Annotated in this window: 381 protein-coding genes, 9 tRNA genes, 3 rRNA genes, 1 other RNA gene and 1 pseudogene (2 of these 395 only partly in view); 253 read left to right on the top strand and 142 right to left on the bottom strand. The window is 40.5% G+C overall.

Annotated features, from left to right (window positions below; genetic code table 11):
* The 3 genes in view from ACLCDV_RS06560 to ACLCDV_RS06570 are tightly spaced (at most 9 nt apart) and all read left to right on the top strand, a layout consistent with a single transcriptional unit that may run on beyond the window.
* Positions 1–973, top strand: partial view of a TlpA family protein disulfide reductase gene (locus tag ACLCDV_RS06560; RefSeq protein WP_411973197.1) — the final stretch only. The gene continues 1,052 nt to the left of window position 1, outside the view; 973 of the gene's 2,025 nt are visible here — the last part of the coding sequence; its start codon lies off the left edge, out of view; its stop codon occupies positions 971–973.
* 9 nt (positions 974–982) lie between these two features.
* Positions 983–4,201: a SusC/RagA family TonB-linked outer membrane protein gene (locus ACLCDV_RS06565; protein ID WP_411973198.1), complete on the top strand. Its 3,219-nt coding sequence runs from the start codon at positions 983–985 to the stop codon at positions 4,199–4,201.
* A 3-nt stretch (positions 4,202–4,204) separates the two neighbouring features.
* Positions 4,205–5,557: a RagB/SusD family nutrient uptake outer membrane protein gene (locus ACLCDV_RS06570; protein WP_411973199.1), complete on the top strand. Its 1,353-nt coding sequence runs from the start codon at positions 4,205–4,207 to the stop codon at positions 5,555–5,557.
* 57 nt (positions 5,558–5,614) lie between these two features.
* On the opposite strand, the gene ACLCDV_RS06575 is transcribed toward ACLCDV_RS06570, so the two are convergent.
* The 4 genes from ACLCDV_RS06575 to ACLCDV_RS06590 form a co-directional block, all read right to left on the bottom strand.
* Positions 5,615–5,998 carry a hypothetical protein gene (locus tag ACLCDV_RS06575; protein WP_182982556.1) on the bottom strand — a complete coding sequence of 128 codons (384 nt, stop codon included), beginning with the start codon at positions 5,996–5,998 and terminating at the stop codon, positions 5,615–5,617.
* Entirely contained in the window at positions 5,992–6,735 is a 744-nt protein-coding gene (locus ACLCDV_RS06580; protein WP_248933232.1) for a MauE/DoxX family redox-associated membrane protein, read from the bottom strand. Before ACLCDV_RS06580 ends, ACLCDV_RS06575 begins: the two co-directional genes overlap by 7 nt.
* Positions 6,736–7,120: 385 nt before the next feature.
* Positions 7,121–8,206 carry a hypothetical protein gene (locus ACLCDV_RS06585; protein ID WP_075991524.1) on the bottom strand — a complete coding sequence of 362 codons (1,086 nt, stop codon included), beginning with the start codon at positions 8,204–8,206 and terminating at the stop codon, positions 7,121–7,123.
* A complete protein-coding gene (locus ACLCDV_RS06590; RefSeq protein ID WP_157625956.1) occupies positions 8,203–8,898 on the bottom strand; it encodes a hypothetical protein in 696 nt (231 codons plus the stop codon). The genes ACLCDV_RS06585 and ACLCDV_RS06590 overlap by 4 nt, the downstream gene beginning before the upstream one ends.
* Positions 8,899–9,263: 365 nt before the next feature.
* Here ACLCDV_RS06590 and ACLCDV_RS06595 point away from each other — a divergent pair, with 365 nt between their 5' ends.
* Together ACLCDV_RS06595 and ACLCDV_RS06600 are read left to right on the top strand one after the other, a co-directional pair.
* Positions 9,264–10,319: a hypothetical protein gene (locus tag ACLCDV_RS06595; RefSeq protein WP_075991526.1), complete on the top strand. Its 1,056-nt coding sequence runs from the start codon at positions 9,264–9,266 to the stop codon at positions 10,317–10,319.
* Between the two features lie 10 nt (positions 10,320–10,329).
* The gene (locus tag ACLCDV_RS06600; RefSeq protein ID WP_248933233.1) at positions 10,330–10,638 is read left to right on the top strand and encodes a hypothetical protein; all 309 of its coding nucleotides are present in this window, start codon (positions 10,330–10,332) and stop codon (positions 10,636–10,638) included.
* On the opposite strand, the gene ACLCDV_RS06605 is transcribed toward ACLCDV_RS06600, so the two are convergent.
* Positions 10,620–11,243, bottom strand: coding sequence for an outer membrane beta-barrel protein (locus ACLCDV_RS06605; protein ID WP_411973200.1), 624 nt, complete (start codon positions 11,241–11,243; stop codon positions 10,620–10,622). The two genes, ACLCDV_RS06600 and ACLCDV_RS06605, sit on opposite strands and share 19 nt — an antisense overlap.
* Before the next feature lie 61 nt (positions 11,244–11,304).
* The gene (locus ACLCDV_RS06610; protein WP_157625958.1) at positions 11,305–12,021 is read right to left on the bottom strand and encodes a hypothetical protein; all 717 of its coding nucleotides are present in this window, start codon (positions 12,019–12,021) and stop codon (positions 11,305–11,307) included.
* Between the two features lie 368 nt (positions 12,022–12,389).
* Here ACLCDV_RS06610 and ACLCDV_RS06615 point away from each other — a divergent pair, with 368 nt between their 5' ends.
* From ACLCDV_RS06615 to ACLCDV_RS06675, 13 genes are all read left to right on the top strand, one after another.
* Positions 12,390–12,932 (top strand): hypothetical protein, encoded by a 543-nt coding sequence (locus ACLCDV_RS06615; RefSeq protein WP_248933235.1) that lies wholly within the window; start codon positions 12,390–12,392, stop codon positions 12,930–12,932.
* 39 nt (positions 12,933–12,971) lie between these two features.
* Positions 12,972–13,499, top strand: coding sequence for a hypothetical protein (locus ACLCDV_RS06620; RefSeq protein WP_411973201.1), 528 nt, complete (start codon positions 12,972–12,974; stop codon positions 13,497–13,499).
* A gap of 140 nt (positions 13,500–13,639) precedes the next feature.
* Positions 13,640–14,503, top strand: coding sequence for an AraC family transcriptional regulator (locus ACLCDV_RS06625; protein WP_411973202.1), 864 nt, complete (start codon positions 13,640–13,642; stop codon positions 14,501–14,503).
* Positions 14,504–14,896: 393 nt separating this feature from the next.
* The gene (locus tag ACLCDV_RS06630) at positions 14,897–18,058 is read left to right on the top strand and encodes a SusC/RagA family TonB-linked outer membrane protein (RefSeq protein WP_411973203.1); all 3,162 of its coding nucleotides are present in this window, start codon (positions 14,897–14,899) and stop codon (positions 18,056–18,058) included.
* 45 nt (positions 18,059–18,103) lie between these two features.
* Complete coding sequence (locus tag ACLCDV_RS06635) at positions 18,104–19,579, top strand: RagB/SusD family nutrient uptake outer membrane protein (protein WP_083663519.1); 1,476 nt, start codon at positions 18,104–18,106, stop codon at positions 19,577–19,579.
* A gap of 19 nt (positions 19,580–19,598) precedes the next feature.
* The gene (locus ACLCDV_RS06640; protein ID WP_317667982.1) at positions 19,599–20,741 is read left to right on the top strand and encodes a DUF4859 domain-containing protein; all 1,143 of its coding nucleotides are present in this window, start codon (positions 19,599–19,601) and stop codon (positions 20,739–20,741) included.
* Positions 20,742–20,821: 80 nt separating this feature from the next.
* Positions 20,822–21,790 carry a hypothetical protein gene (locus ACLCDV_RS06645; protein ID WP_317667981.1) on the top strand — a complete coding sequence of 323 codons (969 nt, stop codon included), beginning with the start codon at positions 20,822–20,824 and terminating at the stop codon, positions 21,788–21,790.
* Positions 21,791–21,812: 22 nt separating this feature from the next.
* Positions 21,813–23,669, top strand: coding sequence for a DUF4859 domain-containing protein (locus tag ACLCDV_RS06650; RefSeq protein ID WP_411973204.1), 1,857 nt, complete (start codon positions 21,813–21,815; stop codon positions 23,667–23,669).
* 229 nt (positions 23,670–23,898) lie between these two features.
* Complete coding sequence (locus tag ACLCDV_RS06655) at positions 23,899–26,124, top strand: outer membrane beta-barrel protein (protein WP_411973205.1); 2,226 nt, start codon at positions 23,899–23,901, stop codon at positions 26,122–26,124.
* A gap of 4 nt (positions 26,125–26,128) precedes the next feature.
* Positions 26,129–27,199: a sensor histidine kinase gene (locus ACLCDV_RS06660; RefSeq protein WP_411973206.1), complete on the top strand. Its 1,071-nt coding sequence runs from the start codon at positions 26,129–26,131 to the stop codon at positions 27,197–27,199.
* 6 nt (positions 27,200–27,205) lie between these two features.
* Positions 27,206–27,919: a LytR/AlgR family response regulator transcription factor gene (locus ACLCDV_RS06665; RefSeq protein WP_411973207.1), complete on the top strand. Its 714-nt coding sequence runs from the start codon at positions 27,206–27,208 to the stop codon at positions 27,917–27,919.
* Positions 27,920–28,038: 119 nt separating this feature from the next.
* A complete protein-coding gene (locus ACLCDV_RS06670) occupies positions 28,039–28,563 on the top strand; it encodes a hypothetical protein (protein ID WP_411973208.1) in 525 nt (174 codons plus the stop codon).
* Positions 28,564–28,693: 130 nt separating this feature from the next.
* A complete protein-coding gene (locus ACLCDV_RS06675; protein WP_411973209.1) occupies positions 28,694–29,200 on the top strand; it encodes a hypothetical protein in 507 nt (168 codons plus the stop codon).
* A gap of 44 nt (positions 29,201–29,244) precedes the next feature.
* On the opposite strand, the gene ACLCDV_RS06680 is transcribed toward ACLCDV_RS06675, so the two are convergent.
* On the bottom strand, positions 29,245–29,703 hold the full coding sequence (locus ACLCDV_RS06680; protein WP_411973210.1) for a hypothetical protein: 459 nt from the start codon (positions 29,701–29,703) through the stop codon (positions 29,245–29,247).
* 910 nt (positions 29,704–30,613) lie between these two features.
* Here ACLCDV_RS06680 and ACLCDV_RS06685 point away from each other — a divergent pair.
* The 9 genes from ACLCDV_RS06685 to ACLCDV_RS06725 all read left to right on the top strand — a co-directional run bounded on the left by ACLCDV_RS06685 (position 30,614) and on the right by ACLCDV_RS06725 (position 35,671).
* Entirely contained in the window at positions 30,614–31,045 is a 432-nt protein-coding gene (locus tag ACLCDV_RS06685) for a hypothetical protein (RefSeq protein WP_411973211.1), read from the top strand.
* Positions 31,046–31,088: 43 nt separating this feature from the next.
* On the top strand, positions 31,089–31,319 hold the full coding sequence (locus tag ACLCDV_RS06690) for a hypothetical protein (RefSeq protein WP_411973212.1): 231 nt from the start codon (positions 31,089–31,091) through the stop codon (positions 31,317–31,319).
* A 160-nt stretch (positions 31,320–31,479) separates the two neighbouring features.
* Complete coding sequence (locus ACLCDV_RS06695; protein WP_411973213.1) at positions 31,480–32,037, top strand: hypothetical protein; 558 nt, start codon at positions 31,480–31,482, stop codon at positions 32,035–32,037.
* A gap of 45 nt (positions 32,038–32,082) precedes the next feature.
* Positions 32,083–32,280, top strand: a complete 198-nt coding sequence (locus tag ACLCDV_RS06700; protein ID WP_333576980.1) for a hypothetical protein — start codon at positions 32,083–32,085, stop codon at positions 32,278–32,280.
* A gap of 109 nt (positions 32,281–32,389) precedes the next feature.
* Positions 32,390–33,022, top strand: coding sequence for a hypothetical protein (locus ACLCDV_RS06705; RefSeq protein ID WP_411973214.1), 633 nt, complete (start codon positions 32,390–32,392; stop codon positions 33,020–33,022).
* 406 nt (positions 33,023–33,428) lie between these two features.
* Positions 33,429–33,788 carry a hypothetical protein gene (locus tag ACLCDV_RS06710; protein WP_411973215.1) on the top strand — a complete coding sequence of 120 codons (360 nt, stop codon included), beginning with the start codon at positions 33,429–33,431 and terminating at the stop codon, positions 33,786–33,788.
* A 119-nt stretch (positions 33,789–33,907) separates the two neighbouring features.
* Positions 33,908–34,357 carry a hypothetical protein gene (locus ACLCDV_RS06715; RefSeq protein ID WP_411973216.1) on the top strand — a complete coding sequence of 150 codons (450 nt, stop codon included), beginning with the start codon at positions 33,908–33,910 and terminating at the stop codon, positions 34,355–34,357.
* A gap of 267 nt (positions 34,358–34,624) precedes the next feature.
* Entirely contained in the window at positions 34,625–35,137 is a 513-nt protein-coding gene (locus ACLCDV_RS06720; protein WP_411973217.1) for a hypothetical protein, read from the top strand.
* 153 nt (positions 35,138–35,290) lie between these two features.
* Positions 35,291–35,671 (top strand): hypothetical protein, encoded by a 381-nt coding sequence (locus ACLCDV_RS06725; protein WP_333576984.1) that lies wholly within the window; start codon positions 35,291–35,293, stop codon positions 35,669–35,671.
* Between the two features lie 238 nt (positions 35,672–35,909).
* Here the strand turns inward: ACLCDV_RS06725 and ACLCDV_RS06730 are convergent, their stop codons facing one another.
* The 6 genes from ACLCDV_RS06730 to ACLCDV_RS06755 form a co-directional block, all read right to left on the bottom strand.
* Positions 35,910–36,944, bottom strand: a complete 1,035-nt coding sequence (locus ACLCDV_RS06730; RefSeq protein WP_411973218.1) for a leucine-rich repeat domain-containing protein — start codon at positions 36,942–36,944, stop codon at positions 35,910–35,912.
* Positions 36,945–37,160: 216 nt separating this feature from the next.
* Positions 37,161–38,567, bottom strand: coding sequence for an alpha-L-fucosidase (locus tag ACLCDV_RS06735; RefSeq protein WP_411973219.1), 1,407 nt, complete (start codon positions 38,565–38,567; stop codon positions 37,161–37,163).
* 9 nt (positions 38,568–38,576) lie between these two features.
* The gene (locus tag ACLCDV_RS06740; protein ID WP_411973220.1) at positions 38,577–40,337 is read right to left on the bottom strand and encodes a RagB/SusD family nutrient uptake outer membrane protein; all 1,761 of its coding nucleotides are present in this window, start codon (positions 40,335–40,337) and stop codon (positions 38,577–38,579) included.
* A gap of 10 nt (positions 40,338–40,347) precedes the next feature.
* Complete coding sequence (locus ACLCDV_RS06745) at positions 40,348–43,758, bottom strand: TonB-dependent receptor (protein ID WP_411973221.1); 3,411 nt, start codon at positions 43,756–43,758, stop codon at positions 40,348–40,350.
* Between the two features lie 228 nt (positions 43,759–43,986).
* On the bottom strand, positions 43,987–45,225 hold the full coding sequence (locus ACLCDV_RS06750) for a FecR family protein (protein WP_411973222.1): 1,239 nt from the start codon (positions 45,223–45,225) through the stop codon (positions 43,987–43,989).
* A gap of 39 nt (positions 45,226–45,264) precedes the next feature.
* Positions 45,265–45,813: an RNA polymerase sigma-70 factor gene (locus tag ACLCDV_RS06755; protein ID WP_411973223.1), complete on the bottom strand. Its 549-nt coding sequence runs from the start codon at positions 45,811–45,813 to the stop codon at positions 45,265–45,267.
* 397 nt (positions 45,814–46,210) lie between these two features.
* Between ACLCDV_RS06755 and ACLCDV_RS06760 the strand changes: the two genes are divergently transcribed.
* A complete protein-coding gene (locus ACLCDV_RS06760) occupies positions 46,211–48,646 on the top strand; it encodes a hypothetical protein (protein ID WP_411973224.1) in 2,436 nt (811 codons plus the stop codon).
* Positions 48,647–48,936: 290 nt separating this feature from the next.
* On the top strand, positions 48,937–50,301 hold the full coding sequence (locus ACLCDV_RS06765) for a hypothetical protein (protein ID WP_411973225.1): 1,365 nt from the start codon (positions 48,937–48,939) through the stop codon (positions 50,299–50,301).
* A gap of 6 nt (positions 50,302–50,307) precedes the next feature.
* Here the strand turns inward: ACLCDV_RS06765 and ACLCDV_RS06770 are convergent, their stop codons facing one another.
* Both ACLCDV_RS06770 and ACLCDV_RS06775 read right to left on the bottom strand, forming a co-directional pair.
* Entirely contained in the window at positions 50,308–51,246 is a 939-nt protein-coding gene (locus tag ACLCDV_RS06770; RefSeq protein WP_411973226.1) for an energy transducer TonB, read from the bottom strand.
* 142 nt (positions 51,247–51,388) lie between these two features.
* Positions 51,389–51,886, bottom strand: a complete 498-nt coding sequence (locus ACLCDV_RS06775) for a hypothetical protein (protein ID WP_411973227.1) — start codon at positions 51,884–51,886, stop codon at positions 51,389–51,391.
* A 28-nt stretch (positions 51,887–51,914) separates the two neighbouring features.
* On the opposite strand from ACLCDV_RS06775, the gene ACLCDV_RS06780 reads away from it, so the two are divergent.
* The 3 genes from ACLCDV_RS06780 to ACLCDV_RS06790 all read left to right on the top strand — a co-directional run bounded on the left by ACLCDV_RS06780 (position 51,915) and on the right by ACLCDV_RS06790 (position 53,572).
* The gene (locus tag ACLCDV_RS06780; protein WP_411973228.1) at positions 51,915–52,304 is read left to right on the top strand and encodes a hypothetical protein; all 390 of its coding nucleotides are present in this window, start codon (positions 51,915–51,917) and stop codon (positions 52,302–52,304) included.
* Between the two features lie 361 nt (positions 52,305–52,665).
* Complete coding sequence (locus ACLCDV_RS06785; RefSeq protein WP_411973229.1) at positions 52,666–52,917, top strand: hypothetical protein; 252 nt, start codon at positions 52,666–52,668, stop codon at positions 52,915–52,917.
* Positions 52,918–52,972: 55 nt separating this feature from the next.
* Complete coding sequence (locus ACLCDV_RS06790) at positions 52,973–53,572, top strand: hypothetical protein (protein WP_411973230.1); 600 nt, start codon at positions 52,973–52,975, stop codon at positions 53,570–53,572.
* A 95-nt stretch (positions 53,573–53,667) separates the two neighbouring features.
* Here the strand turns inward: ACLCDV_RS06790 and ACLCDV_RS06795 are convergent, their stop codons facing one another.
* The gene (locus ACLCDV_RS06795) at positions 53,668–54,057 is read right to left on the bottom strand and encodes a VOC family protein (RefSeq protein WP_411973231.1); all 390 of its coding nucleotides are present in this window, start codon (positions 54,055–54,057) and stop codon (positions 53,668–53,670) included.
* A gap of 75 nt (positions 54,058–54,132) precedes the next feature.
* Between ACLCDV_RS06795 and ACLCDV_RS06800 the strand changes: the two genes are divergently transcribed.
* The 4 genes from ACLCDV_RS06800 to ACLCDV_RS06815 all read left to right on the top strand — a co-directional run bounded on the left by ACLCDV_RS06800 (position 54,133) and on the right by ACLCDV_RS06815 (position 58,687).
* Positions 54,133–55,302 (top strand): MFS transporter, encoded by a 1,170-nt coding sequence (locus ACLCDV_RS06800; protein WP_411973232.1) that lies wholly within the window; start codon positions 54,133–54,135, stop codon positions 55,300–55,302.
* 4 nt (positions 55,303–55,306) lie between these two features.
* The gene (locus ACLCDV_RS06805) at positions 55,307–56,056 is read left to right on the top strand and encodes a DeoR/GlpR family DNA-binding transcription regulator (RefSeq protein ID WP_411973233.1); all 750 of its coding nucleotides are present in this window, start codon (positions 55,307–55,309) and stop codon (positions 56,054–56,056) included.
* Positions 56,057–56,276: 220 nt separating this feature from the next.
* Positions 56,277–57,911 carry a S41 family peptidase gene (locus ACLCDV_RS06810; protein WP_411973234.1) on the top strand — a complete coding sequence of 545 codons (1,635 nt, stop codon included), beginning with the start codon at positions 56,277–56,279 and terminating at the stop codon, positions 57,909–57,911.
* A 251-nt stretch (positions 57,912–58,162) separates the two neighbouring features.
* Positions 58,163–58,687 (top strand): hypothetical protein, encoded by a 525-nt coding sequence (locus ACLCDV_RS06815; RefSeq protein WP_411973235.1) that lies wholly within the window; start codon positions 58,163–58,165, stop codon positions 58,685–58,687.
* An 11-nt stretch (positions 58,688–58,698) separates the two neighbouring features.
* Here ACLCDV_RS06815 and ACLCDV_RS06820 read toward each other — a convergent pair whose 3' ends face one another.
* Together ACLCDV_RS06820 and ACLCDV_RS06825 are read right to left on the bottom strand one after the other, a co-directional pair.
* Positions 58,699–59,613, bottom strand: a complete 915-nt coding sequence (locus tag ACLCDV_RS06820) for a helix-turn-helix domain-containing protein (protein ID WP_411973236.1) — start codon at positions 59,611–59,613, stop codon at positions 58,699–58,701.
* Positions 59,614–59,687: 74 nt separating this feature from the next.
* Entirely contained in the window at positions 59,688–60,536 is an 849-nt protein-coding gene (locus ACLCDV_RS06825; protein ID WP_343567622.1) for an SDR family NAD(P)-dependent oxidoreductase, read from the bottom strand.
* Between the two features lie 479 nt (positions 60,537–61,015).
* Here ACLCDV_RS06825 and ACLCDV_RS06830 point away from each other — a divergent pair, with 479 nt between their 5' ends.
* The 4 genes from ACLCDV_RS06830 to ACLCDV_RS06845 all read left to right on the top strand — a co-directional run bounded on the left by ACLCDV_RS06830 (position 61,016) and on the right by ACLCDV_RS06845 (position 63,868).
* Complete coding sequence (locus ACLCDV_RS06830) at positions 61,016–61,567, top strand: hypothetical protein (RefSeq protein ID WP_411973237.1); 552 nt, start codon at positions 61,016–61,018, stop codon at positions 61,565–61,567.
* A 278-nt stretch (positions 61,568–61,845) separates the two neighbouring features.
* Positions 61,846–62,307 carry a redoxin domain-containing protein gene (locus ACLCDV_RS06835; protein ID WP_317667948.1) on the top strand — a complete coding sequence of 154 codons (462 nt, stop codon included), beginning with the start codon at positions 61,846–61,848 and terminating at the stop codon, positions 62,305–62,307.
* A 2-nt stretch (positions 62,308–62,309) separates the two neighbouring features.
* Entirely contained in the window at positions 62,310–62,819 is a 510-nt protein-coding gene (locus ACLCDV_RS06840; RefSeq protein WP_343567625.1) for a DsbA family protein, read from the top strand.
* A gap of 227 nt (positions 62,820–63,046) precedes the next feature.
* Positions 63,047–63,868, top strand: coding sequence for an alpha/beta fold hydrolase (locus ACLCDV_RS06845; protein ID WP_411973238.1), 822 nt, complete (start codon positions 63,047–63,049; stop codon positions 63,866–63,868).
* Between the two features lie 89 nt (positions 63,869–63,957).
* Here ACLCDV_RS06845 and ACLCDV_RS06850 read toward each other — a convergent pair whose 3' ends face one another.
* Genes ACLCDV_RS06850 through ACLCDV_RS06875 form a run of 6 tightly spaced genes read right to left on the bottom strand, consistent with a single transcriptional unit; the run spans position 63,958 to position 69,814 of the window.
* A complete protein-coding gene (locus ACLCDV_RS06850) occupies positions 63,958–64,623 on the bottom strand; it encodes a YoaK family protein (RefSeq protein WP_317667944.1) in 666 nt (221 codons plus the stop codon).
* A 5-nt stretch (positions 64,624–64,628) separates the two neighbouring features.
* The gene (locus ACLCDV_RS06855) at positions 64,629–65,069 is read right to left on the bottom strand and encodes a DoxX family protein (protein WP_411973239.1); all 441 of its coding nucleotides are present in this window, start codon (positions 65,067–65,069) and stop codon (positions 64,629–64,631) included.
* Positions 65,070–65,083: 14 nt separating this feature from the next.
* Entirely contained in the window at positions 65,084–66,967 is a 1,884-nt protein-coding gene (locus ACLCDV_RS06860; RefSeq protein ID WP_411973240.1) for an amidohydrolase, read from the bottom strand.
* A gap of 11 nt (positions 66,968–66,978) precedes the next feature.
* Entirely contained in the window at positions 66,979–67,743 is a 765-nt protein-coding gene (locus ACLCDV_RS06865; protein ID WP_411973241.1) for a M17 family peptidase N-terminal domain-containing protein, read from the bottom strand.
* 4 nt (positions 67,744–67,747) lie between these two features.
* Complete coding sequence (locus tag ACLCDV_RS06870; protein WP_411973242.1) at positions 67,748–69,145, bottom strand: alginate export family protein; 1,398 nt, start codon at positions 69,143–69,145, stop codon at positions 67,748–67,750.
* 33 nt (positions 69,146–69,178) lie between these two features.
* Positions 69,179–69,814, bottom strand: a complete 636-nt coding sequence (locus tag ACLCDV_RS06875) for a hydrolase (RefSeq protein WP_411973243.1) — start codon at positions 69,812–69,814, stop codon at positions 69,179–69,181.
* Between the two features lie 304 nt (positions 69,815–70,118).
* Here ACLCDV_RS06875 and ACLCDV_RS06880 point away from each other — a divergent pair, with 304 nt between their 5' ends.
* Entirely contained in the window at positions 70,119–70,376 is a 258-nt protein-coding gene (locus ACLCDV_RS06880; RefSeq protein WP_411973244.1) for a hypothetical protein, read from the top strand.
* Between the two features lie 14 nt (positions 70,377–70,390).
* A complete protein-coding gene (locus ACLCDV_RS06885) occupies positions 70,391–70,861 on the top strand; it encodes a hypothetical protein (protein WP_411973245.1) in 471 nt (156 codons plus the stop codon).
* Positions 70,862–70,948: 87 nt separating this feature from the next.
* Here the strand turns inward: ACLCDV_RS06885 and ACLCDV_RS06890 are convergent, their stop codons facing one another.
* Positions 70,949–72,358, bottom strand: coding sequence for an alpha-L-fucosidase (locus ACLCDV_RS06890; protein ID WP_411973246.1), 1,410 nt, complete (start codon positions 72,356–72,358; stop codon positions 70,949–70,951).
* 130 nt (positions 72,359–72,488) lie between these two features.
* Between ACLCDV_RS06890 and ACLCDV_RS06895 the strand changes: the two genes are divergently transcribed.
* From ACLCDV_RS06895 to ACLCDV_RS06935, 9 genes are all read left to right on the top strand, one after another.
* Positions 72,489–73,910, top strand: a complete 1,422-nt coding sequence (locus tag ACLCDV_RS06895) for a sensor histidine kinase (RefSeq protein WP_411973247.1) — start codon at positions 72,489–72,491, stop codon at positions 73,908–73,910.
* On the top strand, positions 73,891–74,610 hold the full coding sequence (locus tag ACLCDV_RS06900; RefSeq protein WP_411973248.1) for a response regulator transcription factor: 720 nt from the start codon (positions 73,891–73,893) through the stop codon (positions 74,608–74,610). The genes ACLCDV_RS06895 and ACLCDV_RS06900 overlap by 20 nt, the downstream gene beginning before the upstream one ends.
* 32 nt (positions 74,611–74,642) lie before the next feature.
* Positions 74,643–75,227, top strand: coding sequence for a Crp/Fnr family transcriptional regulator (locus ACLCDV_RS06905; RefSeq protein ID WP_411973249.1), 585 nt, complete (start codon positions 74,643–74,645; stop codon positions 75,225–75,227).
* Between the two features lie 349 nt (positions 75,228–75,576).
* Entirely contained in the window at positions 75,577–76,218 is a 642-nt protein-coding gene (locus ACLCDV_RS06910; protein WP_317667932.1) for a hydrolase, read from the top strand.
* Positions 76,219–76,452: 234 nt separating this feature from the next.
* Complete coding sequence (locus ACLCDV_RS06915) at positions 76,453–77,097, top strand: (4Fe-4S)-binding protein (RefSeq protein ID WP_411973250.1); 645 nt, start codon at positions 76,453–76,455, stop codon at positions 77,095–77,097.
* A gap of 179 nt (positions 77,098–77,276) precedes the next feature.
* Positions 77,277–78,887, top strand: a complete 1,611-nt coding sequence (locus tag ACLCDV_RS06920; RefSeq protein ID WP_317667930.1) for a Na+/H+ antiporter — start codon at positions 77,277–77,279, stop codon at positions 78,885–78,887.
* Between the two features lie 61 nt (positions 78,888–78,948).
* Entirely contained in the window at positions 78,949–79,533 is a 585-nt protein-coding gene (locus ACLCDV_RS06925; RefSeq protein ID WP_317667929.1) for a Crp/Fnr family transcriptional regulator, read from the top strand.
* Between the two features lie 272 nt (positions 79,534–79,805).
* The gene (locus tag ACLCDV_RS06930; RefSeq protein ID WP_411973251.1) at positions 79,806–81,143 is read left to right on the top strand and encodes an alginate export family protein; all 1,338 of its coding nucleotides are present in this window, start codon (positions 79,806–79,808) and stop codon (positions 81,141–81,143) included.
* Between the two features lie 200 nt (positions 81,144–81,343).
* The gene (locus ACLCDV_RS06935; protein ID WP_411973252.1) at positions 81,344–82,159 is read left to right on the top strand and encodes a helix-turn-helix domain-containing protein; all 816 of its coding nucleotides are present in this window, start codon (positions 81,344–81,346) and stop codon (positions 82,157–82,159) included.
* A gap of 2 nt (positions 82,160–82,161) precedes the next feature.
* Here ACLCDV_RS06935 and ACLCDV_RS06940 read toward each other — a convergent pair whose 3' ends face one another.
* The 8 genes from ACLCDV_RS06940 to ACLCDV_RS06975 form a co-directional block, all read right to left on the bottom strand.
* Positions 82,162–83,286, bottom strand: a complete 1,125-nt coding sequence (locus tag ACLCDV_RS06940) for an MBL fold metallo-hydrolase (RefSeq protein WP_411973253.1) — start codon at positions 83,284–83,286, stop codon at positions 82,162–82,164.
* Between the two features lie 232 nt (positions 83,287–83,518).
* On the bottom strand, positions 83,519–84,991 hold the full coding sequence (locus tag ACLCDV_RS06945; protein WP_411973254.1) for a redoxin domain-containing protein: 1,473 nt from the start codon (positions 84,989–84,991) through the stop codon (positions 83,519–83,521).
* Between the two features lie 28 nt (positions 84,992–85,019).
* Positions 85,020–86,405 carry a RagB/SusD family nutrient uptake outer membrane protein gene (locus ACLCDV_RS06950; protein WP_083663526.1) on the bottom strand — a complete coding sequence of 462 codons (1,386 nt, stop codon included), beginning with the start codon at positions 86,403–86,405 and terminating at the stop codon, positions 85,020–85,022.
* 11 nt (positions 86,406–86,416) lie between these two features.
* Positions 86,417–89,767: a SusC/RagA family TonB-linked outer membrane protein gene (locus ACLCDV_RS06955; protein ID WP_411973255.1), complete on the bottom strand. Its 3,351-nt coding sequence runs from the start codon at positions 89,765–89,767 to the stop codon at positions 86,417–86,419.
* A 24-nt stretch (positions 89,768–89,791) separates the two neighbouring features.
* Entirely contained in the window at positions 89,792–90,808 is a 1,017-nt protein-coding gene (locus ACLCDV_RS06960; RefSeq protein WP_411973256.1) for a FecR family protein, read from the bottom strand.
* Between the two features lie 83 nt (positions 90,809–90,891).
* Positions 90,892–91,482 (bottom strand): RNA polymerase sigma factor, encoded by a 591-nt coding sequence (locus ACLCDV_RS06965; protein ID WP_411973257.1) that lies wholly within the window; start codon positions 91,480–91,482, stop codon positions 90,892–90,894.
* Between the two features lie 582 nt (positions 91,483–92,064).
* Complete coding sequence (locus ACLCDV_RS06970; protein WP_411973258.1) at positions 92,065–93,666, bottom strand: sulfatase; 1,602 nt, start codon at positions 93,664–93,666, stop codon at positions 92,065–92,067.
* A gap of 33 nt (positions 93,667–93,699) precedes the next feature.
* Positions 93,700–95,529 (bottom strand): right-handed parallel beta-helix repeat-containing protein, encoded by a 1,830-nt coding sequence (locus ACLCDV_RS06975; protein ID WP_411973259.1) that lies wholly within the window; start codon positions 95,527–95,529, stop codon positions 93,700–93,702.
* Between the two features lie 285 nt (positions 95,530–95,814).
* On the opposite strand from ACLCDV_RS06975, the gene ACLCDV_RS06980 reads away from it, so the two are divergent.
* The 6 genes from ACLCDV_RS06980 (at position 95,815) to ACLCDV_RS07005 (ending at position 108,012) form a co-directional block, all read left to right on the top strand.
* Complete coding sequence (locus ACLCDV_RS06980) at positions 95,815–98,418, top strand: hypothetical protein (RefSeq protein ID WP_411973260.1); 2,604 nt, start codon at positions 95,815–95,817, stop codon at positions 98,416–98,418.
* A gap of 259 nt (positions 98,419–98,677) precedes the next feature.
* Entirely contained in the window at positions 98,678–101,875 is a 3,198-nt protein-coding gene (locus tag ACLCDV_RS06985) for a SusC/RagA family TonB-linked outer membrane protein (RefSeq protein WP_411973261.1), read from the top strand.
* A gap of 18 nt (positions 101,876–101,893) precedes the next feature.
* Positions 101,894–103,867 (top strand): RagB/SusD family nutrient uptake outer membrane protein, encoded by a 1,974-nt coding sequence (locus tag ACLCDV_RS06990; protein ID WP_317667913.1) that lies wholly within the window; start codon positions 101,894–101,896, stop codon positions 103,865–103,867.
* Between the two features lie 10 nt (positions 103,868–103,877).
* A complete protein-coding gene (locus tag ACLCDV_RS06995; protein ID WP_317667912.1) occupies positions 103,878–104,609 on the top strand; it encodes a DUF3823 domain-containing protein in 732 nt (243 codons plus the stop codon).
* Positions 104,610–104,678: 69 nt separating this feature from the next.
* Entirely contained in the window at positions 104,679–105,659 is a 981-nt protein-coding gene (locus ACLCDV_RS07000; protein WP_411973262.1) for a family 43 glycosylhydrolase, read from the top strand.
* 97 nt (positions 105,660–105,756) lie between these two features.
* Positions 105,757–108,012 (top strand): GH92 family glycosyl hydrolase, encoded by a 2,256-nt coding sequence (locus ACLCDV_RS07005; protein WP_411973263.1) that lies wholly within the window; start codon positions 105,757–105,759, stop codon positions 108,010–108,012.
* Positions 108,013–108,201: 189 nt separating this feature from the next.
* Here ACLCDV_RS07005 and ACLCDV_RS07010 read toward each other — a convergent pair whose 3' ends face one another.
* Both ACLCDV_RS07010 and ACLCDV_RS07015 read right to left on the bottom strand, forming a co-directional pair.
* Entirely contained in the window at positions 108,202–110,688 is a 2,487-nt protein-coding gene (locus ACLCDV_RS07010; protein ID WP_411973264.1) for a glycosyl hydrolase family 95 catalytic domain-containing protein, read from the bottom strand.
* Between the two features lie 3 nt (positions 110,689–110,691).
* On the bottom strand, positions 110,692–111,936 hold the full coding sequence (locus ACLCDV_RS07015) for a glycoside hydrolase family 71/99-like protein (protein ID WP_411973265.1): 1,245 nt from the start codon (positions 111,934–111,936) through the stop codon (positions 110,692–110,694).
* 194 nt (positions 111,937–112,130) lie between these two features.
* On the opposite strand from ACLCDV_RS07015, the gene ACLCDV_RS07020 reads away from it, so the two are divergent.
* Positions 112,131–112,355 (top strand): hypothetical protein, encoded by a 225-nt coding sequence (locus ACLCDV_RS07020; protein WP_333577015.1) that lies wholly within the window; start codon positions 112,131–112,133, stop codon positions 112,353–112,355.
* 21 nt (positions 112,356–112,376) lie between these two features.
* Here ACLCDV_RS07020 and ACLCDV_RS07025 read toward each other — a convergent pair whose 3' ends face one another.
* Positions 112,377–115,130 carry a substrate-binding domain-containing protein gene (locus ACLCDV_RS07025; RefSeq protein WP_411973266.1) on the bottom strand — a complete coding sequence of 918 codons (2,754 nt, stop codon included), beginning with the start codon at positions 115,128–115,130 and terminating at the stop codon, positions 112,377–112,379.
* A 291-nt stretch (positions 115,131–115,421) separates the two neighbouring features.
* Between ACLCDV_RS07025 and ACLCDV_RS07030 the strand changes: the two genes are divergently transcribed.
* From ACLCDV_RS07030 to ACLCDV_RS07060, 7 genes are all read left to right on the top strand, one after another.
* The gene (locus tag ACLCDV_RS07030; RefSeq protein ID WP_159729307.1) at positions 115,422–116,744 is read left to right on the top strand and encodes a sugar porter family MFS transporter; all 1,323 of its coding nucleotides are present in this window, start codon (positions 115,422–115,424) and stop codon (positions 116,742–116,744) included.
* A 199-nt stretch (positions 116,745–116,943) separates the two neighbouring features.
* On the top strand, positions 116,944–117,894 hold the full coding sequence (locus tag ACLCDV_RS07035) for a carbohydrate kinase family protein (protein WP_411973267.1): 951 nt from the start codon (positions 116,944–116,946) through the stop codon (positions 117,892–117,894).
* A gap of 86 nt (positions 117,895–117,980) precedes the next feature.
* The gene (locus ACLCDV_RS07040; RefSeq protein ID WP_411973268.1) at positions 117,981–121,106 is read left to right on the top strand and encodes a SusC/RagA family TonB-linked outer membrane protein; all 3,126 of its coding nucleotides are present in this window, start codon (positions 117,981–117,983) and stop codon (positions 121,104–121,106) included.
* 44 nt (positions 121,107–121,150) lie between these two features.
* Positions 121,151–122,833, top strand: a complete 1,683-nt coding sequence (locus ACLCDV_RS07045) for a RagB/SusD family nutrient uptake outer membrane protein (RefSeq protein ID WP_333577019.1) — start codon at positions 121,151–121,153, stop codon at positions 122,831–122,833.
* Positions 122,834–122,876: 43 nt separating this feature from the next.
* Positions 122,877–123,989 carry a hypothetical protein gene (locus ACLCDV_RS07050; RefSeq protein ID WP_411973269.1) on the top strand — a complete coding sequence of 371 codons (1,113 nt, stop codon included), beginning with the start codon at positions 122,877–122,879 and terminating at the stop codon, positions 123,987–123,989.
* Positions 123,990–124,064: 75 nt separating this feature from the next.
* Positions 124,065–125,669 carry a glycoside hydrolase domain-containing protein gene (locus ACLCDV_RS07055; RefSeq protein WP_411973270.1) on the top strand — a complete coding sequence of 535 codons (1,605 nt, stop codon included), beginning with the start codon at positions 124,065–124,067 and terminating at the stop codon, positions 125,667–125,669.
* Positions 125,670–125,735: 66 nt separating this feature from the next.
* Complete coding sequence (locus tag ACLCDV_RS07060) at positions 125,736–127,241, top strand: glycoside hydrolase family 32 protein (protein ID WP_411973271.1); 1,506 nt, start codon at positions 125,736–125,738, stop codon at positions 127,239–127,241.
* A 59-nt stretch (positions 127,242–127,300) separates the two neighbouring features.
* Here ACLCDV_RS07060 and ACLCDV_RS07065 read toward each other — a convergent pair whose 3' ends face one another.
* The gene (locus ACLCDV_RS07065; RefSeq protein WP_411973272.1) at positions 127,301–128,449 is read right to left on the bottom strand and encodes an alginate lyase family protein; all 1,149 of its coding nucleotides are present in this window, start codon (positions 128,447–128,449) and stop codon (positions 127,301–127,303) included.
* Between the two features lie 156 nt (positions 128,450–128,605).
* Between ACLCDV_RS07065 and ACLCDV_RS07070 the strand changes: the two genes are divergently transcribed.
* From ACLCDV_RS07070 to ACLCDV_RS07160, 19 genes are all read left to right on the top strand, one after another.
* Positions 128,606–129,205, top strand: coding sequence for an RNA polymerase sigma-70 factor (locus ACLCDV_RS07070; protein ID WP_294350935.1), 600 nt, complete (start codon positions 128,606–128,608; stop codon positions 129,203–129,205).
* 64 nt (positions 129,206–129,269) lie between these two features.
* Positions 129,270–130,496 carry a FecR family protein gene (locus ACLCDV_RS07075; RefSeq protein ID WP_411973273.1) on the top strand — a complete coding sequence of 409 codons (1,227 nt, stop codon included), beginning with the start codon at positions 129,270–129,272 and terminating at the stop codon, positions 130,494–130,496.
* A 253-nt stretch (positions 130,497–130,749) separates the two neighbouring features.
* Entirely contained in the window at positions 130,750–134,253 is a 3,504-nt protein-coding gene (locus ACLCDV_RS07080; protein WP_411973274.1) for a SusC/RagA family TonB-linked outer membrane protein, read from the top strand.
* A gap of 17 nt (positions 134,254–134,270) precedes the next feature.
* Positions 134,271–136,031, top strand: coding sequence for a RagB/SusD family nutrient uptake outer membrane protein (locus ACLCDV_RS07085; RefSeq protein WP_411973275.1), 1,761 nt, complete (start codon positions 134,271–134,273; stop codon positions 136,029–136,031).
* Between the two features lie 27 nt (positions 136,032–136,058).
* Positions 136,059–138,701, top strand: a complete 2,643-nt coding sequence (locus ACLCDV_RS07090) for an alpha-L-fucosidase (protein WP_411973276.1) — start codon at positions 136,059–136,061, stop codon at positions 138,699–138,701.
* 29 nt (positions 138,702–138,730) lie between these two features.
* A complete protein-coding gene (locus ACLCDV_RS07095) occupies positions 138,731–139,696 on the top strand; it encodes an SGNH/GDSL hydrolase family protein (RefSeq protein ID WP_411973277.1) in 966 nt (321 codons plus the stop codon).
* A gap of 53 nt (positions 139,697–139,749) precedes the next feature.
* A complete protein-coding gene (locus tag ACLCDV_RS07100) occupies positions 139,750–141,591 on the top strand; it encodes an alpha-L-fucosidase (protein ID WP_411973278.1) in 1,842 nt (613 codons plus the stop codon).
* Between the two features lie 108 nt (positions 141,592–141,699).
* On the top strand, positions 141,700–142,983 hold the full coding sequence (locus ACLCDV_RS07105; protein WP_411973279.1) for a Gfo/Idh/MocA family protein: 1,284 nt from the start codon (positions 141,700–141,702) through the stop codon (positions 142,981–142,983).
* 701 nt (positions 142,984–143,684) lie between these two features.
* The gene (locus ACLCDV_RS07110; protein ID WP_411973280.1) at positions 143,685–144,098 is read left to right on the top strand and encodes a hypothetical protein; all 414 of its coding nucleotides are present in this window, start codon (positions 143,685–143,687) and stop codon (positions 144,096–144,098) included.
* Positions 144,088–144,615, top strand: a complete 528-nt coding sequence (locus tag ACLCDV_RS07115; RefSeq protein WP_411973281.1) for a hypothetical protein — start codon at positions 144,088–144,090, stop codon at positions 144,613–144,615. Before ACLCDV_RS07110 ends, ACLCDV_RS07115 begins: the two co-directional genes overlap by 11 nt.
* A gap of 86 nt (positions 144,616–144,701) precedes the next feature.
* On the top strand, positions 144,702–145,712 hold the full coding sequence (locus ACLCDV_RS07120) for a LacI family DNA-binding transcriptional regulator (protein ID WP_293953470.1): 1,011 nt from the start codon (positions 144,702–144,704) through the stop codon (positions 145,710–145,712).
* A 195-nt stretch (positions 145,713–145,907) separates the two neighbouring features.
* Positions 145,908–148,493 (top strand): alpha-amylase family glycosyl hydrolase, encoded by a 2,586-nt coding sequence (locus ACLCDV_RS07125; protein ID WP_411973282.1) that lies wholly within the window; start codon positions 145,908–145,910, stop codon positions 148,491–148,493.
* Positions 148,494–148,504: 11 nt separating this feature from the next.
* Positions 148,505–151,471 carry a SusC/RagA family TonB-linked outer membrane protein gene (locus ACLCDV_RS07130; protein ID WP_411973283.1) on the top strand — a complete coding sequence of 989 codons (2,967 nt, stop codon included), beginning with the start codon at positions 148,505–148,507 and terminating at the stop codon, positions 151,469–151,471.
* Between the two features lie 32 nt (positions 151,472–151,503).
* Entirely contained in the window at positions 151,504–153,096 is a 1,593-nt protein-coding gene (locus tag ACLCDV_RS07135; protein WP_333577033.1) for a RagB/SusD family nutrient uptake outer membrane protein, read from the top strand.
* 89 nt (positions 153,097–153,185) lie between these two features.
* On the top strand, positions 153,186–154,205 hold the full coding sequence (locus tag ACLCDV_RS07140; protein WP_411973284.1) for a SusE domain-containing protein: 1,020 nt from the start codon (positions 153,186–153,188) through the stop codon (positions 154,203–154,205).
* Between the two features lie 6 nt (positions 154,206–154,211).
* Complete coding sequence (locus ACLCDV_RS07145; RefSeq protein ID WP_411973285.1) at positions 154,212–156,071, top strand: glycoside hydrolase family 13 protein; 1,860 nt, start codon at positions 154,212–154,214, stop codon at positions 156,069–156,071.
* Between the two features lie 33 nt (positions 156,072–156,104).
* On the top strand, positions 156,105–156,752 hold the full coding sequence (pgmB, locus tag ACLCDV_RS07150; RefSeq protein ID WP_411973286.1) for a beta-phosphoglucomutase: 648 nt from the start codon (positions 156,105–156,107) through the stop codon (positions 156,750–156,752).
* 109 nt (positions 156,753–156,861) lie between these two features.
* The gene (locus ACLCDV_RS07155; protein ID WP_411973287.1) at positions 156,862–159,171 is read left to right on the top strand and encodes a family 65 glycosyl hydrolase domain-containing protein; all 2,310 of its coding nucleotides are present in this window, start codon (positions 156,862–156,864) and stop codon (positions 159,169–159,171) included.
* A gap of 99 nt (positions 159,172–159,270) precedes the next feature.
* Complete coding sequence (locus ACLCDV_RS07160; protein ID WP_411973288.1) at positions 159,271–160,596, top strand: MFS transporter; 1,326 nt, start codon at positions 159,271–159,273, stop codon at positions 160,594–160,596.
* Positions 160,597–160,823: 227 nt separating this feature from the next.
* Here ACLCDV_RS07160 and ACLCDV_RS07165 read toward each other — a convergent pair whose 3' ends face one another.
* Positions 160,824–164,780, bottom strand: a complete 3,957-nt coding sequence (locus ACLCDV_RS07165) for a two-component regulator propeller domain-containing protein (RefSeq protein WP_411973289.1) — start codon at positions 164,778–164,780, stop codon at positions 160,824–160,826.
* A 434-nt stretch (positions 164,781–165,214) separates the two neighbouring features.
* Here ACLCDV_RS07165 and ACLCDV_RS07170 point away from each other — a divergent pair, with 434 nt between their 5' ends.
* The 9 genes from ACLCDV_RS07170 to ACLCDV_RS07210 all read left to right on the top strand — a co-directional run bounded on the left by ACLCDV_RS07170 (position 165,215) and on the right by ACLCDV_RS07210 (position 184,689).
* Positions 165,215–168,199, top strand: a complete 2,985-nt coding sequence (locus ACLCDV_RS07170; RefSeq protein ID WP_343567689.1) for a SusC/RagA family TonB-linked outer membrane protein — start codon at positions 165,215–165,217, stop codon at positions 168,197–168,199.
* A 175-nt stretch (positions 168,200–168,374) separates the two neighbouring features.
* Entirely contained in the window at positions 168,375–169,955 is a 1,581-nt protein-coding gene (locus ACLCDV_RS07175) for a RagB/SusD family nutrient uptake outer membrane protein (protein WP_411973290.1), read from the top strand.
* Between the two features lie 422 nt (positions 169,956–170,377).
* Entirely contained in the window at positions 170,378–170,905 is a 528-nt protein-coding gene (locus tag ACLCDV_RS07180; protein ID WP_075991636.1) for an RNA polymerase sigma factor, read from the top strand.
* A 66-nt stretch (positions 170,906–170,971) separates the two neighbouring features.
* On the top strand, positions 170,972–172,009 hold the full coding sequence (locus ACLCDV_RS07185; RefSeq protein WP_317667877.1) for a FecR family protein: 1,038 nt from the start codon (positions 170,972–170,974) through the stop codon (positions 172,007–172,009).
* 4 nt (positions 172,010–172,013) lie between these two features.
* Positions 172,014–175,112 carry a SusC/RagA family TonB-linked outer membrane protein gene (locus ACLCDV_RS07190; RefSeq protein ID WP_411973291.1) on the top strand — a complete coding sequence of 1,033 codons (3,099 nt, stop codon included), beginning with the start codon at positions 172,014–172,016 and terminating at the stop codon, positions 175,110–175,112.
* A gap of 26 nt (positions 175,113–175,138) precedes the next feature.
* Positions 175,139–176,707, top strand: a complete 1,569-nt coding sequence (locus ACLCDV_RS07195) for a RagB/SusD family nutrient uptake outer membrane protein (protein ID WP_286802386.1) — start codon at positions 175,139–175,141, stop codon at positions 176,705–176,707.
* A gap of 72 nt (positions 176,708–176,779) precedes the next feature.
* Positions 176,780–178,264 carry an aryl-sulfate sulfotransferase gene (locus ACLCDV_RS07200; protein ID WP_411973292.1) on the top strand — a complete coding sequence of 495 codons (1,485 nt, stop codon included), beginning with the start codon at positions 176,780–176,782 and terminating at the stop codon, positions 178,262–178,264.
* Positions 178,265–178,425: 161 nt separating this feature from the next.
* Positions 178,426–181,431 (top strand): glycoside hydrolase domain-containing protein, encoded by a 3,006-nt coding sequence (locus ACLCDV_RS07205; protein ID WP_411973293.1) that lies wholly within the window; start codon positions 178,426–178,428, stop codon positions 181,429–181,431.
* A gap of 195 nt (positions 181,432–181,626) precedes the next feature.
* Entirely contained in the window at positions 181,627–184,689 is a 3,063-nt protein-coding gene (locus ACLCDV_RS07210; protein WP_317667872.1) for a DUF5107 domain-containing protein, read from the top strand.
* An 84-nt stretch (positions 184,690–184,773) separates the two neighbouring features.
* On the opposite strand, the gene ACLCDV_RS07215 is transcribed toward ACLCDV_RS07210, so the two are convergent.
* From ACLCDV_RS07215 to ACLCDV_RS07225, 3 genes are all read right to left on the bottom strand, one after another.
* Positions 184,774–185,013 carry a hypothetical protein gene (locus ACLCDV_RS07215; protein ID WP_411973294.1) on the bottom strand — a complete coding sequence of 80 codons (240 nt, stop codon included), beginning with the start codon at positions 185,011–185,013 and terminating at the stop codon, positions 184,774–184,776.
* 87 nt (positions 185,014–185,100) lie between these two features.
* Positions 185,101–185,177, bottom strand: a tRNA-Pro gene (locus tag ACLCDV_RS07220).
* A 161-nt stretch (positions 185,178–185,338) separates the two neighbouring features.
* Complete coding sequence (locus ACLCDV_RS07225) at positions 185,339–185,902, bottom strand: porin family protein (RefSeq protein WP_317667870.1); 564 nt, start codon at positions 185,900–185,902, stop codon at positions 185,339–185,341.
* Between the two features lie 357 nt (positions 185,903–186,259).
* On the opposite strand from ACLCDV_RS07225, the gene ACLCDV_RS07230 reads away from it, so the two are divergent.
* From ACLCDV_RS07230 to ACLCDV_RS07240, 3 genes are read left to right on the top strand one after another with little or no spacing between them, the layout of a single operon-like run.
* On the top strand, positions 186,260–186,793 hold the full coding sequence (locus tag ACLCDV_RS07230) for an RNA polymerase sigma-70 factor (RefSeq protein WP_153845037.1): 534 nt from the start codon (positions 186,260–186,262) through the stop codon (positions 186,791–186,793).
* Positions 186,790–187,758: a FecR family protein gene (locus tag ACLCDV_RS07235; RefSeq protein WP_411973295.1), complete on the top strand. Its 969-nt coding sequence runs from the start codon at positions 186,790–186,792 to the stop codon at positions 187,756–187,758. The genes ACLCDV_RS07230 and ACLCDV_RS07235 overlap by 4 nt, the downstream gene beginning before the upstream one ends.
* A 47-nt stretch (positions 187,759–187,805) precedes the next feature.
* Complete coding sequence (locus tag ACLCDV_RS07240) at positions 187,806–189,596, top strand: hypothetical protein (RefSeq protein WP_411973296.1); 1,791 nt, start codon at positions 187,806–187,808, stop codon at positions 189,594–189,596.
* Between the two features lie 127 nt (positions 189,597–189,723).
* Here ACLCDV_RS07240 and ACLCDV_RS07245 read toward each other — a convergent pair whose 3' ends face one another.
* The 3 genes from ACLCDV_RS07245 to ACLCDV_RS07255 all read right to left on the bottom strand — a co-directional run bounded on the left by ACLCDV_RS07245 (position 189,724) and on the right by ACLCDV_RS07255 (position 191,051).
* A complete protein-coding gene (locus tag ACLCDV_RS07245; protein WP_088160655.1) occupies positions 189,724–190,173 on the bottom strand; it encodes a KTSC domain-containing protein in 450 nt (149 codons plus the stop codon).
* 55 nt (positions 190,174–190,228) lie between these two features.
* Entirely contained in the window at positions 190,229–190,450 is a 222-nt protein-coding gene (locus tag ACLCDV_RS07250) for a VF530 family DNA-binding protein (protein WP_411973297.1), read from the bottom strand.
* 82 nt (positions 190,451–190,532) lie between these two features.
* Positions 190,533–191,051: an NAD(P)H-dependent oxidoreductase gene (locus tag ACLCDV_RS07255; protein ID WP_317667867.1), complete on the bottom strand. Its 519-nt coding sequence runs from the start codon at positions 191,049–191,051 to the stop codon at positions 190,533–190,535.
* A gap of 215 nt (positions 191,052–191,266) precedes the next feature.
* Here ACLCDV_RS07255 and ACLCDV_RS07260 point away from each other — a divergent pair, with 215 nt between their 5' ends.
* The 8 genes from ACLCDV_RS07260 to ACLCDV_RS07295 all read left to right on the top strand — a co-directional run bounded on the left by ACLCDV_RS07260 (position 191,267) and on the right by ACLCDV_RS07295 (position 201,343).
* The gene (locus ACLCDV_RS07260; protein WP_075991650.1) at positions 191,267–191,824 is read left to right on the top strand and encodes an RNA polymerase sigma factor; all 558 of its coding nucleotides are present in this window, start codon (positions 191,267–191,269) and stop codon (positions 191,822–191,824) included.
* A gap of 188 nt (positions 191,825–192,012) precedes the next feature.
* A complete protein-coding gene (locus ACLCDV_RS07265; RefSeq protein ID WP_411973298.1) occupies positions 192,013–193,113 on the top strand; it encodes a FecR family protein in 1,101 nt (366 codons plus the stop codon).
* Positions 193,114–193,282: 169 nt separating this feature from the next.
* Complete coding sequence (locus tag ACLCDV_RS07270) at positions 193,283–196,558, top strand: SusC/RagA family TonB-linked outer membrane protein (protein WP_411973299.1); 3,276 nt, start codon at positions 193,283–193,285, stop codon at positions 196,556–196,558.
* Positions 196,559–196,570: 12 nt separating this feature from the next.
* Positions 196,571–198,166 (top strand): SusD/RagB family nutrient-binding outer membrane lipoprotein, encoded by a 1,596-nt coding sequence (locus ACLCDV_RS07275; RefSeq protein WP_411973300.1) that lies wholly within the window; start codon positions 196,571–196,573, stop codon positions 198,164–198,166.
* A gap of 68 nt (positions 198,167–198,234) precedes the next feature.
* Positions 198,235–198,717, top strand: a complete 483-nt coding sequence (locus ACLCDV_RS07280; RefSeq protein WP_317667863.1) for a hypothetical protein — start codon at positions 198,235–198,237, stop codon at positions 198,715–198,717.
* A gap of 227 nt (positions 198,718–198,944) precedes the next feature.
* Positions 198,945–199,502 (top strand): RNA polymerase sigma factor, encoded by a 558-nt coding sequence (locus tag ACLCDV_RS07285; protein WP_411973301.1) that lies wholly within the window; start codon positions 198,945–198,947, stop codon positions 199,500–199,502.
* Positions 199,492–200,313, top strand: coding sequence for a hypothetical protein (locus ACLCDV_RS07290; RefSeq protein WP_411973302.1), 822 nt, complete (start codon positions 199,492–199,494; stop codon positions 200,311–200,313). Before ACLCDV_RS07285 ends, ACLCDV_RS07290 begins: the two co-directional genes overlap by 11 nt.
* 97 nt (positions 200,314–200,410) lie before the next feature.
* On the top strand, positions 200,411–201,343 hold the full coding sequence (locus ACLCDV_RS07295; RefSeq protein WP_411973303.1) for a DUF4097 family beta strand repeat-containing protein: 933 nt from the start codon (positions 200,411–200,413) through the stop codon (positions 201,341–201,343).
* 52 nt (positions 201,344–201,395) lie between these two features.
* On the opposite strand, the gene ACLCDV_RS07300 is transcribed toward ACLCDV_RS07295, so the two are convergent.
* The 3 genes from ACLCDV_RS07300 to ACLCDV_RS07310 form a co-directional block, all read right to left on the bottom strand.
* Complete coding sequence (locus ACLCDV_RS07300; RefSeq protein WP_317667859.1) at positions 201,396–202,106, bottom strand: class I SAM-dependent methyltransferase; 711 nt, start codon at positions 202,104–202,106, stop codon at positions 201,396–201,398.
* Complete coding sequence (gene pncB, locus ACLCDV_RS07305) at positions 202,090–203,271, bottom strand: nicotinate phosphoribosyltransferase (protein ID WP_411973304.1); 1,182 nt, start codon at positions 203,269–203,271, stop codon at positions 202,090–202,092. Before pncB ends, ACLCDV_RS07300 begins: the two co-directional genes overlap by 17 nt.
* Positions 203,272–203,430: 159 nt before the next feature.
* A complete protein-coding gene (locus ACLCDV_RS07310) occupies positions 203,431–205,008 on the bottom strand; it encodes a DUF6600 domain-containing protein (protein WP_411973305.1) in 1,578 nt (525 codons plus the stop codon).
* A 256-nt stretch (positions 205,009–205,264) separates the two neighbouring features.
* On the opposite strand from ACLCDV_RS07310, the gene ACLCDV_RS07315 reads away from it, so the two are divergent.
* From ACLCDV_RS07315 to ACLCDV_RS07340, 6 genes are all read left to right on the top strand, one after another.
* On the top strand, positions 205,265–206,023 hold the full coding sequence (locus ACLCDV_RS07315; RefSeq protein ID WP_075991659.1) for an MlaE family ABC transporter permease: 759 nt from the start codon (positions 205,265–205,267) through the stop codon (positions 206,021–206,023).
* A gap of 6 nt (positions 206,024–206,029) precedes the next feature.
* Positions 206,030–206,803 carry an ABC transporter ATP-binding protein gene (locus ACLCDV_RS07320; RefSeq protein WP_120336563.1) on the top strand — a complete coding sequence of 258 codons (774 nt, stop codon included), beginning with the start codon at positions 206,030–206,032 and terminating at the stop codon, positions 206,801–206,803.
* 5 nt (positions 206,804–206,808) lie between these two features.
* Positions 206,809–207,813 (top strand): MlaD family protein, encoded by a 1,005-nt coding sequence (locus ACLCDV_RS07325; protein WP_070567326.1) that lies wholly within the window; start codon positions 206,809–206,811, stop codon positions 207,811–207,813.
* A 143-nt stretch (positions 207,814–207,956) separates the two neighbouring features.
* Complete coding sequence (locus ACLCDV_RS07330; RefSeq protein ID WP_313184507.1) at positions 207,957–208,658, top strand: RluA family pseudouridine synthase; 702 nt, start codon at positions 207,957–207,959, stop codon at positions 208,656–208,658.
* A gap of 27 nt (positions 208,659–208,685) precedes the next feature.
* Complete coding sequence (locus ACLCDV_RS07335; RefSeq protein WP_070567322.1) at positions 208,686–208,949, top strand: hypothetical protein; 264 nt, start codon at positions 208,686–208,688, stop codon at positions 208,947–208,949.
* A 109-nt stretch (positions 208,950–209,058) separates the two neighbouring features.
* Positions 209,059–209,409, top strand: a complete 351-nt coding sequence (locus ACLCDV_RS07340; protein ID WP_317667855.1) for a DUF983 domain-containing protein — start codon at positions 209,059–209,061, stop codon at positions 209,407–209,409.
* Between the two features lie 20 nt (positions 209,410–209,429).
* Here the strand turns inward: ACLCDV_RS07340 and ACLCDV_RS07345 are convergent, their stop codons facing one another.
* Positions 209,430–209,720 (bottom strand): DUF4286 family protein, encoded by a 291-nt coding sequence (locus tag ACLCDV_RS07345; protein ID WP_070567317.1) that lies wholly within the window; start codon positions 209,718–209,720, stop codon positions 209,430–209,432.
* Positions 209,721–209,897: 177 nt separating this feature from the next.
* On the opposite strand from ACLCDV_RS07345, the gene ACLCDV_RS07350 reads away from it, so the two are divergent.
* The 9 genes from ACLCDV_RS07350 (at position 209,898) to ACLCDV_RS07390 (ending at position 218,833) form a co-directional block, all read left to right on the top strand.
* Entirely contained in the window at positions 209,898–211,778 is a 1,881-nt protein-coding gene (locus ACLCDV_RS07350) for an alpha/beta hydrolase family protein (RefSeq protein WP_411973306.1), read from the top strand.
* A 12-nt stretch (positions 211,779–211,790) separates the two neighbouring features.
* On the top strand, positions 211,791–213,449 hold the full coding sequence (locus ACLCDV_RS07355) for a sensor histidine kinase (protein ID WP_088160664.1): 1,659 nt from the start codon (positions 211,791–211,793) through the stop codon (positions 213,447–213,449).
* Positions 213,450–213,464: 15 nt separating this feature from the next.
* Positions 213,465–214,163 carry a response regulator transcription factor gene (locus tag ACLCDV_RS07360; protein ID WP_046674214.1) on the top strand — a complete coding sequence of 233 codons (699 nt, stop codon included), beginning with the start codon at positions 213,465–213,467 and terminating at the stop codon, positions 214,161–214,163.
* Between the two features lie 143 nt (positions 214,164–214,306).
* Complete coding sequence (gene greA, locus ACLCDV_RS07365) at positions 214,307–214,780, top strand: transcription elongation factor GreA (protein ID WP_046674213.1); 474 nt, start codon at positions 214,307–214,309, stop codon at positions 214,778–214,780.
* A gap of 239 nt (positions 214,781–215,019) precedes the next feature.
* Entirely contained in the window at positions 215,020–215,436 is a 417-nt protein-coding gene (locus tag ACLCDV_RS07370; RefSeq protein WP_317667853.1) for an HIT family protein, read from the top strand.
* A 142-nt stretch (positions 215,437–215,578) separates the two neighbouring features.
* The gene (locus tag ACLCDV_RS07375; protein WP_075991666.1) at positions 215,579–216,229 is read left to right on the top strand and encodes a DedA family protein; all 651 of its coding nucleotides are present in this window, start codon (positions 215,579–215,581) and stop codon (positions 216,227–216,229) included.
* 8 nt (positions 216,230–216,237) lie between these two features.
* Positions 216,238–216,780 (top strand): inorganic diphosphatase, encoded by a 543-nt coding sequence (locus ACLCDV_RS07380; RefSeq protein ID WP_115047605.1) that lies wholly within the window; start codon positions 216,238–216,240, stop codon positions 216,778–216,780.
* Positions 216,781–216,788: 8 nt separating this feature from the next.
* Positions 216,789–218,102, top strand: a complete 1,314-nt coding sequence (locus ACLCDV_RS07385; RefSeq protein WP_317667852.1) for a hemolysin family protein — start codon at positions 216,789–216,791, stop codon at positions 218,100–218,102.
* Between the two features lie 17 nt (positions 218,103–218,119).
* Positions 218,120–218,833: a 16S rRNA (uracil(1498)-N(3))-methyltransferase gene (locus ACLCDV_RS07390; RefSeq protein ID WP_411973307.1), complete on the top strand. Its 714-nt coding sequence runs from the start codon at positions 218,120–218,122 to the stop codon at positions 218,831–218,833.
* Between the two features lie 85 nt (positions 218,834–218,918).
* On the opposite strand, the gene ACLCDV_RS07395 is transcribed toward ACLCDV_RS07390, so the two are convergent.
* From ACLCDV_RS07395 to ACLCDV_RS07405, 3 genes are all read right to left on the bottom strand, one after another.
* Positions 218,919–219,395: a hypothetical protein gene (locus tag ACLCDV_RS07395; RefSeq protein WP_317667850.1), complete on the bottom strand. Its 477-nt coding sequence runs from the start codon at positions 219,393–219,395 to the stop codon at positions 218,919–218,921.
* A gap of 119 nt (positions 219,396–219,514) precedes the next feature.
* Positions 219,515–220,909: an ABC transporter permease gene (locus ACLCDV_RS07400; protein ID WP_317667849.1), complete on the bottom strand. Its 1,395-nt coding sequence runs from the start codon at positions 220,907–220,909 to the stop codon at positions 219,515–219,517.
* A gap of 47 nt (positions 220,910–220,956) precedes the next feature.
* The gene (locus tag ACLCDV_RS07405) at positions 220,957–221,598 is read right to left on the bottom strand and encodes an ABC transporter ATP-binding protein (protein ID WP_317667848.1); all 642 of its coding nucleotides are present in this window, start codon (positions 221,596–221,598) and stop codon (positions 220,957–220,959) included.
* 465 nt (positions 221,599–222,063) lie between these two features.
* On the opposite strand from ACLCDV_RS07405, the gene ACLCDV_RS07410 reads away from it, so the two are divergent.
* The 3 genes from ACLCDV_RS07410 (at position 222,064) to ACLCDV_RS07420 (ending at position 226,941) form a co-directional block, all read left to right on the top strand.
* A complete protein-coding gene (locus ACLCDV_RS07410; protein WP_411973308.1) occupies positions 222,064–224,865 on the top strand; it encodes a TonB-dependent receptor domain-containing protein in 2,802 nt (933 codons plus the stop codon).
* Between the two features lie 81 nt (positions 224,866–224,946).
* A complete protein-coding gene (locus ACLCDV_RS07415) occupies positions 224,947–226,401 on the top strand; it encodes a hypothetical protein (RefSeq protein ID WP_317667846.1) in 1,455 nt (484 codons plus the stop codon).
* A 102-nt stretch (positions 226,402–226,503) separates the two neighbouring features.
* A complete protein-coding gene (locus ACLCDV_RS07420; protein ID WP_411973309.1) occupies positions 226,504–226,941 on the top strand; it encodes a hypothetical protein in 438 nt (145 codons plus the stop codon).
* Positions 226,942–227,046: 105 nt separating this feature from the next.
* On the opposite strand, the gene ACLCDV_RS07425 is transcribed toward ACLCDV_RS07420, so the two are convergent.
* Entirely contained in the window at positions 227,047–228,222 is a 1,176-nt protein-coding gene (locus ACLCDV_RS07425; protein WP_411973310.1) for a hypothetical protein, read from the bottom strand.
* 175 nt (positions 228,223–228,397) lie between these two features.
* On the opposite strand from ACLCDV_RS07425, the gene ACLCDV_RS07430 reads away from it, so the two are divergent.
* Together ACLCDV_RS07430 and rlmB are read left to right on the top strand one after the other, a co-directional pair.
* Positions 228,398–230,242, top strand: a complete 1,845-nt coding sequence (locus ACLCDV_RS07430; protein WP_411973311.1) for a DNA polymerase III subunit gamma/tau — start codon at positions 228,398–228,400, stop codon at positions 230,240–230,242.
* Between the two features lie 77 nt (positions 230,243–230,319).
* A complete protein-coding gene (rlmB, locus tag ACLCDV_RS07435; RefSeq protein ID WP_411973312.1) occupies positions 230,320–231,108 on the top strand; it encodes a 23S rRNA (guanosine(2251)-2'-O)-methyltransferase RlmB in 789 nt (262 codons plus the stop codon).
* Between the two features lie 60 nt (positions 231,109–231,168).
* Here rlmB and ACLCDV_RS07440 read toward each other — a convergent pair whose 3' ends face one another.
* Both ACLCDV_RS07440 and ACLCDV_RS07445 read right to left on the bottom strand, forming a co-directional pair.
* Positions 231,169–232,935 (bottom strand): AMP-dependent synthetase/ligase, encoded by a 1,767-nt coding sequence (locus ACLCDV_RS07440; protein WP_411973313.1) that lies wholly within the window; start codon positions 232,933–232,935, stop codon positions 231,169–231,171.
* A gap of 178 nt (positions 232,936–233,113) precedes the next feature.
* Positions 233,114–234,991 (bottom strand): DEAD/DEAH box helicase, encoded by a 1,878-nt coding sequence (locus ACLCDV_RS07445; RefSeq protein ID WP_075991675.1) that lies wholly within the window; start codon positions 234,989–234,991, stop codon positions 233,114–233,116.
* 263 nt (positions 234,992–235,254) lie between these two features.
* On the opposite strand from ACLCDV_RS07445, the gene ACLCDV_RS07450 reads away from it, so the two are divergent.
* The 6 genes from ACLCDV_RS07450 (at position 235,255) to ACLCDV_RS07475 (ending at position 243,461) form a co-directional block, all read left to right on the top strand.
* Entirely contained in the window at positions 235,255–235,869 is a 615-nt protein-coding gene (locus ACLCDV_RS07450) for an RNA polymerase sigma factor (RefSeq protein WP_411973314.1), read from the top strand.
* Between the two features lie 131 nt (positions 235,870–236,000).
* Positions 236,001–236,963 (top strand): FecR family protein, encoded by a 963-nt coding sequence (locus tag ACLCDV_RS07455; protein WP_411973315.1) that lies wholly within the window; start codon positions 236,001–236,003, stop codon positions 236,961–236,963.
* A 164-nt stretch (positions 236,964–237,127) separates the two neighbouring features.
* Complete coding sequence (locus tag ACLCDV_RS07460) at positions 237,128–240,481, top strand: TonB-dependent receptor domain-containing protein (protein ID WP_411973316.1); 3,354 nt, start codon at positions 237,128–237,130, stop codon at positions 240,479–240,481.
* A gap of 371 nt (positions 240,482–240,852) precedes the next feature.
* Positions 240,853–242,208, top strand: a complete 1,356-nt coding sequence (locus ACLCDV_RS07465; RefSeq protein WP_317667837.1) for a hypothetical protein — start codon at positions 240,853–240,855, stop codon at positions 242,206–242,208.
* Between the two features lie 56 nt (positions 242,209–242,264).
* A complete protein-coding gene (locus tag ACLCDV_RS07470) occupies positions 242,265–243,068 on the top strand; it encodes a hypothetical protein (protein WP_317667836.1) in 804 nt (267 codons plus the stop codon).
* Between the two features lie 78 nt (positions 243,069–243,146).
* A complete protein-coding gene (locus ACLCDV_RS07475; RefSeq protein ID WP_317667835.1) occupies positions 243,147–243,461 on the top strand; it encodes a hypothetical protein in 315 nt (104 codons plus the stop codon).
* 5 nt (positions 243,462–243,466) lie between these two features.
* Here ACLCDV_RS07475 and ACLCDV_RS07480 read toward each other — a convergent pair whose 3' ends face one another.
* The 5 genes from ACLCDV_RS07480 to ACLCDV_RS07500 form a co-directional block, all read right to left on the bottom strand.
* Positions 243,467–244,825: a S41 family peptidase gene (locus tag ACLCDV_RS07480; RefSeq protein WP_411973317.1), complete on the bottom strand. Its 1,359-nt coding sequence runs from the start codon at positions 244,823–244,825 to the stop codon at positions 243,467–243,469.
* A 207-nt stretch (positions 244,826–245,032) separates the two neighbouring features.
* Positions 245,033–246,358: an OmpA family protein gene (locus ACLCDV_RS07485; RefSeq protein ID WP_411973318.1), complete on the bottom strand. Its 1,326-nt coding sequence runs from the start codon at positions 246,356–246,358 to the stop codon at positions 245,033–245,035.
* A 146-nt stretch (positions 246,359–246,504) separates the two neighbouring features.
* Entirely contained in the window at positions 246,505–247,848 is a 1,344-nt protein-coding gene (locus ACLCDV_RS07490; protein ID WP_333577047.1) for an OmpA family protein, read from the bottom strand.
* Between the two features lie 90 nt (positions 247,849–247,938).
* Complete coding sequence (locus ACLCDV_RS07495) at positions 247,939–248,781, bottom strand: universal stress protein (RefSeq protein WP_153844997.1); 843 nt, start codon at positions 248,779–248,781, stop codon at positions 247,939–247,941.
* Between the two features lie 10 nt (positions 248,782–248,791).
* Positions 248,792–249,640, bottom strand: coding sequence for a universal stress protein (locus tag ACLCDV_RS07500; protein WP_317667830.1), 849 nt, complete (start codon positions 249,638–249,640; stop codon positions 248,792–248,794).
* Positions 249,641–250,061: 421 nt separating this feature from the next.
* On the opposite strand from ACLCDV_RS07500, the gene alaS reads away from it, so the two are divergent.
* The 6 genes from alaS to ACLCDV_RS07530 all read left to right on the top strand — a co-directional run bounded on the left by alaS (position 250,062) and on the right by ACLCDV_RS07530 (position 258,846).
* A complete protein-coding gene (gene alaS, locus ACLCDV_RS07505; protein WP_333577049.1) occupies positions 250,062–252,677 on the top strand; it encodes an alanine--tRNA ligase in 2,616 nt (871 codons plus the stop codon).
* A 226-nt stretch (positions 252,678–252,903) separates the two neighbouring features.
* On the top strand, positions 252,904–254,001 hold the full coding sequence (locus ACLCDV_RS07510; RefSeq protein ID WP_317667828.1) for a TlpA disulfide reductase family protein: 1,098 nt from the start codon (positions 252,904–252,906) through the stop codon (positions 253,999–254,001).
* A 102-nt stretch (positions 254,002–254,103) separates the two neighbouring features.
* On the top strand, positions 254,104–254,799 hold the full coding sequence (locus ACLCDV_RS07515) for a response regulator transcription factor (protein WP_075991688.1): 696 nt from the start codon (positions 254,104–254,106) through the stop codon (positions 254,797–254,799).
* 239 nt (positions 254,800–255,038) lie between these two features.
* Positions 255,039–256,376, top strand: a complete 1,338-nt coding sequence (locus ACLCDV_RS07520; protein WP_333577051.1) for a dihydroorotase — start codon at positions 255,039–255,041, stop codon at positions 256,374–256,376.
* A 9-nt stretch (positions 256,377–256,385) separates the two neighbouring features.
* Positions 256,386–257,441, top strand: coding sequence for an LD-carboxypeptidase (locus tag ACLCDV_RS07525; RefSeq protein WP_317667826.1), 1,056 nt, complete (start codon positions 256,386–256,388; stop codon positions 257,439–257,441).
* 1 nt (position 257,442) lies between these two features.
* Positions 257,443–258,846, top strand: a complete 1,404-nt coding sequence (locus tag ACLCDV_RS07530; RefSeq protein ID WP_411973319.1) for a M14 family zinc carboxypeptidase — start codon at positions 257,443–257,445, stop codon at positions 258,844–258,846.
* Between the two features lie 60 nt (positions 258,847–258,906).
* Here ACLCDV_RS07530 and ACLCDV_RS07535 read toward each other — a convergent pair whose 3' ends face one another.
* The 4 genes from ACLCDV_RS07535 to ACLCDV_RS07550 all read right to left on the bottom strand — a co-directional run bounded on the left by ACLCDV_RS07535 (position 258,907) and on the right by ACLCDV_RS07550 (position 266,017).
* On the bottom strand, positions 258,907–260,394 hold the full coding sequence (locus ACLCDV_RS07535) for a RagB/SusD family nutrient uptake outer membrane protein (RefSeq protein ID WP_411973320.1): 1,488 nt from the start codon (positions 260,392–260,394) through the stop codon (positions 258,907–258,909).
* 17 nt (positions 260,395–260,411) lie between these two features.
* Positions 260,412–263,603, bottom strand: a complete 3,192-nt coding sequence (locus tag ACLCDV_RS07540) for a SusC/RagA family TonB-linked outer membrane protein (protein ID WP_411973321.1) — start codon at positions 263,601–263,603, stop codon at positions 260,412–260,414.
* 123 nt (positions 263,604–263,726) lie between these two features.
* Positions 263,727–264,782 (bottom strand): dipeptide epimerase, encoded by a 1,056-nt coding sequence (locus ACLCDV_RS07545; RefSeq protein WP_201639510.1) that lies wholly within the window; start codon positions 264,780–264,782, stop codon positions 263,727–263,729.
* A gap of 8 nt (positions 264,783–264,790) precedes the next feature.
* Positions 264,791–266,017, bottom strand: a complete 1,227-nt coding sequence (locus tag ACLCDV_RS07550) for an NlpC/P60 family protein (RefSeq protein WP_317667822.1) — start codon at positions 266,015–266,017, stop codon at positions 264,791–264,793.
* Between the two features lie 419 nt (positions 266,018–266,436).
* Between ACLCDV_RS07550 and ACLCDV_RS07555 the strand changes: the two genes are divergently transcribed.
* Both ACLCDV_RS07555 and msrA read left to right on the top strand, forming a co-directional pair.
* Entirely contained in the window at positions 266,437–267,465 is a 1,029-nt protein-coding gene (locus tag ACLCDV_RS07555) for a N(4)-(beta-N-acetylglucosaminyl)-L-asparaginase (protein WP_120336530.1), read from the top strand.
* A 198-nt stretch (positions 267,466–267,663) separates the two neighbouring features.
* A complete protein-coding gene (gene msrA / locus ACLCDV_RS07560; protein WP_411973322.1) occupies positions 267,664–268,179 on the top strand; it encodes a peptide-methionine (S)-S-oxide reductase MsrA in 516 nt (171 codons plus the stop codon).
* A 177-nt stretch (positions 268,180–268,356) separates the two neighbouring features.
* Here msrA and ACLCDV_RS07565 read toward each other — a convergent pair whose 3' ends face one another.
* From ACLCDV_RS07565 to ACLCDV_RS07585, 5 genes are all read right to left on the bottom strand, one after another.
* On the bottom strand, positions 268,357–271,101 hold the full coding sequence (locus ACLCDV_RS07565; protein ID WP_317667819.1) for a DNA gyrase/topoisomerase IV subunit A: 2,745 nt from the start codon (positions 271,099–271,101) through the stop codon (positions 268,357–268,359).
* A 148-nt stretch (positions 271,102–271,249) separates the two neighbouring features.
* Entirely contained in the window at positions 271,250–271,792 is a 543-nt protein-coding gene (locus ACLCDV_RS07570) for a GNAT family N-acetyltransferase (RefSeq protein WP_411973323.1), read from the bottom strand.
* A gap of 27 nt (positions 271,793–271,819) precedes the next feature.
* Entirely contained in the window at positions 271,820–272,497 is a 678-nt protein-coding gene (locus tag ACLCDV_RS07575; RefSeq protein ID WP_317667817.1) for an ATP-binding cassette domain-containing protein, read from the bottom strand.
* Positions 272,494–273,408 (bottom strand): hypothetical protein, encoded by a 915-nt coding sequence (locus ACLCDV_RS07580; protein ID WP_411973324.1) that lies wholly within the window; start codon positions 273,406–273,408, stop codon positions 272,494–272,496. Before ACLCDV_RS07580 ends, ACLCDV_RS07575 begins: the two co-directional genes overlap by 4 nt.
* Positions 273,409–273,606: 198 nt before the next feature.
* Positions 273,607–274,779: an MFS transporter gene (locus ACLCDV_RS07585; RefSeq protein WP_411973325.1), complete on the bottom strand. Its 1,173-nt coding sequence runs from the start codon at positions 274,777–274,779 to the stop codon at positions 273,607–273,609.
* 216 nt (positions 274,780–274,995) lie between these two features.
* On the opposite strand from ACLCDV_RS07585, the gene ACLCDV_RS07590 reads away from it, so the two are divergent.
* Positions 274,996–275,376: a VOC family protein gene (locus ACLCDV_RS07590; protein ID WP_317667814.1), complete on the top strand. Its 381-nt coding sequence runs from the start codon at positions 274,996–274,998 to the stop codon at positions 275,374–275,376.
* A gap of 24 nt (positions 275,377–275,400) precedes the next feature.
* Here the strand turns inward: ACLCDV_RS07590 and ACLCDV_RS07595 are convergent, their stop codons facing one another.
* Positions 275,401–276,150 carry an RNA methyltransferase gene (locus tag ACLCDV_RS07595; protein WP_317667813.1) on the bottom strand — a complete coding sequence of 250 codons (750 nt, stop codon included), beginning with the start codon at positions 276,148–276,150 and terminating at the stop codon, positions 275,401–275,403.
* A gap of 8 nt (positions 276,151–276,158) precedes the next feature.
* On the opposite strand from ACLCDV_RS07595, the gene ACLCDV_RS07600 reads away from it, so the two are divergent.
* Positions 276,159–278,510, top strand: coding sequence for a BamA/TamA family outer membrane protein (locus ACLCDV_RS07600; protein WP_317667812.1), 2,352 nt, complete (start codon positions 276,159–276,161; stop codon positions 278,508–278,510).
* Positions 278,511–278,578: 68 nt separating this feature from the next.
* On the opposite strand, the gene ACLCDV_RS07605 is transcribed toward ACLCDV_RS07600, so the two are convergent.
* Entirely contained in the window at positions 278,579–279,106 is a 528-nt protein-coding gene (locus ACLCDV_RS07605) for a hypothetical protein (protein WP_317667811.1), read from the bottom strand.
* A 410-nt stretch (positions 279,107–279,516) separates the two neighbouring features.
* Here ACLCDV_RS07605 and ACLCDV_RS07610 point away from each other — a divergent pair, with 410 nt between their 5' ends.
* Entirely contained in the window at positions 279,517–281,730 is a 2,214-nt protein-coding gene (locus tag ACLCDV_RS07610) for a TlpA family protein disulfide reductase (RefSeq protein WP_411973326.1), read from the top strand.
* Positions 281,731–281,922: 192 nt separating this feature from the next.
* Here ACLCDV_RS07610 and ACLCDV_RS07615 read toward each other — a convergent pair whose 3' ends face one another.
* Positions 281,923–282,804, bottom strand: a complete 882-nt coding sequence (locus ACLCDV_RS07615; RefSeq protein WP_411973327.1) for a hypothetical protein — start codon at positions 282,802–282,804, stop codon at positions 281,923–281,925.
* A 92-nt stretch (positions 282,805–282,896) separates the two neighbouring features.
* Here ACLCDV_RS07615 and ACLCDV_RS07620 point away from each other — a divergent pair, with 92 nt between their 5' ends.
* Both ACLCDV_RS07620 and ACLCDV_RS07625 read left to right on the top strand, forming a co-directional pair.
* A complete protein-coding gene (locus tag ACLCDV_RS07620) occupies positions 282,897–286,007 on the top strand; it encodes a DUF6493 family protein (protein WP_411973328.1) in 3,111 nt (1,036 codons plus the stop codon).
* 4 nt (positions 286,008–286,011) lie between these two features.
* Positions 286,012–287,346, top strand: a complete 1,335-nt coding sequence (locus ACLCDV_RS07625; protein ID WP_411973329.1) for an SWIM zinc finger family protein — start codon at positions 286,012–286,014, stop codon at positions 287,344–287,346.
* Here ACLCDV_RS07625 and ACLCDV_RS07630 read toward each other — a convergent pair.
* Together ACLCDV_RS07630 and ACLCDV_RS07635 are read right to left on the bottom strand one after the other, a co-directional pair.
* Positions 287,343–287,828 (bottom strand): esterase/lipase family protein, encoded by a 486-nt coding sequence (locus tag ACLCDV_RS07630; protein WP_411973330.1) that lies wholly within the window; start codon positions 287,826–287,828, stop codon positions 287,343–287,345. The two genes, ACLCDV_RS07625 and ACLCDV_RS07630, sit on opposite strands and share 4 nt — an antisense overlap.
* A 93-nt stretch (positions 287,829–287,921) precedes the next feature.
* Positions 287,922–288,521 carry an SMI1/KNR4 family protein gene (locus tag ACLCDV_RS07635; RefSeq protein WP_411973331.1) on the bottom strand — a complete coding sequence of 200 codons (600 nt, stop codon included), beginning with the start codon at positions 288,519–288,521 and terminating at the stop codon, positions 287,922–287,924.
* A gap of 264 nt (positions 288,522–288,785) precedes the next feature.
* Here ACLCDV_RS07635 and ACLCDV_RS07640 point away from each other — a divergent pair, with 264 nt between their 5' ends.
* A complete protein-coding gene (locus ACLCDV_RS07640) occupies positions 288,786–289,799 on the top strand; it encodes a PDDEXK nuclease domain-containing protein (protein WP_411973332.1) in 1,014 nt (337 codons plus the stop codon).
* A gap of 167 nt (positions 289,800–289,966) precedes the next feature.
* Positions 289,967–290,227 (top strand): hypothetical protein, encoded by a 261-nt coding sequence (locus ACLCDV_RS07645; RefSeq protein WP_075991712.1) that lies wholly within the window; start codon positions 289,967–289,969, stop codon positions 290,225–290,227.
* A 175-nt stretch (positions 290,228–290,402) separates the two neighbouring features.
* Here the strand turns inward: ACLCDV_RS07645 and ACLCDV_RS07650 are convergent, their stop codons facing one another.
* Positions 290,403–290,816 (bottom strand): hypothetical protein, encoded by a 414-nt coding sequence (locus ACLCDV_RS07650; protein WP_112374214.1) that lies wholly within the window; start codon positions 290,814–290,816, stop codon positions 290,403–290,405.
* 67 nt (positions 290,817–290,883) lie between these two features.
* Complete coding sequence (locus tag ACLCDV_RS07655; RefSeq protein WP_317667803.1) at positions 290,884–291,498, bottom strand: sprT domain-containing protein; 615 nt, start codon at positions 291,496–291,498, stop codon at positions 290,884–290,886.
* 301 nt (positions 291,499–291,799) lie between these two features.
* Between ACLCDV_RS07655 and recN the strand changes: the two genes are divergently transcribed.
* Positions 291,800–293,458 (top strand): DNA repair protein RecN, encoded by a 1,659-nt coding sequence (gene recN / locus ACLCDV_RS07660; RefSeq protein WP_317667802.1) that lies wholly within the window; start codon positions 291,800–291,802, stop codon positions 293,456–293,458.
* 3 nt (positions 293,459–293,461) lie between these two features.
* Here the strand turns inward: recN and ACLCDV_RS07665 are convergent, their stop codons facing one another.
* The 8 genes from ACLCDV_RS07665 to ACLCDV_RS07700 form a co-directional block, all read right to left on the bottom strand.
* Positions 293,462–293,995 (bottom strand): hypothetical protein, encoded by a 534-nt coding sequence (locus ACLCDV_RS07665; RefSeq protein WP_317667801.1) that lies wholly within the window; start codon positions 293,993–293,995, stop codon positions 293,462–293,464.
* On the bottom strand, positions 293,995–294,525 hold the full coding sequence (locus tag ACLCDV_RS07670) for a hypothetical protein (RefSeq protein ID WP_317667800.1): 531 nt from the start codon (positions 294,523–294,525) through the stop codon (positions 293,995–293,997). The genes ACLCDV_RS07665 and ACLCDV_RS07670 overlap by 1 nt, the downstream gene beginning before the upstream one ends.
* Before the next feature lie 2 nt (positions 294,526–294,527).
* Positions 294,528–297,284, bottom strand: a complete 2,757-nt coding sequence (locus ACLCDV_RS07675) for a hypothetical protein (protein ID WP_411973333.1) — start codon at positions 297,282–297,284, stop codon at positions 294,528–294,530.
* Complete coding sequence (locus tag ACLCDV_RS07680; protein ID WP_411973334.1) at positions 297,277–298,077, bottom strand: WxL protein host-binding domain-containing protein; 801 nt, start codon at positions 298,075–298,077, stop codon at positions 297,277–297,279. Before ACLCDV_RS07680 ends, ACLCDV_RS07675 begins: the two co-directional genes overlap by 8 nt.
* 100 nt (positions 298,078–298,177) lie before the next feature.
* Entirely contained in the window at positions 298,178–298,747 is a 570-nt protein-coding gene (locus ACLCDV_RS07685; protein ID WP_411973335.1) for a hypothetical protein, read from the bottom strand.
* Positions 298,748–299,039: 292 nt separating this feature from the next.
* Positions 299,040–299,267 carry a hypothetical protein gene (locus tag ACLCDV_RS07690; protein WP_317667796.1) on the bottom strand — a complete coding sequence of 76 codons (228 nt, stop codon included), beginning with the start codon at positions 299,265–299,267 and terminating at the stop codon, positions 299,040–299,042.
* A gap of 172 nt (positions 299,268–299,439) precedes the next feature.
* Entirely contained in the window at positions 299,440–299,859 is a 420-nt protein-coding gene (locus ACLCDV_RS07695; RefSeq protein ID WP_317667795.1) for a hypothetical protein, read from the bottom strand.
* A gap of 138 nt (positions 299,860–299,997) precedes the next feature.
* Positions 299,998–302,523, bottom strand: a complete 2,526-nt coding sequence (locus tag ACLCDV_RS07700) for an ATP-dependent Clp protease ATP-binding subunit (RefSeq protein ID WP_317667794.1) — start codon at positions 302,521–302,523, stop codon at positions 299,998–300,000.
* Positions 302,524–302,708: 185 nt separating this feature from the next.
* Between ACLCDV_RS07700 and ettA the strand changes: the two genes are divergently transcribed.
* The 9 genes from ettA (at position 302,709) to uxuA (ending at position 313,513) form a co-directional block, all read left to right on the top strand.
* A complete protein-coding gene (ettA, locus tag ACLCDV_RS07705) occupies positions 302,709–304,391 on the top strand; it encodes an energy-dependent translational throttle protein EttA (RefSeq protein ID WP_046672222.1) in 1,683 nt (560 codons plus the stop codon).
* Between the two features lie 9 nt (positions 304,392–304,400).
* Positions 304,401–305,585 (top strand): PAS domain-containing sensor histidine kinase, encoded by a 1,185-nt coding sequence (locus ACLCDV_RS07710; RefSeq protein ID WP_317667793.1) that lies wholly within the window; start codon positions 304,401–304,403, stop codon positions 305,583–305,585.
* 42 nt (positions 305,586–305,627) lie between these two features.
* On the top strand, positions 305,628–306,695 hold the full coding sequence (locus ACLCDV_RS07715) for a response regulator (protein ID WP_317667792.1): 1,068 nt from the start codon (positions 305,628–305,630) through the stop codon (positions 306,693–306,695).
* A gap of 361 nt (positions 306,696–307,056) precedes the next feature.
* Positions 307,057–307,473, top strand: coding sequence for a lactate dehydrogenase (locus ACLCDV_RS07720; protein WP_070567181.1), 417 nt, complete (start codon positions 307,057–307,059; stop codon positions 307,471–307,473).
* 1 nt (position 307,474) lies between these two features.
* The gene (gene hemN, locus ACLCDV_RS07725) at positions 307,475–308,845 is read left to right on the top strand and encodes an oxygen-independent coproporphyrinogen III oxidase (RefSeq protein WP_411973336.1); all 1,371 of its coding nucleotides are present in this window, start codon (positions 307,475–307,477) and stop codon (positions 308,843–308,845) included.
* A 9-nt stretch (positions 308,846–308,854) separates the two neighbouring features.
* On the top strand, positions 308,855–311,248 hold the full coding sequence (locus ACLCDV_RS07730) for a heavy metal translocating P-type ATPase (RefSeq protein ID WP_411973337.1): 2,394 nt from the start codon (positions 308,855–308,857) through the stop codon (positions 311,246–311,248).
* Between the two features lie 5 nt (positions 311,249–311,253).
* On the top strand, positions 311,254–311,442 hold the full coding sequence (gene ccoS, locus ACLCDV_RS07735; RefSeq protein ID WP_075991720.1) for a cbb3-type cytochrome oxidase assembly protein CcoS: 189 nt from the start codon (positions 311,254–311,256) through the stop codon (positions 311,440–311,442).
* 79 nt (positions 311,443–311,521) lie between these two features.
* Positions 311,522–312,340 (top strand): SDR family oxidoreductase, encoded by an 819-nt coding sequence (locus ACLCDV_RS07740; protein ID WP_317667789.1) that lies wholly within the window; start codon positions 311,522–311,524, stop codon positions 312,338–312,340.
* 12 nt (positions 312,341–312,352) lie between these two features.
* A complete protein-coding gene (gene uxuA / locus ACLCDV_RS07745; protein ID WP_411973338.1) occupies positions 312,353–313,513 on the top strand; it encodes a mannonate dehydratase in 1,161 nt (386 codons plus the stop codon).
* Between the two features lie 141 nt (positions 313,514–313,654).
* Here uxuA and ACLCDV_RS07750 read toward each other — a convergent pair whose 3' ends face one another.
* Complete coding sequence (locus ACLCDV_RS07750; protein ID WP_317667787.1) at positions 313,655–314,677, bottom strand: LacI family DNA-binding transcriptional regulator; 1,023 nt, start codon at positions 314,675–314,677, stop codon at positions 313,655–313,657.
* Positions 314,678–315,364: 687 nt separating this feature from the next.
* Between ACLCDV_RS07750 and ACLCDV_RS07755 the strand changes: the two genes are divergently transcribed.
* The 13 genes from ACLCDV_RS07755 (at position 315,365) to ACLCDV_RS07815 (ending at position 331,902) form a co-directional block, all read left to right on the top strand.
* On the top strand, positions 315,365–315,526 hold the full coding sequence (locus tag ACLCDV_RS07755) for a hypothetical protein (RefSeq protein ID WP_201670127.1): 162 nt from the start codon (positions 315,365–315,367) through the stop codon (positions 315,524–315,526).
* Between the two features lie 113 nt (positions 315,527–315,639).
* Positions 315,640–317,169 (top strand): 16S ribosomal RNA (locus ACLCDV_RS07760).
* A 121-nt stretch (positions 317,170–317,290) separates the two neighbouring features.
* Positions 317,291–317,364, top strand: a tRNA-Ile gene (locus ACLCDV_RS07765).
* 12 nt (positions 317,365–317,376) lie between these two features.
* A tRNA-Ala gene (locus ACLCDV_RS07770) sits at positions 317,377–317,450 on the top strand.
* Between the two features lie 228 nt (positions 317,451–317,678).
* Positions 317,679–320,560, top strand: a 23S ribosomal RNA gene (locus ACLCDV_RS07775).
* A gap of 127 nt (positions 320,561–320,687) precedes the next feature.
* Positions 320,688–320,799 (top strand): 5S ribosomal RNA (gene rrf / locus ACLCDV_RS07780).
* The 16S, 23S and 5S rRNA genes sit together here with 2 tRNA genes alongside, the layout of an rRNA operon.
* Before the next feature lie 935 nt (positions 320,800–321,734).
* Positions 321,735–323,873, top strand: a complete 2,139-nt coding sequence (ccoN, locus tag ACLCDV_RS07785) for a cytochrome-c oxidase, cbb3-type subunit I (RefSeq protein WP_317667785.1) — start codon at positions 321,735–321,737, stop codon at positions 323,871–323,873.
* Positions 323,874–324,078: 205 nt separating this feature from the next.
* Positions 324,079–324,993: a cbb3-type cytochrome c oxidase N-terminal domain-containing protein gene (locus ACLCDV_RS07790; protein WP_411973339.1), complete on the top strand. Its 915-nt coding sequence runs from the start codon at positions 324,079–324,081 to the stop codon at positions 324,991–324,993.
* A gap of 15 nt (positions 324,994–325,008) precedes the next feature.
* Positions 325,009–326,397: a cytochrome c oxidase accessory protein CcoG gene (gene ccoG, locus ACLCDV_RS07795; protein WP_411973340.1), complete on the top strand. Its 1,389-nt coding sequence runs from the start codon at positions 325,009–325,011 to the stop codon at positions 326,395–326,397.
* Between the two features lies 1 nt (position 326,398).
* A complete protein-coding gene (locus ACLCDV_RS07800) occupies positions 326,399–326,830 on the top strand; it encodes a FixH family protein (RefSeq protein ID WP_411973341.1) in 432 nt (143 codons plus the stop codon).
* 9 nt (positions 326,831–326,839) lie between these two features.
* Positions 326,840–327,529 (top strand): sulfite exporter TauE/SafE family protein, encoded by a 690-nt coding sequence (locus ACLCDV_RS07805; RefSeq protein ID WP_411973342.1) that lies wholly within the window; start codon positions 326,840–326,842, stop codon positions 327,527–327,529.
* Positions 327,530–327,586: 57 nt separating this feature from the next.
* Entirely contained in the window at positions 327,587–329,050 is a 1,464-nt protein-coding gene (gene cls / locus ACLCDV_RS07810; protein WP_317667780.1) for a cardiolipin synthase, read from the top strand.
* 128 nt (positions 329,051–329,178) lie between these two features.
* Positions 329,179–331,902, top strand: a complete 2,724-nt coding sequence (locus ACLCDV_RS07815) for a carboxypeptidase regulatory-like domain-containing protein (RefSeq protein WP_411973343.1) — start codon at positions 329,179–329,181, stop codon at positions 331,900–331,902.
* Between the two features lie 259 nt (positions 331,903–332,161).
* Here the strand turns inward: ACLCDV_RS07815 and ACLCDV_RS07820 are convergent, their stop codons facing one another.
* Positions 332,162–332,743: a thymidine kinase gene (locus ACLCDV_RS07820; protein ID WP_075991734.1), complete on the bottom strand. Its 582-nt coding sequence runs from the start codon at positions 332,741–332,743 to the stop codon at positions 332,162–332,164.
* Positions 332,744–333,003: 260 nt separating this feature from the next.
* Here ACLCDV_RS07820 and ACLCDV_RS07825 point away from each other — a divergent pair, with 260 nt between their 5' ends.
* The gene (locus ACLCDV_RS07825) at positions 333,004–334,272 is read left to right on the top strand and encodes a phage integrase SAM-like domain-containing protein (protein ID WP_411973344.1); all 1,269 of its coding nucleotides are present in this window, start codon (positions 333,004–333,006) and stop codon (positions 334,270–334,272) included.
* Between the two features lie 211 nt (positions 334,273–334,483).
* Here ACLCDV_RS07825 and ACLCDV_RS07830 read toward each other — a convergent pair.
* The 3 genes and pseudogenes from ACLCDV_RS07830 to ACLCDV_RS07840 all read right to left on the bottom strand — a co-directional run.
* A pseudogene (locus tag ACLCDV_RS07830) lies at positions 334,484–334,600 on the bottom strand (hypothetical protein); the annotation flags it as partial.
* Positions 334,587–334,949, bottom strand: a complete 363-nt coding sequence (locus ACLCDV_RS07835; RefSeq protein ID WP_411973345.1) for a hypothetical protein — start codon at positions 334,947–334,949, stop codon at positions 334,587–334,589. The pseudogene ACLCDV_RS07830 and the gene ACLCDV_RS07835, both read right to left, overlap by 14 nt.
* A gap of 2 nt (positions 334,950–334,951) precedes the next feature.
* On the bottom strand, positions 334,952–335,722 hold the full coding sequence (locus ACLCDV_RS07840) for a helix-turn-helix transcriptional regulator (RefSeq protein ID WP_411973346.1): 771 nt from the start codon (positions 335,720–335,722) through the stop codon (positions 334,952–334,954).
* Positions 335,723–335,930: 208 nt separating this feature from the next.
* Between ACLCDV_RS07840 and ACLCDV_RS07845 the strand changes: the two genes are divergently transcribed.
* The 21 genes from ACLCDV_RS07845 (at position 335,931) to ACLCDV_RS07945 (ending at position 353,405) form a co-directional block, all read left to right on the top strand.
* Positions 335,931–336,176 carry a hypothetical protein gene (locus ACLCDV_RS07845; RefSeq protein WP_317667774.1) on the top strand — a complete coding sequence of 82 codons (246 nt, stop codon included), beginning with the start codon at positions 335,931–335,933 and terminating at the stop codon, positions 336,174–336,176.
* Positions 336,176–336,475 (top strand): hypothetical protein, encoded by a 300-nt coding sequence (locus tag ACLCDV_RS07850; RefSeq protein ID WP_411973347.1) that lies wholly within the window; start codon positions 336,176–336,178, stop codon positions 336,473–336,475. The genes ACLCDV_RS07845 and ACLCDV_RS07850 overlap by 1 nt, the downstream gene beginning before the upstream one ends.
* A 162-nt stretch (positions 336,476–336,637) precedes the next feature.
* The gene (locus tag ACLCDV_RS07855; protein ID WP_411973348.1) at positions 336,638–337,429 is read left to right on the top strand and encodes a hypothetical protein; all 792 of its coding nucleotides are present in this window, start codon (positions 336,638–336,640) and stop codon (positions 337,427–337,429) included.
* Complete coding sequence (locus tag ACLCDV_RS07860; protein ID WP_333577915.1) at positions 337,422–337,970, top strand: NUMOD4 domain-containing protein; 549 nt, start codon at positions 337,422–337,424, stop codon at positions 337,968–337,970. Before ACLCDV_RS07855 ends, ACLCDV_RS07860 begins: the two co-directional genes overlap by 8 nt.
* Positions 337,971–338,155: 185 nt before the next feature.
* Complete coding sequence (locus ACLCDV_RS07865) at positions 338,156–339,115, top strand: hypothetical protein (protein ID WP_411973349.1); 960 nt, start codon at positions 338,156–338,158, stop codon at positions 339,113–339,115.
* Between the two features lie 2 nt (positions 339,116–339,117).
* Complete coding sequence (locus ACLCDV_RS07870; protein ID WP_411973350.1) at positions 339,118–340,290, top strand: hypothetical protein; 1,173 nt, start codon at positions 339,118–339,120, stop codon at positions 340,288–340,290.
* On the top strand, positions 340,290–340,709 hold the full coding sequence (locus ACLCDV_RS07875; RefSeq protein WP_411973351.1) for a hypothetical protein: 420 nt from the start codon (positions 340,290–340,292) through the stop codon (positions 340,707–340,709). The genes ACLCDV_RS07870 and ACLCDV_RS07875 overlap by 1 nt, the downstream gene beginning before the upstream one ends.
* A gap of 131 nt (positions 340,710–340,840) precedes the next feature.
* Positions 340,841–341,071 carry a hypothetical protein gene (locus ACLCDV_RS07880; RefSeq protein ID WP_411973352.1) on the top strand — a complete coding sequence of 77 codons (231 nt, stop codon included), beginning with the start codon at positions 340,841–340,843 and terminating at the stop codon, positions 341,069–341,071.
* Positions 341,072–341,073: 2 nt separating this feature from the next.
* Positions 341,074–341,451, top strand: a complete 378-nt coding sequence (locus ACLCDV_RS07885) for a DUF3127 domain-containing protein (protein WP_411973353.1) — start codon at positions 341,074–341,076, stop codon at positions 341,449–341,451.
* Positions 341,452–341,594: 143 nt separating this feature from the next.
* Entirely contained in the window at positions 341,595–343,094 is a 1,500-nt protein-coding gene (locus tag ACLCDV_RS07890; RefSeq protein WP_411973354.1) for a DEAD/DEAH box helicase family protein, read from the top strand.
* A gap of 1 nt (position 343,095) precedes the next feature.
* Positions 343,096–345,654: a bifunctional DNA primase/polymerase gene (locus ACLCDV_RS07895; RefSeq protein ID WP_411973355.1), complete on the top strand. Its 2,559-nt coding sequence runs from the start codon at positions 343,096–343,098 to the stop codon at positions 345,652–345,654.
* Between the two features lie 240 nt (positions 345,655–345,894).
* Positions 345,895–346,194, top strand: coding sequence for a hypothetical protein (locus tag ACLCDV_RS07900; protein WP_411973356.1), 300 nt, complete (start codon positions 345,895–345,897; stop codon positions 346,192–346,194).
* The gene (locus ACLCDV_RS07905; RefSeq protein ID WP_411973357.1) at positions 346,191–346,526 is read left to right on the top strand and encodes a hypothetical protein; all 336 of its coding nucleotides are present in this window, start codon (positions 346,191–346,193) and stop codon (positions 346,524–346,526) included. Before ACLCDV_RS07900 ends, ACLCDV_RS07905 begins: the two co-directional genes overlap by 4 nt.
* A gap of 255 nt (positions 346,527–346,781) precedes the next feature.
* Positions 346,782–347,111, top strand: coding sequence for a hypothetical protein (locus ACLCDV_RS07910; RefSeq protein ID WP_411973358.1), 330 nt, complete (start codon positions 346,782–346,784; stop codon positions 347,109–347,111).
* 358 nt (positions 347,112–347,469) lie between these two features.
* Positions 347,470–347,955, top strand: coding sequence for a 2'-5' RNA ligase family protein (locus ACLCDV_RS07915; RefSeq protein ID WP_411973359.1), 486 nt, complete (start codon positions 347,470–347,472; stop codon positions 347,953–347,955).
* Positions 347,956–348,512: 557 nt separating this feature from the next.
* Positions 348,513–348,905, top strand: a complete 393-nt coding sequence (locus ACLCDV_RS07920; RefSeq protein WP_411973360.1) for a VRR-NUC domain-containing protein — start codon at positions 348,513–348,515, stop codon at positions 348,903–348,905.
* The gene (locus tag ACLCDV_RS07925) at positions 348,902–349,291 is read left to right on the top strand and encodes a hypothetical protein (protein WP_411973361.1); all 390 of its coding nucleotides are present in this window, start codon (positions 348,902–348,904) and stop codon (positions 349,289–349,291) included. Before ACLCDV_RS07920 ends, ACLCDV_RS07925 begins: the two co-directional genes overlap by 4 nt.
* Positions 349,284–350,063, top strand: a complete 780-nt coding sequence (locus tag ACLCDV_RS07930; RefSeq protein ID WP_411973362.1) for a terminase small subunit — start codon at positions 349,284–349,286, stop codon at positions 350,061–350,063. The genes ACLCDV_RS07925 and ACLCDV_RS07930 overlap by 8 nt, the downstream gene beginning before the upstream one ends.
* Before the next feature lie 2 nt (positions 350,064–350,065).
* On the top strand, positions 350,066–350,344 hold the full coding sequence (locus ACLCDV_RS07935) for a hypothetical protein (protein WP_411973363.1): 279 nt from the start codon (positions 350,066–350,068) through the stop codon (positions 350,342–350,344).
* Complete coding sequence (gene terL, locus ACLCDV_RS07940; protein ID WP_411973364.1) at positions 350,326–351,858, top strand: phage terminase large subunit; 1,533 nt, start codon at positions 350,326–350,328, stop codon at positions 351,856–351,858. The genes ACLCDV_RS07935 and terL overlap by 19 nt, the downstream gene beginning before the upstream one ends.
* Positions 351,859–351,887: 29 nt before the next feature.
* Positions 351,888–353,405, top strand: a complete 1,518-nt coding sequence (locus ACLCDV_RS07945; protein ID WP_411973365.1) for a phage portal protein — start codon at positions 351,888–351,890, stop codon at positions 353,403–353,405.
* A 7-nt stretch (positions 353,406–353,412) separates the two neighbouring features.
* Here the strand turns inward: ACLCDV_RS07945 and ACLCDV_RS07950 are convergent, their stop codons facing one another.
* Both ACLCDV_RS07950 and ACLCDV_RS07955 read right to left on the bottom strand, forming a co-directional pair.
* Entirely contained in the window at positions 353,413–354,081 is a 669-nt protein-coding gene (locus ACLCDV_RS07950; RefSeq protein ID WP_411973366.1) for a hypothetical protein, read from the bottom strand.
* Between the two features lie 310 nt (positions 354,082–354,391).
* A complete protein-coding gene (locus ACLCDV_RS07955; protein WP_411973367.1) occupies positions 354,392–355,471 on the bottom strand; it encodes an adenylate/guanylate cyclase domain-containing protein in 1,080 nt (359 codons plus the stop codon).
* A gap of 412 nt (positions 355,472–355,883) precedes the next feature.
* Between ACLCDV_RS07955 and ACLCDV_RS07960 the strand changes: the two genes are divergently transcribed.
* The 6 genes from ACLCDV_RS07960 to ACLCDV_RS07985 all read left to right on the top strand — a co-directional run bounded on the left by ACLCDV_RS07960 (position 355,884) and on the right by ACLCDV_RS07985 (position 357,870).
* A tRNA-OTHER gene (locus ACLCDV_RS07960) sits at positions 355,884–355,975 on the top strand.
* A gap of 382 nt (positions 355,976–356,357) precedes the next feature.
* Entirely contained in the window at positions 356,358–356,606 is a 249-nt protein-coding gene (locus ACLCDV_RS07965; RefSeq protein ID WP_411973932.1) for a helix-turn-helix domain-containing protein, read from the top strand.
* A gap of 2 nt (positions 356,607–356,608) precedes the next feature.
* Positions 356,609–356,932, top strand: a complete 324-nt coding sequence (locus ACLCDV_RS07970) for a hypothetical protein (RefSeq protein ID WP_411973368.1) — start codon at positions 356,609–356,611, stop codon at positions 356,930–356,932.
* Between the two features lie 34 nt (positions 356,933–356,966).
* A complete protein-coding gene (locus ACLCDV_RS07975) occupies positions 356,967–357,215 on the top strand; it encodes a hypothetical protein (RefSeq protein ID WP_411973369.1) in 249 nt (82 codons plus the stop codon).
* Positions 357,216–357,217: 2 nt separating this feature from the next.
* On the top strand, positions 357,218–357,436 hold the full coding sequence (locus ACLCDV_RS07980; protein WP_411973370.1) for a hypothetical protein: 219 nt from the start codon (positions 357,218–357,220) through the stop codon (positions 357,434–357,436).
* Positions 357,436–357,870, top strand: a complete 435-nt coding sequence (locus ACLCDV_RS07985; RefSeq protein ID WP_411973371.1) for a hypothetical protein — start codon at positions 357,436–357,438, stop codon at positions 357,868–357,870. The genes ACLCDV_RS07980 and ACLCDV_RS07985 overlap by 1 nt, the downstream gene beginning before the upstream one ends.
* 54 nt (positions 357,871–357,924) lie before the next feature.
* Here the strand turns inward: ACLCDV_RS07985 and ACLCDV_RS07990 are convergent, their stop codons facing one another.
* Positions 357,925–358,518 (bottom strand): SHOCT domain-containing protein, encoded by a 594-nt coding sequence (locus ACLCDV_RS07990; RefSeq protein ID WP_411973372.1) that lies wholly within the window; start codon positions 358,516–358,518, stop codon positions 357,925–357,927.
* 134 nt (positions 358,519–358,652) lie between these two features.
* Between ACLCDV_RS07990 and ACLCDV_RS07995 the strand changes: the two genes are divergently transcribed.
* From ACLCDV_RS07995 to ACLCDV_RS08100, 22 genes are all read left to right on the top strand, one after another.
* The gene (locus ACLCDV_RS07995) at positions 358,653–359,210 is read left to right on the top strand and encodes a hypothetical protein (protein WP_411973373.1); all 558 of its coding nucleotides are present in this window, start codon (positions 358,653–358,655) and stop codon (positions 359,208–359,210) included.
* 186 nt (positions 359,211–359,396) lie between these two features.
* Positions 359,397–360,062: a hypothetical protein gene (locus ACLCDV_RS08000; protein ID WP_411973374.1), complete on the top strand. Its 666-nt coding sequence runs from the start codon at positions 359,397–359,399 to the stop codon at positions 360,060–360,062.
* Between the two features lie 8 nt (positions 360,063–360,070).
* Positions 360,071–360,469 carry a hypothetical protein gene (locus ACLCDV_RS08005; protein WP_411973375.1) on the top strand — a complete coding sequence of 133 codons (399 nt, stop codon included), beginning with the start codon at positions 360,071–360,073 and terminating at the stop codon, positions 360,467–360,469.
* Positions 360,469–361,557, top strand: a complete 1,089-nt coding sequence (locus tag ACLCDV_RS08010) for a hypothetical protein (RefSeq protein ID WP_333577878.1) — start codon at positions 360,469–360,471, stop codon at positions 361,555–361,557. Before ACLCDV_RS08005 ends, ACLCDV_RS08010 begins: the two co-directional genes overlap by 1 nt.
* On the top strand, positions 361,557–361,952 hold the full coding sequence (locus ACLCDV_RS08015) for a hypothetical protein (RefSeq protein ID WP_411973376.1): 396 nt from the start codon (positions 361,557–361,559) through the stop codon (positions 361,950–361,952). Before ACLCDV_RS08010 ends, ACLCDV_RS08015 begins: the two co-directional genes overlap by 1 nt.
* A gap of 19 nt (positions 361,953–361,971) precedes the next feature.
* Positions 361,972–362,301, top strand: coding sequence for a DUF6706 family protein (locus ACLCDV_RS08020; protein ID WP_115047753.1), 330 nt, complete (start codon positions 361,972–361,974; stop codon positions 362,299–362,301).
* A 16-nt stretch (positions 362,302–362,317) separates the two neighbouring features.
* Positions 362,318–362,605 carry a hypothetical protein gene (locus ACLCDV_RS08025; RefSeq protein WP_333577875.1) on the top strand — a complete coding sequence of 96 codons (288 nt, stop codon included), beginning with the start codon at positions 362,318–362,320 and terminating at the stop codon, positions 362,603–362,605.
* Complete coding sequence (locus ACLCDV_RS08030; RefSeq protein ID WP_411973377.1) at positions 362,598–363,053, top strand: hypothetical protein; 456 nt, start codon at positions 362,598–362,600, stop codon at positions 363,051–363,053. The genes ACLCDV_RS08025 and ACLCDV_RS08030 overlap by 8 nt, the downstream gene beginning before the upstream one ends.
* Positions 363,050–363,487: a hypothetical protein gene (locus ACLCDV_RS08035; protein WP_411973378.1), complete on the top strand. Its 438-nt coding sequence runs from the start codon at positions 363,050–363,052 to the stop codon at positions 363,485–363,487. The genes ACLCDV_RS08030 and ACLCDV_RS08035 overlap by 4 nt, the downstream gene beginning before the upstream one ends.
* Before the next feature lie 84 nt (positions 363,488–363,571).
* Positions 363,572–364,114, top strand: coding sequence for a hypothetical protein (locus ACLCDV_RS08040; protein WP_333577870.1), 543 nt, complete (start codon positions 363,572–363,574; stop codon positions 364,112–364,114).
* Between the two features lie 100 nt (positions 364,115–364,214).
* Positions 364,215–364,715: a hypothetical protein gene (locus ACLCDV_RS08045; RefSeq protein ID WP_333577869.1), complete on the top strand. Its 501-nt coding sequence runs from the start codon at positions 364,215–364,217 to the stop codon at positions 364,713–364,715.
* Positions 364,716–364,961: 246 nt separating this feature from the next.
* Positions 364,962–368,939: a tape measure protein gene (locus ACLCDV_RS08050; protein ID WP_411973379.1), complete on the top strand. Its 3,978-nt coding sequence runs from the start codon at positions 364,962–364,964 to the stop codon at positions 368,937–368,939.
* Positions 368,939–369,451 carry a hypothetical protein gene (locus tag ACLCDV_RS08055; RefSeq protein ID WP_333577867.1) on the top strand — a complete coding sequence of 171 codons (513 nt, stop codon included), beginning with the start codon at positions 368,939–368,941 and terminating at the stop codon, positions 369,449–369,451. The genes ACLCDV_RS08050 and ACLCDV_RS08055 overlap by 1 nt, the downstream gene beginning before the upstream one ends.
* Positions 369,451–371,997 carry a phage tail protein gene (locus tag ACLCDV_RS08060; RefSeq protein WP_411973380.1) on the top strand — a complete coding sequence of 849 codons (2,547 nt, stop codon included), beginning with the start codon at positions 369,451–369,453 and terminating at the stop codon, positions 371,995–371,997. Before ACLCDV_RS08055 ends, ACLCDV_RS08060 begins: the two co-directional genes overlap by 1 nt.
* Positions 371,998–372,031: 34 nt before the next feature.
* Positions 372,032–375,445: a LamG-like jellyroll fold domain-containing protein gene (locus tag ACLCDV_RS08065; RefSeq protein ID WP_411973381.1), complete on the top strand. Its 3,414-nt coding sequence runs from the start codon at positions 372,032–372,034 to the stop codon at positions 375,443–375,445.
* 47 nt (positions 375,446–375,492) lie between these two features.
* Entirely contained in the window at positions 375,493–376,134 is a 642-nt protein-coding gene (locus tag ACLCDV_RS08070) for a glycoside hydrolase family 19 protein (RefSeq protein WP_411973382.1), read from the top strand.
* Positions 376,134–376,454 carry a hypothetical protein gene (locus ACLCDV_RS08075; protein WP_411973383.1) on the top strand — a complete coding sequence of 107 codons (321 nt, stop codon included), beginning with the start codon at positions 376,134–376,136 and terminating at the stop codon, positions 376,452–376,454. Before ACLCDV_RS08070 ends, ACLCDV_RS08075 begins: the two co-directional genes overlap by 1 nt.
* Complete coding sequence (locus ACLCDV_RS08080) at positions 376,451–376,612, top strand: hypothetical protein (protein WP_411973384.1); 162 nt, start codon at positions 376,451–376,453, stop codon at positions 376,610–376,612. Before ACLCDV_RS08075 ends, ACLCDV_RS08080 begins: the two co-directional genes overlap by 4 nt.
* A gap of 2 nt (positions 376,613–376,614) precedes the next feature.
* Positions 376,615–377,127: a hypothetical protein gene (locus ACLCDV_RS08085; protein WP_411973385.1), complete on the top strand. Its 513-nt coding sequence runs from the start codon at positions 376,615–376,617 to the stop codon at positions 377,125–377,127.
* A 59-nt stretch (positions 377,128–377,186) separates the two neighbouring features.
* Complete coding sequence (locus ACLCDV_RS08090) at positions 377,187–377,519, top strand: hypothetical protein (RefSeq protein ID WP_411973386.1); 333 nt, start codon at positions 377,187–377,189, stop codon at positions 377,517–377,519.
* Positions 377,509–378,195, top strand: a complete 687-nt coding sequence (locus ACLCDV_RS08095; protein ID WP_411973387.1) for a hypothetical protein — start codon at positions 377,509–377,511, stop codon at positions 378,193–378,195. Before ACLCDV_RS08090 ends, ACLCDV_RS08095 begins: the two co-directional genes overlap by 11 nt.
* A 363-nt stretch (positions 378,196–378,558) precedes the next feature.
* Entirely contained in the window at positions 378,559–378,795 is a 237-nt protein-coding gene (locus tag ACLCDV_RS08100) for a hypothetical protein (protein WP_343566342.1), read from the top strand.
* A gap of 359 nt (positions 378,796–379,154) precedes the next feature.
* Here ACLCDV_RS08100 and ACLCDV_RS08105 read toward each other — a convergent pair whose 3' ends face one another.
* Complete coding sequence (locus ACLCDV_RS08105; protein ID WP_411973388.1) at positions 379,155–379,379, bottom strand: hypothetical protein; 225 nt, start codon at positions 379,377–379,379, stop codon at positions 379,155–379,157.
* A complete protein-coding gene (locus ACLCDV_RS08110; protein ID WP_411973389.1) occupies positions 379,366–379,833 on the bottom strand; it encodes a hypothetical protein in 468 nt (155 codons plus the stop codon). Before ACLCDV_RS08110 ends, ACLCDV_RS08105 begins: the two co-directional genes overlap by 14 nt.
* Positions 379,834–379,934: 101 nt before the next feature.
* Here ACLCDV_RS08110 and ACLCDV_RS08115 point away from each other — a divergent pair, with 101 nt between their 5' ends.
* From ACLCDV_RS08115 to ACLCDV_RS08125, 3 genes are read left to right on the top strand one after another with little or no spacing between them, the layout of a single operon-like run.
* A complete protein-coding gene (locus ACLCDV_RS08115; RefSeq protein WP_411973390.1) occupies positions 379,935–380,099 on the top strand; it encodes a hypothetical protein in 165 nt (54 codons plus the stop codon).
* Positions 380,074–380,343: a hypothetical protein gene (locus tag ACLCDV_RS08120; RefSeq protein WP_411973391.1), complete on the top strand. Its 270-nt coding sequence runs from the start codon at positions 380,074–380,076 to the stop codon at positions 380,341–380,343. The genes ACLCDV_RS08115 and ACLCDV_RS08120 overlap by 26 nt, the downstream gene beginning before the upstream one ends.
* Before the next feature lie 3 nt (positions 380,344–380,346).
* Positions 380,347–380,769, top strand: a complete 423-nt coding sequence (locus ACLCDV_RS08125; RefSeq protein ID WP_411973392.1) for a hypothetical protein — start codon at positions 380,347–380,349, stop codon at positions 380,767–380,769.
* A gap of 371 nt (positions 380,770–381,140) precedes the next feature.
* Here ACLCDV_RS08125 and ACLCDV_RS08130 read toward each other — a convergent pair whose 3' ends face one another.
* Positions 381,141–381,500 carry an HNH endonuclease gene (locus ACLCDV_RS08130; protein ID WP_411973393.1) on the bottom strand — a complete coding sequence of 120 codons (360 nt, stop codon included), beginning with the start codon at positions 381,498–381,500 and terminating at the stop codon, positions 381,141–381,143.
* Positions 381,501–381,563: 63 nt separating this feature from the next.
* Here ACLCDV_RS08130 and ACLCDV_RS08135 point away from each other — a divergent pair.
* Positions 381,564–381,647, top strand: a tRNA-Gly gene (locus tag ACLCDV_RS08135).
* Positions 381,648–381,649: 2 nt separating this feature from the next.
* On the opposite strand, the gene ACLCDV_RS08140 is transcribed toward ACLCDV_RS08135, so the two are convergent.
* From ACLCDV_RS08140 to ACLCDV_RS08200, 13 genes are all read right to left on the bottom strand, one after another.
* A complete protein-coding gene (locus tag ACLCDV_RS08140; protein WP_411973394.1) occupies positions 381,650–381,847 on the bottom strand; it encodes a hypothetical protein in 198 nt (65 codons plus the stop codon).
* A 4-nt stretch (positions 381,848–381,851) separates the two neighbouring features.
* Entirely contained in the window at positions 381,852–382,064 is a 213-nt protein-coding gene (locus ACLCDV_RS08145) for a hypothetical protein (RefSeq protein ID WP_411973395.1), read from the bottom strand.
* A 164-nt stretch (positions 382,065–382,228) separates the two neighbouring features.
* A complete protein-coding gene (locus ACLCDV_RS08150) occupies positions 382,229–382,585 on the bottom strand; it encodes a hypothetical protein (protein ID WP_411973396.1) in 357 nt (118 codons plus the stop codon).
* Positions 382,586–382,788: 203 nt separating this feature from the next.
* Positions 382,789–382,995: a hypothetical protein gene (locus tag ACLCDV_RS08155; RefSeq protein ID WP_411973397.1), complete on the bottom strand. Its 207-nt coding sequence runs from the start codon at positions 382,993–382,995 to the stop codon at positions 382,789–382,791.
* Positions 382,992–383,291, bottom strand: a complete 300-nt coding sequence (locus tag ACLCDV_RS08160; protein WP_411973398.1) for a hypothetical protein — start codon at positions 383,289–383,291, stop codon at positions 382,992–382,994. The genes ACLCDV_RS08155 and ACLCDV_RS08160 overlap by 4 nt, the downstream gene beginning before the upstream one ends.
* 157 nt (positions 383,292–383,448) lie before the next feature.
* Entirely contained in the window at positions 383,449–383,634 is a 186-nt protein-coding gene (locus tag ACLCDV_RS08165) for a hypothetical protein (protein WP_411973399.1), read from the bottom strand.
* On the bottom strand, positions 383,627–383,794 hold the full coding sequence (locus tag ACLCDV_RS08170; RefSeq protein ID WP_411973400.1) for a hypothetical protein: 168 nt from the start codon (positions 383,792–383,794) through the stop codon (positions 383,627–383,629). Before ACLCDV_RS08170 ends, ACLCDV_RS08165 begins: the two co-directional genes overlap by 8 nt.
* Entirely contained in the window at positions 383,787–384,212 is a 426-nt protein-coding gene (locus tag ACLCDV_RS08175; protein WP_411973401.1) for a YopX family protein, read from the bottom strand. The genes ACLCDV_RS08170 and ACLCDV_RS08175 overlap by 8 nt, the downstream gene beginning before the upstream one ends.
* On the bottom strand, positions 384,205–384,720 hold the full coding sequence (locus ACLCDV_RS08180; protein WP_411973402.1) for a hypothetical protein: 516 nt from the start codon (positions 384,718–384,720) through the stop codon (positions 384,205–384,207). Before ACLCDV_RS08180 ends, ACLCDV_RS08175 begins: the two co-directional genes overlap by 8 nt.
* 4 nt (positions 384,721–384,724) lie before the next feature.
* The gene (locus tag ACLCDV_RS08185) at positions 384,725–385,372 is read right to left on the bottom strand and encodes a hypothetical protein (RefSeq protein WP_411973403.1); all 648 of its coding nucleotides are present in this window, start codon (positions 385,370–385,372) and stop codon (positions 384,725–384,727) included.
* Between the two features lie 8 nt (positions 385,373–385,380).
* On the bottom strand, positions 385,381–385,602 hold the full coding sequence (locus ACLCDV_RS08190) for a hypothetical protein (RefSeq protein ID WP_411973404.1): 222 nt from the start codon (positions 385,600–385,602) through the stop codon (positions 385,381–385,383).
* A 3-nt stretch (positions 385,603–385,605) separates the two neighbouring features.
* Positions 385,606–385,944 carry a hypothetical protein gene (locus ACLCDV_RS08195; protein WP_411973405.1) on the bottom strand — a complete coding sequence of 113 codons (339 nt, stop codon included), beginning with the start codon at positions 385,942–385,944 and terminating at the stop codon, positions 385,606–385,608.
* Positions 385,919–386,224 (bottom strand): hypothetical protein, encoded by a 306-nt coding sequence (locus ACLCDV_RS08200; RefSeq protein WP_411973406.1) that lies wholly within the window; start codon positions 386,222–386,224, stop codon positions 385,919–385,921. The genes ACLCDV_RS08195 and ACLCDV_RS08200 overlap by 26 nt, the downstream gene beginning before the upstream one ends.
* A gap of 346 nt (positions 386,225–386,570) precedes the next feature.
* Between ACLCDV_RS08200 and ACLCDV_RS08205 the strand changes: the two genes are divergently transcribed.
* Positions 386,571–387,617 carry a hypothetical protein gene (locus tag ACLCDV_RS08205; RefSeq protein ID WP_411973407.1) on the top strand — a complete coding sequence of 349 codons (1,047 nt, stop codon included), beginning with the start codon at positions 386,571–386,573 and terminating at the stop codon, positions 387,615–387,617.
* Positions 387,618–387,686: 69 nt separating this feature from the next.
* Here ACLCDV_RS08205 and ACLCDV_RS08210 read toward each other — a convergent pair whose 3' ends face one another.
* Complete coding sequence (locus tag ACLCDV_RS08210; protein WP_411973408.1) at positions 387,687–388,313, bottom strand: hypothetical protein; 627 nt, start codon at positions 388,311–388,313, stop codon at positions 387,687–387,689.
* Between the two features lie 183 nt (positions 388,314–388,496).
* Here ACLCDV_RS08210 and ACLCDV_RS08215 point away from each other — a divergent pair, with 183 nt between their 5' ends.
* Together ACLCDV_RS08215 and ACLCDV_RS08220 are read left to right on the top strand one after the other, a co-directional pair.
* The gene (locus tag ACLCDV_RS08215) at positions 388,497–388,811 is read left to right on the top strand and encodes a YbaB/EbfC family nucleoid-associated protein (protein ID WP_046671896.1); all 315 of its coding nucleotides are present in this window, start codon (positions 388,497–388,499) and stop codon (positions 388,809–388,811) included.
* Between the two features lie 10 nt (positions 388,812–388,821).
* Positions 388,822–389,505, top strand: a complete 684-nt coding sequence (locus ACLCDV_RS08220) for a metal-dependent hydrolase (RefSeq protein ID WP_411973409.1) — start codon at positions 388,822–388,824, stop codon at positions 389,503–389,505.
* 80 nt (positions 389,506–389,585) lie between these two features.
* Here ACLCDV_RS08220 and ACLCDV_RS08225 read toward each other — a convergent pair whose 3' ends face one another.
* The 3 genes from ACLCDV_RS08225 to ACLCDV_RS08235 form a co-directional block, all read right to left on the bottom strand.
* On the bottom strand, positions 389,586–390,404 hold the full coding sequence (locus ACLCDV_RS08225; protein WP_046671898.1) for a UDP-2,3-diacylglucosamine diphosphatase: 819 nt from the start codon (positions 390,402–390,404) through the stop codon (positions 389,586–389,588).
* Positions 390,405–390,828: 424 nt separating this feature from the next.
* Positions 390,829–391,692 carry an N-acetylglucosamine kinase gene (locus ACLCDV_RS08230; protein WP_046671899.1) on the bottom strand — a complete coding sequence of 288 codons (864 nt, stop codon included), beginning with the start codon at positions 391,690–391,692 and terminating at the stop codon, positions 390,829–390,831.
* Positions 391,693–391,933: 241 nt separating this feature from the next.
* On the bottom strand, positions 391,934–393,661 hold the full coding sequence (locus ACLCDV_RS08235; protein WP_317667702.1) for an MFS transporter: 1,728 nt from the start codon (positions 393,659–393,661) through the stop codon (positions 391,934–391,936).
* A 303-nt stretch (positions 393,662–393,964) separates the two neighbouring features.
* Here ACLCDV_RS08235 and rho point away from each other — a divergent pair, with 303 nt between their 5' ends.
* Entirely contained in the window at positions 393,965–395,464 is a 1,500-nt protein-coding gene (rho, locus tag ACLCDV_RS08240) for a transcription termination factor Rho (protein ID WP_411973410.1), read from the top strand.
* Between the two features lie 74 nt (positions 395,465–395,538).
* A complete protein-coding gene (gene pssA, locus ACLCDV_RS08245; protein ID WP_341832672.1) occupies positions 395,539–396,225 on the top strand; it encodes a CDP-diacylglycerol--serine O-phosphatidyltransferase in 687 nt (228 codons plus the stop codon).
* Here pssA and folK read toward each other — a convergent pair.
* Positions 396,222–397,049 carry a 2-amino-4-hydroxy-6-hydroxymethyldihydropteridine diphosphokinase gene (folK, locus tag ACLCDV_RS08250; protein WP_411973411.1) on the bottom strand — a complete coding sequence of 276 codons (828 nt, stop codon included), beginning with the start codon at positions 397,047–397,049 and terminating at the stop codon, positions 396,222–396,224. The two genes, pssA and folK, sit on opposite strands and share 4 nt — an antisense overlap.
* Before the next feature lie 241 nt (positions 397,050–397,290).
* Here folK and sppA point away from each other — a divergent pair, with 241 nt between their 5' ends.
* From sppA to ACLCDV_RS08265, 3 genes are all read left to right on the top strand, one after another.
* The gene (gene sppA, locus ACLCDV_RS08255) at positions 397,291–399,057 is read left to right on the top strand and encodes a signal peptide peptidase SppA (RefSeq protein ID WP_317667698.1); all 1,767 of its coding nucleotides are present in this window, start codon (positions 397,291–397,293) and stop codon (positions 399,055–399,057) included.
* A 216-nt stretch (positions 399,058–399,273) separates the two neighbouring features.
* Positions 399,274–400,464, top strand: coding sequence for a phosphoglycerate kinase (locus ACLCDV_RS08260; RefSeq protein ID WP_411973412.1), 1,191 nt, complete (start codon positions 399,274–399,276; stop codon positions 400,462–400,464).
* A gap of 180 nt (positions 400,465–400,644) precedes the next feature.
* The gene (locus tag ACLCDV_RS08265) at positions 400,645–401,499 is read left to right on the top strand and encodes an endonuclease/exonuclease/phosphatase family protein (protein WP_317667696.1); all 855 of its coding nucleotides are present in this window, start codon (positions 400,645–400,647) and stop codon (positions 401,497–401,499) included.
* Here the strand turns inward: ACLCDV_RS08265 and ACLCDV_RS08270 are convergent.
* Positions 401,496–404,183: a hypothetical protein gene (locus ACLCDV_RS08270; RefSeq protein ID WP_411973413.1), complete on the bottom strand. Its 2,688-nt coding sequence runs from the start codon at positions 404,181–404,183 to the stop codon at positions 401,496–401,498. The two genes, ACLCDV_RS08265 and ACLCDV_RS08270, sit on opposite strands and share 4 nt — an antisense overlap.
* Before the next feature lie 806 nt (positions 404,184–404,989).
* On the opposite strand from ACLCDV_RS08270, the gene mgtE reads away from it, so the two are divergent.
* The 5 genes from mgtE to ACLCDV_RS08295 all read left to right on the top strand — a co-directional run bounded on the left by mgtE (position 404,990) and on the right by ACLCDV_RS08295 (position 407,943).
* Entirely contained in the window at positions 404,990–406,366 is a 1,377-nt protein-coding gene (gene mgtE / locus ACLCDV_RS08275) for a magnesium transporter (RefSeq protein WP_317667694.1), read from the top strand.
* A 245-nt stretch (positions 406,367–406,611) separates the two neighbouring features.
* A tRNA-Asn gene (locus tag ACLCDV_RS08280) sits at positions 406,612–406,685 on the top strand.
* Between the two features lie 50 nt (positions 406,686–406,735).
* A tRNA-Asn gene (locus ACLCDV_RS08285) sits at positions 406,736–406,809 on the top strand.
* Between the two features lie 88 nt (positions 406,810–406,897).
* Positions 406,898–406,971: transfer RNA gene (locus ACLCDV_RS08290), tRNA-Asn, on the top strand.
* 57 nt (positions 406,972–407,028) lie between these two features.
* Positions 407,029–407,943, top strand: a complete 915-nt coding sequence (locus tag ACLCDV_RS08295; protein WP_317667693.1) for a PfkB family carbohydrate kinase — start codon at positions 407,029–407,031, stop codon at positions 407,941–407,943.
* Here ACLCDV_RS08295 and ACLCDV_RS08300 read toward each other — a convergent pair whose 3' ends face one another.
* The 3 genes from ACLCDV_RS08300 to murB all read right to left on the bottom strand — a co-directional run bounded on the left by ACLCDV_RS08300 (position 407,944) and on the right by murB (position 410,009).
* On the bottom strand, positions 407,944–408,189 hold the full coding sequence (locus tag ACLCDV_RS08300; RefSeq protein WP_317667692.1) for a cytochrome b5 domain-containing protein: 246 nt from the start codon (positions 408,187–408,189) through the stop codon (positions 407,944–407,946).
* A gap of 31 nt (positions 408,190–408,220) precedes the next feature.
* Positions 408,221–408,730 (bottom strand): RNA polymerase sigma factor, encoded by a 510-nt coding sequence (locus ACLCDV_RS08305; RefSeq protein ID WP_317667691.1) that lies wholly within the window; start codon positions 408,728–408,730, stop codon positions 408,221–408,223.
* A 262-nt stretch (positions 408,731–408,992) separates the two neighbouring features.
* Positions 408,993–410,009, bottom strand: coding sequence for a UDP-N-acetylmuramate dehydrogenase (murB, locus tag ACLCDV_RS08310; RefSeq protein WP_411973414.1), 1,017 nt, complete (start codon positions 410,007–410,009; stop codon positions 408,993–408,995).
* Positions 410,010–410,113: 104 nt separating this feature from the next.
* Between murB and ACLCDV_RS08315 the strand changes: the two genes are divergently transcribed.
* Positions 410,114–410,731 carry a TetR/AcrR family transcriptional regulator gene (locus ACLCDV_RS08315; RefSeq protein WP_317667689.1) on the top strand — a complete coding sequence of 206 codons (618 nt, stop codon included), beginning with the start codon at positions 410,114–410,116 and terminating at the stop codon, positions 410,729–410,731.
* Here ACLCDV_RS08315 and ACLCDV_RS08320 read toward each other — a convergent pair.
* Positions 410,724–411,695, bottom strand: a complete 972-nt coding sequence (locus ACLCDV_RS08320; protein ID WP_333577934.1) for a YpdA family putative bacillithiol disulfide reductase — start codon at positions 411,693–411,695, stop codon at positions 410,724–410,726. The two genes, ACLCDV_RS08315 and ACLCDV_RS08320, sit on opposite strands and share 8 nt — an antisense overlap.
* A 40-nt stretch (positions 411,696–411,735) precedes the next feature.
* The gene (locus ACLCDV_RS08325; RefSeq protein ID WP_411973415.1) at positions 411,736–413,928 is read right to left on the bottom strand and encodes an FUSC family membrane protein; all 2,193 of its coding nucleotides are present in this window, start codon (positions 413,926–413,928) and stop codon (positions 411,736–411,738) included.
* Positions 413,929–414,316: 388 nt separating this feature from the next.
* Here ACLCDV_RS08325 and ACLCDV_RS08330 point away from each other — a divergent pair, with 388 nt between their 5' ends.
* Entirely contained in the window at positions 414,317–416,893 is a 2,577-nt protein-coding gene (locus tag ACLCDV_RS08330) for a phosphoenolpyruvate carboxylase (RefSeq protein WP_411973416.1), read from the top strand.
* Between the two features lie 75 nt (positions 416,894–416,968).
* Positions 416,969–417,511: a hypothetical protein gene (locus ACLCDV_RS08335; protein ID WP_070570475.1), complete on the top strand. Its 543-nt coding sequence runs from the start codon at positions 416,969–416,971 to the stop codon at positions 417,509–417,511.
* Positions 417,512–417,565: 54 nt separating this feature from the next.
* Here ACLCDV_RS08335 and ACLCDV_RS08340 read toward each other — a convergent pair whose 3' ends face one another.
* Positions 417,566–417,715: a hypothetical protein gene (locus ACLCDV_RS08340; protein WP_317667686.1), complete on the bottom strand. Its 150-nt coding sequence runs from the start codon at positions 417,713–417,715 to the stop codon at positions 417,566–417,568.
* A gap of 161 nt (positions 417,716–417,876) precedes the next feature.
* Between ACLCDV_RS08340 and ACLCDV_RS08345 the strand changes: the two genes are divergently transcribed.
* Together ACLCDV_RS08345 and ACLCDV_RS08350 are read left to right on the top strand one after the other, a co-directional pair.
* The gene (locus ACLCDV_RS08345; RefSeq protein ID WP_075991755.1) at positions 417,877–418,755 is read left to right on the top strand and encodes an exopolyphosphatase; all 879 of its coding nucleotides are present in this window, start codon (positions 417,877–417,879) and stop codon (positions 418,753–418,755) included.
* Positions 418,756–418,829: 74 nt separating this feature from the next.
* Positions 418,830–418,913 (top strand) — tRNA-Leu (locus tag ACLCDV_RS08350).
* 1,760 nt (positions 418,914–420,673) lie between these two features.
* Here the strand turns inward: ACLCDV_RS08350 and ACLCDV_RS08355 are convergent.
* Positions 420,674–420,799: a hypothetical protein gene (locus ACLCDV_RS08355; RefSeq protein WP_317667685.1), complete on the bottom strand. Its 126-nt coding sequence runs from the start codon at positions 420,797–420,799 to the stop codon at positions 420,674–420,676.
* A gap of 218 nt (positions 420,800–421,017) precedes the next feature.
* On the opposite strand from ACLCDV_RS08355, the gene ACLCDV_RS08360 reads away from it, so the two are divergent.
* Both ACLCDV_RS08360 and ACLCDV_RS08365 read left to right on the top strand, forming a co-directional pair.
* Entirely contained in the window at positions 421,018–421,332 is a 315-nt protein-coding gene (locus ACLCDV_RS08360) for a hypothetical protein (protein WP_317667684.1), read from the top strand.
* A 392-nt stretch (positions 421,333–421,724) separates the two neighbouring features.
* Positions 421,725–422,753, top strand: coding sequence for a hypothetical protein (locus tag ACLCDV_RS08365; RefSeq protein ID WP_411973417.1), 1,029 nt, complete (start codon positions 421,725–421,727; stop codon positions 422,751–422,753).
* 155 nt (positions 422,754–422,908) lie between these two features.
* On the opposite strand, the gene ACLCDV_RS08370 is transcribed toward ACLCDV_RS08365, so the two are convergent.
* Both ACLCDV_RS08370 and ACLCDV_RS08375 read right to left on the bottom strand, forming a co-directional pair.
* Positions 422,909–423,370, bottom strand: coding sequence for an SRPBCC domain-containing protein (locus ACLCDV_RS08370; RefSeq protein ID WP_317667682.1), 462 nt, complete (start codon positions 423,368–423,370; stop codon positions 422,909–422,911).
* A gap of 4 nt (positions 423,371–423,374) precedes the next feature.
* Positions 423,375–424,043 (bottom strand): DinB family protein, encoded by a 669-nt coding sequence (locus tag ACLCDV_RS08375; RefSeq protein ID WP_317667681.1) that lies wholly within the window; start codon positions 424,041–424,043, stop codon positions 423,375–423,377.
* Positions 424,044–424,312: 269 nt separating this feature from the next.
* Between ACLCDV_RS08375 and ACLCDV_RS08380 the strand changes: the two genes are divergently transcribed.
* Complete coding sequence (locus ACLCDV_RS08380) at positions 424,313–426,298, top strand: glycoside hydrolase family 97 catalytic domain-containing protein (RefSeq protein ID WP_411973418.1); 1,986 nt, start codon at positions 424,313–424,315, stop codon at positions 426,296–426,298.
* Positions 426,299–426,529: 231 nt separating this feature from the next.
* Here the strand turns inward: ACLCDV_RS08380 and ACLCDV_RS08385 are convergent, their stop codons facing one another.
* A complete protein-coding gene (locus tag ACLCDV_RS08385; RefSeq protein ID WP_411973419.1) occupies positions 426,530–428,893 on the bottom strand; it encodes a beta-L-arabinofuranosidase domain-containing protein in 2,364 nt (787 codons plus the stop codon).
* Between the two features lie 285 nt (positions 428,894–429,178).
* On the opposite strand from ACLCDV_RS08385, the gene ACLCDV_RS08390 reads away from it, so the two are divergent.
* Positions 429,179–429,769 (top strand): TIGR00730 family Rossman fold protein, encoded by a 591-nt coding sequence (locus tag ACLCDV_RS08390; RefSeq protein WP_411973420.1) that lies wholly within the window; start codon positions 429,179–429,181, stop codon positions 429,767–429,769.
* 117 nt (positions 429,770–429,886) lie between these two features.
* Positions 429,887–430,225: a hypothetical protein gene (locus tag ACLCDV_RS08395; RefSeq protein ID WP_411973421.1), complete on the top strand. Its 339-nt coding sequence runs from the start codon at positions 429,887–429,889 to the stop codon at positions 430,223–430,225.
* A gap of 435 nt (positions 430,226–430,660) precedes the next feature.
* Here ACLCDV_RS08395 and ACLCDV_RS08400 read toward each other — a convergent pair whose 3' ends face one another.
* The 9 genes from ACLCDV_RS08400 to ACLCDV_RS08440 all read right to left on the bottom strand — a co-directional run bounded on the left by ACLCDV_RS08400 (position 430,661) and on the right by ACLCDV_RS08440 (position 440,960).
* On the bottom strand, positions 430,661–431,455 hold the full coding sequence (locus ACLCDV_RS08400) for a (Fe-S)-binding protein (protein ID WP_411973933.1): 795 nt from the start codon (positions 431,453–431,455) through the stop codon (positions 430,661–430,663).
* Between the two features lie 7 nt (positions 431,456–431,462).
* Positions 431,463–432,761 carry a 4Fe-4S dicluster domain-containing protein gene (locus tag ACLCDV_RS08405; RefSeq protein ID WP_411973422.1) on the bottom strand — a complete coding sequence of 433 codons (1,299 nt, stop codon included), beginning with the start codon at positions 432,759–432,761 and terminating at the stop codon, positions 431,463–431,465.
* 215 nt (positions 432,762–432,976) lie between these two features.
* A complete protein-coding gene (locus ACLCDV_RS08410; protein ID WP_070569195.1) occupies positions 432,977–433,651 on the bottom strand; it encodes a TetR/AcrR family transcriptional regulator in 675 nt (224 codons plus the stop codon).
* A 361-nt stretch (positions 433,652–434,012) separates the two neighbouring features.
* Complete coding sequence (locus ACLCDV_RS08415; protein ID WP_317667675.1) at positions 434,013–434,579, bottom strand: OmpH family outer membrane protein; 567 nt, start codon at positions 434,577–434,579, stop codon at positions 434,013–434,015.
* A 103-nt stretch (positions 434,580–434,682) separates the two neighbouring features.
* Positions 434,683–435,216: an OmpH family outer membrane protein gene (locus ACLCDV_RS08420; RefSeq protein WP_317667674.1), complete on the bottom strand. Its 534-nt coding sequence runs from the start codon at positions 435,214–435,216 to the stop codon at positions 434,683–434,685.
* 428 nt (positions 435,217–435,644) lie between these two features.
* Positions 435,645–438,209 (bottom strand): outer membrane protein assembly factor BamA, encoded by a 2,565-nt coding sequence (gene bamA, locus ACLCDV_RS08425; protein ID WP_317667673.1) that lies wholly within the window; start codon positions 438,207–438,209, stop codon positions 435,645–435,647.
* Between the two features lie 115 nt (positions 438,210–438,324).
* Positions 438,325–439,062, bottom strand: a complete 738-nt coding sequence (locus tag ACLCDV_RS08430; protein ID WP_317667672.1) for an isoprenyl transferase — start codon at positions 439,060–439,062, stop codon at positions 438,325–438,327.
* Between the two features lie 301 nt (positions 439,063–439,363).
* The gene (locus ACLCDV_RS08435; RefSeq protein ID WP_411973423.1) at positions 439,364–440,248 is read right to left on the bottom strand and encodes an NAD kinase; all 885 of its coding nucleotides are present in this window, start codon (positions 440,246–440,248) and stop codon (positions 439,364–439,366) included.
* A gap of 49 nt (positions 440,249–440,297) precedes the next feature.
* Complete coding sequence (locus tag ACLCDV_RS08440) at positions 440,298–440,960, bottom strand: CBS domain-containing protein (RefSeq protein WP_317667670.1); 663 nt, start codon at positions 440,958–440,960, stop codon at positions 440,298–440,300.
* A gap of 254 nt (positions 440,961–441,214) precedes the next feature.
* Between ACLCDV_RS08440 and ACLCDV_RS08445 the strand changes: the two genes are divergently transcribed.
* Complete coding sequence (locus ACLCDV_RS08445; RefSeq protein WP_317667669.1) at positions 441,215–442,048, top strand: 1-acyl-sn-glycerol-3-phosphate acyltransferase; 834 nt, start codon at positions 441,215–441,217, stop codon at positions 442,046–442,048.
* A 5-nt stretch (positions 442,049–442,053) separates the two neighbouring features.
* Positions 442,054–443,010, top strand: a complete 957-nt coding sequence (locus tag ACLCDV_RS08450; protein WP_411973424.1) for a GNAT family N-acetyltransferase — start codon at positions 442,054–442,056, stop codon at positions 443,008–443,010.
* Positions 443,011–443,059: 49 nt separating this feature from the next.
* Here ACLCDV_RS08450 and ACLCDV_RS08455 read toward each other — a convergent pair whose 3' ends face one another.
* From ACLCDV_RS08455 to ACLCDV_RS08475, 5 genes are all read right to left on the bottom strand, one after another.
* Positions 443,060–443,908: an IS3 family transposase gene (locus tag ACLCDV_RS08455; RefSeq protein WP_411973425.1), complete on the bottom strand. Its 849-nt coding sequence runs from the start codon at positions 443,906–443,908 to the stop codon at positions 443,060–443,062.
* 14 nt (positions 443,909–443,922) lie between these two features.
* Positions 443,923–444,351 carry a helix-turn-helix domain-containing protein gene (locus tag ACLCDV_RS08460; protein ID WP_289011629.1) on the bottom strand — a complete coding sequence of 143 codons (429 nt, stop codon included), beginning with the start codon at positions 444,349–444,351 and terminating at the stop codon, positions 443,923–443,925.
* Between the two features lie 108 nt (positions 444,352–444,459).
* On the bottom strand, positions 444,460–445,200 hold the full coding sequence (locus ACLCDV_RS08465; RefSeq protein ID WP_317667667.1) for an MIP/aquaporin family protein: 741 nt from the start codon (positions 445,198–445,200) through the stop codon (positions 444,460–444,462).
* A gap of 9 nt (positions 445,201–445,209) precedes the next feature.
* The gene (glpK, locus tag ACLCDV_RS08470; RefSeq protein ID WP_317667666.1) at positions 445,210–446,709 is read right to left on the bottom strand and encodes a glycerol kinase GlpK; all 1,500 of its coding nucleotides are present in this window, start codon (positions 446,707–446,709) and stop codon (positions 445,210–445,212) included.
* Between the two features lie 28 nt (positions 446,710–446,737).
* Entirely contained in the window at positions 446,738–448,315 is a 1,578-nt protein-coding gene (locus tag ACLCDV_RS08475) for a glycerol-3-phosphate dehydrogenase/oxidase (protein ID WP_317667665.1), read from the bottom strand.
* A 450-nt stretch (positions 448,316–448,765) separates the two neighbouring features.
* Here ACLCDV_RS08475 and ACLCDV_RS08480 point away from each other — a divergent pair, with 450 nt between their 5' ends.
* Complete coding sequence (locus ACLCDV_RS08480) at positions 448,766–449,272, top strand: thioredoxin family protein (RefSeq protein WP_317667664.1); 507 nt, start codon at positions 448,766–448,768, stop codon at positions 449,270–449,272.
* Between the two features lie 513 nt (positions 449,273–449,785).
* Here the strand turns inward: ACLCDV_RS08480 and ACLCDV_RS08485 are convergent.
* A complete protein-coding gene (locus ACLCDV_RS08485) occupies positions 449,786–451,177 on the bottom strand; it encodes an arginine decarboxylase (protein ID WP_046675638.1) in 1,392 nt (463 codons plus the stop codon).
* Between the two features lie 108 nt (positions 451,178–451,285).
* Here ACLCDV_RS08485 and argS point away from each other — a divergent pair, with 108 nt between their 5' ends.
* Genes argS through ACLCDV_RS08500 form a run of 3 tightly spaced genes read left to right on the top strand, consistent with a single transcriptional unit; the run spans position 451,286 to position 455,357 of the window.
* Complete coding sequence (argS, locus tag ACLCDV_RS08490) at positions 451,286–453,070, top strand: arginine--tRNA ligase (protein ID WP_182980919.1); 1,785 nt, start codon at positions 451,286–451,288, stop codon at positions 453,068–453,070.
* A 4-nt stretch (positions 453,071–453,074) separates the two neighbouring features.
* Positions 453,075–454,151: an oxidoreductase gene (locus tag ACLCDV_RS08495; protein ID WP_411973426.1), complete on the top strand. Its 1,077-nt coding sequence runs from the start codon at positions 453,075–453,077 to the stop codon at positions 454,149–454,151.
* Positions 454,152–454,166: 15 nt separating this feature from the next.
* Complete coding sequence (locus ACLCDV_RS08500; protein ID WP_411973934.1) at positions 454,167–455,357, top strand: NAD(P)/FAD-dependent oxidoreductase; 1,191 nt, start codon at positions 454,167–454,169, stop codon at positions 455,355–455,357.
* Positions 455,358–455,447: 90 nt separating this feature from the next.
* Here the strand turns inward: ACLCDV_RS08500 and ACLCDV_RS08505 are convergent, their stop codons facing one another.
* Positions 455,448–456,500: a WYL domain-containing protein gene (locus ACLCDV_RS08505; protein ID WP_317667660.1), complete on the bottom strand. Its 1,053-nt coding sequence runs from the start codon at positions 456,498–456,500 to the stop codon at positions 455,448–455,450.
* Between the two features lie 152 nt (positions 456,501–456,652).
* Here ACLCDV_RS08505 and rnpB point away from each other — a divergent pair.
* An RNA gene (gene rnpB / locus ACLCDV_RS08510) (RNase P RNA component class A) lies at positions 456,653–457,032 on the top strand.
* A gap of 67 nt (positions 457,033–457,099) precedes the next feature.
* On the top strand, positions 457,100–458,491 hold the full coding sequence (locus ACLCDV_RS08515) for a sigma-54-dependent transcriptional regulator (RefSeq protein ID WP_153846152.1): 1,392 nt from the start codon (positions 457,100–457,102) through the stop codon (positions 458,489–458,491).
* 123 nt (positions 458,492–458,614) lie between these two features.
* Here the strand turns inward: ACLCDV_RS08515 and ACLCDV_RS08520 are convergent, their stop codons facing one another.
* The 3 genes in view from ACLCDV_RS08520 to ACLCDV_RS08530 are tightly spaced (at most 28 nt apart) and all read right to left on the bottom strand, a layout consistent with a single transcriptional unit that may run on beyond the window.
* Positions 458,615–459,331, bottom strand: coding sequence for an HAD family hydrolase (locus tag ACLCDV_RS08520; protein ID WP_236582621.1), 717 nt, complete (start codon positions 459,329–459,331; stop codon positions 458,615–458,617).
* Positions 459,332–459,359: 28 nt separating this feature from the next.
* On the bottom strand, positions 459,360–461,261 hold the full coding sequence (locus ACLCDV_RS08525; RefSeq protein ID WP_411973427.1) for a DUF3857 domain-containing protein: 1,902 nt from the start codon (positions 461,259–461,261) through the stop codon (positions 459,360–459,362).
* On the bottom strand, positions 461,258–461,373 hold the 3' end of the coding sequence (locus ACLCDV_RS08530) for a transglutaminase domain-containing protein (protein ID WP_317667657.1). 1,858 nt of this gene lie beyond the right edge of the window; the window shows 116 of its 1,974 coding nt (coding positions 1,859–1,974); the start codon falls outside the window, past its right edge — the gene reads right to left on this strand; the stop codon is at positions 461,258–461,260. The genes ACLCDV_RS08525 and ACLCDV_RS08530 overlap by 4 nt, the downstream gene beginning before the upstream one ends.

The raw sequence follows: 461,373 nt of genomic DNA on the forward strand, positions 1-461,373 counted from the left end.
AGCAAAACGGATAAAGACAAGATTTGAGAAATTTAAAGCTGATTTTAATTTTACGCCTTCTCTACCCACAGTATTAGATGATACCATATTTACCGCATTGTTTGCGCATAATACCCTACCTGCATTGGCGGTAGTTGATACATATGGTGTCTTTATTGCCATGACCAGCTCGCATTCTTTGACGGACAAAAATATTCAGGCTTTGTTGGATGGAAATGCCGTGTTAAAGAACGAAGGCAATTATAAAAACCTCACTCGAAGTGCTGCTGAACCGCTATTGGATACTGTGGGGGTGCATTACATTTCTGCATTTGGGGGATATAGAAACCATTATTTGCCTGTTTACCCGAATCTGAATCATAAGAATGGGACAACGTTCCTTCAAATGGGCAATCAGAGTCTACAGTTTATGCTCTTTCAAGCCTATGGGCAGGCGCTCAAAGGATTCCGACAAAATGATCTGGTCATAGATGCTCGTCTCGGCAGACAGTTCAAAGAAAAGTTGTTGAATGTAAATAGCACCCAAAATAAGTATTGGTATCAGTTTTACACCGATGACTCGGTATCCCGCCCACAATTTGCGGATATTTTTTGTCGAGAATTTCAGAACTATTTTAAAATTGCTGTCGCGCGTAAAAGCGACAGCATCGAACTGTATAAAATACGATTCTCCGATAAGATCAAAACCATTCTTACCAGTGGAAAGGCTTCAATTGCACGGTTTCAAGGGATAGGTGAAGAGGCTTTCTATCAGAATATCCCTATCGGTCTGTTTCTGCAGAATCTCTTTTATGCTTTTGATCTTCCGACTGAACTAAAGGAGAAGGAAAATTTTAATATCGATATCACCATACCTGCTGGCTTTGTCCGGTGGACAGAACAAGAAAAGTTAACTTTTCTGAACGAAAGAGGGATAGTGTTTAGTGCTGTGAAAGAATACAGAAGTTATCCTTTAGTTTATCCAATCTACTAGTCCGAAGTAATGAAAGTAGGATTATTAACGCTGCTATGCAGCGTAAGCATCTTGCTGGGCAAGGCTCAGCAGATGCAACGGATGGAGGTTAAAGGACGCGTACTAAATAGTACGGATAGATCTCCTGTGCCAAATGCCAATATTCGCGTGATGAATAAACAGCAGGTAACGCGTACTGATGGCAAGGGGCAGTTTGCTTTAATTGGTGTTGTCGATAGGGACTCGTTGGCAGTCAGTTCGGTGGGATATCACAGCCGCACCGTGGCCGGAGGTTATTTTAGAGATAATGCAGTGATATTGCTTCAAAAGGAAGAAAACTATTTGCAGGAGGTACAGGTAAATACCGGCTATCAGACGCTTCGGGCAAACGAAGTCACGGGGGCTATAAATGTAATTTCCCGAAAAATGTTGGATCAGCAGGTAGGGACCAATATCCTGCAGCGTCTTAACAATGTCGATCCCGCTATTCGCTTTGACAATCAGCCGATCAAAAATGCTATGCAGCAGAAGCTAAATGTTTCTGTTCGGGGACTAAGTACCATTAACGGTAATCTCGATCCTTTAATTGTGCTGGACGGGTTTATCTATGAGGGTGATATTACCAACATAGACCCTGCGATGATTGAGTCGGCTACAGTTTTAAAAGATGCCGCGGCGAGTGCAATATGGGGAGCCCGGGCGGGAAACGGTGTAATTGTACTGACCACCAAGAAGGGTATGATAGGGACAAATACCCGCAATAAAATTACGTTTGGAAGTACGATGATCTTTAAAGATCGCCCAAATCTGTCGCAGCTGTATCAGGTTCCGAATGCTGATTTTATAGCTATTGAAAAGATGCTGTTCGATGGAGGACATTATGATGTTTTTCTACAATCATTTCCTTATGTAGCAATGACCCCCGTAATTGATATTTTGGACCGTACAAAAAATGGAAAGATTTCGTCATTGGATTCCGCAGAGGCAATCAATAACCTCTTGGCGCAGGACGGTTTGAAGAATTATTCAGACGCTTTTTATAGATCACCGATGTCGATGCAGTATAACTTGCATATCGCCGGTGGCAATGCAAAAAACAGTTATGGGCTAGGATTAGGCTACACGAAAACAACAACTGAATTAGATAGCCGAAATAGAAAATGGAATCTGCTATTTTCAAATAGTTATCGTCCGATTGCAAACTTGCAGGTAGATCTGAATGTGAACTATACCGATCATAGGGATCAATCGGGGAGACCTGATTATTCCAGCCTGAGCTATGGTAGCAAATCGGTTCCCTATATGCAGTTCTTTGATAATGACGGTAAGGAAATATCGTTTGACGGGGATTTTAGAAGGTCGTATCTCGACCAGAATTTTGGTGCTAATTATTTAGACTGGTCTTACTATCCGCTATCGGAATATAACTATTCGAAGACTACCAAAAACTTGACTGAGCTCTTTGCATCGGCCGGTATATCTTATCAGATCTTGCCCTACCTCAAGTTAACCGCTTCAGGACAATATCAAAAGCAGGCTTCCAAGAGTGACTTTTTAAGTGAAATGGAAAGTTATAGTGCTCGACTGTTGATCAATAAATTTACACAGGTGGATCCGGTTACTGGAAAAGTAAGCTATCCGGTGCCGCGTGCGGGAATTAATAAAATTGGTGAAAGTGAGGGGCAGTCGTACACTGTGCGTAGTCAGCTCAATTTAGATAAACGATTGAGTGCGCATCACTTAATCGGCATCTTTGGTGCTGAGATGCGGCAGAATACACAGAGCGGAACAGCCTATACTGTGTATGGATACAACAGCATCCCCCTGACGTCGCAGGCTGTAGACTTTATAAACCTTTACCGCACCAGTCCCGATGCACTATTACAGACAATAGGGGGAAGTCCGGATTTCACAAAAACGGTCAATAGGTTTGTTTCGACATACATCAATTTTTCTGATATATGGAAGGAGAAATATGCCATTTCTTTCAGTTTTAGGCAGGATGGAGCCAATATATTTGGAGCCAATACAAATGATAAATGGTCACCCCTATGGTCTGTGGGTGGTTTTTGGGATCTCGGCAAAGAGCAGTTTATGGAGCTGCCTTGGTTGGATAATCTCAAGCTCAGAGCTACATTTGGTTACAGTGGTAACGTTGATCTGACCAGGACGCCCGAACCCATTGCAAATATTGAGACCGCCCGTTATACGAATTATCCCATGTTGAATATCCGAAACCTAAATGATCCTTCGCTCCGATGGGAGAAGGTCGGAACTTTCAATCTAGGGCTGGATTATGCTTTATTTAAAAACCGGATATCGGGCAGTGTTGACTATTATGTAAAAAATGGGAAAGACCTGTATGGTACCACAGATTATGATTATACAACCTGGGGAGCACAGGCAACAGTGGTCAAAAATGTCGGCGCCATGTGTGGTCATGGACTCGACCTCGCTTTGAATAGTATCAATACAATCAATAGCCTTAAATGGAGTACGAGTCTGGTATTAAGCCTGAATAAAAACAAAACGACCGCATATTATAGAAGCGTGAACCAAGGGCTCGGCAATTTTCTCGGCAATGGGAATGGCATCACGCCGATAGTAGGAAGACCTTTAAATGCAATAGCGGCTTATCGATGGGCTGGACTGAATGAACAGGGGCAGCCGCAGGGATACCTGAACGGTGAAGTCAGTACAGAATATCTCAAGATCAGAAATGCGTCCCTACAGAGCGCTTCGGATTCAGAAAGTATTGTCTTTATCGGCTCTTCCAAACCTCAGCTGTTTGGCAATCTCATCAATACCTTTGCGTGGAAAGCATTTTCGATGTCTTTTAACATGAGCTTTAAAGCTGATTATTATTTTCAAAAGCCGTCCACGTCTTACTACTCACTCTTCGAGCAGGGCGTGGCTTATCCCGATTTTGAAAATCGCTGGATGAAGCCTGGCGATGAAAAGCAGACCAGCATGCCTAAAATGGAATATCCGATAAATGATAATCTCAGTACATTTTATACCCAATCGGAAATTCATGTACTCAAAGGAGACCATATCCGCTTGGAATATATTAATGCCGCCTGGGAACATAGGCTACCCGGTAAGAACGAAATGAAATTTAGGCTGTATGGGAATATTGCTAACCTAGGTGTAATCTGGAGGACCAATAGGAAACATATTGATCCTGAATTTGCCTATCGTCTAACACCACCAAAAACATTTTCATTGGGAATTCAAATAGATTATTAAGAGATGAAAACAATAATTATAAGTATAACCCTGGGCTTTGCTACACTAATTTTCGGGGCTTGTGATAAATATTTAGATGTACAATCCAATAATAAATTGGTTGTACCCAAAGAACTGGATGACTTACAGAAACTTCTGGACAATGTACGTGTAATGAACAATAATTTTTGTTCACGTGGTGAAAAGGCCTGTGACGATTATTTTATTCCTGAGAGCAATTACAAAGCATTGAATGATGTGGAGAAGCTGGATTATATCTGGGAGGACTCCCAATATAATTTTTCCAACGATTGGTCGAGCATGTACAATGTTGTATATATAGCTAATCTCGTACTGGAGCGTCTTGATAAAATTGATAGAAATGAACAGAATGCTGCAAAATGGGACGGTATTAAAGGCGCTGCCCTATTTTTTCGTGCCAATAGTTATCTCAGTTTGTTATGGACCTATGCCAAGGCCTATGAGCAGAATACCGCTGAGACGGATCTAGGTATTGTTCTTCGGGAAACATCGGATTTTAATGTGAAATCCGTACGGGCCTCCGTGGATGATAGCTATAGAAAGGTGATCACAGATCTAGAAGCTTCGATTTCACTTTTGCCATTGGAATCGGATCATGTGGTACAGCCAAGTAAGCCAGCTGTATATGGGGTTTTGGCAAGAGCTTACCTTTCGATGCGTCAATATGATCTGGCATTAAAATATGTTGAGCTGTATTTGCAAGGGCGAAACGAGCTACTTGATTATAATAACAGCAATGAAGTGAAGTTGACGGCCTCTTTTCCCTTTAGTTTATTCAATAAAGAGACTACATTTTATATGGAACTGAAGGCAACGATATTGAGTAATGCGTATTCAAATATCGATTCTGCACTCTATCGCTCTTATGATTCCAATGACCTGCGGAAGCAAGCGTATTTTAAAGTGTTAAATAATGTAATCAATTTTAAAGGGCAGTATTCAGGAAGTACGCTTTTATTTGGCGGCGTGGCTACAGATGAAATATACCTGATCCGGGCGGAGTGTCTGGCGCGAGCGGGCGAGTTGATAGAAGCGCAAGCAGATCTTAATAAACTTTTGGCGACGCGATATAAAGCAGGAACCTATAAACCTTATCTTTTGACGGAGGCGGGGGAGGTGCTGAAAGTGATATTAAGCGAAAGACGGAAAGAGCTGGTCTATCGAGGGCTGAGGTGGATAGATATCAAACGATTAAATCTGGAAGGGCAGGAGATTGTTTTAAAAAGAGTAGTCGATGGGAAAGAATATAGGCTTGTGCCCAACGAAAACCGGTATGCATTACCTCTGCCGGCAGATATTGTGAGGATAGCAGGAATTCCTCAAAATCCACGTTAATTTACGATAATAGCGGCCCTGTATAGGGCCGCTATTAAATTAATGCAAGTCGAATCTCTAATTTCGATTAATCGGATTAAACTGCATAGGGTTAGACCCCGGCTCCAGCGATGGAATGTATCCAGAGCTGGTAGATGTCGCTTCGATCGCTATTTTGCTCGAGTCGAAAGATGTTCCAGAACTGTTAAGGTCTGTTGGATCAACCTGAACTGCACAAGCGAGCTCATCTTGGTTATTACAACTTTTGCCATTAGGAGATGTGCTCCATTGCGACAAATCTTCTACCTGTGTGGGATCTGTTGGAGTCCCATGAAAATAAACAGTTACAGGAGCTAAACTTTTTCCTGTATAAGCTTCAGCACCTTTAAATGCTGAGAATCCGATAATCATGGCTCCGCCTAATATCATGTAGCCATAATTGTTTAAAAATTTGGTTAGCATAATGCTACCCTCCTTTCTGTATTGCAAGCCAATAATTGATGAGTAAAGTTGTTGGCCTGCAAACTTTTGGTAAATAATTGTTGTCGGTAAGGTTCTGTGTACCGATCGTATCTGTATGCCAGGCTGCCTACTATAGGCCTACTGACGCTGTCATATACTGGAGCATGGTCTATGCTGTCTGGCATATACCAGATTTCATGTGTTGGTTTAATTGCTGCGTTTTTATAGTTTACAATTCCTGTTGCTAGAATAACCGTGAGAAAGAGGCCGACAGAAGTCTTGTTGCTTAAATTGCTTTGCTCGTGTAGCAAAACCTTACGGTTGAGTACTAATCCTGCTAGCGATAGACCAAGAATAACGAGATTAAAGATCAGATGCGCTGTCCAGGAGATATGACTGAGAAAGCTGGTACACATACACGGTTTCTTGTCATATACATCCAGGACGCCAAGGGCAATATAAATCGAAAATAAGGTGATCATGATAGTCGATGCTATCCAGCCCCAATGCTGTAGGCGGCGTGCAGGCAATCCAAGCAAAGCTCCGATGCTAATTTCCAGCAGCGGAAGCAGCCAAAAAAGTATTGGCGCAAGGATGCTAATGACCGGTTGTTGCTGCAGTGCAATATGAAATGCACTGAGCTGCCAGAGTTTTTCAATACCCACATAAACCCAAAAGAGGATCATCACCGCCCGAAGGACTTTATAAATCGTTGTATTGGTTTTGCTCGCTTCCATAGTTTTAATTATTTGTACAGCGTCACTTATTATTTTCTCCGCTGTTTTTTTCTTTCCAAAAACAGGGCGCCATACCTGTGCGCCCTGCTCGGGTACAGCGGCCTGCTACAGCGTCAACTTCTACCTTTCGTACGCTTCAAAACAAAGATAGATCGGATTTTAGCCGACTGCAGGGGTAGTAGATGGGGCATATTGAGCCAGCGAATACCCTTCTAAATAGCTGTATGAATGGGGGCGGGGAATTAGAGACGAAATAACTGCTATGGGCATGGCGGAGCAAAATAGCCGACAGAAATGATTTTAAACAAGATTTAAAACCTGATCAATTCTTTTAGCGCAGGGGTAACGTGGGAATACCCCTGCTTTTTAAAATTTGGATGTATTTTTATCCATTTAATTCGGGGAATTTTTCGTGCAATTCATTCAGCATCGTTTTCAATACTTTGCGTAGATGGACAGCAGCGGGAAATTCGCTGCCTCTATCCATCTTTGTGAGGCTGTGTATCGAAAGCAGTATGCCTTCCTTGGTTTTAACGAGTTTTGAAAATTCTTCCGCAGCTTCCTTTTTCTCGGACGAGCGCATGACTTTGGCCTTCACACATAAATGTAGCCAGAGTTTGAGCTCCTTGCCATTCAGATTGCTATGGATAAACCGATAGGGAACAGCACTGGATGACTTATCATCTGCCGTTTCCATTTCAATATACTGGCACATCAGCATGAGCAGCGTGCTGCGGTTGGGATCATAGGCAAAGCCCGGGATGGCGGAAAAATGCTGCGGATACCGCAATAGATTGTCGGTAGCGGCCGGGTCAGCTTCGTAGAACTCCTTCCAGCGATTTAAAAAGCCGATATGGTTAAAATTAAAATTGATCATCAAGATCAAAAAGCGGGAAGGCCAGTTTTTATGCTGACGCTCGTCCTGAGCCAGTTGCCTGAGTGCATCAATCAGCTGAACAAGGTAGTGCTGATGATGATATTGCAGGTAGGGTATTTTGCCCCGCTGGAAAAGGCTCTCAATGGCGGAATGCACTTCATCCAGATAAGCTTGGGGAATCTGTTTAAGCCTTAACCTCTCTAAGCTGTCTTCGAGGTGAAGATCTATATATTGCCTGATGCGTTTTTCATGATGCTGCGGTAGCGGTGTCAGAGGATTGATATCTTTCTTAAATAAAAATTCTACACTTTCCAGTAGTTCCTCCACCCGATGAAGCGCATTGAGTTCCTCAGAAATGGACCGATCGCAGCAGGTGTATAATACTTCATGCAGGCGAAGTAACTGCGTATGGTAGAGCTGTATGCCGCGGATCGCCTGATCGGCATGGGTATATTGCCGATGGAGGGCCAGGGCGTCGTTCAAATGTTCGGTACAGGCAGAAGCAATGGCTTCCAGTTGTTTGGTTCGGCTGGAAGGGCTGATATGGGCAAAGGTCTCTATTAAAAGCATCAGGGGATATAAGCTTGTGATCATTTGTACCTCCTTTTCATTTCTTTGTGATACCATGGCCAGCCATATACACCCGGATGCAGCGTCATGTTCAGCTTGCCGCCCTCTTTTGCCTGCTCAAAAGTCTTTGGATGTACCTCGACCGGAAATTGGTATTTCTCATCTTCATACGTAAATGACACCAATAATTCATGTATGTCGCAGCAGACTGGGCATTTCTGTACCACTTCGGCCTGAATATAGACTGCTTTGGGGCTATCGACATGTTTGCAATTGTTCATAATAAGGTTCATCCGGATATACCAGGTACAGGCAAGGAGCATCAGTGGAAATTGGAGGGCGTACAGCGTAATCAGGTTGGCACGTTTAAAGAAAATTAAATGGGCTACCGCACAGCTGCCAAGAGCGATAGGGAAGGCATGTTTAAATGCTGGCTTCAGCGGCTGCGAGCTGAGCAGCAGTTCATAGGGTAAGCGGTCATACACCGCTATACTGCAGATCTGAATACAAATAAAAAATAGAGCAAAAAGCTGGAGCACCACATGGTGGCTACGGATTTCCAAAAAAGGAATCAGCAGGACTAGGACACCGATACTATAAACCTTTAGGTAAAATGCCGACGCTAAAAAGGATCCATATACAGTCACCACGATCGCGATAAAAATCAGGATGTGATTTCGGCTGATCCGTCTGAAAAAATGCATGGGAGGTCTCATACGCAGGGCTGTTAAATCAATGATTTGATATCAAATTAAAATTACCTATAACGCATGCTATTTGGTTTGAATATTATCTTTATTTCAATAAGCGTATGTTTTTCGCATCGAACTCCCTTTTTCTGTAACGAAGCATTCATTTTATACAATAAAGAACGTGTTTATTAGCTAAAAAGGTGTGTTTCTGCGTATTTGGCAGGACACAAAAGGGTGGTTTATCGATCTGATGGTACTGTTTAAAAGAATTAATGGCTAAATTTAGTATATAGAAATTTTTTTAATAGGAGATTTTTGGAAAGCATTAGCCTCGCCTGCATTTATCTATCGATCAGTTCAAGGTTAATCGTTGAAATTAACAGTACATTATGGAAAGTAACCAACAGGTCAAGTATGCTAAAGATACGGAGATGCACGTATATTATCCAGATTTCATCTGGGTGTGGATCGCTTCGTTTCTTTTTGGCGGCATCTGTTGGTATATCGGTGCGGTAACAGCGCTGTCAGGTTGGTTTGATAGCAGACCACTGATTGTAAGTTATCTATTTAATGTAATTATCGCGGCATTGACACTCTTTTATATAAGATGGGGGATCAAGCTGTTGGACAAAAAGAAAAGCTGGCTGCTGCACATGGGCGATCGGCTGGGCACACAGTTCTTTTTCTGTGTACTGCTGCCAACCGTAGCCCTATTTGGTATCCTCAAGCCTGTTGCAGCACCTAAAAGTGAATGGATATGGCTGCCTTTATTGGTGATTTTTGTCTGTATACTGCTTTTTAATATGCTCTATATCACCTTTTTTTATTGGAGTATTTATCGGAAAAGGGAACGGTACCTGATCCGCTTGGAACGTACTTTACAAAGGCAGAATAGCATAGCTGTCAATGCGGATGCGCAAATTGAAGCACAAACTTTTGATTTGTATGATACTATAGATCCGGCATCGGCTGATGAGACCATCAAGGAAACAGATGCTGTGGAGGAAATCGATCTGACGCTGCTCAAATCGATAAATCCGGCACTGGAGGAGTTTGTGATCAACAACAAATACCTCACAAAAAAGATTATGTACACGGAGCTGGGGATATTTCTATTTGAGAAGACCAATAATACGCCTATCGTTAAGCTATACCTAAAAGAAGATATGGAAGATAGCAAAGGCTGTGAACAGCGTAGCCTGAACGAAATTGTGCGCGATACCCAGGGCTTTGTGCAGAAAATTGACCGGCATCACGCGATTCCATTGGACATGATCAAGGCCTGCTATCAAATAAAGGGCGGGCGGCTTCGGATCATTTTGCATGTACCGTTTGGTGCTATCGACAGTTTTGTGGTTTCGTCGACCATTTCCCGCAGGATAAAAGACTGGGTCATGCTGCAGGTACCTATTGAAAAAGAGAATACAATAAATAATAACCTTTAACAGATCGATTATGGAAAGCATGAAAAGCAATACTTGGAAATGCCGGGCCACTGGAAAGGTGGCATTTCCGTCCCGGATAGAGGCACAGTATGCGATGTTCTGTTTTAAATTACGTTCGCGTGTCAAAAATGTCACCAATGGTAAACGCATCAAACACCGGATGGGAAAACCGGCTTGCCGCAGAGCCTACTATTGCAGGCTCTGTAAAGGATACCATATCACCAAATGGAAAAGGGATGATTTTGAGCGTTATAAAAAAACGGTCATGACCTGGCATGTTTCGTCAAGCATAAGCGATTATTATTTGACAATCCTATAATTTACCCCAACCGTAATTCCCAAAGCCTGCACGCGATCATAATTTCTTCCCGATTGGAAAGGGATGAGGGAGTACATTTTGTAATTAGGCGACAGCAAGACAGCAAACTGTTGGGATAATGGAACCTTTGCGCCTAGTCCAATATGGAAACCTATGCCATGCTGCTTGTCTACATAACTATTTGCGTTCTGCTGGAAGTGTAACATCGGTCCCGCATTTGCGTAGAGATATTTCAAAAATTTTACCCTGGCATCTAAAGGGAATTCCCAAATAGAAAGTTCCGAGGAATATTGCATCCGCTCCACCGATGGATCGACTATTGCCGATGTTGTCGTGATGTTCTGATGGGAATAGCCCACACCTGCACCAAAAGACCATGTTTCATTATAGTGATAGCCTACGCGGAGCAATCCAGCGATATAATTCTTACTGTCGTCGCTACCGGCTCCCATAAGGCTTTTCCGAGGTCCAATAGTACTCTCAGCTAGGGGAGTAATAGAAAGTTCGATGTCATAACTGCCACTATTGTTTTGCTGCGCATAGAGGCCGGTTGCTAATAAAGTTAAAACGGAAAGAAATATCCTGGAAAGTAATTTGTTAAGCATATTGAATGTATGATGATAGATTTTATAATTGTTTTCTCTTTTTAATTGGCGCTAATTCTCACTAGAAATCTAACTGATAACGTGTAAAGCTTCCTTTTTCTGAATTAACAGTGGCGGCCTTGTCGAATTGTAAGGGGTTCGGTCCATTATAGCCTTGCCATTTTAATACAGATTCCATATCGGCAGGAATCGTTATCCTAACGATGGTATCCAAATCATGAGGGACAGGAGCGATAGAAAAACCAGTATTGGATTTCTCTGGACCATAGCTAACCGAAAGCATCTTCAAATCGAGCTTCTTGACATTTTTGAGATGCAACTCCATTTCACCCCTTTTAAAAAGCATTATTCGTTCATCGGTTGGCGTATCATATTTGAGCTCGTCCAAGTCATAATAAGCTACGCTTTGATAGGAATCTGGATGGTATGCATTAAGATAATAACCATTCTTTTTGACGCCAACTATAAAAAAGCCTTCTCGGGATAGGTATTTGCTGGCATCAAATCGAAAACTATATTTGCCTTTGGTATCTGTCTTTGTTTTCCCCAAACTTATAGATGGTTTAAGGAACGAACTGTAATATTGGAAAGAAATCCCTATTTCTACATCAGATAATAATTTGTTCGCAGGAGTATCCACAACAACTCCCGATAGTACAATACAATTCTGCGCACAGGTTGTGCCATCGCGCTCATCTTTTTCGCACCCAAATAGAAAGAATGGTAGGATAAAGAGCAACCATTGCCCTTTATTTACTTTTTGAAATATGTTCAGCATAATAATATAGAATAGGTCAGTAAGACGTATTAAAGGAAAATCAATAAAACTGCGCATTTCGTTAAAATAGGTCTTTTCATAATTTATTTTGATACTATACTATTGCCAACGGAAATAATATGCGTAATGCTACAAATTTAATAAATATAAGTTAATAGCTAACCCCGGATACTAAAAGCTGCAATTTGGTTACAAGTGATTGGGCATTTGCGAGAATAATGGCTCCCGATTGACCAATACATGATAAGCGATTGGAAAATTTATTGGAGCAGTGTAAAAGTTTTCCGCTTGTGTCACCTAGAAATCGAAAAATGAAATGATTGCTGGCCAGCTAAGGAATATTCTTTGAATTTTAATAAATTAGTAGGATGAGATATTTAATAGTCCTATTGTTAGGCTGGTTCACTTGTTATTCGGTCGCTGCACAAAACCAAGCGAAGGGAAATAGTGCCGGTAAAGATGAAAAGACCTATATATTGGTCGCTAATAAGATCAATACCGATTTTAATTACAAGTTACTGGATGATTTTGAGCAGTCTTTTTCAGCTTTGATCAAAGAAAACAACAGCCGCGAATTAGTATTTAATCCCATAAATGGCAAGTACCATTATTATAAGTTTATCGCCACCTATAAAGCAAGGGGTATCTCACCAGATAGCGATATGGCCAAGCCGGAGCAAACCTTCCACAATATCTTGATCATCAAAACAGATGACCAGCAAAAGATCGTAGATGGCTATCATTTTGTGCTGGAATGGAGCGAAAAGCCATTATCCTATCCATTATTTAGGATGAAAGCTGCCGATTTGCCCCTAAAAGAAGGCCTATCATTAAAGCAGCTGAACCTCAAAAGGGTGACCGATAATACGGATTTTGATAGCGATGGTAAGATCAAACTGTCGAGCTGGTAACGTTAAAAAAGAAGTTAAGAATATCTTTAGAACGATCTTATGGAACTGGATAGCCTTTATATTAGTATTCGAATAGAAAAATCGAGATTGAATGAGTTTTTTGCTTCTAAACCAATTTCCCCGAACAAAGATGATAATTGGTCGCAGTGGTGGGAGAGCCGGCAGATGTACAGCAAAACAACTTTGGAAATTATTCCTAGTTATTCACAGGCGCGCATTCGTGAAGTCTTCGATAATCTGCTCAAGGATCGATTTTATGGTGCAAAGGAGTATTACGATGAGGAAAAGCAACACTGGACATTCGCCGTACTGAACTTTAGTGAAAACTATCTTGAAATATTGCCGATGCTGGCTCTTTTAAAACAACTGGAGGGCTTTGTTTTGGAGGGGTATGCCCTGATTTTTGACTGGATGTGGGGTGGTGATACGGTGATGGCCTATGTTGACTTTACCGCGGGAAGTGCCTTGCTCGAAACGGTTACGGAATCTTATGCGGTCGAACTCAAACGATTTGAAGAAGCTAATCAAGGCTTACAAGCGCTGGCTGAAGAGCTGGGGGCTGGCTAACAGCTAGTAGTGGCTGCATTCATGTGCAAATTATAACCAACTATCACCTTATTTTAACCTCTTTTAGTTAAGCTTTGTAATACTAAACTGGCTATTGTATATTTAATGTCATATTGACATTTATTTAAATCTAAATTGTTATGAAGCCAGTTCAATTTAAAGTTCCTGCCCCTCAGGATAAATCTATCTATATTCAAGAAGATGTACTGGATAAATTCTATCCGTATATGCATCGTCATGAGGAATATCAATTAATCTGGATTAAAGAAGGTATCGGCCAGCTACTCGTGGACGATAATGTACATGAGTTTCAGCCCGGCGACATTTTTCTATTGGGAACAAACCAGGCCCATGTGTTTAAAAGTTTCATCGCAGGAGTATCTGTGCGGTCTGTCTCACTATTTTTTAGCCCGAAAGGAGCACTGTCTACCATGGCCACCATGCCCGAACTTCGTAATCTGCTTGATTTTGTGCATAAATGCCAGCGGGGATTTAAGGTTCCGCCGAAACATCAGGGACAGGTATGCTATTATATTGAAATCCTGCAAAAGTCCGACTTTCTGGATCAGCTCGTCAATTTCTTTTATCTGTTAAAATCACTCAGCAAAGTATTCGCCGAATTGGAGCCGCTTTCTGGTGTTCAACTGGCCAAAAGGGAAATCTCCAAACCTTTCAGAATCGAAAAATTATGTAAATTTTTGGAAGAGCACTTTAAAGTGGATATCAGTTTGGATGAAATAGCCGAAAAGGCAAACCTTACGCCGCATGCCTTTTGCCGCTATTTTAAGAATTGCACCGGAAAAACTTTTGTCGCCTATTTAAATGAACTGCGTATCCGTGAAGCCTGTAAATTATTGGGTTTGGGTAGGCACGACTCGATCTCTTTAATCGCCTATGATGCCGGCTTTAATAGCATCACCAATTTCAACCGTGTGTTTCGAAGTATATTGGGGATATCGCCCAAAATATATGTGCGCAACTACCGAAATTATCTATACGATTAACAAACTTTTTAATCACTTTAGGCTATTTGATCCCATCTGGCAGAAGGTCGCTCAATTTCCTGCGCGATTTCGGCTCTGATTCAATTCCGTCTAACCATAACGGGGAAAATATTCCCGATAGGATTGGACGGAATTGCTGTTTTATGCACTATGCTGCAATCCTACAGCTCGCCAATAGGCCTCTTTTTCTTTTGTTAAAATGCTAGAATGAGTGGGTAAGATCTGACCGAAAACCGCTACTCCGAAGTACTAATTTTGTTACAGAAAGAAGAACTAATCAATTTTTTAACATGCTGTTACAGCCTTTTTTGCAAAAGGAATTCATTTATCCCAGGGATAGATGTGTCATTGACAGTATGCTAAACTGAACACCTGCTTAACGAAATTATGACTATGTATGAAAATCTTCCAAAAAAATGCTTAACGGGTATTTTTATGTTGCTGCTGTTGGTCTGTCAACAGCTATATGCGCAACAACAGAGAACGGTCACGGGGATCGTTAAAGACGAAAAAGGCATACCTTTGTCTGATCTGAGTATTTTAGAGAAAGGCATCCGCAATGCCACCAAAACAGATGCGGATGGAAAATTCAGCCTACCGCTTAAATCGGCAAATCCGACCTTGATTTTTAGTTACGTCGGTTATGTACGGCAGGAGAAACAGCTGCGTGCCGGCGAAAATACACTTCAGATAACGATGAAGGAAGATGGAACGGGGCTTGATGAGGTGGTCGTAATGGGCTATCAGGATGTGCAGCGGCGGAAGACGACAGGAGCTATTGCTACCGTAAAGGGGAAAGATTTTGAAAATACACCCTATGCAACCTTCGATGCCATGCTGCAGGGACGCGTGGCTGGTCTGACGGTGTTGAGTACTTCGGGCGAACCCGGTACCAATAACATTGTCAACATCCGTGGAACGAGCAACCTGGGGCTAGCAGACAACCAACTGCAGGCGCCCTTATATGTGATCGACAATATTATTTACGACGTGAGTGATATCCGGTCGGCTTACGGTAATGCAAGTCCTCTGCAGGCCATTAATCCCAACGACATCGAATCGGTTGATATCCTGAAAGATGCTTCGGCATCGGCTATTTATGGTGCCCGTGCTGCAAATGGGGTCATTATCATCAAAACCAAACGTCCGGCGCAGGGTAAACCCGAAATACGGATCTCGGCTTACAACGGAGTTTCCAGCCGTCCGGCAATGAAGCCCATCACCGTTGGTGCAGCCGAGCGCAGGCTGAAAATGAACTTGCTCTATCAGGGTGGATCGTACGACTGGTTCAATAATGGATCCATTAGCCCCATGTTAACAGATAGTTTAAATCCGGCCTTTAACAACAATACCGATTGGCAGGGGCTTTTTCTGCAGTCGGCCAACATCAACAATGTCAATGTGAGTATCGGTGCCACCATGGAGAAATTTTTATACCGTTTCTCGGCACAGCGTTATTATGAGCAGGGCGTAATGATGGGCTTTGAAAATGAAAACCTAACGCCGCGCCTGATGTTACAGGCTAACCCGACGGACAATTTCCAATTTGAAACAAATTTGTTCGCAGGTTTTACTAAAGCGAAACATGGTTCGGGTGACGATACAAAATATCCCTTTAGCACCTGGGGATTTCCTTCTTCTTTCTATCAGCTTACGGATGTAGACCAGCAGATCTATACGGGGCGCTACGATGGTTTGATGGATCGCGATAACTCCTTCAGCCTGAATGGAAACTTCGCGGGGACACTGAAGAAATTTCTGATCAATGGGCTGACCCTGCGCTCGCAGTTTTCGTTTAATGTCAATAATAATACACGCGATCTTTTTCGCCCCAAACTGCTTACGGGCTATAGAAACTTTGCACAGAATTGGGTGAACCAAAATAAGCGCTGGGAATGGGAAACCTATTTTAACTACATCAAGAGCATTCGCAATACCCATAATTTTAGTGCCGTTTTGGGTACTGGTATTGAACGCAATACGTCCAATGAAAATTATATGTATGGCTACAACGACAATGGAAATTATGTGAAAACCGTAACCGGTATCCCTTCCGGGCCTGATCTCTATGCAACGACTTCCATCAATGAGCGCTCGCGCGTATCGGTATTCGGTCGTTTTGGCTATGATTATAAGGACAAATACCTGCTTTCTGCAAGCTATAGGATGGACGCATCGTCGCGATACAGCAAGGATAACCGCTGGGGTATTTTCCCATCCATATCTGCAGGCTGGGTGCTTTCGGAAGAACCGTTTTTCCAGGGAGTCAAAAACGCGATATCCTTTTTCAAAATAAGGGGTAGCTATGGTATTACGGGTCGTGATCCGGGCTCGTACTATGCGCGCTACACAGGACTGACTTTTGACGCATCTTATCCAGGGGCGGTGCTGGAAAATGGCATTGCTGGTTCGGTACTCTCGTATAACGGTAAGCCGACAGTATCTCCTAATTATGCGGCGGCGGCAACATCACCGACGATCCGATGGGAGCGTTCACCGCAGTTTAATGCCGGGTTCGATATGAACCTGCTGCACGACCGGGTTACGGTAACTGCTGATTTTTATGTGCGCGACTCCAAAGAGTTGGTATACGATCTGACGATGCCCGCTACTTCGGGATACAGCACGGTCTCCAACAATTTTATCAGTGTGAGAAACAGTGGTGTGGAAATGACGATTATCTCCCGAAATATGGCCCCTGGATCTGCTTTCCAGTGGACTACAAATTTCAATATGGCTTATAATAAAAATTATGTGACCAGCCTGCCTGACGGTGGAAAGGAAATACAAGTGGGACCACCCTGGATGCAACGCGCCCTGAATGTAGGCCAGCCTATTTTTCCATTCAAAGTATGGGATGTGGATGGCGTATATGCGACCAATGCTGACGTGCCTGTCGATCCATTGACGGGAAGAAGAATAGCGCACTTTAATCGATCGGTCCTTTATCAGGCTGGCGATCCGCGCAGAAGGGATGTCAATGGGGATTATGTGATCGACTATAACGATAAAATTGATATGGGAAATCCAAATCCCGACTTCGTGGGCGGTTTTATCAACCAATTTTCTTACAAGAATTTTAGCCTATCCACACTCGTGAGCTTTGTTTTCGGACGCTCTTTGTGGAATGGTTACCTGTCGGATAAATTACAGGATGCCGGTTCATCTGCCCTTTATTCGACCTGGGGTACCAATTCGGCTATTGCAGGCGATTTTAAACCCAGCGACTTCTGGATGAAAGACGGCGATCAGACCAAATACCCTACTTTGTTTCGCAATACGGTAGACAATTGGCACATCGCTAATAGTACTTTCGTGGAAAATGCCAGTTTTGTACGCCTGAAAAATATTCAGCTGAGCTACACATTCCCGCAGGCCATGATTAAGAAACTTAAGTTGAAAATGCTCCGCATTTATGGGGTCGTGGATAATGTGGCTGTTAAGTCCTGGTCTTCTGTGCCGGACCCTGAAGCAGTGGAAGCCAATGGTTATTCAACGGGCAACGGATATCCGATCCCGAAGAAATGGACAATAGGCTTGGATGTTACCTTTTAATCATGTCAGTTCCATCGGATAACGGTGGCTTAAAATTAGTTAGAGATGAAAAGAAAAATATTGTTTTTAATGCTGAGTGCTTTCATGTATCTCGCTTCAGGCTGCTCCAAGTTTCTGGACATTGAGCCTGTCAGTTCGGCAACCGACGAGAACTTCTGGAAAACGCAGGAAGATGCCAATAGCGCAACCAACGCCATGTATGCGCTGCTGCGCAAGGCCCTAAATCAAGGCAATGGGATGGCCTACTATGCCTATGGCGATTTGCTAACGGACGAAATTACTTCTTCGACCAACGCAGACTTTAATCCGATTGTCAATATGCAGCTCAATACGGCTGTAGCGGCTTCGGAAACCTGGCGGCCCGCGTATCAGCTGCGGCGCTATGATGTCTTCTATCAGGCCATAGACCAGGCCAACCGCGTGATCCAAAAGCTCCCTAAGATGGATGAAAATGCCTTTGACAATGTATCGACCAGGGATTACTATATCGGCGAAGCTTACTTTGTGCGTGCATTTGCCTATTTCTATATGGCGAGGGTATGGGGAACAGTGCCGATTATCACAGAATCTGTGGTGCCCATCAATGCTGTAAATCTCCCGGCAAGTAAAGAGAGTGATGTGCTGGATCAGAGCCAGGCCGATTTAACTAAAGCTTTGACTTTACTGAAATGGAGCAATATTGACCAAGATGATTTTGCCCTGCGTGCAAATACCGGAGCAGCGCTTGCCCTGCAGGCGCACCTGAGTGCATGGCGCGGCGAATATGCGGACTGCATCGAGGCGGCTAAATCGGTATTGGAAAGCGGCGAATATTCTTTTGTGGGAAGGGACAGTCTGAATTACCGCAGTATTTATCAGGGAAAATCCAATGAAGGTATTTTTGAGATTTCCCAAAATGGGGAAAACGAAGGTACAAACTCGGGGATAGGGTACTTCTCGCTAGCCGGGCCTTATTTTCGGACTTTAACAGATCCGATTCTAAGAATCAGTCAGGATTATATTAAAACGCTCTTTAAAGACAGTAACGACAAACGATTTAAAAGTGTGTTTGATATAGTTTATAACGGTAACTATGCGCTGTGTACGAAATATGCGAATGTTAAGTTTTCGAGTAATGCGTCAAATGCCAATGCGATATTTAAAAATAACATCATCATCTTTCGCTATTCTGATATTAAGCTGCTTATGGCAGAGGGATTGGCCGCAACAGGTAAAAATAGCTCCGCAGAAACCATCTTAAATGAAATCCGCACGCAAGCTGGACTGCCTGCCTACACAAATGAGGAACCGCTCATCGAGGCCATCTTTAGCGAAAGAGCGCGCGAGCTTTTTCTGGAAGGCCATCGCTATTACGATCTCGTGCGGTTGTATAAACACTTCAATGTCTATAAATTTCCGGAAGGCAAAATGAACCAGTCGCAATTTAATGCGAAGAAATACCTTTGGCCATTTGACCCATCGTTGTTGTCAACCAATCCGCTGCTGAATCAGACACCATACTGGGGAACCGTCAATATGTAAACCACTAAACCTGAAAAAAATGAAAACCTTATATCGATTTGCGTTGCTGCTGGCTTTTGGACTTACCGTGATCGGTTGCAAGAAAGCGGCTTATCTGACGGATGACGGCCTCCATGTAGCCGAAGTCAATCTGTCTACTTACGATTATCTGGCGGCTCATCCCAATGGGATGTTTGACACCTTGCTGCTGGTGATTGACCATTTTAAACTCAAAGATGAAATTAACAAGGCGAAAACCTTTTGGGCACCGTCGGATTATTCGGTCAACCGCTATTATAAACAGAAGGTAGACTCGGTGAAATATGTGGATGAAAATGCGCAGTATTCTTTTGACCAGTTTCTGAACGAAATACCCGTAGATTCGGTGAGGGCATACATCTATAATGATGCAGCTTACAATTTGGAAACAGCCAGCACAGCGTATACGACGATCAGCAATGCGGCCAATGTGGGTGGATTTGTTTACCATAGACAAAAGCAGCCCAAAGCAGCCTGGTCCTCGCAGCCCGTTTATTATCTATATTATGTGAAAGTGCGTGGCGAGGCCGATCAGATCAGCCCCGATGGTATTGTGACCGTCAAAGAAGATGATCAGGCCGACATGCGCATCTATTGTCAGACGACGGGGATCAAAACGGCCTCAGGAACCATGCTAAATGTATTGGCCAATACACATACGTTTATAGGGGATTTTGTGCCGCGCCTCCTGACGGGGCCTAAAATCGTGGAAAACGGTTCTACGCTTACCTTTACCTACGACCTGAGCATTAAATATGATGCAGCGGGATATACGGGCACGACCGTAGACGTCATGCTTCCGCGTTTAGCCCGCTTTTATGGCGTGGAGAGCGGTGCAATACCGGCGCTGGTGGGTAAGGATATCACTTACTACGCGGTACAGCCCGATGGCAGTTTAAATGCAAACAGTACTGCCAACGCTCCCGGGCACTGGTTCGATACCAAAGGACAGACCTGTTCATGGGGTGCCGATGCACGCATTGTATCTGAGCTGGCAACTTCAACGATGACCTTCAATATTTTGCAATATCCAGGGCAAACGACGGTGGGTAGTACCTATACTGTTCGACAATCGCTCGTATACAAATCAAAGACAAAGGGTGATTTGAATGCTGTTTTTGTGTTCAATGTTAAGATCAAATAAATTATGAAACTAGCGGGATTGATTCGGTTGCAATACCGAATCAACCGGATAGCTTCATTACAAATGAAAAAATAAAACAGATGAAAAAACGAAGTTTTATAATCGGCTTAGCAGGTTTATCCCTAGGACTATTGGATTCCTGCAAGAGTGACCAAATAGGTTATTTAAGTGAAAATTTACGCTATAATGTGGAGAATCTGCAAGTCAACCAGGGGACGGTGGTGTACACGGATGCCATTGTTGCCAATGGAAGCACAACCCCGCTGACCGTCAATCTGGTTGCGGTACGGAACAAGGAAACCGGCGAGCTCTCAACAGAATTTTCAAAAGAACATGAAATATCGACCTACCTGGCTGAAGTCACCTGGCGGGATACAACCCTGGAGCTGTTGAAGGCCAAAATCGGCAAGGCGAAATATCCGCCGATGATGGTCAATGCGACCGGTGGCCGCGTGGGTTTTACACAGGCGACGCAATTTGTGACCCCGGGGCAGTACACCATCGATGTGGAGGTGAGCAATATCGCCGGACAGAAAAAATTTAAGAACATCCTCGATTTTAATGTTATCGGTGCCAAGAAGGAAGATATTTTATTTAAGTCGTGCACGAGTTCGGACTACGGTGCCGAATCCAATTTTCTACCGTATACAGACTATGAGATTGTTGTGGAACATCAGCCGGAAGGAGAAAACAAAATTGTATATCAATGGGAAGATAAAAACGGCAAGCCCTTCAATCCTAAAAAAGGCGAGGTCATCAAGCGTGGCGACCGGCCGACATTCAAAAATTGGTCGCCTTACTATCCGGAGGAAGTTACCGATACGGGGTTGGTGTATCGCTATCCAGATGTTTCGGGGCTGGTGTATCCGATCATGAACGGTACTTATGTAGGCACAGAATTTTGGTCGGGCGATCCCATTTCTTATTACCGTATAGTTGGTACGGCGACTACGCTGGGACGTAATCTTAACCCGGTATCGACCATCAAATTCTACCGAAGTGGTACCTATACCGTTCGCTTCCGTTTTTTGACTGTCACACATAGCTGATCTCTACCTATTAAAAGCGCAAATGATGAAAAGTATAGTATTGCATAAAGTTCTGCTGACACTGGTTTCAGCACTTGTTTTGGTTTCGCAGGGATGCAGCAAAAAAGTGGAAGTTCCTGTAGAGGAAGAGGTCACCACGCCGCCCGTAACTGTGGGGACAGATTCTTTGAAGATTTATAAGCCCAAGGAATTTGAAGGGATGGATTATAACGATAAAGGGAGCAAATGGTCCTATTCGCGCAGCCGTCAGTCGGAGCATTTTATCGTGTTCTGGGGGGCAAGCTATGGGAAGAATGACCCCAATTCGGACGCTGTACCCGAAGAATACCGCGTCGATATTGATGATCTTTTGGCCAAGGCCGAACAGTTTTACGCATTGAACGTCGGCACGCTGAAGTTTGCAGAACGCAAAGTAAACCGATCCAATCTGGATAAATACAAAATGATGATTTTTGTTCATTATACGACAGAATGGATGGCGTATGGTGGTGGTTACGACGATACAATCGGGGCACTGTGGGTTAATCCGGCTACTTGTAAGCCGGTGGGTGCAGTGATTGCCCACGAGATCGGGCATAGTTTTCAATATCAGGTATTTGCCGATCTGAAAGGTGGACATGGATTTCGTTACGGCTACGGCGGAACGAGCGGCAACGGGTTCTGGGAGCAGACCGCGCAATGGCAGGCCTACCAAACCTATCCCGCACAGGCATTTTCGGGCTCCGATTTTCCCGTCTATACCGAAAATTATCATCGCCATATTCATCACGAGAAATATCGTTATGCCAGCTATTTCATCCATTGGTATTGGACAAGTAAACATGGGATCGATATGATTGGCCGCATCTGGCGCGAAGCGTTAAAACCTGAAGATCCGGTGCAGGCCTATATGCGTATAACGGGTATCGATGTGAAACAGTTCAATAATGAGATCTATGATGCGGCGACCCACTTTGTGACCTGGGACCTGAACAGCATCAGGGATTATGGAAAGAATTATATCGGTAAGCTGACGACCAAATTTACGCGGCAATCCAACGGTAGTCTTCGCGTTGCCTATGATCGTTGTCCGGGTACTACAGGTTACAATGTGATTCCGCTGGACCTGCCGGCTGCTGGAACCAAGGTTTCGGTGGCTTTTAAAGGCTTACCAAATGCTGCCGGATTCAATCCGGTGGATGCCAGCCGTGCCGGATGGCGCTATGGCTATGTGGCTTTGTTGAAAGATGGCACGCGGGTATATGGTGACAGGGCGGAGGGCTCGGAGAATACGGTAGCGTTTACTGTTCCGGCCAATTGCAGCAACCTCTGGTTTGTTGTCACAGGCGCCCCATCTGTTTACCAGCCACATGCCTGGGATGATGACGACAGCAATGATGAGCAGTGGCCTTACGAAATCAAAATTCAGGGTACAACGGCTACAGGATACAATGAGGTGAGCAGTCAGCCCAAAGATATCGCGTTGAATTATGACCTGAGCTTCCCGGCAGATGCCACAGGGTATTCGGGTGCGCAGGTAAGCGTCAATGCCGCTCAGCTAGGGGAGGCTTTGGCCATATCTTCGGCAGACCTTGCGGGTTTGATGAGCAGCGGAAAAATTAAGTTCTATGCCGTGGAGCCGAATGGAAGTTTAAATCCCAACAATACGGCCACAGGTTATGGGCATTGGTTTACTGCAGCTGGGGCTGTCACCAATTGGGGCGCCAGTGCGGGCCTGTTTTCAGAATTTAACGCCAGTACGATAACGTTCTCCATCGGTCAATATCCGGGGGCTTTGGCCACTGGAAAGAAATACACCATCAAGCAGGCACTGCTGTATACGTACGAAGGAACGAAAACTGTGCAGGCGACGTTCACATTTAATGTGAATATCAAATAAGAGTATGTTAAAACCACAAGATGAGGTGGTGGTTCATATGTTTATGTTTAGTTTAAGCCACGTCGGGAGATGTGGCTTTTTGTTTTTTTTATTGTTGCTATTGTATCGATGCCTCTGGGCTCTGCGCTTAGCTGTGTCCATTCATCCCGAAAATCATACCGTTCGAATAAATTATTTAGGCAACCGCTGTTAGGCCCATACATTCGTATCAAATTAAAGAATACGAATAATGATCCTAAAATTAATCTATCTAGAGTTGGCCACAATGCTGTTTGCTTGCCGTACCGCTTATGGGGAGACAGGCTGTTCGTTGCAGGATACCACCACCATTAAACCGATACGCTTGAATGAGGTACATGTGTCTGGACGTTTAAATCCCCTTAAAATTGCTCCCGGCAGGCTGACTTATCAGGTCGCTAAAGGCAGCGCCGGTTCTTCGGGTAGCGCCCTGGAGCTGCTGCGTAAAATGCCTGGTGTGAGCATTTTAGCAAATGGTAAGATCAGTTTAAACGGGCAAGCGGGCATTCAACTGCTGGTCGACGGCAATACAAATTTTATGGATGGTGAAAATCTGATCAATTTTTTGGCCTCCATGCCAGCCGCATCGCTCGATGTTGTCGAACTTATTACGCAGCCAGATGCTACAATGGATGCCAATGGTGATGCCCGCTTTATCAATTTGAAACGGATCAACAGGACCGCCCCGGGCCTCAGTGTTTCTTTATCGACCAATGCCGAACAAGGAAAGTACAGCAGAACCTTCCAAAATATCGCCGTGGCCGCCAATACCGCTAAGTTGGCGATGTCGCATACCTATTCTTATGGAGAGGGGACGGAATTAATTGATGTTAATTCGACCAGGTATATCAGCAAGGAGGGGGATAGGGGGGGCAATGCATTGCGATTGGATATGGACGCCGTTAGAAAGAGAAATTATCGCAATCATTATTACAACGGCACGCTCGATTATGCACCAAATGATCACGTGAAAATGGGGACTTATGTATTAATCAACAATCATGAGCGGACCAAACAGGAAGCTGTTCGTTCTAATTTCTTTAACAGCTCTTCACAAGTGGACTCCAGCATAGCAACAGGAAATGTGTTGGGGCATACCTTTAGGAACTTTAGTACCGGAGCTCATTTGACGGTTCAGTTTGGCGCTGGCTCCAAATGGGAAAATTATCTTGATCGGCAACAGTTTAACCAATCCGAAACCCAAGATCAACTGCTGGACAAATTTGGTGCTGATGGTTCAGTAACGGCCTTGCAGCAAAAACTCCGCGGTGAGACGGGAGGAAAGGTTACTATTACAACGGTACAATCGAAATATATGCTCGACATCCGTCCAAATATGACGGCCTCTTTTGGTGGAAAATTGACGCAGGTTAATATGCGTACCAATTCATTTTATCAGCAAACTCATGACAACAGCTGGCAGGAGCGCGCCGACCTGACCAATACATTCGGTCATGCGGAGCAGCTGAAAGCGCTATTTATGCAGACGCGGTTTAGCCCTTCGGACCTCTTCCAAATCGATGTGGGGCTACGATTTGAGGATGCTGCATTTAAGAGCAGGACCGCCATTGATAAGGATACAGATTTTACCATGCTGAGGTCCTATAAAAATTTGTTTCCGAACCTGACCGCGACCTATGCAATGGATGCGGAACAAAAGCTTTCGCTCAATTACCACAGGCGGGTCAATCGTCCAAATTTCAAAGACCTGAGCCCTTTTGTGGAGGTCAACGACCCCTATTTGTACGAGAAGGGAAACGCAGCATTGAAGCCCGAGTTTGTCCATACGATGGAACTGACCTGGTTGTTCAAAAACAGCTATTCGTTGCAGCTGCGCTATAACCTGCGGCAAAATGCGATCAGCAAGAGCTACAACCTGGACGAGCAAAGGCGGACTGTCGTTATGCCGATGAATCTGGAGCACGCATCCAATGTGGGGTTGCGGTTTAATGCAGCGAGTATTTCCCCCCTGAAAAAGTGGAACATACAGCTGAACGGGAACCTAAACTATACCTCTTTTGAATGGCGGACGGCAACTGATGTGCATCGCAACAGGCGGCTGGTACCTTCTTTACAGGTACAAAATACGGTAAGTCTGCCTTTTAAACTCAGTCTCGAGCTCAATGGCTTCTGGAATGGGTCTACTGCCGAGGGGCAAGCTACCATGGCTTCCCTCTGGTCTATGAATACTGCCGTACGCAAAACCATCTTGCAAGACAAATTAACTTTGTATATTTATGCCAATGACCTTTTCAGGACCAACAGGCCTAAAATAACTTTTAGCAGTGATGCTATGGAAGGGAAGTACAGGGAGTTGTACGACAGTAGAGTTATTGGGATCAACCTTTCCTACCGATTACATCGCGGAATGAAAGGTAACCTAAAAAGCGATCGTGCCAATGACCGATTGGAAGAAAATAGCCGGATTAATTACTGATATCATGAGAGCGAACATAGCAAAATTAAGCGGAAACCCCATACACTATCTAGGTCCGGCACTCTGGGGAATCGCTTCTTTCAATATTCTTCGTGTCGTGACAGATATAACCAAGAAAGATGAATTTTGGTCTGGCGGAATTAGGATCCATTCGGTTGGACTGCTTATCTCGGTGGTTTTTTGTTACGTCATAACACTGCTTTGGCGTCGGAGACTGGCGAGGATCTTTGCTGCAAAGCCCACCATCAAACCAAATGTCGCAGTAGAGTATATCGTTGCTGTTGTACAAATCATGGGGATATTGAATCCAACGGTCTTCGTGTCCGAACGCCTGGGCTGGATCTATATGGGGGATGGTTATATTGATTACATCTTGGTTAATGCGATTTATGTTCCCTTATTTCTGCTTTACTACATGTTTTTGCGGAACGAGCGCAGCGACAGAAATATGGCCGACAATCGCATCTATGTGGAACAGATCAAAGCGGACAAGCTAAATACCGAATTGCAGTTATTGAAAAGTCAGTACCACCCACATTTTCTCTTTAATGCGCTTAATACGGTCTATTTTCAAATTGATGAATCCAATACATTGGCAAAAAAAAGTGTCGAACAGCTTTCGGAACTGTTACGTTATCAGATTTATACGGTGGATGAAAAGGTATCGATGGAGCAGGAACTTGCATATTTAAAATCTTATATAGCGTTTCAGCAGCAGCGGTTGACAGCAAGATTGACCGTGCGCACAGACATTGACGGGGATTGGGCAGACATCAGCATCTTTCCTTTGCTTTTTCAGCCTTTAATAGAAAATGCTTTTAAATATGTGCGCGGGCAGTACGAGATCGCAATCTGTCTCAAGCGTCATCCTACTAACATATGCTTCAGCATTTCCAATAGCCTATCCGGGGCCGCGGCAGTTGAGGCGGCAATTCCCCGGGCTGAGGTAGCGGAGTCGGGGGCGGGACTTACCAATCTGAAAAAGAGATTGGCATTGCGCTATCCGCAGCGGCATACCTTGAATACGCATGCCGATACAACGCATTTTTTTGCTGAGTTAATACTAGATTTATAACTGTTTATGAGAGAGATCAGATGTGCTATAGTGGACGATGAACCTTTTGCGCGCAAAGGAATCGCATCCTACATCGAGAAAATAGATTTTTTGAAGCTTGTTGCTGAATGCGAAGATGCGATCGAGTTGAGCCAGTATCTGCGTTTGCATCCCCTTGACCTTATCTTTCTTGATATTGAGATGCCCGAGATATCAGGCTTGGATTACATAGCGAGCCTGAGCAATCCGCCCAAGATAATCGTCGTCTCGGCCTATGAAAAATATGCATTGCGGGGGTATGAGCTGGACGTTGTCGATTATCTGTTAAAACCGGTGCCCTTCGAACGCTTCTTTAAGGCGGCCAATCGGGCATTTGATGTGCTCAGCAGCGCTGCTCCATCTGCAGGTCTGTTGGCAGCTTCTCCAGATGCGCATATTTTTCTGAAGGTGGACAAACAGTTAAAGAAGATTTTTCTGCACGATATCCTATTCGTGCAGAGTATGGGAAACTATGTGATCGTGCAGACGATAGATTCGCAGGAAGTGACCTATTGCAGCCTACAGCAGATGATGAGTACGCTGCCAGCACACCAGTTTATCGCCTGCCATCGATCCTATCTTGTCAATAGGAATAGGATAGCAATCATAGAAGGGAATCAGTTACATGTGGGGGAATACAAAATTCCGATCGCCCGAAATTTAAGGGAGGACGTGATGACATCGATCTTAAATTGCAGTTGAGTGCGTACGTCTTATTCAGCAAAGAATATTGAGCCAGATGATACGCGTATTTTCTTTTCCAAAGGTCTAGTAGAAGTCCATTTTATCCTTATTTTTGGCCCAAATATTTAAACGTTAAGATGGAAGAATTTACGCTGAGGCTATACAGATTAAGAACATATCTAGTGATAGAAGTGTTGGTTTGTTTGATTATGATTTCGGGCATGTATTATTGGTATACACTTCCAAGTGGAGAATTTAACATGTATTCACTATTTGGAGATAATTTGTTCAGCGTAACTTTTGGAATGTTGTTGCTGATGGTTGAGATTGTATTGTTCTTATATGTCATGAACCTCAGCTCCAATTTGATTGCGCTGTTTTTATTACGCAAGTTTAAGATTGTGAAACAAAATGCTGTAATCGCTATTCAGGATGAAAAAACAGATTTTGTTCAAAACATAGAACTAAATTCAGTAAAGCATGTCAACCTTAAGGTTGCCGACGGCTTTCTACGACTTTATTTTTATTCTGAAAAAGGAAATATAGACGGATATGTTTTGGCGCTTCCATTTTATTTTTCTAAATTTTTGGAAAGAAAAAAGATCAAGGAAATACAAAAAACATTGACGAAGATATTTGGTTCAAAACTTAAAGTAGTTTAGCAGGTCCTTTAACGACTTAACTATAGCGATGTTGTTCTTTATATCCTAAAGAATGCCCAAGTTTGAAATATGTATTTTTCATAAAATACCTTCATTAAGTCCATAACAACACCTTTAAAATAGAAAAAGTATGAATGCTTGGAAATTAATTGGTGCCGTGCTGATTTGCCTACTGATCTTTTTTATGATTAAAAATCAGTCCGTTGATTTCTTGAAAAAAAGTGATCAATTGGCCGTGTTTGATCAGCTACCAACCTTAAAACAGGAATGTGCAGTAGATCTTATAGGATTTAGCATGCGGGGTGAATTTTTTGATGTAATACAATATAAGGCCGAAAATATTCTATTAAAGAAAGATATAAAACCCATTTCAAAATGGGGAAATAGAACTATTGCCGGCGATGCAAAAATTGGTCAGTGGAAAGAGTGCCCTATTGACGATGAAACCAAAGCGTTATTTTCACTGGAACTGGATAGTGCTAATTTCGAAAATAGCTGTTTTCAGGAATTGAATAGAAAGCTCAACCAGCCTGGAAATTTTTATGCCTATATCTATGCTGATTCTGGAGGAAGCTATTTTATGTTTTATATCCCTAAAAGCAATAAACTCGTATATATCAGAAGAAATGGGGTTTAGACGAAACTCAATGATAGGCGACGCGTCAGAATACTGCTTTTCATTTATCGATTATGATCTTCGGCAATGATTTCGTCGATCTCATTGCATATCCGCTGTATAGGTTTTGTGAAATAGTGCTGTGCGAGCTGCACCTTTTTTTCTTTACCGTCTTCATTTCGATAGCGTGCCAGAAGCGATACACTCACGGTGATGAGGCCGTACTGTTTGAGTTTATGGATTGTAAATCCCTGTAGGCTTTCCAGCGGAACAGTTACCTCTTTGCCAAACAGCCCTTTGCGTACCCGCATTTCCCGTCTGCCCATATCAATAATAAAATAAGCTCTCAGCAGGGAAATCATCAGGATGACCACAATACCAAGCATCCACCATTTAAAAGAGGACTCCGGCATTTTGACAAAACCTACAATTGCCATTATGGCAAATATAGTGACCAAAGGAACATAGGTGCCCAACTGGGGTTTCATTTTGTATTCATTTCCGTTTCTTTCGAAATTTTTCATGTGTTTATCGCTAATTTAGCTATATCAATATTCCAATCTGCTGATGCGGTTATCTGGTATGTTATAATCGATTTAGAGAGTATCATTATTTGTTGGTGAATTGCGTTAGATATTCAGTAAATGATTACATTTTTTAAGTTTCCAAGTAAATAAAGTTATAAATTTGCTATAGAAAAAAAAAGGCCAAAAAAAACACTTCATTCTTTAATTCTGGATCATTTAATGTGAGTATGATTTCTGAGAGAGGAACAAGTATGAAAGTAATTTATAGTAGACTAGCTTAACAAAATATGAAAAGAGGTGTGCGAATTGTATCGTTTGGGTTTTTATTATTAATCATTGAATATATCATTTGTGTCCTTTTATTTTATATTGAGCCTTATTTTAGGCATGATAGTCAACTAAACCTTGAGCACGCAATAAGAGGAGCTAACGAGGTGAATTCGCTACGTTTAATATTTTACTATCCATTGTGGTGTTTTATTATATTTTATCTATATAATAAAATAGCTTTTAAAAATACATTGATAAAGCTGGCTTTAATTAACGCTGGTTTATATATACTTCTTTCTTTTATTTTTACGTTGATTTTTTCACTGGGGTCTGTATTTGCCTTTTCTTTTTTCTATGATTTGGTAGTAGCTACTTTTGTCAGTCCATTTATTTTATATACAATACCGAACCTAAAAAATTGGTATGCGCAAATTTAATAAGCTACACTTACATGGAGTTCGGTGAATAGCATTGTCTAGTTATCACCCGCCATTGATTTCCAAATAATGATGCGTATTTATAATTTTCTCTGTCAATAAATTTATAAATTTGGTTAAGCAAAAGAGCCATAAAAACCGTTGCATTTTTTATTTTGAGGTATCATTAACAGGGAAGAGTTATTTCAAACAAATTAAAAATGAAAGCAATTTATAGCATACTACTATTATTAACTTTTGGATGTAATAATCCCAATGGATGTGAAGAAACTAAACAATATGCTGAAAGTTTCGAGGCTAATGTTGTTCTTTTAAAAGAACCTAAGATCAAGTATCAGGATTTTATCTTGGTTGGAGTTGATCCAACTACTAAGAGAGATACAGTACAATTGCTGCCCGGTAGGTGGTTTTACAATATTAAACCTTTTTGTGATGTAGGTGATACCATTGTTAAACAGAAGGGCGTTCCCATTATCGAAGTCCATAAAACAAAAAAAATGTTCGATACTACTCGGATTGATATAGAATTAAATTGTATTGATTATTTCATAAACGGAAAAACGATAAAGCAGTGGAATGAATTTGAAGAAAGTTATGGCAATAAGCTGAATAAATCGTATCATTCCCGTTGAAGCTAATTTTAGAGGTGCATTGATTTGTAGCGAAGATCTTTTGATGGAGCTATCAAAAGACTTGATCTCTTATCCCTATGGATTGTTTAAGGAAGAGGGCTTGTTCTATTCGAATATTGATATCTCACATCGTGATTTGCCTTTCGTGATAAAAGTATTGGATCATCTGAATATCGATTTATTAAGTACGGATGAAAAGCTGCTGCGCAAAGTTGTCTCTGAAAACAAGTCGGATTCTTTTCTATTAAAGCCCTATAGAGGAACTTCCTTATAGGATCTGCCCGAACGATTGAAAAATATTAATGAGTATGGACAGTTTATGGAAATAGCATGGATAAGAAAGTACCGCAATTTATTTTAGACCAAGTCAATTTTAAATATGGAAAGTCAGCACAATAAACATCGTAAGAAATAAACTTCCGTAACATAGCATTATGAAAATATTTCTACTTTTAAATATTGCCTTATTAGGTGTTTTATCTTCATGTCAATCTGATGAAAAATGCGAAGATTCAATATGTTTAAAAACAGCGATTAGAAAAACGGGGAATGATTATCTTGTACGGTTGGAGTTCAAATCAAAAATGGATACAATATTAAAGTTAGATCAGCGAATGTTTGCTACTGGCTGTCCTGATTATTGGGAAGACGCGACCGTATTTTATAAAACGAAGAATCCAAGTGCGCTAAAACATAACCAAATTATTGTTGAAAATACAGACAATAAAATCAGGTTATTGTCAGGACAGTTTTTTCCAGAAGGAATGGATGTACCGGCTGTACTGCCAAACTGCGCATTTTTAGAGGAATTCAAATTGGAATTGAAAAAGGACAGTATTATTTCATATCGATTTACTGTAGGAAGGGATGAATTGAGAGTTTCGACCGCAGATAGGAAGGTGAAATTGCACCTATATCTAAAAAATAAGGGAAATGGGAGAATTATAACGTCAAGCAATTGGATCGAAATAGATTCTTATCGTTCTGAATAAATATACAGGTAACGCGATGAACAAGGTTTACTAAATAAAGGTTTTATGAACAATGAAGAATTAATTTCGTCAACTATTTTTTGGAAAAAACATCCGGAAATTGGGTATTACTATTACAATGAAGAATACGACAAGCTCATTCTATTGCGGATGAATAATTTTCCTGAAGAGCCACTTTTTACACTAATCAATGGGCTTGACATCACAGATCTGGAAGATAAACCGATTGGATGGAATTTGTAAAGGCATTAATCCAAGCACAATTATGGAAAGTCAGCACAATAAACATCGTAAGAAATAAACTTCCGTAACATAGCATTATGAAAATATGTTTAAAAATGGGCAATCTGAAATGAAAAAAACGAAACAGATTCTACATTGGTTGTTCGCCAGCATAATAAGTTGCCTGTTGCTTATATCAAGCTGCAATGGACCTGTTGTTGAAAATAAAAAGATAGACAGCGCATCTAGGACAGACAATGCTTATATAAAAGTTATCTTTGAAAATGGACTTATCCAAGATGATAAATTTAGCTTTTCAACTTTTCAACGAAATATATTTGATTACGATGCTGTAGCAAAGGTCCATGATAAACTATTAGATAGTGCCGAATGGAACAAGTTGTATAAAACGATAGTAAATAAATATCAAACCCAGGGAGATACCGTTAATTACGATGACAATAAAATGTATCCCTATGGCGACTATAAAATTTACCTGATTACTTCTAAAGACGATATCTTATTGATTAATAATGATAACGATATTTTTTATAAGAGCGAAAACGGCATCGTTAAGTTTCGGGATAAGGATTTTGGGGATAAAATTAGATCGCTGATTGACTACTACAATTATTTTGAGAAGATCGACCGGATCTATTTATCCGGAAATTCAGCATTTTTGGATAAACATAAATATGAGGCGATAAAAAATCCACCAAGTCCACCTGAGGTTTATTATGAAGTCGATGTAAAATATGAGTAAGTGCTCATAAAACTTTAACATCTTATAATACTTTATGTTAACTTGTGGTGATTATTTAATGTTTTTTTTCATCCAGAGCCGTCTTTTGATATTTTTAACTTATTGTTTTTGAAAAGGGACGTGGGTCAGAAGAAAAAGCTTACCATAGGAATGCTTAAGAGTATAATTGTACAGGGATCTTTTTAAGTATTTTAAGGAAGACTGCTCGTATTCTTCGAATATTGATATTTCACCGTGCGAACTGCAGTTCGTTTTAAAAGTATTTGATCATTCGCATATCGCCCTATTAGGCATGGATAAAAAGCTGCTGGTGCAATTTCGGGACGCTAGATATCTTTAGATAGTGGTAAAAAAGGTGACAAGACAGATGGAGTTTGGTTGACAGTTTATAAAAAGTAAGAAGCTTATGAAATTTAAAGTTCGATTTACTGCTCCTTATCAAGTTGTCGATGTATATGATGATAACCTTGATGTCAATATTATTTTGGAGAATGATGAGGTTTATTTTGGAACATTGTTTACGTTGACTAATATCGATAAACTGATGGAGAAAAATCGTGAAATTTATTTTTGGTCTACAGATATGCTTATTGTAAAAGAGCTCTCTTATCAGGGGATTCATGCAGCGCTCCAAGCTGTATTAAATGAGGGCTATTTTAACTCAGTTTTCAATAAGATAGGTGTGGTCAAGGATATTTATTCGCATTTGGAGTGGAAAGATTTTTCGGATGTAGTATCGGAGATAAAGGAGCAATTTATTGAATGAAACTAATGAAACAAGGCGCAATGCTGCTAGATGGGTTTTGTTATTTACTTCAGGTGGCCCTGTAAAAAAAGAAGGTATTTATGTTTAATAATGATTTATCTACATTAACGCGGTAAAAGATGAAGAAAATTGTGCTAGTAATTTTAAGTTTTTTTGTCTGCTTTATAGTATATGGCCAAAGTAAGGACGAATATAAGAGCATGGTTGATACAGCAGTTATATTACAAACAAAGTATCTTGATCAAAATCCATATAATGAAGATGTTTATTTGATTGATACCAGTGATCGAGCATATTATCTTTCGTCGGATAATAAAAAGAATAAATTCAGCTCGATAGATGTATATGATAAAAAAAATAAAAGCCGTTTAAAAAAAGGTATTCATGCTTGGAAGATTTTACCAATTCTAAATGGTAGTAGATTGACCGTTAATATCGTTGATTTCCGTGTTAGTTATAAGAATCATAATTATCATTTTGCCAATACAGGAGGCGCTACCGTAGTATTTGAGTATCAGTGTGCAACTGGAAAATGGGTACTGATAAACACAACATGGTCGGGGTTATAACGTTAAAGTAAAGCCTAATCTGGGATTGCGGTACAAACATAGGTAACGCGATGAACAAGGTTTACTTTTAATTTGAAGTATCATTAACAGAGAAATATGATTTTAAAGAAAGTATTATGGAAACTGATGATTATTGGTTTTTTGAGTTTAACAATAGGTTGTCGTCAAGATTCTTTTCGGAGGGTTACAGCGACCGATCTTAATAGATATGAAAATAATAACCACGTTGTTTGGACTAATGCTGATAGCTCGCTAACATTAATCCCCATGATTAATAATGGCCCGTTTTTACAAGATTATAATATATTGTTGGTATTGAGGTATTCCACGGGAAAGGATGCGGTATATTATCTTTTGAAAGATACCGATAACGGTAACTATATTGTTCAAAATAATAAATTGTACATATACGATAGAGCGATCGGAATGCCGGGCGGGAAGAAAGGATGGTATTGCACAACAAAAGATCATAGTAGAATAATTGATAGTGTGTTTGTTACTGGGGATAGCATTTTGCCAGACTGCCCAAATCTTAAATATTTCGATAAAATTGCAAAGGGAAAACCCTATGGAATTTATAAGATAGACCAGGATACTTTAAAGGTCATTGCAAAGAATAAACAGGATGAAAAGAAGTATTTAGAAAACAGTCAGGCCCCTGGTTTCTACTACTTTTCAGCTCCAGGATTGGGACTCGAACGGGTATATGATCTATTGTCGATAGAAGAAAAGTTAAAGAAGACTGGTACTTCAACGCTAGAGCCAACATATTATTTCTAAATGATACGATAGAAATTTCCGACTATGCTAAGAAAGAGACACAAAGCCTCCATGCGAAGGTGCTCTTTTAAATCTTGGAAAAGTATATTGAAAGCCGCTTAAGTTTATTAGAATTTAAAGAAGAAGTACGTACTTTGTCATGTGGTAAAAAAGATGCTGAAATTGGATTTTGTGTTATCAAAATGGTTTGCAGGAAAGAGAAAGACAGAAAATGTAGTTCCTGGGTTAACTTATTTATTCTTAAGTAAAGTAATTTATATAGGGGAAGTGTTTGTCTTTTTGTTTTTAAAATTAATAGGTGTTAAAGAGCCTATCTTTATGGCATTTGGTATTATGATCTATAGTCTATTAGTCATTTTAATTGGCCGTTCACCCGTTGAACAAACCGTGAGAAATCCTGTATTTGAGAAATACTATAAAAGTCTAAGTAAATCGCAGGTCTATGTAAAAAGAACAATTGCTCTTTTCACTTTAATCGCGAGTTTCTTTTTTATGATAATTGGCTCAATTATGATAGCGAGAATGAAATTTTGAAAATAAAAATTTACAGCACTAAGGCGTCTATTTACTTCAATTTAATTGATGATATAGTTCTTAGGGGTGAGAGACTGGGTATGAAAAGAACGACATTTAGTCAATCGGTTTTGACAAGGTTTGATTGCAATTGATAAATTAACAACAGGTTTTAGATTACTTGAATTGATGACGAAAAAGAAATTTCTAAACGAACTTCATTTAGCCCAAAAATTATCTTTTGGGCTAACTATAAGATTTAATCATTCATCTCATCATAATAGACGTCTGTCTTGCTGAGAATCTGCTGTACCTGTTCGTACTGTTTTTTGCTAAGCCCCGTATCGTTCAAAAAGAAGAGACCGCTCCATTTTATTTTTTTGACAGAAGCCAAAAACGGTTCCCATTGCAGGGGATTATTTGTAAATGGTACAAACACCAGTTTGGGATTAGTGTACAATGCGGCGGGGAAACTTGTAAATTGATTGAAAGAAAAATTGGCCTTTTCTAGTTTCTTTAATGCAGCAATTGATTTTGGCAGTGTCGATAGCCCCGCATGTTCTACGCCGAGTTCTTTTAATTCGGGCAACTGCTCAAATAGATCGGGCAGATCTGTTAACTTGGTCTCACCTTTGTAATTGCCCGAAAGGTATAGGAATGACAGCTTGTTCAAACTAAAAATTTCTTTGGGAAAAGTGCTGAACAGATTCCCGTTGAGCCCGAGCTGTTTTAAGTTTTTGAGTTGTGCAAAGGTTGAAGGCAAACCTGTCAAGGGATTATTGCAGTCAAATTCTTCCAACGCTGTCAGATTGGAAATGCTTGCGGGAAGTACACTGAGATTATTTCTGCTTAACGCGATCTTTTTAAGTTTAGGATGGGCGGCTGTGATTTCAGGAAATGTGCTGATGTCTAGATTGCTAATTTCCAGTGACTCCATTTGATTGCCTTCGTCCATAATCTTTTGCAGGATTTCGCTGCTGAGCTTCTTTCCGGAGATGGAAGAACCCAGGGATAAGGTTTTTACCTGAGCTAGGTCTGTGCTTAGCAATTCCTCCAGTTTCTCCAGATTGAGTTCTTGTCCATCCGTCTTTTTGATGCGCACCTGATCTGCTGCTCGCATGGGCATGGATATCATAACAGGCATGCTTTCCGAAGTACCTGCCTGTTCGATCACTTTTGGTGGCTCGGGGATGGGTTTCACCACGGGTGGCGGGCCCTGTTTTTTCTTTTTCTTCTGCGCTGATACGCTTAACGTAAGTATGGATAGACTGAATACGATAATATATTTTTTCATGTGTGTGCTTTGTCTTTTGTCGTTGAAGCAAAGATGCACATTTTAAGACTGCTCTTTTCTGTGGATTTATATCCGATCGCTTTGGCTTACGATTCGTTGCACCTGGATGAATAATGGTTTGAGGTTCTTTGTTAATCGTAAAAGCTCCCTGATAATTTAATGATCAGGGAGCTTATTGTTAAAGGGAGTAAGGCGATTGGTGAAATAGGCGCTGGACTATTTCGTTTCGATCTTGTAAACGTAAATCGGGATTTCTGGGTCTTTGACAGTGGGTAAAGACAGCTGTAGCGCATCTCTCCCTTGTGTCCATTTGACCTTTGAGGAACTGCCCAGAAGCGCTAAACTTTTGATCTCGAGGCTACTTTTTGCAAGCTCCGGGATGTCGATCGTAGCGGTTGAAGGGCTACGCACAAAAAGATAAACATTTTTCCCTTTCTGCGTAAAGCGGTAGTCTGATACGATTTCTTTCGACGTTGCATCATTCACAGCATCTTTCATACTGGCTTTATCCTTTTCGGTTGCTTTATTGTCCGACTGCACGGTATGTATTGCTTGTTTGGCTCTGTTCCAGACCGTCGTACCGTAAATCGCTTCACCATTGGTCTTCATCCAGTGTCCAATGATGCGAAGATTTTCCTGGCTTTCAACTGGCCAGGTACCATCGCCTTTGGGGCCGACATTGAGCAGCAGGTTGCCCCCCTTGCTCACGACTTCAATAAGGTTGCGGGCCAGCAGCTCGGGGCTTTTCCATTTTGTGTCATGTCTATTGTAACCCCAGTTTTCACTCATCGTGATGCAGGCTTCCCAGTTCTTCCGGGCAGTAGAAACCAGCGACTGCTCAACAACGGCATAGTCGCCAAGTCCATTGCCTATCCGGCTGTTGATGATACAGTCGGGCTGGATGGAATGGATCAGATCTTTGATTTCCTGACTTTGTTTTTTGGTGATCAGCTCGGGAGTATCAAACCAGATAATACCGATAGGACCATACTGTGTCAGCAATTCGCGCAGCTGCGGTTTGACCTTGTTTTCGACGTATTTGTTGAGGTCTTTGGCATCTTCGTCGGGATAATCCCAGGTATTGCTGCGCCCGGCTTTGGTAGGCCAGTTGGTGGGCACATCGGGGTTCTCCCAGTCGCGCCCCAGTGAATAATAGAAGCAGAGCTTGAGACCATATTTCTTACAGGCTGCAGCAAGCTCCTTCATCGGATCTTTTGCCCAAGGGCTGCGCTTGACGATATTATAGTCGCTGACGGCTGAATTGTACATCGCAAACCCATCATGGTGCTTGGCCGTGATCACCAGGTATTTCATGCCGGCATCGTGGGCCATCTGTGCCCAGTGGTCGGCATCGAAGCCCGTTGGATTAAACTGATCGGCGATCTTTGCATAGGTCTTGACGGGTATGCGTTCGTAAAGCATAAAATGCTCACCGCCTTTGGTGGGATGTCCATTCCAGTCGCCCGCGGTCTGGGAATAGAGCCCCCAGTGCAGAAACAAACCGAATTTACTGTCGGTAAACCAAGGAGCGGGCTGGCTCATGGCCTGCCCGCTAATTAGCATAAGGGTACTTATGAGGATCTTTTGGACAATCCCTTTAAGCTGATTTTGTCGTTTGTTCATTGGCCTTTTTTACCATTTTGGATTTTGCCCTAAGGCTGGATTTTTTGATAATACATTGATCGGAAGTGGCATGAGGTAATGTTTGTCTTCGTCGAACACGCGATTGACAAAATCTGAACCTGCATATACGTCGATGTATTTCTTGCCACCTACGTCGACGGTTTTGACACTGCTCGATACTTTGGCAAAGCGTGGACTGTTGCGGTCGCTATCTTCAAATCGGATACCCAGTACTTTTTTTGCCAGATAGGAACCCTTTTTCCAGCGCATGAGATCCTGAAAACGGGTCTGCTCATAGCAAAGCTCGATCCGGCGCTCCCTACGGATCTCCACCAAATTGGATGAGATGCCCTCGCCAGCGTATTTCGGGTCCATTGGTGGATTAAGCTGCAGCTTTGGCATTCCGGCTCTGTCGCGCAGCAGATTGATGGAGCGATCGAGGTCTGTTTGCGATAAGCTTCCCAGCTCAGCCTTTGCTTCGGCGTAATTTAGCAGAATCTCTGCATACCTGAAAATAGGGGCGTCGGTATCTGAATTGGTTGCCAGCTGCCGTTGGTCATAATCGAAATATTTGATCAGGTGATAACCTGTTGCACTGATGTCGCCCCCCATACCCAATAGCCGTGGATAGCCCACATTGGAACGGAATATCGCCTGCTCCTCGCGGGGGTCGAGGACGATCTGTGCAAGGCGTGCATCGCGGTTGTTAAATACGTTTTCGATAGTCGCATCGTTGTATATGCTGCTTAAGCCGATGGGTTTTGCGCTGCCATCGGATTCGATGCAAAGGAAGTCCTCGACAAAATCACGTGTAGGGCCCGCATTCAGTGTCTGTACATAACCGCTCATATTGTGAGTCAAAATGCCCTTGACATAATTGCGGGCCATAATGATTTCGGGATTGCTTGCCAGCTCCGAATTGATAAAGAGCGAACGGTAATCGGCTTTTGGTTTACCTGTGTTGTAGATTTTGTAAACATTGCTTGCCATCAACTTCTCGGAGGCATCGAGTGATTCGCGTAGGTAGTTTTCGGCATCACCCAGCCCATGGTATTTGCGATAGGTCCCTTCGTAAAGTGCCAGTCTCGACTTGAGGGCCAATGCGGTATACTTGGTAATGCGGCCGGCACCATTGGTCCAGCTTGTCGGTAGATATTCGATAGCCAGATTGATATCACGTAAGACAGAATCCATCACCTGCTTGCGGGGTGTACGTTTGTCGAAAAGCTGTGGTGAATCGGTATTCAGCGGTGTGGAGACATAAGGTACGTCGCCATAGTTTTGTACTTTATCGAGATAGAACCAGGCGCGGAAAAAGAGGGCCTCGCCGGCGTATTGATTTTTAATCGATTCGGCAATAGGGACATGTTGATAGTTGGCTAGCATGACATTACAAACGCGTAGAAATGGCCACAACCAGCCACCTTGGCCCGCATCACTCGGTACCGTCTGCTGACCTGCCGCACGACGGATAAATGTCTCGTGTTCGGAAGCGCGCGAACCATGGTTGTCCGTCTGTGACTCAATCGGTACAACGGCATGTGTTGCACTGCCAAAGGCAGTATTGGTGAAACCGAGGAAAAACATATAGTCGGCATTGTTTCCCGCCTGATTATAGATGCCATTGGCATAGGCTTTCAGGTCATCTTCGGAGTTCCAATAAAGGCCATCATTTAAATCTGTTGTCGGTAGCCGATCCAAAAAACTGTCGTTGCAGGACTGGAAGGCGATGGCTAGGGAGAAAAGGATAGGAATAGAATATTTTTTCATTGCTGTAGGTTTAATACGTTAAAGTGATTCCAAATGAATAGGTCCTTGAGAACGGATAGATCATGGCCCCGCCGCCAGCAGCTGCCTCAGGGTCATAACTTCCTTTGATCGGTGAAAAGAAAAATAGATTTTCGCCGCTGAGGAATACCTGCGCATTGGATAGTTTTAATTTACGTAAGATATTCGGCTGGAAGGAATAGCCCAGCGTCACATTTTTGAGGCGCAGGTAAGATGCATCTTGCAGGTATTTGGTCTGCGTCTGCTGATTTTTTGTACTGCGCGCTACCGCCCGTGGGAAGTATGCATCGGTATTGGTCGGTGACCAGGTATCGTCTATCCACCATTGTTGGGTAGCGAAGTACTGGGTCGCTACAGGCCAGAATGCCTGTCCTGACGGCCAGAAATCACGTTTGCCAACACCCTGAATAAAGAGGTCTAGAGAGAAATTTGCATAGTTGATGCCACCATTAAAACCGTAGGTGTAACGCGGTGTGGTATTTCCGATGATTGAACGGTCGCCTGGATTGTCCACGGTATTGTCGCCCGGAGAAATTTCATTTTTACCGTTCTTCTGAACATTGTCACGTTCGAGGTATTTGATATCACCAGCTGCCCAGTTGCTTCCCAGGCGAGATTGATCGGAATGGTTGGCCACGTCATCGGCATCGACAAAAAAGCCTTCCGTAGTATAGCCCCATATTTCGCCTATTTTCTGGCCCACATAGTAGTTGGTCAGTGAACGGGTAGGATTGTCAAATTTGGTGATTTCGGCCTGTGAATCGCCGAGGTTGAACCCCAGGGAATAAGAGAGCTTTTCGTTGACTTTGTCCTTCCAGCTCAGTGATAGTTCCCAGCCTTTAGTGCGGAGCTCGGCTTTATTTTCTACAGGAGAGGTCGCTCCCAGCAGTTCAGGATAGACAACACTGGTGAGCATATCGGAGGTGGTGCGGCGGTACCAGTCGAAAGAAGCGTCGAGCTTGTTATTAAAGAACGCAAGATCGGCTCCTAAGTTGAATGTAGCCACCTTCTCCCAGGTCAGACTATTAGAAACCAGTGTCGGTGGATTGACGATCACCTGCGTCTGATTGCCGAAAATATAGTTACTGGAGATACCTGCTGACATAAAAGGCACAAAGGGGTAATAGCGGGTATTACCCGACCAACTGCTCGAGGTGAGGAGCTGATTGCCCAGTTCGCCATAGGAGCCGCGTAGTTTTAGATTCGAGAGGGTTTTGCGTGACCAGCGCATAAAGTTTTCCTCAGAGATGCGCCATCCGGCCGAAACCGAAGGCAGGAATACAAAACGGTTGTCTTTTGGAAAACGCGAGGTGCCATCATAACGGCCATTGACCTCAAGTAGATATCTGTCGTCGTAGATATAATTTAATCGGAAAAAACCTCCACGTAGGGCCCATTCATAGCCAGTTTGCTCCACTCGCTGTTCGCCAGAACCCAGTGTGAGGGTTGGTTGCTCCTGATTGAGGATGCCTAGACGTGTTCCTTTGTTGGAACCGTATTTGGTCAGTTCCTGATTATACCCCACCATTCCCTTGAAATAATGTTTGGCCAACGTTTTCTCATACTGTGTATAGGCATTGAATGAGTAGTAATCTCTGCGATTGTCTTCGACACTGTAGGAGTTGTTGGTTGAATTTCCTTCCGTCGGAACAAAATTGGATTTGATCATATCCACTTTCTTGCGCTGGGAGGTGTTTTTGTCGATATTCAGGTTGTAATTGAAATCGACATGCCCTGTCCAGCCTGGCATGAATTTGAGGTCGGCATTGAAAGAGGTCCAGATATCTTCATTCATGGAATGGTTGCGTCCACCTTTTTCCAACAGTGGGATAGGGTTTTGATCGTCGAAATACATGCCATTGTATTTGTCATATTGCGGATAGGCGGGATCGCCGTTCCACTGATAAGGACGTACCGGACTGGTAAAGACAAACTGGTGCCAGATAGAGTTACCATAATTGTAAGGTTCGTCGTTGTCCGTATGATTATAGAGGGCACGCAAACCTAGCTTTAACCAGTCTGTGGTCTGGTTTTCGACACTTAGGCGGGTATTGAGCCGTTTGAACTGATCGCTGTTGATCTTGAGGAGGCCAGTCTGATTATTGTAGCCCACGGAGCTGAAGAACTTCGTTTTTTCGGTACCTCCAGATAACGAGATATTGTGCCTTTGAGAGAATGCGAAGTCTTTCATCAGCATCTTTTGCCAGTCGTTGTACCCATAAAAACGATAACTGCCGCCAACGACTTCATAAACCGGATTATTGGCTGGATCGGCTGTCCAGGCCTTCATCCCGGCGACTGTGGCATCATCGTACATCGGTGCGAGACCCGCGTTGAGCATGGCCTGATTGATATATTCAGCATGCTCGTAATTCTTCTTGACAATCTCCGGAAAAATGCTGGGTTGCGAGAAACCGAAATTATTGTTGTAAGATACCGTTGTCTTATCCACATTGGCTGCGCTTTTGGTGGTGATCAGGATGACACCAAAGGCACCACGCACACCGTATATCGCAGCCGAGGAGGCGTCTTTGAGAACCGTAACATTGGCGATGTCATTTGGATTAACCAGGTTCATATTCATCTCCACACCATCCACCAGTACAAGTGGACCACCACCATTGATCGAGGTGGTACCGCGGATATTGATGCCCGGATTGCTCGCAGGGTTACCACTTGACGGAGTTATGGTGAGGTTGGGGATCGCGCCTTGTAAACCTTGGGCTACATTGTTGATCGGTCTGTTTTTTAATACATCACCGCTGACATTGTCTACGGCACCCGTTAGGTTGATACGCTTTTGCGTACCATAACCGACAACAACGGCTTCTTCGAGTGCACTGTCATTTTCTTCCAGTGAGATTGTTAGGGCGTTTGCATTGGCACTGTTAAAACGGACTGTCTGCTGTTTGAAAGACAGGTGCGAAATAGTCAGGCTTCCTTCTGACTGTGTTGATTTAAGGGTAAAGTTACCCTTAGCATCCGACGACGTACGGCTATTGCTGCCGTTTAGTCTGATCGTCGCATTTTCAATAGGAGCGCCGTCTTTGGTAGCAAGCAAACGGCCACTGATGGTATATTGTTGTTGTGCCTGTTGTTCAATTTTGGTCGAACTTGGCAGGACGATAATGTGCTGCCTGTGAATTTCAAACGTCATTGGCAATTCGTCCGAAAGCTCTTTGAGCACATTCTCCAGCTTTTGGTTGTTTGCATGCACTGTGACCATGTTTAGGCCATTAAATAGGCTTTCATCATAAAAGAAATGATAACCGGTCTGTTTCTTGATTTCCTGAAAGACGGTTTTGAGGTTTCCTTTATTGATATTCAAGGTGACCTGCTGGGCTTCGGTTTTACCATATACTCCATAGGTAAATAGTAAACCCAGAAATAAGCTTGCTTTCATTTTTTTCGTGATAAGAGGCGAAAAACTCGGTTCGATCATTCTGTTCCCGAATAGGTAATTTTTACATTTGATAAAGTAATTCATATTTTTCAGCAAAAGGGTTAGTTTTTTAGGTTTTCATTGCGGCAGGTTCACACCTGCGGAGGGCACCTCTGGACTGGGTACCGTTAGTCTTTTTGTAAATTTTTATATCATAATCCGTCCTCCTTCAATAATTGGTTTATCTTTTTAGTTTTTGGTCTTTACGGTGACGGTTTTTCCATCAATTTCAAATTCAAGGCCGGCTCCGCGTTTAATGAGTTCCAAGGCTTCAGCGAGGCTTACACTTCGGCTCATGCTGCCGCCAAACTTTTTCTTACTGATCGGGCCTTTGTAGATAACCTGGATGTCATACCAGCGTGCCAGTTGTTCCATGATGTCCTGAATCTGGTCGTGTTCGAAATAGAAATAGCCATGTTGCCAGGCGGTTTCCTTTTCGATATTTGCCTGAGAGACGCGCATGGTGCTGCCATCGAATTCGACTTTTTGCCCGGGTACAATTTGCTTGCTCGTTTTATTCTTGTTGGTCAGCTGGATACTGCCGTTGACCAATGTGACATTGGAAGTTGCATTACTATAAGCCGTCAGATTAAAGGCGGTCCCCAGTACCTTAATATCACCGTGGACCGTGCTGACGATGAAGGGCCGGTTTTTTTCGTGAGCTACTTCAAAATAAGCCTCACCCCGTAGTTCTACATTGCGGGTGTATTTACCAAAGGCCAAAGGATAGCTTAGCTCAGAAGCTGAATTGATCCAGACTTTGGTGCCGTCCGGCAATACCATCCGGTAGAAGCCCGATTCGGGTACTTTCAACGTGTTTTTTAGGTTTGCAAGTTCGGTCTGCCCACTGCTTGGTTTGTAGTGCAGTTGGCCATCTATGATCTGCAGCTGTTCGCCATGCGTTTCCTGTACAATTGTCGGCTGCTCAGAGAGTGCAACAGTTTTACCATTGGAGAGCGTGAGGGTGGCTTTCTGTCCACCGGGTAATACATCGTTGTTATACTGATAGACGTGATCGGCGACAATTTGTTTGTCCTGAGGAGTAGCGTTTAAAAACCATGCGACACCTAAAAAGATGAGCAGGCTGGCTGCAAGACCTGCATAGATCATTAGCTGGCGCATATTGCCGATCTGTAATGGTCGTTTTACCGGTTTGGCCGAAGCGTAGTGTAAAATTTTCGTTCGAGCCTGATCCAGGTCCAGTCTATCCCAGAACTCTGCATCGCTAGATCTGAGCCCCTGACTGGTATATCGTTCCCATTGTTCGCGTAGGGTCGGATCATCTTCAAAGATTTTTTGGAGAGCCTGCATATCAGCTTGGCTCAATGTCCCGCTAAAGTGCTTGACTAAGAAATCGACGAGTATAAATTGGTGATCCATCATGATGTTCAATTGGCTGTTTAAGGAGAAGAGCCACAGGGGACGCAAAAGGATGGAAAGAAAAAAAAATAAAGTTTTAAATGATTGTTAATCAGTTAGTAAAAATAACAAAAGGAGGAGTGCATGTGCATCTAAACGTGATCTGAGAAGCTGTATGGCTCTTTTTTTCTGGCTTTTGACGGTATTGATGGAAATGGTCAGGTTGCCCGCAATTTCTTCGTTGGAGAGTTTGTCGAAGATGGCCATGTGTAATACTTGTCTGCAGCCCTGGGGCAGTTGATTAACCGCTTCCATGAGCTGGTCGATGACTTCGGCCTGTATCATGGCATCCATGACCGTCTGTTCTTCGATCATATCCTTGTCAAGCTGGTCGACGTATTTACTTTTTATTTTTTCACGGCGGATATGTTTGAGGCAATTGTTGCGGATGGAAATGAAGAGATAGCCCCGGCGCGCATTTTCATCATCGGGTAAGGTATTGCGGTCCTCGCAGAGTCCTGCGAAAAAGCTCTGAACAACGTCTTCAGCTAAAGCTTCGTCGTGGAGGATATTGTTTGCAAAGAGACAAAGCAGTCGGTAGTATTGCTGAAAAAGAGATTCAATAGTGTAAGGTAAATCTATCTGCAAATTTTCCAACTTGTTTGATCATGTATAAAGAAATTGACATAACAGATGCTTTAAGAGCACGGTATAAAGATAGGGAAATATGCTCAGCTTTTAGCGTGAGAGCAGGTGCTGGTGATTTTATTTCTTCGAAAACGATTGAGCTTAAAGTTCATGAGTAACCCATCAAAATGAGATGAAGGTCACGATTTAATATTTGTTTATCCGCTCGATTAAAAAATACGCAATCGATTGTTTCGAAATTATATTTTTTTTATTCAATTTTTCTTTTCAATTTTCAGATAGAAACCAATTGCAATAAACGATAAACTATTGAATCTATTTCTTTTCAATAAATAGATGATAGCCCTTACTGTTGCACTTTTAGCCGTAGCCCTATTATCCTATTTAATCCAATAAATCAAACCGAATGATGAAATACATCGTTAGACTTTTGCTGCACATCCTATTGCTGATGTTTTTTTTTCAATCGACCTACGGCCAGACGAGCCAACTTTACTTACATACTGATCGAGACTATTATTTGCCTGGAGACACGGTCTGGTTTAAGGGCTATTTTGTAAAGGATGGAGCTATCGCTCGAGATCTCCACAATATGTACATGAAACTGATCGACGAGGGGGGAAAGGAGATATGGCAATCAGTGGCCTTAATCAAAGATGGTGTCACAGCGAGCTATTTTACCATACCTGCAGGCTATCCTGGTCAAGAGATTTTTATCAATGCCAATACTCTTTTGGACTCCTGCGTCAATAGTAGGCCCTATTTTAAAAAATTGGGCATTCTGCAGCTTTCTCATGAAAATCCTACATCTACCCTTGAAAAAGTACCGGAGTTCAAGCTTGTGCAACAGCCTGAGGGGGGGATCTTACTTTCTGGACTGGAAAATACCCTGCTGATCCAAACATTGGACAGTAGGGGATATCCAGCTTTTGTTAAGGGAAAAATGGTGGATGAAAAGGCCGGTGAAATCGCGGAGTTTAGGACAGACTCGGCTGGCTTTGCTACGCTGCGGACGATTTTTGAGCCAGATCGGAGTTATATGCTCCAATGGGCAGATCCGCTGGGTATACTGCATAAAGACAAAATTCAACCAGTGGTACAGGGTGCTAAGGTTGCTTTGGTAAAACAGGATTCACTGGTACTTGTTCAATTGCAGACCAACCTGCCTAGCCAGCTTGTTCATGTCACTGTAGGAATAGGAAAAAGAGCCCTTTTTGATCAAGAGTTCAACCTCAAAGAAGGAAAAAAGACGAATATTCCGTTAAAGAAAGCGGATCTTGAATATGGTATTTTGCAGGCTGTCGTACGGGATAAACAGCAGGTCGTATCGCGGACAAGCTTGCTTATTGACGACGAACAGATTGAAGTAAGCCCTATTGTCTCAGTCAGCAGTACTTTTCAGGAAAAATCGGAAGGTATAGTTACAGTGACCTTGCCTAAGGGCGAGAAGATGGCACGTCTGTCGGTTTCGGTAGTTGATGCCGAAGTCGCCGTAGATACCACGCAAAGTATGTTGACGGATATTTACTTTCAGCCTTTAAGCCAACAGCCTTTAGTTAATCCGCAGCTGTTGTGGGAACGTACAGAAAATAAGAATCTTTTTATCCAGGGGCAAACTTGGGATGATAGCTATTGTCCCAGTAGCGAATTAACGGTGGTGGATCCTCCAATAAAGATACAAGGCCAGATCCGCCTGAAAAAGGGATCATGGGCTAAATTCTATTCCGATTATCTGGATGAAGTAAACAAAGGAAAAAAAAGAAATTTACCTGCAAGGGGGATTTCTTTTGGCTATCAGTATCCCGAAATACCACGCATGCAATATACTGAGTTGATGTTTGACAAAAATGGAAATTTTGCGGTGCCCAATTCGATTATATTTGATTCGTTAGAAACCAGGGTTATACAGATCTATCGAAAGCTGAAATTTACCCCTTTTACTGTTCAGTATAAATTTGCAGATCCCAAAAATTATCGCTATCCCATCCTAATACCTGTACAGGCCGCTAATGCAAGTAGAAGAGAGTTGGATAATTTAAAGGGACTTCACTCAGACTATTTTACAATGGATGCGCACGGAAATCGGGTGCTGCAGACAGTGCAGGTAACGCGGACGCGCAGGCAACGGGAAATTGATCGTTTGCAATTTCGTTTCAGAACGATAGAACCTCAGACTGTCCACCAACCAGATTTAATCTTGCTTCCATTGATGGACAGCTCGGTTATTAGAATGAGTCAGTCTCTACGTGAGTATATTGCTACTAAAGTCCCCGCGCAAAGTGTTTCGATTATTCTTAATGGAAAGTTAGCCGGGGGAACCGGCGACGTTGCGAAAGCAGCTGCGGACGGCAGTGGACTGTCCAACGTCGTAAAAAAAACAAAAACTGATCCCGACAAATTAGAAGAATTGAATCGGCAGTACCAATTATCGTTTTTGGATGAGGATGTGTCTAACTATCCTTATCTGAAGTTTTACCGTACCTATAGCTCTCCGGTGTATTCCGGTACAAATGTGCTGCTTGTCTTTGAATATAGTCCGGCAGAGGTAAATCGGGATTTGGGATCTGATGAATATCATGAAACTATAGCAGGTTATATGCCTTTAAAAGCGTATACTAATAAGGTTTATTCGTCGACGGCAATGCGTCTGTCTTCTGGGTTGGATACTCGCTTGACCTTGTACTGGGATCCGTTTTTTGATTTTAATCAGGCCGAGCAGTCTAAAGAATTTGTATTCTACAACAACAGTCGCAATAAAGGGGTTTGGATAACAATCCAGGGGCTGACGGAGACAGGTAAGGTCGTCTATTATCGCCGTATGATAAAAAATAATAAAAAGTAAGTGAAACGATTTTGAAACGGTCGATGTTCAGCTTTTGTCAGTTTGCAGTTGAACAAATCCAGACTGCTTATTGCTGTGCTTTCTTTTCGTTATTAATTTTTTATGTACAGCGTTAATTTTGTTGTGGATTTTTATTGATATTTGATTAGCTTTATGCATTCATTCTTGCTATTTTATTCGTCGTTGAACATCTTAATTTGCTGTTCACTTTTTTAATAGAAGAATCCGAGTCCTTTATCCGATTCTGTAAATGATATGCGAACGTATTGCTAGTTAATTTTAATTAAATAATGAGTCAATTCAAATTACAATCTGCTGTATTCATATTTTTGTGTTGGATGTTTGTTTACCCTGCGGTAGCACAGAAACAGCTATTTCCGCAAGAGGAAGATTATTTGCAGCTTATGGAACGCGCAGCAAAGGAAAATAAGCCAATGTTCTTGGTCGTTCATCAGCGGAGCGATCAGATTATTCCTTTTAGAGGCGCTGTTTCAAAAAAAGCAAAAGATATGCTCAGTACGCAGTTTGTGTCGGGAATCGTTCAGGTGGATCGGGATGAATTTGACCATCCGTTGCAACGAGCTTTCTATTTGAACAAACCGATGTACCTCGTTACCGATAAAGATGGGATTCCTATTTTACGAGTAGACAAGGCGGTTGATGGGGGAGATGAGCTGGAAAGGCTCCTCGACTCGGCAAATACGCTTGCGAAAGCTGAAACGCTCGGTGTTCTTACTGCACAATATCGAAAGGGAATGCGTCAGCAGTCTTTGTTGCACAAAATACTCCGCTACAATCAAACATTTGACCAATATACAGACCAGCAGCTATTAAGTGACTATATAGCGCAGCTGACAATAGAGCAATTGAATAATTTTGAGACGGTTATATTTTTATTGAGCTGTGGCCCAGTCTATAATAGCAAATCTTATCTACTCGCACGTACCAATAGCACAATGGTGGATAGCCTGTATTCCTCTTTGCCGTTACCAGTTCGTAAAAAGATAAACAACAGGATTATACAACGGACATTTCGGGAATCGCTTGACAGCAAAAACTTCTCCTTGGCTCAAGAAGTGGGTTATTTTGCCTATACGACATGGACGCCTAATCATTTACGGGCTTCTAATTCGCAAGCTTTTTATCCCCTCGAATATAAAAGGCTTATGAAAGATAGTGTGGCTTACGTACAGTTGGCGCGAAACTATTACAATCAATCATTTTATCGGGTCGATCCCGATTCGTTGTCACGCGTAGACTTTGCACAAGATCGACAGATCAAGTTTTCGCGAAACCGGCTTTTATTGGACAGTGCACAAAATGCAGAATTCAAAGCCCTCGTAGGAAAGGGACGTAAATATTATCAGGATGACCAGGCTACTAATTTAAATTACGGTGCGCAGCAGATCCTGGCTTTTGAAAAAAATAACGCTGAGGTTATATTTGATGCGATCCGTTGGCAAAAGAAAACAATAGATCTCAAACCTGATGTGCCCGCATTCCGCTATACGATGGCTTTATTGTTGTATCGGGTCGGTTTTTATGCGCAGGCAGAAGAAGAACAACAAAAAGCTGTGAAATTAGCGAAGTCAAATAAGCGCTATCAGGAAAAAATGCAGGCCGTTTTGAAGCAGATACAGTCCAGACGATTATGATCAAGGCTAATTTGGAGCCGGGCCTGTATGTAGGCGGATTGGAATAGTAAACTGCACGCGCACCGGCATGCCATATTGATAACCCGGAGTCCATTTTTCGGCTTTCTTAAGTACCTCTATGCCACTTGCGGCAGTTCCATAGCCGAGGTCATTAATTACTTTAAATTCATTTGCAGTGCCGTCTTTTTCAATGACAAAACTGATGAGGAGCTGTCCGGATACTTTTGCCTTTAAAGCTTCATTGGGATATTTGTAATTACGTGCAATAAAGATCATCAGGTTTTTTACACCGCCAGGGTATTCCGGTTTGACATCCCGTTGTGTATAAGGGTGAACGTTATCCATACTATCTGTACAAATGCCCTTGCTTAATACACCTTTTGCATACCATTCTTCAAACCTGCTCTTACCCTTTTTTAAAGTACCTTCCCAATGTCCTTGGCGTAAACCATCGGCATATTGCCCTTTTTCACTATTTATGCTGTCTTTAAATTCGAACATGCCGTTCCCATTCACAATCTGTTGGCGACCTGTAGAATCGGCATAATAGAGTAGACGGCTATGCTGCTCCTGAAAAAGAAATTCATTTGGACTGGCTTCAGAACTGGAGAAAAATCTAATTTCTCGTAAAAGGCCATTTTCGTAGTATCTTTTTACGGTATCGCTCAGTTTATTGTCTTTATATCCGGCTGATACCGCGAGGTTGCCATTATTGTGATAGCTTTCAATAGTACCTTCCAGAAATAATCTTCGTGGGTCGGCTACTTTGGTCCATCCATGTCTTTTTAAATTGCCATTAGGATAGTAATCGTTTAATTCGTGAAGCCCCAATTCATTTGCTGTTAACCGAATAATGCTCGTGTAAGCTGCCGAATCTTTGATTGCAGTAAAACCACCATTTTTCTTAATGTAGCTGACGATTGTCTCCTGGGCTTTTGACGGCATCAAAAGGCCTGTAAAAACAAGAAGAATAATGTATTTATATATTTTTAAGGAATAATAATGCATAGGATTAATTTCATTTGATCAAATATATATTTTTTTGGTGAAATAATCTTGTTTCACTTTCGATGAGCGGCTTTATGTATCAATCCCAATATGGAGCTTCCGATTGGTCAATGATAAGGCGGACAATCGCTGATAAGTCCTGTTCAAGTTTTTCTTTTGTGATTTTCTCAATTAGCTTATCTTTTTCATTAAAAATAAACAGTTGCTTTTCAATATTGCTTCCTGCCTCCCGTTTACCACGTATTGCCATGTTTATCGAAAATTGAATTCTTTTATTTAATCCGTCATATTCATATTTCTGATTCGAGGCAATGGTGATCGTTGGTAGATGGACTCTAAACTTATGATCCTTAATATCAACCACAATTTTGTAAAAAAGATCCAATTGATAGGCGTGCTCCGGAAATTTATCTGATTTTGTATACCCCGGAATAAAATCACTTACAATAAGAACATCTTTTGCAGAATCTATTTTTAAGAACCTGGATTGGTGGGAAATTTTGAGATTTCTTATGATATCTTGTTTAATTTCCATTGCGGCTGGATCATCTTCAGCGTTGAACAAACTATTTCTCATCGAATGATGTACTTTAAGTAAAAAAGTTATGGATAAATCACCTATGCAGAAGATTGCACGAGTTGGATTAGGAGCCTTTTTGGTTGTTGCCGGTATTGGACATCTGTCCTTCGCCCGCAAGGAATTCCAGGCACAGGTGCCGGACTGGGTTCCAATCCCCAAAGATGATACGGTGCTGTACTCGGGTTTTGCTGAAATTGCTTTGGGTGCTGCCTTGATTTTGACACCTGCTAAACAGCGGTCGAACGTTGGAAAAATCGCAGCAGCGTTTTTTACAGCCGTGTTTCCCGGAAATATTGCGCAATATAAAGACCGTCGCGACGGCTTTGGATTGGATACGGACGGAAAGCGGCTCGCCCGTTTATTTTTTCAGCCCATATTGGTTGCATGGGCATTGAAAAGTACAAGCAAAAGTTGATCGGATGAAAACTGATGGAAACAAACTGATTTTGTAAGGCGTCAAACCTAAACGATTGACCCGATGGATGGCCTAGGAAGAAGCAGGTTTATTGTTACGATCAAATTGTATCTACTCACAATATTTGATCAGTATTTAGACAGTAATCAGTCACTGCTTATTCAGTTTGTACTGAGTGAGCACTGAACAAGCACTGAACGAGCACTGAACAATAACTGAACAAGCACTGAACAAATGCCGTAATAGGTAGTAATTTGGTTACGGGTTGATCACTTTTATTTTTCATTTTCTTCCTGTCCGTTTAAATAATTATATTCGCATCAAACAGATAAAATAACTAACCTACAAAAGTACAGACCAGATGGAAGAAAAGAAATTAAATGAACTGAGCGATGAAGAGTTGTTGGTTCTCAAGAAGAAAGCGAAACCCACGAAAATAATCAATGCATCCATCATTGGCTTTTGTCTAGGCATCGCTGCCTACAGTCTATTTGTGGCCGGTATAACCTGGCCGACAATTTTCCCATTGATATTGGCCGTTTTATTCTTTAAATATTTTGGAAAGAATGAAAAAGCGGTGGATGCGCAACTGAAAGCCAGAAATCTCAAATAGAAAAAAGAAAACCATTGTAGCTGCGCTGTTGTTTATTTTTAAAAAACAGCTTAAGATGAGAAGGGAACAAATAGAAGCATGGGTAGCGCAAGGATACAATGTGCTGGAGCACAGGAAGCCCAAAGTCGTACAGGGCGATATTTGGGCGTATCTCAATCACTGTGATGGCCATGGTACCGAGGTCCATGCACTTTCAGAATTGCAGCAATGGTCGGATAAGGAACTAGCCGAAATGGAACTGAAAAAATATGCCGATCAGTATGGACAGATGGGCGAGAAGTTATTTCTGCGAAACGAAGCAATCCGAAATAAAGAATTCGATAAATATGAGGCATTCCTGTTGCTTTTTTTTCCGGACAGTGTCGAAAAAGAGCTGGAGGAAGCACGGTTTTTAGCCGAGCGTGTGCAACGTGTTAGCAAGGAAGAAATGGAAAAATGGGTGCAGTCCAATATGGTCAATGTGCTGGTTTCGGATCTCCATTGCCTAGATTATGGAACCATTATGAGTGGGATGCTGATGCCATCCGAAGATGTAGTCACTTATACCGACGACGGACTCAGCGATACCATTGATTGCCATGTTACGCCGATGGAGTATTTCGCTCATACCAACCATGACTATTACTGGATCGATCCTGTCATAAGAAAATCCTAACAGAAGCTCTTATGAGAGCCTTTTAGGCTCACTTTTTATGCGGAACAAGGGAAAGCATCTCGATCGTGTTCGTGATGCTTTATTTTTTGAACTGTTTAAGCCACAATTTCTATCGGATTTCCCTCCGGATCGAGCACGAGGCTTTCATAATAACCATCGCCCGTAGTACGGGGCTCGCTTGCGACCGTATAACCATCCGACCGTAATTGCTCGGTCAAACGATCGACAACATCCTTTCCGCCGACGCTAACGGCCAGATGGGTATATCCTTTACTCAGACTTCTATCAGCCGCGGCAGTAGTAATATCAACGCGATTCATAATCTCGAGACGTGCTCCAGTCTCGCCAAATGTTAGGAAGTAAGATGAAAACCCTTTCTTCGGGTTATGATACTTTTCTCCGCTTACCGTACCAAAGTATTTGGCGTAAAAAGCACGTGTTTTCTCAAGGTCATCAACCCATAGGGCAAGGTGTTCTATTCGCATGGCAAATCTTTTTGTTTAATTATATTGCAATATTATGCAAATTTGCATAGTATTGCAATATAAAATTTATGAGATATGTTGAACGAATCGATAATTAAGGCTAAGGTAGCGACACAGGTTATGTTTTTGGTATGTGGTCTCGCATTATCAAGCTGGGCACCGATGGTACCCTTCGCCAAGGACCGTCTTGGTCTTAATGACGGCGAACTGGGGCTTTTACTGCTGTGCTTGGGTGGTGGCGCGCTATTAACGATGCCGCTTTCTGGTTTTTTTATCGGTAAAGTTGGGAGCAGACAGGTGATTTTGATTTCAGGTTTGATAGCTGCCGTAGTGCTCCCTGTACTGTTGATGGTCACCAATAGCTACTTGATGGCCTGTGTCCTTTTTATATTTGGCTGTAGTATAGGTGGTATAGATGTGGCCATGAATGCACATGGTGTGCAGGTACAAAATGCAATGGGTAAACCGATAATGTCATCTCTACATGGACTGTTCAGCGTAGGGGGGCTATTTGGATCGATCGGCTTGGGCTTTTTGATAAAGATGGGGTTAATTCCTATTTATGCAGCAGTTACCATAGCTATTCTATTAATACTGCTACTGATCGTACAATATCGAAAGCTGCTGGATTATCACAAGGAAAAGGAGATCATTGTCAAGTTTTCCCATATTGATGAGACTCAGGTTTCCAACAGAAAATTTCAGTGGCTCAGGTGGAGTGTGTTGATACTTGGATTGATGTGTTTCATTGCCTTTCTTTCGGAAGGAGCAATGCTGGATTGGAGTGCGATTTTCTTGCGGGATCACAAAGGAGTATCTCCTGAGTTTACGGGAATTGGATATGCGGCCTTCTCCGTTGCGATGGCGGTCATGAGATTGCAGGGAGACCGATTAGTAAGTAAACTGAATAGTAAAGTTGTGGTGATAGGTGGTAGCTTGTTGGCATCGTTTGGTATTTTGATCGTAGTGTTTAGTCCTTGGTTATCGCTGACGCTTATTGGATTTGTCCTTTTGGGATTGGGAGCCGCTAATATTGTCCCTGTATTTTTTAGCGAGGGTGGACGGATTGAAGGACTTTCGCCGACGGTAGCTATTCCGGTAATTTCAACGATGGGTTATGCCGGTCAGCTGGCGGGGCCGGCGCTTTTGGGGGCTATTGCACAGCATTTTTCTTTGATCATTGCTTTCGAAACAATAGCTTTGCTTTTTCTAGTGGTAGCCCTTATCTATAAAATCAGGAAGTAACAACATGTTAAAAGAAGAACGCTTTGAGGTAATCCTCCGTGAATTAGAGAGCCGGAGGAAGGTTAAATTTGAAGAGCTGGCGCTGTTGTTGGCGGTATCGGAAGATACTGTCCGTCGCGACATAGAACTTCTCTATCGGAACGGGTTACTTTCCAAGACCAGGGGTGGTGCGATACTGCGAGAAAAAGATCCGCTCACTTTCCAGGATAGGCAATCGTTTCTGACCAAAGAAAAAGACATTATTGCATTAAAAGTACAGCCATTTCTGAAAGATGGCATGACCCTTTTTGTGGATGGTGGCACCACGACATGGGCCGTAGTGAATGCGATGCCATTGGATATCCGGATTCGGGTAGTTACAAATAATTTTTCCATTGTGCCACTGCTCGAGAAGTTGAAAAATGTAGAACTTATTTTTTTGGGTGGTAATTTTGAATCCGATCTGGCAGTAACTTCAGGCATCACGACCTGTATGGAAGTTGCTAAGTATAATGCCGATATCTTTATCATGGGAACTTGTGCTGTAGATCCTGAGCTCGGCGTTTCGGCAGCCTCAGCTGCAGATGGCGAAACCAAAAAGATGATGGTTCAATGTGCAAAGAAAACAATAGCATTAGCCAGCCAGAATAAGCTTTATCAAGGTGAACTGTTTAGGGTGTGTCCAATAGATTCGCTCACGGCATTAATCACCGACCTGGACTCAAATGATCCCGAATTGAATCTATTTAGAAATATGGATCTGCAGATTGTTTAGTCAACCCGACCGTTTTGACCTTGTACTGTAGTAGAATTCAATGAATAATCATTTGGGTTACCATATGTGGTTAATATTTTAATGTGATAGATAAATCTGTCAAGAAGTATAGTGCTGAATAATTTAAAGCGATTCAAGGTTGCAAATCCAGTGAATAGGGAAGGTGAATGCAACAAATTCTTGTTTTTTATGACTATATTATAAATGTAGACAATAAATTATGAGAAAAAGACATTTATTTAGTATTACTGTTGGGTTATGTACCGCTTTGTCGTCTTTTGGACAAAATAATACGAACCGCCTTGACACTGTTTATAAACAGATCGAGAAGGGGCAATATCAACCATCTAATTATAATACGGCATGTCTGTTTGCCGTGAAAGGTGATGGTGAGATTGCGCTTAAATACCTGGAGGCAGCAATAGATAATGATAATTTTGATAATGTCAAAACCATCTCCGAAGATAGTGATCTCGTCAGCCTGCACAAACATGTGGCCTGGGAGGATCTTATCGGTCGGGTCAAGCGGAATGCTGAAAGAAACCAACGTTTCAATAAGCTCTTTTTTAATGATAAAGGGTTCTGGGATAGTAAATTTTTGAAATCGCCCTTTCGAGCGAATCTATCCCAAGAAGAGAAGATCATAGGGCTCTCCAAATTGTGGTCCGAGCTCAAATATAACTTTGCCAATTTTGATCTATCGGTTCCTGTGCATATTGATTCGTTGTATCGGACTTATCTTCCTAAAGTTGAGCAGGCTACTTCTACGCTGCAGTATGTGTTTTTATTAGAAGAGATGGTCGCACAATTGCATGACGCACATACTAACGTAAATGCTCCGCAGGAACTCATTGATTCTATTTATGCACGGCCATTACTTCGTAGCCGTATGATCGAAGATAAGGTGATTGTTGTAGGGGTATATGACAACAAGTTGACTCAGGCAGGTATTGTTGTAGGGGATGAAATACTGCAGGTAAACGGTATGCCTGTGAAGGATTATGCTGAAAAAGCGATTATCCCATACCAAAGCTGTTCAACAAAACAGGACCGGCTGGTGCGGGGCTATGAATATGCATTGTTTCGGGGTAAAGTGGATGAACCTATCCGCTTACTGCTGAGCGACCGTAAAGGTAAGAAGTATGAACGCATTATTGATCGGGTGAAAGCCAGTGAACGATCTGCAAAAGTCAATTATTTACCTTTTGAATTTAAGATGCTTCCAGGGAATATTGCCCATGTGATTCTGAATAGTTTCGGTTCAGATGAAGTGGTGAAAGGTTTCAGACAATATTTTGACCAGATAGCCAAAGCGGATGCTATTATCTTTGATGTACGTAATAATGGTGGCGGAAGTACGGGGTACGGTTGGTCAATATTGGGTAGCTTGATCAGTCAGGGACAATGGGGGAATGCTGCCTATACCCGTACCTACAAACCTTCCTTTCGAGCTTGGGGTTATAATCAGCCAGTTGAGTTGGGAAGAGGCTACTTAAAAGCAGATCCTGAACATCATTACGGTAAGCCGGTAGTCGTGCTGACAAGTGCACGCACTTTTTCTGCAGCAGAAGATTTTGCGGCAGCTTTTCGGGTGCTTTCGCGGGGTAAGATCATAGGTGAAGCGACTGGAGGAAGTTCGGGACAGCCGCTGATGATTGATTTGGTCGGTAATATCACTGCCAGAATATGCTCCAAACGCGATTTACTAGCAGATGAATCTGAGTTCATTGGAAAAGGTGTCCAACCTGATATCCAGTGCGAGCAGACTTTGGCTGACCTTTGGAAAAATGAGGATACGGTTTTAAAAGTGGCATTAGAGGAATTGCGCATTCAAAAACTCATCGAGAGAAAATAATGCGGGCGATGAGTTTCTGTTAGTCTACCTTAAACCGTTTGGGGTATTCGCCTGTGGCATCTAGGCTAAAAAAATCATCGAATTTTTCTTTAGGTGTATGGGCATAATAGTCATTAAGTAACTATTTAATGGGAATTAGTGTAAATTTATGTTAGCATAAAGCTGTAGCTATGTTCATCATTGAATAAAACGATAGCAGATGTTCAAGTGTTATTGATGCAGGTATCCTTTTTGTAATTTACTGAATACGCATGAAAAAGATCGAACTAATCCCACTTGTTGGGATTCAAATTGAAGGTATTGGTCAGGTTAATCTCGGTGCGGGCCGTGCTGAAGTTCAACGTGTACTTGGTGCTCCTTCAGATGCGCTGGACGACCAATATTATTATGATGAACTCGAATTGAGACTTGATTTTAATGATCAGGGAACATTGGAATTTATAGAAAGCATCAATGGACCCTATCCAGAAAAAACTGAAATCAGTATCTATGGTGTTAATCCGTTTCAGGTCGAAGCGTCTGAACTTTTAAGCATCCTGAGTGATAAAAATGCGGGTGAGGTTGATGATGCCGAAGCGGGATATTGCTATACATTTTTAAATAGCTCTGTTGGTGTCTGGAGACAGATTACTGAAGAGGATGTTCAGGAGGAGATTGAGGAAATCAAAGCCGATGGCGAATATGAAGACAATGCGGATATGCTGCTGGAGGACCTTAAAAAGTCAAAGTTCTTTTGGACGATTGGCATTGGAGTAGCGGGATATTACGCGGAGTAAAGATAAATAACCTACTGAAAGAGTTGCCTAAATTCCACGGGACTCTGTTGGGTATTCCTTTTGAAGATCTTACTGAACGACTGTGGATGTTCGAAGCCTAGTTCATACGCGATCTCGCTGATGGAGAGGGAGCTCGTGCTTAATCTTAATTTGGCATACTCGATCATTTTATGCTGAATATGCTGCTGGGTGTTTTGTTGTGTGTAGATACGCAGCAAACTGCCCAAGTAGTTTGGTGATAAATTGAGCTGCTGCGCCAGAAAGCTGACTGTCGGTACGCCATGCTCCATAAGTGTCTGTTGCTGAAACTGTGCTGACAGTAACTGTTCAAACTTGGTCACCAGCTCCTGTGTCGAGCGTTTGCGGGTGATAAATTGACGCTCGTAAAATCGTTCCGCGTAAATCAGCAAACGCTCAATCTGTTTGAGAATAAGTTCTCGGCTAAATTTATCGATATTGGACTGATACTCTTTTTCGATATTCTTCAGAATATCGACAATGATGGCTTCTTCTTTGTCCGAAAGAAAAAGCGCTTCATTGACCTGATATTGGAAAAAATCGTAGGAATGAATATGTTTTGCCAGTTCGCTGTTCCAAAGAAAATCGGGATGGATCAACAGGATCCAGCCGCTGGGCTGCGCCTGCACTTCCTGATTGATCTCCACTTTTAGAAATTGTAGGGGCGATATAAAGGTGAGTATACCTGAATCGAAGTCATAATGCTGCTGTCCATAATTGAACCGGGCATTTACATTTCGCTTTAAACCGATCGAATAAAAATGTTGTATCCAATTCAATTTGCTGTCATTAATGGGATAATGTACTTGACTATAATCAACCAAGCTGATCAATGGATGTTCGGGCTTAGGTAGTCCGCAAAAGCTGTGGAATTCCGAAAGGGAATGAAAGCGAAATGTATTCTCCATGTTGTAAATTTACTGAATTTCTAATTTAATTGTTGTGAAATATCCTTGGAAGCTCCTTACACTGAATTAAGCTATTATACGGATTGCTCAAAACCGGTTGATACCGTATAGCTCTTCCATTTTTCGATTTCAGCGGTCAGCATATTGATCTTATTTTTCGCCAGCTCATAGGCATCTTCGCCCATTAAAAAATGGACTGGAGGCTGCTCCAGCGTACTCAGTTCGATTAATAAGGTTGCTGCTTTCTGTGGATCGTTTGCCTGATTCCCGTGGATCTGATGCAGATGGGTGGCTTCGTTTTCTCGGGCAGTTACATAAGCTGCAATCGGATTAGCTGCGGTATGTAGGGATCCTTCAGATAAAAAATCAGTTCTGAAGTAACCCGGATACACCAATGTCGTGTGTACACCAAAAGGTTCCATTTCGACAGCGAGAGCTTCAGTAAAGCCTGCAACAGCAAATTTGGTGGAGCAATAAACACCAAAGGCTGGGTAATTTCCTGCAAGTCCACCGATAGATGCGATATTGAAAATATGTCCCGATTGTTGGCGTCGCATATGGGGGGCGATATGCCGGATGGCATTTAGGGATCCAAAGACATTCACTTCGAAGTTCCGACGTGCTTCCAGGTCACTGAGCTCCTCTAGGGTTCCAGTTTGGCCATATCCGGCATTGTTGACCAGTACATCAATTCGTCCAAAATAATCAATGGCCGAGAGTACAGCGCGGGCAACGTCGCTGTCATCGGTAATGTCGACTTCAAGCGGCAGAAAATTTTCCTGATCGCCGATTTCATCTTCCAGCGCCTGTTTTGTTCGTGATGTGGCAACCACAGAATAATCTTGGGCGAGCAGCTCTTTAACGAGGTTGAGACCAAGCCCTTTGGAGGCACCAGTGACGAACCATACTTTTTGTGATTTCATGTGTTTCTGTTTTAAATAAATTGATGATACAAAGATGGCCAATCCACCGATTTTGGATGTAGGCAGATCAACGGATCTTGTAGTCAGATCGTGGATTATCATCCTTTCAACGGCTGAATTTGCCGGTTCGACAAAATCTATACAGCAAAAAGAAAAAATTGGGTAATTTTAAATGAAGGATGACTAATAGCGCTTTTTCATTAAATCAATATGTTATGAAAACCAATAGCCTGATGGCCCAGAAAAAAGAATCGACCGCCTTGATGAATGGTAAAGTTTCCTGCTTAACAACTATAATTTTGAAAAAATAGTAGATCAGTTATGAGCAAAAGAACCCAAAAAACTAATAGTATGAATTTTTTTTCAACAATAAGACTAGGCGATCTTACCTTAAAGAACAGAATTGTGGTATCGCCTATGCAACAGTATAGTGCAATACCCTGGCAATACCAACCTGCATTTTAATTTTATCTGATCCTATGGAAAACCAAGGCGCTTCCGCTGTAATCACACATCATATTCTGGATGATAAAATCTATGAATATGAAAAATGGCTTGAAGAGATTATGCCATTAACTAGACATGCAAAGGGCTTTATTGATCTTCAGATCGTAAGGCCTATTCCTCAATTGACTTTTGTATATACGATCATTATTCGTTTTGACACAGTCGACCATCTCAAAATGTGGCTAGAATCGACGGAGCGGAAGCGCTGGATTGAAAAGGTTGAGCCACTATTTCGTCGCCACGATCACTATCAGATCCAGTCGGGTTTGGATTTTCTTTTTGAAGTCCCAGCGAATACTGCAAAAATCCCTCCTCGCTGGAAACAATTTCTTGTCACTTGGTCTGCTATTTATCCATTATCCATTTGTATACCCATGTTACTCGTGCCATTATTGCGCGCTTTAAATTTATCCTTATATCACTTTTCGGATACATTCTTAATCTCTGGTACGATTGTGTTTTTGATGGTCTATGTTGTCATGCCAAAATATACAAAGCTGATCCGTAAATGGCTAAATAAATAGTCTAAGGTTGGCTGTGTTGAACGATAATTTCTGCCTTTTCAAGGAATTCTGAATCTAAATAATTTATGATGTATGAGAGAGACAGTTCAAAATGATTTTTGGATCGAAAACTCATTCCTTAAAGGACTTCCGGAAAGTCAGATCTTTATCAAACCTGAAACTAAATAAAACAAATTTAACTGTTCACACCTTTATACTATGGTGGCATAGATCTAGTTATAAATATATAAACAGGCAGGCTGGAATGCCAATATTACTTACACTTTAAAGATATTAGTATGTTACAAAAAAATGATGTTGCCCCTGATTTCACCTTGTATGCGACCCCCGATCAAAAAATTAGCTTATCAGAATTCAAGGGACATAATGTGATCTTGGCATTTTACCCTGCAGATTGGAGTCCGGTATGTAGCGATCAGATGGCACTATATAATGAAATGCTCAAGTATTTTAAGAAATATGATGCCGAAATTATGGGTATTTCCGTTGACAGCAAATGGTGTCATTTGGCGTTCGCCCAGTCCCGAAAACTACATTTCCCGCTACTGGCCGATTTTGAAGCTAAGGGGGAGGTCGCCAAAAAATATGGTGTTTACGATGAAGAAGAAGGTGAGTGCAAGCGCGCACTCTTTGTGATTGATAAGGAAGGGGTTATTGCTTGGAGTTATCTGTCTCCGACCGCCGTCAATCCAGGGGCAGACGGTATTATCGAAGCATTGGAGAATCTTAAATCAAAATAATTATGTCATTGAAACCGAAGGTCAGCAATGCTGACCATATATTGGGAAATGGCCAGGCCGATCTGACCATTGTTGAATATGGGGATTATCAATGTCCACATTGCGGTGCAGCTCATCCCATAATAAAAGAAATGATGGCCGAACTGGGAAGCCAGATCAGATTTGTATTCCGCAATTTTCCACTGTCGGAAATGCATCCTTATGCAAAACCCGCAGCATTGGCGGCGGAAGCGGCAGCACTACAGGGAAAATTTTGGGAGATGCATGACGCTATTTTCGAAAACCAGAACTTGCTGAGTGCGAGATTGCTGTTGGATATCGCCGAGCAACTGGATTTGGACATGCCAAAGTTTAAATCTGATTTGCAGGACGAGGCGTTACAGGACCGTGTGGATGGCGATTTTGAAAGTGGTATGTTGAGTGGCGTTAACGGGACACCGACATTTTTTGTCAACGGACAGAAATTTGACGGTGGCGCGGAAGATCTGGTTCAAATATTAGGTGAAAACTGAATATATAAATACTATTTAAACACAGGTGAGCACACGACCAGAAGTCTTTTGCAGGAAAATAGAACCTATCGAAAAAAACGGATGAACCGACTGTATAAATAAGGATATATCGTTGTTTTACTCGTTCAGCTTATTTGTAACCCAATTCAAAAGACCTGGATTAAATTTTTTTGGATTGCAGATTGCAATTCCACCATCAAATACTGAAAACTATTAAATTATTCATCATGGCAACATTTAAAGTTCAAGACGGAACAGAAATTTATTACAAAGACTGGGGAACAGGACAACCGATCGTATTTCATCATGGTTGGCCTTTATCCAGCGACGATTGGGACGCGCAGTTGATGTACTTCCTCGAAAAAGGGTACCGTGTGATCGCACACGATCGCCGGGGTCATGGTCGCTCGACACAGACGGCGACAGGAAATGAGATGGATACCTATGCGTCGGATATTGCACAATTGGTAGAAGCATTGGATTTAAAAGATGCCATCCATATTGGTCACTCAACAGGCGGTGGCGAGGTCGTTCGCTACATAACCAATCATGGTACTTCTCGGGTTTCAAAAGCTGTATTGATCAGTGCAGTTACCCCGACCATGGCCAAGAGTGCTACAAATCCAGATGGTGTACCTATGGAGGTCTTTGACGAAATAAGATTGAATACTGCTACGCGTAGACAACAATATTTTCAGGATTTTACCCTTGCTTTTTATGGCTATAACCGCGATGGAGCAAATGTACAACAAGGCGTAATGGACAACTGGTGGCGGCAAGGAATGATGGGCGGTATTAAGGCTCACTATGATTGTATCAAAGCTTTCTCTGAAACTGATTTTACGGAAGAACTTAAAAAAGTCGAGATTCCTGTCTTAGTATTGCATGGTGAAGATGATCAGATCGTACCGATTGATATAACGGGCAGAAGAGCGGCTAAGTTAGTCCAAAATGGTACTTTAATTACCTATCCTGGTTTTCCACATGGAATGCCTACGACGGAAGCAGACACCATCAATAAAGATATCCTCGCTTTTATCGAAGCTTAATAGGTCTATTGCCGCAATTAAACCAAAAAGGTGCTGACTCTCTTGTTCGAGTAGCACCTTTTTGCTGTTTTATATTTGCATACCGTATTTTACTGATCGTTGTTTTTAGATAAAAAATAGCAGATTAGCATCAGTATTCCCGCAAATACAACGGAGCTTAATCCCAGCTGCTTGCCGAGAAAAGCACCCGAAAGACAGCCAATAAAAAAGCCAGATAACGTGATAAGCTGTTTTCCTAGGCTGATTGGGTTATCCGTTTTTTTGAATTTGTTGGCGATCAGCACACATAAATCCAAGGACGCCTGAGTAACATTGCCGGTCATGATGGTCGTAGGACCATAGGTCTCTTTAGCAAATAGTTTACCGAACGCATTTTGCATCCCCAGCGCAAAGACAATAAGCATGACGATACTATACATCCATGTTTGTGAACTTTGAATGGGCAGCACGATCGCTAGCAATCCGGCAACGAACAGCAGGATGGCTTCAACAAAAAGAACGGTATTTTTTTTGTGTGACCGTGCACTAAGCCAACCGCCAGCCATGACCGATAAAATAAACACCGGAAAGGTGGCCAATTTGATCCAGGCCATCGCATCGCCACCATTAATCAATTGGTAAGCAAAGACGACAAAGTTGCCTGTAACGTGGGCCGAAAATATTTTGTCGGCAGCAACAAAGGTAACGGTGTCGCAGTAGCCTCCTACCAGCGTTAGAACCAGTGTTGTTAGTTGCGTGTGGTTTGAACTTCCCATAAGTTTTATTGATTTGTTAGAAGTTGGAAAATATAGTAGTCTAAGGAGTAGGTTCCAGGCCCAGTAAATAGGAGCAAAAGGAGACAGATGCTGTACATAAAGGGTACGTCGCGTACCTCGCGTGAATCGCGGCGATGAACAACGAAATAACCGATTACAGTGACGCCAATGGTCGGTAGGATAACAAGGCGGCCAAATAAGCCCAGAGCAATAAAAAAGGGAACGGTACTGTCCGCAAATTGCGCGATTAGGGTATTGAGTTTCTCCGGTAAATTTAAAGGGTTCGCGACTTCCTCTGCTTGCCCTCCAGCACCTCCGGTACGGACCTTTTTGAGGCCATGAACGGTTAGCAGCTCCCAGGCCAATAGTATACGGAATACAAGGATGGCTGAATTATTAACCATATTACCTAAGTCGGTATACAAAAGTTTTTGAATAAGTTCCATTATTGTTTTCTGTGTTAAAAAGCAAAGCAAGAGCAACCTAGGGCGCCCCAGAATGCAGTATAATTGTTAAGGGCTATGTTGCTGGTCCGGGCATGGTTGTGTTCGTGTCCATGTACCTGGCAGCTGCCGCTGCAGAGGTGAACTGTGTTCAGGACAGCACTTGGTGTTGCATCGGACTTGAATTGGTTACTTTGCCCAGCTTTTGCAAGGCTGTAATAGCCACCATAAGTTTTGGTTGGGGACCAATCCGGTAATACAGGGATAGGCGGGGGAGAGAAAGAATTAAAATCTCCTGCGGCGTATACAATCTTGCCGCCTACAATAGTTAGCTCGGATTCTATGGCTTTAATATCTTCATCAGGTACGGCGAAATAGTCATTGTTAAGTACAGTGAGGTCGGCGAGCATACCGACTGCGATGTCTCCTTTTTTCTGCTGTTCCTGTGAAAACCAGGCGCTTCCCTTCGTATACAACTGTAAGGCTGTAAGACGATCGAGCCGGCTATCATTATACAGCTGGAGGCCACCTATTGTTTTACCTGAAGTAAGCCAGTACATCGATACCCAGGGATTATAACTGCTCACACGTGTTGCATCAGATCCACCTCCAACGGGAACTTCCATTGCTAGCATTTTTTTGATGGGTGGCGTATGTTCTGCGGCAGCTTTTCCATAACGTTCGGCAAAATATTCACCTTGGTAGGCCATGCGGCTTTGGATCGCTATACTGCCGCCCAAAGCTTTGGTACGTTCAATGTTGCGCTCATCAATGGTTTCGGCATGATCAAATACCCAGGCAAGTCCATCGAATGGAATATCGCGATTTACTTTTTCAAATACATCCAAAAAACGGCTTATGCTCTCATTGTAAGTAGCGTGTAAACGAAATGGCCATCGATTACTTACGAGTAGACGGACGACTTTTTCGAGTTCGGCTTCCATATTTTCCGCAAGTTCAGGCCTGGGTTGAAGGAAGTCTTCAAAATCTGCAGCCGAGAATACGAGCATTTCGCCAGCACCGTTGTGTCGGTACATATCATCTCCCTGGTAGACGGGAATACTTTCGATCCATTGCTGATAATCTTCATATTCCTGTTTGGGCTTTTGTGTAAATAGATTGTAAGCAATACGAACAGTAAGTTGCTCATCGCGATGCAGGTCGCTAATGACCTGATAATGCTCGGGATAATTCTGAAAACCACCGCCCGCATCAATGACACTTGTAATTCCAAATCGATTGAGCTCTTTCATGAAATGACGTGTCGAATTGAGCTGTTCTTCGTAAGGTAATGCCGGCCCTTTAGCCAGGGTAGAATAGAGGAGCATGGCATTCGGAGAAGCGATAAGTAAACCTGTAGGATTACCTTGTGGATCGCGTTCGATGGTTCCTCCGGGAGGAGCAGGCGTATCTTTCGTATACCCCACAGCACGTAAGGCAGCCGCATTTAAGAGTGCGCGATCGTATAGATGAAGGATGAAGACCGGAGTATCGGGTGCAATGGCGTTGATTTCTGCTAAGGTTGGCATACGACGTTCGGCAAATTGAAACTCGGACCAGCCACCCACCACGCGAACCCATTGGGGATATGGCGTACGGTCAACTTGCTCTTTAAGCATCCGTAATGCATCGGCTAACGAAGGGACACCGTCCCAGCGTAATTCAAGATTGTAATTGAGTCCACCACGAATGAGGTGGATATGGGAGTCGTTGATACCAGGTACAACCCGCTTGCCACCGAGATCAATTAATTTGGTACCTTTGCTGGCGAAGGGCAAAACATCTTTGTCCGATCCTACCGCGACAAACTTGCCTTTATGAACTGCAACCGCTGTTACTTGTTGTTGTGCACTACCAAAATGGGTTATTTTTCCATTATATAAGATAAGATCTGTTTTCATGATTTTATTATTTAGTTGTGTAGAGAAGAAATAGCTTTTTTGATACCTTCGCCAGCGGTTTCGAAGAATGCAGGTCCGGCCAGTAAGATGATTTTACGTAAAGAAGGTGATTCGTCGAGCTGTTTTTTAACAAGCCAAGTTTGAGCTCTGAAAGCTTCGATGCTACCAAGTACAACATTTTCGGCTACTAATGCTGTCGGGGAATCTATTCCGGCATCTTTGAGGTCGCTGGCAAAACTGAAATCACTGACACCAAGTCGTAACGCTTCACGCATCGCCACATGAGCGATATCCTTCATGAGTTCAGGCCTAAAGTCTTTCCGTTTGCCTAGTCCGATTAACAACAGCTTTTTACTTGCAAGTGTGCCCTGTTGGCTCGGAGTTAAGAGCAGCGTTTCGAGTGCATGTCCCTTAAATTTTCCTGTTTTACGTATTTCAGTGAGTGCGCCATGTAAGGCTTCATCTAAATGTACAAGTCCATTCAATGCGGCAGGCAATGCTGGAGGGGAGATGAAGATATCTCCTTCGGTATATTCAAATATACAGGCAACCTGTAGATCACTTGCTGCTGCCGAAGGACCTTGAACGAGGCCTTCAATAGTGAGCCCATCGACATCACCCCAGATGGTACTTGTTCCTATCGCTGTCGTTTTGTTGGGAACCGCTGCCTTTGCTTGTGCAAAGGACTGTATGGGAGTGACTGCAAGGGGGCCAAACAACGCGATTAGTGCCCATTGAAATGCTTTCTTTTGAAAGAGTCTCTTTGTTGTTTTCATGTTTTTAGAATTTAAAGGCGATTCTGCTATTGAAGAAAATGCCATTTTTTGGTGTGCTAATGATGTCTTCAATGAAAGCGCCGGTTTTGAAATATTGAATACCTGTTACGAGCGACAGTTGCTTGCTGGCAGCGTAGGTGAAATTGGCCAGATAAGCCGTGCCGATATAGCGTTTACGCGAAACAGATCCAACCAGATTGAATGATCCGCTTGGCCTGTATACACCATCCTGTAGGGTATGCCGCCAGTTGAAAACGACGTCAACCTGCATCTTGAGTTTGGAAAGGAGATCGAAAGTGGCGTAGGGATGGATATCAATCAGATTAACAGGGCCTACTTGTGGGCTGAAGCCAAAATAGCCTCCTTTTGGATATATTGGATTAAAAGTTTGTAGATTTCCATCTCCAGCCTTTTTGTCTCCCGAAATATAGTCGGTACGTAGATTTATGGATGGTCTGAGCATCGTATTTTCAAAGAGGTAACCGATATCGACGGAAGCGGTCCATGCTGCTATCTTACCTTGGCCAAAAGATCCAAATTGATAAGCCCCTTCAAGGTTATAAATAAATCCGCCGCCATATTTCCATACCCGGGCTCCTAGGGTATGACGGATCTCCTGTGCTATACCTTCCTCGAAAACCGAACGATCGCGATAGATGCCGATGTAATATAAATCGAGATTGGCCTGTTGAGGAATAATAAATTTACCGTATGCTCCCCACAAGTTCACCTGTTTGGAAGGTTTATTGTCAAATACACCCGGTCTAATGGTATCTGCCATCATGGCAAATGCTTCAATATTCACTTTGCTGCTGTTGTAAGCTAGTTTTGCTCCAGTGAAATATCTTCTGGCATTTGGGCCTTCACCGACGGAGATTAATCGGCCGGAGCCATAGTCAAGCTCCTGCCTGCCAAGACGTAATAAGATTGACCTGTCAGTTTGTTTGAATAACGTAGCATCTATAAATAGATTTTGAACATTTAATCGATCTTCATCAATCTGGCGTGAACCGTTTTTACGACCATGCTGTAGGGCCGAGCGAAGCTGGGTGAAAAGACGGAGACGCGTTCCGAAATGTAGATCGGCGTGCATGCTATAACGTTGCAGTAGAAAGTTGTTATGCCCAAGTTGTATGCGTCCCCAGTCTTCATTGTTAAAATCGACGTATTCCAACCGTGCCTCGCCACCCATCGAAAGCCATAATTTACCGTTCTTGGTTAATGGGCTATATTTAAGCTTTTGATAACCATGTCGTGTACTGTCCGCGAGGTAGCTGTAGTCTTCCTCAAAACGCATTAATTTATAGGTCTGCGCCTTGGAAAAATACGGAAATAGGCTGATTATCGACAATACGACGGCCGCCTGACGGATGTAGTTGAATATGGTCTGTTGCTTTTGCACGAGTTATGATTTGAATGATTTTTTGCCGTTGAATTAGCCGTGTTTTAACATATTATGGGCGTAATGAATTCCTAAGCCATAGCTGCCACCATGTTTTTTCATTAGATCTGTTACTGCAACATAGGTTTCTTCACGTGCCCAATCCCGTTGTAGCTCCAAAAGGTATTGAATGGAAGTAATGGGATGCACACCAGCCTGAATCATGCGTTGGATGGCACGTTCGTGGGCTTCGTGACTGATATCCCCACAGGCATCCGTGATGACGTATACTTCGTAATGTTCGGCCAATGCAGAGAGTGCCGGACCAACGATACAGACACTTGTCCATAAGCCAGCTAAAACCAGCTTCTGTTTTCCAGTGCCGGTGATGGTACGATAAGCACCTTCGTCTTCCCAGGTATTCATGCTCGTACGGTCAATATAGGTATTGCTTGCCTGCGGATAGACTTCCTCAATTTCCGGAAATACCGGACCTGAGAAACTTTCTTCGGCAACCGTTGTAACAATGGTAGGAACGCTGAAAATTTTGGAAGCTCCACAGAGAATAGCGACGTTTGTTCGCAACTCTTCCATGGTGATACTCTTTGTGGCAAAAGCCATTTGACCTTCGAAGTCAATGAGGACCAAGGCATGATTGGTCGGAGATAATAGTGCAGGTGATGGTTTCATAAATATGTATTTTATTGTTATTTAATGCGACATCTTTTCAGTTTGTCATGGATCATTCCCATAGGAATATCGCATGCAATCAAAGTTAGGGGGCTATATGTTATTGCACGTTGAACTAGTTTAAGAAATGGAAAAAGGTGAAATTTCATAGGAACAATTGATTTTGCTCTACAAGCTATAGGCTAAGAGGATGATACTAAGTCGTTTTTGAAGGGATATATTTATTGCTATGATGAAATTTTTGATCGTATTCGCTTAAGTCTATCCGATTTTGAGTAAGTTTATACGTATACAGTTATTGCCAATGAATATAGAAATTAACTTACCTGATTATGCAGACGCCTTGGGACTGCAGTCTTCTTGGGAAGAAGGGTTTGAAATTGCGACTAAAATAATAGCTGATGAAATTGTAATTACTGCAAACCGGCAAGGACTTATATCACTGGCCAAACAGCTTTTGATATTGGCACAGGATGATGTGCCGATAGGTGCACATGTCCATTTGGATGAAATAAATTCTTTGGAAATGGAATCTGTTCCTCTGATTTTACAGAAAGTATAGTCCCTCAAAAAAATGTGATGAAAGTATTACCATTAAAGACTTGTTTATTGTTATTAATCGTCTGCTATGTCACTTCAATTGTGTCTGCTCAAGAGATTTTGTATGTGTTTCCAGATTCGATTGAGAAATTGCTGGCTCAACAAGTGGGCAAGTACCGATTTAAGAACGAAAAGGAAAGGGTTTATCTAAGCTTGGATAGGAATGAAGAAATTTATTTGTTGAGGCTGGGGACCTATTATAATGATCGAGATGATGATTTGACCCGTTGGATTAAAGGTAGTAATCGCGTGGGGCTGGTCAATACAATGAAATATCCGTTATTGCTTGATATGGATTTTGATTTTGGAGCACCCGATAGGAGCGCTGTTGGTACTTTTGGAAAAAGAGAGGGTGAGACAAAACGTATTCAGGTCCTTATGCATGGTTATTACGTGAGATTTAATAAAAATGGAAAGGTCTTGGAGGAATATCTAGATAAACCATAAAAATAATCTTCTCTTATAAAAGTGCCTTGGAGGAACTTTTATAAGAGAAGACTAAGCTCTCGTTGAGTGCTACTTTGGGTATGGCTGCTATCTTCTTTCTTGATAAACGCCAATTTCGTTTACGACCGCATGGCCTTTTTCAGGTTTAATGCTGAAACGTAATTTTTGTCCCAGTACTTCCTCAAAGCGAAAGATCTTGATGCGGCCCTGTTGTACCGCTGTAACCGCGATAGGATGCCATTTACCATCTTTCAGATAGGATAAGTTATACTGTGAAGGATTGTCTTTTCCCTCCGTAATAACAACACTATTGAAGGCTTTACTACGTTCAAAATCCAATTCATACCATACTTCACCTTTGACTGCCGGATTGGAGACCCAGGCACTACCGAAGTTATCGTCGTTGGCAAAATCCATAATGTTCATGTCATCACTCCAGCTACTGTATGAAGGCACTTGTTTGGCCATATTGTGATCGACTATAGGTGCCTGGTAACTTGGTAATGCACTGTAGTTGGGTTTATTTTTGTATAATGTACCGATTGTCTTCAGTGCGTCAAGTGCATTTTGATCCATCAGACCATCACTATTTGGTGCTACATTGAGCATAAAGTTGCAATACGCGTTGTTGTACGGAATTACAAACTTTTCGACCAATTCATTGACGTTTTTAACTGGGGTGTTCGGAAACGAAGTTTTCCAGAACCAATTTTGCTGTAAGGGAAGACAGGCCATTGCCGGCAATTTGTTATGCTCCTTGGAGATAAATTGACCCGCGCCTTGTTCGTACGATTTGATATCGGTGTAAAACAATGCATCACCTGGGTATTTTGCCGAATTGAGATCCATCAACAAACATTTCGGTTGGAGCGATTTGACAAGATAGTAGATATCATCAAAAGGAACGTCATCATACGAAATTCGCGACCAAGGGGCGTCCCATCCATCGATGACCAAGGCGTCGATTTCGCCATATTGGGTCAGTAATTCGGTCAGCTGATCTTTGATCAATTGGATATGTGCTTTCGTAATGGTGTGTGGACGTATGCCTTGATGCATATCCAGAATGGAATAATACAGCATGACACGTAAACCATTTTTGCGGAAAGCATCCGTAAACTCTTTGACAACATCGCGATGTAAAGGTGTATTCATCACATTATAATCTGTTGTTTTGGTATTCCAGATAGGGAAACCACTATGGTGTTTGGTGGTAAGGCAACCATAGGTCATGTTGGCCGATTTGGCGGCTTTAGCCCATTGATCTGCATCGAGTTTTGGCGATTTGAAGAGTTTAAGTGCGGCATTGGGGTCTGACCAGTCTTGTTCCATAAAGGTCGGCATGCCATAATGGATAAACATCCCGAACCCAAGATTGACAAAGTCGAGCTGCCTCTGTTCAAGAACCTTCTTTGAAAAACCGGATTGTGCCATTAGCGTGTTGCCCAGTAAAAGAAAAGATAGGCAATAAAGTAGAAGCTGTGAAATTTTGGACATAATTTACAAAGTTGTTATACCGTAAAGGTAAGGTATGTATGTACTATTTTAGCCTAATGGAAACCTAACGAAAGCCTAATAAAAGCCTAATGAATATCTGGATTCGACAAATTGATGTTATTTTTAAACCATGAAGAGTACCGGCAAAAATATATATCCCTGGGCATTTGGAACAAGCTTCCTGATCCTGACGGTTTTGATCGGTTTTCTTATCTTCAACACCTATAAACTCGAAGATAAGAATTATCAGATTGGACAGCTCAACCGGATTCAGAATGCATATGGAGCTGCTATTATGGACGATAAGATATTCCCTGGCGGGGATGCCATATTCCAAACCACATTAGTGCCCTGTTTGCCGATATGGTATGAAAAAAAAATAAATGACTCTGCAGATGCAGACGAGTACGGTAGCCGTTGTATGAATGACTTTTTGGATCGAATGCGAAGGCAGCAGTCGTTAGACAGTATCTTTCGTCAGATTGTACATGCGCAACGGCTTGATACGACACTTGCTTACCTATTTCATTTTGATAAATTGGAAGTATATAAGTCAAAAGATCGTGTCTGGAAGACTTTTTATGAGGCCGCAAGTAATGATCGTACAGGTTTAATCAGTGGTACGCTCAAACGCGGGACGGACAATAATAGGGTATTTCAACTGTCTGTCAGTGACAAAAATCCGATTCCTTATCGTTTTACGTATAGCCTCTACGTTGATTACGAAAATAGAGACTGGCGTATTGTACAACGTATGGTGCCCGTGTTTTTACTCTCCTTAGCTTGTATTGTTGTGATCGTATTATTGAGTTATCGAACCTATAGCAATTGGATCAACCAACGCAAACTTGCAGATCTGAAAACGAGTTTTCTGAATCATATGCGCCATGAATTTAATACACCACTGACGACGATTTTGATCAGTGCACATAGTTTGATCGACCGTGAGACAGGAAAAGACGATATGGAGGTGACACAACTTGGGCGCATCGTGGAAAGACAAGCCAAGCGGCTCAAAGCTTATTTTGAACAGGTCATGGGAGCTGTAGCGTTACAGGAACAACAGACTAAAATCGTATCCGTTTCTATTGATCGGTTGACACAGCAAATATTGGATGAACTTCAGTTGCGCTACCGAGGAGAAATTGAAATTCAATATGAGACGCTTGTTGCTGATGTGAAGATAAACCTTGATGAAGATTATTATTTTTCAATCTTAGATAATCTGGTATCCAATGCGATAAAATTTAACAATAATCATAACAAGATGATCCGGTTTACCTGGAAACAGCGGGATCATCAATATAGTCTCAGAATAGCGGATAACGGGATTGGGATCGCTACTGCAGATCAGAGAGCTATATTTACAGCATTTTATAGAGGGAAATTAGCAGGCAATAAACCTGGACTGGGGCTTGGACTTTATTATGTTAAATCTTACTTGGATAGGTTGGGTTGGAGGATTCATATCGAGGCGGGTAAGTCTGGTTCCGGCACTATTTTTTATATTTACATGGGTAACGAAGTATTCAATGACAAAAGACAAGATTGATATCCTTTTGATCGAAGATGAACCTGATTTGGGCGAAGTTTTCTCACGTTATTTGCGATACAAGGGCTTTACGGTACGCTGGGAAAGTACAGCGCAAGGAGGCTGGGCGGATTTTCAGGCTTATACGGTCAAATTACTTATTATTGATGTGCAGTTACCTGACGGCAATGGTTTTGATCTGGCGGAGCGAATGATACAATTTAATCCTGGGCAACCTATTTTCTTTTTAACAGCACTTCATGAACGTACATCGCGGCTTAAAGGGCTTAGTTTGGGTGCTGTTGATTATATTGCCAAACCCTTTGACATGGAGGAGATCCTGTTAAAAATCCGTAATCTATTGACCGTTGCGAATGTGACCGAATCGGGAATCCTATCAGAAACCGAGCTGAAGATTGGAGAACTATCCCTCAACATGGAGCAATACAGCTTGAGCGATGGAAGGGGCGGTGGCCAGAAATTAACGGTTCGGGAAGCTGAATTGTTGGGGCATCTTATCCGGAACAAAAATCTACTTGTCAATAAAAAAGAGCTTCTACTTCAGTTTTGGGGCAATACGGATTTTTTTAATGGCAAAAGTTTGGAAGTTTTCATTTCCCGCTTACGTAAAGCTTTGCAGCGGGATGATAGCCTTCATATTGAAAGTATCTATGGAGTAGGGTATATATTGCACGAAAATAAAACTGTTCAAGACGTTTAAAAAAACATCAAAAATATTTTACTGGAACGTTTATGCTATACGAAAATATTCTTAAGAATGTGTCAAAGTGTATTACCTTGACGGAAGAGGAAATCCAAATTTTTACGGGATTGTTAACGGTACGCAAGGTGCCCAAGAAAACACTACTGTTGCAAGAAGGGGAGGTTTGCCAATTTGAGGGATATCTCCAAAAAGGCTGTGTCAGGATTTACTATCTTGATGAGAATGGTTTTGAAGTGACCCTTGCCTTTGCTGTCGAGGATTGGTGGATTAGTGATATTGCATCGTTTCATTACCATACGCCATCAAGTTTATATATGGAAACGCTGGAAGATAGTGAACTACTGGTGTTAACTCCGGAAACTAAAGAAACACTTTTGGTCGATGTTCCCAAATTTGAACGCGTATTTCGGATGCTCGTGCAACGTAGACTAACCGTTCTGCAGAATAGACTCATCCACACGATGGCCAAACCCGCTGCAGATCGCTACCTGGAATTTATCGCTTTGTATCCGACAATCTCCCAACGGATACCACAATATTATATTGCTTCTTATTTGGGGGTATCACCTGAATTTGTGAGCATTATTCGTAAAAGACTTGCCACGAAAAAATAACTATATCCTACTTTTTAGTTCATCATTTTTATCATCCTATTTTTATTTCGAGCTGCTTATCTGGGTTAAAATAACTTAATAAAAGTTAAGAAAACATCTTAATAAATGTTATTGGAGGGGGAGCAGCACACATAGTAGCTTTGTAAAGTCATCTGGAAATGATTTAAACAGACACTGGCTAAACCTATAGATTGATGCTTGAGATTAAGCGGGATGTGTTGGTAAGTATTTGTTTGCCAGCTGTTGATCGAGCTCTTAAGTATTACCAGGAGCTAGTGTTTGTTTCTATGACTTTGGATGATCACAGAATGTTTTTTTTTATATAGTAATTAATTAAAAAGTAAGAGAAATGGCAAGTTTTCCAATTCGTGATCAAAAAAATGATCATCTTTTAACCCCTGAAAATTCAGCATTGGTTATTATCGATTTTCAACCAGTTCAAGTGAATTCGATTAATTCGATGGACAGACAATTGTTGGTGAACAACATTGTTGGTACTGCTAAAATGGCGAAGTTATATAATTTGCCAATTGTGTTAACGACAGTGAATGTATCTACTGGCTTAAACGAAGATACCATCGGTCAATTACGAGAAGTTTTGGATGGTGTAACCTCAATCGACCGTACTTCCATCAACGCTTGGGAAGATAAAGAATTTGTTGCAGCTGTAAAGGCAACTGGTCGTAAGAAGTTAATTATGGCAGCACTCTGGACTGAAGTATGTCTTGCATTCCCGGCACTTGATGCGCTAAAAGAAGGTTTTGAAGTTTATCCTGTGGTAGACGCTGTAGGTGGTGTAACAAAAGTTGCCCATGATGCAGGTTTACGTCGTATCGAACAGGCAGGTGCTATTCCGGTAACCACACCAATGTTGTTCTGTGAAATGCAACGTGACTGGAACCGGTCTGAAACTGCAGCAGGATTCATGAACCTATTTATTGAAACTGGTGGTACAGCAGGTCTTTCTTTCTATTCCCACCTGCACAAGTAAGATGGGATAGACAGAAATGTTGATTTTGAATACTCATTTTCTGTTTTAACATTTTTTGTGACAGTGGGCTTTTATATAGGTCCGCTGTCGCATTTTTTTTGGGATTACCCCTATAAGCCTATCTTTTATGGTAATAAAGCAAATTGGGGCAACAGTAAGTTTATTCTTCACCTTAGTTAAACTTGAACCTCAAAAAATAAATAAACATATTTTATTATTAAAATAAGCTATTCAATGCGCTATAAATTTGAAGAACCAATTATTGGAACTGGCGGGACGACAAAGTATCAATGCGAAATGAAATGGCGTAACGGCCGCTTTATCGTTGATGAGCCAGTAAAAAATGGTGGTCGTGATTTAGGACCAGACCCGTTTACGCTATTATTGAGTTCACTTACATCCTGTACAATTATCACGCTACGGATGTACATTGATAATAAAGGCTGGGATGTAGCGAAAATTGTTGTCAAATCCAATTTATTTCAGACTACCTCAGGCGGAAAGACAACTTATGTGATCGATCGGGATATCTCCTTTCCGGAAAGTATATTGTCTTCCGAACAAAAGGACCGTTTGTTGGAAATTGCACAGCATTGCCCTATTTCAAAACTATTGGAGGGCGATACAAAAATTAGGACCTTCTTATATCATGACGAAGACGTTGAAAAGAAAATGCACTATAGCAATGAAAATCTGACGGTCGTATGGAAGCCCGAGTTGTGTAAACATTCAGCCCGCTGCGTGACACAGTTACCAGCTGTGTTTAATTTAAAGGAACGTCCATGGATTAATGTGAATGGTGCAGACACAGCGGCTTTGATTGAACAAGTAAAGCGCTGTCCTACTGGGGCGCTTTCTATCGAATACACGAACTCATAATATATTGAGAATAAATTTTCTTTCCAGTTAGGCCTGGAAAAAAACAAGACTCGGGCTATCTCAAAGGTTTCAAGCTTAACCTTTATTAAGTTTCAAACTTAATAAAGGTTATTTGTGTGTACTTGGTCGAGATGGTAACTTTGAGTTCATATACTATATAAAAGTAGCCAAAGAAACTAATGCAAAAAGATTTACTTTTAATATTAGGTTTACTGATGATCGTGATGTTATTGGTCATGGTAGCCCAACGTATACGGATTGCATATCCAATTTTTCTTGTGATAGCGGGTTTGGGGATAAGTTTTATTCCTGGGGTTCCGGAAGTTAAGCTGGATCCTGAGGTCATTTTCCTGTTCTTTCTTCCTCCTATTCTTTATGAGGCCGCCTGGTATACTTCCTGGAACGACTTTTGGAAATGGAAACGCCCAATAGCATTTTTAGCACTGGGCTTGGTGCTGGTTACTTCTTCGGTGGTCGCCTATGCTTCAACGGTTTTGATTCCTGGATTTACGTTGGCCTTGGGCTTTTTACTGGGGGGCATCATTTCTCCACCCGACGCGATAGCTGCAACGACCGTGCTGAAGGGGATGAAAGTTCCAAGACGGACCGGTACAATTTTGGAAGGAGAGAGTCTCGTGAACGATGCCTCCTCACTTATCGTATTTCGCTTTGCACTGCTAACGATATTTACGGGAACATTTTCTATTCAGGCAGCAGTGGGACAATTCTTTGTTGTGGCCGGAATGGGAATTGTAGTCGGAATCCTGCTGGCTCACTTATTTTACGTGATCCATCGTTTTCTGCCCACAACACCAGCAATTGATGCTACCTTCACCATCATAACACCGTATGTATTGTATCTGACAGCGGAACATTTCCATTTTTCTGGGGTTATGGCTGTGGTGAGTGGAGGCCTTTTTATGTCTTTCCGCTCCCATGAAATTTTTAAAACAGGTATGACACGCGTGAATATGGTAGGTGTCTGGGAAACACTTATATTCACGATGAATGCCCTGTTGTTTATCATGATTGGCCTTGAGTTACCCGAAGTCATTCGCGGACTAGGTGAAACCTCTATCGTGCAGGGTATTCAGTACGGACTCATCATCAGTCTGATTGTTATTGTAGTCCGAATTTTGTGGGTATATCCTTTGGCTCACGTGCCCCGTTGGGTAAGCTCAGCGGCTAGAAAAGATGTAAGTCCGGGTTGGAAAAATCCGCTTATCATCGGATGGGCTGGCATGCGTGGTGTGGTCTCCTTGGCGACCGCTCTATCAATTCCTACAGTAGTCTATGCGCAAATGGCATTTCCTTTTAGGAATTTAATCATATTTATCACCTTTATTGTCATCTTTATTACACTGGTATTTCAGGGATTAACCTTACCCTTACTTATCAAATGGATAAAAATAGACGAAATAGATCCTGTATCGTCGTCACATGAACAACAAATGGGGATACAGAAAATCTTGGATCAGGTCGCCAAGGATGAGCTGGAACGCAACGATGCATTGCAGATTGAACAGAACAGTTTCTTGAGAAACTTGAATCAAAGACTGAACGATAACCTGGCCATAGAACAGTTGCATTTGACAGCGACAGAATTGCACGATCAAAAACAAAAGGAACTTAATGAATATCATGGTATTTTGGCGGATATTTTCAAATTACAACGAAAAGCACTTGTTAATATGAGAAAGCAAAAGCTGTACAGTGAAGAAGAAATTCGGAAAGCAGAATCTTCTTTAGATCTGAAAGAGTTAAAAATAGCTGGTTACAAACATTTTTAACATTTTTGTGTATTAACGTACAACGTATATGTGCTTTTTATTTTGATAGGAACAATTTAAAATGGATACAAAACTTTTATTAGACAATATTTCAAAATACATCGACCTTACAACAGAAGAAGAACAACGATTCCTTTCTATGTTGCACTATAAAAAAGTCCGAAAAAGACAGCTACTCGTTGAGGAAACGGAAATCAATAAATATATCAATTTTGTAACGTCTGGTATTCTTCGTATTTTTTTACGAGACAGTAAAGGCTTCGAACACAATCTCCAGTTTGCCCCTCCGGGCTGGTGGATAGCGGATGTGAAGAGTTTTATGCGTCAAAATCCTGGCGAATTAAACATAGAAGCAATCGAAGATAGCGAGGTGTGTCAAATTTCAAAGGTCGATTTAGATCAGCTATATGATGTTCATCCCAAATTTGAACGCTTTTTTCGTATTCTCGCCGAAAATTCACTTGCGGCCTACCAACAATTGTATGTCAATAGTATGGGATTCACGGCGCGAGAGCGTTACGAAAGTTTCTGTAAGCTCTATCCCTCCCTGGTAATGCAGCTGCCGCAGAAGTATATCGCTTCATTCATTGGTGTCACACCTGAATTCTTTAGCAAGATGATGTTTCAAATGCAAAAAAAGAAATAGAGGTAAAAAATAAATAGAGAAGGGTAGTCTGCCTTATAGGTAGCTACCCTTTTTTATTGCTTTTCCTTAAACTTCATTAAGACAAATACTTAATATTTGTTATTGGAGGATCGGCATGTATTGACCTACTTTTATAATCGTCAAAAAAATCGAGTGGAAACAAGATAATTGACCTATTGGGGCTTCCTTTGAGGAAGTGGAAATCTACTATGTAAGTGCAACAAGAAATGCGAAAAAGTTTAGGTATATGTGTGCTATTAAGTTTATTCTATATGAAACTTAATGCCGAAAATCGATCTTATTTTGAAAGATCTGAAGTTTTCTCAGCGGATATGGGGCCTGTCCCAAAAGACACACTGGGAGATTGGCTGCTGGAACGGATAAAAAATATTCCGCTGAATAAGGAAAGAGATAGTTACTTAAGTTTTGGTGGGCAATTTCGACCGCGGATGGAAACGACCCGCCATGCCAATTGGAGTAGATCCTCTGAAGCAAATGAAAACTATTACTCCCAGCGAATTCAATTTTATGCAGATGTACACTTAAAAAAACACCTCCGTTTTTATGGGCAGTTGCAGCATGGCTTGATCTCAAGAAAGGAACCGGTTTACACACAAAGTGATAAATTGGACTTGAATCAGGCTTTTGTCGATTTGACATTCAACGTCAAACCTACCACCTTATTGACCATACGAACTGGGCGACAGGAAGTCTTCTTGGGGACAGGCAGGTTAATGGCAACCCGCGAAGGACTCAATATACGTCGGAGTTTTGATATGGAGCGCATTATGTATGAGGAAAAGAAATTTTCGAGTCAAGCCTGGTACGGCCGTGAGGTAAGGGTGCCTACAGGAATATTTGACAACTCTTCCGCACATGGAGCGTATACCTGGGGAGTTTATAATGTATTAAAATCAAGTGAACTTGTTGGGGGATCTACAGATTTTTATTATTTCGGTTATAAAGCCGACAATAAATACAATGCAGGCGGCGGCCATGAAACAAGGAATACCATTGGCTTTCGTCGTTCGGGGGTAATTGCCAATCGTTTTCGATATAATTCCGAGGTAAACTATCAGTTTGGTAGTTTTGCGGATAAACGTATTCGAGCATTTTCAATCGAAGGGGATTGGCATTATATCAAGAAATTGCAAGAAACTGCAATGGACTATGGTATCAAGTTGGATTATATTTCGGGCGATAGTAAAGTCGATGATAACCATTTGGGGACTTTTAATCCGATGTTTAACAATCCTGCATATTTTGGTTTGATCAACCAAATTGCGGCCATGAATATGTTCGATGTTCATCCTTCGGTCGAATTCGTCTTCAGAGATAAGTTTAAAACGATCTTGGAGGCCGATTTTTATTGGCGGGCGCAGCTCGATGACGGATTGTATTCTTCGTCCCGAGCGCTATTGCGACGCGGCGACCAGACAAATGCACGCTACATCGGCTGGCAGCCTGGAGTAAAGTTAGAATATCGATTTGCATCTAATCTACTGCTTTCTTCCGAGACCTATTTTTTTGCGGCCGGACAGTTTATAAAACAAACAGGCGAAAGTGCAAGCACCTTCTATAATGCGCTTACATTGAAAATTGATCTATAAGGTTGATTGTTGTTGTTGTTGTTGTTGTTGTTGTTGTTGTTGTTGTTGTTGTTGCAAATTTGAGCTTTTGAATGTATCACATTTGAGCTGTATACCAAATAAATGTTCGGGAAGATAATGGATATTTGTTATCTTTAAATTCTGTTTATTGATTTTGAGAAATTGGTAAATATTGTCATATAAATTGGTAAAAGATAGCAATGAGCATCGAGGAAAAAGATTTTGGAAAAGCTTTTTTATATTCCTGTTATGTCGAGAAAGCATTTGGGCACGAACAGTTCATTCCCGAACATGTCGTTTTTTTTCAGCTATCTGGTGAAACACATCTGGACCATCAGAAAGGAAAATTGGTGGCGACAGAAGGTCAGATTGTAGTTGCCCGTAGAAACCAACTGGCGAAAGCTTTTAAATATCCCGCAGAAAATAATGTCTATAAATCTGTTTCCGTTTTGTTGCAAGCGGATCGGCTGAAGCAATATGCGATGGACCATCACCTTAATTCGGACAAAAAGTATCAGGGCGAGTCCAATGTTGTACTGGAAAGTAACCTGTTTATAAAAAGTTATTTTGAGTCGCTGACCCCCTATGCGGAAGCCATCGACCGAGTAAGTCCGCAGATGGAAAATATAAAGATCTACGAGTTGATCACCTTGTTGTTGGAAAGTTATCCACAGTTAAAAGACCTGCTTTTTGACTTTTCAGAGCCGCATAAAATTGATCTCGAGCAGTTTATGGTTAAAAACTATCGGTACAATGTGCCTTTAGAAAACTTTGCGAAACTAACAGGGCGGAGTTTAGCAAGCTTTAAACGTGATTTTGAGAAAATATTTCAGACATCGCCCCGAAAATGGCTGCAAGAGAGACGTCTTTCTGAGGCTTATTATCTAATTGAAAATAAGCGGCAAAAACCTGCTGATTTTTATCTTGATCTGGGTTTTGAAAACCTTTCTCATTTTTATGCTTCTTTCAAGGAGAAGTTTGGCATAACACCAGCGACTATCAATTCCGTTGCTTAACATTATTTCCGCCACCAGTAACTAGGTGTTAAAGGGGGCTGATCGAGGTCAATGACCTGGCCGATCATGGGGGTAAGCATAGGCTGTTGTTGTCGTATTGCTTCCTTGGAAATACGTTCTAGAGGTTCATTCCAGGCATGATTGGCCAATACAAACTTGGACGAATGAACCGGAAACAGTAAGGAAGCTTTGAGATCATGTGCCGCTTGGACAACCTCCTCCGGCATCATGTGTATGTGTTTCCAACTGAGGTCGTATTGGCCATTCTCCAATATAGCCAGGTCAAAAGGGCCCAATTGATTACCTATCTCTTTGAAGTGGTTATCGTAGCCGCTGTCCCCGCCTAAATAGAGCCGCATGGAAGGTGTCTGGAGCGCATAGGATGCCCATAATGTGTTGGCAGTAAATATACTGCGGCCTGAAAAATGTCTAGCGGGCGCAACTGTTACACTGAAACCATCATCCAAGTTGATTTCGTCCCACCAATCTTTTTCGATGATCTGCTCAGGACGATATCCCCAATATTCAAGATGGGAGCCAACACCAAGGCCAACAATGACTTTTCCAACCCGGGGTTGTAGTGCCTTTAACGTCTTATAATCCATGTGATCATAATGGTCATGTGATATAAATAGATAGTCAATCGGCGGTAGAGCAGATACGGTAGAGACATCGGCTCCTTTAAACGCTTTTACACTTCCTGGAATAGGGGAAGCACTGCCACTAAGGACAGGATCGACGAGTATGTTCTTACCATCGAGACGAAGGAAATAAGAGGAGTGACCAAACCAAACAAGCCCATGAGGCTGACTTAACAACTTTTCCCAGTCGATATCCACTGTTGGTATAGTGTATTTGGGACTTGTTTCGTTCGAGCGCTTAAAAAAATAATCGTATAGGGCTACGGTCCAGGGCTGCGTGAGCTGTGGTGTAGGGCTGCTATTCTGGAATTTTCCGTCTTTAAACTGTTTCGATAGCTGTATGCGTTGAAGTCTTTCACCCGAGGGTCTTTTGCCGAATTGTGGATGCATCATATATAGTCCGATAAGAGCGATGAGAACAGTCAGTCCTAAGATTGTTCTTTTCAAAAACCGAAGCCACTTATTGCTGTTGTTTCTTGTTGCCATCTGCATATTGTATAACAACAAAGATAAGACTGCTGAGATTGATCTATTTTTGCTGATAGCTCAAATTTATGTGCTGTATGGCTCATTTCGGCGGACTCATCCGATCCACAATATAAAGAAAGTCTTAAAGCCCATAAAAATTCTTCTTTTACGCTCGGGAGTTGGTTGGATTATAGTTGGCTGGATATTAAAAAAAAGGGGGCTGTCCGATCTTTTTGGACGCCCCCTTTTTTTACCCTTTGTAAGGTTTTTTAGCGGCTTCGATGAGCTCTTTCATTTCTAATTTAATGTAATCTACATTTGGGGTAGATCCCGTAAGAAAATAACGTATATTTCCTTCCTTATCAATAACAAATTTTGCTGGAATTCCTTTGACTCCGAATTTCGCGGCCATAACTTCTCCGGTTTGTGGATCTTTTTGATCGTCATAGAGCACTTCAAAAGGATAATTATTCTTGGTGATAAAGGATATCACATTTTCCTTATAGTTCTTATCACGCTCCCAGGTATTCATGAATAAGAATTGTACATCCTTATCATCTGCATAAGAGTCCTGTGCTGCCTTCATTCCTGGAAATGAACGGATACATGGCTGACACCAAGTTGCCCAAAAATCCAAAACCACAACTTTTCCCTTTAAACTGGCTAGGGATACTTTTTCACCTTTAAGATTGAGTAATTCAAAATTAGGTGCAGGTTTAAAAGTTGCCATTTCTTTGATATGGTTGCGAATGTTTTGCGTTAACTCTATTTTTAAGGATGCATTAAAATTCTCGTAACCTTGAACAGATCCATTCAATTCAGTATATAATTTCTTAAGATCATTTTCGACCGCAAATTGTCCTTTAGCATATAACTTGGTGAGAATATTATATGCCTCAAGCTTTCTTCCTGTGCCCATTAAAGATTTGTAGTATACCATCGCTAGACCATCCGCTTGCTCTGGTGCTGCATTTAATGCATTTTCTATATAACCTAGCGCTTCAGTAAATTTTTTCTGTGAAACGAGTATATTGACATAAGCTGACATGGAGCTTGCATATCCCATGGCCGCAAACCGAGCCTTATTGTCTTTTTGATCCTCTGGAAGGGTTAAATAGTAATAACTATCATCCATAGCAGTTTTTAAGAGTGGTGCTGCAGTAGTCGTATCACCTGTCCTCAGGAGGATTTGACCAACAGGGATATATCCATTTCCGCGCCAGAATCGTTCTTTCATTTCTCCTAGATAATATATTGCTTTTTGTGCATTTCCATCGTTCGCGAAACTTTGTGCTAAATTAGCCAATACATAATCATAAGTCAGTGGTTCTTCCTTGAAGTTTTTAACTGGCCATTTTTTGATAAGGTCGTTATACGCTTTTTCTTTTTGTACTGGCGTACTTGCATTGTAAAAAACATCTGTGATAAAGGCATCACGGGTTAGTGATCCTTTTGGATATTTTTTCTTAGCCAGTACTTCTGCAGATGCCTGCAGATCTTCTTTCCCTAAAGAACGCAAAATGTTGATTGTAGTACGGTAGTCTTCTTCCGATTTATACGTCTTTAATTCGCTCATTAATACATTAGCAAGCGAATCCTTTTGTACCAACGTACCTTTTTCTATAATGGGCAGATACTGTTGGTATTTGTTTTTTGCTGGTTGTTGTGCAAAAGATGCTGTTAGCGAAAACACCAACGCAGCCGTTAAGATTTTTGTTTTCATTTTTTGTCTGTATGATTTTTTAAATTCATTAATCTTCGTATCCTGGATTCTGTGTCAGTTTATTGTTGATCAAAATCTGGGCTTGTGGAATAGGATACAAGACATCCGTGGCCTGCCAGTTTGATTTGATTGGAGACAATACAGCGGTAGCACGATCGGTCCGCTTGAGGTCGAGCCAACGATGGCCGAACTCACCGAAAAATTCGTGCAGGCGTTCCATTTCTATTGCAGATAGTAATTGTGTTTGGTTTAAGCTTGAATTAAGTCCTGCAAGTCCAGCGCGAGAACGGACAGCATCCACATCTGTTCGGGCTTCGGCAAGTTTTCCCAGTTTAGCCCTCGCTTCCGCGCGAATAAGATACTGCTCGGCTAAGCGAAGCATAATATGGTATTCGGAACCTGTTCCCGAGGATATTTTATATTTGGTTATGGCATAATAGATTTTGTTGGAGACCGTTTTTGAACTTGTCCAATTTGTTTTTCTTAAGTCAACCGTCGGAGATGTCTCAAAGCTATTATACACAGCGTCCGGTAGAGTGTAGCCGGGTGTAGCTGTAGCCGCGGTAATATAATTGGAGCCAAATGTCGTTACTCCCGTTTGATTGCCAAGTTGAAGAATAACCTCATTACTTGAGTTTACAAAATTTTTATCTGGTGTCGGCATGCCATAATCAGATGACTGTAATACTTTGGTCGCATAAGATTCGGCATTTTGATAATCCTTTTGGTAGAGATAAACTCTTGCCAATAGTGCGCTTGCAGCAGTTTTGTTAGCTCTTCCTCTCGGGCTTGCCGTTGCATCATAGGCCGTCGCCATCTTACTTTCCGCATCTTTTAGATCAGCAATAATCTGATCATATACTTGCTGTGCAGAAGTTCGCGGAAGAATTGCATCTTCAAAAGCGTGGAGGTCATCACGTAATTGCAATGGCACATCACCATAGAGGTTGACGAGATAGAAATAGGTATAAGCCCTAAAAAATTTCGCTTCGCCCAGGAGCTGATCTTTTACACTAGGGGTAAGGCTGGTGGATGCGTCGAGACCCGATATCGCATTGTTTGCATTCTTGATAAGTTGGTAGCAATTTGACCAGAAATTAGCGACATTCCCATTTGTGTTCAGCAGGTTATTGCTGGCGAATTCCGAGGTATTTGCATCAGCCGCATTGTATTGAAGGTCGTCTGCAGCGATTCCTGTATAAAAGGTTGAAGTCCCGGCGAGATTGATGCTTAATGTTGTGGTATACAATCCGCGTATGACACTATTTGCAGAAGCATCTGTAGAGAATGCTTCGCCAGCTACAACTTGTGTCGGTGGAGCGCCCAATTCCACAAATTTTTCGCAGGAGCTGGTCAAAAGAGTTCCACTGGTAATTGCTAATAATAGTATATTTTTATTGATGTTTAATTTCATGATCTCTAGTTTTAAAATTGACAGTTAAATCCAAATACAATCGTCCGCAATGGAGGCAATACCTGGGCAATCGTTCCAGTTCCTAAACCAGATGGACCGCCTTGCACGGTCGTTTCGGTATCCAGGACATATTTGTTCTTGGCCCAAGTAAAGAGATTTTGCCCTTGCATAAATACATTACAATTAGACATTTTTAATCTCGAAGTCCAGCTTTTGGGCAGGTTGTAAGATAAATTGACAGACCTCAATTTAATATAGGAAGCATCCCCATAGACAGCATCAGAGCTGGTATATTGATTATAAGAGTTGCTTAATGCAACTCCATCAGCTGAAGATGCCGGTACTGTCGGGATAATTGCTCCCGGGATATTGGTATTGCTGTTATTTGGTGTCCATCTGTCCAACCAGTAATCATTTTGGTTGAGCATAGTACCCGGTCTCGTGTTGAGGATTTTAGTTACTCCAAAGCGGTGGTTAAATTGAAAAAATACGCCGAGCTCGAAGCCTTTGTAGGAAAAAGTATTGTTAAATCCACCATAGAAAGGTGTACCTAAGTTAGCAACGTATCGGTCATCGCCCGTTATAGCCCCATCGCCATTGCGGTCTTCGTATAACGCTCTTCCTGTTGTGGGGTCTACACCTTGATAGTGATACAAACGGACCATATTGAGCGGCTCACCAACTAGAAAGCTACTTGAATAAAATGTGTTTTCAATTCCAGGAAATTCGACAAGTTTGTTTTTATAAAACGTGAAATTAGCAGATGTTTTCCATGTAAAATTTTCATTTGTAATATTGGTGGTATTCAACTCCAATTCCAAGCCTGTATTTTGGATCAATGCCGGTAGGTTTTCTTTGTAACTGTTGTAGCCCGTTTGAGTACTTAAAACTAAATCAGTTATCTGGTCAGAAGAACGATTTCTGAAAAAGTTTCCCGTAAACAAAATTCGATCTTTCAAGAAACCTAGATCTAAAGCAAACTCCAGTTTTTTGGTTGTTTCCCACTTGATATATTCATTTGGAAGTGTTCCAATATTCATGGAAGGATTATTTAGATACGCGGTTGTTGAAGAGTAGAGTGGAAGATAAAGGTAATTTGAAATTTGATCATTACCTGTAGTTCCATAGCTCGCTCTCAATTTACCAAAACTTAAAAACGTTAGATTATCTTGTATAAAATCCTCTTTTCCAAAGACCCATCCTAGCCCTATTGCTCCAAAATTTCCGAATCGGTTTTTAGGTCCAAAACGAGATGAGCCATCTCTTCTAAAAGTTCCATTAAACAAATATTTCTCTTTCCAGTCGTAATTTACTTTTCCGAATAGTGCATTGTATTTGTAATATACGAGGTTATTGCTGGCAGTGAATAATCCTGCGGCACTGAGCGAACCTAAAAGCGCATCGTTTGAATAATTAGAACCATTGGTTGTCTGTGAACGGGATGAATTTTGCTGAAAACTTGTTCCAATTAATGCCGTAAATTTACCTTCGCCGATACTTTTTACATAATCCAATGTCGGTTCAATAATCCAATTTTCGGCCTTTGTATTAGAGAAACTGGAAGATCCAAGCGGGTTGGAGACGGTGTTATTTAAGGAAGTAATTGGGCGTTGATTATTTTGGTTCAACTGTGTGATGGTATAGCCAAAATTTGCTTTTGCTGTCAGTCCAGGTAGAATTTTGTAACTCAGATTGGCGTTCGAGATCAGATTATTGGTATTACCAAAGTATTTCCGTTCGAGCAAGGCGATTGGGTTGTCAATAAAAGCTGATGACGGTAACCAATAGTATTTTCCATTGTCACCATAGATTGGATAATTGGGGGGCAAATTGTAGAGAGATGTGACATCAGAGGAAGGCATATCGGAATTGTCGTTGGCATAGCTAACTGATAAAGCGGCATTGAATTTTTTGTCAGAGGAGGTGTGATCCAAGTTTAACCGTGAGGTAAAGCGACTGTTTTTGCTATCTCCATAAAAAACAGTACTCTCGCGTCTATATCCCGAATTAAAGAAAAAACGGGTAGATTCGTTTCCACCAGACATATTCGCTTGAACGTCGGTAATATGTCCTTTGTTTCCAATCAGCATTTTCTGCCAATCTGTCGATTTGTTCTGATCCCATAACATAAGATCTGGAGCGTTATCGGCTGTAGGTGTAACTCCAGCATTAGCAAAAGCCTCTTTTCTTAGCGTGAGATATTGTTCTAGATTCAACATAGGGATAAAGTGGTTGACCTCGGTAAATCCGGTGTTAAAGTTTACACCAATGCGAGTACGACCTGCAGATCCTTTTTTTGTGGTGATCAATACGACACCATTTGCGCCCCGGCTACCATAGATCGCTGTAGCGTCGGCATCTTTCAAGACATCGATACGTTCAATATCCGCTGGATTAATCATGCTGAAGGGACTTAAGCCGCCTGAAGAAGCTGAGATACCAAATGAATTGAGGTTATCTGTTGCAGGTTGTCCGCCGTTAAAATTAGTAAATGGAACTCCATCAACCACGTATAGCGGTATTGAACCAGAGGTTGTTCCACTTAATGACGCTTGATTCCTAATCTGAATCTGAACAGCACTTCCGGGCACACCATTGTTTTGGGCGATCAATACACCGGACATTCTTCCCGATAGTGCGGCAAGGGGATTACTTACAGGTTGAGAGGTAATGTCCTTCGCTGTGATCGAAGCAACTGATCCCGTATTCAGTCTACGTGTTGTCGTACCGTAGCCAATAACAACCACTTCTTCTAAGCTTCCTTCTTCCGGTTTCAGTTTAATAGGAGTAGAATTGGCAATAAGCTGCTTTGCAGTGATATCAACCTTCTGATAACCAATAAAAGAAAAAGTAATAATGACATCGTCATTTGGAATACGCAGTCCCCATTGTCCATTGACATCCGTTGCGGTACTCGTTTGCATATTGCGGTATTCTGCTTTTTGCCAGTCCTTTATGATAACAGATACTCCTGCCAAAGGCGTTCCATTTTCATTGACTACTTGGCCCGCAATGTGTTGCTGATTCTCTTTTTTTTCTTTTATAGCGATAATGTCATTGTCCAATACTTCCCATGTTAGGTTGCTCCCGGCCAGAGACTGGGAAAGAAGATCTTTTACACTGATTTTCTTTCCAACAATATTGATTGTCGAGTTTGGGAGAGTCGATTTGCTAAAGAACATTTTGTATTTGCTCTTGTCATTGATTGTTTGAAATACATCTTCGAGTTTTCCTCCCTGGACGGAGACATCAATTTTTTCAGTTTGAGAATAGGCGAAGCTCTGTATATGCATGGCGCTAAGACAAATGAGCAGTAAAGCCAATCTCGACTCTTTTCTAAATTTGGGTTTTGTTTTGTTCATGTGAGTTATATAGGTTGATTGTTTTTAGAGTAGTTGTATTTGATTTTTCCCCGTTTTTTTAATTTGAAAGTAATTGACAGTTTGTAATGCTTTTAGGATATTTTCTAGTTGTTCGTTTTCGAATGTTGCTGAATAGCGTTGGTTAGCAACTGCTTTGTTTGTAATTTTAATTTCCACGCCATACATGCGTTCTAGTTTTAAGGCGATATCCAGTAATCTATCATCTTGAATGGTAATCCGATTTAATAACCATTCGGTTTCTAAAGCGGATCCGTCTTTTTCAGAGATGGAAAATGGCTGAATAGCTATTGCCATAGGAGTCGATGCGGTTTTAGTAGTTGTAGATGGGAATTCCTTTTCAACTCCATATACCTTTCTGATCACAAACTTTTCTTTGGGCTTTAATATAAATTTCTGATTGTCAGTTCCTTTTTTCCAGATGGATACTTTGCCACGTACCAAAGCTGTTTGGGCATTATTTTCTTCGGCATAATCGCGCACATTGAAAGCGGTTCCCAGTACGCTAATTTCCATTCTTGGTGTATGAATAAGGAAGGGCTTGGATGGATTTTTGGCGACATCGAAAAATGCTTCCCCAATCAAAGTAACTTCACGTGTGCTGGAATCTTTGAATGAGGCGGGATAGATTATTTTGCTCGAAGCATTAAGTGTAACTTTTGTACCATCTTCTAGAACAATTCGCTGCTGTTGTCCGTTTGTTAGCGTAATTTCTCGATTGTTTGGTTGCGCAATTTTGTAAAGATAAAGAGCTGTAAAAGCGATACAGAGGATAGCTGCAGCTGCTGCAATTCTAGGGAAATTGAATGTTTTCTGATTCCTCCGAGTCAGTTTCTTTATAATTCTGCCATGAATGCGTGCTTTGAGTGCTTTCTGTACATGATCGGGTAGTGTTTTGATTAAATTCGGTCGGGATGAAAATGAATCGAAAAAACGTTCCACGACGTCCATTTCTTCCGAATTGGCTTCGCCTTTTAAGTATTTGTCAATTAGCTTTTCGAGCTCTTGGTTAGGATATTGCATATGATTAGTACAATGTTCACTTAAATAGTGCCCCTAAAAGGAAAAAATGTACTAGTCTAAATTGGTGTTTATTTGTAATTTACTTATTTACAGTTGTATAAAATTATGAGTAGCGTCAAAAAATGTTGGATAACAAGTTTTTTTAATTTTTGAATTGATACTCCGAGGTGATTTTGAACTGTATTTTGGGAAGTTTCTGTCAAATCACTAATTTCTTTTGTGGTAAGTCCATCTAAGTATCTCATTTTAAAGATTTCTTTTCTTTTTTGTGGGAGATGGGCTACCCATTGTTCAATTAAAGATTTTAAATCCTTTTCGGCATACTGATCTACTTCCAGAATTTCATAACTTAGATAAAGGTGATGATTTTCTTCGATAAGGATATTTCTGCGTTTGTTTTTCTTATAGGTTTCAAAGACTTTGTATTTCATGCATGCAATGAGGTAGGATTTCAGGTTGTGAATCTCTCTACTGGGACAGTGTTCCCAAAGTTCAATAAATACATCCTGAACAATCTCTTCACAGGAAGCTAAATCTTCGAGTCTTTTGTAAGATTCATCTAAAAGTAAAGACCAATATTTATCATACAAAATATTGAAAGCCTCTAAATCGCCTTCTCGGAGCCTAGCTAACAAGCTTGCATCATTATGAGCTGGATCTTTATCGTTTTTCATGATATGATAGTGTGAAGTTGAATTCCTTAGATTGGTAGGGTTGAGGAATGTAACTTTTTTTCAATATTACAGATTTTATTAAATAAGGTCAAGATCTGTACGTATTTTTTATTTTTTGTGTTTAATCTTTTGAAATTCATTAAACATTTGACATCATCATTTGGGCTTATATTCATAAGAAATTGGTTTTTGAGCCGTAATTAACTCAAAATTAGGTTGAATAAAATTAAAATAGAATTCACTTTTAATTTTTCGAATAAATAGTCAAAAGTACATTTGTTTTTGGATGAGTACTGAAATTTATCTTGTTTTATGCTTGCAGAGCCATAAAAAATTCGGTTTTTATTGTCAAGGTTTAATAATATTTTAAATTAATAAAAGACCCCTAATGTTCATTAAATTAGAAATGCGTGAACTGATTGAATCTGCAAAAAAAGAAAAAAAAGGATAGTTGTCAGGATAGCAACAGATTTTGCTAAATCGTATCTTCGAAGGAGAGGATAAACCAGCGAAGCCCCGATATGTACTTTCGGGGCTTCGTTGTATCGGGGCTTCGCTGTATAAGTCATCCAAGCAGGCCCCTTAATCCATCGGCTTAATTTGATCAGGATAGGGGATCTGCTGTCCCGTAGCTTTGTAGGTCGGCAACTGAGCCTTCCAAGTCCGGAGCTGATCAGAAAGTAATTTGCTGAGCTCGCTGGTTTTTCCTTTCATTTTTGGGGCAAGGTTGTTGAGTTCACCGATATCTTGCTGCAGGTTATAAAGTTCAAGCTTCCCATTTTTCATGTCGTAAAGCAACTTATAATCTCCTTGTCTTATTGCCGAGAAAAAGTTGATTCCAGGGCCATCTGGCACTGTCCACTTGTTGGGGATATTCCATACCAATGGCCGGCTGTTCCAATTGTCGGACCTATTACCTTCCATTAAGGGCAAAAGATTTTTTCCATCTGGTTTTTCCTGTACGAGCTGATAGCGATCTATTTTGGCTAAACTGAGAATCGTTGGAAAGAGATCTTCGACCATAACAGGGGTAGCATCTGTGCTTGCAGGGTGCTGTTTGGCCTGTTTGATCAACAGAGGAACCCGGATTCCACCTTCGTAAACCGACCCTTTCCCAGCTTTTAATGGTAGGTTCTGTGTATGACTTGGTCCGGAGCGCATTGGGCTGAGGCTTAGTCCGCCATTGTCGCTAAGGAAAATAATGACGGTGTTATCGTATAGGTTTTTGTCTTTAAGAAATTGAACGATATCACCCATACTTTTGTCATAACCTTCGACCAGTGAAGCATAAGCTGCTTCAGTGGAATCTAAGCCGCGGTCGAGGTATTTTTGTACAAAACGTGGATCGGGTTGGATCGGGACATGCACCGCATAGTTGGAAAAATTAAGGAAAAAAGGCTCCTTACGGCGTATCGGCTCCTCCAGTGCCTTCAGCGCCTCCTGGGTTAAGGCTTCCGTTAAAAATGTGGATGTGCCATGATATTCCATAAGATCGGGAACCGCCTGATAACCTGCTTTGCCAGGAAGGTTACCGTAATTCTGCTCGCCATAGTAGTTTTGTGGGTGCCCGGCGGAGTGTCCTGCAATATTGACCATAAAGCCCAAATTTAAAGGACTGGCACCAGGTGTTCCGGCAGATCCCCAATGTGCTTTACCTACATGAATGGTATAGTAACCATTCGCTTTAAGGATGCTTGGAAATGGGGTAGCATATATCGTATGTGGTATATTGGGCACAGGGCTTAGTCCGTTGATATTCCAATCCGGTGGATTCAACAATTCATCTTTGCTATCGGTCGGGGTGTCAGCCTTGGGATGGGTCCAATTGGTGACACGATGATGAGCAGCATTTAAGCCGGTCAGAAAGCTCACTCGGGAAGGTGTGCACACCGGTGTTGCATACGCATTGGTAAATTTAATGGCTTCTTTGGCCAATGTTTCCAGATAGGGGGTATGAAACTTTTCGTTGATCGGCGTTTTGACCTTGTAAAATGGTTCGGACATGTCCTGCCAACCGAGGTCATCCACAAAAAACACGACAATATTGGGGCGTTCTGTTGTGGATACCGATTGGTGCTTCTGCTTAACTTTAGTTCGGTTGACAGTTTGCGCATGACCTCCTACATACATACCCATAAATAATACCACAAGGGTGAATGATAAATTGTTTTTGCGAAATAACATAGGGACAGTTTATAGTTTGAATATCGGGATTTGCTATTGATCTAAACTTTGTAAATCACTTTGTTTGCCATTTACCGTATTGTTTGAAATACTGCTATTTGCGACACGTTCAAAAAATAAGGGCTTTTTATTCCAATGAAAAGCAGGGTATTCCTTATTGGTCTTGATTTGGTTGTTGCGAAAGACCAATCCATTGACTGATTTGGCATAAAGAATAGGCTTATCGAAGGTTTCAAAGCGGTTGTCTTCGATGACGATATGGCTATGGAAGTATTTCTGCTGATTTTTTAAATCCGGAATTTCTGGATAGATCGATATAATCGCATTGGTAAATTGGAACATATTGGTCAAGGCATTGATGAAAGTATTGTTCCGGATGCGAATATCGTGACAGCTGCCAGTTTCATACCAACCATTGGCATCGCCACACAGGAGAATAGCTGTACCTGAAGTATGATCAAAGAGGTTGTTTTCTATCAGGGTCTTTTTGGGTGTACTGAATAAAGCACCTCGTGCTCTATTGTGGCGTACGGTATTGCCACTAAATAGTACACGTGGGGTCCACGTAAGGTTTTCGATGCCAATATCCATTTTTGTTGGGTCAATAGCAGGGTCCAAAGCATTACTTAAAGTAATCTTGAATTCGCGGATTGGATCTGAGGCTTTCTCGCGTAAAACGCTAATGGATTGGATCTTATTTTTTTTGTCCCAGAGTTCCATTGTACTGGATCGGATAAATTGGACCGTATCCCCCTGGTAACCCCAGTCAAATCCGTAGGATTGATCGTGCATATAACGACCGATCAATGTTTTGTCATCTATTCGTTTGGTGATCTTCAGGTAGGTACCATGGATATTGATGGCATCATCCATCATATTTTCATAAAGTCCATTCTTCGATACAATGATGCCCTTGCAACCCGAAAAATGTGTTGCGTCGGCCTGAGCCGTAAAATAACGGGGATCCTGATCGCTGCGAAGCGCAATTCGGAAACCTTCCAATGTGATGTTGTCCGTTAATTGAGCTAACAAACCCATGCCTTCGGCGTAATGGACGGCGATATTTTCAAGTCGTATATTTTTTCCTTTATGCACAAATACGCCCGGGTTGGGACGAAATCCAGCGCGCATGGCAACGACGGTACCTGGTATAAGCTTGCTGTTCTTCCATTGCTGCGCTTGAATAATACCCGGAGAGAGCTCTTTCACTTTGGTTGTGCCCACGCGAATATCGCTTGTATTATAGACAATGCGTTTGGTTTTTTCTTCAAAGGCAATCCCCGATGTCGGTTTCAGTTGCCAACCTTCACCGGTATTGTAAAATATACTGTCTTTAATCGTATAGGTTACCCAAGGTGCAGTTTGATAAGTAATTGTACCGTTGATTGTATCGTTTTGTAAAATCTTGACCTGGCAGATCTGGGGACGCTCAAAATCGATGTGGATATTTTTCAACGTGAGGTTTTTATTCTCGATCAATGCAATTGGTAACATGCGGCCATGATAGATAAAGTCTGATCCTTGTCCATCAATTGTGATGTTGTCGCAATTTTCAAATGCCATACCTACGGTCTTGGGGTTGTCCTGATCGTGATTGGAGATGTAGTATTCGCGGATTAGTGCCCCTTCTGGATGAAAGTCATAACGTCCCTTTTTGAATTTTAAAATAATAGGTTCTTTCTTGCCAATCTTGCTGAAGACGGATTGAATAGCTTTATTGATCAATGCGGTACTATTGTTGCCCGTGTTGGGAACAACACCATAGGTGGAAAGATCGATAATCTTTGCTGCGGACTGCGCAAGGCTGTCAAAATACATGAATGATAGGAGAAGGATAAGCAAATAAGGTTTTAGGATGTTCATGATGTCCTGCTTTGATAAATTGGTTTATATCGCACAATTTCCCTATGGGATTTAGCTTGTCGAATATAGGGATAATCGTTCAACATCCAAATTAAGTCGTGAAGCGTAGCGTTTTTTTTACGCATGTGAAAACATGGTTTTACTCATAAATGGAAGCAAAATACACGATGAAGAAGAAATTTGTTGCTAGGCAAAAGATCGCTACACCCACTGCGGTAATAGTTGCAGAAATTTTAGATTTCTATTTAAAATTTTATATTTTTGAGATCAGGCTTAATCTAAATTGTGAAGAAAAAATCAAGACATCTTTTTCTGGTTTTATGGTTCGTACTGATCTGTCAGATTGGATCGGCGCAATATGGGTTAGAATTTGCCAGTCACAACATGGAGGCCGATAAGCGGACTAGCCTGCAGATTGGTGCCAAGGAATCGGTTTCTTTTCAACATAAACTGTCTGTTTCGTTCGATCTTTCCTTTTTGCCACTCCAACAGGATTATTTTGGTTATATCTTTCGACTGATTTCGGATGATGGTGTCAATATCGATTTGATATACGATCGGCGGCTTGATCAGGACAAACATTTTAAATTGGTAGTGGGGGAGGACTTTACACCGGTATCTTTCAATATCACAGCCTTACAGTTGTATTATAACTGGACGCCAATGCGCCTCGAGCTCGATATGGATAAAAAGGAGCTTTATTTTCAGGTTGGAACGGCCCGGTATTCCTATCGGCTCAATAAACAGTTTGCGCCTCAGTTTAAGCTCGTTTTTGGTGCAAATATGATGAAAAACTTCCAAACGATGGATGTTCCCCCCATGCGCTTAAAGGATATTCGAATTGCTGATAATGGTAAACTTAAATACTATTGGCCATTGGATGAGTCTTCAGGGACCAAGAGTTTAGATGAACAAAAAAAGAGCACAGCAGAAATCGGTAATCCGATCTGGATCAAACGGCAACGTAGTGAATGGAAAACACAGTCTTCTTTTACACTGGAAGGGCAAGCTAGTGTGGCCTTTGACAAAAATGAAGAAACACTGTTTTTTGTTGGAAATAAGCGTTTAATGATCAGTAAAATTGGTGGTAGTGACTTACGTTCGCAGGAATATGCGGATGGTAAGCTTTTGCTTGTCAATGGTAGCCAATCGCTTTTTGATCCGATCAAAAAGAACGTCCTGAATATCTCCATCGACCAAAAAATCGTTGCTGCTTATGATTCCACCAGTCGAACATGGAATAAACAATTTGATTTTCCTGCTGTAGGCACAAACTATTGGCTGTTCAACAAATATTTTAATTCGTCCGACACGAGTATCTATATGATCGGGGGCTATGGACATTTTAAATACAAAGCGGGCGTATTGCGTTATCATCTGCCCACACAATCTTGGGATAGCATTCCTTTTACAGGTGATGAAATTTTTCCGCATTATCTTGCGGGAATGGGGCAGGGAAAGGATGGGGTATACCTGGCCGGTGGTTACGGCAGTTCCACAGGAGATCAAATGTTGAATCCCCGCATTTCAAATGATTTTCTTAAGCTTGATTTTAAAAACCACAAGTCTCTAAAAGTTTACGAATTTTCATCTGCATTCGCCGATATGGTATGGGCCAATAGTCTGGTCGTTGAAGATAGTAGTGGACTGTTTTATGGATTGATTTTTCCGAACAATAAATTCAAAACACATTTACAACTGGTGGCAGGCAGCCTCAAAGGGACACAATACCAGTTTCTGGGGAGCAGTATACCCTTCGATTTTCATGACATCCGTTCTTTTGCCGATCTCTATTATGCGCCGAAATCTAAGTCCTTCGTTGCAGTTACCTTGTTTTATGATGATAAGACCGATTTGACTAAGGCAACGATTTATACTTTGCTGGCTCCCCCTTTACCTTCTGAACAGGGTATAATGCCTTTGGCTAAGCCTGCGCTGCTTAAATACAGCCTTTATGCCCTCGCTGTAATGGGATTATCGCTCTTGATCTGGTGGTATCGAAAAAGAAGCAAGCAAAAAAAACAAACGATTTCCGTCATAGAAACCGATAAAATAGGAGAGCCGCACCTACAAGCAGCTCCCTTGAAGGAGACTGAACAAGATAAGAGCGGGCAATTGGTAGATCTTCCGCAACCCAAGAAAGTGGCCAAGGGATTTGAAACCCGACATGGCGCCGGAATATACCTTTTCGGCGGCGACTTACAGATTGTGGATCTTGCTGGAAAAGAAATCACAAAGAAGTTTTCGCCATTGCTTAAAGAAATGCTGCTGATTTTTATTCTCTATACCGTACGATGGGAGCGGGGAATTAGCTCAGAGAAGCTGACTGAGCTATTTTGGTCCGATAAGAGCCAGTCCAGTGCACGCAATAATCGGTCAGTGAACATCGCCAAGCTCAATAGTTTACTCGAGCAATTGGGTGATTTTAGGGTGACCAAAAAAAGTGGTTACTGGTGCATTGAGCCAATGGATACAGTATATATCGATTACCTCCGCTTCAGCAGGATGGTATCCAATAAAAAATATTTTACAGAAACTGAAATTAGAGAATTACTCGATATAATTGACAAAGGTGGCTTCCTTTTCGAAGTGGACTATGAGTGGCTCGATAATTTTAAAAGTGAAATGTCTATTCTGGTGCTCACAACGTTGGGCAATTTTATTGAAAATCTGAATGTGCAGGATAATGCTGAACTGATTATTGAGATCTGCAATAAGATATTCTATTTTGATGAAATCAATGAGGAGGCGATGATTCATAAATGTCGTTCCTTGTTACAGCTGGGCTATCACAGCCTGGCCTTACAGTGCTATGAGAATTTCTGTCAGATCTACGCTCGTTTATATGGTGAAGCTTACCCCAAAAGTTTTAAAGACTGTCTAGATTAAGAAAAAATATTTAAAATTTTAATGTGTTGATATACAGTTGTTAATGGTGTTTTTGGATGCCTGTTAATCTTCTGTTAATCTTCTATTATACCCCTCGCCAATATATTCGTTTTCATACTTAATAACCAATCAAATGAAAGCGAAAAATTATCTTCAACTCTTCCCTAGGGAATAGCGGTAATGGACTGTTTGTAGCAAACAGGTCCTCCCTAAATACATAAACCTAATACATAATTCAATAACCAATTTAAAACAATACATGAAAACAAACTTCATTTTTAATGAAAGGCCACTGCCGTGGAACAAGCTCCGTAGTTACCCTTGGCAGTGGGCATTGTCCTCGCTGCTGCTATTGTCTCCAATGGCAACCATCGCGCAGCAACAGCAGATCGAAGGTAAGGTGCAGACTTCAAAGGATAAGCCGATCGCTGGGGCTTCCATTACAGACCTCCGTACCGGGCAGACCACATCGTCTGATGGTCAGGGACGCTTCAAGATTAGCGCATCGCCGGGAGATAAACTCGTGATCACTTTTGTCGGTTACCGCAAGACTGAAATGATCGTTGGGCAACAACGCCTCATGGATGTGTTGCTCAACGAAGATAATACAAGCTTGGAAGAGGTCGTGGTTGTGGGATATGGCACGCAGAAAAAGGCTTCGTTAACAGGGGCGATATCATCGGTGAACAATAAAGAAATCACAGTAACAAAAAATGAAAATGTGGTCAATATGTTAGCCGGTAAGATGCCCGGTGTGCGTATCAGCCAACAGTCGAGCCAACCGGGATCGTTTGAATCAAATATCGACATCCGCGGAATGGGTGAGCCCCTGATTGTGGTTGACGGAATCCCCCGTGATAAAGATTATCTGTCACGCATGGATGCCAATGAAATCGAAAGTGTATCCGTATTAAAGGATGCTTCAGCAGCTGTTTACGGTGTGCGCTCGGCGAATGGTGTTCTTTTGGTGACCACACGCCGGGGAAGCAATGAAGATGGAAACTTTGAAATAAACTATTCGTATAATCGTGCCTGGCAAAAGTTTCTTTATGTTCCCAATACGGTGGATGCCCTTGCCTATATGCAGCTTAAAAACGAACAGATAGGTCGCGATTTTAATAGCAATTATCCGGCGAAGATGCCTCATATTTTTGGGCCGGCAGATTTTGAAGCGTATCAGAACGGCACAAAAAAGACATCCAATTATGTGGATGCAGCATTCGACAAAGTATCGCCGCAATACCAGCACAATCTTTCCATCAACGGTGGCGGCAAGAAAGTTAATTATTTCTTCAACCTGGGCCATATGGATCAGATGGGCGCTTACAAAAGCAAGAGCCTCAACTATAATCGCTGGAATTTTCGCTCCAACATCGATGCGCAGATCACAGATCGTCTGAAAGCGTCTTTGGATGTGGGCGGGTATGCCGATGAGACCAACCAACCACGTACGGATATCTGGGCCGTCTACAAACAGGCCTGGAGACAAAGACCTATTGTTCCGATCTATGTCAACGACAATCCCCTTTATCCGAATTTCGAGATGATCGATAACGAAAATCCGGTCGTGGTAACGGATTCCAAACAGACGGGCTATCGTAAATTTTTGCGTAAGCAATTCAACGGTATTATCGCTTTAGACTATAAAGTGCCCTTTGTGGAAGGATTAAATGCGAAGGCAACCTATAATTATGACTTCAAGTACAGTGACAATACGGATTTCAAAAAGTCCTATTTTTTATATAGCTATACACCACCTGTCTATGATGGTAATGGCCAGATTATAACCCCTGAAAAGTATAATGCACATGAGAAAAATGCCCCTACGACCGTGAGGCGGAGTTCCTATCCGGATACGCATTCCCTGATGCAGTTCTCGTTGAATTATAACCGTCGTTTTGCCGAAAAACACCAGGTCTCCGGTTTGTTGCTTTTCGTCGAAGAATATAACAAATGGGATAGCTTCTATGCACAGCGGGAGATCATGGTCAATTCGGAATATCTATTTGCTGGTGAGGACAAGAACCAATTGGCAAATATGGAAGGTATTGGCGAACGTACAGCGCGAGGTTTGGTCGGTAAGTTCAATTACGATTATTTGGGTAAATACATCGCCGAATTTAGTTTTCGTTATGATGGCTCCTCTAAATTTCCAAAAGAATCACGCTGGGGATTTTTCCCGGCGGCCTCGGTGGGCTGGCGTATCAGCGAAGAAGGGTTTATTAAAAACAACTACAGTTTTATCAATAACTTAAAAATAAGGGCATCCTATGGTAAGCTTGGGGATGACCGTTCGGCAGGTAATTACCCTTCAACCATCGTTGGTTATGCACTGGAACCCAATGAAACGGGATGGATCTTTGGTGGAAACCTCGTGAATGGGGCCCTGCCGACAGCAATTCCCAACCCTAATCTCACCTGGTATACGTCCAAAACTGCTGACGTGGGTTTGGATATGGATCTATGGAACGGCAAGCTGGGCTTGACTTTTGATTATTTTAACCGTAATCGCTCAGGCCTTCTAGCGACAAGCCTTGACTTGATCCCCGGTACTGTTGGTGCCAACCTACCGCAGGAAAATCTGGAAAGCGATCGCACCTTCGGTTATGAGCTCTCTTTGACACATCGCAATAAGATCAATGATTTCAATTATTATATTAATGCGCAGGTCTCTTCTACGAAAAGTCAATTTGTAAACCGCGTAGAATCAAAAGCAGGTAATTCGTACGACAACTGGCGTAACCGCTACTCTAATCGTAATAAGGATATCTGGTGGGGCAAGGAATATGCCGGACAGTTTGGATCGTATGAGCAGATTTATAACCACCCAACATTGGTAAGTAGCGGTACATTGCCTGGTGATTATTACTATCAGGACTGGAATGGCGATGGAGTGATCAACGATGCCGACAATCATCCTATTGCAACGTATAATATGCCTTTGATCAACTATGGTTTTACCTTAGGAGGATCGTGGCGCGGTCTGGATCTGACGATGAATTTTCAGGGTGCAGCAAAAGTGTATGTACAGTATAGTGAGGTACTGGCAGGGCCATTGCAGTTTGACGGCGGTGCTTTGACGCAGTTTTTGGATCGCTGGAGACCAGTTGATGCCGGTGCCGATCTATTTAACCCAAGTACCCAATGGCTTGCTGGATATTATCCTTCTACGGGCTCTGCCATGGCCGAAGGAACCCGGGCAGTTCAAAATGCCTCCTATCTGCGTCTGAAAACCTTAGAACTGGGGTATTCTCTCCCGCAACAATGGTTGAAGACACTAAAAATAAAGAATCTCAGGATCTATGCGAGTGCTTATAACCTGTTGACATGGACAGGTCTCAAATATACCGATCCCGAGCACCCAGGATCTGCCGGAGGTTCTTCATCGGGTGATATTGATGTGTACAAATATCCCATCAATAAAACCTACAACATTGGAGCATCCATTAAATTTTAATCTCAAAACGAACAAAACATGAAAAAATCAATCGCTATAGCAATCATTGGCCTTTTTCTGTGCTCGGGCATGCAATCCTGTAAAAAAATGGATCTGGATCCATTAGGGGTATTGGGTGAAGATGCGCTTTTTGGAAATGAGGCTGGAGCACGTAAATATGTCGCTGGAATGTACAGCTATCTGCCCATAGAAGACTTTGTATATCATCCTGAAAGAGGATTTAGATGGGACAATTATTGGCAAAATTCGGAAACACTTGCGGCCATGAGCGGCGAGATGACCGGACAATTTTGGGGGGTAGCTGGAGCACAGGGTTTTGGTTACTGGCCATATGATCGCATCCGGAATGTCAATACCCTGATTGCAGGCCTACCCAAATACAAAGCCAATTACACCGAGCAGGGGTACAACCAGATCTTTGGGGAAGCCCATTTCCTGCGTGCTTTCTATTATTTTGCTTTGGTTAAACGCTACGGTGGGGTACCTATTATAAAGGACGTGCAGGATCCAACAGCTGATAAAGAACAGCTCTTAGTCAGCAGAAATAAAGAATCTGAGGTTTATCATTTTATCAATGAAGACTTGCAGGTGGCTATTTCAATGATGTCTGGAAGCAGCGAACGCGGCCGCGCAAACAAATATGTGGCAGCAGCTCTACTTTCCCGCGCCATGTTGTATGCCGGTAGTATTGCTAAATATAGTTCGTACAGCAATCTCTCTGGTGATGCAACAGACATGCAGTTGGTCGGTATCAAAAAGGAAGAAGCAGAATGGTTCTTCAAACAGGCTTATGATGCTGCAACAACCGTGCTGGCAGGACCGTACAGCCTGTACAATAAAAATGCACAGGATAAGGAACTCAACTACGTAAATTTGTTTTTGGACTTAGACAGTCCTGAGGATATTCTGATCAAGGAGTATAGTCTGACCGCACCGCACAACAACCGTCTCAAACATAGCTATGACGCTACGCATTTACCCAATCCGACCTTTTCGAGTGACAATGAGTCTGCGGCATACCCCGTATTGAATGTCGTGGAGTTATTCGGTGAACTTCCAATCACTGATGCCGGAGGGAAACCAGTACGTTACACGGACCGTAAACAGCTGTATGCCGATTTGGAACCTCGTCAGCGGGCCACATTTTACTTCTCGGGAATGGAATTGCGTGAAGGTGCCGAAAGACGTAGTTTTGATATTCAGCGTGGACTCTATAAAACCTTTCCCGGTAAGGCTGCTGATGCACAGATGGGCGCGGGTACTGCGGCGATAAATAGCGAGTCAAATCGAATCCTGGCTGGCCCCAAAAATAGCCTGTTTGACTACAATGGTACGAAGATCAATATAACAGGCGAGCATGGCATGTGGAAAGATGGACATGCCAACAACACCCGAACTGGATTTTACATCCGTAAATACATTAACTATAAAATGTCTACCAAGGATGTGAAGTTGTATAACAGTACACAACCCTGGAAGGTCTTTAGGCTCGCGGAGATACTTTTGAATAAGGCTGAAGCTGCTTATGAACTCGGCCTGATCAAAAATGATGAAACGCTTAAACAGGAAGCATTCCAATACATCGCGCAGATCCGTAATCGTGCTGGTGCCAAGCCTTATCTCTATACAGCTGCTTCGGCAAACCTCTCCGGTAAATATGGTTATCCCCTGGATGGAAATCTGCAGTTTATACGCGAGGAGCGCGAACGTGAACTTTGCTTTGAAAATCACCATTGGTGGGATATGCGGAGATGGCGCATTGCAGATGTGGAGCTCAATAACTTTGTGCCCAATTCGCTGATGCCTTACCTTGTATTGGATGAACTGAAATATACTCCGGGCGGTGAACGGATCAACTCCTTTATTTTTATTCGCGAAAAAGAGCCTTGGAATAAGACGTTCAACTTTGAAAAGAAATGGTATTATGAACCTATTCCGGGTGGAGAACTGAACAAAAACCCTAATCTATATCCACAGAACCCTATTTACTAATTGAGCGGAAATGAGAACGATATATTTATTTACAGCATTGACAGGCTTGTTATTTTTAAATGCCTGTTCGAAAACAGATAATTACGATGGTCCGAATGCCACTATGAAAGGGCAGGTCATAGACAAGGTAACGAATAAACCCTTCCTGACCGGACAGGGCGAATTTAGCATCCGTCTGCTAGAAACCAGTTGGAGCGACAATCCCGCACCGCAGGATATTGCCGTCAAGCAGGACGGATCGTATAATCATACAAAACTCTTTCAGGCGACCTATACCCTCCAGCCCTATGGTGGTGCATTTTGGCCAGCACAAAAGATCGAAGGTTACCAACTGGGGGCTAATGCAGAGCAAAACTTTGAGGTGACGCCCTACCTACAGATCAAAAATGTGAAGTGGACCTTAAAAGCGGAAAATAAACTGGAAATCTCCTGTACGCTTGCCGCACCTATTACGGGTGGATTGCCGCAAGTGATTGAGGTTCGCCCATTCCTGAGTCTGACACCATACTGTGGGGCTGGCAACCGTATTGATGCGTATTATAAGGATGAATATCGCGCATTGATCAATCAAAACTGGGAAAATATCGGCAATATGCAGACCGGAGAAGGGAAGGAAACCTACACGATCAAGGATATTCCATTGAAATCAGGGTATACCTATTATGTACGGATGGGCGCAAAGGTGCGCGACACCTACGAAAAATTCAATTATTCGGAAGTGGAGGTTATTAAAGTACCTTAAGGAAAGAATCTAAACAATGAGCGGGACTTGGTGCCCGCTACTACTACTCAATACTAAATAATTATTCGGATGAAACAATTTATTAAAGCAGGTTCCAGATGCCTATTGGGCATGACATTATTTTTTGCCACACACTTGCAGGCGCAAGATAACCCATTTATCAAACATATGTATACCGCAGACCCTTCGGCACGGGTATGGGCCGATGGCCGCCTGTATGTGTACGCTTCACATGATATTGCTCCGCCTCAAGGTTGCGATCTGATGGATCAGTATCATGTGTTTTCGACGGCGGATATGAAAACATGGACCGATCATGGCGAAATATTGCGCGCCTCACAAGTCCCTTGGGGCAGAAAAGAAGGTGGATTTATGTGGGCTCCGGATTGTGTCTATAAAAATGGTACTTATTATTTTTATTTTCCACACCCAAGTGGTACGGAGTGGAATAATACCTGGAAAATTGGTGTAGCTACGAGTAAATCACCAGCAAAAGATTTTGTGGTACGGGGCTATGTAAAAGGCGCCGAAGCACTTATTGATCCACATATCTTTATCGATGATAATGGACAGGCCTATTTTTATCAGGGGGGCGGTGGCGTCTGTAAAGCGGGTAAGCTCAAAGACAATATGATGGAGATTGATGGTGAATTGCAAAAGATGGAAGGTTTGGAAGATTTTCACGAAGCTTCATGGGTACACAAGTATAATGGAAAATATTATCTGTCCTATTCTGACAACCACGATGAGAACTGGAAAGATGGAGTAAAAGGAGATAACCGCATGCGCTATGCGGTAAGTGATAACCCAATGGGACCATGGAAATCAATGGGCATCTATATGGATCCGACGAATAGCTATACAAACCATGGCTCCATTGTCAAGTTTAAAGGTAAATGGTACGCTTTTTACCATAACAGTGAATTGTCACAAAAAAATGGCGAATTCAACGATTGGCTTCGTTCCATCTGCGTAGACCGCTTGGAGTACAATAAGGACGGTAGTATCAAGAAGGTAAAGCAGACGGGCTTATTGACAGGCCCCAAATAATCGATGGGCACGAAGACGATATGTTGCCAAAAAAAATTAACTTTAAGGGCGGAACAACTGTTTCGCCCTTAAACCATCGAACACTTAATTGTTTAAAATGCTAACGAAGAATATCAAACGTAAAACCAATACATTGTTACGCACACTATGTTGCTGTTCTCTTCTTTCGGTCAGTATGCTAAAAGGTTTTTCCCAAGCTAAAATGACGAAAGATTATGTTGATTATGTCAATCCTTATATGGGAAACATCAGCCATTTATTGGTACCAACCTATCCAACGGTTCACTTGCCAAACAGCCTTTTGCGCGTTTATCCTGAGCGGGGAGACTATACGTCAGACCGTCTGTTTGGTCTGCCGCTTATCGTTACCAGTCATCGTGGAAAATCGGCTTTCAATCTTAGTCCCATGGTGAAATTGCCAGGCAGTTTGAAACCGGTACAACTGTATAGTTACGATCAGGAGGAAATACATCCGTATGCCTATTCGGTGCTATTGGATCAAGAGAATATTCAGGTAGACTATGCGCTGTCGCATCAGTCGGGGATGTATACCTTTACGTTTCCGACAACTTCGACGAAATACCTTCAGTTCAACTCACAGGAAGGGAAACTTCAATGGGACGGACAGGGACTTTCGGGTACACAGGATATTGGTAATGGTACGCACGTGTATATTTATGCTATTCCCGAATCCAAGCCTGTTGCGGTAAAGCGACTGCAGGGGCAACAACTGGAAAATGCAACAGAAGCTGTTGGTAAGAGTTCCTGTATGGTATTGGAGTTTAATCAGGCAGGGACTAGCCTGCGCATGAAATATGGCGTTTCATTTATCGATGTCGCACAGGCAAAAGCCAATTTAAAGCGTGAAATCAGCGACTTTGATCAAAAGAAGCTCGCTGAAAAAGGGCGTAAAATATGGAACGACGCTTTAGGTAAAATAGCTGTGGAAGGCGACAATGAGTCTAATAAACATGTGTTTTATACCTCCTTATACCGCACCTATGAACGCCCAGTCAATATTTCTGAGGATGGCCGTTATTATAGTGCGTTCGATGGTAAGGTACATCAGGACGAGGGCAAACCTTTTTTTACCGATGACTGGATCTGGGACTCCTACCGTGCACATCATCCATTACGGGTATTGTTGGAGCCTGGCACAGAATCCTTGATCCTCAATTCTTTTGTCCGGATGTCTGAACAAATGGAGCAGCCTTGGCTGCCTACTTTCCCTGAGATTACCGGTGATAGTCGAAGGATGAATTCCAACCATGGTGTAGCAACTTTGTTGGATGCATACCGCAAAGGCGTGCGTAATTTTGATATCAAGAAAGCCTATCTGGCAGCAAAAGGTGCGATTACAGAAAAGACGCTGGCTCCTTGGTCGGGTAAAGCCGCGGGGAAATTAGACGAATTTTTTAAGGAGAAAGGCTATATTCCAGCATTGTACCCAGGTGAAAAAGAAACGATACCAGAAGTAAACGGTTTTGAACGGAGACAACCTGTCGCTGTAACCTTGGGCACTTCTTATGACTTATGGTGTTTGGCACAGCTTGCTCAAGAATTGGGTATCCAGGCTGATTATGATCTCTTTATGAAGCAATCTTTCAATTATAGAAATCTTTTCAACGAACAGACCAAATTTTTCCATCCCAAAGATGACAAGGGAAATTTTATCATGCCTTTTGATTATGTGTTTTCTGGCGGACAGGGAGCACGCGAGTATTATGGTGAAAACAATGCCTGGATCTATCGCTGGGATGTACAGCACAATATTCCGGATCTGATCAAATTGATGGGGGGAAATGAATTGTTTGTCAAGTACCTCGATGAGATGTTTCAGCAGCCTTTGGGTCGGTCGAAATTTGATTTTTATGCGCAGCTTCCCGATCATACAGGTAATGTTGGACAATTTTCCATGGCGAACGAGCCGGCTTTGCATATTCCTTATCTCTATAATTATGCCGGACAACCTTGGATGACACAGAAACGGATCCATAAACTGATCGGTGAGTGGTTTCGAAACGATCTAATGGGGGTACCTGGCGATGAAGACGGTGGCGGGATGTCTGCTTTTGTGGTCTTTTCCCAAATGGGCTTCTATCCCGTAACACCAGGGCTGACTTCCTACAGCATCGGATCTCCATTTTTTCAGAAAGTGAGCATACAGCTTCCTAATGGCAAGTCTTTTGTCATTATCGGCAAGAATGCATCTGCAAAAAACAAATACATTCAATCGGCGAAATTAAATGGGCAGCCGCTGAACGTTCCACAATTGACCCATGCCGATGTGCTGAAAGGTGGTACATTGGAATTTGTGATGGGGGATAGCGCAAATCGAAATTGGGGGAACTAACAAAGCCTGCTTACCAGCATGTGTATGCCAGAAAGTAAAAAAATAAAAAGCGCTGTTGATCAACGATCAACAGCGCTTTTGTTTATAGATAGCTGTTTTCCATTAGCTATTTGCGATAAGATGTTCACCTTGCTTTAAACTGAATAACCAAAATTATGGTAAGCAGCTCAAATTTGGATGAACACTCTCTTATTGAAACATATCGGGGGTAATCAAGACTGCTGTACCTTTTGTTCCATTCCGTTCGATCTGTTTACCTGCATAACTGATACAGACTGGACCATTACTGCTGGGAAGGATTTCGGCTTTCTTAAGCTTACCGTTTTCCCACTGTATATTCACCGTACGATTACCTCTTGCTTTAAGTCCGGTTACGCTTCCCTGATCCATGTTGTGGCTTAAAGCGGGTAGCAGCTCGATGAGGTAATTGTTGTTTTTGTCCCTGACCTGACTTTGCAGCAGCATTTCGGCAATCGCTGCGGTTGCGCCAAAGTTCCCGTCAATCTGGAAGGGTGGGTGATTATCGAACAGATTGGGCAGTGTCTTATCACTGATCAGGTTATACAATAAGCGGTAGGCATGTTCTCCGTCATGCAATCTATTCCACATATTGATTTTCCAGGCCAGACTCCAACCTGTGCCATGATCGCCCCGACTTAATAGCGTCTTTTTTGCAGCTTCGGCTAGTTCGGGCGTATTAACGATTGAAATCTGGTTGCTCGGATGCAAACCAAATAAATGTGACGTATGCCTGTGATTTACCTCAGTCTCTTTATAATCTTCGATCCATTCCATAATGCGACCTGTTTCTTTGCTGATTTGTGTTGGAATAAGTTTGGTTAAGGCAGCTTGACAGCGTTGTCTGAAATCAGGATCGCAATCTAAGAGCTTTGTGGCTTCAACACAATTTTGCAGGAGGTCGCGGATAATCTGTGTATCCATGGTGGCACCGTAGGTAAAACTGGAAACTTCACCCGATGGTAGGATAAAACTATTCTCAGGGGAATGCGAAGGGTTGGTGGTCCAATAACCGGCAAATGATTTACCTTGGGGGATTTTGACCATAAAATCCAAAATAAATTCAGCCGCTCCTTTCATAATAGGATAAGCCTGGACTTTTAAAAATTCTCGGTCGCCAGTATAGTTATAATGTTCCCAGGGGTGCTGCGCCATCCAGGCCGATCCCATGGGCCAAATGCCCTGTACGCCATCGGCTGGAGCTGTGTAGCCCCAGGCATCGGTGAGATGATGTACCACCCAGCCTTTGGCTCCATAGAGCTTGCTTGCGGTACGCTCACCAAAAGGAATTAATGCCTTTGTGAGGTCAAATAGGGGCTTATGCAATTCAGAAAGATTGGTTACCTCGGCAGGCCAATAGTTCATTTGCAAATTAATATTGGTATGAAAATCAGCATTCCAAGGTGGATCCATCTGCCAAGCCCATAAGCCCTGCAAATTTGCCGGCATATGTCCTGGACGTGAACTGCTGATTAAAAGGTAACGACCAAACTGAAAGAATTTGTTGACTAAGGTATTAGGTACCTTTTGCAATTCTTTTGTCAGCCGAATGAGTGAATCAGTGGGTAGTTTCGCGAGTTTATCTTGTTCTGGATCTGGAAGATTCAACTTGACCCGATTAAAATACTGTTGATAATCTTCTATATGAGCTTGTTTTAACTGTTGATAATGCTGTTTGTTCAGGCTACTGATTACCTTGCGGCAGCTTGCAAGTGGATCAATATCCACCGGGGTTTGTGGATAGGCGATATGCTTCAATCCGGGATAATCCGTAGCAGCGGTGACGATGATGGTAATCTCATCTGCTCCGGTAATCGCTATGCGGCCGTCTGCATTGATAAGTTTACCGCCTTTAAGGATTACTTTTGCAATTGCGGCAAACTTTGTTCCACGCTCATGGGCATGAGCAGATTGGCCAATCTGCCCCTGAAGTAGCAATTGTGTGGGATCTGTCGGATCAGCGGTGCAACTGAAATCCTGGGCTCTTTTCCAGGTAAAGTTTAAATCGAGTGCCTGTTTCTTGTTTGCTGTATAATGCATGACCATCGCGTTGGCAGGAGCTGAAATGAATGACTCGCGAAAGAACTTGACACCATTATACACGTAGCTTGTTTGTTGCAATGCACGCTCAAGATCAAGCGAGCGCATATACTGTTCAGCTTTAAGATGGGGCATATCAAACCATAGTTCGCCAAGCGACTGATAGGGTTTGATGTTTTTGGGTAAGCCCATCAACGTTGTGTCTGCAAGGTCGATTGCTTCTTTATTTTTACCTTCAAAAAGAAGTTGCTGTATCCGGGGCAGATACATTTTCCCCTTGGGATTATTGGGATCCTGCGGATGACCGGCCCAAAGCGTACTTTCGTTCAGTTGGACGCGTTCATCGGCGACACCACCAAAAACCATGGCACCGAGCTGACCGTTACCGAGCGGTAGAGCTTCCTCCCAAACTCCTGCGGGACGTGCATAGGATAACGTTAAAGGGCCTGCGGAGAGACTTGCAGCCGATTGAATCTGTGTGCGGTCTGTCCAGAATTGCGTGATCTTATGTTGCCGCTGACTAGCTGGGGCATCTATTATTTTAGTGGACTGCTGTGCCTTAATTGTAGTGTTGCCCATCAGTAGCAGTGCGCAGTATAGGAACGTTTTTATTTTCATCTTTTAGTTTCTTTTTGGTTGTTTTACGGGGACTGAGGTTTTGGTTTTTAGGTATTTGCTTGCCTGTCCGGTTAACCAAAGATAATGATCATTTGGAAGATTATCTTCAATACCGACAAATGAGCCTGTTCCATTGAGTGGGACATCTTTTTGATGCAGTGTCTTGAATATGGCGGTGCCTTCATCGACTTCATCAAACATGGCGATGTAGAGCATTTGGGCACCAATTGAAAGGTTATATTGTAATTGTTTCCATAAGAAATTTCCGGAATCACGTGGGACAAAAGCACGGGAGCTACCGGTCATGTTCGTCCAGGAGAATCCCGGGAAGCAAAGTGGAGCATAATCGATTTGATGTTGTTTGCACCAGTCCATATCATCTTTGATCAGGGATTTGAACTGATCGAATCCGGCCTGATTATATCGACCAACAAACCAAGGCATAATGATATCTGATTTTTTGATGAGTTCATGCAAAAATGGATCAGATTCGGTATCCTGACGCAATTCACGCCAATAAGTCGGTACGCCAAGAAGCACGCTATAGCCGTTTTGTTTGAGGTAATTGACAATCCGTTCGGCTGTTTTGAGATTATATTTGCGACCGTCGTTAAATCCGATACCCCAAACGGCAATCAGTGGTTTGCCATGATGAAAAAGATAGGTTTTGGCGCGATCACGCTTTTTGAGGTTCCATTCTTTTTCAAGGGCGGCTACATCGTCCATTAAGATTTTGTCGTCACCATCTTTAATGCCACTAAGGTCGTACATGACGCAGATTGCGCGGTCAAATTCATTGGCTGAACGAATAGCCGAAGTCAACACTGTATTGAAGTGGTTGCGACCACTGGGGTTAGCAATCTCACCCACGAATCGTTGCATAAATACACCGTCGATTCCGTATTGTTGCATCCATTTAAAATGAAGGTTGACGGAAGAATAGTCATGTGCGCTATAGAGTTTAGCGGGCTTTCCATCTTTTGTCATAAAAGGACTGTCATAGGTTATTTGATAGGCGCTGACGTCGGGCCAAAAATCGATATTTGTAGAACCAGGTTGGAATCCGTTTTTTCCACGGTAATGGTACCATCCGCGGTCTGCACCATCCGTAGGACTATTGAACCAGCCTTGGTAGCCGGCCATAACAAGGCCGCTATACGAGTCGTATTGTTTTTGTGCGAATAGTAAGCCTACCGAAAAAAGTTGACAGATGCCAAGAAGATGGAATTTAAGCGTTTTAGCTATCATATCGATTTATAATTAAGTTATTCTGCTAAATATCGATTAACTCAATTAATAGTCCATTAATAAAGTATTAATACGCTGTGAATAGCTAATTTTACCGCAGTTGAATATAAAGATTTACCGCCTTTTATTGGCATGTTATATTTCTATTTTTTTTGTGTAATTTTTTGTGGAGTAGGAAAAATTGATCATCTTAAATGATCTACCCAATTGGAATAGGCATGTTTATGTTGGTCTTTTCCGTGCTTGTCGCACAGAAAAGTTTTTCGAATTTTATCCCTTATACTGGGGCTTATGATGCGGTAATGAATATCCTGTCCGAGAATGATTCCTTTGCACGGCTAGACTATAGCAACATGCTGATGCTCGTCATATTTCTATTGATCAGTTTTTGCTTATTCAAGCGGAAAGGACAGTTTTAATTTGTAGGCACACCTGATCGGCTATTTTTTATCAAGTTCTTTTTTATAAGTACTTGGGGACTGGCCATATTTCTTTTTAAAGGCCGAAGCGAAATAGGATGCTGAGGAAAAACCGACACTGCTAAATATTTCGTTGATGTTTAGTCCTTCAGCCATGAGGCTTTTGGCTTTCTTTAATCTTCGCTCGATAATGTAATCATTGACGCTGCAGTCAAGTAACTGTTTGACTTTACGGTAGAGCTGCACGCGGGAGAGATGAAGCTCGTTGGCAATGCCATCGACACTCAATCGCGGGTCTGATAATTTGGATTCGACAATCGCTGAGAAATTGTTCAGAAAACGTCTATCGTTATCATTGACCTGCTCCGCTTGAGCGCTATCAAACTGTTCCACATTGCTGCTGTATTTTTCTTTAAGCTGATGGCGTGACTGTAGGATGTTTGAAATCCGTGTCCGCAGTAATTCGGCGTTGAATGGCTTAGTAATGTAGTCATCAGCCATCAATTTACTTCCTTCGAGCATCGTATCTTCGTTGGCGAGCGCACTCAGTAAGATGACGGGAATATGTGCGGTCTGATAAAATGCTTTGATGTCCTTTAGAATATCCAGACCGCTACCATCGGGAAGCATAATATCCGTAATGACTAGATCTGGAAAATGTGTCTTCAACATTCCATTGGCTTGTTGCACATCTTTTGCCAGGAAAAGATTGTAATCCCTTTCTAAGAGGGAGCGGAGATAATCTCTGATCTCATCATTATCTTCAACGACCATAATACTTTTTGATCTGTTGGATCGAAAAGAAAGATTGTTGTCTACCATCTTTCGTGTGGCGTCCACTATGTCGTCTTGTTGAAACAGCGGCTTTTCTCCCTTGTCAAAATCGGCCAGTTCAGCAGGCTCGTAGTGACTATTTCCAATTGGCATACGTAGGGTGAATATCGACCCATGGCCGGGTTTGCTACTCACAGTGATTTGGCCATGATGCAGTTCGATGATCTGTTTGGTGTAGGCGAGGCCGATTCCGGAGCCATTACGGCTACTGGCGCCCTGATAAAAAGGATCAAAAATGTGCTCAATATCACTTGGGGCAATCCCCAGGCCATTATCCAATACCCGTAGATAGAAATAGTCTTTGAAATTGTTTTCTTCCAATATAATTTCAATTCTGCCACTTGCCGCCGTATGTTTGATCGCGTTGGACAATAAATTGGATAAGACCTGTTCCATCAGGTATTCGTCCATCCAAACCTCTTTCAAGCTTGTTTTGTTGACATAACTGACGGAGATCCTGTTTTTCTTAAATAAGGGCTTGAAACTACCTATTACCTGCTGAATAAATGGGTCAATGTAAACGATGGTCGCATGTAGCTTAATCTTCGATTTACTGATGCGATGGATATCAATGAGGTCGCTGACCAAACGTTGTAGTTTTTTTGCATTCCGTTTGATGCGTGACAGCTGTTCTCTGACCTCTTCGGTAAGATCTTTTCGTAATTCAAGGTCCTCGATAGGCGCGATGATAAGGGTTAGCGGGGTTTTAAATTCATGCGAGATATTGGTGAAGAAATTATTTTTGATTTCTGCCGCTTGCTGAATCTGACTGTTCATTTCGACGATCTGTTTTTGTTGCGCAAGAATCTCGCTATTCTGGATTTCCAGATGTTTGTTCTTTTCCCAGTTGCTTCTGATCACGATAATAGAAATTCCCCCAAAGACAACAGCTAGCACCAAGCTAACGACCAATACATTAAGAACGGACTTTTGGCTTTGGTAAATCTTATTCTGTTCCGTAATGAACTCCTGTCTTTTGTCAATATCGAGCTGCTGTTGTTTTATTTTATCCGACTGCAGGGCAAGCAACTCCGCGTTGGTTTTATCGATAACAGAGGTTGCGAGTATATTCTCGCGGCGGTAGTTTTGGTGGTTGATGATAGCCAAGGCCGTTCGAATGGCTTCGGCCCCGCCAGTGGGATAGAGTATGGAAGCAAACATTTTGCCCTGTATGATCTGTTCAAGGCCATTTCCGGGACCAGGAAGAGCATCAACACCAATTATCTTAATATCCTTTTTGATCTGGGCTTCGTCCAATGCTTTTTTTACCCCCATGGCCATCTGATCATTGAATGTAAAGATGATATCACTCTGGCTCATGACGTTTATATGCTTACGCATTTCCAGATAGGCTTTATTTTTCTCCCAGCCGCCGTGAATGACGCCGCTCACCCGAACCGCTGTGGCATCTCCAATTTGCTGCATAAAGCCTTTTTCACGCTCTATTGAAGCCGAGGTGCCCGATAGTCCTGTGACTAATCCGACCGAACCCTTTCCTTGCAAAATCGTGCGGCTATATTGACCGGCCAGTTTCCCGATGGCGATATTGTCGGCGCCCACATAAGCATTATATTGGCCGGATGACGTCTTACGGTCTGTTACGATGACAGGTATATTGCGTTGGAATACAGAATCCACAATTGGCGTGAGTGGCTCGGCCTCATTTGGGGATACAATCAGAAGATCGATATCCTGTTTGACTAATTCGCGAATTTGATTGATCTGTACATTATTGTCGCCATGTGCGTCGCGATAAAGAAAGTCAATATCAGGATTGAAGGAAAGTTCCCTTTTCATTTCCTCGAGCATCGTTTGTCGCCAGGCATCGTTTCCGATACACTGCGAAAAAGCGATCACCTGCTTTTTCTTTCGGACCATTGGTTGACATCCACAAAAAAGAAGCAAGGTCAATATGCCACTAAAAATGAAATATTTTCCCATGATTTTTCCCCTTAAATATCCGAATATACATTATTTAGATTTTTTAGGATAACAGGGATAGTGTTAGTGTATATTTTACACTAAAATAGGAACCTTCAAAAATGTATCATTTTCTAAAATTTCTGTTTAAAAAGTGAAAGTTTTAAAAAACAGACTTAGTTTAACTGTCAGATTTTTAATGTTTTAGCGTTTTTAAAAAAATGTTACATAAATAAATGTTTTTGCGAAGTCCAAATTTAAGTTAAGATGAAGCACGTGTTAAATTTGGATTAATCAATTATAGATCATCACATGAACAAAAACACGGTATTAGCTTGGTCCTTTGTAGTGGCTTTAGGCGGATTTTTATTTGGATTTGATACAGCGGTTATTTCGGGAGCAGAAAAGGCCGTTCAGGAGCACTGGCATTTGAGTGAGTTTCAGCATGGACTGACAATGGCCATCGCCTTGATAGGGACAGTTGTCGGCGCAGCATTAGGTGCACTGCCTTCCGATAAATTGGGCCGTAAAAATACCTTATTTGCTGTTGCAGCCCTTTACTTTATTTCAGCGATTGGTAGTGCACTGGCGAATGACTGGACTATATTTATTTTATTCCGCTTTTTGGGTGGCATAGGAGTTGGCGTCTCTTCGGTAACGGCACCAATCTATATATCAGAAATCTCCCCGGCAGCATCGCGGGGTAAGTTGGTAGGGCTTTTTCAATTCAACGTTGTATTAGGTATTTTGATAGCCTATTTGTCCAATTATTTTATCGGTCAGGTTGGCGAAGAGTCCTGGCGCTGGATGCTGGGGGTACAGTGCTTTCCGTCGTTGTTATTCTTCTGTTTGATCTTCCTCATTCCGGAAAGTCCGAGATGGCTGCTGCTGCACAGGGGGAATTTGGCCGAGGCAACACGGATTATGAAAAAAATTAATTCGGATGGTTACGAGCTGGAGATTTCAAAAATTCAGGAGTCCAAAAACAATTCCACAGGAGAAGGCAAGCTCTTCGTTCGCGAAAATGCCAAACCTATTTTATTAGCCTTTTGTTTTGCGCTGTTCAATCAAGTTTCAGGTATCAACGCGATTATATATTATGCGCCCCGTGTATTTGAAATGGCTGGCTTGGGCTCACAGAGTTCATTACTTTCGACAGTTGGTATAGGGGTTGTCAATTTTATTTTTACGTTGTTGGCGATCAATTTCATCGATAAGGTGGGCAGAAGAAAATTAATGTTGGTGGGCTCGATCGGGCTGATTGTTTCATTGGCACTCGTTTCCCATGCTTTTTATACCAACCAAACGACGGGTTTTGCGATCACAATCTATCTGATGAGTTTCATTGCCTTTTTCGCATTCTCGCAAGGTGCGGTGATTTGGGTGTTTATTTCGGAAATTTTTCCGAACGACGTACGTGCCAAAGGGCAGACATTTGGTAGCTTGACACATTGGGTGATGGCGGCGATTATCACTTTTTGTTTTCCAGCCTTGACGGAAATGCTCGGCGGCGGCGGTACCTTCTTGATCTTTGCTCTATTTATGGTGCTGCAGCTTGTTTATGTGCTTAAGTTTATGCCGGAGACAAAAGGGAAATCATTGGAAGATCTTGGGCATACCATCAATCTACATTAGTCTTTAGCTGGACTACAGCAATAGGTGTCGGAGTAGCCATGACGCGACCGGCGCCTGTCGAAAGTTATTTAATCAAAGACAATGTGATAACATGTTGTGTGTATCTATTGTCAACATTGAATTTAAAGGGAAATATAATAATCAATTTGTTACTTGGTTTTTGGCGCTCGGCCGAAGCTTTGTATAAAAAGGAGAAAATATGAAAAACGGAGATAAATCAATACAGGGTATTTGTTTTGGCGAGGTTCTTTGGGACAATCTTCCTACAGGTAAAAAATTAGGCGGTGCGCCTTTGAATGTGGCTTATCACCTCAATAAATTGGGGGTTACAACGCGTATGCTAACGCGCATAGGGCGTGACGATAATGGTTACGAACTGCGTATTGTATGTGAAGATCTGGGTATCCCGACCGATTTCTTCCAGTACGATGACTTGTTACCAACTTCAACAGTAGAGGTTTCGATCGATGCAAAACGCGACGTGCATTACGATATCGTTTATCCTGTAGCTTGGGATAGAATAGCGGTGGACAATGTTGTTCTTGAGGCAGTTGCGGCGGTGGATTTTTTGGTGTATGGCAGTCTGGCCTGTCGGGATGATGTAAGTTTTCAAAGTTTGCTATTATTGCTGGAAAAAGCCCGCTTCCGGGTGATGGATGTCAACCTGCGTACACCTTATTTTGGTCCGGAAAAAATACATACACTGTTGGGATACGCTGATTTTGTGAAAATGAATGCCGAGGAACTGCATGTTATTTCAGACTGGAATGGCACGACGGATGCCTATACCGATCAGCAGCGTGTAGACCTGATCATGGAGCGTTTTGCAATTCAGGAGGCAATTGTAACCTATGGTGCAGATGGAGCGGTATATCATTATAAAAAAGACAATATCAGTTATCATTTTCCAGCCTTGAAAGTTCAGGTAGAAGATACCATCGGAAGTGGTGATTCTTTTTTGGCGGCTTTCCTGACCAAAAGGTTTCAGATGCAGGAAGGTGTTCAGCTGGAGGAAGTACTGGAATTTGCGGCGACTTTAAGTGGATTTGTGACACAGAGCCGGGGGGCTTGTCCTGAATATAACGATGAGGTCATCAATCGATTCCAATGGTTGCATCCGATCTTCAATGGAGCTCAGAAGCAACAGTAGGTGAACTGCTTCTTTACGAAGCAGTTTACCCGTTATCATAATCAAATAATCAATCTAAATCATTAACCATTTACTTATAACCAATTATGTTTACAAGACAGAAAGCAATGCTGCTCCCGTCTTTGGCACTTTTTTCTGTTGTCGCATTTGCGCAACAGACTGAAATCCGGGGAAGAATTACGGATGGCGGGACAGCAGCACCTATAGTAGGGGCATCTTTAGTGGTGAAGGGAACCACAATAGCCACCAAGACAAATGAAAAGGGAGAATTTGTCCTTCAGACTTCGGGCAATCAGGGTACATTGGAAATAAGCTATGTCGGCTATGCCTCCCAGGCGATTGCTGTAGCAGGAAGAAAGTTCCTCGATATTCAGCTTACGCCTACCGAAAAAGGGCTCGACGAAGTGGTTGTTACGGGATATCAAACAGAACGGAAGAAGGATTTGACGGGTGCAGTGAGTGTCGTTAATGTTACTGAGATGATGAAGGCTCCGGAAAATAACCCGATGAAAGCGCTGCAAGGACGGGTCGCTGGTATGACCGTAACTTCGGATGGTAGTCCGAGTGGAGCGGCAACAGTGCGTATGCGCGGAATCAGTTCCATCAATAGTAGTCAGGATCCCTTGTATGTCATTGATGGAACCCCCACACAGGGAGGAATGCACGAGCTCAATTCGAATGATATCGAAAGTATTCAGGTTTTAAAGGACGCTTCTTCGGCGAGTATCTATGGCTCGCGCGCAGCGAATGGTGTTATTGTCATCACAACAAAAAAAGGAAAGATAGGTGCCCCTAAACTTACGGTAGACGCCTATGCCACCAGTACGCATTTTAATAATCGCATGAAAGTGCTGGATGCCCAACAATATGGTCGTGCATTGTGGCAGGCCACCATCAATAATGGTGGAAACCCTAACGGAAATAATATTGGTTATCAGTTTGAATGGAATAACGACGCAAATGGCGTACCTCAGCTCAATACTGTTTTTGTTTCCAAGTATATCGACCGTGAACATACCATGTACGCTTCCGATACCGATTGGTTTAAGGAAGTTTCAAAACCGGGATTACAGCAATCTTACAATGCGACATTAAGCTCCGGTACAGAAAAGTCCAGTTCCTTTTTCTCCTTAGGTTATTTGCACAACAATGGGACACTCCGTTACACGGATTTCCAGCGGATATCAGCCCGGATGAATGCCGATTATAAATTATTCGATGGACGCTTGGTGGTGGGCGAGAATTTTACGGTAAACAATACCGGTGAAGTGCAGGTACCGGGCGATGTGCTTGACCTTTCGTTAAAAGCATTGCCCATTATTCCTGTCCATACAGTAGATGGAATAGGATGGGGTGGGCCAGCATTGGGGATGAACGACCGCCATAATCCCATGCGTGTACTTTATGACAACCGGAACAATAAATATAATTATTGGCGGTTGTTTGGAAATACCTATGCCGATCTACAGGTCATAAAAGGTCTGCATGTCCGCACCAGTTACGGTTTGGATTATAGTAATTTTTACAAACGTAATTTGGAAGTATCCTATCGTTCGGGATTCATGAACAGCAGCCGGAGTGGGGTTAATATGGAACAGTCCCATGGGATGAAGTGGACTTGGTCCAATACGGCAACTTATCGGAAAGAGATTGATAAACATACCTTAGATGTGCTTGCCGGTATGGAAATGAACCGTCAGAATGATATCAATTTTAATGCCTATACTGCCGGAGATGGCGCCTTTGCCATAGAGACACCGGAGTATATGTGGCCGGGTGTGAGTACGGGCACAGCGGCAGTAGGCGGTGGCTCTACGGGATTCTCGCTGTTATCCTATTTTGGAAAGGCCAATTATTCCTATGATGACCGCTATCTGGCTTCCTTCACCGTGCGGCACGATGGCTCTTCCCGCTTCGGTAAAAATAACCGCTTTGCCACTTTCCCGGCGGTAACAGCGGGGTGGCGGATTTCGTCCGAGCGTTTTATGGCAAGTACGAAAAACTATATTTCGGACCTCAAGCTGCGTGTTGGATGGGGGCAGACAGGTAACCAAGGGATAGGTAATCTGGCTACCTATGCGCTGTTCGTCCCCGAATATGGTGTTGCTGATCCCACATGGAACATCGTGGATGGCACAGCATACGACCTCTCGGGCGCAGGAACGGGAAAATTACCGTCGGGATATCGCAAAATCCAAACAGAAAACAATGACCTGAAATGGGAAACCACAACGCAGACGAATATCGGTTTGGACTTTTCATTGTTTAAGCAAAGTCTCTATGGTTCGATTGACTGGTATGTCAAAGCAACTAAAGATATGTTGATCAATCCAGCCTATATCGGTGTGGTCGGAGAGGGCGGTTACCGTTGGGCGAATGGTGCCTCCATGGAAAATAAAGGTTTGGACGTATCGGCTGGATATCGCAATAAAACATCGTTTGGACTGGATTATGATGTGATGGCTGTGTTCTCTACCTATAAAAACAAGGTGACACATTTGCCCGAAGCGGTAGAAAACTCCTATGGAGGTCGTCAGGGGGATAATATTATCGGCCGGCCGCTGGGATCATTCTATGGTTATGTCACCGACGGTATTTTTCAGAATCAGGACGAAGTGGATGCGCACGTCAATCAGACCGGTAAGGGGATAGGGCGTTTACGTTACGTCAACGTCTATGATGCGGACAAGCAGATTACGGATATGGACCGTACCTGGATCGGTAGTCCACATCCTGATTTTTCCTATAGTCTCAATATTGTGCTGAAATATAAAGGGTTTGACCTATCGGCATACTTTCAGGGGGTACAGGGGATAGATGTCGAAAACTGGCTGAAAAAGCAAACAGACTTCTGGAGCGTGGATGACGTCAATTCCAATAAAGGCCTTCGGTTGCTGAATGCATGGACACCACAAAATCCAACGTCGACGATTCCGGCCTTACAAACGACAAACAACAATGACGAGGGCCGCCTGTCAAATTACTTTATTGAGAATGGATCTTATATGAAACTCCGGAATCTGTCTCTGGGCTATACCTTGCCAACAGCAACAGCCTCACGCCTGCGTATGAGCCGGCTAAGGATCTATGTGACCGGTCAGAACCTATTTACCGTTAAGTCAAAGAATTTTACAGGTGTAGATCCTGAAAATGTAGGTTGGGGGTATCCAATTCCAACGACCTGGACAGCCGGGGTAAATATTGGATTTTAAAAAGGGGAGAAATAAGGCTATACACTTATAAATAATTTATACGGATGAAAAAAATAACCACCAAAATAGCGATACTTATGGTTCTTGCTGGACTACTTCCGGGATGTACCAAATTTTTGGATCAAACACCCAATGGTGTACTGAGCTCCGATCAGGTTAAAGAGCCAGAACGATTATTGACAGCGACCTATGCTGCTTTGGGCAACGATCATTATGATGTCCCTTTTAGCTTATGGCCCTATGGTACGGTTCGGTCGGACGATGCTTATAAAGGCGGATCGGGACCACAGGATATCCAGACCTTTCATTTTCTTGAGGTCTCAAATAACATTACAACCAATTTTGCGGAGTTGGATAAATTATGGTTTCAGTTGTACGTTGCGATTTCGCGTGCCAATACGACAATCAAGACCATACAGGAAATGGACAATTTCGATGGGAAGGAAGAAAAACTTGGTGAAGCACGTTTTCTGCGGGGGCATTTTTACTTTATGCTCAAGATCCTTTTCAAATATGTGCCTTATATCGATGAAAATGTACCGGTAGACAGCTATGAAACCGTATCGAATAGAGCCCTAAGCAACGATGCACTATGGCAAAAGATTGTAGCGGATTTTCAGTATGCGGTAGATCATCTTCCTGCTGTGCAAACGGAGGTCGGTCGGGCCAATCGTATCGCCGCCGCCGCTTATCTCGCCAAAGCTTACCTGTATAAGGGATACCGTCAGGACAATGCCGAACGTAATATGGTGACGGGTATCGATGCGGGAGATTTGGAAAAGGTTGTACAAAATACGGATATTGTGCTTTCATCGAACCATACGTTGGAAACCGACTTTGCATTTAACTTCTTGCCGGGCAAATATGAAAATGGAACAGAGGCGCTGTTTTCAGTTCAGTTTTCAAAAGATGACGGGACAAAATTTGGGCGTGTTAACTTTTCTGATGTACTATCTGTACCTATGGGGGTGGGCTGTTGTGATTTCAATAAACCGAGTCAAAGCCTTGTCAATGCGTTTCGCACAACGGGTAAAGGTCTACCACTGGATAATTATAATGCGTTGAATAGCTTTAATACCTCCGAGAAGTATGACCCGAGGTTATTCCATACAGTTGCAATTCCGGGCTTACCGTACAAGTATAGTAGCAAAAGAACATACGAAGAAAGCTGGAATCGTAATCCCGCGGAGTATGCTGTTTATGCCTCGTTAAAAGAAAATGTTGATCCCGACTGTGATTGTTTCGTTCCGATGGTACCCTTCTATGCGAATACAAAGAATCGAATTGTATTGCGCTTTGCCGATGTGCTGTTGATGCGGGCAGAGGCGCTTATCGAGCTGCATCGATCGGCTGAAGCACTGCCATTGATCAATCAAGTGCGTACGCGGGCAAAAAATAGCACCTCACTTACGGGCTATGCAAATGATAAAACGCTGATCGAAACCTACAAAAATGGTGATAATATTGTGTGGACCGAAGATAATGCCCGGAAGGCGTTACGTTGGGAAAGACGTTTGGAGCTCGCGATGGAAAATGGAAGATTCTTTGATCTGGTACGTTGGGGAATTGCAGACCAGGCCATGAATGCCTATTATGATGTAGAAAAGTCACGTCGCTCTTATTATTCCTCGGCACATTTTACAGCAGATAGGAATGAATATCTGCCGATTCCCGAAGCACAGATCAGATTAAGTAAGTATCTGTACAAACAAAATCCAGGCTATTAAACAGGCACTTATTGTTGAACGATTAGCATAACCAATTATTCCAATGAACACATTAAACAATTATATAAAAGTAGGAATTACCATCCTGTTTATCGGCCTTCTCGCTGCCTGCAAGCGTGATGCCGATAGTACACTCAATTTGAGTGCAGATGTAGATGTAGTTTCTTTCAAGGTCGGCAATACCATTGGGAAAGTAGATCAGGCAAAAGGTACCATTCTTGTTATGGTTCCTGAAGGTACAGATCTTTCGGCGGTGGCTCCGACAATTGAATTGTCAAGCAATGCCAAGGTTTCTCCAGCTTCAGGCATCGCTCAGAACTTTTCATTTTCTGGCACAACACCGATTACTTACCGCGTGTTTAATGGTAATCTATTTAACACCTACCAGGTAACCGTCAAAGAAATCAAGGCAGAAATAACGGCATTCCGCATCGGAGAAAAAGCGGGAATCATCGATCAGAAAAATAAAAGTATTAAAATTTACCTACCCCTGGGGACAGACCTAAAGAACCTATCACCGGCGATAGAATTTACAGCCGGAGCGAGCATAACGCCCAATCAGAGTGGGCCCGTGGATTTAAGTTCCCCCATAAAATACAGCCTTGCCTATATGGGGCAAGTTTTCCAATACACGGTAACTGCCCTATTGGGTACAGAACCCAAACAAATCCTTATGATTTATAATGGCGAAACCAGCGTTCCACATTTCGACGGGTTAGGGGTGAGTACGGTAGATTCACCTTATCCCAATCCGAAAACCACTGGAATTAATGCAACACCTTTCTGTGCGTCTTTTGTGCGGGACAATAAAACTGGTGAAGGCTGGCACGGTGGAGCACTCTGGAATGCAAATAAAGTGACGATCAATCCGGCAGAATACGGGCGTTTCTCGATGATGGTATTGAAAGATGTTGCTGGTGATGTGCAATTGGAAATTCAATCGGATGGCGAACAGAATAAAGATTGGTTGCGTGCCAATTATTCGAAAGATCATGTCGGTGAGTGGCAAGAATTGGTTTTTCAGATTCCTGCTGGAAGAAAGGCTATCATTAACAATATACTGGTAATGCCACATGAGCATCCTAATGGGCAGCCCGTGGCATTTCCTACCCAACGGATGTATTGGGACGAATTGAAGGCATTACCCAAAGAGTAATCGAGTACAAACAAAACAAGTTATTATAAAAACAAAAATGATAGCTAATCAGGGATTAATAGAAAGATTTAAATCATGAGACCAAAGATGTATTTGTTTCCGACAGTATTCTTGCTAAGCTTGTTGACAAGTTGCAAGAATGGGGACGAGAGTTCGACAGGGCTGGATAGGCGCATGGAAATACTGCCTGTGGACAGCTCTACGGCTTGTATTTCGGGACAGGAGGTGGGACCCTATCAAAGGTTCTACAGACCCCAGCAGGGGTTTGTGGGCGATCCAATGCCGTACTACAATGCCAACGATAACAAGTTCTACTTGTTTTATCTCTATGAAAATGCCAACAGGCATCCTATCTATAGCACACGGACAAGTGATTACGGAACATTTGAGGGGTATACCGAAGTATTGTCGTCGGGTGCTGTAGGGAGTCAGGATGAATGGATCGGAACAGGAAGTTTTATTAAAAAAGGAACATTGTATTACTGTTTCTATACGGGGCATAACAATATTTTTACGCCTGCGGAAAAGATTATGTTGGCTACGTCAACTGATTTGATGAATTGGACCAAGCAACCAGCGATGGCGCTGCAGGCTGCCCCGGGCTATGATCGAAATAATTTTCGTGATCCACAGGTTTATTGGGATGAAGGCCGCAATGCCTACGTCATGCTGGTCACGACACGAAAAGACGGAAAAGGAACGCTGGCACGTTATCAGTCGACAGATTTAAGCAGTTGGTCTATGATTGAACCGCTCGTTGCGACCACAGGTACAGTAGAGAAATATGGAATCGAAACAGATGCAGAACTATTGGAATGCCCGGATTTATTTAAAATGGGCAATAAATGGTATCTCTTGTTTTCGCGGATCAACCGGGATGAACACCGCAAGACATTTTATCGTGTTGCGGATTCTCCGGATGGCCCCTGGACGATCTGTCGGGATGCCGAAGGTCATCATGAAACCTTTGATGGACTTTATCTCTATGCGGGGAAGACGGCTAGCGACGGTACAACACGTTATCTTTCGGGCTGGTGTTCGACCGGGCAAACAGTAAATAATAACAACGAACTGCCCTGGGCTGGAAATTTAATTTCACATCAGTTGGTTCAGGGAGCTTCAGGACGTTTATATCCTAAAATTCCGGAGGCCCTAAACAGTAAATTCAAGACGGAAGTCGCCTTTGAAAAACTGAGCAATGTTGGTCAAGTTTCCGAATCGAATAAAACCTATAGTTTGACAGCGCAATCTGGCGGAAGAAGTTATGCACAATTTAACCGGAACACTTCATCCGTGAAAGTGACAATGACGATTGATGCTTCCCAATCCAGCAAATTTGGTTTTTCATTTGGCGCATGTGATGATCCGACCGAAGTATATAGCATTGCTTTTGATCTGACTTCATCCAATCGCTGGAATATGCCCGCACTGTTTATGAACAAAGAGGCACGCAATGGCAGCGGAAGCAAAACAGAACTCAATTTTACGCCACTTACAGTACCGACCAACCGGCTTTTTAACGTGAAAATTATTATCGAAAAATCGATTGGTATCGTATATGTGAATGATCGTGTTGCTTTTACCAACCGGATCTATAAAATGGATCAAAACCCTTGGACTATTTTCGCGGATCAAGGAACAGTAAAAGTGAATGGGTTGAAAATCGAAAAATCTTCCTGACAATTGAGGCAATATTTGCCTATTGAAGCGAACAATAACCTAATTAGAAATGTAAACAAAAGAAAAATGATAAGATTAAAGAAATACAGTGTTTTAATGCTCCTGCTAAGTGTTTTTGGTACGAGTCTGGCACAGAAAGGACAGCATAAACAAGGGGATCCCGAAGAGAAGTATCGCCCACTTTACCATTTTACCCCACAGCAGGGCTGGATGAACGACCCCAATGGACTGGTTTATCTGAACGGTAATTATCATCTTTTTTTTCAGCATAATCCTGAAAACCCCGTTTGGGGGCCTATGCACTGGGGCCATGCGATCAGTAAAGATTTAATCCATTGGGACGAGCAGAAGATCGCATTGTATCCCGATAGTTTGGGGACTATTTTCTCCGGTAGCGCTGTAATCGATAAAGATAACACGGCAGGTTTTGGAAAAGGTGCTATGGTCGCTATTTTTACCCATCACAATCATCAGGAAGAGGACCGAAAAACAGGATTGCATCAAAATCAAAGTTTGGCTTATAGTTTGGATAAGGGCCTTACCTGGACAAAGTATAAAGGCAATCCGGTATTGCCAAACCCGGGTATATGGGATTTCAGAGATCCAAAGGTGATGTGGCATGTGCATAGCCAACGTTGGATTATGACCTTGGCTACAAAAGATTGTATTACTTTCTATTCTTCCAAAGATTTGAAAACATGGCAGAAGGAAAGTGAGTTTGGCAAAGAGGTGGGGGCCCATGGCGGTGTCTGGGAATGCCCTGATCTTATCCCCATGGATTACAAAGGAGCTACAAAATGGGTTTTGCTGGTGAGCATCAATCCAGGTGGACCCAACGGTGGCTCGGTGACACAATATTTTGTGGGTGACTTTGATGGGCATCAGTTCCGAACAGCGGATACTAAAATAAAGTGGTTGGATTGGGGACCCGATAACTATGCCGGCGTAACCTGGAGTAACCTAGGGGATAGGCACCTGATGATTGGCTGGATGAGCAACTGGCAATATGCCAATGTGGTTCCTACCACAAAATGGCGTTCCTCCTCAACCATACCTCGTGTTTTATCTTTAGGAAAAGTTGGACAGTCGTTCTACGTTTCGAGTACTGTTCCCAAAGAAATTGAAACCGCATTTCGTCCACTAAAAAAATACCATGGCGGTGGAACGAAGGAAGTTTCGTTCGGCCAACATCTCCCACAAGCGTACCGTTTGGACCTCAAAAATTTGAAGCAGCAGGCTTTTAAAGTCATCTTATCAAATGAATCTGGCGACGAATTGGTTATTGGTTATCGTGAAGACCAAAATACCTATTATATCGATCGTTCTAAGTCCGGTGAAGTGTCTTTTAATGGAGATTTCTCAAAGACAGCTTTGTCACAACGGCTGCAAAATAAGGGAGCACTTTCTTTCAGTTTGTATGTTGATGTGAGCTCTGTGGAACTTTTTGCAGACGAGGGGCTAACGGTAATGACCAGTTTATTTTTTCCAAAAACGCCGATAACCAAGCTGCGTATCGTGGGCGATAAAAAGCTGGAGTTTCAGGAAATCGGTATTTCTGCATTTAAGAGATAAGAGCTGGATTTTTGCCATTAAAGCGATCCTTGATAAGACAAGGATCGCTTTATACTTCGCTACTTGGTCTTATTTTCGAGGTGCAAGTGTGCTGGCATTAGTGTGGGGAAAGTCCACGCAAAATGATTTTTTTTGTAAACTATTGGACGGTACATGGAAAGATACGGATCAAATTTCGATGTATTATAAATATCCTTCATGGCCTCAAAGAGATTGGAGGGCCAAACTCCTGCTGTCCTGTCTAGCATGTCAACGTCCGGATTTTTAAACCAAGGCCATTCAGTTGGATGTTGATTGTAATAATATAAATAGTCAAGGGCCTGCCTGACCGATTTTCCATCCTTCGTGGCGGTAAATAGGTTTTCTCCCGTGGCATTGTGTATACACCACATGGAGGCTGTCAATGGTGCTAATGAAAAGTAGGTGTACCATAAACCTTTCTCACCCCGTTTTACTTCCTCAATAAGATGACCATCAGCTGCGATCTTTTCGAAAAGATCAGCCTTGATCAAGTCTATTGTAAAAGAAAGCTCTTTTTGGTCATCAAGAAAGTTTGCCGAAAGTAGATTCGCAAACCTCGCCCAATCCGCAATATTATTGGATCTTTCGCGTAAGAAATGTGTCGCTTTTTGATAGACATCGATGGCCCAGACCTTAAAATGATCGCGATCTTTCTTCGCCCAAAGGGGATCGTTTTTAAGTAATTCGGCAGCAATCATTAATCCGGCTCCCGCATAAGAAAGCACAACTGGTCCGTCAAACTGACTGTATTTTTTATTGATTGTGGCCCAGGAGTTAATGAAATATAAGGCCTTGGATGCATACTTTTGCTCACCGTTTAAGGTATACGCCAAGGCCGTACAATAGGCAGCGAAAGCATCCGCATGGAGCTTTTTTGCCATAGCACGTTGGCCTTCTTTATCGTTATAAAAGCCGGGTACACTAAAATCTTCAACTGCATGATGGTCAGTTAATAAAAGAGAATCGGCCAGCGTAACCAACTGCTTGTATGCCGCATATACCGGTTCGGATTTTTTGTTGATTTGTAATTTAACATAATTGATCTGGGTAATGGGGTGCATTAAGGATTGCCCATGACCATGTGAAGGCCAAATAAATAGACAGACTATCAACAAGGTCAATCCTATTTTTAAAAATTGAGTGGTTTGGTCCTGTAGGCCAGAAAATAAATATATGAAATTTTGCATGGTTCTAAATGGATACGTTTATCGATCGGTTTCGTCGCTATGGGGGGATTAGCTACTGCAAATTAAGAAAAAAATAACATAAGTTTACTGGTGTTCAGAAATTTCATTTGAATTATTGCAGCGAAGTAATTAACTTCATGCCTAGAATAATCAATTATGGACATCAATCAAAATCTGCCTGAGAAGGAACTCTTGTGCCAACTCCATCATGGAGATATACAGGCTTTTGATATCTTGTACCATCGTTATAGCCAGATTATCTATGCCAATATCCTTAAGTTTCTGAAAAATGAAACTAGTGCCGAAGATTTACTTCAGGATGTTTTTCTACGTATCTGGGAAAATAGGTCAAAAATAGATCCTGAACAATCTTTTGCAGCATTTCTATTTACCTGTTCGCGTAACATCACATTTAATTTCAAGCGACGCTTGAAATTGGAGATGGAATCTGAAGTCCAGCTCGCCTATGGCGCATTGGAATCTGAAAATACCATTGATAAAGTGCTCGATTCCAAGGAGGCCATGGTCTTGGTAGAAAACTTGTTGAGTAGATTGCCCAAACAACGCCAAAAAATATTTAGGTTATCTAAGCTTGAAGGTAAAAGCTATAAGGAGATTGCCGAAGAAATGGATATTTCGATTGCTACTGTTCGTGACCATATTGTTAAAGCCAATAAATTTATCCGACATGGTGCATTGCAGGACAATGGCTTCTCGGCCCTCCTAATGATTCTGCTTTTACATGCTGCAAATTAATTTTTTTTTCTAGAGCAGACCTTTATGCTACGAAGTGTGTATTTACTAGTAAAAATACAGCTCAGTGGAGACCAATAAATCTAAAATAGACCAATTACTTCAAAAATATAAAGAAGGGAACTGTTCGCTTGAAGAGATCGAATGGCTACAGCATGCGCTTTCTGCTACCGACATCGGGGATCAGGATGCCATCGATCAGGCTATAGTCACTAGTTTACTCCAGCCTTCTGCTGCAGGAAAAATGAGTGAATCCAGGCAAAAAATAGTGCTCGGAAATATCAAAAAGCAAATTCAGCAAGGCACACAGGAGCGCGATAAACCTAAGTTTTCAATCGGATGGCCCTATTGGGCTGCGGCGGCTTGCCTACTGCTCTTTATTTTTACAATGCTATTCTGGCAGCAACAGACGAGTCCTGTTCAGGCAGACATTAACCTCGTGAGGATGCAAGATACAACGGGTGATGTTGTAAATCCTGGCGGAAACAGTGCTACCCTGCGTTTAGCGAACGGCACACTTTTAGAACTCGATAAACAGGCATCGGGAATTGTGATGGGAGAAAGTATTACCTACGAAAATGGAAAGTCTATCGCTGCTGCGGCATTAGATAAACAGGCGATGGCGGCAGATCCAAGTAAGCTTATATTGGAGTTAGCCACTCCGTTAGGAGGCATATACCAGATTACTTTACCCGACGGGACAAAAGTATGGCTCAATGCGGGCTCTTCGCTAAAATATCCGATGAGCTTTGCTAAAAATGAACGAAGAGTTCGTTTGGAAGGCGAGGCCTTTTTTGAAGTGACGAAAGATAGCGCACGACCTTTCAGAGTGCTGAGTAAAGGACAGGAAATTGAGGTGCTCGGGACTGCCTTTAACGTCAATGCTTATCCCGATAATACAACGATTAAGACGACTTTAGTCAAGGGAAAGGTTAAATTATCGAACAATAATCGATATTCAGAAGCAATATACCTGCTACCGGGCCAGCAATCGACCAATACCAATGACGGAAAAATACAGCTCGCAAATGTGGATACAGCACCCTTTACCGCCTGGAAAGAAGGTTTGTTTTATTTTGACGAAACACCGCTTTCGGATGCACTGCAGCAGATCGGTCGCTGGTATAATGTCGAAGTGAAGTATAAGGGCGAGGTACCGCAAACACATTTCTATGGTCGTATAAAACGAAGCAAGCCACTTCGCGACGTACTTGACGTATTGGAAGAAGGTGGATTGCGTTTTGAGCTGAGCAAAAGCGATGAAAAGAATATCCTATATGTTAGACCGTTGTAATTAAAACCCTAAATAAAGATGAAAAAAGAAATGATCATGGATTCCACTTAATCCGGAAAAGGGTATAAGCAAAACAAAAAGGGCAGTGCTGGGGGGCACTGCCTTGAATTGGATGCATATACTTACAAGTGTTGCCCAAAGGCAAATTTTTGATAACCATTTATAAATAACATACAAACCGTACAAACATATGATTTTTTATCCATTTGTTAGGCTACACCCGTGGAGTTTAACTTTACGAAGTATACTGATTATGAAATTGATCGTACTCATTTCTTTACTGACCGCGATGCAGCTGTTTGCAGAGGGAAATGCGCAGACCATAAACTTAACCGCTAAGCACGTCACCTTAAATGAGGTGATGCGCGATATCCAAAAACAGAGTGGTGTTAATTTTTTCTTAACTGGCAAGTCATTGGCTCAGGCACGTTTGTCAGTCAATATACAGCATGCCAAATTGGAAGATGCATTAAATGCTATCGTAGCACCTTTGGATCTGGAGTGGATCAAAAAAGATGAGGTGATCGTGATAAAACCCAAAAGAAATCCGCCAAATACCGAACGCAAAGAAGTCCTGCAGCGGAGCATTGCTGGTAAAGTTGTTAATGGCAAAGGACAAGCCCTGGTAGGAACAACCATTACAGTGAAGGGAGCTAATATTTCCACGGTCACGGACCAGGATGGAAGGTTTACGATTCAGTTATCAACGGCAAATGGCACTTTGGTATTTTCAAACGTAGGCTATCAACGTTTGGAAAAAAGTGTCACTGGAAATGATGAATTAACCATTGTACTTCAGGAAGAGGTAAGTGGTCTGGATGAGGTGGTCGTCGTGGGGTATGGAAGCCAGAAACGCGCAAATGTAATTGGTGCGGTGTCAACCGTGAACGGAAGTTCGGTAGAGAATAGGTCAACCTCCACACTTAGTTCTTCACTGGCTGGACTCGCGGCGGGCGTTAACGTACAGGCCACAACGGGAAAACCAGGTGCAGACGGTGCTAGTATACTGATTCGTGGAAAGGGAACTTTAAACAATACGTCCCCCTTGGTTGTGATCGATGGTATTGTCGGATCTATGGATGCCGTTAATCCCAACGATGTGGAGTCAATTTCGATTTTAAAAGATGCGGCAACAGCAGCGATCTATGGATCCTTGGGGTCGAATGGCGTTATTTTAATTACGACAAAAAAGGGAGCCAAGGGAAAAAATAATGTGTCTTATACGGGCATGGTTTCGATGTTGCGCCCCAATAATGTACCCGAATTTATTACCGATTACGCACAACATATGCGCCTTGTTAATGAAGGCTTCAAAAATTTAGGGCAAGCGGCTGTTTATACTGATGCAACAATCAACCTCTGGGAAGAAGCGAAGAAAAATCCAACAGGGTTAACAGAATTTGGTATTCCAAATGAAGTCGCATATCCAAATACCAATTGGGGTGATGTGCTTTTTGGACAACGCAAGCTTTTACAAAATCATAATCTTTCTCTAAATGGCGGCAGCGAACAGACGCAATACCTCTTTTCAGTGGGCTATTTCAACAATCCGGGGACGATGCCCGAAACAGGAGCAGACAAGATACGTCTGCGTATTAACTTACAGTCTAAAGTTGCCAAGTTTTTAACTGTGGGTACCCAGACCTTTGGCGATATGCAGAATTTGAGCGTCGCCGATGTGGTCACAGCATATTCTTATCTGACCCAAACTGTACCTGGAGTATATCCTTTCTATAACGGGGTCTATGGTTTCCCGGCTGCTGCCGAAGAATCGGCTACCGCAAACAATGCCTTGGCTTTTCTAAACGGGATGGGTGGAAAGAATCAGGTCAATCGATTCAATACCACAATATTTGCGAAGTTAAATCTCATGAAAGGCTTGGAGTTTGAATCAAGGATAAATTATAATCATGCCTATACCGAAACGAATTCTCATCAGGTGCCTTATGAAAAATGGAATTTTGCAACCAACAAATTAAGTACGGCAGCGCTGTCTGCAGGACAAATAACTACCCAGTATGGGTTAACCAAGAGCTACAATGTGATTCTTGATAATGTATTGCGTTATTCAGGATCTTTTGGCAAACACGATGTGGGCGGTATCTTGGGATATAATGAACAGTACTTTAACCAGTATAATATCGGAGCGGCCAAACTTGGACTTGTGCATCCAGACCTGACAACATTTAATTCGGCGACGACAATGAGTTCCATTACGGGGGATGAGCTTGACTACGGGTTACGGTCCTTTTTTGGTCGCGCAAATTATGCTTACGCTAATAAATACCTTGCGGAAGCGGTGGTACGGTACGATGGATCATCTCGATTTGGAAATGCCAAACGTTGGGGGTTCTTTCCCGCCTTCTCTGTGGGATGGCGTATTTCGGAAGAATCTTTTATGAGCCCACTCAAATCTTTTGTGAATGATTTGCGAGTAAGGGCCTCTTGGGGGAAAACCGGAAATAATGCCTCTCCGGGTAATTACGATCATCTTCCCTCGTATGGTACGGTCAACTATTCTTTCAATAATCAGGCTGTTCGAGGATTGGCACAGACTAAACTAGGAAACGATCTTTTACACTGGGAAACGACCACAACAACAAATGTAGGTTTTACAGCCACGGCATTGAAAAATAAATTAACAGTCGATTTTGATGCCTACCGTGCTTATACCGATGGAATCCTATATGTTCCGACCATTCCAGCCACAACTGGAACCGCTACAGCGGCAACGATGAATATTGCCGAAGTTAGCAAGCGGGGGATTGAATTGACGCTGGGATACCAAGATAAAATCAACGGTTTTAACTATGGAATATCGGCCAACTTCGCCTATAATACCAATCGGGTAGAAAAATATAAAGGGGCATTGTCGGAGGGCTATGTAACGGATGCGGCCGGTAATCGTGTTTACCAGTCCAACATCGGTATGGTTTCTACCGGTGTCAACCAGCGTATTTTAGAAGGACACGAAATCAATGAATTTTACTTGTACAATGTATACCGAGGTTCGGGAAGCCATTTTTTAGCAGATGGTTCTGTCGATAAAAATGGAGGACCGCGCGACGGTATGATCCGGACGGAACAGGATATGGAATGGTTGAAGGCTATGGTCGCTGCAGGTTACTCATTTCAGCCTGCCGATGGCATAGACCCTACCAAGATATGGTATGGTGACTTGATCTATTCGGATATGAACGGTGATGGTATCTACGGGAACGTCTATGACCAAAAGTTTATGGGCAAAAGAGAAACTCCTGCATTCAATTACGGCCTCAGTATCAACATGGCCTATAAAGGATTTGATGCATCCATGATTTGGTCTGCTTCTTCAGGTATGGCGTATTACTGGAATGAACTCTATCTCAATTCTTCCATCGTTGCGCAGGGAAAATCGGTGCCGGCATTGGTTGCCAACGATCATTACTATTATAATGCCGCAAATCCTTCCGATCCCAACAACCGGCTAACTGGTTATTATCCACGCTTAAAAGGAGTGACAGATGCACAGAATGGACGTACCAGCGATTATTATTTGTATAACGCTTCTTTTGTGAAGCTACGTAACCTACAATTGGGTTATTCGCTTCCAGAAAGCTTGGCAAACCGTCTATCAATTGCAAAATTACGGATCTATTTAGCGGGTGAAAACTTGCTGACATTTACGAAATATCCTGGTTTAGATCCTGAGATAGGTTCAACAACAAATTACCCTTCCATGCGGCAATATTCACTGGGTTTGAATCTTACTTTTTAATCCGAATGACAATGAAAATGATGAAAAAAATAATAGCAATTGTATTGCTAACAAGTATATTGGGTTGCAAAAAAGATCTTTTGGATACTTCCCCCTATTCATCGGTCTCCACCGCAACGATGTGGACAACCGACAATTTAACTGATTTAGGGATTGCGGGGATCTATAGTTCCTTTCGACTCTTAATGGGGCATAGCGGACTGATCTCACCTTATGAACTTTATCAGTTTGACCGTTTCTCCTATACTGGGCAGGCACGTTTTGATGAACCCTTATTGACCGGTACCATCACCGCCGGTGATCCCTTATTTGTGAATGTTTGGAAGATTCAATATGAAGGTATCCAACGTGCAAACGATGCCTTAAAGAATCTTCCCCTAAAATCGCCTTCTACAGCGGAAAAAAAAGCGAAATATATTGCGGAAGCTAAATTTCTACGTGCTTACTTTTATTTTCGGCTCAATCAGCTCTACAAAGGGGTTCCCATCTACCTTGAGCCGTTTACTGCAGCCGAGGCCATCAAAGGACGTAGTTCGGAAGATGATGTCTGGAATCAAATCCTGGCAGACTTGAACGATTGTATCGCAGAAACTAATTTTCCGGATCGTTATCCTGCAGGGAATGCGAATTATGGACATGCAACAAAGGCGGCAGCTTATGCCTTACGGGGTAAAGTTTATCTCTATCGAAAAGATTGGGCAAAGGCTTCGGCAGATTTTCAAAAAGTAAAAGATGCTGGCCACACACTTTTTGGAGATTATAAAGCTTTGTTTAAAGAAGCTAATGAACAGTGTCCTGAGATGATTTTTTCTATTCAGCATCGGAGTGAGTCAGGCTATGGAAATAATATGCAATTGTTTTGTGGTTGGCCCTCGGTTTATTCGCGTGGCTGGAATTATTACATGCCTTCGCCACATTTGGTCGATCTCTATGAAAATAACGATGGTTCTAAGTTTGAATGGGATAAAATTATTCCCGGATACAGCAGTCTAACCGAAAATGAAAGGGAGGTGTTTTTTCTGCGCAACAATCTCACGGAGGCCGAGAAAGCTGCAGCAGCGTTGAGAGGTGCAAAGATGAGTCTCTATCTACCGCAAGGCAATGAGGAGCGTATAAAAAAGGCCTATGAAAATCGTGATCCCCGTTTGCAGGCCAATGTCGTGACGCCTTATTCGACTTTTAGGGGTGCCTATAATTTTACGAATGTTGAAAGTCTTCAATTTATGCGCTGGCCATTTCGCGGGCAGGCACAGGTAGACGGCGATATTCAGAGTGATACACAGATCAATTTCTTCTATTTCTATCGAAAATTTGTCGCTGAAGGAGTCAATGAGATTGTGGATCGCAATTATGGTCCTATCGATTTTCCGATTTTCCGCTATGCTGATATTTTATTGATGTGGGCCGAAGCGTTGAATGAAGAAGGTAAATTAAATGAAGCAATAGCAAAAGTTAACGAAGTTCGTCAGCGTGCGGGAGTAGCACTTTTAAATTCCAATGCTGCAACTACCGTTGGCGGGAAGGAGGACTTACGCCTACGTATTCGTAATGAACGTCGGGTTGAGTTCCCGAATGAAGGGATCAATTACTTTGACGAATTGCGTTGGGGAACCTGGAAAGAGAAAGTATTTCAAGCGGGCAATGGACGTAAGCAGGTTTGGGGGACAAATGTTGGGAATTATAGCTATAAGGGTGACTTCCTGAACGTATGGCCTATCCCGACCTCAGAAATACAGATGAACGTGAACCTGGTGCAGAACCCGGGGTGGATCGATTAGTTTTATGGATATAAAATAAACCTAAACATGATTTTTTTTAGATATAGCCTATACTTTATTTATTTTTTGAGTTTTTTTTATCCTTTTTTTCTACGTGCGGATACAAGCGATATGGTAAAAAAGGGATTTGATTTGGCCCAGCGGCAGTACGCTTTGTTGTATGACGATCATAGCGATCTGCGTAAGTATCCACGATCGGCAGATCCGACGGGAAAAACAACTTTTACAGATATCCGGGACTGGACGGGTGGTTTTTGGCCAGGCTGCCTTTGGTATGTCTTTGAGTATACCGGCAAGGATCAATGGCGGGACGCTGCACTAAAATGGACGAATTCATTACGCCAAAATCAATATAATACGCAGCACCATGATATTGGTTTCGTGATGAACTGCAGTTATGGAAATGCCTATCGGTTAACTGGTGATACTACATTCAAATCAATTTTAATCCAGAGCGCCAAATCGCTATTGACACGTTTCAATCCGAAGGTTGGTGCAATTAAGTCTTGGGATACCTTTTCCTCTTGGGATGGTAAACATACGTATGAATTCCCTGTCATTATCGACAACATGATGAATTTGGAACTTCTTTTTTTAGCTTCCAAATTATCCGGGGATTCTGTTTATCGTAATGCCGCTATTCGACACGCCGAAACGACGCTGAAAAATCAATATCGCGCAGATTACAGTTCTTATCATGTGGTTACCTATGACCCCAATACCGGTGCTGTATTGAGCCGCGAAACGGCACAGGGTTTTTCGGACAATTCCGCTTGGGCTAGAGGGCAGGCCTGGGGATTGTATGGGTTTGTTGTGATGTACCGTGAAACGAAGGATCCTAAGTTTTTACAGGCTGCGCTAAAAATGGCTGAGTTTTATATAAAGCATCCGCGCCTGCCTCAAGATAAGGTGCCACAATGGGACTTCGATGTAAATCAAGCTGGATATGTCCCAAACTGGAATTATCGCAAAGCAGATTTTGAGACTATTCCACGGGATGCGTCGGCAGCAGCGGTTACTGCTTCGGCATTGCTGGAACTGGTTGACTACATAGGAACTGGACAACAACAGGAATATTTGGATGTCGCCGAAGCGATCTTGCGCTCATTGGGTTCACCGCAGTACTCCAGTGCGGTTGGAGCAAACGGTTTGTTTGTGCTGAAGCATAGTGTAGGCAGTATTCCGCATCAAGGGGAGATTGACGTCCCGCTAGTGTATGCAGATTATTATTATCTAGAAGCATTAATGCGCTGGAACAAGCGAAACCATCAGCTTACACAATTGATGAACGAATGGGGGGAGATGAATAGACAGAAGGCAAAGGCATTAAAAGATTTTCAGCAGCAGAAATTTGGTCTATTTATCCATTGGGGGCTGTATGCTATTCCGGCAGGGATATGGAATGGGCAAAAAATGGAAGATTTGGGTAGCCCGAGTGTTGCTGAATGGATTCAACTGGTTGCAAAAATTCCTCGGTCTACTTATGCAAAATTGGCGGATCAATTCTCCCCGCAATCTTTTGATGCCGAAAAAATTGTTAAAATGGCCAAGGACGCAGGGATGAAGTATCTTGTTGTGACGAGCAAACATCACGACGGATTTGCCCTCTATGGTTCAGCGGTTAGTTCATTCAATAGCAAGCAGGCTACGCCCTTTAAACGCGATATCATTCAGGAACTTTATGATGCTTGTCTTCGGCACAAACTCGATTTTGGTATCTATTATTCACAGAATATCGACTGGCGGGATGGTAGCGACGCGCAATATGCGGTAACAAAGGCACAGCATGATCTTGTTCATGCCAAAACCGATGCTTTTGGTGCCAATCTCTGGGATCCCAGCGAAAATTCTTTCGCTTCGTATCTCAACGAAAAAGCAATTCCTCAGGTAAAGGAAATTTTGACGCGGTTTAAACAGTTGAAATATATCTGGTTTGATATGCCGGGATTGATGACTGCAGAACAGAGCTTTCGATTCTATAAAACCGTGTATGATTGTAATCCACGTGTAATTGTCTCCGAGCGAATTGGCAATGGTATGGGCGATTATGCCATTCCGGGAGATAATCGGATTCCTGACTCTTCTGAGCGTTTTACCAGACCTTGGGAAGCCATTGGAACATTCAACCATTCCTGGGGCTATAAATCTTATGACCACGATTGGAAAAATGTGGATGAATTAAGGTATTGGCTCCTTGAAATTGTCAGTAAAGGAGGAAATTATATGCTTAATATTGGTCCAGATGCACAAGGAAATGTAGCCACACCGGTAAAGAAAAATCTTGCTATCTTAGGGAAATGGTTGCGGCTCAATGCCGAAGCGGTTTATGGGACATCGCCCTGGACCATTTCGCATGAGGGACCAACAACAGTACGGATAACAGATACCGAGCAACGGGAAAGGGAAGGATTTAAAGTATCATTGACAGCCTTGGATTTTTGGTTTACTCAGAAGAATGATTTTGTATATGCGATGGCTCTTGTAGTACCCAAAGATGGAATCGTCAAGGTACAGTCCTTGAACCAGAATAAGGCTAAAGTGAAATCAGTGGAAATTCTAGGGTTTGGTCAAATCGATTTCCAGCAGGATAACCATGGATTGCAATTGAAATTACCCAAGAAGATACAAAACAGCAGCTTGGGCTATGCGCTAAAAATAAAACTAGGCTAATCCAGCTATTAGCTTTATCAATTATAACGATGTTGAATCTATTATTAAAAACAAAAAAAATACGCTTTTTGCCAATTTTCCTCTGCTTTAGTATATGGTATGGACAAGCTATTGGGCAGAAAAAAACGGATAGTTTTGGCTGGGGGGATGCACAGAAAGTACTTTTTTTAGGCAATAGTATTACTTACGCGGGGCAATATGTCGCTATGACAGAAAGTCTATTCCTGAGCAGTCACCCGAAAAGGAAACCTCAGTTTATTAATTCGGGCTTACCAAGTGAGACCGTTTCTGGACTCAGTGAACCGAATCATGCCGATGGAAAATTTCCACGCCCCTGTCTATTTGATCGACTGGACAATGTGCTCGATAAAATAAAACCTGAGGTTGTTTTTGTTTGTTACGGTATGAATGACGGCATTTATCTCCCTTTTGATGCTATCCGTTTTGAAGCCTATAAAAATGGAATTATCCGTCTGCACAAACGTTTGGTCGATCGGGGCGTCAAGCGCATCCTATGGATGACCCCGCCGGTACATGATGATCCGCAGCTTCGGCTCAATGGCTACAATAAAGTATTGGATCGCTATGCCGAATGGCTTATCGGCTATGCCAAAATGCATTCCTGGGAAATCATAGACCTGCATTTTCCCATGCGTCGTTACTTGGAAGCTAAGATCGAGAAAGACGCTCAGTTTAAACTGGCCGCAGATGGGGTGCACCCCGGAGAGTTGGGGCATTGGCTAATGGCTAAGGAAATAGTACAGCACCTGATGCCTGATTTCCCGATTGAAAGCACATGGGATGACAATTTGCAGAATCAACCAAAACTTCGCCAGTTATATACGCTTGTTTTGAAAAGGCAGACGATGATGAAAGACGCATGGCTGACCTATACAGGTCATAAACGACCCGGACTATCCAAGGGAATTCCAATAGAAGATGCTAGCAAAGCATATGCTGTTATTCAGGATGAAATTAAAGCGTTGGGTTTCTGATCGGCGATAGCTTGCAATCCGAATAAATGAACTTTTATGTATAAATCTATATCATGATGAAAATCAATTTTTTTAAATGGAAGTGTGCAGCAGCTGTGGGAATGTTGCTGTGTATGACCGATGTTGCTATTTCACAGACCAAATCGCCACCGTATGAAGGTGTTGCAGGTTGGCAGGAGACGCAAGATAAACGTATGGAATGGTTTAAAGAGGCCCGTTTTGGGTTATTTATCCATTGGGGATTGTACAGTGCTGCAGGTGGTTCATTTGAAGGGAAACAATATCCACAACATTATGCCGAATGGATACAAACCTGGGGGAAAATTCCCAGTAAGCAGTATGCCGAAGTACTGAAACCAAAATTTACTTTAGGTTCTTTTGACCCAAAGTCCTGGGCACGCCTTGCGAAAAAAACGGGAATGAAGTATATGGTACTGACCTCCCGACACCACGAAGGCTTTAGCCTGTTCAATAGCCAGCAACCTTATGCCTTGAAAAATGATGTTACGGGTACGGCAAATTTATCGCCGAAAGGAAGAGATCTTTACCGCGAAATTATGGATGCTTTCCGTCAGGAGGGAATGAAAGTAGGAGCTTATTATTCGCTCCTGGATTGGCAGCATCCCGATTCTTATGAAGCTTTTCAGCTGAACCCGAATGTGAATAAGCATCAGCCAGATCATGAACGTTACAAAGCCTATCTATATGGGCAGATCAAGGAACTTGCACAAAACTATGGGCGGCTGGACATGCTGTGGCCCGATTTCAGCAGCAAACAGCATGAGGGCGAAGCCTGGGGGACAAAGCATATTTTGACAGACCTGATCAAATGGCAGCCCAATATTATTATCAATAATCGATTTTGGAACGGTCTCGAAAATAAGAATGGTGATATCGGAACTCCCGAAAAATATATTCCACCAACAGGTTTGCCGGGTATGTACTGGGAGGTGAGCCATACCATGAATGAAAGTTATGGTTATAGCGCCCATGATCAAAATTGGAAAAGTTTTCCCAAGATCATGCAATTATTTGTGGAAACGGTGAGTAAAGGGGGGAATTTCCTGTTAAATGTCGGACCTGATGGTGATGGTGCCATTCCTGAACCTGCGGTGCGGATTATGGAGCAAATCGGGGAATGGATGAAGGTCAATGGCGAATCTATTTACGGTACCACCGCGAGTCCTTTCCAAGCCTTGGATTGGGGGTATTGTACCCAAAAAAATGGAAAGCTATATCTGCATGTTTTTGATCGCCCGGCCGATGGAAAAATAAATCTGCCCATCAAAAATAAAGTGACGGCTGTCTACGCCCTAGCTTCACCTAACATGAAGTTAAAATCTACTTTAGAAAACGGAAAACCAGCAATTCCTGTCGATATCTTCGATAGTAAGAAAGGACCGAAGGTTATTGTTGTCGAAATCCAGGGAAAACCAATTGTTGAGGAAAGCCTGACCCAGACACAGGCAGATGGACGTATCGTGATGAACGCAAATAATGCAAAATTACAGGAAGGAAAGGGATTAAAAATTATTGGTGCACATACCCATGATCCAAACCGCCCGAACGCCATTGGTCAATGGAAAGACCTTGCGGATAAAGTTTTTTGGGATATCAAAATTCAAAAACCAGGGAAGTATCGTGTGCTCGTCAATTATCTGGCGAATAGCAATCAGCACGGTAAAATTGTGCTCTCGATGCTCGGACAGCAGCTCCCATGGACGTTTGTCACTGAAAAAGAAGCTAAATTTAAGGAAGTGGTCATGGGAACCATTGAGGTATCCCAGCAAGTAATTGGTGAGCCCAGTACGAAGGTGATTTTGCAGGCTACAGCCATCGAAGGCGATACTTTGCCAGAGATTGCTTCGATTACTTTGGTTCCTATACAAGAATAAACTATCTTTAAGAAAACCTGAACAAATCATCCAAACATAAACCATTTTGCCGTCAAGGACTGAAGAAGTACTATAGGGACGTGCAGAAGAATAAACTATCCATAAAGAATGAAAAGAAGAGAATTTATAGCCAAGGGAATTGTATCCTCTTTGGCTTTTACAATTGTCCCGCGCGTTGTGTTGGGAGGCAATGGATTTCTTGCGCCAAGTGATCGAATCAATCTTGGGTTTATTGGTGTCGGAAAACAATCCTATACCTTGATGAATGGCCTCAATCGCTGCAAGGAAATCGCAAGTCTGGCTGCCTGCGATGTAGACCGAAAAAAATTAGCTGCATTTATTGCAGCGACAACGAAAAAACAGACGGAATTGTCAAAAGCACAGACCGAGATCAAGGCCTATCATCATTATCGGGAACTATTGGATCGGAAAGATATTGATGCTGTTGTCATTGCTACACCCGATCATTGGCATGCGCAGATTGCAGTTGATGCGGCTAAAGCTGGCAAAGATATTTATTGTGAGAAACCCCTTGCATTGACCATTGCCGAAGGTCGTGCCATGGTCGATGCAACCCGAAAATATAAACGTGTATTTCAGACGGGCAGCATGCAGCGTTCTTCCTATAATTTTAGACAGGCAGCAGAACTGGTTCTCAATGGCTATATCGGCAAAATAAAGGAAATCAATGTTTCTGTGGGCGAACCGGTCAAACAATGTGACCTTCCCTCCATGCCAGCCCCCGATTATCTCGATTGGGATATGTGGGTAGGACCTTCACCATATCGGGGTTATAATCCGATATTAAGCCCACCTTTGGAAGACGATAAATGGGCCTGGTGGCGCGGTTACCGTGATTTTGGTGGCGGTTACATCACCGATTGGGGAGCACATATGTTTGACATCGTACAATGGGCCTTGGGCATGGATGAATCGGGCCCTGTTCAGTTTAATCCACCCAAGGAGGCCAACAGCAATAGCGGGCTCTCGTTTAGCTATGCCAATGGCGTTCGTGTAAACCATGTGCAGTGGGGAGTACATAATGCGATCCAATTTATTGGTGAAAAAGGTAAGATTGAAGTAAGCCGCGAATTTATCCGTTCGAACCCGGAAAATTTGGCAAATCTTAAGCTGACATCTTCTGATCGTCGTTTGTATTATAGTGATAATCACTATCAGGACTGGGTTGGTGCGATCAAAAAAAGAAGTAAGCCTATCTGTGATGTTGAAATAGGTCACCGGACGAGCTCAGTGTGCAATGCCATCAATATTGCGTATGAACTTCAAAAGGATTTAAAATGGAATCCACAAAAAGAACAGTTCGACAATGACTATGCTAATCTCATGCGCAGTCGCCCTTATCGCGGGGAATGGGATTTTAGAAAGTTCTAGTCTTTAAGACAAGTTTTCGATACAGACCTGACAAGATTTTTTTGTCAGGTCTGTATGTTTATTGATCAATCTATCTACAACAATTTAATCCCGAATGACCCTGTTTTTGGCAATAAAAGGGTGTGGAAATCGAACTGCCTACTTGACAAGTCTGAACTCCTATTTTCTTTTAGTCACCTTCGCTATTTACTCGTTTTATAAACGGACTTTACTCGGAGTTTAGTCGGTATTTATTCGGTTACAACCGAAGAAGCACCGAAGAAGTACCGAACAAGTACCGAAGAAGCACCGAACAAAGTCCGAAAGAGATGTTAAATAATGCCAATTTTGAAGAGGTCAAAATTGGCATTCGAAGTTGTTATATCAACCACAATTATCAAGAATGTCACTTGCTTCCAGCTATGAGTGAATTTAAAGGTTCCTATTTATTTTTCCTCTATTATCGGTCCCAGAAGCCTTCGCTAAAAAATAGAGCTTATCAACCGGATCAAACAGGCCAAGGCCGAAAAGTCAGAGGAACTTTTTCAGTTATTATTGCAGAAAGCATTTAGAGGTGAGTTGTTAAGTTAGCCTCCATTTATTTTTATCCAATATTAGAATAAAAGTTTACAAATAATGTAAACTTTTTTGGCTATATTCGTGTTATCAATATTATTGAAGTCGCTACGAATCAATCCTATTTAATCGAAGTTGCTCCCATTGTGACAAGTGATTTCAAAAACTTACCAGCAGGTAGGTATTTCTTCAATTGGGATGAAGAAGCTGCCTTTGAAATATTCAAATTGACAATTAAAGGGAAAGACGATATATTGGGCTTGATTTCATTTGAAAGAATTCCAAAGGAGATGCGGATCCATGTGAGGTTATTAACCGCATCAATAGAAAATGTAGGGGCAGCTAAAATATACGATAGGATTATTGGGAATTTGTTGACATACGTAGCCAAACTTGCCGTACGCGATTTTGGCGAATGGGCATGTATTTCATTACGACCCAAAACCCAGATCGCACAGCATTATATCGACAAATATAAAATGAATATTACCGGAATGACACTTAGTTTGGAGATTCCGGAGATTTTTGAGTTAATTGAATTTTATGACCATGGTAACTAAAAAAACAAAGCTCTTGGATACGGTCGAATATGGCGTAGACGCGAGGTATAATTCGCAGGAGGAAAAACAAAAGGATGCTCAACTGTTAATGCAGGCGAGAAGGGATAGGATAGCTAGAACATCCGAGCACGATATAATGCGCGCAAAATTAATGCAGCTAAAATTGCAGATTGATGAGTACTTGAACTCCGGTGAAAGTGATATAGAACATCAGTTTACGTCATTTTTAAATATCTATATTAATACCATATACGAAAAACAACAACAGTTTGCACAAGATTTGGATATTTCACCTGTGTCGTTAAGTCAGATATTAAACAAACATCGCGAACCGAAAGAGGAGTTTTTTAAGAAGTTGATGATTCATTCCGAACGTGTTTTTAAGGCGATTAAAGGTTTTCATAAACAGAGTTGGTATCAGATCTATTATCGTGACAAGATCAACGAAACAATGGCACATCAAGATGAGTGGCGAGAAGAACTTGAAAAGAAAATAAAGTTTCCGGCATTTTCTTAAAAAAAGAAAATTTGCTATTCTGGACAGATAATTGCTTTATTTGTATCCAGCAATTATTACATTCGAACAGCAAAGGGAATCTTGATATGTCGCAATTAACAATAATAGATCTGGCCAAAAAACTCGGCTTGTCAAAATCGACCGTTTCCCGTGCATTTCGGGATAACGTGGACATTAATCCAGCGACAAAAGCTCGGATTTTGGCTATGGCCGAAGAAATCGGTTTTTCGCCGAATGTTTATGCAAGTAGTCTAAAGGCAAATAAAAGTCTGACCATTGCGATTATTATTCCCGAATTTGGCAATAAGTTTTTCTCGCAGGCCATCAAAGGAATAGAGGCTGTGGCGCGCTCCAAGGGTTATCATACCTTGATTTATGTGACGGATCATCAGGTGCAAAATGAAGCCTCAATCGTACGTTCACTGGCCAATGGGCGGGTGGATGGCGTTATTATTTCGGCTTCGGGTGAGGGGAAAGACCATTCGCATTTGCAACTTTTGGCGGAACGGGGAATACCGGTCATGTTTTTTGACCGTGCTTATGACGATTGGAAGGGGGGGTACATTACGGGTAATGACTTTGATTCGGCTTACCTGGCAACCAAACACCTGATCGATAATGCCTGTAAACGGATCGCTTATCTTGCAATCAATCCGAATGTCTCCATCGGTAAGGTGCGTAAAGATGGCTACGAAAAGGCGCTGCAGGAAGTGGGGATTCCGATCAGACCAGCGCTTATTTTGGATACGGTGAATGATGCTGATCAGAATATGAAAGATATTGCCGACTTGATCGAGCAGGAGAAACCCGATGCCATATTTGCTTCGGTAGAGCGTCTTGCTATTTCGAGTATACGGGTTGCCAAGCAGCTTGCAATTCGGATTCCTGAAGATCTTAAAATCATTTGTTTTTCTTGTTTGGATATCGCCGATCTGATTGACCCGGCACTGAGCGTAGTGAAACAACCAGCCTATGAAATGGGCCAATTAGTAACAAAATACCTATTGGATAAGATGGAAGATCCTGAAAATAGTAAGTTTGCTAATTCGGTTTACCTTGATTCCCAGCTTATTTTTCAAAAATCTAGCCTGAAATAAGAAAAAAAATATTTGTTTTTTGTAATCCCATTATTTAGCTTTGAATACTTTCGGGAACATTCCCGAAAGTATTTAAATAATCAATTTGTATAAAATATTGGATAGGGAAATCCAGCAAATCGCCACAAGCGATTTCTTTTTACCTTGATTTCGGGAACGTTCCCAATTTCAGATTCCAAGTAAAGCTAATTATCGATGGGGAAGCATATCTCTCGTTTAATAGGGTATCTCTGGGTGATTGTCCTATTATCATCATGTGCAAATAAGAAAGATATCGTGGATGTCGAGCAAGCTCCCGTTGTTGAACAGCAGGGATCTGGTTTGCTCAATCTTTCCGCCCCATTTATCTATTGGGATCAGGAAATCACCTTGCAATTTGATCTTTCGAAAGGAAACGCGGCTTTAAAAGGTAGCACTACCGATCTGTACCTACACGCAGGATTGATTCCTGTGAGTGGGGGTAGCTGGCAACATGTCGCGACAGATTGGTCTAAGAATGACAATGCCTATAAACTTAAATTTGTTTCTGCTGGTTTATATTCATTCACATTTAACCCCTCCAAATTTTTTAACCTGACAAATGGCGGAGAATTTGGTCAGATCGCACTTTTAGTGCGCAATAGTAATGGGTCACTGGTCCAACGAAACAAAAATAATTCAGATCTATTTCTTCCTCTTGTAACGAGCAATACACAGGCCATTCGTTTTGTTTCACCTACGCTGCAACCCACAGATCCCATTACCCTGGAGCAGATGTACACTGTTGGAGATAATCTGCAGTTAAAAGTACAGGCAACGCAGTCCGGAAAAATCAGTATCTGGGATAATGGCTTATTGCTTGCTGAATCTTCTGCGGTACTGTCATTAGAAAAATCGCTCAGCCTACAAAGTAATGGCCTACACGAGCTTGAAGCACGTCTTGAAGCTGGGGGTAAAATATATTCCAGTAAAGCCCAGTTATTTGTGGAGTCAAAACCTGCCATCGCTGCACTCCCGATCGGCATCAATCCAAACGGAACAACGATAAACAGGGAAAAAGGGGAGGTCAGTTTTGCGCTCACGGCGCCATTAAAAACGAGTGTGTATCTCTTGGGCGATTTTAACAACTATAAAGCATTACCAGCCTATGCGATGAGCCAAACACCGGATGGCAAAACCTGGTGGGTTACCGTATCAAATCTGGATTTCTCTAAAAAACATACTTATCAGTTTTTGGTGGACGGTCAACTGAATATCGCTGATCCCTATGCTGAGCTGATTCTTGATCCGCAAAACGATGCCGTACTCGGACTGACCGCGGCGGCTGTACCCGCTTATCCCGCGGCGGCGCAGGGAGTAGTTGGGGTATTGGATCTCCCCGCGAAGTCTTATTCATGGAAAACCACGCTATTTAATAAGCCAGCTCAAGGTGATTTAGTTATTTACGAACTCTTGGTCCGTGATTTTGTCAAACAACATCAATATACCACATTGAAAGATTCTTTGCCTTATTTAAAAAGGCTGGGTGTAAATGCGGTCGAGCTTATGCCTGTACAGGAATCGGAGGGGAATTCGACCTGGGGTTATAATCCTTCTTTCCACCGCGCTTTGGATAAATACTATGGCTTGAAAAACGACTTGAAAGCCTACGTAGACGCTTGTCACGAAAATGGTATTGCCGTGATTTTGGATGTTGTTTTTAATCATGCTTTTGGTCAGTCCCCGCTAGTACAGCTTTATTTTGAGCAGGGCAGCGTTGCGAGCAATAGTCCTTGGTTCAATACGGTAGCCAAGCATCCGTTCAATGTTGGCTTTGACTTTAACCACGAAAGTAATTACACACAGACCTTTGTTAAGGATGTATTGACCTATTGGATGCTGGAGTATAAAATTGATGGGTTTCGATTTGACTTGTCTAAAGGGTTTACACAGAAAAATTCGGGTACTTCAGAAAGTGATTTAAGTGCATGGAATGCTTACGATGCGTCACGTGTGGCGATCTTGAAGCACTACCAGCAGCATATTCGCAGCATCGATCCTTCCTGTTATATTATTCTCGAACATCTTGGTGGAGATCAGGAAGAGGCCGAACTTGCACAATCCGGGATGTTGCTATGGAACAACATGAATGCGGTCTTCAATGAGGCGGCGATGGGCTGGAATGCCAACAACGGCTCGGATTTAGGCAGATTATTCCCTTCGGGCCACGGCATGTCCCAACCTTCTTTTGTGTCTTATATGGAAAGCCATGACGAACAGCGGTTGCTGTTCAAATGCCTGAATTATGGCAATTCATCAGGTAGTTATAACATCAGGAACCTCAGTACGGCATTAAAGCGTATGGAACAGGCCGCCGTGTTTTTATTGGCTTCGCCCGGACCTAAGATGATCTGGCAGTTTGGTGAATACGGCTATGATGTATCTATCGATGAAAATGGGCGCACAGGCGAAAAACCATTGTTGTGGAGTTATCTACAACAAGATGATCGCAAAAAACTCTTTGAGACTTACGCCAAACTCACGCGTTTCAAAACCAAAAATAGCATTTTCCAAAACGGGACAATTATAACCTCGGCTATGAAAGATGCCGTTAAATATTTTGTTCTCGAAAAGGAGGGACAACAAGTAGGGGTACTTGGCAATTTTGGGGTAGAAAGTGTGGACTTGGCCTTGCCAGCAGCGTTGCAGGGGCAGTGGGTCGATAATTTTACAGGAAAAGAGCTCAATTGGTCTGGCCAGTCAAAATTGAGTCTCCTCCCTGGGCAGTACCAATTGATAAGCAAAACAAAACTAAATAAATAAACAGTTATTTTATGAACAAACAGCTATCACGTCCATTTTGGGCTCTGAGCATGCTACTCGGTGTAAGTGCTTCGGCATTTGCGCAACAGGCAACGCTAAAAGGGCGAGTAATGGACCAGAAGGGGAGTTCCTTGGTCGGTGCTACACTGCGCTTCGAGGATATTCAAAAATCACTGTCTACCAATGCGAATGGGGATTTTAGCTTGGATAGACTACAAACAGGAAAATTACGTCTGAAAGTAAGTATGGTCGGATACGCGACCTTGGATACCTTGATCCAGGTCAACGATGGACAGCATCCGTTAAACCTTTACCTTAAATCCAATAGCAGTACACTGGAAGAGGTTGTTGTGATTGGTTATGGTACACAAAAGAAAAGTGACCTGACGGGTTCAATCAGCACAGTATCTGCAAAAGATTTTCAAAAAGGACAGATCTCTTCGCCGGAGCAACTCATTATGGGGAAAGTTCCGGGCGTACAGATTACAACAAGTGGGGGGCAGCCGGGCGCAGGAAGCACAATCCGCATCCGTACCGGAGCTTCATTGAACGCCAGCAATGATCCGTTAATTGTCGTCGATGGAATTCCATTGGCTGGTGGTGGTATGCCGGGCGTAGCCAACCCATTAAGTATGATCAATCCGAATGACATCGAGACGTTTACAATTTTAAAAGATGCCAATGCAACAGCTATCTATGGTTCGCGAGCGTCGAACGGGGTGATTATGATTACGACCAAAAAAGGTAGCCGCTCCGGTACGCAGGTGAATTTTAGTACACAGAATTCATTGGCGACAGTCGCCAAAAAAGTCGATCTATTGTCTGCAGATCAGATTCGTGATTATGTCAATGCAAATGGAACCGACGCAATGAAGAAGCTATTGGGAACAGCGAATACCGATTGGCAGGATGTGATTTATGGCAATGCATTTACAACAGATGATAATATCAATATTGCATCAAAAGTTGCCGAGATGCCTTATCGTGTATCGGTTGGATATATGAATCAGGATGGGGTATTGAAAAATGACAACATGAGAAGGACAGCAACGTCGCTGGCTTTGACACCCAATTTTTTTGACAATCATTTGAAGGTAGAGGTAAATGCGCGCGCAACCTGGTCGAAATCCAAATTTGCAACACAGGATGCAATTGGTTCTGCTATTCAGTTTGATCCGACTCAACCGGTTTATGTTGATGATAAAAATAGCTTCGGAGGATATTACGAATGGATACAGGGGGGGAAACCGAATCCAAATTCACCCAGAAATCCACTGGCTTTGCTGGAATTGCGCAAAGATATAGGCGATGTCTTTCGGAGTACGGGAAATGCAAAGTTAGACTACAGCATGCATTTCTTACCCGAGCTCCATGCTAATCTGAATGTAAGTTATGACTTAGCGCGCGCTAAGGGAAATACCCTGACACCTGCTATTGCAGCGCGTAATTTTAATGAAGGTGGTGAGCGTACACAGTATAAAACAGATATTAACAATAAAGTGTTGGAATTCTATCTGAAATACGATAAGGAATTGCCTACCATAAAAAGTAATATCGATGCGACTTTGGGCTATGGTTATTATAAGAATAGTACGAAGTCCTACAATTTTGCTCGCACCAATGAAGCCGGCGATATTTTAACCTCGGTGAACCTCCCTTTTGATAGGCCTGAAAATCTGCTGATTTCCTATTATGGGCGGATGATCTACACCTACGATAATCGTTATGTACTATCTGGAACGTTAAGGGCCGATGGTTCCTCCCGATTTAGCCCCGATAATCGTTGGGGATATTTTCCATCGGTAGGTTTTACCTGGCGTGCGAAAAACGAGGGATTTTTGAAGGATCACAGCGTAATTTCAGATCTGAAACTTCGATTGAGCTATGGAAAAACCGGACAACAGGATGGAATAGCCAATTATTCCTATATGCCTAATTATACGATTAGCGGGGATCAGTCCATGTACCGTTTCGGCAATGAATATTTTTATTTGTATTCACCAGTGGTGTACGATGGTGATATCCGTTGGGAAAGTACGACAACCTATAATGCAGGAATCGATTTTGGTTTTAATAATAATCGTATTTATGGTAGTTTGGATTATTATTCGAAAAAAACCAAGGATCTTTTGAGCACTATTCCAATTGCGGTGGGATCCAACTTTAGTAATTTTCTACTGACTAACGTCGGTAACATGGAAAATCAAGGTCTTGAATTTAATCTCCATGTGTTGCCTATTAAAACAGAAAATTCAACCTTGGACCTTGGTATTAACCTCACCTACAACAGAAGTAAAGTAACCAATTTGACGCTATCGGACGATCCTAACTTTATGATCGAAACAGGTGGTATCCGTGGTGGTACCGGCAATAATATTCAGGCTCATATGGTTGGGTATACACCTTATAGTTTTCGGGTTTATCAACAGGTTTACGATGACGCAGGAAAACCAGTAGAGGGACTATATGTGGATCGTAATGGTGATGGTGTCATTAGTGATAGCGATCGCTATATGTATAAATCTCCTTTGCCTAAATATCTGATCGGTTTTTCGGCAGCCTATTCGTACAAGAAGTGGTCTGCAAGTACGACCTTAAGAGCCAATTTGGATAACTATGTCTACGATAACGTTTCGTCCAACTTTGGAAGCAGTTACAATGTGATTGACCAGGCATCTTTGGTGATCAACAATGCCCCTGTAGACTTTTTGAATACCAATTTCAAAGAAAAGCAGTTATTGAGTGATTATTACATCAAAAATGCATCTTTTTTAAAGATGGACAACGTTAATGTTGCTTACCAGGTTGGTCATTTTATCCGTAACAGCAAAGCAATGCTTTCCATTTCAGCGACTGTTCAAAATGTATTTACAATCTCAAAGTACAAAGGTGTGGATCCTGAAATATCGAATGGTATTGATGATCGTTTTTACCCTAGGCCACGTACCTATGTGCTCGGAGTGAATGTCAATTTTTAAACTGAAAGAATTTGATTTAAAGCATAAACAACATGAAAAAACTAAATAAATATATAACGGTCTGTTTAATGGCGCTATCGCTTTCGAGTTGTCATAAAGATTTAGATCTTAAACCGACCAATGATGTTACCGCGGACGTGGCCTATAAAGATTTCAATGGCTATACGATGGCTTTTGCACGATTGTACGGCTCTTTGGCTCTAACCAGTACTTCGGGACCAAACAATACTGATCTCGGAGGTCTGGATGCAGGTACGTCGGATTTCTTACGTCTGTTTTGGAATGCACAGGAGCTGACAACAGACGAGGCTGCTTGTGCTTGGCTCAATGATGGCGGGGTGAGTGGTTTGGATTACCTGAAATTTGATGATAGCAACCCCATGCTTCGTGGTTTATACACGCGCTGTATCTATAGTGCAACACTTGTCAATGAATTTTTGAGGGAAAGCACCGATGCAAAACTGAGCAGCCGGGGGATCTCGGATGCGGATAAAACCGAAATTGCTTACTATCGTGCTGAAGCGAGGTTTTTGCGTGCCTATAATTATTGGGTACTGCTTGATTTATTTGGAAACCCACCTTTTGTGACGGAAGAAACTGCCGTTGGGAAAGTTCCACCTCCACAAATAAAGAGAGCTGAACTTTTTGCATATGTAGAAAAGGAACTTTTGGAGGTCGTTAATCAACTGAAAGGTGCCAAGCAGAATGTTTATGGACGTATCGACCAGGTCGCAGCATGGGGATTATTGGCAAGATTGTATCTTAATGCTGAGGTGTATCTGGGAGCAGGCAATAAGAAATATGCCGAAGCCATTACTTATGCGGAAAAGGCGCTGAACTCGGGTTATAGTTTGGGTACAAGCTACCGTCAATTATTTTATGCAGATAATGATGTCAACAATCCTGAGTTTATTTTTTACCTACCTTATGATGGTACCAAAACACAAAGTAAAGGTGGAACGACTTACCTGATCAATGCTGCTATCGATGCAACAATGAATCCGACTTCTTTTGGTGTACCCGGTGGTGGATGGGCAGGTAACCGCGTACGCGATAATATTGCGACGATCTTTGGTGATTACTCCGGTACAACGGATAAGCGAGCTATGTTTCATCTGAATACTAGTGTAAAGATTGAAGATATTGCTGTTTATAAACAGGGATTGGCCGTGACCAAATTCCGCAATGTCAACAAGGATGGGTCGGCTCCAACAGCCGCAGAAGGCTTTGTAGCTTCAGTAGACTTTCCATTAATCCGTCTGGCAGAGATGAATTTGATTTATGCCGAAGCGACACTACGTGGAGGAGCAGGGGGGACGATGGCCAAGGCACTTGATTACGTAAATAAATTACGTGTCCGTGCCTATGGCAACAATAGTGGGAACTTAACGAATCTTTCTTTGGATGATATTCTCAATGAGCGTGTGAAAGAATTGTACTGGGAAGGATTTAGAAGGTCCGATTTAATCCGGTACGGCAAATTTACAGGTGATAATTACTTATGGCCTTTTAAAGGTGGTGTATTGGCTGGACAGGCAGTGGAAAGCTATCGAGTGTTATTTCCTATTCCCGCAGCAGATTTGATTGCTAACCCAAATCTTGTTCAAAACCCAGGTTATAATTAATTGAGTATCCTATTGGAGTTGTTTGGCTTGATGGAATTACATGCGGTGCAATTGATAGGCCAACAGACTCTGAAATATAAATTAAACAGATGAAAATTAGACACTATATCGGAATCATGCTGCTATTTATAGTGGCGTTCCAAAGTTGTAAAAAGGATGAGACACGCGCTATATTGGCTAGCGGGGAGGGTATAAAGCCAGCGACTTTAAGCCTCGATAAAACGAATGTAACCTTGTCAAAAGATAACGCAAAGGATACGGTATTGCATCTCAATATGCTGCAGCCTGACTTTGGTTTTCAAGCTGCGGTAACCAATGTACTCCAGTTTGGCCTTAAAGGAGACAATTTTAAAACAATAAAAGAAGTAGTGATCCCAAGCGGCCGGACAAGCTTGGGATTTACAGGCAACGAACTGAATGGTTACCTGCTTTCTCTTGGTGTACCGACAGGGACGGCGTCTGATTTCGATGTTAGACTTAAGTCGAGTATCAACACTAAAATAGCAGCTGTATTTTCGGCTCTGGCAAGTCTTAAGGCAACTCCATACGCTTCGACCAGCTATTTGTATGTTCCTGGGGCTTATCAGGGATGGGATCCGGCCACGGCTGAATCAATAGTCTCACCAACAAGCAATGGCATCTACACGGGCATTATTTCCTTTCCGGAAGCGAATTCGGAATTTAAGATTACGACAGAGCGCAATTGGGCGAATTCCTATGGACAAACTGCAGATGGTAAACTCGCTTTTAATGGCGGTGGAAATATAAAAGCGCCACGTGCAGGAAATCTGGAAATAGAAGTCAATACGACCGCAAATACCATTTCATTTAAAGATCACAATTGGGGCATTATTGGTAGTGCCACACCGAAAGGCTGGGACGCCGATACGGATATGAAATTTGACAATGCCAATCAGGTATGGAAGCTCACAGTGAGCTTGACTGCAGGCGAAATCAAATTCCGTAAAAACCACGATTGGGGAACAAATTTCGGCGGAGCTAACGGCAGTCTGATTGCCGGCGGGGCCAATATCGCCGTTGCCAATGCCGGTACGTATGATATCGTCGTGGATTTCAATGCAAATACCTATACGTTGACGAAGAAATAAAAAACGATGTTTAAGCGAAATAAAAAGATTACCACAGTATTCGTGGCACTAACGGTGCTTGGATGGAGCCCCTTAATGGGGCAATCCATCCAACGCGTAGAACCTTTAAACTGGTGGGTAGGGATGGAAAACCCGACCTTGCAGCTTGTTGTCTATGGACCTCAGATAGGGAAAAGCGAGGTAAAGGTGGAGGATAAAGGGATAGAACTTATCAAGGTCAATCGCGTGGAAAATCCCAACTACCTGTTTTTGGATGTCAAGGTGGCTGCTTCGGCCAAACCAGGATGGTCAACTTTTACCTTTAGTCAGGGAAAGAAAAAATTAACCTATCGTTATGAGTTGAAGCAGAGAGATCAAAAAATAAAAGCACAGGGTGTGAACAGTGCTGATTTGATCTACCTGATTATGCCCGATCGTTTTGCCAATGGAAACAAAGGAAATGACCAGGTGAAAGGCATGTTGGATATGAGTTTAAACCGAGACTCGATGTATCTGCGTCATGGCGGTGATCTGGAAGGTATTATCGGAAAGCTGGATTATCTACAAGATCTTGGGGTGACATCATTGTGGTTGACTCCTGTGTTGACCAATGACATGCCGCAGGCTTCATATCATGGTTATGCCAACACCGAAACCTATCATATTGATCCCCGTTTTGGTAGCAACGATACCTATGTCCAATTGGGTGAACAGCTGCATAAACGTCAGATGAAATTGATTTTTGATGTGGTGCCCAATCATATCGGAAGTTATCATTGGACGGTAAAAGACAAGCCGATGGCCGACTGGCTCAATGAATGGCCTACCTATACACAGACATCTTACAAAGACCAGACAGTTTTTGATCCTTATGCCTCTGCAGACGACAAAAAGAAAATGGTCAAAGGCTGGTTTGTTCCCACAATGCCCGATATGAACGAACAAAACCCATACGTTCAAAATTATTTGACCCAAAGCCATATCTGGTGGATCGAGACCGCAGCAATAGATGGATTCCGAATTGATACCTATCCGTACAATGATCTGGATTTTATGGCCAAATGGACAGATCGCATTCTGCAGGAGTATCCAAAATTTACCTTTTTTGGTGAAACATGGGTACATGGTGTGGGGAACCAGGCCTATTTTCTGGGCGGAAAACGAGTTGGTCAGGAGGTGGATTCCAAGCTGATGGGCGTCACGGATTTTCAGCTTAATTATGCTATAGGTGATGCACTCAACCAAAAGACTGAGTGGACCGCCGGAGCGAACAAATTGTATTCAACCCTAGCCTCAGACTTTCTGTACCCACATCCCGAGCAAAATGTGCTTTTTTTGGATAACCACGATAAAGATCGTTTTTTCTCCGTTGTCGGTGAAAATGTGCAGAAATATAAATCGGCAATGGCTTGGCTTATGACAACAAGGGGCATCCCACAATTATACTATGGAGCGGAAATTCTGATGAAGAATTTCTCCAATCCAGATGGCTTGCTACGGGAAGACTTTCAAGGTGGTTTCGCGGGTGACAAACTGAATAAGTTTACCGCAGACGGAAGGACTAAGGCAGAGCAGGATATGTGGACTTTTGTTCAAACGCTAGCCAGTTATCGTAAACAACATGCTGTATTACAAACTGGTAAAACGATGCAATATGTGCCCGAAGATGGCGTGTATGTGTATTTCCGCTACAATGAACAAGAGACGGTTATGGTCGTAATGAATTGCAACGACTCGGCGAAAGAGATCAAACTGGATCGTTTTAAGGAGAGAAACAGCAAGGTGAAATCCTATGTAGATATTATCCAAAAAAAGGAAACCACTCCAGCTGACAATACCTTGAAATTGGAAGCTTATGAGACTAAAGTGCTGGAGCTTAAGTTTTAATATAATTTAAAATTCTATAGAATTCATTTCTCAATGATTAATTATACTACTGTAAGAGCCGTAATATTTGATTTGGACGGTGTGTTGGTGGATACGGCAATCTACCATTTTCAAGCTTGGCATAGATTGGCCGAAAACTTGGGCTATTCGTTTTCCATTGTTGACAACGAACAGCTGAAAGGTGTCAGCCGGATTGAATCGCTGGAGCTTATTTTAAAATGGGCCGGGCTGGAAAAGTCCGAAGCTGAAAAAGCGGACTTACTGGTGCTTAAAAACCAATGGTACCTGGAGTTGATCGAACAGCTGAGCCCTGACGATCTGCTTTCCGGTAGTTTGGAACTTTTAAAAAAGCTACAGGAAAAGGGAATTAAGATTGGACTTGGCTCGGCCAGCAAGAATGCAATGGGTATCCTTGTAAAAACTGGAATTATAACCTATTTCGACGCGCTGATCGATGGGAATATCGTGCAGCTTTCTAAACCCAATCCGGAAGTTTTCCTTAAGGGCGCTGCGGTGCTGGAGATTGCGCCGGCCCACTGCCTAGTGCTGGAAGATGCTCAGGCTGGAATAGATGCAGCAAGGGCAGCCGGTATGCAGGTAATAGGTGTAGGCCTGGAGGAACATCTTCAGGGAGCGGATTTGGTCGTCGCGGATTTAGGGACCTTAGTCGATAAATTTTAAAATTTAAGAGAAATTCAATAGCGGGAAGCATGATGTAGATGGTATTGGTAAATAGGGCAATCATTTATTTGCCCTCGGTTCCCATCATGTAGTGAAAAACAATAAAAAGATGAAAACATATATCAAACATAACCCTTGGCAAATTATCGAAGATACATTTCGCCCCGAACACAATGAATTTTCGGAAAGTATCTTCGCTATTGGTAATGGTCGGATGGGGCAGAGGGCTAATTTTGAAGAAGAATTCAGCGGGAAATCCTTGCAAGGGTCGTATTTGGCCGGTATTTATTATCCGGACAAAACACGCGTAGGCTGGTGGAAAAATGGGTATCCGGAATATTTCGCCAAGGTCATCAATTCCATCGATTGGATAGGCCTGCATATTCTGGTCAATGGGCAGGTGCTCGATCTGAATAAAGTTACGGTTAAATCTTTTGAACGCCGACTGGATATGCAGCATGGCGTTTTATACCGCAGTTTTGTCGTGGAAATGCCAGATGGAGCACAGCTTAAGGTGGAAGCAAGCCGGATGTATCATCTGTTTGCTTCCGAAACAGCTTCATTGCAGTACAACATCCAGGCGCTTTCTGGTCCAATTGCATTGGAGATTAGGTCACGGTTAAATGCTGAAGTCGTTAACCGTGATAGTAACTATGACGAGCAATTTTGGGAAAGTACAGCGCAGGGTAGGGATGGTGAAAATACCTTTGTGGTAGCGCGCACCAAGAAAACGGGTTTTGAGGTCTATGCCATGCTTAAAACGAGTGTAGCAGGTCCAACAGCGGTCGTGGAAGTGCACGATACCGTCGCAAGTCCGGGTTCTATGACGGAGATCTATCAGACGGATCTTGCCGAATCGCAAATTTGTCGTGTTGAGAAGCGTGTTGCTATTGTCACCTCGCAGAATCACCCGCCAGCTCAGTCAAAAGAGGCTGCTTCGGCTAATCTACGCCAGTTGAATGTGCTGAGTTATGAGCAGTTAAAGGCTCAACAGGCAGTAGCCTGGCAAGCGATCTGGGCAGAAAGCGATATTGAAATTAGTGGTGATGTCGCAGCACAGCAGGCAATACGCTACAATATTTTCCAGCTTAACCAGACTTATACCGGCGAAGATGAGCGCCTCAATATTGGTCCTAAAGGTTTCACAGGTGAAAAATATGGTGGTGTCACGTATTGGGATACCGAAGCATATTGTATTCCATTTTACCTCGCAACACAGTCACCAAAGATTGCCCGTAATTTGTTGATTTATCGTCATCAGCAATTGGAAAAGGCAATCGAAAATGCGGCTAAACTCGGCTTTATCAATGGAGCTGCACTTTATCCCATGGTGACGATCAATGGTGAGGAATGCCATAATGAATGGGAGATTACATTTGAGGAAATTCATCGCAATGGAGCTATTGCATTTGCGATCTATAACTATGTCCGTTATACCGGAGATCAGGATTATATCTGGTCACATGGATTGGAAGTTTTGGTTGCGATAAGCCGTTTCTGGGCACAGCGTGTCAATTGGAGTGGCGATCGCCAGCAATATGTTATGTTGGGCGTGACGGGACCAAACGAGTATGAAAACAACGTAAACAATAATTGGTATACCAATCGTATCGCTTCGTGGTGCCTTCAATATACACTTGACTGTTTAAAAAAGCTGGCGCAGCTGACCAACGGGCATGCTGACGTGCTGAAAGCGAAGCTGGCTGTAACATCAGAAGAACAACAAAAATGGCAGCACATTGTCGATAACATGTATTATCCGTTTGATGCACAACGGAATGTGTATTTGCAGCAAGATGGCTTTTTGGACAAAGAGCTGATTCCAGTGGCAGAACTTGATCCATCACAACGCCCTATTAACCAGCATTGGAGTTGGGATAGGATTCTGCGTTCCTGTTATATCAAACAGGCCGATGTATTGCAAGGTTTTTACTTCCTTGAGGATCAATTTGACCTGGACACCCTAGCTCGACATTATGAATTCTATGAGCCTTTTACGGTGCATGAAAGTTCGCTTTCTCCCTGCGTACATGCGATATTGGCCGCTAAATTGAACAAGCCGGAAAAAGCGTATGAATTCTATCTGCGCACCTCGCGTTTGGATCTGGACGATTACAATAACGATACCGAAGACGGTTTACATATTACATCGATGGCGGGTACCTGGATGACAATCGTGGAGGGCTTTGCCGGAATGCGGATTAAGGACGGACAATTGTATTTAGATCCGATGTTGCCCAAAGAATGGGAAGGCTATAAATTCCGGGTGTTATTTCGTGGAGCGACTTTATTGATTACAGTAGATGCCGATGGCTATACGATCGAAAATATAAGTGATACTGCAGTTCATATCCAGACGGTAACTGAAGGTTTCGTGCTCCCGGGGCAAAGCAAAAATCAGGTATTTCAGCGGAGATAAAACCCAGTTTTCAGCAGTGAAAGAACCTATCTTATGCTGCTGAAATAACGGTTAAATGGTAATTAAATTGTATTTTGTGTTAAATTTTGATAGCCTATTATGGGAAATAAACCTGAATTAAGCATTAGCCAGGTCATCAATATGAGTTTTGGATTTCTGGGGATACAAATGGGTTTTGCGCTGCAAAATGGCAACGCCTCCCGTATTCTCCAGACATTTGGTGCTGATGTGGAGCATCTTTCACTTTTTTGGCTTGCTGCTCCGATTACGGGGATGATTGTACAGCCAATTATAGGTCATTATAGCGATCGAACCTGGAATAGACTGGGGCGGCGGCGACCCTATATTTTGGTGGGTGCACTGTTGACTACTCTGACTTTATTTTTAATGCCCAATGCGGCATTATTGACCACATTATTGGCCCCACTTTGGATCGGCGCCGGCTTGTTGATGTTTATGGATGCTTCCATCAATGTGACCATGGAGCCCTTTCGGGCGTTGATCGGTGATAATCTGCCAAGCAGTCAGCGGAGTCTGGGCTTCTCGGTACAGACCTTTTTAATCGGGATTGGCGCTGTCCTTGGCTCGCTACTTCCCTTTATGTTGACGAAGTATTTTCATGTAGCAGGTACTTCTGAAGCCGGGCAGGTACCGAGCAATGTTATCTACTCCTTTTATGTAGGCGGTTTTGTCCTGCTTCTAACGGTGTTATGGTCTGTGTTCAAAACAAAAGAGTACTCGCCCACAGAACTTCAGACTTTTCCGGATACGGTTGCTATTGAACAGGATGCGGCACCAAAGTTTGGCTTGCGTTCTATCTTTAGCGATATCGGTAAGATGCCATTGATCATGCGCAAGTTGGGCTGGGTTCAGTTTTTCTCCTGGTTTGCCCTTTTTATGATGTGGGTGTATACCACTCCAGCTATTGCTGATTCGGTTTTTTACCTGCGGGAAGGAAATCGGCAGGATCTCTATATGGAGGCTGCCAATTGGGTAGGTGTACTTTTTGGTATTTACAATGGAGTATCGGCCTTGTATGCCTTGTTTATTCCGCGGATAGCTAAACATTTTGGGCGTGGAAAAACGCATGCTCTTGGGCTTTCCATTGGTGGGCTTTCGTTAATTTCATTATTTCTGATCAAAGATGCCAATCTACTGATTCTTCCTATGATCGGTATTGGTATCGCTTGGGGAAGCATTTTGGCAATGCCTTATGCAATTTTAAGCGATCATTTGCCTACGGGTAAAATGGGCGTTTATATGGGGCTATTTAATTTTTTCATTACCCTACCTCAGATTGTCTGTGGATTTTTTGGCGGAATGATCATCAAATATTTTTTTCATGGCCAATCCATTTATGGCTTGCTATTGGCCGGCATATTTATGTTACTGGCGGCATTCTTTGTTCCAAAGCGTAAGAATTAAGTGCATGCCATTATCGTAGACGTAGAGGGGGTATCTCTACGTCTACGGCTTTTTACTTCGCTAGCGTCTTTCAATAAGATTTTCGAGCTCCTTGTATTTGTCCCCGATTCTTTCTTTATCTAGGGGCGATTTCTTTCTTTATCAAGTGCCTATATTCTTTCGGCATCTCGGGAACAGTTTTTACGCCATTGGAATAATATTCTTCCTGGTACTGGAACTGGTGTTCATCACTTGCGGTTTTCAAGAATATAGCTGCTTGGCGACATGCCATAGTGCTTATGAAAGTCCCTTGAAAAATTGGATTGTACGGTATAACCGACCATCGTTGATACCTGGGTGATGTTATATTCTTTTTGGGTGAGTAGTTCTGCCGCCTTTTTCAATCGTGAAATATTGATCAATTCATTGGGTGTGAGGTCGGATAGTCCTTTGATTTTACGGTAAAGGGTTGGACGGCTCATATGCATCAATTTGGCCAGTTCATCCACATTGAGATCTATCGTTGAAATATTCTCATAAATAACCGTATTCAGCTGACTGATAAAATCTTTGTCGGGTGCTGAAACGTTAATATCCATTAAGTTGGAGCTGGAAGAATTGGTTAGGTAATTCTTGATGATTTTACGGTTTTTGAGGATGTTGCGTATCTGTACCATAAGGAATTCAAGCGAAAAGGGTTTTTCGATATAGGCATCAGCACCATTTTTTAATCCCTGAATTTTTGAATCCAGTGCATTTTTTGCCGTTAGAAAAATAACGGGAATATGGCTATACAGAATATCTGTTTTGATGCGTTTGCATAGCGCCAGACCATCCATAATGGGCATCATAATATCTGTTAGTACAAGTTGTACATTCTCTTGATCTAATATTTCGAGGGCCTCGGCACCGTTCCCTGCCCGTAGAATAGTGTAGCTGGTTTTCAATTCTTTATTGAGGTAGGCCAATATTTCTTTATTATCCTCGACGAGCAGAATCACCGGCTTTTCTTCCTCCTGTTCATCGGATCTATCATGCAATACATGATCGTCATTATCTTCCTGAAAAGATTTGATGTCGAGCGATTGTTCCTGAAAGATTGGGATCGATAGCAGAAATATATTGCGGTTCTCTTCCAGATGTACAAGGGATAAGTTTCCTTGGTGCAATTCAACCAAGGAGCGGGATAAAGGAAGACCAATGCCCGTCCCCGTATCTTTATCGGATTCATTTAAGCGATAAAATGGTTCAAATATTTTCTCTCTTTTCTCAAAAGGAATGAGCTCACCATCATTCTTCAACTCGATATTGAACATAATATCATCGCTATTAAAAGGGAGGAGTTTGACGTTGACTTCTTGATCCGCATATTTGATGGCGTTATGAATCAGGTTGGTAAAGATTTTTCGAAGGGCTTCTTCATCCACGTAAGCCGTGAGACTGATACGCGGGAGACTGAGGTCATAGTGCAGCTGTTTATCTTTTGCAAAATAATTTAAATCGTGAAATACTTCGGATAGGAGTGCATTAATATCCGTTTTAGTAAAAATAAGGCTCATATTGTTGGTTTCTGCTTTTCTAAAATCAAGTAATTGGTTGGTGAGGCGAATTAATCGCGCTGTGTTTTTTTCAATCAACGCAAGGTCTTTGGCTGTGTCGCGATCGGTAAATTTATGGTTATTGATTATTTTCTCAAGGGGCATCTTGATCAGCGTGAGTGGCGTACGAATTTCGTGGGCCAGGTTGGTGAAGAATTCCAGCTTGAGGTTATATATTTCCTGTTCTTTTTTTCGTTCATAACTATCCATCTTTTGGGCATTGTTGGCCTTTATAAGGAGAAAGTAATACCGCAATACGAGCAGTGCAATGGTGCCGAAGCTCAAAAAATAAAGTAAGTATGCCCAACCTGACTGCCACCAGGGTGGCGAAACGATGATGAGCAGTTTTTTTTCATTCGGATTCCATACGCTGTTGTTATTTGCACCTCTGAACTTAAACGTATAGGTGCCCGGAGGAAGTTTATTGTAATAGATTTTTTGATTGCCTGTAATATCGGTCCATTCTTTATCGTAACCTTCCATGATATAGCGATAAGGATTGCTCTTTGGGGAAACAAAGCTCAAGGCGGCGATATTGAAGCTAATATTGGAATTGTCGTAGGTCAGTTGGATCTCTTCTGATAGGGAGATGGATTCTTTCAGTATACCATTTTCACGAACCGGTACGCTCACATTGTTAATCTGAATGCCGCTGATGAATATAGGAGGAATAAAGCTGTTCTTAATGGATTTTGTCGGGTTGAAGCTAACCATTCCTTTAATCGTCCCGAAATATAAAGTCCCGTCGCTATCTTTGTAAGCCGAATTATAATTAAACTGATCTGCAGGAAGCCCGTCTCTCGATGTATAGATGACCCTACGCGGAACACCTTCGTCCAGTCTGACCAGTCCACCACCTGTAGATATCCAGATGCTCCTGTTGTCGTCTTCTAGGACCTTGAATACCTGATTGGAAGGTAAACCGGATTCGGTCAGATAATTGGTGAAGCGCCCATCACGACGGTATTTTGAGAGGCCGCTTTCGGTGCAAAACCACAAGTTATTTTTGCTGTCTTCAAATAGACCGTTGACATAATTATTGACGAGTGTATTTTGTTTACCTTGTTCGGATAACAGATGCTGAATTTCTCCCGAACTGCGATTATATTGGTAGACCCCACTACCGTAGGTGTTGATCCAAAGTATACCATATTCATCTTCATAAATGCCTTGTATCCATGCGGTAATAGGAAGGAGGTCAAAACTGTCGCTATTTTTGTTGTAGCGGTATAGTGCGCGGTCTGTCCCGACAAACATGCTGTTGTCTTTAGACTTATAGAGGCATACGGCAAAGCTGCTTTGTAGAGGGCCTTTGCCGATACGGTCATAGTGTTTTTTTAGTTTTCCGGTTTTTACGTCGAGAACGTCTAGTCCATGTGTTGTGGAGCCTACCCAAAGATCGTCGCCGATTGTTGCCAGGCCATGAACATTGTTATGCGCTATACTTCCCTTTTTCCCATTGGCAAGGAAATGCTGAATTTGTTGTGTTTGCGCATCAATTTTGTTCAGGCCGCCATCTTCTGTTCCTATCCAGAAATTTCCATAGCGATCTTTTTTGATATCGTGTACAATATTGCCCGATAGGGCCGATTTTCCAAATCCGGATAGATACTTTTTGAAATTGTCGAATTGGTTGCTGTATTGGTTAAAGCCGCCGAAAAATGTTCCAAACCAGATGTTGTCTTCACGGTCCCGATAGAAATTCAGGACAGCATTGTCAGATATGGCAAATGGATTGAGCAGATCTTTTTTGATGTGCTGGCTCTGACCTGAGTGAATATCATAGGTATATATTCCAGTTTCAGTTCCAATCCAGTATATCGACTCCGTTTGTTGAATAATACAGTTTGCCTGGATAACTTTATTAGGGTAATGACTTGCAAATAGATTTTTCAACCGACCATTTTTGAAATCAAACAAATAAGCCGAATTGATTGTTCCAACCATCAACAGGGAATCATTGATGGCGTAAACGGTTTTAGTATTTGCCAATGCTTTTCGATCGATTTTTTTAAGGTCAACTTCGACAAATTTACTCGTATTAACCTGATACCGTTGTATGGTACTGTTATTGTCCGTTGTCCACAACCCGCCTTTTTTGCTACTGGTAATCGCTACAATGGTATTTTTGTTCTGATCAAATGGAATTATTTCTGTTGTATAAGAATTATAGCGATAAAGTTTTCCGTTCGAAAGTAACCAGATAAAACCGGCGTATTCGTGTATGGCATTTACTTCACCGATTGGTACACCCCTGAATGGTGTAAAATTTTCTTTAATAGGATCGTAACAATAGGTACCGCGTGTGGTTCCCACCCATAGCACTCCTTTACTGTCTGTGAGAATACTTAAAATGGACGAACTTCCGATACTTGTAGAGTCTGAAGCATTGTGTCTAAATATCTTAAATTGATTGCCGTCAAAGCGATTGAGGCCATTCCTTGTCCCTAACCATAGAAAACCCTGAACATCCTGTGTAATACATTTGACTGTGCTATTGGAGAGACCGTCGTGGGTTTGATAATTTTTAAAATAGATCGATTGTGCCTGCACGTTAATACATGCTAGCAAGATATATAAAAGGAGTATGGTGGTTATTCTTTTCAAAACTGATTACGTTGAACTAAAAATAGTCAATTAAAAGATAAAAAATAGTTTTACTGATACGCTTTGATATAAAATTGAGACGCTCTGATTGGACTAGCTACAAGGATTTCCGCATTTTTATAAAACAATAATAACCAAATATAAACGTATGTTTCGCCCTAGAATTATGACAGGTAAGTCCTGTGTCCTTGTTTTTCAGTTTGTTAGGTTTTTGTTTTTACCTGTGAGACATGATGTTCACGATGCTTTGGTTTTGAATTTTGCCTTTAAAGGCCTTGATACCCAGCGCTACGTCTTTGCCATTATTGGGGAAGACTATACGCATTTCAAAAGGGCTTTGGAACCTAAAAAATATCATTAAAAATCACTTAGTATCATTTGTGTATCCTAGATGCACGATATAAAAATCAATTAAACCACCAATCAAAAAGCGTATGAAAAATAAACTACTTGCACAATGCGTAATGACGCTTACATTTTTGCTTGTATCTTTTATTGTAGTTGCCCAGACGAAAGTCTTGAAGGGAAAGGTTGTAGATGAGACTCAAGGTCCATTGGCGGGAGCTACAATTAAGGTAAAAGGGGGAACCGCTGCTACAACAACAGACACGGAAGGTTCCTTTACATTTACTGTTCCCAGTGAAGCGAAAACGCTGGAAGTATCCTTTATTGGATACACTTTAAAAGAAGTACCCATTGTGGGAAACGATATCACCGTAGCGCTGGAACCTAGTGCCGGTCAGGGCCTAGATGAGGTCGTTGTGATCGGTTATGGTACCGCCCGTAAAAAAGATCTAACGGGGTCTATGGTCACTATTGGAGCGAAAAACTTCAATAAGGGGATCATGACGAGTCCCGATCAATTAATACAAGGAAAGACACCAGGGGTTATGGTGATTAACAATACGGGGCAACCTGGCGGATCAACCACAGTACGTATCCGTGGAAACTCATCGATCCGGGCCAGTAACAACCCGTTATTTGTGCTGGATGGTGTGCCTATGTCGGGCAATTCACCTCTGCCCGAAGGAAGAGGAGGCTTTTCTTCCGATAGAGGAAATCCTTTGACTTACTTGAATCCGGGTGACATTGCTAGTATGGACATTCTTAAAGATGCATCGGCTACAGCAATTTATGGTTCACGTGGGGCAAATGGCGTTGTCATTATTTCGACGAAAAGAGGTAAAGTCGGGCAGCCCGAGGTTTCTGTAGGAGCCTCTGCAGGTGTTTCTACCATGCGGGAATATCCTGATGTATTAGATGCTGCTCGATTTAGAGAAGCGTTGAAATATTATACACCATCTGAAGTCGCAAATGCTGATTTTGGTGGCAATGAGGATGCCTTTAAAGCGATTACAAGAAAAGCGATCACGCAAAATTACTATGCTGATGTAGCTGGCGGAACCGAGTATGGTAAGTATCGCCTTTCAGGTGGATATTTAAACCAAAACGGTATTATTCGTGGATCACAGCTGAAGAAATACACAGCCAATTTTAACGGAAATTTCCGTTTTCTGGAAAACAAACGATTGGGATTGGATTTTGCTGTCTTTTTGACGCAAATGGATAATAAATACGCACCGATCAATGCGATGGTAGGTTCGGAAGGAAATGTGATCTCCCAAGCCTTACAATGGAATCCGACACGACCATTACGGGACGATCAAGGCAATTTAACCTTTGTCAGTTCGACTACGCGAAACCCATTGACAAGTATTGACGCCTTTAAAGATTTGGCGACAACAAATACGATGGTAATCAACTTGGCGCCATACTATAAAATTACAGACGATTTGGAATATCGCTTTATCTATAGTGCAATGCGACAAACTGGAAACCGTGAAGGTATGTACCGCGCAGGACTTATTGATCCTTCAGCTGTGAACAATGAGCAGGCCTTTATTTCCAATAACGGAGAAACCAACTTGCAAATGACGCATATGCTCTCTTACAATAAACAAATCAATTCAGATTGGAGTGTCAATGCGGTAGCAGGTTACGAGTATTTGGATTATAACTACAACAACAACATTTCCTTTGGCGGTGGATTTCGTTACATGGGACTAGATTATTTTGACTATCTACAATATACGCCTGTTTCCACGCGGGAAATATCGTCGTATAGAAGCCCAACCAACCAATTGCAATCACTTTTCTTGCGTGGCGGATTCAATTACTTGGATCGCTACTTATTGACTGCAACAGTAAGAAGGGATGGCTCAACGAAATTTGGTTCAAACAACAAATACGCCATGTTCCCTTCATTGGCAGTAGCATGGAATGTGAATCAGGAAGAGTTTTTGAAATCTACCGGTATTTTTGATCAGTTGAAAGTAAGGTTAGGTTGGGGAAAAACAGGTAACCAAGAATTTCCATCTGGGGCATCGTTAAATAGACTGGTTTTTGGTAATCAAAGTGTAAGCCAGGCAAACTATGGTAATCCTGATTTGAAATGGGAGACTTCGACCACGATTAATGCGGGTATTGATTTTGGAATTTGGGGCAATCGTCTGTATGGATCCATTGACTATTTCAATAAAAAGACCACAGATGCGCTTTTTGAGCAAACTCTTGCACAGCCAGCTCCAGCAGGGCGTATCTGGGTGAATTTGGACGGTGAGATTGTCAATAAAGGGGTAGAGGTCGCGTTGACAGGTACAATTATTAAAAATGACAATTGGACTTGGGATTTGACAGGTAATGCAACTTTCCTGAAAAACAGTGTAAGTGGTCTAGTGGGCTATTACGAAACAGGGGCATTGCGTGGACAAGGTTTTTCAGGTGTATTGGGACAACGTATGGTAAATGGGCAACCATTGAATGTTTGGTACCTGGCCGATTATCAAGGTATTGATCCGCAGACAGGCATGAGCATGTATCGCGGACAGGATGGTAGTATCAGTACGGCCAACGACCCTGCAATTAATAAATTCTATATGCACAGTCCAAATCCGACGACTTTATTGGGTATTTCTACCAACGTAAATTACAAACAGTTTTCTTTGGCCGCCAATATGAATGGTGCTTTTGGACATTATCTATTCAATAATACGGCAGCGACAACTTTGGGATTGAGTAATCTATCATCACGTAATATCGGTTCAGCATTCTTTAATACAGCTGTAAAAGAGTCTACTTCCAATTCGGCTGCGCCTTCGACGCGATTCCTTGAAAAAGGTGATTATCTAAAAATGGCCAATCTTACGTTAAGCTATCGTGTTGGAAATGTAGGTAGAACACTTAAGAATTTAAATGTATCCCTTACTGGACAGAATCTTTTCATCATCACGAAGTATACAGGATTTGATCCTGAGGTGAATACCGATGGTGCAACAAATGGTATTCCTTCGTTGGGTATCGAATATTTACCCTATCCACCGGCAAGAAATATCCTATTGGGGGTTAACTTCTCACTTTAAGCGTATACTGTAAATCATTAGATAATAAAAAGAGGAGAGCGTCAAGATGGATTTAAACGTATTAGTGAATCAATAAAAATGAATAAATCTGATCGCCTCATGACGAATGAAACACCAAAGGCAGTATGAATGCCTAACAGTCAAAATGGATGAATAAATAATCAAATTTAGACGGATGAAAAAGATGAAATTAAGAACTTTATTATATATCGGAATAATTGGCTCCCTTGTAACTAGTACATTTTCTTGTACTAAACTAAAGGAGGAATTTAAAGGAGAATTGGAGGAGGGGACATCCAATGTGGATCCTGGAAGCTTGTTGATCACAGCTTATAATTCATTGAACACCCCTTACCAGCAGGAACAGCGCTGGGTGATGCAGGAAATATCAACGGACGCAGCCATGGCCCCTACACGGGGTGGCGACTGGGATGATAATGGTATGCATCGTGCGATCCATTTACATACCTGGAATGCAGATAATGGCTACATGAATAATACTTTTGTCAGTTTGGGTACAGCCATCTATAATGCGGGCAATGTGTTGCGGTATAATCCGAGTGCGCAGCAAGGGGCTGAAGCGAAGTTTATTCGTGCGTTGGTCATGTTTGATATGTTGGATCTTTATGGCGTAGTACCCGTCCGGGAAGGAGCATCTTTTGAAGATTTTAGAATCGCACCAGAGGTGTTACAGCCACAGGCGGCTATTGACTATATGGTGAAGGATCTCAACGAAATTATAGCGAATTTGCCTGCAAACGGGCCGAAAGCGGCATATGTTGCTAATAAAAATGCGGCGAAAGCATTATTGATGAAGATTTATTTGAATAAGGGAACATTTTTAAATAGACAAGCTCCTTCTTTTGCTGCCGACGATATGAACAAGGTAGTGACTTTAGCCAAAGAAATTACCGCTTCGGGATTCTATACTATTTCTGCGAAGGGCAAATACTTTGATAATTTTGCGCCGGATAACGACGAGAAGTCTACCGAAAATATTTTCACTTTATACAATAAAAATGGAGATAGAGGTGGAAATGTGGACCGTACCTGGAATACCGTTGCTCACTATAATATGAATCCGGGGGGGTGGAATGGCTGGTGTACCTTATCAGACTATTACGATAAATTTTCGGATACCGATGAAAGAAGGGGAATTTATTATAATTATCCAGCTGATACGACTTCTAACAGAACAAAAGAATTCAAACGTCAAAATGTTGGTTTTTTTGCTGGACAGCAATACAATTGGAGTACAAACAAACCCTTAATGGCGCGGAACCCAGCGAATGCACCTTTGGTCTTTACGCGTGAAGTCACCATCCGTACCTCGGGTGCAACCTTGGAAACAGCTGGTATCCGTCCAATGAAGTATGCGTTTGATTATGCCGTCACTGGTCAACGAAACAACGACTGGGTTGTATTTCGTTATGCCGACGTATTGCTGATGCAAGCAGAGGCTATTCTTAGAGGTGGAACAGGAACAGCAACAGAGGCACTCGGTTTGGTCAATACTATTCGGACGAACCGTGGTGTTACTAACTTGACGGCATTGACGCTCGATAATTTATTGGATGAGCGTGCTCGCGAGTTATATTGGGAAGGCTGGAGAAGACAGGATTTGATTCGTTTTGGTAAATTTTTATTGGCCTGGCAAGAAAAGGCTGCGGATGCCGATCCCAAAACATTGGTTTATCCAATCCCGAGTCAACAGATTGCTGTCAATCCAAATTTGAAGCAAAATACAGGTTATTAATTTGCTATATATGCATCAGTAAAACAAGCAACTTCAAGAAGTTCGTTTTATTTTGAAAGGTATTTAGCGGATAGGAACTTACTCTTATCAGCTAAATACCTTCTTTTTTTGAAACAATGCGTTTCTTACAATTCGTTTCTTTTGCCCAGAAAGAACCCGTAGTTTACTTTCACGACGGTTGGTTCTTGTGAGACCAAAAAGCTTTTAGGAAAGAAGGTGCTTAAAATAGAGATAGAAGCAATTGCTCTATTGAAAATATTGTCTTGTTTTTTTGATAAAAAATAATCACTTTAGAGCTGGATAACTAGCCAAAAAGCATAGGTCATTTTGATGGATCAAATTGGAATTCTGTCAGATACCAATTTCGATGTTCTTTGTGAAAAGGATAACAGCATTGAAACAAGATTATCTAAATGTAGATTATGATTAATAAAATCCTACAGCGGGCACCTACTAACGAAAAAGAGTTTTTTCTAGCTTATCGTTATTGGTACAGGAAATTATACTATTTTCTGTATCAGAAGACCCAATGTTCGAATCTTGCCGAAGATGTCGTCCAACAGACTTTTTTAATTGTTTGGGAACGCAAAAATAATGCGAATCAGCAAATCCAATTCAGTACCCAGCTCTTCCAGATTGCGCGCACAAAATTGATTGATGAATTGCGCCGGCGTGCATTGAATAGAAAATATGTAGCGTTTGAGAAACCATTTGTACTGACCCAATATGAAGATCTTGAACGACAAATTGCCTATAAAGGAGAGTTAGAATACGTAAAAGAGCTGATTACACAAATGCCTTTTATGCGGCAACAGGTCTTTTATCTCCATAAAATTGAGGAATTGAGTTATAAAGAAATTGCCGTCAAATTGTCTATCTCCCCGAAGACTGTAGAAAATCACGTTAGCATTGGCCTGAAATTTATTAAAAAATTTTTTAAGTTGTCTTAGGGGACAAGCCCATCACTATTCGTATAACAGTTATATACCTATCCTGCTAAAAGGATAGAAACTGTTATGAATCGCAAATCCTTATTAAATAAATTCCTGGCGAATGAATGTTCTGCTGAGGAAGCGAAACTTGTGTTCACCTGGCTGAATGACGATCCGACATTATTGGACGATCTCATTTCGGAAGATGATTGGGTTTCCTATATCAATCAGGAAAATAAGTCAAAACGTGGTGGCGATAGCCTGTTGAGAATTATTACTGTATTCGTCCTGTTTGGTTTCCTGTTTGTTTTATCCAATCTTTTGGGCATATCAACCGATAAACCTCTACAAACAGCAAGCTTCATTCAGGAAATTTACTACAACCCTTCTGCTCAGCCTAAAGAAATTATTGCAGCAGACAATTCAATTTTAACCTTGGAACCCGGTGCACTGATTCAGCTCGTTATAAAACCGGATCTTGACTTTCGGCGGGTTAAACTATTCAGTGGAAGAGTCAATTTTAAAGTAGCAAAGGATCCTTCAAAACCTTTCATCGTCGAAAGCGGCACGTTGATGACCACAGCGCTGGGAACAGAATTCATCGTGGATTATAATGCGGCAGTTGAACATGTTCTGATCCGATTATTTGAGGGGAAAGTTCGCGTTGAATCGATAGAACCGTCCGTAGTAGAGACAAACATTTTGAAACCTGGCCAACAGATTTATTTTGGCGGGGCGAACAAGATGCTTGTTTCAAATTTCAAAGGTACGCCAAAAATGAGCGCGAGGGAAAGTCTACCGGCCCAGCTTATGCTTTCCGCAACGGAAAAACCGTACCGCAATCCGGCAACAATTCACCAGAGCGCCAATTGGCTCCAATTGGAAGAAACCGCTGTATCTGATATTATCCAATATATCAATCATGAGCTTGATGTACCTATATCTTATGATTCATTAATCGTTAAAAACTATCGGATAAAGGGGCGGTTTAGCAAGAATCCAACAATGGACCTGAAAGACAAAACGGATCTTGCGGCGTCTATTCTGCAGTTGATTGTTGAGGTGAATCCGTTTATTCTTGAAAAACAACATAATACATATATACTCAAACCTAAAAAATAGAATCATGGTAAATTTCAACTTAACCAAGAAACCATTTTTTGTTTTTCTTGTCTTGACATTGTTATCTTTTCGATGTCTAGCGGGAACAATAAATGGTGTAATCAAAAACTCGTCGGGGCAACGGCTGGCAGGGGTAAGTATACTTTTGAAAAATCCCGGCAGCAGTTTTTCAACAGCAGCTTCCAGTGCGAGTGATGGGAGTTTTCGTTTTGCAGATGTACCGAATGGAAAGGGTTATGAACTGACTTTTTCATACATCGGGTATCAAAGCTATGTAGAACGAAATGTGCAGGTTTCAGCTGATGGAGCCACCACTCTTTCCATTATTTTGGAGGATCAGGTGAATCAGCTAGAAGATGTTGTCGTGATCGGATACGGTAAACAAAAGAAAAGCGATCTGACAGGTGCCATTGCATCGCTTTCCAGCAACGAACTAACGAAAGGCGGAGCGGTGAGTAATGTAGGGCAGGCCCTACAGGGTAAAGCTTCCGGTGTCGTTGTAACCCAGAATTCAAAGGCGCCGGGTGGTAGCACGTCTATTCGGATTCGCGGAACCAATTCCATCAGTGGAAGTAATGATCCACTCTATGTGATCGATGGATTTCCAACAAATAATGGTATCAACATCAATCCTGATGATATTGCTTCCATGGATATCTTAAAGGATGCTTCGGCAACGGCTATCTACGGTTCCAGAGGTGCCAATGGTGTTATTATCATTACTACAAAACGTGGTCTTACGGATAAAAACAACATTACCTATAGTGGCTATGTGGGAACACAGAAACCGATTATACCGTTCACTTTTCTCGACGGTAAGCAATATATGAATCTTGCCAATGCACTTTATAAGGAGATTCAGGGGCAAGAAAATCAGGAATATGCAGTCTATACCAAATCACAGCTCGAGTCTGATGTCAACACGGATTGGGTAAAGGAGACCATGCGGAACGGCATTTTGCAAAACCATAATTTACAGTTTTCCGGAGGTGGTGAGAAAACCAAAGTGTTGACGAGCATAGGTTATTTTGATCAAAAGGGTGTTTTGAAGACGACAGACTTTAATCGAATTTCGGGACGTATCAACGTGGATCAAAAGGTAAACGATTATATCCGCACTGGGGCGAGCCTATCCGCGCAACGGGAAAAATCAAATATGCAGGTGTATGACGGAAATATCCTTAATTCAAATGTTTTGTATAGCATATTGACCTATGATCCGACGGTACCTGTTTACAATGCAGATGGAAGTTTTGGAAGACCTCCGGGGGGGCAGGGTGACAATCCCTTGGCCAACCTGATGTCACGGATCAATGATGTGCAAAGGGACAAGTTGAATGGAAATATTTTTCTTGAGGTAAATCCGATCAAGGAACTGACCTTGCGCATGGATGCAGGAACAGAAATAACACATGATCAATTGGGCAGTTATCTGACTCGTGACTCTTATCAGGGTGGGATAGATGATGGTGTGGCAAGTCAGGCCGATTATAATGAGACCCATAACCTGATTGATTTTTATGCCACCTATGCAAAGGTGTTTAATGAGAAACACAATTTGAGTGTGATGGGAGGCTATTCGTATGAGAAATATGTGCGCAACAATAAAGGGATCAATGTGAAAGGTTTTTCAACGGATCTGCTGGAATACAATAATTTAGGAATGGCCTCTAGTATTACGGGAGTAAATTCTGCTAAGGCGGAGAATTTGGTCATCTCTTTTTTCGGGCGGGTAAATTACGCCTATGCTGATAAGTACCTGTTGACTGCAACCTTACGTCGTGATGGATCATCGCGCTTTAGTCCCAACCATCGTTGGGGAACCTTTCCTTCAGCAGCTTTTGCATGGAAGGTCAACAATGAGGATTTCATGAAAGAGCAGCAGCTATTTTCGGATCTAAAATTTAGGTTGGGTTACGGACAGACGGGTAATGATCGCGTCGCGGATTATGCTTCTTATGGATTGATGGATAATGGACACTATACGTTTGATGGTGTGACCAATTCGGGTGGCGTTAAACAAAACCCAACTTATCCTGAAAACGATAAATTAAAATGGGAATCCACGACGCAATATAACGTCGGACTTGATTTTTCATTTTTTAAGAATCGATTAGCCTTTACCGTAGATGCCTATTATAAGAAAACCAATGATCTTTTGATTAAGAGTATATTGCCTTATTACACAGGATATACCTCTGGACAGCGCAATCTAGGTACGATGAATAACAAAGGGTTGGAGTTTTCTGTAACCAGTAAGAATATGACCGGAGCGTTTACCTGGGAGACAAAATTGAATTTAGCGATGAACCGCAATAAGGTGTCAAGCTTGGGTGGAGAGCCGGAACAGTTGTTGACTTCGTCAAAACCAATGGGTAATGTTTCTGAAGAAGCTTATTCGGTTATTCGTGTTGGGGAATCGTTGGGCTCTTTATTTGGCTATAGATACCTGGGGGTTATTCAACAAGGAGAAAACTATGCACCACAGCCAAATTCTAAACCCGGCGATCCGAAGTTCGCGGATGTGAACGGTGATGGTACAATCAATTCAGCGGACCGGACGATCATCGGTCGTGGTTATCCGAAGTTCAATTTTGGTATGACCAATACATTCGCGTATAAAAACTTTGATCTGACGGCCTTCATTTATGGAAATGTCGGAAACGATCTCCTCAATATGACACGCATGAATTTGGAGTGGAAACGTACCACAGAAGCTTTAAATCGATGGACACCGACAAACACCAATACAGATATTCCAAGAAACGGATTTTACTACATGAACTATGGTGGCTATATCAATGACCATTTTATTGAAAATGCTTCTTTTTTGCGGTTGCGTAATCTGACACTGGGTTATACCATTCCATTGAAAACAAGAGCGGTTCAATCGATACGCGTATATGGTATGGCGGAAAACTTATTTACGATTAGCAATTATTCTGGATGGGATCCTGAGGTGGATACCAAGGGATATGAAAATGATGCGCTGGTTAAAAATAGAGCTGGAAATAATCAGAGTGCCAATGCTGGGGTAGGTCTGGATTTTAATTCATATCCTTCGATGCGCTCGTTTACTTTTGGTGTAAGTGCAACATTTTAATAGCTAATATCTAAATCAGAAATGACATGAAGACGTTTAAAAATAATATAAAATATATCTTGGGTATGGCGGGTTTGGCCGCTGTTTTGGGCCTCAGCTTGAATAGCTGTACCAAGCTTGACCCTAAATTATACAGTGATCTGACGACAAAAAATGCCTATTCAACCGAGAGCGATATCAATGCTGCCCTGACGGGTGTCTATACGAGTTTATCGCCTTATCCGGGGGATGCTTATTTATACTATGCGGGTTATCTGGTGATGATCACCGATTACGCGACGGATATGGGCTTTTCTACAGCGGCAGGTGATCCTACACGCATGAGTAACTTTACCTATGATGATAATAATAGGTATTTTAAATTTAATTATCAGAATATGTACCAGGTGATCAGCAATGCCAATATGTTGATTGATCGTATTGAGAGTGTAACTATTCCCGACGATCGCAAAAAGAAAATTATCGCCCAGGCCAGGTTCTTGCGGTCATTATCTTATATGGATCTTACAGATGCCTGGGGACCGGTACCACTGATAACGACAGTCAAGAATCCGACGGAAAGCTACAATGAACCCTTGGTTGCTGTAGAGAAAATTGATGCACAGATTGCTGAAGATTGTCAGTATGCAATCGATAACTTGCCAGAGAAATGGTCGGACGAACTGGGCATTGGCCGTGCTACAAAAGGTGCCGCGTTGACCTTAATGGGAAAGATGTATATGCGTTCGCACAATTATGAAAAAGCAAAAACGTATATCGATCAGGTTTTAGCGTTACGTGATAAAGGTGTATACACGCTGAATCCGGATTTTAAGAAGGAATGGTCCGACAATAATAAAATGGATATGGGGCTGATATTTGGCATCTTGCATGAGCCTACATTAAATGGAGGCGAGATTACCAATCACTTTGGTCCGACCGACAATCCTGAAGTACCGGATAGATGGCAGTACTATGGTGTTTCCCTTGATTTTTGGCGAAAATATAGTGATCTCGATCCGCGTAAAAAGTTTTTCTATTATAACTACACCGGAAAGGCTGCGCGGGACAAGAATACAAAATATGGATTTTTTTACATGTTGCCTGCTAAAGGACAGACTACTCCACCAAGTGATACCGTAAAATTCCTGCAAAATGTTGCGACGAAAAAGTATTCTTATGATATGGTCAATAACTCCTATCTGGATGGGCGGACGATTCAGGTTCTCCGTTTGGCGGATGTTATTTTGTGCAAGGCTGAGATTGAAAATGCACTGAACGGACCCGCTGCAGCATTGCCTTATATCAATGAAGTCCGGAAGAGAGCTGGAGCACCTGAATATGGTAAGCATCCTGATTTCCCCAGTCCTGCAAGTAAGGAGGCTATGATCGATGCGCTTGTTGACGAACGTGGTTTTGAGCTTGTCTTTGAATACAAAAGACGTCAGGATCTGATCCGCCTGGGCCGCTATGAAAAAGTGAGCAATGCTTATCTGAAAGGCCGCGGACTGAAAGAAAATGTCACTGAAGCCATGCGCTATTTCCCTTATCCATTGGAAGAAGCACGTTTGCATCAAGAAATGACGACAGCCAATCCATCGCGATTGCCTAAATAACCCGAATTAAAGCGCATTATATACCGTAATGCGCTTTGTTTGATAGACCAGTGGAATTGAAATTATTTACAGATGAAACCAATTAAAGCAATTATTGCACTGATTGTGGTGGCTATAGCAGTATTTGCTGCTTACTATTATTATGCACATCAGGTTGACATTGAAAATATTGAGGTGAGCTCACCCAATAATTTGCCGCTCAACGCTGCTATTCAGGTGAAACTAAATCAGGCAGAAGCCGTGTATGTGGAGTATTGGAAAGAGGGGGATAAACAGTCTTATAAAACAACTGTTTCAAATGCTGCTGTTCAGCATAACATTCCGTTAATGACGCTTGAACCAAATACAAGTTATAAATTTAGGGTTATCATAGATCGGATTATTCCCATAAAATCGAGCGAACAATCTTTTAAAACAAGAGCGCAATCGCCATGGATGGTGCACGACTGGATCAAGGCCGACCACCCTCATGATGAAAAGGCCCTAGGTAATGGCATGGTATTATTATGTTATCGCGGATTTCCAGGCTACATGGCCATGGTGGATGGTAAGGGGACGATTCGTTGGTATTGGCAGGACGAAAAGCTGGGCGTGCGTCTTGCTTCTTTGACCCCAAGGGGTACTATCCTTGCTTTATTGGCTCCAGCGAGTAAAGATGAATTCAACAAACCCAATCAGCCAAGCAAGAAATCGACCAATGCAAGTTATTATTTAAGAAGCGGCCGTATCGGATTTGTCGGTGGGACGGTCCTTGTTGAAATTGATCTTACGGGTAAAGAAATAGCACGTATCGATTTGGATAAAAAAGGGATCATCATGCACCATGACGTGCAGATGGATCACAACAATAATATCGTCGGTATCGTGCGGGATTTTAGGATCGACGATCGGCCCAACCATCCAAAAGATACCCTTTGGGGTGATGCGATTTTGACGATGGATATGAAAGGTAATATCTTGAAGAAATGGTCTCCCTGGGAAAAATGGGATATTCAGCAGGATAAAAAATTAGACAGCCTGAAGCATGACCGATTTCATTTTAATACCATTTCCTTCGATCGTGACAACAATTATTTGACTTCTTCACCAATTGAAAATCAGGTCTGGAAAATTGATGCCAAAACTGGTGATATTCTCTGGAAATTGGGAAAGGGTGGCGATTATAAATTAAAGGACCAGGAACTGTTTTATTTCCAGCATGCACCGCATATCACAAAAACTGGTGAGCTGTTGCTTTTTGACAATGGTGATTTTTCTCCGCGTGACAGTACAACAGCCAATAAGCAATCACGGGCGATCGCTTTTAGGCTTGATCAAAAGAATAAAACGGCAACAGTAGCTTATGCGGCCCCAATTCCTAAAAAGCAGTTTACAGCAAGAATGGGCAGTGCCTATGAACTGGATAATGGTAATTTACTGCAGACTAGCTCAAAAACAGGTAGTGTATTGGTGACGGATAAAACAGGAAAAGTGCTTTGGGAATTAAACGCTTATTTTATTCCGTATCGCGCTATTTATGTGCCTGAGGAAACCTGGCATAATTACAGGCACAACTAAGTTAAGATGTTAGGAATAAAACTTAATTTTAGTCCTCTTATTGACCAATAAAAGTAGCTGCACTACGGACTCATGTTGGGGAAACAGTGCAGCTTGTAAATCGTATCAGGCTTATGGAAAAGCTTGGTAAAGACAAAATATTTTGAATAAATACTATTCGCATGAAAAAAAGAACAGCCTCTTATAAGCTGGCAATTATCCTTGCCGTATCCTTATGCGCAAACTCGGCCCGGGCGCAACTGACCTATCCTCCGGAAACACAAAAGTGGGAAGCGGACCAGCTGGGTAATCATCGAGCAGTGCTGCAGGTAAATACAGATCAGAAGGAGGTACAGGTTACTATTCCGTGGCGAAATCGCTGGGTTGAGGCAAATCAGCAAGTTATTATCGTCGACAGTGCCAGCAATAAGCAGATTGCCCCGAGCGCTTATCTTTGGATGAATACAGAATCTGGTGGAATACGGTTTAAACCAGTTTCCGGAAAGGGCGTATACTACGTCTATTATTTGCCCTATCAGATGGGGGGGCGCAGCCGCAATTATCCGGATGCAATTTATCTTAAAAATGCGGTTTCGGCTCCAGCGAAAGCAGTGCAGCATGTGGCTGGAAACTCTAAAGGAGTTACTGTTGCACGCTTTGATGCCGTAGATGAATACAATAGTAACGATCCGATGGAACTGATCGCGAGTACCGAAGAAGTGCGAGGCTTTGTGAGCAGGAATGCGAATGCCGCATATTATCTTTTTCCTGAACTGCGGGAGTTTCCGATTAAGATGGAAAGCAATCTTCCGCAACGCTGGCTTATGAAAGGTAAAGCCATGACTAAGTTGCAGGGCACAGGGCAGAAAGGTGAATTTTATGCCTTTCAACTCGGGGTATGGTCTCCAAAGCAGGACCTCCATGAAATCCAAATTTCATTCTCGGATTTTAAAGCAAGTGATGGGTCTATTATTCCCGCGAATAGCCTGAATTGTATCAATACCCAAGGTACGGATTATACCGGCAAAGCAATGGCACTCCAGGTTGATATACCAAAAGATAAAGTTCAGGCCCTGTGGTGCGGTATACAGATTCCGGAGGTTACTGCAAGCGGAACTTACCATGGCGTGGTTACCGTAAAGCCAAAAAATGCGGCAGCGAAACAGGTCAATGTGGAAATAAGGGTTTCAGATGCTTCAGGTGATATATCCAGTGTTGATCAACCATGGAAAATGACGCGACTACCATGGCTCAATTCGACATTGGCCCAAAAAAACACAGTGGTTGCGCCTTATACAGCTATTGAATTAAAAGCAGATTCTACCTTGCATATTTTAGGCCGCGAGGTGAAACTACATGCGAGTGGTTTTCCAAAACAGATCAGTACGTTTTTTACACCTGAATTGACTGAAATATCGTCCAAGGCGAATAACCTCTTATTCGAACCGCTTCATTTTCATTTTTATAGTGCTTCAGACGGAAAGGAAATTCAACTTAAACCAAGCGGGATCCGATTTGAAACCAAAAGTGACGGTGAATATAGTTGGACGGCCAAAAATGAGTCTTCCGATCTGACCATGGAAGTAGAGGGTAAATTGGAATTTGATGGCTATATGCATTATGTGGTCAAGCTCACGGCGCTGAAGGACCTGTCTTTAAAAGAAGCCACGATGCATATCCCGATGATGCCCGATAAGACGGATTATTTTATGGGACTCGGGCAAAAGGGAGGAAAGAGGCCCGAACAGCTTACCTGGAAATGGGATGTAGCCCATAAAAATCAGGATGGTGGTTGGATAGGTGCTGTAGATGCCGGACTCCAGTTTTCACTCCGTGACGAGCATTATTCTCGGCCGCTCAATACGAATTTTTATCTTCAAAAGCCGCTTGTGCTGCCACAGTCCTGGGGTAATGAAAATAAAGGGGGAATTGATATTGGCCTGAAAGGAAAATCGGTTTTGGTCAATAGTTACAGCGGAGCCCGTGATCTCAAAAAAGGCGATGTGCTTTATTATAATTTTAACCTGCTAATTACCCCTTTTCACCCGATCAATACGGAAGCACAATGGAATGAACGGTATTACCATGCCTATAAACCCGTTGATTCTGTTGTTGCAAGTGGATCTAATGTCATCAATATCCATCATGGAAATGAAATAAATCCATATATCAATTATCCGTTTATTGCGACAAAAGAAATGAAGCAATATATCGATCAGGCACATGATAAGGGCTTAAAGGTCAAGATCTACAATACCGTTCGTGAGGTTTCAAATCGGGTTTATGAGCTCTATCCATTGCGTAGCCTGGGCACTGAGGTGTTTTCACCTGGAAAAGGAGGCGGATATTCCTGGTTGCAGGAGCATGTGGGTGAAAATTATATCGCTGCATGGTATGTTCCCCAATTTAAAGACGCGGCTATTATCAATAGCGGAATGAATAGATGGCACAATTATTACGTCGAAGGCATGAATTGGCTGGTAGATCATATCGGTATCGATGGGATTTATTTGGATGATGTTGCCTTCGATCGGGTAACCATGAAAAGAATAAAACGTGTGCTGACAAAAAATGGCAAACCTGGTCTAATCGATTTGCATTCGGCAAATCAATATAATAAAAGTGATGGATTCAATAATAGTGCGAATCTGTATCTGGAGCATTTTCCGTACATCAATAGATTATGGTTTGGTGAATACTTTGACTACGAGAATAACCAACCTGATTTTTTCCTTACCGAGGTGAGCGGCATTCCGTTTGGTTTAATGGGTGAAATGCTACAGGATGGTGGAAATCCTTGGCGGGGTATGCTCTATGGCATGACCAATAGGATGCCTTACCAAAAATTGACACCTGCTGATCTATGGAGAGCGTGGGATCAATTTGGTATCAAAGGGAGTAAAATGATAGGTTATTGGTCGCCAAATATTCCTGTTAAAACCGATCATGATAAGGTTCTTACAACTGTTTATAGCCGTCCGGGCAAGGCGATGGTAGCTATCGCTAGCTGGGCGGATGGTGATGTGGATGTAAAATTGGCCATTGACTGGGGAAAATTGGGGATTGATGCTGGAAAGGCAAAATTATCCGCACCACTCATCCCTAATTTTCAAAAGGGGGCGGAGTATAAATTGGGCGATGTGATTCCGGTAGAAAAGAATAAAGGACTTTTGTTGATTATTGAATAGCAGCAATGTATGCCTATAGTGAAAATTCTATCATAGGTTTTTTGTCAATGCCAAGGAAACAAATAGCCTATGATAGATTCATTTATGTTGAAATTCGGTGAAGAAATGGCTCACATGACGGATTTAATCACATCGGACAAATCAACGCTTTGGGGAATGCCATTAAAATTGTGAAATTTTTAAATTAAAACGCCAATGAAAAAGTGGATTATGTTATGGGCAATGGGCAGCTGTGTGCCAGGAGTTTTTGCACAGCATCCGGCAAAGGTTTCTGAGCTTAAGAAACGTTATGTAACCTATCCCTTTACGGATCCGGATCCCATAGCTTCAGCTCAAAAGTTGTATCCTTATTTCCGCTTTGACGGTTTTACAAATACGGCTATTGAAAAGGACTGGAAAACCGTTATCCTGGAAAACGATTATATTCGGGTACAGGTGATGCCAGAGATCGGTGGGAAAATTTGGTCGGCCTATGATAAGGTCAATAAGCGGGACTATATTTACAATAATGGCGTTGTGAAATTTAGGGATATTGCCATGCGGGGACCATGGACGAGTGGTGGTATCGAAGCGAATTATGGTATTATTGGACACACGCCCAATACTTCTACCCCGGTCGATTACCTTACGCAGGAAAATGCGGATGGAAGCGTAAGTTGCTTTATCCACGCTTATGATATGCTGAGCCGTAGTAACTGGACCTTGGAGATCCGATTAGAAAAAGACAAAGGTTATTTTTCTACACGCTCCTTTTGGTATAATGCCAATGCGGTTGAACAACCTTATTATACCTGGATGAATCTGGGTGTTGCTGCGGGACAAGATCTGAAGTTTTTGTATCCCGGAAATCAATATATCGGTCATGATGGCGATGCGCATGCCTGGCCTATCGATAGCCAGGGACGTGATCTTTCTAACTATAGCGAGAATGCTTTTGGTAGTTCTAAATCATATCATGTATTGGGCGCGCATAGTAATGCTTTTGGGGTTTACTATACAGATCATAATTATGGAATGGCCCGTTATGCCCTCCGTGAAGATAAGTTAGGGAAAAAGATATTTCTTTGGTCGCAGGCTGGAGATGGCAAGATTTGGGAAAATTTATTGACTGATCAGAGTGGGCAATATGTGGAAATCCAAAGTGGACGTCTGTTCAATCAAAATGTTCCTTCCAGCAGCCAGACCCCCTTTAAACAACTTGGATTTGCGCCTTATCAAAGTGACAGCTGGACGGAATACTGGATGCCATTTTCAGGGATAGGAAAACCGAAGGAGATACAACTGTCAGCAGCAATTCAGATAAAACGTGAGAACAATAAGCTATTCTTGGATCTTGATCCAAAGCGACCTTTAAAAGATAGTATATATGTGCTTGATAGCATAGGTACTGTATTAAATCGAAGTTTTATTGAAGCCCAATTGGGCGAACCTACCAGATTATCCTTGATGGTAGCAACCGACTCAAGACCTAGCTATCTGAAATTGGGGCAGGATTATTTTAATCTCAGAACGGATACATCTTGGTCAAAACTGAATAGACCTACTGTAATTTCAGCGGAAGTAAGCTCAGATACGGGGCAGACCAAATTATTGGAGATACGTGATCTCATTCGCTTCAGGCAATATACGCTTGCGGAAGTAAAATTAAAGGAGCTGATCCAGCATGGCGCTACTTCGCAGACCTACCTTGAAATGGCCAAACTGGCCTGGTTTAAAATGGAATATCAGCAATGTTATGCCTATGCCCGGCAAGCATTGTCTATGGATACTTATGATGCACAGGCAAATTATTACTATGGTTTGGCAGCGATTAAGCTAAAAAAAGATAACGATGCTTTAGATGGTTTTGAAGTCGCGTCATTAAATCCAACTTGGCGAAGTGCTTCCTATGTGCAAATGGCCAAATATTACTATCGGATTAAACAATATGAACGTGCAGGAGATTATATCACAAAAGCTGTGGTGGCCAATCCGCTAAATATAGATGCCTTGCAGATGGACGTGTTGGTTCAGCGCAAAAGAGGAGCTGTAACAGATCGTCTTTCCCATCAGACAATTCTCCAATATGATCCGTTTAATGCCTTTCTCCAATTTGAGGAAAAGAAGACATTTTCATCCAGGCAAGAGTTTGCCGCTGAAAAGCTGATGGAACTGGCGATATGGTATGCTGATCTTGGAGAGTTTGAATCGGCCACCGATCTACTCCGTTCGGGACAGAAGAATACGGAAGCTTTAATTTGGCTCGCTTGGCTGACGCGATCGAATAAGTCGATCAGTCAGGAATGGTTAAATCGGGCAACGCAAAGTAAGCCGGCTTTTGTCTTCCCATTTCGAGAAGAAAGTAACCAAGTATTCCAATGGGCAAAAAAAGAGAACAGTAAAAGTTGGACTATCGATTATCTGACTGCACTATTGTATCGTTTCAGAAATCAACCCCAAAAAGCAAGAGAAATTTTGTCGGCAGTAACGCAGGAGCCAACAGATTTTGCGGCCTATTATGCGCTGAAATCAAGTTTGCAAGATACGAGCCGCAAAGATCTGGCGGTACAGATGATGCAGCAGGCAACCTTGATGGAACCACAAGAATGGCGATATGGGCTACATTTGGTGGAGCTCCTAAACAATAGTCAGTCTTATAAAGAAGCCCTTAAGGTGAGTACAGCATATCATCGCAAATTTCCGAAGAATTATATACTAACCTTAGCACAGGTACGTACATTGTTATTGGGGAAAGAATACATGCGGGCTGAGAAAGAATTGGAAGAGGTGACCATACTTCCATTTGAAGGTGCAACTGAAGGCCATCGGTATTATGTACAGACCAAATTAATGTTGGCCTACCAATTTATCCTTGAAAAGAAATATAATGAGGCAAAGTTGAAAATTGCGGAATCGAGATTATGGCCCATGAATTTGGGTGTTGGGGAGCCTTATGCCGATGAAAAAAATGAAATATTGGCCGACTGGCTTGAACTGCATTTGCAGCAAGGGAATAATCAGGGAAATCCAGATCTTTTGAAAAAAATTGCCCAGAGTAAACCTTCAAAAAACAGGTATGAACTGATGCTTCGTGAACTTGCAGAAGAACAATTAAAGCTGTCGAAAGGGGAGGGATCTGCCGCGAAGAAGGATGATTTAAAAGGAATGATTCCTTCGGATCATGATCTTTTCAAGCGGATTAAAGAAGGAACCCTTGCAAGTTATTGGCCTGTATTGATCCGAAATATCTATTTTGAACAGGATCAACGGTTATTCTGATGCGGTGTTAACGTTGCAAGGATATGTTAATCACATTAAAAAGTAGTCGCTTTTGCGACCACTTTTTAATGTGATATTTTCAGATTAATCTAAGCCTATACGAATGGCTTGTTCAACTGGAGTATATCCGTCTGTGGAATCCGTTATCGCTAATTCTCCCCTCAACAGCAAGGGCGGTTGTGCCATAAATTTAGGAAGAGTTCCACTGTGTGGTTGAGCTGAATGGACTAGAAACGGATGGCAAAGATAAACTGTACCTGCTTTACCCGTTGCATACACCTCTTTCCTTTTGGGCAGCTCGTCCAACTTATTCGAAAGCTGCATAAACGAAAGACCAAACTCTCCCGGGGCCGGGAGTAGGTTCTGTTCTGGCTTAGATAAAAAAAGCCCTAACAGTCGTTAGAGCTTCTCTGGTCGGGATGGCCGGATTTGAACCGACGACCTCCAGCACCCCATGCTGGCGCGATACCGGGCTACGCTACATCCCGTTTATTCCAATTTGATCAGAAGTCTTATTTTAAATAGGACGATTAGCCGGAATAATTTTTTTGTAGGGCTAAAATAGTAATTATTGACAAAAAATAAAATGTAAATACGAAAAAACGCCATTCTATTTAGAATGGCGTTTTTCTTCACTAATAGATGCTGATTAGAACTTGTAACCGACCATAATGCCGATTGTTTTATTTTTTGCATCTAAGGTCTTGTCGATATTCGTAAAACCATGGCTGTAATAAGCATCTAATGTAAGGCGGCTGATATCTACACCGATCCCGACTCTACCATCAAATGAAAATTTCTTATAATCGGTAGTTGCGCTGGACTTTACTGTTTTTACATCATAGTTTAACTGCGGTCCCAATAGCCCACGGAGGTTGAAGTCGCCGTTTTCCAAAAATTTATAACCGACCTGTAGTGGTAGATTTATTTGATAGAATTTAGGTGTTTTCTGCACATTTTCGAAGGTATATTCTTTACGTAACAGACTGGCACCGATTCCGGGCTGGAAGAAAACGCGATCTCCTATACGGGCAAATCCTGCTACAGATACGCCGACTTTGCCATTATTATCTTTGACAGACTTGTTACCAAAGGAACTCATATGATAGTTGCTTCCGACCTGTAAACCATAAGTGATATCTTGCGCTTGTGTAGTACCTGCAATTCCTAATAATGTCAATCCCAACAGGGCTACTTTGAATGTTGTTTTCATTGTTAAATTATTTTTTGTGATCAATTGTATGTTGTTCTTTCCTTTATGACAATGGAAAATCCATATACCCTTAGAAAAAAAATATTTTATAAAATAGATGACTTACCTTTAGTCGTCACAAAAGCCTTTTTATAAAGTTTTTTGGGTAAATATCATTTGACCGATGTGAGGATGCCACATACTCGCCTGAGCATCTATACGAAAAGAATTACGAATAGGGATAAATAAGGGATTTGAAATTATATGGCGGTATCGAAGTTGATATTAAAAAAAAGTGAAAAATATGTAAGGGTAATAGTCTATTGGGGTGTCTTACTAATAAAGTGGATTATTTAAACAATAAGACAGATTTGATCAATGTCGGAAAATAAAGAAAAGAATTTTGAGCAGCTTTTTCGGGCGCACTACAAAGAGTTACATCGTTATGCCTACCGGTATCTAGGCGATAGTGATGTAGCGGAAGAGGTTGTGCAACAGGTGTTTTTGCGGCTTTGGGAACGCGATTGGGAGGAGCAGATACATACTTCATTAAAAGCGTATTTATATCGGGCTATTTATAATGAAAGTATGAATGTGCTGAAAAAGGAGCAACGTAAGCTAAAATATCAATCCCACGAACAGCATAGACAGGATTTTGTACCTGCGGTGGATGAAAGTACGCGGGATTTGAACGAAAAGCTACAGGTCGCATTAGCGGAATTACCTGAAAAAAGCCGAACGGTCTTTGAGTTAAGCCGTTTTCAGGAAATGAAATATAAGGATATCGCAGTAACCCTGGATCTGTCGATAAAAACTGTTGAGGGACATATGAGCAAGGCACTGAAGCATTTGCGTATCGAACTTATGGATTATTTAACATTGATTATTTGCTTTCTTATCTATACGCTATGAATAAGGAACTGTTAGAAAGATATATCATTGGTGAGACCAATGAAATAGAGAATAGCATGATACACGATTGGTTAGAAGAAGACGCTAACAATAAGGAGGAGTACATAAAAATGAAAAAAATGTGGGATAGTTTGCCCAAACCCCTGGATGTTCCTGATGTGAACGTGGATAAGGCTTGGGCTGACTTCAAAGTTGTGCGAGATAAAAGAGCGGCAGAAGCTGCGGTAATCCCCCCAAAAAAGACTTCTGTAATTCAATGGAGCTGGTGGTTAGCAGCAAGTATCTTGGTCTTTTGTGCTGTAGGATTCTATGTGTTTGATCAATCTCATCGTGAGGAAATGTTTCTTTCGAGTATGGAGCAAGTACGACAAGATTCCTTACCTGATGGTTCGGTAGTTACCTTAAATAAAAATACGGAGCTGGCTTATTCAAGCAGATGGACCAATAAAAATAGAAATGTGGCTTTGAAGAGAGGAGAAGTGTTTTTTCAGGTTCACAAGGATAAAAAACATCCCTTTGTCATTGAGACAGGTAAAACCAAAATTACGGTATTGGGCACCAGCTTTAATGTGCGCCGAACATCAGATGCGACGGAAGTTATTGTTGCTACAGGATTGGTTAAAGTCGGTTATGCAAATAAGGAAGTCTTTTTGCGACCACAACAAATGATTACAATCCGGGATAGTGATACAATAAAAGTAGGAAAGGAACCTGTCAAGGATCAATTTTATAAATATTATGTGGATCGTCTGTTTGATTTTGAGAACACCCCATTGCAGCGTGTTGTTGAGTTGCTAAATCAAGCTTATGCATATAAGATTATTATTGACCATCCTGCTGATCAGAAATTATTATTGACAGCAAAATTCGAACAAAATAGTTTAACTGAAATTTTGAAAGTCATTTCTAGCACATTTGGATTAAAAGTAAATGTGAAAGGCAGAGAGATTCATCTGACGAGGTGAGCCAACAGATAGATATATTTTCAGAACAAAATTGTATAGAAAACAACATGATACTATTTTTTATAAAGAGGGTAGAGCTTTATCTCTTCATTTTAATGCTGTGTTCGTTCCATTTGGGAAGGGCACAGCAAAAGCTCGCTGCAGCGATTCAAATACCAGCCTATCCAGAGACTACAGTAGGTGAAGTTTTTCGCTTGTTGAAGGAGCAGCAGGATGTATTGTTCTCCTTTAATGGAAACATCCTACAGACAGACAGTGTGATTCATACTAAGGCCTTCAAAGGGAATTTGTATGATTATCTGGATCGAATTTTGGGCAAGGAATATAGTTTTAAAGAACTTGGAAGGCATATTATTATTCAATATACACCTCAGCGGATGTCGGTGGAGTTTGAAGTGAAGACACCTCATAAAAACAAAGTTGTTATAGCGGGGTATATCAAAAATATTCGGACTAATAATCCGATTTCCAATGCCAGTATCTTTGATCGAAGTGCTTTATTGTCTACGTTGACGGACCAAAATGGTTACTTTGAGTTGGACGTAAAGAAAAAAAGTAACCTCATTGCAGTGAACGTTAGTAAGGAGGCTTTTCGGGACACCAGTGTTATGGTGATTTTTCCGATAGAAGCGCAAATTGGCGATAAGAAGAAGCGTGAATACGGCTATTTTGAAGGGTATGAAGAAGATCATGGTCTTTATCGATCTTTTTGGGGACGGGTATTTCTGTCTCCTGCCCAAAAGATCCAAAGTATGAATTTAGGCGGGATGTTTTTGTATAGCCCATACCAAATTTCGATGACACCGGGATTAAGTACACATGGTTTTATACAATCGCAAATTGTGAATAAATTTTCCATAAACATTATTGGTGGATCTACTGCGGGGGTAAAAGGTATTGAGCTTGGTGGCGTATTTAATATTAATCAATATGATATGCAAGGCTTGCAAATGGGCGGTGTTTTCAATGCCGTTGGGGGAAGTGTGCATGGCGTACAACTTGCCGGTGTAGGAAACCGTGTGTTCGGAGAAATGAAAGGTTTGCAAATGGCAGGCGTCTTCAATGGTGTGGGAGGAAATGTAAGTGGGGTACAGATCGCCGGTGTGGGAAACCATGTTTCCGGGGAAGTGAAAGGTCTGCAAGTAGCTGGTGTTTTTAACAAAGCAGATACGGTTAGAGGTGTTCAAATCGCTGGTGTTGTAAATTTAGCTAATGAGGCTCCAGGGACGACACAGCTTGCTAGCATACTTAACAATAGTGAATCGACTGTTGGAAGTCAAGTAGCAGGCATCGCTAATAAAGCTAAAAAAGTAAGGGGAGTTCAGCTGGCAGGTATCGTTAATATTGCTGATAGTAGTGATTATCCCATTGGTCTGCTTAATTTTATTAAAAATGGTGAGCAGAGTCTTTCAGTAGCGGTCAATGAGGATAGCTATCTCGGACTACAATTTCGTTCAGGTGGTCGTGTACTCTACAGTATATTATCGATCAATAGGGCACTCGATGGCAATAGACCGGATAAATATGCCTTTGAAGCAGGATTAGGGGCAATATTGATCAATAGGACCAAGTTTAGTCTGCGTACGGAAATAGCTACACGTAATTATCTGACAGAGAAATTTAAAAGCCTGGATAATCATCAGTCGTCGCTGCGGGTAATTCCAGCGTTTAAACTAAGTGAGCGCATGTCTATATTTGTGGCTCCCAGCCTGAACTATGCGGAAAGAGACGAGAATTCAATTTATGGTGGTAGTACATTGTGGAAAGCTTGGCGGAGAGACCGTACCCGAAATACGTTTTATGGTGGTGGAATGGCAGGTCTTATGCTAAAATTATAAAACTAAAAACTATTTGGTAATAGCATTGTTCTATAGATAGCTTTTAAACATTTAACATTTTACGTAAACGCCCGCTATCAATCTGATAGCGGGCGTTTATCTTTGTATAGCTGAGAAAGGACAGTGTTTAAGCAACTGTCGCAGTCTTTAATACATTGCGGTAAGGATAAGAATGGAAGATGTGTCTACGGGCAAATCGACCTAAAGAATCTGCGTTGACAAATTTAATATAGTCATTCCGCTGAACACCGAAATATTCATATTGACTGCCGTCGTGAAAAGTGACTGTCAATATTTGTGCTTTCCAGTCAATATCCTGAATACCAGAATTGGTAATTGTTTCCGTGTAGATCGGCAACTGTTGCTCTAATGTTTCTGGACAGATGCTTACCAGGAAATGGTAGGCTTCAATCATTTCCACACTTTTTTGCTCTGCAGCCAAACGACCTTCTTCATCATTGACAAATTTATCGGGATGACATTCTTTCATGATTGTCCGGTAGGTAGATTTCAGGGTTTTAAGATCCACAGATTTCTCTACGTTAAGTAACTTCCGGTAGTCGGCAATTTTTTTCATGGCGGCAAAGATATGCTTAATAATCAGATTATTCGTTATGAAATATGAAAAAAACTTATTTCTTCAACAAGGTTTTTAAATAGAGCTGTTCGACCTTCTCTCTAGCCCAAGGTGTTTTCCTTAAGAAAGTTAGGGAAGATTTGACGCTCGGGTTGTCATTGAAGCATCGAATGGATATGCGTTGTCCCAATTCTTCCCAACCATAGTACTCCACTAAATATTCAATGATGGTGTCGAGCCTTTTTCCGTGTAATGGATTATTAATTTGTTCTTGCATGCCGTAAAGATAATAATCTTCAAATAATGGATTGCGCTAATTTTTATGGTTTGGATGAAAATGGAGCTGAACCTAGAAATTATTAATATTCTTTAAGTTGTGTGGCTAGCTTTTCTAGTTCTAAATTGAGCTGTTCGTCCCAAATTGCCCCAGTGGCATCCAGTTTCCCTTTGACTCCTTGTATGAGCAGATTTCGTTTTTCGTCAATTTGAGCGCCCAGTCCCTGCAGGATACGTTGTAGTTCGATATGCGCTGTTTCGCCTTGCGCAGCAGCAGTAATGATACTAACGGGTTTATTGGTGAAAACCGTGGTTGCAGCACACCACTCAAGTAGATTTTTTAATCCACTGGGCACACTGAAAATATATTCAGGGCTACTGATCAATACCAAATCGGCATCGTTTATTACCTGACGAAGTGCAATAATTTCAATAGGTGGATGAGACTGGCTCTCTTCAGGATCAAAATGAGGCAGTTCTTTCAGACGGTCAAATACGGTGAAATTGATGTCGGCGTTAATCTCCTGTTGGAGGTGGCTTACAATATGATGATTGGATGAATGTGTATTGGCACTACCTATAATGGCAAAAATAGTTTTCATGTGAGTTTAAATCTAGTCAACAGCTGTATACTGCTGCTGTGTTTTTACTTTGTATATTCTTAATGCAGGAACTAAATTACAATATTCAATTCAAACGATTGACTTTCTTCTTCGTTTCAATGTAATTTTTCGTTTCTTTCTCCTTTTACCGATTAAGTTTATACTTTTGGAACTGAGGACTTATTATTGGCTTTTTTCGGATTATATGCTTTATTATGAGAAATAAAATGGGGTACCGCTTATTGTGGGAACGTATTCGTACTGGAGACGAAACGGCCTTCTTTGATCTATATGCGGCGCTCTATCAAGAGCTTGTCAATTTTGGAATACGCACTTGTGGCGACAGTGACTTGGCAAGTGAAGCAACCGATCAGGTATTTGTTAAAATTTGGGAAAAAAGAGAACAGCTAGATCGGGTAGAAAATGTACAGTCCTATCTCATTACTTTTTTAAAAAGACGTATTCTGCGTCTACTGGAGAAACAACATAAAATCAATACAGCCCTTCAAAATGTGAAAGCTGAAGATGACTGGGTGGAGATGCCCTATGAGGAGTTTGTCATCAAAGTACAGACGAATGAAATTATACAGATCCGTTTGAAGGAGGCGTTGGAGAAGTTGTCTTTTCGTCAGAAACAGCTGGTGAATCTGAAGTTTTTTGAGGGCTATTCCTATGAAAAAATAGCTGAAACTACGCAGATGTCGGTGAAAACTGCCTACAATACGCTTTATGATGCTTTAAAGATTCTGAGGGAGGAATTGAAAGATATCTAAGTTTTGTGTCTGGCTTTTTATTTTAAGGCTTTCAATAATAACATGCGCGTACGATGTTTGCAAAAGTAGGTGTGTTGGTATTTATTGTGTAAAATAATTGATTGATTTTCAGTTATTTGAAAAATAATTTAAATTTTCTTTAGGAAAAAGCCAGGCTTTAGGGCACTATAGAGTAAATACCCAAAAGAATGAGCCAAAAAGATTATAAACAGTTAGAAGATTTTTTGATTGATGATACTTTTCAAAAGTATTGTTCGGGAGAAGATAAAAACTGTATTCTATACTGGCAACAATATAGCCTGAATCATCCAGAACAAGCTGAGACGATTCTGAAAGCCAAACGCCTATTTCAACTCTTGGTTGGTAACCGTAGACCTGTGAATGAGCAATTGGAAAAATTGAAGACAGATCTGCAGAATGCTCCAGTAGAACATCGCGTGTCCTATCGGTTTAATTGGCCTAAATGGGCAGCCATTGCTGCTGTATTTGTCGCTTTGGTATCGGGCGGTATCTGGTATTATGCTCAACCGGGCAAAGTTGATACGACATTACCAATAAGCGCAATTGGCCAGGTTTATCAAACAAAAAATGGTGAAAAAAAGACCTTCGAATTAAGTGACGGAAGTACTGTTACGTTAAACTCCGCGAGTAAACTGGAGTTATCGGCAGATTTCAATCAGGAATTGCGTGTGGTGCGGCTTGCGGGTGAAGGTTATTTTCAGGTGGCCAAGAATAAGGATAAACCTTTTGTGGTACAAGCATCTGATTTTGATATCAAGGTCCTGGGAACAACATTTAATGTGAAGAGTTATTCCGATGAACCCACAGCAGAAGCACTGCTTGTAGAAGGTTCGATTGAAATGACGAGCAAAGGACAGCGTGAAAATTCTGTTGTTATCAAACCGAATCAAAAAATCACGATCTTTAAGAATCAAGCTGAAATAGCAGTCGCTCGTAAAAACAATAAACCAATCGCGAGCAAATTACCGATTAAGGAGATTGCCATAGAGAACATCCCTACAATAGAATCCAATACAGCTGAAATACCAGATATTGCATGGCGTGAAAATAGATTAGAAATCGTGGACCAAGATTTTGAATCGCTTCGCCGGACATTGGAACGCTGGTATGATGTGGATATCCAAATCCAAAATGATCAATTAAAACAATACCGTTTTACGGCAACTTTTAGTAGGGAGAATATTACTCAGGTACTGAGTGCTTTACAGAGCGTTGAACCTTTTAAATTTAATGTATATGGGAGAAAAGTAACTATATCAGAAAAGTAAAAAGGATGGTGGACCAACACCATCCTTCATTGAAAAAATGATTAACCAAAAGCAGCAACATTGGGGCGTGCTGCTTAATATTAATTTTAACCAACACTAAAATATGATTAAAAATTGCTTATTGCAAATGCGCAATGGATATATTGTGCATTTTAGATTCATTATCCGGATGAAACTAGCCTTAATTATGACTACGTGTGCTGTTATGAATGTTTCGGCAAATGTATTTTCCCAACAAAAAGTCTCCTTGGATGTCCAAAAAACAAAACTGAGCAAGGTACTTAAAATGATCGAAGAGCAAAGTGATTATTACTTTGTTTATAATTCGACGAATGAAAATTTAAATAAAGAAGTGTCAGTCAATGCGAATAATACCAAGGTATTGGATGTATTGGCTAAGCTTTTCAATAAAAGTGGATTGGTTTATTCTGTGTCTAAGGAAGGTCTTGTGGTTGTCAGTCAACAGCAGCAGGTGGCTGTCGCAGGTGTCGTCACGGACGATAAAGGCAATCCCTTAGCTGGTGCTACTGTACGTGTTAAGGGAACCGCGGTAGGACGAGCGACAGATATCAATGGACGTTTTACGATCGATGCGGCAACAGGAAATACCTTAATTATTTCTTTTGCAGGTTATACTTCGCAAGAAGTGGCCGTAACCAAAGACGGTGATCTGAAAATTGTTTTATTGGAAGATAATCGGATGCTCAATGAGGTCGTTGTGACGGCATTGGGTATGAAGAAAGAGAAGCGCTCATTGGGGTATTCTGTTACGCAGGTTGCTGGTGAATCGCTAACCACAGCCCGTGAAAATAATGTGATGAATTCACTCGTCGGAAAGGTGGCCGGGTTGGATATTAGTTCTACCTCTGGCGGTGCCGGAGCTGCGTCCAATGTGACCATCCGCGGAGTATCGAGTTTGAACCAGACAAATCAACCATTATACGTAATTAATGGTATTCCTATGGAAAGTAAGCCGGTGGGTATCGGAAATGCTAACTCTAAAGGAAATTCCGGAAGTCAATGGGATAATGCACCCGATCTCGGTGACGCCATCAGTAATATAAATCCCGATGATATCGAAAGCATTTCGGTGCTGAAAGGTGCTGCAGCCTCGGCATTATATGGTTCAAGAGCGAAGGCAGGGGTTATCCTTATTACAACAAAATCAGGAAAAGGCAATTCGATCGATTTTAATAGTAACCTTGTTGCCGAGCAAATTATAGACAACACGAATTGGCAAACAGTCTATGGTCAGGGGGCAAACGGTGAGAAGCCAACGACCCAAGCAGGCGCAGCCCAAGTGGGAGGTTCAAGCTGGGGAGCTAAATTAGATGGAACACCCGTTGTACAATTCGATGGTGCATCAAGACCTTATTCATTACAAAAGGGGAATTTAGATCGCTTTTATCGTACTGGTTCCACATGGACAAATACGCTGGCATTAAATAAATCATTTGATGGTGGCTCTATTCGTCTGTCAGGAACAGATGTCAATAACAGATCTGTTGTTCCGAATTCAGGATTGAAAAGACAATCCTTTAATTTGGTTGGACTTTTTGAACCCCTTAAAGGTTTGACGATTGACGCACGCTATAATATGATTCTGGAGCAAGTCAAAAATCGTCCCATGGTTTCTGACGGTGCCGGAAATGCCAACTATAACGTTATGTTCTTGCCGACCAGCATCAATGTCAATGATTTGAAGCCTTGGAAGGACGAGAATGGAAAAGAGATCCTCTATAATTCTGGTAATGTGTATGCAACCAACCCTTGGTTTGCGGCAAATGAGTTTATCAATAATACGAACCGGGATCGTTCGATCGCTTCCGTAACAGCAAAGTATACCATGGGTAATGGTTTGTTTGTTCAGGGAAGGGCAGGAAGAGATGGTTATACCGATCATTATAAGAATGTTGTTCCTTCCGGTACAGGCTACTATGAGAAAGGGAAGATAGCTGAACAGGAAACAAAGTTTGAAGATATTAATGCTGATGTTTTAGTTGGAAAGGCATTCACATTCGGTGACTATACGTTGACGCCGAACCTTGGTGCCAGCTATAGAAATACCAAAATCAGACAAACAACAAATTCGGGAATTGACTTTGCGATATTTGGTGTCTACAATATTCTGAATGCGAAAAATAAATCTGTCGGTTATCTTGAAAGTGAATCGGAGACGCAGTCTACTTATGGTACCTTGGAATTTGCCTATAAAGATGTTGCTTACTTGACAGGAAGTTTACGGTCGGACTGGTTTTCTACCTTGGCTACACCGGGATTGGATAATAAATTGAACTCGGTTTATCCCGCAATCTCGGGTTCATTTATCTTTTCAGAATATCTAAAACCATCCTGGTTGAGTTTTGGAAAGTTGAGAGCCGGTTTTGCTCAGGTAGGACAGGCAACAGATCCTTATCAAACTTTGCTAACGTATAATTTTAGAAGCGAAGTCCTCAATGGACAACCTCTGGGGATTATTAACAATCTGAATATTCCGAACTCTTCCTTGAAAGCTTCCACAGCAACAGAATTGGAAATAGGTACTGAACTCCGTCTTTTTAATGATCGTGTAAATTTGGATTTAACATGGTATAACAAGAAGTCAAAAAACGAAATTTCTTATATCACAACGCCTTCTGCAAGCGGTTATGCCGGTGCCGTACTCAATGCTGGTAAAATGCAAAATAAAGGATTTGAAGCGTTGATTTCCGCTACTGTTGTCAAAACGGAAAATTTTAAATGGGTGTCTTCATTAAATGGTTCTTACAACGACAATAAAGTGATTTCATTGGCGGAAGGAATGGACGAACAGACGGTAGCGACTTCACGTTCGGGGGTAGGTTACTTAATGAATAAAGTTGGTCTGCCTGCTTTTCAGATCATGGCTTTCGATTATAAATACGATAGTAATGGTGAGATTGTGAAATTGGCCGATGGCTCTCCTGATCGAGGGGAATTAACGCCCTATGGTTCGGCAATGAATAAATGGTTTGCTGGATGGAACAATGAGTTCAACTACAAAAGGTTCAATTTCTCTTTCTTAATTGATGGAAAATGGGGTGGAAAGCTTTTCTCCGGGACGGACTATTATGGTTATATTTCTGGATTACATCAGGAAACCGTAGCTGATCGTGAAAGTTTGGGCAGAACAGCTTCTACCTATTATACCAATACGGCAAATAATGTATCTAAGATATTTGTAAACAGCGCTGATTTTGTGAAATTGAGACAGGTCGTTATGGGCTATACTTTCCCATCCAATCTATTTAATAACAAAGTTAAGTCGATTACAGTAAGTGCTGTAGCGCGCAATCTCTGGACGATCATGAAGAAAACAAATAACATAGATCCAGAGTCGAGTTATAATGCAACTTTCCCGGGCTTAGAGCTCGGAGGTGTACCAGCAGTACGTACTTACGGTGTTAATTTAAGTGTTAAATTCTAATTGCAAACAATCATGAAAAGATATATTAAACCGGTAGTTATTAGTTTAATGGCAGCAACTTTATGGATGGGAAGTAGCTGTACAAAAGATTTTGATAAGATAAATACAGACCCCGTTGCTTATGGTAAAGAAAATTGGGATCCAAATTATACACTGAGCTCCGCACAATTGTTCTACACAGGAAGTTTTGATTTTGCATACGATACCTGGCGCGGAAATCTGATTTATTCGTCGACAATGATGCAGGGTTTATCGACCGTGGTGAGTTATTGGGCCGGCGATAAATATATGCTGAATGAACTGTATACCGCGGCTTATTGGGGTACGGGGACAGTAGGGGCCTATATTGAGCAGGTTCGTAATATTGTGGATGTGGTTGAGTTTACAAAAGACAAACCAAAATATGCAAATCTGTACAATGTTGCCCGTATTTGGAAAGCTTTAATCTTTGCCCGCTTGACAGATTTGTATGGCGATGTACCCTATTCAGAAGCGGGATTGGGCTTTTATACCAAAATTTATAAACCGAAGTATGACAAGCAACAGGACATCTATAACGATTTGCTAAAGGAACTTGAAACGGCTACTGCTGCATTAAAAGAAGATGGTGATAAGGTTACAGGTGATATTATCTATAAAGGTGATATTGCGAAATGGCGGAAATTTGGAAATTCTTTATTACTTCGTACGGCAATGCGTCTAGTGAAAGTGGATGAAGGGAAGGCGAAAGAGTATGCGCAAAAAGTAGTCGGTAAGACGATGGATAGCAATGCTGATAACGCATTTATTCTCTACGATGAATCAGGATCGAGAGTGACGCAAAATAGAAATAGCCAGGTTTTATTGGGCGATGGTGGGCAAGAAAATTATTATGTAAAATGGTCTAAAACATTTATAGATTATTTAAAAAGCAATAATGATCCGAGATTGCAAAAAGTTGCTGTTACAAAACTGTATTTATCGGAAAAAGGTAAAGATCAGAATAGTAGTTATATAATTGATCCGACCAAACAAAAGGGGATGCCGAATGGAAAAGATTTGGGATCAAACGCGCAGTATAACATTAGTAGCGACCCAAGTTATACGACATTTGCAGAATATTCTTCGCCCAATCCTAATATGATCAAGCGGACCGGTGCGACATTTATTTTGACCTATGGCGAATCCGAGTTGCTGTTGGCTGAGGCAGCCCAACGTTGGGGAATAGGTGGTAGTGCAAGCGATCATTATAAAAAAGGTGTGAAGGCAAGTATTACCTATCTGAATCAGTATGATGGCTCATTAGCGATCAGTGACGCAGATGCAGAAACGTATCTAGCGGCTCATCCATTTGATGCAGCAAACGCTTTGAAGCAGATCAATACCCAATATTGGGCGCATACGATAACTATGCTCGATTTTTATGAAACCTGGAGCAACTGGCGCAGAAGCGGATATCCGGCGTTAACTCCTGTGAATTATCCAGGAAATGCTACTTCGGGGACTATTCCAAGAAGATTCCCTTATCCTTCTACTGAAGCGGCTATCAATGGCGAAAACTACAGAGCAGCTTCAGCTGCAGTACCTGGCGGAGATAAGTTGTCCGGTCGAGTTTGGTGGGATAAATAATTACAATGGTTTGTTTTTGATTGAGGCTGAACTTTCGTAGTTTGGCCTCTTTAAACCTTTTATAAAATATGATAAACCTAAAAAATCAACTGCTATTTGCGATTGCGATTTCCTGTCTTGCCTTTTCATGTAAAAATAATACCGAAAAGAAAGATGCGGATGCAGTAAAAGCCAAATCCTTGACCGGTACCTATAAGCTTATTGAAAGCAAAACAATCAAAGGGAAAGATACGGTAACTGCTTTTACGGACACGAGCAAAACCGAAATGTTTAAAATGTTCAATGATGACCATTTTTCCTTTTTTAACCACGATAAGGAAAAAGGTAAAGGTAAAGAACCGCTGTTTGTCGCAGGCGGTGGTACCTATTCTTTTGATGGTGTCAACTATCAAGAAAGATTACAATATTGTTCAATGCGCGATTGGGAAAGTAATAAGTTTGATTTTCAACTTACTTTAAAAGGAGATACATTGGTTCAGACCGGTGAGGAAAACTTACCTGAATTGGGAGTTAAACATACCATTGTGGAGACCTATTTAAAAGTTAAATAATCGATAATCTTATACCTGGAGTTTTAAAATCCTTATTAAGTTTATTTTATTAATGCAGACACTCAAGTTCATTCTTGAGTGTTTTTTGTTGAAAGGAGGCCTTTTAATGGGCTTTTGTGCATTTTTAGAATGATTTTAGAAAAAAAATAAAATTATATTGCAACATTTTCAGCAGAGCCCCGACTACATAGTAGAAACATAAGAATTAACAGTATTAATTTTAGAACGTGCAAAATCAGCTTAGCGATAAAGATTTATTAGCGATGTGCCAAACGGGCAATGAGTCTGGATTTGCACAGCTCTATCATCGGTATGCAAAAAAGATTTTTAATTCTATTTATCGAATTTTGTCCAATCAGGAAGAAAGTGAAGATATTTTACAGGAAACCTTTGTTGACTTTTTTTCAAGATCAGATAAATGGCATTTAGTTCTCAGTGTGGAAGCCTGGTTGAGAAGGATGGGGGTGAATAAGGCAATCTCACTGTTACGGAAGAATAAGCAATATTTTACGCCGGTGGATGATTTGGAAATTCAGGATGATGGTGAGGACGAATTGCTGGAAAAAGAATGGCGTGAATGTCGTTTGACAGATTTAGAAGCTGTAATCGATCAGCTGACCGGTGTACCTAAGATGGTGGTAAACCTTTATCTGTTTGAAAATATGAGCCATGATGAAGTTGCGGAAACATTAGGGATGACGGCGGTGGCGGTACGCAGCCAGTATCATCGTGCTAAAAAGAAAATATACGAACAATTGAAGGAAAGGTATAATTATGCGGGATAATTTAAAAGATTTTGTAAACGCTAATCGGGAGGCATTTGATCAGAGGGAACCTTCGGCTGACTTATGGAATAAAATAAGACCACAAGTAGTTCCTCCTGTTCAGGAAAGAAAGATTAAACCTTTATGGAAGTGGGCTAGTATTGCGGCAGCAGCATTGTTAGTTGGGACAGCAACTTTTATTGCTTTTAACCAACAACGAGAAATAGAAGTAGAAAAGCCTGTGGCTGCGGTACATCCTATTACTGTTCCGGAAAAAGAAGACAACGCAAAAGCAGTTGATGCTGAGGTGATGGGAATTCATACTGGTAGCCAAGAGGCTTCAGCTCCCGTTAAGGCAATAGCGGGGATAAAAAGTAAAGAAAAACAATCTTTCAGGGAGAGTGTATTGGAAACTGATCAACATGAAATGGGAAAAGGGATGGATTATGTGCAGATGCTTCAAGATTCGAGTTCCGCGAGCACACGTTTAAGTGCTGTCTTGGCGATGAAAGATGGGGGAAAGTTAGATCGGAATAGTATGGGAGCTTTGGAAAAGACTGCTGTATCAGATCAGAGTAGTAATGTACGCATGGCTGCAATAGAAACCATATTAAGTGGACTAAGCCCGGAAGAACGTACTCAAAAGGTTCAGGACTTTTTTGTGGAGCAAAATGATCCCACTTTACAAATGGAACTGATGCAGATGATGGCCCAACAGGAGGATCCGACGATGAAAGCAACAACAAAAGAAAAGTTAAATGAAATTGTGGAAGATCCGTTTACCCTAAAATTTGTGAAAGAACAGGCATATGCGGTATTATTAAATCAATAATAGGATATATTAAGGTAGAAGTCAGATTGTGTAGGTTAATCTATGAAAAAGCTTAAAATGCATTATTTGACAAATAATGAAGACAAACTAAAACGAAATGAAAAAGATAAGGATAATGATGATTGGGGTCGCACTGATCTTTGCAAGCGCATTGCAGGCCCAGGTAAATGAAACTGTAGAAAGTGTGGCTGCGCCAAAACCTCCTAATCCTCCTAAAAAGGCCAGAGCAGTTTCAGGCGTTATAGTAAATAATAGTAATAATTTCACTTTTAGTTCCGCTAGATTCGGTCGTAGTAGTGGGCCGAAAAACTGGAAAGAAATTAAAGTGCCCAACTTGGGAAACAAGCTTTTACTAAAACTGGATAATGTTTATATTGAAGGTTATAAAGGAAAAGATGTGCTGATTACAGCCAAGGTGGAGGAGACTGAAGAAAATGACCGCGCAAAAGGCCTACGTGTGATCAATGGCTCGGGATTATCGGATAATTCAGGACTTGGTATGAATATCAAGACAGAAGGTGGAGTGACGGAAATAAGCATGGTGGGGATGCCCTTAGAGGATTCTATTCGTATCAAGATACCGATGGATTTACCTGTGACGATCAAGGGAGGGCGTGGGGCCATGTTTAATGCAGGAGTTATCGAATTAAAAGATATCCGGGCTGAGGTTGAAGTTGCTAGTACGATAGGCGACGTGAATTTATTGAATGTTACCGGGCCAATTAATGTAAAGGTTTCACAGGGAGATGTTACAGCCAAATTTGTTCAACCTGTCAAAGGACCGATTTCTTTAGTCGCTGCCATGGGCGCCGTAGATGTTGCCTTTCCAAAGAATTTCGGAGCTAATGTGGATGTAAAATCTGCTATGGGGAATATCTATGCTGCCGACGAATTTCAATTCGAAAAACCTGCCGAGGAAGCCAAATCAACTCCTATGGGTAACGCCGTGAAAGGCAAAATGAATGGTGGAGGACAGGATGTTATCTTAAAAACATCCATGGGAGATATCTATATAAGAACACAGAAATAATATATATAATAACATAGAAATAATAAAAAAATAGCCTGTTATAAACAACAGGCTATTTTTTTAGTTCCATGCGGACGAGGTATTGATCATTCTCATCTTCATATAAAATTTGGACAACCCAACCCAGTTCGTGCGAAATTTTGATCAATAAATCCTGGTCTAAATAGAGCCATTTGAAAAGATTTCCCCGAGTCCCTTTGTACTCATACTGGTATTGGATTTCCCCAAAATAATGCGCTGGTTTTTTGATGTTGTAATCGTTGTACAAATAACTGATGTCTGAAGAGTCAAAAATCAGTTGGCCATTTTCGGTCAGTAACTCTTTACTATGCTGTAATAGTTTTCGGAAACCATCTACGTCACCGGCAAGACCTATTCCGTTCATTAAAAGCAATAGCGTATCATATTTTTGGCCTTCGAATTTATAGAAATCCTCGCAGATAATATGTTGTACCCCGCGTTGTTGCATAATATGGCAGGCGGTTTGCGAGAGTTCCAGTGCATCTACTTCAAAACCTTTTTCTTGTAGATACAGACTATGGCTGCCAACTCCGGCTCCAACATCCAGTACACGTCCATCACATAAGGATAGTCCAATAAATTCCAGTTCAGGAAAATCATCGGGTTCCCGAAAGAAGATCTCGACGGGCATTTCATCTTGGTCGCCATAACTTGTATGGAGTATTAAAGGGAACTTTTCTTCTTGATGTACAAAGTAATCATCTAAGGCCTCACCGTATACATCTCTATGCATTGTCATCATCAATCATTAATACTTTTTTTGCTATATATATGGAGTCCTCATCTCCTGTATGTTTCATCGGTTCGTCAGATAGTTTGATAACTGGAGTCCATTGATCATCTTCTGGTAAAGCGTCAGTCATCTTAATGACGATATTCATGGGTTTGAGTCCCACATCATTGGTGAAATTGGTGCCAACGCCAAAGGAATGCAAGATTTTTCCCTCACAGTAGCTTGCGATTCTTTCGACCTTCTCATAGTCCAGGCCATCCGAGAATATGATTGTCTTTGAGAGGGGATTGATTCCATTTTTCTTATAGTGTGCAATAACCTTGTCTGTAAATTCAAGCGGGTCGCCGCTATCGTGACGGACTCCATCAAATAATTTGGTTAACTTTTTATCAAATTGCTGAAAGAAAACTTCTGTAGTATAGGTGTCCGACAGTGCTATTCCGAGGTCACCCCGGTAGACATCAGACCAATGTTCAAGGCCAAGTAGATTGGCCATTTTATAACCGTATTTGGCGGCGTGAAACATAAACCATTCATGGGCGTGTGTGCCAATTGGTTTCGTCTCATATTTCATTGCCAAATGAACATTGCTGGTACCTATAAATGTTTTTTCGCCATATTGCTTCAGTGTGCGAACGACCATATCATGGACTTCATAAGAATGACGTCTGCGGGTGCCAAAATCAGCAATCGTGATATTGAGTTTTTTATATTTTTCGATTTTATCTTTGGCCGTGGCTATTACTTCTGCATCCGAGGCACGTTGTAAACCTTGAGATTCATAAAAAAGTTCACAGATGAGCGACATCAACGGAACTTCCCAAAGAATAGTACGGTACCAGTACCCTTCAATAATGACTTCGAGGTCGGGGCCATCCTGGAATATTTTTATCTCTTCGGGATCGTAGCGATACCCTTGAAGAAAGTCAAAATAGGTTGGGTCTATATAAGGACATGTTCTGGCAAAAAATGCCTTTTCTGCTTTTGTTAACTTCAAATTAGCCATCTCATTGACGGCTTCCTTCAGGAGCACGTCAAAACCATCGGGAAATTTATGATGTCCCCGGTTAATAAAATGATAACGTGCCTTGGCCTTTGGAAACAACTTGACCACAGCATGCTGCATGGTGAATTTGTAAAAGTCATTATCTAATATAGAGGTAATTGAAGCCATCTTTATCGATCTGTTTTTTGTTTGAAGCGGTAAATTTACTAATTAACGTGAAAATGCAGGGATTGTTCATGATAAATATAAAAAGACATGCATATAAAAGGCGGGTAAAATTTTTCATTTTACCCGCCAGATATGAATTATTATTTTATTCGGCTGTCATTATCTTGTTCTAGATCTTTCTGATCCTTGTGAAGAACGTCCAGAGCTACGTTCACCGGAGCTTTCTGAAGACCTTGATCGCGATACGGAAGATGAATTGTCTGTATTTGATCTACTTCTTGTGTTTTCGTAGCTCCGATTTTGAGTTGGTTGTGCTACAGGTTGCGATACCGGTTGGCTCGAACGGCTCCTGCTGCCAGCATCGTTATTTCTATTTTGGACAGGCTGTGACACAGGTTGGCTTGAACGTGTTCTGCTGCCATCATAATTTCCATTGCGTTGCGGCGTTGTTGTCGGTTGAACCACTCGTGGAGGCACAGTCTGGTCAGAGCTGCTCGCATTTGACCGCGAACGTGAATTATAATCTGTGTTTCTATTGTAGTCTGTACTTCTGCCGTTTATAACACCATTATTATCAACGGAGCCATTTTGTCTATCTCTACTGGTAGATGTAGGGTTGTTATTGTTTGAAGCATCCGATTGCCGACCTGACCGCGTTCTAAAATCATAGTTATTCGAATTAGGTTGTATACCGTTCGTATTTCGATTTACAGTTCCATTTTCGCTCGTCCTGGTATTATTATTTGAACTACGGCTTGAACCGCCGTTGTTGTTGGCATCATTACGAGACCTTACAGAAGCATTTCCGCTGTTATCGATATATAACTCACGACTTCCTGATCTTGAATCGATGTTGTCCCGATTGCTGATAACACGATTGGTACGATCTGAAATCTCACTATTGTTATTACGTGTTCGGGTAGAAGCATCCACTACATTTGTAGGACGTGCAGAAGATCGTGTATTACGGTCTACATTTGGACGGTACATACTGATTTCATTACTCCGATTGCTGCTACTACGGGCAGATCCAGGTCGATCGGCATTTGCGATTCTATTAACTGTCACACTTCTTCCTGTCGAACGTTCGATGTCAGATCTTCGAGGGCCACCAACATAATAGTTGTTGTTAATTATCGTAGTATTGTTGATAATAGTGGTTCTGTTATAGATATTATTGTAATTTCTTCGATTAACATAATACCTATCCATATCCCTACTCATAAAGTGATTGACCGCTACAAATGTCCAGAAGTTCATTGGAATATTAACGGATACATTGATACTCATGCCTGGGCCCATTGGTGCCCAACCGTAATAGTCGTTACTTTGACGCCAATTTACCCATGCAGGTCCCCATTCATAGTCAGGAACCCATCCCCATCCATAGCGGTCATTATAGTTCCAGCGACCGTAGTGAAATGGAGCCCAACCCCAGTCATAGTTGGATACCCAGGTATTACCATAGTCGGTCATTGTCCAATAACCATTGGTAGCATAAGGCTGGAAGTTCGGGCCGACGTCCGGAATCCAGACATAGCCATAATTGGGGTCATTGACCCATTGTCCATAAGGGGAGAGTTGATCGTAGAACATCTGGAATGAAACTCCAGCATTGTTATAATTGTTATAACCAGTATATCCGCCCCGTTGGGCCATTGAAGTAGCGCAACTTGAAAAAGAAGCGATACCGATAAAACCAAGTACCCAATATTTTATGTTGCCTAAATTTTTCATTTCCGTAATATTTAAAAGTATGACAAAACTCTATTGTGTTGTCTTTGTTATTATGACAGCATAACGTATAAAATGGTTTAATCGGTACACTGGAAATCTGATTTTTTTTATATAAAAGTCAAATTGATGATCTTTTTACATAAACGACAATTTTAGATACATATTTTTTATTTACCTTTACCGCTCGAATTGCTACGTGTTTGTTCAGCATAAGACGTGTTTTAAGACACATTAATTTGAAATAGACATCATTTAAATGGCTAAAAAACTTCAGACTTTTTTTCTAGAATTCGCAAACATTCACCGTTTTTTGCTACGGTTTTGGCGCGAATTGGTAACTCCACCATATGAATTTAAAGAAATTGTCCGCCAGTGCTATGAAATAGGCTACAAATCTTTGCCTTTGATTAGTTTAACGGGGTTTATTGTTGGATTTGTTTTTACAAAACAATCGCGTCCTTCTTTGGAAGAATTTGGGGCGACTTCGATGTTGCCTTCGCTTATTTCGATTGCTATTGTTCGTGCTCTTGCACCCCTGGTGACAGCTTTAATAGCTTCGGGTAAAGTGGGCTCGCAAATTGGTGCGGAACTAAGTTCGATGAATGTCACGGAGCAAATCGATGCGATGGAAGTTTCGGGAACCAATCCATATAAGTATCTTATTGTAAGTAGAATATTAGCTACAACTATTGGAATTCCTGTACTGTGTTTTTATGTAGCAGGGATAGGTCTTTTAGGCGGTTACCTAAGTATGATGAGTAAAGACGACTTAAGCTTTTTGAGTTTTTTTACGCAGGTATTTGAGACGATAGCGTTTAAGGATTTGGGCGCTATGGTTTTGCGTGCGGTTATATTTGGTTTTACCATTGGAGCAGTAAGTTGTTATTGCGGTTATTTTTCTTCAAAGGGGACTGAAGGTGTGGGTAAGGCAGCCAATGCGGCCGTTGTCGCTTCGATGTTCCTTGTATTTATTGAGGAAATAATTATTGTTCAAGTTTTATCGTTCTTTGGATAGCGAGCTATGGAAAAGATTAAATCAACCATCGACCATTCGAAGCCGGTCATTGAAATTAGGGATGTTAGCAAATCTTTCGGTGATAATCACGTCCTACGTGGTGTCAACCTGGATTTATATAAAGAAGAAAACCTCGTTGTGCTTGGGCGTTCTGGAACGGGGAAATCAGTGTTGATCAAATTGATTTCAGGCTTATTAAGACCAGATGAAGGAACGATCAATGTTTTGGGTGAGTCAGTTCTTGAATTAAATGATCGTGAACTGCGTGAATTACGTTTGAAAATAGGGTTTTCTTTTCAAAATAGTGCACTTTATGACAGTATGACTGTGCGCGAAAATTTAGAATTTCCATTGGTTCGAAATAAACGTAATTTAACACGTTCGGAGATCAACCACGCTGTCGAAGAGGTTTTGGATGGAGTAGGGCTTTCGCAGGCGATCAATCAGATGCCATCGGAGTTGTCAGGTGGACAGCGTAAGCGAATTGGTATCGCGCGTACACTGATTCTTAGACCTGAAATCATGATGTACGACGAGCCAACAGCGGGACTGGATCCGATCACTTGTTTGGAGATTAATGGATTGATTAATGAGGTTCAGGAGAGGTATAAAACAGCTTCAATTATTATTACCCACGATTTGGCTTGTGCGAAAGAGGTGGGCGACCGTATTGTAATGTTGTTGGATGGCAAGTTTGAAAGACAGGGGTCTTTTGAAGAGATTTTTGATACAGATGACGCACGTGTAAGAGCGTTTTATAATTATAATTTTATTCTATAATATACATGAGTAAGGCAGAAAATAAAAGAGCAATCATTGTCGGTATTTTTGTTTTTTTAGGCGTATTGATTCTTTTAGCGGGTATTTTTATTTTGGGTAGCCAGCAAAAGAAATTTACTAGAAATATCGAAATTACGACTTCATTTCCCGATGTCGCTGGATTGAAAGTGGGAAGTAATGTGTGGTTTTCTGGGGTTAAGGTAGGGATCATTAAGAATATACATTTTAAAAGTGTGCAGGATGTTGAGGTGGTATTGACAATCGAGGAGAAATCTGCCGAATATATTCGTAAAGATGCCGTAACAAAATTGGGCTCGGACGGTTTGATTGGTAATAAGATCGTAGTGATTTCTGGAGGGTCACAAAATGCGCCAACAGTGGAGACAGGTGATTTCTTGCGTTCGGCGAAGACTGCGGACATGGAAGCCATGATGGAAACATTGCAGGTAAATAATGAAAACTTAGCAAAGATTACTACTGACTTTGTAGAAATATCACGTGGATTGGCGGATGGAAAAGGAATGGTGGGAGCGATGTTGACCGATACTTCTATGGTTAACACATTGCGTGCTACGTTATTGTCAATCAGTGCTGCAATGAATAATGCGAACAAGGCATCTGCTAATTTGGTTACCTTGACAAACTCTTTAAACAGCAATAAGGGCTTGATTCATGATTTAACGACTGATACCGCTATATTCTCTAACCTGCGTCAGTCTGCAGCGCAGTTGCAAGGAGTCTCCCAGACTGCCAATGCATTGATCAACAATTTGAATAATGCTTCAAGTCGATTGAATGATAAAGATAATGCGGTGGGTGTGTTATTGAATGACCCCGCATCGGCAAATCAAATTAAATCGGCAATCAATAATTTAAATTCGAGCACATCCAAACTGGACGAGAATATGGAAGCGCTACAGCATAATTTCTTGTTGCGTGGTTTCTTTAAAAAGAAGATGAAGGAGGATGCGAAAAAAGCTGAGTTGCTTAAAGCGGACACTGCAAAATAAGTTGTGTTAAAAAAGAAGATAAGGAAAGGCTGTACGCTTGCGTAGGGCCTTTTTTAATAAATAATACCATAATTGTGGGGAGCCAAGTCAACAAACTTTAAGTATTGTATAGCATTTGGATACCTCTTTTAGATTTGAAAGAAATGAATCACAGCGAAATAACCGATAAAGACGTCATTTACGAAGACAATCATCTTATAGCTATAAATAAGAAAGCGGGGGATATTGTGCAGGTGGATGAAACAGGAGACCTATCTTTGGAAGATATGGTGAAGGTATATTTGAAAAAGAAATATGATAAGCCAAATGAAGCATTTGTTGGTGTTATTCATCGATTGGATAGACCTGTTAGTGGTATGATTTTGTTCGCCAAAACAAGTAAGGCGCTAGAGCGAATGAATAAATTTTTTCAGGATAGACATGTGAAAAAGACCTATTTGGCAATAGTCAGACAGCGTCCGCGAAAAACTGAGGGGAAACTTATCAATTGGTTGGTTCGGAATAGACAAACAAGGGTAACAAAGGCCTTTCCACGCGAAGTGAAAGGCGGAAGTTATGCCGAGTTGGATTATACATTGGTGGGTGAGTTGAATGGATTCTATTTGCTGCGCGTAGAACCTTTAACAGGTCGTACACATCAGATTCGCGCGCAACTTGCAGCGATGGGTTGTCCTATTGTTGGTGATAATAAGTATGGATATCCAAGAGGCAGTTCTTTGGGCAGTATTTGTTTACATTCTCGTTCATTGGCCTTTACACATCCAATAAAAAAGGATAAGATGGAATTGATCGCTTCTTTGCCGAAAGATGGCTTCTGGGATAAATTTGAATCTTTGGCACGTTAATCGTTAAAATTTCAGTACCTTTGTGTTATGAAATGGTTTAAATATTTACTCTTAATATTTACCTTAAGCTGCTCGGCTGTGTCTGTTTCGTACGGACAGTGTGCGATGTGTACATTGAACGCTGAGAATTCTACGAAGGAAGGAAATATGCAAGGAAGAGGTCTGAATGACGGTATTTTGTTTCTATTGGTAATACCTTATCTAGCCGCGGCGGGCCTTGGTTATTTGTGGTATAAAAAATACCGTAAGAAGAATCCCGTAACAAAGAAATTTTTAAACGAAATAAAATAGATTCTTAATGCCCACATCGAAATTCCATGCAATGATACATTCCAAATGTCCGAAGTGTCATATTGGTAATGTATTTGTAGGAAAGGTATACAGTTTACACAAGCAGCATATGAATGATACTTGCCCTTATTGTGGTGTCAAGTACGAGGTTGAGCCGGGGTATTTCTATGCTGCCATGTATGTGAGTTATGCTTTGTCTGTCGCTGAGATTGTTACTGTATCTGTTGCTATCGCAATTTTGACAGGAAGCGAGTCTCCTTGGTCTTATCTGATTGGTCTAGCTGTAACCATTTTGGTCTTCGCACCTTTTAATTTTAGATATGCCCGTTTGATTTTACTTCATTTTTTAACGCCAAAAATCAGTTATGATCCGCGCTATGAATTGGCGGCAGAGATAGGTGAAAAGAATAATAAGAATCTTGAAGAAGATGGTAACGGTATTAATGAAATAAAAAAATAAAAGAGCTCCAAAGAGCTCTTTTATTTTTTTAGATACTTCATGGTACTGTCGAAAAGGAAAACCTTGTCTTTATATACTTCCGAAATGAGTTGTTGTAATGGAATTAGATGTACTTGCTGAAAATCTGCTATATGGTCTTCTGTAGGGAGTATAACCTGAATGCAGTAGGTCATACCTTCGTGTGGAGACTGGAGCATTTCCAGAAAATGCACTTGAAATTTTTGGGATTGCACGATATTATCCTGAATCCATGAAACGACCTCTTGATGGATTGTTTCTTCTGCTATAACGGAGACATTGTATAAAAACATATGCAAAAATACGCTATTTTTCTGCGATAAAAAAGATTCTAAAGGACAGAACCGAGATAAGTTTGAATATTACATTTAATTACTATATCTTGTAAAAATAAGGTTGCATTTCATGCAATTCCGTATTTAATTGCAATATTTGGAATAAATGATAAGGATGTATTTGGGATTATGAGGATGAAATTTTGGATAGGTTTGTTTTTTTCTGCCATGATCATGTTGGGGTGTCAACGCCATAGTGTTGATCTTATTCCAATAAATCAATTTTTTTCTACACCTGAAAAATCAAATTTTAAGATTTCTCCAAATGGTCGATTTATCGCTTACATTGGCTTGGATAATCATTGCAAAAATATCTATTTAATAGATTTGATCAATAAGGATAGTTCCAAACAGCTTACTTATCAAAATGATATTAATGTAAAATCCTTCGCTTGGAACAATGATTCAAAAATTTCCTTTTTGACGGAACAATCTTCGCAGGACAGTTTACGTTTATATGCTGTGGACATCAACACAGAAAAGATTTGGCCATTGATTAAACCGGTACGAGGTCGGTTTCGATGGATTCATGCTATGGCTACCGGAGGTGATAGTTTTATAGCGGGGATCAACGATAGAGACTCTTCTTTTTTTGACCTTTATCGTATCTATTTAGATGGGAGGCCTCGGGAATTGGTTTTACAGAATCCGGGAAATATGAGCTCCTGGGTTGTATCTAATGATGGGCAGGTACGATTGGCTGTGGCCAACGATTCTGTACAGCAATCTGTGCTCTATAGAAGCTCAGAAAAAGAACCATTTAAAGAGATTATACGATGTGATGTTGAAAGTAGTTTTACTCCACTGGGTTATAAGGATAGTTCAAATGCCATCATTTATGCTTTATCCAATATAGACCGGGATAAACTGGCCTTGGTAAGTTATGATTTAGTAAATCAAAGAGAGCTGGGCGAGCTATATAGTCATAAAGATGTTGACGTGAGCCCTGGGGGGTATTTCACTGAACAGAATAAGCTGTTATTTGTCAATTATAGCACATCAAGACAGAACAGACATTTTTTTGATGAGACTACCAAAAAGAAATATGACCAATTGTCGAAGCAGATTGATGGCTTTGAGTTTCAGGTATTGAATACTGATGTTTCGGGGAACAAGGTCATTATCAAAACCTATACGGACGTAAATCCGGGCGGGATTTATTTTTATGATTTTTCGACTCAAAAATTAACGAAGTTAACAGATAATAATTCCGATCTAAAAGATAAAGAACTTTCTCCAAATGAGTATATCACTTATACCGCGAGAGATGGTATTCAGATTTCGGGTTATTTAACTTATCCCATTCATTCCAATCGCAAAAATCTGCCTATGGTTGTATTGCCTCATGATGGACCTAACGGACGGGAGGTTTGGGGATTCGATAACGAAGCGCAGTTTCTGGCGAACAGGGGCTATTTGGTTTTTCAGATGAACTATAGGGGATCGACCGGTTTCGGTAAGAAGTTTTGGACTGCGGGATTTAAGGAGTGGGGTGGGAAGATTCAGGATGATATTACTGATGGGGTGAAATGGTTGATTAAAGAAGGAGTTGCTGATCGGGAACGTGTCGCTATTGTAGGGAAAGGTTTCGGAGGCTATTCGGCGCTACACGCTGCTTGTTTTAATTCTGATCTTTATAAATGTGCCGTGTCTTATTCCGGTTATACCAATCTGTTCACTTACTTTAGAGATATACCGCCATATTTTAAATCGTATGTGCAAAAAATGTATCAAGTAGTTGGGAATCCAATTCGGGAGGCTGAGCTATTTAAAAATATTTCCCCTGTATTTCATTCGGATAAAGTAAAGATACCGGTGCTATTGGTACAGGGAGGAAAGGATCGGTTTAGTTCGGTAACAGATGCAAATCAATTTGTACAGAAATTAAAGAATAATAATATTCCCGTACAATACATCCTAAAAGAGGACGAGGATAGAACTTTTAAACGGGACGAGAATGTCTTTGGTTACTATAATGAGTTGGAGCGATTTTTGGCTAAATATCTTATAGACTAAGGACGGGAGATTATGAAAGCAGAGAAATATAGCTATCGAAAAAACTACGGATTATTGTTGATGTTTTTCATCGTGATTAGTGGTCTGTATATATTTGCCCTTTTTCTTTCGCGTAATTATACAGAATCGCATATTAAGAACGAATTTACCAATCGGAAATCGGAGATATTTGATCAAACCTTAGTTCCTTTCAATGATTTTTTTCAGAATAGAATTCCTGAAGTATCTTTTTATCAAGGTTTTTTGGATTCAGTTCAGGCTGGGAAATATGCATATAGTATATTAAGTTCCTACCCGTTCGTTAGAGAAATTGGTTTTTTTGATTTACAATTTAATAATGATCATAACTTGAATTATGGTTTTATTGTTAATAACCTTAGAATTCAACCGAAAACCATCACTTTTTTTACCGTTTCCAGGTCTGGCCTGAATAAAAATACGATTCGGGATCGTGGACAGATGGGCTTGCATTCCGAAGAGATTAATAATATTGGTGTGAAGCTGGCAACTTATATCGATAAATTGCAACCGAATGCCAAGCTTTCTGATAAGGATATTCTGAAGGTTTTTTATACCATAAGACCTGGACAGATTACCTATCTGAATATTCCAAGGGTCAATGACTTAATAGTTTATAAGTCCATTATGGAAGGTAATTTGGATCATACTGTCGGATATGAACAGGATATGTTCAATTTTCAGATTGATCCAATGTATCTGGAAGTAAAAAATAGTTATTCAAATCTTTATGAGAAAGTAGAAATAGTCCCACTGGTTGGTGCTCCGATCACGCCGGAAAATGACGAGATTTCAACGGAGATGCCGTTACCTGGAGCCTTAGCAGACTACAAACTTCTTTTTAGGTCGAGTAAAAGTTTTCTGTCAAAAGAGATAAATCGCAGTTTTTGGCCGGTATTGGGAGGGGTATCCCTGATTTATATTATTTTGATTGCAATATTATATTTAATTTATAGAAATTTAGAAATTAACGGAAGACTTTTTAAATTGCAGTACGATTTCATCAATAATCTTACCCACGAGTTTAAGACGCCTGTGAGTGTTATTAAAATTGCTGGCAATAATATTAAGAGTGCACAGGTACTCTCTGATGAAGAACGGAAAATGTATGGAAATATATTAGATCAGGAGGCGGACCGATTAAATAACTTGATGAATAAGCTGTTGTCTTTTAGTCAGATCGAAAATAAAACCATAAAATTAAATAAAGAAGAGGTTGATTTGGAGGAATTTACCGAAAATCTAGTCGCTTCGTCAAGAATAAAGTATGCGGATTTCAAGATTAGCACAAAAATTGATGTAAGGACATCAATGCTTGCGGATCCGGTACTGTTAAGTAGTGTGTTTCAAAATATGATCGATAATGCCTATAAATATTCGAAAGCGGGGCATAAAATCTTAGATATTGCGATACAACAAAACAAGAAGAATTTTGTTATCACTTTTAAGGATGAAGGAATAGGTATTGAGAAGGCAGAGTTTAACAACATCTTCAAAAAGTTTTATAGAATAAAAAGTCAATATAATCAGCAAGGAAGTATCGGTTTGGGCTTGGCTTTCTGTAAAGAGATTACCGAATTTATAGGCGGTGATATTACAGTAAAAAGTCAATTGGGACAGGGGACCACCTTCACCTTGGTATTTCCGGTTTAAAAAATAAATTTAAATATGAATAAAGACATCACTGTTGCTGTTATTGAAGATGATGAGAACTTACGGTTCTTGGTAAAACATCGATTGGAATCCGAAGGCTATCAGGTCATTCAAAGTGGAAATGGGAATGAAGCGGAAAGTTTGATCTTGGAAAAGAGACCCGATGTGGTTTTGTTGGATTGGATGCTTCCAGGAAAAGAAGGCAACGAAATCTGTGAAGATGTCCGTAAAGCCGGGTTTGAGAACATCATTATCATGATGACAGCGAAATCTCAAGATGTGGACAAAATTGAAGCCTATAGCTTTGGTGTGACTGATTACATTAGTAAGCCATTTAACATGGATGTGCTTATTGCTATGATCGATAATAAGGTGAAATTTTTCTTACCGAAGAACAGTCCCGAAGTATATAAATTTGGCCAAACGGAACATCATCCGAATATTCATTCCTTAATACGTGATGGAAGGAAAGTTGAGTTGACCATTTTGGAAAACCGAATTTTGCTTCATTTTTTACAAAACCTAGGCCGGGAGATTACACGCGAGGAGTTAATGGAGGTTGTTTGGGGTTATAGCTCAAATGTCAACACACGTACGTTGGATATGCATGTGGTTCGTTTGAGGAAAAAGATCGAAACAAATCCAGATAAGCCACATTATTTACAAACAGTTCGGGGGCTGGGATATAAATTTGTTGATGAGGAAGAGATTTAATTTTATTTAACGGGTAAGAATTTGTTTTGTTGAAAACAATTATTATCTTCGTATAGATTCAAAGCAAGACCATGTTTCCTGACGAGGGAAATATGGTCTTGTTTCTTTTTTAAAAAGTAGAAAATAAGAAAAAAGATAAAATTATGGCAGAAGTAACTTATTTTACGGAAGAAGGATTGCGTAAGCTTAAAGAAGAATTGGCTTATCTGAAGACGGAAGGAAGGTCTAAAATTGCCAATGCTATTGCAGAGGCTAGAGACAAAGGAGATTTGTCAGAAAATGCAGAGTATGATGCTGCTAAAGAAGCTCAGGGGCTTCACGAAGCTAAAATTGCCAATTTGGAGAATACATTGGCGACAGCACGTTTAATTGATGAGTCTAAATTGGATACATCTAAAGTTTTGGCCTTATCGATTGTTAAGATCAAGAACAAAAAGAATGGTGCTGAAATGACGTATCAATTGGTGGCGGAGTCAGAAGCAGATTTGAAGTCGGGCAAGATTTCAGTTAAATCTCCTATTGCCCAGGGTTTGTTGGGAAAATCGAAAGGTGATACAGCTGTTATTGAAGTGCCTGCCGGTAAAATTGAATTCGAGATCGTAGAGATTTCAAGATAATATATGTCGGTTATGTGCGGTATGCCATAACCGCACATCCACAAATTAACTTTATATTAAGAAGGTCGTGATATAGCAATCGCGACCTTTTTTGTTTATATTTGTTGGACAGTACAAAAACAGGGTATGAAAAAATCGGTAATTAAATCTTTAATTGCTGACATACCAGAGGCTTTGCAATTTAAAGTCTGTTGTTTGCTGATTATTGTTTAAAAGATTTATTCCAAGATTAGAATAATATGTCGACAATTTTTTCAAAAATCGTTGCTGGCGAGATCCCAGCTTACAAAGTTGCAGAAAGTAATGATTTTCTAGCTTTTTTGGATATCAGTCCATTGGCTAAGGGGCACGTTCTTGTGATTCCTAAGAAAGAGACCGATTACATTTTTGATATAGAAGATGATGAATATATGGCACTTTGGGTGTTTGCTAAGATTGTTGCTCAAGGCATTAAAAAGGTAATTCCCTGTGTAAAAGTCGGTGTAGCGGTAGTTGGTTTGGAGGTGGCGCACGCACATATACATTTGGTGCCGATTAATAAAATTAGTGATTTAAACTTTGCTGGACCTAAATTGAGCTTGGCAGAGGACGAACTTCATCAGATTTCGACAACTATTCGCGAATCTATCGTCAGTATAACTGCTCAAAATCAATAATTAGAAAGATTATATTACACTTGATTTACGATCGTTTTTTAGAAGAATGCTATATTTGTACTTTGTTGTTTCAAATTCGTACAGAGATAAGCGTGGGAGTTGTTCTAAAAAAGGAACGCAACATTGATTTTTACTAAAGGTTATGCATGAACTTTTGTTGTCATTTCAACAATTATTAAACCCGGAAGAGCTATTAAGTTCAGGCGGGTTTTATCTGGTTATCTTAATTGTATTTGCTGAGACGGGCCTATTTTTTGGATTTTTTCTACCTGGTGATTATTTATTATTTCTTGCAGGATTATTTTGCGCATTAAATAAAATTGACGTTAATATATACACGCTCTGTTTGGGCTTGTTTATAGCGGGAGTATTAGGGAATTTTACAGGGTATTGGTTTGGGTATCGAGCAGGACCGATGCTATTTAAGCGAAAAGATAGTTTTATCTTTAAGCGGAAATATGTGGTCATGGCCGAGGAATTTTACCATAAATATGGTGGAACAGCTTTAATTATAGGAAGATTTGTTCCAATTGTTCGTACTTTTGCACCTATCTTTGCAGGCGTAGTAAAATTAGATTTTAAGAAGTTCGTTCTGTATAATGTCGCAGGGGCTGCCATTTGGGTATTAGTGTTGACCCTGTCTGGATATTTCCTTGGTATTGAGTTCCCTTGGATTATACATTACGTAGAATATGTTGTCGTTGGTATGATTGTGATCGCATTTTTACCAATTGCAATAACGTTGTTGAAAAAGCGTATTAAGGATAAAAGAAACAAACAAAATATACAGTAAATTAAAAAATGAGTAAACAAAACCCTTGGCACATGGTTTCTCCAGGTGAGAATGTTCCAAATGCCGTAAATGCTATCATTGAGATTACAAACGGATCCAAAGGAAAGTATGAATTAGACAAAGAAACTGGTTTGTTGCTTTTGGACAGAGTGATGAGTTCATCTGTCGTATATCCTGCCAATTATGGTTTTATCCCACAGACTTATTGTGACGACAAAGATCCTTTGGATATTTTGGTCATTTGTTCAGTGGATATTTTACCATTAACGTTGGTTGAAGCACAGGTTATTGGTGTGATGAATATGGTTGATGGTGGAGAACAAGATGATAAAATTATTGCGGTAGCTAAAAACGATCCTGTTTTTAATTACATCAAAGATATTGATCAGTTACCTCCGCATACCATGAAGGAGATTGTACAATTTTTTGAGAGTTATAAAGCACTTGAAAAGAAGCATGTCATTGTTGAAGGTGTAAAGGGACGTGAAGAAGCACAAAGAATCTTGATCGAGGCTATTGAGTTGTACAAAAAAGAATTTGTTAACAAATAACCCCAAGCATGGCGCTCGATATATTTTGGACATTGTTTTTAGTATTGGCCAACGGCTTTTTTGTCGCGGCAGAATTTGCTATTGTCAAGGTCCGAGTCTCCCAAATTGAAGTTCAGGCAAAAACAGGTAGCAAAGTTGCTACAATAGCCAAAAGTATAACGGAGCATTTGGATGGTTATTTGGCCGCTACACAATTGGGTATTACACTTTCTTCATTGGCCTTAGGTTGGGTAGGAGAGGCTGTAATGACCCAAATTGTGCAGGGGGCACTAGGGTTTTTCGGTGTAGAATTAACGGGTACAATCGCGACGAATGCTGGTCATGTATTGGCTTTTACGATTATTACCGTGTTACACATTGTATTTGGAGAGCTCGCTCCTAAATCAATTGCGATTCAAAAACCTGTTGCAACAACAATGAAAATTGCGGTTCCACTGCAATTTTTCTACTTTATCTTTAGACCATTTATTTGGATTTTAAATGGTTTCGCTAATTTTCTGTTGAAGATTTTGGGATTTGAAGTTACCAAAGGGGAATCTGCGCACTCTTCTGAAGAGTTGCAATATCTTTTGGATAAAGGTAAAGAGTCTGGTGCTTTGGATATTTCTGAGCACGAGTTGATCAAAAATGTATTTGATTTTAACGAACGTATCGTTAAGAATATTATGGTACCTCGTACCAAAATTGTGGCTGTGGAGGTTACGGCTGACGCCTCTGAGCTGATAGAAACCATGACTGAAGAAGGGTACTCTCGTCTGCCAATTTATGAGGATAATATTGATCAAATCGTTGGTATTGTCCATACGAAAGATATTTTACCCCTCTTAGCTAAGGGAAAAGAGGTTGTCATGAGAAATATTATGCGCAAACCTTATTTCATTCCTGAAACGAAGAAGATCAATGATCTAATGGCTGAATTCCAGCAAAAGCGTCTACAGTTAGCGATTGTACTGGATGAATTTGGTGGGACTGCGGGTATGGTTACTCTTGAAGATATTGTTGAGGAACTTGTTGGTGAGATCCAGGATGAATACGATGAGGAAACTCCAGTTGTCGAACGTATCTCGGAAACGGAATATATGGTCGATGCAGGCGCTAGTATTCATGATGTGAATGAATTTCTCCCGATAGAATTACCCGAGAGTCAGGATTACGATACGATGTCGGGTCTGGTGAGCGAAATCTTTGATAAGATTCCTGAAGTCGGTGAGCGTAAAGAAGAATATGGTTACGTATTCACTATTATCCGTAAGGCTCAGCAGAACATAGAGTTTGTCAAATTGGAATTGGTCGAATCGGCCGATGATGATACAGAAGAATAAAACAATAACGAAAGCACATGCAGTTATTTTTTACACCGGATTTAAACCCTTCATTAGAAAATTTTATCCTTAGTGAAGAAGAAAGTAAACATGCTATTCGTGTGCTTCGTATGGATACTGGTGATCGCCTACATCTCATAGACGGTCGCGGTGGTTTGTACGAAGCTCAAATTATTGACCCTCATCCCAAACGGACTGTTCTTACGATCTTAACTGTTGAGGAGGAATTTCAGCGGCCAAAATATCATTTGCATATTGCTGTTGGTCCAACGAAGAATATTGATCGCATCGAATGGTTTTTGGAGAAGGCGACTGAGGTTGGCATTCAAGAAATAACGCCAGTTATCTGTGAGCATTCTGAGCGAAAAGAGGTGAAATTAGATCGTCTAAATAAGGTGGTTGTTGCAGCGATGAAACAATCGTTGAAAGCCTATCTTCCCAAGCTAAATCCAGCCGTATCGTTTAAACAGTTTTTGAGAGAAATCCCAAAAGAAGGTGTTCAAAAAGCAATTGCACACTGTGTTGACGCTGAAAAGAAGTATTTAAACCAGGTTTTGGAGCCTGCCCAGCATTATATTATCCTCATTGGTCCGGAAGGAGATTTCTCTGAAGAGGAAATTGATTTGGCACTACAGATGGGATTTCATCCGATTTCGTTGGGAGAAGCGCGCTTAAGGACGGAAACAGCTGCTTTAGCAGCTTGTATGGAAGTTTCCCTACTGAATAGATAATAGGGAATAAAAGACGACTCTGGCCCAGTAAATGGGCTGTGAGAGATCTGCAAAGCCCATTTAATGGTTTAATATAGACGCTAGTTTATTTTATTGGTTCTGCGTCTACAATCTGAATTTCAGCATTTCCCTTAAGCGGATCTTTGGTAAAGATCATTTTTCCTTTTAATTTAATCGGATCCTCAGAGAATTTTATTGCATTGCCCTTTAATGTTACTTCAACCATTGGTGGTATTCCGTTGGATCCACAGAATTGGCATTGCATCACGGGTAATACAGACATCATAAAGTTCTTATGATTACGACCACTATGAAGAGGAACCATATAACCAGGTAATTCAACAATTTTATTTTCAAGCGCTTTGAGTTCTTTGGGATAGAAAGGAGTATATACTTTCTTTGCCCCATTATAAGTTACTTTATAAGCCATCTTATCAATTGCTTCCCAAGTTTTGTTCATCATAGGTGTATGATCGGGAACATCCGGATTACCACCTATTTGGGCTTGGGATTGTATGGTACAAAATACTATAAATAAGAATACTGTCAGTGTTTTTTTCATGTGTTATGCTATTGTTATGTATCGAGAAGCTGTTCGTCTGAATTTTCCATTTTCCTGCCTAATGGATAAGCGACTCTTCTTATTGCGATCTTTTTGTCGTTGTCTGATCTTAGTTAAATTTATTTATTTGATAGTGTTCCAGAAATACTCGTCCTGTAGGCCTTGATCGCCGGAATAAGTGCTGCTAAGATACCTATTAAACAAGCAACAAACAAGAAAACGAGTTCTTTCGGGTGAAGTGTAAAGGCCTCTATAAAATCGGCGCTTTGACTTGTCTGATTACTGATATAGTAAAGCGCTAGATGTGCCATTATAAGCCCGATTAACCCACCAAGAATCGTAATGGTTAGTCCTTCAAGAAGCACAATGGCAAAGAGTTTTCCTTTGGAGGCTCCAAGCGTACGCATGATGGCAAGGTCGTATTTACGTTGCTTTAATGCGTTATATAAATTGATAAAAACGCTTAAACCTGCAATAAACATAATTACATAAGCGAGTATCGATAAAGAATCTATCCCTACGCCTAAAAGCGAAAATAGACGAGTGCTTTCCATGGCGGGAGATGCGGCCTGCATGTCTGTTTGCTGATCAATCAATTTTGGCAAAATTCCGATTGCTGCAGGGGATTGATATTTTAGTAGAATGGCGGTTATTTCCAGTCCATTCTGCTTTACCATGTCGGCACCTATTGACTTCACAAACATGCCTTCCTCTGCGTGCTCATGATGGTCTTCCTGCTCCTGATGTCCTTTTTCGTTCGTTTCGGCTGGAGCAGATGAATTTTCTGCAATATCTTCACCATGATGGTGCAGATGTGCTTTGAGGGTTTCCTCCCGGTCTTCTTGGCGTTCGCGTAATTCTTTCTCTACTGCAGTTTCTTGATGCTCATGTTTATGTGCAATGCCATGTACATCCCAAACACTTTCTAAATTGGTCAGTATTAAATTATCGGTAACGTTATTGTTATGTTTTAGAATACCAACAATGGTAAACGGATGCTCGTCATGATGATGTCCATCTTTGCTCAAGCCATGTGAACTATGGATCTGATCGCCAATTTTGAGTTGTTGTTTTTTTGCAACTTGATCACCAATGACTACTTCAAAATTATTTTGCCAGATACGGCCTTCAGTTATTGCTGTTTCATAAATAGCTAAGAAAGATGAATCTGTTCCAACAATGCGATGGCTTTTGAAATTGTCACCTAAAGATAGGGGCACTGCAAGCTGAACAAGGGGATTTTGGCGTAATGGTTCCAGTTCGTCCAGTGGGATATTGCCGGTTGGATTGTCAATATGATAAATACTTGATAAGATCAATTGAAGGGGGCTTCCCTTGGCGCCAACAACCAAATCAATATTTTTACTGTTATTATCAAGCTGCTTTTCAAAAGTTTCTCCGGTAATTGAAAGCACGGCAAGGATGGAAATTCCAAACGCCGTTAACAGAATGCTTAGAAAGACCGAGCCAAACTGCCTACTTAAATTTTTCCAAACCAATTGTATCGTGTTCATAACAAATTCTAAAAACTAAGGGTGACGCGTAAATTAAAGTAAAACAATTATTTTAAAAGGTACATTTTGGAGAACTGATCTTTTATTCTCTTGTCGTGTGTTGTTATCAATAAAGTCGATCCTGCAGTGTCAGCTATGGATAATAGCAGTTCTAATACCCTGTAGGTATTGTTGTCGTCTAGAGCGGCAGTTGGTTCGTCAGCAATAAGTAGGGCTGGTTTATTGATGACGCTGCGTGCTATAGCAGCACGTTGTAATTGGCCGCGACTCAATTCGTTTGGGTACGCAGCACTTTTTTGATCTAATTGTAGTTGCGTCAATATGAAATGTATTGCATTAAGGTCTATTCTTTTTCCTGCTAAAGACTGTGCCAACTTGATGTTTTCCAAAAGTGTTAAATTTCTTAGGAGGTGAGCTTCTTGGAATATAAATCCGATATATTGCGCACGAAACTGATCCAATTTGCTGTTTGATAATAAGGATAGGTCTTGGTTATTTATTTTGACCAGACCTGTCTCCGGTCGGGACAAACCTCCTAATATATTAAGTAATGTTGTTTTTCCAGAACCCGAATCCCCTAATAACAGCGTATGCTGACCTTTCTCGATGTGAATATCTGGAAATTCAATTGGCGTTGAATTAGGATACTGAAATGATAACTGTGTAGCCGATACGATTGGAGTGCTCATGAGGATCAGAAATTGAAAATATATTCAAACTTAGATAAATTGCTTTTTATATGCAATATAATTGCAATTATATTGCATATAAAAAGCAATTTACTGGGGAGAGCTAGGAATTATCAATGAAAGGCCTTTCGTCTCTTGTATTTCCTACTGTTCTACCTCAATATGTATATACCATCTCAATACGTACGACGTAAAGACACATATTGAGGTATATAGTATAAATGTAGCCTAATTGTGTTAATAAATTACATGCTTAATAATTTTCTTACACTTCATTAATATAGTCACTAATGAGGTCGCTCAAAAACTGCGCTAACTGGTGATAAATGTTCTTTTTTACTGAAAATCGCAAAAAACAGGCGGTGGGTAACATTAAATTAACAACTGATTGATGTAATGGTAATTTGTTGTTAATGTTAATCTAATATTCTGCTAATAGCTTTGCAGAAACAAAAAACAAATAAATTGAAACCACAATTACAACTTAAAGGAATCGCTGCTGCCATGACGCTTGTAGTAGCTGCATCTACAACAGTTTATGCGCAGAGTAGTGGGAAGTTAATGGGGACTATTACTAACAGTAAAACTGGTGAAACAATCACCGGAGTAACTGTTCGTATTTTAGGAACATCAAGAGGTGGAAGCTCTGATGTATCCGGAAAGTACAGTATTCCAGCTTTACCGGCAGGTAAATATACTGTAGAATATATTTATATTGGTTACTCGACAAAGCAAGTTACCGAGGTTGAGATTAAAGCGAATGATTTGACCAATTTAGATATCGTTCTTGATAATTCAGAAGGACAGGTGTTAGATCAAGTTGTGGTTACGGGATCTTTTAAGAAAGAATCTATTGGTGCATTATATTCGCAACAAAAAAATAGTGCATTGATTTCTGATGGTATTTCAAGTGAGCAGATTAGAAGATCGCCAGATAAAAATACATCCGAAGCACTACGTCGTGTCAGTGGTACGACAATTCAAGATAATAAGTTTGTCATCGTTCGCGGTTTAAGTGACCGCTATAATGTTGCTATGATGGACGGCTCGGTACTACCAAGTACAGAAGCCAATCGTCGCGCTTTTTCATTTGATATTATCCCAGCTGCCCTAATTGATAAAATTACAATTTCGAAGACTGCAACACCTGATCTTCCTGCAGACTTTGCTGGGGGCGCAGTTCAAATTTCTACAAAAGATATTCCAGATCGAAATTTTGTCTCTTTCGGCTTGGGCTATGGTTATAATTCTGCGTCGACATTTAAAGATTTTTTGCAAACTAAAAAGAACGTTCAGAATTACTTAGGTTTTGATGATGGATCAAGTCAATTGGCTAAAAATTTTCCATCTCGAGCGGATGTTGATGGACAGTTATCTCAAAAATGGCAAAGGCTAGCTCTAAAATCTCTTCCAAATGATTTTGGTATTCAAACAAAAAGTGCTTTGCCTTCTCAAACATACCAGTTTTCTTTGGGACGCGTAAAGCAATATGAAGATAATAGTCGTTTTGGTGCCTTATTCTCTGTGAACTATCGGAATTCGCAGAACATTCTTCCGAATATTGAACGTAATTGGTTTACCTATGATTATCGGGACCAACAATATAAGTTCTCTACTAATTTAGGTGCTTTAGCGAATTTTGGTTATACATTTGGAAAGAATAAAATAACTTGGAAAAACTTGTACAATCGAACTTATGATAACACGTATACTGAACGATTTGGAACAGATGGAAGTTCATCTTCTATTAATAAGTTTTATGCATTTGACTTGATGCAAAAATCTCTGTTTAAATCTACTCTAGATGGTGAGCATGTATTGAGTGATAAAAATGATAAGATTAAATGGACGGCGTCTTGGAGTAATATAGGGAATAATCAACCGAATCAAACCAAAATAAATTATCAAAAACATGAAGATTATGCGAATGATCCTTCTGTTCCATATCTTGCAAATTTAACTACTGTTGGTAAAGCAAATTCAAGACTATTTGCGGATCTGAATGAGAATATTTTTTCAGGTGAAGCTAGTTATTCTACACCTTTAAATTTCTTGAGTGCACCAAGTACTTTAAAAGCCGGTCTAGGATCGCAATTTAGGAAACGTAATTTTGACGCAAGGTTTGTAGGGTTTGAGTTAAATACTTTAGCTATATCTGGTGATGAACAAACACGTATCCTTCAATTGACTCCCGATCAGATTTTTTCACCAACGCTGATTGATAAGAACGTTTATAAATTTGGTGAGGTGAAAGGGGACGGTGATATCTATAATGCGAAATCGTTATCGAGCTTCGGTTATTTAATGATGGACCAAAAATTTGCGGACAAGTTTAGGATTGTATACGGTTTAAGAGTTGAAAATTACAATGTAAAGGTAGATGCTTTGCGGATATTTTCAGGAAAAATTGAGGAAAGCGTTGATGACACTAAGCTGGATTTCTTGCCGTCAGTTAATATGACTTATAGTTTGACTCCTAAAACCAATATCAGAGCGTCATATTATCGTACGTTGGCTCGACCTGAATTTAGGGAGTTGGCTCCATTTTCGTTCTATGATTTTGAGAATATGGGAATGATTATTGGAAATGAGAAATTAAAGCGAAGCTCCATTAATAATGCAGATTTACGTTTCGAATATTATCCTTCTGCTGGTGAAATTCTATCCGTATCTGCTTTTTATAAAGGTTTTACTGATGCGATTGAACCGTTTCGTTACGATGTGAATTCAACACCAGATATTAGTTATTTCAATACACCTAAGGCAGACCTATATGGCATTGAGGTGGAAGCGCGTAAAAATTTAAGCTTTATTAACGAACAGGAATTCTTTAAAAATACAATCGCTTATTTGAATGTTTCTTTGGTACATTCTAAAGTGAAAAATCCTACTGATTTGGATTATATTGATAAATCGAGACCGATGGTAGGACAATCTCCTTATGTGATAAATGCGGGATTACAACATTCAGCACTCGATAATAAGTTAAGCGTCAACATTCTTTATAATAGAATAGGTAAGCGCATTACTCAAGCCAGTGGTATTCGTTTTGCAAGTACTTGGGAAGCACCTCGGAATGTATTGGATTTTCAAGTTGGTTATAAGGTCTTGAAGGGCAAAGGAGAGGTTAAACTCAATGCAGGAGATATTCTAAATAATGCAATCAATGTTTACTATGATAATAAGCAGTTAAATATACCTAATGAAACTAGTTTTAAATATAAACCGGGTTCAAACTATTCATTGTCACTGAATTATACGTTTTAGATTATAATATAAAATTAACAGGAATTTAATTTCAAGGTTAAAGTAATTGAATTTATTTGTACAGTATATAAAACTTAAAAAATGAAAAAAAGATTTTTATTCTTATCCTTATCTGCATTGTTACTTGCAGGAGCATGTAAAGAAACTACAATTACAGATAATGGTGGTGGAACAGAAACTCCGACTAATCCAGGAAGTGAAAATGTGGTAGAAATTTCGGGAGAAATAACAAGTAATACCACTTGGACTTCCGATAAGATTTATGTGTTAAAGGGATTTGTGTATGTATCTAATGGCGCTACGTTGACGATTCAGCCTGGTACTATCATCAAAGGTGACAAAGCAACGAAAGGAACATTGACAATTACACGTGGAGCTAAAATAAATGCTGTTGGAACAGTTGAGAAGCCAATTGTATTTACATCAGGTTTGGCAGCAGGAGCTCGCTCTCACGGAGACTGGGGTGGTGTTATTATACTTGGTAAAGCGCCGGTTAACCAAGGAACTGATGTTAAAATTGAAGGTGGTTTGACAGCTCCAAGTGGCAAAGATGATAAGAACTATATCTACTATGGAGGTACTGATGCAGCTGACAATTCTGGAACTTTAAAATATGTGCGTATAGAATTTGGCGGAATTCCTTTCTCACCAGATAATGAGATCAACGGATTGACTTTAGGTGGTGTTGGTAATGGAACTACATTGGATTATATTCAGGTATATCGTTCTGGAGATGATGCTTTTGAGTGGTTCGGCGGTACTGTTAATGCAAAACATTTGTTGGCAATCGGTACTTGGGATGATGATTTTGATACCGATTTTGGTTACTCAGGGAACGTTCAATTTGCAGTTGCTCAACGTGCTAATGCAGCGGCAGACGTTTCTCAATCCAATGGTTTTGAATCGGATAATAACGGTAGTGGAACTGATCAAACACCAAAGACATCAGCTGTTTTTTCAAATGTATCTATCATAGGTCCGATTTCCAAAGATGGATTTTCACCGAATGCTAATTTTCAACATGGTATCCAACTTCGTCGTAATTCTTCAATTAGCGTTGTTAATTCAGTGATTTCAGGATTCCCTATTGGAATTTATGTTGATGATACTAAAGTTACTACAGCTGAATCAACTTCTAAGAATGTTGTGGATGGAAAAGCTGTATTTGCCAATAATTTATTTTACGGAAATCCAGTGGGCATAAAGACTACTTCAACAACGAGTATAGCAAGTCAAGTTGAGGCATTAATTAAAGCTAATAATACCTTTGAGAGCAAAATGTATGCGAATAACTTGTTTACAGCTCCTTACAATTTTGGAAAAGACTTCTCCAGTACGCCTGCAAATCCGAACTTTACATTATTAACTGGATCTGCCGCCGCAACAGGAGCAAATTTTACAAATGCTAAAGTTTCAGGTAGCTTCTTTGATAAAGTAGCTTATCGAGGTGCATTTGGAACAGAGGATTGGACAGCTGGTTGGGCTCATTTTGATCCACAGTCTTTGCCTTATACAACTCCAAATCAAGTAAAATAATTATAGTTTAGTAAATAAAGGGAAATCCCGCCTTGGCGGGATTTTTTGTGGCATATTTATTAAATAATTCGTTATATAGTCAAATAAAATAAATTCTAAAATATGAAAAAAGAAATCTATTTAGTTTTAATGAGTGTTTTCCTCCTTTTTGGATGTAAAAAATCGGATGATTCTACGGATCGTTCTGCTGCTGGACTTAAGGTAGAAATAAAGGGAATTTCTGGCGGGGGTGAATTTGTAAATATCAGTGTCGATCAGGATAAGACAGAAGTAAAGTATGCTGTGGGAACTACTGGTAGTCCTCAGACTGCAAAAGATAAAAGCTATAAAACGAGCGCAGAAACGTTTAGAAAGTTATCGTCATATGTCGAAGCCTATAACCTAATGAATGCAAAAATCGAGGAGTGCGCACGTTGTACGGACGGAACAGATTACGTAATTAAAGTAATATCTAAAGAGAAAGAAAACACAGTAACACTTGCAGCCCACCGAAACGATGGTAAATATGCTGATGTACTTGATTTTATAAGCAAACTTTAGAAAAAAATACTTTTTAGAGGATTGTTTATTACTCTGCGGAATGACAATTTTCAGCTAAACTCTGCGATATGAAGCTAATATGAAATCTCGGGATAAGATGTGGTATTATCTCGGCTCATAGTGATAAACAATCTGATAAGATTGATTTTTAAGTTGCTCTGACAGTTGACCAATATCCAAACTCTGTGCTTGTGGTGTAGGTTCACAGACAGAATAATATTTTCCATTGTACAAAATAGCATCGCCTATAGGATGTTCAAATTGGACGGCCATCGTTACATGAGTGGGATAGAGCAAGGTAATCATGGGTAGATTATAGATTTCCTTTACCAGATAAAAAAACAAGGCAACACGGTCATCACAGTCACTGTATTTATTCAATAGCGTTTGTTCTGCAGAAAGGCGCTTTTCGGATCCGAAATTCTCTTCGTCATTTTCGTATAAGAATGCATATCGTGTAAATCGCATTAAATAATCGACACCTTCCTGCTGATTTTTTCCTTTTAAATTTTCTCTGAGCGCAGGAATCAGTGATTGATAAGTCTCTTTGCTAAGTGGAATATTGAAATAAGTTTCAAAATCTACGCCAGGATAGTTTTTAAAGAGATCACTGATATCGTCATTCAACTTGACATTAAAATGGTAGGCTTTATGTCCATAGTTGAACTCAATTTGCTTTTCTTTATAATTTGCTGGTACAAAATCAGGTAATTTTGTGATTTTATAACTAAAATCTTCAATCGCTTCTGGTACTTTGATCTTAACGGGAATATAGGTGTCTGCGCGTTGAAAGAGCTTTCCATAGTCATGGAAGTTTAAACAGGTGTATTTCTTTCCGTCAATTTCAAAAAAGGGAATATCAGAGATATCTTCTTTGTTCTGAATGAAAAATACAATCTGATTATTACCTACGGCCAAGCGGGCATCATAACCAGATTTACACATTAAAAACCATTTATATAAAGTATAGCGTGTATAATTTTCAGCTTTCGGGGCAATCTGTTGTGCGGTGCGGCGAATCAGCTGATAATACACCCAATCATTCAAATGATGTTCATCTTTGTATTCGAGCAAACTGTTTACAAGTTGTATGTAATCGGTTTGATCAGCTATTTGATAGAATTTTTGTACATGAGCTATCGTTAAGCTGTCTTTGAATGGAATATTAAAGGAGACGGGGACATCAATAGACACCTTACCATCATAAAAATCGAAATCATGATGTTGCGCCCAGAGTTGCTGTGAAGCACAGGTTAACCAAATGAGTGTGGTCAAAAACATTCGATATATTTCCCTTAATTTCAATTCTTAACAATTTGATAACATTGTAGTAATATAAAATTAACGATAAAATTTGCTTTTTTTGTGCATTGAAGGAATTATTATTAAAAAATTACAATCTATTTTTAGGTTTTAGATTCTCCTTTTTCATTTTTAAAATCCGTATCTTCGTGCAATGGATAATTTTATTGTTTCTGCACGTAAATACCGCCCGATTACCTTTGATTCGGTTGTAGGTCAGCAACACATTACTGGTACCTTAAAGAATGCGATACACAACAATCAGTTGGCGCAGGCATTTTTGTTTTGTGGTCCCCGCGGTGTGGGGAAAACTACCTGTGCACGTATTTTAGCTAAAACAATAAATTGTGAAAATATCTTAGCAGGCACCGAACCTTGTGGCACATGTGATAGCTGTAAGTCTTTCCAAAATGGAAATTCTTTCAGTATTCATGAGCTGGATGCGGCATCCAATAATTCCGTAGACGATATACGTAACCTGATTGATCAAGTACGTATACCACCTCAGGCTGGAAAATATAAAATCTATATCATAGATGAGGTGCATATGCTTTCTCAAGCAGCTTTTAATGCCTTTTTGAAGACATTGGAAGAACCTCCTTCTTATGCAATTTTTATTTTAGCAACTACCGAAAAACATAAGATTTTACCTACTATTCTTTCACGCTGTCAGATTTTTGATTTTAACCGGATCAAAGTGGAGGATATGGCTAGTCATTTGGCCCGTATCGCTGACAGGGAAGGTATTGCTTATGATCAGGACGGATTGCATATCATTGCCCAAAAGGCCGATGGTGGCCTTCGGGATGCCTTGTCGATGTTCGATCAGATCGTCAGTTTTTCCAATAAAAATGTCACCTATCAAGCTGTAATCGATAATTTGAATATCTTGGATTACGATTATTATTTTAAGCTAACAGATGCTATTTTAACTGAGGATGCAGCACAAACTTTATTGATTTTCAATGAGATTTTAAATCACGGGTTTGATGGAAGTCATTTCATAGCCGGTCTGTCAGCTCATTTTAGAAATTTGCTGGTTGCTAGAGAGCCAGCTACGCTTAAATTATTGGAAGTTAGCAATAGTATTCGTCAAAAGTATCTACAGCAGTCTCAGAAAGCCTCTGCAGGATTTTTGTTATCCGCATTGAATATTTCCAATCAGTGTGAAATCAACTATAAGGCGAGTAAAAACCAGCGCTTACAGGTTGAACTTTCACTCCTCAAAACCTGCCATATTGCGAGTGCGATTAAATTGAGCCAGCTTGGATCCGTGCAGATTCCTTCGGCAACCGAGGGCCTAAAAAAAAAACTTCCTGAGCCAATAGTTGGACAAGCGCAACAAACCTCGGTAGTCCCTACTCCGCAAGCGACTTCTCCAGCGAATGCTCCTGTCGTTGAAAACCATGTGACACCGCGTTCGCAAGCTAACCCCGTAAATTATCAGGCTTCCGAGACAAAGGAAGAAGAAAAAAAAGATAATGTTTCTAATGTCCCTCCCAAAGTTAAAAAAGGAGGGTGGGGGGCTTCCACTTCGGCAATTATTCCATCTTTACCGGATTTAAATACCATATACGATAACAACGCGGTCGCCAAAGAAGGGGATGAACCGGAATTGATACGTGGGAGCGAACAACGTGATGTTTCATTCGGTCAATTTATTGCTGTTTGGAATAGTTATGCTGAACAGCTGAAAGCAGAAAACAAGATTAACTTGTATACCATGATGACGGCTATGCAACCGCGGTTAAATGGGGTATTGATTGAAATTGATGTCGAAAATGGTGTTCAGATGGATGTATTGCAAAGTGCAAAGGTTGATGTGCTGAACTACTTACGTGTGAAACTCCAGAATTTTTCGCTGGATCTGCAGGGGGTAATGATGGAACATACGATTTCACGCAAACCCTATACTTCCCAGGAGAAGTATCAAGCGATGGTCAACAAAAACCCGCTTTTAGATACTTTGCGGAAGGAGTTTAACTTGGGACTAAGCTAATTCAAGCACGCTAGTTGTTTTTTATTTTTGTACATTTGCAAACTCTTCCATGAAGAGGGAAATATTTAGTATTTATTATGCAAGGAAATTTTCAGAGACGTGATCGCGACCACGGGGAAAGACGTGAAGTGAATCAGATGGTATTTGGTATTCGTGCTGTCATCGAAGCAATCGATAGTGGTAAAGAGATCGAGTCATTATTTATACAACGCGGTTTGAGCGGCAGTTTGATTCTAGAATTGAAAGCCTTGTTAAAGGAACATAATATCGCTTCTCAACAGGTGCCAATTGAAAAATTAAACCGCATAACACGTAAAAATCATCAAGGTGTAATTGCGGTTATTTCTCCAATTACCTATCATGATATAGAAGAACTTCTCCCTCAGATTTATGAAAAAGGTGTAACTCCTTTACTTCTGATGTTGGATGGAGTGACAGATGTGCGCAATTTGGGTGCTATTGCACGTACAGCGGAATGTTCTGGAGTACATGCCATCATTGTCCCTAAAAAGGGGTCGGCTGAGGTCAACCCTGATGCGATTAAAACATCTGCTGGAGCACTCTATAAAATCCCTGTCTGTCGCCATGATAGCTTGTCCAAAGTTGGTAAATTTTTGATTGATTCAGGTGTGCAGTTAGTTGCCAGTACAGAAAAAACAACCTCGAGCATTTACGATGTGGATTATACAGCTCCAACCTGTGTGATTATGGGTGCAGAGGACGTTGGTGTTTCCAATGACCTAATTCGTATTGCCGACCACCTGGCCAAGATACCAATGTACGGTGAAATAGGTTCGTTAAATGTATCTGTGTCGGCCGCAGTAGTGATCTATGAAGCGATTCGTCAACGGATTGTTAAAAAATAAAGAATATAATTTAGTTGATTACAAAAAAGCCTTTGTCAAAAACAAAGGCTTTTTTGTAGACTAGTTTTGATAAATATCTTCAATCTCTTGTTCGTATTTTTGCAAGATAACTTTTCTTTTCATTTTTAATGTCGGTGTCAATTCACCGGTTTCAACGGTCATTTCGTCGGGGACTAGGATGAACTTCTTGACCTGTTCCCAGCTGCCAAAATTTTGATTAATACGGTTGAGTTCCGATTCTATTTTCTGTTTCAGTTCTGGGCTATTTAGAAAATCTAGTCTAGAAAGATTGGCAAGGGTGGGAAAAGCACTTCTGGACCATTCTAGAAGATTATTATAGTTGGGAACAATCAACGCCGCAGGAAATTTACGGCCTTCTCCAAGTACCATAGCCTGTTCGATAAATGAAGATTCGACCAGTTTAGATTCGATCTGCTGCGGGACGATATATTTTCCTCCAGAAGTCTTGAACATCTCTTTCTTTCGGTCTATAATTTTGAGAAATTTACCGTCTACCCATTCACCAATATCTCCTGTGTACAACCAGCCATCTTTGATCGCTTCTGCTGTCGCCTCTGGATTTTTATAATAGCCAATCATATTATTCTCGCCTTTAGTCAATATTTCTCCATCGTCAGCAAGCTTTATTTCGATATGAATTAACGGTAAGCCTACAGTACCAATTTTCATACCTCGTTTATAGCAGTTTACAGCGATACATGGTCCTGCCTCAGTGAGGCCATAACCTTCATATATTGGAATTCCTGCTGCCATATACAGACGGATTAATCTTTCCTGTAAAGCAGCACTCCCGGAGGCAATCCCTTTGATGTCGCCACCTAATGCTTCGCGCCATTTTGAAAAAACTAATTTACGGGCAATGTTCAGTTGAAGGTCATACCACCATGTACGTCCCTCCAGTTTGTATTGTTCGCCGATGCTCAAGGACCAGAAGAATAGCTTACGCTTGACTCCTGTTAGCTGCTCTCCTGTAGCCATAATCTTTTCATAAACTTTCTCCAATACACGAGGTACAGCGGAAAAAATATGCGGTTTAACGGATTTAAAATCTTCACCTATCGTATCCATCGATTGAGCAAAGAAGATTGTCAAACCTTTGTACATATATACATATTGGAATACGCGTTCATAGGCATGACAAACCGGAAGAAAGGAGAGGGCACGATCACCTCGTTCGACAGGAAAGGAATATTCACTACTCAACGTATCTGCCAATAAATTTTTATGAGACAACATAACACCTTTGGGATTTCCTGTTGTGCCAGAGGTGTAAATGATGGATGCCAATGTATCGGTTTTTATACCATCACGTAGTTGGTTTAGCGTTTCATCTGTAATGATCTCACCGTTGGAGACGAAGTCATGCCAATGGTTTAAACCATCCTCTTTGTCTAGACTGTAAATAGCATTTAGTTGCGGACAATCATCTTGTATCGTTAATATCTTTGTGTATAGTGTCTTTGAACTGACAATACACTTCCTGATTTCGGCATGATTGAAGATATATGTGTAATCTAAGGTCGAAATATTAGGGTAAATGGCGACTACTACAGCTCCAATTTGTTGAATAGCAAAATCAAGGATATTCCACTCGATGCGGTTCTCACTAATTAATGCTACTTTCTCTCCCGGCTGAACCCCTAATGCGATCAAACCTTTAGATGTCTCGTTGACCTGTTCAATAAAATAAGTATTGCTTACTTTTACCCATTCGTTACCTTTTTTGAAAGAAAACATCGGGAAATCCGGAGCAATATTATATTGCAGGTATGCTAAATCAAATAATCTTGTTGCTACTATTGGCATGTTAGAAGTCCAGTTCGTATAATACAGCTAATTTAAGCTTTTTTATAGAGACTATTATATTGGCAGGAGATATTAGTGCCTGTACTGTTAGAAGGGGATATAAAAGAAAAGACTCTGGTAAATCAAGCTACGTGCTTTTATACCAGAGTCTTTAAACTCTTATTTTAAATACTAATGACTAGTATTTGCTTTTTGATTCTTTACGTTTTCCAGAGAAATCACGGAAGCCACCGCCATTGCTGCTACGCTCACCACGATCACGACGCTCACCACTGAATCCGCCTTCACGTCTTCCGCTGCGTTCGCCGCCACCATATCCACCTTCACGTCTTCCACCGCGATCACCACCACGGTATCCACCTTCACGTCTTCCGCCACGATCACCACCACGGCTTCTTCCGCCACGGTCGCTACGACCTTCTCCTCTAGCTTCACCAGATACTTCGATACGTACTTGACGACCGTTGTAATCTACACCTTGGAATCCTTGGAATACTTTTTCTACTTCTGCATCTTGAACTTCGAAGAATGTGAACACGCCTTTCAAATCAATTTTACCGATTGATTTTCCTGAAATATTCGCATTGTTACAGATGAAGCCCAACATATCTCCACGAGAGAATTCATCTACTGAACCTAAGTTCATAAATAAACGCGTGTAGCCTTTTGAACCTTCACGTGAACGACCATCACGTCTATCACCGCGGTCTTCACGACCACCATCACGCGCTTCGATATTTAAATCAGGCGCATTTTTGTAATAATCCAAAAAACGGTTGAACTCAAGAGAAGCGAATCTTTTGATGATATCTTCTTTTGAAAGTGATTCCAAATTTTCCATAATTGCAGGCAAGAATGGGCTGATTTGTTCATCGTTTACTTCAACGTTTTCAATCTTTTTAACGATAGAAAATAATTGTTTTTCGCAAACTTCAGCACCTTGAGGTACTTGTTTTTTCTCAAAAGGTTTACCGATGATCTTTTCAAGATGACGGATTTTGCTTAGCTCTTTTACGTTTACCAAAGAAAGCGAAATACCAGTTTTACCTGCACGGGCTGTACGGCCTGAACGGTGTGTATAGTTTTCTGTTTCATCAGGTAAAGAGAAGTTGATAACGTGAGTTACATCACTTACATCAATACCACGAGCGGCTACGTCTGTTGCGATCAACAATTGTAAACTACGGTCACGGTAACGTTTCATTACTTTATCACGTTGTTGTTGGGACAAATCACCATGCAGTGAATCCGCATTGTAACCATCTTTGATCAACGCTTCAGCGATATCCTGTGTTTCGATTTTTGTACGACAAAATACGATACCAAAGATATCAGGGTTTGAATCCACAATACGTTTGAACGCAGCATATTTATCTTTTGCTTTGATCAAATAATAGTGGTGTTCAATGTTGGCGTTACCGGTGTTTTTTGTTCCTACAGTAAGCTCAACTGGATCGGTCATATAATTCTTTGCGATACGACGTACCTCAGAAGGCATTGTCGCCGAAAATAACCAAGTTTTTTTCTCGTCAGGAGTTTCTGACAAAATGTTGTTGATGTCTTCTTTGAAGCCCATATTGAGCATCTCATCCGCTTCATCCAATACAACATATTTTACATTTGAAAAATCAATCGCATTTCTGCCGATGATATCCAACATACGACCTGGGGTCGCTACTACAATTTGCACTCCACGTCTAATTTGACGTAGCTGGTCTGAGATATTTGCACCTCCATATACAGCAACAACATGTACGTTGTCAACGTATTTAGCAAATTTTTCTAAATCTTTTGAGATTTGTAAACATAATTCCCGAGTAGGGCAAAGGATTAATGCCTGTGGGTGTTTTTGAGAAAAGTCTAATTGCTCTAATAATGGAAGACCAAATGCCGCGGTCTTTCCTGTGCCAGTTTGGGCTAATCCGACAAAATCGTCGTTACCAGTCAATAAAACAGGAATGGCTTTTTCCTGAATTTCAGAAGGTTTTTCGAAACCTAATTCTGAGATGGCATTAACAACTTCCTCACGGATTCCCAGTTCTAAAAATGGGTTCATGAAATATTTTATACAATAGGCACTATTGCCTAAGGCGATGCAAAGATAAGAATAATATTGGAATAAACAAATAATTTAAATAATTGATTTTTAAGGGAATCTGATTCTTTTATACCAGGTGATAATAAATTGAGCGCTGTTATATGGATTTAGCTCACTTTGAAAAGTATTATTTCGAATGTGAAACTATTTTATATACCTACAGTTTCTTTATTCATTTATTAATAGAAACTTAATATTTCAACCTTAAATTTGGTATTAGCATGAATCAAGGACCAGTTGTACATCAGCGTTGGCTACAAGCTATTAAAGAGTTTAACGATACTTCTGCTTATGAGGAATTGTATCGCTATTGCTGGAAAGATCTTTATCAGCACGCTGCCCGTCGGATCCTAGACCGACAGGATGTGGAGGATATTCTACAGGAGCTGTTTGTGCAGTTTTGGGAAAGGCGGCATACAATCGACATCCAAATGAACCTCCAGGCCTATTTGAAAGGAATGCTCAAATATAAAATTATAGACTTTTTTAATTCCACCAAAGCCAAAGATAGATTGTTGGAGCACTGGAGTAAACATATATTCGACTATGTGCAGCAACATCCAGAGGATCTCGACACGTATTTAGCCCTTGAGAAGTTGTTGGAGGAAGAGCTGGAAATTATGCCACAGAATATGCGGCAAGCGCTTTTATTAAAATGGGAACATTTATCCATTCGAGAGATAGCCATGCGTATGGGGCTGTCTGAGCAAACGGTCAAAAATAATCTTACGGAAGCATCCAAACGACTACGGAAAGCTATTTTGGGCTATCAACATGTTCAAAACGGTAGTTTTAGCCTTCTTTTGGTCTTTATGATAGACGAGCTCGCTAAGTAGCTTACCCACCTTGCCACATTCCTATTTTCTGAACTTTGATCCTTTAACAATTCTTTCATACAACATTAACTATTTCTTGAAGTACTTTGGGGCTTTATTGCGGACTTGTATATAAACAGCAGGCATAAAAAGTGAAAAGAAAAATTTTTGAATCCTTAATCTATAGATACCAGCATAATAATGGGAACAAGGCTGAGAGATCCCTGATTGATCGCTGGTATGATACGCTTGATCGGGAAGAACTTTCTGCAGGGGAGATAGATGAGGTTCGATTATGGAATAATATACAGCAACGTATTGGAAGTACTGGGTCAAAAAAATCAGTGGGTCGGAGCATAATCTACTGGAGCGGAGCGGTTGCGGCAAGTCTACTGATATGTGTTGGCGTTTTATTTTGGACAAAGCAGCATGATCTGAATTTCTCCCAAAGAGAAGCGAGTTTAAAACCCGGTTACCGGATTTTTGAAACAGGGGCCTTACAACGTAAGCGGATATTTTTGGCCGACGGATCAACCGTTGTAATGAACGCATATTCCAAAATTAAATTGGATACCGTCTCTTACAATAGGCGTGATCGAGTTGTGGAGCTTATGGCTGGAGAGGCCTATTTTGAGATTAAGAAAGATTCCTCAAAAGCTTTTGTGGTGAATGCCCGACAAATACAGACAAGGGTGCTGGGGACCTCCTTTACCGTGAAAAACTATGCGGAATTGGATGATATATCGGTGTCCGTATTTACAGGTAAAGTGCAGGTTACTGCCAATAGCAATCCGCTGGGTGTACTGACCCGCGGTGAACAGATCCGTTATACCAAAAATAACCACAATAGTCATCAGGAGACTTTTGATCTGACGACACGGAATAGCTGGATTGAGGGAAGAGTTTATCTTAAGCAAAGCAGTTTTGCAGAATTGGCACTGGCGGTCAAAAGTATCTATGATGTGGATATTAAAACTGACGATCAGCGGATTGCTCAACAACGGTATAGTATGCCGATATCAAAGCAGCTGTCCTGGACGGCAACCCTGGAAAGTATCAAAGCAATTCATCACAACAAATCAAGGAAGGAGGGCAGGATAGTGCATATTTACTAATTCGGGGATAAAAAAAAGAGAGCTGACGACGGCCATCGTCAACTCTGCGTCATGTACCATTTGGAGATGGTATAAATAACATATACAACAACTTAAGAGATATTATATACGCATACAAATTTATGAAATTTAAGCAATACGTTACGCAAAACGATATTAAGTTTATGATAAGGACATCGTTGGTAGGTCTATTTCTTTCAATCGTGTCGGCCGAAATGCTCTTAGCTTCGGGCGCATACGGGCAGTTACTCGATAAAAAGATTACAGTTTCTTTTAGTGAATCTAATATTCCGGCGGCTTTCGAACGTTTGGAATCCCAAAATATACATATCGCTTTCGATGCAGCGAAATATAATCTGGCAGAGAAAAAGGTAAATGCCAAAATTTTTAAAAGTAATAGTGTCCGCGATGTCATGCGTTATCTGCTCAGGGAGACTGACCTGATGGCTCATGACAACAGTGTCTATATTACATTAGTCGAAAAACCGGTACAGCAGAATGGGTATATTTCAGGTAAAGTTATTGATGATCGCGGTCAACCTTTGGCTAATGCCAGCATCAAACTGATCGGTACCAATAAATCAACACAGAGCGGTATCGATGGGAGCTATCTTTTGAATGCTGAACCGGGAACCTACATATTGGAAGTCAGTTACCTCTCTTACAAGACCCAACGTGTTGAAGGGGTCAAAATAGAGGCCGGACAACGGACAGGGTTAAACATTGCCATGAAGACGCAGGTAAATGCGCTAGAGACGGCAGTTGTCAATGTATCGTTTAAAAAAGCTTCCGTAGCCGGTCTTTATGCGGCGCAAAAAAACGCAGCGTCGGTGACGGACGGAATATCCGCCGAACAGATCGCCCGTACACCGGACAATGATATGGGGCAGGTTTTAAAACGTGTTACCGGATTGACCACTGTTAATAACCGGAACGTTATTGTGCGGGGGATGTCCGACCGCTACAATCAGGCCATGTTGGACGGTGTGGTGATTCCGAGTACTTCGCAGAATAGACGGGATTTTTCCTTTGATATTATACCGACAGAAATGGTGAGCTCGGTGGTGGTCAATAAAACGGCAACACCGGATGTATCCGCTGAATTTTCGGGCGGACAGGTTTCGGTGAATACGATAGATATTCCAGAAGAGAATTTTACAACAATACAAATTGGATCAGGAAGTAATAGTCAAACTTTGGGAAAAAATTTTTACCGACTTGGAAAACGACATACAAGTGAATATTTCGGTTTCTTTGACAAATCGTCAAAAATGCCCGATGGAATAAAAACCTGGCAATGGAATAGCAGGTCTTTACTATTAGATGCGCCTCCGGGTTATATTTTGACAGACGAGGAATTAAATAATACCCCTTTAAATCCAACTGAATTTGGCGATGCCGTGAAGTACAACGATTTGGACGCTATCGCACAATCCAAACGCTTTAACAGTGACGCAATGAAGCAATATAAATATAAAGCTCTCCCTAATCAGAATATGCGTTTTTCGCTTGGTCGCTTGTATCAGTTACATAACGGAAATCGATTCGGCTTTGCTGCTTCGGTAAACTTTAGAAACGAGCAGAATATTGTAGCGTTTAATAATACGAGGGGGTCTGCATTAATTGGAACGCACTATATAGATAGTACCGGTATCGGAGACAACGGTGCCGGCACCTCTTATCGCTTTAACAGTAACGCTGGATTGGTTGCAAATATGGGGTATCAAGCGGATGGATTTAAAGTTTCTTTACGAAATATGTATGCACGTACGTATGCAAATAATTACAATGAAAGTATTCGAAAAGTATACACTGACCCTGATAAAAAAGCAAATAGGCTTACGTATCAATTACCTGAAGCGATGTCGTTGCAGCAACATCAGTTGATCGGAGAGTATCAGATGCCCTGGCAGGTAAAAGCGGAGGGAATGTTTACCATCAATAAGATTAAACAGCAAATTTTAGATGAACGAAAGCTCTCCTATAGAATAACGACCACGATAGATGATCAACCCTATTTTCAAACACCTAATTTATTGACAACTGCTGGATTTTCTAATAAAGGGGCGGTAACTGATTGGCGAATGTGGACTAGTATAGATGAGACCGATTATAATTGGAGCGCTGCATTTTCTCGGAAATTTCAACGCGGGACAGGAGTATCAACTCTTGTCAAATTAGGTTATCAGGCTTGGGTCAAAAAAAGAACATTGGATTTGTTTAAATTTTTACCTATGACACGATCGACCTTGGTTGGCAATGTTAGCGTACCTGCTCCTCCAATTGAGTCGAGTTATGATAGACTATTTTCAAACGAAAATATTGGAAATGGAGATGGGCAAGCATACTATTATGCCGAAGGTCTTGGCGGTAGGTATTATAATGGAAAAATGAGTTCCCATGCACTTTTCTTAATGGCTGATCAAAAGCTATGGCAAAAATTGCGGTTGGTGTACGGTGTAAGGGCTGAATATTTTAATCTTAATAGTAGACAGGAGGAGCTGTATAAAAGAAAGTATCAAAAGGGGGATACAAATGGTGCTGAAGCCTATGAACTTGGTGTAAAAGAAAATAACTGGCGGTTTTTACCATCTATTAATGCCACGTTTAACTTAACTAATACATTCAATATTCGAGGAAGTTATGCGCGTACAGTAATTCGTCCGGATTTTAGAGAGGTAGGTATGTTTGCGATGTATGATTTTGAATTAGACGGTTATGTATCGGGCGAACAAGTGCAGAGTACTTTGATTGATAATTTGGATATGCGTTTTGAATGGTACCCGTCTTCAGGTGAAATAATATCCCTAACGGGCTATTATAAGTATTTAGACAAGCCAATAGAGCTAGTACATCGGGGAGACGATAAGCGGAATTATACTTTTGCAAATATGGAATCTGCAAAGAATTTAGGGCTAGAATTGGAAATTCGAAAAAACTTTGCATTTATAGGTGATCAGGAATGGCTAAAAGATCTATTTGTATCAGCTAATGGCACGCTTTTGAAATCTAAAGTCAATGTGTTATCCCATTGGGAAACTATTGATGGCGCCACACCCGATGGACCTAAACGTCGCCAGTCGCGTTATCCGGGGCAAGATAGACCTTTGATGGGACAATCGCCATGGTTGTTAAACCTAGGATTTGGTTATTGGGGCAATTATTTCGGAATTACGACAAGTTATAACCATAGGGGGTACCGGACAAATATCGGAAATTTTAACCTTTCAGCAGTTGAATATGAATTGGCACCAAAGCAGTTGGATGCACAATTTTATGCGCGTTTTTTAAATAAAAAAATGGAAGTAAAACTTAATTTGGCTAATCTGCTTGATGATTGGACCCGCTATTATGAAAATACTGAAGGATTTACGACTGCCAATGATCCGCAGACAGGTGACTATGTTACCACAAAAGTAAAAGGAGATAATAAATATAATAAAGCGGATGGGGATATAATAACCTATCGTAAAAAAGATGGAAGAAGATTTAATCTTTCAGTTACCTATAATTTTTAAAAAATAAGTTCTAAATCAATTAAAGAAATGAACTTCACCTGCGTACGGTGACGGTAGTACTACATACAAAGGTGCATTTCATCCTTCAACACCTCCGTGGACTGTTGGTTGGACTCAATTCGCACCAAAAACTTATTAAAAGAATTTAAAAGTAAAAAAAATACCTGCGCGAGGCAGTTTCATATCACTCCCTCAATAATGTACATAAGTTCCGGGTTTGTCCAAGTCGCACAACAGGGAAGGAAAATAGAAAAATACAGAAAACGGGTGATTGAAAACAACTATGCAACCTTATGAAATGCTATCCCATAGGGATGCATAGTCTAAAAAATGATCTTGTGATGGCAAAACTAGTAATTATTTAACACAAAATGAAAAAAATCTTAACAGTAGCAAGCGTATGCGCAATCGCATTAGCTTCTTGTAACAAAGACAACGTAGGACCTAATTCAGATTTGAATGCTGGTTTGCCAAACAAACCTCAGGCAACGATCCCAACAGATGCTGCCGGTATTATTACTAAAACTACGCTTTCTGCAGATACCGTATGGAAAATTGATGGAGTTGCTTTCGTAAAACCGGGTGCGACATTGACGATTCAAGCGGGTACTTACATTACTTCTGGTGTAACTAAAGCATACAATGACCAAATCACCGGAATAACTCAAAATATCAAAGGCGTTTTGGTTGTACCTAAAACAGCGAAATTAATCGCTAACGGTACTGCTTCAGCACCAATCGTATTCACTTCTCCAAATGCGGCAGGATCTCGTAACCCTGGTGATTTCGGAGGTGTCGTCTTGTTGGGTAGTGCAACTACTAATCAAGCTGCCACACGGAGAATCGAAGGGATTCCTCAACCTGTGGGTGTAGATGTTACTTATGGAGGTACAAACGCTGCAGATAATTCAGGCTCATTGAAATATGTACGTATTGAATTTGCAGGTTACAACTTAACTGCTGACAATGAGATCAACGGACTAACTTTAGGTGGTGTTGGTACTGGTACCACCTTGGAAAATATTCAGGTATCTTGGGGTAAAGATGATGGTTTTGAGTTCTTTGGCGGTACTGTAAATGCGAAATACCTGGTAGCCTTATCGAATGACGATGATGACTTTGATTTCGATCATGGATACACCGGAACAATTCAGTATGCCTTATCACTAAAGGATCCTAATTCAACAAATAGCACATCAAGTGGTAGCTCGGATTCAAACGGTTTGGAATCGGATAACGAAGGTACAGCGCCATATGCAGCGACACCTAAGACTCGCCCAGTATTGAAAAATTTTACATTCCTGGGAATTAAGGATGCTACTGTTGCTGGTACAAAACTGAAATTTGGTAACCGTTGGAGAAGAGCTTCACAGTATGATATTCAAAATTCGATTATCGCTGGTTATGCAACAGGTGCAGCATTTCAGGATGGTGCAACAGGTACTTTTACAGGTAATGTTGTACATGCTTATACTGCGGCATTCAGTGGTGCAACACCAACAGGAAACCAAACAAATGTGTCAACAGATGCAACGACATATTTGAATTTAGCAGGAGCTGGAAATATTTTTTATCCAACAACATCTACATTTAATCCTGCTTTTTTAAGACCATTGTCAACTTCACCTGCATATGGTGATGGAAGTACAACTTATAAAGGTGCATTTCATCCGACAACTGCTCCTTGGACTGCAAACTGGACTCAATTTGCTCCAAAAACTTATTAACATTGATTATTTAATTGAGTGAGCCATGCAATGGCTCACTTCTTTATCCTTTATAGATGATTAAAAAATTATTTCTCTGTTTTATAGCCCTTTGGGTTGGATCGCTATTGTCTTCGTGTCAAAAAGGTGAACCTATTGTAGAAACTGAAGAACTAGCCCGGATTGCTTTTAGATCCTATAGCACTGCGTCGGTGGATGTAAAAAGAGTAACGATAGATGGAAAAGTTGCTAATCCAAGCGATGCTAATTTTATTTTTCTACGAAATAAAGATGCCGATTCTTCATCGGTCGTTGCATATAATAGTAATGATCAGGTCGTCCTGGAGCAACGGCTTCCGCTCAAATCAGGATTAAACACCTTTGGTGTACATAGTAAAAGTCCCATTGATCCGTCACTCGTTGTCGGGCCAAATCCCTTAGGAGATGATGTCGAATCGATTCCGGGTGTGAGGCAAGTAAAGATCTTAAATTATAATAAAACAATTTCACCTAATGGTGAGCCAATTCGATTGGCGGTTTATCAAGGTAAGCCTGTCTATGATGAAAGTTGGGGAATGGATATGGTCAAGTATGACGAAAATCCAATCCTGATTACCGACTTGATATCAGATAAAATTCCCGAAGAATTTATCAAAATACCGATTGACGCTACTTTTGTGCCAAAGGCGCAGGTATTAGATAAGGATTTAAAACCGATTCTTAAAGATGGACAAAAAGTCTTTTTGTTTTTTAATTTTTCGGTAGATATCGGTATTGTATATCTCCCTCAAAAAGAATCCGATGCATATTTTGATGTTGATGCATTCTCAGAAATTGGAGGGATAGGCTATGGTTTGGATAATATCTGGCTACAGAAATAAAACGCATTACAAAACAAGCACAGATACCCGTCAACACTTATATCAATGGTAAGCCATTAATTCAAAAAAATAGTCACTATGAAAGGCATCAATGCTATAAAACATCGCAATTTATTTGCTATCTCCCTGAAAATTCAGGGAGATGTAGATCGTTCCGTTGATGCGGCTGCGCTGTTAGCCTTACGGAATGAAATGGCGGAGCTGAATGAACTTTATCGGCAATATTTGGAACTGTTGCAGCAGCTGGAAGACATCGTGCAGGACTATGAATCGAAGGAACGAACCATTCGTTCGAAAATTTTGTCTCCTTCTCTTCGCAAATTAGCCAAAAATGGACAGATTGGAGCCGATCTACGTATGATCATCACCTCATTAAATTCTTGTGCACACTGATAAAATTATTTTCCGGTCTTATCCGCTGTACTTACTTCGATGGGTATTACCTGATACGTACTTCCTCTATATTTTGGGGATAAAATGTTCGTCTTTTCTGTTGTATTGACAGTGCCCTTGACTCTGGTGTTTTTATCGCTAATTGTTCGTAACACTTCCCGGATCAATGGATCTCTGGTGTCACCTATTGGGGGCAACGGTAAAAAGGCAAACTCGTCGATCTTGATAGAAGGAGTAATTCCGTTGCTATAACCTCCTTGTCCCATTTTATTGTATATTTTATAGATCATGGGAATCAAATGCCAAGCACGTTCAGTGCCATGAATTTCCTCAGGTGTAGATAGCGTGGTCGATGCCATATCTTTTCCATAGGTTTTATCGCCGACTTGAATGATATCTATATAAGGCTTCAATCCATTGATTAACATTTCAGACGCAGAGGCCGTGTTTGGCCCTGTGAGGATATAAATTCTTTTTAAATGTAAACCTTGTTTTAGAACATCTTTTGCTGAAAATGAATAGCCATCGGGCTGACCTTGCAGTGCTGCTGCGAAGCTGTCTTCTCTATTTTTGATATTTTTGTTGCCTTGGTATTTGGCAAAAATGTCGTTTTCCTTGATGTCTGCCAATAAGAGTGCGCAAAATGAGGTGAAAGCAACCTGTCCACCGGGGTTATAACGTAAATCGACAATAAGTTCTTGTATCTGTTGGGACTTGAAATTTTGGACCGCTTCCAATAATGAATATGCCCCACTAAAGTCAAATTGACTTAAAAACATATAGCCTACCGTGGGGGAGGAGGAGATGAGTTTAGCGGTATAGAGGACGGGCTGCGAAATATAAGAAGCAGGCAGATGAAATATTTTGCCATCGTTTCGCGTCAAATGCACTGCCGGCAAAAGCAAAGATTTGCTTAGTAGCGATTTCAGGTTGCTGTGGTCGAAAGGCTCGTTGTTGATGTGGCTTATGCTGTCTCCCCGTTTGAGTCCCATTAAATCCCCTTCGCTGAAGGGAACAACCTGGGTGATCAGTTGGATGGTTTTACCGGTTGTTTGGAGTTGTACCATATCGAACCCAAAAGTGTTCGTCAGGGTATTGCCATAGGTGTCGCTGTTAAATGTCTGTAATATCCTGGAATAATGGTCATCTGGAAATAAGATGCTTTTGAAAAATAGGTCTGGAGATTGTTGGTAATCATTTGTTTGTGTGATTTGATCGTTCCAGTAATAATAGTGCCGCATTTGTGCCATTGTCCATTCATTGATCGCTTCATTTGATCCTGGTTCCTTCAGTGGTGGATCCTTTTCACAAGAGGAAAAGATTAACGAAAAGAAAGTCAACACAAGAGCATGGGGTCTACGCATTTTTTTAATTTTGCTTTATTAAAAATACGTATTATGTTGTTTGTTCGGAAGTTATCTTTTTGTTGCTCAAATGTTTATTTACTTTAAATAGGGAGAGCTTTTTACGTTTACCTTACCAACGAATAAGATTTCGATAAGAAAAGGAGTAATTAAAAAGGCATCACCGTGAAGTGATGCCTTTGGCTTGTATAAATCAAAGAATATCGATTAATAAAGCGTGAACTCTACGCGACGGTTTTGTTGACGACCATCAGCGGTTTTGTTTGATGCGATCGGTTGGTCAGGACCATAACCTGTCGCTTCAATACGCGATGCATTAGCACCCTGAGATACCAAATAGGCTTTCACCGATTCAGCGCGCTCTTTTGACAATCGCATGTTCAATTCACGAGAACCTGTATTGTCCGTATGACCTGCTAATTTTAAACTGAAGTTTTTCTCGATTAACAGTTCAGCTACTTTATTCAATGTCGCGTATGACGTAGGACGTATGGTTGCTTTTCCTAAATCGAACTCCAAGTTTTTGATTGCGTCAGCAACAACTTTTCGGTCAGCCTCTGTTACAACAACCTTTTCAACCACTCTTGTTTCGTTTTTAACAACAATTGGACATCCTGCACCGTCTACCTGAACACCTGAAGGGGTGCCTGGGCATTTGTCATATTTGTTAGCTACACCATCACCATCATCATCTTTCAGGTCACTGTTTAGCCCGTCCAATTGATTTTGTAGTGCTTGGTTTTTAGCATTTAAAGCATCATTTTGTGCTTTAAGATCATCGTATTTCAATGTGTAGTCGTTTACTAAGGTCGCGACAGGATTTGAATTGTTCAAAGCAGGTTTGCTACCATTACCCAGTGCAAATTCTAAGCCACCATGGATGTAAGTAAACAAGTCATTCTTATATTGGCCACCTTGAATACCGTCAAAGTTTTGGTTAACCCAATTTAACTGATAACCCAACTCGAAGTTGATCCCTTTGGCAACAGCAAATTTAAGTCCCATGTCCAATGGTATGTAAATTTTAGAAATACCATCCGCTTCTTGGGAAGTTGATCCTGTTGTCAACGTAGTTTTGCTGTTCATCACCCCAACACCGATAGATGCATAAGGCTTGATAAAACTGTTGAAGAATCTCCAGTTCGTATTAGCCGCTTGGAATTCTCCTGACAATGCAGCAGACCATGGTGTTTTAGCCTCAAAAGATTGTGATCCATCTTTAAATGCACCACCTGTTTTACCGCCAAAGTAACTCGCTTTAATGCCGAAAGAAGGAGAGATTTGCTTTTTAATATAAGCACTATACCCCAAGTTCCATGCTAAGTCATCGTATCCTTCACGATTAAAACCAGCAATGTTAGTTTGGTTTGTCACTCCGGCACCGACACCAATAGACCATGTTCTGTATTGTGTAGCTGGTCCAAATGGAGTTGTTCCCTCAATGGATGATACCTTTGCATTTTGAGCAATTGCATTATTGGCAAATAAGCCCGCTGATGCTAGAGCAAGTACTAATTGTAATTTTAGTTTCATATAATTTGTGTTTGTATAAACCGATGCAAAAGTAATAAGTTAAAAATTAAATTCACGATAGGTTTGTAGTTGAAATATGACGTTTGGTAAATAAAAAGGTGTTTCTGTTTAAAAAACACCTTTTTATTAGTGTAATTTGTTAGTTATTAGTAAAGTGTAAATTCAACACGGCGATTCTGTTGGCGGCCCGCTGCATTTTTATTGGATGCAATTGGTTGGTCTGGACCATATCCAGTTGCTTCAATACGCGACGCATTAGCACCCTGAGATACTAAATATGCTTTTACAGACTCTGCACGCTCTTTAGATAAACGCATATTTAATTCGCGTGAACCTGTATTGTCGGTGTGACCTGCGAGTTTTAAACTAAAATTCTTCTCGATCAATAATGCAGCAACTTTATTCAATGTTGCATACGAAGTGGAGCGAATCGTTGCTTTACCTAAATCGAATTCTAAGTTTTTGATCGCTTCAGCAACAACTTTTCGATCTGCGTCAGTAACCACAACTTTTTCAACAACTTTGGTTTCGTTTTTCACAACAATTGGACAACCTGATCCGTCCACCTGAACACCTGAAGGTGTGCCCGGACATTTATCATATTTGTTGGCAACACCGTCACCGTCGTCATCTTTTAGATCATTGTTTAGACCATCTAATTGACCTTGCAAAGCTTGGTTTTTAGCATTCAATGCATCATTTTGAGCTTTCAGATCATCGTATTTTACGGTATAGTCATTCACAAGGGTTGCGACAGGATTCGAATTATTCAATGCAGGCTTGCTGCTGCTGCCCAATGCGAATTCTAAGCCGGCATGTGCGTAAGTAAATAAGTCATTTTTGTATTGTTGTGGCGGAGTTGTATTGTAACGATTGTCAAATCGTTGGTTCGCCCAATTCAATTGATATCCCAGTTCAAAGTTGATGCCTTTGGCAACAGCGAATTTAAAACCAAAATCTGCCGGTACAAAGATTTTAGAATAAGAATCTCCATATTCACCTTTGTTACCACCAGCGATTGCAGCAGTTTCAGCATTCATTACCCCAACACCAATCGATGCATAAGGTTTAATAAAACTGTTGAAAAATCTCCAATTCGTGTTGGCTGCTAAAAATTCACCAGATAAGGCAACTGACCAAGGAGTTTTGGTTTCGAATCCAGTTTGCTTGTCACTGTTATCATAACCAGCTGTCTTTCCGCCAAAATAAGTTGCTTTTAATCCGAACGATGGTGAGATCTGTTTCTTGATATAAGCACTATACCCTAGATTCCAATCCAGTTTATCATAACCACCGTTGTTAAATTTGGCGATATTTTGCAAGCTTGTTACGCCGGCTCCTACACCGATAGACCAGGTTCTATATTGTGTTGCTGAACCAAACGGTGTTGTGCCTTCAATAGATGCTTCTTTTGTGCTTTGCGCAAAGGATGCGGTGGATAAAATTCCTGCCGCAACAAGTAATCCTGATTTTTTAAGGCTAATTTTCATAATGCGTGTTTGTAAAATTATCTACTATAATACTGTTGTTAAATTAACTCACTGAACACTCTTGCAATAAATTTGCCAAAAATTATTTGGTTACTCTACTCGCCCAAAAAAGTTTGGCACCTCAATTTCAAAAGCCAGATGCTTAACAATATTTTCTGTAAAAATGTTTTGGAAAAAAGTCTTTCTGCTTTTTGTGATCAAAATAACATCGATATCTTCATCCCGGATAATGGTATGGATACCGTTAGCAATATTCTCTCGAGAACCTGCAAAATAACTTGGCGACTTGATGATATAGGAAATATCCTCGATACCAGTTTCAGCAATAATCTGTTCAATCCAGTTTTCAAGTTTTTCTCCTAATATGTTGATTTCTAGTTCGTTTTTATTGATATGTATGAGTTGTAAATGGAAATTTTTCCCATATAATGGTATCGCTTGTTTAAGCACTTCAAGTTCACCGGGTTTGAAATTTGTCAATAGCGCGATGTTGTCATTTTTGAATTTTATCGCGTTTTTTGGGATGGCTAGAACAGGGATCTTTGACTCTTTAATGACATCATATGTATTGCTTCCAATCAATACAGATTCAAGTCCGGTCACTCCTTTTGTACCCATAATCACCGTTTGATAGACCTCTTTTATCTCTTGTTTATCCAGTGTTTCAGCCAAAATACCGTTGGCAAATAAGGTAGAAATTTTAAGCGAAGGATATTCCTGTAGAAGTTCGGCTACAAGTTTTTCCATCTGACGGCGAGCTTCTCCCTCGGTTGGGTCTACTAAATGCTTCGCATTTGCAAATTTGTTGATATGCGAAGTGAACGAATGAAAGAGTGTAATCTCATCATTTGTTGTCGTCGCAATTTGAGCTGCATAAAATGCGGCAACTCGTGCGTTTTCGGAATAATCTACTGGTATTAATAGTTTAGACATGGCTATAAGGTTATGCTTTAGTAAAAAATATTGGAACTAAGGGGTGACTAAATAATGCTTTTGCAACGGAACGCGTAAAAACACGTTCAAAGAACGATTTCCTCGACCGTGTCACCAATAATATGTTGATCTTTTCCTCATGGATCATCTCATTAATCACTTCCGGAACCGTATCTAAGTCCTCAATGTCACCTTGTATTGAATCCACTTCAATAGCAATATTGGTCACACCAATATATTTTTTAATCTTATATTTCCATACTTCAAGCTTGTCTTCGATTCTGTTTTCTGATGAATGATCGTAGTGAACATGCATAAGTTTTAGTTCAAAGTCTTTGCCGATGATGTTGACAAAATCTTGTACGGTCTGTACCTCTTCTTCTTTAAAATTAGACAGTAAGCCAACTTTGTCAATAGGTGTAAAGGACGCTTCTGTTGGGATGGCTAAGACAGGTATTTTAGCTTTTTTGCTAATGACATAGGTCGTGCTACCAATGAGTTGGCTATCGTCATTGGTGATACCTTTAGTCCCCATGATAACAAAATCAAATCGATCAGGAGTGGCAAGTTCCGGTAGTGTTTCTGTAATCATACCACGCTCACATTGGGTTGTTATTTCAAGTGCAGGATGTTGTAATTTTATGGATTCTGCCAGATTTTTAATAAGGATATCAGCTTTGAATGTTGGAGAATTAGTCTCATTACGGCCATTTTCGTCCTCAAATACAGCAGAAGCCGAGGTATAATTGTGGTAAAGATGAAGTGAATACCCCTTTTCGAGAGCAAGGTCCACAGCGTAATTTACAGCATTATTAGAATGAGCCGAAAAATCTACCGGTAGTAGAATGTTTTTTTTCATTAGAAGGAATTTAATCTACAAAATCTAATCTTATTTATTTTGCATTTAGGGAATGTGCGTGAAAGTGTTCTAGATTCCCTATTTTACTATCAAATGTAATAAAACAAATGTAATTGTGAATGACCTTAAGTCAAATAGTTTTTGTTGTATTACGTATAGAATTTGACGAGCTTTAGACAAATATGAATAACGAATAACACTTTTAAAATGTTGTATTTAATGTTAGTTTGTGATTTCTATCACCTGTAAAATGGGTGGGCTCTGTGTGTCTGTATATTATCCCCTGATTTTTTTGTTTGAAAAGTCAATATTGATTTTTGGTTGTTTAGAAAAAACAGTCGTTTCAAGGTCAATATATGGAATTCTACATTGCATAACCTACCAATTTTGAGTAAGTTTGCACATATTTTTAGATAATTAAATGACAAGTAGAGAAATTCGTCAAGCCTTTCTGGACTTTTTTCAAAGTAAAGGGCATCAGATAGTACCTTCAGCACCAGTAGTTGTAAAAAATGACCCAACATTAATGTTTACCAATGCGGGGATGAATCAATTCAAAGATTTGTTTCTTGGTGAAGCACCCATCAAATTTCCGCGTGTTGCCGATACCCAACGCTGTTTGCGTGTTTCCGGAAAGCACAATGATTTGGAAGAAGTAGGGATCGATACCTACCACCATACGTTGTTTGAGATGTTGGGAAATTGGAGCTTTGGTGATTACTTTAAGAAAGAAGCTATTGCTTGGGCTTGGGAGCTGTTGACAGAAGTATATAAATTAGACAAAGATCGTTTATACGTCACTATTTTTGAGGGGGATACAAAGGAAGGCTTAGAACGTGATATGGAAGCTTTCGATTTCTGGAAAGAATGGATTGGTGAAGATAGAATTCTCCTGGGTAACAAAAAAGATAATTTCTGGGAAATGGGCGAGACAGGACCTTGTGGCCCTTGTTCCGAAATCCATTTCGATATGCGTAGTACGGAAGAGCGCATACAGACTTCAGGGCAGAGTTTGGTCAACGCAGACCACCCGCAAGTAATTGAGATCTGGAACCTTGTCTTCATGCAATTTAATCGATTGAAAGATGGTTCACTTCAGTCGCTACCAGCTAAACATGTGGATACGGGAATGGGCTTTGAGCGTTTGGTGCGATGTATACAGGGTAAGACTTCCAATTATGATACAGATGTATTTACGCCTACCATTGATTTTATTGCTGAGAAATCAGGTATAAAATATGGTATAGATGAAAAGTCTGATATTGCCATGCGGGTAGTGTCTGATCATATTCGTGCGGTTAGTTTTGCAATTTCCGATGGTCAACTGCCATCCAACAATAAAGCTGGCTACGTGATCCGTCGTATTTTACGTCGTGCAGTACGCTATGCGTATACATTTTTAGGCTTTAAGGCTCCTTTTATCAATGAACTTGTACCTGTATTGGCAGCTCAGTTCGCCGGAGTATTTGACGAATTGATCCAGCAGCAGGATTTTGTGCAGAAAGTGATTTTAGAGGAGGAAGTTTCATTCTTAAGAACCTTATCTACGGGCGTCCAACGTTTTGAAAATTACGTGGAGGACCATACCGTAATCAATGGAGATTTTGCTTTCGAGTTATACGATACGTATGGATTCCCGATCGATTTGACGGAATTGCTAGCGCGCGAAAAAGGTTTAACGGTTGATATGGAAGGTTTCAACCAGGCACTTCAAATTCAGAAAGACCGTTCTCGTGCTGCCACTGCTATAGATACGGGTGATTGGGTTGTTGTAAATGATGAAGAAGGATTTGAATTTGTAGGTTATGATACGTTAACTGCCGTTACTGAGGTTATTAAATACCGTAAAGTTGTTGCGAAAAATAAAGAGCAATTCCAATTGGTGCTTTCTGTTAGTCCTTTTTATGCCGAAGGTGGTGGTCAGGTAGGCGACTCGGGAGAATTGGTTTCCGAAGAAACTGGAGAAAAGATTTATATCACAGATACGAAAAAGGAAAACGGTCTATTTGTACATTTTACAAACAAATTGCCGCTGGAATTAAAAGGAACATTTGTTGCACAGGTCGATAAAACCAAAAGAATCGATACTGAAAACAATCACTCCGCAACCCATTTGCTGCATGCTGCCCTTAAGCAGGTGTTGGGAAGTCACGTGAATCAAAAGGGATCGTTGGTCAACGCAGATATTTTGCGTTTTGATATCTCTCATTTTGCAAAAATGACAGAAGAGGAGATCAAACTGGTGGAAGATATTGTCAATGCCAAAATTCGTGAAAATATTCCATTGAAGGAGGAACGAAATGTACCTTATCAACAAGCATTGGATTCGGGCGTAACAGCACTATTTGGTGAGAAGTATGGCGATTTTGTTCGTGTAATCACCTTCGAAGATCAATATTCTAAAGAATTGTGCGGTGGTACACATGTTAAAGCAACGGGGCAAATAGGTTTTTTCAAAATTGTTTCTGAATCTGCTGTAGCAGCTGGTGTACGTCGTATAGAAGCAATTACTGGAACTCGCTCTGCAGCTGTTATCCGTGAGCATTTCGAATTGGTTCACCACCTGAAAGAGCTCATGAATAATCCGAAAGATTTTGTTTCTGCACTGGGTAAAATCATCGATGAGAATGGCGCTTTGAAAAAAGAAGTAGAGAAAAGTATTACGGAAAAATCCTTAGCGTTAAAGTCGGATCTGGAAGCAAAGATCCAACAGGTTGGCGAAATTAATTTCTTGTCCACAATCGTCGATCTACCGAGTGCAGAGGCGGTGAAAACCTTGGCTTATGCGGTAAAGGGGGCTGTTAATAACTTGTTTCTGGTTATCGGCGCTGAATTTGATGGTAAGCCAAGTTTAACAGTCGTCATATCAGACGAATTGGCCAAAGAAAAAGGGTTGAACGCAAGTAATATTGTGCGTGATTTGGCTAAGGATATCCAAGGTGGTGGCGGTGGTCAGCCATTCTTCGCAACAGCTGGAGGCAAGAACGCCGCCGGATTAAAAGGTGCCATTGAGCGAGCAATAGATTTCTTGAAATAAATTTTAGGGGTAGTTGAACAGGCTACTTAGCTAAACTAGGATGTAAATAGATGATTTTATTTCCTAAATATTGAAGCCATCAGATTTATTCGACTTCTTCCTTTGAGGATCCGAATAAATCTGATCGTTTTTACGATTCTTTAAGCTGTGACATGTAGCGTGAATCAAAGAGAGCAAAGCCATTTGCGTAATTGGGAATAGGTACTTAACAAATAAAAATAAACGGATGAAAAAGGCAGTTTTTTTAGCAGTAGGGATCGTTGGATTGATGATGGGTTGCCAAAATAAAGAACAGTTTACCATCGCTGGAAATGTCGAAAATCCTGGCAATATCAAAGTTATTTCATTGTATGAAGGCGATACGAAGCTGGATTCTATGTTCTTTGGCGATAATAACAAATTTCAGTTCGTACGACCTGCTAGCCAATCCAGATTGTTGTCCTTGCGTGTCGGTAAAAATCGGTATGATTTAATTGCTTCTCCGGGGGAGACAATTACATTTAAGACAGATTTGCATAAAGATGTAAATGATTACCAGGTTGATGGTTCTGAATTGTCAAAGACTATACAGCCTTTTGCCAAAGAGCGAAATTATCGCGATTATCTACAGGATTCATTGCAGACGGTGTTTTCAAAGCTAACGGCCAATTCGACAGCAGCTGAGATCGAAAAGATTCGTGCTGAATATAAAGCAAAGTTTGCAGAAGAATTGCGTACATATACAAAAAAAGCAGTCGATTTCTCGAATAAGCACAATGATCTTGCAGGTTTTTATGCAATCTCGACCTTAGATCCTGAAGTAGCCGAAAATGAAATCATTACCTATGCAGATAAAATAAAAAATGAATTTACGGAGAACAGATACGTGACACAGTTTAAAGAGGAGACCCAAAAACTGAAAAAAATGGCAATTGGGCAACCTGCTCCTGAGTTGACTTCGTTTACACCATCAAACAAAGAAGTTAAATTATCGAGTTTTAAAGGGAAATATACTTTGGTGGATTTTTGGGCTTCATGGTGTATGCCCTGTCGCCAGGAAAATCCTAATCTCGTTAGGTTGTACAATACCTATCATGGTAAAGGCTTTGACATACTCTCCGTTTCATTTGATGATAATCCTGGTTCCTGGATGCGTGCTATCGAAGATGACAAGTTAACTTGGACACATGTGTCAGATTTGAAGGCTTGGAGCTCACCGGTTGTCATTGATTTCCGTGTGAAAGCGTTGCCTACCTCATATGTTCTCGATCCGAACGGAATTATTATAGCAAAGAACTTGCGTGGAGAGGAGCTGGAGGCATTTTTGAAGAAAACAATTAAGTAATCAATGTGTTATTGTTAAATATTATATTACTTAATAATTTGGTAACACTAGATTAACTGATTGTTATCATTTTGTTTATAATTTAGCAAAAAAAATAGACAAATGAGTTCTTCGAAACAAAAGATTTTAATTGTTGATGACGAAAAGGATATCTTGGATTTAATTGCATTCAACTTAAATCGTGAAGGTTATCAGGTCTCTACAGCGCAAAATGGGGAAGAGGCAATCAACGTTGCTAAACAAGTAAATCCGGACCTTATCATCTTGGATGTGATGATGCCAAAGATGGATGGAATTGAAGCTTGTCGTATCATGCGCGCGATGCCTGAATTCAAAAGTACGTTCATGGTATTTTTGACTGCTAGAAGCGAAGAGTATTCGGAGATCGCAGGATTTCATGTCGGTGCAGACGATTATATTGCAAAGCCAATTAAGCCGCGTGCTTTAATGAGCCGCATCAATGCTATCTTAAGAAGAAATGCTTCCGAAGAGTCAGATGCCTCTGTTCAGGATAAAATAGAAATTGCCGACTTGGTCATTGATCGAGATTCTTTCCTGGTATACAAAGGGGAACAAAAGATTGTTCTTGCAAAGAAAGAGTTTGAGTTATTGTATCTATTGGCTTCAAAACCAAATAAGGTGTTTACACGCGAACAGATCTTAAAGAGTATTTGGGAAGATTCTGTTGTTGTAACCAATCGTACAATTGACGTCCATATCCGTAAGCTGCGCGAAAAGATAGGTGACGACTATGTAACCACCGTAAAGGGCGTAGGATACAAATTCGATAAAGAATAAAAAGAGAGGCCCTGGCCTCTCTTTTTTTGCGACTAACTTTCCGGAGTTTATATTTAATGCGATTCGTCCTGCGCCAAATCTAGACAAATTACGAGTAGGATATTTCAAATTTGACATAGGAGGAAGGTGAGAATTTAAGGAAAAATTTGTCCTCCATATAGGCAACTCTTTATCGAGATAACTTGATATCACCACAACAAATCTTTACTTTTGACCTAAAGCAAAGTAAAAATTTCAACATGTCATCTATTCTTATAAAATCTGCGCAACTTGTCAATGAAGGTAAAGTTGAGGTTGCTGACGTATATATCAGCAATGGTCGAATCGAAATGATTGCTCAGGAAATTAATCATCCTGCTGATCAGGAAATAAATGCTGAGGGGCTACACTTGCTTCCAGGACTTATTGATGACCAGGTTCACTTTAGAGAACCCGGTTTAACCTATAAAGCGGATATATGGCATGAGAGTCGCGCCGCAGTGGCCGGTGGGACAACCTCTTTCATGGAAATGCCTAACACTGTTCCTAATACGTTGACCCAGCAATTGCTTCAAGATAAATATGATATTGCGGCAAAAAATGCGCTAGCCAATTATTCATTCTTTATGGGGGCAGCTAATGATAATCTTGAGGAGGTACTTAAAACTAATCCAAGAAATGTCTGTGGTATAAAAGTTTTTATGGGCTCCTCTACTGGCAATATGTTGGTTGATAATGAAAAAGCGTTGGAAGGTATCTTTGCAAATGCTCCGACTTTGGTGGCTACGCATTGTGAAGATGAGGCAACGATAAAGGCGAATCTGGCCCTATTTAAGGAAAAATATGGTGAGGATGGATTAAAAATTGAGATGCATCCCTTGATTCGTTCTGAAGAAGCTTGCTATTTATCCTCGTCAAAAGCTGTCGAACTGGCAAAAAAACACCATACACGCCTGCATATCCTTCATATCTCAACCGCCAAAGAAATTGCATTATTTACTAATGATATTCCACTAAAGGATAAAAAAATAACGGCTGAAGCCTGTATTCATCACCTTTGGTTTTCTGATCAGGATTATGCCTCAAAAGGTAATTTTATAAAATGGAACCCAGCGGTAAAAACTGCCAATGATCGCGATCAGATTTTAAAAGCTGTTCTGGATGGACATATCGATGTGATAGCGACAGATCACGCTCCGCATACAATTGAGGAAAAATCTCAGCCCTATGTTTCAGCACCAAGCGGAGGACCTCTTGTACAGCATGCGTTGCAAGCCTTGTTAGATATGGTCAAAGCAGGAAAAATGACCCTGGAACAATTAGTGCAAAAATCTGCGCACAATACGGCTACATTGTTTCAAATCGAAGATAGAGGATACATTCGTGAGGGATATTGGGCGGATCTTGTGTTGGTCGATCTGAATAAACCTTATACGGTATCGAAAGCGAATATCCTGTCGAAATGCGGCTGGTCACCATTTGAGGGACACACGTTTAGTTCAACGATTGAACATACTCTCGTATCAGGTAAACTTGCTTTCTCCAATGGACAACTTATTGAGAAAGGTGCTGGTGAACGTCTGTTGTTTAACCGATAGTATTTAGCAATGGAAAAAAGAGCCTTTCTAAAATCGATTGCTTTAAGCCTGTTGTCTATTCCTGTACTTGGAATGGGGCAGCCAACCGGAGATAGAGACGAATTTTACGGTCAGGCTGCTTTGCTTGCAACGAGGTTAAAATTGGGGGATACCATAGGTTTAATAACGCCTGCTGGTGTATTGGATGATGAAGAGTCGATTAGCATTGCACGTGAGATATTTGAGACACTGGGTTTTAAAGTAAAAGAAGGTAAACATATACGCAGCCGCTACGGTAATTTGGCCGGTACAGATCAGGAGCGTATAGCAGACATTCATGATATGTTTGCAGACAAGACCGTCAAAGCGATTGTTTGCATCAGAGGAGGTTCGGGTACATCACGTCTTTTAGATCGATTAGATTACAGACTGATCGCCAATAACCCCAAAATTTTATTGGGATATTCAGATATAACAGCATTAATTTTGGCATTATATGCCAAGACAGGACTTATAACGTTTCATGGTGCAGTGGGTATCAGTACCTGGACTAAGAAACTTGCAGAGGCTTTCAATGCTCAGTTTGTAGCCAATCAGCCAGCAATATTTGAAAACCCCAAGTCTAAAGGTGATAGCATTGTGCAGACCAAAGACCGAATTGCCACTATTCATCCGGGTATAGTAGATGGGGTATTGCTGGGTGGAAATATGACCGTGTTGACCGGCTTATGTGGTTCACCTTATCTGCCAGATTTTAAAGATAAAATTCTTTTTCTCGAAGAGGTCGACGAAGATATGGAACGTGTTGACCGCATGTTCTGTCAATTGAAAAATGCTGGTGTATTGGGTGCGATTAAGGGTTTTATTTTTGGCAAGTGCACCAATTGTAAACCATCTGGCGGCTATGGATCCGTAACACTTGACCAACTGTTCAACGATTATATCAAACCGTTAAAAATACCCGCTTACACAGGCGCTGTCGTTGGACATATTGCCGAACAGTTTATTTTGCCGGTAGGAGCAAAAGTCCGCGTAGATGCTTCGCAAGGAACGATTGCTTTAATGGAGCCTGCATTAAAAGATTAATATGAAATTAGTAAAAGATGATTTCATCAAAGCCTTTTCTTTATATGAGGAAAAGGCTTTGATGCATAGAAGATTTAAACATGCCGATATTATACCACTATTGGGAAATATCGGGAGCTCTGGTCGTTTTGAAGTAGTAGAAATTGGCAAGTCCACCGAAGAACGTTTGATCTTCCGGCTGCAATATGGACATGGCCCAATTAAAATACTTTTATGGTCGCAAATGCACGGTGATGAACCTACGGCGACAATGGCCTTGTTTGATCTGTTTAATTTTTTCAACGGGAAAGATGACGGTTTTGACGCCTATAGAGATGACATAGCATCAAAAGTGACCTTGTATTTTATTCCGATGCTAAATCCTGATGGAACCGAACGGTTTCAGCGTAGGACAGCCATGGATGTGGATATGAACAGAGATGCAAGGGCAACAGCAACAGTGGAAGGGGCCTTATTGAAGGCGCAAGCCATGTTGCTAAAACCTGATTTTGCCTTTAACCTGCATAACCAAAACAATTACTACAATATTCCCGGAACAAATATGCCAGTGACAATTTCCCTATTGGCACCTGCCTATGACTATGCGCGGAGTATCAATGAAACTCGGGGAGATGCGATGCGGGTGATTGTCGGAATAAATAAAGTCCTTCAGGAATTTGTTCCAAAGGCGGTTGCAAGGTATGACGATGAACATACACCGCGCGGTTTCGGTGATAATTTTCAAAAATGGGGCGCCAGGACGATTTTAATTGAATCAGGAGCTTATGTTGGTGATACCGAAAAAATGCTGGTCCGAAAATGTAATTTCGTCGCATTGTTAAAAGCATTTGAGGAGATTGCTGACCAATCCTTTAAACAGTATTCGGTTACCGACTACGATACAATTCCCTTCAATGATGAAAAGCTCCATGATGTGTTGCTGAGAAATTTGACCATTGAGCAGCATGGAAGCCAAATTGTTGTTGATATTGCCATTCGGCAAATTGAAAAGACGATAGGATCTGACTATTACATGGAAGGAATTGTTGAAGATATCGGCGATTTACAGGATTTTTATGGATATCAGGATCTGGATGTTTCGGGACTTAAGTTTATCCCTGCTAAGAAATATGATAATATACTTCTTATTGAGCAATTGGATCATAATCTTATTCAGGACCTATTGCACAAAGGGATAGCTACGGTTCATATTAAGGATGACGAAGCTGCCGGGAAATTGCATCAGTTTCCGATTAATATTGTATCCCGTGAAGGTTTCCTGTCTGAGGGATTACCTGAACTCGGTTCTATGGCAAATTTTTTTATTGGCACAGACGAAAATATCAAGTATGCCATCATCAATGGTTACGTCCTAGATCTTCGTGTTTCTGATTGTAACCCAAATTATAAAAACAGGATTTATTAGCTTTTTGCTCTTCAATAAGCAAAGAAGGTCATGCTAGAATGACCTTCTTTGCTTCGGAAATTAATAACCCGGATTTTGTTGATCTTTTAATGCTGGATTGGCATTTATCTCAGATTGAGGAATCGGTAATATACATTTCTCAAACGTACGATCAATTTCTTTTGGCCTTGTTTTGATTGTTAAGCCCTGAAAATCGTCATTGAAAGTAATCTTTTTATTTAGACGGATCATGTCCCAATAGCGATGTCCTTCGCCAAAGAGTTCTTTGCTTTTTTCGTTAAGAATAGCATCTTCACTAATGGATACAGCAGTAAACGCAGCACGGTTAGGAGAGCGTTTGCTAATAGCATTTAAAAAGCTGGCGGCCTTCGTTGGGTCAGCGGCAGGTTTCTTTAAGGCCGCTTCGGCCGCGATAAGATAAATTTCCGACAGTCTAACGACTTTAATATTTACAGCGGTGTTGTTTGTATTTCCTTTATCACCCAAGGAATTTAAAGGGAGCGATGTATTGGTATTAACACTACCTAAGTTTTTATACACGGCACCCATACGAGTGGCTGAGCTTTCATCACGACCTAAAATTGCCCAGCGGACATCACTGTTGTCCTCCTTTAATCGATTCAGGTAATAATCACTGGCATAGAACATTCCCCCTTGACCTCCGGTTCTCCGCATAAGGTAATAGCCTAAGCTAGCTGTTCCAAGGTCCGCCTCACCTTCGTTAATACCAAGTTCATAGATAGATTCACTACCATACATACTTGTCCAGGAGCTTGCCCACTTTTCATTTTCATACAATTTGTATACATTGTCGGTAATGATCTCGTTTGCTTTCTGATACGCATTTTCGTAGTCTGCCATGGTTAAATAGACTCTGCTTTGGATGGCTAGGTTCGCATAGTAGTTGATATAGCCATTATCGGGCTTTTTACTCGCGCTGAGCAACTCTTGGCCAGCCTTCAGGTCTTTTAAGATTTGTGTATATACCTCCTCTACGGTAGCACGGGTAGGTTTGTTATCATAGGAGGCCGAATTGATAACAATCGGTACACCTTTGGAAGTTTTATCCTGCGTATAGGATTTGCCATATAACCTGACTAGGTCAAAATAAAACAGTGCACGTAAAGTCAATAATTGGCCTTGTGCATTCGCATATTGAGCTTTGGAGGTTGCTTCAACTTTGTCTATTTTTTCTAGAACATCATTTGTCTGTGCAATACAATAATAGATTTGAGACCAGAATCCAGATAAGTTGTTGGTTTCAGCATCTTGATTGAAAGAATATAATTGATCCAAACCTCTCCCTTGCGAGTAAACCGTTAGATCACCACCTTTAACCTCACCATAGAGTTCGAAGTTTCGACCGTAATAGTTTGACGAGGCTATAAGCCGACTTAGGCCGTTGATTCTGTTTCTAGCATCGCTTGCATTATTGAATCCCGTGTTGGCGTCGATTGAATTACCTGGCTCGACATCCAGAAAATCTTTGCAGCTACTGAGTGACGTCAGTAGGGTGGCTGCTATAATGGATATTTTAAATATTTTCATTGTGTAAAAATTAAGTGTTAAAAACCTAGTTCAATTCCAAATGTGTAAGTTTTCCCAATTGGAGTTTCCCATCCGCGAGTTGAATACTGACCAACTTCAGGGTCCGCAATCTTATATTTGGATGCAGTTAATAGGTTAGTCCCATTAAAATAAACGCGCGCATTACTGAATCCAATCTTATTTAATACGCTCTTAGGTAATCTATAGCCAAAGTTGATATTTTTTAATCTCAGAAAAGACGCATCATGTAATTGTCTTGAACTATATTTTTGAGGATCTGTTAAATCATTACCATCCAATTTTGGGAGTGTCCCACCTGTATTGTTGTCGGTCCACATGTGCTCAAAAGCGTATTCGGAACGAATTCTTTCCCAATAATAACCATCATCCGCAACATCCTTAAATGCACCGTCATAAAGCTTTCCGCCTATTTTGTAAATGAAATTGAAGCCTAAATTGAAGTTTTTATACTCAAAATCTGTATTTAGACCACCGCTCACTTTTGGAACACCGTTGCCAATGATCGTATAGTCTGCTTTATTAAAATCATAGGTTGCTTTACGTCCATTGTAATCGAAAATATCTGCACCGGACTGATTGTTATTGGTATAATAAACATTTTTACCATTTTTTTGATCTACACCAGCCCATTCGTAGCCATAAAAAGCTAGTGTTGATTGTCCTTCTCGATAGATAAATTGAGCTCTTGCATCTCCGCTTCCTTTGGTGTCGTTACCAACTGATCCTGTTGGATCGTACCAAATAATATCTTGATTATCGTTAAGTTTTTGGACTTTAGAGGTGATAAATGCGGCGTTTATGTTGGCACTCCATCTGAAATCTTCTTTTTTTATGATATCGCCAGCCAATTCAATCTCTAATCCTTTGTTGTTGATCTGACCTACATTTCTTAAGACAGTACTAAATCCTGTCGTCTGCGATGTCGGAACATCCTGTAATAGGTTTTTGGATGTTCTGTTAAAATATTCTACCGATCCCGTAATCCTATTTTTTAGGAAGCCAAATTCCAGCCCTGCATTGGTTGTATAGGACGTTTCCCAGGTGATGTCAGGGTCAGGGTTTGATACCAGATTTCCACCAGGCTGGCCTTTGTAGTTAAAGTTGTTGAAAGATACAAGCCTTCTCCATCCAAAATTATCACTGGGCAATGTGCCATTGATACCGTATGAGGCTTTAAGACGTAAGGTACTGATCGCATCATTTTCTTTAAATGCAGGTAGATTTTTTAAGCTATATGCGCCTGATACAGACCAAAAATCTCCCCATCGGTTTTTAGGTCCTAATTTAGACGAACCATCGCGACGGTAGGAGGCTGCTAGGAAATAGGTGTTGTCGTAGTTATATTCAGCTTTTCCGAGAAATGACATCAGATTATAACCCCAGCTATAAGCATTTGCCTCAAATTTACCCGCCGACGAAATATAAGGAAGTTCGGCAGATCCCAATCCTCTTCCTGTTGTGCGCATGAAATCCGTCTTATTCTTCTCAACTTCAAAACCTGCTAATAAATTTAAGTTATGCTTGTCGAAGGATTTGTTGTAATTGACCGTATTGGAGCTAACCAGTTTTAACATATTCGTGTTAAACTGGTGAACGACCCCGCCATCACTGACGCCGTTAAAATGCTTGGCGCTATAATATAGGTAGTCCTTCATGTCTGTGTAATCATAAGAGAATACAGTCTTAGCTGTTAAACTTGGTAGTATATTCCAGGTTAAATTGCTGATAACTCCCAGTTTGTTTGTTTTGGAACTGTTGTCCCATTGTTTATCGTAATAATCTGCATTATAAGCGTAACTACCATATCTATCCGTCCATTCTTCTCCAGTTTTATAGTTTGTTGGCCAATACAAAGGCCATAAAAGATTTCTGGATTGAAGGAAGTAATTAGAACCTGTATTTCTAGTGTCATTAAATCCCTTTTTCTTGTTGTGTCCAATGTTAATATTGGTGCCAAACTCAAGATTGTCCACTATTTTTTGTGTTAGGTTAAGACGACCTGAAATACGTTCGAAATCATTGACTCTGATTCGGCTTTTATCTGTCGTATAACCTAGAGATGAGAAATACTTTGTTGCGTCAGTTCCTCCCGAAAGCGAAAGATTGTTATCTTGATAAATGCCCGTACGGAATAAGGCTTTATCCCAATCGTAATATTTACCTTCTCGATTTTCGATACCATCGGTCATTCCAAGGATGTTCACATTGTCGTATCGGCCAGTACTGTTGGTTTCGAAACGATAACCGTGTTTGTTAAATTTATTATTCAGTTGGGTTAAAGCATAGGTGTTCGCTTCCGTTTCAGTTTTTCCGTTTGAGGTACGGTAGTCATAAAAGATCTGATACAACATATTGACTTGATCCTGTGGCGACGCAGTTTCGTAGTTGTCTGTCGCCCAAGTCGGGGTAAAGCCAAGAGAAGTCTTGAAGTTTACCGTCGGTTTTCCCGTTTTTCCTTTTTTTGTTGTAATGAGGATAACGCCATTTGCAGCCCTTGAACCATATAAAGATGATGCCGCAGCGTCCTTTAATACCGTAATTGTTTCAATATCATCGGGATTTAAGTTGCCCATAACATTATTGGATGTGTAAATGTAATCACCCATTTGTCCACCCGACCCGGAATTGGCTGGTACTCCGTCAATGACATACAGGGGCTCATTGGAGGCATTCATTGACCCAATACCCCGAATACGAATACTTGGTGTAGATCCTGCTTGGCCAGAAGGGGTGGATACGGTAAGTCCGGCAACACGTCCACTGAGTGCACCTTCAAATGAAGTGACCGGTACATTGTCGATGTCTTTAGCTTTTACGGTAGCAGCGGAACCTGTATACGTGCTTTTTTTTGTCGTGCCATAGGCGACGACCATAACTTCATCCAAAGTCTGTTGATTGTTCACAAGGGATATACTAATGGTTTTTCGGCCATTGACCTGAATTTCTTGTGGACTATAACCTACTGCAGAGATACTTAATATCGCGTTGGTGTTTGCGTTTAGCGTAAACAGGCCATTTTCGTTTGTTGAGGTTCCTTGGTTAGCGCCCTTTACATTAATTGTAACTCCGCTAATTGGTTTTCCGTTGCTGTCTGTTATTTTACCAGCAATTTGGATCTGTTGCGCATATAAAGACTGCATCGAACTACAGGCTATGAGACACAACGTTGTGAGCACATGTTGTTTCATAAAAGTGTGAATTGATTAATTTAGTTTGTTAATATTTTGGTGCTGTCGGATGTTGGTCAAACTTGCGAAAGCAATTCAGTGCAATCTTTTTTTTAAGAAAAAAACATTGCACTGAATATAGGGTTATTTCCTTAAAATTCCAATTCCAGGACGGTCGGGAAGAAGGCAATTGCCATTGACAACGGTCATACCGTCATAAATGTCATTTCCGATCAATAAAGCACCATCTAAATCAGCCCAGTCTGTTAGGGGAGCGAGTTGTGCTGCTGCACTGATTGCACAGGATGTTTCGGTCATGCAACCGATCATAACTTTCATTTCCAGAGAACGCGCAAGCTCAGCCATACGTTTGGCTTCCCGCATGCCAGTACATTTCATCAATTTGATGTTGATACCCGAATACACACCCTTTAATGCGGGGACATCCACAAGACGTTGACATCCTTCGTCGGCAATAGTTGGGATAGGGCTATGTTCAGTAAGCCATGCATTGTCGTCTATCTGCTCCTTAGGCATCGGCTGTTCCAAGAAAGAAACATTTCTTTCTGCAAGCCAATGTGCCATTTCGAGAGCCTCTTCACGTGTTTTCCAACCTTGATTGACATCGGCACATAATGGTCGATCGGTAACCTGACGGATAGTATCGATGATCATTTTATCCGTATCGAGACCCAGCTTGACTTTCAAAATTTTAAATTGATCCGCTTCCGCCACCTTTTTACGGATCATTTCTTCCGTATCAATCCCAATAGTATAGGATGTCGGAGGGATAAGATCCGGATTTAATCCCCATATTTTATAATAAGGTTGATTCATTATCTTCCCTAATATATCATGTAATGCAATATCAATAGCGGCTTTTGCTGCGGTATTTTTCAATGCAAGCTGATCGATATAATGGAGAATCTCCTCGGTTTGAAAAGGAGAGTTGAAGCCTGTCAGATCGATCTGATTAAGGAATGATAAGACACTTTCCTGCGATTCGCCAAGATAGGGTGGCATACTCGCTTCACCATAACCGACAATGCCGTCATACTCTAGTTCGGTCAATACAACCGGTGTTGTGCTTCGACTAAATGAAGCTACAGTGAAGACATGGCGCAAAGTTAGCGTGTAAGGTCTAAACCTCAATTTAAAGGTTCCAAAATCTTTACTAATCCATTCAGATTGATTGCTCATCACTATGTTTATTTATTGTTGTAATAATTGCTTTCAACGACCTTCTGTATTGCGCTATCCCGTGCGCCAAGGTAACGACGGGCAGCAACTACAGTCCGCGTTTGGAAATCATCGTAGTTTGCAGCGTCCTTAAGCATACTGTTGATCCGGACCAATCCGGCAGCGTGAATAAAAGTTCCGTTGCCGATATAGAGTGCAACATGTGTTACACGCGCATTAGGATTGCTGTTTTTGCCTGCCGCAAAGAACAGTAAGTCTGCCGGTTTTAGATTTTTGAGTGCTTTCTCAGGGTCGAAATGTCCTTCTTGATCTAAAATGTCGATTTTTTCACCTGCGAGTACTTGTTGCGATGCATCTCTCGGAATTACGAAGCCGTTCATGAAAAAACTTGTTTTGGTAAAACCGCTGCAGTCTACACCTTTTACCGATGTTCCCCCCCACAAATAAGGTAGGCCCAGCATTGTTTTTGCACTGGCGATAATATTTTCCGCTGTAGGCTGGCGCGTTTCAAACCAATTTTTTAAGGTTTGACTTTCTGATTTTTTAATATAACCTAAACGTCCGTCCGGATATGCTATTTCATAAAAATTGCCTTTCTGTCCTTTTAACTGAAGGATGTCGCCATAGACGAGATCAGACACTCGTTGGCTTTTTTCATTGGGTTCAGAATAGGATTTTCCAAACTCCGCTGTATAGATAACTTTTTCTGCTTGTCGCCAATTGGCCAGCATGGTTTTGTCCATCGCTTCAATGGACGAAGTAGGTACCCATGCGATATAACCATCGGGGGTGCGCACGCGATAGTCGCCGCTCTTTTTTTGCAGAAGATCCACTTGCGTTCCCAATAAAACCTGGCTGGTTAGCTCCGCAGCATTATCTGGAAATGTGCGCATATTTGCAACGGAGAGCCTGATGACTCCAGTAGTTTTTTCACCTACACTTGCATCAGGCAAGAGCTGTACTTGAATATTGGCTGATATATCTTTTGCCTTTTGCTCTAAAACGAACTTAGCATCTTTTTCAGTTGTTTCAAGTACATATTGGTTCTGTGCTATATCCGCTTTTTGGATGGCTACGATCTTGGTTCTTTTATCGGGAGCGAATTCACGTTTTACGTTTTCTTGCAACTCTTTGATCTTGAAATAAGTCGTGGAATCTAGCTGCTGCGCCTGACTGCTTTCAACACCTATAAGGCTTGCATAAGCTAAAATAGCGAATTTAAGAGTGTTTTTCATGCGAATTAGTTTGTTTCTAAAGATAGGATTAATTCATAATATAAGTCAATTTTTATTGTCGATTTTTAAGTGATTTTAATGTTATGTTGCTAAAAAACGAATGTTTGGGTTTAATTTTAATTAAATTATCTAATTGCTAAAACCATTTTGTAATATTGCTTATTGATTGTAAAGTCAATATCCTTCTTCAGTTTAACACGAAGCTGTAAAAATGTAGAATAGCATTTTCCGGCGTATATCGATGAAGTAGATTGGGGGCAGATGTAACGTAAGGTCGTGCAATACACTAGAAAGAGAGCGATGCCTTTGTGCAGTCAATGATGGAAATTTTTTGTATTCGGTAGACTGAAGGCAATTTTTTTGATTGTTTTTTGCCGGATTAATCAATAGCGATAGTTTTATATAATATTAATAAGGAAATGAGTTCAAGACGTGATTTTATTAGGCAAGGTTTGATTGCTGCGACGGCAATGGGGACATTGACAGCATTTGATGCGAAAGGATTGACGATTGCAGCAAAGGGCAGTGTTAAAAAATATCCTATTGTAATTTCAACTTGGGACTTTGGGATTGCAGCAAATAAAGCCGCTTGGGAAATATTGTCGAAAGGTGGTAAGGCATTGGATGCCGTTGAACAAGGCGTACGTGTACCCGAGGCTGATCTCAAAAATATGACAGTTGGTAAAGGTGGTTATCCAGATCGCGATGGTCACGTCACACTTGATGCTTGTATCATGGATGCGGATGGTAACTGTGGTGCTGTTGCTGGAATGGAAAAAATTGGACATCCAATATCAGTAGCGCGGATGGTCATGGAGAAAACACCCCACGTGATGCTGGTAGGCGAAGGTGCATTGCAATTTGCGTTAGAAAATGGTTTTAAAGAAGAGAATCTTTTAACGCCAGAAGGTGAAAAGGCTTGGAAAGAATGGTTAAAGGAGAAAAAATACAAACCTGTAGCCAATATTGAAAATCAATCCTTTGCAGCGGAACGTCTGCCAGGGAACCAGTATAACCACGATACGATCGGTATGTTGGCATTGGATGCCAATGGAAATATTTCCGGAGCTTGTACAACCAGTGGTATGGCTTTCAAGATGCATGGTCGGGTAGGAGATAGCCCTATTATTGGAGCCGGACTTTATGTTGATAATGAAGTAGGAGGGGCTACATCTACCGGAGTTGGAGAAGAGGTTATACGCAATGTAGGTAGTTTTTTGGTTGTCGAATTGATGCGTCAGGGGTATTCACCCGAAGATGCCTGTAAGGAAGCTGTTATGCGTATCGTGAAGAAGAAACCTGCTATTGCAAAGGAAATTCAAGTGGGATTCCTGGCAATAAATAAAAAAGGTGAATACGGTGCTTATGCGCTGCAACAAGGTTTTTCCTATGCAGTGTGTGACAGTAAACAACAAGATTTATTGATTAAAGGAAAACACTACTATTAATAAAATAGGGTGAGCGGGGTGCGAGTACTTCATTCTCAGGTGATGAGTAGAACGTAAACTGATATTTTTCGTGATGATAGCAGGGTATATCATTGCCGATTAATAATTATATTTGTCTAAACATTTTTCGCCGTAACTATTAAGTCGGCTATAATGTTTGAAAAAAGTAAGTTTAAAATACGCAAGATTATAAAAAGTATGAAAGCAACATTTGGAGGAGGATGTTTTTGGTGTACAGAAGTTATTTTCCAAAACACGGAAGGGGTGACATCCGTATTACCGGGATATATGGGCGGAAACATTGATAATCCCACTTATGAACAGGTTTGTACCGGTACGACAGACCACGTTGAGGTTGTCGAACTCGAATATGATGAAGAGCTAGTGAACTATGAAGACCTGTTGAAAATATTCTTCAAGACACATAATCCAACGACTTTAAACCGCCAGGGAAATGATGTAGGTACGCAGTATAGATCGGTTGTATTTTTTCATAATGAAGAACAGGAGATCTTAGCGAAGAATTTTATCGACGGATTGGATAATGAAGATGTGTATGAAGATCCTATCGTTACAACAGTTGAGCCTGCTGCGACATTTTGGCTCGCTGAGGACTATCATCATAATTATTTCAACGACCATCCTGAAAATCCATTCTGTTCGGTTGTTATTGCACCAAAACTTCAAAAATTCCTTAAAGAATTCAAAGGATAATAAAACGCGATATCAAAGTACCCTATCTACAATAGCTTTAAGTAGAAATAAATGGCGTAAAAGACGTCTTCAGATATATGTCACACCTATACATACAGTATAAAGGATAGAAGGATGATTAAGCATAAAAAAGGCTCGAATAAATTTTCGAGCCTTTTTCGTGTATAGACGTATGAATTAGAACATTTCCATCTGTCCTTTATCGTCAATTTGGATGTCATTTGGATTGGTTATTTCCAACTTGATGTCATCATTTTTATCTGCGGAATCACCTTCTTCTTTAAGCGGGATGGCTGTTGTGGTAGCAGTTGTTTCTACAGGGCTGTCAGTAGTTTGTTCTGCTGTAATTGCAGGAGCTTCCACTTCTTTTTCTTTATCTTTTTGACTTAAATCTTCATCAGCTGTTAATAGCGTAACTGACTTTACGGTATGGAAAGATAGGCGATTACCTTGTGCTTTTATTCCTTTTACATCGATGATTTCAGTCAAAGGTTGATCAAGAGTTTCTTCCGTTTGGGATTTACCTTTTAAAATCTCCAATTTGACCATCGGTTCAGCCGCATTACTCATCAATACCAATTTAGATCCCGCATCTTCATTAATAAAGGAAATGCGTTTTCCAATAGGTTGATCGTCAAATTTAAAACGTTTGACAAAGTACGTTCCGCTCTTGCCGTCCTGATGCACAACTGTATAGATATGGTCCGGGTAGTATTTCTCGATCCGAATCATTTTCTCGTCAAAGTGGTTGCTTAGATCAAAGTTTGATAATTCGTAGCTACCATCTGAAAGCACCACCAATATCTTATCATCACCGTCGAATTCACCAAGGTATTGGCCACGCTCATCAGCGTTCAAACGTTTCATGATGGTGTCATACCATATTTTTCGTCCTGCCAGTGTGGAGACACCAGAACTTTTAAAACTGATTTTTTTGACGGGGTATTTCGATACAATATTTCCTTGTGAAGCACGGCCCTTGATTGCAATCTCGGCAAAGTCCATGTCAAAATTTAGCTTACGCAACTTTGTGTGCGGTTTAAGCTGTATGTTGACTACTTCTGCTTCACCGTTTGGATTGGCTGTGAAATACAGTATTTTAGATCCTTTGGAACCTTTGGATACATCATATTCCTTATCCCGTGTGACACCTACCACAGAGAAACGTTTGATGTAACTGGTGCCAGTTTCGCCTTCTTTGTAGATTGCATTATAGATTGTGCGTTCATCACCTTTTTTGAAAACAGCAACGTGAATAATTCCTTTTCCGACAAATACTTTATCCTGGATTTTACTGACAACATACTTGCCATCCTCGCGGAATACAATAATGTCGTCTATATCCGAACAGTCGCATACAAACTCATCTTTCTTCATACCCGAGCCAATAAATCCTTCCTCGCGATTGACATATAGTTTGGCATTTGCTAGCGCAACTTGGGTCGCTTCTACTTTATCGAATATGCGCAGTTCGGTTTTACGCTCGCGGTCTTTACTATATTTCTCACGTAATTTTTCAAACCACGCTATGGCATATTCTGTCAATTGACGTAAATGACGCTTGACTTCCTTGATCTCATTCTCGAGCGTTTTCATCATTTCGTCCGCTTTTTTAACGTCGAAACGTGTAATACTGCTCATTGGTTTATCGATCAATTTTTTGTAATCTTCGGGGCGTATCTCGCGATAAAATTGATCGAAGAAAGGTTCAAACAAACGATTTAGAACCTGCACCACGATTTCGAAGTCGCCTGCATTTTCATAATCCGGATGTTTGTACATTCCTTCCTGGATAAATATTTTTAATAAACTACTGAAGAAGATTTTCTCCTGAAGATCGTTCAAACGGATCTCCAACTCTCTTTTCAATAAGTTTTTAGTGTTTATGGTATTCTCGATGAGAATATCATTTACGCTCATAAAGTGAGGTTTCTCATCCTTGATGACACAGGTATTAGGTGAAATGGAGACTTCACAGGCTGTAAAGGCATATAGGGCATCAATGGTTACATCAGGAGATATCCCCGGCGCCAAATGCACTATGATCTCCACATTTCCTGCTGTGTTGTCCTCGATTTTTTTAATCTTAATTTTCCCTTTATCATTGGCTGTGACCACACTTTCAATAAGACCGCCAGTCGTTGTTCCAAATGGGATTTCTGTAATTGCGAGCGTCTTTTTGTCGCGTTCTTCAATTTTTGCACGTACACGGATTTTACCGCCACGCTGGCCCTCATTATAATTTGAAACGTCGGCCATACCACCTGTAGGGAAGTCTGGAAATAAATTGGGACGCTCGCCGTTTAATACCTGAATTGAACCGTCAATGAGCTCAATGAAATTGTGCGGCATAATCTTTGTCGCCAGTCCTACAGCAATTCCTTCGGCACCTTGCGCCAATAATAAAGGAAATTTTACGGGTAAGGTAACAGGTTCGCGATTCCGTCCATCATAACTCAATTGCCACTCTGTCGTTTCAGGATTGAAGACAACTTCATTTGCAAATTTGGATAATCTTCCCTCGATATAACGTGGGGCAGCCGCAGAATCTCCAGTAATTGGGAAACCCCAATTCCCCTGACAATCAATTAGGAGATCCTTTTGTCCCAATTGTACCATGGCATCGCCAATAGAAGCGTCACCATGTGGGTGATATTTCATTGTATTACCAATGACGTTAGCAGCTTTATTATATCTTCCATCATCCATTTCCTTTAGGGAATGGAGAATACGACGCTGTACGGGCTTTAAGCCGTCATTTATATGTGGTACGGCTCTATCCAAGATAACATAGGAAGCATAGTCCAAAAACCAGTTTTCGTATAGTCCCGATAAAGGTATCGTCTGACTTCCGCTTTCTGTTTTTCCTGATCCCAGTTCTTCTTGATTATCTTCCGTTGGGAAGTTCGTTTCGTCACTCATTTACTCAGCAATAGATTAAATTGTACAATACAGATATGTTCGAAATAGTATTTTATTCGAACGTGTAAAAATACAAAACCATTTTGTTTTATCCCAGTGAAACTATGAAAAGTTAAAAAAATTAGTTTTTAAAACTAATATAATTAGTTTATTCGTTAGGCATGGCCAGATCATACCAATAACAGGGAATATTCCATAGGTCGAAAAGAAATTCCTCAGTTACCTGAAATCCTACTTTTTCCAAGACATTTCTTGATCCAAGGTTTGCCGTATGTGTGATGGCATGTACTTCAAAATGGGTCAGCTGTTCTTTGTAATATTGCATACATGCTTGTGCGGCTTCTGTTGCATAGCCTTTTCCCCAAGATTCCGTTCTGAAACGATAACCAAGGTCTAAAAATCCAATACGCCCGTTCTCCAATTCGTCAATATATTTAAATCCCGTCCAGCCTATCCATTGATTGCTTGATTTCTCAATGACCCCTAGACGACCTATACCGTATTTTTCATATTGTTGCAGAATATGCGCGATAACTTTTTTCATTTCCTCACTGGATTGAACAGGTTCGTTATTCAAAAAGGTATGGACCTCCGGCTGTGAATCCATTGCAAAAAAATAGGCTGCGTCCTCCATCTGTATTGGGCGGATAATTAAACGTTCAGTTTCCAGTATAGGTAAGTGTTTTTCCATATTGTTTATCTCAAGTGTTACGGCATGCTAAAGCCATAATTTGTCGATATCTTTTTGTAGTATTTTTTCTTTCATTTCCTTTTCAAAGTCGCCGAACTGCTCTTTTTTTACAGATTTATTAATTCTGCCATTTTCGAGTACCAAGATTTCATCGCAGGTATCTTTTAGCGTCGAAAAGATATGCGATGAAATTAAGATCGTCTTACCCATTGCTTTTAAGCGAAGAATAATTTCCGTAAGAATAATGCTGCTTTGAAGATCGATGCCATTAAAAGGTTCGTCAAGGATATAATAATTATTGTCCTGAAGCAACGTAGCTGTCAGGGCTAGTTTTTTTTTCATTCCCGTGGAATAGGCGCTCGCATACTCCTTTAAGGGCAGCTCGAAAATATTTCTTTCACTGAGGTTTTTGATCTGTTTACCGCGTGCATCGGTCAGCAGATAAATATACTCTTCGCCCGTGAGCTTTGACAGAAAATATGGATCCGAAGTCAAGTAACCTAGCGTGTTTTTCAGAGGTTCAATAGTAGACTTTATACTTCCAGTGGCCGTCTCCAGTCCAGCAATACAACGAAATAGCGTTGTCTTTCCAGCGCCATTTTCACCAACAATACCATATACTTTTCTGCTGTCAAATGTATACGTAATTTCATGAAGTACCTGATGCTGCCCAAAGGACTTGCTGAGATTCGTAAGCTCGATCATAAGTGATTTTTTAGATTGTTGATTGCTTTGATGTAATAGAAAGGTAGGAGTGCTAGGATCAAAGGGTAAAAACTAAAACAAAGTACCAAAGCAAAAACTTCGGGAAAATTGATTTCCCGTGGGTAAGCGACATATTTTAATGTGATTGCAAAAGGAAGTAAAAGTAATATTCCGCCCATTACAATACAGGCATTAAATAAATCCGATGGAAAGATTACAACATACAGAAAAAGAAGGGGCAGTACCAAGAGCAGACACTGTAAAATTCCCCTTTTAAACTTTCGCATCAGAAAGACTGTTGGTGTATGATGGTGATTCCAGAGGTAAAAAATAGGCTCCGGCAATTGATAATAGAAAACGCAGGTGAGCGTAATGCAAACGACGCAAAATAAAACAAGATTGGAATTGGCGACATAAAAACCGATTCCGGCCAATAGATACAATACAAGCAAAAGCAAGTAGCTCCGTCGGAACCCGATGATAAATTCAAAAGGTTTTTTTACGAAAGGTGTCGGAATAGATTTTCCGAAAGCCCCAAATGTCAAAAATGCAAAAACAACAGCCAAAGTATCCAATAACAACGCATAGTGCCATTGGCTGTGGAGGAAAAGAATGACGAAGGACGGCAGCGTTAATAGCCCATTCTCAACTATTCTGAGCTTGTGAAAATCTCGTTTACTGTATGTGTTTTTGAGAAAATCATTTCTGTTTTTTTCTGTGAGCAAAAATAGTGCTTGAAAATTGCAAAGCAGTAGTGCATAACAACCAAAAAGCGGGTATTGAACCAAAGCATAATAAGCAAAATAACATAATCCAAACAACAGGAGAAAGGCGAGCCAAACAGGCAGTCCTGTAGCCCGAATATGCCGAGACAGTAAAGTATACTGAAGCTTTAAATAATTGCTTAACATGATAAATCAAACTTAGATAAATTACCTTTTATATGCAATATAATTGCGTGGCATATAAAAGCAAGTATTCGATCTTATCTTTTCTTCTCGGTACTCGGATTACTGCGCAGTTTACTGATTTCTCCGCTATCCATTGAGAAACACATTTAAAGAGGAAATGGGGTTTTGTCCTGCATGAGTTTGCAAAAGCAATAAAGGCTAGTGGGCTTTGTGCTTTCTATGCCAGCTCAGCATATAGGTCAATGCCAGTAGCAAAACTACTGCATTGGCATACATAATGACTGGAATCCGGAGGATAACGTCACTATAATATAATCCAGCAAGCAAGGCCCCAAGACCTATTCCAGCTTCAAGTGAGATATACATGGTTGCTACTGCCTTGCCCCGATGTTCAGGTAGGCTTAGGTCGATCGTCCAGGTATTGACGGCAGGGGAGAGTATACCAGTGCCCACGCCATAGATGCTTGCGCCGATCATCATTCCAATGAAACTATTGCCCATACCGATAGCAACGAGTGCAATAGCAATAATGACTATTCCGACAACAATGACTTTTGGTCTCCCGTAACGGTCCGAAACTTTGCCGGATACGAAACGTATCAGCACCGATGCGATTGTAAATGCCAGAAAAAATAGCCCTTTATTTTTAAGTCCCAGGTATTCACTCCAATCGGGAATTAAAGTTAAAATGACTCCATAAGCGGTATAAGATAAAAACGTGACGATTCCAGCTGGAAGGGCACGCCATTCAATAATATCCTTGCGGTTTATTTTGAGCATGGAAAGATTGAATTTTTCTTTTTTCGCCAGTGTTTCTTTCATGTTAATGACGATAAGAATGGAGAGAAGTGCCATGAAAGAAGAACAATAAAACATAACATTGATACCAAAGGCCTCGAAAATGGCACTTCCAATTGCTGGGCCAACAGCTGTACCGACGCTAAAAGCGAGTCCATGCATGCCAAGAGCTTCACCCCATCTTTTTTGAGGAACCAGATCGGCGACATACGCAGAAGTTGAGGTAGGTTTAAAACCTGTGGAAAAACCATGTATCAATCGTAAGAATAGGAAGCCCGCGACTGATGTTAAAATGGGATAAAGAAAACCACAGATGAAACAGACGATGGATCCAATGGCCATGACAGGTACACGTCCCCACTTATCGGTCAATTTACCACTAAAAGGCCGCGAAATTCCAGCAGTCAAAGTAAACAATGCTATGATTAGCCCTTTGTACTCCGCCCCCCCCAAACTGCTCAGATAATGGGGTAGTTCGGGGATGATCATATTGAAGCTAGAAGAAAATAGGAGCGAGCTTAAGCAAAGTAATATAAATTGTAACGTATAGATGGATTTCTGTTCAGCGGGCATGGTGTAATTTTATCGTGTGTGAATATTCAAAAAAGAACATGGATAGCGGTATCGATCCGTCTTTCAATTGAACTGTTCAAATGTACAGTTTTTGGAGCGATTAAGCTTTTTCTTTTAACAAAAATTAATCGAAACTTTTGAACGAATAGAAAAATGTCGCGACGGGGCTTTTTCTCTATTAAAATTGATATTTTTGATGAAGATCAGTGTTTAAATATGGAAGGGTATAGAAATCCAGGAGTATATTTTGAAATTCCTGTAACGGATATGGAAAGAGCGGTTCGGTTTTACAGCCAAACATTTAACTTTTCCTTTGAACGGGAGGAATTTGATGGAAATCAAATGGCTTATTTTCCTTTTCAGGAGATGCTTCCGGGAATTACGGGAGCTTTAGCAAAGGGGGAAATTTATAAACCCACACAAGTTGGAGTATTGATTTATTTTCATGTGGAGAATGTGATCGATACAATCGGGAAAGCGCTAGCGTTGGGGGGAAAAGAGTTATATCCAGCCACTTTTCATACCGACTTGGGCTTTGCCGTGGCAGAGATTGAAGATTTGGAAGGAAACAGGATTGGATTACATCAAAAACTGTAAGCGAAGCATCAAATAGAATCTGTTTTATGTCAGTTTTTGTCTGGAAATCTCACTACAGAAGATCGTTGTTGCTACGGCTACATTCAATGATTCGGCTTGACCTATGCGTGGTATAGTGACTGCTTGATCGATCAAAGCTATTATTTCGTCACTGATGCCATTTCCTTCGTTACCCATAACAATCAGCCCCTCATCAGCCCACACAGTCTGATAAATGGATTGACCATCAAGTAGGGCGCCATACACTTTCAATCCTGTAGCCGGAATAAAATTAGTTAAATCAGTATAGTGGATCTGCAGTCTTGCCAATGAGCCCATAGTTGCTTGCACTACTTTAGGATTGTAAGCGTCTACAGTGCCAATGGAACAGATAATATGTTCGATTCCAAACCACTCCGCCGTGCGGATAATTGTCCCTAGATTGCCTGGATCCTGCACATCATCGAGTACGAGGCTAAACTTATTTTTTAAATCACTCGGTGCAATTTTTTGCTGTAAAGGAAGTTTGACCAAAGCGAGTATACCTTGTGGCGATTTCAGTGCGCTAATCTTTTGGAATTCGGTTTCCGTTAGTTCATGGGATTTTATATTATGCGAGATTTTACCCACTTTTGTGTTGGCGTCGTCCGTGTAGAAAATAGACTCAACCTCATAACTTGATGAAATAAATTCCATCACGGATTTTATACCCTCAACGATAAACAGGCCGTGTTGTTTTCTATACTTTTTATTTTGTAGAGACGTTATTAGACTGATTTGCGCTTTTGACAACATTTTTATTGATGATTAAGTATACTCGTTTTATCGGATTTGCAAGTATAACGCTTTTAGTGTTATTTTTTGCATCATGCCGGTCTTCAAAATATCTTGACGATGACCAAGCTCTGGTTACAAAAGTACAGATTTCTGGTGTCACCCCTGCATTGAAAGAATCATCCGAAACGTATATTTCCAATCAAATAAGACCTAATTCGCGGGTCAATCTATTCATTTATAATACATTCAATACGAAAAACGGACGCTATAAAACCAAGAAAATTCGGAATGTCGGTGAGCCACCCCATTTGTTAGATTCGGCAATGGTGGATTTATCGGCCAATCAGATTCGACGATTTTTGTTTTCAAAAGGTTATTTTAAAGCCAAAGTAGAACCGGTAATTTCCGTTTCGAAGAAGAGGGCACATATAGATTTTAAAGTGGCTGAAGGCACTCCATATCAGATTAGAAGTATAGACCGTAAATTTGAAAATGGCGATATAAAAGACATCTTTGAACGTGAGGTGTTGGCGAAGACTGCTGTCAAACCGAACACACAATATGATGCGGCAAAATTACTTGACGAAAGAGAGAAACTTTATGTGTCGATGCGTAACAATGGGTACTATGATTATTTACGTCAGTATATGCGTGCAGGTATCGATTCGACTATAGATGGTGCTCTCATTGATCTCAAAATCAGTGTCGAAAACCCATCGGACTCTACGATACACAAAAGGTATCAAATTGACAGTGTATATATGACTATAAGGAATTATGGTACGATGTCTAAGAAGAAGCCTCGTCGTATCCAAGATTCTGCAAAGCGCCTTCTATTCATTGATGAAACAAATAGTTTTCGATGGAAACCGTTAGAGCGTTATATGTATTTGCGGTCAGGACAATATTACTCATTGCAAGAGGAAAATAAATCTTATGACCGGTTATATGAAATGAACGGTTTTCGGTCTGTGAAAATGCAGTTTGTGAAAAAAGATTCGAATAAACTCGATGTACATTATGATTTTGTTCCAAGACCCCGGATGGGAAACCAGATAGAAGGTGAGTATACCTTTAGTTCGGGCATGAGTGGATTTAATATCGGAAACACCTTTTCGCAACGTAATATCTTTGGGGGCTCGGAGCAGCTGGAGGTCAAATTGCGCTATGGCGTTTTGTTTGATCCCCGTCTGGCAGGTGGACTGTCAAGCAAGATATTCAATAATGATTTTCAGGCGGGCGTAAATTTGGTTATTCCTCGTCTGATGGTACCTTTTCATATTAATCCAGGGGGGAAGTTTGGCTTGCCCAAAACGACCTACTCGATGACATTGCAGTTGTTTGACCAGGACAAAACCTATTCAAACCGCTACTTTATCACATCGCTGAATTACTCTTGGTATGAAACAGAAAATAAGTATCATAGTTTTACACCTATTGTATTGGAGTACCGCGATGGGCGTTTGGATTCGAATTTTCGGAATAAGCTCGTGCAGGAAGGGTATCAACTCTATGTGCGCAGTAATGACCGTCAGTATTTTGGTTTAGGAACACAATATACTTTTGTTCTGAATGGGAAAAAGTTGACGAGTAAAGAAGATTTTCAATATTTCAGAGGTACATTGGATGTTAGCGGCAATGTATTGGACCTTATTAGCAGCTTAGCAAAACTGCCGAAGAATGCCGATGGGGAGAAAAAAATATTTGGTGTGCCTTTCCTTCAATATGCTAAGACAGAAATGGACTATAGACTGTATCGCAATTTGGGAGGGAATAGACAGTTTGTATTTCGATTCAATCCAGGGATAGCAATTCCTTATGGAAATAATTCCAAACTGCTGATTTTTGAAAAGAGTTTTTATAGTGGTGGTATGAATGGCATTCGGGCCTGGCAGGCACGTACCCTGGGGCCAGGTGCCTATAACCGGCAGAGTCTTAGTGAGGATTTGCGTTTAAACCTGCGTAATTTGGATCAGTTGGGGGAGATTAAGCTGGAAGCGAATGCGGAGTATCGATTCAGATTACTTAATAACTTTCTGGGCGCAAAGATGAATGGAGCGACATTTGTGGATATGGGAAATGTTTGGCGACTGAAGAAGGATGAAGAACTAAATCCGGGAGGGGAGTTTAAATTCAATAAATTCCTTGGGCAAGTCGCCATCGGTACCGGTTTTGGTCTACGCTTTGATTCGGACTATTTTGTGATTCGCTTAGATGCCGGGCTTAAACTAAAAGATCCACAATTCTCAGGTGCTGATCAATGGGTTATCAAGCACTTCTTTGATTCCAAGGAATTTAAGGCACAATATTATGAAACCCATAGACCCGACAGATACAATTTTATTCAATACAATTTTGGAATCGGTATGCCGTTCTAATGTACAATCGTTTTGTTATGATTTACTTTGATCACATCAATTAATATGCTATCAGATAGGTCATCTTGTCAACCGATGAGATTTTTGAGGCTTGAAAATATAGATTCGAAAATTTTACTCAAGTCTAAACCCTGTGAATGGTTGAATAAAAAGAAAACTATAGCCAGTGCGATCGCTGTCATAATCACTTTTTTAAACATGTAGGCTATTCCTAATACAATGGCCGGGATAATCAAAAACATCAATCCGCTGATGGCAAATGGAGAAAGTCCGCTGTCGCTCTTATAGACGTAAAATAGGCGTCCTTTGGATGTTTGTTGATTTTTATGGCTAAAGAAAACAAATGTTGATGACTCAATCTTTTGATTGGGTACCGCAACCCCATCGCGAAATTGCAGTGCCTGGGAGAAGCCATTGATTGTAAATAGGTAGTTGCCATTGATGGTCTCATTGGTATTTCCCGATGAATCCAATGCAACTACAGCCAATTTTCCATTTTTGGAAAGATTTTCCTTCACCACGAAATTTTGGATATTTTGCTCTTGAGCAACGGCCCAACAAGGTATCAGTAACAGAAAAAATATAATCTTTTTCATCCTTTTATTTTTATTCAACTCCGCTATAACCCGTCTTGGGCTTATTTCCCCAGTGTCAAAATCGTTTGGAAGATCGGTAGCATTCATATACTGAATCCGATTTCCTTGAAATGAGACTGCAATTTTAGGGATTTTAATTTTCTTTTGAAAGTATTAAATCGTCTGAAGGCTGAATCTAATGGAAAACCTCAATGTCAAAAAGTCGATATTGATGCATTTCCTCGGACACTATACGGTCAGAAGCAGGATCCGTAAATGTGTCATGCGAGCTTTTCGAATGTGGAAAAGACCATGAAGAGTTGTAGGATAATTGAATCCTCTACTGTTTTATATAATTGTTAAATTGGCGTATATTCTGTATTTGATCGAAATTTTTGTTAATTTTAAAGAAAACCCTGTAACCCTATTTGATGATGAAGAGAATACTGTTCCTATTTCTTTTGCTGAATTCAGTCTGTTTCGGTCAAAAAAGCGTTAATTATAAAATAACGGAAGAATCCATGTCCGAAGGAAAACTTATACACTCCAAATCAACCTATTTTACATTGTCTGCTAACAAGTCCGCGTCAAAAAAAGAATTCCCATCAGAAATAAAGGTTAATAATATTGTATATAAGGATTCCCGTAATCCATTTATCTTTTCAAGTTTTCATCCCGACAGTAATCAAAATATTTTATCTTCCAGCATACTGGTTGATATTTTAATGAGCTTACAACAGTCTATTCGCTTCAATGCCCAACATCAAGAAACCTTTGTTGACACGTCGTCACTTAGAAAAGAAATTCTGTCAAAGGCTAGGTACTGGCAGTTATCAGACGATATCGCAGAGATGGTAAGGAACAATGTTACGGTAGGAGCAAAGTTGCTTTGTAGCGGATTTAATTACAGTTATCTAGGTAAAGATGTCTTAAAGGGGCTTCAATCCGGACCGATGTTAATCAAAAGCAAACTGTATAAAATTACTAAAAACGATAAGAAAAATTTGTACCTCTCTTTTAGGGATACGTCGGGTAGTTCGGCAGGGGAGTTTGTCGTCGATAAGAAGACATTTCAGCCTATCATGCTTTCGTGGCGGCATGAGTACAACCAAGATAATCATTTATTTATCAAAACTACTCATATGCAACTGTTGGATACGAATGTACCCAGTACTTATGATCAATCTTATGCAGACATGTTGTTATTCGGTAGTTTTGTTAGCAAGACACTTTATACAAATGAGCTAATTGATAGTGTGAAAGTAATGAAATATATCGATAAGTATACCCCTGTTTTTCGAAATGATAAGACCTTTGTAATTAAAAAGTTAGATCTATTTCAACAGATAAAAAGCAATGAATTATATGATTTGAGCTTGAATGATGTACCGGTCAACTTGCTTTCGGGCACATATCATCTTTCGAATTTTCTCTACAATGGGGCTATGTCAAGGGATAAGTTTATGACGGTAATACCGTTATTAGACAACGAAAAGCGATATAATTGGATTCAGAATGCTTTATATCAACAGTTGGGACACCCCGTTGCAACTGGAACGCTGTCTTCTGATGAACAGGCCGATTTATTAATAAATCATTTTTCCGAAATTGAACGGCAATATACCTATCCGATGATTCTCGGGCGACGGATTATGCAACAGGCAGAAGATCTTTTGCAAGCTAAAAAATTGCTTAATGAGCTGATGAACCTTAACGATGATTATTGGATCAATGGAAACGTTGGGAGATATGCGCTAATGACCTATCAACGTTTGGCTCCTGTTGATCAGAACTATTCTCAGCAATTGCTAGTGGATATTATTTCAAAACTAACAACACTTTATAATGCGGATAACACTGTTCGTAAGAATATAATTCGTGCGCATCTTGCTACAGCAAACTATTTTGCGTACCAAATCACGGATAAACATAATAAGGAAGAAGCCTTGAATTATTTGGAGAAAGCTGCGCTGTATTCACCCAAAAATCAGGGGGAGACCGCTTATAATTCGTCTTACGATATTATATTTTTGAAATCTAAGAAAAGTTATGCAGAAGATTATCTGACAGAATTGGCCGCCGGTGGTAAGAAAGATGTCGCTTTACAGAAATATATTGATGAGTTCTTGACCGTTCAGGGGACAGGCTATAAGGGGCTACGTGATTTTTACCAGCATTACTATCCGGAACAGAATTTTAGCGATTTTTTTATGCAGAAGGTGGTTCCTCAATTACCTGATGTGCCAGATTTTGCTTTGGAAAATCTGGAGAACAGCAAAATTGCAAAGGCTGATTTGAAAGGCAAATGGACATTACTTGACTTTTGGGGAACTTGGTGTGGTCCATGTGTTGCAGAGCTTCCTAAACTCAACAGTTTTTACGCGCACTTGAAGACTGACAAATCAAGAAGCGATAAGATTGGTTTTATAAGTATTGCATGTTATGATACAGCAGATAAAGTGAGAAACTTTTTGGCGAACAACAATTATACAATACCGGTGTTGATGTCAGATGGCCAAGTGGAAAAAAACTTTCAAGTCAAAGGTTATCCAAGTAAGTACATTCTAACACCGAGCGGGAAGCTAATCGGTATACCATTTGGTTTTGATTGGCAACCTTTGTTGGAAGAAGTTGCCACCTTCTAATGTCATATTCGTAGTTTGAGGATATATAAGTTTCCATTTGCGCTTTATCTGTTGAAAATTTAAAATTGAATTTTCTCAGTCTTTCTGTATACGTATTTTTGACTGTGATACCTACTGGTTTTGTGAAAATTTCCGGTCTATATAGGTAAAATACTCGATTAATACACTAAATGTTGCGCAAGCTGGTAGTTTTTATTTTCTCAATAAATCTTCGATCAGTTGAAGTTTTACAGTTTCCAAGATCCCTTTTGGATCGTCAATCATTACCGTTCCAAAGATATCCTTTTTAATTGACGCCCGGTTTCCGTTGTTATCGCTCGCTTCATAATTTCCGAATATATCCTTTCTTACCGTAATACGAGTCCCTTTGTTATCTTCAATTGTTTTATCGCCCAATATGTCGGTTCTTATGGTTGTACGTTTACCCGTGTTACTTTCAATTGTCAAATTTCCTAAAATATCCTTTGATACGCGACTGCTATTTCCTCGGCTGTCACGAATGTCTAAGTCGCCAACAACATTTTTAGATACAGTAGTTTGGTTGCCATTTGCATCACGGATATCTAAACCGCCGAAGATATTTTTTGAAATAGTGGTGAGGTTACCGTGGTCGTCGCGGATTTTCAAATTATCGAGAATATTGATGGAAGCGGCGGATGGAGCTCTGTCTTGATCAGGGATGTCAAAATCGCCACTTATGTTTTTTCTGACCGTTTTTTCATTTCCGTCGTTATATTTTACGACGATATTACCTAAAAAATCCTGTTTTACCGATGTTTTAAGCCCATCGTTGTCCGTTTTTGTATATCCGTCCCAATGACTTTTGCTGTATTTAGCATTTTTACCCCAGTTATCCGTGACAATTACCTCAGCCCAGCTATCAATTTTTATTTTAATGGAGCTTTTATCAAAGCCATCCAAAACAGCTAATTGTGTAATATACTTTCTGACATTGTCAGACAGCGTGTCAGTCAATTGTCTTGAATAGTTTTTATGATGAGAAAGACCAGCTTTCGCAATCATTGTTGCCGAAAATAACAAAGCAAAGCTAAATAGGATATATAAACGTTTCATGCGGCTGTGATTTAATGTCAATATACGTTTTTTTCTCTACTTTCGTTATATTTAAACAGCAAGCGAAATAATTGATATTACAGTTATAAATAATGTTTAAGCACTTAAAATACATAGACGGTACATCGGATAAATTTTGGGAAATACAAACAGCGGGAGCAACTCATACAGTCACCTATGGACGGAACGGAACCGCTGGACAAAGTAAAAGTAAAACCTTTGATTCCGAGGAAGCCTGTCTTAAAGATGCAGATAAATTAATTGCAGAAAAGACCAAAAAGGGCTATTCTGAAGATGGTGCTGTAGATGCAGATAGCAAGGAAAAAGGATCCGCTGTTCGACAGCCAACGGCTGCCAGTCAGCGAAAAGAAGAAGCGGTAGCAGCACTGAAGTTGCTTATTAAAGAGGCAAGGACGGAAGATATCATCCCTTTTCTGGAAGAATATTCCAGTGGCAACCTGGAAATTTTAAAAAAAGAAATTCGTGTAGCCAAGCGATATTGGGTCGACTACAGTGATCTCTCCAAAGATCCTGAATTTAAAAATAAGACGCAGTACAACTGGGGGACACGGGGTACGAAGGAGCAACAGCGTACAGTAAAATTACTGGCTCTCGCTACATTTTCCGGCTCCGATGCCGGCAATTGGGATATTTTTTATGAACTTTTGAACCAGGCTCGGAGTAAGGATGTGATACAGATCCTTGACTATGCGAAGCCCAATTGGTTGGGCGGATATTTATTACAGTTAGTTCGTAAAAATGAGTGGCAGCAGATTAATTACGACAACCTCCGTTTTTTGGAGAGAATGGGACATATCGAGTTTGAACCGGAGCTTTATGCAAGTTCAATTTCTGGGTTTAATAATTATGAATCCAAAAAGTTTTTTGAGCTGCTGACAACAGATGAATTGACGATCCAAAGGGATATTCCTTTGGTATTTGAATATGAAACGGGCATTCACAGCACGTATTGGAATTATAACTATCAGAACGCCGTCAATGAACTGTTATGGGATAAGGTGTTTGATACGCTGTTGGAAAACGGAAAAATCGATCCAGAACTCATCATCACTGGAGCGCTCGAAGCTCAAACCAAAAATTGGAATAATAATCTAAAAAGCTATTTCAGAAAGCTTATTGAGCGGATGAACCTTTCCGAGAATACAGTTATTGAATATCAGCAACAGTTTTTCCCTTTATTGCATGCTGAGCATAGTGCTGTGGTCAATTTTGTGGTTGAGTATCTAAAACTATTCTTAGCGCATCGTGATTTCCAGTTACAGGAATTTTTAGATTGGGCCGAACCTATCTTTATGCGGAGTGATATTAAGACAAGTCTTAAAACTCTTTTGATTCAATTTGATAAGCTATTGAAACAAAAACCGGAATGGCGGGAGCGATTTGTTTCCCTGGCTGCGGATCTATTTATGATTTCGGACCTACAGTTACAGGAAAGAGCAAGTAAATTCATCTTAAAAAATCAGACAGAGCCTTCAGAAGAACTTTCCGGTAAGCTTCAGTTATATAAAGCCCAAATGATGGGTTCAGTGGCCGTTGACCTGAAGCATCTTTTGCAAGAGGATGGATATTCTGAAGCCGAAATCCTAGCAGAGCTGAATGGTCAATCTTCAGAGCAATATATTTATCAGCCAACAGAAGTTCGTTACCTGAACGAAGCTTACGACTATCCACAGACCTGGAACGAGTTATTTTTCAAGGTAGGGGAGGTAATCGGAGGTTCCGACCCCATTCAGGTGGAGATCCTAATGAATGCCTGGGTGCAACAGACAGCTGTTTTTCCTTCAGACTATCAGATCCAGCTGGAGCCTTATATAAAACAGCTAACAGGAGCTTATCGCGAATCTTCCTGGTACAATCATTTCTCAGGGACCTTCATTAATATGTATTATAAACCCACGGTAGTATATAAAGATAAGGATCGGTATCACAATTACTCCAAATGGGTCAGTCTCATGGGCAGCCAATTGGAGCTATTGCAACGTTATCGGATTGATGGTATCCGCCTGCCACTTTTGAGTCTGCCGACACATCGACCATTTTGGATCGCGCCGACGATTCTCGTTAAGCGTATTTTGGCTTACCAGGAAGCAGGAGTGAGAATCAATTTATTGGATTTGTCTATAGCACTGAGCCGTACTGTCCGTGAAGATCTGGAAGGAATTGAAGTACTGATAAAACAAATAAAGGAACAGCAGGTACAGGATGTGATCAGCTATGCCCTAGGTTTGAATCCGATGAAGGTTCAGCAGCAATCTTGGCTTAAAAATTTATTGTCTTCCAAAGATTCCGATCAGTTCAATTGGATTGGTGTATGGGCTACAGTGGCGCGCACGCATCATCGTGATAACTATTTTGAAGAATTTAACAAAGAGCCTTTGGCGGATATTCCTTTCGCTGGACAGCCATTCCGTCCGGTCTTGAAAATAGAACCAACCTATTATAACGGTTATAACTATACGACTAGAAAATCCGAGCAGGTATATAACGGAGATAAGCTCACCTATCATTTCCCCCCATACAAGCTAGGAACGGATACCTTTTTGTATCACAAAGATATTTTCAACCGTGGGAACGATGTTTTATTGTCTTATTATTTATATAGGGCAGATGTCCCTTATATGCATAGTTTGATGCCACAGAATACGGAAAGTCTTTCTATGTTTTTAACGATGGGGCTGAATAGCAAAAGCGATATCGGTGGAAAGTCTTCGGCAGCCTATCTGCAAGAGATGCTGTACGATTTTTTCCGTTTTGATCAACAGTCCAACCTATACCTGGCAACTTCGCTCTTCAATAAAGAGAAGGAGGTGCGTGCGATGGCTGTTGAAGTCATCTTGGCTGCAGTTAACGAAAATAGATTGGACACCACTGTATTAGGTGAACAATTGGGAATGTTGCTGAGTAATGGGTATGGTCCGATTGGCCGTTGTATTGAAGTGTTGGAGCAATGTCGCGATATATCTTCGAAGCATAACAATGCTTTGTTGCAGCTATTGGATGCGGCTTTTGCGCATTACATCATTGCTGAAAAAATGCCGACCAATTTTAAGAAAATCGTCGAATATTATTACGATTTGATGAACAAGGAACAATATTATTTTCCGGATGATCTTCAACAGGTTTTTGAGAAGCTGGAAATATATAAGAGTTTACAACCCATTTTGAAAAAAATAAGAAAATAACAATATGGCAGAGCAAGATTTAGCGATTAGCTATGCAAGAAATTCACAACTGACCCAACAATCGGGCATACAGCAATTGGTATTGGCACATCAGTCGGAATTGGCAGAAATCGCCAATGTACCTTGTTTCTTTTGGGGGAGTTTGACGGATCCTTTACTGACATCCAAATGTTTGTTGACCTTGTCGAAAGTAGTGCGGTCAAGTTTTGGTCCCGTACCTCCGAGTTTACGAGATCCTATCGTTTCTGCTGGTACCAATCAGATTCGTTTTGAGGGCTTTTCTTCCTGTAATGGTGTTTATGCACGCCTGGATTTATTGGAAGATGCTATTGATGGGGAGTTTATTACGAGTGGTACAACCAATGTGGATTTCAATGAGCCGATGCTCAATGCGTTAAATGCTGTCAAGAAAACCGAAAAGATGGTGTTGGGAGTAGGAAGCAATGAGGTTGCCATTAGTACTGATAAGGCTAAAGTGACCGAAAAGAAAGTGACTTTGCCCCCGCGTTGGATCAAAGGACTGACTTCGGTCCAATTATATTTGGCGGGTATGGAGTTACAGTTTGAATTAAATAAAATTCAGCTTATCCAATTATTTCAGGGCATTCCGAAAGGGAATGTGAAGGGGGAATTTTATCTGACGAAAAGGGCTAACCGGTTTGTGTTTTCCCCTATAAGTACAGGTGATGCGGTGCGTATTGGTGGTTTACAACGGTTGCGTTTATTGGAGGGATTGCTGACTTACGCAGATAAGTTGCTTGTTTATCAGGAAAAAGGAGGTGAAAGTGCAGCTTTTGTTGCCGACTTTGGTAAAATGAGACTGACTCTTGCGTTGTCACCAGATAGTTATCGCGGATTTTCGGGCGAAGGTAATGTATTGGAAAATATGATTAAGGCCGTTCCGGATGAATGGATACATGCGGTCAACGGATTACTTAAATCCAACGAGTTATTTGATCCAACAATGCTTTCAATTGAGCATGATGTCGACTTTGATACGATGGACACGCTATCAGCATCATTGTCTTCTATTGGGTTGCTTGGTTATGATTTGCATAGCCATCAGCACTATTATAGACGATTACCGTTTAAGATGGAACGTATCTTGGCATTGAACCCAAGGCTAAAAAATGCTAAAAAACTTGTTGCGACAGCAGGTGTAGAATTTGTTAAGAATACAAGGGATTATGTTGAAGCTAGAGTGGATGGATCAGGTGTGCAACATACCGTCATTATACAGGGCGACAAGCAGCAATGTACCTGCAATTGGTTTACCAATCATCAGGGAAAAAGAGGGCTATGCAAACATATACTTGCCGTCAAAATGTCGAATGGTTAGCATGTGTATTTCCTCATGTTTTTCCTCTTCGGATTAATTCGATTGGGGCGGGAAATTGACCACCAAATAAGAAAGAAATGCGTTGGATCAGTTTTTTTTGTAACAGAATCCCCGGATAGATGTTTTTCCATTAGATAATCTGCTATTGGTGTTCCTAAGTGTGGCGTGGATAATGTGCTTAAGGAGGCCACCATTTGATGTCCATTTAGCGTTGAAATAAAATAGCGGGCGTCGATCCCACCTTTAGAATGCGCGATGAGATTAAATTTAGTGAAACCGGTTTTTTCTGCAAGATCTGACAGATTTCTTTCCAGCATCTGTGCATTGTTAGCAACGGTGCCCCATCTATCGGTCTTACCATAAAAAAATGAAATATTGTTTTTTTTGAAAGTCTTGGGAATCCTGCCCCAAAACAAACTACTATCTCCAGCAGCGGTACCGTGGATCAATATAATAGGATATCTTAATTTAAAGGCATTCATTGGTTTTTTTATACGTTTTAATCCATCCAATAGATTTTTTAAATCAGCTTTATCGCATTTATAAACTAGGGAAAAACCACTATTTCGATGCTATTACATATTTTCTTCATCAATAAAATTGCAACCAGTATTGATCAGTAGCTGGAGATACGCATCGAAACTATCCGCTATGACACGAAACTCATCAGGGTCATGCACGAAACGTACAATTTGTCCTTTTTTACCTTTTCCGGAGGGACTGAAGTCTACAAATAATTGAGAAGTCCCGCCGTTATTCATACAATCGGAAAAATGAAGCCATTTTAAGTCCGTTGATTTATCAGTAATCTTGTTGTCGATCTCTACATGATCGTATTTTCGGTCAATATAGTCAGCATAATAGGTGTGCGCAATATGTTGATTATCTACCATTTCCTTAGATGATAGCAGATAATAAGGATACTCATTTAAGTCAGACCCCAAAAAGAAAAAGGCAATTTCTTCATCGGCATAAGTCCTCCAATAAGTCCCATCGACATATTCGAGCAAATCGACCAGTCCCTGGGGGATTGCTGGAAAAGCTTCTTGAAGTTTCTTAATATCTGTTTTGCTTGCACCATGTTTAATCTGTTCAAAATGATTCCAGGTTTCTTCGTTACCATTGTCATAGTATGCTTTCTTTAAACCAGATAAATAATTGTCAGCTATTTTCATTTACTTTTCTTCTTGTCAGTGAAGTTAGCCAAACTTTATGATAGAATAAAAGTAAATTCTCGCGTATCTCCTTTTCTGTTGATTTTAAAAAGGAACTGAAATTTAAAAATATAGAAAAGAATCATTTTAGCTAATAATTCTTGAAGAGGGTAATTAAATTTGATGTGACAGGGAATTATTTACTAAAATATTTAGTATTTAAATTATTTGTAGTTATCTTTGTATTATTCATTTACAGAAGTAATACCAAGAAAATAAACAATTATGTTGTCCGATCAAACTTTAGTATCCGATATAAAGGCAATTATTGTGCAGTCCAAGGAAAATGCTGTGCGTGCTGTCGATCATCAGCGAACGTTGATGTACTGGTATATTGGCCAACGTATTTTCGAGCAGGAGCAGGAAGGCAAGGATCGAGCTGATTATGGAAAATACATCATTAAATATCTTTCAGCAGAGTTACAGCCTGAGTTTGGAAGTGGTTTTTCATCTAGACAGTTAAATTGGTACCGTCGGTTTTATCGCACATTTCCAATTGTGTCTACACTGTGGACGCAATTGAGCTGGAGCCAATACAAGCTACTTTTAAGTCTTAGGAGCGAAGAACAACGTGAGTTTTATATCGCCGAGACCATTAAGAATAACTGGACAGTCCGGCAGCTTGAGCGGCAGATCAATACGAATTTATACGAACGCCTGTTGCTTAGCAACGATAAAGAAAGTGTGTTGGCTGTAGCGAAAAAGGAAAAGATGCCTTCCGATGCGAAGGAGATTATCAAAGATCCGATGGTACTGGAATTTTTGGGTTTGAAACGGGAAAGCGCTTACTATGAGAAAGATCTTGAGGGCGCCATTATTGCCCATCTTCAAGAGTTCTTATTAGAATTAGGGAATGGATTTTCATTTGTCGCTAGACAAAAACGTATTCATATCGAAGGCGATGAGTTTTTTGTTGATCTGGTCTTTTACAACCGTTTATTGCAAAGTTTTGTGATCATTGAAATTAAAACCCATAAATTAACGCATCAGGACATTGGTCAATTGCAGATGTATGTCAATTACTATGACCGTATTGAAAAGCTTCCGCATGAACATCCGACGGTTGGCATCTTGCTATGTGCGAGTAAAAACGACGCGGTCGTTAAATTTACGCTTCCTGAAGACCAAAAACAGATTGTTGCAAGTCAATACGACCTTTATCTACCGACAGAGCAACAGTTGCTGGATGAGGTGAATAAAGAGTTGAATAGTTTTGTAGGTAATAGTGACGCTGAGTAGAACTTTCAAGTGTTGATATGGCGCCATTTAAGAGAATTTTAAACGTGCTAAACCGAGTTAATTTATAAGTATTGGGAGATGAAAGCTCTGTGTTTCCGCTTTTTTCATTTTTATTTTTCTAACATAGATTATTTTGTACATTTGTATCGAATAAAATCGAAATAGAAATGGCAGAAACTGTACAACCAAGAGGTCCAAAGACAACTGATAATAATGCGAATCAAACTCATTACTACAAAACATTGGTAGTAGCGATCGCTTTAGGTTTAATAGGTACATTTATCCGTTTTGTACCGGATGTATGTGCAGCAATGGGTCAACAAACATTTTTGTTTTCCGCGATAGCTAACATCTCCATGATCGTAGGTGCACTTATCGCATTCAAAACCGTTTTCGGAATTTTGGGATTTGGAAAAAACCGTGACTAATTAAAAGTCAATTAAGATATTTGAAAGCCCCAGTTTACTGGGGCTTTTTTATTTTAATCCTTTTTTCGAACTCAGTTCATCGTGGACGATCCCGTCCCGTTATGCTTCCACGATCTACAAGGTACAAAAAAAGGCCTCACGATCGTGAGGCCTTTTTTTGTATGATTATCGCAGACTACGCGAAAAGTGACCAAGTAGACCAAGGAATACGTGCAAGAATCAAAATCAAACCGATGATATAGAAAATAACAACCGTTTGGTTTGCTTTTTTTGCATTTTCAATCTTTTTAGCTTTGGAGTAACCAATTGTGATCAATACAATTGCAATGATCATGGTCAAAGGGTGTTCGATGATTTTAAAACGTAATGTCGGATCTTTCATTACGGCGCCAGAGATCATCGATGGATATTTCAAATAAAAGAATAAGATCAATCCCACCAATAATTGAATATGCGATGCGATAAAACCCAATAAAGCAATTTTACGGTTGTACGGTTTGTTGCCTAAATAGTTTGATAGGGTGATCACGATCGATATCACCAGGGCTAGCAATAATACAATTGCTATAGTCGAGTGTAAGTGTAACATAAAAGCTCTCTTTAATTGTTTCCTAAGTTAGCAAAGATAAAAATATAATGAATGTATTTGTCAAAAATCATTGTTCTAGCAGAAATACCTCCGCTATTGGATTGAATAGGTACATACGCTTGCTACTCAACTCCATGCATTTATAGCGTTTTCTTATCTTTTCGATACGTTGAAATGAACGTCCATTTTTTAATCTAAAGAAGTGGCCATCCTCCAGGGATTCCACGGTAAGTGCACTGGTTTTGACGGTGTCGTATGATTTTAAGGTCCGAAACAGGTGGAGGTCTGTGCAGCTTGAGGCCGCGGGGTTTTCCATGTAACGATGAATAGCACTGCTGATGTCGATCGGAAAAATATTCAATTTAAGGAAAGGCTCCATTAGTTCTTTAAAATTATTTTTCCACTCGGTGCCATGTGGCTTGACACGATGCTGATGTTTATTCCAGGTTTGTAAATGGGCAAATTCATGGATCGTCGTAATCAAAAATGAATAGGAATTTAAGTCGTGGTTAACCGAAATACGGTGCGGACTCCCTCTAAATGGCGCACGATAATCGCCCAGCTTGGTACTCCTTGAACGAGATATCTTAAATAAGCAACGCGTATGATTAATCCAGTTGGATATTATCGGAGCTGCTTCTTCGGGCATGTATTTTTTAAGCGTTGCACTATAATCTTGCATGCCATAAAAATAGGGATTTATTCATGTTGATGGAGCTCCATGTGAACATTCTTTTGTCAAAAATAAAATCTATTTGCTAAAAAAAGTAGTTTTTAATTTGGAAAAATGATATTATTTTTAGTATTTAGTGCTTGGGAATATAAAAAGTGGGCATGTTATTAAAACAAAGCAGCTTTTTTTTTAATAAAATATATTGAAATCGCCTGAGTTTTAGGTAAATTACCTACAGAAAGGTTCATGAAACATAGGATCCGATTGAGGAACGGTATTTCCTCTAAACAGTAATTAGACCTTCAAGAATATGCTAGATACCTTACATATTAAAAATTATGCACTCATTAACGAATTGGAAATCCAATTTGATAAAGGCTTGAATATGATTACCGGCGAGACCGGTGCGGGTAAATCCATTATCATGGGAGCACTTTCGTTGATTTTGGGGAATAGGGTGGAGGGAAAGTATTTTTTTGATCCAACAAAGAAATGTGTTATTGAAGGGGAGTTTAAAATTGGTTCCTACCAATTACTCAGTTTTTTTGAAGAAAATGATCTCGATTACGCGGACCACACGATTATTCGAAGAGAGATATCTCCCGATGGTAAATCCCGGGCATTTATTAATGATTCTCCTGTCACCCTGGCTATCCTTAAAGCTTTAGGCGAGCAGTTGATTGATGTGCATTCCCAACATGCAACATTGCAGATTAATACGGAAGATTTTCAGTTCCTCGTGGTCGATAGTGTAGCAGGCTCTTTCGGACTGAAGCAAAGCTATCGAGAGAGCTTCTTCGCTTATAAGAAAGCAAAAAAGGAACTCGAAGAATTTAAGGATCTGGTAAAAAAGGCTGCAATAGAACAGGATTATTTTCAGTTTCAATTTGATGAACTTGACGCCGCCCGATTGGTAGCGGATGAACAGGGACAACTCGAAGTACAACAGCGGCAGTTGGAAAATGCAGAAGATATCAAGCGTGCACTAACTGGGGCATCACATCTTTTGGAAAACGAAGATACAGCAGTTTTAAGCCGTTTAAAAGAGACGATGAGCCAGGTAGAAGGCATTGCCTCATTTCTGCCTGAGGCTGCAGATTTGGCTGCACGATTAAAGAGCACATGGATTGAACTGAAGGATGTTGCAGCGGAACTGAATGTGCTTGAAGAAGATACACAAATCGACGAAGGTACTTTATTGGAAATCAATGAACGCTTGAGCTTACTCTATTCATTGCAGAAAAAACATCATGTGGACTCCGTTGAGGAGCTTATCCAACTGCGGGATGAGCTTGAGTCCAAATTGATGGCGATTAATTCTTCGGATGAGCAATTGGAGCGATTGGAAAAAGAGGTTGTGGCTAAATTAGCCATTGCCCAGAAAAACGCAAAGGAACTATCAGCAGCCAGGAGAAAGGTACTGGAGATGATCGCAAAAGATGTGCAAGCGACCTTGTCAAATGTAGGTATGCCTAACGCACAACTTCAAATTAATCTGGAACCATTGAGGGACGGTGATATGAGGGAGTCAGGAATGGATGCTATTCAGTTTTTATTTTCCGCCAATAAAGGGCAGGCTTTACAATCGATTCATAAGGTTGCCTCCGGAGGAGAGCTTTCTCGCGTTATGTTGTCCATTAAATCTTTAGTTGCTAAAACGTCTGCATTACCTACTATTATTTTTGATGAGATCGATACAGGAATCTCTGGAGAGGTTGCGCTACGTGTAGGGGAGGTGATGGAAAGTCTTGCAGAGAACATGCAGGTCATTGCTATTTCCCATTTACCGCAAATTGCCGCTAAAGGTACCGCCCATTATAAGGTATATAAGGAAGATAAAGCTAATCGGACAATATCTAACATTGTTCGATTAGATCAAGAGGGGAGAGTCAAGGAAATTGCTCAGATGCTCAGTGGATCCAACCCAACTGAAGCTGCTATTAAACATGCCGAGTTGTTATTGGAGTAAGGGTTAGGGAGGACCTATCGTAAATACGATTTTGCTTTGGTAGGTGGCCGCAGGGATTGTGACTGATACACCTGTTAAACTTAATTGAATAGGAATATTGCTATAAGATGCAAGCGCCAGTATGGCATTGATATGAAATAATTCGGTGTCTATGGTAGTGATAGACTGGTAATTAGTGCCGTTAATTATCGTGCAGCCCACACATGCTGTTGTACCGTTTCCGGTGCGTTTAATGGATAATGCGAGCGAACTATGCCAAGTAGGATTGGGTTCATAATGGACAGAAACTTTGCCGCTCCCGAGCAACAAAGGTACTCCCGCATTTAATAAAATTTGATTGGAAAGACTCTCATAAGTGCCTGCATAATTGCTTCCCGCCTCGGTAATGGATGGAATGCTGAGCGTCCAATCCGTTCCGTTTACAGCCAAGGTTCTTGTTGTTATTTGAGCTTGTCCGCTGTGTATACCTAAAATAAGAAATAGCATTGAAAGTATACGCTGATAGGAAATAAAACCGCTGTATTTGTCTCTTTTCATTAATCACTGATTGTATAACGAATAATAATTGAAGTACTATTTGCAGAAGATAGAGTCGCATAATTATTGGGGCTTATTGTAAGGGTTAGTTGATGCCCAAAGTTTGCGCCATTACCAGTATAAGCGCCACCAATACCGCTGACTATGGTTTGAGCAATTGTTGTAAGGATAATCTGACCGCTGGGAGTCCCCAACGCCCCGCCTCCACCCATAGCAGCACTTGCTGTCGATAGCTTGATATCGATGCCCGGAACAATCTTACTGATGGAAGCGGTAATGATGCGATTACTTCCTGCAGCTGCAATAGCGGATGTATAATTGAGCCACTTACTCGTATTTGGTGTTGGATTTACCAATGGACTGCCTGCTTCGGTTGGTGCTGTAAAATTCATATTAATAAGCCCTGCTGGTTCTATATCTAGTAGTGCTACTGTAGGAAGAGTTAAGATAACATTTTTGGATCCAGTAAGCTGAGCTGCTGAAGAAAATGGAAACGATAATGTACATATATATATTAAACGCTTTATCATGCTCATTTTGTTTTTTTTGTTTCTTGATAGCCTACATTGATAGTTTCCTGTTGATACTTAATTTCCGATTGTCGCTTGAGTACCTCTATCGTAATATCTTTTGTATCCTTTGGGGTCAACGTGAAGTGAAATGTATCTACTGCAATCTTATAACGCTGATCCAATTTGTTTTTATATACTTTTAAAGTCCATGTGCCAGGACGGAGATACGTGAAATTAAAATTTGCCTCAATTTGACATATTTTACGAAATACCTGTTCACCATTTGAAATTTCAACGATCAAATTATTTTTCGCTTTAAATTCTTGTTTTTGAGAACTGGTAATTATTGCATTGTTTTCCTTATCACTTGTTCCTTGAAGATGAATATTACCATTGATCTTTGCGGCACTTGTTAGCCCGAAATTAAAGGTATTTATTTTTTTCTCAGAATTTAAGTTGACTGCTGCCGGAAATACAATGTCCGGAATATCTTCAAGATCTACTGTTGTTCGGTCAATTTCTAAGTAGTAATCTCCAGGCACTATATTTTTGAATGTAAAGTTTCCATTTTTATCTGTCATCGTAGCGTGATTTCCTAAAATCAAGCGTATCCCTTCTGTTTTATTTATGCCCAAATTGCTTATGTTTCCAGTTAACGAAGTATAATTGGCTATTTTTTTGACTGGGATATTCAAACGGGCTGTATAACGTAAAGATATAATAAAATCTTTGTTCCCCATTTCTTCTCTTTGTAAAGTATATCTCCCAGACAGATCAATGGCGTGTAAGGAAGAAATTTCTCGTTTAAAAAGTAATTCAAAAAGGTTTCTATCTTGAAAATATTCTTCTGGAAGATAATTATTTTGATAAAAAATCTGGACTGTATTTTTTTTCGAAAATCTGCTCATAATTCTCCCTCCGTAATAGATTTGTTTTTGATTTTTAAGCTGGTAACGTGAGGTTTGCGCATAGCTGCCAAAAAGTGTGAAAGAGCTGTTGAATTTTTCAAAACCAATACTTGCCGTATAGTAACTGGAGTTTCCGGAAAACCCTAAGATATAATTATTAGTTTTACCGAATTGGCTTTCTAGATTCAATTGAAATTTTTGGATGCGCTGGTCAATTCTAATATTAATAAATTGTTCATTATAATTAAATTGTTGTGGTTCAATTCTATCATTGTATCGTTGGCGACCTTTTTCGACAAAAAGAGTTCCTGTTTCAAGGTAGCGGAAATCTATACCATAGCGGTAGTATTTGCGATAAGGAGCGGCCGATAGGAGGGTGTCCCGTTGAAGGTTTTGAGCATCCTGTATGTAATTTCCATGCAGCCCTAAATTTTTTGTAAGCTTATAGTTGAAATTCCCATTCAAGGTGGATGCATTGTTGTAGTATCCCGCATATGTTGGACTCGTTTTTATGTAACTAAAAGCGGAACTTAATCGTTTAAAATTCCCCTCTGCTTGCAACATGTAGCCAAGCCCATTATATCTTGCTGTTCGGCTATAAGAGAGCTCTCCCAATAAGTTAACTTTGTCAAACAGTTTGGTCCTTCCTATTAAATATGGAAGATGGGATTCGTTGTCGATATGAAAACGTGTGGAACTCGACGGATACTTCCCGGGAGTTTTATACAAATAACCCGTCGTAATTTCTGAGTTGCCATTAAATTTATATCTCGCAAATATATTAAACTCATCTTTGATGTCCTGGAAAAATCTCGGACGATTGTAAAACCCTCCCAGACTCATTTTGCCAAGATCAAAACGAAGTTCGGCCCCACGTCCATAACGTGCATATTCCGTTAAAAATGAGGATGAATATACTTTGTCGCCCAAATGGCCCCAAAACTTGGTTGTTTTGTAATTGATAAAATATTCCTCATAAGGAGTAAAAGCAGTATATTGGACCGGATTTTTTGTTAGGGCGCGAAACTCCAATAGTCTATCATTTTTTTCATTTAGACTGCCTTTACCATATAATTCTCCCTGAAATCCTTCTTGAAAATTTTCTCGTTCACGCATGCCAATATAAGCGATGGTGGCAGCGATTGGAAAACGAAGGTAGATATCATCGTCCTGTGGTTTTATCGCTATAACGTTTACACCTCCTGATGCAATCAACTGTTGTTGTTCAGGATTGGTGGTATGGACAGTCAAGTCGAGTGATTGGGTAGTGTTCTTCGGTAAATCTGGACTGGTTGATCTATTTACTGTAATTAATTTCGTTTCACCGGGTGATAAGATGAAATTTTTAGGGACGTCAATATGACCATTTTTGCTTTCAAGGTTAACTTCCTCAGGAATATTACCACAATTTTTGAGAACAAAAGAATTGCTGAATAGTTCGCCTGCTTTGATAAAATTAACAGAACTTAAGGGGGTTATAATCAGATCGCGTGTTGTAGCGATCAGTACATTTACATGCTGAAGTACTTGATTCTTATTTATGCTGTCTGTCATGATTAACGATATGGTATGATAGCCCGGAGGAGTCTCTGCCGAAATAGATAAAGGTACGATATATAATGTCTTTTTGTGGGCGGGATATTTTTCCTGTCCTGTAGGTATGATAGGGCGAATCGAAGGAGTGGAACTCTTTATTGTGAGATCATAAACTTTTTCGCTAGGGCTATTATTCTCGATCCGAAATGAAACTGAAGTGGTACTTCCTGGTTTAAAATTGTATATGGAATCAGATAAATTTCCCTTTTCGCTTTGTGAAAAGAGCAATACAGGGAGTAGCAAGAGATATAATAAAAGCCAACATTTAATCATTCTTAATTTTGAGTTCAGTGCGCAGGGCAAATGCATTTTCATCGTCGTCAGTAGCCATCACTACTGCATTATATATTCCTGAAGGCACATTATTTAGGTCAATATGAAAAGATTTTGAAGTACTCGGCAAGAGACTCATGGCTTGGCTTGAAAAAACACCAATTTTCTTTTCGCTTTTCTGATCATAAAGCTCAATAGAAACAATCGATTTACAGTAAATCACGCCATTGTTGGTGAGTGCCACTTTTAGCGATTGTTTTTGGCCATCTTTTTCTAATTTGATACTCTCAAATTTTAGGTTGGGTTTTAACTCGCTGCTATGATAATCGGTAATCAGCTGAATCGCATAACGAACGATAGACGAAATATGTACCCCAGCTTGATTACTGTTGGGCATAATTTCTGATACTGGTTCAACAATGATGGCGCTCCAATAGCTTCCGGTCTGTGCGATACTATCAGGAATAGTAACCTCATAATACACCTCTGTTTTTTCTTTTGCTTTGATGGTAAGCAAATCCGTATTGAATTTGACCCAGCCCGCGTTTGTTTTTTTGTTTGTAAATGGCGGTGAATAATAAATTGATCCATCAGCCTTGTAACTTAAGTCCTGTAGATAAATCTTGACACTTTGAGGGGTGGTTCCTGTATTTTGAATTTCTATTTTTCCTTTATAAGTTTCACCCTTGTCAACTTTGTAAATGTGAGTGAGGCCATTTAATACAACAATGCTTGCTTTATTGGTTCCAATAAAAGCAAAGAATAGGCAAATAAGTTGGAAATATTTGGCCATATGTTTAGCAAATAATAAATAGTGAATGATAGCATAAAAAATAAGGGAAGATAGGTGATCCCCAAGTTTTCCCTTATTCTATCGTTTAAATTGCTTAGGATTATTTATCAGCAATGGTATACGTAACTTTTGCACTAACAGGCGTAGCGGAACCAACCAAGTCGCCATATGCAGTACCAGTACCAGTAGATACGGTATAAGTAAGTTGATGACCATTATTCGCACCATTACCTGTGTAGGCACTGCCTATGTTGTCAATAATTGCTTGAGCTGAAGCTGTTAATGTTAATGGGCCGGTAATAGGTGTTCCTAATGTTCCATCCCCAGCTCCTGTCGCTGTTGCTGCATTAACTTTGATGTCTACACCCGGCACAACAGCATCCAAATTCACCGTAACATGTCGCATTTGTGTTGTAGTGGATTTGATGGAAGAATAATTAAGCCAGAGCGTATTATTGGCTGAGGGAAGAGCTAATGGTAAGCCTGCTTCCGTAGGAGCGGTGAAAGGCATCGTAAGATTTTTACTTGCAGCCGGTTCAATATCGACAAGTGTTACTACAGGAATTGTTATACCGATAGTATGGCTATCCGTATTGGTGTCCTGTGCATTTGCATGAACCGCAATCGCTGCCACTCCTGCTAGCGAAAGGATAAGTTTTAATTTCTTCATAATTGATAATATAAATGGATATACTAAATCTATAAAAAAAATATGAAATAACATAAAAATTACTTCATTTTTAAAATTGACACCTTTTGCTTAGTTGATGTTTGTTTTTTTTGTGTATTTTTTACCTTTAAGTATTTGTTGTTTATGTTATTTAATATTCAGGTTAATTATTTAAAAAAGCATTTGGCCGTTCTGATAAATTGGAAAGGAGGCCATGGTACAGCTGATGGCTTGAATCTATAGGGGAGAGGTAACTTGTAGTTTCGCTGCCAAAGTAAGCGCCTTACTCGTTCTATTTTGAGGATTGTTTGCGAAGAAAAATTATAGCCATGATAAAAAGGAATGTCGCTATTCCAAAACAACCATAAGGACCAAAGCTCGTTTCCATTGTTCCCCCTAGTCGACCAATGCTTTCACCGCCTACGATTCCCTGCCCGAAAAACATAGCGATTCCGATTAGGAGTATCACAATACCCGCAAAAAGAAATGCCCAACCTGTCATGCGCTCGACTCTAGACATAAGTATATTAATAAGATCTAAATTTATGGAGTATATAGCCGCATCACAAGGATACTTCCACAACATTCGGTAATCACGGCTTTTGTTTGTCGGTAATAATGTTTGTAGTTGAAAACTATAATGCCTCAAAAGCATTTAACTTTTGAGGCATTATAGTTTTGAAAATAGTTTCCTAGTTTCCTATACTCGCATCCGTTAAAACGACCTTAACGATCATATTGTCGGGTGCAGCTGGAGCTCCTCCACTTACGTCATTAGCGTAAATACGTACTACGCCAATCGAATAGTTGTACGAAAACTGATATCCATATAGTTCTGAAGGAATCGCTTCGTATCTATCAGGAGTAGCGTCCACGTTGATGGCCACGCTAACATGACCGTCTTCATAATAACGTTTATCTAAATCTTTGATGGCGATATCTTTTCTATAAGTATTTGTACCCTCTTTGACCCATTCAGTTGATTTTACGGGAAATACATAACTTGTGCCGTCTAAGACGTTTACTTCTTGTGTAATATATTCTTTCTTACAAGAAGAAAATGAAACCAGGGCTGCGGTCCCAATTAATGCTGCTAATAAAAGTCTTTTCATATTGTGCGTGTTATTTGTGATATTTTTTTATTATAGGACGATAAAATAGTGCGAAAGTTTAACGTCAACTTTCTTAACAACAAAAAATGCACCATAAAGGTGCATTTTATTAAAATTATTTTTGGATACAGCTCATGTTTACTTCTCAGCTGTGTCTTTTGAAGACTTCGGATCTGAGCTAGAAACCTCAATATCTTTGGTTTCAGGATTAATGCTCACGGTCAAAACTGAACCAGTTTGCACATTTCCCTTCAGAATTTCTTCTGCAATCGGATCTTCCAAATATTTCTGGATTGCTCGTTTTAATGGACGCGCACCAAAATTACTGTCGTAACCTTTGTCTGCAATGAAATCTTTTGCCTCATCCGTCAAGTTGATTGTATATCCCAAATCTGCGATTCGCTTGAACAAAGATTTCAATTCAATATCAATGATTTTGAAGATATTTTCTTTTGTCAATGAATTGAAGACGATTACATCATCAATACGATTCAAAAATTCTGGAGCAAAAGCTCTTTTCAAAGCGGTTTCAATAACTCCACGTGAATGCGCATCAGATTGTTGTGATTTTGCTGCTGTGGTGAAACCAACACCTTGACCAAATTCTTTCAATTGGCGTGCGCCAATATTAGAAGTCATAATGATAATGGTATTTCGGAAATCTACTTTACGTCCCAAACTATCTGTCAATTGACCTTCGTCCAATACCTGTAGCAACAGATTGAATACATCCGGATGCGCTTTCTCAATCTCATCCAATAAGACAACGGCGTAAGGTTTACGACGTACTTTCTCCGTTAGTTGTCCACCTTCTTCATAACCAACATATCCTGGAGGCGCTCCTACCAAACGAGATACCGCAAATTTCTCCATGTATTCACTCATGTCAATTTGGATCAAGGCATCTTCAGTGTCGAACATGAATCGCGCTAATTCTTTAGCCAGCTCTGTTTTACCGACCCCAGTAGGACCCAAGAAGATAAATGACCCGATTGGTTTTTTTGGATCCTTCAAGCCCGCACGTGTACGTTGAATAGCTTTCACCAATTTACCTACAGCGTCATCTTGACCAATGATTCTTCCCTTCATCAACTCAGCCATATTCAACAGTTTTTGACTGTCAGTTTGACTAACACGTTGTACTGGAATACCTGTCATCATGGCCACTACTTCAGCAACATTTTCTTCTGAAACAGTATAGCGTTTAGACTTTGTCTCTTCTTCCCAAGCGATTTTTTCTTTCTCGAGCTCTTCGATCAATTTTTTCTCCGTATCACGCAATTTGGCAGCCTCTTCGTATTTTTGACTACGAACGACCTTGTTCTTTTCCAATTTGACCTCTTCAATTTTATTTTCAATGTCAATAATGGACTGCGGTACATGGATATTGTTTAAGTGCACGCGAGAGCCTGCTTCATCCAAAGCATCAATAGCCTTATCTGGTAAGAATCTGTCTGTAATATAACGTGTTGTTAACGACACACAGGCTTCAATCGCTTCGGGAGTGTAGGTCACATTGTGGTGATCCTCATATTTCTCCTTGATACGATTTAATATCTCAACCGTTTCATCATGTGTTGCCGGCTCAATCGTTACACGTTGGAAACGACGGTCCAAAGCACCATCTTTTTCAATGTATTGACGATATTCGTCTAATGTGGTTGCACCAATACATTGGATTTCTCCTCTTGCCAAGGCTGGTTTGAACATATTGGAAGCATCTAACGATCCTGAAGCGCCACCTGCACCAACGATGGTGTGAATCTCATCGATAAATAAGATGACATCCGGTGATTTCTCCAGTTCATTCATGACCGCTTTCATACGTTCTTCAAATTGACCGCGGTATTTTGTACCGGCAACCAATGAAGCCAGATCCAATGTGACTACACGCTTATTGAATAGTACACGTGAGACCTTGCGTTGGACAATACGAAGAGCAAGTCCCTCCGCAATAGCTGATTTACCAACTCCCGGTTCACCGATCAACAAAGGATTGTTCTTCTTGCGTCGGGATAAAATTTGAGATACACGCTCAATTTCTTTTTCGCGACCCACAATAGGATCCAATTTACCCTCTTCGGCAGCTTTGGTCAAATCACGGCCAAAGTTGTCCAATACCGGAGTTTTGGATTTGATATCCGAAACTTTTTTAGGTTGGATATATTGATCATCTTCCGCAAAATCATCGTCGCCTGTGGGAGAGCCCGGAGCCTCATCCTTGATGGTCGTTCTATTTTGCTCAACTTCAGATTTGAAGATGTCGTAAGTCACATTGTATTGTTGTAAAATCTGAGAAGCAATATTATCTTCATCTCGTAAGATAGCCAATAATAAATGCTCCGTTCCGATGATGTCCGATTTGAATATTTTAGCTTCCAAATAAGTGATCTTCAAAACTTTTTCAGCCTGTTTTGTTAATGGCATATTGCCAATAGGAGCGCGTGAAACCGATGCCCCCTTCACTGCGTCCTCCACAGATTGACGTAGGGCTGTCGTGTCAATGCCTATGTTTTTAAGGATCTTTATCGCCATTCCATCGCCTTCACGAATCAATCCGAGCAATAAATGCTCTGTTCCTATATAATCGTGACGCAATCTTAAAGCTTCCTCTCTACTGTACGATATGACATCCTTTACGCGCGGTGAAAATTTTGCTTCCATTGAATACCTTTCTGTTTTATATTAAGGATATATAAATGTAGTAAATTCTGCATTTCAAACCTTAAAATTATTTTAAATAATGTCATCAACAATTAAGCCATGACCGTTATACGTCCAAAATGTCAGTATAAAAGATTACATTTGTATGTTAATATAATAAGAGTTTTCGAATTTTTTTAAATTTTATGTCAGACGAGAAGATCATTTTTTCGATGGCGGGTGTCAACAAAATTTATCCGCCTCAAAAACAAGTGTTAAAAAATATCTATTTATCTTTTTTCTATGGCGCGAAGATCGGTGTGATCGGTTTAAACGGATCAGGTAAATCTTCCCTATTAAAAATTATCGCTGGATTGGATAAGTCTTACCAAGGCGAGGTGGTGTTTTCCCCAGGTTACTCTGTGGGTTATTTAGCACAAGAACCTCAATTGGATCTTGAAAAGACTGTTCTTGAAGTTGTTCAGGAAGGTGTCGCTGAAATTACAGCCATCTTACAGGAATACGAAGAAATCAACGAAAAATTTGGCCTGCCGGAGGTGTATGAAAATGCCGATGAGATGGACAAATTGTTGGCAAGACAAGGGGAACTTCAGGATATCATTGATGCCACTAACGCTTGGGAAATCGATTCGAAACTGGAAAGAGCAATGGATGCTTTACGTTGCCCCGAGCCAGATGCAAAGATTGTCAATTTGTCAGGTGGTGAGCGCAGACGTGTAGCATTATGTCGCTTATTGTTGCAGGAACCTGATGTATTACTTCTGGATGAACCGACCAACCACTTGGATGCCGAGTCGATCGATTGGTTAGAACAACACTTAAAACAATATAAAGGAACCGTTATTGCCGTTACCCACGATCGTTATTTCTTGGATAATGTAGCCGGATGGATTCTTGAATTGGACCGCGGCGAAGGTATTCCTTGGAAGGGAAATTATTCTTCTTGGTTAGATCAAAAAGCAAAACGCTTGGCACAGGAAGAGAAACAGGAAACCAAACGTCAAAAAACCTTGGAACGTGAGCTGGAATGGGTGCGTATGGCACCGAAAGCACGCCACGCCAAATCGAAAGCTCGTTTGCATAACTATGAAAAATTAGCTTCTGAGGAAACGAAAGAACGCGAAGAAAAATTGGAATTGTTTATTCCACCGGGACCACGTTTAGGTAATTCGGTCATTGAGGCAACGAATATTTCCAAAGCGTATGGCGATCGTATCTTGTTTGAAAATTTGAGTTTCATGTTGCCGCCTGCGGGTATCGTAGGGATTATTGGCCCCAACGGTGCGGGTAAAACAACCTTATTCCGTCTGATTACAGGTCAGGAAACACCTGACACGGGTTCGTTCAAGGTCGGAGAAACAGTAAAATTGGGTTACGTAGACCAAATGCACCACGACCTCGATCCTGAAAAATCGGTTTGGGAAAATATTACGGGTGGCAGCGACAATATGATGCTGGGTAACCGCTCGGTAAACTCAAGAGCTTACGTTTCCAAATTTAATTTTAACGGTGCTGATCAACAAAAGAAAGTAGGTGTACTTTCCGGTGGAGAACGTAACCGTGTTCACTTGGCTATTACACTCAAAGAAGGCTCAAATGTGCTCTTACTCGATGAGCCGACCAATGATATTGATGTAAATACCTTACGGGCACTGGAGGAAGGCTTGGAGAATTTCGGTGGTTGTGCCGTTGTGATCTCCCATGATAGATGGTTCCTGGATCGTATCTGTACCCATATCCTTGCTTTTGAAGGGGATTCACAGGTTTATTTCTTTGAAGGTAACTACACTGAATATGAAGAAAACCGTAAAAAACGCGTTGGTGACGTAACACCGCACCGTATTAAATACAAGAAACTGGTAAAATAAGCAATAATCATGGACGGTGGAAGGCTTTTAGCTGCTATAATAGATCACGCTATTGATGGAATAATTACTATAGACAACAGGGGGAATGTGGAAAGCATTAACCCTGCTGCCTTGGAATTGTTCGGTTATCAGGCTGAGGAAGTGATCGGACACAATATCTCCATGTTAATGCCTGAACCTGATCGTGGCAACCACGATGGTTATCTACATAATTACCAAACCACAGGTCATAAGAAAATTATCGGAATCGGCCGTGAAGTGATGGGCTTAAAGAAAAATGGAGAAACATTTCCATTCCGCTTGGCAGTCAGTGAAGTTTGGTTAAAAGATAAGAATATCTTTACCGGCTTTATTCACGATTTATCGCGTGAGAAAGCTGCCGAGGATATGCTCAAGCAACATGCAACCGAACTTGAACATAAAGTCAGTGAGCGTACACGCGACCTGATCTCGCTGGTATCTGAACTTGAAAAAGCTAAAGCAGAAGTCTCAAAGTCTTTGGAAAAAGAAATTGAACTTAACCAGCTGAAATCACGGTTTGTGTCCATGGCCTCGCATGAGTTCCGGACACCTTTAAGCTCGGTTCAGCTTTCGGCTTCTCTGATTGAAAAGTATTCCGAACGACCGGATGATAAGGCTAATATCCTTAAACACACCAATAAAATTAAAAGTGCAGTTCAATTGCTCACAAGTATCCTGAACGACTTTCTGTCACTTGAAAAATTGGAAGCGGGTATTGTTGTGATGAATAAGCAATACATCAATCTCGTTGAGTTGGCAGAAGAGATCACCGAAGAAATGCAATTGATCTGTAAGAAAAATCAGCATATTGTATACCAACACACCGGAGAAATCGGGCATTTCACCTTAGATCCAAATTTGTTGAAAAATGCTTTGGTCAACTTAATCTCCAACGCGATCAAATATTCCGGGGAAGATACCTTGATCGAATTCACAACCTGTATCGATGAAGAAGGCTGCTTAATATCCGTGAAAGACAATGGTATTGGTATACCCGAAGAAGATCAGGTACATTTGTTTGAGCCTTTTTTTAGAGCACATAATACTGGTAATATCCCTGGTACAGGATTGGGTTTGAATATTGTAAAACGATACATTGAATTGATGGCGGGGCAGATGGAATTTGAATCGGAAGTACATAAAGGAACTTCATTCAGAGTAAGCTTTAAATAAAGGTGAACTTGGAGATTCGCATAACTGAATAAATAATTGCAGATGAGAAATAAAAAGACAATTCTAATTATTGAAGATAATATCGATATCCGAGAAGGAACTACCGAAATATTGGAGTTGACAGGAAGGTATGATGTCATTACAGCCGAAAATGGCCGCGTTGGCGTCGACCTGGCGACAAGACACATTCCTGATTTGATTCTCTGTGATATCATGATGCCTGAATTGGATGGTTACGGGGTCTTATTTATGTTGAGCAAAATTGAGAGTACAGCCAAAATTCCGTTCATTTTTCTGACTGCCAAAGCGGAACGCGCAGACATGCGTAAAGCAATGGAAATGGGAGCGGATGATTATTTGACGAAACCTTTTGATGATGTCGAGTTGATGAATGCAATAGATGTTCGTCTCAAAAGACATGAACAGCTGGCTGCAGATATTCCTCAGGAAGAAGATTTGAGTTTGAGCGCAGAAGAGCAGGTATTGTTGCTAAAAGAGCTAATTGCCAACTCACGTGTGAAAACAGTGAAGAAAAAACAGTCCATTTATGAAAAAGATGATTCGCCAACGTACGTCTATTTTGTAAAATCTGGTCAGGTACGCAGCTTTAAGTCCTATAAAGATGGACGTGAGCTGTCTACAGGGATTTTTATTAAAGGAAATTACTTTGGTTATGCCTCGATTTTGCTGAATGATAATTATGAAGACTACGCCGAAGCTGTTGAACAAAGTGAAATTGTGTTGATTCCAAAGGATGGTTTTTTGGAACTGTTATGGAAAAAGCCTGCAATAGCCAGTAAATTTATTAAGCTCCTTTCTGTCGACTTACGTGAAAAAGAAGAGCAATTGCTGGGTTTTGCCTATCATTCTGTCCGTAAGCGTGTCGCCAATGCATTGATTAGCGTTGCTGAAAAAAGTGGAGTCAATATCAATGAGGCTGATGCATGCTCAATTGATGTGACACGAGACGGCCTGGCTTCAATTGCAGGTACAGCCAATGAAACTGTTTCCCGTATGCTCTCCGACTTTAAAGAAGAAAAACTGATTTCGAAAGAAAAAGGAAAAATATACATCAATTCTATCAAGAACCTGCGGGATGTGAAGCAGTAGGGATCAGTAGCGAAGATTTAAAAATCAACATAAAAAAGGCGTGTTCAGTTTTTCTGAACACGCCTTTTTTCTGATAGTCTATGTTTACTGATTTGTGTCTTTTCATTAAAGTATCAATGCGAGCTCGCTATGCCGTTTTATTGAACTAGTTCGATTTCAGTGACCGTGTTGTACGCGATTATTGGCCATATAATACCTTTCGGTTGACTTTTACAGCTGTTGATGTTAGCGAAATCATGCAAGTTTTTGTGAATTGTGATAAATATCATTTTAAGGTGTGGTGCTACATCATCTTTTTGCCCATATGCATGATTTACTTTTGTTCTTAGGATAAACCTTAATTGGTGATTGTAGAATCAGAATGAAAGTAGTAGTATATAATGTAAGGTCATTTGAAAAAGAGTTTTGGGCATTGGCAAATGCCAAACAACATGATTTGACTTTGATTTCAAATGGATTAAATGCGGAGACACAGAATTACGCGCGTGGAAAAGATGCGGTAGTTATTTCCGTGAGCGATATGTTGGACGAGAGCATGCTACTTAATTTAAAAGGGTTAGGGATCAATAAGATTATGACCCGCAGTAAGGATACTGCTCATATCGATCTGGTAAAGGCTGGAGATCTGAATATTCAGATTGCCAATGCGCCATTTGAAGATCAGAGTCCAAAAGGACTGGCAGAGCAGACCGTCCGGAATCTCAACTTATGGGGATTAGAAAAATGTGTGGGTAAAGCTTGTTGTTGTCTAAACGACTGTGCTAAAAAAATAAAATAAAATGATTACATCGCAGGTTACAATGGAAGAATTGGTGCAAAAATATAATGTTGCCGCACCGCGCTATACAAGCTATCCTACTGTTCCCTTTTGGGATAATGAAGCATTTTACCGGGCAGCTTGGACTAATCAAGTCTACCAAACTTTCCAGCAGTCGAAAGAAAAAGGTATCAGCTTATATATACACCTTCCTTTTTGTGAAAGCCTATGTACGTATTGTGGTTGCAATACGCGCATTACAAAAAACCATCGCGTTGAAGAACCTTATATTGCCGCTCTTTTGAAAGAATGGGAAATGTATGTCGCTTTATTTAAGGGAGAAAGACCCTTATTGGCGGAAATACATTTGGGTGGTGGTACTCCGACCTTTTTCCATCCGGATAATTTGAAGGTACTGATTGAGGGGATCCTTAAACACGCAGACCTGGCTCCTGATCGTTCATTCTCTTTTGAAGCTCACCCTGCTAATACAACCGTCACACATTTAGAAACCTTATTTGACTTGGGGTTTCGGCGCTTGAGCCTGGGAATACAGGATTTTGATCCACTTGTGCAGTTTGTGATCAACCGACATCAAACATCGGCGGAAGTGAAAGAAGTGATGCTGAATGCGCGGAAAATTGGATTTGAGTCGATCAACTTCGATTTGATCTATGGATTGCCTAAGCAGACATTGGCTACGGTGGAAGATACGATCCAAAAAGCGATGCTGCTCGGTCCAGACCGGATCTCTTTCTATAGCTATGCCCACGTGCCTTGGATAAAACCCGGTCAACGGCATTATACTGAAGCAGATCTACCTCATGGCGCAGCCAAACTCGCCTTATATAACCTTGGGAAAAAAATGATTTTGGCTCATGGCTATGAAGATGTCGGTATGGATCATTTTGCGAAAAGAGAGGACGAATTATTTGTAGCTTTCCAACAAGAAAGATTACATCGCAATTTTATGGGCTATGCCGATCGATTTAGTCCCTTGTTAATCGGTATCGGAGTTTCTTCGATCAGCGATGCCTGGGGGGCTTTTGCTCAAAATGTGAAGACCGTAGAAGAATACCATAAACTCATTGATGCTGGGGTATTGCCCGTTGTAAAAGGACATATACTCAACGAGGAGGATCTTCTTGTAAGGCGTTATATCCTCGATATGATGTGTAAAGGTAAAGTGCAGTTGCCGACAGGTGCGCCGTTGAATGAGCAGATTATCGACGAATTGTCTGAACTTGTTGCAGATGGTTTAGTCTCCATAACCGGCGACCTAATTCAATGTACTGCTATTGGACGCTCTTTTTTAAGAAATATCTGTATGGCCTTTGATCAGCGATTATTACGTTCAAAAGCACAAAATCAATTATTTAGTCAGGCAATTTAGCACGAAGGTATGGCAGAGCTAAGGGATGAAATACAACTTGCAGAAAAATGTTTCCATTGCGGCGATAAAATTGAGGAAACGGGCTATCAGCTTGATCATCATGATTTTTGCTGTCTGGGGTGTCAGACCGTTTACCAAGTACTGAACGATAGTGGTATGCAGCAATATTATCGCTATAATCAGCACCCGGGTAAATCAAATAAATCCAAGCAAGAAGATTTTTCCTATCTGGATGAACCACAGATTGCCGGTAAATTAGTGGATTATAAAGATGATAAGATGACCATCATCACCTTTTATATTCCGGCTATTCACTGTAGCTCTTGTATCTGGTTGCTGGAAAATTTATATAAACTCAATCCCAATGTACTGCAGTCGCGCGTGGACTTTATGAAGAAACAGGCGAGCATTACATTCAATCACAATGAGCTGCCATTGAAAGACCTGGTTTATCTTTTGGTCAATATCGGTTATGACCCTAAAATCACCTTGCAGGATGTTGTAAAGGAAGGGAATAGAAATAATCTAAATCCTTTGGTTGCAAAAATTGCTGTTGCCGGTTTCTGTTTTGGAAATTCTATGTTATTCAGTTTCCCTGATTATTTTGGAATGGGGAGTTTTGAAAAGGAATATGCCAATTTCTTTGGTTGTATAAACCTTGCCTTTGGTCTCCCTGTTTTATTGTATTGTGCGTCGGATTATTTCAAATCGGCCTATTGGAGTCTGAAACAAAAGCGGTTGAATCTGGATGTGCCATTAGCTCTGGGAATCCTCGTGTTATTTTTGCGTTCGGCGTTTGAGGTGATCACACAGACAGGCGCTGGTTTTACGGATACACTCTGTAGTCTTGTGTTTTTTATATTGATCGGAAAATGGGTACAACAACGTACCTATTATCATATCTCATTTGAACGGGATTACCGGAGTTATTTTCCGGTGGCTGTAACAGTATTGACTGAATCGGGGGATAAACCTGTACAATTAGCTGACGTTCATATAGGCGACCGTATCTTGGTTCGCAACAATGAAATTATACCGGCCGATGCCATGCTTTTAAAAGGTGATGCTGCGATAGATTTTAGTTTTGTAACCGGAGAATCAAGTCCGGTCAGTAAGACCTTGGGCGAAATTATCTATGCCGGCGGACGCCAGACGGGGGAAGCGATAGAACTTGAAGTGGTCAAACCGATTTCACAGTCCTATTTGACCAAATTATGGAATAATGAGAACTATAAAGATTATGACAAACATTTTCAGACTTTTGTCAACTTTATAAGTAAATATTTTACTGTTGTTTTATTGGTTGTTGCACTTTTGGCTGCCTTATTTTGGGCTGTTGATGGGAGTGCAAGTAGGGCTTGGGGAGCTTTTACGGCGGTATTGATTATCGCATGTCCATGTGCGTTGGCGTTGAGCTCTCCATTTACCCTTTCTGCAGCGCTAAGTATTTTTGATCGAAATAAGTTTTATGTGAAAAATACGGCCGCTATTGAGCAAATGGCTACGATTGATACCCTCGTATTCGATAAAACCGGTACAATATCATCGCCTAAAGCAACCTCAATTTATTTTGAAGGTAGCCTTTCGGCAGCCGACAAAAAGCTACTGAATGCGGTATGTAGAAACTCTAGCCATCCATTGAGCCGTGAAATTGTTAAGTGGCTGAATGTTTCTTCTGCTATTTCGATACAGGATTTCAAGGAATTTCCGGGAAAGGGGATGCAGGCTAATGTCAGTGGCAAGGAAATTAAAATCGGTAGTGCTAATTTTTTGAATATCGGTAACATTAAAACTGACGGGTCTGTGGTTTTTATTCGTATAGGTGAAGAGCTAAAAGGATATTTTACCATGGAGCAATCCTGGCGCGATGGTCTTTCGGCTTTGATTGAAGATTTTAAAGTCGGATACGACCTTCATTTAATCTCAGGGGATAACGATAGACGTCTGGATGCACTACAGTTAATTTTTCCCTCGAATGCAAGTTTGCTTTTTAATCAATCTCCAATGGAAAAACTGGCAACCATTCAAAATTTTCAGGTAGCAGGAAAGCATGTCTGCATGATTGGTGATGGCCTTAATGATGCGGGGGCATTGCGTAAAGCAGACTTGGGCATCGCCGTAAGTGATGATATCAATAACTTCTCTCCCGGCTGTGATGCGATATTGGATGGGGAGTCATTTTCGAAAATGCCGGATTTCTTTGCTTTTAGCAAAGATGCGGTGAAAGTAATACATATGAGCTTTGGTATATCTCTTTTATATAATGTAATTGGGTTGAGCTTTGCCGTGCAAGGTATTATGTCGCCATTATTTGCCGCGATTCTAATGCCAATAAGTACGGTAACGATCATCTCCTTTACAAGTCTCATGACGAGATGGTATGCCAAACGCCGTAAACTCTAGTTGCTATGGAAATAATGTATATTTTGATCGGTTGTAGTGTTTTGTTGGCTTTGGTTTTCCTATGTGCTTTTTTCTGGGCAAATAAAACCGGTCAGCATAACGATACCTATACACCTTCTATACGGATTCTGTTTGATGATGAAACGACAGAAGGGGAGGATAAAGAAGGCGACGTAACTAAAACGTTATCGTAATTAAATCAATTACTTTTTTTTGTAATTAAGGTTATTATCAATAAAATTGGGGATAAATACCAATTTGAAATAAAAATACATGCATAATAATCCATTTTCATTAAAAGATAAGGTAGTTGTAATTACGGGAGGTACAGGGATTTTAGGCGAAGCATTTGTTGAGGCTTTGGCCGAGGCAGAAGCGAAAGTCGCGATACTTGGACGTAATGGACAAATCGGAGCAGAGCGTGTCCAGCAGGTAGAGTCCCTTGGTGGCGAAGCGATATTTGTTGAAGTTGACATCATGAACGAACAGGATGTCACTCGGGCGAAAGATGAAGTTTTGCAAAAGTGGGGTAGGATAGACGCTTTAGTAAATGCCGTTGGAGGCAACATTCCGGGTGCAACAATTGGTGCCGATCAAGATTTATTTGCGAGCAATATTCAGGATACTATTAAAGCAATAGAGCTTAATTTGTATGGTACAATGATTCCTACGCATATTATTGGTCGTGTGATTGCTGAAAGCGGAAAAGGTGTCATCATCAATATATCTTCCCTTACAGCCAGTCGTCCTTTTACACGTGTTTTGGGCTATACAGTAGCAAAACACGGTATCGATGGGTATACAAAATGGATGGCCACCGAACTCGCACAGCGTTACGGAGATCAAGTTCGTGTCAATGCAATCGCTCCCGGTGTATTCTTAACCAAACAAAACAAAAACTTATTGATCAATCCAGACGGTACGTATAGCGACCGTACCAAACGTATTCTTAACGGAACTCCCTATAACCGTTTGGGCGACCCTCGTGAGTTAAAAGGAACTTTAATCTATCTATTGAGCGATGCATCGGCCTTTGTGACAGGGGAGACGGTTTTTGTCGATGGTGGTTTTAATGCATGGTGTGGCGTTTAATTAAACTTTAAGATGAGAAAATTAGAACAAACCTGGCGTTGGTATGGTCCCAATGACCCGGTATCTTTACAAGATATCAAACAGGCTGGAGCTACTGGTATTGTTACGGCATTACATCATATTCCACACGGTGAGGTATGGCCATTGGCCGATATTCAAGAAAGAAAACGCATTATAGAAGATGCTGGTCTTACCTGGTCTGTTGTGGAAAGTGTGACAGTACACGAGGAGATTAAGACAAAAGGTGCTAGGGTCGATGAATACCTCCAGAAATATAATGAGACTTTAACCAATCTTGCACAATGCGGCATCAAAACAATTTGTTATAATTTTATGCCGGTGCTGGACTGGACGCGTACACAATTGGATTTAACCATGGCGGATGGTTCAAAAGCATTGTATTTTGACTGGATTGATCTGGCACTTTTTGATATTTTTATATTGAAACGTGATGAGGCACAGACAGCGTATCCAGAGGATGTTGTTAAACGTGCGACTTTACGATTTGATGAAATTTCCGAACAGCAAAAAGAAGAATTGACAAATGTTGTCTTAATGGGGATCCCCGGAGAGAAAAATGTGGAATTGGATGCGTTAAAGGCGAGCATTGATACCTATAAACATATTGGGAAAGGTGGTTTACGCAACAATTTGGTTTATTTCCTTCAGGGAATTGCGGCAACTTGTGAGGAGAACGGTATATGTATGACCATTCATCCCGATGATCCACCGTATCCTATTTTAGGTTTGCCCCGCATCGCCAGTAATGGTGCAGATTTCGATTATTTTTTGAATGCGGTTCCACAACGATTTAATGGTGTCTGCTTTTGTACAGGGTCTTTGGGGGCCAGTCAGACAAACGATCTGCCGGCTATCTTAGAAAATATTAAAGGACGGGTAAACTTTGTTCACTTACGGAATGTGAGGAAAGATGCGATCGGAAGCTTTTATGAGGCAGACCATTTGGATGGGGATGTCAATATGTATAAAATCATGAAAATCCTGGTTGCTGAAAATCAATTGAGATCTACAGCGATCCCATTCCGGCCAGATCACGGCCATCAGATGCTGGATGATCTAAATAAAGTAACAAATCCAGGGTATTCTGCCATTGGAAGATTGAGAGGGCTTGCGGAATTGCGGGGCCTAGAGTATGGTATTGTTGGTGAATGATACCCATAATTCGGGCGAAGATTAGAGATTATGACCTGTAATATAGGTCTCGCATAAAGACAGTCGGGAAATAGGGGAGCTAATTTCTTATTTCCCGACTGTTTTGTTTTAAGTATGTCGACGAGACTATAATCAAAAGAATTATAAGGAAGATTTGCGAATGATGAGCTGTGTTGGAAGCTCAATCGTTTCAAATTCATGTATTGGTCTTGTTTGGTTAATGGTGGCGATTAATTTATTTGTCGCCAGTTCCCCAATTTCTGTTGCCGGTTGTACAACTGTGGATAGTGCCGGATTTAAGGAAGCTGCTATCTGTGTGTTTGAAAAACCAATAACGGCCACTTCGGAAGGGACTTGAATCTGAAGCTCAGCCAAAATACCCAGTGTTCGGGTTGTAATAACATCCGTAGCACCGAAAATCGCATCTATACGTTTATGTTCAAGATATTCTTTGCGCAAAATCTCCCGAATTGTTTCGTCTATATCGGTGGTATTATTAAAACTACATTCGATATAATGTCTATTATCAAAAGGGATCCCCGCATCTGATAAAGCAGATCTGAAGCCATTTAATCGTTCGGCTGCCACACCTAAGTTCTTTCCGGTGATATGCAAAATATTCTTTTTGCCTTGTTCGATGAGATGCTTTGTGGCATTATATGAACCTTGGAAATTATTGACACCAACCTTGAATGTGTCGAGCTGGTGATTGATACGGTCAAAAATAACGACTGGAATCTGCGATTTTATCAATGCTTTTAGCTCTTCAATATTTGAATCGGAGGAAACCGGAGATATCATTAAGCCATCAATACCGCGCATGCGTAAGACGTCAATACAATTTTTTTCGATCCGTTCGTCTTCCCGGCTTTGCATGAAAATAACGTCATAGACCGTCTGTTGAGAGGCTATTTGAATTCCATCGAGGATTTGTGAAACGAATGTATTGCTAATGTTGGATACAATAACCCCTATTGTATTGGATTTTCCTATTTTTAAGCTCCGTGCCAACTTATTTGGGTGGAAATTATGCTTTTTGGCATATTCCTGAACCATCTTTTTAGTCGCTTCACTTATTTCGTAGCTGTCTGATAATGCTTTGGAAACCGTCGAAACAGAAATATTGAGTGCCAACGCTATATCTTTCAGGGTAGTTCTGCTCATCGCTCTGGTGGTTATTTTAAGAAGATAAATCTACATAAAAAAATAGATAAATAGGTTTTTTATCTTGATAAGTGGACCAATGCTGCTATTATTTGGCTTTTCATATTGATATTTTGCTTGTTTCAGCGGCAGTTTTGACAAAAGGGGAGGCCTGTTGTTACCCCGCTTAGGCTCAAATTGTATCCTGATTTACTATTACCACCACTATAGCACCGATTTAACAGGGGGTTAATAGGGGTTGTACCCCTGCTAACCCCCTGTTAACCCCCTGTTATCCCCCTGTAATACCCCTATTAGTTAACTATAAAAGTTAAACGAAATTGGTAATAGATCCGGTCCGAAGCCTCCCTCCATACGCTATAGGATGACCTGGGTTTCTCCGAAGGTCCAATCTGGCGGCCGGATCAGCCATTCCAGCCCTCCGATCACCTGTTTTACAAAAAGAATCGTGCACCGTTACAGGCAGTTAAGGGAAAAATGAAAATAATAAGAACAAAAGGCTTGGAAGTTTGTTCCTAAACTCCCTATCTTTGCACCACTCCGCAAGGGAGGGACGGTTACCCCGAAAGAGGGAATCCTGAAAAAAGAAGGGTTTAAGAGAAGTCTGGCAGGATCTAAAATCCCGTTCAGTTTATTTTAAACGCGGAAATCGAAAAAAGAGGAAAGAAAAAAAACTTCAAAAAGTTTTTGGAAGTTCAGAAAAGATTTCTACCTTTGCAGTCCCAACGGAAACGAAGGGAAAAACAAAACGATAAAGAGTGGCGCAATGCCCATCGGAATAAAGCGGATACGGAAGTTGAAGCGACAAAGTTCTTTAAGAAAACACAATCATGTAAGCGTGACGAGTAGACAAACGAAAGTCATGAACAAATTCAAGTAATTCGTTCAATTCGATCCAAGATCAGAGATATAAAAAAAGAATTCTGATTATTATAAATAGTTGGAATCAAAAACTTCATTTTACAATGGAGAGTTTGATCCTGGCTCAGGATGAACGCTAGCGGCAGGCCTAATACATGCAAGTCGGACGGGATCCATCGGAGAGCTTGCTCGAAGATGGTGAGAGTGGCGCACGGGTGCGTAACGCGTGAGCAACCTACCTCTATCAGGGGGATAGCCTCTCGAAAGAGAGATTAACACCGCATAACATCAACAGTTCGCATGTTCGGTTGATTAAATATTTATAGGATAGAGATGGGCTCGCGTGACATTAGCTAGTTGGTAGGGTAACGGCTTACCAAGGCGACGATGTCTAGGGGCTCTGAGAGGAGAATCCCCCACACTGGTACTGAGACACGGACCAGACTCCTACGGGAGGCAGCAGTAAGGAATATTGGTCAATGGGCGGAAGCCTGAACCAGCCATGCCGCGTGCAGGATGACTGCCCTATGGGTTGTAAACTGCTTTTGTCCAGGAATAAACCTAGATACGTGTATCTAGCTGAATGTACTGGAAGAATAAGGATCGGCTAACTCCGTGCCAGCAGCCGCGGTAATACGGAGGATCCAAGCGTTATCCGGATTTATTGGGTTTAAAGGGTGCGTAGGCGGCCTATTAAGTCAGGGGTGAAATACGGTGGCTCAACCATCGCAGTGCCTTTGATACTGATGGGCTTGAATCCATTTGAAGTGGGCGGAATAAGACAAGTAGCGGTGAAATGCATAGATATGTCTTAGAACTCCGATTGCGAAGGCAGCTCACTAAGCTGGTATTGACGCTGATGCACGAAAGCGTGGGGATCGAACAGGATTAGATACCCTGGTAGTCCACGCCCTAAACGATGATAACTCGATGTTGGCGATAGACAGCCAGCGTCCAAGCGAAAGCGTTAAGTTATCCACCTGGGGAGTACGCCCGCAAGGGTGAAACTCAAAGGAATTGACGGGGGCCCGCACAAGCGGAGGAGCATGTGGTTTAATTCGATGATACGCGAGGAACCTTACCCGGGCTTGAAAGTTAGTGAAGAGTGCAGAGACGCACTCGTCCTTCGGGACACGAAACTAGGTGCTGCATGGCTGTCGTCAGCTCGTGCCGTGAGGTGTTGGGTTAAGTCCCGCAACGAGCGCAACCCCTATGTTTAGTTGCCAGCATGTAATGGTGGGGACTCTAAACAGACTGCCTGTGCAAACAGAGAGGAAGGTGGGGACGACGTCAAGTCATCATGGCCCTTACGTCCGGGGCTACACACGTGCTACAATGGATGGTACAGCGGGCAGCTACATAGCAATATGATGCTAATCTCTAAAAGCCATTCACAGTTCGGATTGGGGTCTGCAACTCGACCCCATGAAGTTGGATTCGCTAGTAATCGCGTATCAGCAATGACGCGGTGAATACGTTCCCGGGCCTTGTACACACCGCCCGTCAAGCCATGAAAGTTGGGGGTACCTAAAGCATGTTACCGCAAGGAGCGTGTTAGGGTAAAACCGATAATTGGGGCTAAGTCGTAACAAGGTAGCCGTACCGGAAGGTGCGGCTGGAATACCTCCTTTCTAGAGTATCGAAGATCGGTGCTCGTCACGTTACATATGATTGCAGAAGAAAAAAACATCAGAAGAAAGTGCCCGCCCCTAAGGGAGCAGGACCGAGAGAAAGAGATGAACAAGATAAGCTAGTCCCGTAGCTCAGTTGGTTAGAGCACTACACTGATAATGTAGGGGTCAGCAGTTCAAATCTGCTCGGGACTACGAAAACGTTTTGGGGAATTAGCTCAGCTGGCTAGAGCACCTGCCTTGCACGCAGGGGGTCAACGGTTCGAATCCGTTATTCTCCACATCTCCGGGGAAGTATATAGCGATATACTTCATATATACCGGAAAAAGAGTTCTTTGACATATTGAAAGAGAAAAAAAATTACAAGAGAAGACAACAGTATAGAGACAATACGTTTATGTGTCTGATGTAAAGAGGAGACCCTCGGTCAAGGCCGAACGAATCTTTACGTAGCATAGATGTATATATATCAAAAGCAGCCGCATAGTAGCAAAAGGCTATGCCGGTGAAGAAAGTAAATAAGGGCACACGGGGGATGCCTAGGCTCTCAGAGGCGAAGAAGGACGTGATAAGCTGCGATAAGCTTTGGGGATTGGCAAATGCGACTTGATCCAGAGATTTCCGAATGGGGCAACCTGACTATTTGAAGAATAGTCGTATAAAACGCGAACGCGCTGAACTGAAACATCTAAGTAGGCGTAGGAGAAGAAAATAACAATGATTTCCCAAGTAGTGGCGAGCGAACGGGAAAGAGCCCAAACCGATCATGTTACGGCATGGTCGGGGTTGTAGGACCACGACATTGTACAGCGCTATGAACTGGAAGCAGGTGGGAAACTGCGCGACAAGGGTGAGAGCCCCGTACAGGTAAAGAATGTTGACATAGTGGTATCCTGAGTACCGCGGGACCGGAGAAATCCTGTGGGAATCCACCAGCACCATCTGGTAAGGCTAAATACTCCTGAGAGACCGATAGTGAACCAGTACCGTGAGGGAAAGGTGAAAAGAACCCCGAACAGGGGAGTGAAAAGAACCTGAAACCGTGTGCTTACAAGCGGTTGGAGCAGGCAGGTCCTGTGACAGCGTGCCTTTTGCATAATGAGCCTACGAGTTACTCTTGTCTGGCAAGGTTAAGTCCTTCAGGGACGCAGCCGAAGCGAAAGCGAGTCTTAATAGGGCGCATAGTCAGATGAGGTAGACGCGAAACCTTGTGATCTACCCTTGGGCAGGTTGAAGTTGCAGTAACATGTAATGGAGGACCGAACCGATAAACGTTGAAAAGTTTCCGGATGACCTGAGGGTAGGGGTGAAAGGCCAATCAAACTGGGAAATAGCTCGTACTCCCCGAAATGTTTTTAGGAACAGCGTCGGCGTAGAGTTTGATAGAGGTAGAGCTACCGATTGGGTGCGGGGGAGTCAAATCCTACCAAATCCAGACGAACTCCGAATGCTATCAAATATAGCCGGCAGTGAGGCTTTGGGTGCTAAGGTCCAAGGCCGAGAGGGAAAGAACCCAGACCATCAGCTAAGGTCCCCAAATCCGTTCTAAGTTGAACTAACGAGGTCCGGTTGCCCAGACAGCTAGGATGTTGGCTTGGAAGCAGCCATTCATTTAAAGAGTGCGTAACAGCTCACTAGTCGAGCGGCCGGGCGTGGATAATAAACGGGCATCAAGAACGGTACCGAAGCTATGGATTTGTACTGAAAGATGTGCATCTGGTAGGGGAGCATTCCATCGCCGGAGAAGCAGTTTGGCAATGAACTGTGGAGGTTATGGAAAAGCAAATGTAGGCATAAGTAACGATAAGGCGGGTGAGAAACCCGCCCACCGAAAGACCAAGGTTTCCTGATCAACGTTAATCGGATCAGGGTCAGTCGGGACCTAAGGCGCACCCGAAGGGGGCAAGCCGATGGACAACTGGTTAATATTCCAGTACTCTTCATAACTGCGATGTGGTGACGGAGTAGTGACACTGCCGCGAACTGACGGAATAGTTCGTTGAAAGGCGTAGGTATAGGGACGGTAGGCAAATCCGCCGACCCTGCTGAACCCCAATAGTACAGCAAAGCTCCGGTGGCGCTGATAGAGCAGGTAAACAGACTTCCAAGAAAACCCGCTAAGCTTCAGGTTATGAAGACCCGTACCGCAAACCGACACAGGTGGTCGAGGAGAGAATCCTAAGGTGCTCGAGTGAGTCATGGCTAAGGAACTCGGCAAAATGGCCCTGTAACTTCGGGAGAAGGGGCGCTGTCTCGTAAGAGCAGCCGCAGTGAAAAGGCCCAGGCGACTGTTTAACAAAAACATATGGCTTTGCAAAATCGCAAGATGAAGTATAAGGCCTGACACCTGCCCGGTGCTGGAAGGTTAAGAGGGGATGTCATCGCAAGAGAAGCATTGAATCGAAGCCCCAGTAAACGGCGGCCGTAACTATAACGGTCCTAAGGTAGCGAAATTCCTTGTCGGGTAAGTTCCGACCTGCACGAATGGTGTAACGATCTGGGCGCTGTCTCAGCCATGAGCTCGGTGAAATTGTGGTATCGGTGAAGACGCCGATTACCCGCAACGGGACGGAAAGACCCCATGCACCTTCACTATAGCTTAACATTGAGATTGGGTACAGGATGTGTAGGATAGGCGGGAGATGTTGAAGTGGCTTCGCCAGGAGTCATGGAATCAACCTTGAAATACCGCCCTTTCTGTATTCGGTTTCTAACTCGGCTATGTCGAGGACATTGTTTGGTGGGTAGTTTGACTGGGGTGGTCGCCTCCAAAAAGGTAACGGAGGCTTTCAAAGGTAAGCTCAGTACGCTTGGTAACCGTACGTGGAGTGCAATGGCATAAGCTTGCTTGACTGTGAGACCGACAAGTCGAACAGGGTCGAAAGACGGACATAGTGATCCGGTGGTTCTGTATGGAAGGGCCATCGCTCAAAGGATAAAAGGTACGCTGGGGATAACAGGCTGATCTCCCCCAAGAGCTCATATCGACGGGGAGGTTTGGCACCTCGATGTCGGCTCGTCACATCCTGGGGCTGGAGAAGGTCCCAAGGGTTGGGCTGTTCGCCCATTAAAGTGGCACGCGAGCTGGGTTCAGAACGTCGCGAGACAGTTCGGTCCCTATCTGTTGTGGGCGTTGGAAGTTTGAGTGGATCTGACCTTAGTACGAGAGGACCGGGTTGGACAGACCTCTGGTGAACCTGTTATGCCGCCAGGTGTACGGCAGGGTAGCTACGTCTGGAATAGATAAGCGCTGAAAGCATCTAAGTGCGAAACTAGCCACGAGATGAGACTTCCTTATAGGGTCGTAGAAGATGACTACGTTGATAGGCCATAGGTGTAAAGGTTGAGAGACCAAAGCCAAGTGGTACTAATAGCCCGAAGCTTTCTCAAGCAGACAGACACTGTTGTCTTCCTCTTTAATTTTTAAGAAACAAACAGAAACGAACCTCTTTCAATAGCTATGTCAGTTGGCATGAATAACATGATATGAATATCATAGATCAGCCAATAAAGATTTTTAGGTGCCTATATCGGCGGTGTCTACCTCTTCCCATTCCGAACAGAGCAGTCAAGCCCGCCAGAGCCGATGGTATTGCCGTAACAGGTGGGAGAGTAGGTCGGTGCCTTTTTTTACACGGAAGCCCTTGCTGGAAACAGTCAAGGGCTTCTTTCGTTTAAGTACTTCCGTATTTCCATATTTCCATGTACAGGCTATTGCCTATCCTCCGCCTATCGGTTATCGCAGCACAGGACCGTCGGTGAGCCCGGTCCATCGGTAGCTGTTCCGCAACTGCCGCTATCCTGCAGCCTTCACTGACCGTATCAAATCCTATTACTTTTTAGCAGTATTCTATAGCTGCATATCAATTGGCCTTGCAGTAGCTACTTATAATACTGTATATGCTATCCGACTGTTGGGAAGCATGCAGGTAATGGTACACAGTCATAGCAGGTAGTCATGCGGTCATGCAGCCATCACTGTGCTGCTGTGCTATGCTGTACTGTCGTAGCCAAGGGGCATTGCAAAACTCAGGCTGAGCTCATATTCTTTTAATAAGGGGCTTTTCTACAGTGGTTAACTAAATTATGCTATAACAGTACACAGAAGCCAGTTCAAGCTAATCCCACTACCGATTCTTTTCAAAGCGTCTTTAGTTCACTTGCTATAGGCGAATAGTGCAATGAGTCTGCAGATTAAGGTTTGCTATTCTGATGAGGTTTGATGCACTATAGCTACAATTCACTTCGTGCCAATAGTCCCGATGTTTTCGGGATAAATTCGTGTATATGTAACAGTGATTCTAACCCATATTGCCATTAAAACAAGGTATTAAACCGTAAGAAATGTGACTACGGTCACTTTTGATGTCTGATCTAATTGTAAAAAGTATCTTTCAAGATCTCTATTTTCCCTAAGTCATTTACAACCAATGGTCGAAATTGCGAACTAAACCTTTTAATCGGGTAATAAAAAAGTGACGCACATCACTTTTGTACGCATTGTCCATCATTAGATTGTCATAAATTGCTGCTTATTTTTGAATCAGAATCAACAATTTAAGTAATGCAGTTAGAGCAATTTAATTACGACAACAAGATTGTCAGGAATTTCGGAATCGCTACCATTATTTGGGGGATAGTTGGTATGACCATAGGATTGCTTGTGGCGACGCAGCTTGTTTGGCCCCAGATGAACTTTGGATTGCAATTTACAACATTTGGCCGTGTACGTCCTGTACACACCAATGCGGTGATTTTTGCTTTCGTAGGTAATGGTATTTTTATGGGAGTTTATTACTCCTTACAGCGGGTGCTTAAAGCAAGAATGTTCAGTGATGCTTTGAGCAAGCTCCATTTTTGGGGTTGGCAATTAATTATTGTTGCCTCGGCTATTACACTACCACTCGGTCTTACTTCAAGCCATGAGTATGCCGAAATGGAATGGCCTATTGATATCGCAATTACCCTCATTTGGGTCGTATTCGGAGTCAATATGTTCGGTACTATTATCAAACGACGAGAACGTCACATGTATGTCGCTGTTTGGTTCTATATTGCCACATTTGTTACAGTAGCCGTATTGCATATTGTTAACTCCATCCAATTACCTGTAGCTGGCTGGAAAAGCTATTATGTCTACAAAGGCGTACAGGATGCGCTGGTACAATGGTGGTATGGTCACAATGCAGTTGCTTTTTTCTTGACAACTCCTTATTTGGGAATGATGTATTATTTCCTTCCTAAGATGGCCAACCGTCCAGTTTACTCTTACAAGTTAAGTATTCTCCACTTTTGGTCTTTAATCTTTATTTATATCTGGGCAGGTCCTCACCATTTGCTCTATACGGCGCTACCGGGTTGGGTACAGTCTTTAGGGGTTGTATTCTCCATTATGTTGATTGCTCCGAGTTGGGGCGGTATGATCAATGGCTTGTTGACCTTACGGGGTGCTTGGGATAAGGTACGGACAGAGCCTATGTTAAAATTCATGGTCGTGGCCCTTACTTGTTATGGTATGGCGACTTTCGAAGGCCCTATGCTATCTTTAAAACAGGTGAATGCAATTGCTCACTTTACCGACTGGATCGTAGCACACGTACACGTAGGTGCATTGGGATGGAACGGCTTTATGACATTCGGTATTCTGTACTGGTTGATACCACGTATTTATAAAACGGAGTTATATTCTAAAAAGTTGGCATCAACGCACTTTTGGATAGGTACCTTAGGTATTTTGTTCTATGCGATCCCGATGTATTGGGCAGCTGTAGTACAAGGCTTGATGTGGAAAGAATTTACACCGGAAGGAGTCTTGAAATATCCAAACTTCCTTGCGACAACATTGGAAATTTTGCCAATGCACATGATGCGTGCACTAGGTGGCGCACTTTATCTATCGGGCGTGTTCCTGATGACGTTCAACTTGATCAAAACTATGCAAAAAGGGAAGCTTTTGGCCAATGAGCCTGCAGAAGCTCCTGCATTATTGCCGGTTCAAGTAAACGAACAGTCTCAACACCGCCGCCTTGAACGTAAGCCAATTTTATTTATGGTACTCGCTCTTATTGCCATCCTCATCGGGGGTATGGTGGAGATGGTGCCGACTTTTACAATTTCTAAAAACGTTCCAACGATTGCGAGTGTAAAACCTTATACAGCATTGGAACTGCAGGGAAGGGATCTCTACGTGAGAGAAGGTTGTGTAAACTGTCACACACAAACTATTCGTCCATTTAGATCCGAAACCGCCCGTTACGGAGAGTATAGCAAGGCGGGAGAGTTTGTTTACGATACACCGTTTTTATGGGGTTCGAAGCGGACGGGACCGGATCTGCATCGCATCGGTGGAAAATACCCCAATAAATGGCACTTTGATCACCTGTTAGATCCGACGATTACCTCGCCAGGAAGTATTATGCCAACATATCCTTGGTTGATCGATCAGAAGCTGGATAATTCTATTCTGCAAGATAAAATGAAAGCATTACGGAAATTGGGAATTCCCTATACCGATGCGGAAATTGAACATGCTGAGCAGGATCTTACCAAACAGGCACAAAAAATTGCTGATGATCTAAAACAAAATCAAGTGAATGTGTTAGCTGACCGTGAGATTGTAGCTGTAATTGCATACTTACAGCGATTAGGAACAGATATAAAAGCAGCTCCAAAAGTAGCTGATAATGTTAACGCAAATCAATAAAGCCATGTTTAAGCAAATAACAAATCTAAACGGCAGTGAGCTTTATCTAATTGCATCACTTTGGATCTTCTTGGTGTTCTTCATTTCAGTAGCAATAATGTTGTTTCGAATGAAAAAAGACTATGTTACTTATATGAAGGAATTGCCTTTGGAAGAAGATGAAACAGAAAAGGAACTGAATCATTCACCTGAAAGTCTATAATATATGAGTTTATTATTGGATACTGCACCAGCTACCGCAGAAGTTGTTCAATCTACGATAGGATTCGGTACAGATAATTTATACACAGATATCTTAATTGTTGTATTGATCGTTGTGATGCTGGCTCTTCTCGCTTCGGCATTGATGGTCAATCGCGCGATGAAATCCATCATTAAGATTACCATGCCTGAATTGGCCAAGGAGGAAAAACTCAAAAAGGCGGCGAATAAGGGCTGGATGAAAAGGTCGTGGAACAAGATCATGGGGATCAGACCGATTTCAGAAGAAAAGGATATTGTCATAGACCATGAGTATGATGGTATCCGCGAATTGGATAATCCGATTCCGATCTGGTTTAATTTCCTTTTTTATGGAACGATTTTTTTCGGCCTTGTTTACTTATTTGTTTATCAGGTGTCGGGCATCGGAATGAACCAAGACCAGGAGTATGAACATGAGATGTTCGTTGCCGAGAAAGAGCGTCAGGCTTATCTTACTGCTTCTGCGAGCAATGTAGACGAAAGTAGCGTGGAGTTTCAGCCGGAAATGGCAGCTGATGGAAAAGCGATCTTTACCGCAAACTGTGTCGCTTGTCACGGTGGTAGTGGCGAGGGAGGCATCGGACCTAACTTGACCGATAAGTTTTGGCTTCATGGTGGCGAGATTAAAGATATCTTCAAAACCATTAAGTATGGTGTTCCTGATAAAGGAATGGTGCCATGGGAACAAACTTTAAGTCCTGCACAAATCGCACAGGTTGCCAGTTATATTATTACCTTAAGGGATACACACCCTGCTAATCCAAAAGCTCCGCAAGGTGAAGAGGTAACCTATGGCGGTGGCCAGGCTGCAAGCGGAGAGAAGGCGGCGGATGAGAGCAAAGCAGAAAAGGCTGAAACAGAAAAAAAAGCAGAGTAATAAATTGAAATAGCAATGAGTACAGTAGTCGTGAATAATGCCAATAACGGTGGATCTAAGTCAAAAAAAAGACAATGGATTTATGCCAAAAAACCGCAGGGAGAGCTTTACAAAAAGAGACAGTGGGTTGGGTATTCACTACTGCTGTTCTTGTTTGTAGTTCCTTTTATCAAAATAAATGGTGAACCGTTTCTCATGTTCAACATTATTGAGCGGAAGTTTTCCATCTTAGGAAATCTGTTCTATCCACAGGATCTCTACATATTCGTATTCGGTATGTTAATCGTGATGGTATGTGTGGTTTTGTTTACTGTTGTCTTTGGACGGGTATGGTGCGGATGGACTTGCCCCCAGACCATTTTTTTGGAATTAATATTTAGACGAATTGAATATTGGATCGAAGGTGATTGGCAACAACAAAAGAAATTGGATGCTGGACCCAATACGGATCAAAAACAATTGAAAAAGTTTTTGAAACATGGTATATTCCTGATCATATCATTTTTCATTTCAAATATCTTTTTGTCTTATATCATCGGTGTTGATGCGTTGATGAAGATCATCACTGATCCATTGGACCAACATATCGGTGGATTGATATCAATCATCATATTTACATTGGTTTTCTATGGTGTATTTGCGTACGTCAGGGAGATTGTATGTATTGCAATTTGCCCTTATGGCAGATTGCAGGGCGTACTCCTCGATGACCAAAGTATCACTGTTGCATATGATCATAGACGTGGAGAGCCAAGAGGAAAACAGCAAAAGGATGCAACGGCGACGCAGGGAGATTGTGTAGACTGCAAACTCTGTGTACATGTATGCCCCACAGGAATTGATATTCGAAATGGTCTGCAATTAGAATGTGTAAGCTGTACGGCCTGTATAGATGCCTGTGATGCTGTCATGGACAAAATTGGAAAGCCTAAAAAGTTAATTGGCTTTTATCCAATGGGTGAGATTGAAGGAACACTGAAGAAAAAAAGCAATACGAGGGCGATTGCTTATTCTATCGTGTTGGTTGCGTTAATGTCGGTCTTTTGTTTTCTGTTGTTCAATCGTTCTCCGGTGGATGGAAGATTGCTTCGGGCAAAAGGAAGCACCTACCAACTTCGCGATGATAAGACAATAAGCAACCTGTATTCTTTGGAATTGATTAATAAGTCTGGTAAAGAAATGCCTTTTAAATTGGTCTGTGATGATCCGCGTTTAAAGATTCAACTGGTCAATCCTATTCAAAAATTGAGTAAAGATGGGCATGCGACACTGAGCTTTTTTCTAATTATCGCGAATAAGGATGTTGAGACCTATAAAAGTAATATAAAATTAGCTATCTATTCGGGAGATAAGAAAGTGGAAAGTTTAAAAACCACTTTTATAGCACCTCCGGGTATGAATTAAAATGAAAACAATGAATTGGGGTACAAAGATTTTTTTAACCTTGGCGGTATTTATGTTGTGTATAGTCGGAGCAGGAATATACATGGTGAGTCACGATTCGGATAGTCTGGAAGAAGATGACTATTACGAGCAGGGACTGAATTATGATCAAGCTTACGAAAAAAAGCAAAATGTATTGATTATGAAGGAATCACCAACAATAGAAATCAGGCAAGATACCTTGTATATTCATTTTGTTTCCAAAGAAAATAAAGGGAAACTGCTGTTTCGAAAACCTTCGGATAATCGATTGGATAAAGAATTACCATTTCAGACAACCAGTAATTTATATACACTGCCCATTTCCACGTTCGATAAAGGAATGTGGAATTTGTATATTGACTGGAAGAGTGTAGGTAAAGATTTTTTATTTGAAGAGCATATTTTATTCTAGTTTAACGAAATGAGCTATACCTATTTTGCATTTTTCATGGGATTGTTTGGAAGCATACATTGTGCGGTAATGTGTGGCCCATTAATTTTTGCTATTGAGGGAAGGCAGGGTTTTGGTTGGAACGTTTTTTTAAATAAAGTACTGTATCAATCCGGTAGAGTACTGACTTATGGATGTTTAGGACTTTTACTCGGTACGATCGGAACATTTGCCCAGATTCAAGGTTGGCAGCGAAGTTTGAGCTGGGCCACAGGTATTATTCTGATCGGAATTGCTTTATTCCAGCTTATTGGTAAGCATAATCGGAAAATCGCTAGCTGGCAGACGAAGGCTGTGCAGCCAATTGTACGCTTATTGTCGAAATGGCTCTATAAATCGGGGGGGAGTTTTATTGCCGGCGTACTGAATGGCTTATTGCCCTGTGGTATGGTCTACATGGCACTCATGTCGTCCATAAATGCAGATAGCCCACAGCAAAGTTTCTTTTTTATGTTGTACTTTGGCTTAGGAACTATTCCGCTATTGTTTGCATTTTCTTTTCTGGGAAATTTCTCCAGATCTTTCAAAATTGGATTTTCGAAATGGGTTCCCTTTCTCTATTTCTTATTGGGAATTTGGTTTATACTCCGGGGTGCCAATTTGGATATTCCCTATTTAAGTCCATTCATTCATGTCGATGGTGCAATAAACTGTGTTTAACGACAAACAATATGTCGATGCTAAGTATTATATTTGGTAAAACCCTTAGCTCACAATATGGAGGTACTTCATCATATTTTACAGATTGCATTAACCTATTATTGGATTCCCCTACTCATTCTTTATATTGGTGTAATCGGAACGATTTTGATCGAAAACCGTAATCCTTCCAAGACCATTGCCTGGATTATGGTCATTGTTTTCTTACCTGTCGTCGGTTTGCTCAGTTACTATTTCTTTGGTCAGAAGTTTAAGAAGGTCAAAAGGATGAAACGCGTGTACCGCGAGCAGTCCAAAAAGCTACTGGATGCCTGGCGTAAGGAATCCGAAATTATGGAGGAACATATTGATACGTTAAATGAGCGGATCGGTAGTTTGGCCATGGTATACCGCTACCTTAAAAATCAGAAGATCTCTACCTTCTCCCTCAACAACGATGTAACCCTGTTTATCAATGGGGAAGAAAAGTTTCCGGTACTTATTGATCGTCTTAAAGCTGCGCAGCATTCCATTCACATGGAATATTATATCTGGGAAATGGATGAAATAGGGCAGGAGATCTTACATATTCTGGAAGAAAAAGCAAGAGCTGGGGTCACCGTACGTCTGATATTGGATAGTTTTGGTGCTCCTGATGTAATTAAATATTTACGGAGGCATAAACCCGATTTTGTGTTTCAAGCTTTTCTCCCAGTAACCTTTAGTTCCTTGGCGAATAGCAACTACCGAAATCACCGCAAGATAGCGGTGATCGATGGGAAAATAGGTTTTGTCGGCGGAATCAATATTTCAGATCGATATATCAATAATGGAAAAAATGAGGTTTATTGGCGGGATACAGCTATGATGGTTGTCGGCGCGGCCGTAAATACGTTGCAAATCCAGTTTTGGAACAGCTGGAACCAGACAGATGCGGAATCGTTTGAATTGGGCCGAGGTTATTTAAACCGATTTCCCCTTACCGATGAAGATGCGAGTGGAGTAGGATTTACAGCCAGTGATCCCGGATCGCCAGCGCCTTTCAATATGGAAGCAATTATTGCCGGTATCAACGAAGCAAAAGAATATGTACAGTTGTGTACACCTTATTTTATTCCCAGCGATCAATTGACGACCGCTTTAATGCTCGCGGTATCTTCAGGTGTTCGTGTGGACCTGATGTTACCGGCCCAGTCTGATTCGTTTTTTGTACAGCACGCCTCATTCTCGTTTATAAAACCACTGTTGGAAAGAGGAGTCAACGTATACCTTTATACAAAGGGATTTCTACATGCCAAAACCATCTGTATTGATGGGAAGCTTGCCTATATCGGTACGACAAACTTAGATATCAGAAGTTTTTACATCAATTTTGAAATCTCGGGAATTGTCTCGGATAAAGCGCTTTGCGACCGTCTTAATGCGCAATTTTTGGCTGATATTGAAGTCTCAGATCTGATTACAATCCGAAAATGGATGCAACGAAGCCGCTGGAAAAGAGGAGTTGATTCCATCTGTAGGCTTTTGGCTCCCTTGCTTTAAATAATCTTTAAAGAGTCGGTATTGCCCCTACGAATAGGTATAATAAATGTTAAAAATACCCCAATGGGGTTGGTCTTTGCTCAAAATTGAATATATTTAGCTATTCATTTTTTATTCTAAGACTTTCAATGAAGCACATAAAACTATTGACTTTATCGATAGGACTGTTAGGAATGGGGACGACTTATGCCCAGACTACACCTACGTTGCCTATTAATACGATCGTAGAACGAGTTCAGAAATATTTTCAGGTCTACCCAGTTGAAAAGGTACATTTACATTTCGATAAGCCATATTACGCGGTGGGGGATACCCTCTGGTTTTCGACCTATTTATCCCGCAATTTGGCCGAATATGAGCCGAGTAAAATAGCTTATGTGGAAGTACTGAACAGTCGTGATTCCCTGATTCAGACACTTAAAATTCCATTGGATAAAGGGGTAGGAAATGGGCAGATTGTGCTTGATCCTCAATTTATGTCTCAGGACAATTATCGATTTAGAGCTTACACAAAATGGATGGCCAACTTTGATAATGCCTACTTCTTTAATAAAGTGGTGCCAATCGGTGATGTTATCAATAAGAAATTGATTACAAACATTGAATTTCAAAATAACATTGGTGGTAATAAAACCCAAGCTGTCATACAGTTCCGCGATCGTACGGGAAAACCGATGATCAATTCAAAAATCAATTGGGAGTTTGTCTCGGGATGGGAAACGTTCGACAAGGGTAAAGGTGAGACGGATGGTCTAGGGAAAGTAACGATAAATTTGTCTCCAAAGGAAAAAGCAAATTTGGAGAAAGGGCAACTGAAGATTAGCATTCAGGAGAATAAAAATGAAAAACCTTTGTCTAGTTCTTTCTTGCTCAAAAATGCCTTGTGGGATGCAGACGTACAATTCTTTCCTGAAGGAGGCGATATTATCGCCGGATTGGCAAAAAAAGTGGCATTTAAAGCCCTCGGATCCGATGGGAAAGGGCTAAAGGTAAAAGGAAGTATTTTAGATTCAAAGGGCAAGTCTGTAGCGGAGTTTGCGGACTTCGGAACTGGAATGGGCTATTTTTCTCTTCTGCCGCTCGCGGGAGAAAATTATCAAGCTGTTGTGAAGTTTGAGAATGGACAGGAACGCAAATACAAATTGCCGGCTGTTGTCAATGACAAGGCAAATGTTGTTTTTGTAAAACAGGATGCTACGAATGCTGAGTTTGCCGTGGTAACCAGTGAAGAGAATTTTTCAAAAAACCAAGGGCAATCCTATTATGTTTTGGTTCAGTCGAATGGACATCTCTGTTTTGGCGCGCAGGTGAATTTGAAATCTTCATCCGCATTGGTCAATATTCCGAAAGAGCGTTTACCAAATGGTATTGTCCAGGTAACCTTATTGAGTCCTGACGGAAAGCCTATCAGTGAGCGCTTGGCATTTGTTCAAAGCGAAAAGCTTTTAAATATTCAGGTTACCAGCGATAAGCAAAGTTATAAGGCTAAAGACTTGGTCAATCTTAAACTTGCTGTAGACAACAATGGGCAGAAGTTCCCGGGAAGCTATTCAGTAGCTGTAATAGACGAATCCAAAGTTCCCTATAATGATCAGGCAGATCTTTCGATTGTGAGCAACTTTTTGTTGACTTCGGACCTCAAAGGAAATGTAGAGAACCCAAATTCATATTTTGATGAAAAAAATCCCAATCGGGATAAAGCCTTGGATGCTTTATTAATGACGCAGGGATTTCGCCGATTTGACTACCCGACGCTCATAGCGGAGAAGTTGCCGCAGATCAGTTTTCTTCCTGAACAGGGAATCGAATTGTCAGGTATCCTGCGGATGAACACCGGGCGTCCTTATCCAAACGGTGGATTACTTTTGACGATACCTTCCCGTAACATTAAGAAGGATGTGTATACAGATCAAAATGGACGTTTCGCCTTTAAGGATCTTGTGTTCCCGGATTCGTCCAAAGTAACGGTTAATGCCCGATCGAATGACAATTACCGAAGCTTGGTTATCAATATGGACCAGACCTTTTACCCCGAGATCGATAAGAATAATGGCTATAAGAGTTATTTTGTACCTAATATAGACCAGGCTTTTGCTCCTTATTTGGCGAATAGCCGAAAAGAGTATCGAAAATCGATTCTCTTGGATGAGGTAGAAGTGACGGCGGTAGTGAAGAAAGTAATCACCAATAAAGATTTCCCTTCTATTTCGGGACTGTCCATGCCGGAACACCGTATTGAACCCGATCGTTTGACCGGTTGTAACGTGTTGACCATGTGTCTTCAAACGGTATTGACGGGCATTACCTATGATCCACAGACATTGAAGTATTATGTTTCTCGTGATTATAATGCAGGTGGGCGTACACCTGTCCAGTTCTTTCTGAACGGTATGGCTATTGATGAGCCCGGATTAAATAGCATCAATGTCGCGGATATCGAAGGTATCGAAATCTTCTTACGTGACGAATTGGGAACAGTCTCCAGAATGTATCAAAATAATGGTGTCGTGTCAATCTATACGAAGAAAGTGGAAGCGAAGAAACCACGGATGTCGTTGAGTGAAATTGAGAGCATGTTGCCAAAATCAAATGTAATCGATATGTATCCTTTGGGCTATATTAAAGAACGCAAATTCTATGTTCCAAAATATGATACGCCGGAAAGAAAGGCTGCAAACGATTTGAGAACGACCATTTACTGGAATCCGAAAGTTTCGATCACAGAGACCGGGGAGGCGGCTATTCAGTTTTATAATGCCGACGGAAATGGAAATTACAAGGTAATCGTCGAGGGAATGGATCAAACCGGGAATATCGGCCGTAAGGTAATAAACTACGGTGTTCAGCCTTAAAACTTGTATATAGGAGTTCATCAAAAAAAGAACGCTGTTCTCAGTCAAAGAGAGCAGCGTTCTTTTTTTTGTTTTAAAAAAAACACCTCCTTGATGGGCAAGGAGGTGCTAACTAACCAATTATAAACCTAAATTATGAAAAGTATTTTGTCGCTATTCAAAGCGCTAATCTTCTTATTTATAAAATATATTTCAAATCCTATGCCAAATAGTTTTTATAGTACTTTTGGCAGATTTTTAGTTGACCTTTTTGATCAGGCTACTTGTTCAAGTGGAAATAACAGGGTCTACAACGTGGTTCATAAGCGTCTTTTTCACCTAAAAGTACGGTTTCAGTATCCTTGGTCAGACGGTAGGAATAATTCGCTGGAGCGCCACATTGCATGCAAACCGCATGTACTTTCGTAACGTGTTCGGCTACTGCCATTAGATTGGGGATTGGGCCAAATGGTTGCCCTTGAAAATCCATATCGAGTCCGGCAACAATTACCCGGATACCACTATTTGCCAATTTGACACACACCTCTGTCAAACCGTCATCAAAAAATTGTGCCTCATCGATTCCGACAACTTGGGTAGATGAACTTAAGAGTAGGATCGCTGAAGAATGATCAACAGGTGTCGACGGGATGCTATTACTATCGTGAGAAACGACCAGCTTTTCATCGTATCGTTTGTCAACAGATGGTTTAAAGATTTCGACATTCAGACGTGCATATTGTGCTCGTTTTAGCCTGCGAATCAATTCTTCTGTCTTGCCTGAGAACATCGAGCCACAGACAATTTCAATGCTACCATATTGAGCGGGGCGCAAAGCCAAATTATGTTCGGAAAAAAGCATTTGATTCATTTAATTTTGCCGGAAGGTCTGCAAATAAGGTGATTTTTGTAAAATGACCTCCCATTATATTCTGTTTTTGACACTGCTAATATCAGAATTAAATATTAAATTTGATAACAGTTTTTACCAACATAAGCCTATCGGCTTATAAGCGTGAAACTTAAATTATTTGAACTTCTTGGCGCTTTTTGCTAGTGCATAATTACACGATTACTTGACAGTTTGTGTTAAAAAAGATTTACAAATAATTTACAACGAGCATGGCAACTGTTAATGCAAAAATTGTCCCTCATCAAAAAAAGGATGATGGGACGTGGAATGTCAAGATCACTGTTAGTCACAAATCCCAGACGAAATATATAGATACATCTTCATTTGTAGATAAGGCCTACCTGGATTCAAAAGGTAAGCTTAAGAAGGCATTTGTTGATAAACATTTTTCTACTAAACTAACGGAGTATCGCGATGCTCTTACGGCTTTGGGTAGCAAAGTGAAATTTATGACCTGTGAAGATGTTAAGGGTTTCCTTAAGAACTTAGATGCAAAAGATGATGTTATCGATTTATTCGCAAAGTTTGATGAAAGGATAGATGAATACCGCAGCAAAGGACGGGAGGGACAAGCTAAAAATATATTATCAGTGATCAACCATCTACGTGATTTTACTGGTCAACAGTCGTTTGATATCACTCATCTTACTACGGGATTTTTATATGAGTTCAAGCGTTACCTGGAATCGCCTAAGGTTATTGTCAGAAATAATAATAATGGTGGATATACCAAACCGCAGGAACGGCGCGGAATAAATGCTAATACGCAAATCATATATTTCGGTATCATAAGCAATTTGGTAAAGGATCTACGAAAAAGATACAATAATCAATCAATCGGGCATACTCCTTTTCCAAATCCTTTTGAAAACTTCGATAGCATAAAGCCGGTAAAGACTAAGAGGAGAATTTTAGAGATTAGCATGATCCTGGATTTGTTAAACTATAAACCAGTAGGGAAGATGGAAACGGTAACTAGGGATCTGTTTCTACTTTCATTCTATCTGTGCGGTATGAACCCGGTTGACATGTTTGCCTATTTGACTAACCCAAAAATGACGGGTGGTTTTGAATATGCCCGTACAAAAATTAAAAATAGGAGAATTATTGACGGAGGTGTTACCAATGTATTGATCCCGGAATGTGCACAGGCTTTAATTGAAAAGCATGCTGGTACCATTCAAAGAGACTACAGGAATATAGAAAGCTTACATTCAATTTTTCGTGATGGTTGGAAACGGATACGAGCAAAACTTGGCTTTAACGTATCAATGTATTATGGCAGGCATAGTTTCGCTACTATTGCAAGGAAGTTATGTGGAATAAGTAAGGATGATGTTTCCTTTGCACTAAACCATAAGTTTGGATTGGATGTGACTGATATTTATGCGGAGCCAAATTGGGAGATAATTCACCATGTTCAAAAGACAGTAATAGAAAGAGTATTTAGTGAACTTGAAGAAAAAGAGGTGGCATGAGCTACCTCTTTTCATCTAATAGGGCCAATATCTTTTTTAATGTAGATTCCATTGTAACCAATCTGTTTTCAACTTCCGCCAGGCGGTAAGCGAAAGATTGACCTTCTTCGGTATTTCTATTTAAATAGGTCAAATCATTTAATGACATACCTGCTTTTGAAAGTCCCTTTATAATATGTCCAGAAAGACGGCGTTTCCCGTTCTCAATATTAGAGAGTGTATTTACAGATGTGTCAAGCATCTTTGCAAATTCAACTGCGGTCTTTCCTAATTCCTCACGGAATGCGCGAACCAATTTACCTTCTTCCTCGAAACTACTTTTTTCCATTGTGTGTATGTTTATGTACTGTTATTTTAAAGTGGCCCACTTTTAACTCGCTGTATTTAGGAGTATATTCAATATAGCTACCGTCTGGAAGTAATGCATTGTCAAGAATAAGCATTACAGCAGGCAACCAATCAGGTGGGTAACACCAAATATTTAATTGCGCTTGGCGTTCGTCTTCGTGAAGGCAATTAACCTCGATTCGATCTGAATGCCGTGGCGTGGGCTTGTATTTTGGAGAGATCCCATATTTAGGCGCTGGTACCAACCATTCGCGAATATAGTTTACGACGTTCCAAACAACTGGCGTGTCATTCTTTGGTTCAATCTCCCTAAACGAGCCGCCTGTCATTGTTATAAGATACGTTTCACCACGTTATAGATCTCTCGGATATCGTCAAGGTTTACGGTGAAGTCAGGATATTTTGATTTATCTGGATTGATCGACCGCAACACAACATCGCCGGTTTCCAAATCTTGATCAGCAACCTGCTTCACGATTATTCCTTCAGTGCGGTGAACGAAAACAAAGCTAGACCAGTTATGTGCGTGAAGCTTTCCGGCCCAATGGTGTGGAAGTATTTTTCGGCATTGTAAAACTGTTCCATCTAAAATAGCATGCTCGATTGTCCCGTCGTTCATACTGTCCCCTTCTGCTTCAAAATATCGATACTTTCCTTTAGGCATGTGTGTAACTGTGGCTGTGTATTTAGGTAATGTTTCAAGATATTCAGGATCCGCATACCCCAATAGGTATCCTGCTCTTGCTTTAACTGGTACGAATTCGGCTGTCAACGCATATAAACCGTCCCCAAGCGGTTGTACTTGCTCATCGCCATCTTCGTCAAATTCATATTCTCCAATAGATTTTGCGTTGGATTTTGTTTTGGTTGGAAAAATATATTCCATATCCTCTTTGGAAGGATCTAGTTTGCTTAATAACACTTTGACTCTCTCAGACTCTATACCATCAGTATAGTCGTCTTGGTTGAGCAAAGCGGACAGTGTATTACGTCCATAACCTAGGTAGTCAGGACTTTCACGGTCTGTCAGGGTAACCTGGCTAACTCCTTTACGCTTCATCAAACGTTTAAGGTAGTTGCCTTTAGAAAATAATTTATTCATCGTGTGTGTATGTTATAAAATTATAACACTGAGAATCAATGATATAATGTTTATTTTGTTTGTAATGATTGTAAATTGTTTGTTTTGTTTAATTTGTTTAGTATTTTTGTTTTGTCAAGTAATCATAGAAACAAATTTAGCAAAAAACATCAACGTGTGTGCCAAAAAGTGAAATAACAAACAATGTAAACAAATTAAACTTTTTAAAATGGTGGAGATAACAGATAAAGTTGCAATCCCTGAGAACATTACCAAATATCGGGCGGCAATGAAAACAATGAATGTAGGGCATTCATTTCCTGTCCCCAACGGAGAAGAGAAAGAGGTTCGCTATATCGCATGGGATTTATTCCATAAAGAGGGAGATGATGGTAAACCAGTAAGTGAAAAACGGTTCAAGACAAAAAGAGATCCGTTAGACTTGGAAAACTTTAGATGTTGGAGGGTTAAATAATGTTGAAAGAAGGATTAACATTAGATTTAAAATTGGCCCGAATGCTACAAGGGGCCGCAGAGTTGGGCGGTATAGCCGCGCTGACTGAGGTAGGACAATTACGACCATATCTTTCAAAGGCGGAAGCTTATCGGAAGTATGGAAGGGGGGTAGTGGATAATTGGATTGCAGAAGGTGTAATAACTGAGAAGCAAGACACGCCCAACAGCAAAGTAAGGTTATGCCGGAAACAACTTGCATCTGTAGCCGCGTCACAGAATTTAGTACAATACATAGCGTCAACAAAGAATGGACACTGAATTATTAAGAGAGCTGGTGCAAGGGTTACTTGTAGAGGTTCGTGATTTACGACAGACAGTTGCAGTAATTAGACAAGATTGGGAAACAGCAGGCGCCGCAGAGGGCAAACTAAAGCGCTAGTAAAAAATGGGCAGGAGCCCGCAAAAACTCTAACAAAGAAAATGAAAGGACGTATTTCAACGGGAACAGTTCAGCAAGGCAGAACGCTACCCGAAATCGGTAGAATTAAAGTAGGAATGAAAACCGAACGCGGTTTACCTACATCATTAGATTATTTCCGCGCCAGTGGAGATTTTGCAAACAGATTTGTAAGTCTGTTTGGAGATAAGCCAACCGAACTAAAGGTGGCATTTGTATCAAACAATATCGAAGAGGTTTGTAATGAACAATTCGAAGCATGGGACAAAGGTAAACGCCTTGGATGGGGAAATGGTGAAGTATTCACTGTTTGGAATCCGCAAGGGGGCAAAGATGGTAAAGGCGCCTATGTTGAGGGACTTCCAGCAGATGATCCAAGTGTTAAAGCTATTCGTAAGCTATTTGCTCGCACGTTGACTTTGCGATTTGTGTTGCTTGAAATGAAGGGTGTGCTAGGCCATTGGACTTTTCAGTCGAAGGCGAAAGAAACTACCATCCCAACAATAGTTAAAGCCTTTGACATGGTTATGGAAAGATCGGGCAGCATAGTAGGCTTTCCATTTAGCCTTATGGTAAAAAAAGTGCAATCATATTCACCGGGCGCTGCAAGGAACTATCCGATAGTTCAACTAGTGCCTAATTTCACAGAAGAAACAATTGAAGCCGTTCGTGCCTATGTTGAAAGTGGTGCAGACCTAAATAGAATTACAACTAATATGATTACGAGCGGATCATTATTGCAGTTAAGTTCGGGGTCATATAAGAGTAATGAGGAGTTCTCTGAAGCTATTGAGATAGGAGGTAAAGATGAATGATTCAAAGGAAATATGGCTTCCAGTTCCAAATTATCCTAATTATGAGGTAAGTAATCAAGGGAGAGTGAAAACTCTTCAACGGACTATGAAATCTAAAGCTGGATCGATTGCAGCTGTAAATGAAAAAATAATGAAGGGATCATTTTCAAGGGACGGATATCCAATTGTAAAAATTAGTAACCAATTCGGAAAGAAACTTTTAAAAGTTCATCGTCTGGTAGCAATGGCGTTTATTCCTAATCCCGATAATAAACCACAGGTTAATCATATCAATGGAGTGAAGACGGATAACTACACTGACAATTTAGAGTGGGTTACTGGAAAAGAAAATGTCACACATGGATATCAAACAGGCCTTATAAAAGCTTCTCATGGAGAGAAACACTATATGGCAAAAGTATCAGATGAACAAGTTTTACAAATCAGAAAAATGAGATCTGAAGACAAATTAACTCATCAGGCGATAGCTGATATAATAGGTGTAAGCCGAAATATTGTAACATCAATTCTTTCCAATAAAACACATAGACATACATTATGAACGTAGAAATTATATTACCAGATTGGTTCAACGAAACCGCATTACGCTTACCTGATTACAAAGTCGGTAGAGTTAACTTCGGCGCTGGCCGATCATATATCCGTCTTAACCAAGACTGCAAACCGTGTGAATCGCCATTGAGGTTGTACACTAGCTTAACCACGGCTATCAACCAGTGCAGTCCGATGGAGCAACCATTATTGGAATGGTATTGCAAGCATGGCACCAAAGAAGCCGGGCGGTTATTGGAGATTGCGCAGCACTATGGCACGCTCCTTCACCTAGAAATCGGAAAATTCCTAATTAACCAAAACTACGACTTTGAACAAATCGAGGAAGTCGTTGATAACTACCTGTCCGAAAACACATTTTACCAACCCGAAACAAAAGAATGGGCGGAGAAATTGCGCAACGACTTATGTTCTTTCATTCAATTCTATTTGGAATACCAAGTGGTGCCATTGGGCATAGAATACGTCCTGTTGAGCGAAAGAGGTTACGGCACACTGATCGACTTGGTTTGCAATATGACTATCGAAGTTGATGGCCTGGATTACGAAAACCCATATAAGTCCGGTCCGCGTAAAGGTGAGCCAAGAGAATGCAAAGTTGCTAAAGAGATCCGAGCGATCATAAACTTTAAATCAGGTCGTCACGGCTTTTACCGCAGCAATGGTTTACAACTTGAAGCCGAGCGCCAATTGTGGGAAGAAAACTTCCCGGATCTTCCACTTGATGCTGCATATAATTGGTCGCCAAAGGAGTGGCGTGGCGAAACTCCAACTTACAACCTCAAAGATTGGACAGGGGAGATTACCACTGCGGAAGTTGAAGCAGTTATGACCCTTGCAGATATTCGTTATGCAAGTAAGGCAGAATCTAAAGTTTACACAACTATTGGTGGTGTGTTCAGTATTGCAGATCGTGAGCAGGGGCTGTCCTCGGTTATCCGTCGGGAGGGTATTGGTGAGTTTGTTGGAAGAAAGTTTGGGGTTGCGGAGGAGACAATGGAGCCTATACAGAAGGGCGGTGATAAAACTCAGAATTACGTTGAAAAAGCTTATAAGGCTGCTCAGAATATCGAAGCCCTTCCAAAGAAGTCTACTGTTATTAACGAACCAGTTTCTGATCCATTACCTTTTTAACCATGGAAACACAAGGAAATCAAACTACAGGTCTAGCAATATACCTGTCCCAAACAGACCTGCAAAGTGCAGGTGCTGTTTATACAACGTCAATCGCATACCTTGAAAAGAGGAAGTCAAAATTTGATTCACTTATTGCGAAGGCTAATGCCAATGGTGATAAACTTCCGAAAGAATTGGATGACGAGTTGATGCAATATCAAGTCACAAATAAAAAAGCCGTTTCTTCCATCGAAGCACAACGCAAGCCGTTTACCGAAAAAGCACACGCTTTCATTAAAGCATTTACAGCCATTGAAAATGAGTTGGGAAAAGACTTGTACGATCCTATCCAAAAACTGCGTGACAAGTCTGCAAAGATTCATGCAGAAGAAGCAGCTGAAGCTGCACGTAAAGAACGTGAGGAACTCCAACGTAAGCAAAAGAGGATTGATGACATTGCCAATCTGGAAACGCAATTGAGAAACGGGTATGCGGCATTACTTGGCGAAACGAAGCGTACAATCCTACAAGTGTACAGTAATTTCGATTTGGCAAACGCTGAGGAAGCCAAAGCAGCTATCCAATCTTTCGTCAATGCTAAGCTTTCAAATGAAGCGTGGGAAACTATTACGTTGGTTGGCTCGGAGGATTTGATCGGAGAGGTGCGTACAGCTGAGCGATTTGCAAATTCCTCAACTCATTTTACAAACGAGGTTACCAAATACGCAGAATACATTTTGGAAATGTTCCCTACTCGCGTTTCGGAATTAGAAAAAGGTATCGCTGACAATAAAGCGGCTGAGGAGCTAAAACAAAAGCAGGAGCAGGAAGCCGAGGAAACTCGGTTGGCAGCAGAGAAGCGAGCGGCAGATGAAGCCGCCAAGGCAAAGCAACAAGCAAATGTTACTGTCATGGTGGCGCAGGCAAATCGCCAGGAGGAAGCACCAAAGACTATTGAATCGTATTCGGTTGTGGTGGGTAGTGTGGATGGGTGGCGCGGTATAGTGGATTACTACCTTACCAACAGCGGCACAACTGCGGAAGATCTTGCAAAGGTAAAACTAGATAGTATGCGCATGTTTGCGGAAAAGCAGGCCAAATCTACTGGTGAAATGGTTGAACATAAGGACGTGGTTTATGAGCCTAAATACAAGGCTGTGGCACGTGTTACTGGTAAAAGGAGAGCAGCGTAATGGATAAGCAAACAGTATCGCAAGGACATTTCTTCGCTTTGTATATGGGGCAAGATATTTGGACTTGTCCTCAATGGGAAAATAAATACCCTGTGGATTTATATTTCTATAACAGTTGGGACGAGATCGAAGAAGGTGATAATAGATTCAATATTGACAATAATTTCATTGAATTAAAACCACTGTCTTCTCTAACCAAAAATGACTATGATGAAATATTGGACAGCAATATAATGAACCCAGCTCCTTGGGAAGACTTTGATGTAACGGATGGTAAGCTTGGAGGGATAAATATCAGTGACGTAACTACAATTGACTTCTTGCGATCAAAAGGTTATGCGTTACCGTTTATGGGAGTATCAGTTGAAAAGTTGGTCGAATACGGCTGGGTTCGTCTGAAAGGAGACCCCAAAGCATGAACCAAGTCCACTTAACACAAGACCAAGCCGAGGAAATGTATTATCAGATAAATGCGTATTACCTTTTCTTGCAGTGCGCAGAAAACGTCGATAAATGTTTCTTCGAACCGATTAAATTTTGGAATCCGTTAATGAATAATCATCTGCGGAAAGCACGCGAAAGTTCCGCATTCTTGCTCAAAGAGTTCCGAAGACACTTCAGCCCACGGGACAATGATACCGTCCAGTTCGAAGCGCCTGCGGAACTATATCGAGCGATGGACTTCTTTTCGCGACTAGCACCTGAAACCATTTCGGATATCATGGATAACCTGGAAACGGATCGAAAATTAGAGCAAAATAAATTACAAAAAGCAGTATAACAATGGAAATTAGAGGTAAAGTACACGAAGTTGGAACAACAGAACAAGTGACAGAATCATTCAAAAAACGCGATATGATAGTCGCCTATGCAGAGAATCCGCAATTTGTGGAGTATATCAGATTTGAAGCTACACAAGATCGAACATCAATTTTCGACAACCTAGCTATTGGCCAAGAAGTCGAAGTGTCTTTCAATCTCCGTGGCCGCCCATGGACTAACAAAGATGGTGTGACAACCTACTTCAACAGTCTTGTGGCTTGGAGAGTCACTAAACTGGGCAATACAACATCGGCTCCACCATCAGCAGGATATACAGATATGCCGCCGGCACCTGTGGATATCTCCTCAGGAAGTGACGACGACGATCTACCATTCTAATCCGAGTAAGAAGTTACTAAAAGCGGTGACTGTGGAGGGCAAACCCTTTCACCGCTTCATTAAAAAAATCTCTAACAAAAATTTATCCGCATGACAGATCATGTATTGATTTTTTGCGCGCTACCAGAAAGTGAGGTAGTGGCATGAAAGTTACGCTTCCAACATTACGACCATACCAAGCTGAATTTGTAAAGAATTTAGCTGTGGCCCTCAGAGATCACCGACGGGTTATTGCCTGCGCTCCTACAGGATCCGGCAAGACCAAAATGTTTATTGACGTTGCGTATAAGTCTATTGCCAATGGCCGTGCCGTAGTAATCATCAGCGAGACTACTAAGATTTTCGACCAGATTATTGGTGAAGCAGGGGGAATTGAAATTGCCAATGGTAAAAAGCATGTCCAAATAAAACCTGGGCAGCTTTATATCGCAATGGCCCAAACTTTAACGCGTCGGCCTTTGATCCTGGAGCAATTGGCGCAATTGGAATTTCCACCACTTATTATTGTAGATGAAGCCCATATTGGAACACCATCAAATATCATCCGCCGATTGATCGAAGTGAGCAATCCTTATATCCTCGGGTTTACAGCAACGCCCGATGGTAGAGTAGCTAGACACCTATCCGAGCTTTACAATGCCTGTGTTGTATGCTGTCAGGTCGATGAACTGATCCAACAAGGTTTCCTTTGTTCATACCAGCACTTGGCCCGTACAAAGGCGGATACAGATATTCTTGAAATGCGTAATGGTGAATATACCGAGCAATCTCAGACTGCAGCCTTTTCAACCGCAGCCGTGTACGATGGTATTTTCGAAGACCTACGTTCCGCTACTTTTAAAAAGTGTATGATTTTCGTTTCATCGATCAAGCATGCCCGCGAAATGAACGAACGCTTGCAGGCAGAGGGATTTGCATCTGTGGAGTACCATTCACAACTTGAAAATGGTTCTTATGAGCTCGCCAAGTTTACTGAATTGGGTATAGCAAATATTTGCGTATCGGTAGCGAGTTTGACAAAGGGTTTCGACGCTCCGGCTGTTGATTTGGTTATTCTAAACCGCGCTACAACCTCACTTCCTCTTTATCTACAAATGATCGGTCGCGGTAGCAGACCTGTTTGGGCATCCGATGGAACTCCTCTTAAAACACACTTTCGTGTACTGGATTACGGTGGTAACTGGGAGCGTCATGGCTTGTACTTCGAGGATCGCGATTGGGAAAATATGTGGGAGGTAACCAAACGCTCAAAAAAAGGCGAAGGTGTTGCACCAGTAGCCCTTTGCCCTTCGTGCGAGTCCATCATTTCAACAACGCAACGTATATGTCCATTTTGTGGACACGAACGGCCATTGACCGAAAAGGAATTGGAGCAAGGGGAATTGGTGGAGGTAACTAGTCATTACAGCAATCTAGTTGGCCGAAAGATTTCCGAGCTATCTCCAAATGAACTTGCTATTTACGCCAAGATGAAGAAGAAGCAGGTTTTCGCAACCCGTGTTGCCAAGGCAAAGGAGCAGGTCCAAAAGGGTTTTCTTTCCGCTTTTGGAGCGGCTATGGGGTACAAGTCTACTTGGGTAGATATTCAATCCAGAATGATAGGAGCAAATACAATAGAATTTACAGACATACAATTACGATAAGATGGGGGTTGAATTAGGGAAAATATGGCCAATGATTTCCGAGTTGGTGAAGGATGGGATATCACTAATTCCAGTACGTGAGGAAGCTGACGCAAGCCGTCCAGCAAAAACTCCTTATGGATCGTGGGCTGATGCTCAACAGCGTGTAGCCGAAGAAGGGGAGTTGTGGTATGTCATGGAGCAGAAGAACACTACCGCTATTGCTGCTGTCTGTGGGGTTGTATCTGGTAATTTAGAGTGTATAGATATCGACTCAAAGTATTATCCTGGGATTGATGCAATTTTGCTTAGTGACATTGCAAAATTCTATCCACACCTTTACGCTCGGCTTAGGATTCACCGCACACCTTCAGGAGGTTATCATATCTTATACCGCATCGCAGACCATTCGCCACAGGGAAACATAAAGCTTGCGGGCAGAATGAAGACGGATGAAGAATTGCAGGCGGATTATGCTTCGGGTAAACGGAAACCAACCAAGACTGTGAACTTCCTAGAAACACGTGGTGAAGGTGGTTATTTTCTTTTTCCACCGTCGTTGGGATACACTGTTCACCAAAATAACCCAATTCCGGTAATTTCTTGGGAAGAACGTTGCTCATTGATCAATTTATGTCAGAGTTATTGTGAGATCACTAAGGTGGCCCCATCGCCTAAGCTTACACAAACGCAGGATTCTATCTACACGACAAATCCATTTGAGGATTTCAATAATCAGTGTGATCCCGTGCAACTCATGGAGTCTCAGGGGTGGAAGTTCCTTCGTGAGAACACAAGGTTTATTTGGTTTACACGCCCGGGTAAAGAGGATGGTGTTTCGGCTTCATTCAATCGTGAAAAGCGAGTGTTTTTTATTTTCACCACCTCAACGGATTTGGACGAAAAGAGAGGGTATAATCCTGCTACTCTATTTGCCGAGTTTACGCATAACGGTGATAAGAAAGCGGCTTTTCGTGAATTGGTACAAGGCGGATTCGGTCAGGTAAAGCGCAACGTCGAACAATCGCTGGTTAAGAAAGCTGTAATCAATGGACAGGCCGCCATCCCTCCAAATTTTTCAGAAGAAGCCAAGGAAGAGTTTCAGCGATTGCAAGAGCAGTTTGCGGAGCTGCATCCATATGGTGTTTTTTGGCAATATGATGAAAACCATAAAATACAAATAAGCCGTGAGGATTTTCTTAATGTTGCTAAGAACCTTGGGTTCCGATCGTACAAGCAAGCGGCAATTCAGATCAATGGAAAATTTGTTGATCGTATTGACGTGATGACCTTCTTTGATAATATGAAGGATTATATCCAGGAGGAGGAAGCGGATGTTTACAAAGATATCTGTAATGCTTATGAGAAGTTTATCCAAAGCTCGGGTAAGTTTATTATGGATAATCGTCTTGAGCGATTCGACGATAGTGACTGTATTTACGACACTGCTGATTTTTGTTATAAATTTTATAATAATGTCGCTATACGGATCACGTCTGACGCTATCACGAAATTAGATTATGCCGACATTGACGGTCTTATATGGACAGATAAAATGCTATCTCGTAATTATCTTGGTGATGATGTACAACCTTCACAATTGTTTCAGACTTACCTTAAGAATGCAACTGGAGAAGAAGAAGGCGAAGTAAAAGACTACATTAGAAACGTTATTGGTTACCTGTCCCACGATTTTAAATCCGAATCAGCTGGATATATTATTGTGCTTCAGGAAATGGTGGCCGATCCCAAAAATGGTGGAGGTTCAGGTAAGAATATCTTCGGTAATATTCTTCGGGAGATGACTACGGTTTGTACTGTTCCTGGTGCGATGGTTCAATTTAATGAGAAGTTCTTACAGGCTTGGAATGGTCAACGTGTTTTTTTTATGGCCGATATCCCAAAAAAGATTGATTGGTCATTCCTTAAAGAACAAACAACTGGATATGGATTGCTTAAGAAGCTTTACAAAAATGAGGAAGAGATCCGACCAGAAGATATGCCAAAAATCTTAATCAACACCAATTTCTCTTATGAAGATACAGATGGGGGTTTACGCCGTCGTATTCGTCCGGTGGAGTTTACAGATTATTACACACGCCATGGGGGTGTTGATGCCGTTCACAATAAAATGTTCCCTTCAGGATTCACAAAAGAAGATTGGAAAGGGTTTGACGATTTTGTCATCTCTTCTATTCAGTACCATTTGCAGCAAGGAGGTAAAGTTGAATTGGTGGAACTTTCAAATATTGGATGGGATAAGAAGTTCTCAAATCAATTTGGGGAGAAGACGTTGGAGTTTTTCAAGGATAATATCAGCCAGTGGTTGCGTTTGGATTATGTGGAGGTAGCTACTTTCCAAAGGCAATATGATGAGTATGTAGCCGGGGAATTGAAGGAGAAATATAAGCTATCTCAGAAAACATTATCAAATGCTGTGAAGGAATTTTGCGAACGCCATGTCTTGAATTTCGAGCAGTCAAAAGCTAAGTATATACCCAACCAAGGAACCAAGAGGGTGCATATTTTCGAGGGTGTTTATGAAGGGGAAGTGGTCGAAGACGATGGATTTCCGTTTTGATGTCAAATATTGATAAAATTTTTATATCTGATAAACAGTGTATTACAAACAATTTGTTTAAAATGTTTGAATTGTTTAAAATGTTTAATATGTTTGTAGAGTCAAACGGAAACAACGGTACCCAAGTTTGACAAAAGGCGAACGCAGTCGCCTTGATGTACTGCAAAAAAAGCGCGGTTAGAAGGAGGGCAATCCTAACTAACCGCTAGTAAAAAGTCTCTAACAAAGAATTTAAACGTGATGCAAAGTAAAGAATTTTTAATCGAAATCCATAAATCCGCTAAGGAAATCGTCGGTGACATTGGTTTGGATGAAGCAATCCAAATGCACGCAGACTACCAAATGGATAACCACACAACAATCTGTCCGTTTTGTGAATCGGTGGTTAGTGATGACCAACTGGTGTATGTTACCGACTCGCATGGCAGTTGGGAAGATCCAGCCGAAGCCCATAATGAGTGCCCCTGCTGCAGAGTGGAATTGTCCGCAAGCTGCTTAGAAAGGCCTGATTTTGAAACCTGGTTAAAGGTTACGGCATGAGCACAAAGAGGATTGATGGTGGGTTGGATCAGATCCAGCCACCATTGTGGGATGCAACTAATGATCGTACTGATCATGATGAAGTTGCCGAGCGTCTTTCGCGACTCCAACAGGCCTGGCAAAAGAATAAGTTTAAGCCAGCTACAAGAATGGAATATTTGATGCGTAGAATACGTGGTATTTGGCGCAGGACAATGTTCCGGGCTGAAGTAATGAAAGAGCGTTGGAATGAGATATTGGAATCTGAACGTAGGCTGTTTTCAATATTCGCAATATTACTTACGCTATGTTCCATACTCGGATTTTTACTTGGAATATACTTCCCTGATTAATTTTTATTCACGAAAGCACAGGGCTTTGCCCGATCTAAAAATGAACATACACACTTTACAGCAACAATACGGAATTAAACTGATCCACCTTGACGGATCGTTACACATGGCGTACCACAGAAAGGTCGTATGCCTTCCCAGAGCGCCGTGATCTTTGGAAGAACTACGCAAATTGATATTTATTGAGTTTGCGATTAGGATTTAACAACCGGTTTGGCTCTCTATTTGGAGGGCCATTTTTAAACACACTAGAATATGAAATTTTACGAATTACAAATAGGGCATAAGTTCACTTTTGACGGAAAAATTTGGGGTAAAGAATTTATTGTCATAGCGAAGGAACCTACCAGTGTCACAATTGAACAACTTGGTACTGGTGAAACAACCGTCGTTCACAGCAAAAGAAAAAAATACACGTATGAGGTTTCTCTTATGGATAATAAGGAGCCATTATATTTTGATGAGATTGAGACAGAATTACTAACTAAGATTCTCCAGGAAGCATACTGGCTTTCCTCAGAAAGAGGTGAGCCCGAAACAAATCGGACAGCAATAAATGCTCTTTACAAGAAAATTAAAGGTTAAACAAAAAGGGCGGTGTAAAAGCCGCCTTGTTAAAATAAGATAGATGAAAGAGTCAAAAGCATTATCACTCGGTTTTTCTAAACAAGAACTTATTACAACAATTGAATATAAACTTGTTCGAAATGACATAACTTTCAGGTACTACAAATGCAAATTTTCGGGCAACAATCTAGATTATTGGATTGACAAAGGGGATCAAATGAACTCAATATCCAATAAAGAATCATTTGAGCACCTATTGTCTTATAAAAATCCATGGGAATTATCCTGCAAGATAAAGGACTAGCTGTCTTCTAACTTCATAACTCCCCAATACAGCCCCTTCTGAAAAGGTGGGGCTTTTCTTTTATATTTGAGTATGGATAAACCGGCAGAACATTTAGGAGCATTAATATATTACCTTGACGTTGACAAAGATCAATGGAAAGAACAAGTACAGTCGCTGATTCCCGGCTGCACTATCGAACGTAATCCCCAAATAACCATTGTTTATGGTTTAGATCATTCTCTTGTTGATTTGGAAAAGCTAATCCAAATAGTGCACGGCAAAACATTAGATATAACACTCGGAGAAATCGGTATTTTCAACAACGATACAGATATCGTATACATTAAGGTTCAATCTATTGATGTTGAGTTGCTGAATCACACGCTTAGACATTCATTTCCTTATGCAAATCAATATAAAGAATACACACCACATATAACCCTAGGCTTTGCAAATCATGGTGCCTCAGATCATCTCATTGGCTACAACCCAGGAGCCGATTCACTCGGACTTACCCAACCTATTGCAGGAAGTTTTTACTACCTAACACCTGATAAAAAAAGGATCCTATTATAACCCTTCCAGCTCCTATACAACTTTTCCGCGACACCACCAAAAAAAAGTGAAATTAGCCATTTCTTACAAAATATTACGCCATATTACAGGTTCTTACAGGTATATTACAAAACGTTTTGTAAGAAAAAACAGCCTTTACACAACCACAAAGGCCTATTTTTACCTGTCTTACAAAATAATACCCTTTTTTTATTAAAAAAAACAATTATTAAAAATTGCTATATATATGTTATAACACGCAAACGTTTGCATAAAAACAAGATGTATATGTAAATGATATTCTATAGTAAAGATTCAAAAATAGGGGTCTATTTTGTAAGACGATAGGAAAACCCCTCTCACAGCTTCCATTCATCGTTTTTCACCCTTTTCGTTTTGTAAGACGCTCCTCGCGTTTTGTAAGAAACTATCCATTTCTATGGTTTCCCGTACTATTTTCACTTTTATTTACATATCATTTGTGTTATCTGATGTTATGTTGTATTTTTACTTTGTGTATGTTAATGGGGGCCGGATCAGTCAAGGGTGAAGGCTCCTATTTTTCTAAAGAAAAAGTTATGAGTAGAATATCAAACAATATCACCCAACCTTTGGATAAATCCGAAATTCAGATTCAAACTGAAATGTTTCAGTGGGCATGGAATACATATCCGCAAACACGTCGTTTGCTTTTCCATGTTCCAAATGGTGGCAATCGCTCTGCAAGAGAGGGAATGCAGTTCAAAGCTTCTGGTGTTATTGCTGGTGTTCCTGATCTGCTTTTTATTTGGAATGGACAGACATACGGATTTGAAGTTAAGACACTAACAGGTACAGTAAGCAAAGTACAATCCGATCTTCATTCAATTTGGGAAGCCAATGGGATTTCAGTGAAAGTTGTTAGATCCTTGGAAGAGTTTCAACCCGCATTCTTAGCCATCCTAAATCCAGGAAAGGAGTTTGCAGCATGAGTAACCGCACCGGAGATAATATTGCCAAATACCTTTCATCACATCACCCAGATGTTTACCAGGAGGTAAAAGATAAACTACAGTCGATTCCTTGCACACCTGAATTGGTTGAACGCGTGGTGAATATCGCGTATCTCAGAAGTGAGGAAGTTTGGAGAGTCAGACTGATAGCAACAACAGCAGTTCTTTTGCTTTGTTCACCTGAATCTATTCATGCTGATACAATGATCCGAAAAGGAGTAGCATTGACTATTGCGGATATTCTTGGGGTAAGTAAACAAGCTATTGCGAAGAAGCTAGAACAGTGTAGGTTTTACTACACCAAAACTGTCTGGGCGAAAGATACAGTAAACGAAATTTTAGAGGAGGTTAGGGGAGATGAGTGAGAAGGAGGAAGGCAAGCTGAATATCAATCAGCAACGTTTTATTGAGGAATATTGTTCCAATGGTTACAATGCAACACAAGCGGCTTTAACAGCTGGATATAGCGATAAAACAGCAGCATCTCAAGGTCAACGCCTGTTGAAAAATGTTGAGATTTCAAATGCTATTAAGGCTAGACTGGACGAATTGACGCTTACAGCTGAGCAGTTGACTAAACGCATGGCTGACATTGCAATGGGTGATCTATCAAACTATATGACTACTAGAATGATAGAGTATACACCACGAGTAAGAAAAAGTCTCCGTGATATCATAAGTGAACTCGAATTCAATCTAATCCTTCAAGAAGAGTTTTGCGCTGAGAAAGGATATACAGAAGAACAGTATGATGATTTTCAAAGGACAGTGGTGGAGCCTATCCAGGATAAGATTCTTAAATATTCCATCGAATTAAAGCATAATCCAAACGCAACACGTCTTGTAAATGGTGAAACAGAACTTGTTCCACATATCGAGGTTGATATGCCAAAGTTATTGGCAGATAAAGAGCGCGGTATAATCAAATCTTTCAAATACGGTAAGAATGGATTGGAGGTAGAACTTTATCCGGCTGATGCAGCCATGGATAAATTAATGCGTGTTAAAGGCATGTACAAAGATAAATTGGATATCACTACCAAGGATCAATCACTAAACGAAAAAGTATCGCCTGAGGAAGCACAACGATTATTGAAACAGCTTTCTGGTGGCAATTTTAATGTAGAGGAGGGGTAAACATGAGCACATTATTAAGTCAATTCAAAAGTTTGTTTAAAGATATGTATACGAGCGTATTGGAAAGCCTGAAAGAGACTAAGGAACAAAGAGCCGATAGAATCGCTAAAGAGGATTTATCATATGCATTCAGGCATATAGCCCATCCTGTGACTCATGATGATTTTGAGCACTATCAAAAGCTCCCTTTGGATCAGATGTTTTACATATTAGATCATCTGAAAAGAGGTTACACCTTAGATTATATCAAACAACATAGCATGTGGACTATAGAGCAATGACACCAACAGCAGGATTCACAAAACGCGATATCATAGCCCTTTGGTGTAAGTCATCCATAATGAACTACACGAAGTACTTCTTCCAAAAGCAATATGGAAGGAGTTTTGTTGTTGGTGAGCATCATACTAAAATAGCCGCTGCGCTTGATGATGTCCTTATGGGCCGTCTTAAGCGGTTGATTATTAATATAGCCCCTAGATATGGAAAAACGGAGTTAGCAGTTAAGAACCTTATCTCCGCTGGTCTTGCGATCAATCCTGCTTCAAAATTCATTCACTTGAGCTACTCGGACGATCTTGCTTTGGATAATTCCGAAGCCGTAAAAGACTTGGTAACTAGTCCAGACTATCAGGCGCTATTTCCTGATGTGCAACTAAAACAAGGCGCGACGGCTAAAAATAAATGGTATACGACCCAAGGTGGTGGCGTTTATGCTCGTGCAGCTGGTGGTCAGGTTACAGGTTTTGGTGCTGGGCAGGTTGATATTGAACCAGGAGAAGCAGGCGATGCAGACGAGGAGGAATTCCAGTCCGCCTTAGACGAACTTACTGCCGACACTGGCGTAACCACCTTCGGCGGTGCATTGATCATTGATGACCCGATTAAGCCTGATGATGCGGATAGCGATGTTGTTCGCGGTCGTGTTAATAATCGTTTTGACTCAACCATTATTAACCGTGTAAACTCTCGTAACACTCCGATAATAATCATTATGCAGCGATTGCATGAGGAAGATTTATGCGGTCATGTACTAGCTAATTATCCAGGTGAATGGACTGTATTATCACTTCCTTGTATTATCGTTGAGGATGGACAGGATTTGAAGGATGGCCGCGCTTTGTGGGAGTTCAAGCATACGCTTGATGAGCTCCTAAAAATGAACGATATCAACCCAATCAACTTTGGCAGGCAGTATATGCAAAATCCGCAACCTAAGGAAGGGTTGATGTATAGGGCATTCAAGGAGTATTTGAATATACCGCCTTATATTAAAGCATATCGTAAGGCATACGTCGATACCGCGGACACTGGTAAGGATTATCTATGTAGCATAGCGTATTTGGAAACTGATTTAGGATGCTTTGTTCTTGACGTGATCTATACTCAGGATCCAATGGAAATAACAGAGCCCGACACCGCAAGGCAATTAGCAATTCATCAGGTGGAATATGCTTTAATTGAGTCTAACAACGGTGGGCGTGGGTTTGCTCGTAACGTTGAGTCTCATTTGGTAACTCTTAAGGCTTTCAATTGCAATGTCGAATGGTTCCATCAAGGGGAAAATAAGCACTCTAGGATCTTTACCAACTCAGCAAAAGTAAATATGATTATACACATGCCTGTTGGTTGGGATAAAATGTGGCCCCAATTCTATAAGCATGTAACCACATATAGTAAGAAAGGTAATAACGCTCACGATGATGCTCCTGATTGTTTGACAGGTGTGGTAGAGAATTTCGGAGTGAATAAGGAAAGCAATATTGACGACTCAATAATAGGAATGTTTGGATAGACACTGCGGTGTACAGTAAAGATAAAGTTATGGCAAAAGAAATTAAGGTGGCATCAGCTGCCATTGATCCAAAGATAATTGAAGAACTAGGCAAGGAGTCAGCCCCTGCCTATGAGGTGAAGAAGGAAACCGATATCAAGGAGCATAATATCTATGATGAGCAGCTGAGGAAGCGTAAAGAGATAAAGAAGAAGGTGATCGGAGCCGACGGCAAACCAGTCATGCAGGCGGATGGGAAAACACCTACACTCACTTCTACATACGTAGATCCTGCGCGCCTTCCTTTAGCTTTACAGGAGATAATTGTTACTCGCAGGGTGGCGTTTATGAACCTGGGCAAGGCACGATTGTATGCTGAGCCTGATGGGAACGACCAGGAGCGGGCTTTCAATCTATTGCAACGTCTGCGTGAAAATAATAAAGTCGGGTATAAAGAATCAGAAATTGCTAAGCTGTTGAATAAGGAATTGCAGGTGGCTAAGTTATGGTATTCCAAGGTTACCGATGATGCGAGTCACTGGGGAGGTCTGAGCAAGGTTGCTGTTGATTTTAAAATGCAAATACTATCACCGAGCAAAGGATACACACTACTTCCTGTTTTCGATGCTACTGGTGATCTAACATACTTCGGTTTACAATACGATCGTCGTAAGTCGTTGGAAGAATTGGCAGCCGAAACCAGTGGCGGCGACAAGACAGTTAAATGCTTTGACATCTACAGTGCGGACCGGCTATTGAAGTTTGAGCAGGGAGGTGCTGGCGGATCCGGTGGTGGAGGTGAAGGTGGATGGACACTCGTTGACACGATTGATTTACCATACAAAAAGCTTCCAATTATCTATTACTCGAAAGACACCCCGATATGGGCCAACGTGCAGCCATTGATTGAACGGTTGGAAACGGTTATATCAAACTTTGCTGATACAAATGACTATCACGCTTCACCTACGTTAGTATTCAAGGGGGCGGCAGGAGCGGAAGCCCAGGAGAAAGGGGAGAATGGTAAGGCTGTCTTACTGACTGGTGATAATGCTGACGCTAAGTACGTGACTTGGGATCAGTCAGTTGCCGCTGTGGAATTGGAGATTGATACACTAGTCAACTTCATATACTCTCTCACGCAAACGCCAAATATCAGCTTTGAGGAAATGAAGGCTTTAGGCGATCTATCAGGAGTTGCTTTCGATCGAGTATTCATCGATGCCCATTTGGCTGCTAGTAATGAGATTGATGGGGGATATGGCGAACTTTTACAGCGTAGTGTGAACTTGGAGAAGGCGTTATTGGCTAGTATGGATACTGGACTTACTGGTGCAATGCAAGAGTTGGCTGTTACTGTTGAGGTACCACGATTCAAACTTGACGATTTGGATGCTGACGTTGATTTGGCGATTAAAGCTAATAGCGGGGGACTGATATCGGTAGAGACTGCCATGGGTATATCTGGGCTGGTAACCAACGTCCAGGATGAGATGGCGAAGATTAAGGCTGAGGGGGCCGCGGTAGGTGCCGAGGGGACAGTTGTTAAGTTGAAAGGCGCTGGGTAGGCGCCTTTTACGATATTTTGAATTTCGACTGATGAGATTTTAAGAAGGATTCACAGGACTTATAGTATTTTTGCAAATCGTTTGAAATTTGGTCATCACCAACACTGAAAACAACAGTATTACTATTTGCAATAATTTTCTTTCTTTTTTCTAATTCTTCATTCGACATTAGCTCAAAATTTGAGATAGACCTATAGTAGCCAAGTTCTCTTGCTGATTGAAAAATGTTTTCTTTGGTTATTTTTATAAAACGTATATAATTAGATACAATGTTATCATCTCCTAAAAGGAACAATGTTTCATATTCGAGATCCATAAGCTCATTGATTTTAGATTCGTAAATTCGATATCTAGATTGCAAAGTGATTAAGGCTTTAAAATGTTTTATATGATCTTCGGAAAGTGGCTCTCCATTTTCATTGGATTTTTTAATTTCGTCTTCAACTTCTTTGTTATAGGATAGAGGGTTTCTAAGGCTAATGATCATTTCTCTCGAACTTGGAAATACCTTTGAAAACCTGACTAATATATCAAGGTTCTTTTCATTCTTCCATTCATCTTTCGCTTCTTTTGCAACCCCATAGGTACGCCATGCATAGTATAAAGCAATGCCAGCAATAATAACTGTGGCTATGTCAGCTAGCATTTCAATTGCATCTTTACAAGTATATTCCATTGTTTGGTTAATATTATTTTAATCAGAATTATAAAGAAAAAAAAGTGCTTTATTTTTTCGCACTTTTAAAAATAACAGACTATTTATATAAAAGAAAGTATGATATATCGCAATATCACTACTTCTGAAAATAAAATAGAAAAATGGTAAAAAAACCAACTTTACAAGTTCTTTTCAAGGAATTGGGCTCTGTACGTCTCGCTAGTGGCGAAATCACTAATTATGAAGATTGGGTAAAAAAGATTAAATCTTTAATGTAAATCCCAAATTGACAATAGAGAAATCTGTAGGTCAAAGTGAAAGGCGCTGGTTAGGCGCCTTTTTTCTTTTTATTTTCTGTTTTTGCTTCTTCTGCAGCAGGGGTTGTTTCGGATGTTACATCATCTTCGTAAACCTCCCAAGGATAAGCGTCACTTTGAGAGAATTGATCTTTATCTATTTTTACTTTAAATGCCATTGCTATACCTTCATTTTTTATGTGGATCTCAGTTTCCTCAATATCCTTTATCATTGCATGTTTTTGATCTAACACCTCTTGATACGCCTCCATATTTAAAAGTGTGTCACCAGCCTTTGCTCCGGAAAAACGGCATGCATAAACTACAGGTATTCCAACTACAGTTAGTTCTGAAGAAGTATTTGCTACACTTACAATTCCACAATCAATTCCAATACCTAAACCAACATCTTTTATAAATACCGTGAATTTATTTCTACAATTTTTATAATGTTCGTAAAAAGCTAAATGACATTCTTCAGCAGCTTTTAAAGCTCTTAATATAGCTTCTTTACCACTATAAAAATGTGGAAAAAATGCTAGGATTCCGTCACCAGTGAATTTATCAAATATTCCGAAATTTCCAATTATTATTTTAGAAAGCCTATCACTTAATTCTGTGATAAAATTAGAATAATCAGTCGGAGTTTTAGCTTTAAGCATTAACTCTGTCGAACGCCTTATATCTATTGATACAACAACAGCAAACGTCTCATTACCATGTTCAAAATTAGCCCTAAAATCACCTGAATTAAGATATTTCGAAACAGCTTCTTCATGAATCCTATTAATAATATGGGAACTCTTTTGTTTATTTTCTATCTCCTTTAGCATAATTAGAGACTTTTCTTTATCACCTTTTGCAGCAATAAGTTGTCTCTTTAATTCTATTATCTCTTCATCAATTGCTATTTTGCTCTGTGAATTTGATATGATCTTATTAATATCACTATAATGTTTATATTTCTCGATTAGGGAGCTATAGCCACCATCCTCGATATTATAATTTATCTTGCCATTTCTTTCTTGAAGTTGCTTAATTCTATTTTTTAGAGATTCGTAACTAGATTCATTACTTTCACGACCATTTTTGTTTTTATCCTTTTCTTCCATGTTGGTTAATTTGGTTTAATGAACCCAATATAAAACTATAATTCCATTTTTCATAACCAAGTGGATAATTATGATAGAAATTAAAATTGTTTAAAATGTTTAATAAATGTTTGTTTTGTTTAAAAATTGTATTATATTTGTTCCAGCGCGAGGCTAATGTACAACTAACAACTGCTCCATTCGGGGTGAGGTAATCAAAAACCAAAAAGGGGCGATAGAGCTTCGTCGACGGGTGTCCATAGCATCCAATTAACCTGCGGCAGTTGTTTTAAAACAGTATTCCCCACGGGTTGGGGTGAGTAAATAATGAAGCAAAAAGGGAGTAAAAATGCTTACTCGGGGGCGCAACAAGGTTTTGTGTTATTCACCTGATTCATCGTCCTATTTTCCTGCGATACTGTTTTTAAAGAATTGAGGTGTGGCGTAATGGTAGACGCAACCTACGGGAGTACCGAGTTACCGGATAAAATAGTAACGATACAGGTTCGAATCCTGTCACCTCAACTGCAAATCCAAGAAATTGCGTGTTCAACTTACAGTTGTGAAACTGAATCGTTGGAAAACTGGGGCGGTGGCGGAATGGTAAGCGCTAGGCCGAAAGCTGAGTTTTGCAGGTTCGATTCCTGCTCGCTCCACAAATACTTTTCATAATTTAGGTTTATAATTGGTTGTACCGTGGGGTTGTCTCCCAAACACCTCACGGTTTTTTATCAAATACGGCCGACAGTACGGAAAGGAAATAGAAGTATTATTAAATCAATTATATCAGGTCATGGCAAAATATATTCCACCAAAATATATTCGTTGTGAGTGTTGTAGTACTCCACTTACAGACGATGAAGTATTTAAGAACTTCACTAAATGCGATAAATGCCAATTGAAGGAAATGCCGAATAATAAAATAAGCTTGTCCCCAACTTTCTTCCCCCAAAACTTAGCCAATTTCAGGCGATCTAAGCGACTTAGATCCAATCAGGCTTGCGAACTGCTACAACTATCCAGGGCAGCGCTTAAAGCTTACGAAAAAGGCGAATGTATGCCAACTCCTGAAATGCTATGCAAGCTCGCGCGGATCATGGGTGTTTCTGTTACTGGATTGGTTGGGCAGAGGATAATATTTAACGAAGTAGACTAGATATGAAAACCAAAAAAATCAAAATACCGATCTATCACGGAATAATGATTCTCATTCAAACGGATAATTGGGATAAGCTTGGGCGGAAGTTGAATCTGGAATTGTCCAATGACACAGATGCTTTCGTTTATAAAGATCCAAGGGATAGGTATGTGGCATGCTTCCGAAGTAACCCATCGCCGAATATTATTGCTCATGAAGCAGTGCATGTTGTCAATCATGTTTACAACGACGGCAGTATGATGTTAGATCCGCTGAATGATGAGCCACAAGCTTACTTGACTGGCTGGGTTGTTGGTGAGATGCATAAGTTTTTAGGGAAATAAGGTATATTTGGGTTGGTAAACAATAATTAGCTATATGTTCTATAAAGTAATATCAACTGCTGCACTATTAACATTTATTGTGTTTGTTTTTAAATTTAATAGTAAAACGTCGGTTGCTAATGATAAATATGTGTTTCTAAATGATGGTAATACGCCAAAAGCCATAAATAAAGAAAATGGAAACGTTTTTATTTACATTCCAAAATACGGATGGGCCACTTATCATGAAGCTCAAAACAATATAGGAGAACTTCCTGAGGACAAATTAAAGAAATTACCATGATTATGGAAAATACAATGACATCGGTTGATTTGGGCAAAATGATATACCTAGATCCGTCGAAGCAAGCCAAGGTTACTTTGCTAAAAGCACCTCGAAAGTTGAAAAAGAAAATGAAGAAAGAAGGAAGTTGGGGTATGCCATTGATAACTTTTGAAGCTGAATCTCTTATTTCTCCAAAGGATCTTAATTTGATTTTCAAAGGCCACACACCACTTTCCTAATGCAACTAACCCACGTCACCATAACAGACATTGCCTATAAATGGGCATTAAAACGTTTTCCTGTTGCTTACAAGGAGATGAAGTCTATTATGAGCGAGATTCCTGATGTTATTGGATTTAGGTCGGGTGAAAGCATAGTCATTGAGGTGAAGATCTCACGATCTGACTTCCTCCGTGACTTTAAGAAGCCGCATCGTTCAGGCAAAGCAATGGGTAAGTATCGTTTTTATTGTTGCCCCGAGGGTTTATTGAAAGTGGATGAGCTGCCAGATAATTGGGGCCTGATTGAAGTTTGTTCAAAGGGGAAATGCGTTGTTGTCCATAATCCTTATAATCCAATGGGCGGTAATATTTGGAAGAATGGTTTTGAACGTGATCACGAACTGGAAAATAGAGTAATGTATTCAGCGCTTAGGAGGTCGTTTAAGAAATAGCGTGCGCAGCGCATTGCAAATCCCCCAGCATCGCGTGATGTTTGGGGGATTTTTTTAAGCTTTTTCATAAATTTTGCCAACATCATAATAAGCAGTAGTACCTTCTAAAACCTCAAGAAAAACAGTTTTCTTGATAGGCCATTTAGCTGGTGAAATTGTTATTTCAACCTGACCTGGATTCACTTCGTATTTTATAGAGTCTTCTCTTTTTTCTGGAATATTTTCGTAAAATTCACCTCTTCCTATTTTTACTTGGAGTGTGCTAGACTTATTACCTTCGATTGAGTTATAAAGTGCTAAAATAGTCTTAGGTGGTTCTATTTTAGTTTTAATTTTTTCTTTTTCATTTTCAAATTCCTCAATAGTTATTAAACCAGAATCCAAAAGTGTTTTTAATTTGAATAATTCATCTGTAAATGAAGATTTGGCAACTTTAGATAATTCTAATGCACTGCGTTTAGTCTCATTAATGATAGCGTTTTCAAATTGAATTTGGCTCTTTGATTTCGAAGCCAAAGCACATATTAGTCCTACCAAAGGTGAAAGAAAAAGTGATAGAAAAAAAGCTGAAGCAAAACCTATTCTTCTTTCATTACCAATAGCCCCTGCAACAAAAGATAAAATTATCCAACCAATAAAAATTTCCATATATAATAAGTTAATTTGTAAATATAGTAAAATCGATATTTATGATTTATGGTTAACTGCAATTTAATAGATAATTTTAGAGCTTTTTTCTTTCTCCAATCTTTTCCTTAAGTTTGGTGGTAAATGGATATTTTATGAGAAGATTAATTTACGTATTGTTTACATTAGCATGTGCGGGATCAGTGAAGGCTCAGGAGTATGGGCGTAACCTTGGAAGTGTTAGCGTTACTTATAATGGTCAAAGTGGTAAGACTTTCAAATATACAGATAATCAAGTCGAATTATCTGTGCCAAAGGAGAGTATGTCTGAAATCACTGTTACTGCAAAAAATGTATCTAGTTCCCCGATTTATTTCAATTGGTCAGAAAGCTACTTTATTATTAATGAAGAAACGGTTCAGATAAACAATAATACTAATGAAAGCGCAGTTGCCTTTGGCCAAGCAGTGAAAGAAGCTAATTCTGTTTCATCAAACACCAAGATAGCTCCATCCACTAAATCTGATTTACGGATCGGAATTAAGAAAGGAATGTTCTGGGACTACCAGGATGCTAATAAATATTTTAAAGACAACGGCAAGCCAAGAGAAGACAAACTTGTTTTGGTATTTGATCAGGATGGGACAAAGTTAGAAAAAACGATTCCGATCCTCGTTTATACCGGAAAGATAATAAAGCAATTGAAAAAATAGAATTAAAGCCCTCACAGTAGAGGGCTTTATTATTTCCAACCTACCAAACTCCACGTTGTCCAACTACCCAAAGACAACCACGACTATTTCCCTCCACCAACCCTTCAAGGTACTTTTGTTATATCGGGTTCTAACTGTTTAGAAAGGCCATTCGATATGGGTAGACACTGGTAAAAACAAAGACAAATGGATATCAAAAAAGCAATTAGAGCATTACTTCAAACTAAGTTTGGGGGCGCTCAACTTTCAGCAGCTCGTGTAGATGAGTTGGCAAAACGATTTGAAGGTAAAGTTACAACAGAAGAGGAACTGGAAGCTAAGATGGGAGCGATCAATGAATACTTGCCATTTACAGATTTGGCCAAGGACGATGATCGTGCTAGGAGTGTCCAAGCGGAATTGGAAAAATTAAAAACACCAGCTCCTGGACCACAACCTACGCCACCTGAACCGAAACCTGTTCCAGCACCTGCGGCAAGCGAAGAAGTGCCAGCTTATATTAAAGCTATCACTGATGGAATGAAAGCCTTAACCGATACAGTCGCAGGATTGAAAAGTGAAAAGGTTGTTACAGATCGCCAATCACTCATCATGGGTAAGTTGGCTAACGCAGACAAAGACTACAGCGCAAAGGTATTACGTGATTTCAGTCGTATGAGCTTTGCTACTGATGAGGACTTCACTACTTATCTGACTGATGTAGAAACCGACTTTGCTAACCATACGCAAACGCAAGCTGAAAGTAAATTGGGGAAGGATAGTCCATTTTCAAGTGTAGGTAAAGATGGCAAAGTCAAAGAGGCAACTAAGGAAGAGTTGGATTCTGTGATGAGCGAAATTGGATTACAATAGTTATTCAAATGGGAACAACAGTAAATTTAAACAACGACGAACAAATCATCGATACCTCACGGGACACCGTGATTATCGTTGACAATTTCCAGTCTGTTCGTGGTGGTCGTGCTCTTGAAGTGACTGGTTACACACCTAAAGTCATTTATGCGGGGCATGTCATCATCAAAGATACAGCGACAGGAAATATTTATAAGCCCATGCCGGTTAACACTGATGGAACTGCTTACGCAGCTTTGCCAGCAGGTTACGAGTATGCGCACATTTTGATCAATTCGATCTTAACAGCAAAACCCGCTGCTGGATTATTAGTGAGGGGAACGGTAAACCATAAGGCATGTTACATTGAGCCAACTGCGGAAGCAATGGAAGCATTAAAGCCTTTAATTGATTTTAGAGCAGACTAATGGAAAAATCACTATTTATTCAATGGGTACAAAAATTCTTCCCAGGAATTATTGTACGAACAGTCGAGACATTGAACGATACAAAGAGGCCATTGGTCTACTTGCACACAACAATGTTAAAGCCAGTTTTTTCGGTAACTGGTAAATGGGAAAGTCTATCTGCTTCTTTTAGCCTAGTTGCGGCCGATGTTGTGGCAATGGATTCTAGCCTTCCTTTGAAGACTAGGGATTCTATCTCACAAGCTTCAGGTGACATTCCTAAAATGGGTATTGAATTAGCTCTTAATGAAACAGAGCTTACTCAATTGGACACTTTGATTGCGAACGGAGCGACTAACGGTCAGGTAATCGCTAAGTTATTTGCAGATACTCCTCGTGCTATTGGGGCAATTTATGAACGTAACGAAGCTATTTTCTTACGTGGATTCTCTACAGGTATCACCTTGGTTGATGATCCTGAAAATGTTGGGGTAGGCGTTCGCTGCGATTATAAATATCGCGCTGATCACCTTTTTGGTGTTGCTGCTCTTTATTCAGATAAAGTCAATGCGAAACCTTTTGATGATTTTCAGAGAGTTATCGATAAAGCAACAGCAGATGGTGTGACAATCACCCAAGTTTATACTGACACAGCAACAATCAATGCTATTGCGGCCACTGATCAAGCGAAAGAGTACTATTCTTTTAGCCAAAACAGCACTGGCAACAAGCAAATTCCAAACCTTGACTTTGATCAGTTGAATACTTTGGTTAGCAAACGTTATGGCTTTACTTTTATTAAAGTCGATCGTACTATCAAAGTTGAAAAGGATGGTAAACGAACATCGTTTAAGCCTTTCGCTGCTGGAGCAATGGTTTTTGTTGCATCACAAATGGTTGGGGAACTGGTTTACGCTCGTTTGGCGGAAGAAAACCACAAACAGGCAGGCGTTGAGTACCAAAAAGCTAACGAATACATTCTTGTGAGCAAATTCCGTACAACTACACCTTCCTTGAAAGAAGTTACACGTGCTCAGGCTCGCGTAGTTCCGGTGGTAACTGCAATCGACGAAATCTATTTGTTGGACACTAAAACCGTGCAAGCATAATGGCAGATCAAGAAAATAAAGCAGGGGCACAATCGGGTGCTCCTTCAACTGATCCACAAGGTGGGCCAAAGTTGGTTAAGCATATCGTCACGGAATCGGATCTAAAGCACAATCCTGACCTTGAAAAACGAGGTATCAAAGTTGGCGATGAGGTAGAGATTCCAGAAGATGCTAAAGCCAAAGCTGACGAACGTGCGCAGAAGGATGCTGCAGCTGCTAAAGCTAAAGCAGAGAAGGATGCTGCTAAACCGTCAAAGAAAAAATACACTGTCATCGCTCCATTTGCTGATAAAGACAATTTCAGCCAGAAATGGGTTGAAGGTGATGACGTGTCTCATTTCCCGCAGGATCGTTTGGATTTGTGTGTTGAACGTGGTTTGGTAAAGAAAGGGTAATTACCCGTATTTAGATAATATGGCAAGTGTAAAGGAAGTCTTAGTGTCGTCGATGGGGTTTAAGTTCCCTGATGCAACCGTTGAAATGATGTTGGCGGAAAATGGGTTGGATCCTGTAGCGGAACGTGAGCCCCAAAATCAAGATCAGACTAAAGCATTGGATCTTTCCCGGGCAGGGTTGATTGACTTCCTTTTAACACAGCCTAAATCTGTCAAGGAATTGGATTATCAACTTACTCAACAGGATGCTACTGCTTTGGAAGCTTTACGTAGACGGTTGTTGCTTCGTTGGGGGATTGATGAAACGCCAGTTACATCGGGATTTGTTGACCTTTCAAATACTCACTAATCAAGGAGGCAGAGGAATGATTTTCGAAGGACAATATCCTGATATATTGGTGAGAGAAGGTGAAACCAAGGAGCAGGGGTTGCCTTGTAGGTTTTATCCAAACTCACGCAGTCAGGGACTTAAAAAAGTTAAAGATGGTGTCGAGGTGAGTGTACAACACACAATTGCAATGCCTGAAAATTCACCACGTTTGCTTATTGGTGAGTTGGTCACAGCTTATGACGAGCGAGGTGAGGTTATTGTCTGGGAAGATTCTGTTGCTTTGTTCCACCATGGTAGATTTCATTGCGTAGCGTATGTTTAAGTTAGTTTTAGATATGACCCATACGGAGATCGAGCAAGTCCAAAAGGAAATGTTTGATGAAGTTGATCTTCAAACGTTGGATCAGTTCAAACTAGTCTTAGCAGAAGCTTTGAAAATTCAGAGGGCTAAGATGCGAATTGATGGAGGTTACAATGATCAAACTGGACAATTACGCTCGGCTACTGGGGGAATTATCTATCGTGATGGTAAAGTGTTACATGAAGACTTTGAACTTAGCCCATACGGAACCGATCGCGCCCCTGGACTGAAAGAAGGGAAGGAAAAGGCATTTGCTGAATTACGTGAGTCTAAAGGATGGGGTATTACGATAGTTGCAGGCATGGAGTACGCGAGTTGGGTTGAAGCAAAAGGATTGACCGTACTAACCATCGCAGCATCTGAGGTTGAAAAATCATTGGAGGAAGCATTTAATCGGATTAGTGTATGAAAAGGCGGATAAAGAGTGTATTTGATGCTATGGATGATATTCAAGGTGTACTTATTGCTGCTGGTATTCCATCAATGATTACCGGCGAACTGAGAACCGCTCAACGTCGTGCGGGATCCACAAAGGAGGATATCGTGACCAATTCTTTGATTTACGACGCTGAGCAAAAGCAAGGCGGAATTTTCAATATAAACGTACATGTTCCAAACCTAAAGAATCAACCTGCTGAAAATCCAACGTCTAAAGACAATACTCAGCCTGACGTCGCTAAAATGCGAACCATTGGCGCTGCGATTGTTGCTGCTGTTGATGATTACCATGGTTTTGATTTTTCTCTTTCTCTGCGTAATCCTGGGGAATTGGAAGGATACAATACTGATTGGCTTTTCAATATTCAAGTAAACTATAATTTCCTTCGTACAGATATCACTTAAACACGCTAGTAAAAAATAGAATATTAACTATCGAATCGGGGAAGGGCAAAGGAACCGATTTGATCTCTAACAAAGAAATAAATTATGGCTTTCGCAGTAAAAGGAGTAGAATCCATAGAATTTGCACCAGTAAGTGCAGATGGCACTTTACCAACTACAGGTTGGGTAAAGTTTGAAGATATTGAAGATGGTTCAGTATCATTTAATATTCCGGAGAAAAACAATACTAAAGTAAAGGTTGAAGACAAGCCCGGGACTTGGGCTATAGTTGGAGAAGAGGGGGATGGAGCATCCGTTACAGCAAAATCTTTGGACTTGGAGCCAAAGAAAGCAGATATGTTGTTTAATGGTAAGACTGCATCTACTGCAACAACGAAATTTGAAGCTCCGGTTGATGGTACTTTAGAAGTTAATCTCGCACTAAGGGTAACTTCTAAGCCAAGAAACGGTTTCAAAATGGTGTTTGTAATCCTTAATGGCGGCATTTCAGCAAGAATTGAGAATAATTTAACTAAATCAGGGGCAGACTTCTTGGCGCTAGGATTTACAGCAGAATCATTAGGTGTCGTTGATGCCACTGGAGCTATAGTTTCACCATGGTATTACGAAAAAGTTGCTGTGGCATAACTCCTAACACGTGATGATAAAACCCCGAAAACCACTCTTGTGGAAAAGGTTGGCGAGTAGGGGTTATTTTTAAAGGCATTTCGCCATTTACCTTTCCAAAATGCAAGAACAAGAATTAACTCCACTTGAGGCCCAACGCCTTATTGTCAAAACATTTAATGACCATCCTGAACAATTGGGGCAGGTAACGTTGCCAAGAACTGATTTCTTTGGTAAGCTCTTTAAACGCAAACGTATAGTTGCCATACAACTTCGCGGCATATCCTCTGGTGTTTCCCAAGACATCGCATTGCGTTTGATGGAAATGATGGGGGCCAAGGATATAGATGGATTACCTTCTTCTGATCAAATACTAACCTTGCTTGGGAATAATACCAAACCTTTGGCTGATGCAATTGCAATGGCTATTCAAAATGATACTGATAAGCCATACGATGAGCTTTCCCGAGCGATTCTATACCAATTCACAAATGGACAAATTCACGAAATGCTAAAGCTGGTCTACGGGAGGTTAGACCTCGAGCCTTTTTTCGGCTCTTTAACTTTAGCAAGAAGCCTAGTGATAAATCTTACCCAGGGCAAGGAACGCCTTGGTCAATAGTTGCTAATACTGCAATTGCTTTCAAAGGTTGGATGACTGAGGATGAGCTAAAGTATAAAGTAAGTTATCAAAATTTACTGTTGTACAGTCTTGTTTTGCCGCCTATTGGTGAAGATAGTGGCTCCAAAGACGAAGCTAAAGACATGTTTGATATGTTCGGTTGATTGTAAATTATTACGTTGTCATTACCTTCTTAGACAACTACTAAAACTTATCGTAACATATCGTTTTTGGTAAGTTTGTTCAATGGCTGATTTACGGTATAAAGTAGTAGTTGATGATGATGAAGCAAAGCGCAAAATAAGCGAATTGCTTAAGGGAAGTGGTGTGTCATCTCCTTTATCTGGAATTACTGATGATTCTAAGAAAGCCGCTACCGCTTTGGATGAAGCGTCAAAAGCCAATAAAAATTTACGTGATGCACAGCTTGCTAATTTAGATGCTCTCAGAGAAGCTAGGATTGAACTAGCGAAACAACTTAAATCACAGGCAGATCTCAATAACCAGTATACACAAGGTAAGATTGATTTACAGACTTTTAGAAATGAGCAAACTAAACTCAATGCTGCACGCAAAGAAGAGGAAAGGCAAGCTAGAGAATTAAAGAAAGCACTTTCAGCCAATAGCGAATATGGCAAACTAACTGCCGAACTTAATCGACTACGAAACGAGAGTAAGAACCTCCTTGCTGAAATGTTTAAGTTAGAGCGTCAAGGGTATAAAAATAGTGCGGCTTATCAACAATTAGAATCAAGGAGTAGATCTCTTGTTGGTCAAACTAAAATATTAGATCGGCAAATTAAAACAATTGATACCACAGTTGGACAACATTATAGAAATGTGGGAAACTATGGTGATGCAATTTCAATGGTATTGCCGCAAATTAGTCAGTTTGCAGGACGATTGGGATTACTAGGTGCTGTCGTTGCGGGAGTTAAGAAATCATTCACTTCAAACCTTGAATTAGAACCTTTAAAGCAGGGAATTAATGCTGTCAGCTCTTCGAGCGTTCAGGCAGGGCAGACTATGGATTTTCTAAGAAAAACCTCCGATCGGCTCGGCCTTCAATTTAGTTCTACAGCGGAATCTTTTAAACTATGGCAGGGGGCAGCAAAGTTCTCTAATATCACTGCATCAGAAAGTAAGAGAATATTTGAATCGGTCGCTACTGCTGGAGCAAAGATGAAGTTGAGTAACGATCAAGTTCAAGGAACCTTTCTTGCTCTATCGCAAATGATGTCAAAAGGTAAAGTTCAAGCTGAAGAGTTGCGTGGGCAATTGGCAGAGCGTTTACCTGGCGCGTTTCAACTAGCAGCCAAAGCAATGGGTGTAACAGAGCAACAGCTCAACAAGATGCTAGAAAAAGGAGAGGTAGTTTCAAAAGATTTCCTTCCGAAGTTTGCGACAGAATTAGAAAAAACATTTGGGTCAGACAAAACCGAGCGTGTTGAGGGAATGCAGGCTTCAATAAATAGGCTATCCAACGAATTTGAAAAACTATGGCAATCTGACCGTGCTCAAAGATTCTTTACTACTGTCACTGATGGTTTGGCTGATCTTACATCAACAATTGGAAAATTAGTTAAGTCAGATAGTTGGAAAGAGTTCTTTCTTCGTTTGGGAGGTTCATTGTCCGGAGGGGTTGGTGGTCAGATTATGGATATTGGGGCTACTGGTCTTAATTCGGTTTCAAATAAAGATGATTTACAACGTAAAACATTTTTTGAGTCGTTTGCAGCATTAACAAGAAAAGAACAGCTTGAGGAGATAGCTAGGCAAGAAAAATTAATCGCTGATCGAGAGAAATATAATAAGGCTCTGGTCGAACCTTCTCTTCGAGCCAATTTGGAAAAAATGAAATCTCTTGTTAATCCGGAAGTAAAGCCTGAAAATAAACTTGTTGACCAGAAAGCGATTGATAAAACTAAAAAAGATGCAGAACGAGCGGCCGAAAGATCCCGTCAAGCTTTTGAACGCCAAAGAGCATTGCAAATAGAAATTGATAAGATCAACGATAACGCTTCAAAACGAAATCTTACCCGAGATCAGCAAGAGATTTTATCCATTAAAGAAAAGTATGCAAGAATACGTGAAGAGGTCAGAAAATTCAATAGTGATCCTAAAAACAAAGGCTTAAAGGTAGATACTAGCGGTTTGCCTGCTTCCGAAAAGCGAGAGATTAATGACACTATATATAAACAGCAGACAGCCAATATACTAAAGGCTTATCAAGAAGATTACCAAAACTTCATTAAATACGAAGACCTTAAAAAGCAATATGGCGCAAAGGTGGCTGATGAACAATTAGGTCAATATAAATCTACTTTTGAAAAGATTTCTGGGGAATATGCCGGTTTGCGAGCTAAACAAAGTATGGCCGGGCTGAATGGTTTGGAAAGACAGCGTATGCAGGAACTTGAAAAAATGCTTCTTGCTCATGGTAAAAAGATGAACGAGGATAGAGTTGCTCAATTACTTGAAGCAATAAACGCTGCAAAATTTCTAAGTGACAAATTGATAGATATTGAAAAGGACTACCAGGATAAGGTGAAGGCTTTGAAGGATGCCGGCCAATTGACTCAGGAGAAAGATATGCAGTTGCGTCGTGAAATGACTCAAAAATATGCAAATGAAATTGATTCTTCTCCAGAGTTTCAAAAGGCAATGAATAATATTGATGAGTCATTAGGGTCAATGATTGGAGCTGCTTATCGCCATGGAAAAGATGTTGTTTTTAGTTTAATCGATGGGATTAAAGGAGCTACATCTGAACAGAAGGCAGAGTTGCGTAAAACTTTCGGTAAATTCTTTGATGACGGGGCCATGCAAGCAGATTTAGGAAATCTGCAAAACATTTCTCAGGCTGCTCAAGGCTTCGCTGATCTAGCAAAGTCAGCAACTGAATTTGCATTTGGTCTTGCAGATGGAATGGAGACATTGCAGAAGATGGTAAGTACTGCTGGACAGTTAGCTTCGACTTTGGCTAGCTTAAAAGGGGATGCTAATGGAAAGAAAGCTATGCAAGACATTAGTTCCTACTTTGGAATATTCGGTGCTGCTGTATCGGTATTTCAGGGAATTAGTCAATCAATGAAAGAAGCCCAGCAAGCATCCTTTAAAAGAATGCGTGAGCAAATTGATTACCAGAACGAGCGTCAACTTAAATCTACCGAAGCGATAACTAAAATGCTTGAACGTCAATTGGAACTGATGGACAAGATTTATGGTGCTGAAAGATTGGAGAAATACGGACAGACTTTAAAGGAAATCGAGGATAATTATAAAGATCTCAATAAACAATTGGATGGTCGGTATTTGATGACAGGCGATAAAGTTCTCGATGAAGTTTTAACTCGTTTAAATAACGGAGAATCCGCCAAAGATATTTCTAAGCAATTATCAAGGGAAGATGCAGTAAAGTGGGCGCAAGCGTTGAAGGTATTGGAACATCTAGACAAGTTCGCCAAAAGCTCAAGTATAGCTGACCTTGCTACAGATATGAATAAAGCCAAAGAAGAATTGGCTAAACTTCAATATCAGGCTGATTTGGGCAATGTGGATGATTATACAGGAAAACTTATCGAGCAGCTCCAAAATCAAATTGATCTTTATACCGAAACGCTAAATAAGTTAAAAGAAGAAACAACTGGTAATTCCTTCAGCTCGATTCTCAGCAACCTTAGTGATTTGTTTTTCAATTCTGGTTTGGATTCTGCTGATGCTTGGTCGAAAGGCTTTGATAGTGTGATGAAGAATTATGCCATTCAAAAGTTTTCCCGTGAATATCTTGAAAAGGCAGCACAGGATTGGTATGATTTATTCGATGAACTTGCGGAAGGCGGTATTACAGATACTGAACGCGATTCGCTTAAAAAGGCTTGGGACAAAATTCAACAGGACGGTCAGAAGCGAGTTGATGAACTTGGTAAAATTATCGGATCTGACAACAGTTCTGGTTTGTCGAGTTCAATCAAGAGAGAAGTAACTGAGCAAACCCAAAGTGAGAATAATGGCTTGCTAAGATCTCAAACAGAATTATTGAAGCGGACGTTTGATGAAAGTAAAAATCAAGGGGTAACAGCTGGTAAGCATCTTCAAGTTGCCATCGACAGTTTGACCGCCTTGAACTCAATTCAAACAAATACAGCTAATACTGTGACTGAACTGAAAAACGCAGTTGGTGAACTCCAATCAATCAACAAAAATATAGGAGGGCGTTATTAATGTCTTTTGAACTAGAAAATAAAAATACGGCTACCGAGTTTCACCTTTATTTCCAAAGAGGTACTTGGAGCGAATTGTTGAAACTTCCAACTCCTAAAGAGCGCGCGTTTCATGATTGGGCCGATGAGCACGGAAGGGATTACGATGATGTTTCACCTACCTATTTCGAAGCATTACAGTATAAAATAGGTTGTTATCTCCAATCAACAAGTCTCACTGATCTGCAAAACCAAAGGGAGGCGCTATTGGAAATTCTGATGAAGCCAGCAGGTTTTAATTTTCGTGTGGATGCATTGGGTAGATCATTTGCACTAAGGTATATCGAATCTCCCGATTTCAGCATTTTCAATCCACGCAAGACAATAGGATTTATATACACGGCTTTTACTCTTGTGTTGGAAAACAACTTCGCACCTGTAGGAGTCGATTTTTATTTGGCAGATGTTAACGGATTGATCCTGTCATATCCTGATAAGCCTATCCAGTTCGAACAACAAAAACAACTATTCTAATGGAAGTCCAGGTTAAAAGAAACGGTGTAGATACGATAAAGCTTCCCTTGAATGCTGCCAAATACAGCAACAAGGTAATGGCTGAGCATGGGCTATCATTTAGTTATGGTAATGTTGCTTCCTTGGGTTTGCGTGTAGGCGATACATTCACCTACAAAGGCGAGGAATACACATTAAACCAGATTGAGGACTTCAAGAAGATGAGTCGTTTTGTTTCATCATTCGATTTTGTATTTGAGGGATCGCGCCACACCTTGGCAAATTTGTTTTTGGTCCATCTCGGAGCAAGGAAGTTTTCATTCTCAGGTACTGCTGAGGAATGGCTTCATTTATTCGTCGATTGCGCTAACTCGAAAACAAGCGGATGGTCGATCGGTGAATTTGAAGATCTTGGCCGAGTAACAGTCGAGTTCGATAGTACGTACATTCTTGATGCTCTTACTATGGTTGCCCAAGCTTTTAAGGCTGAATGGGGAATCAAAGGAAAGGTAATATCATTGAAGAAAACTGTGGGGACACCACGTGCTTTGACTTTTGAATATGGTAAAGGAAAAGGATTGTACAGTCTCACAAGGAAAAGCTTACAGGATAAAAAGATCGTTACCCGGGCTTATGCTCGCGGAGGTGATAAGAACTTACCCGAAGGAACTTTTAATTACTTTACGATTCCTGGTTACGTAGAGAAAAACACAGACATCTTCGGAATACGTGAGGGGGAATTTATCGACGAAGAGATATATCCAAAGCGTACCGGTACCGTTACCACAGTGGGGCAGATCGACAAAAAGCTTTTTTCAATTTCCGATAGTTCAATCGACTTTGACCTTAACGGACAAAAAATAGAAGGTGAAACAGCTTATATTGTTTTCAAATCGGGCCTGTTGGAAGGTAATCAATTCGAGATCACTAGTTACAACGCTTCAACAAAAACGATACGTTTCAAAGCGAATGATGAAGGCAATGATAATTGGTTCCCAACTGAAACGGTACACGCGGAGATAGGCGACAAATATACTTTGATCGGTATTCGTATGCCGCAAAGTTATATCGATGCTGCAGCAGCTGAATTGACTACCAAACGTCAAGAATATTTGGACAGCAATAGCGTTCCGCGCGTAGTGTATGAATTGGAAATTGACTATATCCAACTTAAACGACTCAATACCAATTTGGATGCAGGCGATATAGTTCGACTGAAAGATACTGAAAAAGGTATAGATGCAGAAATACGTATCACTGAGGTCAGCTATCCGGCCGTTTATCCCGATGTAATCGAAAATGGAATGTCTTTCGATGCAGTGATCGGAAACGAGGTGACCTATACTCTTTTTGAGAAGATTCAAAACGATATCAAGGAACAAAAGGAAGTCGTTACTCAATACAACAAACAGTCTTGGGAGCGCGATCGTCGAAATATCCAGGCATTGACCGAATTCCGTTCAAAAGTATTTGATCCTGATGGAAACTTGGAGAATGCCATGCAACAGGCAATAGCCGGATGGTTTGGTACCGAGTCGATGTATTATGATTTGGGTGGTGTATTGATGACTGTGAATGTCGGTGGTGATCCAAACAGCTTTGCTATGACTGCCGGACGATTGATCCATAAAGTATTCAAGATTGAAGGATTAGGGAATATCTGGAATTTAACAGCATTCTCGCAATCGGGACTTACGCCGACACAGGGGTATTACTTGGCAGCAAAATGTAGTAAAACGGCTCTCACTGGTGAGTGGTTTTTATCGTCAGAGCAAATTCCAACTGAGGGAGAAGCTGGTTATTGGCACTTCAATTTCGGGTATTTATCTACAGTAATAGAGGGTGAGCGATCTTTTCATCCGACTAAAGGCTTCACACTTATATCAGGTGGGTATATCGAAACCGATGTAATTACAGCATATCTAATCAATGTCAATCGCCTGTTTGCTCAGGTGGTGACGGTTGGAAGTAATGGCTTTGTAAATGCAGGTATTTCGGGGCTTGCGGATAATGGGAACCAATCGCAAAGATTTTGGGCTGGGGCAACAGAGGAAGATCGCTATAATGCTCCTTTTCAGGTTTTAGATGATGGATCAATGAAAGCTCTTAAAGGGATTATTGGAGCTTTTAATGTAATGGAGAACGCGATTTACTTCGGCCCGCCTAACGATACAAACGCGAACCTTTATTTCACTCCTAGATCCCTTTACTACCGTACAAATATGGTAGATGAAGCGGGTTCGACAGCTGTAAAATCTAAGAAGGAATTAATTGTAAATGTTACTCCAACGTCACAGGTTGCAATGCAAATTGGGACGCAATCACAAAATACAGATCCAGGAACAAGAGCACCTAATATAGCCCTTGCTCTGAGAGCATATGGCGCACCAAATAGCGACGATAATATTGCCTTACGGATTTCCGAAGGAAACATTCAAGTAGACGGCGATTTATGTCAAGATACTGTTATACAGGTGTTGGCATGGAAAGAAGAAGCTAGTGACTTCCGTACACTTAGGCTGACCTACAAAAAAGGATTATTGGTGAACCGCTTTTGGGAATCCTAAACAAATGAATAATGAGCAACTAAATAATATAGAGATGGCAGAAGAAGAAGGAAAAGCAGTCCTTTGGCCAGATGGGGCCGAAAAGGTAGAAGACCCAACCACCGTTGAATTTTTGATGTGCGGAAATAAGTCTAAGCCTATTATGAAGTTTGAGCTTGATCGGCTCAACGAACTTGTTGAAGTAAATGGAGAATCTATGCCGGCAATCCAAGGCGGAGCTACTTCTGCCGCTGCAGTTGCTCTGCCAGCAGGGCCAACCGGGCAGAACCGATGGTTTGATGCTTCATGGGGTTATTGGAAATATAATAACGTCGTACTGAAGAATCCACTGGGTACAGATGGAATTCCCCAGGGAAACGATGGTACCCTTTATTGGAACGGCACAACGGAAACTTGGAGCATTAGTAAGGTGCAATTATTGCCAAGTAACCCGTTGTCAAATATTGTTAACCAAGATACAGATAAGGCAACCACACCAAAAGCTGTTTTTCAGTACTCCGTTGGTAAGACAGCAGTAAAGGATGTTATTAAGTTAGCAGATTATTTAGCGGTAATTTTTTTCAATGGATATTATCAGGCTTCAGGGGCCAAAGTTGATTCCGCTTCTTATCTATCAATTGAAATGGGCAATGTTAGTGAAGGGGACATATACAATTTGTCAGGATATATGCGACGTGATACGACAGGGGCCTCTGGAATAAGAATACAATTACATACAGCGTCAACAAAAACAGACATTGATTTAAAAGGTACGGATACATATAGGCTGGTAGTACCAGCTGGATATATTAAAATGACAGTCATCGTAGCCTACAATTATGACGGCAACCAAAATGTCGATAATTACAGGAATACCTTTAAAATTGTTAAAGGCGATGTGCTGGAAACAAAATTATTAACACCAGAAATAGATTCAAAAATTGCTGATATCGAAGAGGAATTGCCTTTAAAGATCAGTAAATCAGATATTGAGGACGTTATTGTATTTCCTGATAATCTTGTATTAACACTTTTCAACGGATATTACAATACTTCCGGTTCTGCGGTGAATTCTCTGTCTTACTTATCTTTTCAATACACAAACGTTAATAGCGGAGATGTCTTGAATTTATCAGGATATATGAGGCGCGATACTTCTCTTTCATCGGGTATTAAAGTACAGTTACGCGATTCAGCCAATGTTATTGTTTCCGACATTGATTTAAAAGGAACAAATAAATATAGACTGGTTGTACCGAACGGTGTGGCAAAAGTTAATGGAGTTATAGCCTACAATTATGACGGCAACCAAAATGTCGATAATTACAGGAATACCTTTAAAATTGTTAAAGGCGATGTGCTGGAAACTGAGGTGATATTGCCAACACAAAACACGGCTGCACAGAACTATCATTTGTATGATACTAATACTCGAAAGTTAACGCGTGAAAACCAGCAGTTACAATCTACTGTAAAATCACTAAGAAAAATCAAAGGATCTACAGCAGGAGAACTGCCTATAACCATACAAAATAGACTCGGGATCGATGTAAATGATGCCGTTGCAATTGTGCACCTGCACTGGAAGGCACAAACAGCTCCAGCAAAGTTGACGAATGATTATTTTATGAATCAGCTATGTCAAAAAGACTTTTCCGATATAAGATTCATTGATGAAAATGGGGCGCTTTTGGATATACATAAGGAATCCTACGGAAATTATGAGATAATTGCAGACAATAGAATTAAGTGGCAGATGTGTGCTTCTGCCGACGCAATTTTCGGTTCTGATCCCACTGGCGGGTTATTTATGAGTACAGACAACCTGGCTACCTGGGTAAATATTTCATTGGACGGTGTAGTCAGTGGCTGTAACCGACTTGGTGATATTTTGTATTATAAAAATAATAATGTCTACAAGCGCAAAAAGTCAGAAAATTTTGCTATTGAAAGACTTGTTCTCCAAGGAAACGAAGCGGTAGAGGGTGAGAAGTTATTCAATCCGGTGACATTTGCTATGGACGACCTTAACAATTTATACATAGCGCCATATCAAGGCCTTTGGGATGGTAGGGTTTACAAATCCACAGATGATGGAGAAACGTTTGTAACTGTTCATCAAAATTTGAAACAACATTGCCATTCTTTAGCCGTCGATAGATCAGTTATTCCAAACGCTATTTATGCAAATTTTGACGGTGATGCTTATAACCATGGTCTGCCAACATCTGCTGGAACCTTCGTTACCTATGATCGGGGAGCAACATGGAACGAATTAGTATTTAATACTTTTTCGCCTGATTACGGCGTAGTTTGGTCGGCCAATGGAAAGACTCTTGGCGGTGGTGAATCACAATTAAAACCTACTCCTATGTTGTTCAAAAGGGAGAACAACAAAATTACCACAATTTTAGACGAACAATCTAATATAAGTGGAATGAGGGAACTTAACGGTAATCTTTACTTACCAGTTCTGACTGTAGATCAATACAAATACTCGAAGATTTTTAGGTCAGCTGATAAGGGGGAAACCTGGAGCGTTGTAATGGATACAGGTTATAGGAATGTAGATTCTTTGGCTGGATCTTGGCGTTATGGAATGCAAACTTCTTTAACACCTGTCGGTGACACTAAACAGTTAATGCTTCAATACTCATCATCAAGGGGGGCCAACTATCCAGCAATAAGAATCTACGAGGGTGGCGACCACTATCAAGCGATGTTTTATGTGAAAATAGGATTTCTTCCAGCTGCGGGTAAAACAATAAAAGTAGGATATGGATATTTAGCAGAAGACGTTTCAGCTGAAGTTTTTACAGATCAAAAACTAACATCAGAAGCTTACAGAATTTATCTTAATGAATTGGGGGACTATATTGCGGACAGTGAGAACAACACGTATAAATTAAACAACTCAAAATGGGATTGGAGCAAAAGTGTTGTAAGATTTGGCAAGACTTATCCTCATAAATTGCCTATGGAGAATAATGGAGCAGTAATCCTAAGTAACCCAATTCAGTTACCTGATCTTTCCCGTATAAAGAAAACGAAAGGATTTTCTTTCTCTTTTTGGGTCAGGACTACTGGGGCAACAGGCGAAATGGCAATTTTGGCAAACGATTATATATCATTTACATTTTCCCAAAATGCCAGGATAAATGCTAAATATAACAATTCAACAGTTTTGTTAAACAATGTCATTAAATGGCATCAGACACAACAATACGCGATGATGGTAGTAACCATAAGCGATGCTTCAACGCCAGTTATGACATGTTACACAAATACATATAAAACGATGGATCGAACTGTTGAGTTAACTGGTTATGCATCTCCTTCTAATGCAGGTAAATGGATTTTAGGAGGTAGTAATGACTTTTATATGAGTGATTTTAGATTTTTTGATAAAGAACTAACTCACAATGAAGTGATACAAATATTTGAAGGCGGAAGGGTAGCAAATTTTTAAATCATGCAAGTAAAATACAGTTTATTATACAGCAACGACGGGACGAGATGACAGCTAAAGAGAGAATAAAGGAATTACAGAAATCCGTCGGTGCGAGTGCCGACGGTATTATCGGTCGAGAGACATTGACAAAGTTTGCAGCCACATTCGGTAGAACTCGTGTGCAGACAATTCACTTCTTCGCCAATATCCACCATGAAAGCGGAGGATTTACAATCGTTCGCGAGAATATGAATTATACCGCTCCACGCATCATGGAAATATTCGGGATCGGAAGGCATTCGGCAAAAGTCACCGTTGCAGAAGCGGGACGATTGGCTGGCAATCCTTGGGATTTGGCAGAACGTATTTATGGCTTTGGTAATCCGAAAAAAGCTAAAGAGCTTGGAAATACTCGCCCAGGCGACGGTTGGAAATACCGAGGTGGGGGCGCTCTGCAATGTACCGGAGGATTCGATTACAAACGCTATGGTGGTCAGGAATTATACGACAATCCCGATTTGATAGGAGAATCAGCATACTACTTTACTACAGCTTTAAAGGAGTTTGACGCGAAGAATATTTGGGCTAAAGCAAAGGATCTATCACAAGCGAGTATTCGTGCAGTATGCCTTGCTGTGAATGGAGGATATAACGGCCTTGACGACCGTCGGGCTAAGATTAATTATTATGCTAGTTTGTGGAAATAATGGCAGAGGAAAAGAAAGAGCAACAACAACAACCAACATTTTTACAGATTGTCCGGCATCCAGTAACCTATGCACTAGTGGTGGTGGTTTCAGTTTTTTGGACGGTATTGTATTATGTGACTGATCGGGGAGATAGTCAAAATGATAAAATGATTGAAATGCAAGACCGCCTTTACAAACAAATGATTGAAGAAGTTCGCAAGCAAGTTACTCCTGCAGTGGATAAAGTAAACCAAGCAGCAACGAAAGTGGATAGTGCTGCAGTTAAGGTAGATAGCGTGGCCCAGCAGCAAAAAGATAAAAAAGGAGGTGTCAAATGAAATGGTTCATTTTAATACTAATGATAGGGGCTACGTATTCCGATGCACGGCCGAAGGTTGAGGTAAAAACGAATATTGCCGAGCCGCTTGAAGAACTTGTCCCGAAACTGGATAGTTTGGCCGGAAAGCTCACGGATCTATCAAACAAAATGCAATAGACATGAGGATATTTCTTATAACAATAGTCTGCATCCTGTTATCGGGGTGCGGGCTTTTCCGAAAGACGACTAAAGTTAACAAACAGTTAGACGCGGTATCGGTTTCCAGTGACGTAAAGGTTTCGACGGAAACCACTTCAGGTAAAGTTGATAAGTCCAAAGAGACGTTGAATACCTCGTCCAGTAGTGACGATAAAGTGAAGGTCTATCCAACACCAGGAACGGATGTAAAAATTGATCCTGATGGCTCTGTTACCTTCAAGGCAGACAGCATTGTTTCATTTACCAAACGGAAGACTGATCAGGCTCGTGAAATATTGAAGGATATAAAGGAAAACCTTCATCAGAATTTTGGAGCGTCAGCGAAGAAAGATAGCACTAATAAAAAGCAGTGGGAAACAAAAGACGTTGATAGGCGGCCAAGCGCTACCGGTATACTTTCTAATTGGATAGGGTGGGCAGTAGGTTTGCTTATTTTGATTTGCGGATTAATTTGGTTTTTAAGGAGTAAGTAAAAATTATGTATTTTCATTTAAATAGGCTAATTTTGATGCTCGAAATTATAGCCAGTTTTATGGATAATAAAAAAACTAAACCTTTAAAAGTCACCGAAATACAACAAAAGGCGTTCGATGTTTATTCCTATTATTGGAAAGAAATATGGTCGACTGTGGTTTTTCTCGTTGGTTTAGGAGCTTGGGTTACTTCATTTATAAGTAGCGCTTCAGGGGATGAACTAAACAAGATAAGATCAGAATATGATGTTAAAATGGACTCAGTTATTTCTAGGGAGAAAAGGACTTGCCAGGAAACCATGAACAACCTTACAAAATTTATGGTATCTATAAATCCTAATGTAAAGTCGACAATTGACTCATCAACAAACAGAAAGAAAAATGAAAACTAGAATAATAATATTTATCCTTACTGTCATCTCAATAGTTTCGTTGGTAACTAATGGATTTCTTAGCAGAAGTATATCGGACATACAGAAGGAGGTTTACATTAGAGATTCCCTTATTAAAGTTAAAACAGAACGAGAATTAAAAAGTAAAGAAGAAACAAATGAGCTTTTGAAATCACTGAGTTCGTTGTTTGAAAATACTTCTCTGACCGAAGACGGAAAGTTTGACGTGAATAGTTTTATTAAAATGCATCAAGGCCTCAAAGACTCTATTAAGATCCTAAATAATAGGTTAGATTTAATAAAACAATATTATGGTATTTATGCGATTACTCGAATAAAATCAACCGACGAAAAACAAACGATTACCGAAACAGTAATTAAAGGAGGTGAAACAGTTGATTCTGCACTATTACTGCTACCTCGTTTTAGAGATCGTTTGGTGAAAATCAATAAAAGTACTTGGACTATAGACAGAGCTGGTAAAGAATTTAAATCAGTTACCGAACAATATAAGAAGGATATTGATGATTATAACGATTTGAATAAAAAATATAATGAATTGGCAACAAAGTACAATTCAGATGTAAAAAAATATAGGAATATTTTGAGGAAAATAGCTGATAAAGGGCTGATTAAAATTGATACCCTGTTGGATGGATATGAATACCATTATTAAAACAAATTATTAGACTAGTTGTTATTAAAGTCTCCATTAAAGGTAAAATACATTTCATTTGTTAAGGTCGAGCCTGGTAACTCGACCTTTTTTTATTTTATTAAAACCAAATGTTATGCGATATTGTATAATAAGTACTTTTCAAAGTAGGTAGTATTTAACAAACCTTGAGATCCCTCCCAGACTCAAGGTTTTTTTATTTAACAAAACTATACTAAATAATATTTGTTATTTAAGTCCTCCATTTATCAATATTAGGTAACGTGTTAAGGCCGAGTATTCATGTTCTCGGCCTTTTTTTTGTATAAAACTAAACCATTTCATTTTGAAAGTAGTTCAATAATAAACCAAAGTATAAATATTATGGCACTTACAACAGGAAATGAAGACAAAGTAACTAAAGAAGTTGAACAGCAAACTTCCAAAATTCCCTCGATTTTATTCTTAGCAGCTTCACTTGCGGCAATGGGAATTTCAGCAGCATTAAAATGTTGCAACAAAAAAGATGATAATACAGCTTTGTTCGTCGGTCAATGGGCGGCACCGTTTTTATTATTAGGAATTTACAATAAGATCGTTAAGACTGAAGGACACGATTAATAGATTTTATTTTTTATGGTTGATTTAAAGGTTGGTCTTATGATCAGCCTTTTTTAGTTTTTTATCAAACTAAAGCGCTATTGATATTGTACTACATGTACTTTTCATAAAAAAAATAGGTTAATAATGGCTAAAGCCTTGGGTTCCCCACTCAAGGCTTTTTTTTATTTTTTTCAAACCAATATATTTTAGCATTTGTACATTTATTGACAATCGATTCAATTTAGGAAGTTTCGTTTCGGTTGATTTTAATTGTATGGTCAGGTTTAAGGCCTGGCCATTTTTCAAATGTATATTCCGGTCCTAAATGGATCTGTCTATAATTTAGTTAAGGGGCTAATCGAAAGATTAGTCCTTTTTTATTGTGTAGGGATCTCACCCGATTTGATCAATTCAATAATTATATCCGCTTCATCTTTGGTGAGCCAAGAATTGTTGTTAAAATGGACGCGCCAGCCCTCAGTGGTGTAAGATATACTAGTTACAAACCTTCTATTGATGTACACATGAAAATAGCCGCCCATAAGTGGACAAACCTCCAAAACCTGTGGCTCACCATCGACCTCAAAATTATCGAATATCATCCTTTATCCACTTTAGATCGCCCCGTTGGATCATACCTATATACTTTTGAACGTGATCGTCAGTTAATAGGCTATTATCTTCAATATGATAATCGAAAGCCTTTGAATACTTATCATAATCGATGCTGCCAACATAGGAGTTGTTTAGGTAGATATGCCAAAGGCTATATTTTTTCGCGCGAACTTCGACTACTTGGCGTTTACCTTGGTGATAAAATAACTCAGGTACATCATTGTCGTAACGTAATATTAGAGCATCAATGCAAGCTTCCCTGATGTCATCGGCAAGTTCACCGTACGCTAATTCCCAAAACCCTTGAGACTTCCTGAAAACATAAAAAGCAAGTCCATTTTTGTTGTAAAGATGATAATCTTTCATGCCCATTGTCTTATCGTGTATGCTCATTTGGACATACATAACACGATTGCGGCAATAGACTTCAAGAGGTTTCATGAAACAAAATTACTAACATTTTTAGTAAATAAACAAATCTAATTGTACATTTGTTAAGTATGAAACTAAGTAATAAACCTCCGATTGGATATGTTGATCACATGAAAAAGTCAGCTTTATTGGCTGCTGATGGCGTTGGAATTGAAGCAGGAATACGTATACTTGAAGAAGGATTAAAAGATTGGCCAGGAGAGTTTGACAAAGCGGTTAGATGGGTCGTTCTTGAAAGGAAGAAACTAAATGAGATTCGAAAAAGTAACCCATAGCGTATTAAAGGAGCTGCAGCGAAAGGGATTTAATGTCCTTATTGCGCCATCAGATTGTGAGGACAATAGTAATGTCACATGGAAGGCTATCGCGGTACCTAATGTTATGGATTGGTTGGTAGCTTTAGATTGTGAGGGAATTACGGCAGTACCATTTAAGGAGCCTAATATTTTGGTAATCCAAGATGCATTGAGCAACATTCGTGAAGAAGACCTAAACGGAAGTGTATTTATAGAACGATAGATTATGAAAACATTACAACAATACTATAATAAAGTAGGAGAATACGGCCGAAAGCTTTATTTAAGAAATGAAGCAATCCGCACAGGAAAATGGGATATGTACGAAGCATTTTTAAATGTTGAATTTCCAGACGTTGCTAGTTATGAACTACAAGCCGCACGTGACCTTGCAGGCCGAATTAAGAAGATGTTTAAGGAAGAGTTTCGCGAATGGATCACTAAGAATCGGGTCAATATGATAACTTCCGACCTGTATGTGTTGGATGAGGGTACAATATTGCGAGGTTCAGTAGTGCCTTCTGGAGATTTGGCTGTAATACTTGGGGATGGATTGGAGGATATTATCGAATGTAATGTTTCGCCGATGGAGGTGCTGAATTTGACCGATCATGAAATTTATTGGGTAGATCCGGTGGTGAAATCATAAAATATGATGTGTCAACGTACCCCCCCAAAAAATCACTTTGTTTTATTTCCGATATTTGCCATTATGATTAAAAATAACTACTTAGAAGAACTTGACGACATTAAATTTTTCGTCAAGAACGATGCTGTCACAGGGGGAGACCTGTACGACGCATTTAGCAATTACCAAAAACTTGTTTTATCTATTTGGCCTAATGATATGCCAGATAATGGTAATTGGAGAAAAGAAATGTCTTTTGTACTTTCTAAAATTGAGAGTAAAAAACATCTTAAATCAATTGAAAAGAGTGTAGATCTAAGATCTTTTCGAGATGATGCATTGGACGTGATACACCATGTTAATACAAATTTTCTAATGTATTCTCTTAAAGTCTAACCAACCTCCTCAAAGTAAAACCTAACCTCCACCTGATTTTCCTGGATTAATCCATAACGCTTTGCAAACTTGTATTGTGTACTGTCTCTATTGAGTGAACGGATAAAACCGCCAATGACCTTACGGAAGCCTTCCAGACTCAAAGAGCCTTTTATCGTATTGCAGGACATACAGGCAGGAGTTAGGTTTTCAAAACAATCTCGCTCAGGGTACTGGCATCCACCGTTAACCCAATCGCGAACTAACGGTGCAATGTGATCCGCGGCCCATCTTTGGCCTAACTCGCATCCGCAATAAGCGCAGCGCCCCGAATACTTTAGTCGGAGCGCTTCTCTTTGTTGTTTGGTGAGTTTCAAATATTTTTTGTAATTAATCAGGTAAATAATATATTTGCAGTACAAGAAATTGTAATTATATCCAGGGATGGTGTAACTGGTAGCCACGCCTATTTGCCAAATAGGTGCCCTCTGGGGGGCATGGGGGTTCGAATCCCCCTCTCTTTTTATTATCCCACATCCCTCCGTAATCCAAGATCTTTTGCAGGAACTCCACTAATGAACGTCAATTTAACAGTAGAAGCAATACATTTAAAAGTGATAGTTCTCTTACTTCTTTTTATGATAGTGGCTTTTCTATCGGTGCCTAAACCGTTGTAGATAATTTTATCACCTACTTTTAATTCGTTTTCAAATAATTCTTTCATATCCTTAAAATTTAACGGTCCTATCTGCTTCTTCAGGGCTGACACCATCCATTGTAAGAGCGTGGTATTCGGAGTATTTGCCAAGAAGCTTTTTTAGGTCTTTAATATATTGCTCATTTTCTTTTTGATGTTGTTTCATAGCTTGTATGATAGCATTTTCATCGACACTATTATCAGTGTCGAAATATTGCCTTAAAATCGTTTTTGCTGTCTTCATTTTATTTATTCTTTACCACCCTAGACTATACTAGGGTGGGAGGTTAACGATGGCAATAACAATTGCATGTTTCAGAGTGGCAGTTACCGGTATTGCATCCGCAATCGTCTCCACCTTCATAAGCACTCATTTTTACGATAGTCAACTGTTGACCTGTGTACTTTTTAAACTTTTTCATATTGTTCTGTTGTTAGAATTTGTTCAACTTCTGTATTAAAAAATGGCAAAACCAATTGATTAGGATTATTAGGCAATGGTTTGTTAGGATTATCCCGGTCGTCAGGATCTCCGTTGTTGTCCCAATCCCATTTTACCCATGCGGTGCAAATTGGCCTGTCGTTTTCATCGTATGTCCATTCATTGGGATATTCCTCATCGGTGACATTATGGAGGAGTGTTCGGAATAAAATACCACATTGTTTCTTACCTGTTGGATCGGGATCACAGTTTATGCAATTCATACAATAGGTATCTGTGAAGATCATTCCTTCTGTTCCATTACTAGGCCTGTACTTTTTCATTTTTCTTTCTCCTTTCTAAACTTCCAAGTTCAAGGCAAACCACCGAATTATTACGAGAATGGCTAGACCGAAAAGTCATCACTTGATCAATGGTCTTTCTCAAAGCATCCGCACTCACACACTCTATCGACGCTGCTTCTTCCAATGTGAGGATATCGCCTATTATTAATTCGATTAGTTCGCCTATTTCCTGGGGTGTCATTTTAAAATAGTGTTAGTTGTGGGCGTGGCTTGTTGTAAGGGATGACGGTAACATCTAAGTTGGTTTTACTATCATAGTACTTGCCAAGCTTAATATAAATCCCTAGTTCCTTTTCAACTGATTCGTATGCAGCTACTTTATCCGATATGGATTTAGCAGACATTATTCTTTCAGCCTGTTCGTCGGTTATGGTTACTTTTCTACTCATGCCTTTTTAATTTTACCAAGACTTACAGGAATATTAGAATCTTGTGTGATCAATTCTTTTATCTTATCTTTTGTAAATTGATGATCATAGTTTTCGAAATAGTAATGCTTCTCAAATGATAGATTCGCATTTTTCAAAGATTCCTTTCCAACTAGAATAGCATACTTAGTTGCAACTTCGTCAATTATGTTAGTCAAAAGGATTGTCGACGCAGCAACAGTATTTAAAACATCACTCCAATCATCAAAACCTTTACGCTTTGCCCACTTTTCCCTAAATTCCTTTATAGTTACCATAAGAAAAATCCTCCGTAAATTGACCAAGCGATAACTAGTATCGCACCATAAAAAAAACCAGATAGATCAAGACCGAATTCAGATTCTTTGAATATTCTTATTATTAAAATAATGCTGATGACTATCATCAACAATAAATGCCATGTTAGTTGTATTGTCATTTTATTTCTTTGATTTTTAGATGAGGATTGACCACTTGCATAAGGCTTGCTTTATCCACAGCATCACCATAATATTTCTCGCTAGCCACTGGATCGAATACATTATTTTCAATATATCCGATATGATAAGTATAGCTGTCGATCTGTTTTACAGCAATACAATCTTCGATATTGTTATCCATTTCCTTTGCTCTCCTTTCCTTCGAAATTCACAGTATTGAACCAGGAGCAAATGATATTTGCATCTCTAAATGAGTCGATAGGATAGCCTATAAACTTTCTATTGTCAATATCCCAAACACCGTAATCGCAAACCCATGATTGAACTATATACCTATCCATTGATCACCTCTCTTTCTTCGTGTATGTTGCCTAGAATCTTTGGAATGAAAACTATATTTGTTGAGTTAATAGGATTCAATCGGTGCGTATATGGACCATATTCATCGCCTTCATGAGAAATAGCAATGAATCCATCACCTTTGTACACTACATTATACTTTCCCTCTCTTCTCCCGAAAGTGACAACATCATGTTCGAATATTTCCTTTTTATCTATATCATAAACACCAGTAAACTGACCTACTGTTTCGGGTAAAACTTCGTGTCTCAACCAATCGTGCTCGTTATACAATTGAAGTATTACAATTTTATTTGCATTTGTATGAGGTTGAAGCCAACCTATAGCCCATCCTTTACCATCTACCCGAAGGCCACGGAACTTTATTTGCCGTACTGGCGCTTTCTTTTCGTTATTCACCTGAAACCTCCTTTCTTGCTTTTAGGACTTCTTCAACAACACTACTTACTGCCAAAGCCATTTTAGATTTGAATACAGCATCTTGTTTAAGTTCATTTGATACTTTATCGAACAATCCGTCATTGTTGGAAATAATGGAACGGCTTACCTTATGGGCAAATGCAGAAACAATGCTTTTTTCGAACTCTTCTCGCTGGATGACCTCGTTGAAAGAATTGCTAATTAATTGCCTAAGTGTTTTAGAGTGTTCATCTACAACCGATGAAACTAACTTAGTCAATGGGCTGTTGTAAGAAGAAAGGACAGACTTAATACTTTCATTCATGGCCAATTGGACGGTTGAAAGAATGTCAGCTTCTAAATTAACAGGGGAATGTTTCTTTTCTACTTTACCGTTAATAGCGGTAATTAGTTCAGTCATATCGTTTCTGAACATTCGGTTTTCCTCTCTTAAATCTGATACAGTTTTTAAGAGTTGATCTATTGTTTGTTGCTCTTTAGCAGTCATTGTTTTAAGATTTAACTGGATGGTTTCTACTATAATCACGGTCTTTCATTTCCCAATTGTAGTTCAATAAGTAGTTATGGGAATTTCCTTTGAGATTGTACTTCTCTTTACTAAATGACACTTTAACAAAATGCCTTAATACAGCATCTTTTGAATGATTGTAATCACAACGGTGAATGACTGTTTCGTCAAGCCTATAAATGCTGTTTGGTTTGCATTTAAGTGGTTCAGACTTGTAGAATAATTTATTCATCTGCTCAATGCTTTCTCTGTGATCTTGGATCAGTTCAAAATTTCCTGTCACATATTCTGTAGGTATGCAATCGCACCAAATGTAATTTATGTCTTCACTCATAAACCCATCGCAATGCCACCCCATTCGATTGAGATTTTCACCACTTTTTGTGTAAAGACATTTAGCTGTAAGGTAGATGTAGTGTTCATCATACATTGACAATGATCCTTCACATATATTATGAAAAAAGTCATTACAACATTCTACGAGAATATCCACTAAAGGTTTCAATTGATCAGGTAAAGTAAAATCAATTAAGTCACCTTTCATTTTTAGAGGCAGATACTGATAGAAATACATTTGATCGTTATCGACAACAACATCTGTTGCTATTTCGATTGGTTCACTTCCGTACATTTTCATGGTTATAGGTTTTGAAGTTCTTCTCTTACCAAAGCCCAGTATTGAGCGCGGAACTCAGCAACAGGGGCTAATGCTTTAATAATCTCGTTTACGGCTATGAGTGAATTTTTTTCTGCATCCTTTCGGGCATGTGTTAATCCTAATAATTCAGCATTGTAGGTGCTATAAAATGAATCAACAAGTTCCTTTGCTTGCTTTTTGGCTTTTTCCTTTTCTCTTTTCATAGCCTACACCTCCTCACAAACTTCCTCACGCTCCGGCGCGATGTCATAAACCCCAGTTGCTACTTCCAAAGTGTCTACATTCAGCCCCGACAATACGCGGGATATCTCCACCGAACGACCGAACAGCAACAAGCCACTGGCCAAGGCAATCGCATTCCCAACTCCTGGCAACTGTTTGATCGCCCCGTCAACCTCAAGAAATACTTCATTAAATTCAACCACGTGCATGGACATGCCGTGTCCTAAATAGATAGACCATAATGGAAGGCCCTTGTCTCCCCATGTTCCATTGGGATCGAATCCCAATGATGACAGATTACTCTCTGTGAAATTTGGTTTCATTTTCGTTAAGCTTTAGCGCCCTTAATTGCTCGCGATACCAATCACGAGCAAAATCCGGCAAGTCCAAGCGCTTAACCTCTTTGTAGTCGTTGGAAAATTCATATTCACTCCATCCGCAGCTGATCAATCTTTGGACGACCTTGATAAATCCCTCAGGATCTTTCTTGGCAATCTCAGCAACAACCAGCTTTCCTCCAATCTCCAACTTCCTCAGTTTGGTAAGCACTAACAATTCTAAATCAGTGTCAAGTAATCCAGAATTAGCAACATAACGTGACATAACCAAAATGATAACAATGCAAATATAAAAACATATTACAACATAACAATAGTGTTATTAAAAAAAGTTTATTTTATTTAGGATATTTGGTAGTAGGGCAGGGCACTTCTGTCAAGTTTTGTAGAAAGATTTACAAATAATTTACAACGAAGTGTATTCAATCTTGTTATAATGTTTGTGTACAGTAACTTAACGGCATTATATCAGAATTAAATATTAAATTTGGGTAGCAAAAAAGTGAAGGTAAATCCAAATATTTCTAAATCAAAGGATTGAGTTTTCCACTTTTCGGTCGGTTGAAGGTATAAGTATTATAAATGATTAATTGGTGATTTCAAATAGAACTATGGGTACTAAAGAGGAAATTTTTAATAAGATAGGCGATTTATTACAGGATTTAAATGGACAGTATCTAAGCTTGTCAGAGCAGGGGAGTTTGTCCGAAATTAACGAATTAGTAACACTGGAAGCGAAAGCACAGGCTGTGGCAGCATACATAACTTTACTCAAGACCAAGGCTGTTCTTCAGGAAGGTCAATCGCAGCATGCTTTAAGTACTGCAGCCTTGGACAGTAAGAAGATTGCTTTCAACGATTATTTTACCCCACCTTCGACCATTCGAACATCAGCGCAGCAAGTTGTTGCTGAACAGCCTCAAAAAGAGGTTCAAGACGCGCAACCAGTTGAAGATTTCAGCCGTGGAAATGAAGAAGCGATCGTGGAGGAAAAAGAAACCCCATTTGTCTTTGAAAGTGAACCTGTAAAATCGGAAGAGCCAGAAACTCCATTTGTTTCTGAAAGTGAACCTATACAATCGGAAGAGTCTAGTCCTGAAGTTGTTGAATCTGTCGTTGCTCCAGTTGCTTCAATTCCCCCTGTTTTTGCAGCTGCCCCAGTGGAGGAATTAGCTTATCCGACAGAAAAGGAAGCTACTACGCAATTCGAAGAACCGACTGTCTTTGTTACAGAAGTAATCGAAGAACCAAAAGAAATCGTTATTGAACAGCCGCAAGAAGTTTTTATTCAAGAGGAAATCAATACGGTCATTGAGGAAGCTCCGGCTAGACCATTGACCTTAAATGAAATTATCTCTCAACAGAAACAAGCCGGCGTGCAGAATCGTGTTTATCAGGTGAATCAATCCGGCAATAGCGATAAGCTCACAGATATTAAAGCAGGGATAAGCTTAAATGACAAACTCTTATTTATTAAGGATTTGTTTAATGGGTATAGTTTAGCGTATAGTGAGGCTGTCGAATTATTGAACAGGTTTACAAGCTACGCGGAAGCGGATGCATTTTTGCAGACAAATTATGCGATTAAAAATAAATGGGCCGAGAAGCCACATACCGTTGAAAAATTATACGACGTCCTACGGAGAAGATATAACTAGAATTATAAAACATAAAAAACAGCTCTCGTTCTACCGGAGCTGTTTTTTTATGGCTATATTTTTGGTTCTTTAGCTTAGTTGAAATTGTAACCAATCGTTTCCTTCATGACCATATACAAAATATTTTGGCTGAAGAATTTCGGCTAAGGATTCGAGTTCGCTCAAATAATTGTATCCGGGAATCTGTGCAAATTGTTCACTGGTCATAATAAAGACCTGATCGAGTTCGATAGCTTTGGATGAAGCGATAGCTGCCGTATTCAACAATTGCGGGATTTGGATAAATGTCTGTTCCCCATGGCCGATGACAATGATTTTATCGGCTTCATTTTCTGTCGTAACCGGAATACCACCTGCAATTTTTATGGCTTCCTGCAGATAGGCCGAACGGTTTATTTCAAGGGGCTGTATTTGGTCGAGCACCAATACTTTGGGTCTGTCTGTAGCTGAAATAAACTTAAGTTTATGGATTAGAATACTTGTTTCGTCTTCAATTTTTTCAACCAGTTCAACTGTTTTATCGATGGCATCGAGAGCAGTCCCGATACGTTTGACATAGGAAATCATATCATCGATGTCGACAAGTTGTGGGCGATCTGAAACTAATGTGTCGTAGGTTTCAGCTGGAATAGCTGCCGGATTTAGGTCCAACTGGTCCAAAATGTGGGCGACTAGTTTTTCTTGATTGCTTTGCATGTTGCAAAAATACAAAACCTTCCTGACTTCGCGGACACCAAGCGCAATGAAAGCGAACTGAAGGTTCTTTCTGGTCAATAAGATCAGACACTTTCAGAAAAAGGGAAGCATTGGCGAAAGTAAATTAGCAATAGTAGGTATGCGCAGATTTTTGTAAATTGGCCTGAAATAAATGATATAAATATGTTTGACAAATTATTTCAAGCCCAGCAAAAGGCGGAGGAAATCAAGAAAAGATTGGATTCAATTTCTGTGTCTGGTGAAGTGGAAGGTGGTTTAATCCGTGTGGTAGCGACAGCAAACAAAGAGATAAAAGAGGTTACCATCGATCCTGTATTTTTATCAAACGCAGATAAGGAAGAATTGGAGGAGTTACTTGTGGTTGCTCTGAATAAGGCAATTGCTCAAGCTGAGAATATCAGCCAGGCAGAAATGCAGGCAGCAAGCAAGGATATGTTGGGTGGACTAGGAGGACTAGGCGGATTATTTAATCAATAGCGATATTATCATGAAAGCAACTTATTACGGACAATCATGTGTGGAGTTTGATTTTGACGGAACGAAGGTTCTTTTAGATCCATTTGTTACCTATAATCCACTTGCAAAAGAAATCGATGTAAATACAATTAAACCGGATTATATCTTTTTAAGTCATGGACATCAGGACCATGTGGCAGATATGGCGACGATTCAAAAAAACAGCAGTGCCACTGTTTTAGCGATTGTTGAAACGGCAGGCTGGGTGAGAAGACAGGGGGTACCTGATGATAAAGTTATCGAGTTTAACTTGGGCGGAACGGTTCAACTACCTTTTGGTTCGGTAAAGATGGTATATGCCGCACATACCAATAGTACACCTGATGGTCAATACGGTGGGTTTCCTGTCGGTTTTGTCTTTACTGTAAAAGGCAAGCGAATTTATTTTGCTGGAGACACTGCATTAACCATGGAAATGAAATTGCTGGCAGACATGAAGCTGGATTGGGCATTTTTGCCTATTGGTGGGCATTATACAATGGATGTGGATGATGCAATTAAAGCCGCTGAATTTGTGAATTGTGCTCGGGTAGTTGGTATCCATTACGATTCATTTCCGCCAATAACGATCGATAAACAACAAGCTTTGGATAAATTCCAAAATGAGGATATTTCATTGTCATTGCCGGAAATCGGTTCAACATTTGAGTTATAAACCATACAACAAAAAGCCGAGCTAGCTCGGCTTTTTGTTGTATGGTTTTCCTGATTTTATGCAGATCTGCGTTGTGTTCATTAAGATATGACAATCTTTTTAAGATCTTCCAGGCTGAAAAGAGGGATATCGATGATTTTATTCTTCAGGATTTGTTCTTTGTTTTCTTCAAAATAGAACAGCTTCCATTCTCCATTTTTATATTCTAAACTACTGAGGTTTTCAATCCAGTCCCCTGAGTTCATATAGGTACAGGTTCCTTTTCGTGTTATAACTTCTTTGATTTGAGGTTGATGGATGTGTCCACAGATAACGAAATCATAATTTTTTTCAATCGCTAGTTCAGTAGCTGTATGTTCAAAATCCGATATATACTTGACGGCTTTTTTAACAGAGTTTTTGATCTTTTTAGAAAGAGAATATTTCTCCTTACCCATTTTATCCAGGCAGTAATTAATGATATTATTGAGCTGTATAAGTTTGTCATAGCCCCATCCACCCAGCTTGGCCAACCATTTAGAATGATGAATGGATGCGTCGAAAACGTCTCCATGAAAGATCCATACTTTTTGATTATTGAGTGAGAGAAGGAGTTTATTGCTCAGCTTGATATTACCTAATTTTAGATCGGTAAATTTGCGCAGCATTTCATCGTGGTTGCCCGTGATGTAATGCACTTCTGTGCCCGAAGAGCTCATGTCAATGATTTTTTTGATGACTTTGAGATGTTCCTGTGGGAAATAACTTTTTTTAAATTGCCAAATGTCTACGATGTCTCCATTGAGTATCAGTATTTTGGGAGATACGGACTCTAGGTAAAGTAAAAGCTCTTTAGCTCTACTACCGTAGGTACCTAGGTGTAAATCTGAGATTACAAGTATATCAAGGCTTCTTTTCATTTGCAATAAATTTGTTTATTCATCTATGTCTACAAAGATGTCTCAACCTTTGTTGATTTTGTTGTTTGTCCCGCTGTTGAGGACTATAGTTCACCTTTGACGGATTTGCCTGAAATGAATCGATCATGAGCGGTCTGTTTTACCGTTTTTTGTATTATTGCATGCCACGATTTTTCATTCAATAAATCTGTTATCTTCTTTTACAAAAAAAGGATACTTTTATTTTGTACCGATGAAATTCCTGTTATTAAATCATTAAAATGTCTTGTAAAACGGTATGAATTAGTTTATTGGAAATTAATATTGGCAAGGGATTTTCATGGAGGAGACGACCACAAGGTCAAGAGCGTGGGGGAAAAGCTACAAAAAAAGGTATCCAATTTTATTGAATACCTTTCATTATGTTAAAGATTATTTTTCTTTTTTATTTGGCAGTTGCTGCCGCTCTATCGATGTGGAATTGTACTAAATCGTCGATAGGAGAACGTAAGATCTTGCCTACTTTCATTCCATATTGCTCAGCTTTTTCAGCCAAAACATTTCTGAAATTATAACCTACCGAACCAATACAGTTGAAAGTATAGCTTTGATAATTAGGGTATTTGCTAACAAGGTTTCTGAAAAATGCTTCAAAAGCTTCATCAACGATATTACGTGTATATTCGATATTTACGTTGTTGTCATAGACAAATTTGCTAAAGCTAGCACAAAAACGATTTGGCATAGGTTTGGTATAAACCGCGTCCATAATTTCGTCTTTTGTCATTTTATACGTGTTATAGAATACTTCTTTAACATCTTTAGGCATCAAATTACGAACATAGTCTGCCAATAATTTTTTACCAATATAACTACCAGAACCTTCATCACCTAAAATGTAAGCACCTGAGTCGATGTTTAATGTGATTTCTTTGCCATCATAGAGACAAGAGTTTGTTCCTGTTCCTAAGATCGCAGCAAATCCGGCTTGAGTTCCTAATAATGCTCTTGCTGCTGCAAGAAGATCGTGTCCTACTTCAACTTCAGCTGTAGTAAATACTTGTTTTAAGGCATCAACTACAATTTGTGCCTTTTCCTTGTTATGAACACCTGCACCATAATAGTTTACTTCTGAGATTTTTTCAAAAGGTAAATCTTGCGGTAGTCCTTTTTTTAGGGAGTTTACAATGTATTCACTATCAACAAAATAAGGGTTATATCCTTCTGTGTTGAAGTAGATTTTTTTATTCGAATCGTCTAACAAACACCAGTTTGTTTTTGTTGATCCCCCGTCAGCAATGATTATCATTATTGAGTAGTTTTAATTGTGTTTATCGTTATAAAATGAGTAATCAATTCATTAATCAATTCCCCGAAAATACATTTTTTAATTTTAAATATCATAATTTATCCGCGTATTTTTCAAAAAATAAATTTTTGTACTTTGGTGACTATATAAAAAAACTGGCTTAACGATGTTGTTAAGCCAGTTTTTGAGCTGTGTAATAAAATTGTTTAAATAGTGTACTATTTACAATTAGTGAAGGGTATTAATGGCCCCCTTCAGCCTCTATTTCGTCAATATTGATTCCTTGTTTTGTTAATATTCCCTTAACAAATATCGCAAAGAAAACAACATAACAGAATCCGATTAATGGTAGAATATACGAGTTATGGATGCCGATAATATCCGCTAATTTTCCTTGAATCGGAGGAAGAACACCACCACCAAGAATCATCATGACAAGAAATGCCGAACCTTGAGCGGTATATTTACCTAAACCTACAATCGATAAACTGAAAATCGAGGACCACATAATTGAACAAGCAAGACCGCCTGATAAGAAAGCGTAGATTGCAATAGTGCCCGATGAGAATAGGCCAATTAACATCGCTATGATTCCAAATAATCCGAAAATAATTAATGTACGAGCCGGTTTTTCTTTACTTAGATAGAATGCTACAATTTGAAGAAGAATACATACTACGTAATAATAGAGATGTGACATTTCAAATCCTGCAAGCGTATTTACTCCGATGATAATGGAGAATGCAATCAGAGGAACGATAATCAATAATCCATTTTTAGTCGATTTACTCAAGTTAAAGGCTGTAATGGCACCGGCCCAACGACCAATCATCATACTCCCCCAATACATAGATACATAAGGAGTAATTTGCGATGATTGTAAATGACCAAATTCCTTCAATGTCAATAATTCCCCGAGGTTACTACCGATAGCAACTTCGATACCGACATAGATAAATAGGGCGAGCATACCCAAAGCCAATTGTGGATATTTCATCGCACCCCAGCCTTCTGGATTTTTTTGTGCGCTCTTATTGGAGAATAATAAACCGCCGATCACAACGACCAATGCTCCGGCCAACCATAGCATACGTTGCATTTCGAGTGGTTTGGCCACTTCTTTGATGTGCAATTTGAGTTGGTCAATCTGAACCTGATCCGTTAAACTTGAAACCTGTTTATGCAACTGCTCTACCTGCAAGGCTAAATCGCTCTTATAGCTTAGAAAAACCGGTGTGAACATACCAAAAAGTAGTACGGTCATAATGATCAATGTACGTAAAGCTTTATTAGCCTTTTCCATTGGTTCATCACTAATGCCAGCAGGAACTTTTTTACTGAAATTAAATAATGCTGCAGCAAGTAGGAACAATAGACCAACACCTATGTAAAGATAAACAACCTTGTTTAAAGGGAGGTTAGCGATCTCGGAGTCAGAAATAGGCTCAAAAGTTCCGAATAAGGAAAATCCGATAACAAGAGGTCCTATTGTTGTACCAAATGAGTTGATACCACCACCTAGGTTCACACGGGAAGCACCCGTTTTCGGATCGCCCAATAAAACGGCAAATGGATTTGCTGCAGTCTGTTGTAATGAAAAACCTAGGGCTACAACGAATAATCCCAACAACATACCAACATATAAGTTTACTTCGACAGCAACAATCATGGCTGCTGCACCCAAGGCCGAGAAAAGTAAACCGTAAACGATACTCTTTTTATATCCCCATTTTCCAACCAGGTCCTTTCCTCCGATTGAACTGAAAATAAATAGTAGCAATGCACCAATATAATAGGCTGTATAAAAAGCAAAGTCTATTAACTGGGATTGAAACTGGTCTAAATGAAAGTAATTTTTGCAGAACGGTATAAAAACACTGTTCCCTGCCGCAATGAACCCCCAAAAGAAAAACACAATAATCAATGTGTAGAGTGCGGGGTAATTGGTTTTAGTTTGTTGCTGTTCCATATAAGGGATCTAAAAACTTAAATTTTGAAAGGTACGAACTTATGAAAAAAAATATAAAATTCAATCTAAAAATGTTGTTAAATCGTTTTACTAGCTACAATAGTAAATATTTTTTTTGAAATATTTTGAAATAACAAAATTTGTTTTTTTCTTTGTCTAGGTTCTCAATATTTAATCCACTTCGGGTTTAAAAGAAATCATTAAGTTCTTCATCACATTTAATCATGGAAACTTGTTTAAGTGTGTAATCAGAATTCAGAAAAAAGCTCAAAAAAAAATCCAAAAATCATACACAACACATTAATGGATATTAACGAATTAAACGCTAAACTCGTATCGGAATTGCGCGAGATTGCTAAGTTGATCGGTATCGCAGATGCTGATAAATTGCGTAAACAAGAATTAATCGAAAGAATTAGCAATACTGGTGGGGAAGAGGAAGCAGCTCCAGCGCCAGCTGAAAAAGCAGCTAAAGTAGAGGAAGATAACCAGGAACATGCTGAACGTACACGTAAACGTGTGCGGACCGTAAAGACTGCGGAACCTGTCACGGTAAGAAAACGTGAAGTTTCTGAGCAAGACGAAACCCCGGTTGCAACCGAAGACGTACCATCAGCAGATAAAGGTCCCCAACCTGAAAAAGCAACACAAACTCCTAAAGCAGAAAACACTTCTTCAAGTACAGATTTCGATAATGTGATCGTTAATGAGGGTGTATTGGAGATTATGCCTGATGGTTACGGCTTCTTACGTTCATCAGATTACAACTATTTGACTTCTCCTGATGATATTTATGTATCACAATCTCAGATCAAATTATTTGGTTTGAAAACTGGTGATACGGTACGTGGTAGTATTCGTCCTCCTAAAGAGGGTGAAAAATACTTTCCTTTGGTAAGGGTTGAGGCTATCAATGGGCAAAATCCTGCTGAGGTACGGGATCGTGTGCCATTTGATTATTTGACACCATTGTTCCCCGATGAGCGTTTAAATTTGGATATGGGTGTTGGAAACTATTCGACACGTATCATGGATTTATTCACGCCAATAGGTAAAGGTCAACGTGGGTTAATCGTTGCTCAACCGAAAACAGGTAAAACAAACTTGTTGAAAGAGGTTGCAAATGCTATTGCAAAGAATCACCCAGAAGTTTATTTGATTATCTTATTAATTGATGAGCGTCCTGAGGAGGTTACTGATATGGCGAGAAGCGTGCGTGCTGAAGTTGTTTCTTCAACATTTGATGAGCCGGCTGACCGCCACGTGAAAATCGCTAATATCGTGCTTGAGAAAGCGAAACGTATGGTAGAGTGTGGACATGATGTCGTTATTTTGTTAGACTCAATCACAAGATTGGCTCGTGCATATAACACAGTTGCGCCTGCGTCAGGTAAAATTTTGTCAGGTGGTGTGGACGCTAACGCTTTACATAAGCCAAAACGTTTCTTTGGTGCCGCACGGAATATCGAAAACGGTGGTTCATTGACAATTTTAGCAACAGCATTAACAGATACAGGTTCTAAAATGGATGAAGTTATCTTTGAAGAATTCAAAGGTACAGGTAATATGGAATTACAGTTGGATCGTAAGTTGGCGAACAAACGTATCTTCCCTGCGATCGATATCACAGCTTCCAGTACACGTCGCGATGATCTATTGACTGACAAAGAAACATTACAACGTATTTGGGTACTTCGTAATCACTTATCTGATATGAATTCTACAGAGGCCATGGAATTTTTACAAGGTCAATTGCGTGGAACTAAATCAAATGAAGAATTTTTGATCAGTATGAATGGGTAATCCCATCAAATTTTGATATTTTAGCCATCATTTTTAATCGAATGATGGCTTTTTTTATAAAATTGATCCTGTAAATGAAAAAACATATCCCAAATCTACTGACTTGCCTAAATTTATTTAGTGGCTGTATCGCTGTATTGATGGCATTGCAAGGCAATATTCAAGTGGTTACTATTTGTGTCTTTGCGTCTGGGATATTCGATTTTTTTGACGGGATGGTGGCGCGGCTTCTTCATGTTAAATCACCAATCGGAAAAGAGCTTGATTCGTTGGCCGATATGGTCAGTTTCGGTTTTTTACCCGGGACAATTATGTTTACCCTATTGACAAAGGTGTTTCCTGATGGCTCTCTGTTGCCTTATCTAGGGTTTATCATTACTGTTTTCTCGGCCTTACGTTTAGCAAAGTTCAACCTGGATGAGCGTCAAACTTCTGATTTCATTGGCTTGAATACGCCAATGAATACATTTTATGTACTTTCACTGCCTTATATTGCAGACAAGTACCCGCAATTGGTTTTAAATCCGATTGTATTAATCGTTAGTATTCTTCTAACCAGTTATCTATTGGTGAGTGAAATTAGGTTGTTTTCGATGAAATTTAGTTCGATGGACTGGAAAACGAATAAGTTTCGCTTTATATTTTTGATCTTGACGTTGATCTTGTTTGTTGTTGGTCAATTTATGGCTTTACCGATTATTTTAGTTTTATATTTCCTATTATCGGCATTGCATTTCAATAAAAAAAACGATCTGGTTTAGATCGTTTTTTCATATTGTTCCAATTCAAACAGGAGCTCTTTCATTTCGATATCTATAATATCGAAGGTGGCCTGAAGGCCCTCGAGAGACTCTTCATTTTTTGCATTGGTCTCTAATTCCTCAAATTTTTCTTTTAAGTGAAAGGCACCGATATAGTCCATTGTCGGTTTGATATGATGGGCTGTATCACCAATCTTTTGAAGATCACCTTCAGCTACCGCTTGTCGGAGCTTGTCGAGATCCACAGGTGTTTGGATAAGATACATGGATACAAATTGTTTGATTAATTCGTGGTTGTCAAACATGTTTTGGCGGATCAGTTCAATGTCGATATGGTTCATCGTCGCTAATTTCTTTACGGGTAAGTCGTCTTTGCATTTATCCAATAAATATACGTTATTTTTTTTGTAAACGGGATGGATATAGCCCGGAGCTATTTCTACCAATGGTTCGAGTGTGAACTTCCGTTCGGCGATATAAGGGTGTGGGATCTGCAGTGCGGGCAAGTCGATGATTTCCTGATTAAAGTAGAGTATATCGATGTCAATTACTCTTTCACCCCATTTTTTTATGCGGATACGTCCTAATTCCTGTTCGATATGTTGTGTTAGATTTAAACATGCCGAAGGCTGTAACTCGGACGCTACTAAAACGACCTGATTCAAAAAGGCTGGTTGGTCCTCAACTCCCCAGGCCGCTGTTTCATAAATCGAAGAAACTTCAATAATTTCTCCAACGTGTGTTTCAAGTTGTTTTCTCGCTAGATCAAGCTGTTGAAAACGGTCTCCGAGGTTAGTGCCCAAAAGTATATAAATCTTATTCATAATGCTAAATTAAGCTTTTGGGGAACTTAGTTGTTTGAATTTCGGCTATTTCTTTGGATTTAGGGTATTGATGATCTTTGGATAGGTAGATTTCTTTCAGGCTAGGCTCCTTAATTTCGCGAATAAAATGTGGTGTAGATGAAATAAAAGACTGGGTGAATAAAAAATATTGCCTTACCTTTAGTGAAAAATAGGTCTTTCTCTTGGAAGATATCTTATGGATCGGATTTAATTACAAAATATGAAATCATTTTTTAAGTACGTACTGGCAACAATTACGGGGATTGTGATCTCTTTTGTTGTGTTGTTTATTGTTTTGATGGGGATAATTGGGGCGATTATCAGCTCGGCGTCCTCTGATCAGGAGATTGTTGTTAAAAGCAACTCGGTTTTATACCTATCTTTTGATTATGATATTACAGAGCGAAGTGAAGCGAATCCTTTGGGTAGTCTCAATCTTCCAGGTTATTCTACTAAAAATATTGGGTTGGACGATATTTTGGCGAGGATCAAGTATGCAGCTACGGATGGGAATATTAAAGGGATCTATTTAGATGCTAGTCATATCGGAGTTGGTTTTGCGAGCTTAAAGGAAGTCAGGGACGAACTTTTGGCCTTTAAGAAAACCGGAAAATTTGTTGTTGCTTATAATGCCGGGTATGACCAAAAGGCCTATTATGTAGCGAGCATCGCTGATAAAGTATATGTTAATCCACAAGGAACGATTGATTTCAGAGGCTTGGCAAGTTCTACGATGTTCTATAAAGACCTCTTGGATAAGGTTGGAGTAGAGATGCAGATTGTGAAGGTAGGTACATTTAAAAGTGCTGTTGAACCTTACTTTTTGAATAAAATGAGTGATCCCAATCGTTTGCAGGTAACATCATATTTGGGAAGTATATACAGTACTTTTATTAATGAAATAGCAGCGAGCAGAAATATTGCTGCCGATTCATTACGGGCTATAGCAAATGACTATCGCGTTCGGGATGCGGACGATGCGGTTAAATATAAGCTTGCGGATGCCAAGCTGTATAAAGACGAACTTTTGTCAGACTTGAGAAAACGTTTGAAAATTTCGGAAAAAGATGAAATATCGTTTGTTTCTCTACTGGATTATAATAAAAAGGTAAAAGACGATGCGAGTGGATCTGAAGTCGCAGTTCTTTATGCTGCTGGAGAAATTGTTGACGGTGAGGGTACTGGACCTGGCCAAATCGGCGGTGATAAATTCTCCCGCGAACTACGAAAATTAAGAGAAGATGATGCAGTCAAAGCTGTTGTTTTGCGTGTTAATTCACCGGGAGGGTCTGCTTTGGCTTCAGATATTATTTGGCGGGAAGTTATCTTGACCAAGAAAGTGAAGCCTGTCATCGTTTCCATGGGAGATTTAGCTGCATCGGGAGGGTACTATATCTCAGCGGCAGCGGATTCGATATTTGCCGAACCTACTACGATTACAGGATCTATTGGCGTATTTGGCGTGATTCCTAATTTCCAAAATCTGATGAACAATAAGATTGGAGTACATTACGATGGTGTAAAAACGGGTAAGTTTGCGGATTTGATGACTTCTTTTGATCGCCCGTTGACAGCGGAAGAAAGGGATATCATCCAGCGGGAAGTTGATAAAGTATATGGTACATTTACGAAAGTTGTTGCAGACGGCCGTAAATTATCCATTGCTGATGTTGATAGTATTGGGCAGGGAAGAGTTTGGACCGGTGCGCAAGGATTGAATAATAAATTGGTTGACCGTCTCGGAAACTTGGATGCCGCTATTCAGGCTGCCGCTAAAAAGGCCAACTTGAGCAAATACAAGGTGTCCCAGTATCCGGAGAAAGAGGATCCTTTTACCTCAATATTGAATAATTCAAAAGAAAAAGTCCAAGTTTGGGTTGCAAAAGAGCAAATGGGCGAATACTATCGTTATTTTGATGTCATGAAAAAAGCTACAGCACAGACGGGTGTGCAGGCGAGATTGCCTTATAGCGTTGAGATTCACTAGCAATTGATTCGCAAAGGGAGTCCAATCGTCGGATGGTTGTAGATTATTATGGTTTATCACGATGGAGGTAATTCTTACGTTGTGTGACGAGTAGTTCGATCCAAGGTAAGAATTGCCATTAATAAATAATTATTTCCAATGAAAGCAAATGCTTTTTTTTATATTTAGCTGTTCGTTTGACAAAACGACCTAATCCCAAATCAATAAAGTTACATAATGAAAACAGTAGACGATTTAAATTTTGCAGGTAAAAAAGCCTTGGTACGTGTGGATTTCAACGTGCCTTTGGATGAAAATTTCAATATTACGGATGATAATCGTATCCAGGGAGCGGCTCCTACAATAAAGAAGATTTTGAATGATGGTGGAAGCGTGATATTGATGTCCCACTTAGGAAGGCCAAAAGATGGTCCTACTGATAAGTATTCATTAAAACATATTGTTGCTCATCTTTCACAGGTTTTAGGTACTGATGTTCAGTTTGCCAATGATTGTATCGGTGCAGAGGCTGTAGAAAAGGCTGCAGCTTTGCAAGCTGGTCAGGTTTTATTGCTAGAAAACCTTCGCTTCTATAAAGAAGAAGAAAAGGGAGATGTTGAGTTTGCAGAGAAGTTGTCCAAATTGGGAGATGTCTATGTAAACGATGCTTTCGGTACAGCGCACAGAGCTCATGCTTCGACAGCAATTGTAGCACAATTCTTCCCAGGGGCTAAATATAGCGGTTACCTGATGGCAGCTGAGGTCGGAAATGCGGAGAAAGTATTGAATAATCCGGTTAGACCTTTTACAGCAATCATGGGTGGCGCAAAAGTTTCTGATAAAATTCAGTTAATTGAGGCCTTATTGGATAAAGTTGATAATCTTTTGATCGGTGGAGGCATGGCTTATACGTTTATCAAAGCTAGAGGCGGTGAAATTGGTCAATCATTGGTTGAGATCGATAAACTTGATTTAGCGAATGAGTTGGTAAAAAAAGCGAAGGAAAAAGGTGTTAACCTGGTTATTCCTACGGATGCTCAGATTGCAGATGCATTTTCAAACGATGCCAATGTATATGATGGACCAAATGATCAAATTCCGGCAGATTTGCAAGGTCTTGATATCGGGCAGGAGTCTGCAGCAAATTTCGCAGCGATCATCAAAAATTCTAAGACAGTTCTTTGGAATGGTCCGATGGGTGTTTTTGAATTTGATACCTTTGCGAAGGGTACCAAAGCTGTTGCTGATGCTGTTGTGGAAGCAACGAAGAATGGTGCATTCTCTTTAATAGGAGGGGGGGATTCTGCTGCTGCGGTAAGTAAATTTGGTATGTCTGAGGATGTAAGTTACGTCAGTACCGGTGGTGGTGCGCTTTTGGAATACATGGAAGGAAAAGTTCTTCCGGGTGTGAAGGCACTTGAAGATTAATATAAATCAAATTTTTAGAAAAGGGACAACGTTATGTTGTCCCTTTTTTATTAAAAAGATCTGTATTATGTACTAAACTATTGATGTAATGTCAGATTAAATCAATTATCTGTTAAATGTTTGTGTAGTACTGGTGAGTTTTTATTGTATTTGCTAAATTTATCATGACATGGGTTATATATGCAGATATTGATGGATGCTAATAAGAGTAAAGAAAAAGGTAGTTCTGGTTTTTTTTCGGTACTGACGTATAATGTCGCGGGCTTGCCCGGGATTATTTCTTCTGCGATTACAGGTAGAAGTAGAAGTATTGCTGAAATTGGAAAGAAGATCAATCCTTTTGATATTGTTAATGTACAGGAGGATTTCAATTATAATAGAAGTTTATATTGGGGTGGGAATTCACATCCCTATCGCACGAAAACCAAGGGACGTGTTCCCTTTGGTGATGGTCTCAATACCTTGTCTCATTTTCCAATGACCGATGTTGTTCGTGTGCCCTGGAAGAAACGTACGGGAGCAGATTTTCTAACACCGAAGGGCTTTACCTTAGTTCAGGTAGAAATCGTTCCTGAAGTATGGTTGGATGTTTATAACGTTCATGCGAATGCGCAGAATAGCAGGAAAGCTTCAAGCGCACGTCGAGATAATCTCAATCAGTTACGTGATTATATCGGGGAACATTCGAGCGATAAGCCGCTTATTGTCATGGGTGACTTTAATGCCCATTATAGTTTTTGTGATGATAACCTGCATGATTTTATGGATTCCACAGCTTTGGTTGACAGCTGGGTTGAGCTCGAAAATGGAGGTTTAGTGCCAGAGGTGCGACATGAGTTTAAGCCTCCACATATGTTGTCTATCGGTAATCAAAGCGAATCTATCGATAAGATTCTTTACCGGAGCAGCAGTCACCTAAGTCTTGCTGCCCGGGATTATAATATAGAAAATAACCTATTCACCAATATGAAAGGGCTGCCTCTGTCGGATCATTATGCCTTGGCACTGAATTTTAACTGGGCTATTCATCCCTAATAAGTGTAGTTTAAACTGAATGTTGGAACAACACGTTGCGTTGCCGTGTTGTCATTGATATAGCTGCCCTTGACGACGAATTCGAAATCTGGAAGTGGGTATCTGAATGCATTGAAATCAAGCGATAGATAGGCTCCAAAACTTTTTGGTGAAATCTCCCTGTGTTTGTGTATGTTTTGATAATCGGCAAATATTCCACCTTTTACGCGTTTAATATAAGCTAAGGATCCTAAACCAAGGTCGGGATAAGCTATGGGGAAACGATAGTTGACCAATACCGTATTTTTTATTTTTTCATATTTGTAGTAGCTGAATCCACTCACTAAAGGGATATCGTTGATATATTGATAAATTCCTGATCCTGTTTGGGCACTCAGTCTGATTTGAAAGCCGTGATTGCTCATGAATCCAGGTAGATAAAATACTGTTCGTGCTGATAAAATTTCACCTTTTGCATTGTTTTCGAAGGGGGTATGCCGATAGGTGACGCTAAAATTTTGCCCCCATCTTGGGTAGAGATCCATACTGGCCATACGCGCATTGCGATTGAGGTAAAGCTGATATGTTAATGGAAATGCAGTCTCGTAATTAAAGTTTTTGACATCTGTTCGGCTAAGATCATAGCGCCTTAGATAAGCTGTTGCGAGGTTGAATCCAGTGGAATAGACGTAGTCTCTTCTGTAAAAGGAGAGTGGGATGGAGATCTGTGAGGATATATAATGCTCGCGCCAGTCGAAGCGGATGCTACTGTCTGGTTTATTAGGGATGCTTGCTGCTGCGATTTGCCCTCTGTTTTCATAACGTAATGAGAATTTTGGGAAGTACTTGTTGTAGGTCAGTTCTGCCGAGTATACTCCTTTTCGAATGTCGGTGTCATATTCATATCCCAGTGCAATTTGTGTGGTGTTTAAGATATTGTTTGATAACCAGAAGACGCCGGGTTTAAAATTGTCGAAACTTTCAAAATTACTGCTGCTTAACGAAAGGCTATGAAAATTGAACGTTCTACCTAGCCCACTATAAGGAACAATTTGGTAGTGTTGGCTTGTGTCTCCTGCGATGGAAGCAATGTTTTTTATGCTGTCTTTCGTTAATGCTGTGCTATAGTAATGCGAAAAATAATCTGTTTCGGGACGGATATCAAATGTTGTGTCTATGGATGTTTGGGCGATTTTGTAACCATTGTATTGGTAATCGTTAAAGAATAATTGCCTTGTATCCTTGTCGTAAAAAGGGTTGAAGGCGCCAAACTGTGCTTTTGTCACTAGCTGTTTTTTACCAGATAAGCGATCAATAGTGTAGATATTATCGATACCATTGAAGTTAGCTTTTGTGATGATCTTCATACCTGAAAGGTATTGTGGCCTTTCATATTGTTGGTTACCCCATGGTGTTAGGTTGGAGATTTTGTTATTATTCAAGTCAATTTCACATAGGGCAGTTCCAGATTGGGACAAACGTATGCCAATTATTTTATCTCCTTCGGCGTTGAAAGCCGGATGCTGGAGCTGTTCAGCGTTGCCTATTTTAATCCGTTTGATGACATTGTTGTTTTTAAGGCTTATAAGCGTCAGATAGCTATCGTTGGATAAATCTACCTCAACACATGCGATGTTTTCGTCTAGTGGGCTAAAAATAGGTGAATAATATCTCGTCTGTTTGCTGAGCTGGTTAATTTTCCCTGTTTTGAGATTCATGATATTGATGACGCTGTATGTTCTCTTGTTGAAACGTGGATCTTTATGAAGCTCATCCCATACGATGTAATTGCTGTTTACGTCAAAATGTGGCGTCAACTGTATGCCGGTTTTGACGAGCCTATTTTCTGTGTTTGTTGCCGTATCATAGGTGTAAATTGCATTGGTCTTTTGTGGATTCTGTTTAATAAAATAGATCAGACCATTCTTATGTTTCGGCAATAAATTACTGTTGTAATAACTGTTGTTTTTTTTATTTATTTCTGTGTACTTCTGGTATTGATAATCGCTTGTTTTTTTAGTCCATATGGCATCTAAATTTGCTATTGTTTTGTTGTATAAATAGGTACTATTTCCACCTATTTTTTTCTTTAAAACGCGATTGATATTATAGGGGTATAGCGGTTTTTTGTTAAGCTCTGAAAAGAGGTCGGCTTCATAATTCGAGGGTAATTCTGATTTTAAAGTGGAGGTCATCAGATAGCCGATTGTATAGTAACTCGGGACAATATCTTTATAAGATCCCAGTAAATATTTATTAAAACTATAGTTGTGATTCGATTGAAAGTTTGCTTTGATTGGCATTTCAAAAGCGGGTAATCTCCCTCTTCCTCCTTCCGAATATATCGTTTCAGTTAGCGTTGCATCCCCTTCGAAATACCAAGAAGGGACGGTCAGTCCATAGTAGGCTAGGGCTAATTGTTCAAAAAATGGGGCGCGTAGTTTGCCTGTCAATTTGTCAAATTGACTTACGTGTCTTGACTCATGCAGGATCAAATTGGGTAGCCAGGTCTGATTGTCTGGCTCTGCTCCGGCGGTGCTGTACAGTTCAGACTTACGTGGAGACAGTTGGACAAAACCATTCGTTTGTAGATTCGTGTTATGGATAATGAACGGAATTTTCCGCGGTGTTATTTTGTAATTTCTAGAAGTTGTACGCAGCGATCGGTTAACCTGGTCAGCTAGGGTAGGGGCCTTGCTCTTCATTTCTTCGGGGAAGATAAGTTGAAAATTCTTCGTTTCAATCTTATACCATTTTTGGCTTAAAGGGGCTTGGCTGTCTTCAAAAAATTGAGCGGAACTTTTTTGTGAATATATTATTAATGACAATAATGATAATGTGTTGATAATTATGTTTTTATGTCTCATTAATTTCCGGATATTTAGTGTTTGCTATTTTTTTTAGTTTTATTAACGTCTTTTTTGTAAACTTTAAGTTTCTATAAATGTTTTTTAAATACTGAATAGCAATTTGTTATGAATTTATTGTTTCTCGCTTTTTATTGCTTTTTTTTATTCAAAAAGATATCTGAAATGTCAGGTAAGTCTGATTTGGAGCCCTTGATTGAACAGGTTAAAGCATACGACGAATATACTTAAATAATTGGCGATTCTAGGGATAATGTCAGGAAAATATGTTTGCTTTTTTTATAGAAAAATCTTGCCGTTATGGAGGGTTGATTTTGATGATATGTTCACGGAATAGCAATTAGAGGTTTGATCTGTTTTAAGAAAGTGCATTGATAAGGAGGTGATGAGTAGTCTCGTTCTTTTCGGAGTTTGGAACTGTAGGTAATGATGCGGGGGCATTTTTTTTCTTTATTTTTTATTGATGACAAAATGTCTTGTTTTAATTTTGGATATTGGAAGATAAGTGCTTTGTTTATTCCAATTGATGTGATAGATAATAGGTTTTTATTATTTATTTTTTTATGCAGAATTTACTTTAAAAAAGCGATTTTTGTAACGTATAAATTTTATGTAGATGTAGGCTTTTTAAATCGATAGGAGATATGGAAGAACTGGAAATGCAGGTGAATCAAATAGAGCAATTGATAGCAAGTGGAGATCTTGATGGGCTGGAAGAATTTTTGAATGAATTAAATATTTCCGAAGTTGAGGAGCTGATAGATGAGTTGCCCGAACATGGTTCACTATTTATAGAATCGTTAAATTTGAATCGCGCAGTCAACGTTTTTCGTATCCTTGATTTTCCTACTCAAAACAGGATTTTTAAGAAGCTTTCTAAAGCGAAAATTAGTGCTCTAATTAACGAGTTGCCACCTGACGATCGGACCTCATTTTTTTCAGAAATGAAGGACGATATAAAGCATTTAATTTTATTGTTACCGCCCAAAGATCGTGTTGAAGCCTTGGCGTTGTTGGGCTATCCAGAAGACAGTGTTGGGCGTCTGATGACTCCTGATTATATTACTGTAAAAGAGCATTGGAGCATTGAACGGATATTGGGACATATCCGACGTTACGGAAGGGATTCGGAGACGATCGATGTATTGTATGTGATTGATGGCAACGGGAAGCTGGTTGACGATATTCGGATTAAAGATGTGCTGATGGCTGAGCCAGATACTGTGGTTGGTGAACTGATCGATCATCGTCTGATATCGCTAAATGCTTACGACCCACAAGAGGAAGCGATCAATATTTTTCGGATGAATAATCGGGTGGCCCTGCCTGTTGTTGATGAGCAAGGGGTAATGTTGGGGATAGTAACTGTCGATGATATTCTTTGGGTAGCAAACGAGGAGTACACGGAAGATATGCAACGTATCGGGGGAACGGAGGCTTTGGATGAGCCTTATCTGGATGTGTCGATTAAGAACTTGGTGAAAAAAAGAGCCGGTTGGCTTATTGTGTTATTTCTCGGGCAACTTTTGACAGCGACGGTTATTGAACACTTTGAGGAGCAAATGGCGAGTGCAATAATGTTGTTTGCGCTGATGCCTGTTATTATTTCAAGTGGCGGTAACAGTGGTTCGCAAGCTTCAACATTGATTATTCAGGCGATGGCCTTGGGGGAAGTTACGCTAGGCGACTGGTGGCGGGTGATGCGAAGGGAGATCATATCGGGTTTGTTATTGGGGCTTATTTTGGGAACGCTGGGATTTATACGGATTATGGCCTGGCAATCTTTCGCGCATAGCTATGGGGAATACTGGGTATTGGTTGCATTGGTGATTTCCTTATCCCTAGTTGGTGTTGTGCTCTGGGGATCTTTGATGGGTTCTATGTTGCCTTTTGTGATGAAACGGCTTGGGGCTGATCCTGCAAGTTCTTCGGCGCCCTTTGTGTCGACATTGGTCGATGTGACAGGCTTGCTGATCTATTTTAGTGTCGCGACGCTGATTTTGAAAGGTGTATTGCTTTAGCTATCGATTTTAGGCTATTGTCGATTGGTTAGATGATAGGCATTGTATATAAAAAAAAGGATTATGTTGGTTTAGGCGCTCAAAAACGGTTTTTGTGGAGGTGGAAGAAAAATAAAATTAAATTATTCTAATTGGAATTTAGGAAGTTGTAAAAAATGTGCTCAAAAAATTTGTAGTATTCTAATAATCTTCCGATACTTGCATCACGGAAACGCGATAGGGTCTCCGGGAAAATTGAAAAACACTCCTGAATAGCTCAGCAGGTTAGAGCATCTGACTGTTAATCAGAGGGTCGCTGGTTCGAGCCCAGCTTCAGGAGCAATTTAATAACTTACATAACCGGGGTTTTTAAAATATTCAATTTTTCATTCCTGAATAGCTCAGCCGGTTAGAGCATCTGACTGTTAATCAGAGGGTCGCTGGTTCGAGCCCAGCTTCAGGAGCAACAATGCAAATATTTTATTTGCAAATAATATTAAAATGTACTACTTTTGTACACTCTATGAGAAAGGAATTTCTCGAAAAATAAATTCCTGAATAGCTCAGCAGGTTAGAGCATCTGACTGTTAATCAGAGGGTCGCTGGTTCGAGCCCAGCTTCAGGAGCAATATTGAAACCGGCTTTACGCCGGTTTTTTTGTTTACCATGCTTATTAAAAAACTATGAGTTTAGTAATTATTGGTACGGTGGCCTTCGATACAATAGAAACGCCGTTCGGTAAAACTGACAAAATTCTAGGTGGTGCCGGTACATTTGCTAGTTTGGCGGCATCATATCTATGTGATCAAATCAAGTTGGTCAGCGTTGTTGGGGAGGATTTTGGAGACGACAATCTTGATCTTATCAAGAAACGCGGCATAGATGTGACGGGTGTTCAGGTGATCACCGGGGGACAAACTTTTTCTTGGTCGGGAAGGTATCATAACGACATGAATAGTCGTGATACATTGGCGACAGACTTAAATGTATTAGCTGATTTCGATCCAATTATCCCGGAGAGCTACCAGGATTGTGAATATCTTCTTTTGGGTAATCTTACACCTCAAATACAATTAACAACGTTGGAGCGCTTGGTGCACAAACCTAAGCTGGTTGTTCTGGATACCATGAACTACTGGATGAATGTTGCCATGGACGATTTAAGGAAGGTGCTTCTAAAAATTGATGTATTGGCTATAAATGATTCTGAGGCAAGGCAACTGTCAGGGGAGTATTCTCTGGTTAAAGCTGCAAAAGTCATTTTAGCAATGGGACCTAAATATTTAATTATCAAAAAAGGAGAGCATGGCGCGCTTCTTTTCGGAGAGAACCAGATTTTTTCTGCTCCGGCACTACCGTTAGCGGATGTGTTTGATCCAACCGGTGCGGGTGATTCTTTTGCGGGAGGTTTTATCGGCTATCTTGCCAAAGTAAAAAGTATAAACTTTACAAACATGAAGAATGCATTGATTTTTGGCTCTGCGCTAGCTTCGTTCTGTGTAGAGAAATTTGGAACAGATCGTTTGGTTGATCTGACCCAAGAGGACATACAAAAGCGTTTGAACGCTTTTGTTGCCCTATCTCAGTTTAATTTATAATCATTGATCTTTCAGTTTTCCGACGATCTGAAATTTTGAAAATACAGATGCTGAATGAGGGGCTTCTTGGAGCTCCTCAGTTAGATTTTGTCCGGCCCAATGCTCGTAATGCATTCCGTTTTTCCACAGTCTACTTTCGCTGACATCATAAATAAATCCGCTATAGGCGACCCAAATCTGTGGTTTGTCCTGACCGTTACGTAAAGCCAGTTGGCTTTTGCTGTATTCTGGTAATTCTTCTGCCATTCGTAATTGTAAAAAGGCGAAGATAGGAAAACTAGGCTACTTTATATGCCGATAGTGATCTTTTCATTAATTTTCGAGCGACATGAATTCTCGTTTTTACCGTTCCAATGGGAATGTTTAAGTGTTCGGATATCTCGTGGTATTTAAACCCCTCGTAGTATAGCGAAAACGGGATGTAATATTCTTCCGAAAGACTGGATAAAGCTTCATGGATGTCTTCCATGACAAATTTGCTTTCGCCCTGATTGGAAGAAGCGGATAATAGGAGGTTAGAATTAGAAATATCCTCGTCTTTCGTAATGAAAGAGTTGGTTTTCACAATACGTCTATAGTTATTAATAAACGTGTTTTTCATGATGGTGTAAAGCCATCCTTTCAAATTGGTTCCTTCTTTGAAATTTTTAAAATAGGTTACAGCTTTCAGGATGGTATCCTGAACGAGATCGTTGGCATCTTCGTAGTCGCTGGTAAAATTTCTGGCGTAGAGTTTTAATGAGTCCGATTGCTCAATAACCATGGTGTCAAATTCATTCTTTGTCATAGCTTAATGAATTATAACTGTTCTTTTTACAAAACAGTACGTTTATAAAATGCGGTTCATTAAGTATGAGGCAAATAATGCGCCAAAAATGGTAAAATTCGATTTGTTAATATAATTTTAAGATTATTTTAAGAAGGGCAAACGTGTGCGTAAACTAACTTTAAGTAAATAAAATTAGCTCAAAGTGATGATTAGCCAAGGTGAGAGCTGTTTTTATATTGCTTTCATATTTAAAAAAAGTATTTTTACTTTTTTTAAATCTTTACAGTAAATTAACCTCACGCTCTAGCTTTATGCCAAATTTGTTGGTTACATCCCTTATAATTTGTTCCGATAGCTTATAAATTTCCTGTCCTGTAGCGTTTTGTCTATTTATTAGTACAAGTGCCTGATTTTTCCATACACCTGCTTGTCCATATTCTTTTCCTTTCCAACCGCATTGTTCTATTAACCATCCAGCAGCCAATTTTGTTTCATTATTGGGCATAGGATAATGCGGTATTATAGGATATTTTTTCTGAAGCGGCTCAAAAATGGATGCAGTAACGACCGGGTTTTTAAAGAAACTCCCGGCATTACCAACTGTACTTGGGTCAGGAAGTTTTTCTACACGGATTTTAGATACAATGGTTGCGATATCTGCAATGCTTGGATTCGTTATATTTTCTTTGGCAAGTTCGGCTTCTATTGCACCGTAAGTCGTATTGATATGCGGGGTTCTGCTCAGTTTATAGGTTACCTGTGTAATAATAAACCTTCCTTTGTGTTCCGTTTTGAAAATGCTATCCCGATAGGAAAAATTGCAATCTTCTTTCTTGAATGTCGCAAAAATGCCAGAATGTGTATCGAAAGCTTGGCATTCGTGAAAAACATACATTAACTCGGTACCGTATGCACCGATGTTTTGCACAGGAGAAGCACCAACAGTGCCGGGAATTAGGGCCATGTTTTCAATGCCAGCATAATTATGTTCAATACAATGCCAAACGAAGTCATTCCAGATCTCTCCAGCTTGCGCTGTGACATAGACATCGTCCCCATCTATTCTTGATTGTATACCCTTGCTGTTCATTCGAATAATATAGCCTTCGAATGCTTTGGTGAAAAGGACATTGCTACCAGCTCCAAGAACGAAAAAGTTCTCTTTAAAAATATTGTTTTTAAAAATTTCGGTCAATGTTTCATTGTCATTCACTTCGATTAGAAAATTTGTCTTTTCGTCTATTCCAAACGTGTTGAACGGTTTTAAAGATATATTCGATTGAATGTTTAATTTCATATTGACTTTAGTTTTCAGAAATTCAAAAAAATCAGCTATCTTTAGCATGATAATCGGTAAAGATAGTATAAACCGTTTATTTAACGATAAAAAATATATGTTTAATGGGTAATGCAGATGTAAAAAGAATCAAAATTCTAGAAGCTGCGACAAGGCGCTTTGCACATTTTGGAATGGCTAAGACAACGATGTCGGAAATAGCCAAAGATCTCAATTTTTCAAAAGCATTGCTGTATTATTATTTTCCGGATAAGAATAGTTTATATTCTGCTGTTTTCGAATATGTTATTGATAAAATGATCGAGGACATTGAAGAAGTCATTGGAAGAGGCGGGGATTTTGAGGAGATTATGATGTATTCCATTGATATGCGTGTCAAGATTATCAACCAGTATTATAATTTATTCGAATACACCATGAAAATGGTGAAAGAGCTTCCGGATGAGTTGGAGCAGGTATTTAAAGAATCCTATCTACGGGAAGTAGAAATTATCGAGAAGATTCTCCAGATTGGTATTGACGCTGGCGAGATACGGGTTGAAGATATCAATGAAACTGCGCGGATCCTTCTGTATTCACTATTTGGTATGCGTATGGGCATATTAAAGGATATGAAAAAAATGTTGTTCCCAACAAAAGAAGAATTCGATCATATTCTCAGTTTACAGAAGAAAATGATGAAAATCTTCTTAAATGGTTTACGTTTTCAGCTCGTTAAGTAAGTGTCGAGCGAATGTGGCCGATTATCTGTTTGGCATGAATCCGTGAATTTTCAATAAACCAAAGGTGGGTATTTAAGCCCCCGCAAACGACCCCTGCTAAATATATTCCGGCAATATTTGTCTCCATTGTTTCTTCATTATGGCTAGGAATGCAAGGCGCCTCCTCGGGAATATCAATTCCGATCTTTTTCAAGAAATCAAAATTTGGGCGATAGCCGGTTAGGGCTAGCACAAAGTCGTTTTGAAGTTCGACCATGCCATTGGGTGTTTGGATACGGGCAGTAGTTGCGGTAACTTCTGTTAAGTGGCTATTATAGTACACATCGATTTCACCAGCGGCTATTCGATTTTCAATATCAGGTTTTACCCAATATTTTACCCGGCGGCTGATTTCACTACCACGGATCACCAAAGAAACACGGGCTCCTTTTCGATAAGTTTCGAGTGCAGCATCAATGGATGAATTGCTGGCGCCCACAACGATTACGTTTTGGCTGCTGTAGTAATGCGGATCATCGTAGTAGTGTCTAACTTTAGGAAGTTCTTCCCCTGGAATATTAAGCAACATCGGGATGTCATAAAAACCTGTAGCGATGATGACTTTTTTGGTCAAATATGTGCTTTTGCTGCTGTAGACCATAAATTCAGTGCCTTCATTCTTGATTTCAAGTACTTCTTCGAATAGGTGTGTATCTAGTGCGAACTTTTGCTGTATTCGCCTGTAATATTCCAATGCCTCCATACGTTTTGGCTTAGGGTTGGTCGTAACAAAGGGTATATCACCAATTTCTAATCTTTCGGATGAGGAGAAGAAGGTCATATTTTGCGGGTAATTATATAGTGAATTAACCAAACAGCCCTTTTCAAGAATAAGATAGCTTAAATTCGCTTCTTTAGCTTCTAAGGCACAGGCTAAGCCAATTGGCCCGCCACCAACTATAATCAGGTCGTACCGTGTTATCATATCGCTCATGGTGTAAATGTCGAGAATTTTAAAGAATAAATCAGCTTACAGCTTTTTGCAGTTCATTTTCTGACATTGCTGTGCTTTTAGCGTGTAGATCTTGAACTATTTTATGGAGGTCCTGTGCAATTTTACTCAGAAAGTCCAACTGTTCGGTCAATAGTTGTCCATCGACTGAACTGATATCTGTATTATCAAATTGATCGTTGGGGATTTCGATTGTTAAAGGAACAAACGCGTTTACGCTGTCCTCGGAATGTAGGAGCTGAATGGATTGCTCCAGGGAGCTCAATGTTTTTCGGATTGCCCTTACGTGGTCCTTATTAATATAATTGTTGTCCATTTCGTCGAGATGGTTCATCAATGTCACCGAAAAGGAGGCTAGAATATGGTTGAATATGACGAATTTATTGACTTCCTTACTATATTTTTGACGCTTTTTGGGTTCAGTAAGCATACGCTGGAATGTGGAGCCCATATTGGCTGTCTCAACATAGACAGCTTTGCGAGTCAATTTGTAATCCGTGATAGAAGGTGCTTGACCTGCAATTTCTTTTAATGCCTGAAAGATATAATTATAGTTGGCGATGAGCAGTTTTCGCATGGATTCCTTGACTTGCATGCTTTCCCAGTTAGGAAAAATTATATAACTGGATAGGAAAGCGATCATGCCGCCGATAAAGGTGTCCAGTATGCGCTCTTTTGTGACATCCAGCGTATTGGCGCTAACAAAGCTCAGCATAATTAATACATACGGTGTCATAAAAAGTACTGCAATAACATAATTGACACGGAATAAGCTATATGCTGTCAAAAAAAAGAATACCAAAAGAACGAATAGTATGGTTGGGTCATGGATGGTTAAAAGAATAAGAGCACCTATAAGTCCACCTATCGTTGTGCCGATGAGGCGCTGGATGTTTCGTTCTTTTGTGAGTCCAAAGCCAGGTTTTAAGATGACCATAATGGTCAGCAGGATCCAGTATACATTGTTTGTGATATTGGTGACCTCGAAGACATAATAAGTAACCGACATGACAATCGCCATACGGCAGGCATGGCGAAATATGGTGGATTTTAGGGTAAGATTTTCCCGAAACTTTTTAAAATCAATTGCAGAGCTTTGAACAAAGCGTTTCGCGTCGTCAATTTCTTTTCGTTTGACATCATCAGGTTGTAGATGCGAGTAGCCATAGATATTTTTGATCCGACGAACCAGATCACGTAAATTGATCAATACCTTTCTTAAAGCAAAAGTGCTATATTGCTGGTTTTTGTCCAGCTGATCAATTTTGGCATGAAGGCGGCTGAGATCTGAATCGAAATCGTATAATGGTTTTGGCTGTGTATTTGTATTGAGTTGATATGCTAAATTATCCAGCTCATTGGTGTATTTTAAGATTACATTTTTGAAATCTTCTAAGATGCCAGTGGGACCAAAGCGCTCACTGATGGTGTTATAATCGTAGTGAGCCGCCATACTTTGCTCAAAGAGATCGACAATATCATTGAAAACAAGGGTTAAGTAACGGCCTACCTTTGTGGTATCTTTTATCGATCGTTTACTTTGAAACAATACATCCCGTAGGTTTTCCTGATGCTGATTGACTTCAACCTGTTTATCGATTAATTTAAGGTAGTTCTTGTCATTATCAATTTTAGCATCATAGAAATTAGCTTTAAGTCTAATATAATCAGCAACATAACGAATTGTTTCAGATAGCTCCTGTTCGGCCAAACGGTAGGGGCGTACCTGGGTGATAGAGAGACTAATGGCGATATACCATAGCCCCCCTAAAGTATAGAAACCTAAATAGTTGATGGCTTCAGTAAAGGGGGAGTGAATCTGCACATGGATCAACATCATCAGAATGCACATGAGACCGACATTGGCAGCCCTACCATTAAATACAGCAAACATCGCGAATATAAAGCATGCTGCGCCGATAAATATTGCTAATAGATAAACATTTTGATTGACGATATTAGTCAGAATAAAAGTTAAAGTAGTCAATATGGCTCCCGCAATCATTCCTTTTCTCCTATGGCTAGGCGCTCCGGGTGTATCCGATAGGCCCACCAGAAGGGCTCCCAAAGAAACAATCGTTCCATTGGTAAATTGTCCGATGGTTGCAAAGATTAGGACAGGCACGATACATCCGATGGTAATCCGGAGTCCATCTGCAAAATATTGGCTATAGAAAAAACTTTTTATTTCTTGTGTCTGTTTCATAATGTGTATAGTACAAACTTAGATAAATTGCTTTTCATATTAAAAACAATTGTTCTTCAATGTTTACTCTTTTCGGCGCTGATGATGGCAGGTTCATTTGTTGGATATTATCCCACAAAAGACGATCTTTTTGCATGGGGGCTGAATGAGCGAAGGGTAAAGATCTAATTCTGTTCCCATACGACGCAGTACTAATGTGTTAAAAATGAAAAATTACTAAATTCTGTTAGTATGTTTATAATATTTTAATAGTTTTTTTGATTAATTTATATTTTTTTATTTGTTTAAATATAATATTGTTATATTTGGCTCCGTAGGGTAATTTCAGAGACATTACAGAATATCAAGAGTCACCTAAACTCTCTTGACCACTTTCAAAGATTTAAATATGAAGCAAAGTAAAAATGAAGCCGTCTTTCAGGACGAGGTATTGACACGCTTTGAGCTTTTCAAAAGTTTGTTTTTAACATTGCCATTTCAGCGTGTTAAAGATACCGGTACTTTATTGCCATTTTTTGCAAAGCAATGTGAAAAGGGTGTGGATCAGCATTTAACTCCTGATGAAATCATAAAGAGTTTCTTCGATCAACATGAGGAATTTTCTTCGGAAGAACAACGTATCGATTTGTTGTTTCGATTTGTTCAATATATAGAGCGCCAGGTTGTTTTATTTGATGCGATCGAAGATTCGTCATTTCAGATGGTGGGTCGCGGCGACGATGAAAACGTCTTGGGGGCATTAATTAAAAATGCCGAAGGTAGCGACGATATGCGTCGTAAGATTGTGTCAAAATTGAAGGATTTTTCTGTACGTCTTGTATTGACTGCACATCCTACTCAATTTTATCCGGGACCGGTATTAGGGATTATCAATGATCTTATTGATGCAATCAAGACCAATGATATTCATAGTATCCATCTACTGTTACAGCAATTGGGTAAAACACCTTTCATCAATAAAAATAAACCTACTCCAGTTGATGAAGCTGCAAGCTTAGCTTGGTTTTTGGAAAATGTGTTTTATAAGGTGGCATCGGAAATTCAGTCCTTCATTGACGATGAATTGGATGTCGATACCGAAGAGGTCAAACAATTGATTGAGCTTGGCTTCTGGCCGGGGGGTGACCGAGACGGTAATCCTAACGTAAGTGTTGATAGCACCAAGAAAGTTGCCGCATTGTTACGTACTATCTTGTTTAGATGTTATTATAGAGATTTCCGTATTGTTAGACGACGTATCACATTTCGAGGAGTGGAGGAGTATATGGAAAATCTGCAAACATTGTTCTACGACAACAGTTTTAATCCAGTCGAACATCCAGCGGATGAAACCGATAATATTATCACCAATCTCAAAGCAATCAAAAATGTTCTGGAGGAATATCACAATGGACTTTTTGTAGAGATCGTTGATGATCTACTCCGTAAAGTGATGACTTTTGGTTGTTTCTTTACCACATTGGATATCAGACAAGACAGCCGCATTTTACGTGAGGCTACCAATTATCTGATTCAACACAACCAGGAAAAGACTGGAATGCCATTGGATTATCTGGCGCTTGGTGAAAATGATAAGCAAAAAGCATTAAAATTCAAAGAGCTTGACCTAACGGTGGGAGAGGATGCAGATCCATTGACGAAGGATACATCCGGCGTAATAAAATTATTAAAGGAGATTCAACGCTCGGGTTCTGAGCGAGCTGCACAACGCTTTATCATCAGTAATTGCCAGCAAGCAAGTGATATTTTGGGACTGCGTCAATTATTTTTATGGTCTGGATGGAAGAAGGATGCTTTAACGATCGATTTTGTGCCCTTGTTTGAGACTGTCGACGATTTGACGAGAGCAGCGGACGTGATGAAAACCTTGTACAGTAATAAGGAGTACAAGGCACATTTGAAACGAAGAGGAAACAAACAGACGATTATGTTGGGTTATTCAGATAGTACCAAAGACGGTGGGTACCTGATGGCGAACTGGTCGATCTATCGCGCGAAAATCGAACTTACGGCGATATCACGCGAATACGATGTTGATCTGGTATTTTTTGATGGCCGCGGCGGACCTCCGGCACGTGGTGGCGGTAAAACGCAACGTTTTTACGCATCCATGGGTAAAGAGATCGCCAACGATCATATTCAGTTGACGATTCAGGGACAAACAATCAGTAGTCAGTATGGTTCCCTAGATACGGCGCGATTTAATATTGAGCAACTTTTGCACGCCGGCATTATTTCAGATTTGAAACAACGTGTGGGCGATACTTTAACCAAGCATCAACAGGAGATCATTGATAAACTGGCGGAGTTGAGTCATCATAAGTTTATGGATCTACGAACCAATGAATTGTTTTTACCTTATTTGGAGACAATGTCGCCATTGAAGGCATTGTCGTCAATCAATATTTCAAGTAGGCCTGTTAAACGTAATTCAGGCCGTGAATTGCGATTGGAAGATTTGCGGGCGATTAGTTTTGTAACCTCATGGAGCCAGCTGAAACAAAATATCCCTGGGTTTTATGGTGTTGGAACAGCATTGCAATGGGCTGAAAAAAATAACCTGTGGAAGGATGTACAGCAATTATATGTTTCATCTGGATTTTTCCAGACATTGATCGACAACTGTATGATGTCGATGACAAAGTCAAACTTTGATATTACAGCATATATGAAAGATGATCCTATTTATGGTGATTTTTGGAAAACGTTGTATGCCGAGTACCAAATAACAAAAGAATATTTGTTAAAATTGAGCGGAACCTCAAAATTGATGGAGAATTATCCGGTGGATCGTGAATCGATTTTAGCGCGGGAGGGAATTGTATTACCGTTATTGGTTATACAACATTTTGCGATTCGTGCATTGAATTCGGATCAGCTGACTGATGCACAACGTGAAGATTATTCGAAGTTAATCGCGCGTACAATCTTTGGCGTGGTGAATGCCGGAAGAAATGTTGCGTAATTTTTCTTTCTTTTCACGGATAGGGTTTCGGAGAACATATATTTTATCTACTTTTGTATAGTTAACAAAATTGATATGAAGATTAATAAGTTATTTATTGTTGCGGCTTGTGCGGGTACATTATTTGCATCTTGTGGTCAAACAGCTGCAGATAGACAGCGTCAATACTCTAATGCATCCTTGGCGGATGGTGATGCCTTTGCAATGATTAAATTCGTTGGCGAAAATGGAAACTACTTGGTAAACCTTGCCGATGTAGCTGCAAAACAGTCTACTTCAGCGGAGGTGAAAAATGTAGCTGCAAAGATTAAAGAAGCTTACGCAACAGTATTGCCAGAATTGGACAATTTAGCGAAAGAATTACATGTTGGCGATGCACAACGTGGTGTGCCTGCATTTCAAGTTCCTGCCTCAATTGGTTCGGACAGTACAGCTGCATTCAACGATAAAGCATTTTTAGCACTTGTAGTTGAAAAACAAGGTGAGATCAATACAAGATTGTCTCATGAAGAACACAATACAAACAAAGACGTTATTCATCTTTCGGAAGAGTCTTTGAAAAAAGTGGAAGAGATCTATAAATTAGCTGGTGGTAAAGTTGAAGAACACCATCATTAAGAAATAAGGTAAATAGAAGGAAAGGAGTATTCATTAAAATGAATATTCCTTTTTTTATGAGTTTTTTGCTGGCAATAATGGATTTTCTGTATGGATTTGTTCCAGGTACTGCGTTTCGACAGGATATGCTATCTGATCCTGAGTCAGTTGATTGTCAGCGAGATAATTTTGTCGGGAAATGAGGTCATATTTTTGATCAAACATGAATTTTAGTTGTTGTAAGACAATATTAGGTATTGTGTTGGCAAGAATTCCCTGTAATAATCGTTTGTTATTTGTTAAATTAATGATAACTTAACATTTGTATAACATAGTTTTTAATAACTGTGTTTATTTTAGCGTAATTTAATGAAATCGTATATAAAGTGAGATACGCCGCAATAGATATAGGCTCCAATGCAGTCCGTCTTTTGATAGCTGACATTATAGGACAGAAAGATCAATATAATTTTAAGAAAAATACACTGTTACGTGTTCCACTCCGTTTGGGAGATGATGCATTTATTCATCAGGAAATTTCACCAAGAAAAGCCGAGAGTTTGATCAAAACAATGAAGGCTTTTCGGGAGTTGATGGATGTTTATCACGTGGAGGACTATATGGCCTGTGCGACTTCGGCCATGCGTGATGCGCGAAATGGGGCCGACATTGTTGCGGAAGTCAAGAAAAATGGTATAAACATCGATATTATCGAAGGGGCAAAAGAGGCTGAGATTATTTATAATAGTCATTGGGATAATAAGATGGAGAAAGATAAAGTTTATCTTTACATTGATGTTGGTGGTGGTAGTACGGAATTGTCGTTATTCGCCAATGGTGTTTTGGTAAACTCTAGATCTTTCAACTTAGGGACGATCCGTATTTTGGACAATCAGGATAAGACAGAAACCTGGGATGAATTGAAAGAATGGGTGCGAAGCAATACCCACATGTATAAGCAAGTGGTTGGGATCGGTACTGGCGGAAATATTAATAAGCTTGCGCGTCTTTCCAATGAAAAATTGGATAAACCATTATCTTATGCCAAATTGAAAGCGGTATATGAGCATTTATCTTCCTTTTCTTTGAAAGAGCGTATTATTTTATTGGGTTTGAACGAAGATCGTGCGGATGTAATTATACCAGCAAGTGAGATTTTCCTGACGATTATGAAGCACGGCCGCCTAAAACAAATCATTGTTCCACGGGTTGGACTTGTCGACGGTGTAATTAGAACCTTGATCAATAGGAATTTAGTAAAATAATGCTGTAAAAAGCGATTTTCGACTTGTAAAAGAGCGAAAAATCTTTATTTTTGTGATACCAAAGGTGAATATGAGCCCAGGTGGCGAAATTGGTAGACGCACCATCTTGAGGGGGTGGCGCTCGCATGGGCGTGGCAGTTCGAATCTGCTCCTGGGCACTTAAGGAGACACTAGTTAATAGTTGTCTCCTTTTTTTATGAACAAAAATATATATCACATCCAAGGCATATGATAAATTTGATAATAATAAAGCCTTATTGGTTTATTTGGATAAAAATTATTCAAAATATTTCCTTGCTCTTCACGTTGGTGTTATTAGGAGGCTCGGCAATCGTATCCTTTGTTAATAATGTTACAACTATTAACATTGATTTCAATCCCCTGATGTATTTTCTGTTTTTTCTTTTTGTTTTCCTTATTTCTTTTTTGCTGGATAGTTTAATAAAAAGGGAGTCCCTAATTCAGCTGGATTTAGATGATAATAATCAGGCGAACGATATCTATTTACAGGTAAATATATATAAAGGATATCCATCCTATTGGGGACATTTCATTAAGATGTCTCATCATAACTCAAAGAAAAAATATCTTTTTAGATATGATAGCGATTTTGTTAAAATTATACCAAGAAAACAGATAAAGTATACAAATTGGCGCCCTTTAATTTTAGAAAAAACTTCAAAAATATTAAAAGAATCTTTAAATCTATTTTAGGCTATAAATTGATCTTCATGAAAATTAAAACAATAGTATAAATTATCAGTAGTCTAACTGCATATTTAAAAACAGTATGACCGTGTTCAATAACCCAAGTATTATACTGCTCTTTTTTCGATTGCCTTACTGGCATTTTCCCTTTTGAATATAGGATTAACGTGATAATAACAATATAAAATAAAAAAGACATAAATATTTATTATAGTATTCTTCAATGGCATTTTTATGTAAACGAATAATATTTAATCCAGCTTGCCCTATTATCTTCCAATTTTGAGGGTTAGTGGTCAAATTTATTAAATTAGTTCTAGACAGACTAAAAACGCCTAATAGTTGCATTTTTTGTGACGCTTCGGGGCTAAAACCAAGTCCTAGTAACCTTAGTCCATTAGGAGGAGCGTCTTTCAAAATTCATTATCAGTCCAGGTTCCTATTAAAATTTATTGGAAGGCTGGTTAACCGACTCTCCCTATCAAATAAAAAATAAGCTCCTCAAGTTGAGATCCCTCTGTTGGTGCGGCATGGGCGCATGTTAGCAAATGAATCTATCAGCTCTTTTTGATTTCAGATTGTGTACGAACGATCTTATCAAATATAGGTTTATGAACAATAAAATCAACAAAATAATGGTTAAGGATGAAAAATCAATAAATGTCGAATTTTTATGCTTTAACCATGAAATCAGTTCTGGATCTTTTAGGCTGATACAATTATCCGTGGAAGCCTTCTTAACATTTTCATTAATAATTATTTGATGGTCTGCCTTTATTTCAACTGTTGTCTTACGCTGTCTTGCCGCGAAACTACCAATACCCTAGTATGATTAAATTAAATACTATCAAGTTCCCCCAGTACAATTTGTTCCGGAGCGATTCTTTTATTTTTATGAAGAACCAAAAGTGGTAAAAATAGCAGAAAATAATCCGCTTTTGGAAAATGTAGATCAATATCTGCAAGCCATTAAAAATATGAAGTACACTGCGTTCGTATGGCCTTTTGCCAGCGTTTAAGTCCGGAAAAAATAGGTTTATTTTTTCCGGACTATATCTTACATATAAAGTACAGATATAGCACTTTTTACGCAAACCTAGTGTAAGAAAATAGGTCAAGGAAAAATGTAGAAGAATAGTGCTATAAATCTGTTGAAAATTTCTACTTTCTGTATAGTTCTAGTATGGTTACCTAGTTAAGGCAGTGTAGTTTAGTAGATCAGGTCATAACTAATAGTTCTCGCTAATTTATGTTGGTTAGTCTTCTGAGCAACAAAACTCAAATCCCGGTCGTTTTGGATGTCTGCTAAGTCAATACCATGTCTCTTGTTTTTCATTGAAATTGGTTTGAAATCAGAGGGATCTAATTGTATAAGAAGCTGTTTCACATAAAATGTTTTTCGCGAATAATAAGCTAACAGCCACGGATAATGAGTGAAAGATTACGAATAATAAATAACCAAAAAATTAGTTAAATCTGTTTTTATTTTTACTTCCATAGGATGAAAACATACCGAAAAAGTATGCTATGATTTAACAAAAAAATCTAAAAACAATGAAAAAACTAATGATGAGCCTGATCGCGGTCGCTCTGCTATCTACTGCTGCTTCTGCAAAGACAACTGAAAAGGCACCGAAAGAAAATGTCAATGCTAAAACAACTACTTATCGTCTTCCCAAAACAAACACTTTCGTGAAGGTCACCGAAGAGATCAAAGAAAGCGAAGGTCAATTGACACATTGTATTTTTGTGTTGAGCTTTTACGATTATGATACCGCGCAATTGGTAGGCACGCATACTTCCGAGACCTATACAAATGGTGGTTGTGGATCGTTTTTCAAAGCGTGTAGAGCATTTTGGGGTGTTTAATATGGCGCGGATAACTGGTTGATTTGAGCTAGCTTTATGAATTCCGGTAGTTCTTCCGTATTATAAAGGAATAAATTTAAGCGGAGTATAAGCTCCGCTTTTTTATTTGTGTTGCATTACATTCTTGTCTTTTTTATCTCGCTGAAGCTACCTTTTTATAGGTCATAAAGCTCAATCTTTTGATTGTGTTCTGATTCCAAACGCTAATAGAAATGTATAGTGTGGAGTTTGAAAAGGTGATTTAAATTATAAAAATTTCCATAAGAGGTGTAATGTGTTGGATTGATGTAAAAAAACATTATCTTAGCTTATTGTATTTAATTTATCGGATAAAAAAGTGCGAATAGCCCTCTTTTTGATGATAACGAAATTTGAAACCGAAGAACTTTAATATGCACACTAGATATTTTTTACTTCTTCTTAGCTCACTGGTATGGCTAAGTTGTACAAAAGATCCCATCGAGCCAACGATAGAGCCCCCGGAAGTGGTCCCCACGGATACAACCAAAAATAAACCAACTGTTCCGCCAGATAAGTATGAAATTCGAAAAGTAGAGTTTCAGATGAATAAACTGTTCGCTGATGACTATATTGATGAAAAGGTTTTTCTGGGCGGACTTTGGAGCCTCAAAGATACCCTTGATGGTCCGCGGCTAGAAAGCCTGGAAGCAAAAGCAAAAAAAGTTAAATTTCATTTTTTATCTTATAACGATTTCTCCGTAGATATGGGTTTTTTTGAACCCAGCTATGCGAATGGCCTTGCTTATGCCAATAAGTTTGAAAAATCGAAACAGGCAAGCAGCATGAATTTCTCCTCCAGCACTTTTGAAGATTATGCCGAAATACAGGGATTTCTTGGTAATTCGAAGGATGTAAAGAAGGCCTTATCCCTTGTAAGACATGCCGATTCCACGACGATCAGTAAACCCAATAGTACCCTTCGGATAGGCAATCTCAATAGGCTAACTATTTATGTTGATCACACGGAATATTTTGACGCCTACCCCGAATCGGAGGTTGCGGTTTTGACCAAAGCCGGCTATTCTCCCTATGTACTTGCTTCGGTGACGTATGGTACTCATATGATTTTGATGGGAGAAACTGATTCAACACGGGCAAGGCTCAATACAGCCATAGACAAAATACTGGAAAAGAAAGCACTGGATGATATAGATACCAAAGTTCTGGATTGTAGTAATCTGCTGATCTACTATCGTGGTGGCGGAAAGAATAGTTTTATTCAGTATCCAAAAGGAGCCCAGGCCATTGGGACGGCACTCCGCGATATGCTTCTTTATGTGAGTCAGACGGAAAACATCTTTAATTATCCACTTACCTATGACTTCATGAGTCTCAAGGATTATAGTACGTTAAAGTATTACAATATTTTTGATATTCACTTCAAAAAGAAAGTAAACTAATACTAAAATATAAAAGACATATTTTAAGACAGTTGACTTTATGAAGTTTGCTTAAGTGGATAAAGCAAAAACATAAGAAAGGGGATTTTTAGATCCCCTTTTTTATTGAGTCAATATGTTTTTGAACAGTCTGAGGAGGCTTAATCATTAAGCCCCTAATTTAACTTATTAGTTTCACTCAAGTCTTTTAAAAGCTGCAAGGCCGCCGGCCAAGCTTCATTAAAATAATCGATGTACTCGTCGTTTGTATCGACATCTACTTGCAATTCAGTATGTCCACCGATGTCTGAAAAAGTATAGTTTTCTAACGCTCCTGCCCAATCTTCAACAGTTGGTCCGGATAAAATTTCCTGGCCCTTATCTAAGATGCCAAGGTGGCGAATAGATACATATGAATTTGGAATATATTCAGCAATCTCTGCTACCATCCCGCCTTTTTCACCATTTTCATTGACGCCGGTAAAATGAATTCTTTGTCCCTTTTCCCAAACGCCTTCGAAATCAGAACTCGGATTGAACGCACTGGTCCATTGTTTGTACGTTTCTTTATCGAGCATTGTTTTAAAAACTCGCGACACAGGAGCATCAATCTTAATTTGATAGGTCAATTTCTTCATCTTTCTATTGTTTTGGAAAATTGGGATCGGCTTTTATTTCAGCGATCTGTTTGGTATGACGTGCACAATGTGCAGCGATAAACATCAGGGCTTGATAACCATCAATAGGGCCGGTAGGGGAGTCGCTGACATGATTTCTAAGATCTTCTGCATCAGCTTTTTTGATATAATCAAGTACTGGCTGACGCGCGGCATTGAAATCAGCGAGTGCCGTTTTCACATTTTTATAAATTCCCTCCGGCTGGAGTTCCTTGGGTGCCTGATATTTGTGACTCCTGTCTGTGAGTGCATTCTTGAGATTGTCGTCGGTCATCTTGATCTCTTTCCGCCTTTCAGGTTGTGGATCTTGATCCAGACCTTTTTTTGCCATGTCAAATATCATTCTTTCTGAACGAATGATATGTTCAAGGCATTGACTGATAGACCATTTGTCAGGCGCTGGTTTAAATTGGAGCTGCGCTTCGCTTAACCCCGCAACCTGCTTTTCAAGGTCAGCAGTTGTTTGGTTAAAGTATTGTAATAGCGAGTCGGTTCCCACATAATTACGTTTTAAGCTCTGTTTTTTTAATATCAGCGCAATGTTTTGGTTCTTTTGCTCGAGCAATAATCGTGATTTAGCTGACGATGGAGCTAAGGAAGCCGTTGCTATACTTGCAATTGCTATCATGTTCATAATTAGATTCATAGTTTAATACGTGTTAAATTCGTAAAAATAAATGTCACTACTTCTTTACAATTATAACACATTTTTGTTTTCTATATCTTTCCATAAGGCAAGAAAAGGCGGGGAGGCTGCCTCCCTGATCAGAAGGCAATTATTCCTTAGATAGTGGTATCAATTGTTGGATAAGGGGCGTATTGTTTAATAAGTGTTTTTTATACATTTATTAAAATAAAACCTTATCTTTAACAGAAAAACTAACCTACTATTTGAATTAATCTATGTTAAATCACAATTATACGCGCTATTTTAGACGTTTACTATTAAAACCTTATGTTCTGGTATGTATCATGTCTTTATTGGGTACAATTGCTGTGGCGCAGCAGACATCGGTATCTAGTCCTGATGGAACTTTGACCGTTAATTTGGATCTGAAAAACGGCAATCTATTTTATGAGGTTGAACTGGAAGGGAAAACGATGCTGGAAGCTTCTCCGCTTGGGCTCCAAAGTAAGACGATAAATTTAAGTGATAATTTGCATCCAATAGCAGAAAAAAGAGCTGAAATTTTGACTAATTATAACGAATCAAAAATCAAGCGTAGTCAGGTAGCGTATAAAGCGAATGAATTGCGTTATTTGTTGGAGAATGCTTCAAAGCAACAGGTTGAGGTTACTTTCCGCGTTAGCAACAACAATATAGCCTTCCGATATTATGTGCCTCAGGCGGGCGAGCCGGCGAACTTTGCCTTAATAAAGGAGGAGAGTGGTTTTAAATTTCCACTCATTACAACAACATTTTTAACGGCCCAAGCTTCCCCGATGATAGGCTGGATGAAAACAAAGCCAAGTTATGAAGAGGAATATCAGGCAGATCAGGTCTTAGGGGTACCTTCGAAGTATGGTGTTGGATATACTTTTCCTGCGCTCTTTCGTGTTGGGGATCGTGGATGGGTACTTGTTTCGGAAACTGGTGTATCAAGTGCTTATTGTGCATCCAAGTTAAGCGAAGGTACCAAGGATGGTCTTTATAGTATTGCTTTCCCGGAAGAAGGGGAGAACAATGGCATTGGACGTGCCGCGCCCACAATGTCATTACCCGGTTATACACCTTGGCGCACACTGACTATCGGAAGCAGTCTAAAACCCATTGTGGAGACGACCATTCCTTTTGATGTTGTTGAGCCGCAATATCCGGCGTCGAAGAAATATGAATTCGGACGATCGACATGGAGCTGGTTAGAATGGCAAGATGGCAGTATTAATTTTGAAGACCAAAAGAAGTTTATTGATCTGTCAGCTTCAATGGGTTATGAATTTGTATTGATCGACAATTGGTGGGATACTAAGATCGGCCATGAAAAAATTGAACAATTGGTGGCTTATGGAAAGGAGCGGGGCGTAGGTATTTGCTTGTGGTACAATTCGAACGGATTCTGGAATGACGCACCACAAACACCAAAAAATAAAATGAATACTTCGATCGCACGTAAAGCCGAGATGCAATGGATGCAGGGTGTAGGCATTAAAGGAATCAAAGTTGATTTTTTTGGAGGTGATAAACAGGAAACACTTAAGCTTTACGAAGATATTCTTTCGGACGCAAATGATTATGGATTAACAGTTATATTTCATGGATGTACTTTACCGCGGGGTTGGGAGCGTATGTATCCGAATTTCGTGGGTAGCGAAGCTGTATTGGCCTCCGAAAACTTGATTTTCACACAACATGCAAATGATACGGAGGCCTTTAATGCGACTTTACATCCATTTATTCGCAATGCCGTGGCGGCAATGGATTTTGGTCCAGTTTTGCTGAACAAACGTCATAACCGTGAGAATAACGGTGGTACTATTCGCAAAACGACAGAAACATTTCAATTGGCAACAGCGATTTTATTTCAGACTCCAGTGCAAAATTTTGGATTGACACCCAATAATTTACAGGAAATGCCAACCCATGTGATTGATTTTATGAAACAGGTACCTACAACTTGGGACGAAACAATTTTTATTGATGGTTATCCTGGTAAATATGTCATACTTGCCCGGAGAAAGGGCGATACATGGTATGTAGCGGGTATAAATGCCGAGGGCAAAGAAAAGATTGTATCGGTGAATTTGCCCATGTTGAGTACGGATGCGGTCCAACTAATCGACGATAATATCGCCCGGGAATCAAAACAGAAACAAATTCGACTTTCCAAAACAAAGACCATCAAATTGACATTACAACCGGATGGCGCAGTTGTTTTAATCGGAAAATAAAACAACTGCGCTCTTCTGACTAACTGAATTGTTCTTGATTAATTCAGTTATCAAGACTAAGTGAATCACTTGTGACTAGTGGAAACTTTCTCAAAGCTTCCATTAGTCAGGACGAAGTGTTCGAACTTCTAGGATCTTGTGGCTTGTAGATCCTGCCCCAGTGTTGATCAATTGAATTACTCCAGGCGAAGGAAATGACTCCTGACTAATGGAGTTTACTTTATAGATCCATTAGTCAGGACGAAGAGTTCGGATTTCTAGGATCTTGTGGCTTGTAGATCCTGCCCCGGCCTTAATTTTTAGTTCTATTTTGGTTTTACCTGTACCATCACTGGGAAGCTGTATACGTATTGTTTTAATGGTTGACTTCTCATCCTTGTCTTCCAGTGTGCTGATGGTTTTACCATCGACCATAACCTCTGTTACCCTTGATGAGTTGTCTGCCAGCAATTTGATTGCTATCAGTTGGGTCTCTGGCGTTATTTTCATCACATAACTAAACCAGTCTTTTGTATCGCGCCAGTGTGTATCGCCGAATGCCCCAGCATTGCTATTTTGCTCGCGAAAAAAGTGATCTGATTCAGGCTGTTGCTCTCCAGCGACGACCTTATCGACTGTTTTGGCAGCTAGCGCTAAGCTTTCCGTTTCGTCGGCGCTCATTTTTTCCTGTAGCGCCTGTAATTCCTTTTCTGTTGCTTGAGGCCAATAAATCATATAACGGGAATCATGAATACCGAAAAAGGGTTCTAGTTCCATTTGAATACCTTTTTTTCCCAAATAAAGGTCTGAGAGCGTAAAGTGTAAGGGCTTTGATGCTATTGGTTTTACAAGTGCCGGAATATTGTTCGGCTCAGCTTTAAGAATTGGGAGATCACTTAAAGGGATTTGTTTTCCCGATGCAATGTGCCCCATTCGGCTGTCATCGGCTTGAAGTCCCAAAAGATCTTCCTGTCCAGTACGGGCACCCAAAACAAGAGGTCCATATAAAATACTATAATAATTGCTTTTATCAGGCAACTGCTCAGTATGTATCCCCATAGGCAATTCAAGACTGACGATATCACCCTTTCGCCATGTACGTTTGATTTGGATATGCTCATTTGTTGAACTGAAATTGTGGTAGGGCTTTCCATTGATCAATACATGGGGAGCTGCGGTCAGCCAGTTGGGTTTACGAATAAACAAGCTGAATGAAGTCGGTTTTTTTGGGTTGATTTGAATGCTTGTGTTAGCTTCTTTCGGAAAGCTCGTTTCTTGAATGACTTCGGTGTTTTTCGCTTTCCAATCCAAGCGTGAAGGAATAAACAAATTGACGAATAAGTCATTGTTGCGTTTTGCATAGATCATTTCACCATATTTGGCGTGGTTTTCCATCCCTGATCCAACGCAGCACCACATACTTGTCTGTGTTTGTGAATAAACGCGATAATGCCCCGGACGGATTTGTGTGAAATAAACTAATCCACCATGTTCGGGATGTTGTGTCGATAAGATGTGGTTATAAAGAGCACGTTCATAAAAATCGAGGTATTTTCCTTGCGGATCGGTTTGGTAGAGCATTTTTGTGAGCCGTAACATATTGTACGTATTGCAGGTTTCAGGTCCCTCAATGCTGTATAACATTTTTGAAAAATCGTCTGTTGGGTTAAAATGCTCACTCACACTATTTCCACCAATAGCAATCGAGCGATGTTCGACAACATTATCCCAAAAGTACCGAACAGCCTCAGCCCATTTTTCGTTGTGGGAAAGGTCGGCGATGCGTTTAAAACCGAGAACTTTTGGAATTTGTGTATTTGCGTGCAATCCTGTTAAATTGTCTTGATGTGCTAATAAGGGCTCAAGTATGGATTGATGACTGAATTTACGAGCCAGCTCGAGATAAGTCTGATTTTGGGTAATTGCAGCGACATCAGCAAATGTTTCGTTCAGTCCACCGTGTTCACTTCGTAACATCTCCTGTATTTGAGCTTCGGAAAGTTGACCAACCAACTTAAGCGCCCAATCAGTCATCTGAATAAGCATGTCTTTCGCAGATTCATTGCCTGTCAACAAGTAGGCATCTCGCAGGCCAGCATACGTTTTGTGTATATTATATAGCGGTACCCATTTTCCATTCAAGTTAAAGCTACCGGCGTTGATCCGGCCTTGTTGAATCTCTGTCCAAATAATTTTACCCCCAGGTACTCCGCCAATGTATCCATTTCCGTTTGCATCCTGACAACGTTTCAAGTTGCTGAGCATATAGTCTAGGCGTTCCTTGATGCGTAGGTCTCCGGTGGCGGCATACATATGAGCAAGCGCTGAGAGATAATGACCTCCGATATGACCATCTAATCCTGTATTTTCCCAATTGGTATATGAGTCTTTTTTAAGTGGTAAATTGGCTTCGCGTAAAAATGGAGCCAGCAATCGGTCCGGGTCCATTTCCAATAAATAATTGATGTCCAGATCTTCAGCATGTTTAAAAATACCAGGTAATAACCTTACCTCGCTTAAATCGAAATAATTTAATTGAGGAGTTGTTTGAGCAGATAGCGCTAGACTAAATAAGCTTAAGAGAGCACTGTGCAAAAATTTGTTTTTAAAGATCATATGGACTGAAATTATCATTTGTTATTAACAAGATCTGATGAGCTTGTCTGGTTAGCCGTTATGTATGAAAAAGATCGGTAAATCAAAGATATTAAATGTGTTATTTATTTTAAGTGTTTTTTTTACATTTATATTTATGAGAGAAAATAATGAATAGATTTAGATTTTATTTGTCTGATAATTAGCGTGTTGTTTTTTTTTGTGTTTAGGAGCATAAAACCTTGGCTGGCTGATAGGATAGCAATAAAAAAGAGTTGATCCGTTTATTTTTAGCTATACTTGTATATGAATAAAGTTAAAAGTATTGTTATTTTTTGTGCTTCCAGTTTAGGAAATTCGGCCGTGTATGAAGAGCAAGCCTCCTATGTGGGAAAGGTTTTGGCTGAATATGGTATCCGTTTGGTTTATGGTGGCGGAAGGGTTGGCCTAATGGGGGCTGTTGCGAATGGAGCTCTTGCACACGGAGGTGAAGTAATAGGTGTGATTCCCGATTTTTTGAATTCGAAAGAAAGAGAGCATAGGGGTGTAACCAAGCTGATTACTGTAGATACCATGCATGATCGTAAACGAATTATGAGCGATTACGCCGAAGGGGTTATTGCTCTGCCGGGCGGTTTTGGTACCTTGGAAGAACTTTTTGAAATGATTACATGGGCTCAATTGGGTTTACATAAAAAGCCAGTTGGCTTATTAAACATCAATGGATATTATAATCATCTAATTCAATTTATTGATCACATGGTCGAAGAGGGGCTACTTAAGCAGGAAAATCGAGCAATGTTATTGGTCGCTGATAGGATTGAAGAGCTGATCGAGAAGATGCAACAATATGAAGCACCACTGGTTCCAAAATGGATTGAGAAGAATGAAATTTAGGACTTCAGTAATTCTTATGCTATCTTAAACCCGCTCTTATTCCTGACTAATAGCATTCTTATCGCTCGCCCAGTTGTAGGAAATGATCATAATGCTTTTCTTACCCTTCAGAATCGATTGGAAGACAATTGGCTTTTGACTGCCAAGTTAGCCTATATCCGTAGTGGATATGATGGAAAGTTGTTTTGGGTAAATGCAGCGAATAAGAAAGATAAAGATATTCTTGATCGTCATCTGGTCTATGATTCAAACAGCTACGCGATTTTTTCTACCCAAGCCTATATGAACGGACTTAACGCCAAGTTTGGGGCTAAGCTATTCTGTGGATCCAAATATCTCATTCTATACTCTCCACGATCAAAGTTATCTTCCTCCAACAGGAACCGCGGTAGATGGCTCATCGTTAAAACCATTAAAAGGGATCAATTATGCTTATACACAAACAACGTGTTGTAGAAGTGATTTATCGACTTTACGGCAAGGAAAAGGCAGACAGAATTATAAATCTATTGTAATGAGCGATCGAATGACCACTTATGAAATAAAGAACGTGCTATCTATGCCGACTAGAAAGATGCTTTTAGGTTTGTTATATAGTTGAATGGGTAGAAATAAATATCATTTTTTTTTCAATAAATAATTTTTGAACAACATTTTGGAAGAAATGAACAACAATCAATTGAAGTAGAGGTGGTACCTTTGTTATGGCTAGATGTTAGAGTCGTTTGGTCAGCATAAATTCAACGCTGATCTTCGATTCGGGGGAATCCCCTATATTTTAACCGGCTTTGGGATTCCCTAATTTACACGTGGACAGGAGATATTCTTCTCCTTACACAAAAAGGCCCGATCGTATGATCGGGCCTCTTTTATGTCGTACAATAATGCTTTTTACAACTGATTTGCCCGAGCAGTGATTTCGGCAATATCGAGTACTTCTATCTCTGATTCTTTTTCCTTAATCTTCACGCCATCTTTTAACATCGTCATACAGAAAGGACATGCTGCAGCGACAACTTGAGGCTGTGCATCGATGACTTCTTCGATACGTTCGATGTTAATGTCTTTTGCTCCAGGCTCTGGTTCTTTGAACATTTGTCCGCCCCCAGCACCGCAGCAAAGTCCATTGCTCTTACAACGCTTCAGTTCGATCAACTGGGCATCCAAGCTTTCCAATACTTTTCTCGGTGCCTCATAGACCTCATTTGCACGACCAAGATAACAGGGATCATGATACGTTATCTTCTTTCCTTTGAATACGTTGTTATCCGCTGGTTTTAATTTTCCTTCATCGATCAGGTTTTGGATCAATTGTGTATGATGAATGACCTCATAGTTGCCACCTAGGGCTGGATACTCATTTTTCAATGTATTGAAACAGTGTGGACAAGCTGTTACTATTTTTTTGATTTCGTAGCCATTGAGTACTTCGATGTTCATCATGGCCTGCATTTGAAATAGGAATTCGTTTCCACTTCTTTTGGCAGGATCACCCGTACAACTTTCTTCTGTACCTAAGATGGCATATTTTAAACCGACATGTTGTAATATTCTGCAGATATCGCGCGTAATTTTCTGTGCACGTTCGTCAAAACTCCCTGCACAACCCACCCAAAATAGTATATCAGGAGTTTCTCCTTTGGCCAACAGTTCTGCAACTGTGGGAACTTTTAATTCATTTTCCATCATAAAACTATTGTTGTTGAGTCCAATTAGCGCGGTCCAATTGTGCATATTTCCATGGGGCGCCATTGTTCTCAATATTTCCAAACATATTGTTAATACTCGCAGGAGCTTGTGATTCTTCCATAACAGCAAAGCGGCGTAGCTCAATAATAATATCCAAAGGATTAATATTAACCGGGCATTGTTCTACACATGCATTACAGCTTGTGCAGGCCCACAACTCTTCTCGACTGATGTACGTGTCAATGAGAGATTTTCCGTCATCCTGAAAGCTTCCATTTGTTTTGATATTCGTACCGACTTCAGTGAGTCGATCCCGTGTATCCATCATGATTTTTCGTGGGGACAGCAGCTTTCCCGTTATATTTGCGGGGCAAGAGGATGTACAACGTCCACATTCAGTACAGGTATATGCATCCAATAGGCTCTTCCAGGTTAAATCCTGGACGTCTTTGGCTCCAAAGCGCGCATTCGCATCTGCTGCAGGTGGATTGAAACTCGGATCAAGCATTGCCTTTACCTCGTTGGTCACAGCCGGCATATTCGATAGTTTGCCTTTCGCGTTCAGATTAGAAAAATAAGTGTTCGGAAAAGCCAAAATAATATGAAGATGCTTAGAATAGGGGAGGTAGTTCAAGAAAGCAAGTACACCTAGGATATGAAACCACCAACAGGAACGCTCGATTAAAAATAAGGCCTCCGTCGAAGTTGGAAGGTATGGAAGAAGATAGTGGCTTACAGGAAAGGAACCTACCGATTTAAAATGTGCAAAGCCATAGAGTTGTAATTTAAGATCAGAAGCGTTCATCAGCAGGAAAGCTGACATTAAAAGAATCTCTGTGATTAAAATAATATTAGCATCCGTCTTTGGCCAATGTTTCAATTCTACACTATTTAATCGAGCTACTTTAGCAATATTTCTTCGAATTAAAAAGATAACACAGGATACCAGTACACCAAGAGCAAGCCATTCAAATGCACCAATCAAAAAATTATAAAAACTTCCTAGAAATGAAAAGATGCGATGTGTGCCAAAAAGCCCGTCTATGACAATTTCCAACATTTCAATGTTGATGATGACAAATCCGAGGTATACAAATAAATGCAGGACTGCGGGGAAAATTCGCTTGAACATTTTCTTTTGTCCAAAGGCGACGAGGAGCATCATTTTCCAACGCTCCGCAGGTTTGTCTGAACGATCTGCCGGCCTGCCCAGCTTGATATTCCGATATATCTGTTGTGCATTTTTGCTGAAAAGAAACAATGCTACAGCGAAACAAACCGCAAATATTAGTTGACCTATCATATGCTTGGATCTTGGTTATAAACAAATATACTATATTATTTTGTTATGCTAACATAGTAAAAATAAATTATAAATGAAGACCTAAGATGATAATTTATTGGAAATTTTTAACGGCACATATAGGCCGTAATAATGGCGAATAAAGGCTGTAATGAAAAACGTCCAAGAAGAAATTGTTTCTTTTTGGACGTTTTCTCTAGTTGTATCTGAGTAGACTACAGCTCAACATCAGAAAATGTCTGTTCTAATATTTTACGCATCGTTTTCTGAATCCGTTCTTTTCCCGCTTCGGTGTTTACATCAATACCGCAAAAGGTACTGCCCGTGGACTTTGCCTGAAGGCTCAAATAATAAATTGAACTGACTAGGATCGCCAACGTCGCTCTAAGGTCGTTTTCGGAGTTTTCGAATTTTGAATCGACATGTTTAAATAGTTCTTCGCCGAGCAATTCTCTTCTGTCGGCTATATTTTTAAGCGCTTTCGTCTTTTCGCCTAGGCCCCAATGAATGACTTTTTGCTTCGTTTTATCCTTCAAAAAGGTATTAAATTGAGATTTAAGCAATTCTTCTATCAAGGAGATACTGATGGAACCCGGATTTGTGATCATTTGCTCCAATACACCTTTGTCTCCGATTTGCCAAAAATCTTTTTGTGTCAGGTAAGCTTCTACCAGTTGATCGAGACCGCCAAAATAATTCCATATTAATGCTTTGTTCAGTCCACATTCCAAAGCAATATTAGGCCCATTCAATGCATGGTATCCTTTTTTCTGAATTACCTTTCCGACAGCAGCGATCATTCGCGCCTTGGTGCGTTCCTTGTCGCGAATAGGACCGGAAGTTACCTTTCTTTCTTTTTTAGGATTATCCTCAATAACTTTCTTTTTCATGCGAATAAAATCATTTTAACGACGAAGCGTTCTTAGGTACCTTATATTCGTCAGTTAATGAACAAATTTGGGACCATGAAGTTTTCATTAGGGTAGATATGTTTGTTTTCCGAACCAATATCTACAATTTAGCTGGTAAATGCAAGAAAATCAAGCAGCAGATTTTTATTTACACTATAATTTGACTGATTCGATAAGCTTTTGAGTTTACCTTATTCTTTTGGCTGTAGAACCGGAGCGTATTTGGTGCTGTCGGCGCTGTACGCTGATTGCGATTCACTTGCCATTGGGAAAATAGATAGGCAATAAAAAAGGGATTATCGCTATCGATAATCCCTTTTTTATTGCCTTGTATACTAGCTTATTTTCTTGCTGGAGCAGCAGGAGTAGCTGTAGCTGAAATACCTAATTTCGTTTTTACTGCAGCAGTTAAGTCTTCTCCACCTTGGAAATAAGGAATATTTGTGCTTGAAATATCAAATACATAAGCCATGCCTTTTTCTTTAGAAACAGCATTTACAGCTTCACCAACTTTTCTGTGTATAGGTGCAATTAATTCTTCTTCTTTTTTGTTTAAGTCTTCTTGAGCAGCTTGTTGTGCTGTTTGAATACGCGCTTGGATATCTTGTAATTCTTGACCTATTTTGTTGATTTCTGGATCAACAGTTTCTTTATTTGCTTCACTTCTGTTACGCAATTTATCGTTTGCATCTTTTTGTTTTGTTTGATAGATGGTAACCATATCTTGAATTTCTTTGGTTTTACCATCGCTCAATGTTTTCAACTGTCCTTCAGCTGCTTTAAATTCAGCTGTAGACTGAATAATTTCAGCAAAATTGATATGACCAATTTTTTGCTGCGCATTTGCGAATTGAGTTGAGAAAAATACTGCCACTAAAGCAACCGCACCCTTTAATAAATTTTTCATGCTTTTCATTTTAATCTAATGAGCCATCTTTATGGCAATCTTTTAGTTTTCTAATTAATTACTACTATTACTATTTGTGTCCACAATGATAATAAACTCCCGCTTAGTTTGCAAGACTCGGATTAGGTTTATATCCTAATTTTGTAATGACATCATTACTTTTATTCAATTTTGGATTGGCATAGAGAAAAGTTGACTCATTACCCTTGTCCATAATGAAATCAATTCCCTGTGCAGATGCAACGTCTTGGATTGCTTTTGCTACACGATCTTGGATTGGTTTCATTAATTGAGCGCGTCTTTTAAAAAGGTCACCCTCAAATCCAAACTTTTGTTTCTGATAATCTTTAACTTCTTTTTCCCTTGTCACGATTTCATCCTCACGACGACGACGCATATCTTCATTTAATAAAACCTGGTCCTTTTGATAAGCCTGATATAGCTTCTCGATCTCCGCATACTTCTGATCCACCTCTTCCTGCCATTGCTTAGACAAATCATCTAACTGTTTCTGCGCAGTCGTATATTCAGGAATATGTTTTAGGATATATTCTGAATCAGCATATGCAAGTTGTTGGGCAAATGTCGCTGTAGCACTAACGACTACAAAAGCTATAACTAACAATATTTTTTTCATATTTCCTGTGAGTTTTTATAGACTATACTTTTTATTATTTAACACTAATTTACCTTATGACTTCGGATAATCCCAAAAGTTTAATTCGAGAAAAGCGCTCTACGTAAATTTACGGCTCAAAAATAAGAAAAAAGAAGCAATCTAGCAGATATTTCTCCGGTTTAACACTATTTAACTTGTTGAAGAATGCTCCAATACAAGTTCGCCGAGTGTTGTCTATGGCTTTCTTTTTTCGTGATCATAATCGCACTCAATATAAGAAAATTTATAAGATATTTCGGGTGATTTCACATTTAATCCGCTCGGATGTAAATGAATGAAAATGGATAATTTACGGGTGGATAGTCTCAAAATAAAAAAAGCTATCTGCAATTTCTTGCGATAGCTTTTTTATACTTTTATGTCAAACTAGTAGGGGACAAGAAAAATTAGAATCCGCCCATATTTTGCATGATACTAAATGTAAAGTTTTGTTTCCATGTACTGCTTGGTAAACCTGGGATAGGGTCGAATGCATGTCCATAATCTATGCCTAGCATACCGAAGATAGGTAAGAAAATACGGGCACCAACACCGGCAGAACGACGTACTTTAAATGGATTGTATTCTGTGAACTTGTTCCAGGTATTTGCAGCTTCAGCGAAAGCCAATACATATACCGTCGCCTGATCATTTAACATTACCGGGTGACGTAGTTCCATTTGATATTTGGTGTAGATTGGACTACCTGAGTTTCGCGCCACATTCACATTTTGTGTTCCCTCAGGAATGATCACACCATTTGCATAACCACGTAATGCGACAATTTCAGATCCCTGTAAGTAATCAAACCCTTGCATACCATCCCCACCGACTTTGAAACGCTCGAACGTTGATATTTCAGTTTTGCTGGAGTATTTACCCAAGAAACCAAATTGAGCTTGTGCTTTGAACACAAGTTTACCAACAATTTTGGCATACCATTGCGAATCAAATTTCCATTTGTGGTATTCTGTCCAACGGTAGCGTTCCTGAGCCGAACCATTTTTATAATCAATGTTGTTGAACAATGAATATGGAGGCGTCAATTGCACCGAGAATTTGATGTTTGAACCCGAAGTAGGGTAGATCGGCGCATCGATCGAGTTACGGCTAAACTCCTGAGTCAAGTTGATGTTATAGGCTGTACCATTATCGAATAGGAAGTAATTTCCATAGTTCTGTAGCTTATAACGCTGGAATGATAAGGATGTATTTGCCTGGAACCAGTTGTCTGGCCATTGTAGGCGTTTACCTAAAGTTGCGGTAATACCGGTCATCCAGATACGATTCAACTCGGAATCCTTTACAATTTGCTCTCCGGTATAGTAATTAAATCCACCATACGATGAACTCGACGTATAAGCACTCAGACCAAAGTAAATTGGTTTTTTTCCGCCCAACCAAGGTTCTGAAAAGGAGAAGCTATAGGATTGATAGCGTTTACCCGAAGTTTGACCACGGACACTCAGTTTCTGTCCATCTCCACGTGGCAACGGTTTCCAGGAACTTTTGTCAAAGAAATTGCTGGTAGAGAAGTTGTTGAATGTTAAACCTAATGTACCGATGATCTGACCTGCTCCATAACCACCAGAAAGCTCTACCTGATCCGAAGGTTTTTCAGTGACATTATAAACAATGTCCACTGTACCATCCGCATAATTTAAATTTGTCGGTACAGGGTTTGTTTTTTGTTCATCAAAATTTCCCAACTGGGCAATTTCACGTACACTGCGCATAATTTGCTCTTTGGAGAATTTTTGACCTGGTTTTGTATAAATAGAACGTAATACAACACGGTCGTTGGTAACGTCATTACCTTTCACAATAACGTTGTTGATAGTATACTGAGCACCTTCGTAAACGCGTAAATTCAAATCAATGGTATCGTTATAAATACGCGTTTGTTCGGGGTCTACGGAGAAAGTAAGGTAACCATCGTTCATATAGATCGAGGAAATGTCATCACTATTTTTTGTAGGTCCCATTAATTTTGCTGTTAATTTCTCTTCCGAAAAAACATCGCCATGTTTGATACCTAAAATTTTATTCAGCAAAGTGTCAGAATATTTGGCATTACCTGTCCATACAATATTACCTACATAATATTTAGGTCCTTCATAGATGTCAAAGTTGACCAGTACATTTTTTTCACCCTCACGAATAACGGTATCTTTTAAGATCGTCGCATCACGATAACCTTTGGCAGCCATTTTTTTGATCAGGTTTTCTTTACCCTCTTTGTATTTTTCTTCCTTGAACTTTCCTGGGCCAAATATACGGTACCACATTTTTTGTTTGATTGGCTTGGCCATTTTTCTCAAATCTTTCTGAGAGAAATGCTCATTCCCTGTAAAAGTCATTTTTTTGACTCTTACCTTATGTTTTTTATCCACGTCGGCAATAAGTATTTCATTATTAGCCTGCGCCGAGTCTTTCACTGTTTTTAAGGTGATCTCCGGATATAAAAAAGCTTTTTCTTTTAAGAACCGTTGGATTGTAGCACGTGTGGTGTTCATCAAGTTTTCGTTGACAATCTTACCAGTGTTACTATTTAAACGTTTGCGAACTTCTTCGGTTTGACTTTTGCTTAAACCATTGATGTCAATACGAGTTAAACGAGGACGTTCTACTACACGGATGGTCAAAAATATATTTTCACCTTCAATTTTATCTGCCCATAATTCGACATCATCAAAGAGGCCTTGAGCCATCATATCCTTCACTACTTTTGCAGTCGCCTCACTTGGAACTTCCAAATATTGACCTACCGACAATTTAGAGATCGTAATTAATACATTTTTATCTAAAAATTGTGTTCCAGTTATATCAATAGCACTAATTACATAGTTTTTAGGATTGAGATAGCTGATTTTTTCTGGGTCATTTAAATTGAACGCACCTTTGTCCTGTCCGTAGACAAGCTGCATTGATGAGAGGCCAAAAAATAGTATTACGGGTAGTATACGCTTCATTTATCTATAATTATTGGCGCTAAAGTACACCAATCGTTTGTTAATTTTTGTTAATTAAGAAAATTTTAACCAGCTTGTTTTTTTTTCAAATCAGTGGTCAAATTTAATAAAATCTTTACAACTGTTCACTTGTTTTTCCAAACCTTCTTTCGCGTTGCTGGTAATCGACGATGGATTTAAATAAATCTTCTTTCGTAAACTCGGGCCACATCTTATCTAGGAAGCATAATTCTGAATAGGCAATTTGCCAAAGCAGAAAGTTGCTTATTCTCAATTCTCCGCTGGTACGTATCAGAAGGTCAGGATCGGGTAGGTTTTGTGTATAGAGGTTTGCAGCGAATAATTCATCGTTAATTTCGTCTGCATTGAGTTTTCCGTCTTTTACTTGTTGGGCTAGATTACGAGCGGCGTCCACAATTTCTTGTCGGGAACTGTAGCTCAAAGCTAATGTCAATGTACAGTGTGTATTTTCTTTCGTTGCTTCAATGGTCTCCTGCAGCTTTCTTTGTGCATTGGAGGGTAATTTGGTGATATCACCAATAACATTCAAGCGGACGCCATTCTCCTGAAAAGTTTTGATTTCTTTTTTAAGGGAAGTAACCAATAGTTCCATCAGTGCCATCACCTCAAGTTTAGGTCGATTCCAGTTTTCTGCAGAAAATGCATAAAGTGTCAGAAATTTAATATTGGCTTTTACACACCCTTCTAATGCTTCTCGTACTGCTTTTACACCATTTTGATGCCCAAATACACGAAGTTTCCCTTTCTGTTTTGCCCAGCGGCCATTGCCATCCATGATAATGGCGATATGCTGTGGCAGCTTAATATTATCTATCTGATCTAAAAAACTCATTTTTGCTGTTTTCAATAAAATTAACACCTTAGCCGTAAATGCTATTTCGGCGTTTCAAAACCTATTTTTGGTTTTCTGTATTGCTATCAATGATGATTGTTTGTTTAACGTACTTTTCATTGATTAATTATTGCCTGTTAATAGGGATATTCTTATTTCATCTTCCTATATTTCTTCCAAATATCGATTTTTAATTGGAAATTCAGAAGTACAATATGTAGAAAGATTGTTTGAAATATTTTGATCCATCAGATTTTGGGCTTTTTTTATACAACGCAAGCTTGGGAAAGCTAGGAATGGACTAGTAGTTTCTGACATCAATGCCCCAAAGTAATTTTTCCCGCAGTGTGCTGAAAAAGCTTTCATGGGGGAGCCTAATGAGATTAATCGTAAATGGAGCCTGTTTAATGGTTAATTTTACAGATGTATCAATGGACTCGTTTTTGGAATCACAGCTAAGGATGTACTGATTACTTCTACTCTCTATTTCCAATTCAAGGGTAAACTGATTTGAGATGACAATGGGTCTCACATTGAGGTTGTGCGGAGAGATGGGGGTAATGACAAAATTGCCACTTTCCGGCATAATAATAGGTCCGCCGCAACTCAATGAATAAGCTGTGGATCCGGTAGGTGTCGCGATAATCAGTCCATCCGCCCAGTATGAATTCAGCAGTTCGCCATTGATGCGTGCATTGACAGTAATCATGGCCGAGCTGTCATAACGAAATACGGTAATATCGTTTAGTGCGTAATGGTTGCCCTGAAACAAATTAACCTGTTCAGATTCAACAGAGAGCAACACGCGCTTCTGTATCGTAAAACGTTGGTTCAGTATATCGTCGATGGCGTCCTCAAAATCATTTTTATTGATGGAAGCTAAAAAACCGAGGCGTCCAAAGTTTATCCCCGCAATTGGAATTCCGGAATCTTTAATCAGGGAAACAGCAGATAACATGGTTCCATCTCCGCCCAGACTCAACATAATGTCAATATGATCTTTAATTTCTTGATAGGAATTGTACGTTGAAAAGTTAAAGTCACATTCAAACTGTGTGATCAGAAATTTATGAAATGGATCATATACCCAAATTTCAATATTTTTAGCCACAAGATATTCAAATAAGTGTTTCACATGTGTTATAACAGAGGGCTGAAACTCTCTTCCATATATTGCGATTCTCATATTGTTTTCGATTTTAATGGGGCAAAGATGAGAAAAAAACTAATTCTAATTAAATGTTGATGTAATTCATAAGCTGTTGATAGCGGTCGGCAGTGTCATCGAAGGCTGCGATGGTATTGTGGGTTTCCAGAATTAAATAGTTGTGTCTCAGAAATGAATTGAGCAATGCATTAATATTTGATTTGTCTATTTTCAGCGTAACTTCAATATTGTCACTTTCCAAATTTATTTTGGTTGCGCAATTGAGAATTCTACAATTATCACTTTCCACGAGATGGGCAATTTGCGACAAGGAAAAATCGTGCAGTCCGATGGCGAGGACAATAATGGCACCCGATTCATTTTGCGATTGAATCAAACTGATTGCCTTTAAAATATCTAATTGCGTACACACGCCGATATACTTATTATCCTGATCCAAAATAGGAACAATTGTGCTGTTATATACGGTCATCATCACCAGCGCATCGTAGGGATGTTGATTGAACTTCAATTGGGTCGGAGCGGTATTTATTTTTAGGGAAGAAAGGGGAGCATCTTCATCCTCCGCATCCAATAAGATGGTTTCATTAACCAGGCCAATATAGTCGTTACCATTTAAAACGACTAATTCTTTACAAAGCAAATCTTGCAGCTTTTCTAGCGCTTGTTGTATTGAATCAGCATTTTGAATACTGAAATCCGCATTTGAAAGAAATTGACTTATTAGCATACCCAAACTTAATAAAAAAACTATGTGAAATGAAATTTTCCAGGATCAGATTTCTACCTAATTCTTTGAGTCACTGTTGTGCTTCAGATAGGATCTAAAAGGATCAGGTTGCATATTTGCAAATAAGTGCAATTTTAAAGTTTAAAATTGTACTTTTATTACCATTCTGTTGTTATTTTTGTCAGCGAATAGAGTAAGGCTTGAATGAGAGCCTTAATGAAGATATACTATTTCTAATTGGAAAAATTGGATTGATGGCCACAAGCGAGAGTAAAAAGTTTATTGATATACGTGAAGTTATTCACAAAAAAAATGCGGGGCTTGCTAAATGGATTCCGTCTTTTTTACTTAATTATTTAAAAAGGACAATTCATGAAGACGAGATAAATGATATTATGACGCGCTTTGCAGATCTTCAAGGCTTGGATTTTGTTGATGCATTGATCAACGATCTGGATGTCAAGGTCAATTTGTATGGGGCAGAAAATATTCCCGTATCGGATCCGGTTATTTTTGCGTCCAATCACCCTTTGGGAGGATTGGATGGTATTGCATTTATGCACGCTATAGGTAAGTATAGACGCGATGTGAAGTTTTTGGTTAATGATATTCTTTTAAATATAGGTAATTTGAGGCCTTTGTTTGTCGGTGTCAATAAGTTAGGGGGGCAAGGGAAACAGGCGATCTCTGCGATTGAGGAGGCCTATGGAGCGGACGATGCACTACTGGTATTTCCTGCAGGTTTGGTTTCCAGAAAACAAAACGATGGCCGCATAGAAGACCTAGAATGGAAAAAAAGTTTTATTAGCAAATCAAAAAAATATAAAAAAGATGTCATTCCGGTGTTGATTGACGGTAAAAACTCTAAGTTTTTTTATAATTTTGCAAGGCTTAGACAGAAATTGGGTCTCAAGGTAAACATTGAAATGTTATATTTACCTGATGAAATGTTTGCCCAACGCGGACATACCGTCAATATTATAGTAGGAGAAAGAATCCCTTATACAGCGTTTGATCAATCAAAAAACGAAAAAACTTGGGCTGAGGAAGTGAAAAGAAGGGTTTATGGATTGGCTCAAGAAAAATAGAATTTATGCAAGAAATTATACCTCCAGTTGATAGAGAATTATTGAAGATCGAATTGAATAAAGATGTCTTCTTACGATATACCAACAATGGAAATAACGAGATATATTTAATCAATTATCATAATTCGCCAAATGTCATGCGTGAAATTGGGCGTTTGCGAGAGTTGACTTTTCGTGGAGCAGGGGGAGGTACAGGACTTTCAATTGATATCGATGAAAATGATACATGCGAAGATTGTTACGATCAGTTGATCGCATGGAATCCCGAAGATGAAGAAGTGGTTGCTGGTTATAGGGTAATCAAATGTGCTGAGGCTGGTGAAGTAAATGGTATACCCAATTTATCGACAGCACATTATTTTCAGTTTTCCGAATTGTTCACGAACGAATATCTACCTTACACCATAGAATTGGGAAGATCGTTTGTACAACCTAAATACCAACCGGCCATCGACAATAGAAAAGGAATTTTTTCATTGGACAATCTTTGGGACGGTTTAGGGGCTTTAGTGATGCTTAACCCTGAAATTAAATACCTCTTTGGTAAAGTGACCATGTATCCACATTACAATAAAGATGCACGGGATATGTTGCTTTATTTTATGGATTACTATTTTCCTGATCATGATAAATTGGTGCTTCCTCTTCCGGAATTGGAAATTAAAAATGATTACGACCGTTTTGTAGGGGTTTTTGATGGACTGGATTATAAAGAAGGATATAAGGTGTTAAATAGTCATGTGAGAGCATTGGGCGAGAATATTCCACCGTTGATAAATACATATATGAACCTATCGCCTACGATGAAATCATTTGGCACTGCGCGTAATGACGAATTTGGTACGGTAGAAGAAAAAGGTATACTGATTGTAATTGATGACGTGTATCCTGTGAAAAAGGAACGTCACATGAATACGTTTGATCGGGATCGTGAATACGGTCATAGAAAACCCAAGCGTTGACTAGTCCTGAAAAATCGATACAGGTTTTCAGTGATTAAAAATAAATAATTTAAACAGTAGTAGCCGATAGGTTGCTACTGTTTTTTGTTTTATAAGTTCTGAAGTTCATGTTTGATTTCATGTGCATCTGATTTGGAGTTAGCATATGATTAGACCAATGTGGTCTGTCATTATTATAGATATCGATTGCTTCAGCTACGATCTGCTTCATCAAATGTAGATCTAAATGATAGGTATCAATCATGAACTCTTGTTTGAGTATACCATTGATTCGTTCAGCGATGGCATTTTCATAAGGATCAGAGTTTTCTGTCATACTGCAACTGAGCTGATACTTGTTTAGGTAATATTGGTATTCTTCTGCACAATATTGTACCCCTCTGTCGGAATGATGGATTAACGGCTCGTTTGTTTTTCTTTGTTTTTGTGCCATTTTTAGTGCTTTTACAACATGCGGTGTGCACATGGTCCGCGAGACCTCAAAGCCAACAATTTTTTTCGAATAGGCATCTGTAACCAAACTCAGGTAACAGGGGCTTTCTCGCTTCCCTATGTAAGTGATATCACTTACCCAAACCTGATTGGGACGGCAAACAGTCACTTCTTTAATAATATTCGGATATTTTCTAAATCTATGATGTGACATAGTGGTCGTATGATAGCTTCTTTTACGTGTAATTAACAAATGGTTGGCGCGTAAAATATCAAAGAATTTGTCTCTGCCCACTTTTAATGCCCGTAGCTCCCTTGCCAATATATGGTAAAGTTTCCGTGTGCCTATTCTTGGCTGGGTAGTGCGTATTTCATGAACTAAGTCCACAATTTTCCCGGCTATACCCTGGCTCCTGGCTATACGTTTGATCCTTCGATAATACACCTGCCTGTCTAACCCGAACAATCCACAAGTAAAACTTAGGCTTTCTTGTTTTTCTTGCCGGAAACGATTGATTGCGCGGGTTTCAAGTTTTTTCTTACGTCGATTTTATATTCTTTTTCTGCAATATCGATCATCATGTCAAAGATGATCGCTTTGGAATCAGCGATGTGATTCTGATGCTCAAGTTGAGCCTTTTGCTTCTCCAGCAGTCTGACTTTGGCTTCAAGTTCTAAAATGCGCTGTTCTGGTGACTTTGCCATATTGGATGGTATTTGATTCTCCCAATCAAAGTTACCATATTTTTTTAACCAATTGCGAATAGTGCTATCTCCCTGGATGCCATACTGTTTTTGTGCTTGGGAGAGTGTCAATTTCCCCGATTCAATCTCTTTAACGACATTCAGCTTCAATGTTAAAGTGTAATCACGCTGAGTCCGCTTTACATAATTTGTTCCTTCTTCCATAACGATTTTTTTTGTGTATCGATATTTCAGGACGAGACACGTGGATAACAAAAAAAGGGGGATTCAATTATTGAATCCCCCTTTTTTTTGTAGGTACAGCGACCTTGATTAGGCCGGTTTTATACAAGCATAAAGTGCAAAGGCTAAAATAGCGCCCAAGATAGGTCCTAGGATTGGAATCCAGGCATAAGACCAGTCGGAGCTTCCTTTTTCTTTGATTGGCCAAAGGGCATGAAATAAGCGCGGCCCCAAATCCCGGGCAGGATTGATGGCATATCCTGTAGTTCCACCCAGCGAGAGGCCAATCGCCCATACTAGAAATGCAACGGGTATAGCACCAAGAGAGCCCATGCCAATAGGAGCTGTTTTTCCGTCGATGGTCACATCTTGACCTGTTATGAAGAAAATAACAAAAATCAAAACAAAGGTTCCAATAATTTCACTTGCCAGATTTGTTGATGTATTACGAATGTTGGGTATCGTAGCGAAAACACCAAGTTTGGTGGTTGGGTCTGCTGTTGCATCGAAATGGTCTTTGTGCATGATGTAGGTTAACATGGCGCCACAGAAACCGCCGGCAATTTGTGCGAGAATATAGCCAGGCACTTCCATCCAAGGAAGACCATGATTGAGAGCGACGGCAATGGTTACCGCAGGATTGAGGTGGGCTCCGGTATAGGGGCCAGCAAACACAACACCTACGTAGACCGCGAGTGCCCATGCGGTGGTGATTACAATCCATCCTCCATTTTCGCCCTTTGTTCCTTTCAAGATAACGTTGGCCACAACCCCATTGCCTAAAAGAAGGAGAAGGGTTGTGCCGATAAATTCTGCTAAATAGTGGTTCATGCTTGTTGGTTAGTTTTCGGTCCAGTACTGTAATGCTTTGACACCCTTGGTCCAGAGCTTAATGATCTTTTTTGTTTGCTCTTCTTGCTCTGCATCAGGTTCAAATATACGATCCTGAGCCCAAAACTTTGATATCTCGTCCTCATTTTTCCAGAATCCAACGGCCAGTCCTGCGAGGTATGCTGCCCCCAAAGCTGTCGTTTCTGTGATTTTAGGGCGTACAACTTTGCTGTTAAGCACATTGGCCTGAATCTGCATGAGTAGGTTGTTGGCCGTTGCGCCGCCGTCTACACGTAGCTCTTTGATCGGTATGCCACTATCCGCTTCCATTGCTTGCAGCACATCACGTGTCTGGAGGGAGATTGCTTCCAGTGAGGCGCGTGCTATATGCCCATTGGTGGTTGCACGCGTCAGGCCAAATAGCGTCCCTTGTGCACGAGCATTCCAGTACGGCGCTCCCAGTCCAGCAAAGGTGGGGATGAATGTGACGCCGCCGTTATCCTTCTCTGTAAGCGCTAATTGCTCTACGTCCGCCGATTTGTAGATGATGTTGAGATTGTCGCGTAGCCATTGGACCAGTGCGCCACCGATAAAGATACTTCCCTCCAGGGCATATTCTGTTTTTCCGTTGATTTTCCAGGCAACAGTTGTTAAAAGGTTGTTCTTTGAACGGATTGGTTTCTCACCGATGTTCATTAACATAAAACATCCTGTTCCATAGGTGTTTTTGACCATTCCTTTTTCAATACATTGCTGCCCGAAAAGTGCTGCCTGTTGATCGCCGGCAATGCCTGCAATCTTGACTTTGTGGGCAAAAATGGTTGTCCGGGATTCTCCATATATTTCACTGCTTTCTTTTACTTGCGGAAGCATAGCAGCGGGGATGTCAAATAGTTCCAGTAATTCCTTGTCCCACTCCATGCTATGGATGTTAAAGAGCAAGGTGCGGGAAGCGTTGGTTACATCGGTGATGTGAGCGTCGCCGCGGGTAAGGTTCCAGACGAGCCAGGTGTCAATAGTTCCACAGATTAATTCTCCGTTTTGTGCTTTTGCCCGTGCACCCTCCACGTTATCCAGAATCCATTTTATTTTGGTGGCGGAAAAATATGGATCTAATATGAGGCCAGTCTTTTCCTGGATTAGCTCATGTTTTCCTGCGCTGCGTAATTCGTCGCAATAATCTGCTGTGCGTTTATCTTGCCAGACGATGGCATTATAGATGGGCTTTCCGGTTTCTTTGTCCCAAACGACCACCGTTTCGCGTTGATTGGTAATGCCAATGGCGGCAATATTTTTGCCATTTAATCCTGCCTTTGTAGTTGCTTCTGCTGTGACACCTGCCTGCGTTGACCAGATTTCATGTGGGTCATGTTCGACCCATCCCGGTTGTGGGAATATTTGTGTAAATTCCTTCTGGGCAATGGAGACTATATTTCTGTCTTTATCGAAAATGATAGCTCTGGAGCTGGTAGTACCTTGATCCATTGCCAAGATGTATTGCTGTTCCATAATTGAGTATTGCTGGTTATTTTTTGTATTACTTTAAGATATAATTTTTTGCAACTTTTTGAAAATTTTCTATTTGATCTTTTTGCCAATTTTCATCTTTTTCCAGTTCCTGGGCGAGTATTTTTGCAACTTCCGGGGCAGCTTCAATCGCGGCCCTAGCGTCAAGAAATAACATCCGTACCCGACGGGATAGCACATCTTCCACCGTCCTGGCCAGCTCATTGCGCGCAGCCCAAACAACCTCTGCTTTTTTGAATTCAAGATGCGCGATTAGTTTTTCGTCCCATTCGCGATTTTCTTGCGCTAGTGCACGGATAGCTTCCTGGTCGGCTCCATAAATGTACATATGATTGCTTCGGTCTGAAGTTGGAATGGCGCTATAAATCTTTTGTGTAGCGGAGCGGCTTTCTTTTTGTGGCAAGCAGCCGATTTTTATTGCTTTATCGATGGTATCTTGTCCCATTCGACGGAATGTTGTCCACTTTCCGCCTGTTAAAGTGAGTAATTTAGAGTCGCTGACGATTACCTTGTGACTGCGGGAGATCTCTTTGGTTTTGTTGGAGTTCCCTGTAGGAGCTGCTAGCGGACGGAGGCCGGCGAATACGGCCAGTGCATCGGCTCTTGTTGGTTGTTTTGTCAGGTAGCGTCCTGCAGTTTTTAAAATAAAATCGATCTCCTGTTCCAGCGCTATAGGTTCAAGACTGTGCTCATCGATCGGTGTGTCTGTTGTTCCTGCAATGACTCTATTGTGCCAAGGTACAAGGAAAAGGACACGCCCATCATCTGTTTTTGGGATCATAATAGCATCGTCTCCGGGAAGAAAAGATTTGTCGAAAACAAGGTGAACACCTTGGCTTGGGCGTACCATTTGTTTGGCTTCCGGTCTGTCCATTTTTAAAATATCATCGACAAATATACCCGTTGCATTAATAACAGCCTTTCCTTGTATGGTAAAGACTTCGCCGGTTTCGGTATCATTGGCGATGACGCCGTTTATTCGTCCATTGCTGTCTTTGGTGAGGTTGTTGACTCTGACGTAATTTAGGGCAACTCCGCCCATTTGTATACAGGTTTGCGCAACGTTGAGTGCAAGTCTTGAGTCGTCAAATTGTCCATCCTGATAGACTACCCCGCCATATAGGCCTTTAGGTCTAACAGTACTTATACGTTCAAGAGTTTCTTCTTTATTGATATGAATGGATTTTCCCAAGCTTAATTTACCCGCCAGAAGATCATATATTTTCATTCCAATGGTATAGAATGGGCCATCGAACCAGCTGTAATTGGGGATGATAAAGGATTGGTTTTTAACAAGGTGTGGGGCGTTTTTTTGAAGCAAACCTCTTTCGTGGAGCGCTTCTTTAACCAGGGAGATATCGCCCTGGGCCAAATAGCGTACACCACCGTGAACAAGCTTCGTTGCTTTGCTTGAAGTGCCTTTTGCAAAATCAACCTGCTCCAACAAAATTGTTTTGAACCCTCGGCTTAAGGCATCTAATGCAACACCTAATCCGCTGGCACCGCCACCTATTACGATCACATCCCATGCGCTCGTATCTCTTATTTTTTCTATCAGTTTTGACCTTTTGAATTCTTGGTGTTTCATTTTGTTTCGTTTTGGATTTTTGTAGTGAATCTTCTGTGCGTACTTTCCTACTTCCTTTATACTAAGTTATGCTATATTTATTGAATTTTAAAGGAAATTAAATAATATTTATGTTAAGATAAGGTGTTTGTTTTTGTTTTGTTTTGTTGTTTATTGTTTTTATTTTCATAAAAAGAAGCCTTTCTGTTTGGTGCACGATGGTCTGTCAATAGGTTGTTACTTTATTGCTCATCAGCGGAGATCTTACTAGGCATAACTATGTTTTGGTCATCTAAGGCTATGTGTACAGCCAGATCGTATTTTTAATAATCTGTTGAAATACCGCCTATTGTGATTCTGGCTGTTTTTTTTTCATGGTCAATAGCTATATAATGTTTAACCATTATATGCTGCTTATGTTTTAGTTTAGGAAAATGATTTTGTAATTTTAGATCACTATTTAATTTATTTATGATGAGAAATATAAGATTATTGTTGTGTGGAGTAGCTGTATTTTTGGGATCGGTACTCGTGCAGTCCAAGGCCTTCTCGCAACAGCCTACAGCAACTCAGGAGCTTTCAAAGCCCTACAATCCAGATGCTAATGCGCAAAATGATATTGATCAACTATTGGTTCAGGCAAAGAGAGAAAAGAAAAATATCATCATTCAGGCTGGAGGGAATTGGTGTGTCTGGTGTTTAAGGTTTAATGATTATATCCATAAAACAGCAAGTGTCGACAAGTTGTTAAAGAGTCATTTCCTCTATTATCACCTCAATTATTCGAAAGAGAATAAAAATGAGGCTGTATTTCAAAAGTATGCTCCTGAAGGGAATAAACTAGGTTATCCATTTTTTATTGTTTTGGATAGAAATGGAAAAACATTGCATGTACAGGAGAGTGGGAGCCTGGAAAAAGGGAAGGGGTATGATGAAGAAAAAGTACTTAATTTCTTTACAGCCTGGGTCTCAAAATAGCAATTGTCGACTTTGGGATTTCTAGCTGCGCTAAAGAAGAAATACACCGTACTCCTTTCTTGTACGGCGATATAACATAATCTGAAGGATTAGTATCTCTGCTTCGCCCCAGATTCGTACCTGCTTCGCACGATCAACAGATCTTGTACAGATATTGCACAGCTATTTAACAGTCTCCGAACAGAAAAAGTCTGTACAATACTTGGTCAACAGCTGTAGCCGAATTGTTGAGCTCCGAACGTGTTCCGAAGCAGGTACGAACGCAATATGAATAAAAGCCAGCTGTCGCGGCTATGTTCAGTATTGTTTGCGTAATATCCTTAACGATGTTGTCTTTGTCTGTGGTTTTGGCTTTAATTTACGCCTGATTGTAAATAATGGGGGATAGCCTGGAAATGAAAAGGTCCCGATCGTACGATCGGGACCTTTTTGTATGGACTTAAAACCATTCTTTTTTCGACAAGGATATATTAATCCAACAGTTAAAAAGAGGTCTTGCTCCTGTAGCATATCTTATTGATAGCCTAATAATTTCATGACTTGTTTGGAGTTTTGCTCCTCACCAAACACCTCGTAGTTGAATGTTTCATCTCTATTGCGGCGTACAAGTACATGCTTAGGAGAAGGAAGTAGGCAGTGGTGGATTCCACCATATCCGCTTAATACATCTTGATATGCTCCTGTATGAAAGAAGCCCAAGTACTGTACCTTACGGGTCTTCGGCATAAATACCGAGTTCATGTGCGCCTCCTGATTGTAATAATCCTGTCCATCGCATGTGATTCCACCTAAATTGACTCGTTCATATTCTGAATCCCAGTTATTGATCGGCAGTAGAATGTATTTTTGATTCAATGCCCATACATCTGGTAAATTTGTAATGAATGAGCCGTCAATCATAAACCAACGTTCGCGATCGTTTTGTTGCTTGCGTCCCAAAACTTTATAGAGAATACCTGATGCTTCAGCAACAGTATATTTGCCAAATTCAGTAATAATATCTGGTTCCATGACTTCATGGTGCGCACAGATTTGTTTGATCCGATTGACAATCTCATTGACCATATACTCGTAATCAAAGTCGTGTACCAGTGAATCCTTAAATGGCATGCCACCACCGATATCTAGGGTATCTAAATCTGGGTTTACTTTCTTGAATTTACAATATAAAGTAACGTATTTCTCTAATTCGTTCCAGTAATACGGGGTGTCCGAGATACCTGAATTAATGAAAAAGTGAAGTAACTTTACTTTAAAGTTTGGATTGTCGGCGATCTTGTTGTTATAGAATTCAACGACGTCTTCTTGGCGAATCCCTAGGCGAGATGTATAGAATTGAGAATCAGGCTGCTCTTCGGAAGCAACGCGGATACCTAAAGCACAAGGCTCATCCAATTCGATTTCATCATCATAAAGGTTAAACTCCTCTTTGTTATCCAGTACCGGTATAATGTTTTTATATCCGTCGTGGATCATATCGACAATATATTGTTTGTACTGGTAGGTTTTGAAGCCATTACAGATCACTGTAATGTCTTTCGTTACTGTGCCCTGTCTTTCCAATGAATCGATCATCGGCATATCAAATGCAGATGAAGTTTCCAGGTGGATATCATTTTTCAAAGCTTCCTCTACGATGTGCTTGAAATGGGATGATTTGGTACAATAACAATATTTGTAAGATCCGCGATAGTTGTGTTTCAGAATTGCGGTCTGAAAGAGGATTTTCGCTTGCTGAATTTTTTTGCTGACGATAGGCAAATAGGTAAAACGTAACGGCGTACCGTACGTTTCTATCATTTCCATTAAATTCAAATCGTGGAAATACAATTCGTCGTCGATGATTTCGAATCCGTCTTGCGGAAAACCAACACTTAAGTCAAGAAATTCCTGATAGCTCTGCATTTTTTATTATTTTTGCAAAGATATACTTTAATGGTGAATACCTAAATAAGGAATGTTATTTATTTCCAATTCACTATCAGGAAGTTGTAAAAATTACAAAATCATTAAATGGCAAATTCTATTCAAAAGCGACTTGTTGAAGTCACTGTACAGGCAGTAAAAGAGCTTTACAATGCAGATATTTTAGAAAATCAAATTGCTTTACAAGCTACCCGAAAGGAGTTTGAAGGACAAATTACAATCGTAACTTTTCCCGTAACGCGCTTTTCGAAATCTTCTCCGGAACAAACCGGAAAGGAAATCGGTGCATATTTGCAACAGCATATTGCTGAAATATCGGATTTCAATGTGATAAAAGGCTTTTTGAATATTGTTCTTTCCGATGCGTATTGGATCACGTTGTTGAATCAGACCATAACGGCGAAGGACTTTGGTGTATTTCCTGCGAATGGAAAGAAACTGATGGTTGAATATTCTTCTCCAAATACCAATAAACCGCTGCATTTGGGGCATATCCGTAATAATTTATTAGGCTATTCGGTTGCGGAAATCCTAAAAGCTTATGGTTATGATGTGATCAAGGCTAATTTGGTGAACGATCGCGGTATCCATATTTGTAAGTCGATGTTGGCTTGGCAAAAATTTGGTAACGGTGAGACTCCCGAGTCTACTGGCCTTAAAGGAGACCACCTTGTCGGAAAATATTACGTTGTCTTTGACAAAGCATATAAACAGGAAATCGAGGCATTGAAGGCTGAAGGGCAGACCGAAGATGAGGCAAAGAAAAATGCACCTTTGATGAAGGAAGCACAAGCGATGTTGCAACAATGGGAAGCTGGTAATGAAGAGGTGATCTCACTGTGGAAAACCATGAACAGCTGGGTGTACGCCGGGTTTGAAAAGACCTACAAACAATTAGGCGTCGATTTCGATAAATACTATTATGAATCCAATACATACTTGCTGGGTAAAGATATTATCCAGGAAGGTTTAGATAAAGGGGTTTTCTTTAAAAAAGAGGATAACTCTGTATGGATTGATCTGACTGCAGAAGGACTGGATCAGAAGCTTGTGCTTCGTGGCGACGGTACCTCTGTCTATATTACACAAGATTTGGGAACAGCACAACTGAAATATGATGAATTCAAGATGAATGATTCTATTTATGTTGTCGGTAACGAACAGGATTACCATTTCAAGGTATTGTTCTTAATCTTGAAAAAACTTGGTAAAGCTTGGGCTGACGGATTGTTCCATTTATCGTATGGGATGGTCGATCTTCCTTCAGGTAAAATGAAATCACGGGAGGGAACAGTTGTTGACGCGGATGATTTAATGGCTGAGATGCTTAAGACCGCTCAGGAACGTACTGAGGAACTTGGCAAGACTGAAGGATTGGACGAGGAATCAAAAGCCGTTCTTTACGATACGATTGGAATGGGCGCACTGAAATATTTTCTGTTGAAAGTGGATCCTAAAAAACGCCTCTTGTTTGATCCAAATGAATCTGTCGATTTTCAAGGCCATACCGGACCGTTTATTCAATACACGCATGCCCGTATCAAATCTGTTTTGAGTAAGGCTGAATTCGATTTTGACAGTGCTGTGTCTGTACCGGCGACGATTTCCTCTTACGAACGTGATTTAATTCAACAGCTGGGTGCATTTCCGGAGATTATTGAAGCTTCTGCGCAAGAGTTCAGTCCTGCACAATTGGCAAATTACATCTATGAGGTCGCTAAGTTTTATAATAAATTCTATCATGAAGAAACCATCTTGAAAGCGGAAGATCATGATGTGAAAAACTTTAGATTGCACCTTTCGGCTTCTGCGGCAAAGGTTATTGCCAAAGGGATGAACTTATTGGGTATTCGGGTACCTGAAAGAATGTAATGCTATGAAGAAAATTCGCGTAGGACTTATTGGCTTTGGAATTTCGGGTCAGGTTTTTCACGCTCCCGTGATGCGTTCAATCGCTGAACTGGATCTTGTTAAAGTGACAGCACGGAAAGCGGATCAGCAAAGTTTATTAAAGGAACGTTATCCACAGGCGGAAATAGCTTTGTCTGCGGATGATATTTTTAATGATGCAACCATTGATTTAGTCGTCGTTGCAACTTCCAATGAAATGCATTATCCTTTCGCAAAACGTGCACTGGAAGCTGGAAAACACGTTGTCGTAGAAAAACCCTTTACCAATAGCGTCGAGCAGGCCGATGAGCTTATCGCTCTGGCTAAGGAGAAAAATCTGATCTTGGCACCTTACCATAATTTAAGGTTCAACTCAGACTATCGGACCCTGGAGAAAGTGGTCAAAAGTGGAAGGTTGGGACGGATTGTAAATTTGGAATCCAGGTTTGATCGTTTCCGTAATTACTTGCGACCTAATGCCTGGCGCGAGGAAAACCTGCCGGGTTCGGGTATATTTTATGACCTGGGACCACATCTCATTGATCAGGCTTTACAGTTATTTGGAAAACCGCATTCTGTCTTTGCCGATTTGGCTGTCCAACGGGATCATGCGAAGACCATTGACAATTTCGACTGCCTATTGTACTATGATAATTTGAGGGTTTCCCTAAAAGGTTCTATGCTTGCAAAGGAGCCTACAGCACGTTACCGTGTTTTCGGAATGAACGGAAATTTTGTAAAATATGGTGTCGACCCACAGGAAGCCTTACTGCGTGATGGTAAATTTCCTGATGAGGATCCAACCTGGGGACAAGAAGACCCAAGTCTATACGGCAAGCTCAATATCGTTGAACAAGGGAATGACATTGAAGAAACGGTTCCTTCTGAAATAGGTTCCTATCCTGATTTTTATCAGAACGTTGCGGATAGTATATTGGGGAAAACTACCTTGATCGCATCGCCGGAGCAGGCACGGGATGTCATTAAAATTATTGAATTGGGATATCAGAGTCAATTGGAACGAAGAGTTGTTTCTGTTGAAAATACATTGATTGCTTATTAGATTGTTGCTGTGAGTATAATATACGATGCTATCATTATTGGGGGCGGAGCCTGTGGTTTGATGTGTGCAGCCCAAGCAGGGCTGATTGGAAAGAAGACCTTGGTGCTTGAACGAAACGATAAGGTCGGCGCGAAGATCTTGATTTCCGGAGGTGGACGCTGTAATTATACAAATATCGGTAATAGTCCCGCTAATTTCATTTCTGAAAATCCAGATTTTTTACATGGTATATTCAAACAATGGACAGTGGACGATACCATTACATTTTTTGAACAGTATGGTATTGTAGGGCATGAAAAAACACTGGGCCAGTTGTTTCCAGAGACCAATAAAGCAAAGGATATCGTTGCTGTATTTTCAAAAATTTTATACGAGACAGGGCAGGATATTGCATTGAATACCTTGGTGAAATCGGTAGAAAAAAACGATAAGGACTTTGTGGTAACGGTCGAAAATGCAAAAGGTGAGTCCCGATATCATGCACATAAAGTTGTTATTTCTTCTGGCGGGCTTCCGGTCCAAAAACTCGGCGCCTCGGACTTTGGATTACGCCTAGCCAAACAATTTGGTTTGCATGTCGTCGGTACAGCCCCTGCATTGGTCCCTTTGACAATAACTGGAAAAGATGCCGATTGGTATAGCTCTTTGGCTGGAAATTCGGTGTTCTCGAAAGTGTCTGTTGCGGGAATGTCTTTTGAAGAGAATATTCTCTTTACACACTGGGGATTAAGCGGACCTGCCATTCTTCAGATATCAAGTTATTGGAGACCCGGACAGGAGATTACGATTGATCTACTGCCCAATTTTAATTTGGATAATCTGATTAAACAGGAGCGGCAATATGGAGGTAAAAGATTTGTTTCACAATTGCTAAACGATTATTTCAGCAGAAAATTGGTCGATGCTCTTGGAAAATTTCTAGCATTAGATACCAAAATTGCCTCACTTAGTAAAGCTGATGCGAAATTGATTGTCGATACTATCCATCGCTTCAAGGTAAAACCTGCGGGAGATAAGGGGTATGATAAAGCTGAGGTCATGCGTGGAGGAGTTTCAACGGAAGAACTACACCCCAAGACCTTAATGTCTAAAAAAGTTGAAGGCCTTTATTTTGGAGGGGAGACTGTTGATGTTACGGGATGGCTTGGCGGTTATAATTTCCAATGGGCTTGGGCTAGCGGTTATGCCATCGCCCAAGATATTTAAGTGTTTTTGGAGAGGTAGCGAGAGGGGCAATCTATCCTGAAAAAATGGGTTAAGCAGGATTATTGATAGAACTATTATTCGATAGAAATCTTATTCATGTTGTGAATTTGACGTTTTATCGACAGATTTCTCAGCATAGAGTTGTGTGGCAGCAGCCAAGCGCTGTTTTATTCTCGTTTGCAATTTTTTTGGGGAGAGTACTTTAATGGATTCGCCAAAACCTAAAATTTCTCTTTCCAGTTCAAAGTTAAGTACAACATCGATACGAATTAATATTGAACCATCCTCCTTTTTGTCTAAAATCTGCTGTGACGCATGTAAGGGTTTTGTTGCTACATAAGGTGCATTTTTTGCATTGACTTGCAATATCACCCGGTGACCGCGGTCCTTTTGTGTCTTCGTTACGCCTATGGTATCTGAAAAGTGACGTTCGAAATCGACCCCTGTATATTCCCTGTATGAATTTTTGCCCATTTCCTCGATGGCATTGATCCGATCAAGCGCTAGTGTCATCAATCCTTCACTCTTTTTATGCTGACCAATTAGAAACCATCGATTACGATATTCTTTTAGGAGATAGGGCGAGAAAACGATATCCTGCTGTTGTGTTGCTTTGAACGATTGGTAGCTGATCAGGAGTGGTGTTTTTTCACGAATGGCTTGATGCAGTGGACTGATAAAAGAAAGGCCTTTTAGCAGATTGTTGCTTTCCATTTGTATAATAGAAGGTGAATTGTCCTTTTTTGTGTGGATGCTATCTTCAAGTCGTGCGACAATATCGCTCATTTCATCAAAGCTGGAGAAACCGCTCACATGCTTAAGTACCTCTACAGCCTCTTTCATTTTTTGCATGTCACCGACAGAAATCGGTGAATTGCTAATGCTATAGTTGGGATCTTCATAGGTGTAGAATTTGCGGTGCAAGACGACAATAGGCGCATTGTAGCCGAGCTTATTGCTACGCATGAGTTGAATATCACCTTGTATGGTGCGTTTACTTATCCCATTTTTGATTCCTTCAAATTCATAGAGTGCATCGGAAACCTTTTCCATAAGATCTTCCAAGGTCCATTTCCGATGTCGTAAACGAAGGCAATGATCAATCGTTTTATAACGTATAAGAGCTAGTTTATTGAGTGCCATGTTTTTTTTTGATAGATTGAAAATACAAAAACTTTCTTTATCTGCGCAAGGTAATTGCGTAGATTTTTATGCCAGTGATGCAAAATGAATGATCTTTTCGAAATTGAAAAGAAATTCGGGTTTATCCGAGTAAAATAGCTACTTTTGCGCAGAAGCAAACTGGTTCTATCGCTGCTCTTTTTGGGGAGGAGAGGAAAGTCCGGGCAACATAGAGCAACACGCTTCCTAACGGGAAGGCTGCTATGAAAATAGCAGACAGAAAGTGCCACAGAAAATATACCGCTTTTCGGAGTAAGGGTGAAAACGTAAGGTAAGAGCTTACGGTCTTGTATGGTGACATATATTACGGTAAACCTCGTGTGTTGAAAGACCAAATAGGTTGCGAAATTCGAAGGCTGCTCGTCTTCTTTCAATTTATTGGAATTCGTAATGGGTAGGTTGATTGAGTTTGTCAGCGATGGCAAATCTAGATAAATGATAGAAATTCCACTTCGGTGGTCTACAGAACCCGGCTTACAAGGTTTGCTTCTTTTTCGCTAATTGCCAAAAAAAACTTATATTGATTCCCATAATTGAAAAAATAGCATAACTCTCGATTTATGAGTACAATTTTAATCATTGATGATGAGCGCGCCATCAGAAGTTCGTTGCGTGATATCTTGGAATATGAAGATTATACGATTTTGGATGTCGACAATGGCCGGGATGGATTAGATATTTTAAAAAAGGAAAAAATAGATCTTGTCCTTTGTGATATCAAAATGAATACGATGGATGGGATGGAAGTTTTGGCGGAAGCACACCAAAGCAGCCCGGATATCCCGTTTATTATGATCTCCGGACATGGTACGATTGAAACAGCTGTTGAAGCAGCGAAAAAAGGAGCATTTGACTTTTTAGAAAAACCGCTGGACCTGAATAGATTATTGATAACGGTTCGTAATGCACTGGATAAAAGTTCTCTAGTCACAGAAACCAAGGTCCTGAAACGAAAAGTTAGCAGCTCGAAAACAAAAGATATACTGGGTGAATCGGGGGCTATCAAACGTATTAAGGAAACAATTGACCGGGTTGCACCAACAGAAGCCCGTGTATTGATTACCGGGGCGAATGGCTCGGGAAAGGAATTGGTTGCACGCTGGTTACATGAAAAGTCAAATCGTGGACAAGGCCCATTGATCGAAGTGAACTGTGCCGCAATACCTTCTGAATTAATCGAATCAGAATTATTCGGGCATGAAAAAGGATCCTTCACGTCGGCGATTAAACAACGTATCGGGAAGTTTGAACAAGCTAGCGGTGGAACATTGTTCTTGGATGAGATCGGAGATATGAGTCTATCCGCGCAAGCTAAAGTGCTAAGGGCATTACAGGAGCATAAAATCACGCGAGTGGGGGGCGACAAAGAAATTGACGTCAATGTCAGGGTAGTAGCTGCGACCAATAAGGATTTATTGAAAGAGATAGAAGATGGTAATTTCAGAATGGACTTGTATCACCGTCTATCTGTCATATTGATCCATGTGCCAGCGTTAACTGATCGTGTCGATGACATTCCTTTATTGTCCACAAACTTCTGTGAAGAGATCTGTATGGAATACGGGATACCTGTAAAGGAAATTACTACTGCTGCAATGCGGGAATTGAGTCATCTTCCTTGGACAGGTAATATTCGGGAATTGCGCAATATGATTGAACGTTTAATCATTTTGAGCGACAGGTCGATTACCGATAAAGATGTTGTTGCCTTTGCTAACCCGTCCCGCGAACCTGTGAATGGTATAGCTCATGAAAAAAGTGCAACGAATTACGGATTAGATATGGACTCCTTTGATTCGTTTCAAGATTATAAAGATCATGCGGAGAAAGAATTTATAAAATATAAATTGGAAAAGAATAATTGGAACGTCTCCAAGACGGCCGATGATCTTGATATTCAACGTAGTCACCTGTATAGTAAAATAGAGAAGTTCGGTCTAAAAAGAGATTAACCGTTTAGTGAAATTTTAGTCTAGTAGCTGTGAGCGAAAATTGCAGTTCGCTTGGACAAAGCGATAAAAAAAGAGATTCCTTAAGGAATCTCTTTTTTTATCGTCGTCAACCCCTCAACCGGGTTATAATTCTTGTGTTTTTAAAATGGCCTTTATATTGGCAACTGATATTTCTGTATAATTATTTATATAATCATTACTTGCAGGTAATTCTTCTTTTTTATGGGTTGAAAGTACGGCAACAACTTTCATTTCAGCATTTTTCGCCGCGGTAATACCCGAAAAAGAATCTTCAAAAACAATACAGCGGTCAACAGGAATTTGCAGATTCTCTGCAGATTTTAGATAAACCTCAGGATGTGGCTTATGTAGTTTTACATCTTCGCTGCTTAGCGTGGAAGAGAATAAATGACGTATGTTCAATTCATCCAAAATTAAGTCCATATTCTCTCGGGGAGCAGATGTCGCCACAGCAAGCTTAAAACCGTTATTTTTTAATTCCGTTAGAAACTCAATTAAGCCCTTAATAGGGGCAACGTGTTCTTTATAGATCACTCTAAAAAGCTGCTCTTTTTCAAATTCAAGCGTTCGCAGTTCCTCAGGGGATATCGGACGCTGAAAGAAATGCTGCATAATGTAACTATTATGCTTACCATACATATGCTGCTCAAATTCCTCTTCTGTAGCCTGTTGTACATTGTGGTTTTTAAAAAAAGCTCTAAAAGCTTCCGCATGGAAAGGGTTGGTGTGGCTTATGACACCGTCCATGTCAAATATCGCTGCGTATTCTGTCATTGAGCTAATATACAATAATTGCCTTATTTGATCGATTTTACTCATTCATATTCTGGTAAATATTTTCTTCCGACTAGAGAAAGCTGAGGTTAAAGCGTCCCTTGTCGCAGCTGCTTACATCATTATGAAATTGGAAAAAGTCTTCATAAGTATTGGCAGGATAGCTGCCTTCAAATAGTTCCAGTTTTCTGTAAGTGAATAGTTTATTGTCTTTTATTTCTGACCTAAATTCATACTTTCCAAATGGTTTCTCAATTATTTTCTTCTCAGGAGTTATGTTTTTGAGCATATTTTCCGGGAGGGCAATGCTAATGCTATCGATATCAGCGTAACCCCTTTCAATGAAAATATCTTCCGTTCTATTTCTACTTTCTGCAATATTGGAATGTATGTTGAATAAATTAGGCTGGATCAAAAGTTTATTACCATTTTTCACAGCGTAGTTTTTGATAAAAATATTCAGGTTCTCCTCAATAAATGGATTTTCCTCCTTGTGTTCAATATAGTTTACCTGATTGAAATTGATATTGTCGATATTGTAATATTCTGTGAGAAGCTTATTCTTATCATTATTGCTGGCTAAAAGCACGTCCATATGGTTCTCGTATTGAGTTCCATAGAACTTGGTGTTTAGGGTGCCCTGAATGCTTCCGTCTTCCGAAAGTTTTAGGTCGGCATGGCGAAGTTGAAGGTTGGTCGAGTTAATGTATTTCGGTGTATGCATAATAACTCCACCATTTTCCGTGCAGGCGACAACATCTCGATCGTCGGTAAAGTCGCTGAGAAAGCCAAATGGAAGGTTTTGGCTGGTGCATTCCAGCCAGGTTGTATCGTTTTTAAATGGAATACATAAAATGACGTGATTTCCGTCCTGGGCATTTGCAAAGGTTTTGCGAAAACTTTCTTTGCGTCTGCCTGCTTCGACAATACAGTAATAGGAAGGGATATTGACGGCCGACAACATGCTTCGCATGTAATTCGCCAGTGCTTTACAATCTCCGTAGCCCAAGCGGTCAACCTCAGAAGCCGGAAATGGTTCTAAGCCTCCAATGCCGATCTGAATACTGATGTAACGTGTGTTTTTTTGTAAATAATTGTATAGAATTTTTGCTTTGTCTTTATCTGAGCTTGCGTCTTTTGTTAATGCAATAAACTTTTGTTTAGAGGCTTCCGTCAAATCTTCTTTTTTGTTCAATAGGCTATTGGATACCCATTGACCAAATTCTTTCCAATCCCTGAAATTTCCAGTCTTACCATAATAAATAAAATTTTTGGGAACGATGAGTACATTTATTCTTTTCAGGTTAGGATTGGGGCTATAAGATTCATCCTTTTTTGCAGCGATCTGTTCCGTATTCCATGTCTTACTTTCAGTCTTGTCATTTTTCTCTTCCTTGATACTTCCTTTATAGTTCGTTGTTTCAATTCGGCATTCAGTGCCAATTGGTGCAATAAATTGAAAGCTGCTTTTCTCTACAGATACATTGTTCGATACTTCGGGAGTCCAAGATGGAATGATCAAGTTTTGTTTACTTCTAACTTCGTATTGGTATTCGACGGTATAGGGATAGCTGTGATAGTCGGGAACATATAATTTTACCCGAGAATCGGCAAACATCGTACTGTTGTCAACAGCGCTTATATCTTTGAAATCTTTGGTTGCAATTTTCTTTTGTAATATCCCCATTTCGTTATAGATGGCTCCCTTAAGGCTCTTGATTTCGCTAGATTTATTATAATAGACCGGAAGTGAAGCATAGCGGTCCCCATTTTTATTGTAAACTGTGATAGCACACGTTATGGTTGTGATGACCTGTTCGGGAGACTTCATTTCTACCACAGTTTTATCATTGCGTACAGTTGCTACTGCTCTGCTCTTTAATGCACTTGGAATATTGGCGACGTCGTAGTTATCTTGTCCAATTGCGAGGATTGGAAGCAGGAAGTATAGTAAGTTGATGAATACGATTTTCATTTTTTACCGATTAATTTTATGTCTAGCTTTTGTTGTTGAATAATACGTGAATACAATTCTTTGAGCGAAAAATATTCATCGACGGAAAAGATGGGTTTGTTAAACGCAAGGC

Origin of the sequence: Sphingobacterium sp. Lzh-3 (assembly GCF_046764375.1) — a bacterium.
In the GTDB taxonomy this organism is placed as follows: domain Bacteria; phylum Bacteroidota; class Bacteroidia; order Sphingobacteriales; family Sphingobacteriaceae; genus Sphingobacterium.

Bases quoted from the DNA above. Each gene is read 5' to 3' on its own strand.
- ACLCDV_RS06800 (WP_411973232.1), top strand. From the start codon at position 54,133: ATGTTGAACGAATCGATAATTAAGGCTAAGGTAGCGACACAGGTTATG.
- ACLCDV_RS07865 (WP_411973349.1), top strand. From the start codon at position 338,156: ATGGAGCAACCATTATTGGAATGGTATTGCAAGCATGGCACCAAAGAA.
- ACLCDV_RS07430 (WP_411973311.1), top strand. From the start codon at position 228,398: ATGGATAATTTTATTGTTTCTGCACGTAAATACCGCCCGATTACCTTT.
- ACLCDV_RS07270 (WP_411973299.1), top strand. From the start codon at position 193,283: ATGAAACTAGCCTTAATTATGACTACGTGTGCTGTTATGAATGTTTCG.
- ACLCDV_RS07240 (WP_411973296.1), top strand. From the start codon at position 187,806: ATGATACTATTTTTTATAAAGAGGGTAGAGCTTTATCTCTTCATTTTA.
- ACLCDV_RS07915 (WP_411973359.1), top strand. From the start codon at position 347,470: ATGGATAAACCGGCAGAACATTTAGGAGCATTAATATATTACCTTGAC.
- ACLCDV_RS07950 (WP_411973366.1), bottom strand. From the start codon at position 354,081: ATGGAATATACTTGTAAAGATGCAATTGAAATGCTAGCTGACATAGCC.
- ACLCDV_RS06965 (WP_411973257.1), bottom strand. From the start codon at position 91,482: ATGAAAAACGATAAAGATCCAGCTCATAATGATGCAAGCTTGTTAGCT.
- ACLCDV_RS06660 (WP_411973206.1), top strand. From the start codon at position 26,129: ATGAGAGCGAACATAGCAAAATTAAGCGGAAACCCCATACACTATCTA.
- ACLCDV_RS06905 (WP_411973249.1), top strand. From the start codon at position 74,643: ATGCTATACGAAAATATTCTTAAGAATGTGTCAAAGTGTATTACCTTG.
- ACLCDV_RS08485 (WP_046675638.1), bottom strand. From the start codon at position 451,177: ATGCAGAGCTATCAGGAATTTCTTGACTTAAGTGTTGGTTTTCCGCAA.
- ACLCDV_RS06915 (WP_411973250.1), top strand. From the start codon at position 76,453: ATGCGCTATAAATTTGAAGAACCAATTATTGGAACTGGCGGGACGACA.
- ACLCDV_RS06880 (WP_411973244.1), top strand. From the start codon at position 70,119: ATGAATATAGAAATTAACTTACCTGATTATGCAGACGCCTTGGGACTG.
- ACLCDV_RS07210 (WP_317667872.1), top strand. From the start codon at position 181,627: ATGAAAAAGTGGATTATGTTATGGGCAATGGGCAGCTGTGTGCCAGGA.
- ACLCDV_RS07835 (WP_411973345.1), bottom strand. From the start codon at position 334,949: ATGACAGGCGGCTCGTTTAGGGAGATTGAACCAAAGAATGACACGCCA.
- ACLCDV_RS06690 (WP_411973212.1), top strand. From the start codon at position 31,089: ATGGAGCTATCAAAAGACTTGATCTCTTATCCCTATGGATTGTTTAAG.
- ACLCDV_RS08145 (WP_411973395.1), bottom strand. From the start codon at position 382,064: ATGAAGACAGCAAAAACGATTTTAAGGCAATATTTCGACACTGATAAT.
- ACLCDV_RS08365 (WP_411973417.1), top strand. From the start codon at position 421,725: ATGCACACTAGATATTTTTTACTTCTTCTTAGCTCACTGGTATGGCTA.
- ACLCDV_RS06960 (WP_411973256.1), bottom strand. From the start codon at position 90,808: ATGCAATATCCTAACCAAGAGCTCGAAAAGCTAATTGACAAATACTTA.
- ACLCDV_RS07955 (WP_411973367.1), bottom strand. From the start codon at position 355,471: ATGGAAGAAAAGGATAAAAACAAAAATGGTCGTGAAAGTAATGAATCT.
- ACLCDV_RS08170 (WP_411973400.1), bottom strand. From the start codon at position 383,794: ATGGATAGGTATATAGTTCAATCATGGGTTTGCGATTACGGTGTTTGG.
- ACLCDV_RS08190 (WP_411973404.1), bottom strand. From the start codon at position 385,602: ATGAAAAGAGAAAAGGAAAAAGCCAAAAAGCAAGCAAAGGAACTTGTT.
- ACLCDV_RS07855 (WP_411973348.1), top strand. From the start codon at position 336,638: ATGAAAGGACGTATTTCAACGGGAACAGTTCAGCAAGGCAGAACGCTA.
- ccoG (WP_411973340.1), top strand. From the start codon at position 325,009: ATGAGTACAGTAGTCGTGAATAATGCCAATAACGGTGGATCTAAGTCA.
- ACLCDV_RS08375 (WP_317667681.1), bottom strand. From the start codon at position 424,043: ATGAACATGATAGCAATTGCAAGTATAGCAACGGCTTCCTTAGCTCCA.
- ACLCDV_RS07575 (WP_317667817.1), bottom strand. From the start codon at position 272,497: ATGATCGAGCTTACGAATCTCAGCAAGTCCTTTGGGCAGCATCAGGTA.
- ACLCDV_RS07200 (WP_411973292.1), top strand. From the start codon at position 176,780: ATGAAACCAATTAAAGCAATTATTGCACTGATTGTGGTGGCTATAGCA.
- ACLCDV_RS08060 (WP_411973380.1), top strand. From the start codon at position 369,451: ATGGAAGTCCAGGTTAAAAGAAACGGTGTAGATACGATAAAGCTTCCC.
- ACLCDV_RS06640 (WP_317667982.1), top strand. From the start codon at position 19,599: ATGAAAACCTTATATCGATTTGCGTTGCTGCTGGCTTTTGGACTTACC.
- ACLCDV_RS07230 (WP_153845037.1), top strand. From the start codon at position 186,260: ATGTCGGAAAATAAAGAAAAGAATTTTGAGCAGCTTTTTCGGGCGCAC.
- ACLCDV_RS07330 (WP_313184507.1), top strand. From the start codon at position 207,957: ATGAATCACAGCGAAATAACCGATAAAGACGTCATTTACGAAGACAAT.
- ACLCDV_RS08165 (WP_411973399.1), bottom strand. From the start codon at position 383,634: ATGGATAACAATATCGAAGATTGTATTGCTGTAAAACAGATCGACAGC.
- ACLCDV_RS08025 (WP_333577875.1), top strand. From the start codon at position 362,318: ATGATTTTCGAAGGACAATATCCTGATATATTGGTGAGAGAAGGTGAA.
- ACLCDV_RS07640 (WP_411973332.1), top strand. From the start codon at position 288,786: ATGTTGTCCGATCAAACTTTAGTATCCGATATAAAGGCAATTATTGTG.
- ACLCDV_RS07265 (WP_411973298.1), top strand. From the start codon at position 192,013: ATGAGCCAAAAAGATTATAAACAGTTAGAAGATTTTTTGATTGATGAT.
- ACLCDV_RS07890 (WP_411973354.1), top strand. From the start codon at position 341,595: ATGAAAGTTACGCTTCCAACATTACGACCATACCAAGCTGAATTTGTA.
- ACLCDV_RS06745 (WP_411973221.1), bottom strand. From the start codon at position 43,758: ATGAAAGCAAGCTTATTTCTGGGTTTACTATTTACCTATGGAGTATAT.
- ACLCDV_RS07825 (WP_411973344.1), top strand. From the start codon at position 333,004: ATGGCAACTGTTAATGCAAAAATTGTCCCTCATCAAAAAAAGGATGAT.
- ACLCDV_RS08110 (WP_411973389.1), bottom strand. From the start codon at position 379,833: ATGAAACCTCTTGAAGTCTATTGCCGCAATCGTGTTATGTATGTCCAA.
- ACLCDV_RS07545 (WP_201639510.1), bottom strand. From the start codon at position 264,782: ATGAGCAATCAATCTGAATGGATTAGTAAAGATTTTGGAACCTTTAAA.
- ACLCDV_RS06815 (WP_411973235.1), top strand. From the start codon at position 58,163: ATGAAAAAGATCGAACTAATCCCACTTGTTGGGATTCAAATTGAAGGT.
- ACLCDV_RS08300 (WP_317667692.1), bottom strand. From the start codon at position 408,189: ATGGCAGAAGAATTACCAGAATACAGCAAAAGCCAACTGGCTTTACGT.
- ACLCDV_RS07290 (WP_411973302.1), top strand. From the start codon at position 199,492: ATGCGGGATAATTTAAAAGATTTTGTAAACGCTAATCGGGAGGCATTT.
- ACLCDV_RS07450 (WP_411973314.1), top strand. From the start codon at position 235,255: ATGAATCAAGGACCAGTTGTACATCAGCGTTGGCTACAAGCTATTAAA.
- ACLCDV_RS08405 (WP_411973422.1), bottom strand. From the start codon at position 432,761: ATGATAGGTCAACTAATATTTGCGGTTTGTTTCGCTGTAGCATTGTTT.
- ACLCDV_RS08070 (WP_411973382.1), top strand. From the start codon at position 375,493: ATGACAGCTAAAGAGAGAATAAAGGAATTACAGAAATCCGTCGGTGCG.
- cls (WP_317667780.1), top strand. From the start codon at position 327,587: ATGGAGGTACTTCATCATATTTTACAGATTGCATTAACCTATTATTGG.
- ACLCDV_RS07355 (WP_088160664.1), top strand. From the start codon at position 211,791: ATGAAAGCAGAGAAATATAGCTATCGAAAAAACTACGGATTATTGTTG.
- ACLCDV_RS08355 (WP_317667685.1), bottom strand. From the start codon at position 420,799: ATGAAAAACAAGAGACATGGTATTGACTTAGCAGACATCCAAAACGAC.
- ACLCDV_RS07495 (WP_153844997.1), bottom strand. From the start codon at position 248,781: ATGTCTAAACTATTAATACCAGTAGATTATTCCGAAAACGCACGAGTT.
- ACLCDV_RS08505 (WP_317667660.1), bottom strand. From the start codon at position 456,500: ATGGCACTCAATAAACTAGCTCTTATACGTTATAAAACGATTGATCAT.
- ACLCDV_RS06630 (WP_411973203.1), top strand. From the start codon at position 14,897: ATGTATGAAAATCTTCCAAAAAAATGCTTAACGGGTATTTTTATGTTG.
- ACLCDV_RS08480 (WP_317667664.1), top strand. From the start codon at position 448,766: ATGATGAGAAATATAAGATTATTGTTGTGTGGAGTAGCTGTATTTTTG.
- ACLCDV_RS06575 (WP_182982556.1), bottom strand. From the start codon at position 5,998: ATGCTAACCAAATTTTTAAACAATTATGGCTACATGATATTAGGCGGA.
- ACLCDV_RS08415 (WP_317667675.1), bottom strand. From the start codon at position 434,579: ATGAAAAATTTATTAAAGGGTGCGGTTGCTTTAGTGGCAGTATTTTTC.
- ACLCDV_RS07040 (WP_411973268.1), top strand. From the start codon at position 117,981: ATGTTTACAAGACAGAAAGCAATGCTGCTCCCGTCTTTGGCACTTTTT.
- ACLCDV_RS07700 (WP_317667794.1), bottom strand. From the start codon at position 302,523: ATGGAAGCAAAATTTTCACCGCGCGTAAAGGATGTCATATCGTACAGT.
- ACLCDV_RS07920 (WP_411973360.1), top strand. From the start codon at position 348,513: ATGAGTAGAATATCAAACAATATCACCCAACCTTTGGATAAATCCGAA.
- ACLCDV_RS06865 (WP_411973241.1), bottom strand. From the start codon at position 67,743: ATGAAAACAACAAAGAGACTCTTTCAAAAGAAAGCATTTCAATGGGCA.
- rlmB (WP_411973312.1), top strand. From the start codon at position 230,320: ATGCAAGGAAATTTTCAGAGACGTGATCGCGACCACGGGGAAAGACGT.
- ACLCDV_RS06735 (WP_411973219.1), bottom strand. From the start codon at position 38,567: ATGAACAAACGACAAAATCAGCTTAAAGGGATTGTCCAAAAGATCCTC.
- ACLCDV_RS06775 (WP_411973227.1), bottom strand. From the start codon at position 51,886: ATGAGAAATAGTTTGTTCAACGCTGAAGATGATCCAGCCGCAATGGAA.
- ACLCDV_RS08180 (WP_411973402.1), bottom strand. From the start codon at position 384,720: ATGACTGCTAAAGAGCAACAAACAATAGATCAACTCTTAAAAACTGTA.
- ACLCDV_RS07030 (WP_159729307.1), top strand. From the start codon at position 115,422: ATGAACAAAAACACGGTATTAGCTTGGTCCTTTGTAGTGGCTTTAGGC.
- ACLCDV_RS07085 (WP_411973275.1), top strand. From the start codon at position 134,271: ATGATGAAAAAAATAATAGCAATTGTATTGCTAACAAGTATATTGGGT.
- folK (WP_411973411.1), bottom strand. From the start codon at position 397,049: ATGAATAAGATTTATATACTTTTGGGCACTAACCTCGGAGACCGTTTT.
- ACLCDV_RS08320 (WP_333577934.1), bottom strand. From the start codon at position 411,695: ATGATAACACGGTACGACCTGATTATAGTTGGTGGCGGGCCAATTGGC.
- ACLCDV_RS07990 (WP_411973372.1), bottom strand. From the start codon at position 358,518: ATGGAAATTTTTATTGGTTGGATAATTTTATCTTTTGTTGCAGGGGCT.
- ACLCDV_RS07340 (WP_317667855.1), top strand. From the start codon at position 209,059: ATGAATGATACTTGCCCTTATTGTGGTGTCAAGTACGAGGTTGAGCCG.
- ACLCDV_RS07880 (WP_411973352.1), top strand. From the start codon at position 340,841: ATGAATAATCATCTGCGGAAAGCACGCGAAAGTTCCGCATTCTTGCTC.
- ACLCDV_RS08390 (WP_411973420.1), top strand. From the start codon at position 429,179: ATGAATAAAGTTAAAAGTATTGTTATTTTTTGTGCTTCCAGTTTAGGA.
- ACLCDV_RS06790 (WP_411973230.1), top strand. From the start codon at position 52,973: ATGAGAAGGGAACAAATAGAAGCATGGGTAGCGCAAGGATACAATGTG.
- ACLCDV_RS07145 (WP_411973285.1), top strand. From the start codon at position 154,212: ATGTTTAAGCGAAATAAAAAGATTACCACAGTATTCGTGGCACTAACG.
- ACLCDV_RS08210 (WP_411973408.1), bottom strand. From the start codon at position 388,313: ATGCAAAGCAATCAAGAAAAACTAGTCGCCCACATTTTGGACCAGTTG.
- ACLCDV_RS07100 (WP_411973278.1), top strand. From the start codon at position 139,750: ATGATGAAAATCAATTTTTTTAAATGGAAGTGTGCAGCAGCTGTGGGA.
- ACLCDV_RS07800 (WP_411973341.1), top strand. From the start codon at position 326,399: ATGAAAACAATGAATTGGGGTACAAAGATTTTTTTAACCTTGGCGGTA.
- ACLCDV_RS07510 (WP_317667828.1), top strand. From the start codon at position 252,904: ATGAAAAAGGCAGTTTTTTTAGCAGTAGGGATCGTTGGATTGATGATG.
- ACLCDV_RS06710 (WP_411973215.1), top strand. From the start codon at position 33,429: ATGAAATTTAAAGTTCGATTTACTGCTCCTTATCAAGTTGTCGATGTA.
- ACLCDV_RS06705 (WP_411973214.1), top strand. From the start codon at position 32,390: ATGAAAAAAACGAAACAGATTCTACATTGGTTGTTCGCCAGCATAATA.
- ACLCDV_RS07485 (WP_411973318.1), bottom strand. From the start codon at position 246,358: ATGAAACTAAAATTACAATTAGTACTTGCTCTAGCATCAGCGGGCTTA.
- ACLCDV_RS08095 (WP_411973387.1), top strand. From the start codon at position 377,509: ATGAAAACTAGAATAATAATATTTATCCTTACTGTCATCTCAATAGTT.
- ACLCDV_RS06680 (WP_411973210.1), bottom strand. From the start codon at position 29,703: ATGAAAAATTTCGAAAGAAACGGAAATGAATACAAAATGAAACCCCAG.
- ACLCDV_RS06850 (WP_317667944.1), bottom strand. From the start codon at position 64,623: ATGGGAAGTTCAAACCACACGCAACTAACAACACTGGTTCTAACGCTG.
- ACLCDV_RS08105 (WP_411973388.1), bottom strand. From the start codon at position 379,379: ATGATATTCGATAATTTTGAGGTCGATGGTGAGCCACAGGTTTTGGAG.
- ACLCDV_RS07635 (WP_411973331.1), bottom strand. From the start codon at position 288,521: ATGAAAATAGCTGACAATTATTTATCTGGTTTAAAGAAAGCATACTAT.
- bamA (WP_317667673.1), bottom strand. From the start codon at position 438,209: ATGAAGCGTATACTACCCGTAATACTATTTTTTGGCCTCTCATCAATG.
- ACLCDV_RS07050 (WP_411973269.1), top strand. From the start codon at position 122,877: ATGAACACATTAAACAATTATATAAAAGTAGGAATTACCATCCTGTTT.
- ACLCDV_RS08525 (WP_411973427.1), bottom strand. From the start codon at position 461,261: ATGAAAATCGTATTCATCAACTTACTATACTTCCTGCTTCCAATCCTC.
- ACLCDV_RS08445 (WP_317667669.1), top strand. From the start codon at position 441,215: ATGGCCACAAGCGAGAGTAAAAAGTTTATTGATATACGTGAAGTTATT.
- ACLCDV_RS06940 (WP_411973253.1), bottom strand. From the start codon at position 83,286: ATGGCAACAAGAAACAACAGCAATAAGTGGCTTCGGTTTTTGAAAAGA.
- ACLCDV_RS07465 (WP_317667837.1), top strand. From the start codon at position 240,853: ATGAAAAAAATCTTAACAGTAGCAAGCGTATGCGCAATCGCATTAGCT.
- ACLCDV_RS07020 (WP_333577015.1), top strand. From the start codon at position 112,131: ATGATCTACCCAATTGGAATAGGCATGTTTATGTTGGTCTTTTCCGTG.
- ACLCDV_RS07630 (WP_411973330.1), bottom strand. From the start codon at position 287,828: ATGAATGCCTTTAAATTAAGATATCCTATTATATTGATCCACGGTACC.
- ACLCDV_RS06840 (WP_343567625.1), top strand. From the start codon at position 62,310: ATGTCATTGAAACCGAAGGTCAGCAATGCTGACCATATATTGGGAAAT.
- ACLCDV_RS07580 (WP_411973324.1), bottom strand. From the start codon at position 273,408: ATGTTAAGCAATTATTTAAAGCTTCAGTATACTTTACTGTCTCGGCAT.
- mgtE (WP_317667694.1), top strand. From the start codon at position 404,990: ATGGAAGAACTGGAAATGCAGGTGAATCAAATAGAGCAATTGATAGCA.
- ACLCDV_RS06580 (WP_248933232.1), bottom strand. From the start codon at position 6,735: ATGGAAGCGAGCAAAACCAATACAACGATTTATAAAGTCCTTCGGGCG.
- ACLCDV_RS06590 (WP_157625956.1), bottom strand. From the start codon at position 8,898: ATGAGACCTCCCATGCATTTTTTCAGACGGATCAGCCGAAATCACATC.
- ACLCDV_RS08035 (WP_411973378.1), top strand. From the start codon at position 363,050: ATGAAAAGGCGGATAAAGAGTGTATTTGATGCTATGGATGATATTCAA.
- ACLCDV_RS08410 (WP_070569195.1), bottom strand. From the start codon at position 433,651: ATGAAAAAGAAAGTTATTGAGGATAATCCTAAAAAAGAAAGAAAGGTA.
- ACLCDV_RS07680 (WP_411973334.1), bottom strand. From the start codon at position 298,077: ATGGCCAAATATTTCCAACTTATTTGCCTATTCTTTGCTTTTATTGGA.
- ACLCDV_RS07670 (WP_317667800.1), bottom strand. From the start codon at position 294,525: ATGATAAAGCGTTTAATATATATATGTACATTATCGTTTCCATTTTCT.
- ACLCDV_RS08020 (WP_115047753.1), top strand. From the start codon at position 361,972: ATGGCAAGTGTAAAGGAAGTCTTAGTGTCGTCGATGGGGTTTAAGTTC.
- ACLCDV_RS06600 (WP_248933233.1), top strand. From the start codon at position 10,330: ATGGAAAGCATGAAAAGCAATACTTGGAAATGCCGGGCCACTGGAAAG.
- ACLCDV_RS08100 (WP_343566342.1), top strand. From the start codon at position 378,559: ATGGCACTTACAACAGGAAATGAAGACAAAGTAACTAAAGAAGTTGAA.
- ACLCDV_RS06895 (WP_411973247.1), top strand. From the start codon at position 72,489: ATGAAGAGTACCGGCAAAAATATATATCCCTGGGCATTTGGAACAAGC.
- ACLCDV_RS08430 (WP_317667672.1), bottom strand. From the start codon at position 439,062: ATGAGTTTTTTAGATCAGATAGATAATATTAAGCTGCCACAGCATATC.
- ACLCDV_RS07500 (WP_317667830.1), bottom strand. From the start codon at position 249,640: ATGAAAAAAAACATTCTACTACCGGTAGATTTTTCGGCTCATTCTAAT.
- ACLCDV_RS07185 (WP_317667877.1), top strand. From the start codon at position 170,972: ATGAATCGCAAATCCTTATTAAATAAATTCCTGGCGAATGAATGTTCT.
- ACLCDV_RS06855 (WP_411973239.1), bottom strand. From the start codon at position 65,069: ATGGAACTTATTCAAAAACTTTTGTATACCGACTTAGGTAATATGGTT.
- ACLCDV_RS07130 (WP_411973283.1), top strand. From the start codon at position 148,505: ATGAACAAACAGCTATCACGTCCATTTTGGGCTCTGAGCATGCTACTC.
- ACLCDV_RS07105 (WP_411973279.1), top strand. From the start codon at position 141,700: ATGAAAAGAAGAGAATTTATAGCCAAGGGAATTGTATCCTCTTTGGCT.
- ACLCDV_RS07470 (WP_317667836.1), top strand. From the start codon at position 242,265: ATGATTAAAAAATTATTTCTCTGTTTTATAGCCCTTTGGGTTGGATCG.
- ACLCDV_RS07070 (WP_294350935.1), top strand. From the start codon at position 128,606: ATGGACATCAATCAAAATCTGCCTGAGAAGGAACTCTTGTGCCAACTC.
- ACLCDV_RS08435 (WP_411973423.1), bottom strand. From the start codon at position 440,248: ATGAGAATCGCAATATATGGAAGAGAGTTTCAGCCCTCTGTTATAACA.
- ACLCDV_RS06725 (WP_333576984.1), top strand. From the start codon at position 35,291: ATGCTGAAATTGGATTTTGTGTTATCAAAATGGTTTGCAGGAAAGAGA.
- ACLCDV_RS07845 (WP_317667774.1), top strand. From the start codon at position 335,931: ATGGTGGAGATAACAGATAAAGTTGCAATCCCTGAGAACATTACCAAA.
- pgmB (WP_411973286.1), top strand. From the start codon at position 156,105: ATGATTAATTATACTACTGTAAGAGCCGTAATATTTGATTTGGACGGT.
- ACLCDV_RS07390 (WP_411973307.1), top strand. From the start codon at position 218,120: ATGCAGTTATTTTTTACACCGGATTTAAACCCTTCATTAGAAAATTTT.
- ACLCDV_RS08015 (WP_411973376.1), top strand. From the start codon at position 361,557: ATGGCAGATCAAGAAAATAAAGCAGGGGCACAATCGGGTGCTCCTTCA.
- ACLCDV_RS07350 (WP_411973306.1), top strand. From the start codon at position 209,898: ATGAAATTTTGGATAGGTTTGTTTTTTTCTGCCATGATCATGTTGGGG.
- ACLCDV_RS08380 (WP_411973418.1), top strand. From the start codon at position 424,313: ATGTTAAATCACAATTATACGCGCTATTTTAGACGTTTACTATTAAAA.
- ACLCDV_RS07710 (WP_317667793.1), top strand. From the start codon at position 304,401: ATGGACGGTGGAAGGCTTTTAGCTGCTATAATAGATCACGCTATTGAT.
- ACLCDV_RS07515 (WP_075991688.1), top strand. From the start codon at position 254,104: ATGAGTTCTTCGAAACAAAAGATTTTAATTGTTGATGACGAAAAGGAT.
- ACLCDV_RS07965 (WP_411973932.1), top strand. From the start codon at position 356,358: ATGCCGAATAATAAAATAAGCTTGTCCCCAACTTTCTTCCCCCAAAAC.
- ACLCDV_RS06770 (WP_411973226.1), bottom strand. From the start codon at position 51,246: ATGCCGTCAAAAGCCCAGGAGACAATCGTCAGCTACATTAAGAAAAAT.
- ACLCDV_RS07530 (WP_411973319.1), top strand. From the start codon at position 257,443: ATGAAATTAGTAAAAGATGATTTCATCAAAGCCTTTTCTTTATATGAG.
- ACLCDV_RS07900 (WP_411973356.1), top strand. From the start codon at position 345,895: ATGCAAAGTAAAGAATTTTTAATCGAAATCCATAAATCCGCTAAGGAA.
- ACLCDV_RS06730 (WP_411973218.1), bottom strand. From the start codon at position 36,944: ATGAAAAAATATATTATCGTATTCAGTCTATCCATACTTACGTTAAGC.
- ACLCDV_RS08295 (WP_317667693.1), top strand. From the start codon at position 407,029: ATGAGTTTAGTAATTATTGGTACGGTGGCCTTCGATACAATAGAAACG.
- murB (WP_411973414.1), bottom strand. From the start codon at position 410,009: ATGAAATTAAACATTCAATCGAATATATCTTTAAAACCGTTCAACACG.
- ACLCDV_RS07480 (WP_411973317.1), bottom strand. From the start codon at position 244,825: ATGCGTAGACCCCATGCTCTTGTGTTGACTTTCTTTTCGTTAATCTTT.
- ACLCDV_RS08360 (WP_317667684.1), top strand. From the start codon at position 421,018: ATGAAAAAACTAATGATGAGCCTGATCGCGGTCGCTCTGCTATCTACT.
- ACLCDV_RS07180 (WP_075991636.1), top strand. From the start codon at position 170,378: ATGATTAATAAAATCCTACAGCGGGCACCTACTAACGAAAAAGAGTTT.
- ACLCDV_RS06785 (WP_411973229.1), top strand. From the start codon at position 52,666: ATGGAAGAAAAGAAATTAAATGAACTGAGCGATGAAGAGTTGTTGGTT.
- ACLCDV_RS07300 (WP_317667859.1), bottom strand. From the start codon at position 202,106: ATGATGACAATGCATAGAGATGTATACGGTGAGGCCTTAGATGATTAC.
- ACLCDV_RS07295 (WP_411973303.1), top strand. From the start codon at position 200,411: ATGAAAAAGATAAGGATAATGATGATTGGGGTCGCACTGATCTTTGCA.
- ACLCDV_RS08465 (WP_317667667.1), bottom strand. From the start codon at position 445,200: ATGAACCACTATTTAGCAGAATTTATCGGCACAACCCTTCTCCTTCTT.
- ACLCDV_RS07335 (WP_070567322.1), top strand. From the start codon at position 208,686: ATGAAATGGTTTAAATATTTACTCTTAATATTTACCTTAAGCTGCTCG.
- ACLCDV_RS07425 (WP_411973310.1), bottom strand. From the start codon at position 228,222: ATGTTTTTGACCACACTCATTTGGTTAACCTGTGCTTCACAGCAACTC.
- ACLCDV_RS07045 (WP_333577019.1), top strand. From the start codon at position 121,151: ATGAAAAAAATAACCACCAAAATAGCGATACTTATGGTTCTTGCTGGA.
- ACLCDV_RS08450 (WP_411973424.1), top strand. From the start codon at position 442,054: ATGCAAGAAATTATACCTCCAGTTGATAGAGAATTATTGAAGATCGAA.
- ACLCDV_RS08315 (WP_317667689.1), top strand. From the start codon at position 410,114: ATGGGTAATGCAGATGTAAAAAGAATCAAAATTCTAGAAGCTGCGACA.
- ACLCDV_RS06655 (WP_411973205.1), top strand. From the start codon at position 23,899: ATGATCCTAAAATTAATCTATCTAGAGTTGGCCACAATGCTGTTTGCT.
- ACLCDV_RS07225 (WP_317667870.1), bottom strand. From the start codon at position 185,902: ATGAAAACAACATTCAAAGTAGCCCTGTTGGGATTGACATTATTAGGA.
- ACLCDV_RS08185 (WP_411973403.1), bottom strand. From the start codon at position 385,372: ATGTACGGAAGTGAACCAATCGAAATAGCAACAGATGTTGTTGTCGAT.
- ACLCDV_RS06985 (WP_411973261.1), top strand. From the start codon at position 98,678: ATGAAAACAAACTTCATTTTTAATGAAAGGCCACTGCCGTGGAACAAG.
- ACLCDV_RS08120 (WP_411973391.1), top strand. From the start codon at position 380,074: ATGAGATTCGAAAAAGTAACCCATAGCGTATTAAAGGAGCTGCAGCGA.
- ACLCDV_RS06765 (WP_411973225.1), top strand. From the start codon at position 48,937: ATGAGTCAATTCAAATTACAATCTGCTGTATTCATATTTTTGTGTTGG.
- ACLCDV_RS06805 (WP_411973233.1), top strand. From the start codon at position 55,307: ATGTTAAAAGAAGAACGCTTTGAGGTAATCCTCCGTGAATTAGAGAGC.
- ACLCDV_RS07520 (WP_333577051.1), top strand. From the start codon at position 255,039: ATGTCATCTATTCTTATAAAATCTGCGCAACTTGTCAATGAAGGTAAA.
- ACLCDV_RS06645 (WP_317667981.1), top strand. From the start codon at position 20,822: ATGAAAAAACGAAGTTTTATAATCGGCTTAGCAGGTTTATCCCTAGGA.
- ACLCDV_RS07095 (WP_411973277.1), top strand. From the start codon at position 138,731: ATGTTGAATCTATTATTAAAAACAAAAAAAATACGCTTTTTGCCAATT.
- ACLCDV_RS06995 (WP_317667912.1), top strand. From the start codon at position 103,878: ATGAGAACGATATATTTATTTACAGCATTGACAGGCTTGTTATTTTTA.
- ACLCDV_RS07540 (WP_411973321.1), bottom strand. From the start codon at position 263,603: ATGAAACAACATGTGCTCACAACGTTGTGTCTCATAGCCTGTAGTTCG.
- ACLCDV_RS07080 (WP_411973274.1), top strand. From the start codon at position 130,750: ATGAAATTGATCGTACTCATTTCTTTACTGACCGCGATGCAGCTGTTT.
- ACLCDV_RS08440 (WP_317667670.1), bottom strand. From the start codon at position 440,960: ATGCTAATAAGTCAATTTCTTTCAAATGCGGATTTCAGTATTCAAAAT.
- ACLCDV_RS07695 (WP_317667795.1), bottom strand. From the start codon at position 299,859: ATGAAAAGACTTTTATTAGCAGCATTAATTGGGACCGCAGCCCTGGTT.
- ccoS (WP_075991720.1), top strand. From the start codon at position 311,254: ATGGAAATAATGTATATTTTGATCGGTTGTAGTGTTTTGTTGGCTTTG.
- ACLCDV_RS06565 (WP_411973198.1), top strand. From the start codon at position 983: ATGAAAGTAGGATTATTAACGCTGCTATGCAGCGTAAGCATCTTGCTG.
- ACLCDV_RS08200 (WP_411973406.1), bottom strand. From the start codon at position 386,224: ATGTCACGTTATGTTGCTAATTCTGGATTACTTGACACTGATTTAGAA.
- sppA (WP_317667698.1), top strand. From the start codon at position 397,291: ATGAAATCATTTTTTAAGTACGTACTGGCAACAATTACGGGGATTGTG.
- ACLCDV_RS06990 (WP_317667913.1), top strand. From the start codon at position 101,894: ATGAAAAAATCAATCGCTATAGCAATCATTGGCCTTTTTCTGTGCTCG.
- ACLCDV_RS07895 (WP_411973355.1), top strand. From the start codon at position 343,096: ATGGGGGTTGAATTAGGGAAAATATGGCCAATGATTTCCGAGTTGGTG.
- ACLCDV_RS07730 (WP_411973337.1), top strand. From the start codon at position 308,855: ATGGCAGAGCTAAGGGATGAAATACAACTTGCAGAAAAATGTTTCCAT.
- ACLCDV_RS06975 (WP_411973259.1), bottom strand. From the start codon at position 95,529: ATGAACATCCTAAAACCTTATTTGCTTATCCTTCTCCTATCATTCATG.
- ACLCDV_RS06780 (WP_411973228.1), top strand. From the start codon at position 51,915: ATGGATAAATCACCTATGCAGAAGATTGCACGAGTTGGATTAGGAGCC.
- ACLCDV_RS07345 (WP_070567317.1), bottom strand. From the start codon at position 209,720: ATGTTTTTATACAATGTCTCCGTTATAGCAGAAGAAACAATCCATCAA.
- ACLCDV_RS08385 (WP_411973419.1), bottom strand. From the start codon at position 428,893: ATGATCTTTAAAAACAAATTTTTGCACAGTGCTCTCTTAAGCTTATTT.
- ACLCDV_RS06900 (WP_411973248.1), top strand. From the start codon at position 73,891: ATGACAAAAGACAAGATTGATATCCTTTTGATCGAAGATGAACCTGAT.
- ACLCDV_RS07875 (WP_411973351.1), top strand. From the start codon at position 340,290: ATGGATAAGCAAACAGTATCGCAAGGACATTTCTTCGCTTTGTATATG.
- ACLCDV_RS07970 (WP_411973368.1), top strand. From the start codon at position 356,609: ATGAAAACCAAAAAAATCAAAATACCGATCTATCACGGAATAATGATT.
- ccoN (WP_317667785.1), top strand. From the start codon at position 321,735: ATGCAGTTAGAGCAATTTAATTACGACAACAAGATTGTCAGGAATTTC.
- ACLCDV_RS06820 (WP_411973236.1), bottom strand. From the start codon at position 59,613: ATGGAGAATACATTTCGCTTTCATTCCCTTTCGGAATTCCACAGCTTT.
- ACLCDV_RS06920 (WP_317667930.1), top strand. From the start codon at position 77,277: ATGCAAAAAGATTTACTTTTAATATTAGGTTTACTGATGATCGTGATG.
- ACLCDV_RS08235 (WP_317667702.1), bottom strand. From the start codon at position 393,661: ATGGAACAGCAACAAACTAAAACCAATTACCCCGCACTCTACACATTG.
- ACLCDV_RS07155 (WP_411973287.1), top strand. From the start codon at position 156,862: ATGAAAACATATATCAAACATAACCCTTGGCAAATTATCGAAGATACA.
- ACLCDV_RS08010 (WP_333577878.1), top strand. From the start codon at position 360,469: ATGGAAAAATCACTATTTATTCAATGGGTACAAAAATTCTTCCCAGGA.
- ACLCDV_RS08050 (WP_411973379.1), top strand. From the start codon at position 364,962: ATGGCTGATTTACGGTATAAAGTAGTAGTTGATGATGATGAAGCAAAG.
- ACLCDV_RS06955 (WP_411973255.1), bottom strand. From the start codon at position 89,767: ATGAACAAAACAAAACCCAAATTTAGAAAAGAGTCGAGATTGGCTTTA.
- ACLCDV_RS07380 (WP_115047605.1), top strand. From the start codon at position 216,238: ATGAGTAAACAAAACCCTTGGCACATGGTTTCTCCAGGTGAGAATGTT.
- hemN (WP_411973336.1), top strand. From the start codon at position 307,475: ATGATTACATCGCAGGTTACAATGGAAGAATTGGTGCAAAAATATAAT.
- ACLCDV_RS07935 (WP_411973363.1), top strand. From the start codon at position 350,066: ATGAGCACATTATTAAGTCAATTCAAAAGTTTGTTTAAAGATATGTAT.
- ACLCDV_RS08155 (WP_411973397.1), bottom strand. From the start codon at position 382,995: ATGAGTAGAAAAGTAACCATAACCGACGAACAGGCTGAAAGAATAATG.
- ACLCDV_RS07420 (WP_411973309.1), top strand. From the start codon at position 226,504: ATGAAAAAAGAAATCTATTTAGTTTTAATGAGTGTTTTCCTCCTTTTT.
- ACLCDV_RS07235 (WP_411973295.1), top strand. From the start codon at position 186,790: ATGAATAAGGAACTGTTAGAAAGATATATCATTGGTGAGACCAATGAA.
- ACLCDV_RS07805 (WP_411973342.1), top strand. From the start codon at position 326,840: ATGAGCTATACCTATTTTGCATTTTTCATGGGATTGTTTGGAAGCATA.
- ACLCDV_RS06695 (WP_411973213.1), top strand. From the start codon at position 31,480: ATGAAAATATTTCTACTTTTAAATATTGCCTTATTAGGTGTTTTATCT.
- ACLCDV_RS07490 (WP_333577047.1), bottom strand. From the start codon at position 247,848: ATGAAAATTAGCCTTAAAAAATCAGGATTACTTGTTGCGGCAGGAATT.
- ACLCDV_RS07885 (WP_411973353.1), top strand. From the start codon at position 341,074: ATGGAAATTAGAGGTAAAGTACACGAAGTTGGAACAACAGAACAAGTG.
- ACLCDV_RS06950 (WP_083663526.1), bottom strand. From the start codon at position 86,405: ATGAAATTAAACATCAATAAAAATATACTATTATTAGCAATTACCAGT.
- ACLCDV_RS06810 (WP_411973234.1), top strand. From the start codon at position 56,277: ATGAGAAAAAGACATTTATTTAGTATTACTGTTGGGTTATGTACCGCT.
- ACLCDV_RS07125 (WP_411973282.1), top strand. From the start codon at position 145,908: ATGGGGAAGCATATCTCTCGTTTAATAGGGTATCTCTGGGTGATTGTC.
- ACLCDV_RS08085 (WP_411973385.1), top strand. From the start codon at position 376,615: ATGAGGATATTTCTTATAACAATAGTCTGCATCCTGTTATCGGGGTGC.
- ACLCDV_RS07140 (WP_411973284.1), top strand. From the start codon at position 153,186: ATGAAAATTAGACACTATATCGGAATCATGCTGCTATTTATAGTGGCG.
- ACLCDV_RS06830 (WP_411973237.1), top strand. From the start codon at position 61,016: ATGGAAAACCAAGGCGCTTCCGCTGTAATCACACATCATATTCTGGAT.
- ACLCDV_RS07250 (WP_411973297.1), bottom strand. From the start codon at position 190,450: ATGCAAGAACAAATTAATAATCCATTACACGGAAAAAGGCTCGACACC.
- ACLCDV_RS06720 (WP_411973217.1), top strand. From the start codon at position 34,625: ATGATTAATAATGGCCCGTTTTTACAAGATTATAATATATTGTTGGTA.
- ACLCDV_RS07000 (WP_411973262.1), top strand. From the start codon at position 104,679: ATGAAACAATTTATTAAAGCAGGTTCCAGATGCCTATTGGGCATGACA.
- ACLCDV_RS06570 (WP_411973199.1), top strand. From the start codon at position 4,205: ATGAAAACAATAATTATAAGTATAACCCTGGGCTTTGCTACACTAATT.
- ACLCDV_RS07720 (WP_070567181.1), top strand. From the start codon at position 307,057: ATGAAAGTAGTAGTATATAATGTAAGGTCATTTGAAAAAGAGTTTTGG.
- ACLCDV_RS07975 (WP_411973369.1), top strand. From the start codon at position 356,967: ATGTTCTATAAAGTAATATCAACTGCTGCACTATTAACATTTATTGTG.
- recN (WP_317667802.1), top strand. From the start codon at position 291,800: ATGCTAGATACCTTACATATTAAAAATTATGCACTCATTAACGAATTG.
- ACLCDV_RS07655 (WP_317667803.1), bottom strand. From the start codon at position 291,498: ATGCAAGATTATAGTGCAACGCTTAAAAAATACATGCCCGAAGAAGCA.
- ACLCDV_RS08055 (WP_333577867.1), top strand. From the start codon at position 368,939: ATGTCTTTTGAACTAGAAAATAAAAATACGGCTACCGAGTTTCACCTT.
- ACLCDV_RS06935 (WP_411973252.1), top strand. From the start codon at position 81,344: ATGAGCATCGAGGAAAAAGATTTTGGAAAAGCTTTTTTATATTCCTGT.
- ACLCDV_RS08330 (WP_411973416.1), top strand. From the start codon at position 414,317: ATGAAGCAAAGTAAAAATGAAGCCGTCTTTCAGGACGAGGTATTGACA.
- ACLCDV_RS07115 (WP_411973281.1), top strand. From the start codon at position 144,088: ATGGTAACTAAAAAAACAAAGCTCTTGGATACGGTCGAATATGGCGTA.
- ACLCDV_RS07570 (WP_411973323.1), bottom strand. From the start codon at position 271,792: ATGGAAAAACACTTACCTATACTGGAAACTGAACGTTTAATTATCCGC.
- ACLCDV_RS07215 (WP_411973294.1), bottom strand. From the start codon at position 185,013: ATGCAGCTTTCGAATAAGTTGGACGAGCTGCCCAAAAGGAAAGAGGTG.
- rho (WP_411973410.1), top strand. From the start codon at position 393,965: ATGGATATTAACGAATTAAACGCTAAACTCGTATCGGAATTGCGCGAG.
- ACLCDV_RS08000 (WP_411973374.1), top strand. From the start codon at position 359,397: ATGGATATCAAAAAAGCAATTAGAGCATTACTTCAAACTAAGTTTGGG.
- ACLCDV_RS07690 (WP_317667796.1), bottom strand. From the start codon at position 299,267: ATGTCTAGAGTCGAGCGCATGACAGGTTGGGCATTTCTTTTTGCGGGT.
- ACLCDV_RS07445 (WP_075991675.1), bottom strand. From the start codon at position 234,991: ATGAACCCATTTTTAGAACTGGGAATCCGTGAGGAAGTTGTTAATGCC.
- ACLCDV_RS07790 (WP_411973339.1), top strand. From the start codon at position 324,079: ATGAGTTTATTATTGGATACTGCACCAGCTACCGCAGAAGTTGTTCAA.
- ACLCDV_RS08260 (WP_411973412.1), top strand. From the start codon at position 399,274: ATGAAAACAGTAGACGATTTAAATTTTGCAGGTAAAAAAGCCTTGGTA.
- ACLCDV_RS06760 (WP_411973224.1), top strand. From the start codon at position 46,211: ATGATGAAATACATCGTTAGACTTTTGCTGCACATCCTATTGCTGATG.
- pncB (WP_411973304.1), bottom strand. From the start codon at position 203,271: ATGGCTTCAATTACCTCTATATTAGATAATGACTTTTACAAATTCACC.
- ACLCDV_RS07685 (WP_411973335.1), bottom strand. From the start codon at position 298,747: ATGAAGAAATTAAAACTTATCCTTTCGCTAGCAGGAGTGGCAGCGATT.
- ACLCDV_RS07260 (WP_075991650.1), top strand. From the start codon at position 191,267: ATGAGAAATAAAATGGGGTACCGCTTATTGTGGGAACGTATTCGTACT.
- ACLCDV_RS07415 (WP_317667846.1), top strand. From the start codon at position 224,947: ATGAAAAAAAGATTTTTATTCTTATCCTTATCTGCATTGTTACTTGCA.
- ACLCDV_RS06595 (WP_075991526.1), top strand. From the start codon at position 9,264: ATGGAAAGTAACCAACAGGTCAAGTATGCTAAAGATACGGAGATGCAC.
- ACLCDV_RS07600 (WP_317667812.1), top strand. From the start codon at position 276,159: ATGATTAAGTATACTCGTTTTATCGGATTTGCAAGTATAACGCTTTTA.
- ACLCDV_RS08370 (WP_317667682.1), bottom strand. From the start codon at position 423,370: ATGAAGAAATTGACCTATCAAATTAAGATTGATGCTCCTGTGTCGCGA.
- ACLCDV_RS07460 (WP_411973316.1), top strand. From the start codon at position 237,128: ATGATAAGGACATCGTTGGTAGGTCTATTTCTTTCAATCGTGTCGGCC.
- ACLCDV_RS07090 (WP_411973276.1), top strand. From the start codon at position 136,059: ATGATTTTTTTTAGATATAGCCTATACTTTATTTATTTTTTGAGTTTT.
- ACLCDV_RS07675 (WP_411973333.1), bottom strand. From the start codon at position 297,284: ATGATTAAATGTTGGCTTTTATTATATCTCTTGCTACTCCCTGTATTG.
- ACLCDV_RS08090 (WP_411973386.1), top strand. From the start codon at position 377,187: ATGGATAATAAAAAAACTAAACCTTTAAAAGTCACCGAAATACAACAA.
- ACLCDV_RS07400 (WP_317667849.1), bottom strand. From the start codon at position 220,909: ATGAACACGATACAATTGGTTTGGAAAAATTTAAGTAGGCAGTTTGGC.
- ACLCDV_RS07360 (WP_046674214.1), top strand. From the start codon at position 213,465: ATGAATAAAGACATCACTGTTGCTGTTATTGAAGATGATGAGAACTTA.
- ACLCDV_RS07245 (WP_088160655.1), bottom strand. From the start codon at position 190,173: ATGAAAAAAATTGCCGACTACCGGAAGTTACTTAACGTAGAGAAATCT.
- ettA (WP_046672222.1), top strand. From the start codon at position 302,709: ATGTCAGACGAGAAGATCATTTTTTCGATGGCGGGTGTCAACAAAATT.
- ACLCDV_RS06835 (WP_317667948.1), top strand. From the start codon at position 61,846: ATGTTACAAAAAAATGATGTTGCCCCTGATTTCACCTTGTATGCGACC.
- ACLCDV_RS08075 (WP_411973383.1), top strand. From the start codon at position 376,134: ATGGCAGAGGAAAAGAAAGAGCAACAACAACAACCAACATTTTTACAG.
- ACLCDV_RS07650 (WP_112374214.1), bottom strand. From the start codon at position 290,816: ATGTTACACTTACACTCGACTATAGCAATTGTATTATTGCTAGCCCTG.
- ACLCDV_RS06585 (WP_075991524.1), bottom strand. From the start codon at position 8,206: ATGATCACAAGCTTATATCCCCTGATGCTTTTAATAGAGACCTTTGCC.
- ACLCDV_RS07375 (WP_075991666.1), top strand. From the start codon at position 215,579: ATGCATGAACTTTTGTTGTCATTTCAACAATTATTAAACCCGGAAGAG.
- ACLCDV_RS07535 (WP_411973320.1), bottom strand. From the start codon at position 260,394: ATGAAAATATTTAAAATATCCATTATAGCAGCCACCCTACTGACGTCA.
- ACLCDV_RS07980 (WP_411973370.1), top strand. From the start codon at position 357,218: ATGGAAAATACAATGACATCGGTTGATTTGGGCAAAATGATATACCTA.
- ACLCDV_RS07645 (WP_075991712.1), top strand. From the start codon at position 289,967: ATGGCAGAAACTGTACAACCAAGAGGTCCAAAGACAACTGATAATAAT.
- ACLCDV_RS07440 (WP_411973313.1), bottom strand. From the start codon at position 232,935: ATGCCAATAGTAGCAACAAGATTATTTGATTTAGCATACCTGCAATAT.
- ACLCDV_RS07985 (WP_411973371.1), top strand. From the start codon at position 357,436: ATGCAACTAACCCACGTCACCATAACAGACATTGCCTATAAATGGGCA.
- ACLCDV_RS07035 (WP_411973267.1), top strand. From the start codon at position 116,944: ATGAAAAACGGAGATAAATCAATACAGGGTATTTGTTTTGGCGAGGTT.
- ACLCDV_RS06890 (WP_411973246.1), bottom strand. From the start codon at position 72,358: ATGTCCAAAATTTCACAGCTTCTACTTTATTGCCTATCTTTTCTTTTA.
- ACLCDV_RS08080 (WP_411973384.1), top strand. From the start codon at position 376,451: ATGAAATGGTTCATTTTAATACTAATGATAGGGGCTACGTATTCCGAT.
- ACLCDV_RS08520 (WP_236582621.1), bottom strand. From the start codon at position 459,331: ATGAGTAAAATCGATCAAATAAGGCAATTATTGTATATTAGCTCAATG.
- ACLCDV_RS06825 (WP_343567622.1), bottom strand. From the start codon at position 60,536: ATGAAATCACAAAAAGTATGGTTCGTCACTGGTGCCTCCAAAGGGCTT.
- ACLCDV_RS07190 (WP_411973291.1), top strand. From the start codon at position 172,014: ATGGTAAATTTCAACTTAACCAAGAAACCATTTTTTGTTTTTCTTGTC.
- ACLCDV_RS06610 (WP_157625958.1), bottom strand. From the start codon at position 12,021: ATGCTGAACATATTTCAAAAAGTAAATAAAGGGCAATGGTTGCTCTTT.
- ACLCDV_RS07395 (WP_317667850.1), bottom strand. From the start codon at position 219,395: ATGAAAAAAACACTGACAGTATTCTTATTTATAGTATTTTGTACCATA.
- glpK (WP_317667666.1), bottom strand. From the start codon at position 446,709: ATGGAACAGCAATACATCTTGGCAATGGATCAAGGTACTACCAGCTCC.
- ACLCDV_RS07310 (WP_411973305.1), bottom strand. From the start codon at position 205,008: ATGAAAAATTTAGGCAACATAAAATATTGGGTACTTGGTTTTATCGGT.
- uxuA (WP_411973338.1), top strand. From the start codon at position 312,353: ATGAGAAAATTAGAACAAACCTGGCGTTGGTATGGTCCCAATGACCCG.
- alaS (WP_333577049.1), top strand. From the start codon at position 250,062: ATGACAAGTAGAGAAATTCGTCAAGCCTTTCTGGACTTTTTTCAAAGT.
- ACLCDV_RS07315 (WP_075991659.1), top strand. From the start codon at position 205,265: ATGGCTAAAAAACTTCAGACTTTTTTTCTAGAATTCGCAAACATTCAC.
- ACLCDV_RS07055 (WP_411973270.1), top strand. From the start codon at position 124,065: ATGAGACCAAAGATGTATTTGTTTCCGACAGTATTCTTGCTAAGCTTG.
- ACLCDV_RS07175 (WP_411973290.1), top strand. From the start codon at position 168,375: ATGAAAAAGATGAAATTAAGAACTTTATTATATATCGGAATAATTGGC.
- ACLCDV_RS07910 (WP_411973358.1), top strand. From the start codon at position 346,782: ATGAAATTTTACGAATTACAAATAGGGCATAAGTTCACTTTTGACGGA.
- ACLCDV_RS07870 (WP_411973350.1), top strand. From the start codon at position 339,118: ATGGAAACACAAGGAAATCAAACTACAGGTCTAGCAATATACCTGTCC.
- ACLCDV_RS07820 (WP_075991734.1), bottom strand. From the start codon at position 332,743: ATGCTTTTTTCCGAACATAATTTGGCTTTGCGCCCCGCTCAATATGGT.
- pssA (WP_341832672.1), top strand. From the start codon at position 395,539: ATGAAAAAACATATCCCAAATCTACTGACTTGCCTAAATTTATTTAGT.
- ACLCDV_RS06675 (WP_411973209.1), top strand. From the start codon at position 28,694: ATGAATGCTTGGAAATTAATTGGTGCCGTGCTGATTTGCCTACTGATC.
- ACLCDV_RS06625 (WP_411973202.1), top strand. From the start codon at position 13,640: ATGAAGCCAGTTCAATTTAAAGTTCCTGCCCCTCAGGATAAATCTATC.
- ACLCDV_RS06925 (WP_317667929.1), top strand. From the start codon at position 78,949: ATGGATACAAAACTTTTATTAGACAATATTTCAAAATACATCGACCTT.
- ACLCDV_RS07715 (WP_317667792.1), top strand. From the start codon at position 305,628: ATGAGAAATAAAAAGACAATTCTAATTATTGAAGATAATATCGATATC.
- ACLCDV_RS08265 (WP_317667696.1), top strand. From the start codon at position 400,645: ATGCAGATATTGATGGATGCTAATAAGAGTAAAGAAAAAGGTAGTTCT.
- ACLCDV_RS07280 (WP_317667863.1), top strand. From the start codon at position 198,235: ATGATAAACCTAAAAAATCAACTGCTATTTGCGATTGCGATTTCCTGT.
- ACLCDV_RS08325 (WP_411973415.1), bottom strand. From the start codon at position 413,928: ATGAAACAGACACAAGAAATAAAAAGTTTTTTCTATAGCCAATATTTT.
- ACLCDV_RS06615 (WP_248933235.1), top strand. From the start codon at position 12,390: ATGAGATATTTAATAGTCCTATTGTTAGGCTGGTTCACTTGTTATTCG.
- ACLCDV_RS07945 (WP_411973365.1), top strand. From the start codon at position 351,888: ATGGCAAAAGAAATTAAGGTGGCATCAGCTGCCATTGATCCAAAGATA.
- ACLCDV_RS08515 (WP_153846152.1), top strand. From the start codon at position 457,100: ATGAGTACAATTTTAATCATTGATGATGAGCGCGCCATCAGAAGTTCG.
- ACLCDV_RS07605 (WP_317667811.1), bottom strand. From the start codon at position 279,106: ATGAAAAAGATTATATTTTTTCTGTTACTGATACCTTGTTGGGCCGTT.
- ACLCDV_RS07995 (WP_411973373.1), top strand. From the start codon at position 358,653: ATGAGAAGATTAATTTACGTATTGTTTACATTAGCATGTGCGGGATCA.
- ACLCDV_RS06620 (WP_411973201.1), top strand. From the start codon at position 12,972: ATGGAACTGGATAGCCTTTATATTAGTATTCGAATAGAAAAATCGAGA.
- ACLCDV_RS07625 (WP_411973329.1), top strand. From the start codon at position 286,012: ATGGCAGAGCAAGATTTAGCGATTAGCTATGCAAGAAATTCACAACTG.
- ACLCDV_RS06845 (WP_411973238.1), top strand. From the start codon at position 63,047: ATGGCAACATTTAAAGTTCAAGACGGAACAGAAATTTATTACAAAGAC.
- ACLCDV_RS07750 (WP_317667787.1), bottom strand. From the start codon at position 314,677: ATGAGCAGAACTACCCTGAAAGATATAGCGTTGGCACTCAATATTTCT.
- ACLCDV_RS08305 (WP_317667691.1), bottom strand. From the start codon at position 408,730: ATGACAAAGAATGAATTTGACACCATGGTTATTGAGCAATCGGACTCA.
- ACLCDV_RS07475 (WP_317667835.1), top strand. From the start codon at position 243,147: ATGAAAGGCATCAATGCTATAAAACATCGCAATTTATTTGCTATCTCC.
- ACLCDV_RS07170 (WP_343567689.1), top strand. From the start codon at position 165,215: ATGAAAAATAAACTACTTGCACAATGCGTAATGACGCTTACATTTTTG.
- ACLCDV_RS08220 (WP_411973409.1), top strand. From the start codon at position 388,822: ATGAAAGCAACTTATTACGGACAATCATGTGTGGAGTTTGATTTTGAC.
- ACLCDV_RS08400 (WP_411973933.1), bottom strand. From the start codon at position 431,455: ATGGAAAATGAATTAAAAGTTCCCACAGTTGCAGAACTGTTGGCCAAA.
- ACLCDV_RS07850 (WP_411973347.1), top strand. From the start codon at position 336,176: ATGTTGAAAGAAGGATTAACATTAGATTTAAAATTGGCCCGAATGCTA.
- ACLCDV_RS08150 (WP_411973396.1), bottom strand. From the start codon at position 382,585: ATGAAAAAGTACAGGCCTAGTAATGGAACAGAAGGAATGATCTTCACA.
- argS (WP_182980919.1), top strand. From the start codon at position 451,286: ATGGCAAATTCTATTCAAAAGCGACTTGTTGAAGTCACTGTACAGGCA.
- ACLCDV_RS08065 (WP_411973381.1), top strand. From the start codon at position 372,032: ATGGCAGAAGAAGAAGGAAAAGCAGTCCTTTGGCCAGATGGGGCCGAA.
- ACLCDV_RS08115 (WP_411973390.1), top strand. From the start codon at position 379,935: ATGAAAAAGTCAGCTTTATTGGCTGCTGATGGCGTTGGAATTGAAGCA.
- ACLCDV_RS07275 (WP_411973300.1), top strand. From the start codon at position 196,571: ATGAAAAGATATATTAAACCGGTAGTTATTAGTTTAATGGCAGCAACT.
- ACLCDV_RS07120 (WP_293953470.1), top strand. From the start codon at position 144,702: ATGTCGCAATTAACAATAATAGATCTGGCCAAAAAACTCGGCTTGTCA.
- ACLCDV_RS07860 (WP_333577915.1), top strand. From the start codon at position 337,422: ATGAATGATTCAAAGGAAATATGGCTTCCAGTTCCAAATTATCCTAAT.
- ACLCDV_RS07565 (WP_317667819.1), bottom strand. From the start codon at position 271,101: ATGAGTGACGAAACGAACTTCCCAACGGAAGATAATCAAGAAGAACTG.
- ACLCDV_RS08160 (WP_411973398.1), bottom strand. From the start codon at position 383,291: ATGGTAACTATAAAGGAATTTAGGGAAAAGTGGGCAAAGCGTAAAGGT.
- ACLCDV_RS07010 (WP_411973264.1), bottom strand. From the start codon at position 110,688: ATGAAAATAAAAACGTTCCTATACTGCGCACTGCTACTGATGGGCAAC.
- ACLCDV_RS07840 (WP_411973346.1), bottom strand. From the start codon at position 335,722: ATGAATAAATTATTTTCTAAAGGCAACTACCTTAAACGTTTGATGAAG.
- ACLCDV_RS08495 (WP_411973426.1), top strand. From the start codon at position 453,075: ATGAAGAAAATTCGCGTAGGACTTATTGGCTTTGGAATTTCGGGTCAG.
- ACLCDV_RS06970 (WP_411973258.1), bottom strand. From the start codon at position 93,666: ATGTTATTTCGCAAAAACAATTTATCATTCACCCTTGTGGTATTATTT.
- ACLCDV_RS08125 (WP_411973392.1), top strand. From the start codon at position 380,347: ATGAAAACATTACAACAATACTATAATAAAGTAGGAGAATACGGCCGA.
- ACLCDV_RS07325 (WP_070567326.1), top strand. From the start codon at position 206,809: ATGAGTAAGGCAGAAAATAAAAGAGCAATCATTGTCGGTATTTTTGTT.
- ACLCDV_RS06740 (WP_411973220.1), bottom strand. From the start codon at position 40,337: ATGAAAAAATATTCTATTCCTATCCTTTTCTCCCTAGCCATCGCCTTC.
- ACLCDV_RS06910 (WP_317667932.1), top strand. From the start codon at position 75,577: ATGGCAAGTTTTCCAATTCGTGATCAAAAAAATGATCATCTTTTAACC.
- ACLCDV_RS07585 (WP_411973325.1), bottom strand. From the start codon at position 274,779: ATGCCCGCTGAACAGAAATCCATCTATACGTTACAATTTATATTACTT.
- ACLCDV_RS08045 (WP_333577869.1), top strand. From the start codon at position 364,215: ATGCAAGAACAAGAATTAACTCCACTTGAGGCCCAACGCCTTATTGTC.
- ACLCDV_RS06795 (WP_411973231.1), bottom strand. From the start codon at position 54,057: ATGCGAATAGAACACCTTGCCCTATGGGTTGATGACCTTGAGAAAACA.
- ACLCDV_RS07595 (WP_317667813.1), bottom strand. From the start codon at position 276,150: ATGTTGTCAAAAGCGCAAATCAGTCTAATAACGTCTCTACAAAATAAA.
- ACLCDV_RS07930 (WP_411973362.1), top strand. From the start codon at position 349,284: ATGAGTGAGAAGGAGGAAGGCAAGCTGAATATCAATCAGCAACGTTTT.
- ACLCDV_RS07160 (WP_411973288.1), top strand. From the start codon at position 159,271: ATGGGAAATAAACCTGAATTAAGCATTAGCCAGGTCATCAATATGAGT.
- ACLCDV_RS08195 (WP_411973405.1), bottom strand. From the start codon at position 385,944: ATGAAACCAAATTTCACAGAGAGTAATCTGTCATCATTGGGATTCGAT.
- ACLCDV_RS06945 (WP_411973254.1), bottom strand. From the start codon at position 84,991: ATGAAAACAAAAATCTTAACGGCTGCGTTGGTGTTTTCGCTAACAGCA.
- ACLCDV_RS08205 (WP_411973407.1), top strand. From the start codon at position 386,571: ATGGGTACTAAAGAGGAAATTTTTAATAAGATAGGCGATTTATTACAG.
- ACLCDV_RS06650 (WP_411973204.1), top strand. From the start codon at position 21,813: ATGATGAAAAGTATAGTATTGCATAAAGTTCTGCTGACACTGGTTTCA.
- ACLCDV_RS07815 (WP_411973343.1), top strand. From the start codon at position 329,179: ATGAAGCACATAAAACTATTGACTTTATCGATAGGACTGTTAGGAATG.
- ACLCDV_RS06670 (WP_411973208.1), top strand. From the start codon at position 28,039: ATGGAAGAATTTACGCTGAGGCTATACAGATTAAGAACATATCTAGTG.
- ACLCDV_RS07555 (WP_120336530.1), top strand. From the start codon at position 266,437: ATGAGTTCAAGACGTGATTTTATTAGGCAAGGTTTGATTGCTGCGACG.
- ACLCDV_RS07135 (WP_333577033.1), top strand. From the start codon at position 151,504: ATGAAAAAACTAAATAAATATATAACGGTCTGTTTAATGGCGCTATCG.
- msrA (WP_411973322.1), top strand. From the start codon at position 267,664: ATGAAAGCAACATTTGGAGGAGGATGTTTTTGGTGTACAGAAGTTATT.
- ACLCDV_RS08230 (WP_046671899.1), bottom strand. From the start codon at position 391,692: ATGATAATCATTGCTGACGGGGGATCAACAAAAACAAACTGGTGTTTG.
- ACLCDV_RS08460 (WP_289011629.1), bottom strand. From the start codon at position 444,351: ATGGAAGAAGGAACAAATTATGTAAAGCGGACTCAGCGTGATTACACT.
- ACLCDV_RS07590 (WP_317667814.1), top strand. From the start codon at position 274,996: ATGGAAGGGTATAGAAATCCAGGAGTATATTTTGAAATTCCTGTAACG.
- ACLCDV_RS07255 (WP_317667867.1), bottom strand. From the start codon at position 191,051: ATGAAAACTATTTTTGCCATTATAGGTAGTGCCAATACACATTCATCC.
- ACLCDV_RS06635 (WP_083663519.1), top strand. From the start codon at position 18,104: ATGAAAAGAAAAATATTGTTTTTAATGCTGAGTGCTTTCATGTATCTC.
- ACLCDV_RS06715 (WP_411973216.1), top strand. From the start codon at position 33,908: ATGAAGAAAATTGTGCTAGTAATTTTAAGTTTTTTTGTCTGCTTTATA.
- ACLCDV_RS07905 (WP_411973357.1), top strand. From the start codon at position 346,191: ATGAGCACAAAGAGGATTGATGGTGGGTTGGATCAGATCCAGCCACCA.
- ACLCDV_RS07610 (WP_411973326.1), top strand. From the start codon at position 279,517: ATGATGAAGAGAATACTGTTCCTATTTCTTTTGCTGAATTCAGTCTGT.
- ACLCDV_RS07665 (WP_317667801.1), bottom strand. From the start codon at position 293,995: ATGAAAAGAGACAAATACAGCGGTTTTATTTCCTATCAGCGTATACTT.
- ACLCDV_RS07615 (WP_411973327.1), bottom strand. From the start codon at position 282,804: ATGAAACGTTTATATATCCTATTTAGCTTTGCTTTGTTATTTTCGGCA.
- ACLCDV_RS07005 (WP_411973263.1), top strand. From the start codon at position 105,757: ATGCTAACGAAGAATATCAAACGTAAAACCAATACATTGTTACGCACA.
- ACLCDV_RS06700 (WP_333576980.1), top strand. From the start codon at position 32,083: ATGAACAATGAAGAATTAATTTCGTCAACTATTTTTTGGAAAAAACAT.
- ACLCDV_RS07320 (WP_120336563.1), top strand. From the start codon at position 206,030: ATGGAAAAGATTAAATCAACCATCGACCATTCGAAGCCGGTCATTGAA.
- ACLCDV_RS08005 (WP_411973375.1), top strand. From the start codon at position 360,071: ATGGGAACAACAGTAAATTTAAACAACGACGAACAAATCATCGATACC.
- ACLCDV_RS07385 (WP_317667852.1), top strand. From the start codon at position 216,789: ATGGCGCTCGATATATTTTGGACATTGTTTTTAGTATTGGCCAACGGC.
- ACLCDV_RS07025 (WP_411973266.1), bottom strand. From the start codon at position 115,130: ATGGGAAAATATTTCATTTTTAGTGGCATATTGACCTTGCTTCTTTTT.
- ACLCDV_RS08215 (WP_046671896.1), top strand. From the start codon at position 388,497: ATGTTTGACAAATTATTTCAAGCCCAGCAAAAGGCGGAGGAAATCAAG.
- ACLCDV_RS07060 (WP_411973271.1), top strand. From the start codon at position 125,736: ATGATAAGATTAAAGAAATACAGTGTTTTAATGCTCCTGCTAAGTGTT.
- ACLCDV_RS08225 (WP_046671898.1), bottom strand. From the start codon at position 390,404: ATGAAAAGAAGCCTTGATATACTTGTAATCTCAGATTTACACCTAGGT.
- ACLCDV_RS06930 (WP_411973251.1), top strand. From the start codon at position 79,806: ATGAAACTTAATGCCGAAAATCGATCTTATTTTGAAAGATCTGAAGTT.
- ACLCDV_RS08030 (WP_411973377.1), top strand. From the start codon at position 362,598: ATGTTTAAGTTAGTTTTAGATATGACCCATACGGAGATCGAGCAAGTC.
- ACLCDV_RS08335 (WP_070570475.1), top strand. From the start codon at position 416,969: ATGAAGATTAATAAGTTATTTATTGTTGCGGCTTGTGCGGGTACATTA.
- ACLCDV_RS07370 (WP_317667853.1), top strand. From the start codon at position 215,020: ATGTCGACAATTTTTTCAAAAATCGTTGCTGGCGAGATCCCAGCTTAC.
- ACLCDV_RS06875 (WP_411973243.1), bottom strand. From the start codon at position 69,814: ATGAAACCATCACCTGCACTATTATCTCCGACCAATCATGCCTTGGTC.
- ACLCDV_RS07405 (WP_317667848.1), bottom strand. From the start codon at position 221,598: ATGAGCACTCCAATCGTATCGGCTACACAGTTATCATTTCAGTATCCT.
- ACLCDV_RS06860 (WP_411973240.1), bottom strand. From the start codon at position 66,967: ATGAAAACAGATCTTATCTTATATAATGGAAAAATAACCCATTTTGGT.
- ACLCDV_RS06685 (WP_411973211.1), top strand. From the start codon at position 30,614: ATGAAAGCAATTTATAGCATACTACTATTATTAACTTTTGGATGTAAT.
- greA (WP_046674213.1), top strand. From the start codon at position 214,307: ATGGCAGAAGTAACTTATTTTACGGAAGAAGGATTGCGTAAGCTTAAA.
- ACLCDV_RS07620 (WP_411973328.1), top strand. From the start codon at position 282,897: ATGTTTAAGCACTTAAAATACATAGACGGTACATCGGATAAATTTTGG.
- ACLCDV_RS07205 (WP_411973293.1), top strand. From the start codon at position 178,426: ATGAAAAAAAGAACAGCCTCTTATAAGCTGGCAATTATCCTTGCCGTA.
- ACLCDV_RS08040 (WP_333577870.1), top strand. From the start codon at position 363,572: ATGGCTTTCGCAGTAAAAGGAGTAGAATCCATAGAATTTGCACCAGTA.
- ACLCDV_RS08475 (WP_317667665.1), bottom strand. From the start codon at position 448,315: ATGAAACACCAAGAATTCAAAAGGTCAAAACTGATAGAAAAAATAAGA.
- ACLCDV_RS08340 (WP_317667686.1), bottom strand. From the start codon at position 417,715: ATGTTTGATCAAAAATATGACCTCATTTCCCGACAAAATTATCTCGCT.
- ACLCDV_RS06605 (WP_411973200.1), bottom strand. From the start codon at position 11,243: ATGCTTAACAAATTACTTTCCAGGATATTTCTTTCCGTTTTAACTTTA.
- ACLCDV_RS06665 (WP_411973207.1), top strand. From the start codon at position 27,206: ATGAGAGAGATCAGATGTGCTATAGTGGACGATGAACCTTTTGCGCGC.
- ACLCDV_RS08420 (WP_317667674.1), bottom strand. From the start codon at position 435,216: ATGAAAAAAATATTGTTAGTTATAGCTTTTGTAGTCGTTAGTGCTACA.
- ACLCDV_RS07065 (WP_411973272.1), bottom strand. From the start codon at position 128,449: ATGCAAAATTTCATATATTTATTTTCTGGCCTACAGGACCAAACCACT.
- ACLCDV_RS07550 (WP_317667822.1), bottom strand. From the start codon at position 266,017: ATGAAAAACACTCTTAAATTCGCTATTTTAGCTTATGCAAGCCTTATA.
- ACLCDV_RS08270 (WP_411973413.1), bottom strand. From the start codon at position 404,183: ATGAAGAGCAAGGCCCCTACCCTAGCTGACCAGGTTAACCGATCGCTG.
- ACLCDV_RS07195 (WP_286802386.1), top strand. From the start codon at position 175,139: ATGAAGACGTTTAAAAATAATATAAAATATATCTTGGGTATGGCGGGT.
- ACLCDV_RS07740 (WP_317667789.1), top strand. From the start codon at position 311,522: ATGCATAATAATCCATTTTCATTAAAAGATAAGGTAGTTGTAATTACG.
- ACLCDV_RS07525 (WP_317667826.1), top strand. From the start codon at position 256,386: ATGGAAAAAAGAGCCTTTCTAAAATCGATTGCTTTAAGCCTGTTGTCT.
- ACLCDV_RS07925 (WP_411973361.1), top strand. From the start codon at position 348,902: ATGAGTAACCGCACCGGAGATAATATTGCCAAATACCTTTCATCACAT.
- ACLCDV_RS07015 (WP_411973265.1), bottom strand. From the start codon at position 111,936: ATGATAGCTAAAACGCTTAAATTCCATCTTCTTGGCATCTGTCAACTT.
- ACLCDV_RS08140 (WP_411973394.1), bottom strand. From the start codon at position 381,847: ATGAAAGAATTATTTGAAAACGAATTAAAAGTAGGTGATAAAATTATC.